This window comes from Micropepsis pineolensis, assembly GCF_055392125.1.
Map to the genome: position 1 here is coordinate 457,611 of NZ_AP042408.1, position 461,373 is coordinate 918,983.

Sequence of the window (461,373 nt, forward strand, 5' to 3'; positions counted from 1 at the left end):
CCCGCGCGCCCGCTTGAGGGTGCACCAAACTGTGCCCGGTATGCTGCATAGACATAGCCATTACGCACACACGCTTAAGGCGATCTATTGTGGCAGCAATATGGCTGGTATATATTTCTTCCTAAGGTAGATACCGCCGATCTGCGGCAGGACTACCCGAAAGGGAGAGCAACATGGATACGGTCTCGAACTTGGCACGGTCGATCGGCGCGGGCGTTCTCACCTTGGCGTTTTTGGGTGGTGTAGGATACCTGCTCTATCTGGCGTTATTCAACGTCGCTGGCTAAAGCAACCCAGATCAGCACCGGCAAGGACATCAACCGAAATTTCAGTACATCGGTCAGAAAAACCATTCTGATACGGCGTGTTAAAAGAAATGCGCCCGATGCCCTTGCGGTCGGTCTGCTTTCGAGCAAAGCTTGATGCCATGAGCGACGCGAATGTGCCGAAAATCCGAACGGCGCGTCCGGAGGACGCCTCTGAGATCGCGCGGGTTTACATTGACGCCTGGCAGGATACCTTTCCGGGCGTGTTGCCACACACATTGCTGCGGGTGATGACGCACAAGGGGCAGACCGCCCGCTGGCAGAAGCTGATTGCGGTTCGCCCGCCCGAGGCGGTGCTGCTGGCAGAATATCAAAATAAAATTATTGGATTTTCCGCCTTCACCCCGACACGCGATGCCGCCCTGGGCTATGACGGTGAAATTACCGCGCTTTACGTTGATCCGGTTTATTACGGTTTTGGCGCAGGCTGGCAATTGCTCAAGGCCACCTTCAAGGAAATGTCGGTGTTCGGCATGGGATCATGCCTGGTGTGGGTCAATGCCCTGATTCAGTCGCGTTTTTTCTGCGAAGCGATGGGCGCAAAGGCGGTGGCCGAACGCGGCACCATGCTGATGGGCGAAGAGGTTATCGAAATCGCCTATGGCTGGGACAGGCTGGATGTGTCCGGCCCACGGCGCACCCCGGTCAACGTTCGGGATACAGATCCACCGGCCGTATAAAGCTGACCAGACGGCCGCAGCGCGGGCCAACATCGGTCCAGTCATCGACATCGAAATCGATCACCGTCAGTGTGCCGGGCGGATAATGCAGATTAAGTGCACCATAGGCCTGATCTGACCGGGCATTATCCGGCGCGCGCACCAGATGGCGGGCATAGTCAGCCAGGGCCGGATTATGGCCGACAATCGCCAGACAGTTGACCGTGCCGCCATCCCAGACAAACGCCTCGATCACATCTTCGTCCGCCAGATAGAGACCGGCGGCATACTGGACCCGGGTGCGCACCCCTTCGAGCACCAGATCGGCGGTCTGGCGGGCGCGCAGCGCGGTCGAACAATAGACCAGCTCGGGGGCGGGGCCATGCTGGTTCAGATAATGGCCGAGCCGGGCTGCATCATCGCAGCCACGTAAAGCCAGCGGGCGGTTTGCATCGTCCGCACCGTCCAGCGCCTTGGCATGGCGCAAGAGCAGCAGCCGTTTCACAGCGTCTGGAACCGCGCACGCGCCCCGCGCTCCAGCGCGGCGGTGATCAGTCGTTCCAAACCCAGCGTATGGCGCAGGGCTTCGACTATGCGGATTTCTTCAATATGTACAGCACCGTCGGCCAGCGCGACTTCCAGCGCCAGCCAATAGGCGGTTTCGTGCAGATGATCGGGCAGGGCTTCCTTAATCAGACCAAGCACGGCGTTCAGGCCATCATCATCCTGTAAAATGGCGCTGCAGTTGCGGGCGGTTTCGATCAGCTTGTCCTGATCGAAATCGGCAAAAACCGGCAGATCGCGGGTGATGTCCCCGATGGCGCGCAGCTCACGGTCGTTCATCGCGCCATCCGCCGCCGAAGTGATGACCATGACATAGACAAGCGCCGCATGAGGACTGATGGTTTGCATGAACATCTCCGCCAGCGGTTTAAAACCGCCTATAACGTATATTAACCCCACAGGGTGGAAAGATAAGGTTGAGGCTGCCGCTTGGCAATCCCTACCGTGCTCATGGTTGATTGCACCGGGCGGGCGGGTCATGGTGCGGTCGATAGAGGAGCAACCGATGTCCGATCCGATACCAGGCTCAGAGCCGCTGAGCCGCCCATCCCGCGAAGAAGCCGAAGCCGCCATCCGCACCTTGTTGTGCTGGGCCGGTGATGATCCGGCGCGGGAAGGTTTGCGCGATACCCCGTCACGGGTGGCCCGCGCTTTCGAGGAATGGTTTTCGGGCTATTCGGAAGACCCCGAGGAATATCTGGCCCGCACCTTCGAGGAAGTCGCCGGTTACGACGATATGATCGTGCTGAAAGACATCCGCTTTGAATCGCATTGCGAGCACCATCTGGCTCCGATCATCGGCAAGGTTCATGTCGGCTATCTGCCACGGCGCAAGGTGGTGGGTATTTCCAAGCTGGCACGGGTGGTCGACACCTATGCCAAACGCCTGCAAGTGCAGGAAAAGATGAATGCCCAGATCGCCAATTGCATCCAGAGCGTTTTACAGCCGCTGGGTGTGGCGGTGGTGATTGAAGGGGCCCATCAGTGCATGACCACCCGTGGTGTGCACAAATCGGGGGTTACCATGGTGACCTCGACCATGCTGGGGGCCTTCCGCACCAACCCGACCACCCGGCGGGAATTCCTAAGCATGATCGGCAGTCCGACCGCGCGGGATGTCTGACGGGGGCTAAATACAGATTTTTTGTAGGAAAAGTGGCAATTTCGCCGCCTGCCCTTGAAAATCCCTAGGCATATTGGCTATTCCCAATATGTCTTATACGTATCGCCAAGATACGCTCACATACGTTCAATTCGTCGCAGAGATACGCCCATGTCCGGCCATTCCCAGTTTAAAAATATCATGTTCCGCAAAGGCAAAGCCGATAAGGAGCGTTCAAAGCTCTTTTCCAAGCTGGCCCGTGAAATCATGGTTGCCTCTAAGTCGGGTCTGCCCGACCCGGCGCATAACGCCCGTCTGCGATCCGCCGTGATTGCGGCCCGCGCCGAAAATATGCCCAAGGACAATATCGAGCGCGCCATTAAAAAGGGCCAGGGCGGTGATGCCGAGAATTACGATGAGGTGCGTTACGAGGGCTATGGCCCCGGTGGCGTGGCGCTGATCGTCGAAGCCCTGACCGACAACCGCAACCGCACCGCCGCCGATGTGCGTGCCGCCTTCACCAAATTCGGTGGGGCAATGGGTGAAAGCGGCTCGGTCGCCTTTATGTTCTCGCGCGTCGGTCTTGTGACCTATCCGGCGGACAAGGGCAGCGAAGACGAAATGCTGGAAGTTGCCCTGGAAGCCGGGGCGGATGAGTGCATCTCGTCCGAAGACGGGCATGAATTCATTTCCTCGCCAGACAGCTTTGCCCAGGTGCGTGACGCCCTTGAAGCCAAGCTGGGGGTGCCGACATCCGCGAACATTACGTTCCGCCCGCAGAACACCATTACGGTGCCGGACGATGCTGCCGAAACCCTGATGAAGCTGGTTGATACGCTGGACGATCACGATGACGTGCAGCATGTCACTGGCAACTATCAGTTCTCGGATGCCTTTGTCGCCAAAATCAGCGGCGAATAAGCGCTTTTAACATCGCCTGCCGGATTCCAACAAAACGGCAGGCGAAATTGTTCCAATAAAAATTTCCGCTATAGTGGGGACATGATCCATGAATCCCCGCTGGTTGCCGTTATCGTCATCGGCCTGGGTCTGGCCTTTGGATTTGGGACCCTGGCGAACCGCCTCAGGCTGTCGCCGCTGGTCGGCTATTTGCTGGCCGGTGTGCTGGTGGGCCCCTTTACCCCCGGTTTCATTGCTGATGCCAATCTGACACTGCAGTTGGCCGAAATCGGCGTGATCCTGCTGATGTTCGGGGTCGGCTTACATTTCTCGATCAAGGATATGTCGTCGATCCGGGCCATTGTGATCCCCGGCGCCCTGATCCAGGTCACTATCGCGGTGCTGCTGGGCTTTGGCGCGGCACGGCTGCTCGGCTGGCGGCTGTCGTCCGGTCTGGTGCTGGGCATGGCGCTGGCGGTGGCCTCGACCGTGGTGGCGATGCGGGCACTGACCGACCGCCGCCAGATCGATACCGAGCGCGGGCGACTGGTGGTGGGCTGGCTGGTGATGCAGGACATCATCACCGTTCTGGCGCTGGTGCTGATCCCCCCCTTTGCCGGAATCATCGACGGAGGCAATGTCGATATCGGCAAGCTGTTCATTTCATTATGGGCGACGCTGGGCAAAATGGTGGCCTTTGGCGCGCTGATGTTTTTTGCCGCCCGCCGGATTATGCCGAAATTGCTGCATTATATTGCCCACACCGGCTCGCGCGAGCTGTTCCGGCTGGCGGTGTTGTCGGTGGCCCTTGGGGTGGCCTTCATTGCGTCGGAACTGTTCGGGGTCTCGATCGCGCTCGGGGCGTTTCTGGCGGGCATGATCCTCAGTGACTCGCCGCTGTCGCAACGGGCGGCCGAGGAATCGCTGCCCTTCCGCGATGCCTTTGCGGTGTTGTTCTTCATTTCGGTTGGCATGCTGTTCGACCCGATGGTCATCATTCGAGAGCCATTGGCACTGGCACTGGCGGTGGCGGTGGTGTTCGCCAGTGCGGTTTTTGCCAGCTGTATTGCGCGTTTTCTGGGCCAATCCTGGCCCGCGGCCCTGACGCTGGGGGCCAGTCTGGCGCAGATCGGCGAATTTTCTTTCATTCTGGCGGATCTGGGGGTGGGCCTGCACATCCTGCCCAATGATGGCCGAGATCTGATTTTGGGCACCTCGATCCTCACGATTTTCCTCAACCCGCTGGTTTTTGCCAGCCTGTCGAAAATCTATCGCCGTCTGGTGCCGTACGAGCAGAACAACGAGATCCCGCAGGAGCCTTTACCGGTCGAGGTTATTCCGCCACCGACCAGCCTGACCGACCATATTGTGATTGTCGGCTATGGCCGGGTCGGGCGGCTGCTGGCCGCGGCGCTAAAGACCAAGGCGGTACCGGTTCTGGTGATCGAAGACGCCCCGGATGCACGCGAATATCTGCGTAAAGACAAGTTCGATTTCATCGAAGGCAACGGCGCTTCGCAGGCCGTGCTGCATGCCGCCAATCTTGCCGGTGCGCGCTATCTGTTTGTCGCCATTCCGGAAGCGTTCGAGGCCTCCGAAGTCGTCCGACAGGCCCGCCAGATCAATCCGACACTGCCGATTATCGCCCGGGCCCATTTTGACGAACAAATTACCGATCTGACCGAGCAGGGGGCCTCGGCCGTGGTGATGGGCGAACGCGAACTGGCCAGTGCGATGCTGGGTTTTGTGCGCGCCTGACGCGTTTTGGTTAAATGTGCCGCGCTTGGCGACGCGCCGGGTTTAGGTTAAACACACTATTATGGCTATCGTAGCACTGATCGATTACGGCTCCGGCAATCTGCGTTCAGCAGAAAAAGCCCTGGCCCGTGCCGCTTCTGAAAGTGGCAGCGGCCAGCAGATTGTCGTCACCGCCGACCCGAAAATCATCGCCACCGCTGAACGCATTGTACTGCCCGGCGTGGGCGCGTTCGCCGATTGCATGGCCGGGCTGAAGGCGCTGCCGGGCATGGCCGAAACCCTGCACCGGATGGTATTTGAGGAAAAAATTCCTTTCCTTGGCATTTGCGTCGGCATGCAGCTTATGGCCACGGTTGGACGTGAATTTGGCAACCATGACGGGCTGAACTGGATCAAGGGCGAGGTGGTCAAAATCACCCCATCCGATCCGACCTTAAAAATCCCCCATATGGGCTGGAACGAGCCGCGTTTTGCCAAACACGCCTTGTTTGCCGGGCTGCCGGACGGGGCGCATGTCTATTTCGTGCATTCCTACAAATTTCTGGCCAGCGATCCGGCCGACATTCTGGCCGAAGCCGATTATGGCGGGCCATTTGCCGCCGCCGTGGGCCACGCCAATATCGCGGGCTTTCAGTTCCACCCGGAAAAGAGCCAGGCGGTCGGTCAAATCATCCTCAGCAACTTTTTACGTTGGCAGCCGTGATCCTTTTTCCTGCAATCGACCTCAAAGATGGTTCCTGCGTCCGCCTGAAAAAAGGCGAAATGGCATCGGCCACCATTTTCAATGTCAACCCTGCCGCGCAGGCGCAAGACTTTGAAAAATCAGGGTTTTCATGGCTGCACTGTGTAGATCTCAATGGCGCCTTTGCCGGCAAATCGGTCAATGCCGACGCCATCAGGGCGATCAGGGCTGCCATCAGCCTGCCGATCGAGCTGGGTGGCGGCATTCGCGATCTGGCGGCGATCGAGTTCTGGCTCGCCGCCGGGATCACCCGGGTTATTCTGGGCACCGTGGCGGCCAAAGACCCCGCGCTGGTCAAAGAGGCCGCGCGCAAATTCCCCGGTCAGATCGTCGTCGGGGCCGATGCCAAGGGCGGTAAGATTGCCACCGCCGGCTGGGCCGAAACCGACAGCCTGACCCCGATTGAACTGGGCAAGCGGTTTGAAGATGCCGGGGTTGCCGCCATTCTCTACACCGATGTGGATCGCGATGGCCTGCTGGGCGGCGTCAACGTCGAAGCCACCGCGGCGCTGGCCAAAGCGGTCCGGGTGCCGGTGATCGCCTCGGGTGGGGTGGGCAGTATTGAGGATATCGCCGCGCTGAAAGCGACGAAGGAAGCCAACATCGAGGGCGTGGTGATCGGCCGTGCACTGTATGACGGCCGCATTGATCCCACCGAGGCGTTAAAGCTCAGCCGCGCTTGAGCCGGCTTGCGATATCGTCGAGCTGTTCGAGGGTGAGGTAATTGATATGAACCTCGCCACCCTTTTCACCATGGTCGATGATCGTTACCTTCAGACCTAACCTATTGGAAATGCTGTCTTCCAGGGCCAGAATATCGGGGTCGTGCTGGGGCAGTTTGACCGACTTTTTCTGACCGGTGCGCTTCTCGCTCTGGCGCACATTCAGCGCCCCGGCGATGATTTCCCTGGCACGGGCTTCGGCATTGGGGTCGCCCACCAGCGTGCGGGCGTGACCGGCGGTGAGCGAGCCATCCTGCAACAAAACCTGCACCGCTGGCGGCAATGTCAGCAGGCGTAAGGTGTTGGCGACATGGCTGCGGCTTTTACCAACCTGCTTGGCAACCTGTTCCTGAGTATATTCAAACCGTTCCATCAGTTCATGATAGGCGGCGGCTTCCTCGATGGCGTTCAGATCGGCGCGCTGAACATTTTCGATGATGGCGATTTCAAGTGATTCGCGATCACTCATTTCGCGGATCACCACCGGCACATCATGCAGCTTGGCTTTTTGGGCCGCACGCCAGCGCCGTTCACCGGCAACAATTTCATAGGCGTCGATCTCGCCCGCAACCGGACGGACCAGAATGGGCTGTAAAACGCCTTTTTCTTTAATAGATTCAACGAGATCGCTTAAATCAGCCTCGGTGAAACGCTTACGCGGCTGAAAGCGGTTCGGGCGCAGAAACGCCACCGGCAGGCTGCGCCCACCACGATTACGGGCCTCGGTTGCGCCGCGACCAGACGCGGTGTCATCGCCGAGCAGGGCGGACAAGCCCCGGCCAAGCCCGCGAACGCGTGCGTCGTCGGATTTTTTGATCTCGGGGCTCATTCGGCTTCCTCGTTGATTCTATTGGACTTTTGACGCGCAGTTTCCTGCTGGATCACTTCGCTGGCCAGCCGGATATAGGCCTGAGAGCCAGGGCAGTGCAGATCATAGACCAGCGCGGGCAGGCCATGACTAGGCGCTTCGGAAATGCGGACATTGCGCGGGATCAGCGTCTTATAGACCTTGGGCCCGAGATGCGAGCGCACATCCGCCTCGACCTGCACCGACAGCCGGTTACGCTTATCCGACATGGTGAGCACAATACCCTGAATTTCGAGATCAGGATTGAGGCTGTCCCGCACCAGTTCGATGGTTTTTAACAGCTGACTTAAGCCTTCCAGTGCGAAAAACTCACATTGCAGCGGCACCAGTACGGCATTGGCCGCGACCATGGCATTGATGGTCAAAAGCGACAGCGAAGGCGGGCAGTCGATCAGGATATATTCCAGATCGGTTCCGGATTCGGCAAAAAAGCTTTCCAGCGCGTCTTTAAGCCGGAAATTGCGCCGATCTACGTCAATCAGCTCCAGTTCCGCGCCCGACAGATCGACGGTCGCTGGCAAAAGATAGAGCTTGGGGATCTTGGTTTCGACGATGGTTTCGCCAACCGCCGCCTGGCCCATCAGCACATCATAGATGGTGCGTTCGCGCTCGTGCACCCCCAGCCCCAGCCCGGTCGAGGCATTACCCTGCGGGTCGATATCGATCACCAGGGTTGATTTGCCAACGGCGGCCAGTGCCGTGCCGAGATTGATCGCCGTGGTGGTTTTCCCCACGCCACCTTTTTGATTGGCAACGACGAAAATACGCGGTTGAGCTTTCACGGATGCTGCCTTTGACGAGGGGTTAGCCGAAGCGGTTTTAACTGTGAAATTTCAAGAATTACGCCGCTTTTATGGGTCTGGCTCGGATGGGTTGCAAGCTTCATCCTCCAGTTTTTTTCGGCCTCGGTCAATTCAGCGCGGTAATTTTCGCCCTTAGGGAACAGGCAAATGCTGTGTGGCCCGATGCAGCGGGCCGCATAGCCGAGCAGTTTGGGCAGCGGCGCACAGGCCCGCGAACTGACAACGTCATAGCCAAAGGGCCGGGCATCTTCGACACGTTCATTGCGGATGCTGACTTTAAGAGCCATTTTTTCCGCCGCCGCCGCCAGAAAATCGCATTTTTTGTGGGTGGCTTCGAACAAACTGACGTCCAGACGGCCTTCAAACAGCAGGGCCAGCACCAGACCGGGAAAACCAGCACCGCTACCCAGATCGGCCAGAGTTTTGGCCGTTTCCGGGATAAACGCCGCCAATTGGGCGCTGTCGAGGATATGGCGCGTCCAGACCTCGGCCAGCGTGGCCGGGGCAACCAGATTATGGCGCGTGTTCCAGTCTTTTAAGGTCTCGGCATAGCAGGCCAGCCGCTCGCTGGTTTCACGTGAAACAGTAAAGGCGGCCTCAAAAGCCCCACGGTCGTCCGTTTCAGCCATAGGGTTTTCCATTTTCAGGCCACCTTGGTGGCGTTTTTGGCCGCTTTGATGTGCGCCAGGACTAGCGTAACGGCGGCAGGGGTGACCCCATCAATCCGTGCGGCCTGTCCCAGTGTTTGCGGACGGATGGCGGCGAGTTTCTGGGCCGCTTCGGTCGAAAGCCCGGCCACCAGCGTATAGTCGAGGTCGGCAGGTAACTGCATGGCTTCGTCACGCCGGAAGGCGAGGATATCAGCCTCCTGACGGTCGAGATAACCGGCATAGCGGGCATCAACCTCGATTTGCTCGATCACATCAGGCAAAAAACCGTTTAGTTCCGGCCAAATGGCGCAAATCCGGGAAAAATCCATCTCGGGCAGGCCAAGAATTTCCTGTGCCGTGCGCCGCACCCCATCATGTCGAATAGAAACCCCATATTTCAGGGCTTCGTTCGGCGTCAGATTGAGGGCTTTCATTTTAGTCCGCGCGGCCTCCAGCCGGGACATTTTATCACCAAAGGCCATCCGCCGGTTCCGGCCAACCGCACCGGCAGCCATAAACAGCGGGGTAAGACGCTGATCGGCATTATCGGCCCGCAGTGTCAGGCGGTATTCCGCCCGCGAGGTAAAGATACGATAGGGTTCCGTGACGCTTTTGGTCACCAGATCGTCGATCATTACCCCGATATAGGCCGAAGCGCGGTCAAGAATCAGCGGATTATGGCCGCCCACTTTCAGCGCGGCATTGATACCGGCCATCAGCCCCTGTGCGGCGGCTTCTTCATAGCCCGTGGTGCCATTGATTTGGCCTGCCAGGAACAGGCCAGGGACCCGTTTGACCTCGAGCGAGGCGAAAAGTTCGCACGGATCTACGAAATCATATTCGATGGCATAGCCCAGCCGCTCGATCCGGACCTTTTCGAGGCCCGGGATCGAAGCAATCATCGCCCGCTGCACATCTTCGGGCAGCGATGTCGAGATGCCGTTGGGATAAATCGTATCGGTATGCAGCCCTTCCGGCTCGAGAAAAATCTGATGGCTGGTGCGGGCAGCAAAACGCACCACTTTATCTTCGATCGAGGGACAATAGCGCGGACCACGGCCTTCAATCTGGCCGGAATAGAGCGGGGCCCGGTCGAGATTGGCCAGAATAATCCGGTGGGTCTCTTCCGTGGTACGGGTGATATGGCAGACGGTCTGCGGGGTGGTGATTGCCTTGGTCAGAAATGAGAACGGCACCGGCGGATCATCACCTTGCTGTTCTTCCAGCTGGGCCCAATCGATGGTTTTGCCGTCGAGGCGGGCAGGGGTGCCGGTTTTGAGCCGTCCGACCTTCAGATTGAGGGATTTCAGTGTGTTGGCCAACCCGATGGAGGGCGCCTCGACCGCATCACCGGCAAATTCCGGCCGGCCATCAACCGCCCGCCCAGCCGGAACCTTGCGATCCCCCAAATGGATCAGACCGCGCAGGAAGGTGCCAGTGGTAAGCACCACAGCGCCCGCGCCGATACGTTCACCAGAAGCCGTCACCACACCGACAATCCGGCCATCCCGCAGGATAAGATCGTCGGCTTCGGCTTCCAGAATGGAAAGATTGGCGGTTTCGGCCAGCGCGGCCTGCATGGCGGCGCGATAGAGCTGACGATCCGCCTGTGCCCGGGGGCCCTGTACTGCGGGGCCTTTACGGCGGTTTAACAAGCGAAACTGAATACCGGCGGCATCGGCCACCCGGCCCATCAAACCATCGGCGGCATCGATTTCACGCACCAGATGGCCTTTGCCCACCCCGCCAATGGCCGGGTTGCACGACATTTCGCCTAAGGTGGCGCGCTTATGGGTGATCAGCAGAGTCTTGGCCCCAGCCCGCGCCGCAGCCGCTGCTGCTTCGCAACCTGCATGGCCGCCACCGATTACAATGACATCATATCCGCTCATGGCTAGGTGACATAGGCGAGGGGGCGGGTGAGGGCAAGGGATGATTAGCAGCCAAGACCATTTAAACCCCGCTGTGTTGCAGCATTTAAGGTTATCAAGGGGTTATCCATCACAGCGAATGTTTCACGTGAAACACTCACTTACCGATACAAAAATCCCGGAACACAATATCAAGTATGTGCTCAACATCGACACTACCAGTAATACGTCCGATAGCACGAAGGGCCAGTCTCACGTCTTCCGCGAACAATTCCGGCTCGGTTGCTTGGCCAGCCCGCAGCAAACTTGCCAGCGCCGCACGCAAAGCTTCACGATGACGCGGGCGGGTGAGGGGGGCATCGCCGCCATCCTCGGTTCTTTGCTTTGCGGCATGAGTAATAGCCTCCAGCAACTGATCAATGCCGTGACCGGTCCGCACCGAAATGGCCAGGCCGTCGCGCGGCACCGGCCAGGGCTGATCCGCCTTGTTCCAAACTTTCAGCACCGGCGCGGTGATGGCGCTAAGATCCATATCCTCGTCAGGCAGGGTGCCATCACGCAGCAGTACGACCAGATCGGCAGTTTCCGCTGCACCAATGGCGCGGCGCACCCCTTCGGCTTCGATCTTCCCGACGGCATTTCGCAATCCGGCAGTATCGGCCAGTATCACTGGGTAGCCGCCCAGATCCAGCCGCACCTCGATCACATCGCGCGTGGTACCGGCTTCATCCGACACAATCGCCACCTCGCGTGCTGTCAAAGCATTTACCAGCGAGCTTTTACCGGCATTGGGCGGACCGATAATCGCAAGTTTCAGGCCTTCGCGCAGGATTTCACCGCGGCGGCCGTCATTAAGATGCCGCTCTATGGCTGTCTTAAGCGCTTCAACTTTAAGCCCGGCCACATTCACGGTGTCGTCGGGAATTTCTTCATCGGCAAAATCAATCGCCGCTTCGGTCAGCGCCAGAATCTGCATCAGCTCGCGGCGCCAGCTTTCATAAAGCTGGGCCAGCGCCCCGCCATACTGGCGCACGGCCTGACGGCGCTGCATCTCGGTCTGGGCATCCACCAGATCGGCAATCGCTTCGGCTTGGGTGAGGTCCAGCTTGCCGTTTTCCACCGCGCGGCGGGTAAACTCCCCTGGCTCGGCCATACGCAAACCATCGATGGCACTGATGGCTTCGTACAGTGCCGCCAGCACCGCCTTGCCGCCGTGAATATGAAACTCGACGACATCCTCGCCGGTGTAACTGGCCGGTGCCGGAAAGCTTAAGCACAGCGCTGTATCGATCGATGCGCCTTCGCTATTATATAAGGTGTAGAGATGCGCAGCCCTCGGGACGATATTCTCTTTTCTCGTCAATGCGTTAAGGCAATATAGTGCCTTTGCACCGGACACCCGCACCACAGCCACCCCACCCCGACCGGGCGCTGAAGCCAAAGCATAAATTGTATTTCGATCGGCTATCATGTTTCACGGACCTTGTGAGGTTGTGCCACAACGCGCTAAAGCTGTTGTTGTAACCCTAATGCGTCGCCGTTTTAGGCATAAATCGCGGCAATCGGAAACAGTCAGATGAACAGCAATCGTCTCGCCGAGGAAACCAGTCCCTATCTCTTACAGCATAAGGACAATCCTGTTCAGTGGTATGCCTGGGGCCAGGAGGCCCTGCAAGAAGCCGAAGCCAGTGGCAAACCGATCTTATTATCGATCGGCTATTCCGCCTGTCATTGGTGTCATGTCATGAATCGTGAGAGCTTTTCCGACGCCGAAACCGCCACGGTGATGAATGATAATTTCATCAATGTGAAAGTTGATCGCGAAGAACGCCCCGATCTTGATCGATTCTATCAGGCTGCCGCCCAGTTGATGGGCTATCGCGGCGGCTGGCCGCTCAATATTTTCCTGAATGCCAAGGGCGAACCCTTCTTCGTCGGCGGATATTTCCCGCCCGAAGAAGCCAATGGTCAGCCCGGCTTCAAAACCATACTCAACAATGTCGTCGGCATCTATCACGATCAGGGTGAAACGGTTGCGACCAATGCCAGCAAGGTTATTGAGGCGCTGAGCGAGCAATGGTCGCGTGATACCCGTGGCCAGCTTGATCCGCGCAGTCTTGACCTGATGGCAGTTCACACCGCCCAGCGTTTTGACATTTTCTATGGCGGGCTGACCGGCACACCGAAATTTCCTCATATTCCAGCGGTTGAAGTGCTGTGGCGTGGTTTCTTACGCACCGGCGCAGCCCCCTTTGCCCAGCTGGTACAAACCACGCTTGATACGATGTGCCAGTCGTCGCTTTATGATCATGTCGGCGGCGGTTTCCACCGCTACAGCGTTGACGAGCGGTGGCTCATTCCGCATTTTGAGAAAATGCTCGGCGAAAACGCCATTATCACCGATTTGCTGACCACGGTTTCACAGTTTAACCGCCACCCGCTCTATCGCACCCGGATCGAAGAAACCCTCGACTGGATGCACCGCGAGATGATGGTCGAAGAAGGTTTCGCCACCAGCCTGGATGCCGATTGTGATGGCAAAGAAGGTGGTTTCTATCTGTGGGACGAAGCCGAAATTGATACCGCTTTGGCCGGCACGTTCAGCCAGCGCTTTAAGGATGTCTATAACGTCCGCAAAGATGGGCTGCTCAACGGTCAGAATGTGTTGCAGCGTCTGGGCGCACCGTTCCCGCTCAACGATGCCGACGAAGCCTTGCTCAAACGTCAGCGTGAGCTGCTGCTTGGCACCCGCAATCAGAACCGCAGTGCCCCCTTACGCGACGATCAGGTGCTGGCCGATGTCAACGGCATGGCGATTTACAGTTTTGCCAATGCCGGCACGGTCTATTCCAACCCTGAATGGCTGCGCATCGCCATCAAGGCTTTTGACTTTGTCGTCAAAACTATGGGCGATGGGGAACGGCTCTACCATTCCTGGCGTGCAGGTAACCGCGGCAATACCGGCTTTGCCGACGATTATGCCTATATGGCCCGGGCGGCACTAAAGCTTTGGGAAGTTACCGGCAGCAAGCGTTATCTCGACTTTGCCCAGAGCTGGGCACGAGTGATGAACGAAATATTCTGGGATAACGCCAATGGCGGCTATTTCCTGACCGCAGCAGATGACAGCTCACCGTTGGTACGTATACGGACAATATTCGACCAGGCGGCACCTTGTGCCAATGCTGTAATGATCGAACTGTTGGCCAAGCTTTCCTTCATCACCGGCGAAGAAATCTATCAGCAGCGCGTTAATGCTGCGATTGGTGGTTTCGCCCGTGAACTGGGCGCAGGCTTCATCGGTATGGGCGGTTATCTCAACAGCCTGGAAACCATGATCGCTGGCTTGCAGATTGTTATCGTCGGGCCGAAAGAAAGCGGTAAAACGCAGGAACTGGTTGCCGCCGTACTGGCCCGCAGCCTGCCCACCGCGACCTTAATGTTGATCGACCCGAGCGAAGCCTTACCGGTCGGCCACCCGGCCCATGGCAAGGTTATGGAGAATGGTCAGCCTACGGCCTATATCTGCCAACATAAGAACTGTATGGCACCGATCACCAACGCCGTTACCTTGTCACAGGTTCTGCAATTACCGGCCCGCCCGCAAGCCCCCGCCGGTCACGCTTAAAAACCCACACAAAATATCCTTATGTTTTTTGTAGAAAAGGGCGGATGTTCCATCTGCCCTTTTTTCTTGTCCCCAGCCATCGCGCTGGCGCATCCTGACACCAAACACTATTGGCAATTCAGGAGGCCTTTATGAAAGCCATACGTTTTGCAAAGACCGGTGGCCCGGACGTTCTACAAATACAGGATATAGAACTACCCGCACCGGCACCCGGCTTCATCCGCGTACGTCATCGTGCCATCGGCATCAATTTCATCGACACTTATCAACGCAGCGGTCTGTATGCCCTGCCGCTGCCATCGGGTCTCGGCTCAGAAGCCGCTGGTGTGGTTGAAGCGGTGGGCGAGGGCGTTAAACGTTTTGTTGTCGGTGACCGTGTCGGCTATTGCTCCGGTCCGATCGGGGCCTATGCCGAAGCCAACAACGTGGCGGAAAGCAGAGCCGTCAAACTGCCCGAAGGCATTGGTTTTGACACTGCCGCCGCCTCGATGCTCAAAGGCTTTACGGTACAATATCTTATCAAGCGCACCTTCGCCGTGCAGCCGGGTCAGACCGTGTTATTTCACGCTGCCGCCGGTGGGGTGGGGCTGATTGCCGGTCAGTGGCTTCGCGCCCTCGGCGTCAAGGTGATCGGAACCGTTGGATCAGCGGAAAAACGCGTCGCCGCGTCAGAAGCCGGTTATGACCGGGTCTTCCTGTCGGCAACCGACGACTGGGTCAAAGCCGCCCGCAATATGACCGATGGTGCTGGTGTGCCGGTAGTCTACGATTCCATCGGTAAAGATACGTTCGAGCGTTCGCTCGACTGTCTTGCGCCCCGTGGCTTGATGGTCAGTTTCGGTAATGCCTCGGGCGCGGTGCCGCCCTTTAGCCCTGGCCTGCTGACGGCCAAAGGCTCGCTCTATCTGACCCGGCCCAGTCTGCAACACTATATTGCGACGCCGGAAGAGCTACAGCAGACGGCTGATGATTTCTTCGCGGCAATACTTAGCGGCAAAATCATCGTCACGGTTGGTCAGATTTTCCGACTGTCCGAAGCCCAGGCCGCCCACGAAAGCCTGCACAGCCGCAAAACCATCGGCTCGACCATTCTGGTTCCGTAAAGAAAAAGCATCCCTGTATAACAGGGATGCTTTTATTTTCTTATCCGTCCGCGACTGCGGATGCAGTCCGCCGGCGACTGAAGGGGAAAAGGCAATAAGCCTTTTCCCTCACCCATTAAGAGTTCATGCTCTCGAAGAAATCATCATTGTTCTTTGACGAGCGCAGCTTGTCCTGCAGGAATTCAATCGCATCGACGGTACCCATCGGCGCCAGAATGCGACGCAGCACATAGCTCTTCGACAGGCGGCCTTTATCGACCAGCAATTCGTCCTTACGGGTGCCAGAACGCAGGATATCAATGGCCGGGAAGACGCGCTTGTCGGCGACTTTACGGTCGAGAATGATTTCCGAGTTACCTGTTCCCTTGAACTCTTCAAAGATCACTTCATCCATACGGCTGCCGGTATCGATCAGCGCGGTGGCAATAATGGTTAGCGAGCCACCTTCTTCGATGTTACGCGCCGCACCGAAGAAGCGCTTGGGCTTCTGCAGGGCGTTGGCGTCAACACCACCGGTCAGCACCTTACCCGAAGACGGTACCACCGTGTTGTAAGCGCGGCCCAGACGGGTAATTGAGTCGAGTAGAATGATAACATCGCGCTTGTGTTCAACCAGGCGCTTGGCCTTTTCGATCACCATCTCGGCGACCTGAACATGGCGGGTGGCCGGTTCATCGAAGGTCGAGGAAATCACTTCGCCATGCACCGTACGCTGCATGTCCGTGACTTCTTCCGGACGTTCGTCGATCAGCAGGACGATCAGGTAACATTCCGGATGGTTGGCCGCGATCGCCTTGGCAATATTCTGCAGGATAACGGTCTTACCGGTACGCGGCGGGGCAGTGATCAGGGCGCGTTGGCCCTTACCCTGCGGCGAGACGATGTCAATCACCCGGCCGGTCTTATCCTTCAGTGTGGCGTCTTCGATTTCCATCTTAAGCCACTTGGTCGGATACAGCGGCGTCAGATTGTCGAAGTGAACCTTATGCTTAATATTCTCAGGATCTTCAAAATTGATCGTCGAGACTTTCAGCAGGGCGAAATAGCGCTCGCCATCTTTCGGCGCACGGATCGGGCCCTCAACCGTGTCACCGGTGCGCAGACCAAAACGGCGGATCTGCGACGGAGATACGTAAATATCGTCAGGCCCCGCCAGATAGTTCGCCTCGGGCGAACGCAGGAAGCCGAACCCGTCCTGTAACGTCTCAAGCACACCGGCGCCTGTAATTTCGACGTTACGCTCAGCCAGCTCTTTAAGGATTTCGAACATCATATCCTGCTTGCGCAAGGACGATGCGTTCTCAACACCCAGCTCTTCGGCAAAGGCCAAAAGATCGGTGGGGGATTTGGTCTTCAAATCCTGCAGCTTCATCGCTTGCAGGGGGGTGGGTTCGCTCATGGAAAGTTTTGCACCTGAATCGAAATATCGCTTCCGCCCAAACCAAAACGGCAAGGACGATCATTTTTTAGCGTAGGAATGCCTGAGGTCTTGAACCTAAGAGGATCAAAGCACAGATCGACGCGGAAGGAACCGCACTCAGGCTTTTGGGAACAGGGGGTATATAACGCGCCCCGCGTGACTTACGCAATGGCCTACCCGGCAACACAGCTCTTTAAAAGCACAGGATCGTTGCCGTGAAGCCACGGCGGGCGCGAATGTCGCACGGAAGCGGTATCATCAGACCGGCTTAACCACCGCCAGAATGACAATGGCAAACATCAACAGGGTCGGCGCTTCGTTCCAGAAACGGAAAAACCGCTCCGAGCGGACATTGACACCACGGAAAAATTTACGGGCCCAGTAAATATCTAAAAGATGAACCACCGTCATTAACCCTGCCAGCCCAAGCTTCGACAGAAACCAGAGGTCCGACCAATAATCCATAGCAAAGGCAATAATCAGCCCAAAAAGCCAGGTCCCAATCGCCGCTGGCGCCATGATCATGGCAAGCAATTTGCCTTCCATAGTCAGAAAGCGCTGATACTCCACCGATCCCACCACAGTCTGGCACTGATAGACAAACAGCCGCGGCAGATAGAACAGCCCAGCCATCCAGGCTATGGAAAAGATGATGTGGAAGGACTTAAACCACAGATAGTTTGTAACGAAAAAATCCATCCTGTTTCACCCAAGCTTAGTGCGGATAGCCGCACTGTTTGTCTGCGCCGCAACACCCGGCCATAGCACGATAATCCTCATCGTGTAGTGCCATGTGAACCAGTCCGGCAAGCCCTGCAATAAAGGCTGGGTGGCAGCCCACAGTCGGAACACGTATATAATGGGGCACCCCAAAATGTCCGGCCTGTTCGGCATAGTCGATATCAAGTTCATACAAGGTTTCAGAATGCTCGGACACAAAAGCAATGGGGGCAAGCAACACCCCCTTACCTTCGGTACCAGCGCGTTTGATTTCATCAAGAGTCGACGGACCTATCCATTTCAAAGGCCCGACCTTGCTTTGATAACAGACCTGATAGTCTTCCATACCTAAAGTTGTCGCCAAAGCCTTGGCAGTAGCCATGACATGTTCCGCGTACGGATCACCACGGTTAATCACCCGCTCGGGCAGACCATGCGCACTCAGCAACAAGCGATAGGATAGCTCTGGCTGGCATTTTTGCGCCGCAGACGCCGTCAGATCCGCAAGGGCTGCAATAAAACCAGGCAGGGTGGCATAACAGCAAACCGAATGCGTCGGTACTGTGAGGCCCGCACAAGCTGCCACCTGATGCCACTCTGCCAGCGATGATCCGGTCGTGGTTTTAGAATATTGCGGATAAAGCGGTAGCAAGATGATGTGGTCAGGCGCAAAATCTTGTAGCGCGCGCACAGTGTCGACAGCAAAAGGCGGCGTGTAGCGCATAGCTATAAAAACCCGCGTCTCATCACCAAGAGCATGTTGCAAGGCAACTGCCTGTGCCTCAGTCTCGCGCAGAATAGGCGATCCACCACCAATCGCACGATAAATCGCCGACGCGGTGGGGCCACGTCGTTTGGCAATAAAGCGGGCCAGCCACAAACGAAACGGTGCAGGCAAAGAAATAATCGCCGGATCAGAAAAAAGATTGCGCAAGAATGGCTCAACACCGGCAAGGTTTTCCGGTCCGCCAAGATTGAACAGCACTACGGCCTGTTTCATCGCTATCCCCGGATCAAAGAAACCAATTTTTCGACATGTGCAATGGGGGTATCGGGTAGAATACCATGACCTAAGTTAAAGAGATGGGCCTTACCCTGCATGGTCTGCAAAATCTCATCAACTTGTCTTTCCAGAACAGCCCCACCGGCAATCAAGGCCAGTGGGTCCAGATTGCCCTGTAAAGCCTTGCACTGAAGTGTATCACGGGCCCAGGCAAGCGATACTGAAGTGTCTAACGATACCGCATCAACACCTGTTTCAGCCGCATAAATTCGATAACCATCCTGCGATGTAAGACGGGGAAAACCAATAATTTTCGCATCCGGTAACACTGTGCGCACTTTGTGGACAATTTTTTTTGTCGGCGCCACAACAAAACTGCGAAAAAAATCCGTACGCAGATTACCTGCACTGCTGTCGAATATCTGCACAGCATCGGCACCGGCCTGTAACTGTGCAATCAGGCTCAACGCCACACAATCGCTCAAGATATCGATTAGCGCCGCAAAGGATACCGGTTCGCGATAGGCCCATAACTTCGCCGCCCGCTGTTCATCACCGCCACCACCGGCCGCCATATAGCTCGCCAAGGTCCAGGGCGCGCCCGTGAAGCCCAACAGCGCCACAGATCGATCCAGGCGGCCACGGACAAGACCAAGGGTCTCAAACACCGCCCCCAGCCTCTGACGATGGATATCTGGATCTTGCTCAAAGATGCTATCGGGACCGGCTATCAGCAGGCGGGGGGTACCAGCCGAAAAATCCACACCATGGCCCAGTGCCGCTGGAATGGTCAGAATATCCGAAAAAACAATTGCTGCGTCAAAGCCAAAGCGGCGGATTGGCTGCAATGTCACCTCGGCAGCCAATTCCGGGTTATGGCACAAATCCCAGAAGGATCCGGCTTGGGCACGAACCTCGTGATACTCAGGCAAATATCGTCCGGCCTGGCGCATCATCCAAAGCGCGGGTCTTTCGCATGCTATGCCACGCAAAGTACGGGTCACTACAGTTTCATGAATCAAAACAAGATTCCTAATTAGTTTAGTGAAGTTGTTGTTAGGCCAGTGGATTGTGCAGCAATTTGTCGATAAGACTCCTATGGATAATATTTTATTAAGATAAACAATACGTTAGTCTGTGGTTGGCAAAGCCCCTCCGGGTGCGTAACTGTGAACAGGAAAGGCCGCTCTATCCACAATCATACCCAGGCTGGCCTGTGAGGTGAAAAGAATTTTGTCAGACCCTTGAGTCCTAGTGGGTATGTGCCATCCGCAGTGTGGGTAACGGTGGGGCGACTGGTGTATGAATCTTTTTGAGCGGCTTTGAAAACGTCATGATAAAAAAAGACCGTAACCACAGCGTTATTTTAGCATCTGGCAGTGCCACGCGGGCAAAATTGCTCCGGGATGCTGGGATTCTATTCACCCCCTGTGTGCCGGTGGTGGACGAATCCTCACTTCGCGAAAAGCTCTATAAACAAAGACAAAATGCAACAGCCATCGCGGAAAATTTAAGCCTCGCCAAAGCGATGGTGGTGGCCAAAGACCATCCGCAAGATCTGGTAATTGGCAGCGACCAATTGTTGGTATTTAACGACGTACCGCTAGGTAAATCGGCTGATCTTGTGGCGGCAAAAAAACTGTTGCAGGCCTTGCGGGGAAATACACACTATTTATACACCGCGGCCGCTCTGGTCCGGGGGGCGGAATGTCTATGGCGCCATACGGCAATCTGTAGCCTTACGATGCGCGACTTCAGCGACACGTATTTAGATCGCTATCTTGAGCTGGAAGCTGAGGCGATCCTATCCTCGGTCGGCTGCTACCGGTTGGAAGAGCGCGGTCTACAATTATTTGACCGGGTTGAAGGGGATTATTTTTCCATTCTTGGGCTTCCGTTGCTAGACTTGTTAAAAGCCCTACGGGATTTTGGAGCGGTGGAAACATGAAACTGACCGGTGCAGGAAAAATTGGCGGTGTGGCCGGATATCCCATTACCCATTCGCTATCGCCGCTGCTGCATGGCTTTTGGCTCGAGGAATATGGTGTCGATGGGGCGTATGTGCCGCTCAAAATCGCGCCTACGGACTTTTCCACCACGGTGCACAGTTTAAAGGCGGCGGGGTTTGTCGGTATCAATGTTACTGTACCGCACAAGGAAAAGGCCTTTGCTCTGGCGGATACGTCGAGCCCGATGGCCAAAATCGCCGGTGCCGCCAACCTGTTGATCTTTTCCGAAAATGGGATCCGGGCCGACAATACCGATGCCCCCGGTCTGATTGCGACCCTGGACACGGCGCTGGGGCAGGGGGCCTTGCGGGGCCAAAAGGTGGTGATATGGGGGGCGGGCGGTATGGCGCGCGCCGCCGTACTGGCGTTATCCCAAATGGCTGTGGGTAAAATTGTGCTGTTGGCACGACGGCCGGAAAATGCGGCGGCGCTGGCTGACAGTATGAAACCAGACTGCAACTGTGAATTGGTCTCTGGTGGGTTTGAGGATTGGGGACACGCTGCCAGCGATAGCGTCTTATTAATTAATGCCACCAGCGCCGGGATGAGTGGTCGCGCCGCCATTGATCTGGATCTGGCTGCATTGCCGCCCCGGGCGGCGGTGTTCGATGCGGTGTATAACCCGTTGATAACCCCGCTGCTGGCAGCGGCTGCGGCTGAGCAGCGTCAGACAATTGACGGCTTGTGGTTGCTGATGCATCAGGCAGTGCCGACATTCGAGGCGATGTTTGGCCTTCGCCCGCAAATCAGCCCGGCCTTGCGTGCGGCATTGGAAAAGACCCTTCATGACAAATAAGCCTTTTTGTCTCGGGCTGACGGGCTCGGTCGGTATGGGAAAAAGCGAAACGGCGAAGATGTTCGCCGCGTTCGGCCTGCCGGTGTTCGATGCCGATGCGGTTGTGCATAAACTGTATCAGACACCGGAATTCATCGCCCGGATAGAACAGGCCTTTGCCGGCACGACCACGACGACACAGGTTGACCGCGCCGCTTTGTCGGCCAGCTTACGGCGCAATACTGATGGCTTTGCCCGGCTTGAGGCCTTGGTGCATCCCCAGATTGGCTATGCTCTTGAAGACTTCCTGTCGACACAGTCTCAACTGGGCGCGCTTTTTGTTCTGCTTGATATTCCTCTGCTCTACGAAGCCGAGTGGGACCGTTACTGCGATGCGGTGGTGGTGGTCAGCGCCCCGGCCGAGGAGCAGCGCCGCCGTGTTCTGGCTCGCCCCGGGATGACGCCCGAGAAATTTGCCCTTATTCTGTCGCGTCAGATGCCTGATGCGGAAAAACGTCGCCGGGCGGCATATGTTATCGACACGGGGCAGGGGCTGGCCGCCACCCGGGCTCAGGTGCGCGAACTTGTTGAATATCTGCAGCAGCAGGAAAAATAAAAATCATGCGTGAGATTGTTCTGGATACCGAAACCACTGGCTTTGACCCATCATCCGGTGACCGCATCGTCGAAATCGGTTGTGTCGAGCTGGAAAACCATCTGCCGACCGAAAACAATTTTCACGTTTATCTCAATCCCGAACGCGACATGCCGGCCGATGCCTTCAAGGTCCACGGCCTGTCATCGGAATTTCTCGCCGATAAACCACTGTTTGTCGATATCTGCGATGATTTTCTGAACTATATCGGCGATGCGCCGCTGATCATCCACAATGCCAGTTTTGACATGAAATTTCTCAATGCCGAACTGACTAAACTAAAACGCGCACCAATACCGTTTTCTCGTGCAATCGATTCCATTGAGATTGCCAAACGCAAATTGCCTGGCGCGCGCTATTCCCTCGACGAGCTGTGCAAACGCTTCAGCATCGATCTGACCCGCCGTAGCAAGCATGGCGCCCTACTTGATGCCGAGCTGACGGCGCTGGTCTATCTTGAACTGGTCGGCGGGCGGCAACAGAATCTGGCGCTGGCTCCGGCAGATAATGTGCCGCTGGCCCCTGCCGCCGATACCCCGGTGCGCCTGCGTCCCCATCCACTGGCAGACCGCATCACCGAGAGCGAAATCGCCGCCCATAAAGCCTTTATAGGCAAGGAATTGGGCGATAACCCGGTGTGGGCCAAATACGACGCCTGAATTCTTGTGTGACGGGCGTTTGTTACGCGTTCCGCACATACAAAAACGGCGCTGACCTAAATCGGTAGCGCCGTTTGTCTGAAAATTAGCTTCCGGATCAGGCGTCGAGATGGCCCGGCGCCACGTTGCGCTGCTGCATCTCGGCCATCTTGGCACGATACAGCGCGGCAAAGTCGATCGGTTCGATCATCAGCGAGGGTAAACCGCCATCCTGCACCACATCGGCGACGATGCGGCGGACAAACGGGAACAGAAGATGCGGCGCTTCGATCATCAAGATCTGGCTGCGCACGTCTTCCGGGATGTTGTGCAGGAAGAACAGGCCACCATAGACCAGTTCAAGCAAGAAAGCCGGCTTGTCTTCAATCTTGGCCGAGACCTGCAGCTTCATTTCGACTTCAAACAGTTCCTTATCGGCCTGTTTGGCTTTCAGATCGACGTTCAGCTCGACCTGCGGACGGCTGGCAACGTTGGTCAGCGGTGCGGCCGGATTTTCAAAGGACAAGTCCTTGATATACTGCGACACAACACGGATTGCGGGCGCGTTGGCCTCGTCTGCACCATTTTGGCCATCAGCGGAACCGCCAGCCGGAATATTGCCTTCTTCGCTCATCAAAGACCCCCTAAAGGAAAACGTAGCTATTGTTCAGCGCCGCTAGCATGAAAGCCGGGCCTCTGACAAGCAAGCCGCAAGAAAGCCGTTCCACGTAAGCGAATCATTAACGTTATTGTTGCCGGAAGGGTGCGCCTGTTGCAAATCGGCCCGTAAAACCTAATTATAAAAAGATGCGTTGCTGGACCCCAAAAGCCGACTGCGCTACTGTGTGATACGATTTATGCGCGCTTGTGACGCGTAAGGTTTTTCCAATATGGCGGACACGCAATTGTTCGAGATCATTGTGATAGCAACGGTAGCGGCGGTTGTTTTGTTCCGCCTGTATGCGGTGCTTGGCCGGCGAACCGGTAACGAGCGGCCGCCACAAAGTTATCGTGTCGCCCATCAGGAGCCGGCGGAAAGCATTGTCAGCGATAAAATGGCTGATGAAACACCGCGTCCGCAATTGTCGTCGCCGGTCATGCGGCCTACCGATCCGGTTTCCAACGGTCTGTTTGATATTTCGCTCGGCGATAAAAGCTTCGATCGTGATAAATTCATCACCGGCGCCCGCGCCGCCTATGAGATGATCGAGGAAGGCTTTGCTACCGGCGCGCGCGAAACCCTGCGTCCGCTGCTCAGCGCCGAAGTGTTTACTGCCTTTGAAGGGGCGATTACCGCACGCGAAGCCGCTGGACAGCAATGCCGTTTCACCTTTGTCGATTTTAAAGAGGTCAAGATCGTCGGCGCGGCCTTAAAAGATCGCATGGCCGAGGTGACGGTGTCCTTCCGGGCCGAGGTGATTTCTGCCACCGTCGATGGCAACGGGGTGGTGGTTGCCGGGGATGAAAAGGCTGTAACCGAAGTCAACGATATCTGGACCTTCTCGCGCGATGTGCTGGCGCGCAATCCAAACTGGATTCTGATCGCCACAGCGGCTGAGGCTTAAAATTTCTAAAAATTTTCCCCTTAAAAAAGCCCCGCTACTGGCAGGGCTTTTTTTGAGCTTTTTGGCTGTCATGCTGTCCGGCTGCCAAACCGCACCGGGCCCGGCGGGCACGGGTGTTACACTTGAAAAACAGGATTTTTCCAATCTGCCGGGCTGGCGTGGGGCCAATCCGCAACCCGCTTATCAGGCCTTTGTGCGGTCCTGCGGCGAAATTAGCGCCCGGTCTGCCACTGCCCCGGCGCCGGGGCTTGGCTATGGTGGCACCAATGGCGACTGGCAGGCAGTTTGCCGCGCAGCCAAACATAATCCGCTGCCGCCGAAGCGCTTTTTCGAGCAATGGTTTCAGCCCTTCGCGCTGACCTCCACGGGAACAGCCAATCTGTTCACCGGCTATTACGAGCCCGAAATTGCTGTCAGCCGGGTCAAAGACGAAACCTACCAAACGCCGATTTATGGCCTGCCGACAGATCTGGTCAGCGTCGATCTGGGGCTTTTCCGCGATAAGTATAAGGGTGAAAAGCTGGTTGGCCGTCTCGATAAGAACCGGCTTACCCCCTATCCCAGCCGGGCCGAGATCGAGAATAAGGGCCTAAAAGCCCCCATCCTGTTTTATGCCGCTGATCCGGTTGCTGTGTTTTTCCTTCAGATTCAGGGCTCAGGCCGTGGGCTGCTGCCAGATGGGTCTCAGGTTCGTCTGGTTTATGCCGGGCAGAATGGCAAAAGCTATACCGCCATTGGCAAGGTGCTGGTGGCGCAGGGCGCCATCGCGCGGGACCAGATTACCGCCCAATCCATTCGGGATTGGTTAAAAAGCCACCCCGACCAAGCCGCATCTGTCATGCAGGCCAATGAATCCTATGTATTTTTCGCTGAAGAGCATATCGGCAGCCCTTCCCTCGGGGCCAGGGGATCCGAAGGGGTGCCGCTGACAGCAGAGGCCAGTATTGCCATTGATCCCCGCTTTCACCCCTATGGTCTGCCGGTATTTATCGCCACCACCAAACCATCATCGGATGGGGGGGGCACCGCTTGGCAAGGTCTGTTCATCGCGCAGGATCGCGGTGGGGCCATTCGCGGGGGCGGACGGGCCGATCTCTATCTTGGCGTCGGCGGCGGGCCGGAAAAGCTGGCCGGACTAATGAAACAGCCGGGCGATATGTTTATTCTGCTGCCCAAGGCCGTGGCCGACCGTTTGCAGGGTATCAGCCGCTATGAAGGGCCTGCACCATGAAAAAACGCCAGACCAGCGATGACGAACGCGCTTTCTTCGAAGGGGTGATGACGGGCAAACTTCGGATTGCCAAGCCCGAGCCGCGCCTGATCATGCCCGAAGCCGTGGTGCGTAAGGGGCCTAAACCAGCCATCCCCAGCGGGATTGACGGGGGCACCGCCGAACGGCTGCACCGCGGTGATCTGGCACCGCAAGCCACACTTGATCTGCATGGCCTGACCGAGGCGGCGGCCTATCCCGCCTTGATGAAATTCATCACCATGGCCATCAGGCGCAATCTGCGGCTGGTACTGGTGATTACCGGCAAGGGGCGTCAGCAGATCGATCGCTACGCTCCCTTTGATATGGAACTCGATATGCGCAGCCGCGGCGTGCTCAAGAATATGGTGCCGCGCTGGCTGGCCGAGCCGGATGTCGTGCGTCAGATCGCCGACATCCGCACCGCCCACGGTCGCCATGGCGGTGACGGTGCGCTGTATATTTACCTACGCAAAAAAAGCTCAGATCAGCCCCGCTTTGCGCGCTAATTCCGCCAGCGAGGTTTGCGGTCGGGCACCGAAATGCGAAATGATTTCGCCTGCTGCCAGCGAGCCTAGCTTGCCGCAGACCCCAAGAGCCTTGCCATGGGTCAGGCCATAGAGAAACCCGGCGGCGAACTGATCGCCTGCGCCGGTGGTATCGACCACCTGTTTGACCGGCACGGCATCGACAATGTGGGTTTCCCCCTGACCAACCACAACACAGCCCTGCGCCCCACGGGTCACAGCGGCAATCCCGCCCCAATCGGACAGGGCCTGTAATGCGCCATCAAAGTCTTCGGTGCCGAACAGCGCCTTGGCTTCATCTTCGTTGGCGAAAACGATGTCGACGTCGTCGCGGATCAGTTCCAGGAATTCGTCACGGAAACGGCCGACGCAGAATGGATCGGACAGCGTGAAGGCGGTTTTGGTGCCGGCTTCACGGGCGGCAGCAATAGCTTTACGCGAGGCGGCCTTGGCGGCCTCCATATCCCACAGATACCCTTCGATATAGAGCACTTTGGCGCTGGCAATATCGGACTTCTTGACGTCGGCAGCCTGCAAGCCACGGCAGGCCCCCAGATGAGTGTTCATCGAACGCTGTCCGTCGGGGGCCACGGCGATCAAGCAGCAGGCGGTCGAGGGGCCTTCATCCGCCATCGAAGTGGTGAAGCGGATGCCGAGTTCCTTCAGGCTTGAGGTGAAGGCCAACCCCAGCCGGTCATCATGCACCTTGCCGATATACTGGCCTGCGCCCCCGAACGAGGCGATGCCCGCCATGGTGTTGCCCGCCGACCCGCCAGCCATTTCGCGCCGCTCGGCCGGGAAAGCCTGATACAGCTCGTGGGCACGGTATTCGTCAATCAGCGTCATGACGCCTTTGGCGATCTTGTGGGTGAGCAAAAAGGCATCGTCCACCGGTGCCAGAACGTCAACAATGGCATTGCCCATGGCAACTACGTCGGCGGTGCGATCCATGATCTTCTCTCCCTTGAAGCGGCGGCTATAAATTTCGGCTTTTGCAATGCCCGATGATTGCTGGCTGTGCAAGGGCCTAACAGACCATGGCACTGCCTTAAAAGCGCCGGAACAGCGATTTTTAACCTTTTACGATCTGCAGTTTCAAATCATAAACTGCGGCACACATTTCCGTGGAGCGCTTGCCGAAATAGGCTATCACTTATGTGTAACCAGTAAACGCGATGACCGGTAAAGGCACCGCTAAGATGGTGGTGGGGATGCGTAAAACTCTGTTCGTTTTGGGATTATGCGTGGCGGTATCGGCCTGCGCCCCGCGGCAGCGGGCCGAGGAGAGCTTCATTCCGATCCCGCCACCGGTTAATGGTCACCGTAAGCCGCTGATCCAGTTCACCGGGACCGAGCTGCAGGAAATCTACGGCAAGCCGGATTTCGTCCGTCTGGAAACTGGCAGCCAGATGTGGCGCTATGATGCTGGTCTGTGCCGCATCTTCTTCTTTCTCTATCCGCGGCAACAAGGTCAGGATGCGACACTGGCGATCAAGCAAATGGAAAGTGTACCATCGAGCCGCCCCGGCCATATCGAGCGCAATTGCTTCAACGCACTACAGCTACGGGTCAAGGCAGGCTAGAGCACACGTGCCTCGTTTCTCTAGACCCGCTTTTCTTTGAACTGGCACAGCGGCCGCACCACACACACATCGCATTTGGGGGCGCGGGCGGTACAGACATAGCGCCCGTGCAGGATTAGCCAGTGATGGGCATCCTGCAGATACGTGTCCGGCACTATGGCCATCAGACGATCTTCGACCTCGCGCACATCCTTGCCTGGGGCAAGCCCGGTGCGGTTGGACAGCCGGAAGACATGGGTATCCACCGCCAGCGTCTTGTGACCAAAGGCGATGTTCAGAACGACATTGGCCGTTTTGCGGCCCACCCCGGGCAGGTCTTCCAGCGCCTCGCGGCTCTCCGGTACCTTACCGCCATGGCGGGCGATTAGTAGCTCGGACAGGGCGATGACATTTTTGGCCTTACCACGATAAAGGCCAATGGTTTTGATATGCTCGACCAGTTTGGCCTCGCCTAATGCCAGCATTTTTTGGGGACTGTCGACGGTTTTGAACAGGGCTTCGGTGGCCTTGTTGACGCTTTTGTCGGTGGCTTGCGCTGACAGCACCACCGCCACCAGTAAAGTATAGGCGTTGGTGTGGTTTAGCTCGCCCTTAGGGTGGGGATTGGCCTTTTTCAGGGCGGTAAAGAAGCTTTCGACGTCTTTCTTGCTAAACATGCTGGTCATCCGGATGAGGCAGTGTAGAATCTCTCTAAATTAATCTACACACAAGTGAGGGCTGCCATGAAAATTTCGCATCTGCCCCCGGACACCGTGTTTTACGGCTTTGCTATATCGCCCTTTGGTCCGGCAATTGCGCTGTTCAGTGATGCAGGGCTGTGCGGTCTTGGTTTCGGCGTGAAGAAGGCGGCTCTTCTGGCCGATTATCGCAAACGCTGGCCGGTGGCGTTTTCACGTGACGATGATCTGGCCCAGAAAATTATTGGTGATGTTTTCGCGGGTAAAAAATGGCCGTTACACCTGATCGGTAGCGATGGGCAGATTGCGGTTTGGCAGGCGCTGTTAAAAATCCGCCCCGGAAAGACCACCAGCTATGGCGCGCTGGCGGACGGGCTGGGTCGCCCCGGCGCGGCGCGCTGGGTGGGCACGGCGGTGGGGCAGAACCCGATTGCCTATGTCGTGCCCTGCCACCGTGTCGTTGCCAAATCCGGCGCCCTCACCGGGTATCACTGGGGATTAGACCTGAAACGGGCGCTGCTGGCAGCAGAGCAGGGCTGATTACAGCCCCAGCACGTCTGCGATGGCATAATAGCCGGGTTTTTTACCCACCGCCCACAGTGCGGCTTTGACTGCACCACCAGCGAAAATCGTTCGGTCTTCGGCGATATGCGACAGCACCAGCCGTTCTTTCTGCCCGGCGAAAATCACCTGATGGTCGCCCACCACGGTGCCGCCGCGAAGCGACGCAAAACCAATATCACCAGCTTTGCGGGGGCCTGTAATGCCATCGCGGCCACGGACCGACTTTTCCGCCAGATCGACGTTGCGCCCGTCAGCGGCGGCCTTACCCAGCATAAGGGCTGTGCCAGACGGCGCATCGGCCTTCTGGTTATGGTGCATCTCGACAATTTCGATGTCGAAATCGGGTAGCAGTTTGGCGGCCTGTTTGACCAGCGCCGACAGCAGGCAGATGCCAAGGCTCATATTGCCTGATTTGACGATGGCGATCTTTTGCGCGGCGGCTTGCAGTTTGCTTTCTTCTTCGGCACTGAATCCGGTCGTGCCGACAATCTGCGCCACACCTGCGGCGGCGCATTTTTCCGCCAAGTTGAGCGATACCGCCGGACGGGTGAAATCAATCACCACATCAGCCTTTGTCAGATTGGCTTCGGCGGCCAGCGCCAGACCGAGCGGCGGCAGGCCCGCCAGAACACCAATATCCTGACCGATGGCGCTATGGCCGGGAAATTCGACCGCACCGGTCAGAACCGCCCCATCCGTCTCGTGGATCGCCCGGACCAGGGCAAGGCCCATACGTCCCGCCGCACCGGCCACCACTACGCGCACATCGCTCATTGTTGTTTGCCTTTATGCTTTTGGTTCTTCTGCTGCCGGGGCCGGGTTGTCTGCCGCCACCGTCACCATGGCCGGGCGCAGCAGGCGCTCGCCGATGGTAAAGCCGCTCTGCACCACATTGACAATGGATCCCTTGGGCTTGCCCGAACCGGGAACCTCGGCAATAGCCTGATGCAAATGGGGGTCGAATTTGCCGTCTGCGGTGTCGATGGCTTTAACGCCAAAGCGCTCTAGCGTCGACAAAAGCTGACGCTCGGTCGCCACGATGCCCTCGAACACACCCTTAATTTTTGGGTCGATTTCTTCCGGCAGTGGATCACAGGCTGACAGCGCACGGGTGAAATTGTCGGCCACCGCCAGCATTTCGCGGGCAAAATGGGCCACGGCATATTGCGAAGCGTCCTTGGTGTCGCGTTCGGCGCGGCGGCGGATGTTTTCCGCTTCGGCCATGGCACGTAGCAGCCGGTCCTTCAGATCGGCATTTTCGGTCTTCAGCGCATCAAACTCGCTGGCCGGGTTTGCCGCTTCCGGCGCCGGATCGGCGACCGACGTGGCCGCGGTTTCGGTGTTGGCAGACTCTTCAGCGTTATTTTCCATGCTACTTTCCTTAAAACAAAACAGTTTAGCCCAACAGCCGGCCAATAACCTTGGCGGTGTGGTCGACCATGGGAATGATACGGGCATAATTCAGCCGGGTCGGACCCAGCACGCCGACCACGCCAACCACCTTACCCTGTGTGTTGGTATATGGGGCTGCGACAATCGAAGAACCAGACATGCCGAACAGACGATTTTCCGAACCGATGAAAATGCGCACGCCGTCGCCATCCTTGGCCAGCTCCAACAGGCGGATCAGTTCGTTCTTGCGTTCGATCTCCTCGAACAGGGTGCGTACCCGTTCCAGATCGCTTTGCGCCTCGAGGCTGTCGAGCAGATGCGACGCCCCGCGCACGATCAAAACCTTGTCTTCGCCTTGGGCCGGATCGGACAGGGTGGCCAGACCTTCGGCCACGACTTTGGCTGTCAGTTGATCCAGCTCGCTTTTTTCGGTTTCAAGATCCTCGAACAGATCTTTACGGGCGCTGTCCAGACTGTGACCGCGCAGGCGGGCATTTAAGTAATTTGTCGCCTCGGTCAGCGCCGATGCGGGCAGGCCAAGTGCGGTTTCGATCAGGCGGTTTTCCACCCGACCGTCTTCGGTAACCAGAATGACCAGCGCCTTACCAGGTGATACCCCGACGAATTCCACATGCTTCAGCACACTTTCCTGCTTGGCCGCCACCACCAGCCCGGCACAGCGCGACAAGCCCGACAGCATGGTCGTGGCTTGGGTCAGCACATCTTCCATCGCCCGCCCGGTTCCGGCGATGCGGGTCTCGATGACACTGCGCTCTTCCGCCGCCAGATCACCGATTTCCAGCATACCATCGATAAACAGCCGTAGGCCGCGCTCGGTCGGCACCCGACCAGCACTGGTGTGGGGGGCATAAAGCAGCCCCATCGCCTCCAGATCAGCCATAACATTGCGGATCGAGGCCGGGGAAAGTGAAACCGGCAAAATCTGTGACAGGGTGCGCGAACCCACCGGGTCGCCAGAGGACAAGAATTCTTCCACTAAAGAGCGGAAGTCCTCGCGTTGGCGATCCACTAAACCTTCGGTTTTGTGGTGCGACAGGGTATTATTCAAGGCATCGAGCTCAGATCATTGAACTGGTTAATGCTTTTTCGCGCGACTTTAACTTTGGACAAGTTTTCTCTGAACAGCTAGGTAAAGGCGCTCATATAAAACTTCAAGGGAAAGCCAATGCGTTCTTCATCCCGCGCCTCCGATCAGATGCGCACCGTCACCCTCACGCCGGGATTTTCCAAACATGCCGAAGGCTCCTGCCTGGTCAAGTTTGGCGACACCCATGTGCTGTGTACCGCCAGTCTGGAAGAAAGCGTGCCGGGTTTCTTACGCGGTTCGGGCAAGGGATGGGTGACGGCGGAATATGGTATGCTGCCCCGTTCGACCGGGTCGCGCATGCGGCGCGAGGCTGCCTCGGGCAAGCAATCGGGCCGTACCCAGGAAATACAGCGTCTGATCGGCCGCTCGTTGCGCGCCGTGACCGATTTGGCCGCACTGGGTGAAAAGCAGATTACCATCGACTGTGACGTGTTGCAGGCCGATGGCGGCACCCGTACCGCGTCGATCACCGGTGGCTATGTCGCGCTGGCCCAGTGCATTCAGTTTATGACCAAGACCGGCATGCTCACCAAGCCGGTGCTGAAAGATCATGTTGCAGCGATTTCCTGCGGCATCATCAAGGGCGAGCCGATGCTCGATCTTGATTATTCTGAAGATTCCACCGCCGGTACGGATGCCAATTTCGTCATGACCGGGGCTGGTGGTCTGGTCGAAATTCAGGGCACCGCCGAGGGTGCACCGTTTACCGACGAAGAATTCACCCAGCTGCTACGTCTGGCCCGCCAGGGCATTACCGAACTGGTTACCTTGCAGAAGGCCGCCATCGGATGAAACTGATCCCCGGCACCGAGCTGGTCATTGCCAGCCATAACAAGGGCAAGGTGGCCGAGATTGCCGAACTTCTCGCCCCGCGCGGTCTGATCGTGCGGGGGGCGGCCGAGCTTGGTTTGCCCGAGCCTGAGGAACCCGGGGATAGCTTTGAAGCTAACGCCATCCTCAAGGCGCGCGCGGCGGCGGATGCCTGTGGCCGCTTTGCGCTGGCCGACGATTCCGGCCTGTGCGTGACGGGCCTTGGTGGTGCGCCGGGGATCTATTCCGCACGCTGGGCCGACCATAAGGATTTTTATGGTGCCATGGCCCGGATCGAGCGCGAGCTGACCGCGGCGGGCACATCAGATCGTTCGGCGAAATTCGTCTGTGCGCTGGCGCTGGCTGTCCCTGATGGGGCGGTGGAAACCTATATCGGTGAAATTCACGGCACGCTCTGCTTCCCGCCGCGTGGCACCAATGGCTTCGGCTATGATCCGATTTTTGTTGCCGAGGGCATGGATCAGACCTTTGGCGAAATCGATCCGGCACAGAAACACGCCATCAGTCACCGTGCCCGTGCGTTCGCCCGGTTTGCCGATATGGTGCTGGGATGAGCGGTTTCGGCCTCTATGTTCATTGGCCTTTCTGCGCCAAAAAATGCCCCTACTGCGATTTCAACTCGCATGTCCGCGTCAGTCTGGGCGAGGCGGCATGGCTGGCCGGTATTGTGCAGGAAATGAACCTGGTGGCCACGCTGCAGGGCGAAAACCGCCCGCAGCTTGAAACCATATTCTTCGGCGGGGGCACCCCGTCGCTGATGACGGGGGCATCCGCTGCCCGCATTATCGACGAGGCGGCCAAGCTGTGGACGCTGGCGACCGACATCGAAATCACTATCGAGGCCAACCCGGCCAGTGCCGAATCCGCCCGTTTCGCCGATTATGCGACCGCAGGCGTTAACCGGTTGTCGCTTGGGGTGCAGTCGCTGCGCGATGCGTCGCTGAAATTCCTTGGCCGCCTGCATGATGTGGACGAGGCCAAGGCGGCACTGAAAATGGCGCTGGCGACGTTCCCACGGGTGTCGTTTGATCTGATCTATACCTTGCCGGAGCAAACGCTTGCCGACTGGCGCACCGAACTTAACGAGGCGCTCAGTTTCGGCTGTGAGCATCTTTCGCTTTATCAGCTCACTATCGAGCCGATTACCCCCTTTGCCACCATGGTCAAACGCGGCAAGCTGACTATGCCACCGGACGAAATATCGGTCGCCCTGTTCGAGGCGACACAGGAAATGACCACGAAGGCAGGGCTGCCGGGCTATGAAGTGTCCAATCACGCCCGGCCGGGTGCCCAATGTCGCCATAACCTGATCTATTGGCAGTATGGCCAATATGCCGGGGTGGGGCCGGGGGCCCATGGTCGGCTTGATATTTATGGCGGGCGTTATGCCACCGCAGGCGAGCGGTTGCCCGAACGCTGGTATGAAAAGGTCACCCAGAAGGGGCATGGCTTTGCTACCATCGCCGAAGTCCCGCCCGAAGATGCCGCGCGTGAGCATCTCCTGATGAATTTACGCCTCGCCGAAGGGCTTAATCTGGAAGCCTATCACACGCGCTGGGGCTTTTTGCCGCCGGAAAAGAAGATCGCCCAGCTTAGCGAGCTGGGGCTGGTCACGACGGAGCTGGGGCGGCTCAAAGCCACCGCGCAGGGACAGCTTCTGCTCAACCGCATCATCGAAGAACTGGCGGATTAACTGCCAGCCTTAGCGCTGTCAGCGCTTTCGAAGGTGGTCGGGGCCGGGTTGACCACGCTAAAGCCATTCGGTCCCACCGCCAGCACGGCCAACCCGCGCTCGATGCTGCCATCGGGGCGAAACCGGAAGATTCCGCCTGCACCGGCAAAGCCATTGGGATCGGTCAGGCTGTGTTTGGTGAAACGGCGATAGGGCTTGCCGTGCGATAACAGCACCACCAGCGAGATTGCATCATAAGCCAGCGGGGCCAGTGTCGGGGCGCTGTGGCCGTAAACTTTCCTGTAGCGAGCGACAAAAGCATCATCGGCATTGGGCTGCGGTGCAGCGAACCAGCCACCGGCCAGAAGATTTTCCTTGATGTTGCTGCGATCATCCCACACCCCGGTGCCGAGATAGCGCACCTTGGTTTTATCAACACCGTTATAGGCCAGCACCGGGATCATCGCCCGTAACAGCGAACCACCCTGCGGAATAAAAATGGCATCGGCCCCGCTTTTGGCCACCACAGCCGATGGCTCGCTGACCGCCCCGGCACTGGGGCTGTAATGCTCCAGCGCGACGACATGGCCACCTTTGGCTGCGACTGTGGTGCGGAAGCTTTGCTCTACCACCGCGCCATAGGGGGTTTCGGGGATCAGCGCGGCAAAGCGGCGTTTACCCTTGGCGGCGGCATAGGCAACCACCCGCTCGACCTCGGTTTGAGGCTGAAAGCTTAAAAGATAGACGCCCTTACCAGCCACTGAACGGTCGGTCGAAAAGGAGATCAGCGGTACGCCACGGTCGCGGGTCAGCGGCGCCACAGTTTTTACCGAGGTGGCAAACAGCGGCCCGATCATGATTTCGGCCCCCTGATCGAGCAGCTTTTCCGCCGCCTTGGCGGAACCGGTGCTTTCATCGGCGCTCATTAGCACAATGTTTTTCTGCCCGGCATCGAACAGGGCTAGCTGGGCCGCCTTCATCATGCCGGCGGCCAGTGTGCGGGTCGCCGGGCTGCTATCCGAAAAGGGCAGGATCACACCAACCCGCAGCGGTGTCTGGCCGGCGGGAAGGTTGGGCAGGCGCAGGAAGCTGGGCTGATCGGCCGAAAGCTGGTGCGGGGCAGGTGGATCATCCTCATAGCCGGACGGGACCGAGGCCGTTGTGCTACATCCGCCTAACAGAGCTATCGCCAGTGCGCCGACAGTGGCACAAAGGCGGGGCATAAAGCGGAAAGACGACGATGGCGCGTAAGGCATGGCAGGCTCCCGGACGGACGGCAAAAGCCGCCACCAGTGATAAATCTGACGGTAAATCTACCGGTTCAGCCGCGCAGGGTAAACCATCGGACGGTGAAAGCGTCGAGGATGAGGAAACTGCGTTGCCGTTGTTGCCACCCGCGCTTTACATCGTCGCCACCCCGATCGGACACGCCCGTGATATCACGTTACGCGCATTGGATGTGCTGAAATCCGTGGATCTCATCGCGGCCGAGGATACCCGGGTTACCGCCAAGCTTCTGGCAATTTATGACATCCGTAAGCCCTTGCTGCCCTATAACGACCATTCCAGCCCCAAAGACCGCGCCCGGCTTCTCGAAAAAGTGAAGGGCGGCGCGCGGGTGGCACAGGTCAGTGATGCCGGGATGCCGTTGGTGTCAGACCCCGGTTTCAAACTGGTGCGCGAAGCGTTGGCCGAAGGCGTGGCGGTGGAATGTATTCCGGGGGCTTCGGCCTCGCTTACCGCGCTCACCCTATCGGGCCAGCCGTCTGACCGGTTTGTTTTTGCCGGTTTTCTGCCCTCCAAAGCGGGTGAGCGCAAAACCGTGCTGGAAGAGCTGAAAACCCTGCGTGCCAGTCTGATTTTTTACGAATCCCCCGGCCGTCTGGCCGAAAGCCTCGCCGCAATGGCAGATGTGCTAGGTAACCGCCCGGCGGCGGTGGGCCGGGAATTAACCAAAATGCACGAGGAAGTCCGCCGTGGAACCCTGAGCGAACTGGCAGTGGATTTTGCAGAAGCGCCCCGGGGTGAAATTTCCATCGTTGTCGGCCCGCCTCTGGCGGAAGGCCCGGATTATGGCAAAATCGATGCTGCACTGGCCAGGTTGATCCCTTTTATGCCGCTGAAAGTTGCTTCCGAATTTCTGGCCGAAACATTGGGTGGCTCCAAACGCGATATCTATGAGCGGGGACAAAAACTGAAAGATGGGCAAACGCTATAAAACACGGGCGGCGCGCGGGGCTGCCGCCGAACGTCAGGGCCGCTGGGCCGAGGCCAAGGCGGTCTGGCTGCTGCGTTTCAAGGGCTATCGCATCTATGCACGGCGCCAGCGCACGCTGGCGGGGGAGGTCGACATCATTGCCCGTTCCCTACCGGGCGTGTGGTGTTTTATTGAGGTCAAGAACCGCCCCGACCAGGTGGGGGCCATCGCCGCGGTCAGCCGCAATCAGCGGGCCCGTATTGCCAGTGCGGCGGAAATATTTTTACACCAGAAACGTGCGGTGGGGCCTGCGCGCTTTGATGTGATAAGCGTTGTCCCCGGCCGTCTCCCATGCCATTTCCGTGATGCTTGGCGCCCCGATGATGCGTGAGTGAAAGGACTGATTGCACTATGGCCATAACCGTCGCCCTGCAGATGGATCCCGTCGATAAAATCAATCCGCGTACCGATTCTTCCTATGCCCTTGGGCTTGAGGCGGCATCGCGCGGGGCCAAGCTGCTCTATTACCCGCCCGAGGCGCTGTATTTTCGGGACGGTAAAGTGGGGGCATGTGTCCGCCCGCTGGAACTAAAGCCCGATCCGGCAGATTTTTTCCGTCTGGGCGAGGCTTTTGATTACGATTTGTCTGATGCCGATGTGATCCTGCTGCGTCAGGATCCCCCCTTTGACATGACCTACATCACCACCACGCATTTGTTAGAAAAACTGACCCCAAAAGTTTTGGTCAGCAATAATCCGGCCGAAGTGCGTGGCTGCCCCGAAAAGCTGTTTGTCACCGGGTTTGATGGGTTGATGACGCCGACGCTAATCACCGCCGATCGTGATCAGATCCGCGCCTTCCGTGCCGAATATGGGGATATCATCGTCAAGCCGCTCTACGGTAACGGCGGGGCCGGGGTGTTCCGTGTTAAACCGGATGACGGTAATTTCTCGTCGTTGCTCGAAACCTTTGCGGCGCTTTCCCGCGAGCCACTGGTGGTGCAGCGCTATATTCCGGCGGTCACTACAGGTGATAAGCGTATCATCCTGGCCGATGGTGAGATTGCTGGCTATTTCCTCAGGGTTTCGGCCCCGGGTGAAGCGCGCTCCAATCTGCATATTGGTGGTCATGCCGAAAAATGTGCCTTGACCGCGCGCGATCATGAGATCTGCGAACGCATCGGGCCAGAGCTGAAAAAGCGTGGACTGGTTTTCGCCGGGATCGATGTCATCGGCGACTATCTCACCGAGATCAATATCACCTCGCCCACTGGGATCTGGGAAGCCAAGGCGCTTTGCGGCATCGATGCGGCCAAAATGATCTGGGATGGGATCGAGCGAAGGTTGTAACTCTCCATAAAAAACAAAAGAAAACGCCCGCCGCAGAATATCTGCCGCGGGCGTTTTGGTATGGTCAGGCTATTATTGTTTGGCCTGTTCCGACTTCATTTGGAAGCGGCTGCGATAGCGCGCATCCATGGTCGAAACCGGGAAATAGATGAAGACGTCGACCGAATGGAATTGTTTATCGACCACCGCACCGTCACCAATCAAGGCCCCCGCGCGGACATAACCCTTTAACAGCGGCGGCAGATGGCGCACGGCTTCTTTGGTATCAATGGCGTCTTTCGCCATCAAATTCATGTCGTGATAATGGTCGGGCTGGGCATGCACGCGGATTTCCGGCGGCGCCAGATGATAGTGATAGAGATAGGACAGCGGCAGGGCGAATTCTTCCGGCGTTGAGCCGGAGAAGGACGCGCAGCCAAACATCAGATCAATCGAGAAGCGGGCGACATAGGTCATCACGCCGCGCCATAACAGCTGCATCGTCGAGGGGCGGCTGCGATATTCTTTCAGCACGCAGGAACGACCCAGCTCAAGCAGCTTGGTTCCTGTGGGCAGGCCAGCCAGCATCGGCTTCAGATCATATTCTGACGAGGTATAGAAACCGCCGACGCGTTTGGCATCGACATCGCGCAACAGCCGGTAACAACCGACCACGGCGGGTTGGCCATCATCTTCAATGCGGTCACGGTCTACCACCAGAAGATGATCGCAGACATCGTCGAAGCGGTCGAAGTCGCGTTGGGCTTCGCGCTGCTGCGGCGTGGGCAGGGCGGACATTTCATCATAGAAAACGCGATAGCGCAGACGTTGCGCCGCTTCCACTTCCGCATCGGTTTCGGCCAGACGCACTTCCAGCGCACCGGACGCGGCAAGTACCGGCCAATGTGTCAGGCGGCCTTCCAAAGGCCCGGGTTCATAAATATTGACCATATCGAAGCGCTCTTTTTGTTGGCGTCATCCCTGGGTTGGGTACGATGTGCTCTCGCGCCAACCTGAAACTATTTTAGCCCAGGATCGCAATGAAAACAAATCGTAAGAACTGAGAGGCGATGCCTAGGTGTTTTGTATCGCCCGGTGATGGAGTTTATGTGACAGAAGCATAAACAGGAAAATCGCCGGCAATCCGATTAACCCTGCGCAAAGAAAGAAAATGCCATAGGCGTCCATCAGCCCATGGCTGGTTTTTAACGTATCGACCATAAGCCCGGAAAGGGTTTTAAGCGATTTGCCCGCCACCGTATAGGCCGAGGCCAAAAGCGCATATTGCGTGGCGGTATAGCCCAGGCTGGTCAGCGACGACATGTAAGATACCAGCACTACACCGGCAAAACTGATGGCAAAGCCATCGGCGGTCATAATGGCGGTGAATAACGGCAGGCTTGGCCCCCAATAGGCCATCAGCGAGAACGAGGCGATGGAAAAGCCCTGTAAAATACCGCCGATAACCAGTGCCCGCATATTTCCCAGCTTTAGCGCGGCAAAACCGCCCGCGGCAATCCCCAGAAAAGATGCAATCAGGCCGATGCTTGCCCGCACTTCGCCCACCAGCGTTTTGGACAGGCCAAGGTCATGGTAATAGGGGTTACACATTGGCCCCATAAAAAAGTCGGGTAAGCGGTAAAGCGCGATCGCCGACAGCATCAGCAGCGCCAGCCAGCCATGAGTTTTAAAAAAAGCAATGAAAGGCCCGGCAATCGCATCGCCTAAGCCACGCAGCGTCCACAGGGCCTTTTTTCCGATCAGAGCCGAATTAGCGCTGATGGATTCCGTCGCGCAAAAGGTGGCGATCAGCCCAATCGCCATCAGCGCGCCATACAGGACATAGGCCCCGCGCCAGCCGATCTGGTCCGCCACGATCAGAATAAGCGCGTCGGTGGCCAGCAGTGCGACGCGGTAGCCAAAGCTGGCCGCCGAGGTCAGCAGGCCCTGCTCGCCTTCGCTGGTGGCATTCTCAATACGCCAGGCGTCAATCACAATGTCCTGGGTGGCCGAGGCAAAGGCCACTACCAGCGCACATAAGCCAAGGATTGTGTTGCCATATGTCAGGCCCACCGTCGCCATCGCAACAAGGCCTAGCGCAATAAGTATCTGGCTCAGCGCCATCCAGCCGCGGCGGCGACCGAGCCGGCCGAGCAACGGGGCGCGGACCCGATCGATGATTGGAGCCCAGAGGAATTTTAACGAATAGGCCAGCCCAACCCCGGAAATCAGCCCGATGGCAGTCAGCGAGGTGCCTTCCTCGCGCAGCCAATAGCCAAAGGTGTTGCCGACCATGAGAAAGGGCAGACCAGAGGAAAAGCCCAGAACCAGCATCACCAGAACCCGGGGCTGCAGATAGGCGGCAAGTCCGGTCTTAGCGGCTGGGGCGGCGGGAGCTGGGCGCAGGTTGGTCATGGTTGGGGTCATCATCCGGGGGCTAAATGGGACACATGCCGCTTATACCGGATTGTGACAGCTTGCACGAAATCCTTCACAGCGGACCGCCACGGGGCCTTTGGCCGCGGTTCGTATGGCATCGTCTCAACAGAATATTATTATTTAAAATCAGTAACTTATATGAACTATCTGCAAAATCCGATCTGGTTGTCACAAAAACTTTGCAGAACTGTGTTGGACGTTGCACGAAAAGCCGGTCGATAGAGGCCAGCGCTTTTGTGCGGTCATTTCAGGAAATGGCCGCTTGGCCGCAGTCCGGGGATGCATCCACCCGGACACTGGCACACGCCCCGGCCTGGGGCAGAATAGTATGGTAGGATGCGGGCGTTGGACGAGACAGGTTTATAGTGACCGATATTACCAGCAGCGATATGAAGCCCCACGAGATCAAGGCGTTGGCCGTTCATCGTGGCGGAACTAGAGACCTGCAATTCCACGGCATGACGCTGATCGCCGCCATTGCGGTGCTGTGCATTTTTGCCGGGGTGATGGCCTCCCTCACCATGGGGGCGTGGCCCGCCATCAAGGCGTTTGGGTTTGATTTCCTGTCGACCCAGGTCTGGAACCCGGTCACCGATACCTATGGTGCGCTGGCGCCTATCTACGGCACGTTGGTTTCCTCGCTGATTGCCATGCTGGTTGCGGTGCCGATTGGCATCGGTATCGCGATCTTTCTGACCGAAATTTGCCCGCGCAGGATGCGGCGCCCCATTGGCATCGCCATTGAGCTTTTGGCCGGTATTCCTTCGATCATCTACGGCATCTGGGGCCTGTTTATCTTTGCGCCATTCTTTCAGGAAACCCTGCAGCCCAAACTGATCAGCCTGTTCGAGAATGTTCCGGTGCTGCAACAGCTCTTCGAAGGCCCGCCCTATGGCATCGGCATGTTCACTGCTGCGCTGATCCTGTCGATCATGATTTTACCCTTCATCGCGTCGGTGACCCGGGACGTGTTTGAAACCGTGCCGTCCACCCTGAAGGAGGCGGCCTATGCCCTGGGCTGCACCACATCGGAAGTGGTCTGGCGCGTGGTACTGCCTTTTGCCCGCACCGGCGTGGTAGGCGGTGCCATGCTGGCGCTCGGCCGTGCCCTGGGCGAGACCATGGCGGTTACCTTCGTCATCGGTAATGCCCACCGCATCCATGCTTCGCTATTTGCGCCGGGCACGACGATTTCTGCCTCGATTGCCAATGAATTTTCCGAGGCTGTGGGCGAGCTATATTCTTCCTCGCTGATCGAGATGGGCCTGATCCTGTTCTTTATCACCTTTATCGTTCTGGCGGCGGCTCAGCTGATGCTCAGGGCGCTAGAGAAGCGCGCCGGGGGTGTTGCACCATGATGGATCTCAAGCTCTATCACCGTCGTAAACGCGGTAATGCAATCTTTCTCTGCCTCTCGGTCTGCGCCGCGGCGTTCGGTCTGATGTGGCTCGGGCTGATCCTGGAATCGCTGCTCGTCAATGGCATTGCGGGTTTCTCGTCCAAAGTCTTCACCGAAATGACCCCGGCACCGGGATCGGATGGTGGTTTGCTCAACGCGATTTTCGGCTCGCTGGTGATGAGCGGTCTGGCCGTGGTCGTGGGCACGCCGGTCGGTATTCTGGCCGGCACCTATCTGGCCGAATATGGCCGGTTCGAAAAGCTGTCTTTCTATGTGCGCTTCATAAACGACATTTTGCTCAGCGCACCGTCGATTGTGACCGGTCTGTTCATCTACGAAATCATCGTGGTCAACATGCACAGCTTCTCGGCGCTGGCGGGTGCGGCATCGCTGATGGTGATCGTTATTCCGGTGGTGGTGCGCACCACGGAGAACATGCTGCTGCTGGTGCCCAATTCTTTACGTGAAGCGGCAGCCGCGCTTGGTGCGCCGCGCAGTCTTTACATTAAAGCCGTCACCTGGCGGGCGGCGCGGGCAGGTATCGTCACCGGCGTGTTGCTGGCGGTGGCGCGTATCTCTGGTGAAACCGCGCCATTGCTGTTCACCGCACTCAACAACCAGTTCTGGAGCTCGGATGTGACGAAGCCGATGGCAAACCTGCCGGTTGTCATCTTCCAGTTCGCCATGAGCCCCTATGAAGATTGGCACAAGCTGGCCTGGTCCGGTGCACTGCTTATTACGGTCGCCGTACTGGCCCTGTCGGTTACGGCGCGCATACTCGAATCGAAGAAGCGGAGTTAAGTTTATGGATGCCCCGGTCATGGAAAAGGTCGCTGAGAAGGTCAAGGTCGAGATCAGGAACCTGTCCTTTTATTACGGGCAAACCAAGGCGCTTAAGGCCATCTCGATGCCGATCCACCGGCGTAAGGTGACGGCGTTTATCGGCCCGTCGGGTTGCGGCAAGTCCACGCTGCTGCGCGTGCTGAACCGCATCTATGAAATGTACCCTAAGCAGCGTGCCGAAGGCGAAGTGCTGCTCGACGGCGAAAATATTCTCGAGGCCAAGCAAGACATCAACCTGCTGCGTTCGCGGATCGGCATGGTGTTTCAAAAGCCGACACCGTTTCCGATGACCATCTATGACAATATCGCGTTCGGTATTCAGCTGTTCGAAAAGCTGCCGCGTTCCGAGCTGGACGGACGGGTCGAAGATGCCCTGAAGCGTGCCGCAATCTGGGGTGAGGTTAAGGACAAGCTGCGTGAATCTGGTCTCAGCCTGTCGGGTGGTCAGCAGCAGCGTCTGTGTATTGCCCGCACGGTGGCGACGCGGCCGGAAGTGATCTTGCTGGACGAGCCGTGCTCGGCGCTGGACCCGATTTCTACCGCTAAGATCGAAGAGCTGATTGACGAACTGGTGCACGACTATACCATCGCCATCGTCACCCATAACATGCAGCAGGCCAGCCGTACCTCGGACTATACCGCCTTCATGTATCTGGGAGAGCTGATCGAGTTTGGTGACACCGAAAAGGTCTTCACTGCCCCGACTAACAAGCAGACCGAGCAGTATATTACCGGGCGGTTTGGCTGAGCCTATCGCGTATGGACCACGCGGCGGAAGGACAGCGCTTCGGCAATGTGGGGCTTTCTGATCGCCTCTGAACCGGCAAGGTCGGCAATGGTGCGGGCTACTTTCAGCACCCGGTGATATCCCCGGGCAGTCAGGCGCATTTTGTCCGCCGCCTCGGTCAGAAGTGCGGTTCCGGCCCCGTCGGGGGTGGCGATACGGGTGAGCAGCTCCCCCTCGGCTTCGGCATTGGTGCGCACAGCCAGCCCCTCAAACCGGGCGCGCTGTACCGAGCGTGCGGCGGCAACCCGTGCGGCGACCTCGGCACTGCCCTCGGCCGGTGGCGGTAGGGTCAGGTCGGCGGCGGACACCCCATCGACTTCGACATGAATATCGATGCGGTCGATCAGCGGACCGGACAGCCGGGACTGATAGTCGATGGCGCATTTTGGTGCCCGCCCACAGGCTTGCGCCGGATCATTAAGATAACCACAGCGGCAGGGATTCATCGCCGCCACCAGCTGGAAGCGGGCAGGGTAGCGCACATGGGCATTAGCGCGGGCTACCATGGCCTCGCCGGTTTCCATCGGCTGGCGTAAGGAGTCGAGGACTGCCCGCTGGAATTCCGGCAACTCATCAAGAAACAGCACGCCAAGATGGGCCAGACTGACTTCGCCCGGTTTGACCTTCAGGCCACCTCCAACCAATGCCGCCATTGAGGCCGAGTGGTGCGGGCTACGAAACGGACGGCGGCGTGAAATCGCTCCGTCAGGCAGTTCCCCCGCTAATGACTGGATCATCGAGATTTCGAGTGCTTCGCGGGCATCCAACGGTGGCAGCAGGCCGGGTAGACGTTGAGCCATCATCGACTTGCCTGAGCCGGGTGGGCCAACCATCAGCATGTTGTGTCCACCGGCGGCGGCAATCTCGAGTGCGCGCTTGGCGGTTTCCTGCCCCTTGACATCCTTGAGGTCGGCGATGGTGAAGGTTTCCTCGGCCAAGCGGGTTTCTGGCCGCGCCAGTACCTGCACGCCCTTGATGTGGTTGACCAGCCCAATCAGTGAAGGGGCGGCAATGATGTCGATCTCGCCGATCCAGGCCGCTTCGGGGCCGCACGCTGCCGGGCAGATGATCCCGCGACCTGCCGCCGATGCTGCCAGCGCGGCGGGCAGTACCCCGGCTACGGCGGTGATCTGACCGTCGAGGGATAATTCACCCAGTGCGGTGTATTCGGCCATTTCGGATGCCGGCAGCACCCCCATGGCGGCCAGAAGCCCCAGCGCAATCGGCAGGTCGTAATGGCTGCCTTCTTTGGGCAGATCGGCCGGGGCCAGGTTCACCGTCACCCGTTGCCAGGGTAGTGCCAGCCCCACCGCGGCCAATGCGGCGCGAACCCGCTCGCGGCTTTCGGCCACCGCCTTGTCAGCCAGCCCGACAATGGTGAACTGGCCACCACCGCCATCGGCGATATGGACCTGCACATCGACGTTGCGGGCGTCAATGCCCTGAAAAGCAACTGTGTAAATGTGGGCTATGGGCATCAGAGGAATGAATTCACAGGATACTTTTCTCAACCTAGCGCAGAAATGATACGGAGGCCATTGTTTAAGTGTGTTTGGTGCAGTTGGTTTTTTTGCAGTACACCGCCTTGCAGAAATTGGCTAAACTTAAGCAATGCGTCTGGTTGGTGATTGCCGATGACCATTTGCCAGGGCGCGGGGGATATCCGTTGAAACAGAGCTATCTTCTGACGGCATTGGCGTTCTGCTTTTGCACAATGACACCTGCCTTCGCCATTGATGATGTGTTTGAGGATGCCAGTGGTGGCGCCAAGCGTCATGTCGTTTCGGGCTTTATCTGCCCGGCCCAAATCGGCCATTACGACCGTGATGCGGTCGGGGTGCGCGATACAGCGCGCCACGCAGATTATTGTGCCTATTCGGCGCGCGATGGGGTCTATGGCAGCGTCGTATTATCACCGCTACCCTCCAATTTCGACCCTAAGGCATTGATAACGCCAGATATTGTTTTGCAGGAAGGCGCGGGCAGCCGTATGTCGGCCGAAGGTGTCTATCAACTCGGTCCGGGGAAAAATCTTGCTGTTTATACACGCACCTACGATGCGGCCCGGATCGAGGCTATGCGGTATCGTGTACTGCTCGCCGTGGCGGCGGTTGGTAGCTGGGCCGTGCAGGTGACGGTCGAGTATGCCGACCCGCGCGATCTGGAAACCAAGAACGAATTCGTCAATGCCATTTTCGATCGGGCGGTGGCACAGCTTGCCGGGGATGTCACGGCGAAAAAATAATCTGACAAAAAACTGCGGTATGTTTTGGCGTTCGATCAATTCTAAGTGGGGCAAACAGCCATGTTGTTACACGCCCGAGCGTTAGCAGATTTTTATGCCACACCGCAGGGCGATATGGTTCGGCATATTCTGTCAGACCACCTCAGCGCCTTGCTTTGCGAAGATCGTGATCCGCATGCCGCATGCCTCGGCTTTGGGTTTACAGCACCCTATGTTTCCACGCTAGGCGATTGCGCTGGTCATATGGTCGTCGTGGTGCCCAAGGCGCTGGGGCCGGACCCTGCTGCGCCAGCGTGCGCGCATACCGCGTCGGGCGAAGAAAGCAGCTTGCCTTTTGGCGAAGCCAGCTTTGACCGTGTGATCCTGATTCATGGGCTGGAGGGAGCGGAAAGCGCCCGGACATTACTACGTCAGATCTGGCGTGTGCTGACCCCGGAGGGGCGTTTGTTTCTCGTCGTCCCAAATCGTGTCAGCCTGTGGGCTATGATGGACGTATCGCCCTTTGCCTGCGGCAGGCCATACCGCAAATCAGAGCTCTCGATGTTGCTACGCGACACGCTGTTCGAGCCGTTGTCTTGGCGTCGTGCGCTCTATATGCCGCCCCAATCTAGGGGGAATCCGGTATTTGCTTCCACATTGTGGGAAAAAGTGGGAACACATTTTTTTCCAAGTCTGGGCGGGGTTCATATTGCTGCGGCAAAAAAGTCCTTGTACGGCGTAACCCCTTTACCGGAAGCGCAAAAAAGCCATGCCCAATTGGTTCATGCGTGAGCTCTGCTGCTAGGAGCTATGTGATTTTTTCAATAGTGTTATAGCCTTATAGTGCGCGCATATCTCCTATGCGTTAGCGGTCTGCATGGCTCTGTCAGGCAATAACATGTTGTAGTAAAATGCGTTTTTTAACTGGTAGCGTCTGGGTCTACCCCATTCCCACAATAGACATGCGCGGATGGGGGTTTCCTTTGCATCTGAAACTGCCTACCTCTGCATCAAACAAAAGAACGCCGCTGAAGCGAAATCCCTCGCGGCACATGAATGGAGGAACACACTATGTCTCTTAAAACCGTCACAATCGCCACGGTCCTGATTGCTGGTTTTGGTTTTGCTGTTTCTGCCAGCGCCGGTGATGCGAAACTTTCTGATTGTGTGCATATGGCCAAGCAAGCGTCCACTGCCATGGATACGGCACAGCCCGGCGACAGCACGGATCAAGCCAAAGATCTGGTCCGTAATGCCCGCAGCTTCTGCGCCACCAGCCAGTATGATCGCGGTGTCGCACTGTATTCGAAGGCACTCAACCTGCTTGGCAAGAACTAAGCCCAGGTTTGCGTGAAAAAAGCGGCTGAGGTTACCCCATGGCCTCAGCTGCTTTTTTTATGCAGCAGGAAGACCGCCCCTTCGTCGAACAGATTTGGGCCCCAGCTTTCGGCGCGCATGGCATGGGCCCGCCCCTTGCTATCAACAGCATAGGCTTTTTCAACTTCCGCACCGACCACACCGACCAAATCCACAAAGTCAGCAATCGTACACAAGTGAATATTCGGCGTGTCGTACCAGTGATGGTGCAACAGCCGGGTCTGCGGCATACGCCCGCGCCACAGAATATCCAGCCGCACGCGCCAATGGCCGAAATTGGGCAATGAAATCGCTACATGGCTGCCGATGCGTAGCAAATGCTCCAACACGGTTCTGGGGTTATGAGTGGCCTGAATCGTCTGGCTTAAAATGACAAAGTCGAACACGCCCGAGGGATAATCGATCAGATCGGTATCGGCATCGCCCTGAATGACGGCCAGCCCGCGCGCCACGCAGGCGTTGACGTTCTGCTGGATCAGTTCTAACCCACGACCATCAACCTTTTTGTCCTGCACCAGATATTCGAGCAGCATGCCATCGCCGCAACCGATGTCGAGCACACGAGCCTTGTCCGGGATCATGGCGGCAATGGCAGCCAGATCCGGCCGTAAGATGTCACTCATTGCACATTTGCCCCCGCTGCAACCGAACTTAAGAACCCGCGCACTGCGTCGAACATCAAGGGTTCGTCAAGCAGGAACGCATCATGCCCCTTGTCGGTTTCAATTTCGACATAGCTCACCTGTGCAGCAGCGGCATTGAGGGCGTGGGCAATGCGTTTGTTTTCGGCCGGCGGATAGAGCCAGTCGCTTGAGAAGGAAATAATACAGACGCGGGCTTTGATGCCGCGAAAGGCTTCGGCCAGCACGCCGTCATAATCAGCGGCCAGATCAAAATAATCCACCGCGCGGGTGATATACAAATAGGAATTGGCATCAAAGCGGTCGACGAAGGCCGAGCCCTGATGATGCAGATAGGATTCCACCTGAAAGTCCGGCTCAAAGGCGAAAGAAATTCCATCGGGTTTTTGCAGGCGGCGGCCGAATTTGCGTTGCAGCGCCGGTTCCGACAGATAGGTGATGTGGGCAGCCATGCGCGCCACTGTCAGCCCTTTAGAGGGCTGGGTGCCATACAGCTTATAGGCCCCGCCATACCAATAGGGATCGGCCATGATGGCCTGACGGCCAACTTCCTGCAGGGCGATATTCTGGGCCGACTGGCGCGCCGCGCAGGCCAGCGGCATGACCGAGGCAACGCGGTCAGGGTAGCTTGCTGCCCATTGCAGCGCCTGCATACCGCCCATCGAGCCGCCAACCACCGACAGCAGCTTTTCGATACCCAGCTTGTCCATCAGCATGGACTGGGCCCGCACCATGTCGCGCACGGTGATCAGCGGAAAGTCGAGGCCATAGGGCCGCCCCGTGGCCGGGTTAGTGTCGGACGGGCCGCTTGATCCCATGCAGCCACCTAAGACGTTGGTGCAGATGACAAAATAGCGGTCGGTATCAATCGGTTTGCCGGGGCCGACCATGACTTCCCACCAGCCCGGCTTGCCGGTGATGGGGTGGGGGCTGGCAACGAACTGATCGCCGGTCAGGGCATGGCAGATCAGCACCGCGTTGGTTTTATCCGCGTTCAGCGTGCCATAGGTCATATAAGCCAGGGTCCAGGGTGCCAAGCTGCGCCCACAGTCCAGGGCCAGCGGTTCATCCGCGCCGAACCGCACAGCTTTGCCGATATCGGCATCCGGCCTTGTTACCGGCCGCAAAAAAGTCGGCTGCGCCATCGCCTCGTTCATTCCTATGGTCAGTGCTCCATTTCAGGCTGGGGCGAATTTGCTAAGACCAGCCCCAAGCCAAGTCAATCTATACCGGTTTCCTTTGCTTTTTACAGGCTGGCGGATTTATCTAATGCCACACTTGGAAACGGTCTGTTACAAACGGGCCGCGCCGGGTATTTTTTGTCTGTTACCGCGTAATATTATATCAATGTGGAGAGGTTTATGTCGCGCGAAATGCTGTCGGGTCCGGTTCCGCGTCCAGGGGTGCTGGAGATTGCCCCCTATGTCGGTGGCAAGGCTTCGGTGGCGGGCGTGGCGCATCCGATCAAACTGTCTTCGAATGAATCCGCGCTGGGGCCGAGCAAGGCAGCGCTGGCAGCCTTTGCCGCCGCCGCGGGCCGGATAGACATTTACCCTGAGGGCAGCGCCCGCATCCTGCGCGAGGCGATTGCCGAGGTTTATGGCCTGAACCCGGACCGCATTGTCTGCGGCAATGGCTCGGACGAGCTGATTGCCATGCTGTGCGCCGCCTATCTTTCCCATGGCGACGAGGTGGTGATCAGCCAGTATGCTTTCAGCGTCTACGAGATTTATACCCTCGCCAATGGTGCCAGGCCGGTTTTCGCCCCGGCCAAAAATTTCGGGGCCGATGTCGACGCCATGCTGGCGGCGGTAACGCCGCGGACCAAGCTGGTGTTTCTGGCCAACCCGAACAATCCCACCGGCACCTATTTGCCGGTGAGCGAGGTCAAGCGCCTGCATGCCGGGCTGCCGGGCCATGTTATTTTGGTGCTGGATGCCGCCTATGCCGAGTTTGTCCGCCGCAATGATTACGAGGCGGGGATCGAGATGGTCAGCGAATTTGCCAATGTCGCGATGACGCGGACTTTTTCCAAGGTCTATGCGCTGGCTGGGCTTCGTATCGGCTGGTCCTATCTGCCCGCCACCATCGCCGATGCACTGGGCCGCATCCGCGCCCCGTTCAATGTCTCGATCCCGGCGCAGATCGCTGGTGCCGCCGCGATACGGGACCGGGCGCATGTCGCCGCCTCGGTCGAGCATAACGAAATCTGGCGTGACTATCTGCTGACCGAGCTGCGGGGGATTGGTCTGAAGGTCGACGACAGCGTGGCCAACTTCCTGCTGATCCATTTTCCCGCCACTGCGGGCAAAACCGCCGCCGATGCCGATGCGTATTTAGGCCAGCACGGGCTGATCCTGCGCGCGGTCACCAGTTATGGCCTGCCGGATTGCCTGCGGCTTACCGTCGGCCCGGCCGATGCCTGCCGTAAAGTGGTAGACGCGCTGACCGCCTTCATGGCAGCGTGACGTCATAACAGTATAGAATAAAAGGTTTGGGATGAGCGGGGAAGCATACGGCAAGGTTGCCATTATCGGTCTTGGGCTGATCGGGTCTTCAATTGCGCATGCTATGCGGCGCGCCGGGATGAAAAGCCATATCGCCGGTTACGCCCGCCCCAAAACGCTGGAGCGGGCCCGTTCCGTCGGTTTCTGTGACAGCTATCACAGCGATCTGAAGTCTTGTGTCGCCGATGCCGATCTGGTCATCCTGTGCACCCCGGTGGGCAGCTTCGCCCATTTGACTGAAGATGCCTCGCGCTGCTTCAAAAAGGGTGCCACGCTGACCGATGTCGGCTCGGTCAAGGCGGCGGTGATCCGCGATGTCGGCCCCTTCGTGCCCGACGGGGTCCATTTCATTCCCGCCCATCCCATTGCCGGTACCGAAGAATCCGGCCCCGAGGCGGGCTTTGCCGAATTGTTTGATGGCCGCTGGTGTCTGATTACGCCGCTGCCCGGCACCGATGCGCAGGCGCTGGAAAACCTGAAAATTTTCTGGCGCGATCTGGGCAGCGAGATTGATGTGATGGAGGCCCATCATCATGATCTGGTGCTGGCGATCACCTCGCATCTGCCGCATCTGATCGCCTATAACATCGTCGGCACCGCCGATGATCTGGCCACCGTCACCCATTCCGAAGTGATCAAATATTCTGCCGGTGGTTTCCGGGACTTTACCCGTATCGCTGCGTCGGACCCTACCATGTGGCGCGACATCTTCCTGAATAATCGCGAGGCGGTGCTCGAGATGCTCGGCCGCTTCAGCGAGGATTTGTCGGCCCTGCAGCGTGCCATCCGCTGGGGTGATGGCGATGCGCTCTACACTTTGTTCGCGCGCACCCGCACCATCCGGCGCAGCATCGTCGATGCCGGTCAGGATACCGACAGCCCGAACTTCGGCCGCGCCAAGGGAAAATAGGGCGGTTTTAGACAACACGTTCTCAAGTCTGATGAGCGACATGTCATCCCCGGCGAGGGCGAACATTAGTGAGCCTGAGGGAAGGGGATCCAGTTTGAGAAATCTATCAATTCTCAAAAAGCGCACGCATGCCTTCCGGTAAAATCTGTCAGGCAGAACCACTTGGGTTCCCTTAGGGTCGTTGAAGCCCGTGGGAAGCGAGGTACCTCGTCCGCCGTTCCATCGAACCCGAATAGCCGCTTGGGCCGTCAGAAGCGAAGCCCGATTTTGCAAGGGGGGGGGTAAAGATGGACGCCACCGTAGTCGGAATCGATGTTTCGAAAGACAAGTTGGATGTACACGTGTTGCCGTCTGGCGAAGCGTTTTCGGTTGCGCGCAAGGCGGATGGGATTGACGCACTGATCTGCCGCATTGCGCCGCTTGGCGTTCACGCGGTGGCGGTGGAGGCAACCGGCGGGTATGAAACCGTTGTGGCGGCCAGCCTTGGCGGAGCAGGATTGCCGGTAATTGTCGTCAATCCTGCGCAGGTCCGTGCTTTTACCAAAGCGCTTGGGCTTTGGGGCAAAATCCGCCCCTTTAAACCTTCGCGTCTATGTATTTCCTAGTTCATGACTGGTGGCATCCGTCGGGCGTGCCGTCTTTAAGTGTGGAAGACGAGGCGGATGCAAAGGTTATGCAGTTCGCTGAAAAACTGTCGGAGATCGAGGAATAAGACATTCGGCAGGACCGTTGGACCCAACACTTCAACTTGCCCTCCTGATGGAAGTAAGGCAATTTAACCGCAGAAGGGGACCTTGGTGATGGTTGAAGAAACATCTTCCGGTGCTGTCGAGACGCAGGTCTTGTGTGATTTTTGCAAATCTCCATTGCATGCAGGCGCATCCGTTTGCCACGCCTGTGGTCGGGAGCAACGTTCGGTTACAAAAGCAGCAAAGGAACGGCGCGTGCTTTTGTTTATTGCTATAGGTCTTGCGGTTGTTATTGGGATTCCTCTTGCAGTGATGACAAAAAACGGGATGGAAAGAGATGCCGCCGTCCAACGTATTGTGGAGTGCGCGCATTTACACAATTATGGTTTCGTTGATGCTAGCGAAGTCACCCGCAATATTGACATGGGAATGAAGCAAACGGGCAAGGGGTGGCGAGCTGGTGCGCAGTATGCAGCCCTATCGGAGGCGCAATCAGGCCTTCCATCTTTGGGGACGTGTTATATTACCCAACAGACCTTATTCTCAAATTGAGGCTAACTGACTGATTTTTTTAACTGCTTTATCTCGACGCCGTGCTTGGTAAACCGGATACCGACAGCCCGAACTTCGGCCGCGCCAAGGGAAAATAGTCCTTCAGCTTCGGCCACCTTGCGCATCCATACAAAATTTTGTATAATCCGGTTATGGCAGACCGGTTACCCAAACCCGTCTCGTTTATCGCCAGCGCCCTCGATGATCTGCGGGCGTTTCCGATTGGTGCGCGGCAGGAGGCTGGCTACCAGCTTGATCGCGTCCAGCAAGGGCTGACGCCGGATGACTGCAAGCCGCTTGCTGTTGTTGGGCCGGGTGTTCGCGAAATTAGGATCCGGGATGCCGATGGGGCGTTCCGGGTGATCTATGTGGCAAAATTCGCGCGCGCGATCTTCGTTCTGCACTGCTTTCAGAAAAAAACGCAGACGACGGCAAAAGCAGATCTGGAATTGGCGTCAAGGCGCTATCGTATCGCGAAGGAGTTGGCAGATGGCTAAGAAGACAGCGCAGGTTCAGACCTACGCCAGTGTGTGGGATGCCATCGGTGATACGCCTGCCGAGGCGGCCAACATGAAACTGCGGGCTAAAGTGATGATGGCGCTCGCCGAGCATATTGCGGCACAGGGCTGGTCACAGGCCGAAGCCGCCCGGCAGCTGGCCGTCACCCAGCCCCGCATATCAGACCTGATGCGCGGTAAGATCGGGCTGTTTGGTCTCGATACACTGGTCAATATGCTGGATGCGGCGGGCTTGCGATTGCAGGCCCGCGTCGAGAAGGCGGCGTGAGAGATGATATAAGCGGCGGTTTTTGACGTATTACACCTGATGTCGATTTTAGTGTCGCGAGAAGCCGTTAGTACGGCTATTGTCGTGGTGGTGAGAGCCAAGGAATGGGCATCAGTGGGGGGCTTGTATGGGCGGTTTTAGCCTTTGGCAAATTCTAATCGTGCTAATCGTGCTTGCTTTCGTTTTCGGCATATATCTGTTGCCGACATGGGTTGCGTTTGGGAGAGCGCACCATAATCGTGGAGCGATATTTGCTCTTAACGTATTTTTAGGGTGGACATTTCTTGGCTGGGTTGGGGCTCTTGTATGGGCGTTGACCACCGTCCGGGCGCCACAGCAAATTTCAAATTAGAATACCCCCTTTGCACCGACACGGTGCCGTTCCCACATCTCGTACATACGAAGATGGTTGTTGCCCACACGTTCCCAAGTCAGGTGACTGTAAATAGATCTGAAAGGATGGTGTATCGATCTACGCCACATTCAGGATATTAGCGTAAAATCCGTGGCGACCCGCATATTTCAAAGCGGTCATCCCCGGCGAAGGCGAACATTAGTGAGCCTGAGGGAAGGGAATGACAGGATGGTTGCTCAGACTTTGCCATTTGATCCTCCATTTAGAGTTAGCACGCAATAGCCGCACACGAAGGGGGAATCTCAAATAGTCGCTGGATTGGTTTGAGATAATTTCGGCAAGAAATTTTGGGATGCCCCTTGCACCGACACGGTGCCGTTACCATATCTCGTACATCCCCAAAATATGATCTGATGATAAACATCACCCGACCCGCAATCCATGGCGCTGCGGCGCCACATCCGCGTGGGCTCAGCGCCAACGACCGCGCCGATCCGCACATCCCCCTGCAGGACATCACGAAAAAATGGCTGAATGATATGGTCAAACGCGTTTTTGCAGAACTGAACCGCCAGCTGGCCCAGATCGAAGCCTGTCCGGCCCCCGAAGGCGTCAAAGGCGAAGCGGCCCGCGCCACCAATGCGCGCACGCTCGCCTCGCTCGAACGCACGCTGGAACGCCTCAGCAAGCTGGAAATGCAGCGCGCCGAACAGAACCACAAGCTGGCGGCAGAACGAAAGGTGCAGAAAAAGCATGCCAGCGCCCGCGAAAAACTGGAACTGCGCCTCGATCGCCTTGTTGCCGTCCACACTCAGAGCGCAGGTGATCGCCAGCCTGACTGAGGCCGAGGCGGCTGAGCTGTTATCCGACTGGCGCTTCTGGGCACGTCCCGAACAGATCGCCCCTGCTGGTGACTGGCGCATCTGGCTGTTTCTGGCCGGTCGTGGTGCGGGCAAAACCCGCGCCGGGGCCGAATGGATCGCCGAAGGGGTGCGCCATGGCACCATGGCCCATGTCGGGCTGATCGGGGCATCGCATGCCGATGTCCGCGCTGTGATGGTCGAGGGTGAGTCTGGTCTGAAAGCAGTTTGTCCGTCGGCGGTGTATCAGCCCGCCAATCGCCGGGTCCGCATCGGCAAGGCGGTGCTGCAACTGATTTCGGCCGACGAGCCCGATGCGGTGCGGGGCTATCAGTTCGATGCCATCTGGGCGGATGAATTTTGTAAATGGCCCGCCCCGAAAGCCGCGCTGGATATGGCGCTGATGGCACTTCGGCTGGGGGCACATCCGCGTATGCTGATTACCACCACGCCAAGGCCGATCAAAGCGCTGACCGATTTGCTGGCCGAACCGGATGTGGTGGTCAGCCGCTGCACCACCGCCGCCAATCTGGCCAATCTGGCCCCCGGCTTTCTGAACGGGCTTGAACGGCGTTACGGCAGCAGTGCTCTGGCGCGGCAGGAACTGGGCGGTGAAATCATCGCCGATAACAAAAACGCCCTGTGGCAGCGTGGTCTGATCGAAGCGGCGCGGGTGGCGCGTGCCCCGGAACTGATCCGGGTGGTGGTGGCGGTTGATCCGCCCGCCTCGATCGGGCGCGATGAATGCGGCATTGTGGTGGCGGGGCTTGGCGCCGATGGGGCCCTTTATGTGCTGGCAGATTTGAGCGCGGGCGGGCTTTCCCCGGCGGGCTGGTCGGCCCGGGTGGCGCTGAGTTTCAAACAGTTCGAGGCCGATCTGATCGTCGCCGAAGCCAATCAGGGTGGTGCGATGGTGGAACAGGTTTTGTTGCAGGCCTTACCCAACGCACCGGTGCGGCTGGTGCATGCCGTGCGGGATAAACGCACCCGGGCGATGCCCGCTGCGCTGCTCTATGAACAGGGCAGGGTGCATCATGTCGGCAGCTTTGCCGCGCTGGAAGATCAGATGTGCCAGTATGATGGCACGGGCGCGAGCCCGGACCGCATGGACGCGCTGGTCTGGGCACTCAGCTATCTGGTGCCGGTCGGGCGCATGCGGCCACAGATCCGCAGCCTGTAATCTGCGATAACTGCAAAGAACGGAAATCAGCATGCTGAACATTTTTCATCGGCAGCCTTCTTCGCCTACCCATCCGCCCGAGCAAAAAGCCGCCCCGCCTTTAATTGCGCTGTCGATGAACGGGCCGCCGCGCTGGGCCGGGCGCGATTATGCCAGCCTGATGCGGCTGGGGGTGATGGGCAATGCCATTGTCTATCGCTGTGTCCGGCTGATTTCTGAAACCGCCGCCACGCTGCCCTGGCTTTTGTATGACGGCGATCAGGAAGTGCGCGAGCATCCGCTGCTTTCGCTGCTGGCCACGCCCAATCCGCAGGAAGACGGCACCGAACTGATGGTGCGCTGGTACGCTATGCTGCAATGCGCCGGTCAGGCCTATTTGCAGGCGGCATCAACCGGCGATGGGGTGCGCGAGCTCTATGTGCTGCGCCCCGACCGGGTGCAGGTGGTGACCGATGCCAATGGCTGGGTGCAGGGCTATGACTATACGTTGGGTGCCCGCAGCATGCGCTTTGCTCGCGAGGGGGATGGTTTTCTGCCGGTGCTGCAGTGCAAGCTGTTTAACCCGCTGGATGATCTGTATGGCTTTTCGCCGGTGGCCGCCGCCGCCACGGCGATTGAAGTGCATAATGCCGGGGCGGCGTGGACCAAATCGCTGCTCGACAATGCCGCCCGGCCATCGGGTGCGCTGATCTATAACGGCCCGGCGGGCACCCCGCTCAGTGACAATCAGTTTCAGCGGCTTAAAAGCGAGTTGGAAAACGCCTATCAGGGTGCGGCCAATGCCGGGCGGCCCATGGTGCTGGAAGGCGGGCTCGACTGGCGCTCGATGAGCTATACACCGAACGACATGGATTTTTCCGAAATCCGTAACGCTGCGGCGCGTGAAATCGCCTTTGCCTTCGGGGTGCCGCCGCTGCTGATCGGGCTGGCGGGGGATAACACCTATACCAATTATCAGGAGGCCAATCTGACCTTCTGGCGCCAGACCGTATTGCCGCTGGTCGGTAAAACCGCCGCCGCGCTGACCCGCTGGCTTAAAGTCCGCTTTGGCGAAAGTTTGCGGTTGTCTTTTGACGCCGATCAGGTGCCCGCCCTGATTAAAGATCGCCAAAGCCTGTGGCAGGGCCTGAACGAAGCCGATTTCCTTACTCAGGACGAAAAACGTGTCGCCGCTGGCTATACGCCGCTCGGCGCAGTGCGAGGTGCCCATGGTGGATGAACCAAGTGAAAAGCCTGCCAAGCCCGTTTCGGCCGCCCTTGTGGCGGCTTTTTTATTGCAGACAGCCGGGGCGCTGTTCTGGGCCGGATCGGCCGCCGAACGCATCAGCGTGCTCGAACGCACCCTGGGGGCCGATCAGGCTGCCATCGCCAAGGTTGCGGTGCTGGAAGAACAAATCGGCGCCATGAAGCAAAGCCTCGACCGCATCGAAAACAAGCTCGATCAGTCCTCCGCTCGCCCGGTCCTTGTGCACTGAAGGCAGCTTAACATGACAACAGTTCATTATACCCGGCGCCGGTTAAAGCGTCTGGATACGCCGGTGCGGCTGGATGATCTCGGTACAGACGAATTTACCGGTTACGCCTCGGTCTTCGATGTGCCGGACGGGGCGGGCGATGTGGTGGCGCACGGGGCTTTTGCGGCGTCGCTGTGCAAACGACCGGCAGAAAAGGTCCGGCTGCTCTATCAGCATTTCGCCCACGAGCCGATTGGTGTGTGGCAGGACATCCGTGAAGACGGCCATGGGCTTTTCGTGCGTGGTCGTCTGCTGACCGAGGTGGCGCGTGGCCGCGAGGTGATGGCACTGATCCGCGAAGGGGCGATCAGCGGGTTGTCGATTGGGTTTCGCACCATTCAGTCCTTGCGCGATCCCATCACGCGCCACCGCATCCTGAAAACCATCGAGCTATGGGAAATTTCGATCGTGACCTTTCCGCTATCGGTGGAAAGCCAGGTCGTCGCGGTCGGCACCAACACGCTTGCCGATCATATCCGTAACGCCAGCCGCAGTGTGGCCCGTGGTTTGGCCCTTACCTAATCCTCAGGAGAAAATCGTATGGAATGGGAAAATAAAGCATCAACGGACGTCCGCCAGACCGAGGTCAAACAAGCCTTTGACGAATTCCTCGACACCTTTGAAGATTTCAAACAGGCCAATGACGAGCGTCTGAAAAAAATCGAAAAGCGTTCCGGTGATGTCGTTGCGGAAGAAAAAGTCGATCGTATCAACCGTGCGCTGGGCGAGCAGAAACGGGCGCTGGACAGCCTGATGCTGGCATCCATCCGCCCGCCGGTCGGTGGCATGGCACCCAATCCGGTCGGGCACGAGCAAAAAGCGGCCTTTGAACGCTATGTGCGCAAAGGCGATGCCAGCGGTCTGGATACGCTGGAACTCAAAGCCATGAGCGCGGGCAGCGGCACCGATGGCGGCTATACCGTGCCGCTGGAAATCGAACAGAACATCGATGGCTTGCTGAAAAAAGTTTCCCCGATGCGCACGATTGCCACCGTCCGGCAGATTGGCAGCAATGTCTATCGCAAGCCGATTGCCACCACCGGGGCGGCCTCGGGCTGGGTGGCGGAAACGGGTACGCGGGCGCAAACCGATACGCCCAGTTTGGTGGCGATCGATTTTCCCGCCATGGAATTGTACGCCATGCCGGCAGCGACCCAGAGCCTTTTGGACGATTCACAGGTCGATCTCGAAAGCTGGCTGGCCGAAGAAGTCCAGAATGTCTTTGCCGAACAGGAAGGCGCGGCCTTCATCAACGGAAACGGTACAACCGCGCCCAAGGGCCTGCTCACCGAAACCGCGGTGGCCAATGCATCATGGGCATGGGGATCGCTGGGCTACATCGCCACCGGTGTGTCGGCGGCGTTCCCGGCCAGCAACGCGGCCGATATTCTGATCACCCTGGCCTATACGCCCCGGCAGGGCTATCGCAGCAATGCCAGCTGGCTGATGAACCGCACGACCGAAAGCGCCATCCGCAAATTCAAAGACGATAACGGCAATTATATCTGGCAGCCCGGCGTCGCGGCGGGGCAGCCGCCGACCCTGTTGGGCTATCCGGTGGCCGAGGCCGACGATATGCCGGACATCGCGGCGGATTCCTATGCGATTGCGTTTGGCGATTTTGCCCGCGGCTATCTGATTGTCGATCGGGTCGGGGTGCAGGTCTTGCGCGATCCCTATTCGGCCAAACCCTATGTGCTGTTTTACACCACCAAGCGCGTCGGTGGCGGGGTGCAGAATTACGAAGCCCTCAAGCTGCTGAAATTCTCCGCCAGCTGAGCGTTTTTCTTTGGGGGCAGGTGCAGGCCTGCCCCGCCGGAGGGTGTCATGTCTCTTTGCCTTAACAGTGCCCCGGCCAGTGAACCGGTGACGCGGGCAGATGCCAAAGCGCATCTGAAAGTGGATGTGAGTGACGAGGATGCGCTGATTACCACACTGATCACGGCGGCGCGCAGCCGGGCCGAATGGTACACCGGGCGGGCTTTCATCACGCAGGGCTGGACCCTGTGGCTCGATGGCTGGCCGCGCCGGGGCATTGTGGAGATTCCGCTGGCCCCGCTGATTTCGGTCAGCAGTGTGACGGTCTATGGCAGCGATGACAGTGCCACACTGGTGGATGCCACGTCTTACCGCGTTGATACCGCATCAACGCCGGGGCGGATCGCACTCAAAAATGCCCTGTCACCACCGGTGGTGACCCTGCGCATCATTGATGGTGTCGCCATTGGCTTTCGCGCCGGGTATGGCGATGCCACGGCTGTGCCGGTGCAGATCAAACAGGCGATCCTGTGCATCCTTGCCGATCTCTACAGCCACCGCGGTGACGATGACGGCATTGTTGGTACCCGGGCGCAAAGTTTGTTGGCCCCCTATCGGGTGTTCAAATGATCGGTGATCTTACTCAGCGCGCGGATCTTCTGCAAAAGGTCCAAACCGGCGATGCCGGTGGTGGTTACTGCGACAGCTGGCAACGCTTTGCCACGGTGTGGAGCAGGCTTGCTGTGCAAAGCAGCGAGCAAAATACCGGCAGCGATGGGCTGCAGGCCCGGGTGCGCTATCGCCTGACACTGCGTCGGCGAAGCGATGTGGCGGCAGGCCAGCGGGTGGCGCTGGGCACCCGGCTGTTCGACATTCTGGCGGTCGAGGATGTTGGCCCGCCCGCCGAAACATATCAGCTGTTATGCGAGGTGCTGCCATGAGCTCGGCCAGCTGGGTGCTGCAACAGGCGATTTACGCAGCCCTATCTGCTGACAGCACGCTGTGCGGCCTGATCGGCAGCCCGCCCCGGCTTTACGATGCCGTGCCACGTTCGGTGGTATTTCCCTATCTGGTGCTGGCCGAGGATGTTGAAACCGCCTGGGATAGCGCCAGCGATAGCGGCAGTTTGCATAAAGTCGTGCTGCACGCCTTTTCACGGGGCAGTGGGCGCAAAGAAATCAAGCTGATTACCGTGGCGTTGTGCGCGGCACTGCCAGCCAGCGCGCTAACCCTGTCGGGGCACCATCTGGTCAACTGGTCTTTTACCGAAGCGGATTTTCGCCGTGAAAGTGACGGGCGGACCTATCGCGCCACGGTCACGTTCCGCGCCGTTACCGAACCAACATTTTAAGGGAGGCCGCATATGGCCGCACAAAAAGGCAAAGATCTGCTGCTGAAAATTGGCGATGGCGCGGCAAGTGAAAGCTTCACCACCGTGGCGGGTCTACGCTCGACCACGCTGTCGTTCAACGCAAAGGATGTCGATATCACCAATGCCGATTCCGATGGCATGTGGCGCGAACTTCTGACCGGGGCGGGGGTGAAATCGGCCAGTATCAGTGGCTCCGGTGTGTTCAAGGATGCGGCATCCGATGCGTTGCTGCGCAGCGCGTTCTTCAATCAGACCCTGTCCAACTGGCAGATCATCTTGCCGGATTTTGGCACCGTGACCGGTCCGTTCAAGATCACGGCACTCAGTTATGACGGCCCCTATGATGGCGAGCTGAAAGTTTCGCTCAGTCTGGCTTCGGCCGGGGCCTTAAGCTTTACCGCACTGTAAAGGAAACATCATGGTCAATTCTGTGCGTGGCGAGGCCGAGCTGATCGCCGGCGATAAACGCTATCGCTTATTGCTGACGCTGGGTGCGCTGGCCGAGATCGAAGATGGTCTGGGCCTTGATGACCTGAAAGCCCTGGGCAAGCGGTTGCAGCATGTCCGCTCCAACGATCTGGCGATTGTCGCCAGCGCATTAATGCGCGGCGGCGGCTGTGATGTGGCCGCCGCCGATGTGCTGCGTCTTTCCTGCAGTCTGGGCGATCTGACGGCTGCTGTGACACAGGCCTTTGTCCGGGCCGGTTTAGAAGCGGCTGATACGGGGGCTGAGACCGCTGCCCCCAGGGATGGGCACCCGGCCCCTTTTGTTGGGACGACATTCTCGCCGCCGGATTAGGGCGGCTCAAGCTCACCCCACAGGTGTTCTGGTCACTCTCGTTGCCGGAATGGCGGGCGGCGGTTACGGCCGGTGTGGGGTGCCAGCACGGCCTTGCCCGCGCACGGTTTGATGCGCTTATCGCACGCTTCCCGGATGGGTAGTTATGGCAACAAAACAAACCAATGCCAGCCTTGGCACGGTCGGGGCGGCCTTTGACGATCTGGCGGATGGTACCATTCGTGATGCCGCCACCACCATCGATCAGACGGTGACAAAAGTATTTTCCTCGGTCACGCGAACCATGCTGGATTCGACGCTGCAGGGTAAAAGCGCGGTCAAAACCATGGTTGATTCCATGCTGACCGATCTGGCCCGCATTGCGGTCAAACAGATCAGCGGCACCTCGCTTCAGGATATCTCCACAGTGCTGAGCCAAAGTCTGTCGCCGCTGGCCGGGGCACGGGCGGCGGGCGGGCCGGTTGATAGCGGCTTAAGCTATCTGGTGGGCGAGCAGGGGCCGGAACTTTTTACACCCTCGTCCAGTGGCACCATTAGCCCCAGTGCGGCGTCGCCCGCCACAGCGCTGACCTTCAATGTTCAGACCCAGAATGCCTCAAGCTTTGTGCAATCGGAAAGCCAGATTGCCGCCATGATGCTGAAGGCGATCACGCGCGGCAAAAGGAACCTGTGAGATGAGCAGCTTTCACGAAGTGCGTTTTCCGCTCGCCATTGCCTTTGCCTCGACCGGCGGGCCGGAGCGCAAGACCGAGATCGTCACGCTGGGGTCGGGCTATGAAGAACGTAACGCGGTCTGGGCCAACTCCCGACGGCGCTACAATGTTGGTTATGGCCTCAAAAGCCTCGACGATATTCACAGCCTGACGGCGTTTTTCGAGGCACGCTATGGCCGGCTTTATGGCTTTCGCTTCAAGGATTTTGCCGATTATAAATCCTGCGCTCCATTAGCCGCTATCACCGCAACCGATCAGGCCATTGCCACCGCCGATGGCAGTACAAAAAGCTTTCAGCTTGTAAAACACTACCGCTCGGGCAGTTATAGCTGGACCCGCAGCATCACCAAACCGGTGGCGGGCAGTGTGACGGTGGCACTTTCCGGTGTGGTGCAAAGCAGCGGGTGGAGCATCGATACCACAACCGGCACCTTTGCCTTTGATACCGCGCCCGCATCCGGGGCCACGGTCAGCGCCGGGTTCGAGTTCGATGTGCCAGCGCGCTTTGACAACGACAAACTCACCATCAATCTGGCCAGCTTCAACACCGGCGAAGTTCCCGATATTGCATTGGCGGAGATCCGGCTATGAAAACGCTGGATGCAGATTTACAGGCGCATCTTTCCGGTGGCGCCACCACATTGTGTTGGTGCTGGCTTATGACGCGGCTGGATGGCACCGTGCTGGGCTTTACCGATCATGATACCGATCTGTGCTGTGACGGCGTAATCTATGCTGCGGCCACCGGGCTCTCGGCGACGGACATTCAAAGCCAGAAGGATTATGCCGTCGATAATATGGAAATCGCCGGGGCTTTCTCGGCTGCGGCACTGACCGAAGCGGATTTAAGCGCCGGGCTGTATGATGGGGCGACGGTGGAAATCCTGCGCGTCAACTGGCAGACACCCAGCCAGTATGTGCTGATCCGTAAAGGCTGTCTGGGCGAGATAAAACGCGGCCACAGCGGATTTCAGGCGGAAATCCGCGGGCTGATGCAACAGCTTCATCAAACTGTTGGCCGTTCTTTTTGCTATCTGTGCGATGCCGATGTGGGGGACAGCCGCTGCGGAATTGATATTACGGCATCCGCCTATTGCGGCAGTGGTGCGATCAGCACGGTAACCGATAACCGGCGCTTTACCGTGACGGATTTAAGTGCCTTCAGCACGGGTTGGTTTACCGGCGGCAAGCTGAGCTGGACCAGCGGGGCCAATAAGGGCCTGTCGTGCGAGGTTAAGCGTCATAGCAAAAGCTCGGCCGCGGTCAGTATCGAGATCTGGCTGGCGGCATCTCAGGATGTTGCGGCAGGTGACAGCTTTACAGTGAGCGTGGGCTGCAACAAGAAATTTTCCACCTGCAAATCCAAATTCGCCAATGCCGCTAACCATCGCGGCTTTCCCTACATGATCGGCAATGATGCGGTGATCGCCTATGCCTATGGCGCCAGCGATCTGGATGGCGGGTCGCGCTATGGCAACTGATGCAGAAACACTGATTACCGCTGCGCGCGGCTGGATCGGCACGCCCTATGTTCATCAGGCATCACTGAAGGGTAAGGGCTGCGACTGTATCGGGCTGTTGCGCGGGGTGTGGCGCGAGGTCAAGGACTTAAGTGCCGACCCCGAAATTCTGCCGCCCTATTCGCCCGACTGGGCCGAAGCAAGTGGGGTCGAAACGCTTTATCTCGGCCTTAAATGCCATCTGACCGAAATCGCCTGCGATGAAGTGGCGGCGGGTTCGGTGGTGTTGTTTCGCATGATGCGTCTGGGACCGGCCAAACACTGCGCCTTTGTTGGGGTGCAAAATGGCGCGCTGACGCTGATCCATGCCCGCATGAACAAACAGGTCAATGAAGAGCCGTTTTCCACCAGCTGGCGCTACAAGCTGGCCTATGCGTTCGAGGTGCCGTGATGGCGCAGATGGTAATCGGCTCAATCGGCCAGTATGTCGGCAGCAATCTGGGGCTTGGTACCTTTGGCACCATGCTGGGCAGCGTTGCAGGCAGCCTCGCCGCCAGTTACCTGTTTCCCACCACAGTAAAAGGCTCCCGGCTGACGGACTTGCAGGTCACCGCCTCGACCGAAGGGGCGGCAATTGCGCGGGTTGACGGCACCCTGCGCCTGGCGGGGCAGGTGATCTGGGCCAGCCAGTTTGACGAAAGCAAGACCAGCTCCGGCGGTAAAGGCACCACCACCAAAACCACCAGCTATGTCTATAAAATCTCGTTCGCGGTCGGCTTATGTCAGGGTGTGGTCAAAACGCTGGGCCGCATCTGGGCTGATGGCAATCTGCTCGATACCTCCAACTACACCATCCGGTTTTATCAGGGCACCGAAAGTCAAACCGCCGACAGCGTCATCAGCGAAATTGAAGGGGCGGGTAACACGCCAGCCTATCGCGGGCTTTGTTATGTGGTGTTCGAGGATATGGATGTCACCGATTTCGGCGGTCGTATCCCACAATTACAGTTTGAAATCAGCCGCCCGATTACCGCCTATGCCAATGCCGATGCACTGGAAAATGTTATCACCGCGGTAAATCTTATCCCCGGCGCGGGCGAATTTGTCTATGCCACCACGCTGGTGGTGGCGGATGATGACGGCACCACCGATGTGCAGAACGGGGCCAATGCCTGCGCTTCAACCTATGCCGATGTGCTGGCCTCGCTCGATACGCTGGGGGATGTGGCACCGAATTTAAAATCGGTTTCGCTGGTGGTGGGCTGGTTTGGCAGCGATCTCAGGGCCGGGCAGTGCACCATCAAGCCCAAGGTCGAAAGTGCCGACAAAGATACCTATGGCGAATATACCGACGATGACGAGGTGAAACAGACAGATTACGTCTGGAAGGTGGACGGCATCAAACGATCCGGTGCGGTGGTGGTGTCCTATGTTGATGGCTATCCGGCCTATGGCGGCACGCCGTGCGATCAGTCGGTTACGCAAATCATCAAGGAATTAAAAACCCGCGGCTGGAAGGTGACGTTTTATCCCTTTTTGTTTATGGACATTGCTGCCGGTAACAGCCTGCCCAATCCCTACAGCGATCAGGCCGCTACGCTTGGCCAACCGGCCTATCCCTGGCGCGGGCGCATCACCTGCAGCCCGGCACCGGGCTATAGCGGCAGCGTTGATAAAACCACTGCCGTCACCAGCCAGATCGAAAGTTTCTTTACCGGGACCTGGGGCTATAATCGCATGGTGCAGCATTATGCCGATCTGTGCGTGGCTGCGGGCGGGGTCGACAGTTTTCTGATTGGCTCCGAACTGGTGGGGCTAACCAAGCTGCGCAGTGACAGCACGACCTATCCGGCGGTGGTTCAGCTTAAAAGTCTGGCCGCCACGGTGAAGGCGGCGGTCGGCACATCCTGCAAGGTGGGCTATGCCGCCGACTGGTCCGAATGGAATAATCATCAGACCGGCGATGCCAGCGGGGCGGTGCAGTTTCACCTCGATCCGTTATGGTCGGATTCCCATATCGATTTTATCGGCATTGATAATTATCTGCCGCTGGCCGACTGGCGCGATGGCACCAGCCATCTCGATTACGCAGCCGATGGGCCGACCAGCATTTATGATGCCGAGTATCTGCAGGGCAATATTTATGGCGGGGAATATTACGACTGGTACTACGCATCGGACAGCGATCGTGACAGCCAGACCCGCACCACCATCAGCGATGGCACCTATAATAAGCCCTGGGTGTGGCGGGCCAAGGATTTCCTGAACTGGTGGATGAACGCGCACTACAACCGGGTTGATGGCAGCGAAAGCGCCAGCGCCACGGACTGGGTGCCGCAATCCAAACCGATCCGCTTTACCGAACTGGGCTGCCCGGCGGTTGATAAGGGTGCCAATCAGCCCAACGTGTTTTATGATGCCAAATCGAGCGAGAGCGCGCTGCCCTATTATTCCAGTGGTGACCGCGATGATCTGGTGCAACGGGCCTTTCTCGAAGCCCACTATCTCTATTGGGCCGACAGCGCCAACAACCCGACCTCCAGCGTGTACAGTGGCCGTATGATCGCCACCGATTACACCGCCGCCTGGTGCTGGGATGCCCGCCCGTATCCCTATTTTCCGGGGCGCAGCGATCTGTGGTCGGATACTGATAATTACACCATCGGCGATTGGCTCAATGGCCGTCTGGGGGCGGTGCTGCTGGCCGATCTGGTCACCGAAATCTGTGCCGATGCTGGCTTCAGTGATATTGACGTCAGCGATTTGCGCGGTCTGGTCACCGGCTATGCCCGCAGCCAAAGCATGAGCGCGCGCGATGAATTGCAATCGCTGTCACAGGCGTTCTTTTTCGATGCGGTGGAATCTCAGGGCAAAATTAAATTTCTGATGCGAGGGCAGGCTTCGGCCACCACCCTGACCGAGGAGGATCTGGTGCTGGATACCAGCGCGGATGCCAGCTTTGGTTTTCGCCTGACCCGGACACAGGATATCGAGCTGCCGCTGGCCTATCATATCCGCTACATTGATGCGGCCAATGGCTATGAGCAGGGTTCCTATCGCGCCAAAAAGCTGGTCGGTAACGCCAACCGGATTGAGGAGGCTGAGATTGCTCTGGTGATGGACCGCACACAGGCGGGCACCATTGGCGACAAGCTGTTGCAGGAAGCCTGGGTCAGTCGGGAGTCCGCGCAATTTTCGCTGGCCCCCTCGCAACTGGCGCTTGACCCCTGTGACGAGGTGGTGCTGTGCGCCGCCGGGCAAAGCCACATCTTGCGGATCAGCGAAATCACCGATGGTACCAGCCGGGCGATCACCGCGATGGGGTGCGATCAGACGATCTATGACAATTGTACATCTGTCAGTGGCGATACGGCACAGGCTTCAACGACCAAAAACACCGGTCGCGGGATTGTGGTGTTTATGGATCTGCCGTGGCTCACCAGCAGTGATCTGGCCTATGCCCCGCATCTGGCCGCCTATGCCGATCCGTGGCCGAGCAGCATGCTGGTGTATCGCAGCGCTTCCGACACGGGCTACAGCCTCGACACCACACTGACCGAACCGGCAGATATCGGCGAAACACTGTATGATTTTTATAGCGGGCCGGTTAATCGCTGGGATCTGGCGGGCAGTCTGTATGTCAGGCTTTATAGCGGAACCCTGTCCTCTGCCGAGGAAATCACCGTACTGGGTGGTGCCAATGTCCTGGCCATTGCCAATGGCAGTGAATGGGAAATTCTGCAGTTTAAAACCGCTACCCTGATCGACACAAAAACCTGGAAACTCACCGGGCTGCTCAGGGGGTTGCGCGGCAGCGCCGCCAATATGGCATCGCCCCTGGCAGCGGGGGCACGGGTGGTGGTTTTAAGCAAAGACACGCTTTATCAGTCCGCTATCCCTGCGGCGCAATATTCCGCCACTTTCAACTATCTGTGGGGACCATCGGATAAATCCACCTCCAGCAGCGCCTATCAAAGCGCGTCACTAAGCTTTGCCGGGGTGGGCTTACGGCCCTTTGCGCCCTGCCACATTGACTATAGCTGGGATGACAGCGGCAATCTTACTTTCTACTGGATCCGATGTGATCGCAGCCCCACGGCGGACAGCTGGGATCAAAGTGAAATTCCACTAAGCGAGGATAGCGAATCCTATGCGCTCGAAATTCAAAACAGCACCGGCATCCTTATGCGCAGCGTCAGCGGGCTGACGGTGTCGTCCTATCTCTACACCCGCACGGCACAGGCCGAAGATTTCGGCACCGCGCTTGGACAGGGCACCACCCTTCAAATTTCGGTCTATCAGATTTCGACAAGCTTTGGCCGCGGCATCGGCAAAACCACAACCCTCTATCTGTGAGCCATGAACGAAAGCGAAATTCAGGAAACCAAGGTCCTTTGGGATACCTCGGCCGACATCATCTATGTCTGGGACAGCGCCAGTAAAGCGTGGAAAGCCTTCGCCACCGCCGCCAATCTGGTCGATGATGAGGCGCTGACCGCGGCACTGGCAAAAAAGCTTGATGTGGCGGGCGGCGCGGTAACTGGCAGCCTCACCGTCGGCAATATGCTGAACGTGTCGGGTGATGTCACCGCAGGTGGTAGCTTTGCCGTGCCGCAGATCGCGCTGAACAATCTGGCATTGACGGCCACGGATGGAAATCTGTATGCGGACGGTTCCAGGCTGTGGGGCGAGGGTAATGACGGTTCCGGCTCCGGTCTTGATGCCGATATGCTGGATGGCAAGGATAGCGGTTATTTTACCGATATTGTGTCCCGGCTTGGTTATACCCCGTTCAATGCGGCCGGCGGCACGATTGGCGGCAACACCGCCATATCCGGCACCTTGTCGGTCAGTGGTGCGGTCACCTTGTCGGGTGCGGTGTCGATGGCCGGTGGCGGGCGGCTGAAATCCCAAAGCTGGTTTTACTACAGTGGCACCTGGAGCAAGCCGGACGGCGTGCGCTATGCGCTGGTGTTTTGTCTTGGTGCGGGCGGCGGCGGTGGTGGCGGCGGCGGTGCGGCCAGCTGTGGGGCCTGTGGTGGTGGCGGCGGGGCCGGTGGCCTGTCGGTGAAATTCATCGATGTCAGCAGCATCGCATCGGTCAGCGTCACCATCGGCAGCGGTGGTAGTGGGGGCTTAAGTTCCGGTGCCAGTGGCGGCGCCGGTGGCGCATCGGCTTTCGGTGATTATTGTTCTGCCAGCGGTGGCTCCGGTGGTAGCGGTCAATCGGCGGGCAATTATGCCCAGTGTGTTTCGGGCGGGTATGGCGGCACCGGCTCCGGCGGGGATTTCAATTTCGCGGGCAGCAGTGGCGCGCCCGGAACCCGGCTCGATTATCAGAATGGTCATGGCGGCAATGGTGGCGCGGCGGCGTTATTTGGCGGTGGCGGCGCGGGCTATGTCGGCAATGCCGGCGGTCAAAGCGGCCTGGCTCGTGGTGATGGTGGCGGCGGCGCTGTGGTGGCGGGCAGCATGACGGGGCAAAGCGGCGGGGCCGGATCAAGTGGGCTGATCTGGGTCTGGGAATTTCAATAACCTTTATCGGGAGAACAGCATGGCGGATACCACACCGCGGCTGGGTTTGAGCGAGCTTGTCGCGGCCCAGGCGCAGAAGCATGTCACGGTCAATGAAAACCTCATCATGCTTGATGCGTTATGTGATTGCTATCTTACCAGTATGGCGCTTGCTACGCCGCCTTCCTCGCCCTCGGATGGGGATTGCTATCTGGTGCCAAGCGGGGCAACAGGGGACTGGGTTAGTTACGTTGGCAAAATCGCCTATTGCATCGACAGTGCCTGGCGGTATTTCACCGCCTTCAGGGGTATGCGCGCCTATAATGCGGCGGACGGAAAGTTTTATTTTTATACCGGTACAGCCTTTGCGGATGTCAACACGCTCAGTGGTTTTACGGAAGGCACATGGACCCCGGTGCTGACGGCGACCACCGCCCCAACCGGCGTGACCTATACGGCGCAGGGTGGCCGATACAGCAAGATCGGCAACACGGTTTTTCTGCAATATGGGCTGAAGCTGTCTTCGGTTGGCAGTGGTGGTGCGGGCACGGTTACAATCAGCGGGTTGCCGTTTACCGCGGCCAGTTATGATGGCTGGCTTAATCCGGCCAATGCATGCTGTCTGGAAAACCTTGCCACAAGTACAAATTCTGCACTGGTTCGGATGTGCGTGATGTCCGCCTCGACAAATATGGAAACACGCCTGATGGATGGTGGTGATACTGGTTTAAGCTACGACCAGATGACCAACAGCACCGCAATTGCGGGCGAGATTTTTTATACGGTCTGACGGGATGGCCACGCCTAAAATTGTGGGCTTGAGCGCAGCGGCAACGCTGGCGGCGGCGCTGATCGTCTCGTTTGAAGGGTTGGTGTTACGTGGCTATCGCGACCCCGCCGGTATTGCCACCAAATGCTTTGGCGATACCAGCAATGTGGTGGTGGGGCAGCGCTATAGCGAGGCCGAATGTCTGGCATCGTTAAAATATCAGCTCGCGGCGCATGGTGATGGGGTTTTGGCCTGCACCCCGACACTGGCTGGGCACCCCGTACAGCTCGCCGCCTCGGTGAGCTTCGCCTACAACATCGGCATTGGCGCTTTTTGTAAATCCACCGTGGCGCAGCGGTTTCGCCGTGGCGATTTTAAAGCAGCCTGCCGCGCCATCAATCAGGACGATCATGGTCACCCGCAATGGATCAGCGCCGGGGGCAAAATATTGCCCGGTCTGGTCAAACGTCGCGCGGCGGAACGCGCATTGTGTGAAAGGGATCTGTAACATGAGGGCAGTAATCAAACGAAAATGGATGGCGGTAAAAGCTGTGGTGGTGGCACATCTGGCTGATGACTGGCGCTATGTGCATCGCTTTTATTCGACATGGGCGGCATCGACCGGCCTAAGCCTGATTGCGGTGTGGCAAGCGATTCCCGACACCATGCGGGCCTGTCTGCCGCGTGGGTTTCTGACGGGCGTTGCCTGTACCACCTTAGTGTTGGTTCTGGTTGGCCGGATACTGCGTCAGGATTTTTCCGCGCGGGATGTTCCGCCCCGGGCGGTGCGGCCATGACAGGTTTCGTGCTGATCTTGTGGGGCAGCCTGAAAACCATCGGCGGTGTGTTCTGGCGCGGGATGAAAAATCCACCCGCTTGTTACGTTTGTGTTGGCTGCTTGTTTTTGCTGGCGCTGTGGGGCGCGCACACCATTGGTTTTCATGCCGGTATGACGGCGCAAAAACAGGCTGGGGGCGCGCGCCGTGCACAGATCGAAAAAAGCGCACGCACGGTGGCGGCGCGGGCCGAAGCCGCCAGTGTGGCCAATATCCGTCTGGTCTATCGTAATCAGGAGGTGGTCCGTTATGTTACACGTAAGGCCGCGGTGCTGCCCGATGGTGGCACAATCTGCATTTCTGCTGATCTGGCTGACCGGTTGCGCGAGCTCGAATGAGGCTGGCCTGTCCCTGCCCGAAGCGCCCGCGGGGCTGGTCGCCTGCGCTGAATATCCGGTGCCGGCATTGCCCGGTGTCAAAGGTTCCGCACTGACCAAAGCACAGGTGGCGGAAAGTCTGGCAGATCAGCGCAGTGCGGTTTTGATCAAGGATCGCTGTGCCAAAGCGTGGGGTGCCTATTACGCTGATTTGTATCGAGTTGTCGCAAGAATGCACAAAGGCCCGCACCAGGAATGATGCGGGCCTTTGCTTCAGGCCTTGCGGTGCTGGCGGGGGAAGGGGCAATAACGCGCCGCAGGGCATGAACTGTCTTTCAGTGTCACCATCTTTAACGGGGGACATCTGAACGAAGTCTGGCTAGGATGTTCATAATGGGTTCATTTTGGGTTGGTTATAAAACCGGATGCGCGCGGGCATAAAATATTTCCTGCTGCTGTCGGCAGCCTTATTGGTCGCGTCTCCGGTGGCTGGTAAAGGCGCGGCGCGCTCTTTGGACCGGCTGCTGCCGGAAATCCGCCGACATACCCCCGGCACGTTTTACGATGCGGATGGTCCGTACCCCGGTCCCAACCAGCAGTCGTTTTACCGTATCAAATGGATGACGCCAGACGGGCGTATCATCTGGCTGCAGGTTGATGCCCGTAACGGCCATGTGCTGGGTCTTGCCCCGCGACAAAGCACGGGCCCGGGACAAAATTCCGGACCGGTCCGGGGTGATGAACGCCGTGATGAGCGCTATGAATACCCCCCGGTACGGTCAGCCCCGCCGGATATGGAAGATGGCCCCCCACCGGGGCCTGGTCCGCGGGGCGAGCGCTCGGCCCCACGCGGGGATCGTTTCGGTGGCCGGGAGCATTTTAGTGGGCGCGGTGGTCCGCAGCGCGGAGAGTGATATATGCGCATTTTATTGGTGGAAGACGATCAGGATTTGCAGCGGCTGCTGAAGAAGGCGCTGGGCGATAACGGCTATGTCGTCGATAGCGCCTCCGATGGCGAGGAAGGGCATTTCCTCGGCGATACCGAACCCTATGATGTTGTGGTGCTCGATCTCGGCTTGCCGAAAATGGACGGTATTCGGGTTTTGCAGAAATGGCGTAAGGCGGGCCGGTCCATGCCGGTGCTGATTCTGACCGCCCGCGACAGCTGGAGCGAGAAGGTCGCCGGTTTCGATGCCGGGGCCGACGATTATCTGGCCAAACCGTTTTACACCGAGGAATTGCTGGCCCGTCTCCGGGCACTGGTGCGCCGTGCCGCCGGTCTTGCCTCGCCCGAGATCGAGATCGGCCCATTGCGTATCGATACGCGATCAGCGCGGGTCACCATTGCGGGCAATCCGGTGCGCCTGACCAGTCAGGAATATCGCCTGCTCGCCTATCTGGCCCATCACAAGGGGCGCGTGGTCTCGCGCACCGAACTGGTGGAACATCTTTACGATCAGGATTTTGATCGCGACTCCAATACGATCGAGGTTTTCGTCGGTCGCTTGCGTAAAAAACTGGATACCGACCTCATTCAAACGGTGCGTGGACTTGGCTATTGTCTCGACGATCCGTCATCTGCGCCAACGTCTGGAGCATAGGCTGACGGGCCGGGATGCTCCCCTGGGGGCAGAACCGGAACCGGCCAGGCCAAAGCGCAGATTTCATTCGCTGGCCACCCGTCTGGTGGTGGCCGCGGCGGTGTGGCTTGCCCTTGGCATGGCGGTGGGCGGTTATGTGCTGTCTCACGCGTTTTCCTCGGCGGTGGCGGACAATTTCGACACCGCCTTGCAGGTCGATCTTGATGGTCTGATCGCGGCGGCCGAACCCGATGGTACGGGGGCTGTCGCGTTGCAGGACCGCTTTCTCAATCGCCGTTTTTCGCGGGTCTATTCCGGGCTTTACTGGCAGATTGTGCCGGATCGCGGCAGGCAGCTGCAGGTGTCCCGCTCGCTGTTCGACACGGTGCTACGCATCGACAAAACCCACAACAAAGAGGGTTTGATCTGGGGCAGTGCCGCCGGGCCGGACGATCAGCATGTGCGCGTGCTTGGCCGCCATTTGTCGTTTCCGGTCGAAGGCCATGGCGTGCAGTCTTTCACCTTTTACGTTGCGGGCGATCTTTCGCGCGTCGATGATGAAATCGCCGATTTCAACACCATGCTGATGCGGGCCTTTGCTTTGTTTGGTCTTGGGTTGCTGCTCGCCATTTTGGTGCAGGTGCGGATCGGTCTGCAGCCGCTGCGTCGGGTCAGCGGGGCCCTGGCGCGTATCCGCGATGGTTCGGCCAGCCGTCTGGAAGGCGATTTTCCGGCGGAAATTGCGCCCCTGGCCGGTGAGCTCAACATTCTGATCGAACATTCGGCCGAAGTGGTGGGGCGCTCGCGCAGCAATGTCGCCAATCTGGCGCATTTTTTCAAAACACCGTTGAGCGTGCTGGCCAGTGAAGCCGATGCCGCTCCCGGTCCGCTGGCCGAGGCGGTCAAACGTCAGGTCGAGGTTATGCGCCGTCAGGTCGATCATTATCTGACCCGGGCGCGCACTGCTGGCGCGCTCAATGTGCTGGGTAATCGCACTTTGGTTGCGGATGTGGTTGATGCGCTGGCGCGGGCCTTAAGCCGGATTCATGCTGACCGCCACATCGATATCGGCTGGGATTGTCCGCCCGGGCTGACCTTCCGTGGTGAACGGCAGGATCTGGAGGAAATGACCGGCAATCTGATGGATAATGCCTGCAAATGGGCCCGTACTCAGGTTCGGGTTCATATCGTTCTCGACGGGCCAAATTTTACGCTGATGGTTGAAGATGACGGACCGGGGCTGGCCCCGGCGGATCGTCAGCGGGTTCTGGCCCGTGGTGAAAGGCTGGATGAAACCGTGCCCGGTTCGGGATTAGGCTTATCGATCGTGCGCGATATCGCTAAACTCTATAATGGTAGCCTCAGCTTTGACGAGAGTGCCTGGCATGGTTTGGCCGCGCGGTTAACATTACCGGCCGCCGCAAAATAAAAGGTGCTTCCTGTCGCGGAAAAATCCGCTAAATTTTAGCAGTATTCAGTTTATTCTCCTGCTTTACGGCTTTTACGGAATCTCGATGCTGTCCGAACAGAAATTGCTGGCGTTACGGTCCTTCCTGGGTGTGCTGCCCGGGCAGTCGGCCCTGCGCCTTGCCCGGATGGTCGAGATTGACCGCTTGAGCGACGGCAACCTGCCGCACGAAATCATTCTGGATTATTTACGTCCTGCCCTGCGCCAGCATGATGAACATGATCGCGTGCCATCGCCGATCCGGTCTTTCTGTCTGCCGTTTGAAGATCTTCTTTTCAGCACGCCACGTCTGGTTAAGCGCCGGGGCTGTATTGCGCGGGCGGTGATCCAGCCGACATGGCACTGGCTGGAACGCCGTCTGATGCCACAGGCGTTGCGTGAATTTGTCACTGCTTTTAAGGCCTCTGCCGCCAACGAAGACCGTCTGGGGTGCGAGGCGCTGACTGCCGATTTCTGGCGGCTGGCCGGTCAGACGCTGGCCGACGCTTTGGACGGGGCCGAATCCGCGCAGGCGCCGTTTGCCGATGCCGGGCTGGTGGCCGATGCCCGCGAGATTGCCACTCTCCTGATGGGTGGCTCGATCGTGCAGGATGTTAAGACATTGTTTCCGAAGCATTCTCCGGTCCCGGGCGACGAGAAAATGCAGGCCTTCAAGGCGATCCATAACCGGGCGCTCGATACCATGCCCGATCTGGTGCCCTATCTGCCGGTGGTGGTGATGGGGCGGCTCGAGAAGCCGTGGCAGGTGATGCGTCTGGTTAGCTATGTCTCGCTCAAGCGCAAGGATACCGTTATCTCGGCCACCGATATCGGGCTGGCGGGCGAGATTTTGTTCGGGCGGATGGAAGACGCGCTGTCCGTCATTCAGGGCATGCAGCCGCAGAATTTTGAACCTGACCGCATGATCGACAATCTGACCGAATTTACCCTGCTGTCGGGGGCGATCACCAAAGAGGTCGATATTCTGCGTGATGGTGCCTGGGGCAAACGGCTTTTATCCAACCGTTCAACCATCAGTGCCATTATGGAAGGTTATATGGAGCGGGCTTCGCGGGAAATTGCGGCGGCCATTCCGCTCAAAAGCAGCTCGGTCGGGGCCAGAACATTGGTGCCGCATCTGGCTAAGATGGTTGACGATAAAGTCGTCGCTCAGGCTTGCCGCTACGCCAAACTCCTGTCGGGTTGCCGGTATCTGGCCGCACCCGCCTCGTTTATCGTCAAATATGAGGAAGCCAGCAACTCGACCATCGATATGCTGTGTTTCTACAACGACGCCATGTTGAACGAGTTGCGCGAACCCGAATGGGCCGACCGCGCCCAGGTCGAACGCCAGTTTTCCGTCGCGATGGAGCTGTCGCGCCTGCTGCTGGGGGCGGATGAGGCCTCGCTGTTGCACCGCCGTGGCACCATCGCGCGCGAGGCGGCCCGGGGCTGAAACCTTCTTTTAAAAAGGCAGGCTTTTAAAAAGGCAGGCTCGACCCCGACGCCGGAACATGGCAAATCTGCCCGGTGAAATTTTTAAAAGAGGCGCGCCGCTGTGGCAGCGCGAAAACGGATGCCCCCGAAACAGAACCCCATCAAACTCAACCCGTTGCAGTTGCGCACCCTGACCCTGTTGCAGGCTCTGGCCGCCATCCCCGAGGCTGCCGAGCCGCATGACAATGGCGAGATCAGCGTGGTGAGCTTTCCCGATCTGCATGGCGACCATTTCCATCTTGGTGATGCGGTGGTGGCGGCAAAAGATGCCTCCGGGCTTAACAACGAAGCGGTGTGGAATGCCCTGACCCGCAAAGAGCTGGCCCGCGCCGAGTGGCCGCTGCGTATCACACTGACCGTGGCCGGGCTTCAGTATGATACCGGTCTGAAAGATCAGATCCTGCACACCCATCATCACCACTGAGGTGGTCCATTTGCCGATGACGCCGCGTCGCCGCCGTTCGCTGATCTTTTTACTGGTTCTGCTGATCGCGCTGGTGGCGGCGGGCGGGCTGGTGGCGGTCGCCTTACAAAAATCGGTGACCTACTATTACGGCCCGGCCGAGGTCGTCGCGCATAAGGTGGCCCCCGGAACAACGTTCCGTCTGGGCGGGCTGGTCGAACCCGGCAGTCTGGTCCGGTCCGCCGATGTGCTTCGCTTCCGCGTTACCGACGGGGTGGTCAGCGTTGCCGTGCTTTATCGTGGTCTGCCACCGGCCTTGTTTGCCGAGGGCAAAGGGGTGGTCGCCACCGGCCATCTTGATGAAACCGGCCTTATGGTTGCCGATCAGTTGCTCGCCAAGCATGACGAACGCTACACCCCCCCCGAAGTGGTCGAGACGCTGAAAAAATCCGGTCGCTGGCAGCACGGGCAAATCGACGCTCCCGCCGGACCGGGGGGACAAAAAACACCGGCGGAGCCCGGGCAGTAACGCGGATTTAAACCAAAACGCCGACCCTTGGCCTTTAAGCGGCGCACCGCCGCGTCCGCCTGGCCACAGGGTTGTTTGCTGATGGAACTGTTTCTGCCCATTGCCGAAATGTCTGTGCATTGGCTGGCGATACTGGGCATGGGTTTTGCCATCGGCTTTCTGTCGGGCATGTTCGGCATCGGCGGCGGTTTTCTGCTCACCCCGGCATTGATGTTCTATGGCATTCCGCCCGCGGTGGCGGTGGCGACCGGAACCTGTCCGCTGACGGCGGTTTCGGTTTCCGGCGTGCTGACCAACGCCAAACGCAATGCGGTCGATTATCAGCTGGGCGCTGTGCTGGTGGCGGGTGGGGCGGTGGGCTCGCTGCTCGGCGTGCAGCTGTTTGGCTGGCTGCAGCGGCTGGGCCAGATCGAGACCGTCATCGCGCTGAGCTATGTTCTGTTGCTGGGGGCGGTGGGCGGCCTGATGCTCAATGAATCGGCGCGGACGTTGCGCCATCGTAACGCCGATAAGGCGGCCCCGCCGCTGCCCGGACTCCATGCCTGGATTCTGCGGCTGCCCTTCAAGCGCCAGTTCACCGAATCTCATCTCTATATCAGCGTGCTGCCACCGGCCGTGCTCGGGCTGGCGGTGGGGGTGCTGTCTGCGGTGCTGGGGGTGGGCGGTGGATTTTTGCTGGTCCCGGCGATGATCTATTTTCTGAAAGTGCCGACCAATATCGCCATCGGCACCTCGATGTTTCAGCTTCTGTTCGTTTCGGCGATGGCGACGATCTTTCAGGCCGCTACCAATTACAGTGTCGATATTGTGCTGGCGCTGATCCTCATTCTGGGTGGGGTGGCGGGGGTGCAATATGGCGTGCAGAGCGGGGCCAGGCTGCGCGGGGTGCAGTTGCGCTTTCTGCTCGCCCTGCTGATTTTGGCGGTAGCGGCCAAACTGGCATTTGATTTGTTTGTCACCCCGCAGGACCTCTATTCGCTGCAGGTGCGGCCATGAGGCGGCTGATCCTCGCCTTGTGTGCGGGGCTCCTCGCCCCGGCGGGGGCCAGCGAGATTGCCGCGGGCCTGTCGCAGGATGCGGTGGAAATCACCTCGACCTATTCCGGTACCGATCTGGTGGTGTTTGGTGCGGTGACACAGGCGCTCAGCCGGTCTGGCTGGCCCGGTGACCGCGCAGCAAACGCTGCGGGGGATATCGTCGTGGTGGTGCGTGGGCCGATGGGCGACATCACGGTGCGGCGTAAGGCAAGGCTTGCCGGAATCTGGCTTAATCAGGATAGCGCCCGTCTGGTCGGTATGCCGGAATATTACTATGTGGCGGGAACCCGCGATCTGCCCCAGATCGTGCCGGCGCTCGAGCGACAGCTTTATGATCTGGGTCTTAATCAGCAATACCCCACCGCAGTGCGGTCCGACGAGCCGGTCGAGCCCTTTCGTCAGGCGCTGCTGCGCCAGATGTTAGCCCGCAAGCTTTATGGCGAAGATGGTCATGGCGTTGAACGGCTGGGTGCAGGACTATTTCGCGTGCATGTGCCGCTGCCTGCCGCCGCGCCGCATGGCCGTTATGATGTCGAGGTTTATCTGTTCCGCCAGGGGCAGATGATCGGGCATCAGTCGACGCCGCTTTATGTCGATCAGACCGGTTTCGACCGCCGCATGTTCCGCCTGGCCCACCGTCTGCCGATTGCCTATGGCGTCTGTGCCGTGGCGATGGCGGGGTTACTCGGCTGGCTCGGCAGTCTGTTGTTCCGACGCCGCTACTAAACCATTCGCACCGGCAGTCCGGCGTCGGCCAGCACCTTTTTGGCATCGGCAATGGTGGCCTCGCCGAAATGGAAAATCGATGCGGCCAGCACGGCATTGGCCCCGCCATCGCGAATGCCTTCGACCAGATGGTGCAGATTGCCCACCCCGCCCGAGGCAATCACCGGCACCGAAACATGGCTGGCAATGGCTTTGGTCAGCGGCAGATCATAGCCGATGCGGGTGCCATCACGATCCATCGAGGTCAGCAGAATTTCGCCCGCGCCATAGTCTACCAGCTTGATGGCATGTTCGATGGCATCGATCCCGGTGGCGTTGCGGCCGCCATGGGTGAAAACCTCGAATTTGCCGGGGGCGACCTGCTTGGCGTCAATCGCCGCGACAATGCACTGGCTGCCGAATTTCTCGGCCCCTTCGCGCACGATCTCCGGGCGGCGCACCGCTTCGGTATTGATCGAAACCTTGTCGGCCCCGGCCAGAAGAAGCGCGCGGATATCGTCCACCGTGCGCACGCCACCGCCCACCGTCAGAGGCATGAAGCAGACATCGGCGGTGCGGCGCACCACATCCAGAATGATGCCGCGCTGCTCGTTCGAGGCGGTGATGTCGAGGAAGCATAATTCATCGGCGCCCATCGCGTCATAGAGCATGGCTTGTTCAACCGGGTCACCGGCATCGCGAAGACCGACGAAGTTGACGCCTTTGACGACGCGGCCGCCTTTGACATCCAGGCAGGGAATGACGCGAACCTTCAACATGGCGTTCTCCTTACAAATCGTCTGATGCGCCAGCGCGCGTTTTATCGCTGTGTTCTGGCCATGATCGCCAGTTGTAGCAGGCTTTGTCCACAGACGGCTTCCGCGGGTACCGCGGTGGTTTTACACAGCCGCTCGGTTTCAAACAGCTGCTCCAGAGCATCCATCAACAGGCTGCTGTTCCAGCGCTGCAACTGGCTGCGAAACGATGCGGCGCGTGAAAAATGCAGCGGCGGGCGCAGTTTGCGAATGGCACTGTCGAAGGTTTCGCCGCCTGCCACTTCGGCCTTGACCTGCAGCAGGCGCTGAAAATGGCCCAAAGCCTGACGCACCACGGCAATCGGGGAAATATCCGCCGACCATAACCGCTCCAGCGCCAGATCAAGCCGGGGCTGGTCGCCACTGGCTGACGCATCAACGGCTTCTTCGATGCGGATTTCGGCTTCGTCGCCGATGGCGGCCCGAATATCGGCCAGGGTGACCTGACTTTGGCCCTGCACATACAGGATCAGCTTTTCCAGCTCACGCCGGGTGGTGCCGCGGTCGGCCCCCAGACGCAAGCCCGCTTCGGTCAGCGCGTCCGGATCAATGCTAAGATTCTCGGCGCGTAACGCGTCGCGGATCACCTCGGCCAGATCGCGCGCATTATCGGCATAGCAGGGCAGGGCGGCGGCGTTCTTGGCGTCCTCGAACAGTTTGCGCATCGGCGCGGATTTGGCCAGATCGCCAGCTTCCACCACCACCAGCGCATCGCCGCGCGGATCTGCCAGAAACGATTCGAACAGTTTGGTCAGGCCGGCACCGCCACGCACCCGCACCACACGCCGCCCACCCATCATCGACAGGGCCGCGGCTTCGTCGAACAGGCGGGCCGGATCGGCCGACAGTGTGGCTTCATCCAGATCGGCGACGCGGAACGGATCGGTTAAGTCTGGTACGACGGTTTTGAGCAGGCTTTCGACGCGCTCATGCACCAGCCCGGCATCGGGGCCGAAAACCAACGCCGCGATCATTCCCTTGGGAGGGTTTTTCGCGATGCGACCGGCTTCGGACGTGCTGAGCTTCATTTCTTTTTCGCGAAGAAGGCGGCCAGCCCGATGCGGATGCGGTCGGCAATATCATCGGTCGCCTGCTTGTCGGCATCCTGTTGCGAGATCAGCGTGGCATAGGGGGACGTCAGCACGTTGTAGGACGCCAGCCCGATTTCGGTGCCTCTGGTCAGCATCGCACCGCTTTTGATGTCAGTCAGCTCGTACTGGACGGTGATCAAATCGTTATAGCGGGTGGTAACGGTCTGGGTCTGACTGCCAACCTGCTGGCTTTGCACGCCGATGGCTTCGCTTTTCTGATCCAGCGTCAGGCTCAGCCGATAATGGGCCTGAGAGGCATCGGCGGTGCCGTCGATAACGTTGATCGTCTGGTCGCGCAGCTCGTAGCCCAGACGGCCACCCACCGGTTCGACATAAACCGCTTGCAGCTCGGCCTGCATCTGCCCCCGCGCCTGACCCGGCACGGCATAAAGCGGATGGAATCCGCATCCGGCGAGCGGCAGGATCAGTAGGGCGGCGAGGGCGAGGGCTGGCTTCATGGGACGATGTTCACGATCCGGTTCGGCACCACGATAACACGGCGCGGGGCCTTTCCGCCAAGGGCACGTTCCACAGTTTCAAGGGCCAGCGCCATTTTTTCGGCATCTTCCTTGGGGGCGTCCTTAGGCAGCGCAATCGTGCCACGCAGTTTGCCCGCCACCTGTACTGCAATGGTCACCGTATCGTCGGTGGTCAGGCTGGTATCGGCCTTGGGCCAGGCGGCGGTGGAGATCAGATCGCTATGACCCAGGCTCTGCCAGCAGCTTTCGGCCAGATGGGGCATCATCGGGCTGATCAGCAGGGACAGGGTTTCCAGCGCCTCGCGCCGGGCCGCGCCCGAGGCTTTCGTGCCCAGGGCGTTCACGAAGGTGTAAATCTGGGCCACGGCGCGGTTAAAGCGCAGGGCGGCCAGTTCTTCGGAGACGGCGGCAATGGTTTTATGGGTCGCTTTGCGTAATTCAAGGTCGGCCGGATCGGTGCCGGGGGGGGTGCCCAGCGGGGCGAGACCTTCGGCTTCCGAAACCAGACGCCAGACCTTCTGGACAAAACGCCAGCAGCCTTCGGCGCCTTCCTCGGTCCATTCGACATCGCGTTCCGGCGGGGAATCCGACAGCATGAACCAGCGGATGGTATCAGCACCATAAATGTCGATGATGGTCTCGGGTGCGACCACGTTTTTCTTGGATTTCGACATTTTTTCCGACGGGCCGACGGTAACCGGCGTGTCGGTGCCTTTGATAACGGTCTTGCCGCCCTTTTTCTCGACATCGGTGGGGGCCAGCCAGCCACCATCGGGGTCTTTATAGGTTTCGTGGCAGACCATGCCCTGGGTGAACAGGCCGGCAAACGGCTCGTCGATATGGACATAGCCCGCGCTCTGCATCGCCCGCACAAAGAAGCGCGAATAGAGCAAATGCAAAATGGCGTGCTCGATGCCGCCGATATACTGATCGACCGGCAGCCAGTATTTCGCGGCTTCTGCGTTCACCGGATCGGCACAATGCGGGTCGGTAAAGCGCACAAAATACCAGGATGAATCGACAAAGGTGTCGAGCGTATCGGTCTCGCGCACAGCATCCGCGCCGCAGCACGGGCATTTGACATGTTTCCAGGTCGGATGGGCGGCCAGCGGGTTGCCCTTGACGTTGAAGTCGAGATCGGCGGGCGGCTGCACCGGCAGATCGCTGACCGGCACCTGCACCACGCCGCAGGACGGGCAATGGATCATCGGGATCGGGCAGCCCCAGGCGCGCTGGCGGGAAATCAGCCAGTCGCGCAGGCGGTAATTGACCGTACGGCTGCCACGGCCATCGGCTTCCAGACGCCGGGCAACCTCGGCCTTGGCGTCTTCCACGGTCAGGCCGTCAAGAAATTCGGAATTGGCCAACTTGCCGGGGCCGGCATAGGCCTCGGTCAGCGGGAAATTCTTCGGATCGGCCCCTTCGGGGATCACCACCGGGGTGATCGGCAGCTGATATTTGGTGGCAAAGTCAAAGTCGCGCTGGTCATGCGCCGGGCAGCCAAAGATGGCGCCGGTGCCATAACCCATCAGCACGAAATTGGCGACCATGACCGGCAGGGTCTTGGTCTTGTCGAACGGATGCACCGCCTTCAGGCCGGTGTCATAACCCAGCTTCTCGGCCTTTTCGATTTCGGCTTCGGCGGTGCCGGTACGGCGGCACTCAGCGGCGAAGGCCTCCAGTTTGGTATCTTTTTTCGCCAGCTCGAGCGCCAGCGGATGGTCGGGCGAGATCGCCACGAACGACGCACCAAAGAAGGTATCCGGCCGGGTGGTGAAAATTTCCAGCGTTTCGCCGTTGGTCAGGTCAAAGGTGACCTTCATGCCTTCCGAGCGGCCGATCCAGTTTTTCTGCATCAGGCGGACTTTGTCGGGCCAGCGATCGAGCTTTTCGAGCGCGGTGAGCAGCTCCTCCGAGAATGCGGTGATCTTGAAGAACCACTGCGACAGCTTCTTGCGTTCGACCAGTGCACCCGAGCGCCAGCCGCGGCCGTCGATCACCTGTTCATTGGCCAGCACGGTCTGATCGACCGGGTCCCAGTTCACATCGGCTTCGCGGCGATAGGCCAGGCCCTTCTTGAACAGCTCGACGAACATGCGCTGCTGATGGCGGAAATAATTCGGCTCGCAGGTGGCAACCTCACGGTCCCAGTCGAGCGACAGGCCGATGGACTTGAGCTGGCCGCGCATGGTGGCGATGTTGGCGTGGGTCCAGGCCCCCGGCGCGACCTGCTTGTCGCGGGCGGCGTTTTCTGCCGGCAGACCGAACGCGTCCCAGCCCATCGGGTGCAGCACGTTGAAGCCCTGCGCGCGCTTGAAGCGGGCCAGGCAGTCACCCAAAGTGTAGTTACGGACATGGCCGATGTGAATGTTGCCCGACGGGTAGGGGAACATCTCCAGCACATAATATTTGGGCCGCGTCGGGTCGGTCGCGGTCTTGAAGACCTGCTTCTCGTCCCAGGCAGCCTGCCAGTTCTGTTCCGTTTCCTTGGGGTTATAACGCGCCATGTTGCTGAACCTTCAGAATCAAAAAGCGAGGGTGGTGTTTTGCGGCATTTATGCGCGCATTTCCACCCTCGCCGTAAAAAGGCAAGTGTCTTATGGGCCACCGTCTGGCTCTCTGGATCTAGCCCTGACCGGAGGTTTAGTGTCCGGTCAGAGAAAGTCATGAAGAATCAGGTGGTTGGTGGGCGGGTGCCGCTTAGTTCTTCGGCGGCACGGTCGCCAGACGCAACTCGCGGGCCCGCGTCAGAATGGCGTCGGTCAGCTTGTTCGCGGTATCGGCGGCCACGGTGGCGTCGACCCAAGTGCCGTTTTGGCGGGTCTGACGGAACACGGCCACTTTAAGACCATCGGCGCGCAGTTTGCGGTCCAGAATATAGACCGTAACCTTCATGCGCTCATCCTGCGCCTGAGGTGCCGCATACCAGTCGGTGATGATGACGCCGCCAAACGGGTCGGCCGACTGTAGCGGCATGAACGACAGGGTATCCAGGCTTGCATGCCACAGATAGGAATTCACACCCAGGGTGCGCTGACCATCTTCACTGGCAATGGCGGTGGTGCCGCCTTCGGTTTCCTGCATGAGTTCGACCTGAGAGGGGCCGCACGCCGCCAGGAGCAGGCAGCACGCCAAAACGGGTAACATTCGCATCGGGCAATTTATCCCTTCACAATAGGGGGGCTGACTTTTTAATAGTTCGCGTACCCCAAGAAACCTAGGCAGGAAATTTACGCGCTTCATGGCTTATAATGGTCCGGGCCGGTCGGCGCAACGCATCTTGCGCGTCTAAAACGGCGGAACAACCGTGCTGCGCGGTTTCATGATAAAGGTTTAAGTCTTTATCCGGCGATATTCTGCGTATGAAATTGGCCAAAGACTTAGGTGAGCCCGTGACCAAAGCTTCTGATGTCGAAAAAATTTATGCCGGTGCGACACTGATTGTCGCGCTTGTGTTCAGCCCCTCTTTGGCGGCGCCAGTATTGCCGGAAATTTCTTCCTATCAAACAGAAGCGGGTGGTCTTGCCTTGACCCTTGGCGGGACGGCGCAAGGAACATTATCCAGCGCTTTTCAGCCCGATGGCCATGGCCTGAGCCAAACCCAGCCCGCGGCTTCGGCGACGCTGCTGGCCGATCTTGAACGCGACACCGATGGCGGCATGATCTTATCGCTCAAAACCGCCTTCGAACTGTATCACGACCGCCTGGACAGCGATAATTACGGCGGCGATCTGGTGCAGAAGGTCTATGGCCAGGTTCAGACCGGGCTGGGTAGTCTTGAGGTCGGCATGAATGACGGCGTCGCCTATACTCTGGCGGTAACCGGGCCGACGGTGGATACCGAAGCCGATCTTGATAACCCCAACGCCACGTTTTTCCGTAACCCCGATGGCGGGGCGGTGAACAGGCTGTTTTCGCTGAACAGCGCGGTGGAATCCTCGCTCAACTATGCCAAGTTTTCCTATTTGACGCCGAAACTGTTCGGGGTGCAGATCGGTGTTTCCTACACCCCGTCGGCGGCCAAATATGTCCTGCCCTTCGCCGATACGGCCCCGCGGCAGACGGGACGGCAGGAAAATTTCTGGGAAACCGCTGTTCGGTATGACGATGATTTCGGCCCCTTCACGGTGTCGCTGTCGGGTGGGGCGGCCTTTGCCCATGCCGACAGCAAAACCAAGACCGTCGGCCATGAAGGGCTGACCGACTGGTCCCTTGGTGGCCAGATTGCCTATCCGCTGGATGATGCCACCACGCTGTCGCTGGGTGGGGCCTACCGGCGCAGCAACAGCTATGCCTTTGATATTCAAAATGTTTTGTCTGCGGGTGACACCCGCTCGGCTCATCTGTCGGGTAAGCTGGAACGCGGGGCGTGGTCGTTTGGCGTCGAATATGGCAACGGCGCTGCTGATGGCGGGGGGGATGCGTCGACCTTGGGCCTGAAGGGGTATGAGACGGCGCTGGGCTATCGCTTCAACAATAACTGGCTGGCCAGTGTGGGCTGGCAGCAGCTGGATTACAGCCGTCAAAGTGGCGTGTTTTATAATGGCGCGGGCAAGATGGAGCTTGATGCGCTGTTCCTGCACCTGCACTTTGATACTGCCGGGGCGACAAACTAACGCGTTAATCCCTTATGGGATCAGGCCGCCGATGGCGGCCAGCCCGGCAAAGCCGCTCAAAAGCGAGGCTTTTTCACCCGTGACACCGCCTAAGGCATAGACCGGGCCGGGGATCTGGCGCGCCATCAGTCGGGCGCGCACGGCGCCAAGGTGCGGGCCATACGGGTGGCTGGCGGTGGGAAACACCGGCGACAGAAAAACCGCCCGCGCCCCCAGCGTCAGCGCGCGGCAGGCCGCCCCCAGCGAGTGGGCCGAAGCCGTCACCGGCAGTGCCGTGGTCGCCCGCCAGTGGGCCAGCTGGTAAAAGTGTTTTTCGGGGACATGCAACGCCAGCCCCAGGCGGCGGGCCATGGCCGGGTCATCGGCCACGATAACGGCGATATCAAGCTTAGTGGCCAGGCCTTTGGCGGCCCGGGCCAGTTCACAGCGATGCTTCGGTTTGCGTGCCCGGACCAGAATCGAGGAACCCGCCGGCAGCGCCCGCATTGCCGCAAGCGGGTTGGGCATGCGTTCTTCGTCGCTGAACAGCACCAGTGGCGGCAACGGATGGCGCCGGTCCTGACGGATGCTTTGCGCCACTCTTGCCAAACGGCGTCTTTGCAAGCTATCGCTCGTCTTATGAATCCCGCAGTTGAAAATCGCGATACTGTTTTGGCGCGAATTGCTACGGCCCGCAAGCGGGCCGTTAAGCCTGCCGCCGCCACCACATTAATCGCCGTCAGTAAGTTTCACCCCGTCGAGGCGATCCGCCCTCTGCTGCAAGCCGGTCAGCGCCATTTTGGCGAAAACCGGGTTCAGGAAGCGCTGAGCAAATGGCCCGCGCTGAAGGCCGAATATCCCGACATCGTGCTGCATCTGATCGGCCCGCTGCAGAGCAATAAGGTGCCGGAAGCTATTGGGCTGTTCGACGCGATCCACAGCCTTGACCGGCCCAAGCTGCTGGCCGCGCTGGTGGCAGAATTTGCCAAAACCGAGCGCCGCCCCAGTCTGTTCGTGCAGGTCAACACCGGGGCCGAGCCGCAAAAGGCTGGTATTCTGCCTGCCGATGCTTCGGCTTTCATCTCTGGGGCAAAGGCTGCCTTTGGCGATCAGCTCAAGGGGCTGATGTGTATTCCGCCGGTCAATGAAGCCCCGGCCCCGCATTTTGCTTTTTTGCAAAAACTGGCAGCCGATAATGGGCTGGCCGATCTCAGCATGGGCATGAGCAGCGATTACGAGACCGCCATCGCCTTCGGGGCCAGTTATGTCCGGGTGGGCAGCGCCATTTTCGGCCCGCGCGACTATGACAAGCCACCAGTCTAGGGGCCTGCCCCTAGAGTTTTGGCAGCAAATGGCCGGTTTTCTGCGCTTTAACGCGTAAGTAATCGATATTGTGCGGATTGCTGGCAAAGGCGTGGGGGACGCGTTCGATCACCTTCATTCCGGCCTTGGTCAGGCCTTCCACCTTGGCCGGATTGTTGGTCAGCAGGCGAATCTGCTGAAAGCCCAGAAGGGCGAGCATACGGGCAGCGACCAGATACTGGCGTTCGTCCACTTTAAAGCCGAGCCGTTCATTGGCCTCCACGGTGTCAAAACCCTGATCCTGCAGATGATAGGCCCGCAACTTGTTCAAAAGGCCGATGCCACGGCCTTCCTGCGCCAGATAAAGCAGCACGCCGCTGCCTTCCTGATTGAGCCGGGCGATGGCACCGCGCAGCTGCTGGCCGCAATCACATTTTAGCGAGCCGAGCAGGTCGCCGGTGAAGCATTCCGAATGCAGCCGGGTCAGCACCGGGGCGGTAGACGAGGGGTGGCCGACAATGATGGCGAAATGGTCCGGTCCGCCATCCCCGGCGCGGAAAGCCACCATTTCAGCGATTTCGGCCCCTTCTAACGGAACCGCCGCCCGCACCGTCAGCTTCAGGTCTGCCGCCGCCTCGGTTTCGTAGGCGAAAATCTCGGCAGGACTTAATTTGACCGCTCGTGTCTTGCTTTTGAACAACAACGCCGCGGGCAACAGCCCGGCCAGCTTGGTCAGCTGTACCGCCGCGGCAAAGGCCGGGGGTAGCTTCTGACGCAGTGGCGAAAACGGGCCTTTCAGCGGATTGTCGAGGTCGTGGGTCGGATCGCTTAAGGCGTTCAGCGTGGCGGGATCGAGTTTGTCCGCGGCCAGTGCCACCACTTCGGGTGTATAAAGTGGTATGTGCAGCGTTCTGGCCCGGGCATGGGGCAGCACCAGCTTCGCGCCTTTTATCCGGGATCGCCTTGATTCACTTAAACTCTCTACCGCAAGCAGTGTCCATTCGCCGACGCCTGGGCTGCGCCCGGACAAACGTACCGGTTGACCCATTTTAAGTGCGTCGACGGCGTGCGCCACGCGTACTAAGCTGGCGTCGGTGTTTGGGTTGTCGACGGACTGGCGCGCGGGTGGGGGGCGTTTGGGCCGTGCAGAAGATGGATTTTGCATACGCTTCCCAATACACCAACGCCGCAAAAGCGGCTAGACTCGTATCTGGTTTGTGTAGATTCACTATTACCAAAGGTCGTCCATGTCTCATCCGTCCCTCGCCGGAGCCAAACGCGTTCTTCTTGTCGACGACGACACCATGCTCTCTGCCACGCTGGCTGAGCAGTTCGCCCAGGAAGGGGTTACGGCTCTAACGGCCCCGAATTGTGCCGAGGCTCGGCGCCTCGCTGAAGAGTCCGCCTTTGATTTTTACATATTCGATGTTGGTCTGCCCGATGGCGATGGCCGCTCGTTATGTAAATATATGCGGGAAAAAGGGGTCGCCAATCCGATCTTTTTGCTCACCGGTGCCGACAGTGACAGCGAAGAAATCGCCGGGCTGGAAGCCGGGGCCGACGATTACATCACCAAACCGTTCCGCTTTAATATTCTGATGGCCCGCATCGGGGCCCATTTGCGCAACCGCGACCGCAGCGAAGAAGCGGCTTACCGCATTGGCCCCTATACCTTCCGGCCCAGCGCCAAGATGCTGCTCGATGCCAAAGAACGCAAAATCCGCCTGACCGAGAAAGAAACCAATATTCTCAAGTTTCTCTATCGCAATGGCGGAACCGTGCCGCGCGAAACCCTGCTGCACGAGGTGTGGGGTTATAACCCCTCGGTCACCACCCATACGCTGGAAACCCATATTTATCGGCTACGGCAAAAAATTGAAACCAATCCGGGCGAAGCCCGCATCCTTATAACGGAGAGCGGTGGATACCGGCTTCTGTCCTAAGGCCTGCGGGCCAGGTGAAACCGGTGCCGTTGTTTCTATTTTGTTCGTGCTCCGGTGACGCATTGGCTGGTTGCAATTTTTAGGGCTATGCGCACACGACAAGGCGCCTATTGATTAGGTGCGTAGATGGGAATCGTGGAGGATCAATGCGCAATCGGGTGGGATTTCTGGTTTTATGTGGCGCCGGGCTGGCTTTATCGGCATTGCCGGCCTGCGCAGACAGCAACGACTGGGTGACGGAGCCGCATAAAAGCTTCGCGGTGAGGTCGCTGCAAATCGACGATCTTCAGGGCAATCTGGTGATCGGCGTGTCGGATGGCGGGCCGGTGCAGCTCGATATCAGTGGCGTGAAATGGATGGTCGATCGCCTTGTGGTCACAACACAAGGCGGTGTGCTGAAGATCAAGGATGCGCCCTCAAATCAGGTTTGGGACTGGCGCAACTGGTTCAACTTTCGTTCAAACCGCGCCGACAGCAAGAAACTCAATGTGCATCTGACTGTGCCACGTGGCATGGCGGTGCGGGTCGATGATTTCCATGGTTCGGCCAATATTGGTGACACCTATGGCCCGGTAAATCTGGGTATTTCCGGCAGCGGGGATGCCCGGCTGGGAAATGTTGCCAGCGCAGAGCTTCAGACCGCAGGTGGCGGAAAGATTCAGGCGGGTACGGTTGCAGGCAGTCTGCATGCCGAAATTGCAGGTAGTGGCCAGATCCGCACCGCCAATGCGGGGGCGGTGCATGCCGAAATCGCAGGATCTGGGGCGGTCACGGTGGCGGAAATTGCCACTCAGCTCCATGTCGAGATCGCGGGGTCGGGCGACTTCCGCTCGGCGTCGGTGCACGGGCCTGTCCATATCGAGATCTCGGGCTCGGGCTCTGCGAACATCGCCGATGGCGTTGCCGATCCGCTGCATGTCGAGATCATGGGTTCGGGGGATATCAATTTTGGTGGCATCGCGGTTGACCCCCATCTTGAAACCATGGGATCCGGTCGGGTGCATCTCAAAAGCTATCGCGGCGCGCTGCGCAAAGAAGGCCATATCGATCTGAAGGTCGGCGACTAAGCGGTCGCTGCCCGCCGGGTGCGTGACAGCAGGGGTGGCTTTGCCACCCCTCTTTTCTTGGCCCGGCATCCGCAATGCGTGACATTTTTTTGACACAATTTCGCCGTGCTTGGCGATTTTTTGCGGCAAAAAGGCCCGGCCCCCCTCTGCTTAAGGATGAAATGCAGGTTCAGCACGAAGAATGTTTGCATTAGACTGGGCAAATCTATCAGGATGCGCGCCGCCAGAGGCACAGCCTCGTGTGCGTCGGAAACTCAAAAAGAAACTCCAAAATAGCCAGATTTAGATGAGGATCGATATGGGAATGAAATTCTTGCGCGCAGTGGCGTTGGCAAGTTTGTCTGCTTTCACCATGGCCGCCTTCGTTGGGCATACCCCGACCTTTGCCGCGGAAAAGGATAAGGACAAGGCTGAAGGCCCCAAGATCAGCCGGGCTTTCTCGAAGCCGTTGCAGGAAGCCAACAAGGCGTTGCAGGTGAAGGATTGGGCCGCCGCCCTGACCGCGTTGAAGGGTGCCGAAGCGCTGACCGGTGCGACGGATTATGAAACCTGGGTTACGCATTACTATATGGCGCTGGCGTACTACAATTCAGGTGACAAGAAGTCGGCTGCCGATGCTATCGTGAAGGCTGTTGATGCCAAGGACGTTCCCGAACAGAATCATCAGGAAGCCTTAGGGCTGGCAATGTCGATCGTTTCGGAAACTCTGGAACCGGCCAAAGTCATTGAGTTCGCCAAGGCGCATCTGCCGGCCGACGCAAAGTTGAGCGAAGGTGTCGCCCACAACCTGGCTTATGCCTATTATCAGGTCAACGACTACAAGACCTCGAAAGAGTATGAGCTCAAGGCCCTTGACGCGGCCAAGGCTGTTGGCAAGACGCCGATCCGTTCGGAATACAAGCTGTTGCAGGTCAATCAGAGCCAGCTCAAGGACACCGCCGGTGTTATTGAAACTGGTGCCATCCTCGCCAGCCTTTATAATTCGACCGAAGACTGGGGTCAGTATATCGACCTGCAGACCGGTATGATCGGTACCAAGGGCGCCAAGAACAAGAATTTGGCCACCGCGGCGCTGTACCTCTACAAGCTGCGCGTTGTGGTCAACGCCGATTCCAAGGAAGTCGACTATCAGGATGCTGCCGATCTGGCCCTCAGCCAGAACCTGCCGAATGATGCGGTCACTGCGCTGGAAGCAGGGATCAAGAATGGCGCTGTAACGTCTGCCAAGGCAAAGGCTACGTTGGCCAAAGCCAAAAAGGCCGTTTCTGTTGACCTGCCGACCCTGACACCGGCTGATAAGGCGGCGGAAAAGTCGCCCAAGGCTGATCCGAATATCTCGGTTGCGGCCGGTTACCTCAGCTACAGCAAGTTCGATGATGCCGAACGTGTTGCCGACCGCGCCATTGCCAAGGGCGGTCCGCGCGTCAACGAGGCCTATCTGGTGAAGGGCGTTGCCGAAGCGCTGCAGGGTAAGCCGACCGCTGCCGACACGCTGGGCAAGGTCAAGGGCGATCAGGTTCTGGAAATCGCCGCCCGCAGCTGGACTGTCTATGCTACCCGCAAGACGACGGCCCCGGCGGCCCAGTAATCTGTGATCGATAAAGCTGGTTTGCTTTATCGGGATGGATAAAATCGTAAGATGCACCAGGGCTATCCCTGGTGCATTTTTTTGTGGGCGGCAAATACCCAAAACTCTGTCTTGTCAGAAATGGCGTGTTGGCCGATGATGGTAGCGCTTTCATCACCACCCGTGCTGCATGAGCGTCATGCCTCGGCCGTGGGATAATTTTTCGCAGACGGATTTTTGAATGCTCGGCAAATCGAAGAAGCAGAAGACCCAACCCAAGTCTGCGGCAACCATTTATGATGTCGCCAAATCTGCGGGGGTGTCGAAGACGACGGTTTCGCGTGTGGTCAACGACGAAGCTTCGGTGAGCCCCGAAACGCGCGAGCTGGTCAATAAAGCGATCAAAGCGCTGCGCTATACCCCGAACAAAGCGGCCCGCAGCCTGGCCAGCCAGACCGAGGCGCGGATTGGCCTGCTCTATAATAATCCGTCGGTGGCCTATTTCAGCGAACTGCTGATTGGCGCGCTGGAAAGCAGCAGCCGCCATGGTGCCCAGCTGGTGGTCGACAAATGTGAAGTAGGCAATACGACGGCCGCCCGCAAAGCAATCCAGAGCATGGTCGCCGGTGGTATCAATGGCATGTTGCTGACCGCTCCGCTGAGCCAGTCCACCGAGCTGATCCAGAGCCTGACAAAATCCGGTATTGCCATTGTCGGCGTTGCCACCGGGCGGTTCCGCAGCGATGTCAGCTGTGTTGGTATTGACGATTTCGCCGCCGCATACGAAATGGCCAAATATTTGCTGGAGGTTGGTCACCGTCGTATCGGCTTTATCAAGGGCCATCCCGGCCACACGTCGAGTAAGCAGCGCTATCTGGGTTTTCGCAGTGCCCTGCGCGATGCCAAAGTGGAAATTGGCGCGGATCTGGTGGCCCAGGGCTATAACAGCTATCGCTCTGGTCTTGAGACGGGGGACGCACTGTTATCGCTGGATGCCAGGCCGACGGCGATTTTCGCCGGCAATGACGATATGGCTTCGGCGGTGCTGTCAATTGCCCATCGCCGTGGCTTGAATGTTCCTGCCGATTTGTCTGTGGTCGGCTTCGACGACACCATCGCCGGTTCGGTGTGGCCGGAACTTACCACCATCCGGCAACCGATTTCTGAAATTGGTGCCAAAGCAATCGACGTTCTGATCCGGGATATCAGCACCACGCGTTCCGGCGGGCGGATTGTTCAGGAAAACATCCTGATCCCCCACAGTTTAATCCTGCGGGAATCTGTAACTTCCCCCAAGGGTTGAAACACCGTCCGTGTGCGGCATTGGCCTGCGCTTACCGTGTGCTTTTTGGGGCACCGTAAACAGCAAAGCCGCGCATCTGAGATATTTCTCTCATAAGTGTGCTTGACCCGGCGTCACAAACGGGCGGATGGTAGCGCTCCCAGATATAAGGGAGCGCTACCAATGATGGCGCATAATCATAAAAATAAAAAACAGGGAGATAGGAATGTACATAAGGAACCGCACCCTCGGCATCGGTCGCAAAGGATGTCTGGCTGCTGCGCTGCTGGCCAGTGCCGCGACGATGACTATGTTGTCGACCGCAGGCTTTGCCCAGGACGATACTATGGAAGTCGTCACGGTGACCGGCTACCGCGCCAGCCTGACCAGCGCGACCAATGCCAAAAAAGACTCGGTAAGTTTCTCGGAGTCGATATTCTCGGAAGATATCGGCAAATTTCCCGACACCAATATTGCAGAATCCTTCAATCGCATTCCCGGTGTTCATATCAACCGTGATGTTGATGGCGAGGGCGTAGCGATCTCGATCCGCGGTCTTGGTTCCAGCTTCACCAAAGTACTGCTCAACGGGGCTCCGGTTGCGATAGCATCCTCCGGCGCCAAGGGATCGCAGAACCAGAACCGTGAAGTTGACCTCAACATGTTTCCGACCGAGCTGTTCAGCCAGCTTTCGGTCGAGAAAACCCCGCGTGCCGATCAGGAAGAAGGCGGTATCGCTGGCGTGGTCAATATGCGCAGTGCGCGCCCCTTCGACCATCCCGGTCCGCAACTGACCTATAACCTACAGGGCAGTTATAATCAGAATGGCGGTTCCTACAGCCCGCATGGTACGCTGGTCGCCAGCGACACCTGGGGCAAATGGGGTCTGCTGGTCGGCGTTTCGACCGTCAGCAATAATTTCAAAACGACGGGGTACGAAACCGTCGGCTACACCACAACGTCCTTGTCCACAGCGCAGTGCGCCACCGGTGAAACCTGCAATACCATCGGGGGTAAAGGTATTAGCCTGCCGAGCACCGTGCCGACCACGGCGGCGGGGCTGACCGCGGGTGAAACCATTAATGCCGCCTGGATACAATCACACAATCCCGATGTAACGACGGCCGAGTATAGCAATGCGCTCATCCCGCGGATTGGCCGTACCATGCAGGAGGAGGGTAACCGCACACGCTTTAATGCGGTGACCAGCCTTGAATATCGTCCCAACGATAATTTGCAGTTCTATGCCGATGTCCAGTATGGCCGGGTGATTAATGCCTATGATGCCAATTATCTTGGGTTATGCGGCCGTAACTGCAAACTGATTACCGAGAATATGGAGACGGATACTAATGGTGTGGTGACCAGTGCCACCTTCACCAATGCTCAGTACATGCTGGAAGCAGCCGAATATCACGAGAAGCAGGATTTTATAGGCCTTAACCCAGGCATGTCGTGGCAGATTACCGACAAACTGCATTTCGATTTCAATGCTAATTATACCCGCAGCCACTTCTTCCGGGACCTGCCGGACTTCATGTTTGTCACCAATCCCAGTGCCGGGTTGACGGTGAATTATACCAACACGGGCGGGATTCCGACCTTCACCAATAATATCAGTCTGAACAACGCCAGCCTGTGGCAGTGGTCGAATAATTCGTCTGCGGCCGAGGGTAGTGCATCCGGTTTTCAGATCGGGCGGGCGTATATCCAACAGGAAAAACGCTATACCGCGACCAAGGGCCTGCACGGCTCGTTCACCTATGGCGGTGACGAGTTTAGTGTGAAGGTCGGTGGCGATTACGATGATACGCTGCGCTCGATCGAGGCGTTGGAAGCGACCAACTATTACCAGCAATCGGTTTGCGGTGGAAATTCCTCAAGTTGGGCGGCATCGCCCAACACGCAGCCAAGCTGCACCGGGCTGGACAATGTCTCGACCTATTCGTCCTATTATCCGTCCTACTATACGCAATCGAGCCTGCAGGGCTCTTCCGTCACCGCGTCAAGCGTTTCGGATTACATTGACTTCCACGGTAACAGTGCACCGACGATCAATATCAAAAAGCTGAAAGCCGCTACCAATTACAGCTATTACGAAAAACAGGCTTCCTTCGTCACGTCCTCCAGCACCGGCGCCAGCTCAGGCTCTGTGCAGGAAAAGACCAAGGGGTTCTTCCTCGAAGTCAATGGTAACGCTTATATCAACGATCACAGCCTGCGCTATAATGCCGGTATTCGCTGGATAGAAACCGATCAGGCGATTTCCGGGCCGGTGACCATCACCAATGCAGAGAACTCCTCTCTGTCCGACGGCTCCTATCTGCCCAACACCTATTATATGGCGATGACCAATACGGCCTATCAGGCCATTCTGCCATCCGTCAACGCGTCTTATGAAGTGTTTGACAGCCTGATTGTGCGCGTGGCGGCATCGCGCTCCATGACCCGGCCCAATCCCAGCTCGATGCTACCGGGGCTGACTTTCAGTGATCCGTCGGCGGCGGATGCCAGTATCGGCAATCCGAATCTGAAGCCCTATTTCTCGGATAACTTCGATATCGGTGCCGAATATTATACCGGTGGTGAAGGTTATATCGGCGCCATGGTGTTCGAAAAGCAGATGGAAGGCTTCACGGTCACCGGCTCATCAACCAAGCCGATCACCTATCTTGAGCAGTATGGCATTACATATGATCTGCTGACCACGACGCAGCAATCGGCCATCACCAATCGTGGTGGCTGGAACGACAACACGATGATTACGGTATCCCAGCAGGTCAATGCGCAAGGGCTGATGACCATCAAGGGGCTGGAGCTGACCTGGGTTCAGCCGCTCGATTTCCTGCTTGAACCTTATGGGCTGAAAGGTTTCGGCTATTCGGCCAACATCACCTTCCTCGATCAGAAAAGCACCGGGGCCGCGCCTGCGGTTGCGACCGATATTCCGCCTTACGCCTATAACGTCACCGGCTATTACGAAAGTGATGGCTTCATGGTGCGGCTGTCCTATGCCTTTACAGCGGGTTCGGCCCAGTCGAGCAATAATCAGAACAGCGTGACGGCGGCGCGGATTTATTCGGATGATTATGGCCAGATGGATTTATCGGCCAGCTACAAACTCTCCAAGCTTGTCGGCCGCGAGATTATGAGCGATCCGGAATTCACCTTCAGTGCTCAAAATGTCTTAGGTGAAAAGCAGCGCAGCTATTTCGAATATGAAAGCGCGCCCTATTCCATCTACAAGTCGGGCACCATCATCATGTTCGGCATTCACGGTACGTTCTGATCAAAAGATCCGGCGCTGTTTAAATGGCAGCGCCGGATACTGCCGTACCCGTAAAAGTGGTATATGGTTTTTATGGGCCGTTCCAAACGGTTTGCAAAAGAAGGCAAGGGGATCCGATGCCGAACGGGTTTGCGCTTTTTCGTTTTCCTTTCATCCTGATGGCTACCGTTTTCTTCTCCAGCGCCACTTTTGCGCAGGGCGGGCCGGTGGCTCCGGATTCTGCTCAGCCACGGCTGGTGCAAAATCACGGCAGCCATCAGCTTGTCGTCGATGGTGCGCCCTTTTTGATTTTGGGTGGCGAGCTGGAAAACTCCACCGCATCAGACCGCCGCTTCCTGGGACAATATTGGAATAAGCTTGCCGGGATGGGGTTCAACACCGTCATTGCTCCGGTATCGTGGGAATTGATTGAACCGCAGGAAGGCAAATTCGATTTTTCATCAGTGGATTTTCTGCTTGCCGATGCCCGCCAGCATCATATGCGTCTGGTGTTGTTATGGTTTGGCAGCTGGAAGAACAGCATGTCGAGCTATGCCCCGGCCTGGGTCAAGCGTGATCAAACCCGCTTTGCCCGCAGCCATGATGCCAATGGTGTGCCGCAGGAAATCTTAAGCCCGACCAGCGCCAACGCGCTGGCAGCCGACAGTGCAGCTTTTCGCGCCCTGATGGCGCATGTAAAATCGGCCGATGCCAAACAGCACAGTGTGGTGATGGTGCAGGTCGAAAATGAAGTCGGCATGCTGCCCGATGCCCGTGACCACAGCGCCGATGCCGATGCGGCCTTTGCTGCGCCGGTGCCCAGGGCGCTGACCGATTATCTTGCCGCCCATCTGGATACTCTGGCCCCGGCTTTAAAGACGGCGTGGCAAACCCACGGCTCTAAGGCGGGGGCATCCTGGGCCGATACTTTCGGTGTCGGGATAGAAACCGATGAAATCTTCAATGCCTGGTGCCAGGCGCTGTATACCGGCAAGGTAGCGGCGGCGGGTAAGGCGGTCTATGCACTGCCGATGTATGCCAACGCGGCGCTGATCCGCCCCGGTCGTAAGCCGGGGGAATATCCCAGTGGCGGACCGTTGCCCCATCTGTACGATGTGTGGCGCGCCGCTGCCCCGGCAATCGATATGCTGTCGCCGGATCTCTATTTCCCGAATTTCGTCGAATGGGCTGGCACGTATAGCCGCCCGGACAACCCGTTCTTCATTCCCGAAACCGGCCGGGTCAATGCCGAGGAAATGGCGGCCAACGCCTTCTATGCGTTTGGGGGGCTGAATGCGATTGGCTTTTCGCCCTATGCGCCGGAGTATTTTGGCGACAAGGATATCGCCTCGCTTGGCGCAGGTTATGGCGTGCTGCAGCAATTGGCACCGCTGATCCTGAAGGCGCAGGGTACCGGGAAAATGCTGGGCATTCGCGCCCCGACCAATTTCGACGGGGTAACCGATCTTGCCCCGCAAAACCTGTCCCTTGGCGGCTATCGTTTCAAAATTCTCAGCACCGAACCGCCGCCGACCTCGGTTGGCGCCAAACCGGCTGAAACCAAGCCGGGTGCCCATGGCGGCCTGATCATCCAGACCGGACCCGACGATTTTATCGTCGCTGGTACGGGGCTGATCTTCTATGCGGCGGTAAGCGGCGCCAGTCGGGATGTGGTGGGATTTGATCGTGTCGAGGAAGGGCGTTTCGTTGGCGGCATCTGGCAGGCCGGGCGGCGTCTCAATGGGGATCTGACCAATCAGGCCCGTTTTATCCGTCTGCCGGTCAATGAATTCGGCATTCTGCATGTCCGCCTTTACCGCTATCACTAGCGGCGGCGGAACGTCCGGCATTAAATCCCGCTTTCTACTTTCCGGCGAGCGGGCATCGCGGTATAAGACCGGAAAGAACAGAAACCGGTGTCATAACCATGCAACTCTCGCTTAAAACGCTTTCTGCCGTCAAATCTGGTGTCCTTGTGCCTGCCTATGACCGCGCTGCGGTTTCGGTCGGCGTGGTCCATTTCGGTCCCGGCGCGTTTCATCGTGGCCATCAGGCCTGTTACATCGATTCCTTGCTGGCCAAGGATCCGCGCTGGGGCATCTGCGAGGTGGAGCTGCGGCCCGGCGGCTCGGCCGAGGCGCTGCTGGCCCAGGATTGCCTCTACACCGTGGCCGAGCTGGAGGTACACCCTCAGTTCCGCATCGTCGGCTCGATCAAGGAATATCTTACCGTCGATGGCGGGCTGGAGCCGATTTTCGCCCGGCTGTGCGACCCAGCGGTCAAGCTGGTGACGATGACGGTGACGGAAAAGGGCTATTGCCTGGGTTCCGATGGCGGGCTTAACGCCGCCCATCCTGATATTATTCACGATCTTGCCAACCCTCAGGCCCCGGTCAGTCTGGTAGGCTGGATTGTGGAAGGTTTGCGCCGCCGCCGGGCCGCTGGTGTTGCCCCCTTCATCGCGATGAGCTGCGATAATGTCATGGGCAATGGCCATAAGCTGAAACGGGCGGTGCTCGATTATGCCGACGCGCTGGGGGATAAAGCCTTTGCCGCCTGGCTGGCCACCGCCGTGCGTTTTCCCTGCACCATGGTCGACAGTATCACCCCCGCCACCACCGACGAGGTGCGTCAGAAAGTGGCCGAGGGGATCGGCCTCGCCGACAGTGCCCCGGTCCAGCGCGAGCGGTTTCTGCAATGGGTGATCGAGGATGTGCTGGGCTCCGATGGGCCGGATTTTGCCTCGGTCGGCGCCGATGTCATTGATGATGTTGAAGCCTATGAACTGGCCAAGCTGCGTCTGCTCAATGGGGCCCATTCCACGCTGGCCTATGCCGGGCTGTTGCGCGGTGCGACCTCGGTCGAGGCTGCGATGAAAGACGGGCCCTTAAGTCAGTATGTCGAGGCCATGATGCGCGAGGATATTGTGCCGTCACTGCGCCCGGTGCCGGGGTTTGATACCGGGGCGTATATCTCGGCGTTGCTGGAGCGGTTCCGCAATCCGGCACTAACCCATCTGCTCATCCAGATTGCCTCGGATGGTTCGCAGAAGCTGCCCTACCGCGTGCTGGGCACCATTGTCGATAATCTGGCCGCGGGTCGCGGCGTTGGCCGCCTGGCGCTGCCGGTGGCGGCCTGGATGCGTTTTGTCGAACGTGAAGCCAAAGCCGGGCGCAGCTTCAATGATCCGCTGACGGAACAGCTTGTTGCGGTCGGCACATCCTGCACCGGCACGGCCGCCGAGGATCTGCCGCGCTTTTTTGCGCTTAATCACGTCTTTCCCGCCGCACTGATCGGCAATGCCGCGTTTATCGATGCGGTGTCGGCGGCCTATGCGGCACTTGCAGCGGGTAACCTCGCCTAACGGTGTGGTTACCCTTCATTACTCAGATCTTCCCCGGTCCAGCAGGACCGGGGATTTTTTTAGCGTTCGGTGCGTTTGACACGGGCCACGGTGCAGACCTGCGGCTCACCCTTTTCCGGTTTGGCTTCGATGGTTTCACCGACCGATACGCAGTTGGCGGCGCTGGGCATGCCGATCTTGTCGGTTGGTTTCAGCCCCATGCAACTGGTGGTGACCTGTAACGGGGCTTGGGTTTTGTCGTTGGCGTTTTGCAGCAGAAAAGTTTTTTCGTCTATGATTTTGGCATCGAAATGACCTTGCTGACCCAGATCGATGCAAAGCCGTTCGACACCTTGCGCCGGAAGAGCGGCAAGCACGATGGCTGCCAAGAAGATTTTGCGCACGGGGGCCTCCTCTGACGGTCGATATGACCGGCGGTTTCTGTTCTGAAGCTGCTTCAACGCACATGTAACGGGGCGACGGCGGAGAATCCGTCGCAGGAAAATAGTAGCGCGTCTATGGGACGCCGTTCCGGAAATTGCGTTTTAACCTTTACCGCAAGGTACCTGGTGCGTAGGGGAAATTCAGTTTCTTATAATACTCAAGGTGATGGGCGGGTGCTGCGACACCGGCGGGCAGCGGGTGCTGCGAGATTGATTGGAAATAAGCGATCGAAGCATCACGCCACCATTGCGCTTCGTGGGCTTGTATCGTCAAAAAAGCACGTGTTTTAGCGAACCGTTCGTCATCAACAAAAGGCTGCATCGTCGCCCAGCTTTGGCCCATGGCGGTGGCTTGCTGCACACCCCGGTCATACTGAAACACAAGTTCGGCCCATACGGTGCGACCGGAGTGGAGTTTTTCATCCCAGCCGACATGATGAAACCACAACAGATATTTCTCATCGATCTGATGGCGGTCGGCAAAACGTGCTGCAACAGTGGGGGCATATTGTGCCACTGCATTGCTGCCGGTGATCGTGCGGTCGACCCCGATACCGTTTGCGTCGGCACGATGATAATAGACCGGGTTCCAGTCGGCCCGACCAGCATTATCAACCCAGGGGGCCGGGCCATAATGGTGAGCCGTGCCCATCAGATGGGCCAGCCCCAGCGGGGTCATATAGGCCACCGCCGCCTCGCGCGAGGCCATCATTATAGTGCGGACCGGGGTGACAAAATGCGGGTCCGGGGTAAAGGTTTCTGCCGCCCATTCGGTAGCGATCTGGTTGCTGGTCATGTCCGGGTTCCAGGCCAGCCTGCCGAAGGCATACCAGTTGGCCTGACTGAAGATCGAACCGCACCAGTCGCGATCGGTACCAATATTGGCCACCCCGGCAATGGTGCTGTGCGGACCACTGATAATTTTTGCAATCGTGCTGCCGGGGCCGCGGGTCTCGGTGTCGGCCTGCAAAGCTTCCTCAAACAGTGGGCCGAGATAGATCAGATGGGTAGCAAAGCCGAGATATTCTTTGGTGATCTGCAGCTCCAGCCCAAGATGGGTTTTCGGCATCGAGCCGAATAGCGGGCTGAACGGTTCGCGCGGCTGAAAATCCAGCGGACCATTCTTGATCTGGATCACCACATTGTCGCGGAACTGGCCATCCAGCGGGGTGAATTCTCGCGCCGCCTGCATCACCCGGTCCACCTTGGGATCGCTGGCATAGACAAAGGCGCGCCACATCACGATGCCGCCATGGGGGGCCAGTGCATCGGCCAGCATGTTGGCACCATCGGCATGACTGCGGCCGTAATCCTGTGGGCCGGGTTCACCTTCGGAGTTGGCCTTGATCAGGAAGCCGCCAAAATCGGGGATGTGGCGATAGATTTCGTCCGTTTTAGCCTGCCACCAGGCTTTGACGGCGGGGTCGGCCGGATCCGCGGTTTTCAGGCCACCCAGATGAATGGGGGCGCTGAACCGGGCGGTCAGATAAACCTTGATGCCATAGGGGCGGAAAATCTTCGCCAGCGCGGCGACCTTGTCCAGATAATCGGGGGTGAGGATTTCCGCCTGGGCGTTGACGTTATTGAGCACCACCCCATTGATACCGACCGAGGCATTGGCGCGGGCGTAATCGGTATAGCGCGGGTCGGCATAGTCGGGCAGCTTGGGCCAGTCCCAGATTGAGAAACCGGCATAACCGCGCTCGACCGTGCGGTCGAGATTGTCCCAGTGGTCCAGTATCCGGTTGTGGATTTTGGGCGCGTCGACAAGCGCCAGATGATCGACCGGCTGGCGTGTCTGCACCCGCCGCAGATAGTGGAAGGCACCATACAGCGCCCCGATATCACTGCCGCCGGCGATCACCGTAACGGCATGGCCGTCCAGTCTGGTGCTGCGGATGACAAAGGCTTCCGGCCCGAGATTTTCCTGATTCAGATGCAGGTCCGCCAGTTCGGGGGCATCGGCCCGGCCGATCAGCAGCGCGCCATCGTGAAGATCGCGGGCGGTTTTCACCGGGCGGCCCAACATGCCGCCTAACCCCCGCTGCAGCTCCGTCACCGCGGCATTCAGGCTGGGGCTGTGGTCCAGCGGGGTGATCTGGCGTACGGGATAATGGGCGGCCTCGGTCTTGGTCATGGTGGGATAGCGCAGCCACAGATCATAGCCATCCTCACCAAAGGCGGGGCTGATCGGGATCAACAGCAAAAGACACAGCACCAGATCGGGCAATTTGCGCATAACGGTATCCACACCCTGTTCATTGCCGCCGTCCCTGTCGGCGCCGGATTTTCAGAGAATTACGACGCTCTGAAAACCCAATATTTTCTCACATGGGAGCGGTCACAATAAAGTCGGCGAATACGTAAGTCAAAGCCCGGCGCGCATGATCGGGCCGGGCTTTTTTTTACGTAAGAAGAGTATTTTTAAACTGAACGCAGTTCCAGCGGCAGGCACACCGTATCGATGGCGATACTTTCACCCGTCACCTGCAGCACCAGTGCGGCCGTCAGATCAAGTCCCTGCGGGGTGCCGGTCATGTCCCAGCCGCTGCCCAGCGCAAACGCGGCGCGCAGCACGCCCATATGGGCAATCGCCACGGCCGTGCTGCCTTCGTGTGCCACATCAAGCAGGAAGGATTTGACCCGCGCCACCAGCTCGAAATTGGCTTCCCCCTCGGGGGGGCGAAAAGCCAGGCCGATCCCGGCTTTGTCGAAGCAATCCTCGCCATAGCGGGTGCGCATTTCGGCGCGCGACAGTCCTTCCCAGATACCCCAATTCTGCTCACGCAGGCGGGCGTCCAGCGTGGGGTGCAGCCCGAGGATTTCGGCGGTCTGGCGGGCGCGTTTTTGCGGGCTGGCAAAGGCGCGTGCGGTATCGAACGGGGCAGGGATGCGCCTGGCGGCCAAAATGGCGCGGCCTTCGGCGGACAGATCGGTTTCAATCGATCCCTGTACCCGCCCTTGAGCATTCCATTCGGTTCTGCCGTGACGGATTAAAGCAATACGCACTGGGTGTCCTATAGTTTCAGTTCGACGGCCACCGGCACATGGTCCGAAGCCTTGGTGTTGCCGCGCATGTCGCGGAAAATCTTCTGGGCGCTTAAGGAGGCTTTCAGGGCGGGGGAGACCCAGACATGGTCCAGCCTGCGGCCGCGGTCCGATGTGTTCCAGTCGGCGGCGCGATAGCTCCACCAGGAATATATTTTCTGGGTGTCCGGCACGAAGTGGCGCGTGGCATCGGTAAAATCAAACGCTGCCTGAATTTCCAGCAGGGTGCGGGTTTCCACCGGGGTGTGGCTGACCACATTGAGGAGTTGTTTATGGCTCCAGACGTCGTTTTCCAGCGGCGCAATATTCAGATCGCCTACCAGCACGGCTGATGCACTGGCCCGGTCTTTGCGCCCGGCAAAATAGGCCTTCATGCGGGCCAGAAAATCGAGCTTGTGGGCGAATTTGGGGTTTAGTTCCTTGTCCGGCACATCGCCACCGGCTGGGACATAGAAATTGTGCAGCTCGACGCCATTTTCAAAATGCGCCACCAGATGGCGGGCATGGCCCTCGCGGCAGAAATCGAGGCTTTCACTTTTGACAATCGGCAGGCGCGACAGGATCGCCACCCCGTTATAAGCCTTCTGACCATGAACCGCCTGATGGACATAGCCCAGATCGCGAAACGGCGCGGCCGGGAACAGTTCGTTCGCCACCTTGATTTCCTGTAAACAGAAAACGTCCGGTTGTTCCTGCTGTAAGAACTGCAGCGCCTGATCGATACGCAGGCGGACCGAATTGATATTCCAGGTGGCGATTTTCATGCAGATCCTTTTCGGGGCTGGGTGGTTTATGGGCTGAGTTCGGCGGGTGTCGGATATAGCGGCCAGCGGGCTCGCGCGGTGCAGTCGAGGGCATCGAAGCGGTCCAGTGCGGTATGCTCGACCCCGGCCCAGGCGATCATGGCGCCGTTGTCGGTGCACAGGGCGGGCGGGGGAACCTCGAGATGGAAGCCGTGGCGGGTCGCCACTGCGCTGAGCGCGGCGCGGATCGCCCCATTGGCCGCCACCCCACCGGCAATGACAAAGGCGGGGGCGTCAGCGTCGGGAAAATCGCGGGCGAACATCGCCATGGCCCGTTCGGTCCGTTCGGTCAGAATATCGATCACGGCGCTCTGGAACGACGCGGCCATATCGGCTAGCACCACCGGGCCGTTCAGGATCTGCTGGCGGACGGCGGTCTTCAGGCCGGAGAAAGAGAAATCCGCCCCCGCGCGGCCATGCATCGGCCGGGGCAGGGCGTAAGCCTTGGGATTACCCTCGCGGGCCAGGGTTTCAATGCGTGGGCCACCGGGATAAGGCAGGTGGAGCAGCTTGGCGACCTTGTCGAAGGCTTCGCCCGCGGCATCATCGATGGTGGTACCATAGAGGGTGAAATCGCCCACCCCGCGTGCCGCCAGCAACTGGCAATGCCCCCCCGAAATCAGCAGCAGCAGGAAGGGGAACTTCACCCCGCTGCTCATTCGTGCGCACAATCCGTGCGCCTCCAGATGGTTGATGGCGATCAGTGGCTTACCGGCGGCCAGTGCCAGCGCCTTGGCGCTGATCAGCCCCACCATGACCCCGCCGATCAGGCCGGGCCCGGCTGTGGCGGCAATGGCATCAACATCACTTAAACCGATACCGGCCGTTTCCAGGGCGCGGGCGATGATGCCGTCCAGCGCCTCGACATGGGCGCGTGCGGCGATCTCGGGCACCACGCCGCCATAGGGCCGGTGTTCCTCCAGCTGGCTGAATACGATATTAGCCAGTATTTCGCCGGGTCCGGGCGGGGTGCCGCGAACAATTGCAGCGGCGGTTTCATCGCAGCTTGTTTCCAGCCCCAGAACGGTCCATTCACGCAATTCTTTATGTCCATGATACGCTTTCACCGGGATTCGAATAGACCAATGATGGCCGACACTCCACCCCTTCCTTTGAAGGCCCCTTTACGGCTGGGCACGCGTGGCTCGCGCCTGGCGCTGGTGCAAGCCGGGATTGCCGCCCGGGCAGTGGCCGAGACCGCCGGCAGGCCTTGCGAGATCGTTACGGTTAAGACGAGTGGCGACCGGATTCGTAAGCCTTTGGCGGAGTTTGGCGGCAAAGGCCTGTTCGTCAAAGAGCTCGAAGAAGCCCTTCTGGAGGGCACCATCGATTTTGCCGTCCATTCGCTGAAAGACCTGCCCGCACAGTTGCCTGATGGGCTTGGACTGATCGCGGTGCTGGAACGAAAATCCCCTTTTGACACAATGGTTTTACCCCAGGGTGTCGCCACACTGAAAAATGCCCCCCATATCGGCACCTGTTCGGTGCGCCGTGCCGCCCAGATCGCCCGGTCCTTAAAAGGTGCGTCCGTTTCCCCCTTACGCGGCAATGTCGATACCCGGCTGGGCAAACTGGATGGCGGGGAATTTGATGGGCTGTTGTTGTCGGCGGCGGGGCTCGACCGGTTGGGGCTGGCGGATCGTGTTGGTCAGATCATGGATGGGGAAGGCTGGATGCCCGCGCTGGCGCAGGGGGCCATCGGACTGGAAGCGCGGCTGGACAATGAAATCGCGGTTGCCGCGCTGGCGGCGGTCGATCATGCCCCGTCAGCGCTGTGCGTAACGGCCGAGCGGGCGTTTCAGGCCGGTCTTGGTGGTTCCTGCCATTCACCGATTGCCGGTCTGGCGCAGATCGACGGTGACATGTTGCGCTTTGCTGGCGAGGTCATTGCTCCGGACGGTTCCGATCAGATCGGGACCCGGTTCGCCATGCCGCTGGGGGCAGATTATGCCCGCAACAAAGCGGCCATTGCCGAACTGGGTTTTGAAATGGGGGCATCGTTGCGGCCTCAGGCGGCACAATGGCTCTAAAGCGGTTCCTCGTCACGCGGCCGCTGGCCCAAAGCGAAAGCTTTGCCGCAGATTTGCGGGCGCGTGGCTTCGAAGCGCTGATTGCCCCCTTAATGACGGTGCAGTTTTTTGATCCCGCTCCACCCGTGGCTGATTACGATGGAATTCTGATTACCAGCGCCAATGGCGCGGCGGCGCTGGCGCGGATCTGGCGGGGGCGCGATGTGCCGGTGCTGGCGGTGGGGCCGCAGACCGCAGACGCGCTTCGGGCGGCGGGCTTTACCGCCGTGACCTCTGCCGATGGCGATGCCGGGGCGCTGGCTCATTGTGTGTCTGCCAGGGTGGCGCCGGGGAGCCGGCTGCTGCATGTCACCGGCCGGGGTGGCAAGCCGTTATCGGTGCCGGGTTATGGTGTTGAACGGCTCGACGCCTATGACATGGTGGCGACCGGGGGGTTAAGCGACGAGGCGACACAGGCGTTACGCAGCGGTGCGCTGGAAGGGGTGTTCTGTTTTTCCCCGGCCAGTGCTGCGCTGTTCCGGGATGTGGTCATCGCGGGGGGCTTGCGTGCGCCGTGTGCAGATATTGGCGCCTATTGCATCAGCGCGGCTGCGGCAAAAATGCTCAAGCCCCTACAGCTTGCCTATTTTCGCATCTCTGACCAACCCAATCGTGCCGCATTACTCGCCACACTGCCATCTTCGCAAGCAGGATAGTTTTTCTTCATTACAAGCTGCTTGACGGCACCAAACGTTCCTCGTTCAATTTATCCGCTAGATACGAGGCGACTTTGCTGCTGGACCGAATGACAACAGAACCTGCCCAGGCACCTGTAGAGATAAAATCGGCGGCACGGCCGGGATGCGACGCGCCCTTTACCCATTACGAGCTGGGCGCCGCCTATGACGAGATGTTCACCCCCGACGGCCAGCCGCGCCCCCATTACCACGCGCTTTATGCGGCGCTTAGTACGCTGCCGTCCGAGGAACTCTATCGTCGTCAGCAGGCCTGCGAGCAGACCTTTCTGCATCAGGGCATTACCTTCACGGTCTATAGTGATAAAAACAAAGCGACCGAGCGGATTATTCCCACCGATCTTATTCCGCGCATTATTACAGCGGCGGAATGGAGCATGCTGGAAGCCGGTCTGAGCCAGCGCATCCTGGCGCTCAACATGTTCCTCAAGGATATTTATCATGAGGGCCGTGTGCTCAAAGACGGCGTGGTCCCGCGTGGAATGATTTACGGCTCGCGGCATTATCGCCGTGAGATGCGCGGTCTTGCCGTGCCCCACGATGCTTATGTCAATGTTTGCGGTACCGATCTGATCCGCTGTGAGAATGGCCGCTTTGCCGTACTGGAGGATAATTTACGCGTTCCCTCCGGCGTGTCCTATATGCTGGCGGCGCGCGATGTGGTGCGCCGGGCCTTTCCCGACACCTTCCGCAGTCTGAAAGTCCGGCCGATCGAGCAATATTCGAGCGAACTTCTGGCCACCTTACGTTCGCTGGTGCCGTTTCAGGATGATGTCTCGATTGCGGTGCTGACGCCGGGGGTGTTCAACTCGGCCTTTTTCGAACATGCTTTCCTTGCCCGCCAGATGGGCATTGAACTGGTCGAAGGCCGGGATCTTCTGGTCAACGATAATGTCGTTTATGCCCGCACAACATCCGGTTTAAAACGCATCGATGTGATCTATCGCCGGATCGACGACGACTATATTGATCCGCTGATCTTCCGCGAGGATTCCTCGCTTGGTGTGCCGGGATTGTTTAATGCCTATCGCGCAGGCAATGTCGTGATCGCCAATGCGCTTGGTACCGGCGTGGCCGATGACAAAGCGGTCTATACCTATGTACCGCGGCTGATCCGCTATTATCTGTCGGAAGAACCCATCCTCGATCAGATCGAGACCTTCCGCTGCCGCGAAGAAAAAGCCTTATCGCATGTGCTGGCCAATCTCGACACGCTGGTGGTCAAGGCGGTCGGCGAATCTGGTGGTTATGGCATGCTGGTCGGCCCCCACGCCACCCAGGCCGAGCGGGCGGATTTTGGTGAACGCATCAAAGCCAATCCGGACAATTATATCGCCCAGCCGACGATCCAGTTATCCTCGGCCCCGACCTTTGCCAATGGCGGCATTGAAGCCCGCCACATCGATCTGCGCCCCTTTATTCTGCATGGCAGCAAGACGCGGCTGGTGCCGGGGGCGTTTACCCGCGTGGCGCTGAAGCGCGGCTCGCTGGTGGTCAATTCCAGTCAGGGTGGCGGCTCCAAAGACACCTGGGTTTTAGGGGAGTAACGCACCATGATGCTGAGCAGGGTTGCCGATAGCCTCTATTGGATGAGCCGCTATCTGGAGCGCGCCGAGCACACTGCGCGTCTGATGGCGGTGACACTGGAGGCGATGATTGAGCAGACCCGCGAGGAAGCCGGTTTTGCCTGGCGCCGCGTCGGGGTCGCGCTTTCGGCGGAAGATTTGCTGCCGGATCTGCCTGATCCGCAGCGCACCACCGAAAAACTCGCCATTGACCGGGCCAACGCGTCCTCGCTCTATTCTTCGCTGGCTTTTGCGCGCGACAATGCCCGTCAGGTGCGCGAGCAGCTTTCGACCGAGGTCTGGCAATATCTCAACGGGCTGTATTTACGGCTATCGCCGGTTACCGCCGAAGCGATCTGGTCCGGCCAGCCCGCGCGGCTGTTTCGCGAAACGCTGGAAGATTTTTATACTTTGGGCGGGGTAACCTATTCAACCTTAAGCCATACCGAAGGCTGGTTCTTTCTCGAAATCGGCCGCTACATCGAACGGGCACAGATGGTTATCCGGCTGCTCGATATGCATTTTGGTGCCACGCGTCGGCTGGTGGCGCAGGAGCCGAGCTATCTCGACTGGATTGTACTGCTTAAATACTGCAATGCGTTCGAGCCTTATTGCAAAGCCTACACAGCGATCATTGATCCGGATAAAATTGCCGAGTTCCTGTTGTTTAACGCCGAATTTCCCCATTCGGTGCGCTATGCCGTTGACCGGGTGTGTACGGCGCTGGAATCGGTGGCACCTGGGGCGCCGCCGCACCGGCGCGCGGTGGTCGAGCGGCTCGCCGGACGGATCAAGGCCTCGATTGATTTTACCCAGATCGGGGAATTGTCGGGCGGGATGCTGTCGCCGTTCCTCGCCAACATCACGCAGGCCTGTGAAGATATTCACGAAGCGATTTATGCTTCCTACATCGCCTATGGGGCGGAGACGGTGCTGTAATGTATTATTCGATACGTCATATCACACGGTTTCGCTATTCTGCACCGGTGCGCGAAAGCGTGATGGAACTGCGCATGCAGCCGCGTTCGGAAGGCACGCAGATGCTGCGCTCGTTTCAGATTAATACCAATCCACGCTCGCAACTGTATGCGTATACGGATCATTTCGGGAATGCGATTTATCATTTCAATGTGCTGCGTGCCCATGAGGAGCTGCGCATTGAAGCGGTGGCGGTGGTCGAGATTTTTCGCTCGCCACCTTTACCGGAGGCTGCCGACAGTCTCGAATGGGAACGCTATAACGGTTATAATCTGACGGCGGATCATTTTGATCTGATGGAACCGTCAAAATTCGCCACCTTCTCGCAAGCGCTGCTGGAATTTATGGCTGACAAGCAGTTGGAAATTCCCCAGGGCGATCCGCTTACCGCGCTGAAAAATCTCAATCACACGCTATACGAAGCCTTTGATTATGAACCGGGTGCCACCCAGGTGCATTCCCTGATCGATCAGGCCCTGAAAATCCGCTGCGGCGTCTGTCAGGATTTTGCCCATATCATGATCGCCATCGCCCGGCGCTGGGGGATTCCGGCCCGCTATGTTTCGGGCTATCTCTGCCATCAGGCCAATGGCGCGGAACGGCTGGGGGCCGATGCCACCCACGCCTGGGTAGAGGTGTTTTTACCCTCGCTGGGCTGGATCGGCTTTGATCCGACCAATGACATGATGGCCAGTGACCACCATATCCGTGCCGCCACCGGGCGCGATTATGCCGATGTGCCGCCGACCCGTGGTGTACTGAAAGGCTCGGCCCAAAGTGAGCTGGCGATTGCGGTGTCGGTCATGCCGACGGCGGCGCCGATCCGGCACGAGGATTTCCTCAGGATTGCCCGCCCGATGGTCAGCCCGCCACCAACCCCATCGATGCCCGAACGGCTGTACCACCAGCAGCAGCAACAGCAGCAATAACAAACCAGCTATTTTCTGGCGGCAAAGTTCTGAAGGGCTTCGGCCAGGGTGGCAATGGTGTTGTTCCATTCACCAAAGGCTTTGGGGGCAAAGGTGCGCGTTTTGGCGTACCAGGGATATTCGCTGGTCCCCATCTGGGGCCAGCCATTGCTGGCCAGCAGGAACCAGGTTTCAGTGCCGACCGCGGCCGCCGTGGCCGCCACCGAGGTCGGCGCCGAAATCACCAGATCAAGCGCCGCCGACAGCGCGGCATTGTCATCAATTTCTTTGGTCAGGTTGTGGAGTTCGCCATTGAGCTGTGGGCGAATGATCTGAATGCCGTGCTGGGCTTCGGCGGCTGCCAGCTCTTCCTCGCAGGTGCCATACTGCATATTAACAAAGCGCAGGCCAGGAACCGCGAAGATCGGGCCCCAGTCTTCCAGACTGCTGTAATATTTTGTGCGCTTCTGGCTCAGCATCATCGAGCGCCAGCAGATACCGACCAGCGGTCCGCCATAGCCGTCCGCACGTAAGCTGCGGGAAAAGTCTTTGGTCTTTTCGGCATCAGGGGTGAGAAACACCTGATGCGGAAAGTCAGCGACCGTCTTACGGAAATGGCGGATGGCCGAACCCATCGGCGCGAAATAATCCGGGGCGGGCTCGTTTTCAATGAAGGAGAAGAATCTCAGCTGCTGGTTGCCGTCCTTGTCGAGCAGGGTGCGGTCATCATAGTGGCTGGTCAGCGCTTGCGGATAGGTCCGGGCGAACAGCGGCACCAGGCGCGGCTCGACCGCGAGATAGAGTTTTCCGTCGGGCCCGACGGCTTTGTTCAGGTCGGGCAGGACATTGGCGAACATGATTTCGTCGCCGAGGCCTTGCTCGCCGACCACCAGAATGCGTTTACCCGCCAGCGGCTCCCCGTTCCACAACGGGACCTTCAGCATATACTCGGTATAGCCGCGGAAGCGCCGGTTATTACGGATTTCGTATTCCTTAAAGCCTTCTTCGACCTGGCCGTTCTGGATCAGGCAGATACTGCGGGAATATTTGCTTTCAAAGCGCTCGCTGGTGTCGACAACATTTTTGAGCGCGTCCTCGTACAGCGCGATCGCCTCCGGGATCATGTCCAGATGCATATAGGCGTAGCCGAGATTGTGGTAAAACCGCGTGCTGCTGGGAACCAGCCGGATCGCCTCCTTATAGAAGACGATGCTTTCCTCAACCCGGCCCTCCTCGGCCAGAATGGTCGCCAGACAGTTCCACAGCACGGCTTCTTCGGGCAGGCGGTTGATAGCCCCCTTTAACAGCTCGATGGCGTCATCGGCCTTGTTACTGGCGCTGAAGATCCCGGCAAGATTGTTATAGCCCATGGGGGAGTCGGGCCTGAGCTCGATATAGCGGCGGAACAGCTTCTCGGCGATATCCTTCATGCCCAGCCGGTTGGCAAGCTGGCCCAGATTGATGGTGATTTCGGGGTCGTCGGGGGCCAGTTTCAGCGCTTCTTCATAGCTGACCAGCGATTTATAGAGATACCCCATCTTTTCCAGCACGATGCCGAGGATCAGATAGGCGTTGGGGTTTTCCGGGCAAACCTGGGTCGCTTCCAGCGCCAGCTGGCCGGCGCGGGCAATCCGGTCCATCTTCCAGGATTTCACAGCGCGTTTTAACAGGCCGTTGGACTTGCGGATGGCCAGCGCCTCGTCAACATTTTCGGCCAGCGCATTGAGCTTGGTCAGCGCCTCGGTCTTGGCGTCCATGCCGGAAAGCTTTTCAAACCCGAGAATTTCCAGTGGACCTGCCATAATCCTACGTCCCGCCCGCCTGTTTTTTTCTGACTGCGGCAGTTAAGTCGCTTTATTGTTAATGACGGGTGAATGTTTGCAGGTCAAAAGGATTTTGTTAAAGCTTTGCCTGATAATGATGCGGCCGTTGCACCCGGATAATCCTAAGTGCGGGCTGTAACTTCTCGTAGGGGGGCAAAAATGCCTTTAAAATTGTCTTTGAAGCCGGGGGAAAAGTTCGTGCTTAATGGCGCCGTTCTGACCAACGGCGACAAGCGCGCCAGTCTGGTTATCCAGAATAAGGCGTGTATCCTGAGAGAAAAGGACATCATGCAGCCGAAGGATGCCGATACCCCGGCCCGACGGATTTATTTGCCAATCATGATGATGTATCTTGATAGCGAAAATGGCGAACAGTACTACAACGAGTTCGCCCTGCGTATGACCGAGTTTATGGGTGCCGTAAAAAACCAGGCTGTTCTCTCCTCTTGTGTCGAGATCAGCCGCGATGCAATGAGTGGCTTCTACTATAAGGCACTTATGCAGTGTAAAAAATTGTTCGAGTTCGAGCGGAAACGGTTGAACTATGTCTCTGAAGGCATACCAAGACGCACAGAAGATATTTGAGGACCCAAGACAGATCGAATACCGACTGTTTGGTGAGATTACGCGCACCCTGATGGATGTGCGTGATACCAACGCCAAGGGGACCAAATTGATCGAAGCACTCGACTGGAACCGTCGGGTCTGGAAAGCTATGGAAGATGATTGTCTCAACGATCAGAACCAGCTTCCTAAGGAAATTCGTGCCCAGATCATTTCTTTGTCGATGTGGGTGACGCGCTATACCCGTACGGTTGTGCGCCAGAAAAAGCCCATTGACCCGTTGATCGAGGTCAACCGCCACATCATGCAAGGGCTAATGGGTGGTGGTGCTGCCGGTGGCGTATAGGCTGCTAGTTGGCGGGTTTTTCTGCCTGTAACGGGCTGATGCCGTGCCAAAACCCAGGCAAAAAGTGCAGCTGATGCGGGCCGAAAGTCGTTTTTCGCCCGCCTTTTTTTTGCCGGGCGGCAAAAGATTCCGCGCATGGTGCTGCCGGTCAAATAATAAAACATAGTAATATCAATAGGTTGTTGATGCTCCGGCGTGCCAAAAACTTGGCACACTGGTTGCGGACAGTGTTTCTCGAGCAAAAAGTTTGCTTGCGAATTTGCATCGCATACCAGAATGGAGACCCTTCCGATGCTGAGCATCAACACCAACACCGGCTCAATGACGGCGCTGAGATACCTGAATAAGACGAATTCAGGTTTGAATGGAACAGAAACCAAGGTTAGCACTGGTCTTAAGGTCGCGTCCGCACGTGACGACGGTTCGACCTATGCCATCGCACAGAATATGCGTGGCGATATTGGTGGCGGCTCAGCCATCGAGGACAGCCTTAACCGCGGGCTTTCCGCCATTGACGTGGCGACCTCTGCCGGCGAATCAATTTCTGACCTGCTGATCGAAATGAAGGCGAAGGCCCTGGCGGCATCCGACTCTTCGCTCGATACCGCCAGCCGTGAAGCCTATAATCAGGACTTCATGGCCCTGCGCGACCAGATCGCCACCGTGGTCGGTAATGCTTCGTTCAATGGTCTGAACCTGCTCAACGGTTCCACGACCAAGGTGACGGCCCTGGCATCGTCGAGCGGCTCACGCCGTATCACGGTGCTGGCACAAAGCTACAGCTTTGGCGGTTCAATTCTGACGGGTATGTCGGCCGCTTCGACTATCAGCACGATGACCAATGCTGCCAATATGGTGTCGATCATCACCACGGCGCTGGTCAATGTCGACTCGTCCCTGTCGAAGTTGTCGGCGGGTGCCAAGAAGTATTCGATCCAGCTCACCTTTACCTCGAAGCTGATTGACTCGCTTCAGACCGGTGTCGGTAACCTGGTCGATGCGGACATGGCAACGGAAAGTGCCAACCTCACCGCCTTGCAGACCAAACAGCAGCTCGGTGTGCAGGCGCTGTCGATCGCCAACACCTCGCCGCAGATCATTCTGTCGTTGTTCCAGTAAGCCTGCAGCGTTTTTATCTTTGGATAGGGTCTGGTGCGGTACCTGTGGCTACATAAGTCGGGTGCCGCACATTGCCCGCACCTCCTCTTTATTTAGCCCAGCACTTTTTGCCTAGCGGTGTAGGTAATAACTGCCTGCACACGGCAAATCTTGCCTAGTGTGGGCCATTTCTTCTTTCGTTTCCTGGGATTTTATGCCGCGCTACTGGGCAAGTTTTGCCGCAAGTGCTGACAATTTGTAGTAAATGATTACTCAATATTAGGTTGCAAGTCCTACGGCATGCAACTTGCCTCTATCTTGGCATGGGCGGATCCCGCCCTGGAGCAAAACGCTCCGAATTTAGACCCCAGAATGGAGACTGTAAAATGAGTGGCATTAGCGTCAATACAAACTCCGCAGCCATGACTGCGTTGACCTACCTCAATAAAACCAACTCATCCCTTAGCAAGACCGAAACGGCAATCACCACCGGCCAGAAGATTTCTTCAGCCCGTGATAACGGCGCCGTCTATGCCATTGCTCAGAACATGCGTGGTGATATCTCTGGTAACAGTGCTGTCGAAGGCAGCCTTAACAATGGCCTTTCGGTGCTTGATACCGCCATCTCCGGCGGCCAAAGCGTCTCTGACCTGCTGACCCAGTTGAAGGCGACCGCTCTGTCGGCCTCTGACAGCTCGATCGACACCGCCAGCCGTAAAGCCTATAACGAAGACTTCGCCGCCCTGGTGTCACAGATCGGCTCGGTGGTCAGCAATGCGTCGTTCAACGGCAGCAACCTGCTGAACGGCTCGACCTCGAAGATCATGGCCCTGTCGACCTCCTCGGGCGACAGGATCACGACCGCCGTCAAGAGCTTCTCGTTCAAGGGGTCTATCCTTGGCGCAGGCTTCTCCGCGGCCATTGGCATCACCACGCAGGCCAATGCGTCGAAGGCCGTCTCGCTGATCACTTCCGCACTGAAGAACGTCGACTCGACGCTGGCGAAACTGTCCGCTGGCGCCAAGAAGTTCTCGATCCAGCTCGGCTTCGTTTCGTCGCTCAACGATTCGATCACGACGGGCGTTGGCAACCTGGTTGATGCTGACCAGTCTCAAGAGGCGGCTTTGCTCACCTCGTTGCAGACCAAGCAGCAGCTCGGCGTGCAGGCTCTGTCGATCGCGAATTCGTCTTCGGCCATTGCACTGTCGCTATTCAGCTAATTCCCTCACGCGATGGCAGACGTCGCACGGCGTCTGTCACCGCCAGGGTTTGGTCGAACACAGACATACTCAAAAGGGCGGGGCTCAGCTTCGCCCTTTTTTGTGCCGTCTGGGCGGATGATATTAAGGCTGCGTTCCCGCTAAGGGTGTACTTTAGTCTTTGTTCTATCGGCACATTTTGCCTGCTGGGTAGGTAATATTTACCTAGATATGGTAAATGTTGCCTAGCTGGGCAAAAGATGCCGGTGCGAATTTTCAGCCCGGAAAAGTCTGCCGCGGTAATTTTTACCGACACCCCCGCAAAAATACGGTTAATTTTTTACTAAGTTTTTTTGTGCCGCCTGGGCACAAGACTTGCCTATCCATTGGCATGGGCGCGTTACGCCCTGGAGCAAAACGCTCCGAATTTGGAACCCAGAATGGAGACCGTAAAATGAGTGGCATTAGCGTCAATACAAACTCCGCTTCAATGACCGCGTTGAGCTATCTCAACAAAACCAACTCCTCTTTGAGCAAGACCGAAACGGCGATCACCACCGGCCTGAAGGTTTCTTCGGCCCGTGACAATGGTGCCGTTTACGCCATTGCGCAGAACATGCGTGGTGATATCTCAGGTAACAGTGCTGTTGAAGGTAGCCTGAACAATGGTCTTTCGGTGCTTGATACCGCGATTTCCGGCGGTGAAAGCGTGTCTGACCTGCTCACCCAGCTGAAGGCGACCGCTCTGTCGGCCTCTGACAGCTCGATCGACACCGCCAGCCGTGAAGCCTATAACGAAGACTTCCAGGCTCTGGTGTCACAGATCGGCTCGGTGGTCAGCAATGCGTCGTTCAACGGCAGCAACCTGCTGAACGGCTCGACCTCGAAGATCATGGCCCTGTCGACCTCCTCGGGCGACAAGATCACGACCGCCGTCAAGAGCTTCTCGTTCAAGGGGTCTATCCTTGGCACAGGCTTCTCCGCGGCCCTTGGCATCACCACGCAGGCCAATGCGTCGAAGGCCGTCTCGCTGATCACTTCGGCACTGAAGAACGTTGACTCGACGCTGGCGAAACTGTCCGCTGGCGCCAAGAAGTTCTCGATCCAGCTCGGCTTCGTTTCGTCGCTCAACGATTCGATCACGACGGGCGTTGGCAACCTGGTTGATGCTGACCAGTCTCAGGAGGCGGCTCTGCTCACCTCGTTGCAGACCAAGCAGCAGCTCGGCGTTCAGGCTCTGTCGATCGCGAATTCGTCTTCGTCGATCGCTCTGTCGCTGTTCAGCTAAGTGTCTTTGGCGGGGCAGGCGCCATAAGGCGTCTGCAACCGCCGGGAACTGGCCGAATACGCCAAACTTTAAAACGGACGAAGCTTTATGCTTCGTCCGTTTTTTTATGGCGATAGGTTTTAAACTATTTCAGCGCAGCAGGTCTTGCAGGGCGCTACAGACCCGATCGACATCCGCATCATGCAGTGTCGGATAGAAGGGCAGGCTCAACGCGCGGGCGTAATAGCGGTCCGCCCCCGGCAGACGCAGCGCGCCATAGCGCTTGACGTAATAGGGCTGGCGGTGGACCGGGAAGTAATGCACCTGACTGCCAATCCCCATATCGCGCAGTTTTGCCATGAAGGCGGCCCGGTCGCATCCGGCGGCGGTAAAATCGATCAGCACAACATACAGATGGCGCGCCGGGTCGCACGCGGACGGGTGGCTAAGCGGCATCAGGCTGGGTGCCAGTTCCGCCAGATTTAGGTCGTAGCGTGCCGCCAGTTCCTTGCGCCGCGTGACAAAACGATCCAGTTTGGCGAGCTGGCTTACCCCCAGTGCACACTGAAAATCGGTGGCGCGGAAATTAAATTCCGGGGCGATCAGCTCGTAATACCACGGGTTTGGCGTGCCATCGGCGGCCAGTGCATCGTCGGCTTGAACAAATTCTGCCGGGTCGCGGGTCAGGCCGTGGTTGCGTGCCAGATTCAGGGCATGGGCCAGCCCGTCATCATTGGTCGAAACCGCACCACCTTCGCCGGTGGTCACGGTTTTGACCGGATGGAAGGAATAGACCGTCATATCGCAGAATGCCTGGTCGCCGATGGTATGGTGACTGCCATCCCTTGCCGTATATCGGGTGCCAATAGCATGGCAGGCATCATCGACGATCTTCAGGCCCGCCGCCCGCGCCACATTCGCGATGCCTTCCAGATCCCCGCATTGCCCGGTGAGATGGACATTGAACAGCGCCTTGACCGGCCCATTGGCCCGTTTCAGCGCATCCTGCAGATCTTCGGGGCGCATCAATCCGGTGTCGGGATCGACATCGGCGAACACGATTTCGGCTCCACACAGATGGGGTGCGCTGGCGGTGGCCAGAAACGTCACCGACGGTACGATAACACGGTCCCCCGGCTTAAGGCCGAGCGCCCGGCCCGCCATATAGAGCGCCGTGGTACCGTTGGAGCAGACAATGGCGTGTCGGGCACCAACCGTGCCCGCCAGGGCGGCTTCAAACGCCTCGACCATCGGTCCGGTGGTGAGGTAATCGCCCCGCAGCACCGCCGCTACCGCCGCAATGTCATCTTCCTCGATGCATTGGCGGCCATAGGGCAGAAAGGGCGCCGCGCTCACTTGCGGGCCTCGGCCATCAAGGCCGTCAGTTCGGCGGCGGTGAGTTGTTCGGGGTTGGTGTCGCTGGAATAGGCCGCGCCATCCGCCATCGGCTTGGCGCCGTGGTTGAGATAGGCCTCCCGTAAGCTGTTGGCAAAGCTTGGCAAAACGACATAGCGGTCAGCCAGCTCGACGGTCGAGCGGGAATCATCGGGCGGGATCATGATTTCATGCAGCTTCTCGCCGGGGCGGATGCCAACGGTTTTCTGCTTCAGGCCCGGCCCGATCAGTTCGGCCAGCTGGCCGATGGTGCAGGATGGGATCTTGGGCACGAAAATCTCGCCACCCTTGGCCATTTCCATCCCAGACAGCACGAAATTGACCCCTTGTGTCAGGGTAATCCAGAACCGGGTCATGCGCGGATCGGTGATCGGCAGTTCCTTGGCGCCTTCATCAACCAGTTTCTGGAAGAAGGGCACCACCGAACCGCGCGAGCCAATCACATTGCCATAGCGCACCACGGCAAAACGGGGGCCATTGGCACCGGACAGATTGTTGGCGGCGACAAAGATCTTGTCCGACGCCAGTTTCGAGGCGCCATACAGATTGATCGGGTTGGCGGCCTTGTCGGTCGACAGCGCAATGACTTTGCGCACATTGCGGCGCAGCGCGGCATAAACGACGTTTTCAGCGCCGAAAATGTTGGTGCGCACACATTCGAACGGGTTGTATTCGGCGGTCGGCACCTGTTTCAGCGCAGCGGCATGGACGACATAATCGACATCGCGCATCGCCAGTTCCAGCCGGTCACGGTCGCGCACATCGCCGATGAAATAGCGCATGAACGGATATTTCTCGACCGGAAACATCTGCTGCATTTCATATTGCTTGAGCTCGTCGCGCGAGAAGATGATCAGCTTGCGCGGGCTGTAATTCTCGATGGCACGGCGCACGAAATGTTTGCCGAACGAACCGGTGCCGCCGGTGATCAGAACCGATTTCTCGTTGAGATCGAGCCAGGGCTGCGAGAAGTCGCGGTACAATGCACCTGATGCACCGGCCGTTGCCGAAGCCGCATCTTTTGTATTTTGAACCATAAAATTTGTCCTCTAACGCGCCCATTGTGGACAAAATGGGGTTAACAAGTTGCTGATAATACTGCGCCGGTCGTCGCGAAAGGGCCAGCAGTCATGATCGGGTCGGTTGGGCGATGGTTACATCCGTCCCCCGGTCAGACTGAAACGGAAGCGTCGCGGCCCGTCGATCAGGGCGGTCGGTTTGCGGGTGTCATCCAGCTCCAGCGCCGACAGCATCAGCTGGCAGAACAGCCCGCCGCGCAAAGGCCGGTGGGTCAGCAGCCCCAGCAGTGGGGCGGTGCCGCGGTCAACCTCGACCCGGATAAAGTGATGGCCATCATCCAGCATGGCCCAGCCTTCGGTCATGCCCAGCCCTTGTGAAGCGGAGACCAGAAAAGACACCGGCGCACCATGTTCGACCACCTGACCCGCCAGCGCAAAGCGTTCGGGGGCTTTGCCGCCATTATGGGTGGTCAGTGCCAGTGCGGTGTCGTCGAAGGCGGCGGGCAGCAGGGTGATATGGCCCAGACGCAGCGCCCCCTTGCCCCAGTCGGCCCAATGCAGGACATATTCGCACTCCACCGTCGGGCTATCGCCGTGGAAGCGCCAGAACTTCTCAATCGGCCCCCTTGGGGTGTCGAGATAGGCGTAGATGCACTGATCGGCCCCTTCCTGCCAGCGCCGCGCGGTGCACCATTCCAGATCGGTGATTTTATGCTCGCCGGGGGCCTCAAAAACGCAGTCGCCGGTATACCAGTCGGCCTGCCAGGCGATATCGGCAAAAACCCCCAGCGGCAGCTTGCCGATCAGGGCCGGGCTGCCACCAAAGCGCACGGCGTCCAGCGTCAAACCCCGGCGGCGGTCCAGCGTGGCGCTGATCGTGCCGGTGTCGATGGCAATATGGCGGGTGGTGATCTTGTCGCCCTGTGGGGTCGGCAGCGGCGTAAGTGGGACGGGGAAACGGGCTTGCAGTGCCGCCAGCCGCTTTTTCATATCCTGCCAGCGGCTTTCTGTGATGTGGGTGCGAAAATCGCTCGACCACAAAAAACACAATTCGCGCCAGTCGGCGTCCGTTGCCGCACCTGCCGTCAGACCACGATAAATCCGCTCGCAGGCAGCGTTCAGCGCGGTATCGTCCCGCCCGGTCACTGCCCAGCGGGACAGATTATATTTGCGCTGTTTTTTGACCGGCACCGGGCAGTCCGGGGTTTCCAGCTGCAACGGCGCGCCGGTAGCCGGGGGCAGGGCGGATGGCAGCACAAAGCGGCAGCCGGGCCTGTCTTTAAGCTGCAGAAAGGCATCGGTCAGCTGATCCCATTCGCTGCCGGTTTCTGTGTCGAAGACTTCTTCGCTGCGATAGCGGCCGGGGCGATAGTCGAACACCTCGCCATCGCTGGCATAAAGGCAAAGCGCGCGCCGCTCTGGCCCCTCAAGTGCTGCGATAAAATCGAGATAGGCATCTTGCGTGATGTCACCATGGCAGAAGCGCTGCAGCATCTGAAAGGCCACGGTGTCAGTCCAGATCAGGCCCAGCGTATCGCTTCCGGTGCCCTGAACCCGCTGCGGGGCAAAACGGGCCTGTTCCGGCCAAGGATGATGGGCCGACGGATTATCCCAATCCATCAAAATGGCGTCATAGCCTGCCGCCTGATACAGCCCGACCAGACCTGCGGCATAGGCCTGTTCATTGACCAGCGCCACGCGGGGGGCAAGACCAAAGCGGCGATAGACGTCCGTGCCCAAAGCGAGGTTTTTTTCCGTTACCGCAGCGGGCACCAGCGGGCCGATCATCTGGCTGTAACCGGCGCCGATGAATTCCACCTTGCCGGCATCGATCAGTTTTTTCAGATCGCTGATCCATCCCGGATCGCGGGCATGGATTTCTTCCAGGGTATAACCGGTGGCTTCGATCCCGATGGCACCGATTTTTTCTGCCAGTGTCAGCAGCGGGCGGTAACAGCGGGCCACAACATCCGCGCGCGCCTTTTCCTCGATCGAGGAAAAGGCGAGGTTGAGGTGGAAGAAGGCGAAGAAATCAAAGCCGCCTTTTTCCTGCTGTGCCGTTGCGGCCATCCCTGTCCTGCCCTGCTGAAAAGGCGCGAGCCTGCGCAGAATGGATCTGCGCAAGAACTATGCCTTGATTTTATGTCGTGCCGTGTTTCTTCCGGGCGGTCAGCACCACTTCGCGCCCGATCCCGGCCTGTGCCAGGCTGCGATAGAACGCCCGGCGGGTTTGACCAGCCCCGGCAGTTTCCAGATTAAGATCAAAGCTTTTGCGTTTGGTGTGACAGGCCCGGCCTTGCGGCGGATGGCCGATGTAGTTTTCTCCCATCAGCAGAAACATCTCCATCGGAAAGCTGGTGCTGCGGTCGATAACTTGCAGGCCGAGCCGCTCGAGCAGGGCTGCGGCGGAATCAAAGTTGAAATAGTTGAGATGATGGGGTGGCGCGATCCACCAGGCATCAGCACCAACCGCCTGACGGCCCGCTTCCTGAATGGGGGTAAAGTCGTTGGGCACATTGATGCAGATCAGGCCGCCGGGGTCGAGCACGCTGATCGCCAGCTCCAGAATGTTGATCGGTTCGGGCAGATGCTCCAGCACATTGTTGAGGTGCACCACGTCGAAGCGGCCCAGCGTGGGGGCGCTTTCAGCGTTAAAGAACCCTTCGATCACCTCGACGCCCAGGCTGCGGGCAAAGGCGCTGGCCTGACGCGAAGGTTCGATACCTTTGGCCTGCCAGCCCAGCTCTTTTGCGGTTTGTAAGAAAAATCCCGGCCCTGAACCGATGTCGAGCAAGCGGCGGCGCCCGTCACCCATCTGCTCGGCCAGACTGGTCAGCCGGTCGGTCTGCATCAGGGTGGCCCAGTTCTGATCTTCAGCCGCCTCGGCCAGATAGTCGGGTTTTTCCTTGGAATAATATTGCTCACTATAGGCGTCAGCCATTTCTTGTACGGTGGGCAGCGGATCAACATGGGCAAAACCGCAAACGGTGCAATCAATGATGGTATAGCCGTGACGTTGGGCAATCGCGTGGCCGTGGTGGCTGGTGCAATTCTTATCAGTAGAACCGGGTTTGGAAATGGACATCTTCCCCTCCATTAAGACTCTATTAGCTGCACCGGCTTTAGAAATCGTTAGCAATGTTGGGCGAACGTTCCGACCATTTTCTCAGTATCGGCATGACAAGCCCGGTGGCCCCTGATTAATTGGGGCGTCAGCGTATAAGTTGGGGGGTATCGGTGCGGCCGCTTTTTATCGCCGAAGCATCCAGTAATCATGGACGCGACCTTGAGCGCGCCCTGGCATTTGTTGACGCTGCCGCCGAGGCTGGCGCAGATGCCGTCAAATTTCAGTTGTTCAAGATCGACCGCCTGTTCGCACCAGAGATTCTCGCCAAAAGCGCAGTGCACCGGGCCCGCAAGGACTGGGAGCTGCCGCTGGCCTTCCTGGGGCCGATTGCAGAACGCTGTGCCGAACGGCGGATCAGTTTTTCCTGCACGCCCTTTTATCGCGAGGCGGTGGAAGAGCTTCGTCCCTATGTCGCGTTTTACAAGATCGCCTCTTACGAATTGATGGTCGGCGATCTGTTGAAAGCCTGCGCCGCCACCGGTAAACCGGTGATCCTGTCCTGTGGCATGGCGACCGTGGCGGAAATCTGTACCGCGGCCCAAACCCTTAAAGAGGCCGGGGCCAGCGACATTACCCTTTTGCATTGTGTCTCGGCCTATCCGACGCCGGCCAATCAGGCCAATCTGTCAGCCATTGCTGTCATTCGTGATGCCACCGGTTGCAAAACCGGCTGGTCCGACCACACCCGCCGACCGGCGGTGATCGAACGGGCGGTGCATCACTGGAATGCGGCGGCGGTCGAATTTCATCTCGATCTTGATGGCAATGGTGCCGAATATGCGGCAGGCCACTGCTGGTTGCCCGCCGAAATCGCTCCGGTGATCGCCCGCATCCGCGAGGCGTTTCTGGCCGATGGCGAGGGCGAAAAGGCTCTGCAGCCTGCCGAAAGTGCCGACCGCGACTGGCGTGCCGATCCGTCGGACGGCATGCGCCCGCTAAAGAAAATCCGCTCCAGCTGGGAGCCCGTCACATGAGTCCGACTGTTCACAAGCCGCATGTTGTCGCCGTGGTTCAGGCCCGGATGCGCTCGACCCGGATGCCGGGCAAGGTGTTGATGCCGATCGCGGGGCGGCCGCTGCTGTGGCATATCGTGCATCGTTTGCGTAAGGCCGTGCGGATCGATGAAATCGTCATCGCCACGTCTGACACCGCCCCGGATGATGCCATTGCGGTTTTTTGTCAGACCGAAAAAGTCGCCTGTGTGCGCGGCTCGGAATCCAATCTGCTTGAACGTTTCGCCCTAGCGGCCACGACCCATAACGCCGACATCATTGTGCGGGTCTGTTCCGATTCCCCCTTTATCGAAGCGGCCTATATCGACCACTTCATCACGGCGCTGATCGATCAGGGCGCTGATTATGTTCTGCCGGATGCGTCAAAACCCAATGCCCATGAAGGCATCGACGTGTTCACTCGCCGCGGCCTCAACAAGCTGCTGGCCGAGGCGGCTGATGATCCGGTGGCGCGGGAACATGTCACCGGTTATTTCAAGCTGCATCCCGATTTTGTCCCCATCGCTACGGCGGAAAGCTTTGCCGATTCCGAACGGGCGTCCCCACGGGTTTCGGTTGATACCCCGGCTGATCTGGCCTTTGTCGAGGCGGTGTATGACCGGCTCAATGCCAAGGCGGGCGAGGCATCGCTGCAGGATCTTTTGTTCCTGCTGGAACGCGAACCCTCGCTGGCCGAGATCAATGCTCATGTCCGCCAGAAAGCCATTGCGCAGGCGGCGGCAGTGGCGCTGATCCGCTGTGATGGCGGCGGCAAATATGGTCTGGGTCACGTTAAACGTATGATCGAGCTGGCGCGGGCGTTGCGTGATCGCGAAGGCGTCGGCGTGGTGTTCGCGGTCAATGGCACCGAAGCGGCACTGTATCCGATTGTCCGGGCCGGTTTTGAAGCCCGGTTGCTCGACCGTCCGGATGCGCCACTGGGTGAAATTGTCGACGCACCCGATATTTTGTTGCTCGATTGCCGCGAAGGGTTGTCGCGCCAGACTGTGGCCGAGCTGGCGGCCTCGATCCCGGTGGTGGCGGTGATTGATGATATTTTCGACCGGCGGCTGGCCGCTGATCTGGCCTTTTATCCGCCGGTGCCGCAGGTGCAGGAACTATCCTGGAAGGGCTCGGCGTGCGAGCCCCATATTGGCTGGCAATACGCATTGCTGGGTCAGGCCCCCACGGCGTTGAAGCCGAAAACCAAATCGGGATTGCCGACATTACTGGTTTCGATGGGCGGCAGTGATCCGCTGCATCTCACCTTGCGGATGGCGCAGGCGCTTAAAAACCTCGATCCGGTGTTCCGGGCCCGCTTCGTCATCGGTCCGTCGATGATGAATGGTTCGGCAATCGCCCGTCAGATCGTGTCGATGTGTGCGCATTTCGAAACCATCGAAGGGGCCGATGATCTCATCACCGAATATGCTTCGGCGGATCTGGCGCTGGCGGCCTTTGGCGTGACTGCCTATGAACTGGCCGCGTTCGGGGTTCCGGCGCTCTATATCGGGATCTCGCCCGATCATGTCCGCTCGGCTTCCGCATTCGAAGCGGCAGGCATGGGGCAGTCGCTGGGGCTCGCCGATACCTTGACCGGGGACATGGTGTCCAAGGCGGTGTGGTCGCTGCTGCATGATCCGGCGCGGCGGCGGCAGATGCACGCCAGCGGCCTGATGACCATTGATGGTGGCGCCCCGGGGCGGATTGCTGCCGTGCTGGCCGAAGTTTTGACCCAGCACCGCAAAAATCTGCAGCATCAGGTGGTCTGAAGCCGGCTTAAGATGTGGGCGAGCGGAAAGCGCCGTCCCAGTCAGGACCGGGCGGGTCTAATTCCCAGGCATCAATGCGGGCCAGATGCAGCTCATAGAGCGTCTGGCTGGCCCCTGATAATTTCCGGCATTGCGTGATCAGTGTGCGGGCCTTAGCCCATTGACGGGCGCGCATGGCGGCGAAAATCTCGTCATGGAAGGTGGCCTGCGCGCGAAGTCGCGGGTTGGACCGCATCGCCTGATGGCCGGGCATGGCATAGATGTGGATCGGTTCTGCCGAAGGGCCCAGCGGCATAAAATCGACCTCGAGAAAGGCGCGCTGATGCCTGGCTCCGCGTTCAATCGCATCACAGGTCAGCACCGAATAGCCATAGCGGTAGGACACCTGACGCAGCAGCTTGGCCCGCCTTACGCATAATCCGCCAACGGAATAGCCCCAGTTGCCGACCGTGGTAGCGAAGCCCGCTGTGGTGGCTTCTCCGCTGGATATACCGATACCAAAGGCTCGCATCTGGGCATCGTCGCCATCGTTCAGATCAGCGAGGACGTCCAGCATGGCACTGGCGGCATCGCAGGCCTGCACCACCGGTTCGGCATCATTGAGCGGGGCATTCCAGACGGCGGTGATTTCGTCGCCGGTAACCGCGTCAAGCATGCCGCCATGCTGCATGACGATTTGCCCCAATGCGCCGGTGGACTGAATGCGCTGGAGGGTGGCGGCCATCCTGTCAGGGGTTGGCACCCCAACCAGCCGCCAGCCGCAGGAAAGATAGGTAATTGTGCGGATTTCCGGTTTATAGGAAAAGTCCGCATTGTGCGTCAGAATATGGATCGATGCAGGCGGCAGTCTTCCGGCAAAACTCAAAGAGATTTGCCGACGTCGCAGGAAAACGGTGTAGCGTGTCGCCATCAGGCAGCCCGCCATGGTCAGCAGCAGACCAAGAATAAAACCTCGCGGGTCGACCAGCTGGCGCAGATAGACGTGTATGGCCCAAGCCATAACGGCCGCCAGGATCGCCATGGCAAGACCGTAAAAAGTCATCGGCTGCAAGCCATAGCGGCAGAAAATCATGATGCCGATGCTGCCGAACAAGAGCAGGCCAAGCACCTCGCTGGGGGTCAGATAGTGCGGGCGGTGCAGTGCGGAACCCAGCAGGAGATTTTCGGTGGCATCGGCCTGCACGGTCGCCGTTTGGCGCAGTCCGATCGGGGTTTGTACCAGCTTGTCGCTCATACCGATGAAGACAATCGTTCCGCGCAGGCTGCCTGGCCTCATGCCGCCGGGCAGCAGTGTCGATGCCGGCAGCGTGCGCGCATATTGGGACCAGCTGTAGTCGATGGTATTGCCGCCGTCACGGCGGATATCCTGTTGGAAGCCACCGACCTCGGCCGAGCGAATCCCGATGCGGTTGATCAGGCTGGCCCCTTCATTGCTGTAAAGGGTGAGGGGGGCGTGGTTGTTAATCAGGCGCCAGACTTGGGCTGAAATCGTCGCCACCAGCTGACCGTGAAGGCGTAACACCACGGGGGCGTGGCGCACCACTCCATCGCTATCGGCAATCAGATTACTGGCACCCAGCCAATCGCCGGCGCGATTGCCCCGCCCGCCAAAATCCACCCCGGAAAAGTCGGGCGTGGTGGCAAACGGGTTGATCTGGCCTGACCAGCGGATGCCGTGGGTCAGGCGCCGGTCTATTACAGGTGTCGGCTGGCGCGCCTGAGTGTTGGTGAGAGTGACGGCCCGGATGGTAGGCATACCCGCAGCCTGAAAGGCCGGTGCGGTGCGGGCGGAAATTTCATCGGTCAAAACGACCGCTGCGACGCCTTCGCGTTTGAGAACGGGAATCCAGTTGGGCAGCGCCTCGGCCCCATGAGAGGAAATCAGCAGGGTGCGGATCGGCGTCGATTGATAGGGCCGCGGAAAGAACCGCTGCATCATATCGAAATAGCTACGGTGCAGGGTGGTGACGCTGTCAAGCGGATTGAGGCTCAGCCACAGCGCCGACAACAGCAGCAGGATCAGCGGCAGCACCCATAAAACAATCGGTCGGCTGGGAGCACGAACTGGTTGATTCATGGTGTTTTCCACGTTCCGTTTGGGGCGGCGCACTGCTTGCACGAATAATTTTTAGCACGCGTTTAGGCTGGGGGAAGCAAAACTCACGCGTACTGGCAGCAGTTTTCAGGCCTGGCGGGCAAAAATCCGTACAGCAAGGGCGCTGATGGCATAGCAGCAGGCCGTTGCCAGCACCATGCATGGCCCGGCCGGAGCATCAAAATGGTAGGCGGCGGCCAGACCAACCGGTGCCGACAAGGCCCCAATCAGGCCAGCAAGCCATGCCATGGTGGCGGGTGAGCGGGCAAAGAAGCGTGCGGCCGCAGGCGGGATAATCAGCAGCGCCACCATTAGCAAGGCCCCCACCACTTTCAGGCCGAACGCCACCAAAAGCGCGATTAACACCAGAAAAGCCGTTTGGGCCCAGCGGCTGCGGTGTCCCTCGACCAGAGCGATATCGCCGCCGACGGCCTGGCGTAGCAAAGGCCGCCATAATGCCAGGATCAGCACCAGCGCGCTCAGGCTGGCCAGCGTGATCCACATCAGATCATCTGTCGACAGGGCCAGCACGTCACCGAACAGATAGCCCAACAGATCGGCCCGCACGGTATCCATGCCCGACAACAGAATGTAACCCAGCGCCAGACCGATATGGCCGACGATGCCGACATGGGTGTCGGCCGGAATGATACGGGCGCGCGCATTGGCCATGATGAAGGCGGCCACCACCGCCAGCACCGCCGTGCCCCACAGGGCGTTGACCCCGAGCAGCAGGCCAATGGCCGCGCCGAGCAAACCGATATGCGATACGGATTCGCCGACATAGGCCATGCGCCGCCACAAAACGAAACAGCCAATCGGCCCGGCAGCGGCACCGAGCAATCCTGCCCCAAGGGCGGCACGCCAGAGAAAATCATCCATTGGGAAGATCATTCGCGGGCCTCGTCCACGGCGATGGTGTCGCCGCAAGGGGTGTGTTCATGACGGTGATGATGGGCGTAAAGGGCGATTTCGTCGGCGGTTTGTACACCGAACATGGCGCGGAACGCGGGGTCGCGCACCACTGAAGCCGGGGTGCCTTCGCAGCAGATATGGCGGTTGAGGCAGATGACGCGGTTGGCGCGGGCCATCACCACATGCAGATCGTGGCTGACCAGCAGCACGCCGCAGCCCAGTTCATCACGGATTTCGGCAATCAGGCGATAGAGTGCCGCTTCACCGGTGACATCGACACTGGCGGTCGGCTCATCCAGTACCAGCAGATCGGGTTTGGCCGCCATGGCGCGGGCCAGCAGCACACGCGCCAGTTCACCACCGGAAAGGGCGCTCATTTGTTTTTTACGCGCCTGGATGATTTCGGTGCGTCTTAAGGCCGGCTCAACAGCGGCGGCGGGGGCAAATAAGCGTAAAAAACCTTCGACTGTAATCGGCAGACTGGGGTCGCGCTCGAATTGCTGTGGCACATAGCCGATTTTTAAGCCCGGGCTGCGTTCGATGTCGCCATCAGCCCGCACCAGCCCGAGCAGGGCTTTGAGCAGGGTGGTTTTACCCGACCCGTTGGGGCCGATCAGGGTAACGATTTCGCCGCGAGAAATCGCGAGCGAAACCTTGTCGAGGATCGTGGTTCCTTCGGCGGAGACGCTCACATGACGGGCGGCGATCAAGGCTTGGCTCATGGGGCATGGGTTATACACACCCCGCAGGTCAAGAAAAGAGGTCACGGATTACCGGTGGGCTAAATTCTGCCGGTCTGTAGGTAATTTCTGCCGCCTGTGCGGGGCGTGTCAGATTCTGCGCGTGGTTAACCCGCTGTTTGCCTGGGTATTTTCCAACATGAACTGGGCATGAGTCATGCTTGCTTACCTTCGGTGGAGTAGTATCAAAGGAGACATCCATGTCCATAAGCGGCATAGGGTCGTCAGGCAGTTCCAGTTCGCTGCTGGCGGCCCTGTTAAGTCAGTTAAGTAGTTCGACATCCACAACGGATTCGAGCTCGTCCAGCAGCCTGGTGTCGCTGTTGGATGATTCATCGTCGTCCGACACCAGCAGCAGCTCCGATACAGCTCTGACGGGAACGGGAAAAGCCGATCTCAGCAGCCAGATCCTGCAATTGCTGACGATGATCCAAAGCGAGGAATCCACCTCGTCTACGGCCAGCAGCACCAGCTCTGACAGCACGGACAGTTCTGTCAGCACGGCCAGCACGAGCTCCAGCTCAAGCACCAGCACCAGCAGCGATCCGCTGTCGCAGTTGTTCTCGGCGATCGACAGCGATGGCAGCGGTTCGATCACGCAAAGCGAGATGGAAAGCTACATCACCTCGCTGGGCGGGACTTCGACCGAGGCTGACGAGTTGTTTTCGGCACTCGATACCTCGTCTTCGGGGTCAATCAGCGAAACGTCTCTGGCCTCTGATCTGGCGTCTTCTTCTGCTCCGCCGCCGCCACCACCCATGGCGGATGCGTCTGACACCAGCTCGACAACAGATACGTCTTCGACGAGTTCTGTTGCATCCAGCACGGATACGTCCAGCACGACAACCACGGCAAGCTCTACCGATACGTCGAGCACGTCTGCAACTTCGGATACGTCGGACAGCTTTGCGGCGGCCTTTGCCGGTTACTTCTCGAATTTTGGCAACTCGGCTGACAGCAGCTTCTATAGCACCAGCCTGTTCAATAATTCGAGCGATCCTTCGCAAGGCGGTATGAGTGCAATCGGGGGCATGAATTCGATGTTCTCGATGGGCATGCAGTCAATGCCTTACGCCAACTACACCGCAGTCTACAGCACAGGCGCGGCGACGGATGTGTCTGCCTGAAGGCAGCCAGGTTTGGGATGCAGGCCCGGAGAAACCGGGTCTCTTCCATTTATATAAAATGTAATTCGTCTACGGATCGCCCTGATACGGGACGTTCCTGTCAGCGGTTAAGCCGCATCGCCACCTGAGCCAGCAATACGCGCACGCCCTTCCGCTTTAAATGGCGGTCGGTGGCCTGTTGCAGGCGGTCGGCAATATCTTCGGCACTGGGCTGACGCCAGGGCCGGATGCCGCTGGAAGTATAACTCAGCATGCTGCGGACATAGAGATCGCGTAACCGCGGCATATTCTGCATGACTTCATCATGCAGCTTCTGATCCGGGATATCGAGACCGATGCCCAGCATCAAGGTGCCGATGACAATATCGCCATCCAGAATGGTCGTATAAATTGGGTCAATGCCGATATAACTTGGTGATGTCGCAAGGACATGGGCATTTTCCTTGGTCTTTTTCGAGCCGCCCTTAGTATCGGCGGCTTTGCCCTGGCCGGATTTGGTTTCCGTGGCTTTCGCGGCGGGTTTGGCCTCGCCTGCCGGGGCCGCGCCGGCAGCCATAACAGCGCCGGTTAATCCGGCCCATCCCACAAACGCGACGGTAATGGCGATGGCGCGCTTACGCATAATGCTGTCTTCCGGTCCCTGATTACGGTTAAATAGCAATCCGTTTGTGAGCGATTAACGCTAACTTTATCGCAGACACAGGCCGAAGGGAAATAGCATTCATGTCCAAAAAACAGAATTGTGTCCTTATTTCCTGCCTGTCTGTACTGGCGCTCAGTCTTACTGTGTTAACTGTGGGTGTTATGGCGGATGCGCCAGCACACCCCAATCCACCGGTCGGGCCGGATGAGCGGCCCGGCCAGCATTTCCTGGTTCGTGGGCAGGACATGCCCAAGCCGTTTGCTACGCCGGGTGTCGATAATACCTGCCATATTGTGCCCCAGCCCAAAGGCGTGCACCCCAGGGTGCCCAAAGGTTTTGTAATCGAGCCTTATGTGACGGGGCTGATTAATCCGCGCTGGATGGCGCTGGCCCCCAATGGCGATGTGTTTCTGGCCGAACATTATTCCGGTAAGATCACGCTGCTGCGCGGTGGCAAGCGCTATCCCTTTGCGGGCGGTTTTGCGCGGCCGCATGGTTTGGCCTTTCATAACGGTGCACTTTATGTCGGCGATACCAAGGCGGTGTGGCGGGTCGATTATCACGATGGCGCCTTGTTCGCCGGGGCACGCCACCGCGTGACGGTCGATGATTTCGGTCCCCTGGGTAATCACTGGACGCGTGACATTGTTTTTGGGCCCGATGGCACATTGTATCTGGCCATCGGTAGCGCCAGTAATGTCGGTGTAGACCCGCCATTGCGTGCCACTGTCCAAACGGTGGACGGCGTCGGGCATCTGCACCGCTTCGCCTATGGTCTGCGCAATGTGGTCGGTCTGGGATTTTATCCGGGTACGAACGATCTCTATGTCACGGTCAACGAACGCGATGGTCTGGGCGATGGTTTGGTGCCGGATTATTTCACCCGCATCCAGAAGGAAGATTTTTACGGCTACCCGTATGCCTATATCGGCCCGCATCCCGATCCCGATTTTGGCGACAAACGACCGGATCTGGTGGCGAAAGCCAAAATGCCGGATGTTCTGTTCCAGTCCCATTCGGCACCATTGGGGTTGGTGTTTTATGACGGCAAACAATTCCCCAAAGACTATCGGGGTGATGCGCTGGTCGCGCTGCACGGCTCGTGGGATAGCGCCCATCCCACCGGGTATAAGATCGTTCGGATTAAATTCAAAAACGGCAGGCCTTTGCCGGGATACGAAAACTTCGTCACCGGCTTCTGGGTTTCCGGGACCTCTCCGGCCAATGTCTATGCCCGTCCGGCCGGGTTGCTGGTCGACAGCGATGGCAGTTTGCTGATCGCCGATGATGCCAGCAAGGCGGTGTGGCGTGTGCGGTATGTCGGCAGAGGCAAGCGGTAATCAGGCGTGCTCCGGTGCGTTGGGGCGGGTGAAGAAAAGAATGGCCGCCAGCGCAGCAAAGCCGAACATTTCCGCCGCCATGGCCGATGGTCCGATCCAGGAAAATAAAATCGCCACCAGCGTTGAAGACAGCGCGCCGATGACCATCTGCGTGCTCGACAAAATGGCGGAAGCCTGCCCGGCAAGTTGCGGCAGATATTGCACGGCCGCATAGGAAGCGCAGGGGCCGATCATACCCATGGCACAATTGGAAAGCCAGATCAGCGCAATGATCAGCACAACCGAATAGATGTGCAAAACGTTTAGCAGCAGCAATATCAGCGTTGCGCCGGTCATCAGGATCAGGGCGAAGGTCAGGATTTGTTCAGAGGTGATGCTGCGTCGTTGCATCAGGTTGCCGCCGAAGGTTCCGGCAATCGTGCCCACCACCGGGATAGCAAAATAGAGCGCAAACTGCGCCGCAGGCAGATGCAGCACCTGCATGAATAAAATGGGCGAGCCCGAGATGAAGGCGAACATGGTGCCAAAGCTCATGGCGTTGATCAGCGAGGCCCGAAAACTGACCGGGTGCCCGAGGACCGCCTTGTATCCGGCAATCAGGCCCGAAGGTTTCAGCGCATTGGGGTTTTTACGGCGTAGTGATTCCGGTTGACCAAAGAACACCCCGGCCATCAGCAACAAGCCACTTAGCACCATCAGACCATAAATACTGCGCCAGAATGACGGCGCCAATGGTCGGTGCGGTCAGAGGCATCAGCCCGTTGATCATCATGGTGTAGGAAAGTCTGCGTCGTGCGGCATCGCCTTCGAATAAATCGCGAATGCAGGCGACCGCCAGCACGCTGCCCGCCGAAGCGGCAAAGCCCTGCAGCAACCGGCTGAACAATAAAATCAGGAACGAGGGCGTCAGCGTGCACAGAATGCTGGTCAGAAAATACAGTATTAGCCCGCCCAGCAGGACCGGTTTGCGGCCATAGCGTTCTGATGCCGGGCCATAAAATAGCGGGCCGACGGCAAAACCCAGCATGAAGAAGCTTAACGTGAGCGCGACCGAGGCGGTCGGAACATGAAAACTCGCGGCGGTGGCACCAAAAGCTGGCAAGCCGACATCGGTCGACAGCGGCGGGATCGCCACCAGTGCGGCCAGAAGAAAAATGAAGCCAACGGAGTTTTTATTCAGCATGCGGATATTCTCGTGTGGGCCTGACTATAAAGTGCCATTTCATAAAAAATCCCTGCCTGGGGCGCCCAGGCAGGGAAATTATTGCGTGATGAGGGCCAAATTGCGGCCCCACATGTATCGGTCTGTTATGACCGTAAATATTAAAGCGACGAGACCGAGCGGCCGTAGGAGCCCAGATCGTGCATGGCTTCTTCCAGACGGGTGATCATGCCCTTTTCACCGGCGCGCAGCCAGGTACGCGGATCGTAGAGCTTCTTGTACGGCGCGTGGGTTTCCGGATCGACCTGATACTTGAAGGCCTTCGGGTTGGCATCGACTTCCGCCGCCACCGCATTGGCGAAGGCGAACTGCATGTCGGTATCGATGTTCATCTTGAACACGCCATAGCTGACGGCTTCGGCGATCTGTTCCTTGGGCGAACCCGAACCACCGTGGAAGACCAGGCTGAGGGGCTTGGCACCCAGCTTGCGTTCCTTGGCAATCAGCTCCTGCGAATTCTTCAGGATGATCGGCTTCAGCTTGACATTGCCCGGGGCATAAACGCCATGGACGTTGCCGAAGCTCGCCGCCACGGTGAAGTGGCCCAGCTTGCTCAGCTCGTCATAGGCATAGAGCACGTCTTCCGGCTGGGTGTAGAGCTTCGGATTGCCGACATCGCCCTCTTCCAGCTCGGCACCGATGCCGTCTTCTTCACCGCCGGTGACGCCGAGCTCGATTTCCAGGCTCATGCCCATCGGGGCCATCTCTTTGAGCAGTTCGCCGCAGGTGCCGACGTTATCCTTCAGCGATTCCGAGGACAGATCGACCATGTGCGACGAGAACAGCGGCTTGCCGGTTTTCTTGAATTCTTCCTGGCTGACCTTGATCAGACCTTCGACCCACGGCAGCAGCTTACGATTGCAATGGTCGGTGTGCATCACAACGCAGATGCCATATTCTTCGGCCAGCAGCTGGACGTGACGGGCGATCGAGGTCGAGCCGAGAACGCGGGCGCGCATCGCATCGGGGGCGCCTTCGCCAGCATAGAAGCGGGCACCGCCATTCGACATCTGCACAACGATGTCGGACTTGGCTTTGGCAGCAGTTTCCAGCACAGCGTTCAGGCTGTTGGTGCCGGTAACGTTGACCGCCGGCAGGGCATAACCGCCCGTTTTGCAGGCGTCCAGAAGCTTTAAGTATTCTTCACCGGTGACAACGCCGGGGCGTAATTTCGTTCCGCTCACGCTTATTTCTCCTTTACACGCTGGGTTCGTCTTAGCCTTGGCCCTTCTCTCTGTCAAAAGGCCACTTTTACCGCTCCCTAGCATACTTTTGCGGGCAGGAATTTGCCTTAATGCCGCCTGGCGCGGAAATATCGCCGCGCCCCCCGGCTCTACAGGGTAACCTGATGACAGGACTGATTTTTTCTTAAAGCTGCCGTCCATAAACCCATGCGGTTAATATGGTCAGACCTCCAGTTTGACGAAAAATGCCAACTGGTTAGACAAAGGCAAGACTTTCTGCGGCATACTCGCACCTCAGTGCGGGTTGAACGGGGTGCCTCGTTTTGACAGCGCTGCTTTGACGACCCTGCTTCACGGAAAATGGACCGGAGTGCCGAAATGCCGTTTAGAATTGAGTATATTTCCCTTTTTGAGACCAATTACACCTATCTGATTTGTGATACCGCCAGCGGGCGCTGTGCTGCCATTGATCCGGCCGATGCCGAAACGGTTGCTGCTGCCATCACGCGCAAAGGGCTGATGCTCGATTTCATCTTCAACACCCACCACCATAATGACCATTGCGGTGGGAATCTGGCTCTGAAGAAACAGTTTAACGCAACAGTGTGTGGCCCGGCGCGTGATCTGGGCCGGATACCCGGCATGGATGTTGCCCTGCGCGGTGGCGAGGGGATTGATCTGTTTGATCATGCCATTGGTGTGATCGAGACCCCCGGCCATACCTCGGGATCGATCTGCTATTTGTTTGGCGGCGCGCTGTTTACCGGCGATACCCTGTTCGCCATGGGCTGTGGCCGGCTGTTTGAGGGCGATGCCGCCACTATGCTGGCAAGCTTCAACAAGATCGCCGCCCTGCCGGATAATACGCAAATTTATCCCGGCCATGAATATACCCTGGCCGATGCCCGTTTCGCCGCTCCGCTGGAGCCGGATAATCGCGCTTTGCAGGCCCGTCTGCAGGCCGCTGAAGACGGAAAAGTCGGGCCGGGTTTTACCCTCCGGGTGGAAAAGGACACAAATCCTTTTATGCGCACTGATTCGTCCGCCCTACGCGCCACGCTGGGTATGGCCGATGCGCCAGACGAGGCGGTTTTTGCTGAAATTCGTACCCGCAAGGACCTTTTCTAGGGCTTTTTTTACCCGTTTAAAAACCACGCTGGACGGATGTAGTCGGCGACTACTGGGCGTGTGGGGTTTGCGCACAACCATAGGCATAATTCCCACCGATATCAGAACTCGTAAGTTGACGGGAATGTTATTTTACACGTGTAATGGAGTGGCGTTCTTGTAATGCATATGGGACAGTAATGTCGCAGGGGGAAGCCTGCCACCGTCAGTTGGTACAAGAATGTTCGCCGGCAGCGCAAAAGGCGCTGGCATGATGGGTTTTGTGTGATGGACTGTTTTCAGGCCGGGTCTTTGGCTGCACTCCAAAGTGGTTTCGTTACCTGCCGCGGCACGCCGGGGCAGCAGTTCTGGATGCAGATCGAACCGGGCTGGCTCGACATTGTGGCCGAAGGCGAACCCGAGCCCAGTCTGTTCATTGAAGCTTTCAACGAAGTCGAAGCCAGCGGTCAGCTGGTGGGGCCGCTGTTGGTGGTGGCTGATATCACCCGCTATACCGGCGTGGTGGAATGGGAGCTGTTATTTGATTTGCGCAACCGGCTCGACTGGCGGCGGATTGCGCCGGTCCACATCGCCTATATCGTGCGCGACAACGCCTTTGTGCCGATTGTTAAGGTGACCAGTGTGGTGTTTCCGAAGGCGGCACACAAAACATTCTTACGTCGCAAGGATGCAATGGCCTGGCTTGGTGCGTGCCAGGAAGAGGCTTTGGCTGGCCTGTCGGTGGCCGGCCGTGCGGTGGCATATTAAGCTCTGGCCGGTTAAGGCCAGAGCCTTTTCATCATCCAGACTTATTTTGCCCAGCTGGCCAGCCAGTCGGCAATGGACTGTGCTGACATGTGACGGGCATCAGACAGTGCCGAAATCTTGCCCGGATTGACAAAGGTGCCATCCGGCTCGGCAATCACCACCGCCGGCACACCCGGCAGGCGGCCTTTGATGCCAAAACGGGCGGGAATGTCTTGGTTCTTGTCGAAGCGGCCGATATCCACCGCAACCACCTCGAAATGCGCATCTATAAAGCGCTGCATTTCCGGCAGACGCATCAGATTGGCCAGGATCAGACAATCGGGGCACCAGTTGCCCCCCATGTCGATCAGCACCCGCTTATGGCTTTTGCGGGCGCGGGCAAAGGCGGCATCGACATCCTTTTGCGCGTTGGCATTGACGTCATAGGGGGTGCGTTCGACCATGGGCAGCTCGGCCAGGTTCGTCAGCTTCAATTGCGGGGCGGGAGCGGCCATCGCCGCACCAAGTAAGCACATTGCGGCGGCCAGGCCGGTGAACAGGGCTGATTTCATCATCTGTCTCCTTTAACCCTTCCAAATCCGGTGTTTACCCAAAGGGGAAGGCAACCTATCTTAGGCGCATCATACGGGAATTTTTTTTTCCAACGCAAGGCATGTCGGGGCCAAAGCAAAGCTCGCCATGGTGTGTGGCAAACGCAGGTACTGCTTTGCGTTGAAGGGTGTTATCAGGGGGCAAGGGATGAAACGAACAACCTGGTCTATGGCATGGGTTCTGCCTTTGGTTCTGGGGGGAACGTTTTCACCGGCTTTTGGCCAAACATCAATCGATCAGCCGCCAACGGAGACACGCAAAACAATGTGGGATTTGACTGACCTTTATCCGTCGGTGGATAGCTGGAATACGGCGCATACGGATTTAAAAGCCCGGGTCGAAAAGCTTGGGCGCTATAAGGGCACGCTGGGTGGTTCGGCCACGACAATGCTGAAGGCGCTTAGCGCCATCAGTGATACCCGCAAGGATCTCGACCGGTTGTTTGTCTATGCCTCGCTGAAGAAAGACGAGGATGTCCGTGTATCGACCGGGCAGGAGCGGGCTCAGCTGGCCCAAAGCCTGTCGGCGCGCTTTGGCGAAATGACCGCGTGGATCACGCCGGAAGTTCTGGCTCTTGGCCCGGACAAGGTTCATGCCTTCGAGGCGGCCTCGCCGGAACTGAAAAAGCATTTTGGTTTCATGCTGGAAAACATCCTGCGCGCCAAACCGCACACCTTAAGCGATGAAAGTGAAGCGGTACTCGCTGCGGCGAGCAATGTGCTGGCCCAGCCCGATAATATCTATAGCCAGCTGGCCAATGGCGATTTGCCGTTCCCGTCGGTGACGTTATCGGATGGCACCAAAATCGAGCGGCTCGATCAGTCGGCCTATGCCCAGCTGCGTCAGGCCCATAACCGCGAAGATCGCAAGAAGGTGTTCGATACCTTCTGGGGCGCCTGGGGCAAATACGAAGGCACGTTCGGTGCCATGCTCAACACCCAGGTGCTGGCCGAGGAGTTTGACGCCAAGGTGCGCAAATTCCCTGATGTGCTGTCGGATGCCCTGTTCCCCGACGCCATGCCCGAAGCGGTCTATCGCCGTCTGGTGCGCGAGGCCAACATCAATCTGCCGACCTTCCACCGCTATCTCAAACTGCGCAAACGGCTTTTGGGTATCGACGGCGATCTGGCCTATTACGATATGTATCCGTCGATGTTTGCGCTCGAAAATCAGCCCAAATTCACCGTTGCGGAGTCCAAGAAAATCGCCCTTGAGGTGACCCGACCCTATGGGCCGGAATATACCGCGCATCTGCAGCAGGGCTTTAATGGCAGCTGGATGAATGCCGCGCCGAAACCGGGCAAGGCATCGGGGGCCTATATGAACGGCTCGGCCTATGATGTGCATCCCTATCTGCTGCTCAATCACACCGATGATTACGACTCGCTGTCGACGCTGGTGCACGAATGGGGCCACGCCGTGCACACCATGCTGACCCATGACGCCCAGCCTTACGAGACATCGAATTATTCGACCTTTACCGCCGAGACGGCTTCGATCACCAACGAGATGCTGCTCAACGATTACATGGTTGCCCATGCTAAAACGCGTGCGGAAAAGCTGTTCTATCTCGGCGAGGGGCTGGAGCTGATCCGCACCACCTTCTTCCGCCAGACCATGTTCGGCGAGTTTCAGCTGGCCATCCATGAGGAGGTCGAGAAGGGCGGCGCATTATCGGGCAAACGGCTGACCGATATGTATTGCGGCGTGCTCAAGCATTATTACGGCGATGGTACGGTCAGCCGTATCGACCCGACCTATTGCATCGAATGGGCCTTCATTCCGCACTTCTATTACGGCTTCTATGTCTATCAGTATGCCACCTCGATGGCAGGTGCCGCAGCTTTTGCGGAAGCGATCGAGAAGGGTGAGCCCGGCGCACGGGATCGTTTCATCACCATGCTGAAGGCGGGTGGTTCCGATTATCCGTATGATCTCTATAAGAAAGCCGGGTTGGATATGGCGACCGAGGGCCCCTACAAGGCGCTGATCGCCCGCATGAACCGGCTGATGGACCAGATCGACGAATTGTCACCGCCCGATCACAACACGGCAGCCCCGAACAAGGCGAACCGACTGGAAACACGGTAAGCAGGCCAATCTGGTTATACGTGTAAAAACGCCCGGTTCTCCCGAGCGTTTCTTATTGGATGGCCCAGGTGATCGTGACGGTGACTTCTACTTGCGGATTGGCAGATGATATTTTTGTGCCATGGCGGTCCGTGCCAACAACGAAGTCCGCTGCTAATCCTTCGATGTTGGGTTCGTTGTCCTGACCTTCGCGGATGTTTTGTATTGGGCCCAGAGAAACGCCCGCTGCTTTTGCATAGGTTACAGCTTTTTCGGTTGCGTCTTTTACAGCCTGGTTGCGTGCTCGGGTCTGTAATGCCTGCCCCCCGGTAAATTGAAAGGCAATCTCATCAATTCGATTTGCCCCGGCCTTTACCAGCGCATCAATTACGGTGCCGGTTTGGGTTGTATCAGTAGAGGTAACGGAAACAGAATTCGTAACCCTGTATCCAATAATTGGCCCATCAATGCCTTGGTTGTAGCGGACAGGCACCAAAGTGAATTCGCTAGTTGAGACTGTCCTTGCGCCCTTTCCGAGCTCGTCGGCAATGGATCGAACGGAGCTCATTATCTGCGCATTTTTCTCCAGCGCCGCGGCGGCAGTTTTCCCGTCGCACTCCACGCTGGCGGTAACTTTGACCCGATTTGGTGGTGCACTGACCGTGCCTGTACCTGTCATAGTGATGGTGCGGGATTCGCCCGCGACAGCTGTGGTTCCTATTCCAAGGAACAAGGCAAACGACAGACATGTGGTCAGAACGGCCATTTTGTATGTTGGTCTCATGCGGAATCTCCTCCCCAATCCATACAAAATATACCGCAGATTGCGTTCTGTGGGCATCTCCGCTGTGGCATTTTGCAAATTTTCGGCTATGAAGGGGGCCAAGAGTCTACCTCTTGGGGCCTGTAGCTCAGTTGGTTAGAGCTGGCCGCTCATAACGGTCTGGTCGCAGGTTCGAGTCCTGCCGGGCCCACCAGACATCCGGTCCGGCTTTGTAAGCGGAATGCGCCTCAAAGCCGGACCCTTCTGTCTGCTCAGCCCAGTTCCGGTGACACCGGCACCACGATCCGCCCGCGCACCTTGCCTTCTAGAAACTGCAGTGCGGTCTCGACAACTTTGTCGAAAGCGATTTCGGTCACCATTGCGTCGAGTTTCTGCGGATCAATGTCGCTGGCCAGCCGCTGCCATGCCGCCCGGCGCTCCGGTCCGGGGCACATCACACTGTCCACACCGATCAGCGTAACACCGCGCAGAATGAACGGGGCGACATTGGTCGGCAGATCCATGCTGCTGGCCAAGCCACAGGCCGCCACCACGCCATGGTATTGCATCATCGAAATCAGGTTTGCCAGCATCGGCCCGCCTGCCACATCCACCGCGCCAGCCCAGCGCTCTTTATTAAGCGGGCGGGCCTTTTGGGTGAGTTCTGCCCGTTCGAGGATGGTGGTCGCCCCCAGACTTTTCAGATAATCGGCTTCTTCGGGCCGCCCGGTCACCGCGGTCACCGCATAGCCTTTGCCTGCCAGCAAGGCGACCGCGACACTGCCGACCCCGCCGCTGGCCCCGGTCACCACCACGTCACCCTGATCGGGTGTCAGCCCTGCTTTTTCCAGCGCCATCACGCACAGCATTGCGGTATAGCCCGCTGTGCCGATCGCCATCGCCTGACGCAGGGTAAGTCCATCCGGCAGCGGTACCAGCCAGTCACCCTTGACCTGAGCACGCTGGGCGAGCCCGCCCCAATGCTTTTCGCCAACGCCCCAGCCATTCAGAATAACCTTGTCGCCCGGCTTATAGGCCGGATGGCGGCTTTCAGTGACGACCCCGGCAAAATCGATGCCCGGCACCATGGGAAAGCTGCGCACCACCGGGGCGCGGGCCGTGATGGCCAGCGCGTCCTTATAGTTCAGCGTCGACCAGGCGACATCGACGGCGACATCACCTTCGCCGAGCGGAGAAAACTCGATCGCTTTTTGTGTGACACTCTGCTGCGTGTCGGTCTTTTCGATAAGAAGGGCTTTGAACATCCGATAGTGTCCCTGATGATTGCGGTGTTTTGTGCGTGCGGGCTGTGAGACTGTGGTCGAGCATTGTCTGCATATCCGGCCGATGTACAGTGTCGTATTGCGTGCGGCGGGTTTACCATTTCCTGCCGGATATTGCGGTCGGGGAAAAGGGGATATTTTGCCATGGGTACCAATATGGAAGCCGCGCGGTTTCGCAGCAACCTGCAGGATGAGATTGACAGCGCGCATCTTTACCGTGCTCTGGCTGTGGCCGAAAAAGATCCGCAGAAAAGTGATGTCTATCGCAAGCTGGCGACGGTCGAAGAACAGCATGCCGGATTGTGGCGCGATAAGCTGACGGCGCTCAACCTTTCGGCCAATGTGCAGCCGGGTTTGCGCGCCCGCCTGCTGGCCGGGCTTGCCCGCCGCTTTGGCCCCGGCTTTGTGCTGCCCACGGTCAACGCGCTCGAAAAGAGCGGCGGCACCGGTTACGACAGCCAGCCCGATGCGGTGGCCGCTGGCTTGCCGGCAGCCGAACGCAGCCACGCCCGTGTCATGGATGCGCTGACCGAGATGTCACCGGGCCAGACCGGCAGTACCATTGCCAGTATGGAAGGTAAGCACCGCGGCATGGGCGGTAATGCCTTACGCGCTGCCGTGCTGGGGGCCAATGATGGGCTGGTCTCCAACCTCAGTCTGGTGATGGGGATTTTTGGCGGGGTAACGGCCGCCGCCGGATCCGAACGGGTGGTGCTGCTGACGGGGCTCGCCGGGTTGGTGGCCGGGGCCTGTTCGATGGCGATGGGCGAATGGCTGTCGGTTAACAGCGCCCGCGAGCTGTACAGCAATCAGGCCGCCAAAGAGGCCGAGGAACTTCAACAGTCCCCCGATGAGGAGCGTGAGGAGCTGGCGCTGATCTATCAGGCCAAGGGCCTCAGCGAGGCTGATGCCAATGCGCTGGCCACCAAGCTGATGGCCAACGAGGATACCGCGCTTGATACCCTGCTGCGCGAGGAATTGGGGCTTGATCCTACCGAACTGGGCGGCTCGCCCTGGGCGGCAGCGGGCTGGTCCTTTTGCCTGTTCGCCGGTGGGGCGATCCTGCCGGTGCTGCCATTCTTTTTCCTGTCGGGCGGTCGGGCGGCGATGGGCAGCCTTGTTTTAAGCATGCTGGGGCTGGCAGCCATCGGGGTGGGAACCTCGCTGTTCACCGGTCGCACGGCGCTGTTTTCCGCCTGTCGCCAGATTGCCATCGGTTTGCTGGCGGCGGCCATCACCTATGGGGTGGGTGCGTTGGCCGGGGTGTCGATCGCCGGTTAATCAGGGTGTGGGGGCGTAGGCCACGCGGCCGACACTTTCGCCATAGGGCCAGCTGGCGCGATAGACGACGTAATGGGCAATCACCACACTGCCCCGCTTGCGGTCAATGCGGGCGATTTCTTTCACATTGGCGAAATGGGCCAACACGGCATCGCGTTTATCGTGGCGCAACTCGGTCACATAGAGCATTGGCTGGCGCGTGGTTTCGGCCGAAAGCATCGGCGCGTCGGGGAAGCGGAAGGTTTCGCCCACCAGCACGACCGGGCTTTTGACCGGCATATAAAAGGCCAGCCACCCCGTGGTGGCATAGTCGGTGGTCAGAATGGCCCCGGCCTTATTCTGAACCCGCAAGGTTTCAATCTGTTCGGTGACTTCGGGCAGGCCAACGGCCAGCAGCCGGGCCAGCGGGTCTTGTCGCCCCATCGGAATAATGCCCATCAGCGCCTGGGTATAGGCGGCAATCAGCATCATCGCGGCCACCGGAATGGTCAGCCGTCCGGTCCATTCACGCACATGCCAGCGGTCTGTGCCATGGCTGCGCAGCGCCTCGGCGGCGGCAATGGCCAGTGCGGGGTACAGGAAGCAGGGCCAGTTACCCTCGACCCGGGCATGTAGGGAATGGACAATGAAATAGACCGTCGCCGGCAGGATCAGGGCGGCGATCAGAAAGCAGCGCGACAGCGGCTGGCGGGCCGCGGCGGCAATGCCGAAGCAGCCCAGCGCCAAAAGGAAGGGGGTGGCCAGCACCAGCTGCGCGCCCCAGAAATCGAGCACATAACGCAAGGTGAGGTCGCCGCGATCAACCCGGCCGAACTGGAAATTGAAGGTGGCCCAGTGATGCTGGGCGTTCCACCAGATATTGGGCAGGAAAATCGCCAGCGCGATCAGGCCGCCCAGATAGGGCCAGATGGTGCGTAGCGCCGGGCGTACCGGGCGGCTGAACACCAGCCAGGCCAGCGCGCCAGCCCCCAGAAACAGCGCGGTATATTTCGACAGCAGCCCCAGGCCCGCCGCAGCCCCGGCGGCCAGCCACCAGCGGCCGTCATGGCTGCGGGAAAAGCGGGCCAAGGCCCACAGAAAGACCGACGCGGTGAAGATCGAGGGCGAATCCGGCGTTGCCGCCAAAGTTTCGACCCCGATCATCAGGGTGAGGTTGAACAAAAGGGCCGCCAGCGCGCCGTGGCGCTCGCGCGGGGCGGCATCAGACAGCAGCGTGGCGCTTTGCCAGACGAACCAGGTGGCCGCAAAGGAAAGGACAATCCCGCCGAAGCGCACACCAAAGGCGCTATCGCCAAACAGCAAGGTGCCAAAGCGAATCAGCCAGGCGACCATGGGCGGATGGTCGAAATAGCCCGGGGCCAGGTGCTGCGACCATACCCAGTAATAGGCTTCATCGGCCGACAATGGCAAAAGCCCGCCCGCAGCCAACCTGAGGGCGAAAATCGCCGCCAGGGCTGCCACCAGACGTTTGTCGGCCGAAAAGATCATCGCGTGCGCCAGATAAACATGCTGCTCATGGCGTAATTCCATAGCACGCTCATCACCGCACCGGCCAGCCCCGCCACCCACCACACTTCATGGTTGGCATAAAGCTGCGAGGCCATGCCGACATCGGTAATCGCACCAATGGCGCCAAAGATGCAGAAGCCGATAAAGCCGGTTACCATATGGATGCCGCGCAGGCGTTTATCGCGATAGGTCAGGCTGTTGTTGAGCAGGAAGTTGCTCACCATCGAAGCTGCCGTCGCAATCGCTTTGGACAGCGTGAAGCCGTCATGCAGGGCGAAAATGGCGAAGTTGAGTACCGCCATATTGACGACAATGCCTGTGGCCCCGACGATGGCGAAGAAGATAAAGCGCGGATCGACCAGCCCGCGCGACATCTTTGACATCAGAAGGCCGATGAATTCGAGCCCGACCTGTATGTTGAACTTGCTGGCGCCGTCGAAGCGTTCACGGAAGGCATAGGCAACCTGGCCGACGCGCAGGTCTTTACCGGCGGTGGCGATGTCGAGCAGGATCTTGAAGCCGACCGGCGACAGCCGCGGGGCGATTTCATCCAGCGTATCACGGCGCAGCATGAAGAAGCCGCTCATCGGATCGCTGAGTTTGATGCCAAGCGCGCGCTGCGCCATGTGGGTGGCCAGCTTGCTGATCTGGCCGCGACCGCCGCTGAACGAGTCAGCGCTGCCGCCGGCGACATAGCGGGTAGCTTCCACCAGATCGCATTCGTCTTTTTGCAGCTTGGTCAGCATCTGGGGCAGGATGGTTTCGTCATGCTGCAGATCCGCGTCCATGACCGCAACATAGTCGGCGCTGGAAGACAGCATGCCTTCAATGCAGGCCCCGGCCAGACCACGCCGACCGACGCGGCGCAGACAGCGCACGCGCAGATCCCGCTTGGAAATTTCCTTGACCGCATCGGCGGTGCCATCGGGTGAATTGTCGTCGACGAAAATGGCTTCCCAGGCAATGCCGGCAAGTGCGATGTCGAGACGCTTGACCAGTTCAGCCACGTTGCCGCGCTCTTTATAGGTCGGAATAACGATGGAGAGCGTTGTTCGGTTGGGCGTCGCCAGCGCGCTGGCGTCCCGATTTTGCTCGGAAGATGATGTCGTCATGGAATACCCTGATTTTCAGCGCGCTTGGTGCGCGCAACCCCCCACACTCGTCAAGGGATATAGAAAAGACCGCGAGGCAAATCTACTGCCTCAAAATACCATTTCAGAACAGTGTGTTAAGTGGCTGGTGGAGGGTGCTTGTGGATAAGTTCCTATCTCGCCTTTTGCTGATTTTGGTCTAATATCTCGCCAAACGTGTATAATATTTTCCTTGTACCTGTCACGACAAAAGGGGGGATTGATGAAAGAGATTAGCGATTGCCTCACGGAAAAGAAGTGGCTTGATGCGTTGAATGCGCTGGAATATGGCACGTTGCTGTTCGGCGCCCCGGATGGAACGATACACCAGTTCCGTGCCCCACATCCCGGCCCCAAGGCCAGCTTTATGCTGCGCGATTGGGGGGTGCTGCGCCGGGCGGCGGAACGGGGCGATATCGCCTTTGGTGAAGACTATATTGATGGCGCGTGGGACAGCGATGATATCGAGGCGCTGGTATCGTTGTTTCTGATCAACCGCTCGGTGATGGGCAGCTATGCCAACGGTAATTTTTTAAGCCGCATGATGCTGATGCTGCATAACCGGGTGACACGGCGTAATTCGCTGACCGGCAGTAAGCGCAATATTCAGGCGCATTATGATGTCGGCAATGATTTTTACCGGCTGTGGCTCGACCAGAGCATGACCTATTCCAGTGCGCTGTATCTGCGCGATGGTGAAGATCTCGAAACCGCACAACAGAACAAATATCGCCGGATTCTGGATCGCTGCGCCCGGCCGAAGGCTGATGTGCTCGAAATCGGTTGTGGCTGGGGCGGTTTCGCTGAACGGGCCGTGGGGGCTGGTCATCATGTTACCGGCCTGACCATTTCCCCATCGCAGCACCGTTTTGCTCAGGCGCGGCTGGGGCAAAAGGCCGATATCCGGCTGGAGGATTATCGTAAGGTCAAAGGCCGTTTCGATATGGTGGTTTCGATCGAGATGTTCGAAGCCGTCGGCGAACAATACTGGCCGCAATATTTCCATGCGGTGTCCGAACGGTTACGCCGGGGTGGGCGGGCGATTATTCAAACCATCGCCATTCGCGATGATCTGTTTACGGCATACCGTTTGCGCAGCGATTTTATCCGCCATTATGTTTTCCCGGGTGGCATGCTGCCCTCGCTGCAGCGTTTCGGTGCAGAAGCCGAGCGGGCCGGTCTGAAAGTGGCAAGCCGTTTTTCCTTCGGGCAGGATTACGCCACGACCTTGCGGGATTGGTCGGTGCGGATGCAGCACAACAAAGGAAAAATTCTCGGCCTCGGCCATGACGAGCGTTTTTTCCGTAACTGGCAGTATTATCTCAACATTTGTGCCGCAGCGTTTCGGGTTGGGCGCACCGATGTGGCTCAGGTCGAACTGGTGAAGGTTTAATTCGGGCTTGGCAGTGTGTCGGCTGGCAGGGTATGCCTGTGGGTCACGAATGTGGCGCAGGGGCGCTTTGGGCTTTGCCCGGATCAGTGTTGCAGCGGATACAGCAGGTAATGAAGGTAACAACGCGTGAGTGGCCGGCGTTAGCCCTGTGTGTGGCGGTTTGCCTGATTATCGCCCCATTATGGTTGGTACACAGCCCGGCCATGCCCGATTATCCCGCCCATGTTGCCGGGTTCAAAATGCTCGCCACCCAGGGCCATGGCGAGCCGTGGGAGAAATACTACTTCATCCACTGGCTGTTCGTGCCCAATCTGGCTTCCGAGCTGATTGTGCCGACGCTGGCGCAGATCCTGCCGGTCGAGGCCGCGACGAAGCTTTTCCTCAGTCTGGGTATGGTGCTGTGGGTGCTCGGCCCCGTGCTGGTGCAGCGGGCCTTGTTTGGTAAAATCTCACCGCTGCCACTGGCGGCTGCGTTCTTTGCCTATAACGCGCCGTTTCTGTGGGGCTTCTTCAATTTCTTTTTCGCGGCTGGCTGCAGTTTCGTGCTGCTGGCATGGTGGATCTGGCAGGCGGGGCGGCTCAACGCCGGAAAGCTGGCAGGCTATGCCGCCGCGCTGCTTGTTCTGTATGCGTTTCATCTTTTTGCGTTTCTGACGCTGCTGTTGCTGATCGGCTGTTTCGAAATTTCGCGGGCGATTGATGCCCATGATGTCAAACCCGCCGTGCTATTGCGTCGTGCTCTGCCCGTCATACTGGTTGCGGTGCCAGCCTTTGTGGTCTTCTTCATTTTTAAGCCGATTGGTGGCGATGCCGGCCCCCTACAATTTAATATTCTCGATACACTGGAGGATCGGTTCGCCGCCGCCATCGAATATTATTTTGAAGGCCCCGCGCTGATTTTAACCGGGCTGCTGGCCGGGTTCTGGCTGGCGGGCATCCTTTCCGGTTTTTTGCGCGTACACCGGCTGATGATCCTGCCACTGATTGTCCTGACGCTGTCGGCGTTGCTGGCACCCGAATGGGCGATGGGGGGCTGGGGCGGCCATTTACGGCTGCCAGCGGTTCTGGGGGCGTTGCTGTTTGCAACCTGTCGCCCCGAACTATCCGAACGGCGGCTTAAGATCGTGGCCGGGCTGATTGGTATCGGACTGTTATTGTCGGTGGTCTCGCTGACCCGGGACTGGTCCGATTACGACCGGCAGATTTCCGGCTTTCGTGCCGATATCGCAGGTCTGCCTAAGGGCGTGCGCATGCTCACGGTGCTCGATAGCGGCGCGATGGACGAAGCTTCCGATCAGCCTTATTGGCACCTAGCTGAATATGCCATCGTCGACCGCAGTGGGTTTGCGCCGTTGATGTTCGCCACCAAGGGCCAGCACATTGTTGGTGTGAAGCCGCCTTACGATAAATATGCCGCCGCCACCGCCGAGCAGGGCTCGCCGCCGGATGTGACCGAGTTGGGCTATCTGGCGGACGGCCGGGTCGATCTCGATCCCGACATCGATACCTATTATCCCTATCTGAAATATTTTCAGTGCCACTTCGATGTTGCGGTAATCGTGCATGGCGAGGGCGAGGATAACACCCCCGCCGTACCGCCCAAATTCATGAGCCTTTTGAAAACCGGCAGTTTTTACAGCCTCTATACCATTCATCCGACGAAGGATTGCCCCCGGCGATGAAGCATGCCCGCCTTGGCCTGTGGTGCTTTCGCGGGCTGACGGCCCTTTTGGTGGCTTTGTGTGGGCTGTTTCTGTGGCACACGCTGGCGGTGCTGGCCCTGCGGCTGCCGCTGGATCCCAATGAAGGCTGGAACGCCTATCACAGCCTGTCGGCCTGGGGTGGGCTGTATCCGCCCAGAGGGGCGTATCTGGTCAACAATTATCCCCCCTTGTCGTTTTATGTCATCGCGCTGATCAAACCAATATTCGGCGATGCCATTGTGGCCGGGCGTATTCTGTCGCTGGTGTCCATGGCGGTGGTTGTGGCCTGCCTTTACGGCTGCGCCCGCAGGATGGGGGCTGCGCGGATGGCCGCAGCGTTTGCGGCGCTGTTCCTGATGGGGGGGCTGCTGATCTTTACCGATTATATCGGCATGGATGACCCGCAGCTTTTCGCCCACGCACTTAGCCTGATCGGTTTCGGGGTGTTGTTACGCTGGCGCACCCGGCCCGCCATGATGGCCGCTGCGGCTCTTTTCGTGCTGGCGTTCTTCGTCAAACATAATGTCGTGGTGTTGGCGGCGGTGTGTGCGTTGTGGTTGGCGGTACAGGACCGGCGTTGTTTCTGGCCGTTTGCGATCACCGGGCTGGTGCTGCTGCTCGGTGGACTGGCGCTGTTTTATGGCCTGTATGATGTGCCGTTGTGGCAGGTGCTGGCCTCGGCCCGCAGCTATTCCGGCGATTTGTTGTGGGCGGGGGCTTGCAGCTGGTTACGCTGGTCGCTGGTGCCGCTGATAGGCCTTGGCACATTGTGGCTCCAGCGCCGGGACCGATGGCTGCAGCTGATCTCGCTCTATACCGTGGTAGCGATCCTGCTTGGCCTGTATTTTATCGGTGGGGCCGGGGTCGATGCCAATGCGCTGTTCGAGGCCGATATTGCGCTCAGCTTTGCGGTAGCGCTGACCTTGACCCGGCTGTCCTATCGCCCGGTCTGGGCGCTGTTGCTGCTGGTGCCGTTTGTGCTGGGCGGTGTGCAGCATGTGCGCGATTATGGCCCGGTGGATTTTTTTGTACCCGCCCGCAGCGCGGCCCTGGCCGAAAGTGACATCGCCTTTCTGCAAAACCATTCCGGGCCGGCCATGTGCGCCATGCTGTCCCTATGCTACTGGGCGGATAAAGCGCCCGAGGTGGATTTTTTCAACACCGGCGAAGCATTTGCTACCCGAAATCGTGACGACAGCGATCTGGTGCACCGCCTTGAACGGGCCGATTTTGCAGTGATCCAGTTCGATCCCGACAGCGAGGATGTGCTGGGCCCCAATGTTCAGTCGGCAGTGGCGCGTTTTTACCGCCTCGATCATCGCGACGATTTCGGCAGCTTTTATCTGCCGCGCTAACAAAACGATCCTGTCATAGCAGGCATAAAAAAAGGGAAGGCATGCCTTCCCTTTTTTGTTGGCCTTTGAAGCGGGCTTAGTGGTCGGCTTTGACCGTGCCGGCCCGTTCCAGCTTGTTCCAGCCCACCACCACACCGCGCAAGGCCGTGGTGATCGAGCGGACGACGACATAATACATGATCTGGCGATAGCCGAAGCGTTGCAGCATCAGCCACCACAACAGGCTCCACTTTTCTTTTCGTTCCATCAGGAAGCCAATCACGGCGGCCAGCAGATCGACCACCATGAAGACGACATAGTAGATCGCGACTTCATAAAGGCTTGAATTGGTGAATTCCGCGCCGTGCTGCATATAGGCGACCCACTGGGTCAGCAGCTGGAAGATCAGCATCAGATCGGCAACCGGTGCCAGCGCGGTGAGCAAAATCTGGAACAGCCAGACCTGCGGCAGCGCCACCATCCCTAAGGCCTTGTAACGCGGGTTAAAGGTGATGTGGCGATATTTCCACAGGCATTGCAGCGTGCCATAGGCCCAGCGGAAACGCTGACGGGCCAGACCACGCACCGTGGCGGGGGCTTCGGTCCAGGCCACCGCAGTGGCATCGAAATGCACGCGATAACCCGCTTCCTGCATGGCGATGGTCAGATCCTGATCTTCGGCCAGCGTGTTGGACGGAAAGCCCCCCAACTTGGTGACAGCCGAACGGCGCCAGGCCCCGACCGCACCCGGAATGACGGTGAAGGTATCAAGGGCGGCCAGCGCCCGCCGCTCCATGTTTTGCGAGACGATATATTCCAGCGCTTGCCAGCGGGTGATCATGTTGATGCGATTGCCCACTTTGGCATTACCGGCCACCGCCCCGATCGTCGGGTCCGAGAACCAGCGCACCAGGCGGGAAATCGTATCGCGGCGGAATTCCGTATCGGCATCAAGGGCGACGACGATTTCGCCGGTGGCATAGGACAGCCCGGCATTCAGCGCATGGGCTTTGCCACCATTGGCAATTTCGTAAAGCGTCACGCGTGGATCAGAACCGAATTGTGCGCGTACAATCTCGGCGGTTTTGTCCTGTGATCCATCGTCAATCACGATCACCTGCAGATCCCGATAATCGCTGTTCAGGATTCCGGTGATGGTCGAGGCAATGACCTTTTCCTCGTTATAGGCCGGGACGATAACCGACACCGGAATATGACATTCGGTCGGCAGGGCGTCTTCGCTTTTTCTGGCGCGCTTGAGGTTGATCAGGCTGAGGCCACACAGCACCAGAAGCCGCCCCACGCCGAGGAAGATGGCGGTGAAGAAGCAGTAATAGAGGATGTTTCCGATCCAGCTGATGGCGATAAAGAAGATGCGGTCAAGCGTCAGCACGAAGCTGGGCGCGATGGCTGGCATCGCCTGCTCGCGGGTCAGGCCCGCCAGTTCGGAAACCGGCACGAATTCATAGCCGCGGGCCCGCATCTTGTCGATCAGACCCGGCAGAATGCGCACCGTCTGCGAACGGTCGCCCCCGGAATCGTGCATCATGATGATGTTGCCGCGCACTTCCGGATTGGGATCGGTGATCGCCGCTTCGATGCGCTTTTGCATCTGATCGACGGTGGGCACCTGCCAGTCGAGCGGATCAACATGCACGCCGACAATGATGTAGCCGAGATTCTGCGCCACCTTGACCGGAATGATTTCTTCTTCCGATGCCGGTTCGGCGTCACCTAAGTAAGGCGGGCGGAACAGATGCATCGAATGGCCGGTCAGGGCCTCGAAAATACGCTGGGTGGCATTAAGCTCCAGCTTCACCGCCTCGGTCGAGGTTTCGGCCAGGTTGGGGTGGGTGAAGGTGTGGTTTCCGGCTTCATGGCCTTCAGCCAGGATGCGCTGAACCAGACCCGGGTGAGATTCGATATTCGCACCGATCAGGAAGAACGTGGCGGTGACGTGCTTCTGTTTCAGAATATCCAGAATAGCCGGGGTATAGGACTGATCGGGACCATCGTCGAAGGTCAGCGCGACTTTGTGCGGGATCAGGCCGACACGGCGGATGACATAGTTGGTCGGCAGCGCGGTATAGACTTCATCAACGATGTCGCCGGTGTGCTTGTCGATATCGAGCACGCGGCTACCCGGTGACGGATCGTCTTCGACGCGCAGGATTTCGCCATAGCCTTCAAAATCGACATCTTCGTTGGTCGGAATATGTTGCAGGCTGACCGGCGCGGTGGCGCCATAGCGATGATCAAGCACGGACCAGACTGTGGGGTCCTCGCTGCCCAGACGCCACAGCGCATAGCCTGCCGGGCGGAAGACGTCGGCGGCGTGGATCTGGTTGAAAGCCGTAACGCCATCCAGGAACCAGACATTGTGCCGGATTTTGCCGTTTTCGATATAGGAGAAATGCGGGTTGTTGCTGTCGGCATCGAAGGTTATGTGCGCGTGAGAATCGCGGGCGGCAATGGCGACATCGTTGAAGGTCAGCGAATCCACCGCACCTTCGTGCCAGTCATAGGCATAGTTGCCCACCGCAATGATGGTGTGGCTGGGCGACAGCTGGGCCATGCGCTTGTCGAGAATACCCTCGAACCAGCTTTGGCCGGCAATCGGGCCGGCGCCGCTGGAATCCTCATGCTGGTCGTAGGCCATCAGCAGGGTGTAATCGATGCGCTTGGCGTAATCGGCATAGGGCCAGGTTTCGTCGTCAAACGGGGCGGCCTGGACCACAATCCAGCCATGGGGCTGGAAGGCGGCCGACATTTCCGACAGGAATTTGCCTAAGTCGGCGTGGGCGGCATCGGGGACATCTTCAAAGTCGACCGTGACGCCCTGCAGCTTGTTATCAGACAGGAAGGTGACAACCTGCTTGATGAGATTGGCGCGGTAATCCGGATCGGCCATCGCCTTTTGCAAGCCCTTGCCGTCCCACTGACCGCGATAGGCGTTCTGCAGCATCGGCAGGATCGGCAGCGTGGGCCGTTCCTTGCGAATCAGCTTCAGCGATTTGGCGTCGATATTCGACTTGAAGGCCATCTTGGGGCCGGAAATCGTGCTCCAGCTCGGCACCACCCAGTCCAGTGTCTTGAGCGAGCGTTTCAGCGACTGAAAACTGGTGTCATCCCAGCTGGCATAGAAGCCGATCACCAGCGGTTCGTTACCCTGCTGACGCAGCGCGGCGGAAATCGGCCGCATATGGCTGCGCATTTCCTGCTGGCGCCAGCGGGCCATCAGCTTTTCGCGGGTGCGGGCTTCGGATGCCAGCCTTTCAGCGGATTTTAAGCGGGCCGGATCGACCGCCTTGCGCGCCAGATGCTGCTCCATCTTGGAATCGGCGCTGAGGCGGATCGGCAGATCCGGGCTTTTGACGTTCTGGGTCGCAATGATGCTGACCAGGACGATGATGCCCAAAACAGTACTAAGCACCGCGCCGATCCATCCGAAAATGGAAAATCGTTGGGCGCGTTGGCCGGTCTCATCATAGAAAATCGGTTTGTTGGGCATCTTTGGGCGCTTCAAGCTTCGGTTCCAGTGTACGCTTTGTGACGGAGTGTTGGCACTGACACAATTTTTATACTTGTATCCGATGTCATGACGGTAGTCTGGTTCTGCATCAAGGCCGGATTACCGCGGCTGGCGGGCAGAACCCAGGCACTTTGCCGAAGAATTCATGCGTCGCAAGGGTGAAATTATGCGGAATTTGGGCTGACATAAAAAAGCTACCCCCCGTAGTGGCGGGGGATAGCGGTACTATCAACACATTGAAATTAAACTATCTTTAATGCGGTGTGGCCAAGGCTTTTTTCAACCGCACTTGGAATAGCCACAGGACAGGCAGCTGCCACAGCCTTCGACCTGAACGAAACTGGCGGCCCCACAGCGCGGGCACGGCCGGGCCGCGGTTCCTTCGGGCAGCTCGGCGTCGCCATGGTGGCTGGTGGCTTCCGGGGCGGTGATGAAGCCGATGACGATCAGATGCTGTTCGATGACCTCGCCGATGGCTGCCAGCAGCGAGGGCACGTAATGCCCGCCCGACCATTGGCCCCCACGCGGATCGAACACGGCCTTCAGCTCTTCAACCACAAAGGAAACGTCGCCACCACGGCGGAAAACCGCAGAAATCATCCGGGTCAGCGCCAGTGTCCAGGCATAGGCTTCCATATTCTTGGAATTGATGAAGACCTCGAATGGGCGGCGGCGGCCATCTTTCTCAATATCGTTAATGGTGATGTAGAAGGCGTGGTCCGCGTCGAGCCATTTGATCTTGTAGGTCTGGCCGATCAGCACTTCAGGCCGGTCATAGATCGTGCCCGGAACCGTTGCGATGTCGTCGGCGGTTTCCTCTTTTTTCGTGTCGGATTCTGCCGACAGGATCGAGCCGGTGACCGGGTTGGGCCGGTACGCGGTGCAGCCCTTGCAGCCCAGGGCATAGGCCTGGGTGTAGACCGTCTTGAAATCTTCGAACGCAATGGTCTCGGGCAGGTTGATGGTCTTGGAGATCGCGCTGTCGATATAGACCTGGGCTGCGGCCTGCACCGCCAGATGGTCGTCCGGGGTCAAAGTCTGTGCGGTAACAAAGGCTTCCGGTAAGCTTGCCTCGTCACCAAAGCGCTCGCGGAAGGTTTTGCGGGCATAATCCTCGACCAGTTCTTCGGTCCGGCTGCCGTCAGGCTGCAACACCTTGCGGGTGTAGCTTAAGGCGAACACCGGCTCGACGCCGCTCGACACGTTGCCAGCATAAAGCGAAATCGTTCCGGTGGGGGCGATCGAGGTCAGCAGGCCGTTGCGGATGCCGTATTTGGCAATGCCGTCGCGGATATCCTCGGGCAGGGCGGCGATGAAGGGGCGGGCCAGATAGGCGTCCTTGTCAAACGCCGGGAAGGCACCCTTTTCTTTGGCCAGCTCGACCGACGCGCGATACGCCGCTTCCGCCAGTGTCTTAAGCCAGCGTTCAATCAGCGTCAGGCTTTCGGGCGAGCCATATTTGACACCGCAGAAGATCAGCGCGTCGGCCAGTCCGGTAACCCCAAGGCCAATGCGGCGCTTGGCCTCGGCCTCGGCCTTCTGGGCGGGCAGCGGAAAGCGCGAAACGTCGATGACATTGTCGAGCAGGCGGATCGCCGTCGCGGTCAGCGATGCAAGCTCGGTCAGATCGAGCTCGGCATCGGCTTCAAACGGATTTTTGACCAGCCGGGCCAGATTGATCGACCCTAAGAGGCAGGCCCCATAGGGCGGCAGCGGTTGTTCGCCGCACGGATTGGTGGCGCGGATGTCTTCGCAATAGGCCAGATTGTTCTTCTGGTTGATGCGGTCGATAAAGATCACGCCCGGCTCGGCGAAATCATAGGCCGACTGCATGATCTTGTCCCACAGGGCGCGGGCGGGCAGGGTCTTGTAAACCGTGGTGCCGAATTTCAGCTCCCACGGCTGATCGTCGCGCACCGCATCCATGAAGGCATCGCTGACCAGCACCGACAGGTTGAACATGTTCAACCGGCCGGGGGTCCGCTTGGCCGAAATAAAGTCTTCCACATCGGGGTGGTCACAGGCCAGCGTCGCCATCATGGCGCCACGGCGGGAACCGGCGCTCATGATGGTGTGGCACATGGCGTCCCACACTTCCATGAACGAGACCGGGCCCGAGGCGTCGGCGGCAACGCCCGCCACCGGTGCGCCCTTGGGCCGGATCGAGGAAAAATCATAGCCGATGCCGCCGCCCTGCTGCAGGGTCAGCGCGGCTTCTTTGACGGCCGAGAAAATCCCGTCCATCGAATCACCGATTTTGCCCATGACAAAGCAGTTGAACAAAGTGACATGGCGCCCGGTTCCGGCCCCGGCCAGAATGCGCCCGGCAGGCAGGAACTTGAAATCACTCAATGCGTTCAGAAAGCGCGCTTCCCATTGGCCCCGCGTTTTGCTGTTTTCCGCCTCGGCCGCTGCCTTGGCCACACGCGCCCAACTGGCCGCCACATCCGACTCGGGTTCGCCCCCTACGGGCGTGTAACGGTATTTCATTTCCCAGATCTGGCTGGCGATATCACTCATGGCGTCTTGCTACTTCTGTCTGATGTGTGTGGTTTAATGGAGCACAGGCGCTTTATATTGGGGTGCGAAGCGCCTGCGCCCCCATATATGCACAGTTGGCCGGATGGCTCCCAGCCTTTTTGGCCTGCCCCGAAGAAAAAAGTTTCTTGTGTACCACTTTACCGCTGTGTGGTTGTTTCGTCATGCGGTTGCCACCCGGATCCGGCCAGCAGCGTGTTCGTGGCGGTTTCAATGCGCTCCTGCAGGGTGGCCATAAAGGCGTCGCGTGGCAGCCCCGGTGCGATGGCGGGCAGGAACTCCAGAATGATGGTGCCGGGCTTTTTAAGAAAGCCGCCGCGCCCGGTCCAGTACAGGCCGGAGTTGAGCGCTACCGGCACGCAAGGCACGCCAAGCTGGCTGTAAAGTGCGGCGATGCCGGACTTGTAGGCGGGTTCGGCCCCCGGCTTTTGGCGGGTGCCTTCGGGGAAGATAATCAGGCTGCGCCCGGCGCTTAAGGCCCGGGCGGCATGGGCAATCATCTGGCGCAGGGCGCTGGCGCGGCCCTTGCGGTCCACAAAGATCATGTCGGCCCGGGTGGCGAACCAGCCATAGAACGGCACGCGCTTCAGTTCCTGCTTGATGACGACGATGGGGTCGGCCAGCAGCATGTAGAGCGCCAGGGTGTCCCACATGCTCATATGCTTGGCGGCGATCAGCACCGCTGTTTGGGGGATTGGCCCGCGGATTTCACAGCGCACCCCTGCGAAAATGCGTAAACCCCAGATCAGCACGGCGCCCCAGCGTTGCGCCATCCACACAATGGCCCGCCGTGGCAGAAGCAGCGTCGGCAGCGCCATCACATGCATCACAATGGAAATGCTGAGGAAAAAGATGAAATACAGAGCCGAACGAAAATAGACCAGCGGCGTAACCGGGGTGGTCTTGCTGATGCTGTTTGCCGGTGTTGCCATGCCCGCGTCGCCCTGAACCCTATGTCTTCGCCGTTTTATCTGCGTCTTCTTCCGTCGGCTCCAGCCCCAGCCACGCCAGCACGGTGGCTGCCAGATATTTGGCATATTCGTGGTGCAGCACCCGGATGGCCCGGCCATGATGCCACCAGTCCTTTGGAATGCTTTCTGGATCAATCGGATAGGGAACCAGAACAACCCCCGGCATGGCTTCGCGGAATTCAGACAGGCTGCGGGGCATATGATAGCGCGCGGTGACGATCAAGAGGGTGCCAAAATGATAAAACCGCGCCCAGGCCGCGGCTTCCCGGGCGTTGCCCTGGGTGCTTTCGGCGGCATAGCCGACATCAATATGCAGAACGCGGCTCTCGCGGGTTTTCTCGGCGGTTTTGTCGGTGGGGACCGGCCCGGCCAGCATGTCGACCAGCTTTTCTTTGCTGGTGCCGGGATAAACCCCTGAAATCAGTAACCGTTTGCCAATGCCGCGCTCGAACAGCCGATAGGCGGTATCAATGCGCAGCTCGCCACCGGTCAGCGCCACCACCCCGTCGATACGGTCAAGACTGACCGCCCCCTTCGGTTGATAGGTCGCAAAAGCGACGAACCCCAAAAGGTAGATCACGATACCGGCGATGGCGACCCAGCGCAGTACCTTCAGGTTACGTCCCTCCCACCAGCATCTGCCACCTATGTTTGTGGCTGGCCGACACCCTTGCCATTAACCCCTATCAAGCCGTTGCCTTCAATAGATCTTCTTCAGGAAGAGCCAGACCGACATCCGGGCCGTGATTAATCCGATCGCGCCTGCGGCAACGGGAACCAGAATAAGCCAGAGAAATTCGAACGGCAGTAACGCCAGCGGCGGCAAAAAAGGTACCGCCTCGATCCCCGCCACCTGCAAGCCCCCGGCGGCCAGAAACAGACCGGCGGCAAACATAACACCCAGCGCGCTGGCCCCAAAAGCGGCGCGGGCATAATGCCATTTGAACAGCCGGGCAATGAAGCTGCCTTGCGAGCCCATCTGGTGCAGCAAGGCAACCATATCACGGTGGCTTTCCAGACCGGCGCGGGTGGCAAACGATACCGTCGCCATGGTGGCCAGTGCGATCAGCAGCAAAATGCCATAGGCCGACCAGATGATGCTGCCGGCGAAATCGCGCAACCGGCTCATCCATTGACTGTGGTCGTCGAGATGGGCGTCGGGTGACAGCTGTTTGAGGCGGGCGCGCAAAGCGGCAATGTCGATATGCTGGCCCGGGACCAGATCGGCGTCGATCAGCTGGGGCAGCGGCAAATCCTCGATCGACTGGGCATCCCCGATCCAGGGTTTGAGCAGCGCCAGCTCTTCTTCCTCGCGCAAGGGGCGGGCATAGGCAATGCCGGGGGTGGCGCGCAGCAAGGCGACAACGGTATCGGTCTGACCTTTCAGACCCGCCCGCGCGCTCAGGGCATCGGCGCCATCCTGCGGCAGGATCTGTACGGTGATTTTGCCCGACAGACCCGACTGCCAGGTGATGGCGGTGCGGCTGGCGATCAGGGCCGCGCCCAGCGCCAGCGCGGCCAGAAACGCCATGATGGCGATAACCAGATCCAACGGGCCGGTGCCCTTTTGCCGCGGCATGATCTTGCCGGTGTGGATCCGTCTCATCGCGGCCTCACTTCCAGAAGGCGGCCGTTGATCAGCTTTAATTCGCGCGCGCCGACATTTTCCATCAGGGCGCGATCATGGGTGGCAATCAGCACCGTGGTGCCAAGCCGGTTCAATTCATAGAACAGCCGGATCAGCCGGGCACCCATTTCCGGATCGACGTTGCCGGAGGGCTCATCGGCGATGAGCAGATCGGGTCGGCCTACAACGGCGCGCGCAATCGCCACACGTTGTTGCTCGCCGCCCGACAGGGTCGGCGGGCGGGCATCCAGCCGACCGCCCAGACCAACCCAGGTCAAAAGTTCCTGCACGTCACGGCTGTAATCTTTGGTGCGAAAACCTGCAATTTTGAGCGGCAGTGCAACATTGTCGAAGGCAGACAGATGTTCCAGCAGGCGGAAATCCTGAAACACCACACCGATACGGCGGCGTAAGGCGGGCAGTGCGGCTCGTTTGATTGTCGTAAGGTCGTTACCAAACAAGGTGATACGGCCCTGGCTGGGGCGGTCGGTCAGGCTGATCAGCCGCAGCAGCGTGGTTTTGCCCGCACCCGACAGCCCGGTCAGAAAGGTGAAGGTGCCGGCCTCCAGCGTGAAGGAGACATCCTTCAGCACCTCCGGCCCGGCGCCATAGCGCATCACGACATTTTCAAATCTGACCATAACCCAAGCATAGCGGTTGCATCGGGGTGCGCGCAATTATTTCGCTAGCGTCAATGGAGCGTTAACGCGGCTGCCCTAGGTTCTTCCTGTCCAAGTCTTGCGGCGCGATTATAAAGTGCGTAATTCCCTGAAGATGTTCTCACGTCAGTTGTCAGCATGATCTTAAGCTGTCCTAATTGCTCGACCCGTTATCAGGTCGATAAAGCAAAATTTCCACCGGACGGGCGGCAGGTACGCTGTGCCAAATGCGGCTATCGCTGGCACCAGAATCCGCCGCTCGATGATCCGGACGATGAGACATTGCTGCAGGAACCCCAGACGGATGGGGACGCAGACGCCGCCGCCTTTGCTGAACCTGAAGCGGATGCTGCCGCCCGCGAGGCCGAGCTGTCGCAGTCGCCCGCCGCCGTGGCCGAAGAGCCGGTGGTGTCCGAGGAAGCCTCGTTCCGCCGTTTTGCTACGGATCGCAGCGCTGACGAGGGTAGTGGGCGGGCGCCACTGATCGCCCGTCTGCTGATACTGTTTGGCTGGGGCGTGCTGATTGTCGCCGTACTGGGCCTGGGTTGGTCGGCCTATGTTTATCGCCAGAATATCATGACCAACTGGCCGCAATCGGCTTCGCTCTACTCGGCTCTGGGCTTGAAGTCGGCCGCCGGGGCGCTCAAATTTGACGCGACGAACAGCCGCCAGATTGTCGAAGAGGGTAAAGCGGTGCTGGAAGTATCCGGCACGCTGACCAACCCCGGCGATCACGAGGTTCTGGTTCCCTCTGTCCGTGTATCCTTAAGCGACGGGGCCTATCGCGAAGTCTATCACTGGACCTTTTCACTGCAGGTCTTGACTCTGAAGCCCGGCCAGTCCACCCGTTTCGCCACGAAATTGTCGAGTCCGCCGGCGGCCGCGCGGCACCTCGAACTCCGTTTTGCTAAGGCCGGTGAGTAGACCGCATGCAGTATGAGACTCTTTTTTCCGAAGCCCAGATCGCTACTCGGGTGAAGGAGCTGGCGAAAGAAATCGCCGCGTCGCCGATTACGCCACAGGTTGCTGCCCCCGTTCTGGTGGGCGCCTATATTTTCGCGGCGGATCTGTTACGCGCGCTGTATAACGAAGGTGTTTCGCTCTCGACCGAATTCCTCTGGCTGCGCAGCTATGTCGGCCATGAATCCTCCAAGCAGATGCAGGTTCTGGTGCCGCCGTCGGAAAGCTTCCGGGGCAAGAACGTTCTGCTCATCGACGGCGTGCTCGATGGTGGCGATACCATGAAAAAGGCGGCCGAGCTGGCCTTTGAATATGGTGCCAGCCATGTTCAGTCGGTGGTGATTGTCGACAAGCTGCGCCCCGACGCGCTGGTCAAAGCCGATTACGCCGGTTTTACCGGGGTGAACGAATTCATCGTCGGTTATGGCATGGACGATTCCGGGGCGGACCGCGGCGTGCCCTATATCGGCAAGGTGAAGATTTAATCTTCGCCGTCTACGGAAAAATCAAAATCCAGCGGGCCGTTACGGGTCTGATTAACCGCATAGGCGGTGGTCAGCCCGTCCGGCTTGCGGTCGTTGAACAGGAGCCGCTCGCCAATGGGCAGGCCGAAAAGCGCATGGTCAATGCGTAAACCCGCCTGTGCCAGAAAGGCCAGTGACGCGTCACGCGCGCTTTCCGGCCGGGCCGATAACAGCACGATCTGATCTTGTGGTCCGATCCGGGCGAACAGTTCGGCCACCCCGGGCAGCAGAATATCCCCGCCGTTCAGATAGCCGTTGTGCACGACCAGCGTGCCGTCGAGATCGAAGATCCAGCTTTTGGGCAGAGGCGACAGCGTCAGCGTCATGCCGATGCCCATTCTTCCAGCCAGTAAAGGCCATTGTAAAAGGCGGCGATGATCGAATCGACATCGTCATCGACCCAGCCCGCCAGCGACAGCCAGATCAGCGCGTGCAGCAGCTCGACCTTGCGGAAGCGCGCTTCGCCTAAATGTTCGCGAAACAGCGGCTTGGTAAAGGCAAAGCCCAAGCTTTCGATGTCGAGCGAGACGGTATTTTCCCAAACGACAAGGCGGAACTGGCGGCGGTTGAAGGCGTCGTAATTGCCGATAGCGGAATAATAGAGTTTGGCCCAGTCATAATCGGCATCACCGTAATATTTGGTTTTGCCAAACATGACGCGCGGATCGATCAGGAAAATCTCACTGGATTTGTCGACCAGGGTGTTGGCAAAGGTCGGATCGCCATGCAGGAAGGTGAAATCGGCATGGCTGATTTTCCCGATCAGGCCCTGCAGGTCGCCGCCATGGCCGAACGGGTTGTAGCAGCGCTTGCCGTTGATGGTGAAAAACTGCGTATTGCGCTCCGGAATAAGCGGCAGAACCTTTTCCACCCGCTGGATGGTTTTGCTGATGTAGGTCTCGAAGCAATCGGCATCATTTGCCGGAATACTGCCCAGGGCATGCAGCGACTTAAGGCTGGTGAACAGCCGTTCCATCAGTTCGTGTTTCTGGCGTGGTTTAAGATTGATCTCGTCGGGGTGCACGCCGTGAATGCGGGACAGCGTCAGCGGTTCGCGCGCGATCAGTTTGGGGATGTTGCGAAAACCAAGCCGGGATGCTTCTTCGTACCAGTCGGCTTCTTCGACAATTTTGTTGGCGCGCTCTGGCAGACGAGCGCGTTTTTCCACCGTGTCGTCGTGCAGGCGGACATCGTTGAAGAAACGGGCATAGCCACGCTGGCGCCACTGGCGCATCGCTTCGGCGCTGTTGCCGACTTCGTGGCACTGGGGCAGTTCAAGCGTGTCGTATGCGGTGAAGGTCTGGCTCAGCCAGCGGACGAATTCGCCATCGGCCGGAACCTGGCGCAGGAAGCTGGCATTGGGGAAGGCAAAATATCCGGCAATGCCATGATCAAACGACATTTCTTCAACAATGCCGCGTTTGTCGTCGACCGACCAGCGACAGGGAAAGCTGGTGGAAAGCCCAATGACCGGCTTGGTGGTACACTCGGGTTTGGGCGGGGTGTCGAACAGTAAATCGCACCAGATAAGGCCCACGGGTTTTTCGGGATGCTCGATTTGTTGCAGGGCCCGGCCAATTCCGGCGCAGGTGCCACCACTGCCATCTGTATGCACCAGATTGACCTGAACCGGCGGTGGAAACGTGTCCAGATAGGCTTGCAGAACATCAAACAGATAATCGCCGATGACGATGAACTGGGCGTCCGGCGCCGCCGAAAAAAGGTGATAGATCAGCGGTGCGCCGTCGATCGGCACCAGGCATTTGGGTTTGTTCCAGGTGTAGTGCTCCATACGGGAGCCTTGCCCGCCCGCCTGCACAATATACGTCGCAATCTGTGTCATCTAGGGCTCCCAGGGGAAAAGGCCCGGATCGATATAATGTCTGGCGTACATGCCTTGGTATACGGCCTTGCTGGCTTCGTCGATTGGCATCGGATTGGGCAAAACGCAGCCTTCCGCCGACAACAGGGCATTGACCTGTTCTGCAATGGGGCGGTGACGATCAACAAGATCAATACGGGGTGCAAAATTGTCCCGCAGCGGCTCAAAGATGAAGGGGACTTTTATCTGTTCCAGTAGGGTCGGAATCCCGAGCCATGCCATCAGGTCGGTCCAACCGCTATCGGGCGCCAGCATGATCCGGCACGATTTGAGATAGCCAAGTTCGCGTGCCAAATGGTCTCCCTGATAGTTGGCATCCCAGCTGGTGCGGACATCTGTTGGAATATGGCAGCCATTGGGATGGCCATAGACCATAATATCAAGACCGAGATAGTCGGCGATGTCTTTGGCGGTTTGCAGCATCCAGGCTGTATTACTGTTGCGGGGCTGCTCGACAGTATTTCTGACGTTGCGGATCTGCACCCCAACATGGGAGTGGATTGGTTCTGGCGGATTTTCAAAAGTCGGCGGTAAAAAACTTGGTTTGAGCGCTATCGCCAAATGATATTCACAATTGCCCAGTGAGGTGGGGGAAAAAGACAGCATCCTGCGATCGAAATCCGTAATCTGGCGATCTTCGTAGTGAAACCAGTCGAGAAATAAAGCGCGCAACGCAATCTCGACCTGTGACTGCAGGAAAATCTTTTGAACGTTGTCGAGACCCACTTCAATTTTGCCGACAATTCCGTCAACCTGATACGTCTGATGTATCTGGCCATATTCTAGCGGTGGTAGATGCATGCCGCCTTGCGAGGCGATGACACGATAGCGTTTTAAAATCGTGTCGACGCTAGTGAAATATTCTGCCTCGTACAGCCCTGATCCTGTTGGATAAAAAGCCGGGTGACGAGTGAGCTGAACCCAACCGTTGCGCAACCAAGGTTCCACCTGCGCCAGATTGTGGCGTATGCCTAAGCCCATTTCGCCGAGATAGGGTGGCAGCACGCGAGTCATTCCCGATCGGCCTTGCCGTGGCAATACGCCAGCGTTTGGATTCGCGTCACGTAAAATGCTTTTGGTTGTAGCCCGATAAAGATTTTCGATAATGGCGCGAATTCTGGGCGGGGGAAGCTTGGTCATCGGTATCGGTTCATAGCTTGTGCGCCAACTATGCCAAGGCGCCTACTATCGCTATGGTAAATAAACATATTTTTCAACTATAAAAGCTGAGTTGATGCACGTTATGGACGATCTTTGTCGGTAACGTGTCTGCCAGGTGGTGCGTGCTGGGTAGGTCCCATATGGCATCTATGATTTTTATCCCCCATAATTGGTCTGGCCGGTGTTTCGGGTATGGCTTGCGGTCACACAATGCCGGATCTGCGAGATCAAAGGGGGCGTATTGCGAATGAGAGGCGGCGTTTATCAACCGCGTTCGGGTTGGCGCGATGTGCGCGAATCGTTCGACCGCTTCGGCCGCACGCTTCGGCACTGGGCCTCACTGGCGGTCATTCGCTGTGCCGGGGCGTTGCAGCTGATCTGTGCCGGGGTGATTTTCATCGCGGTGGCAAGTTATCATGCCGGCGATCCCAGTCTCGACAATGCCTCCGGTGGCGCCGCGGCCAATCTGTTTGGCCTGATCGGGGCCACAGCGGCCGATATCTTTCTGCAATATTTTGGTTTTGCCGTTTACGGCTTCCTGCTGCCCTTGTTTGCCTGGGGCTGGCGGGCGCTGATGGGCCGTTCGCTGCGCCATGCCAGCTGGCGGCTCGCCGCCTGGATGGTGGGTACGGTGCTGCTGGCCGTGGGGCTGGGCGCGCTGCCGGCCTTAAGCTGGGTGCCTGCGGGCTGTGGCGGTATCATCGGAATTTTCGCCGCGTTTCAGGCGGACATTCTGGGCCGTGCCACGGCGCAACCCTGGCTGAGATTTGCTTTGCTGCCGCTGTTCGGGCTGATCGGTTTGTTTCTGACGTGCTGGGCGGCGGATTTACGCCCCGGGCGCTGGCGCATGCCATGGCGGCGTTCGGCCACCAACTGGATTGAAGAGGCCGAGGCCGAAGAACGCATCGAGCCGGAGATGGAGCCACAGGATTCTTTTATCGAGGATGAGGCCGAAATCCTGCCCGAGCCCGCACTGTCCCCACAGGCCCCCGATGGCGAGCCACGTCCGCTGGTCACCGCGATCAAGCCGGTGGCACCGCCCAAGAGGGCGCGGCAACCGGTGCTCAATTTGCAGGATGGCTCCTATCAGTTTCCGCCGCTCGAGCTGCTGACTGATGCGCCACCGGCCCGCGGCGGCGATGCCGAGTCAGAAGAATTACTCGCCGAAAATGCTAAGGCGCTCGAAATGGTGCTGGCTGATTTCGGGGTTAAGGGCCGCATCCGCGAAGTGCGCGCCGGCCCGGTGGTGACGCTGTATGAATTCGAACCGGCGGCGGGGGTGAAATCCTCCCGGGTTATCGCGCTGTCCGACGATATTGCCCGCTCGATGAGCGCGGTGGCGGCCCGTGTGGCGGTTATTCCGGGGCGCAATGTGCTGGGTGTTGAACTCCCCAACCATCGTCGAGAAACCGTGTATTTGCGCGAATTGTTTGCGACCGAGGCATTTGAAAATGCCCGGGCACCGCTCAATCTGGCACTGGGCAAGACCATCGGTGGCGAGCCGGTGGTGACCGATCTCGCCAAGATGCCCCATTTGCTGATTGCCGGTACCACGGGGTCGGGCAAATCGGTGGCGATCAACACCATGATCCTGTCGCTGCTCTACCGACTGACGCCGCAGCAGTGTCGGCTGATCATGATCGATCCTAAAATGCTGGAATTGTCGGTCTATGACGGCATTCCCCATCTGCTCACCCCGGTGGTGACTGATCCGAAAAAGGCGATTGTCGCGCTGAAATGGGCGGTGCGTGAGATGGAAGAGCGCTACCGCAAAATGTCCAAGCTGGGCGTGCGTGGGGTCGAGGCGTTCAATGAGCGGGTGGTGAAGGCCAGGAATAAGGGCGAAACCCTGAAACGGCGGGTGCAGACCGGCTTTGACCGCGAAACCGGCAAGCCGATCTACGAGGACGAGGTGCTCGAGCTTGAGCCGATGCCCTATATCGTCGTCGTGGTTGATGAAATGGCCGATCTGATGATGGTCTCCGGCAAGGAGATTGAGGGTGCCGTCCAGCGTCTGGCCCAGATGGCGCGCGCGGCAGGCCTGCATCTGATCACCGCTACCCAGCGGCCATCGGTCGATGTTATCACCGGCACGATTAAGGCTAACTTCCCGACCCGTATTTCGTTTCAGGTTACCTCGAAAATCGACAGCCGCACCATTCTGGGCGAGCAGGGCGCCGAACAGCTTCTGGGCATGGGCGACATGCTCTATATGATGGCGGGCGGGCGGATTAAGCGCGTGCATGGTCCGTTTGTTTCTGACCGCGAGGTCGAGGAAGTGGTCAATTTCCTCAAAGCGCAAGGCCATCCCGAATATCTCGACGCCGTGACCGAGGAGCCCGAGGAGGGCGATGGTGGCGCTTCCGAGTTCGGTTCAGGCAACGGTACTTCGGGTGATGAGCTTTATGATAAAGCCCTCGACATTGTGGCGCGCGAGCGTAAGGCCTCGACCAGCTATATCCAGCGCCGTTTGCAGATTGGCTATAATCGCGCCGCGCGTCTGATCGAGCGTATGGAAGAAGAAAACATCGTCTCGCGACCCAATCACAAGGGCGTGCGCGAGGTGCTGCTGCCTGACCATCGCGAGGAATAGCTGCGCCAGCAATACCGCCCCGCAAAAGGCGAAAGATGATGGTAACGCATCCTCAAGGTTGCGAATCGGTAACCTTTCTCCTTGGGTTTACTGCGCTGATATGCTCTGGAACGGGTTGCCAGATCGGTGATATGCAGGCGCCCCGCGGGCGGATATGAAGCTTGCGAAGCATTATCGTTTACGCCGGGGGCGGCTGCGCGCCCGGCACGTACCGGATTACCGATTGATGAAAAAAACGCTCTTTGTATTGGCAAGCCTTCTGGCGATTTCTGTTGCGGCTTCGGCGGGTGATCCCGCTGCGGGCCGTAAGGTGTATATGAGCCGTTGCCAGACTTGCCATTCGGTGGAAAAGGGCGGCCCCAACCGGCTGGGCCCGGGGCTGTTCGGTATTATGGGCAAAAAAGCGGGTTCCATGCCGGGCTATGCCTATTCGCGGCCGGTCAAGACGTCCAACATCGTGTGGAATGATGACATCCTGCGCCGCTGGCTTCAGCAGCCCAATCAGACCCTGCCGGGGACCCGGATGGCGTTTGCCGGGCTGTCCAATCCGAAACAGATTGATGATCTCATCGCCTATATGCACACGCTGAAATAGTATTCGGCGCCTGCTAATACCGCCATTCAGACCCGATTGCAGCTGTCATGCATCTGAGGCAGAATAGACCCTTAATGCGTGGGGGGTGATACGCATTGAGGAGAGTGCTACCATGTCAGCGCTGTCATCAAACCGTGAATGGGACAAAAGTCTATGACGATCGAGCGTGTCGGAGTAATCGGCGCGGGCCAAATGGGGTCTGGTATTGCGCATGTACTGGCGTTTGCTGGTTATCATGTCGTGGTGCAGGATATCGATGCTGGTCGGCTGAACAGCGTGATCGCCACCATTCGCGGTAACATGAAGCGCATGGCATCGCGTGGTGGTATCGCGATGGATGATGTCGAACCGGCGATGGCGCGCATCGAAATCTCGCCGACACTGGAGGGGTTGCGGTCCTGCGGTGCGGTAATCGAAACTGCGACTGAAGACGAAGCGATCAAGCGCAAGATTTTGCAGGAGCTTTGTCCGCTGCTGCCGCCCGAAACCATTATCGCCACAAATACCTCGTCGATTTCGATTACCCGGCTGGCGTCGATCACCGACCGGCCGGAACGCTTTATCGGTCTGCACTTCATGAAGCCGGCGCCGATGATGCAGTTGGTCGAAGTGATCCGCGGTATTGCTACCAACGACGATACTTTCCAGAAGGCACTCGAAATCGTCCGCCAGTTGGGCAAGACCCCGGTTCACGCCGAAGATTTCCCGGCCTTTATCGTTGATCGCATTCTGATGCCGATGATTAACGAGGCGGTTTACACCTTGTATGAAGGCGTCGGCACGGTCGAGGCGATCGATACCGCCATGCGTCTGGGGGCCAACCATCCGATGGGGCCGCTGCAGCTGGCTGATTTCATCGGGCTGGATGTCTGCCTGGCGGTGATGCAGGTGCTGTACGAGGGCCTGGCTGATTCGAAATACCGGCCCTGTCCGCTGCTGGTCAAATATGTCGAGGCGGGCTGGCTTGGCCAGAAAACCGGTCGCGGCTTCTATGATTATCGTGGCGATCACCCGGTTCCCACCCGCTAAAGTGTTGGTGGCGGTGTGACGGCCTCCCTTTCGGCAGGGGTTGGACGAAACCGCTGCCATCTTCTATAGATGGCGTCCGGTAGCGTAGAGGCAGCACGGGCAGACCATGGCGGCAAATCAAATGTGGGGTGGGCGGTTCGAACAGGGACCGGCCGAAATTATGCAGGCGTTTACGCCGTCGATCGGTTTTGACCACCGTTTGGCGATGCAGGATATTGCTGGCTCGCGTGCGCACGCCAAAATGCTGGCGCAGGAAGGCATTATCTCGCGGGCCGATGGTCTGACCATTCTGGGCGGGCTCGACGAAATCGAAAAAGAGATCAAGGCCGGAACCTTTGTCTTTAAGCGCGAGCTGGAGGATATCCACCTTAACATCGAAGCGCGGCTGGCCGAAAAGATCGGCGAGGCGGCAGGGCGTTTGCACACTGCCCGCTCGCGTAATGATCAGGTGGCGACCGATTTCCGCCTCTGGGTGCGCGAAGCCTGCAGCCGGGCTGACGCCGGCCTGAAAAGCCTGCAGCGGGCGCTTTACGAGCAGGCACGGAACAATATCGACACCATTCTGCCCGGCTTCACCCACATGCAAAGCGCCCAGCCAATCAGCTTTGCCCACCATCTTATGGCCTATGTCGAGATGTTCGGGCGGGATCGTGGCCGGTTCGAGGATGCGGCCAGACGTCTGAATGAATGTCCGCTGGGCTCGGCCGCGCTGGCGGGGACCGATTTTCCTATCGACCGCGAATTCACCGCACGTCAGCTTGGTTTTATCCGGCCGATGCGCAATTCGCTCGACGGGGTTTCTGCGCGGGATTTTGCCCTCGAATATCTGGCCGCGGCAGCGATTGCCGCTACCCATCTGTCAAAGCTGGCGGCGGAAATTGTCCAGTGGTGCTCGCCGGGCTTTGGTTTCGTCCGGTTGTCGGATTCCTTCACCACCGGCTCCTCGATCATGCCACAGAAGCGCAATCCAGATGCCGCCGAACTTGTGCGGGGCAAATCGGGCCGGGTGATCGGTGATTTCGTCGCGTTGGCCACCGTGGTCAAAGGTCTGGTGCTGGCCTATGGCAGCGATCTGCAGGAAGATAAGGAACGGGTCTTCGATGCCGCCGACACGATCGAGCTGTCACTGGCCGTGATGGCTGGCATGTTTGCCGATATGAAAACCAACAAGGACGCCATGCGGGCGGCGGCAACCAAGGGTTATCCCACCGCCACGGATCTCGCCGACTATCTGGTGCAGAAGCTGGGCAAACCCTTCCGCGAGGCCCACCACATCACCGGCACCATCGTCAAACGGGCCGAGGATCTGGGTGTTGATCTCGAGATGCTGCCGCTTGCCGAAATGCAAAAGGTCGAACCGGCGCTGACCGATGCGGTTTATGCGGTGTTGACGCTGGAAGCCTCGGTTGCGGCGCGGATGAGCCTGGGTGGCACCGCACCGGCGCGGGTGCGCGAACAGATCGCCTTCTGGCGGGAGAAGCTGGCATGAAGCTGAATGTGACCAAGGCCCTATCGGTTCTGACGCTGGTTCTGCTGGCGACCGCTTGTGGCGTGAAGAATGATTTGAACACCCCCAGCGGCCACAAGCCCCCGCCGGGGCAGGCCGATCCGTCCAAACCGCCAAATCCCATCGGACAATGAACCACTTCACTTACATAAACGGCGTGCTGCATGCCGAAGATGTCGCTCTTACCGATATTATCAACACGGTGGGAACGCCCTTCTACTGCTATTCCTCGGCCACGCTGGAGCGTCACGCCCGGGTCTTTGCTCAGTCTTTGCCTAAGGATGCGCTGATCGCTTTTTCGGTCAAAGCCAATGGCAATCTGGCAGTGCTTAAAACCCTGGCCGCGGTGGGCGTCGGGGCGGATGTCGTTTCGGGTGGTGAATTAAAGCGTGCCCTGGCGGCCGGAATTCCGCCGGAAAAAATCGTCTATTCCGGCGTCGGCAAGATGGCGCACGAGATGCAGGCCGCACTGGCCGCGGGTATCTATCAGTTCAATGTCGAAAGTGAACCCGAGCTGGTGGCGCTGAATGCGGTTGCCGTCTCGATGGGTAAAAGGGCGCCGGTTGCCATCCGCGTCAATCCGGATGTCGACGCCCATACCCATGCCAAGATTTCCACCGGTCTGTCGGAAACCAAATTTGGTATTCCGTGGAGCCATGCGGCTGAAGCTTATCGTCTGGCCGCGTCGCTGCCGGGGATCGAAATTACCGGCATTGATGTGCATATCGGCAGCCAAATATCCGATCTGGAACCGTTCGCACAGGCCTTTGCCAAGGTGGCCGAGCTTTTGGGGGCCTTGCGCGCCGAGGGGCATAAAATCCACCGCCTTGATCTGGGTGGCGGTTTGGGTGTGCCCTACCGAAAAGATAATGTGCCGCCACCTGACCCGGCGGCCTATGGTGCGCTGGCGGCCAAAGCCACCGCAGGCCTCGGCGTGCAGCTGATTTTGGAGCCGGGGCGGATGATCGCCGCTAATGCCGGCATTCTGGTCAGCCGCGTCATTTATGTGAAACAGGGCGAAAGCCGCACATTCCTGATCATTGATGCGGGCATGAACGATCTGATCCGCCCGGCGATGTATGATGCGTATCATGAGATTGTGCCGCTGGCCGAGCCAGCCCCCGGTATCGCACTGACCGAATATGATGTCGTCGGGCCGATTTGCGAAACAGGCGATCGTTTCGCGGTTGGCCGACCGCTGCCACCACTGGCGGCAGGCGAAGCCATTGCCATTTTATCCGCCGGGGCCTATGGCGCGACGATGTCGTCGGCCTACAATGGTCGTGCACCTGCACCTGAGGTGCTGGTCCGCGGCAGTGATTGGGCCGTGATCCGGCCGAAACTGGACGATGACGCGCAACTCGCACTCGACCGTATCCCCGCCTGGCTCTGAACCGCCCGGCGCGCAGACTGTTGCCCGGTTTGTCCGGGCCGCCCGCCTCATTCTGGCGTTCGAGCGCGGCTGGCCATTGCTGTGGCCGGCCAGCGGGCTGGTCGGGCTGTTTATCGCGTTGGCCTGGTTCGGCGTTTTGCCCCATTTGCCCTGGCCACTGCATGCACTGATCCTGGCCGGTTTTGTTACCGCGCTGGGCCTGATGCTGTCCTCGTCGCTGGCGGATTTCACCTGGCCGGACTGGCACGAAGCCGCCCGGCGGCTGGAAGCCGCCAGCGCCCTGAAACACCGGCCGATTTCGGAAGCTGATGACCGTTTGAGCGCGGGGGCGGGCGATGCGCTGGCCGAGGCGTTGTGGGCCGCCGACCGCCTGTCGCGCCTGGCCCATCTGGGTCGGCTTTCTCTGTTCTGGCCCCGGGGTGGTCTTAATGCCCGCGACCCCAGACGGCTGCGTTTTGTGGTGCTCGGCCTGATGCTGGTCGGCTTCTTTCTTGCCTGGGGCAACTGGTCGGGGCGGCTGGCCGATGCCTTTGGCCCGTCGGGGGCCCCGCCCAGCTTTGACGCCTGGATCGATCCTCCCGCCTATACCGGGGTGGCACCGGTCTATCTCGGCAAGGACCGTGTACCGGTTTCGGTTCCGGTGGGCTCGGTGCTCAATGTCCGGGTCCATGGCGCTGACCGCGCGCCGTTTCTGTCGCTTAAAAGTCTGCATTTTCCCTATTGGCCGGTGGGCAGTGCGCGGCTTGCGGGCAGAAATGGCGAATATGCCGTGGCCACGACACTGACGCGCGATGTGGTGGCACGGTTGCGCGCGGTGGGCCGCACCATCGGGCGCTGGAACATCAGCATTATCACCGACAAGCCGCCGACGGTGTCGTTCAGTGCACCGCCCTCGGCCAATGCGCGCTCGGCCCTGAAGCTGTCTTTCAAAGCGGATGATGATTATGGCGTGGTGTCGGCCCGGGCGGTGATTACCCCTGCCGATGGCCATGGTCAGCCGCTGGTGGTTGATCTGGCGGTGCCGCCGGGCCGTCAGCTTGACCAGACCGTATATCGCGATCTGACCAGCCACCCTTATGCCGGGTTGCCGGTTGATATCGTGATCGAGGTGACGGATGCCGCCGGTCAGGTCGGTCGCAGCACCAAACTGCGTATGATCCTGCCGCAACTCAATTTCACCGATCCTCTGGCCCGTGCTCTGATTGAGCTGCGCCGTCGTCTGGCCCAGCAGGGCTGGGATGCCCGTGGTTATGTGCTCAAAACGCTGGATGCGTTGAGTGTGGCCCCGGAGAATTTCTATGTCGGTGAACTCGGTCCCTATCTTGGCCAGCGCCATGCCTATTGGGCGCTGAAACTGGCGCGTAATGCCGATGATCTGACCCGGGTGCAGAATTTGCTATGGCAGCTCGCCGTGGCGCTGGAGCAGGGCGGGGCGCTGCCGCTGGCGCAGGATCTGGCCCGCCAGCAACAGGAACTGTCGCGGCTTCTGACCCAGGGCGCGTCGCAGGACCAGATCGATGCCCAGTTGCAGCGTTATGCCCGGGCGATGCAGCAGTATTTGCAGGCAATGGGCCAGAACGGTGCGGCGCAGCGTAGCGCCGATCCGGGCACGAAAACACTGGGTCCCAATGATCTCAATGATCTGTTGGCGGCGGTTCAAACCCTGAGCCAGAGCGGGGATCGCGCCAAGGCTGCGCGGCTGTTGTCAATGCTGCAGAATCTGCTCGAAAATGTCCGGCTAGCCCCACCCGGTCCGGGCAGTAGCGGGGGGGCGGAAAATCCCGCCTTTAAGGCGATGAGCGATCTGGCCGACCGCCAGCGCGCCTTGATGGATAAGACTTTCCGCAGCTGGCAGGCTGGCCAAGGCGACAAGGCGGCACTGGCGCGGGAGCAGGCGGCACTTAAAAGCCTGCTCGACGGTATGCTGAAAGGCCAGAAACAGCCATCTGCCGATTTGCAGAAGGCCGCCGGGCTGATGGATCAGTCCCGTGCCGCCATTGCCATGGGCGATCTGCCGCGCGCCGGTACGATCCAGAAATATGTCCTCGACGCGCTACGCAAAGGTGCCAGCACGCTGGTTCCGGCTGCGGGACGCACCGGTGGCAAAGGGGAAAAGGATGATGCCGATCCCTTTGGCCGCGAGGGCAGTTCCAAACGTGATATGCCGATTCCCAATGAACAGGTCTTGCAACGAGCCCGCGATATTCTGATCGAACTGCGTCAGAAGGCGGGGGAAATGGGGCGGCCACAGGAAGAACGCGACTATATTGAACGCTTGCTCAAACAGTTTTAAGCCGGGTTTTGCGATGTGTTCTTCCCTGCGGCAGAGTGTGGTGGAAAAACCGGTTTTCCTTGCACTGCGGGAACAGTAGGTTGCCTCATGGCTGAAGAAATGCCGCCCACGGATCAATATCCGGCTTATACCTACCCACCATCCCCGCCGCCCCCGCCGCGGCGTCGGGGCGGCTGTCTGTTATTGCTGTTTCTGCTCTGCGCCTGGGTTGCGGTGGTCGGTGGGGCGTATTTCCTACATCTGACGGCGGATCTGCCTGCCGTTGATTCCCTGATGGCGGTGGGCCCGTCGCGGTCGGTTACCATTCTGGACGACAAGGGTCGTCTGGTGGCGGTGCGCGGCCTGACCAATGGGGCGCTGGTCGATGTCACGCAATTGCCCAGCTATGTGCCCGATGCCTTCATCGCCATTGAAGACCGCCGTTTCCGCCATCATTTTGGCATAGACCCGATTGGGCTTTCCCGCGCGGCGTATCAAAATTATCTTCACCATGTAGTTGTGCAGGGCGGTTCGACCCTGACCCAGCAATTGGCCAAGAACCTGTTCCTGCAGCCCAAGCGGACGTTCGAGCGCAAAATGGAAGAGGCGATGCTCGCCCTCTATCTCGAGTCGCATTACAACAAGGATCAGATCCTCACCCTCTATCTCAACCGGGTCAGTTTCGGCGCTGGTGTCACCGGGATCGAGGCGGCGGCGCAACGCTTCTTCGGTAAACATGCCTCGCAGCTGACCGTGGTCGAAGCCTCTATGCTGGCTGGGATTGTCAAGGCACCGAGCCGCTATAATCCGCTGGCCGATCCCGATGCCTGTCATAACCGCGCTGCGCTGGTGCTGCAGGCGATGGCCCGCGATGGCTATATCGATCAGGCCATGTTGCAGGAAGCACTCAGCACCCGCACCCGGGTGGTCAATGGTGCGGCCCCGCCGGGCTCGGAATATTTCGCTGACTGGGTTATGTCGCAGTTGGCCGGCCATGCCGGGGAAATTAAGGTGCCGCTGATTGTTGAGACCAGTTTTGATCTCGACATGCAGACCTATGCCGAACGGGCGGTGGGGGCCGAACTCGCTACCGATGGCACGACGATGAATGCCGGTCAGGCCGCGCTGGTGGCGATGACCCCTGATGGTGCGGTGCGCGCCATGGTCGGCGGGCGGGATTACGATCAAAGCCCGTATAACCGCGCCACGGATGCCAAGCGGCAACCCGGTTCGTCGTTCAAACCCTTTGTCTATCTGACGGCGTTTGAGGCCGGGCATAGCCCCGACGATGTCATGAATGACGGGCCGGTCGATATCCATGGCTGGAAGCCGCGCAATTACGAAGGCGAAAGCTATCAGGGTGACATTACCCTGACCGAAGCCTTTGCTTCGTCCTCCAACGCGGTGGCGGCGCAACTGGTGGCCGAGGTCGGACCCAACGCTGTGGCGCGCACCGCTCGGCGGCTCGGTATCAAATCGACACTGCATGCCTTTACCTCGATCGCGCTGGGCACCTCGGTGGTGACGCCGCTCGAGCTGACTTCGGCCTATGCCCCCTTTGCCAATGGCGGCACAGTGGCCCCGCCTTATGCTATTTTGCGGATACGCACGGCGGCGGGCAAGCTGGTCTGGCAGCGGCAGACGCCTGAAGCGCAGCGCGTCGTCGGACCGACCAATTTGCGCCAGATGACGACCCTGATGACCGCTGTGGTGAACGGCGGTACCGGCAAGGCGGCGCAGATGGGCCGCCCGGTGGCCGGTAAAACCGGCACCTCGCAGGATTTTCACGATGCCTGGTTCGTCGGCTTCACCGCCGATCTGGTCTGTGGCGTGTGGGTCGGTAACGATAATAACGCGCCGATGAAACGAACAACCGGCGGCACGGTTCCAGCGAGGATTTTCCATGGTTTCATGGAAGGGGCCGAATCCGGCTTGCCAGCCCGGCCGCTGCCGGGACAAGATGTGCAGGACGGCACCGACGAAAATACGGGTGCGGATGCCGGTGATGCGCAGACCGTGGTGAGTGCGTCGGCCGGGGGACAAAAATCCCCCAAGCCGGAAAAACAGACCGATCAAAAAGATAAGCTGCAAAATTTGTTCGAAAAACTCTTAGGCCGGTAATGGACAGCTCTGGTATGCGTGAAGCGGATATTTTCTACGACTATCGTAAAGGCCGTGCGGCCTTTTTGGATGCGGCAGGCAAAACCGGGCGGGATACCATCACCCGCGTCCACCCGGGCAGCGTTGGCCGTGATGGCAAGCCGCTGTTTCTCGACACCGTCTGGTTCGGCCAGCGCGATGCCCGCAAGGCGCTGCTGGTCATCGGTGGCACCAACGGTGTTGATGGCGCGTTTGGGGCTTTAGTGCTGACCGGGCTGTTGCAGGAAAAGGGCTTTCAGGCCCCGCCTGATACCAAGATTGTGCTACTCAACGCCCTCAACCCGTTCGGTTATGCCTGGTCGCGCCGTGTCGACGAGGCTAATGTCGATGTCGATCACAACTTCATCGATTTCGATCACCCGCCCGCCAACCCGGCCTATCTGAAACTGGCCGGGCATTTTGATGGGCGTTTTGCCACTCAGCCGCCGCTGGCCTCCGACGAGGTGCTCGAGGTGCTGGCCCGTGGGCAATATTCGCATCCGGCCGGGCTGGCCTATGGCGGGGCCGATATCTCATGGTCGCAGCGCATGCTGGGCGATGTGGTGCGCGAAGAACTGCGTCAGGTCGAGGAGTTGGTTGTGCTCGATCTGCATACCGGTCCGGGCAAGTTTGGTGAAGCGACGCTCACGGCCCCCGTGGGCGGGCAGGCCGCGCGGGTCTGGAGCCGGGTCCGTCCGGTGCCGGATCATGGCAGCGTCACCGCCGGGCTGTCCGACTGGTGCGGGGCCGCAGCCGCCAGCCTTTGCATCGGCACCGTGCCGCCCGAGGATTATCTAAGCCTGATCTGCCGCGATCACTGGTTGTGGGGGCAGGGCCGCCCCACCCACCCACAGGCCGAGGAGATTGCTGCCGAAATGCGTGCCGCCGTCTTCCCCGCCGATGAAACCTGGCGTCGCCGTGCCCGCGCCGTGGTGCACAGCACGCTGGCCGCCGCGCTGGTCAGTCTGGCCGGGTAAAGGTCGGGTGGAAATGGTGGAGGCCTTTACGAAGCCCGGTTGCTTTGCCGCCGCGGTCTAGGTTATAGCAGTGCCAACGCACCCGTAGCTCAGCTGGATAGAGCACTGCCCTCCGAAGGCAGGGGTCATGAGTTCGAATCTCGTCGGGTGCACCATTCTTTTGTCGGCTGGCTCGCTTGTAGCCGCCACACCAACCCTACAGGCTCGCCAGCATATGAAGTCCGCGTGAGAACGTGCGTGGGCGTCAGTCGGGTGCAGGACTGATTCGTTTCTGGATTTTGTGAGGTTTCCGGCGTCCTTGCACACGGCAAGCGGACATTGCTGCGCCTATAATCCGCATGCAACATGCTGCTATTTTGCACAAAACGAGCGTAAAATGTGTTACTACATTATCTCCATTAAATTATTGTTGTATATTTAAGTATGCCATTGTCTTTTTGTTGATTGACCTGCGCCCTACTTCTCTTTGTAATGAATCTAACGCGAAGGGGCGATCTGGCAATCCGGCCAACCGTCGTTACCGCGTGTCAGTTGAGTGGAGCGTTAAGGTCATGGCTGCTGTGAAGGCTACCTGTTTACGGATCGCCGTAAGCCCCGCTGGTACCCCGGGCGGAATGGGCGGCGGTGGGACAAGCCCATACCGATGTATGCGCCCCGGTGCTCAAACAGGTTTTGAAGGGGGCTGCCGCTGATCGTTCAGCGCCCCGGATAATCCACCAAGCGAGTTCTCTTGCGTATGTGCCGTGGCGCTTTTGTGCCGCGATAGGATTTCTGTACCCTTTTGTGAGGTAATATGACCCCCTTCGCTTCTTCCCGTTTGCGGTCTGCCCTGCTGATCACCGCCTCGCTGTCAGCCTTGGCTGTGGCGGATGCGGCCCAGGCTGCCGATGCAGCCGATGCCGGTTCGACGGTTGAAACCGTTGTCGTCACTGGCACCCGAACTGCGGGGCGTTCCCGCCTCGACACCTTGGCCCCGGTTGATGTCGTCACGCCGGAAAATTTACAAAGCCAGGGTTCTACCGAATTTGCCGCGGCATTGTCGGGCAATGTGCCATCACTTGATTTCCCCCGCCCGTCCGCGGTTGATGGCACCGACTCGGTCCGTCCCGCCACTTTGCGCGGCTTGTCGCCCGATCAGACCTTGGTGCTTTTGAACGGCATTCGTTATCACTCCTCTGCTCTGGTCAACACCAATGGCTCGGTTGGGCGCGGTTCGGCGGCGGCTGACCTCAACTCGATCCCGGTCAGCGCGCTGGCCGGTGTTGAAGTGCTGCGCGATGGCGCTTCGGCGCAATATGGCTCCGATGCCATTGCCGGTGTGGTCAACTTACGTCTGAAACAGGCATCCAGCGGTGGCGGGGCGTCTGTTACCACCGGCGAATATGCCACTGTGGTCAAAACCGCCCGGGGCAAGCGTGATGAAACCGATGGCGGTACCGTCAATGCTTCGGCCTGGCAGGGCTTTGCGCTGGGCGATGACGGGTATCTGACACTGTCGGCGGAATATCTGCTGCGTAAGCCGACTAACCGCTCCGACTATGATCCGCGCGCCGCCGCCGATGGTCGGATCACCGCGCGGTTTGGTGACCCGCAGGTTGATCCGCAATGGACCTTCTTTGCCAATGCTGGCAAGCCGCTCAGCGGTGATTGGGAGCTTTACGGCTGGGCTGGCTATCAGAACCGCCACAGCAAAAGTGCGGCCTTCCCGCGACTGTCCAATAATGCCAACAATGTCACCGAGATTTATCCTGACGGGTTCTTGCCCAAGATCGCGGTCAATTCCCAGGACATCACCTCGGCCTTTGGTACCCGCGGGACACTCTTGGGCTGGAAGTCGGATTTCAGCGTCTCCTACGGCAATAACACGCTCTATTTCCGTACCGAAGATTCGCTCAATGCGACCTATGGTGCCGATTCACAAACCAGCTTCTATGATGGTTCGCTGAGCTATGATCAGTGGATTCTGGATGCGTCTTTCACGCGTGGGTTCGATATTGGTCTGGGCGGTGGCGATGCCAATGTCGCCTGGGGGCTGGAACAGCGCTGGGAGAATTACAAAATCGGGGCTGGTGAGCCTGCAAGCTATAACCGCGGCTCGCTCGGTTCCAACACGGCGCTAACCGGTGGTGCGCAGGGCTTTGTTGGTTTTCAGCCCAGTAACGAGGTCAACAAGGGGCGCAATAACTTCGCGGCCTATGTTGATATTGAACTGCCGCTGTTGAAGGATCTGACGGTCGAAGGTGCGGCACGCTTTGAACATTATTCTGATTTCGGCAACACACTGACCGGCAAGGTCTCGGCGCGCTATGATGTGACCGAGAATGTCGCCCTGCGTGGTTCCTTCTCGACTGGTTTCCGCGCCCCGTCGCTGCAACAGCAGTATTATACCTCGACCTCGTCGGTGATTCAGAATGGCGAAGTGGTTGAGACCGGCACCTTCCCTGCGACCAGTTCGATTGCCGAGGCTTTGGGCGGCAAGCCGCTTAAGGCAGAAAAGTCGAAGAATTATTCGGTGGGCACAGTACTGCGTTTTGGTCCGGTCGATTTTACCGTCGACGCCTATCGGATTAATATCCGCGATCAGATCGTGCTGTCGGAACTGATCAACCGCACCTATTCCACGCAGGTTGCGGCGCTGCTCGATCCGCTGGGGGTGCAGTCGGCGCGTTTCTTCCTCAATGGCGTGTCGTCGACGGCGCAAGGTATCGACGCGGTTGGACATTACCGTCTGTCTACGGATGGTTTTGGTGAGTTCGACTTTACCGCCGCCGGAAACTATAACGATATATCGGTTACCAAACTGCCGACCTCGTCTTCGACCCTCAATCCGGTGCCGACCCTTTTTGCCCGTTCGCGCATCAAGACGATGGAAAATGGTACACCGGAATATAAGGCTTCGCTGGCCACTGACTGGAACCTGAATGAATGGGGCGGCACCTTGCGCGCCACCTATTACGGTGATGTGCAACAACCCGGTTCGACTGCCGCCAACGACTACTACACCGGCAACAAGATCATCGTCGATCTGGAAGCACGCTATCAGGTGACTGACAATGTCGGTCTGGCCATTGGTGCTGACAATCTGCTCGACACCTATCCCAAGGCGGTTCCTGCATCGCTGAACAGCAATGGTGTGCTGGGTTTCCCCTATTACTCGCCGTTTGGTTATAACGGCCGGTATATCTACGCCCGCATCACGGGCAAATGGTAAGTCCCTCGCGTTGGTTTCTCCTATCCTAGAGTGAACTCTTCCTCCCGGTTTGTCCGGGGGGAAGTTCTTTTTTGGGGCAAGCGAGCGGATCGACGCCCTTGCGCCCTATGGGCTATAATTTAGCCCCACACCCCTGTCTGACAGCAAATTGAGGTTCCCATGAAAACGTCACGATGGCTGTTGCTGCTTATTTCGTTCCTGCTCATCATAGCGCCACTGAATGCGGCACCTAAGTCTGCGCCCGTCTCGCCTGTGGTGCGTCACCATATGATTGCCGCGGCCAACCCCTATGCCGCGAAAGCGGGCCTTGAAATGCTGCGCCAGGGTGGTTCGGCTGTGGATGCAGCGATTGCCGCGCAACTGGTGCTGACACTGGTCGAGCCGGAATCCTCCGGCATTGGCGGTGGCGCCTTCATGCTGTTGTGGGACCCGGCCCATCACAAAGTGACCAGCTTTGACGGGCGGGAAACCGCTCCGGCTTCGGCGCGGCCAGAGATGTTTCTGGATGCCGCAGGCAATCCGCGCCCCCACGGCGAAGCCATTCCGGGTGGGCTTTCGGTCGGTGTGCCGGGCGTGCTGGCGATGCTGGAAATGGCGCATGACAAATATGGCCATCTGCCCTGGGCTAAGCTGTTTGGACCAGCGATCCGGCTTGCCGAAAACGGTTTCCCGGTCGGGCCCAAGCTGGCCCGGACTTTGCGCGCCTATCCGGCGGCGTTGTGGGAGCCCAGCGTTAAAGCCTATTTCAGCAAGCCAGACGGTACGCTGGTTGCGGCTGGTGATACGCTGAAGAACCCACAGCTGGCCGCCACGCTGCGCCAGATTGCGTCAGGTGGGGCCAAGGTCTTCTATCACGGTGCTCTTGCCGACAGCATTGTCGATACCGTGCAACATGCGCCGCGCAATCCCGGCGGCATGACGATGGCGGACCTTGCCGGGTATCATGCGGTCGAACGGCAACCGGTTTGTGGGCCATATCGCAGCTATCGGGTCTGTTCAATGGGGCCGCCCAGCTCGGGCGGTATTGCGGTGTTGCAGATCCTCGGGATGCTGGAGCGTTTTCCCTCGCAGGATTTGAAGCCCAACACGTTAAGTGAAGTCCATCTGTTCGCGCAGGCCAGCCGACTGGCGTTCGCCGATCGGGCCGCCTATCTCGGCGATCCGGCGTTTATTTCGGTTCCGGTGGCGGGGCTGCTGGCGCGTGATTACATTGTGGCCCGCTCTCAGCTGATCGATCCGGCACGCGATATGGGGGAAGCCAGTCCTGGCCATCCCGCGGGTGTACCCCCCGCCAAGTCGCACACCAGCAGCGAAGTGGGCGGCACCAGCCATATGTCGATTGTCGATGGCCACGGTCAGGTGGTGACCATGACCACCACGGTGGAGTCGGTGTTCGGCTCAGAAATGATGGTGAAGGGATTTTTCCTCAACAATCAGCTGACCGATTTCACCTTTGCCCCGGTTAAGAATGGTGAAGTGGTGGCCAACGCCCCGGCGGCGGGCAAGCGACCTTTAAGCGCAATGGCGCCTACCATTGTATTCGACGCTAGGGGGCATTTTGCCATTGCGCTGGGTTCACCCGGTGGTCCGGCGATCATTCCCTATGTCACGACAACGCTGATCGGCATGATTGATGGTGGGCTGTCGCCCCGGAAGGCGGTGGCTTTGCCACATGTGGTCGAGATGAACGGGCCGCTGACGCTGGAGAGAGATGAGAGCCTTTCGGCGCTTATGTCAGCGCTTACCTCGATGGGCTATTCTGTCAAATCGAACGCGTCCGAGAGCAGTGGATTGCACATTGTGGGAAAGACTAGGGGGGAGTATGCCGGTGCTGCTGACCCCAGGCGTGATGGTGTAGCCATCGGCGATTAATCAGCATTTACCTATCTATACATAAGACGGGCAGTAATTATAGGCTGCTCGTCTTTTTTTATATGAAGTATTACATCACTAATAATTTTCATTACTGTTTTTTATTACGAACCGTTTCGTTGTGCACCGCATTGCTGCAATGCGGAACAAATGGCCTAATTCGACGGCAAGCCCGTAAAAATTGTATGAAACTCCTGCAAAATGACTGTTTTATACCCGCAAGAAAAGTGTCAGACATATTTTGCACTGCACAATTTCACAATGTTGCCCAAATTTCATCACGGCTTCATCACAAGTCATCGTCAATATGCTCCTTGTCAATACGGGCTAACCAATCTTTAGGAGCAATAATAACATGTCAAAATCCATCCTGTTTTCGCTGACTGCCGCGGTCTTGCTGAGTGGCGCCGCCCTTGCTGGTTCGGCTGCGACTGTTCCGGCCCACATGGCCGATGATGTCACCTTCCAGGAGCGTCACACCCAGGTTGCTTTTGGGGATCTCGATCTGAATAGCGAAGCTGGTGTTGCGGCGCTGTTTGATCGCCTGCACATGGCTTCCACGGAAGTTTGCGGTTCGGTTCCGTCGATTTCGGGTCCGGCGCGTGATTTCGAAATTGCCTCCTACAACAGCTGCAAAGAAACCGCCTTCACGGCTGCCCTGGCCCAGGTGGGTTCCAAGGTTCCTGCCGTCTACCGCACGGCCGCCAAGTAAGTCCGGTTATGCCCGGACATCTGGTTGGGCGGGTCTTCCTGGGCCCGCCCCCACTTTCCGCCTTAACACACTGTTTTTTCATAATAACTTTCTGTACTACGATAATTTTATCTACTCTTTCAGATGTTTTTTGTTGTGTTCGCGCAACAGTTGCACACGAGAGTTTCACACGCTTCCCCTTATAGTTGATAAGCGCTTACCTTCCTCTTAGTCTGACCTGACGCAGACGCACAACCTTCAAGCCGGTTCCGCTGGGACCGTTCCCATAAGAAGGCGTGCGCTGACGGGAGAAGGAAGGGGAGCAAATGAAGTGTAATCGTAGGCTATATGCCTCTACCGCGCTGAGCTGTGCCTTGGCGTCACTTGGGGTTGCCGCCAGCTTCGGCGCGGCTTGGGCCCAGGATAGTGGTGCCATTGAAACCGTGGTGGTGCTCGGCGTGCGTGGCGCCGAGCAAAAGGCCATCGACACCAAGCGGAATTCGACCTCGATCATCGACAGCATTGCTGCCGAAGATATCGGTAAACTGCCGGATACGACGATTTCGGATTCGTTGCAGCGCATCACTGGCGTGCAGATCGACCGCAGTGCCGGCGAAGGTTCCGGCGTCAATATCCGTGGGCTACCGGAAGTCAGCACTATGCTGAACGGTGAGGCATTCCTGACGACTAGTAACATTGTCGGTGTGCAGCCCAATTTCGGCGATATTCCGTCATCGCTGTTTTCGGGGGCTGATGTGGTCAAGTCGCCGACCGCCAGCCTGCTCAACAGCGGTATTACTGGCACCATCGATCTTAAAACCCGCCATCCACTGGATATGCCGCAGGGGTGGACGCTGTCTGGCTCGCTGCAGGGCGTGCACGGCACCAAGTCGAACAAGTACGAGCCGGATTTCAACGGATTGGTGAACTATAATGGCGGGCACTGGGGTGCCATGCTGGCGGTCACTTATTCCGATATTACGCTCGAGAATTCCACCAACGGTATGGACCAGTATGGCGGCGAGCTTTTCGCCGAGCAGGGTGGTTCCTGTAACGGCTGTACCGGCGCCTATAATGGTTTTGTAACCGGCTGGAACGGGGCAACTATCCCGTCGGCGATGAATTACAACTCTTCGACGGGAAGCGTTGACGTTAATAGCGATGGTGATTCAACCGACGCCTTCTATGGCACAGAAAACGCTATTGCTTTGCAGCGCGAGATCGAACGACAGCGTATTGGTGTCAACGCCTCGATTCAGGGCGAGCTCGGCTATGGCCTCAGGGTGTCGGGCGATTTCTTCTATACCTTCCAGAAACAGTATAACCGTCAGGTCGGTTATCAGCTCAATTCATCGAGTTGGCTCGGAGCGACCTTTATTCCGACGGTGTCACGCGATACTGGCGTCAAGGTCTATGGCGGCTGGAACAGCGGCAGTAGCACCGATAATCAGTATGAGTTCTATACCACCCAAGTTTACACAAAATATATCGGTGATATGGAGACCTATTCCGAGGATGATGTCACCACTTCGTCTTCGCGCAACTACAATCTGCAGCTTGCTTATGACAATGGCGGCAACTTCACCGCCGAGGTCCGTGGCATCTATGCCGATGCCCGCGAACTGTTGATGCAAAGCTATATTCAGTTTGCACTAACGGATGGGGCACAGTGGAATAGCGGCAGCACGACCTATGCCGGGCTGAATGGCAGCTACACATATAATCCGTATGGCCTTGCTGCGAATACCTATCCGGTTGTGATCGATATGCGCGGTGAGAATATGAAGCTGACGTTGCCGACCGCATTGCAGAGTGCCTTGTCCAATGTTGATGCTTACGCGCTGAAGACGGTCTCATCAGAAGGCAACCACGACCGTTCCAGTGGCATGAAGGTTTTCCGGGCCGATGGTCATTACAAATTCGGTGAAAGCGGCGTGAAGTTTGATTTTGGCATTCGCGAAAGCTTCCGGGCGGCGCAAAACACCGGCTTTAATCTGGTGGCACCGATGTACGGCGGCGAAGCAGCCTATAATGCCGATGGTTCAGTCAACAGTACCGGTTGCTATGTCCGCTGGAAGGCGGCCGATACTCTGCTGAACAGCTCGAATGCGCTGGGCTGTTATGCCGTGAATTCCTCTGGCGAATATCTTCGGGCTAACACCATGGCGGGCTATACCCCGACCGAGATGCCCAGCGCCGTCAGTAATTACGTCAAGACCTACAAAAACGTTGCTGGGGTTAAGGGAGTCACGATGTACAACATCGCCCCCAAGGCCATGGACAATGTGATGAAGTTCCAGAATTCGCTCTATCCCGGTAATATCCGTGATATCGATCCGGCTTCGACATGGCGGGTCAGTGTTTCGCAAACTTCCGGGTATTTCCAGAGCTCTTTTGACGGGGATCTGGCCTTCCCGGGTAATGTCAGACTACCGTTTGATTTTAATGCAGGCTTACGCGTTACCGAAACCTGGCTGGGCGTTGATCAACACAAGGTCGACACCACCAGCACGGTCAAGGACACATCTTATGGTCGGACCAGCGGCGATCTGGGTATTACGCACACGGATCGGACGTTTACTGACTATCTTCCGGCAGTCAATTTCAGCCTCGACGTCTTCGATAATCTGAAATTCCGTGCCGCCTATTCGCGTAACATGCAGCTGCTCGACTTAAGTCAGTGGGGTGGGGCGTTGTCGCTCAACTATGGTCTGGCCAGCTCGACCAGCAATATTTATGCGGTGCTGGGTGGTTCACAGAACGGCAACCCGGATCTCGATCCGTGGCGGTCGTCGAATTACGATATGTCGTTTGAATATTATTACGGCAAGTCGAGCATGGTGAGTCTGGCGCTGTTCTATATCGACGTCGACAGCTTCATCTATACCGGCAGCACGAACCGGTGTGATCTGGCCGATATGGATGGTGTGGTGCGCCGCTGCGCTGCGGTCAGTGGTCCGATTCAGGGCAATGGCAAAAACCTTAAAGGGGTCGAGATTGCCGACAAGCAGGCTTTCGACTTCCTGCCTGGCTTCTGGGGTAATTTCGGCAGCGAGGTCAACATGACCTTCTCGCCGAGTAATTCCGGCGAGATGGATTTGTCCGGTGCCGCTATTCCGTTTGCGGACAATTCAAAATGGCAGGGAAACCTGATCCTGTGGTATCAGGACGATCTGTTCCAGGCGCGTATTGCCGGCAACTATCGCTCCAAGCGGGCCGTCAGTTCTAACATTGGCGGTATCCAGGGCTTCGAGCAGTATCAGAAATCAACCTTCTATCTCGATGCCTCAGCCAGCTACGACTTCATGTCCAACATGACGGTCTACCTGCAGGGCTCTAACCTGCTTGGTGAAAAAGAGCATTATTACTATGTCTGGACCGATCAGAAGGGCGATACCACACAGTTCGAGCCACGCATCACCCTGGGGGTGCGGGCACGCTTCTGATGCAGACCTTTTGTAAGGCGTAGTTTTGTAAGAGACGCTGCACCGGTTCCCTCCCACCGGTGCAGCGTTTTCTTTAGTTCAGGCAATAAAAATGCGGGCCCCGGAAGGGCCCGCGCTTTTTTATGTTCTGTCCTGCGGGATCAGTTGTCGAGGAAGGAGCGCAGTTTACGGCTGCGTGACGGATGCTTGAGTTTGCGCAGGGCCTTGGCCTCGATCTGACGGATACGTTCGCGGGTCACCGAGAACTGCTGGCCGACTTCTTCCAGAGTGTGGTCGGTGTTCATGCCGATACCAAAGCGCATGCGTAGCACGCGTTCTTCGCGCGGGGTCAGTGTGGCGAGCACCCGCGTGGTAGTTTCGCGCAAATTGGCCTGAATGGCCGCATCAATCGGCAGGACGGCATTCTTGTCCTCGATAAAATCGCCGAGGTGCGAATCTTCCTCGTCACCGATCGGGGTTTCGAGCGAAATCGGCTCCTTGGCGATCTTCAGCACCTTGCGCACTTTTTCCAGCGGCATGGCCAGACGTTCGGCCAGTTCTTCCGGCGTGGGCTCGCGACCGATTTCGTGCAGCATCTGGCGCGAGGTGCGCACCAGCTTGTTGATGGTTTCGATCATGTGCACCGGAATACGGATGGTGCGGGCCTGATCGGCGATCGAACGGGTGATGGCCTGACGAATCCACCACGTCGCATAGGTGCTGAACTTGTAACCGCGGCGGTATTCAAACTTATCCACCGCCTTCATCAGGCCGATATTACCTTCCTGAATAAGGTCGAGGAACTGCAAACCGCGGTTGGTGTATTTCTTGGCGATCGAGATCACCAGGCGCAAGTTGGCCTCGATCATCTCTTTCTTGGCGACGGTCGATTCGCGCTCGCCCTTTTGCACGGTCTGGACAATGCGGCGGAAATCCGAGATCGACTGGCGCATTTCCTGGGCCAGGGTCTGAATTTCATCACGCAAGGTGGTGATGCGGGTACCGTCGATGGCGGCGAAGTCTTTCCATGCTTTGCGCGAAAGCCCGGCCACGCGCGTAATCCAGTTGGGATCGAGTTCGTGACTGAAATGCTCTTTCAGGAAGTCTTCACGCGGCACGCCACGGGCTTCGGCCATGCGCAGCAGGCGGCCTTCCAGTCCGATCAGACGGCGGTTGATGCCGTACATCTGATCGACCAGCGCTTCGATGCGGTTGTTATTGAGCTTAAGGCTCTTGACCAGATCGACGGTCTCAAGGCGCAGCTTCTTGAAACGGCGTTCCTGACCTTGCGACAGCTCGTCATCGGCCAGTGCCGCCTCGACCGAGGCGTCCTGCAGCTTGCCCAGCTTCTTATAAAGGTTGGCGATCTGCTCCAGGGTTGCCAGCACCTGCGGCTTCAGCGCCGCTTCCATCGCCGACAAAGGCAGGTTACCTTCCTCGTCGAATTCGTCGCTGTCACCCGAACCGTCGGCGGCGGCCGCGGCTTCACCGGGATCCACCTCTTCGCCGTCTTCGTTCACGGCCGGCTTAGGCGCTTCCTTGGGGGCCGGGGCTGCCACGGGGATGGTGATCGCAGGAATCACCGGCGGGCGCGGCATTGGCGGCATGGCACCGTCTTCGCCTTCGCCCATACCTTCACCAAGGTTCAGGCCATCGCCTTCGGCCACCACACCATCCGGCCCGGTGCCATACATGGCTTCCAGATCGATGATGTCGCGTAACAGCACCTTGCCTTCGTTAAGTTCGTCCCTCCACACGGTTAGGGCTTCAAAGGTCAGCGGGCTTTCGCACAAGGCGCCGATCATCAGCTCGCGACCGGCCTCAATGCGCTTGGCAATGGCAATTTCGCCTTCACGCGACAAAAGCTCGACCGAGCCCATCTCGCGCAGGTACATGCGCACCGGGTCATCGGTGCGGTCGTAGGTTTCTGTGGCACCTTCTTTGGTGGTAGCGACCGGCTTGCCGTCGGCCTGGACCGCGATTTCACCTTCGCCGCCCTCTTCCTGCTCTTCACTCTCGATGACGTTGATGCCCATTTCCGAGAGCATCGACATGGTGTCTTCGATCTGTTCGGAGGAGACCTTGTCCGAAGGCAACACCTTGTTCAGTTCGTCATAGGTGACATAGCCGCGGCTTTTGGCCCGCGTGATCATCTTGCGGACGGCAACGTCCGACAGATCGAGCAGGGCGCTATCGGCGTCCGGCTTGTCGTCCTGCTCACCCTGTTTGGGCACAATCTTGATCTGCGGCTTGTTCGGCGCTGCGGCGCTTTTTTCCGCCTTGGGATCAACCTTGGCCGCGGCCTTTACCGCAGCTTCTTTCGCCGCTGCCGTTTTGGTCGTCGCTGCCTTGGTCGAAGCGGTCTTGGTTGCCGGGGCTTTTGTCGTGGCGGCCTTGGTTTCTGCGGGCTTGGATGCGGGTTTTGCCGCGGCCTTGGGCGCAGCTTTCACCGCCTCCGTCTTTGCCGGGGCTTCTTTGGCCGCTGCTGCCTTAACCTTGTTTTTCACGTCTGACTTTTCTTTTGCGGCTTTATCGGAAGCCTTAATGGGGGCTTTGGCCTGGGTTTCGGGTTTGACCGCTTTGGGGGCGGCTTTGGGGGCAGCCTTCACTTTGGCCGGGCTTTTCACCGTGGCCGCGGCCTTGGTCTTGGGCTGCACCGGTTTGGCGGCGCTGGCTTTAGGCGCGGGTTTGGTCTTCTTCTTGACCGATGCGGATTTGGCAGCCACCGTCTTGGCGGTTTTGGCTTTTGGGGCCGGCTTGGAGGCCTTAACGGCCTTTTTGGCCTTCTCGTGCTTGCTGCTTGCCACTTTCACATCATCCTTGGTGAAAATCGTCGATTACAACAATATGCAAACCGGCGTTTATCCCCATTCTCTGGGGTTAATGCCGCCGCAAATTCAAATAGTCCCGCCAGCTTTCTTCGGTGGCGAGCGCCTTGAACCTGTCGTTTGCCTTCGCCCTTTCAGGCTTTAATTCCGCCAGCTCGCGCAGCTCAGCCGCTGCACATAAAAACTTTGCCTCAACATCCTGGGCGCGATCAACCAGTTCAACCGGCTCTGGCGCGGTATCCCGCCCCTCCGGCTGTAACCGGGTCAATAGCCCGCTCATCCCCAACCTGTTAAAATGGTCGTTCAGCGCGGACGCTTCAAGCCCATTATCAGAAGCGGCGAGGTTTAAAATTTCGTGGCGGAACCTGTCAAGCAAAGGATCAGAAAAAGGCAGCGCGGCAAGGGTTTCAGCATGGGTAAGTACCAGTTCTGGTGCCGTCAGCAAATGGCGGCAAACTTCTGCCTCTTTAACCTTACAGGTGGCAGCGTTACGGTTGTTACTACCATTTGCACGGGCCAGAAGGGAATTTTTGACCGCGTCGGACACTGGCACAAAGGGTGGCGGGCGTTCCCATTTGCCGCCGCGACCGCTGCTGCGGCCGCTGTTTTGGCCATTCCAGCTGCCCGATCCAATGTTCTGGGGGCTGCCTGCACCATCGCGACCGTTGTTTTCGCGCGGGCGGCGGCGCTTGAAATTCTGGAAGATCCGGTCCTCGAAATCCCGTTTGTAATAGTCGGCAACCTTTTCGTCGCCAATTTGCGCGACAAGCTCGGCCATCTGTCGCTCGAGCCCGGCCCTGCGCTCCGGTGTGGTAATATCTTTGTTTTCCGTTTCCAGCCGCCACAACAGCTCGGCCAGTGGTTCGGCCTTGTCGAGCACTGTCTGCATCGCGGCGGGGCCTGCCGAGCGGATCAGGCTGTCGGGGTCTTCCGTCGGCGGCAAAAAGGCAAAACGTAAAGAATATCCGGGCTTTAAGAAGGGCAGAGCAAGGTGCGCCGCCCGCGCCGCCGCCTTCATGCCTGCTTCATCACCGTCAAAGGTGACAATCGGCTCGGGGGCGGTGCGCCACAACAGTTGCAACTGGTCTTCGGTCAGGGCGGTGCCTAAGGGGGCCACGGCGGCCTCAAATCCGGCACGGACCAAGGCGATGACGTCCATATAGCCTTCGCACAGGATGATCGACTGGCTGCGGATCGCCGCGCTGCGGGCACTGGCAAAATTGTAAAGCTGGTGGCCCTTGGAAAACAGCACGGTTTCCCCGGTATTGATATATTTTGGCTTGGCATCGGGCATCAGGGCCCGCCCGCCAAAGGCAATCAGCCGGCCGCGACCGTCGGCAATGGGAAACATCAGCCGGTCATAGAAGAAATCGCGTAACGGGCGGTTTTCGTCGGGCGGGCGGGCCAGCCCGGCGGCGATGATATCTTCGACCGGGATCTGTTTTTCGCTTAAGAAGCGCAGCAGGCCGTTGCCGGAAGGGGCCAGCCCCAGCCGAAACCGTTTGGCCGCCGCGCCATCCAGCCCACGGGATTTGAGATAGTGCCGGGCTTTTTCCCCGGCGGGGCTGAACAGGCAGGCTTCAAAAAAGCCCGAGGCGGCTTCAACGACATCGTAGAGGCTTTTGCGCTTTTCTTCGCGTTCGGCATCCTGCAGGGTGGCCTTGGGCAGTACGACGCCCGCTTCCGCAGCCAGTTTGTCGACAGCTTCGGGAAAGCTCAGTCCCTCGGTCTCCATGAGCCATTTGAAGGCATCGCCGCCTTTGCCGCAGCCAAAGCATTTATAGGTTCGTCGGGCGTTTTCGACCTTGAACGAGGCAGACTTTTCTTTGTGAAACGGACAGCAGCCCCAGAATGCGCCGCCCTTTCGGGTCAGTTTGACCCTACGGCCGACCAGTTGAACGATGTCGACACGACGTAGAATTTCGTCAAGCAGATGTGGGGCGTAACGCATGGGCCGGATTAAAGCACGTTTGGCCGGATGAATCCGCAGCCGAATGTGCTCATTTTAAAATCGTCCACAGGCTGCCTAATGAGCCCCGGCGTCTTTGAGCAGTTTGCAGATGCCCCAGAAGCCTTTTTTGCTGGCAGCGCGCAACGCCGTGTTGCCGTCATTGGCAGCCGCGTTAACATTGGCCCGCGCCGTGATCAGGGTTTCAACCGTCTGGGTGTAGCCATTCTGTGCCGCGAGCATCAGTGGGGTGTAGCCGTTCCCGGCCTTCACATTGACGTTGGCCCGTGCCGCCACCAGCAGTTTGACGATTTCGGGGTAGCCAAAGGCCGATGCCGACAAAATGGCAACAGCACCGTTGTTAGAATGGGCGTTAACATCGGCCCCGGCGGCGATCAGGGCCTGCACCACGGTGCGGCGGCCGTTCTGGGCGGCAAAAATCAGTGCGGTATAGTCGTTGGTGTTACTGGCATTAACCTTGGCCTTGGCGGCGATCAGCGCCTGCACCACCGGCAGATAGCCGTTGCGGGCAGCGACCATTAGCGGTGTATCGCCGCTTTCGGCGGCGCGGGCCTCGACATTGGCACCTTTGGACAGCAGCAGCTGAACCCCGTTGAGATCCCCGGCGCCGGCGGCATCCAGAAGGCTGTAGGTGGGGGCGGTTTTGTGGGCGGCTGCAGCGGCCGGGGCTGTGGACCCGGCCAGCAGGCTGATGGATAGGCTGATGGCCAAGGCGCCCGCCAGTGTTTTTGGCAGCAACCGTTGCAACATCTTTACCATAACCTGCATGATCGTCCTCATTTCCGCAATTGGGCTTCTTTGATGCGTTTCCCCCAGCGAGCTGTCAAGGCTTTGCCAGGGTTGGTCGGGTTGGCGGCGCGCTAAGATGGCGTTATGGCTTTTGCGCAGGCGGCCTTGTTTGCTATTTTTACGCGGTGCATTTTTCGCGCGAAGGAGAATGGTGCGGCATGAGTATCGATCCTGAGGAATTATTACCGCGTAAAAAGCCCTCTGAGGTTGTGCTGGGCGAAGACATCACGGCCTATTCCGCTTTCGAGCTCAAGGCGCGCATTGTCATGCTCGAGGAAGAAATTCTGCGCTGCCAAAGTGCGATCACCGCCCGCGAAGCCTCCAAATCAGCGGCAGATGCTTTCTTCAAGCGGTAATATTTAAACCGTGTAAAGACCGAATTCTTGCCTATTCGTTGCGAAATATCCTTTACCAATTCCTGCTGACCGATTTTTATCCTCTGCCTTATTGAGGGGACGGAACTTTGTCGCCTTCGCGTAGTGGGCACGCCCTGCTATACAGGGCGCCGCGGTCCGACGGCGCTAGGCTCATGAGGGGGCTCATGGGCTTTGTGGTGTGACCGACTAAGATGCAGATGGTGTTCGGCTTAGTGTTTCAGCTTGGGCCCAGTTTTCTGGGAGTGCAGCATGCTTTCGACGGCAGATGAAGAACTTCATGAATTGACCCTGCAATCCTTCGCGGGATCGGTGCTGTTCAAGCGCCTTTTCGATGAAGGAATGGATCTGGTCGAGGAAACCGCACGGTATCTCGATGGTCCGGGGCGTGACGAACAGCGCATTCTGACGCGTAAGGCTGCGCTGCTTTATGCGGGGGAAAGCATGCGGGTCACCACGCGGCTGATGCAGGCGGCAAGCTGGCTTCTGGTTCAGCGTGCGGTGCATGAAGGTGAAATGCAGGCCGATGAAGCGGCCTGTGACCGCTACCGTCTCGGTTCCAAGGAGATCTGTTTTGGTTCGGGACGCGAAGGTGTCGATCTTCTGCCCGGGGTGTTGCGTGATCTTCTTGTTCGCAGCGATAAGTTGTATCGACAGATTGCCCGGCTCGACGAAGTGCTCTTTGGGCAGGTTGCGATTGCGCCTGGCGCCCGTGGGCAGATGGCGTTGCTGGAGCAGGCCTTCGGCGGCAAATAAGCGCTCCCTGACACTGTGCCGCAGGGTGGAAATCTTTTTTTCACCATGGCTTACACGGGCATAACGCGGTCATAGGAGAATTGAAACGTTTGGCCTGTATGGTTGCGCCAATATGTACGTTGACAGCATAGATTCCTTTAGGCGACACAGCCGCATGCGCCTCGTGGCGGTCCTGGTGGCGGTAACGCTGCTAGCGGCCCCTGCAGCGGCGGGTTTGCAGCTCTGCAACAAGGCCCGTGTGCCAGCTAAAGTGGCTCTGGGTCGTGCTGTTGGGAAAACCTGGGAAAGCCGGGGGTGGTGGAGCGTTCCGCCTGGAACTTGCGCCACATTGATCGCCGGTCCGCTCGATGCGCGTTATTACTATTTCTATGGCACCGACGGAAGATCGGGCACATGGAGTGGCGGTACCAATTTTTGTACGTCTGCGGATGGTTCTTTCACCATCAACGGGCGGGGAAATTGTGCGGCGCGAGGATACGACAGTAAGGGGTTTTTCGAGGTCGACACTCAAGACCGGGCAGACTGGAAACAAACATTGTCTGATTAACACTTGAGCAAGACTGGTCTGTGACGTAGACGAAACCTATGAAAATGAAACTGCCCGGACCCGCCGATACAGGTGGTCGGGCGCAAGCGGTAAAGTCGATTTGCCCTTGTCCATATGAGGATCAAAAAATAAATGCGGCGCACTCGCAAAACGAAAATCCTGGCCACGCTTGGCCCGTCGTCCACAACTCCGGGACCAATTCGGGCCCTGTTTGAAGCTGGGGCGGACGTTTTCCGCATCAACATGAGCCATGCCACGCACGAAGACCTGGCCAATCGCTTCAAGTATATCCGCGATCTGGAAGAGGCTGTCGGCCGTCCGATCGGCATTCTCGCCGATCTGCAGGGCCCGAAGATCCGTCTGGGCAAGCTCAACAACGATCAGCGCGATATCGCCAATGGCGAAAAGCTGCATCTGGTTTGCGGTGCCGAAGCCGACAAGTCGACCGATGTGCCGATGCCGCATCCGGAAGTGTTCGCTGGCCTGAAGGAAGGCGATACGCTGCTGGTCGATGATGGCAAGCTGCGTCTGCGCGTTCTCGACGCGACCAAGAACGACGCCAATGTCGTGGTCGAAGTCGGCGGTGTGCTGCGTTCGCGCAAGGGCGTCAATCTGCCCGATACCGTGTTGCCGATTTCGGCGATGACCCCGAAGGATCACAGCGACCTCGAAGCCGTCCTCAAGCAGGGCGTTGACTGGATTGCTCTGTCCTTCGTGCAGCGTCCCGAAGACGTCGCCGACCTCAAGAAGATCGTTGCCGGCCGCGCTGGCGTGTTGTCGAAGATCGAGAAGCCGCAGGCGCTGGTTTGCCTGGCCGACATTCTCGACCTGTCGGACGCGCTGATGGTTGCCCGTGGCGATCTGGGTGTGGAAGTGCCGGTGCAGTTGGTTCCGGGCAAGCAGAAGCACATCATCGGCATGGCGCGTCGCGCCGGTAAGCCGGTTGTTGTTGCCACGCAGATGCTGGAATCGATGATCAGCGCACCGGTTCCGACCCGCGCTGAAGTCTCCGACGTTGCCAACGCCATGTTTGATGGCGCTGACGCGGTTATGCTGTCGGCTGAATCCGCCTCTGGCCAGTATCCGGTCGAAGCGGTTTCGATGATGGACAAGATCGCCAACTCGGTCGAGCGTGACCCGCTCTACCTGTCGATGATCGAAAGCCATCGTAACCCGCCGGAACAGACCACGCCGGACGCCATCATGGCGGCGGTGCACGAAGTCACCCACACGATCCACGCCAGCGCCATCGTGTGCTGGACGAAGTCGGGTGCCACCGCGCTCCGTTGCGCCCGTGAACGGCCTGAAGCGCCGATCCTGGCTCTGACCCCGAGCAAGGAAACCGCGCATCGTCTGACTCTGACCTGGGGCCTGCACAGCGTTTTCACCGAAGACGCTCAGGATCTGGACGATATGGTCGATCGCGCCACGAAGTTTGCTCTGGACGAAGGCTTTGCCAAGCCGGGCCAGCGCATCGTGATCACCGCCGGTGTGCCGTTGCGCACCCCGGGTGCCACCAACATGCTGCGCGTCGCCTTCGTCGGCGGCCGGTAATCTCGGCAGTATTTTTAAGTGAAGACCGGCGGTGCGAAAGTGCCGCCGGTTTTTTTATGGCTGAGATGGAATGGTTCGGCCAAACAAAAAAACGGCGAAGATTGCGCTTCGCCGTTTTACTTAAAGTATTCTGCGGAAGGTTCAGCCCTTCAGGGCGTCCAGCGCCGACAGGATCGCGTCGGTCATGCCCGCGGTCGAAACCGAGATCTGTCCCGACTGCATGATGTCACGGGTGCGATACCCGTCTTTCAGCACCTTATCGACAGCCTTTTCGATTAGGGTGGCATCCTCGATACGCTCGAAGGAATAGCGCAGGCACATGCCCAGCGACAGGATGGTCGCAATCGGGTTGGCCAGGCCTTTGCCGGCGATGTCGGGGGCGCTGCCATGAATTGGCTCGTACAAGCCGGGCAGGCGGCCATTGGCATCCTTGGCACCGATCGAGGCTGACGGCAGCATGCCGATTGAACCAGTCAGCTGAGCGGCTTCGTCTGACAGAATGTCGCCGAACAGATTGTCGGTGGCGATGACGTCAAACTGCTTCGGATTGCGCACCAGTTGCATGGCGCAGTTATCCGAAAGCACGTTGGTCAGCTCAATATCGGGAAATTCAGCATCGTGAATGCGCCACATCACTTCGCGCCACAACACGCCGGTGACCATGACGTTGGATTTCTCGACCGAGGCAACGCGCTTACCGCGCAGCCGCGCCAGCTGGAACGCGACGCGGGCAATACGCTCGATTTCCATGGTGGTATAGACTTGAGTGTCGACGGCGCGCTTTTGCCCGCCCGACAGCACAGTGACTTCCTTGGGCTGGCCGAAATAGATGCCGCCGGTCAGTTCACGCACGATCAAAATATCAAGACCGGCGACAATTTCCGGCCGCAAGGTCGAGGCGTCTTTTAACGCTTCAAAGCACAGTGCCGGGCGCAGGTTGGCGAACAGCCCGAGATCCTTGCGCAGGCGCATCAGGCCGCGTTCGGGCTTCAGCTCGAACGGCAGCGGGTCCCACTGCGGCCCGCCGACGGCGCCGAACAGTACCGCATCGGCCTGCTGGGCCTTATAGATCATGGCATCGGTGGCGGCTGTGCCATGGGTCTCATACGAGATACCGCCGACCAGATCATGGTCCAGCGTATAAGAAAGCCCACGGTTCTGGGCAAACCAGGCCAGAACGCGTTTGGTTTCTTCCATGATCTCGGGCCCGATGCCGTCGCCGGGCAGGAACAGAATATTATAGGTCATTTTAAATCCAGGGTGTTTTGGCTTTTTGCGCCGATTCATAGGTCGCGATCTTGGCGTCCTGGCGCAGGGTCAGGCCGATATCGTCCCAGCCGTTGATGAGGCACAGCTTGCGGAACGGATCGACATCAAATTTGATGCAGCCGCCATCGGGGCCGGTAATTTCCTGTTTTTCCAGATCAATGCTGACGATGGCGTTGGCGCCACGGGCGGCATCATCCATCAGTTTATCCACCTGATCCTGGGGCAGTTTGATCGGCAGAATGCCGTTCTTAAAACAGTTGTTGAAGAAAATGTCGGCAAAGCTCGGCGCGATAATGGCGCTGATGCCAAAATCCTTGAGCGCCCAGGGGGCATGCTCGCGGCTCGAGCCACAGCCGAAATTGGCACCAGCGACCAGAATGGACGCCTTGCTGTACGCTGGCTGGTTCAGCACGAAATCCGGATTATCGCTGCCGTCGGGGCGCGTGCGCATTTCGTAGAACAGCGACTTGCCGAGGCCTGTGCGCTTGATGGTTTTGAGGAATTGCTTGGGGATAATCATGTCGGTATCGACATTGACTATCGGCAGGGGGGCGGCAACGCCGCTGAGGGTCGTAAATGGTTCCATGGCAGGGCGGACCATAACGGCAGACGGCGCGCCACTCAAGCGTCACGCATGGGAATGTAACGAAAATGCGCGGTTTACAGCAACAATTATATAGTCTGTGCCGCCGTCCTGCATGATTTACTATAAGCCAATGCACTCCTGCAGAGTGCAGATCAACCATGGATTGTTTACGGCGGTCAGCCCGGCAGGATGCACCGGACTGACCGTTTTATTTCTCAGGAGAACAGCAGCGACGACAGCTTGCGCCGCCCGGCAATGGTGCGCTTGTCCATCGGGCCCATGGCTTCGAACAGAGTGACCAGATGCTTGCGGGCCCCATCCTCGTTCCAGCTGCGATCGCGTTTGACGATCTCGAGCAGCTGATCGATGGCTTCCTCACGCTGGCCAGCACCGTCCAGCGCCAGCGCCAGATCAAAGCGGGCCTGATGATCATTGGCATCGGCGGCCAGTTTGGCCTCAAATTCATGCAGGTTGCCGGCAACTTTTTCGGCCTGTTCGCGCAAGGTCAGCTCGGCCTCGATGGCACGGATGGCTTCGTCTTTGGCCCCGTCCGGTCGAACCAGTTGCAGGGTCTTCCTCGCCCGCTCGACATCGCCGCCCTGCAGATAGCATTGCGCCAACCCTGCCACCGCCTTGGGGTGGCCGGGATCTTCCTGCAGCACATGGGCATAGCCTTGCGCCGCAGTGCCGATATCGCCTGCCGCCAAGGCTTCCGCGGCGGTGGTCAGGACCTCCCCGGTATGATCGCCGGCTGGATCGCCGCCCATTTTGAGGAGGCCGTCGACAAAGGTTTTGAGCTGGCTTTCCGGCAAAGCGCCCATGAAGGCATCGACCGGGCGACCTTCAAAGAAGGCGTAGACCGTCGGGATCGACTGAATCCGCAACTGCTGGGCAATCGCCTGGTTTTCATCGACGTTGATCTTGACCAGCTTGACCCTTCCCTTGGCCGCGGTAACCAGCTTTTCCAGGCTGGGGCCAAGCTGCTTGCACGGGCCGCACCAGGGTGCCCAGAAATCGACAATGACCGGGACAGTTTTCGAAGCTTCGAGCACGTCGGCAGCGAAGGTTTCGATCGAGCCTTCCTTGATAAGGCCATCGGCCGCTGCTGCCGGGGTCGGCGCCGCATGTCCACCCAATCCGATCAATGCCATCTTTGTAATCCTTATGCCTGATACCACCCCAAAATGGGGTGTGGCGGGGCGAAAGAAAAGCCCCCAAATGCATGTTTACCCTATCGGTTTAACCAAACGCAGCCAGCCGACGGCGCAATCGGTCGCGTAAGGCCGGCCATTCATCAGCCAGGATGGAATAATAGACGCTGTCGCGGAAGCTGCCCTGGGCCAGCCATATATGCTGGCGCAGAATCCCCTCCTCTGTGGCGCCTAGCTTGCGCAGGGCGGCGCGCGAGCGGGCATTCTTGGCGTCGGCCTTGAATTCGACCCGGTTGAAGCCGCCTTCAAAGGCGGTTTCCAGCATCAGTTGCATGGTTTCGGGATTGACCATGGTGCCCTGAACCTCGGGACGGTACCAGATCGTACCGATCTCCAGCCGTGCATGTTCGGCGGCGATGGCCATGAAGGCGGCGGACCCGACAATGGTCTCGGCATTTTGACCTTCTCCAAGGCGGTAAACGGCATAGACCAGCTGCTCGCCCACAGCCATGGCGGCAGCTTGTGCGGTCAGCTTGCCGCGATATCCGGCCTCGGCATCGATGGGCAGGTACTTCCACAGGGTGGAATCGGCGCCTGCGGCAATCAACCCTTCGTAATGGCGCGGTTCCAGCGGTTCCAGGCGGACATATTGGCCGGTGAGGATCCGTGGCTCCAGCTTGGCTGCGGGCATTTTGCGTCCTTCTATTTTTTTCCGGTCAAAAGTGTGATCGGCACAGCCTCGCCCATGGCACGATACCCCGCAGGCGAAGGATGAAGATGATCGCCTGAATCGAAGGCGGGAATGAGGCGGTCGGGATGCGCCGGGTCACGCACCACCGCGTCGAAATCGACCACGGCATCAAAATGGCCCGGGGTCCTGATCCAGCCATTGATCTGTTGGCGGTCGGCTTCGCTCGCCGCGCCGGGGTGATAATAGTCCGATCCGATGAACGGGGTAATCGTAGCCCCAATCACTTTTAGCCCCGCGGTGTGGGCGCGGTCGATAAGCTGGCGATAGGCCCCAATGATCTCTGCCACCTTGGCGCTGTGGGCTTCATTGCTGGTGGCGACATCGATATGGCGCATGCCCAGATCGTTGATGCCTTCGAGCAGGATCACCGCATGCACGCCGCTCATCGCCAGCACATCGCGGTCAAAACGGGCCAGGGCGTTGGGGCCGGTGTGATCGTATAATAGCCGGTTGCCACCAATGCCCAGGTTGAGCACGCCGGTATTTTTAAGCCGTGTGGCCAGCGTGTCGGGCCAGCGGTTGTTGGCGTTGGTGGTGCTGGCATATCCATCGGTAATCGAATCACCGAATGTCACCACGGCCGATGCCTTTGGTGCCACCACATCAACGGCGGCAATCTGGAACCAGTGATCTGTTTTTTTAGGGGCGTTCAGATCCGCGTCGGCGGTGTGATTTCCAGTGACCAGAAACGATGTGGTGCGCGAGCCGGGATGGCCGGTCACCCCAACCGGTGCGTTGGCGTAATACAGGCTGATGGCCAGATCGCTTTGGGCCGTCACCGGCAGATCAACCGGGTCTGACAGATAATCGGCCCCGGCGGGGATGGTGACATCGGCCTTGCCGTTGAAGGTCACGGCGCGGTCGCTGGCCGGATCAATCGCCGCCACACCCGAAGCCTTGGCGTGGGCGACATGGACGGCGGCAATGTGCAGGGGGGCGGCACCAAAGGCGTTGGACAGCCGCAACCGTAAGTGATCACCGCTTAATGTCAGGCGGACGGTCTGGCGCAAGGTGGTATCGGGCCAGCTTTCTTCGCCCACCCCGGCGGCTGGGTCGGCCGACATTTGGGCTGAGGCCCAGCTGCCCACCCAGGCATCATTTCTGGTGGCGGCCAGTGTGGTGACCGACATGGCAGTGCATGCTGCAAAAACAATGGCGGCCGCAACGGCCCAACGCGCCATACCCCTCATGTCCTGCAAACTCCCCCTCGTTTTAACTGTGTTTAACACGAAGGGTAGCATGCCCGCGCGACGGTTCAACCCAGGCTTTATGAAACCCTGTTTATTTTGTCTGAGTTTTTTGCCAAAGTCCGGACAAACCGCGCTAAAAAAGTGTGTCGGATCGACGGGGAGAAAATCGTATGCGTAAAAGAGCCGTGGCGGGGCTGATGATCGGCCTTGGGTTTGTGGTGTCTGCGGCATTCAGTGCGGCGCAGGGCCCCCTGCCGCTGGACGAAGCAAAGATTGCTGTCGCGCGTTTTGGCGCTGACGCCCCTTGGTACGAAAGCAATATCCCCTTCTTCGCCTCGTCCGATCCGTTGCTGGACAAGATTTATTATTACCGCTGGCAAATTTTTCGCGCCCATCAGCGCGATCTGGGGGCGCGGGGCTATATTTCGACCGAGTTTCTCGATGATGTCGGCTGGCAGCTTAATCCGTGGGCCAGCCTCAACGACGCCACCGGACTTCATATTGCCGAAGGGCGTTGGCTGCGCGATCGCCGTTACGCCGGGGACTATATCGATTTCATGTATGAAGGTGGCAACGACCGCCATTTCTCCGAAGCTATCGCGGCGGCGGCCTATAACCGGTATCTGGTCGATGGCGACAGGGTGGCGGTGCTGAAAAACCTTGCGGCGATGAAAAAGATTTACGCCGCCTGGGATGACCACTTCGATCCGGCGATGGGGTTGTACTGGGTCGAGCCGATTGCCGATGCCACCGAATACACCATTGCGTCGATTGATGCGTCGGGTGGCAAGGATGGTTTTTTGCGTGGCTTTGCCTTTCGCCCCACCATTAATAGCTACATGATTGCCAATGCTGAGGCGATTGCGGCTTTATCGAAGCTGGCGGGCGATCAAGCCGGGGCCAAAGACTATGCCGACAAGGCGGCTGTGTTACGCACCACGATGCTAAATAAGCTTTGGAGTGCGAAGCTTGGCCATTTTATTGATCTGTACAAGGAAAATAATAGCTTCGTAAAATATGGCGATCCGATCCGGGGCCGCGAACTGGCGGGGTATCTGCCCTGGACCTATGCCGTTGCCCCGGATGACGGTGTGCATGCCAAGGCGTGGGCCTATCTGTTGGACCGGGCGGGGCTGGCCGGGCCTTATGGCCTTCGCACCGTCGGCCCGGACTATGAATATTATATGCGGCAGTATCGTTATGATTGGGCCACGAAGTTACGCGAATGTCAGTGGAATGGTCCGGTTTGGCCGTTCCAGACCACGCAGGCGCTGACCGGCATGGCCAACCTGTTGCAGGCCTATCATCAGTCCGATGTAACGCGGGCAGATTACATGCGGCTGCTACGCCAGTATGCCGCGTTACATTTGAAAAATGGTCAGCCCGATCTGGAGGAAGATTACGATCCCGCTACCGGTCAGGCGATTGTCGGATTGCCGCGCAGCCACCATTATTTCCATTCCGGTTTTGACGATCTGATCATTTCCGGTCTGGTGGGGCTGCGTCCCGCGGCGGATAACACGCTGGTAGTCGATCCCTTGGTGCCGGAAAGCGGCCCTCAAAGCTTACGTTATTTTATCTTGCAGGATGTGCCCTATCACGGCCATTTGGTGACGGTGCTGTTTGATGGCGATGGTAAACGATATGGCCGGGGCAAGGGTTTGCATGTGCTGATCGATGGCATGGCTGCCGCCCATTCGGACCGGCTGACGCGGCTGACGGTGACGCTGTCTCCGCGCCAACCCGTTCCGGTGATGCGCCGCATTGATCTGGCGATGAACATGGTGCCCGATCAGTTTCCCAAGGGGGCCGCCTCGGTCAATGCGGATGTTAAGGCGTTGCATCAGGCACTTGATGGTCGGGTGTGGTTCTTCCCTGAAATTGCTAATGGCTGGGATGTGCCCAAAGGGGCGGGGGCGGAGCAATGGTTCGCTGTTGATTTCGGTAAAGAGGTTTCGCTCACGGCCGCTGAGCTCAGCTTCTTTGCTGGCGCAGGTTATGCCGCCCCAGCCTCCTATCGGCTGGAAGCGTGGGTTGGGGATCGGTGGGTTGCTGTGGGTGAAAATGCTAAGCCGTTTGCCGGTGGCGTCAACGCTGATCACTTTGCCCCGGTCAAAACGACCAGGTTGCGCGCGGTGTTTAAAACGCCAACTGATAAAGCGATGCGGCTGATTGAACTCAAGGCGTTCTAGTGCCGTGCGTTAGCCCGCCTTCACCGGCATCGGCAAAATAATCGGATCGTGGCCGGTGGATTTGAGGAAAGAAACGATATCCCCTGGCGCAATGGCGGTGGTGCGGTCATTGCGCATGGGATGAAAATTGACCGGGTTGACGTGCAGCAAGGCTTCATCCAGCACCATGCGCACTTTGCCCGAAGTATCGTTCATGATCGCAAAGGCATTGACGGCGCCCGGCGCGATGCCCAAGGTCGCAATCAAAAGCTCGGGACTGCCGAAGGAAAATCGTGGGGCACCTAGCTGTTTTGCCAGCGCTTTTAAGTCGAGCCGTGTATCCGACAACAGGCTGACCAGCCACAATCCGCCCTTCTGATCCTTCAGAAAAAGGTTCTTGGTGTGGGCACCCCGCATGGTTTTGTAGAGGTCGGCGGATTCCTCAACCGTAAAGACGGCGCGGTGCTGATGGGTGTGCCACGCAATGCGCAGTGTCTGCAACGCCGCGTATACTTTGCGCTCCCGGATGTCTGGTTCCGGCAGGGTGCTCTCTGTCTGGTTTTGTTCGCTGTTCATGTCATTGTACGCCTTACGAAACTCTGCGATAAAGATCTTCTCTCGGGTGAAGTATTGGTCCTGCAACTGCATAAAAAGGCATCGCGTTGCACGGTATTTTGCCACCACCAAGGGTGTAGTCAATTAAGGCGTCATCGGAATAACACAGAAGCTTCGTAATCGCTCTTTGTCCACGTCTCTTACCCTGCCGTGTAATTGACGCAAGCATTCTACATCAGGAACAACCATGCAATGAAGCGCACCCCGGGATGGTGCGCGCAAAAATGCGAGGGATTAATGCGTATTACCGCGAGAATGACTGAAATTCTCCTTCTGTCAGCGGCAGCGCTGGCGCTGGTGCCGGCATCGGCCAGCGCAGACGAAATTGAAAAAGTGGTGGTGACGGCGCAGCGCTATCAGCAGGATGTGCAGGATGTGCCGCTGTCAGTATCGGCTTTAAGTGGTGACAAGGTCGAACAGATTTTTGAATCTGGCCAGGACATCAAGGCGATCGCCAATCATATTCCCGGCGTCTATGCCGAATCTTCCAATGGTCGTCTGGCGCCGCGTTTTTATATCCGGGGCCTTGGCAACACCGATTTTGACCTGTCTGCCTCGCAGCCGGTGTCGATCATCTATGATGATGTGGTGATGGAAAATGCCATCCTGAAAAGCTCGCCGATCTACGACATTGATGATGTCGAGGTTTCGCGTGGGCCACAAGGTACGCTGTTCGGTCGCAACACGACCGCAGGCGTTATTAAATTCACCAGCAAGAAGCCGACCGATACGTTCGAGGGCGACGCCACGGCGTCTTACGGTTCGCTCGGCACCACCAATGTGGAAGCCGCTGTCGGTGGCCCGCTGATGGACAAGGTGTCGTTCCGCATTTCCGGCCTGTGGCAGCATCGCGATAACTATATCGATAATGCCTATACCGGTGAAGACAATGCGCTGGGTGGCTACAATGAACGGGCCGGTCGCATTCAGCTGCTGATCAAGCCGGACGAAAACCTCAGCATACTGCTCAATGTCCATGGCCGTTCTCTGGACGGCACGGCAGCGATGTTCCGCGCTAATATTCTGGATGCTGGCAGCAACAAGCTGAACAGTAACTATGTCTGGGATAAGGTCTGGTACAACAGCACCGCTAACAATCCGCAGCGCTATGACGGTGTCGGCACCAACGCCAATGTGACCTATGATTTTGGTCCGGTTACGCTAACCTCTATCACCGGGTATGAAGAAACTCACGGCTACAGCCATGGCGACGTCGATGGTGGTAATGCGACCGGTCCGGGGACCATTCCGTTCCAGTCGGAATCGCAGGATGGCCTGACCTATCTGCATCAGTTCACGCAAGAAATGCATCTGGCATCCAATGATGCCGGGCGTCTGTTCTGGCAGGTCGGCGGGCTCTACTACAGCACCGATTACGAAAATGCCACGCACACCTTCCCGGGCGTGACCTATGTCGATTACAGCAATGTTTCCTGGGCGCTGTTTGGTCAGGCGCATTACATGGTCACGGATGCGTTGACCATTACTGGCGGCTTACGCTGGACGTCTGACGTCAAGGGCATGACGGCGCATGGTGATGGCGGCACGGTTAAGGACCCGGTCAAGACCATGGGCAATAATGTCAGCTGGGATCTGACCATCGACTATGCCTTCAATGAAGATGTGAAAGCCTATGCCCGCGCGGCAACCGGCTTCCGTGCACCGTCAATTCAGGGCCGGAACATCGCGTTTGGTTCGGGCTATTCGACCGCCCGTTCAGAAACCATCACGTCCTATGAGATGGGTCTTAAGTCCGAGCTGTTTGACCATTCGCTGCGCTTTAACGTCGATGCCTTCAGCTACTATGTCCATAACATGCAGTTTACGGCGATTGGCGGGGCGAGCAATTCCGCCGTGCTGATGAATGCCCGGGGCGGTGTGGCTTACGGTATGGAAGCGGATGCCGAATACCGGCCGATCGATAATCTGTCCTTCACGCTGGGTGGCAGCTATACCAAGACCATGATCCGCGACAGCGCGCTGAAAACCGCGGTTTGCGCTTTGTGCACGGTGACGGATAAGACCGATAGTTCGGGCAATGCCTATCTTAACAACAACCCGTTCCCGCAAGCCCCGGAATTCATGCTAACCTTCACGGCCAATTATGATTATCCGCTGGCGGATGGTTCGGCGCTGTTTGCCTCGACTGACTGGTGGCTGCAGGGCGCGACGAATTTCTTCCTCTATCAATCAAAGGAATTCCATACCAACGGTAATTATGAAGGCGGCCTGCGTGCCGGGTACCGTCTGTCGGATAAAAAGACCGAAATTGCGCTCTATGTTCGCAATATCACCGACAAGGCCAATCTGCAGGGTGCCATCGACTTTGACAATCTGACCGGCTTCGTCGGCGATCCGCGTATCATCGGCGTCGAGCTGAAGACCAAGCTGTAATTTCAGCTTCGGTTACAGATAAACCCCGCAAGGTACTGCCTTGCGGGGTTTTCTTTTGCCCATGCGGATCAGGCGTCTTCATCGCCTGCAACATATTCCAGTAAGTCGCCGGGTTGGCAGTTCAGTTTATGGCACAATGCGTTCAGTGTGGAGAACCGCACCGCCTTGGCCTTGCCGGTTTTAAGGATCGACAGATTGGCCAGCGTAATGCCGACCTTGTCGGCCAGTTCGGTCAGGCTGATGCGTCGGTCCGCCATTACCTTGTCGAGGTTGAGTTTGATGGTCATGGTGGCTCTCAGACCGTCAGGTCATTTTCGCGTTTCAGGATCAGCCCCTGGCGGAACACTTCAGATAGTGCGAGGACGGCTAAACCTGTACAGAACAATGGGCTGAATACAGGGAAATTTAAAAGGACGCCTTTGACGGATGTCAGTACGTTAGCTGGATTTGCAGATCCAGCGATGTATTGCTTGTTCCATAGGTGTTCGGACCAAAGCTGCATCGTTTCCATCAGCAATGATGTAACCAGTATTACCCCAGAAACGGCGTACATCTGCTGTATCGTTTTTATTGTGAAGCTGTTTCCGGTCGAAATATTTCTGAACAGCCTGCGCATGAGTTCAAATAACATCGTCATTGCCAACGCGTTTAAAAAAACGGTTGCAATATTTAATTGTAACATATGCGTATTTTCTACTGCGGTCGTACGAAGTGTATTGTGTAATGTTTGTATGCGGGGAACTGTTTTTCCGTCAGGAGCAAATTCTATTTTTGATGTTGTTGTTATTTCTGTCTGTGCGGTTGAAGCTGAGGTGTCAGTCAGATTCCGGAAAAGAATCCAGCCGTGATGCAGCGTAACAGCTGCACAGTACAGGGTGGCTAGGCAGAAAAATCCAAAAAAGAGTGTTGCCGTCGTGCGTTTTATCTTCATCGAATTTCTCCTCTTATCGAATATCAATATACGGTATTATCGATAAACAGCAATATTTTTTATCGAAAAACAGAACATTCTAATTCAGACAAAAGAAAACCCGCACCGAACAGCTCCGACGCGGGTTTGATAAGGCAATATTTTAAAAGACTTACGGCTTTAAGCGTTCGATCCAGGCTGGCAGCGCGAAGGCAGCCCCGTGGATGGCCGGGGTATAGTAATCGGTCTTGATTTTCAGGCGGCGGAAGGCAGCGCCAGCCTTTTTGATGCCCTTGGGCGTGCCCAGGCGGCAGCCTTTGGCCGCCCAGGTCAGCGCCATGAATCCGCCGATATAACTCGGCACTACGGTCAGATAGAGGCCGGATTGCGGGAAGAAGCGCTTTAGATCGCGCAGCGTCTCGGTAACTTCCGTAGGCTGATAGAACGGCACGCCGGTCTGGAAGGTGGCAATGCCGCCCGGTTTCAGAGCCTTTTTGATGCGTTCATAGAAGGTTTCGCCGAACAGGGCTTGGCCGGGGCCGATTGGGTCGGGCCGGTCGCCGACGATCAGATCGAAGCGGGCCTTGTTTTCCTTGCGACCCAGAAATTCAAAGGCATCGGCGATTTCAATGCGGATGCGGCGGTCACGGAAGGCTTTGGCGTTAACATCGGAGAAGTATTTCTGGCACAGTTCGACCACGCGCCCGTCGATATCGACCAGCACGACTTCCTTAACGCCCTTATGTTTCAAGGCTTCATCGGCAATCGAGAGGTCGCCGCCACCGACGATCATGACCGACTTAACCTTGCCATGCTCCAGCATGGGCAGGTGGGTCAGCATCTCGGCATAGGCGCTTTCGTCCCGGTTGGTGATCTGCACCACGCCGTCCAGCGCCATGACACGACCGTTCTGAACGGTGTCAAAAATCTCGATACGCTGGTATTTCGTCTTCTCGGAGGCGAGCGGTTTACCCGTTAACGTCATCGCCTGGCTATAGCCGGGATAAAGGCGTTCTTTAAACGGAGCCGGGGCTCTGGTGGTCATGTGATCCTCCGTAGAAAAGGGAAAATGCGTGTGGATTCAAGCGCGGCGACGCAGCTTTACTCTGTCGCTGTTTACGGCCTTAAGGGGGCTGGGTGCAAGCGTTCTGGCCCTTTTGGGGGCTGGCGGACAACCGCTTGGTAAACCTCGTGCAAAGTTTTTTTGACGGTGACGCACAAATTTCTTGCATAGGGGGGGGGTACGCCTATATTTCGCCCCTGCTTTCTACGGAAAGCGAAGCGGCGAGACGGCCTTCCGTCGCGCCGCTTTCTTCTTGAGGCGCCCCCCGTCGTGAGATGTGGGGCACAGGTGTCAACGCTCTGAGAGGGTAGGTGCCAGAATGGCTCGACTCGAACTCGTGGCGGCGATCAATGAAGCAAAAGCGCCTTGCGCTCGCGCTTCGGCGAGGACCGTTCCGGTTCCTATTCCCCCTGGGGATGAGGACCGCAAGGACCACTTCATCACACGTAACGGACTGACCTATGCGGGAAGTCACCTGATAATCGATTTATGGGACGCCGAAGGTCTCGACGACCGGGACAGAATCGAACAGGCGATGATTAATGCAGTGAAAGCAGCCGGGGCAACCCTGTTGCATATTCATCTGCATCGGTTTTCCGATGGTGGCGGCATTTCTGGTGTCGCAGTGCTGGCGGAAAGCCACATCAGTGTTCATACATGGCCGGAAAAAGGCTACGCCGCCTTTGACGTGTTCATGTGTGGCGATGCCGAACCGAAAAAAGCTTTGGATGTATTCAAGGCGGCTTTCAATCCGGGCCGGCTAGTCATCGGCGAACATAAGCGCGGCGTGCTGTAATCAGCCTCAAAGCGCGAGTTTCTTAAAAAGACGGAAAGGCAGCAACGCTTTTCCGTCTTTTTGCTTTTGTCGCCTTGATCCGTAGGCGGAGCGGTCACCGGATTGAAGTTAGTTTATCTCCCGACAGGGTTGCGCGTAGCGCGCGGGATGTGCGCCTTTCCCCGTGGCGGTTTGACGCCCGTCGCTGCCCGCTCTGGTGTAGTCAAGGGTGGCTTTCTGTGCGGCATTAACGCAATTGTGCCAATGATTTAGCCAAAAATTACAAATTGTGGTAAACTTTTAGTTGCGTTTTTGTGGCGGCAGTGCGGTAGATAGCGCAAAGACAATCGCAATGTGCGTGGGGGTAGGTGCTTGACTAGCGCTGTCATCCGGTGACAAATCCGCTCCGTCTCACGCATTATTTCATAAATGCAACGTGCCCCAGGGGGAAGAGCAGTGAACCAGATCACTCTGCAAGGAATAGACATAGCCATCATTGTGGCGTTCCTCGCCGTTTCCGTTTTGCTTGGCTATTGGGTATCCAAACGCGCGTCGCGGGACACCAAGTCGTACTTTCTGGGCGGCAATGTGCTGCCCTGGTACGTGCTGGGTGTTTCCAACGCGTCCGGTATGTTCGATGTCGCCGGCACCATGCTGCTGGTCTATTGGATGTTCATCTACGGTCTGAAAAGCGTTTGGATCCCGTGGATGTGGCCGGTTTTCAACCAGATATTCCTGATGATGTTCATGTCAGGCTGGCTGCGCCGTTCCGGTGTCACCACCGGTGCCGAATGGATCAAGTTCCGTTTTGGCGACAATAAAGGCGCTCAGCTGTCGCACATCATCGTGGTGATCTTTGCGCTGGTCTGCGTCATCAGCTTCTTCACCTATGGCTTCAAGGGCATCGGCAAGTTCGCCGTCGAATTCCTGCCCTGGCATCTGTCAGCCGATCCGGTAACCAACGCCAATCTGTATGCGTTGATCCTGATGGGCATCACCGCGCTGTACGTGGTTAAGGGCGGCATGTTCTCGGTGGTGATCACCGAGGTGATGCAGTTCTGCCTGCTGTCGATTGCGGCCATCGCCATTGGCGTCATCGCCATGACCACGGTCACGCCGGAAGTCGTCCATGCCTCGATCCCTGCCGGGTGGGATAATATTTTCTTCGGCTGGAAAACCGGGCTCGACTGGTCACACCTTATTCCGGCGGCCAACGCTAAGATTGCCGAGGATGGTTCGACCCTGTTCGGCCTTCTGTTCATGATGTACCTGATGAAGGGCGTGCTTGTTTCGGCTGCCGGTCCGGCCCCGAACTATGACATGCAGCGCATCCTGTCGACGCGTAACCCGCGTGAAGCCTGCCTGATGAGCGCGGTGGTGAACGTTGTGCTCAACGTGCCGCGTTATTTCATGGTGGCGGGCCTGGCCATTCTGGCGCTGGCCTTCTATTCGACCACCATCAACACCATGGGCACCAAGATGGACTTCGAGCAGATTCTGCCCGACGCCCTGGCCCGTTTTGTTCCTGTTGGCCTCCTGGGCATCACGGTTGCCGGTCTTCTGGCCGCCTTCATGTCCAACTTCGCCGCAACGGTGAACGCGGCCCCGCCGTACATCGTCAACGATATCTATCGCCGCTTTATCAATCCCAACGCTGACGAGAAGTTCTGCGTCCGCCTGTCGATTGCTTCGTCGATTGCTATTGTGATCATCGGCATCTGCATCGGCTGGTTCATCACCTCGATCAACAATGTCGTGGGTTGGATCACCTCGGCGCTATGGGGCGGTTATGCGGCTGCCAACCTGATCAAGTGGTTCTGGTGGCGCTTCAACGGCTTTGGCTATTTCTGGGGCATGGTCTCCGGCATTGCCGCGGCACTGATCCTGCCGTTCCTGCTTCCGGCAGATTTACAGGCAGCCTGGCTGGCGTCCACGACGGGCTTCCTGCACGACTTCCTGACCCTGCCGAGCGCTCTGGTCTGCTTCCCGGCGATCCTGTGCATCTCGCTGATCGGCTGTCTGGCCGGTACGCTGCTGACCCCGCCGGAAAAAGACGAAGTGCTGATCCACTTCTACAGGAAGACCCGTCCATGGGGCTTCTGGGGCCCGGTGTTGCGTAAGATCCGCGAGACCGAGCCGGGCTTCCAGCCCAATGGTGACTTCTGGCGCGATATGTTCAACGTCGTCATTGGCATCATCTGGCAGTCTTCGCTGGTGGCGATGCCGATCTACTTCGTCATCCGTGAAAATGACCGGGCGGCTATTGCCCTGGCGGTCGTGGTGGTCACATCGCTGATCCTGAAGTTCACCTGGCTTGACCATCTCAAGGTGGCCTATCCGGATGAACCCAAGCCGGCTGCGGCCGAGTAAGGGACACTCCTGAGAGCGTGAAAAAGGGGCTGCCTCGGCAGCCCCTTTTTTATTGATTGACAGGTCAATTTTAGCGTGTGAACAGGATGTCTGTCGGTACGCTTGGGGGGGCCATGTCTCGCAAAGAGTTAAATTTCCGCATATGGCGTTTGTATGTGCCGGTTTGCGTAGTCATACTTCTTTGCACCTCACTTTATGGCGTCAGATGCTATTTCAGTGAAATGCAGGGTTGGCAGGATGTGGACCGTTGGGAGTCAACGGTATTCGTTCCTGCTGGTATCGGATTTCTAGTTTCTACTGCGCTGATATTATTTACTCCCTGCCACAAGCTGCTTCCGGGCAAGTATTCCAGTTTGTCTCCGGGCTCTGCGCTCATCTTGGCTCACCCTTGGCTGGCACCATTCTTATGGATCCTGATCCCTCTCACTTTTTCGATGGGGATGGCAGAAGTCTATATCTCCAGTTTCGCCGGGTCCGTGGCGCATGTGGATGATTTTTCAAAAGTCGCGAATGTCCCAAAAGCGAAATACTTTTTTGTTGATAGGCAATGTTTTGATCTAACCCGTAAGGTCTCGGGCATAGGGTATGATAATCGCCGAAGTATCTTCTCTCCGAGCATATTATATTGGCAGGCGATGCCGCCCTGTTCATCCGATGTACAGACCAATGCGACACAAGTATGGGTTGGTTGGCTTTCAAAAGAAACTATTTCAGCGCTAACACTAACGGCGGTCGAGAATAGTAGTTTGGCCGATAAATACAGCCAACAAATGGATAAGGAAGTATACGCAGAACTCCTCTCGGGGTACCGTTATTTCGAGCGGTGGTCGGTTTCTGAAGACCAGAAAGGTTTCTTTCGGATATTGCCGTCTAGCACAACAGGAAAGATTATTTTACTGCGACCGTACCGTCAGCCGTTCAATAACCGTTCTGGATTATGGCTGCTTTGGTTTGTTCTCAGTATCTTGGGCTCCATGGCATTCTGGCTTTGGGTTGCTCTAAAAGGTAAATTAGAAGACGGATGGGAATAAAAAAAAGGGGCTGCGGATGCAGCCCCTTTTCGTTTTCCGCCCTTCGTCCTTCGGCAAGCTCAGGACGAGGTGAGGGAAGTCTTTATTCGCCCAGCGTCGCGATGACCTTGATGGTCTTGGCGGACTGCGGCGGGACCAGGTTGCCCTCAATCGCCTTGCCGTCCACCGTCAGGCTGACCTTGTTACCGGCCCCGACGCGTTTGACTTCGATGTCATAGGTCACGCCGCGGAAGGTGCGGGATGCGGTGAAGCCGGTCCAGCGTTCCGGGATAACCGGCGCAATGCGCAGGCCTTCATATTCCGGACGGATACCGAGGATCCACTGCGTCGCCGCATAATAGGTCCACGCTGCCGTGCCGGTCAGCCAGCTGTTTTTGGCTTCGCCATGGGTCGGGGCATCGCGGCCCGCGATCATTTGGGCGAAGACATAGGGTTCCAGACGGTGCACATCGCTCATCGGCTCGCGCGCGGCCGGATTGATGCGGGAGTAATAGTCAAACGCCTGATCGCCATGGCCCAGCATGGTCTCGGCAATGATGACCCACGGGTTGTTGTGGCAGAAGATACCAGCGTTTTCCTTGTATCCCGGCGGATAGGACGAGATCTCGCCATATTCCGGATAGTAGTGCGTGTATGCCGGCTGCAGGATGACGATGCCATGCGGCGTGGCCAGATACTTCTTCACCGACTCCAGCGCCTTTTCAGCCTTGCCGTCATCAATGCCGATGCCGGAGAGGATGCAGAAGCCCTGCGGTTCGATGTAGATCTTGCCTTCTTCGTTTTCCTTGGAGCCGATTTTGCCGCCGTTGGCATCATAGGCACGCAGGAACCATTCGCCGTCCCAGCCGAACTTACGCACGGCTTCATCCATCTTCTTCGACAGATCGCGATAGGTTTTTTCGTCCTGCGACTGCTTATGATACTTGGCGATGTCGGCCAGTTCCTTGGTCGAAAGCACCATCAGGCCGCCGATGAAGACGGATTCTGCGGTCTTGCCGTCGGTGTTGCCCTTCAGGCACTGGAAGGACTGACCCGGCTCGTTCGAGAAGCAGTTGAGGTTGAGGCAGTCGTTCCAGTCGGCCTGACCGATCAGCGGCAGACCGTGCGGACCCATATTGTCGAGTGCGTACTGGATGGAGCGGCGTAAGTGCTCGTACAGCGGAACTTCCGTGCCGTCCTTGCAGTCGAAACGGACCTGCTCATCCAGGATCGAGAAATCGCCGGTTTCCTTGAGGTAGGCCGCCACGCCGATAATCAGCCAGTGCGGATCATCGTTGAAACCGCCGCCGATATCATTGTTCCCCATCTTGGTCATCGGCTGGTACTGATGATAGGCCCCGCCGGTGGACAGCTGGGTGCCCGCGATGTCGAGAATACGCTCGCGCGCACGTTCCGGCACCATGTGGACGAAGCCGAGCAGATCCTGATTGGAGTCGCGGAAGCCAAGGCCACGGCCAATACCCGATTCAAAGGTGGAGGCAGAACGCGACATGTTGAACGTCGCCATGCACTGATAGGCGTTCCACACGTTGACCATGCGGTCGGTGCTCTTGTCCGGCGATGAAACCTGATACTTGCCGAGCAGATTATCCCAGTGCTTTTTCAGCTCTTCAAACGCGGCATCGGCCTTTTCGATCGAACGGTATTCCGCGATCTTCGGCTTGACGAACGCCTTGTTCAGAACCTGAGACTGCGGCGGATCGAACTTCTGATCCTTCGGGTTCTCGAAATAGCCCAGCACATACTGAATGCGTTTTTCCTCGCCCGGCTGCAGAACGATTTTGATCTGGGTCGCGGCAACCGGCGACCAGCCATTGGCAAAGGAATTGGCGCAACGGCCTTCCACAACCGCACGCGGGGCATCCCAGCCCTGCCAGGCCCCCAGGAAGTCTTCACGCTGCGTGTCATAGCCGTCGAGCTTTTCGGACGTGGCGAACCAGGCGAAGTGGTTGCGGCGTTCGCGGTATTCGGTCTTGTGATAGATGACTTCGTCGTCGATCTCGACCTGACCGGTGGAGAAGTTGCGCTGGAAGTTCAGCGAGTCATCATTGGCGTCCCACAGGCAGAATTCGACCGAGGAAAACAGCGAGAGCTCAACCGGTTCCTGACGCTCGTTCTTCACGGTAGTCTGCCAGATTTCCATCGTCTCGCCCAGCGGCACGAAATAGCGCGTGCTGGCGGAAATGCCGTTGCGACGGGAGGAAATGACGCTGTAGCCCATGCCATGGCGGCAAGTGAAGTCTTCCACCTTGCTGCGTGTCGGCATCCAGGACGGCGACCAGAAATCGCCGGTGGCGTTATCGCGGACATAGATATAACGGCCGCCGAAATCGGACGGCACGTTGTTATAGCGGCCGCGGGTGATGCGGCGCAGGCGCGCGTCACGGTAATAGGAATAGCCACCACCAGTCGCCGACAGGATACCGAAATACCCTTCGCAGCCGATGTAGTTGATCCAAGGCAGCGGTGTATCCGGCCTGGTGATCACATATTCCCGCTTCTTGTCGTCGAAATAGCCGTATTTCATGGCAAAGACTTCCCGTTCGTTACTAAATCCCTGTGGGGAGTGTGGTCCGAAAAAACCGGCCACGAGCCGGATCAACCCAGACCGCCCAATCTTCTGTTCCTCTACCTTTGCGTTCGGTATCGGCTTGATGCGATTTGAGGGCTACAAAAGCGCGCTGTCCGAGCTATGACAGCGCTGTACATCACATTATCTTAGCAATGTCTAGCCCGCGTAAAAAGCGAAACTGAGCCCGTTAATCCTGTTTTTTTCACATTTCGCGCGGGGTGTGCCCGCTTATGCCATCAGCCGCAATAACAGCGCGCTCGACTGCGGCAATCTGACGATGGTTTGCCCCGGTTTCACGGCGATGTGTCGCACGGTTTTTTCCTGCCATTTGGCACTGCCTGCGGCCACTTCTGACCCGGCAAAGTTGATCCCGTCGGTCGCGTTTAAAGACGGTCCGGTCAAGGTCAAGGCTTCTATCTGGCTCAAGGGTTGTGGGATGCTCAGGCTGACATCAACGCCCCGTCCCGGCTCCTTGTTAAACAGGGCGATCTGATAGCCCTTGCCGCGTTGGGCGGCATAGGCCGTAACGTTGGCTGGGGCTGGCCCCCCCGTGAGCTGGCAACCGATCAGCTGGCTGCCGGCAAAACATTCCGCCAGCATCATGCCATAGTAGAGCGGGCGGGCGGAAAAGCCGACGCTCTGGTTTCCGGCAATGGGGGCGTAAAAGGCACCCAGCTTGGCAATTTCGCGGTCATGGTCGGTGAAGGCCCCTGGCAGCTTGCCACCCAGACTGGCGGCAATCGCCGCGCCCGAACCACAGTGGAAATTCACCCCGGTGGCACCATGGGCCGCCATGTCGAGCATGTAATCGCCACCCCACAGCGCGGCGGCCAGCGCGTTGCTCATCCCGGCCTTGCCGCCACGGTAACAGCTGTTGCCCTCAGTCATGCGATAGCCAACACCGGCAGCAGCGATCGCCGGGGCAATCTCGGCCATGCGTTTGGCCACCGCGCCACTGGTGTGCATCAAGCCTTCGGGGGTGACCTTGGGATTGTCGGGCGGACCCGAGGCGTAATAATGGCCGCTTAAGCCAAACAGCCTTTGCCCGATGCGCTTTTTAGCCTCGGCACCAAAGCGCACGATCCATTCGGAATTAGCCCCGACATCTGGCCCACCGAAGCGGGCGTTTGGGACAACCGCGCTGATGGCGTTGGCCATCGTCGTCCATTCATTCAGGTAATCGGGAAAGTCCCAGCCTGCCGGGCGCAGCATATTGTTGGCTTCACGATAAAAGTCGGGCTCGTTCCCGATCTGGAAATAGAGCAGCCGCCCACCCAGCGCTTTGGCAACAAAATTGGCTTCGACGGCGTTACGCTCCGGTGTGCCGGTGCCGAAATTGAAGCCCCAGATGCAGCGCCAGCCGCAGGCATCGAGAAAGCCGCGCAACCGCTCAACCGCCATCGGTTCTATGGCGTAGAAATTCTGCGGCATCCAGTTGTCGGCCCGACCCTGACCAACGGTTTTGATCACCGGCGGGGTCTGATCGGCTTTAGTTTTCCACCAGCAGAACTCGCTTGAATTGCCGCCGATGCGCAAAATGCCGTTGCGGCTTAAGCGGCGCAGAATGGCCACCAGACTGGTATTGTCCGCGCTGAAGTAACTCGGGTCTGTCAGCTGCATCTTCTCGACGCTGATACCGGTAAAATCCACTGGCATGTGGGCCAGGATCTTGCCCGGCTCTAGATTCAGGCGCATCGGGGCGGCACCCGCAGCAAGGACATTGTTGTCTCCGGCCAGCATCAGTCCGGCCATAGCTGCCCCTGCACCCAAAAGATGCCGTCGATCTATCTGCATGATTTATCCATTCCCCGAATACACGTTATGGGGGGACACTAGCACCGCATTAACCAACAGGCAGCACCCCTGCACGCTTTTGTGTTTCAGCGTTGGTGGGGTTACGGTTCGGGCGGGGCTTGCCCGGGGGCATCGGCTGGCGCCGGGTTGTCTGCTGTGGTGGGCGGCTGTGTGTCCGATGGTGGTGTGGCTGGCGGCGTGGGGGCTGTGACGGTTTGCACCAGCGGCCCTCCGGTTAACCGTAACAGTAGGCCATGACTGGCAAAGCCGTCGGCGGGTAAACCATTTTCCTGTTGATAGGCGCGAATGGCCACGCGTGTGTTGCTGCCGATCACCCCGTCGATCACCCCAACGGCAAAGCCCTCGCGCACCAGCGCTTGTTGCAGGGTGATGCGCTGGGCTTTTGACATCGGTGGTTCGTTACGGGGCCAGCCGGCAACTAGCGGTCCCTGGCCTTCGATTCGGTCGGCCAGCCGGCACACTGCCAAAGCATAGGCGGCGGCAGCGTTGTATTTCATCACCACACGGAAATTGGGCAGTACCAGAAAGATCGGCCCTTGCGCCCCGGCGGGAATGAAGATCGCTCCCGGCCCTGCGCCGGTGAGTGGGCTGCCATCGGCCTTGCGCACCCCGCGGGCGGCCCAGTCGGCAATGCTGCGCAGATGTTCTAGGTCAGCGGTTTCATAGGAGAAGCCTGCGGGCAGTATTACCTCATAGCCCCAGGGCTGCCCGCGCTGCCAGCCATAGGCGGCCAGCAGGTTGGCGGTCGATGCCAGTGCATCGGCGGAGGAGTGCCATAAGTCGATGACGCCATCGCCGTCGCCATCGATGCCACGTTCCAGAAAGCTGGTGGGGACGAACTGAGTTTGGCCGAAGGCCCCGGCCCAGGACGAGGTCATTCCGGCAGGGTCAAGGCCCTGGCGATCAACCATTTTCAGCGCGGCGATCAGCTGGCTGCGGGCAAAAAGGGTGCGGGGGCCGGCATAGGCCAGTGACGCCAGCGCGGCGAACATATTGTAGTGCCCGCTGACTTTACCAAAGTCGGTCTCGTTGCCCCAGATCGAGACAAGAATCGCTTTGGATACGCCATAGCGCGCCTCTAGCCCGGCGAGCAGTGCGGCGTTTTCAGCGATTCGGGCCTTGCCGGTGGTAATCCGGGGCAGCACGGCATCGTCGACATAGGCCCAGATTGGTTTGACGAATTCCGGCTGACTGACAGTGTGGGCGGGAATGTGTGGGTTGAATGTTACGCCATCCAACGCGGCATCATAGGTGGCGGCTGACACGCCGGCGGCCAGCGCAATTGGTCTAAAGTCCTGAATAAATTTACGGAAATCGCGTTGCTCGGGGATCAGCTCGAGCGATAGCGCCAGGGGGGCTGGCCTCTGTGGGGCGACCGGTGGGGGCGGTGTATGGCTGGCGCAGCCCGCAACCAGCAGGCTGAAACCCAGCGCCAGATAAAGGCGTTGCGATGGGGTCCGTGATGCGCCGTGGCCGCTTGGCAATTCCCTGCTCCCGAAGAATTTGGTCCTGTTTGCCACAAAAAAACGCGGCAGTGGATGGCAATTTGGCAAGATTTCCCGACTCGTAGCGGTTGACAGGCGAGCCTGCCGCGACTAGCTTGCGCGCCTCTTTTAAGGGCCATCCGGCGGGGTGTCCTGCCATAACTGTTATAAGGGCGTGTCATGAAAATCCGTAATTCTCTGCGTTCGCTCAAAGTGCGCGACAAGGACTGCCGCGTCATCCGCCGCCGCGGTCGTACCTACGTCATCAACAAGAAGAACCCGCGCTTTAAAGCGCGTCAGGGCTAAACGCTGCTGTTACAGCGGCGTCCGGCAAGGCTAGGCCTTATGCGCTGGACCCTTTTTTTCTTGATTATACTGATGACACTGCCCGCTTCGGCGGGCAGTGGTGCATCTGGCGACCCGCTGGGCGGGCAGATGGTTCTGCTCCGCAGCGCCAGCGATGATGCAACGGCCCGCGGGCTCGAGCATGATATTCTCGCCGGATTCCGCCATTCCGGTAGCCCCAGTGTTGATCTTATTCTGACCCGTGCGACAATTGCCGATTCGACCGGCGACCACGATACCGCTTTGCAACTGGCCAACACTCTGGTCCAGCTTGCCCCCGGTTTTGCCGAAGGCTGGCGCCTCAGCGCGACGATCCTGCGGGAAAAAGGCGACCGGCCCGGTGCCATGGCCGCCTTGCATAAAGCCGTGGCGCTGAACCCGCGCCATTTCGCGGCGCTGGCCGAGCTGGCCGAACTTTGCGCCATAAGCGGCGATGGTGCGGCGGCGCAGATGTATTACAGGCAGGTGCAGGTTCTGGCCCCACGTTTCAGCGGCATTGCCGAGCGAATCGCCCAGGTGGCGCGCCTGGCGCATCCGCCCAAATAAGGCTCTGGTTTCTCAAAACGCACTGAAAATTTAAGATGCTTTGCTCATCGATTGCAGGCCGCTTAAGATCAGGTTGGAGACGAAATCGGCGGCTTCTGCCGAATCGATCGTATCGCGTAATATCATGCGGCGTGACACTTCCAGCACCGCTCCGACGATCGCCGCCATCAGATAATCTGCGTCGACTTTCGGGATTAGGCCGCTTGCCATCGCCTGCTCAAGGTCCTGACGCAGTTCCTCAAAACCGGCGATAACTTCTGGTGTGTCGAGGCGCAATTGCGCGGTGACTCCCGCACGGATCAGGCGGTGATTGTCTTTTTCCGTAGCGATATAGTCGAAATAAATCCGGATTGTGTCGGAAAGAAAGGCCTTGATCGTTGTGGCGTTCTGGCGGGCCTCGCGTAGGCGCGGGCGGATGGTCAGTGCCACTTCGGCGCGTAAGGCCTGATAGACCTCTTCTTTTGACTTGAAGTAGTTGTAAAAGGTGCCCGACGCCAGCGGTGTGGCCCGGATGATGTCACGCACCGTGGTGGCGCCATAGCCCATATCGGCAAAAACCTGACGGGCAGCGTTTAGAATGGTCTGCCGGTTCTGGGTTTTGGTCAGCTCGCGCTTGCCCGACAGTGCCGCGTGGCTGCTGTCTGCGTGCTCGGCTGTTGGTTCAATTCTGTCTGAAATGTTGTTCATGCCCTGATGCCTTGGCTTTAAAAGGTCTGGGTTAATGCCTGACGCAGTGTCCAGCGACGAGAGTCGTCGCTTCCTGAATCGGCGTCAAAATTTATCGTCGATTAAGATAAAAAAAGAATAAAATATGATTTATTAGGGCATAAAATAACCGCCGGATCCAGCGTTTCAGCGGATGCCGGCGGCTACTGGCAGGCGTACTTATTTCACAAACTGAGCGAACTTCTTATTGAAGCGCGACAGGCGGCCACCACGGTCAAGCAGCTGCTGCTGACCACCGGTCCAGGCCGGATGAGAAGCCGGGTCGATGTCCAGCGTCATCTTGGCATCAGCTTCGCCCCACGTCGTGCGTGTGCGATAGGTGCTCCCGTCATTCAGTTGTACGGTAACAAAGTGATAATCGGGATGGATGCCTTTTTTCATGACCTACGGCCTCTGTATCTTTTAGGAGGGGGGCTTATAAGGGATCCAACCGTTTTCTGCAAGGCTCAAAGATCGTGCCCTTGCCAAGAAAACCACGCAGGCCATGAAACCCGGGCATCTGGTCCTATATTTATAGGGCAAATGTCACCAGGAGACGTCGATGATTCCATCCAAACCCGCGCCGTGGCGCCGTATGGCGCTGACCGGGTGCGCCCTTGTCGCGGTTCTGGTGGCTGGGGCTGTTTTCCACAGCCTTTTGGCCCATGGCGTGTTCAATGCGGTTGAATCCAGTTTTGCTGGCCAGTGCCGCGTGGTGGCAGGCCCCGCCGGGCCGGAAGATATTGCGCTCGATCCGGTGAGTAAAATGGCGATTCTGTCTGCCACTGACCGCCGTGCGCTAAAAAATGGCAAGCCGTCTAAGGCCGACGGGCTTTATGCCTATGCCTATGGTGTGGCCGGGGCTCGGCCGGTCAAACTCAGCGGTACGCCGGCTAATTTCCACCCCCATGGCATCAGCCTGTATCGTGGTGCCGATGGCAAGCTGACGCTGTATGTCATCAATCATCCGTATAAGGCGCAAAATGCCATCGTCACCTTTGGCGTGACCATTGCGGACGGCAAAGTGCAGCTGAATGAAACCGGCTTCATCGGCAGTGATCTGCTCAAAAGCCCCAACGCCATCGCCGCCGTGGACGAAGCGCGCTTCTATGTCGTCAATGACCATACCGTCAGCAGCGATGCCGGGCGCTGGCTGGATGACAATCTGTCCTTGCCGCGGGCCGATGCGCTCTATTTCGACAGTACCAAATTTGCTGTGGCGGCCAACCGGCTCAACTTTCCCAATGGGATCGTGGTGTCGCCAGATGGTCGCTTTGTTTATATTGCCGAAAAATTCGCCCGCCGGATTGTGGCTTTCGAGCGCGATCCGTTCCTGGGCCGCTTAAAGAATATCGGCGAGCTGGCGATCCCGGCCAACCTCGACAATCTGCGTCTGGGTGACGACGGGGCATTGTGGGTCAGTGGTACACCCAAAGCCTATGCGTTATCGGATTATCGCCATGACCCGGCTAAGGTGGCGCCTTCGGTGGTCTATCGCGTCAGCCTGCAGGATGGTCTGCCCACATCGTTCGAGCAGATTTTCGCCGACAGCGGGGCGCACATCAGTGGTTCCTCGGTCGGGGCTTTTGCCAACGGCCATCTGCTGATCGGCTCGGCTTTCGACACCAAGATTATGGATTGTTCGACGCGCTAAAGGTAATCGCAATTTAAACCGGTAGCCGGACTGTGGCGCGCAGGCCCCCCAAAGGGGCCTGCCCCAGCGCCAGCTCGCCACCATGGGCCCGGGCAAAGTCACGCGCGATCGCCAGCCCCAGACCGACGCCCCCGCTTTGCAGGTTGCGGCCTTCGTCAAGCCGGTGGAAGGGCCGGAAGGCTTCTTCGCGGCGGCCCTCGGGGATCCCGGGGCCATCATCATCGACATGAATTTCGGCAAAGCGTGCCCCCAGCACCAGGCTGACGGCCACATGGGGGGCGTGCTTTAACCCGTTCTCGATCAGGTTGGAAACGCAGCGCCGCAAGGCATAGGTCTTGACCGGCAACAAAATCCCGGCGGGCAGATCAAGGCTGATCCGCTCCGGTGCCTTGCCGCGTCCGGCGGTGGCGGCGACATCGGCCACCAGCACGCCAATATCTGTCAGTTCGCTTTTTTCGCCGCCTTCACCGCGGGCGAAATCGAGATATTCGTGCACCATGCGCTCCATCTCGGCAGCATCTTCGGTCAGCGCATTGGTCTCGTCATTGGGCTGCATCAGCGCCAGTTGCAGGCGCATGCGGGTGAGCGGGGTTTTAAGGTCGTGGCTCACCCCGGCCAGCATTTCGGTGCGTTGCTGGACATAGCGCTTGATGCGCGCCCGCATGGTCAGGAAGGCTTGTGCGGCCCGGCGCACCTCGGCCGCGCCATAGGGTTTGAAATCGGGCACATCGCGGCCCTTGCCAAAGGCTTCGGCGGCGCGGGCCAGTTGTTCGATCGGGCGGACCTGATTGCGCAGAAACAGCACCGCCACCGCGATCAGGATCAGCGAGGACCCGGCCATCCATGCCAGGAACAGATCTGGTGCCGAGACCGTGACGCGGTCGCGCGGTACAATCATGTGCAGCACGCCGTCATGGACCTCCAGCGCAATGTCATATTCCTGGGCACCGACGCGACGCTTGGCGAACAGGCGGTCTTCACCGATCTGCTGACCAATGGTCTGATCCAGCGCGCGGTCGATGGTGTTGCGTGGTACGAAATCATCGTTGCGCGGCAGCTTTTCATTCGCCTTGAAGATCAGCTGAAAGCGCAACTGCTCTTGCGCCATGGCCCGCAGGCGCAGGCGTTCGGGCCCGCGGTAATTATCTTCAAGCGACATTAAAAAGGCGGCATCGGCGGCAATGTCGCGCGCCATGCGCCGGGTGGTGACATCCAGCTCGTGTTCAAAAAAGACGTAAGACACAATGCCTTGCATCAGGATCATCGGTGCCACGATGATGATCAGCGAACGTTGAAACAGCCCGTGGGGCATAATGTTGTGCAAAAGCTGACCAGGGCGGTACAGCGACCAGAGCTGGCTTAACGCCTCACGCGTCCGGGACCAGGACATAGCCCACACTCCGCACGGTTTGTAGGTAAAGGGGAAGTTTGGGGTCTTCCTCGATCTTGCGCCGGAGGCGGGTGACCTGCACGTCGATGGTCCGTTCCAGCGCAACGCCAAGGCGGGCACACAAATCCGCCCGCGAGAATGGTCGGCCGACATTGGCGGAGAACAGTTGCAGCAGAGCGGCTTCCGAACTGGTCAGTTTGACCGGCTTGCCCTTGCGCAACAGGATACCCCGATTAGCGTCGAAAACACATTCGCCCATACGGACTTCGCTGGTGGTCTGGGTAGCCGGCGGTGCGGCGCGGCGCAACAGCGCTTCGATGCGCAGTAACAGTTCGCGCGGTTCAAACGGCTTGGGCAGGTAATCATCTGCACCACATTCGAGGCCTTTGATGCGGTCCTCGGTCTCGCCACGGGCGGTCAGGATCAGCACCGGCACATTCGATCCGGCGCGCACCGACTTGGTGAAATCGAGGCCGTTTTCGCCCGGCATCATGACATCGACGATTAAGAGATCGAAGGCCATGCTTTTCATCAGGCTGCGGGCATCTTCGGCGCTGGCTGCCGCGCTGACCCGGAAACCGCCGGTGGTGAGATAGCGCTGTAACAGGCTGCGCAAGCGTTCGTCGTCATCGACGACCAGAAGGTGACAGTCCTGCAGCGGGGTTGCGTTGCTCATGGCGGTATATTGGCACGGTCTTGCGGATCGACCAACCCAAACAACACCTGGCGGAAACCTTCCACCGCTTCCTGCCCGGCACCGCGGAAGGCTGCGGCCAGCAGCGGGCGGCGGGCCTGCCACAGCGCCTCGGCCAGGGCCTCGCCACTGGCCGTCAGATAAAGGGCGCGCTTGCGTTTGTCATCACGACCGATTCGGCGCTCGATATAGCCGGTGGCGAGCAAATCGCTTAAGACCCGGTTGAGGCTCTGTTTGGTGATATGCAGTAGCCCGAGTAGCTCGGCGACGGACAATCCCTGATGGCGCCAGATAAAGTGCAGTGCGCGGGCATGGGCGTGGCCTATGGTTGATTCTTTTAAAACTAAATCGCTCTGCGACACAATATTTCGCATTGCAAGCAAAAGAAGATCGATTCCTTGCTTGAGTGCAGCGTCGCTTAGGTATAATGCGCGTGTATCAAACGGCATTCCGCCGTTTTTTATGTCAGACATACTGACACAAATAGACCGCCTGCCCCGGCAAGACAAGTGGTTGGAGGATGTGACAATGGCCGATTTGCTTCCCCTGGATGATCGTGATGGCGCTTTGTGGTTTGACGGCAAGCTTATCCCTTGGCGCGAGGCCAAGGTACACATCCTGACCCATGGATTGCATTACGCCTCCTGCGTATTCGAGGGTGAGCGGTATTATGGCCGGCGTATTTACAAGCAGAAAGAGCACACCCTGCGCCTGATCGAGAGCGCGCGCATTCTTGATATGAAAATTCCGTATACGGAAGACGAGATTAACAAGGCGTGCGAAGATACCATTGCCGCGCATCCTTTTGATGATGGCTATGTTCGTCCGCTGGTGTTCCGTGGCAGCGAGATGCTGTCGGTTGCTGGTCAGCGCAACAAGGTCCATTTCGGCGTTGCGGTATGGCAGTGGCCGTCCTATTTCGATGCAGCGACCAAGATGAAGGGCATCCGTCTCAGCATCTCGAAGTGGAAGCGCCCGGCACCCGATTGCGCCCCGTGCAGCTCCAAGGCGGCGGGTCTGTATATGATCTGCACCCTGTCTAAGCATGCGGCCGAAGCCGAAGGCTATGCCGATGCCCTGATGTATGATTATCGCGGCTTTGTTGCGGAATCCTCGGGTGCCAACATCGTCTTCGTCAAGGATGGTGAACTGCATACGCCGACGCCGGATTGCTTCCTCGATTCCATCACCCGCCGGGTGGTGCAGGGCCTTGCGGTCAAGCGCGGCATCAAGGTCAATGTTCGTCATATTAAGCCGGAAGAGCTGGGCACCTTCAGCGAAGCGTTCCTGACCGGCACTGCGGCGGAAGTCACGCCGATTTCTGAAATCGGCCCCTATCGCTATACGCCGGGCAAGATTTCGGAAATGCTGATGCACGATTATTCCGCTGATGTGGTGGCCAAGGTGTCCGCCGTAGACCTCTGAGCGGTTTTATCAGCGGTGATTTTGAAAAAGGGCGGGGCGCAATCCCCGCCTTTTTTGTTGTTATTGGCCAATATGAGGTGCCAACTGATCTATAAAACGAGCAACGGGGTGAAGAAATGTCTGCACTGCAGAACTGGAGCAAACTGAACAAATTACAGGTTGGCAAGTATGCAGAATACTTTGTCAAAATGGCATTCACTGGACGTGGGTTCTATGTCTATACCCCAGAAATTGATGATCAGGGCATAGATTTTGTCATTCGTTTAGGCTCAGAAAAAAATACCGTCCCACCGAAATATTTTGAAATACAGGTTAAAGCGCTGCGTGATGGCGGCTACACCTTTATGCAGACGGAAAAATTTGAAATTGCCGAAAATCTATATCTCGCACTTGTTATCCTGACGGATGGTGTGGAGCCGGAACTGTATCTGATCCCATCAACGGTGTGGAGTGAACCTAATGGTCCATTTACGCATCGGAAATATGAAGGCAAGAAAAGTAAGCCGGAATATGGAATGACTGTTAATAAGAAATGGGCAGATGTTCTTAAGGAATATACGTTTTCTCAAATCGTGGAAACACTAGGGAAATAGTTTCCTGTAGCTTAGATTTTTACGTTTCCGTCCACACCAGCGCGGCACAGCCGACGGCGATTAAGATAATACCGACAGCTTCGCGGGCGGTGGTTTTCTGTTTAAAAATAAAATGTGTCGCGCCCTGAGCAAACAGCACCTCAATCAGGGCCAGCGTACGGACATTGGCCGCCGAGGTCAGCGCAAAAGCAAAAAACCATAACTGCGTTGCGGCCGCGCCCATGAAGCCCGCCATCAGCGATGGTCGCCACTGACCGATGATTGCCGCCATAACGCCGGGCTGCCGCCAGAGGAGATAGAGGCTGAGCAGCGCTGCCTGCAGGCCCAGAACCACCATCAGCGAAAAGCTGGTGGTCATGGCCAGTGATGCGCCGTGTAAGGATAAAATCGCTCCGCGATAGGCCACCACCGAAATGGCAAACAGAGCCGCCGACATCAGGCCCTTGGCAACCGGTCGCCATGTGCCGGATGCTGTCTTGTCGCCTTCGCTAGTGCGAAACGACATGACAAACACGCCCACCGTGGCAACCACAATGGCCGCCGCGGCAGGCAGGCTTAAGGCGTCGCCCAGCACGATCAGGCCAAACAGCGCAACCAGTATCGGCTCGGTTTTCAAATAGGCGATGGTGACGACGAAAGATCGCTCGGTCATCGCCATCAGCATCAAGGCGGTGGCGATAATCTGGGTCAGGGCCCCGGCCAGAATCCAGCCGCAGAAGCTGGCACTTACCACGGGGATTTTCGCTCCCATGGCACAGGCGATGGCGAAGAAGATCAGCGCGAAAGGGAAGCCGAATAAGAACCGCACATGGGTAGCCCCCGCCGCCCCCAGGCTGGCGGTCAGCTCGCGCTGCATGGCGTTACGCGCGGTTTGCCCCGCAGCTGCCAGAACGGTGAAGACCGGCCATAAACCCAACATATCAGGCGCTGGGCAGGATGCTGCCGCGGGTATGGGCAAGGCCCGCGCGCAAATAGGCGTAACCGGTGATGACGGTCAGCACCGCGGCTATCCACAGCGCGACATAGGCAAAGGCCAGAACGCCGGGCACGGTTTTATCGAGCGCCGGTCCTAAAATCATCGCTGCGATGGCGATCATCTGGATGGTGGTCTTGATCTTGGCAAAAAAGGTCACTGGCACGCTGACGCGGGCCCCGGCGAGAAATTCGCGCAAACCCGACACCAGAAATTCGCGAGACAGGATGACCAGCGCAGGCACCATCTTCCAGCCATCGAAATGGCCCTGTGCCACCAGGATCATCAGCGCCACCCCAACCAGAATTTTGTCGGCGATGGGGTCGAGCATGCGGCCAAAATCGCTGCCGGCATTGAATTTGCGGGCGATGTAGCCATCAAGCCCGTCGCTGATGCCGGCGATGCAGAAAATGGCAAAAGCCAGCATGCGGCTGGAATCGCTGGGGTCGCCCCACAGCACAAGGGCGAATACCGGCACCAGGGCGATGCGCAAGATGGTCAGGATATTGGGTACAGCAAGCATTGTGACAGTTTACTCCCGCCGACCGCCTTGATGGAAGAAGTCATATATCTTTGCGGCCAGTGTTTCTGAAATACCGGCCACCGCCTGAATGTCGGCGAGGCTGGCGCTGGTGACGGCCTTTGCTGAACCAAAATGGCGCAACAAGGCTTTTTTGCGTGATGCCCCGATGCCGGGAATCTCGTCGAGTGGATTGGCCGCAATGGCGCGGGTCCGCTTGGCGCGATGGCTGCCAATGGCATAGCGATGGGCTTCGTCTCTAAGTCGTTGTAAATAATATAGGACCGGGCTCTGGGCTGGCATCCGGAACGGCTCGCGGCCGGCAAGGTGAAAATGCTCGAAGCCGCCTTCATGCTCGGCCGCCTTGGAGATGGCGACCAGCGCCACGCCCTCAACCCCCAGCTCGTCAAACACCGCTTGCACCATCGCCAGTTGCCCCGGTCCACCGTCAAGCAGGACCAGATCGGGCCGTTTCACATTTGCGTCATTGCTCTCGATCAGGCGGGCAAAACGGCGGGTCAGCACCTCGCGCATCATGCCGAAATCATCGTCGGTGCTGGCGGTCTTGATGTTGAAGCGGCGGTATTCGCCTTTCTCAAAGCCATCCGGCCCGGCCACGATCATCCCGCCCACGGCATGGGCGCCCTGAATGTGGGAGTTATCATAGACCTCGATGCGGGCCGGGGGAGTTTCCAGCCCAAAGGCTTCGGCTACACCGGCCATCAGCTGGCGCTGGGCGGCATTCTCTGACAGGCGGCGGCCCAACTGCTCGCGCGCATTGGTGCGGGCGGCATCGACGATCTCGCGCTTCTCGCCGCGTTCCGGCACCAGGATCTGCACCTTGTATCCGGCGCGGGCTGACAAGGCCTCGGCCAGCAGGGGGGCATTCTCGATCGGGTCGGATAGCAGAAGTAGCGGCGGCGGGGTGCGCTCGTCATAAAACTGGCTGATGAAAGCTTCCAGAATGTCGCCGGCACTGGCATCGGCACTGTGGCGCGGGAAATAGGGCTGGTTGCCCCAGTTCTGCCCGGCACGGAAGAAGAACACCTGCACACAGGAGCCGCCGCCATCGCGGTGCAGGGCGAACAGATCGGCTTCGGAAAAGCTGGTGGGGTTTATGCCCTGACGCTGCTGGACATGGCTCAGCGCCCGCACGCGGTCGCGCATCACCGCCGCCGCTTCAAAGTCGAGCGCTTCAGAGGCCGCTTCCATTTGTGCCAGATATTCTTCCTGCAGCGCGCGGCTTTTGCCCGACAGGAAGCGGCGCGCTTCATCGACCAGTCCGGCATAATCCTTCTGGCTGATGCGGCCCACGCACGGGGCGGCGCAGCGCTTGATCTGGAACAAAAGGCAAGGGCGGGTGCGGGTGGAAAATACCGCATCGGTGCAGGCGCGCAATAAAAACGCCCGCTGTAGGGTGTCGAGCGTGTCGTTGACCGCGGTGGCGCTGGCAAAGGGCCCGAAATAGGTGCCGCGGATCGACCGGGCGCCACGGTGTTTCAGCACCTGCGGGTAATCATGGTCGCTGCGCAGCAGGATTTCCGGGAAGGATTTATCATCACGCAGCAAGATGTTGTAATAGGGTTTTAGCCGCTTAATCAGATTGGCTTCGAGCAGCAGCGCTTCAATTTCCGATGCCGTGGTGATGAACAGCATCTCCACCGTTTCGGTGATCATGCGCATAATGCGGCCGTTATGACCGCCCGGCTTGGCGTAATTGGCCACGCGCTTTTTGAGGCTTTTGGCCTTGCCGACATAGAGCACATCGCCCTTGGCCCCGATCATACGATAGACGCCGGGCAGATCGGGCAGGTCTTTGACATATTCGGCAATGCGCGCTGATCCGGTCAGCGGTGCGGGCTCTGCTTCGGAATTTATCGCGGGCGCAGGTTCACTTTGCGTTGGTACCACCGTCGTGGGGGCGATCAACGCTTCGGTTGGTGTCTGATTCTGGGCCGGATCATAAGGCCGGTTGTTCATGACCAAATGCTCTGCCTAATGCTCCGCCAAACACTCCGGGTGCGTAGCATTTATGGACGGGTACGTTCGATCTCGACCCCGACGGATTCGGCCCCCGGCAACGCGGTGAGCTTTTCGACCCGGATGCGGGCGCTGTGCACCCGGCGGTCAGCAAAGCACAGGGTGGCGATACGTTCCGCCATGGTTTCGGCCAGATTGATGTGGCCGGTTTCAATCAGCGCACGGATGCGGTTGGCGATCACTTCGTAATCGACCACGCTGTCGAGATTGTCTTCATCGACTGGCGCCTCGGCCACACCAAGATCGACGCTGATACGCACCGGCTGCAGCACGCCCTTTTCGTGGCCGTGAATGCCGATATCGGCTTGCAGTTCCAGATTGCGGACGAAAACATGGCGGATGGCCTTCGCCGCATCGGCGATGCGCAGCGGATAAATGTTGCCGCCTGCCATGGTGTTTTCCTACTCGTCCGAAGGGGCGCGTTTTACGCCCGCGCAATTGTTATCACTGGAGGCCAATGCTATATAATCAACACAGGCATTCTGCAAATGCTCTCTACAGTTGATGGGTTTCGGATGCGCGCAGGCGGCTATCAGCGCTTTATTCTCAAAGATATCGTTACCGAGGTGCATCTCGGGTTTCATCCGTGGGAACAGCATCCCGAACGCCCGCAGCGCGTCGTGGTCAATGTCGAAATGTTCGCCGATGACGCCGCCCCGCGCGATACCGAGGCCAGCGGCCCTCTTGTCGATTACGACACCGTGCGCACTGCCATTAAGGCGTGGCCCGAACGTCCGCATACCAAATATATTGAGACGCTGCTGGAAGAACTGGTGGCGCTCTGTTTCGAGAATTCCAACGTTAACGCCTGCCGGGTGTCCATTCTGAAACCAGATATTTTTAACGAAGCGGCGGGCGCCGGTGTCGAAATTTTCAGAAGCCGACCGGGGAAAACACTGCCGGAATAAGGCATTACCCGGGGGCTGGCAGCCATGGAGGGGGATATGTCGGATTTTCCGGATACGCGCGGTTATGCGCTGGTCACAGGCGCAGGTGTACGCATCGGGGCGGTGATCGCCCGCAGACTGGCCGAAGATGGCTGGTCCGTCGTCATTCATACCAACCATTCACAGGCCGAAGCCGCTGCGCTGGCGGCCGCCTTACGCTTTGATGGTTACAAGGCCATGGTGGTGCAGGGTGATCTGGTTAATCCGCGCATCATCAGTGACATTTTTGATCAGACGGCGGATTTTGGCTTTTGCAGCCTGCTGGTCAATTCGGCCTCGCGCTTTGCCTATGACAGCATGCCGGGCTTATCGGCGGAATCGCTCGACCAGATGTATGCGGTCAATTTGCGCGCCCCACTGCTTTTGACCCAACAGCTGGCCGAGCGGCTGCCGGACGAGGCGCGGGGGCTGGTGATCAATATCCTCGATCAGAAAGTGTTCAATCTGAACCCGGATTTCTTTTCCTATACGGTGATGAAATGCGCGCTGGAGGCGGCAACCCGGCTTGCAGCTCAGGCGTTGGCCCCACGGGTGCGGGTCTGTGGTATCGCGCCGGGCCTCAGCCTGCCCAGCAGCAGCCAGACACCCAAGGGCTTTGCCGATGCCCATGGCGAAACCCCGCTGGGTTTTGGCTGTACGCCGCAGGATATTGCCGAGACCGTCAGCTTCGTCGTCAAAATGGCACCAATGACCGGCAGCACCATCACGGTGGATGGCGGCCAAAGCCTGCACGCCCGTCCGCGCGACGTCATGTTCAGCCATGAGCATGACGCGCTGGGGGGTGATGGGGATAAAAAGATCAGCCGATAAAGCCGACGATCTGTTTCACATCCCGGATGATCGGTTCGGCCACGGCGGAAGCCTTTTCGGCACCATCGGCCAGAACCCGGTCAATCTCGGCCGGATCGGCGAGCAGGCGGCGCATTTCCGAAGCAATCGGGGTTAGTCTTGCCACAGCAACATCTGCCAGATCCGACTTGAAGCCCGAGAACTGTTGCCCGGCATATTGGGCAATCACCTCGGCTTTGGTCTTGCCAGAGAGCGCCACGAAAATGTTGATCAGGTTTTCGGCTTCCGGGCGGCCTTCGAGCTCTTTTTCGTCGGCGGGCAGCGGGGCCGGATCGGTCTTGGCCTTGCGGATTTTCTGGGCGATCAGTTCGGCATCGTCGGTCAGGTTAATGCGCGACAGATCACTGTCGTCTGACTTGGACATCTTCTTGGTGCCATCGCGTAGGCTCATCACACGGGTGCCGGCGGCCACGGTAACGGCCTCGGGTAGCGGGAAGAAGTCCGCCACGCCATAGTCGTTGTTGAACTTCTGGGCGATGTCACGGGCCAGTTCGAGATGCTGGCGCTGATCTTCGCCCACTGGGACGTGGGTTGCTTTGTAGACCAGAATATCGGCCGCCATCAGCATCGGATAGGTATAGAGGCCGACCGAAACCCGTTCCTTGTGCTTGCCAGCCTTTTCCTTGAACTGGGTCATGCGGTCCGCCCAGCCCATACGGGCGACGCAGTTAAAAATCCACGCCAGCTCGGCATGGGCGCGCACGCGGCTCTGATTGAAGATCGGACTTTTGCTGGTATCGACCCCGGCGGCAATATAGGCGGCCGCTACCTCGCGGGTTGCCTTGGCCAGCTCGACCGGTTTGCCATAGCCGACATCGGCGGTAATGGCGTGCATATCGACGACGCAATAGATGCAGGGCATCTGATCCTGGATACTGACCCAGTTCTTGAGCGCGCCAAGATAGTTACCCAGATGCAGCGTGTTGGTCGGCTGCATACCAGAGAAAACTAAAGACGGGTGCTTGGCGGCTTCGCTCATAATACGTGTCCCAAAGAAAGAAGACAAAAGAGGCTGGCGGTTATGCCCCGAAAGCCGGGACGGCTCAAGTGTGAGCCGCGCGCTTTGCCTTGTCCTTTTTGCCTTCAACGGCGATCAAAAGGCTGGCTTCAACCGCTTTGAGCTTGTCGAGGTGGGTAATTTTATGACCGAAGGCGTCGCGGACATAGAAAACGTCGACCACCCGCTCACCATAGGTGGCGATCATCGCCGAGGAAATCGACAACCCGGCGTGGAATAGCGCCGAGGCGACGTCATTGAGGAAGCCGAGCCGGTCCGGCCCCCGTACCTCGATCACCGTGGCGGTGGTCGATGCGTCATTATCAAAATTAACCCGTGCTGGCACGGTGAAGGCCTTGTTACGGCCACGGGTCGAGCGCTGGGCGATCAGGGTGCGCGGGAAAATTTCGCCTGCGATGGTCTTCTCAATGGTCTGGCGCAGGCGGCTCAGCCGGGCCTCGTCATCGAAGGGGCCGCCTTCGGCATCCAGCACCGAGAAGACATCGAGTGCAAAGCCATCCGACGTGGTGAAAGCCTTGGCATCGACAATCGAGCCACCCGCCACCGCAATGGCACCTGAAATACGGGCGAAAACACCGGGGTGGTCGGGGGCATAGATGGCGATTTCCATCACCGCCCGCACTTTGTTGGGAATGGCTTCAAAGCCGAACAGCTTCTGGGCCATATCGGTATCGGCCATCATGCGGGCGTGGCGCTCGTGCATGGCGGTATCAAAGGCCAGCCAATAGGAATCATAATGGCGCTCAAGATTGTGGTTGCGCACATCTTCGGGCAGATCAGCGATCTTTTCTGCCAGCGTATGCTTGGCCGAGTGCACCCGGGCACTGTGGGCGCGCACGGTATCACCGCCACTCATCACCGCCTCGGCTTCGTAATAGAGCTCGCGTAGCAGCTGGGCCTTCCAGCCGTTCCAGACGCCGGGGCCCACGGCACAGATATCGGCCACCGTCAGGATCAGCAGGTAGCGCAGCATTTCCGGCGACTGCACGATCGAGACAAAATCGTGAACCGTTTTGGGGTCGGAAATATCGCGGCGCTGGGCGATATCGCTCATCACCAGATGGTTTTTGACCAGCCAGTCGACCGAGGCGATATCCTCTGCTGGCAGGCCAAAACGGGCGCAAACCGTCTGGGCAATGGCACCGCCCAGCACAGAATGATCGCCCTCCAGTCCCTTGGCGATATCATGCAGCAGCATGGCGCAATACAGCACCTCGCGCGACTTGATACGCCGGATGATGTCGGTGGCGATGGGGTGTTCTTCTTCGAACCGATTATGCTCAATCGCCGCGACATAGCCGATGGCGCGGATCAGATGCTCGTCCACCGTATAGTGGTGATACATATTAAATTGCATCAGCGCGACGATGCGGCCAAATTCCGGCACAAAACGGCCCAGCACGCCGGCCTCGTTCATCAGCTTCAGAGCCCAGTCGGGTTTGCGTGGCGAGCTTAAGATTTCAAGAAAAAGCGTGTTGGCGGATTTGTTCGCCCGCAAGGCATCATCGATCAGCGGCAATTGCCGTGTAATGGCGCGCAGGGCGTGGGGATGAATGTCGATTTCCTTGGCATCGGCCAGATGGAAAATGCGGATGAAATTGACCGGATCTTTGCTGAAGGTATTTTCCTGCGCATTGAGCCGACCGGTATCGACAAAGAAATCATCGCTTGAACTGCGCGGGCGCAGAAAGCCGGGCAGAATGCGGGTCAATCCCTCGCGGCGCTTGCGGTTCTGAAATTCCAGCGCGGCGCAGAAAATGCGGGTGAGGTCGCCGACATCCTTGGCCACCAGAAAATAAGCCCGCATGAAGTTTTCCACCGCCTGACGCGGATTCTCGTCGGTGAAGCCCAGTGCTGCAGCCAGCCCCGGCTGGGCATCGAAGGAAATGCGTTCTTCGGCCCGGCCCATCAGATAATGTAAGTGTACCCGCACATTCCATAAGAACGCTTCGGCCTTCTGGAAGGTTTCATATTCTTCCTGGCTGAAGACATTGTGCTGCACCAAGGCGGCGGCGTCATAAACGTGATAGAGATATTTGCCCATCCAGTAGAGGGTTTGCAGATCGCGCAAACCGCCCTTGCCTTCTTTGATGTTGGGCTCAACCAGATAGCGGGTTTCACCCTGACGAATATGGCGGTCGTCACGCTCGGCCAGTTTGGCTTCGACAAATTCCCGGCCCGAGCCGGTGGCAATTTCGGTCCAGAAGCGCTTGCGCAATTCGTCATAATGACTGTGTGCGCCGCCGATGAAACGCGCTTCTAAAAGGGCGGTGCAAATCGTGATGTCCTGCTTGCCCTGGCGCATACATTCGGTGACCGAGCGGGTGGCGTGGCCGACTTTCAGGCCCAGATCCCACAAGACATAAAGAATAAACTCGACAACATGGTCGCTGTCCGGCGGCGCTTTGGCGGCACGCAGGAACAACAGATCAATATCCGATCCCGGGGCCAGTTCGCCGCGGCCATAGCCGCCGGTGGCAACGACGGCCAGCGCCTCAGCCTCGCCGGGGGTGGTGTAGACCCGCGTGGTGGCAAACTCGAAGACGATGCGGATGATGGTGTCCTGAATCGCCGACAGCGACCGGGCGGCATCCAGCCCATGCAGGCCATGTTCCAGCACGTCGCTGCGCACCTTGTCGCGCACCGTGGTGAAGGCGGTCTTTAAGGGGGCAAAGAAGCGTTGGCGCAGTTCCGTGCTGTCGGTGATGCCTAATGTGGCGGCGGCAATGGCTTCACGCAGCGCGGCCCCATCAAGATAGGTGCTGTCTTCCGGTCCTTCGTAATTCACGCTTTCTGGCTCCAACGCGTTACCGGCCCATAGAAAGGGCTTAGAACGTCAAAAACAAGTTAACCTATTGCGGCAGTTTCGGCTTTTATCCAATCGAGATATTCAGCAGACCCTTCGACCGGCAGGGTTAAAAAGCACGGCAGCGTATAGGGGTGGCGTGCTTTTGCAGCCGTAATAGCGGCGGGAACCAAGCTGCGGCGGGTCTTAAAGAACACGCCAAATTCGGCATCGCTGTCGATTTTACCCTGCCAGCGGTACAGCGACGTCATCGGGGCAAATATGTTGGCGCAGGCAATCAGGCGGGCTTCAAGCTGGTCGCGCGCAATGGCGTCGGCGGCGTCTCGCCCGGCATCCGTTGCGGGGAAGGTGGAATAGAGGATGACAAATTCGGTTTGACCGGGTGTTTCTGATGTCTGCCCGGTCGCAGTCTGCTGCGTGTCCATCCTGTCCCCCAGATACGCAGACGGCGCGGAAGAGAAGCTCTCCTCCGCGCCGTCTGGTAAGCTACCCTCGGCTCAAACGAGCTTCAGATTCACGGCTTTCGGGCCGCGCTTGTCGGCTTCGACGTCGAAGCTAACGCGCTGACCTTCATTCAGGCTACGCAGGCCAGCAGCCTGAACAGCGGTCATGTGGACGAAAACGTCCTTCCCGCCAGTTTCCGGTGCAATGAACCCAAAACCTTTTGTCGTGTTGAAGAACTTAACTTGACCGATGGTCATGACGGCTTTCTCCTGAAAGCATTAGTATCCGCCGCAAACACCATGTTCACTGCGGTTGTCAAAGTCGCACCAAAATTTCAGGGAAAGCGTCGTCGTCGTCAGCCCTTGCGCCCTCACCCTTTTTGGAAGGGAGAAAGTTCTCTGGGCGCGCTTGAAACTTGTCTCTGCAGCTTGCGCGGCCTTAACAGTGCTTAGATATAGGCGTTCGCCACACTTATGGCAAGCAGGCCGGGGCCGCCGCAGGCACTGAAACTGTGATCGTTTCGCATCGGTTTCGGCCCTGCGGCAGGCCATTAACGGTATAAAACTGGGGACAGATCGTCCGGTTATTTCCGTGCGGCGGTTTTGGCCCGTGCCTTGGGGCCGATGGTGCGCACGATGGTGCCACAAGCCACGCGGGCACCGGCACCGCCATCGGGCGCGGTGAGATAGTCGTCAGCCTTGGCGTGAATGATGATCGAGGCCCCGTTGCGGTCGAACAGCGATTTTTTGCCATTACCTAAAGCAAAGTAATTGGTGAACATTGTGGCGTGCAGCACGCCATCGGCACCGGCAAACTGGTTGGGCAGATCGCCGGGGCGGGGCCCGCCGGTTACCAGATAGCCATGCGGGCGTGGCGGGTCGGCATCCAGATCGGGGCCGGCGGTGGTAAACTGCTTTTTTGCTTCGCAGGCGGCGCTGGTGTGTATCATTATGGCATGAGCGCCGGGCGTAAGCCCGTGGGCCTCAACCTCGATCAGGATGCCGCGCGCCACTTGCTGAAACGTCACCTTGCCGGCCTCGCTGCCGTCAAGGCCAATCAGGCGTGCCACGGCCCGCGATCGGGTCGCCGCATCGGCAGAGGTCGTGGCGACAAGCCATGTGGATAAAGCAATGACCCCGGCGCAGAACAGGGCGCCGGCTTTCCCCCCCGTGATCACAATATTCTCCTTAAATCTATACTCGCGAGAAAAGTGTGCGCCTTCCGGACTTCGCTTCGCAAGGGATACTCTGTCGCCCCTTTTGATGTGGACAACCCGGCCTTGAGCCAAATGTCTGCGCGCCGGGCGGGACGACTCGTGGGATAAAGCGCTTCGCTTGATGGGGAGAATGCGGTTATGGCGGCGCGTCTGGAAGTGATTACCGGTCCGATGTTTTCGGGCAAGACCGAACGGCTGATCGCCAGGTTGCATCGGGCGCAGTATGCCCGCAAAAGGGTGCGCATCCTGAAACCCGCCCATGATACCCGCACCCAGGGCGAGATTGCCTCGCGCGCTGTCACCCCGGACGGCGGCACAGAAGTTACCGCGACGCTGTCGGCCATCATGGTGCGTAGCGAGGCGGACTTCCGCCGCGTCACTGAGCCGATGGATTTCGACGTGCTGGCGGTGGACGAGGCACAGTTTTTCCCGCTTGATACCCCATTGCAGGATTGTCTCGGCTGGTTTGGCCGCGCGATCCGGGCTCTGTTGCGCGAAAAACGCGAGAGTAATTTGCACATCATCATCGCCGGGCTGGATCTGGATTCCGCCGAACGGCCCTTCGGCCCGATGCCGGGTCTGCTGGCGCTGGCTGATTCGGTCGAGAAGCTGACCGGGGTGTGCATGGTGTGCGGCTCGGACGATGGCTTTATTTCGCAGCGGCTGATCGACAATGATAAGCAGCTGGTGGTCGGCGATACCGGTGAATATCAGGTGCGCTGCCGTGCCTGTTACGAGCCGCCTGCCTGCCATGGTGCCGCCCCGATCCTTGAGGACGAAATCGTCCGCCTTGATAAGGCTGCCGAGTAGGCAAATTCCCGTGATCATTCACTTTGGCGGTTGCCTGATGGTATTGCCATCCGTATTTTGGTAACCGGTTTCCATTTTGGGAGACCCAATAATAAGATTTGGGTTTGGGAGCATCATGACCATTTGTAATCGCCGGGAATCTTTGAGTGCCTTGCTGGCGGGGGCCGCAATTGTCTCTATCCCGGCCAAGGCAGCGACAGGCGGTGCTACCTGCCCGCCCAACACTGGATCTGTGGTGAAGGGGGCGATATCGCCATCGGGCATTGACTGGGCGTGGATGACATGGCCGCGCGGGATCGAAAACCAGCGCAAAGCCGATATGGGCGATGGCCGGTTCCTCAACCCTATCGTGGGGGGCGACCACCCTGACCCCAGCATCATCCGCGAAGGCCGCGACTATTACATGACCTTTTCGACCTTCGATGCCTATCCGGGGCTGCTGATCTGGCACTCGCGCGATCTGGTGAACTGGCAGCCGGTCACCGCCGCGCTGAAAAAGCCGATCGGCTCGGTCTGGGCGCCGGATTTATGTAAATATAAGGGCCGCTATTACATTTATATTCCGACCCGCAATCCCAACGGCATGTATGTGATTTCGGCTCCGAAAATTACCGGGCCATGGTCCGATCCGGTCGAGCTTGCGGGAATGGGCCGCTACATCGACCCCAACCACATCATTGGTGAAGACGGCAAACGCTATCTGGCGTTAAGCGGTGGTGATGTCGTGCAACTGGCCGAGGATGGCCTGTCCACCGTGGGGGTGCCGCGTCATGTTTATGACCCGTGGCATTATCCGGAAGACTGGGTGGTGGAATCCTTTTCGCCGGAAGGGCCGAAAATCTTCCGCCACGGTGACTATTTTTACATGCTGACGGCGGTCGGCGGCACCTCTGGCCCGCCCACCGGCCATATGGTGATTGCGGCGCGGGCCAAAAGCCTGTTCGGGCCGTGGGAGAATGCGCCCAATAATCCGCTGGTGCGCACCACATCGGCAGGGGAAAAATGGTGGTCGCGCGGCCATGCCAGCGCGGTGGAAGCCCCCGATGGTTCGTGGTGGCTGGTGTATCATGGCTATGAAAACGGGTTGTGGACGCTGGGCCGCCAGACCTTGCTGGCCCCGATGCGCTGGACCGCGGATGGCTGGATCGAGGCGTTGGGCGGTGACTTATCCACCCCCCTGCCTAAGCCGAAGGGCGGCGAGGCGCTGTCACACGGTATGGCGTTCTCGGATGATTTTTCGCGGGATCGTTTCGGTGAGCTGTGGAGCTTCTATCTGCCTGCCACGGACGAGATGAAGCGGGTGCGCTATGACCATGGTCTGGTGTTGCAGGCCAAAGGGAGCGAGCCGTTTGACAGTTCCCCGCTGGGCTTTCGCGTTGGCGATATTGCCTATGAAATCGAAACGGAAATCGAGATCAGTGAAGGCGCGCAGGCGGGGCTGTTGCTGTTCTATAACAAGCGGCTCTATTGCGGTCTGGGTTTCTCGGACAAGAATTTTATCATGCACCGGGGTGGGCTGGACCGACCGGGCGGCAAGCCCGCGGGCTATGGCCGCCATGTCTTTATCCGCATCCGTAACGAGGCGAACATCGTCACCATGCATTACAGCATCGACGGCAAGGTATGGACCAAACACGCCGTGCAGATGGAGGTGTCGGGCTATAACCACAACACTGCGTATGATTTTCTGGCCTTACGCCCCTCGCTTTATGTCGCGGGGGCGGGCGAGGCACGGTTTGCTTATGTGAAATACCAGGCGCTGTAAGTCAGCGCGTCTGTTCGCTTTGGCGGTAAGATTGGTGTGCTGTAAACTGGGGCCGGGCGTTTGTACCGGCCCCTTTTTTATTTGAGGTTACTGCGGCGCCGTTCGGTCAGCGCCACCGGCAGCTCGGTATAAAAGGCTTTGGCTTTTTCATAAATGTGCCGGGCGCGGACTTCTTCTGCCGCCTGGCGGCTGCCGAAGCTTTCGCCCTCGAACAGGTAGAGCGTGATCGGCAGGCCGGTGCGTTGGTCTTTGGCTTCGTAGGACGTAACCGCTTCGACCTGTTCGGCGGCGGTATCAAGCGCGTGGCGGAAATGGGCGTTGCCATCGCGCCGGTCCTGCATCTCCTGCGCCCGACGCTTTGCATTGCCGTCGTCGAAGGCTTTCAGTCGCGCCCAGGCCCTGGGGCCAAGAAAATAGACCGCGAACAAAAGCGCGACTGCGATCAGAAGATGGGGCAGGTCAAAGATCATGCCCAAAGATTGGATCGTGCCCGTCGAAATACAAGAGGCAAAACAAAAATGGCGGAGGGGGACTCCGCCATTTTCAGAAAAAAAACTAACGGCGATCCGCCTTTGGATCAGCCCTTCTTGGGCAACATGCCGCGATTGAGCAGCACTTCGGCGATCTGCACCGCGTTCAGCGCTGCGCCCTTGCGCAGGTTATCCGAAACGCACCACAGGTTCAGGCCATACTCAACCGTCGGGTCCTTGCGGATGCGGCTGATGTAGGTGGCGTCTTCTCCGGCGGTTTCGATTGGGGTGATATAGCCGCCATCTTCTGGCTTATCGACGACGAGGCAGCCGGGGGCTTCACGCAGGATTTCGCGCGCCTTGGCCGGGCTGATCGGACGTTCAAATTCGATATTGACCGCCTCGGAATGGCTGATGAACACCGGTACGCGCACGCAGGTGGCGGTGAGCTGGATATCGGGATCAAGGATCTTCTGGACCTCAACCGTCATCTTCCATTCTTCTTTGGTGTAATTGTCATCCATGAAGACGTCGATATGCGGGATGACGTTGAACGCGATGCGTTTGGTGAACTTCTTCGATTCAATCGGATCGGAAACAAAAATGGCACGGCTCTGACTGAACAGCTCGTCCATCCCGGCCTTACCGGCACCGGAGACGGACTGATAGGTCGAAACCACCACGCGCTTGATCTGGGCATAGTCATGCAACGGCTTTAAGGCCACGACCAGTTGGGCGGTCGAGCAGTTCGGATTGGCGATGATGCCTTTCTTAATGTCCTTGACGGCGTCGGCGTTAACTTCCGGCACGATCAGCGGCACCTGACGGTCCATGCGCCAGGTCGAGGAATTGTCGATGACAATCGCACCTTGTGCGGCGATCTTGGGCGACCATTCCTTGGAAACCGAACCGCCTGCGCTCATCAGAACAATGTCCGTGCCGGTAAAGTCGTAATAATCAAGCGCTTTAACCTTGAGCGTCTTGTCGCCGAAAGAAACATTCGTTCCGATAGACCTGGTAGAAGCCAGGGCCACCACTTCGCTGACGGGAAACTGGCGTTCCGCCAGAATGCTCAACATTTCGCGACCGACATTGCCGGTGGCGCCGACAACGGCGACTTTATACGACATGGTTCCGAATCCTAGTTGCATCTTCGGGGCGCATCTGCCCCACTCGCGATGCAATACAGGATGCGGCGGGCGCGGAAAAGAGCGCTGGTGCCGCGTCGATCAAATGGTTTCGACATAATGGCAAAGCGGCAACGGCCGACGCGGTGTGTTCAGTAAAGGAATAGCCTTTTGAGGATAAGAAAATTACTCACCGGATGCGTGTCTCTCGTTATGGTAGCGAATCTGTCGCAGGCTGCGGGAAAAGTGCATGTCGTGGGCAAAGCGCATGCTCCGGCGCTGTGTGCCTCGCAGGTCGAGCTGTCCATCATGCAGTTGACCGCGCTGCAGCAGGAACTGATGGATGCTGCGCTGACCTGCGGCGAGGCTGCCCGTAAGGATTATAACCAGCTGCAGACCAGTTACGGCCCCGTTTTGCGTGTTACCGATGCCCGTCTTCTGTCAATGTTTCGTCGGGTGAAGGGTCCTGCCGGGATGGCAGGTTACAATCTGTTCAAAACCAATTTGGCCTCGGCGGCGGAATTGCGCCGTGTGCAGGACGTCCCGGTGTTCTGCTCCGGTGCGTCGGCCAAAGCGGCGACAGCGCTGGGTTTACTGGAAACAAACCACAAATCCGGGGCCCGCCAGGCCGCGCTCCTGGCCTATGCCAATACGGCTGTGTCGGTCGATCCGGCCTGGCCGATTAAGGCGTGTACGCCTTAAAATTAAGCTGCAAAATTAAGCCCCCGAGTGTTTTTCGGGTATGTGAAAGGATGTGTATGATGCGGGAAGGTTTCGAGCCTTACGACCTGCTCAAAAAAATTCGGGCGACCAGCCCACTGATCCACCACATCACCAATGTGGTGACGATTTATGATTGTGCCCAGCTGGCCAAATCGTTTGGTGCATCACCTGTGATGGCGTCGGCCCCCGAAGAAGCCGCCGATATGGCGGCGCTGGCGTCGGCGCTGGTGCTGAATATCGGCACGTTACAGGAAAGCCAGATCACGGCCATGACGCTGGCGGCAAAGGCAGCCAATGCCAAAGGCATACCGGTGGTGCTGGATGTGTGTGGGGCCGGCGCTACCGCCTATCGTGACCGCACGGTGGCACGTCTTCTGGCCGAAACCCATATCGACATTATTAAAGGCAATGCATCTGAAATCGCCAGCGTTGCCGGTGCCGCGGCCAAGACCAAGGGTGTTGATTCCGGCAGCGTTGATGGCGATATCGCCACGCTGGCGTCGCAGCTGGCCAAGGCTAAGGCCGCTACTGTGGTGGTCACCGGTGCGGTCGATATTGTTACCGATGGCACCCGGACCTATCGCATCGCCAATGGCGAGGCGGTGATGGCCCTGGTCGTTGGTACCGGTTGCATGGCGGCCACGGCCATTGGTTGTTTCGCGGCGGTCGAGCCTGATCCGGTTAAAGCGGCGGTTAGTGGTTTGCTGGCCTATGAAATTGCCGCCGAGCAGGCGGTACATGTCGCGCCCACCCCGATGGCCTTCAAGATGTCCTTGTTTGATAAGGTGTTCTGGCTCGGGCCGGCGGCTCTGGCCGAAACCCAGAAAGTGGAAGAATGCCTGTTCGCCTGAACGGCTATTATTTCATCACCGACAGGGCTTTAAGCCGTGCGGGCAATCCGGCAGATGTGGCCGACGCCGTGTCTGCCGGGGTGCCGGTGGTGCAGTATCGCTGTAAGGCCGCTGACACCCGTCTGCTCTATGACGAGGCGCGGGCCCTCAACGCGTTGTGCCGGGGCAGTGCAACGGCCTTTGTGGTCAACGACCGGGTCGATATCGCGCTGGCGGTTGGGGCGGATGGTGTGCATCTGGGCCAGGACGATATGCCGATTGGCCCGGCGCGCCGCTTGCTAGGGCCCGATAAAATCATCGGTTTGACAGTGCATGATCTGGCCGAGGCGCGCCTGGCGGCCGGGACGGGGGCCGATTATCTCGGTGTCTCGCCGATTTTTGCCACGGCAACCAAACATGATGCCGGACCGGCGGCGGGCCTTACGCTGCTGGAGCAGATTAAATCCGCCGATCTAGGTTTGCCGCTGGTGGCGATTGGTGGAATCTCGCTGGCCAATGCGCCATCGGTCATCGCAGCCGGGGCCGACATGGTGTGCGCCATTTCGGCTGTGGTCACCAAGGCGGACCCTGCGGCGGCCATGACCGCATTTCAGCGGCTTTTTTAACTGTTAAGAAATTCGCAGATCTGTTGCTTGGCGGTCAGGTCCCCGACGGCGGTCATGTGATCGCGCCGGGGCAGTGACAGTGGGCGGGCAAAGCGAAACGCCGACGATAAGGGGGTGGGAGAGCCGGCAACCTCGTCCCGCTCGCCACACACCACCAATATGGGGTGGTTGATGGTGCGTAAGGTTTCGCGCGGCAGTCGGGGCGGTAGTGCGCGGATGCAGGCCGCCAGTGCTTTTTTATCTTTGCCGGGTTGCGAGGCGAACAGGCGGAAATTTTGTGCCAGTCCGCTTTCTTCGGTGTCGCGGTCGAGGGCGTTGGCGATGCTATCCACCGGCAAGGGTTTGTCGAAATAATGCGAACCAACCCCGGCTAGAACAATACGGCGCAGACGTTCGGGGTGGTGATGGGCCATTAACAGGGCCAGTGATGCCCCCATCGAATAGCCGACGATATCCACCTCGTGCAGGGACAGCGTATCGATCACGGCCAGAATGTCGGCCATCATATGTTCGCCATAGGCGGCCGGATCGTGCGGTTTATCGCTTTTGCCATGGCCGCGAAAATCCAGTGCCACTGCCTGACGACTGGCTTGCGCCAGGGTATAAAGCCAGCCGGTGCCATGCCAATTTTGTTCGATACTCGAGGCGTAGCCGTGCAGAAGTAGCACGGGTGCACCGCGCCCCATCGTCTCATAGGCGATGTTCAGCCCATCACTCGTGGTCGCGAATTCGGTCAAGGCGATCGTCTCCCGATTCCTAGGTGTAAAGCTTAAGGCATTCACGTTTAAATAGAAAGTTGTTCGCTTGGAACACGTTATGCGCTATCGGTGGCGATATCCTTAACCTGAATGCCTTGCGCTGGGCAGATGCTGGTATGATTTTAATCTGCAAAACTATTTCAGGTAGCACATTAACATTATACATCTGTTTTATGCATAAAAATTGTGCTATTTTTTAGCTTAGCACAGTTTATGAGCACTTTATTGTCTGCGCGTCAGGCGATGTGCTGCGCCAATTTGCACAAAAACCAGACAGTTCAACGAGTTAACCAAATGCGTCCAACCGGCACGTTTCTTGATGATAGATAAATCGGCCAAAACAACGGGGAATACCGATGAAATTGATCATGGCGATCATCAAACCATTCAAGCTGGACGAGGTGCGTGAAGCCCTGTCTGCGCTTGGCGTGCAAGGTATGACGGTGACCGAAGTGAAGGGGTACGGGCGCCAAAAGGGGCATACCGAGATTTATCGCGGCGCGGAGTATGCCGTGAGCTTTCTGCCTAAGCTTAAGATCGAAGTGGCTGTCAAATCCGAATTGGCGGACGCCGTGATCGAAGCCATCACCTCGAAGGCTAAAACCGGCCAGATTGGCGATGGCAAGATTTTCGTTACTGCGCTGTCACAAGTCGTCCGCATCCGGACCGGCGAAACGGATGGCGATGCATTGTGAGCGTGATCGGCCACTAGCGCCGGATCAGCGTTTGAACGCAAAATAGGGGAAACTGCTTATGAGACGTACGGCTTTAAAACGATTGTCACGCCTGGCTCTGGCCGGTGCCGGTGCCCTGATGGCATGTGCGGGTGCCGCGCTGGCTGCCACGCCCAAGATCGATTCCGGCGACACCGCCTGGATGATTACCTCGTCGGCCCTGGTGCTGTTGATGACGGTCCCGGCCCTTGCCCTGTTCTACGGCGGCATGGTGCGCAAGAAGAACGTTTTGGCCACGATGGCGCAAAGCTTTGGCGCCACGGCACTTCTGACCGTATTGTGGACGGTGGTCGGCTATTCGCTGGCCTTCAAGGGCACTAACCCCTACATCGGCGACTTCAGCTATCTGTTCCTCAAGCCGATGACGCTGACGGCGATCAATCCGCTGGCCCCGACCATTCCTGAGTCGGTCTATATGTTCTTCCAGATGACCTTCGCCATTATCACCCCGGCGCTGATTTGCGGCGCGCTGGCTGACCGGATGAAGTTCTCGGCCTTCATGTGGTTCATGGGGCTGTGGCTGATTTTCGTCTATTGCCCGATTGCCCATTGGGTCTGGGGTGGCGGCTGGCTCGGTGCGGCCGGTGCGCTCGACTATGCCGGTGGTTCGGTCGTCCATCTGAACGCCGGTACGGCCGCGTTGGTCACCTGCCTGGTGCTCGGTCCCCGTATTGGTTACGGCTCGGAAAACATGGCGCCGCACAACCTGACCCTGTCGGTCATTGGTGCGTCGCTGCTGTGGGTTGGCTGGTTCGGCTTTAACGCTGGTTCGGCGGTTTCTGCTGGTTTCAACGCCGGTATGGCCGCGGTTGCGACCCAGATTGCCACTGGCACGGCGGCGATCTCCTGGATGTGCATTGAATGGATTGTTAACAAGAAGCCGTCCGTGCTGGGCATGATTTCCGGCGCGGTGGCAGGTCTGGTCGCCATTACCCCGGCATCGGGCTTCGTTGATCCGACTGGCGCGCTGATCATCGGCGTGACTGTCGGTATCGTCTGCTATATCTCTTCGGTCTGGGTCAAAAAGTGGATCGGTTATGATGATTCGCTGGATGCCTGGGGCGTGCATGGTGTTGGTGGGGCGCTGGGTGCCATCATGACCGGTATGCTGGCCTCGAACGCCATTAATCCGGCGGCCAAGGGTTGGCTCTATGATGGCAACATCCATCAGATGGTGCTGCAGTTCGAGGATGTCGCCGCGACATTCGTCTATTGCGGTATCGTGTCCTTTATCATCCTGAAGTTGATCGACGTGACCATTGGTCTTCGCGTCTCGCCGGAAGTCGAAGTCGAGGGTCTCGACATCAACCTCCACGGCGAAACCGTGCGGTAATTTCACGGACCTATTCTCTCTTACAAATTGGGGCGCCCCAGTGGGCGCCCCTTCTTTTTGGTCACGGGGTGGCGCGGTTTGGGTGGCTGGCGGGCAAAAGACTCACAGCCGGTGGCCGCTTACGGCGTTGCCATTGCGCCCCGAGCCGCCTAAATCTGCTTGCGGTGCCGGGCATCGCCCGGACGGCAACGCATGAAACGAGGTTTCAAGGGTTATGACGAAAGCCGCATTCGCCGAAGAACAGCTTCGTTCTTACATCGAACGCATCGAACGGCTCGAGGAAGAGCGTAGCGCGTTGTCCGAGGATATGCGTGAGGTTTACGCCGAAGCCAAGGGTAACGGTTTCGACACCAAAATCATGCGGCAAGTGGTGCGCTTACGCAAATTGGACAAGGCGGACTTCCAGGAACAGGAAGCCATGCTTGAATTGTACAAGCGCGCGCTCGGCATGATCGAATAGGCTTCACATCTTACGGCGGCTAACCGCCCACGCTGCCGATGGCCATCCTTGTTGGGTGGCCATGGGCTTTTCTCGCGTGCAGGGTGTGAATTCGGCTATCAGTTTGGCCATCAGTTACTGGCCGTGCCGATGCCTTCCATGCGGTATTCTTTGAGTTTGCGGTACAGGGTGGAACGGCCAAGCCCTAATCGACGCGCCGTTTCTGACAGATGCCCGCCGTAGCGGGTAATCGCATTACGGATAATTTCCGCCTCAAGCTCGTCTAACTTGCGGATGTGTCCTGACGCATTGGTCAGTTCAATCCGGTACGGCGCAACTGCTGGGGGTAATTCGCCCGCAGTCGCCCGCTTTGGTGGCTGTGTATTGTTTATCAGTATCTCGTCCATAGTACCCTTCCCGGTTTTTTTACCACGTTAGTGATACAAGGTAAAAAACCATTTAAGAGCAGATCATTGTCCCGGGCTATGCAGACAACGCTGTCTTTATACACGTATCATTGATTGTTATGAATAAAAGATCAACCCTTTGGTGTTGTCTGTCGGTTTGTGTTGTAAGGAAAGCGCACAATGCGTTGCGCCGCAGAAATCTTTGCGTTATGTCCAATACCTCTGGGACCGGTAGAGGTATTGACCGCATTAGCGGTCATCGCGGAAGGCTCGCATGATGGATATCAGCGAACAACTTCGGACGTGGCGAGCTTTCACCGGCATTCTGAAATGGCTGGCATTCTGTGCCGGTTTTATCTTGTTAGCTTTCTTCATCTACAGTTTCTGCATCTCATAATAAAAATAGATTCCTATCGACCGCTCTTGTTGCGTCTTCTCCTTAGACTAAATATAAATAAGCTAAGCAGTGAGTGGAAATGTCTCAAACAATTGGAATCCCAAAAGAATCCTTCTCCGGCGAAAAGCGCGTAGCGTCGACGCCTGAGGTGGTGGAAAAGCTCGTCAAACTCGGTTTTGCCGTAACGGTGCAAAGCGGGGCTGGCGATGCAGCAAGCTTCTATGACGCGGCTTATGCAGCAGCGGGGGCGAAAATCGCCCCGGATGCGGCAAGCCTGTGGTCGGAGGCGGATATCGTCTTCAAGGTGCGCGCACCCGAAGCCGATGAGGTAAACAAGCTGAAAGAGGGGGCTACCCTCATCAGTTTTGTTTGGCCCGCCCAGCATCCTGAGCTGATGCAGGCCCTGGCCGCCCGTAAAGGCACCGTGCTGGCGATGGATTCGGTGCCGCGCATGTCGCGCGCCCAGAAGATGGACGCTCTATCGTCCATGGCTAACATCGGCGGTTATCGTGCGGTGATTGAGGCGGCCAATCAGTTTGGCCGCTTCTTTACCGGTCAGATCACAGCTGCGGGCAAGGTGCCCCCGGCCAAAGTCTTCATTATCGGTGCTGGTGTTGCTGGGCTCGCCGCCATTGGGGCGGCTTCGGGGCTGGGCGCCATCGTGCGGGCCAATGATACCCGTCCGGAAGTGGCCGATCAGGTCAAATCGATGGGCGCGGAATTCGTCCCGGTCGATTATCAGGAAGAAGGCACCGGTGTTGGCGGTTACGCCAAGGTGATGAGTGAAGGCTTCCTCAAAGCCCAGTCGGCGGTGTTCGCCAAACAGGCCAAAGAAGTCGATATCATCATCACCACGGCCCTTATTCCGGGCAAACCTGCGCCCAAGCTGATCACGGCCGAGATGGTCGAATCGATGCAGCCGGGGTCGGTGATCGTCGATATGGCGGCCGAGCAGGGCGGTAACTGCGCCCTGACCGAGCCGGGCAAGATTGTGGTCAAGCATGGCGTAACCATTATTGGCTACACCGATCTGCCGTCGCGTCTGTCCAAGCAGTCGTCGCAGCTATACGCCACCAATCTGCTGCGCCTGACCGAAGAGCTGTGCAAAACCAAAGACGGTCAGATCCACGTCAATATGGAAGACGAGGTCATTCGCGGCGCGACCGTTATCAAAGACGGCACCATTACCTGGCCGCCGCCGGCACCAAAATTGTCGGCAGCCCCCAAGGTCGCGCCCAAAGCCGCAGCTCCGGCTCCGGCGGAAGAGCCCAAGAAAGCAGGCATCGGCGGCACGGTTGTGCTGTTTGGTGTTGCGGTGGCGCTGTTTGCCCTGATCGGGGCTTTTGCTCCGGCGGTCTTCCTGGGCCATTTCACAGTCTTCGTGCTGGCCTGCTTCGTCGGTTACATGGTGGTTTGGAACGTCAAGGCGGCGTTGCACACCCCGCTGATGAGCGTGACCAACGCGATCTCCTCCATCATCACCATCGGCGCCTTGATCCAGATCGCCCCGCCCCCCGTTGCCGGTACGGCACGGCCCGAGCTGATCCTGGTCCTGGCCGTGGTCGGCATTGCGCTGACTGCGATCAACATGTTCGGCGGTTTCGCCGTAACACGCCGCATGCTGCTGATGTTCAACAAATAAGGAGACCGCGAAATGTCACAAGGTTTGCAAATGGTCTCCTACATTGGGGCCACCATATTGTTCATCCTCAGCCTTGGCGGGCTGTCGAACCCGGAAACCTCCCGCCGTGGCAACTGGTATGGCATCATCGGCATGGCGCTGGCGGTGCTGGCCACGGTGTTTGGTCCGCATGTAACCCCGGCAGGCTACGGCTATATTCTGGCGGCGTTGGTGGTGGGGGGCTCGATCGGTCTCTATGCCGCCCGCACCGTCAAGATGACCCAGATGCCCGAGCTGGTCGCCATCATGCATTCGCTGGTCGGCTTTGCCGCCTGCACCATTGGCTTTGCCAGCTTCATCGATCCGACGCCGCTTGATGTTCTGACCAATTCGGCTTCGGAAGCCGCAGCGGCACAGACCATCCACGAGATAGAGATCTATATCGGTATTTTGATCGGTGCGGTGACCTTCTCCGGCTCGGTGATTGCGTTCGGTAAGCTGTCGGGTCGTATCGGCGGTAAGCCGCTGCTGCTGCCGGGGCGCCATTTCTTTAACCTGATCGCCCTGGTGCTGGTGGTCGTGTTGGGCGGCTGGTTCCTGCAGGGTGGTCATGGCGGCGGCATGGCACCGCTGGTGGCGATGACGGTGATCGCGATTTTGTTCGGCATCCATATGGTGATGGCGATCGGCGGCGCGGATATGCCAGTGGTGGTTTCCATGCTGAACAGCTATTCGGGCTGGGCAGCGGCGGCGACCGGTTTCATGCTGTCGAATGACCTTCTGATCGTTACCGGCGCGCTGGTCGGCTCGTCGGGGGCGATTCTGTCCTACATCATGTGTCGGGCGATGAACCGCCATTTCCTCAGCGTGATTGCTGGTGGTTTTGGTACCGGTGGCGGGGCGGTGGCCAAGAAAGCCGAAGGCGAGCCTGAGGGGGAAGTCACCCCAATCAGCGCTGCCGATACCGCCGAACTGCTGAAAAACGCCCAGTCGGTTATTATTGTGCCGGGCTATGGCATGGCGGTGGCGCAGGCTCAGCATACGGTGTTTCAAATCACCGAGGCGCTCAGGGCCCGCGGCATCAAGGTGCGCTTTGCCATTCATCCGGTGGCGGGACGTATGCCGGGGCACATGAATGTGCTGCTGGCCGAAGCTAAAGTGCCTTACGACATCGTCATGGAGATGGACGAAATCAACGAGGACTTCCCCGAAACTGATGTGACAATGGTCATTGGAGCCAACGATATCGTCAACCCTGCGGCACAGGAAGATCCCACCAGCCCCATCGCCGGCATGCCGGTGATGGAAGTGTGGAAGGCCAAAACCTCGGTGGTGATGAAGCGTTCGATGGCGTCGGGCTATGCCGGCATTGACAATCCGCTGTTCTATAAAGAAAACAACCGGATGTTGTTCGGTGATGCCAAGAAAATGCTGGAAGAGGTGCTGACAGCGCTGAAAAGCTAAGCCGTCTGCTTTCCAGCTGTAACGTAAACCCCGCCGGGAAGCCTCGGCGGGGTTTTGCTTTGCTATAGATGTGTTTTGGGGGCTGGAAGCGCAGGCATAAGGGCGATATGAATGCCCCCATGATCGTTCTTAAGCTGATTGCTTTTAGGTCAATCGGCTTTGGGCGCTGTTGTTTCGCCGTTCGTCTTTTTTATGGCACTGAAAGGAATTTGCCCCGTGTCAGCGATTTCCAGAGTGGGTTCCCGGCTCGGAGCCTCGATTAAGGCGTATAAGTGGATTTGGGCTGGCGGCGGTGTCGTCGTGGTGGCCGGTGTTGCGGCACTGCTGATTTTCGGCGGTCTGTTCGGTCCGAGCGGACATGCCATCTGCAAGGTGGCGGTACAGCGCGCCCGTGACTATGGCACGATCCCAACCAATGCCACTCAGGATGGCAGCGCCAAACGCACCGATGTGGCCGACCGCAAAAGCTGCGAGGCTAGCGCCGATGGTGAAAAATATACCGTCACGGTGGATCTGAAGTGCAAGGATCTTAAGAACCACGATTGTCTGCCGATCTACAGCGTCGAACGTTCTGATGGGTTGTCGCTGTATCAGGTGCGTGCAGTGCCCGATGACGCCGATACCCCGATGCCAGCGGCCGAGACCGGTGTGGCTGGTGCTGGTGGCGATGCGGCCCCCGCGGCGGCGGCCCCTGCCGGGGCTGCACCGCCCAGCAGTGGTGGCAGTGCTAACAGTGGCGGGGATGCGGCGATCGACACCGATGTCGTGGTGGCGCAACCAGCCTCTGGTGGTGGACAGTAAGACAGTTTCGGATGAAAGAAAAAGGCCGGGTAACCCCGGCCTTTTTTATGTTCCGAATTGTTTTTTTAAGCGCGTTCTAAGCTGTTCATCACCGAGAACCAGGGATGCAGTTCGGTCTTTTCAAACAGACCGGCTTTATGGAACGGCTCTTCATTAATCCAGGCCTGGGCTTCGCCGCGGCTGGCGGCTTCCAGCACAATCAGGCTGCCTGTCATATCGCCCTTTTCATTGAGGAAGGGGCCTGCCAGCTTCACCTTGCCGATGCTGCGCAGATAATCGAGGTGCTGGGTCACCTTGGCGGTGCGGATCTTGGCGCCGTCTTTTTTGTCGATGCCGATAAACGCGAACAGCATGATGGGCCTCCTAAAGGGGATGGAGTTATTCGGATTTCAGTGGCCGGCTCATCAGCCGCATCACTGCTTCGGATAGGGGGAGTGTACCGTCGAGCAGTTGGGCAACCGCGTCTGCAACGGGCAGTTCGATCCCTTCCGTCTTGGCGCGGATGAGCAGTGCCGGGGCCGTGGCTGCACCTTCAGCCAGTGGCGCGCCGGGGGCGCTGAGATCCTGTGGCCGCTTACCCTGACCGATACCGATGCCAAAGCTATAATTGCGCGATTGCGGGCTGGTGGCGGTTAGTACCAGATCGCCTAAGCCCGACAGCCCCATCAGGGTTTCCGGGCGGGCCCCCAGGGCCTCGCCCAGTCGGCGCAGTTCGGCAAACGAGCGGGCAATCAGTGCCGCGCGAGCGCTTTCGCCCAGGCCTAAACCATCCACAATGCCTGACGCGATGGCGTAGACATTTTTGGCGGCCCCGCCCAAAGCCACGCCGATGATGTCGTCGCTGACATAGGGGCGGAAGGCGGCATGGCTTAACGCGGCCTGTAATCCTTCGGCCACCGCAGGGGGGGCGGCGATGGTGACGGCGGTGGGCAGCTCGCGGGCCGAATCAGCGGCAAACGAGGGGCCGGACAGCACCGCAGGGATAAAGTTTGGCGCGGTTTCGCTTAAGATTTCGGTCAGAAGCCGGCCGCTGCCCAGTTCGATGCCCTTGGCACACAGCGCCAGCGGCACCCCTTCGGCGGTCACCGTCGTAAGGGCCTGCAACATGCTGCGTAAGTGCTGCGCCGGGCTGACCAGCAACAATGCGTCGGCCCGGGCTGCTTCCGCCAGATCGCTGGTCGGCGTGATGGTCGGGGGCAAGGTGATGCCGGGTAGAAAGCGGGCGTTCTCGTGGCTTTTCGCCATGGCGGCGGCCAGCTCCGGCTCGCGCGCCCACAAGGTGACGGTGCGCCCGGCTCGTGCTGCGGTCAGTGCCAGCGCGGTGCCCCAGGCCCCCGCACCGATCACGCCGATTTTATCGTAACGGTTTTTTTCTACGTTTTGCGTCATGTTTTTCGTGGGCCTGGCCGTCTGGGCGGTATGGTGTTTGGTTGACCCTTAATCTGCAACGACTATCTTGATCTTATGACGGCCTTCATAGCGCCGCCGCTCCTTTAACGATACGAGCCGCAATGCATATCACCAAAAAAATCCTCGTCCGTGCAATATCTCCACTGTTGGTCAGCGTTCCCCTGCTTTTGGGCCTTGGCGGTGCGGGCCAGCAGGCGCAAACCCCGCCGCGGGTGCAGTTTTCCAAGGCGGATGGCGAGACGCTGGATCGGGTCAGCGCCTATCTTAACGGCGTACATAGCATGAAGGGGCGTTTCACCCAGATCGGGCCGCAGGGGCAGATTGATCGCGGCACGTTCTACCTCCAGCGGCCGGGCAAGGTGCGTTTCGAGTATGATGCGCCGTCCCCCCTGCTGATTGTTGCTGACGGCCAGACCATTGCGGTGGCCAACAAACGGCTTAACACGGTGGATCGCTATCCGGTGTCAGAAACGCCCTTTTCCTTCTTTCTGGGCGACAAGATCGACTTGCGTCATGGCCAGATGGTGATGGCGGTTAAGGCCGAGCCCGGCACCATCACGCTGCGCGCCCGTACCAGCCGGCTACGTTATACTTCGAACCTGAATTTTATGTTTTCTTCGCCCGGTATCGAGCTCCGGCAATGGGTTGTGACTGATCCGCAGGGTGGAACCACAACCATTGCGCTTGATCAGGTTGAAACCGGTGCGGTCATCGCGGCCGGTGTTTTCGCGCTGCCAAAAAAACAGCCCGCCCCTGCCACGCCGCCGCAGGCAAATCCTCCAAAGTGAGTGTTAGCCGGTAAAATGCGTAAAAAGCTCTTTCGGATTGGTTTGATCTGTAACCGTACGTCGCCTTCTTGTGTTGGTGTCGATCAGGCGGTGCATGAATGGGCGGTGCGGGCGGCGCGGGAATGTGGGCCGCATCTGCCATTGCTCATTCCGGCGCTGACCGATCCGCTTGATCCCGACGATGTGGTCGAATCGCTGGATGGGTTCATTTTCCCGGGGGGCATTTCCAATGTTCATCCCGCCCGCTATGGCGCGGTGCTGACCAATCCGAAAAGTCTGGGCGATCCGGCGCGGGACGGGCTGACGCTACCCCTGCTCAAGGCGGTGATCGCTTCGGGCAAGCCGGTTCTGAGCATTTGCCGCGGGTTTCAGGAGCTGAATGTCGCCCTTGGCGGCACGCTGCATCAGTCGGTGCACAAGGTGCCGGGGCGGCTAGACCACCGTGCCTCGCTGGAAAAGCCGATGGAGACCAAATTTGCGCCAGTTCACGAGGTGATGCTGGAAGAGGGTGGCTTGTTGGCCAGGATGGGGTTGCCGAAAACGTTCACCGTCAATTCCCTGCACGGTCAGGGGGTGGACCGCCTGGCCGGGGCGCTCAGCGTCGAGGCGCGTGCTTCGGATGGTCAGATTGAAGCGGTATCGATGCCGGATGCGCCCGGCTTTGTGCTGGGTGTGCAGTGGCATCCAGAGTGGCGCTGGGCGGAAACACCGGCTTCGCGGGCGATTTTTAATGCTTTTGCTGCGAGTGTTGCACGCTAGTGCTGCGTAAACGAATCTATAATCGGATTACGCGTATTTAATTCGTGTTATAATTAGCACAGTCATTAAAAATAACTCACTTTAGTCGTTTTCGCATAAAAAACTTGAACAGTGTGTCTTCTGTGCCTATATTCAATTCACGAACGGGTACATGAGTCCGACAAGCACTGCCCCCCCCCGCTCGCGAGTCGGACATCCCTTTCGTCGATTGTGTCGGCCTCCCCTCCCGACACTGTCAATGAAGCGCAATGGGCGCTGACGCCCGGCAGGAATTTTCCCTGCCGGGCGTTTCATTTCGTGGCGTTGTTGCGGGCGGTTGGGGATTGATTTGCCAAAATACACTCTGACGGGGTACCAAGGGGGTGTTCCTGCGTTTCAACGCTTTCGTCTGATCCGTAACGAGTTTGCCATGCTGCCAAAAATCACATTGAGCCAGAAAACCCTGCAATCGCGCCTGAAATGGGGTGGTGCGGGGGCTGTGATCTGTTTTGCCCTGCTCGAACTGGTCGATGGCACGCTGAAAGCCAAGACCGGGGCAGGGCTGATCGATCTGCAACTGGCTTCGACCGGCCCGGCGGTCCGTTTTATTCTGGATCGCTGGCAAAGCCAGATGGATGCGGCCCTGGCGGGCTTTATCGTTGGCTTCGATTTTCTGTTCATCCTGTTTTACGGGCTGGCATTGCACAGCGGTACCATTCTGGCACGCGAGCGCTTTGCCCCCACCGCCGGTGGTTTGCGCCGCCTGCTCGATGCCCTAAGCGTCGCCCCGCTGGTGGCAGTGCTGTGTAATCTGGCGGTAAACGGGCTCGATCTGACCATTCTGACCCAGGGGCCGAACGAGATTCTGGCCACCATCACCTATCAGGCGACGGTAGTGACGGGCGCGGCTTTCGTGGCCGGTCTGATCCCGACGCTGGCCGTGGCGCTGGCGCTGGTGATTCGCCGCCGTTCTTAAAGCCTTAATGTCTTTCTGGCGCCGGCCTTTACGGCGCCCGCGCTGGCCAGTATAGCCGACGCTAACAGAGGAACTTTGACCATGCGTCCGGATACCGAACGTGCTTTAGCCGACATCGAGCAGGCCATCGCCCTGCTGAGGAGGCATCTTTGACTGGGATAATGCGCTTCGTCGCCTCGACGAATTAAACGCCAAATCCGAAGACCCTGCGCTGTGGAACGATTCGGTCCTGGCGCAGAAGCTGATGCGCGAGCGTCAGAAGCTGGAAGCCAATATCGGATCGCTGCGGAAAATTCAGTCCGAGCTGGATGATACCCGCGGTCTGATCGAAATGGCTGAAGCTGAAGGCGACACCCATGTGCTGGAGGATGCCGAAAATTCGGTCGCCATCCTGCGTAAGCATGCTGATGAGCAGCGCCTGCAATCGATGCTATCGGGTGAAGCCGATGGCAACGATACCTATCTCGAAATCCACGCCGGGGCTGGTGGCACCGAAAGCCAAGACTGGGCTTCGATGTTGCTGCGCATGTACACCCGCTGGGCCGAGCGCAAGGGCTACAAGGTCGATTATCTTGAAGAGAGTGAAGGCGAAGCCGCCGGTATCAAATCGGCGACCATTCTGGTCAAAGGCGAAAACGCCTATGGCTGGCTCAAAACCGAGGTCGGTGTGCATCGTCTGGTGCGCATTTCTCCGTTTGACGCCAATGCCCGCCGCCACACCAGCTTTTCCTCGGTCACGGTCTATCCGGTGATCGACCAGACCATTGAAGTGGCGATTGACGAAAAAGACTGCCGCATCGACGTCTATCGCGCTTCAGGCGCAGGCGGTCAGCACGTCAACAAAACGGAAAGCGCGGTGCGTATCACCCACATGCCGTCGGGCATTGTGGTGTCGAGCCAGACCCAGCGCTCGCAGCATCAGAACCGCGCCATCTGCTGGGACATGCTGCGTTCGCGTCTCTATGAAATCGAGCTCAAGCGCAAACAGGACGAAACCGGTGCCTTTGTCGGTGAAAAGTCCGATATCGGCTGGGGGCATCAGATCCGCTCCTATGTGTTGCAGCCCTATCAGATGGTGAAGGATTTGCGCACCGGGGTGGAAAGCCGCCTGCCGCAGGATGTGCTGGATGGCGAACTTGATCCCTTCATGGCGGCGGCGCTGGCCGCTTCGCTGGGCGGCAAGAAGATCGAGCCGATCGCTGACCTCGAATAAGCCATACGATATGCCAACAAAAAACCGCCCGATGTGGCGGTTTTTTTATGCCCAACAGCATCCGCGCCCCAAGCCCGCGGTGCACTGGAAATGATGGTTACGCTTTCAGCGCAGTATAGCTGGCTCCATTGACCGGGGTCAGTGGCGGCGGCACCACGGTGGGGGCGTCGGCCGGATCGGCCTCAGCCTCGTCATTGGCCAGCACCGTCTTGTCTTCGATGCCAAGCGGATTTTCGGAATGGCGGCAATTGCCCTCGAAGAAGGCGCCGGTTTCGACCGCAAAGGCTTCGTGCACGATGTTGCCTTCAACATGGCAGGTATTGGCCAGTAAAATCTTGTGGGCGCAGATGCTGCCCTCGACCCGGCCACGGATGGTCACTTCTTCGGCGACGATATCGCCGTGGATAAAGGCCTTTTCACCAATAACAAGGCCCGCGCTGCGCACATCGCCTTCGATGCGGCCGTCGATCTGGATGTCCCCGGCCGAAGACAGCGTGCCGGTAACCACCAGATCCGCGCTGATGATCGACGGTGCCGCCGAGCTGCGCACCAGGCGCTTGCCTTGGCCAACCGGTACGACCGTTGCCGCGACAGCGGTTTCCTTATCCTTACCCTTGTTTGAGAACATAACGCCCTGCCTCGATAAAGTTACGTGGATTTCTCAAAGTACCATCGTACCACACTTCGTAATGGACGTGTGGTCCGGTGCTGCGTCCCGTTGAACCCAATTTGCCGATTGGCGTGCCTTTTTCAACCCGTGATCCGACATGCACCAAAATCGCGGCAAGATGTCCGTATTTTGTGTGAATCCCGTAGCCGTGATTGATATCGACCATGTTGCCATAGGCCCCATTCATGCCAGCACCCGCCACCACACCGGGGGCGGTGGCGCGGATCAGCGAACCGTAAGGGCCGGAAAAATCCATGCCGGGGTGAAAGGCGTAGCGGCCAGTGATTGGGTCGGTGCGGGCACCGAATGGGCTGGAGTTTTCAAACTGGCTGCCCACCACCGGGGTGGTGAGCGGAATGTGATACAGCCCGGCCAGATACTGGTTGAGCTGATCCAGCGTCGCATAGGCTTTGCCATAGGCGTTCTGGAAGGTGGGGTCACTGACGCCCGGCGCCCGGTCAGGATCAATCGGGATCTCTGGTCCGCCCATGCCCCGACGGGCATCGACGCGGGCAATATACTGATCTGCGCTGATGCCGGCCCGGCGTAACAGGGTCTGAATTTGCCGCACGCCACCGGCGGCTTCACCCTGCGCCAGTACCATCAGCTGGGTTTCTTCCACGCCTATGCGCTGGACCCGGTCGGTTTCACTGGCCAGCTGTCGTAAAGCTGGGTGGCGGGCCACGGTGGCGGGGGTAATGGTTTGGGTGCGACGGTGGCCAAAGAATGCGCCGGCCCAACGGTCGACGGTGCCACCAAAATTCAGAAAGCTCGCCTTGCGTACCTTGGGCTGCTGGCCGGCGGGTGCACTGGAAGGCGGTGGGGCCGGCAAGACATAATTGTCGCTGTCGAGATTGGTCGGCGCGCCATTGCCAGCGCTGCCATTGTTATCGCCCGAAGACAGAACGTTGCGGGCGCTGCCAGCCAGGGCTGAATCGACCTGCTGCTTACGCCCCAGAAAGCGCAGAATGGCATTCTGTTTGGCTTCCAGCTCGCCCGCCGTCATTTTGAAGCGATCTTGCGAGGCAACCAGAGCACTGTTGACCTCGTCATAGGACAGTTGCAGGCCGGCGACGCGGTCTTCATAGCTCGCCTGCATTTGGTGAAAGCGTTTTTCCTTGGCGGAAATTATGCGGTCCTTGAAAATCACGTTGACCGAGGAAAATGCAACCCAACCCAAAAACAGTACGGTACAGGACGCCAGCACCGCCTGCAGCAGTGGTCCGAACGATAAAAACTGCACATGGCCTTCGCTGCGGATATAGATCTGACGTTCCGGGAAGGTTTCGTGCAGCCACGCCCTCACATACTCAACGAGCGTCTGTGTCATGTTCAGACTTCCCCTCGGACTGCGTAATGCATCCCATTCCACCCGGGCGGCATTTCACCCAATTGTGTGGGCTTAATCAAGCATAAGCCGGACAATTCTGACGTGTTTGCATAAAATGGTGTTGAAAAGAGCGGGTTTTACCCGCCAATTATTAATAGTTGAGTGGTGCGGTTATTTCCGAAGCTGTCATCTTTACGAATAGTGGTTCAACTTTTAACTTAATTTATTGCGCTTCTGGATTTGTCAGGTGCCGTCCTGCAACTTTATGTATATGCAGCCGTAGAAAATCTATACCGAGCTTTTACTGGTATATAAGGGCAAGATCAGCCATGAAAGACATCCGAAATCATTGAGGCGTAAAGCTTTGCCGGGGAATCCGTTACAGCGCTGGCGGTTGCCGCGATGGCCGCTCCGGCAATGGTGCGTCCCGCTGAAGCGGCATTTCACGTCGCGGCCCTATTGCGTGTTTTGCCACGGCCTGTGGGGCTTTGTTGCTGCAACCCTGTTCTTTCTGATTGCCGCCTGGGCCCGGCTGTTGTTCGGGCCTGTCTCGCTCGGGCCGTTTGCCAGCGCCGTCTCGGGCGCGCTGGCCGATGCGCTGCCTCCCGGTCTCAGTATGACCTATGACCGGGTAGAGGTCGAATGGGCTCGCGAAGAGGGAGGGGTGACACTGGCGGTGCTCGGCACCAATCTGCGTGAGACCGACAACACCCCTATTGTTCAGGCCCCCAAAGCCTATATTGATCTGGCGCTGGCCCCCCTTTTTGAAGGCCGCTTTGCGGTGCAGCGTGTCGCGCTGGTCGGTGCCCGACTGACCGTGGTCCACACCAAAGCGGGGCGCTGGCGTCTGGGCAATGACGATGCCTTGCTCGACCGGTTGCGCGAACGCTTTTCCACCCCCGGCGAAGAAACCAGTCTGAAGCGCTTTGCCGTGCGCCGGGCCAATCTGGTGATTGTCGATGAAGTGACGGGGCTAAAGGTTGCCGCCTCCGAGGCCGAATTGCGCCTCAACCATCCCTCCAAGTCGCCCGGCGATCTTGATCTGCATATGAAGGTGGCGCTGGCGGTGGGTGGTCAACCGGCACAGTTGTCGGCCAATATTTATTTGCCCAAGGGGGTGGCCCCTTCCAGAGGTGACGTAACGGTCAAAGGGCTGCAATTGTCCGCGCTGGCCACCAATACGCGGTTTGCCTTGTTGCGCCATGCGACGCTTGCCTCCGACGTCACAGCCCATTTTGCCAGTCAGTCAGGCCATCTGCTGTGGGCCGACGCCAGCCTCGTCGCGCATGGCCAGATGAAGCTGCCATCGGTGCAGGTGCCGGTACAGGTGCGTAAGCTGTCGCTTAATGCCCGCTATGACGGGGCCACGCATCAGCTGCGCATCCGCGATGCCCGCATGGATGCCGATCGCATGCAGGGACACCTGCAGGCGATGGCGCAGATCCTTAAAAATCCCGATGGCAGCATCGCCCGTATCGATGGCGATGTGCGGGCCGATGGCCTGGCTGCCGATCTGCCGGGGCTGTATGGCGCACCGGTCAGCTTCGGTGCGGCGACGTTAAAAGCGGTCTGGCAGGGCCAAAGTCAGCAACTGGATATCAACGAATTAAAATCCAGCGGGGCACCTTTTGCGCTGCAAGCTGTGGGCCACGTCAATTTTGCCGGGGCGTCACCGGCCATTGATATGGACGGTACGCTGGCCGCACTCAGCGTGCGGGATCTGGTGCGTTATTGGCCGCAGACGGTGGCCCATGGCGCGCGGGCGTGGGTTGATCGCAGTATGCCGTCGGGGCGCATTGGGCCGCTTAGCTTTGCCATTCATCTGCCAGCCAGCATGTCGGAAACTATGCCGCTGCCCCATGATGCCGTCAGAGTGTCGTTTCCGATTGAGAATGCCACGGCGGATTATCTCAAAGGGTTGCCCCCAATCACCGAGGCGCAAGGCACCGCCGTGCTGACCGGGACCGATTTCACCATAATGGTCCGGTCGATGAAGATCGGGCCGATTGCGGTCACCGGCGGGCGGTTCTTTGTTCCTGATATCAATGCGCCCACCCAGATCGGCAAAGTCGATGTCCGCCTGCAGGGCAGCGTTGCCGATGTACTGAGGCTGATCGACATGAAACCGCTCGGTTATCCGACCCGGTTTGGCATTGCGCCGTCGGCAGCCTCTGGGGCGGCGCAAGTGGCGTTGAAGCTCGATATTCCGCTGCACCATGATATTTCGGTCGATGCGATCAAGATTGATGTTGGTGTCGAGACCAAGGGGATGGGCCTTGTGCTGGGGCCACATTTCAAACTCACCGATGGCACAGTCGGCTTCGCGGTTAGCAACACCGAACTGCATGCTACGGGGGCCACCGGGATTGGCGGCTCACCTGGGCGGCTGGCTATAGACTGGACCGAAGATTTCCGCAGCAGGCAGCCAATCAGCACGCGGATTGCGGTTAAAGGAACCTTGGATGCTGCGGCCCGGCGCAGCATTGGTCTGCATACGGATGGGTATATCCATGGGCCGATTGCACTGTCGGGCAGCTTCACCGGCAGTAAGGGGGCTATCCGTCAGGGCGAGCTTAATCTGGATCTGACCCCGGCCACGGTGACGGTGGACGCCATCGGTCTTGCCAAGCCCGCCGGGTTTGCCATCACCGGCCATATGGGACTGATTTTTGGACCGCACACTCAACCCGTGGCCGCCAGCTTTCGGCTGAACGGTCAGGGCATTGCTGTCGTTGCCAACACCCAGTTCGCGGCTGATGGCTCGCTGGCCGTGCTGCAGATGCCGGTTTTCCATATTGGTCAGAAAAACGATTTTGCGCTCAACCTGACCCACACGGCCCAAATGACAGACATTCAGCTGCAGGGGCGGCTGTTCGACGGTTCGCGCCTGATGCGCCATGGCAGTGACGAGGCTGACGGCACGTTGGATGAGACGCCCAGCAGTCTGCGGCTGGCTGCCAAGGTCGATAAGGTGCTGCTGCGTAATGGCGTGGTGGTGAACGGGCTTGATGTTGATTTTGCCACCAATGGATCGCGGCTGGCGAGCCTGCATCTGGCTGGCACCATGGGTAAGTCCACACTGCAAGGCTCTTTGTCGCAGAATATTGCCGGCCGCACCGTCACGGTGCGTGTCGACGATGCCGGTCAGCTGCTCAAAGGGCTCTACGGGGTTGCCGGTTTGCGCGGTGGCAAAATCGATATGACGGCGTTTTTCCCCGGCCGTGCCACCGATCCGCCATCGCATGACAGCAACGCTCCGGACTTCAAGGGTAAGCTGGTGATGAAAGATTTCATCGCCGTTGATCAGCCCTTTCTGGCACGGTTGTTCACCGCAGGTTCGCTTGGCGGCATGGTCAACCTGATGCAGGGCGAGGGCATTGCGGTCGATATGCTGGAAATGCCGTTTGCGTCACGCAATAACGTGATTTCTATTCAGGGGATGCGCGCGGTCGGTCCGGCTGTTGGGTTGACCGGTGAAGGCTATATCGACCGGCCACAGGGGCTGATTGCGCTGAAGGGTACGCTAGTGCCGCTCTATGGCCTCAACAGTGTGCTGGGCGTGATCCCGCTTCTTGGCGATGTGCTGACCTCGAAAAAGGGCGAGGGGATCTTCGGCATGAGCTATACTGTGCGCGGTAATGTCGAGGAGCCCTCGATCAGCGTTAATCCATTGTCGGTACTGGCGCCGGGTATCCTGCGCCGCTTATTCGAGGGCCGTCCGCTGAACGCATTACAGGCCCCCAGCAACAATCCGCAGAAAGCGCCACCGGCCAAAAAAACGGCGCGGTGATGCCGGGTGTTAATCCGTAGGCGAATGATTTCCGCTCAAAGGTTGGTCTTGGTTTTGCTGTCGGGCTCTTCGCGCAAATAGCTGTTGATCGCGTCATAGGCCGCCACCGCAGATGTCGGTGTTTGCGGCAGATCAAGATAGCCGTCCTTGAACTTGACCATCAGTCCGCTGTAGCGATGCCCGCCGCCACTGACATTGCCGAGCCAGTCGATGGTGAGCCGCCGCCAGGTCAGGCGCGGAATGCGCTCATAGCCATAAGTGATGTCACCGCTGATCCGCCGGGCGACGCCTTCGCAGATGCCGCGCCGCATCGAGGCTTTGACTTCTTTGGCCACGGCCTCGCTGTTGATGATGCGTAAGATCTTATAGAGGGCGAGCTTGACCTCGTTATAGGGCAGATAGCCTTCCAGTTCCTGCAAGGGTACGTCGCGGCTTTGCAGCACCCGCAAGCGGCTGGCCAGCCACGAGCGTTCCTCGGGAAATAAGAATTTGGGCCGCTCGCCACAGGCCACGGCATAGTCGATCAGATTTTGGCGCGGCAGGCGGGCATGCATCCAGCCCCCGTTGGCTTCTGTCACCTGACGGATCATGCCCTTTTCAAGATGTTCCTCCAGCCGCAGATAGCGTGCGGTACTGGGCGAGCCAACCGGGTCATCTTCGCGCGGTTCCCAGGCATTCCACAGCCAGGCGGCCTGCCAGGTTTCAAAGCTGGGCTGCGCATCCCAATAGTCATAGCGCGCCGGGGTCGGCGGCGGCATGTCGGGCAGCAGTGTCGGTTCTGGCAACGGTTCAACATCAAAGGCGGTAACAGGCAGTGCCGGGTCGTCGTTGGCTGCTGTCGCAGCGTCTTCGGCACTGATATCGCGTTCAGGGGCCGGCAGATCGGTTTCGACCGCATCGGCGGTAAGGTCAGCTTCCTCTGCAATTGTCTCGGCCTGCAGATCGCTTTCAAGTTCGGCCACCTGCTCGGCAACCGGCAAATCCTCGGTGGGGCTGATCAGTGCCGGTGCCGGTTCATCCTCGGCCGCTGTGTCGGGCAGAATATCCGCCGCATCCTCGTCAGACTGGTCGGTGGCGGCTGGCGGGGCTACGGGCAGAATCGTGGCAATCTCTTCCGGGGCAGCGGCTACCGTAATGGTTTGCGATACAGCCTTTGCCACCGGCATCGGTTCGGCCACGGTTTCGGATGGCGGTGGGCTCTGCTCGTCACCAACCGGCAGCTTGGCCAGCGGAATCATTTCGGCTTTGGTAGCTTGTGCGCTGCTTAATACGACACTTGCGGCGACGGTCACTTCCGGCGGCGGGGGCGGTAAGGTGGTATCTTCTGCAGCTGGTAATGGGGTGGCATCGTCATCTGGTGCCGCATCGTCCACTGGCTGATCGGTTTCGGCCTCGACGCTCACTGTCGGGGCCAGTTCCCACGGCTCGGCCGCGACAGGGTGTGTTTCGGGCGGTGGGGTGGGCTGATGCGGGGCGGCGTAGGGGGTAACGCGGGTAGTTTCCGTGATGGCGGCACTGGCGGGCAGCACAAGGGCATCGCTGCTCGAAACGCCTGCCACGGTTGGGGTGGCGATGGGTTCTGGTTTGACCTCTGCTGCGGTCAGCGGCGCTTCGGCGATAGTTTCCGCCACGCGGTGTTGTGCAGGGGCTTCAATCGTGACGGTGGGGGCAATTTCCCAGGGTTCGGGCGCAGGTGTGGCCGGGGCCGTTTTGATCGTCACCGGCGCCAGATCAACGGGCGCCAACACGACGGGGGCCGGTGTGGTTTCCACAACCGACGTGATCGTGATCTCTGGCGTAGCTACGGGGGCGACGTCTGGCGCAATTTCTGTGCTATGTTCCGCCGCCGTTTCGTCCGGCAGGACATATTCAGCGGTTTCTGCGGTCTCGTCCTGTGTCTGGGGACCTAAATCCTGGGTGGGCGTCTCGCTGACCGGGCTCTCGGCCAAGAGGTGGTTGTCCAGAACGGGTTCGCTGCCCGCTGGCAGGATAGGGGCAATATCCGGCTCCGAGACACCGGCTTCGGTCTGGATGTGGGCCGGTGCCGTATCTTCCACCAGCACAGGCGTTGCAGCTTCCGGCACGGGTGTGATCGGCGTGGTGATATTGGGCTCATCCGCCGCGTCCGTGGTGGTATCGGGTTCAATATCCCATGGCTCGGGCTCGGCGGCGGCGGCGGTGGCCAGAGCGGTTTCAGCTGCCGCCCAATCGGCCGGTGTTTCGGATGGGGCGGGTGCTTGATGCGCCGGGGCCGTGGGTTCCTGCCGGTGCGCGGGGGGCGCTGTTTTGTGGCTCGGGGCAGGCAACAGGGCCCATGCCGCCCGCCACAGCCCTGGCGAGGCCAGCGTCGCGAGCGTCAGCCCGGCGGCAAAGGCCGTCAGCATAGAATCGCCGCTGTGGATAACCAGCCATTGCGCGGCATCGGTCAGGCCAAGATGGTCGGGCAGGCTATGGCCCTGACAGGCGATCCAGAACAACGCCACCACAATACGTAACGTCAGCCAGACGTCCGCCGAGAGCAGGAAAACCACGAGCAGGCCTGTGGCAAAGGCCACCACCACCGGGTCAAAACTGTGGTTGGCGAGCCACTCCTCGGCATCGATCAGCGCGCCGAAATCCGGAAAAATGCTGAATAGAACCGATAGCAGAAACAACGCTACGCACAGCCTGGCCGTCCATATGATGTTTGCGATCCGGTTCATGTCATGCGTTCGGTTGTTGGCGGTGTTGCGCGTCGTGATCAGGGTTCCGTTGCCGGCAGGTTACAACGTAATCAGATGATGGCTTAAGGCAAAATAGCTTAAAGCTGGACTGCTCAAAATGGTGGCGGCTCTCCCCCGGATCACTACGCGAGATATATACAGTACACTTCCCTACCGCAGATGAAAAGCAAACGAAAACAGGGGCCGACACAATGTGCCAGCCCCTGTTTTGGTATGCTACGCGGGGGGGGGGGGGAATTGTTCCGGCCCCGGTCCTGGCCATGCTTATTGCGGTTTGACCAGAATATGTTTCTTCTTGCCCGCCGACAGTTTGATCACACCATCGATCAGATCCGTACCGAGGCTGAGCTGGGCTTTGACATCGCTGACGGCTTTGTCGTTGATGCGCAAGCCGCCGCCTTGAATCAGTCGGCGCGCCTCGCTGGTCGAGGTGGTCAGACCGGCCCTCTGTGCCAAAGTGGTAACCGGCATGCCATCCAGTTCGCTGGCTGCGATTTCCACCGTGGGCAGGTTTTCCGCCAGTGTACCTTGTTCAAAGGTTTTGCGGGCGGTTTCGGCGGCAGTTTCTGCGGCGGTGCGGCCATGGGCCAGTGCGGTCGTTTCTGTGGCGAGGATTTTCTTGGCCTCGTTCAGTTCGGCCCCTTCAAGCGATTCCAGACGAAGGATTTCGGTTTCCGAAAGCTCGGTGAACAGGCGCAGGAAGCGGCCGACATCGGCATCTTCGGTGTTGCGCCAGTACTGCCAGTAGTCATAGCTGGACAACATATCCTCGTTCATCCACACCGCCCCGGCCGCAGACTTGCCCATCTTGGCGCCTGATGCGGTGGTCAGAAGCGGCGACGTCAGGCCGAACAGTTCGGCCCCCTGCAGGCGGCGGCCAAGGTCGGTACCCGAAACAATATTACCCCACTGATCCGAACCGCCACATTGCAAGCGGCAGCCGGTGCGCTTGTACAGCTCGACGAAGTCATAGGCCTGCAGGATCATGTAATTGAATTCGAGGAAGCTTAAGGGCTGATCGCGCTCGAGTCGCAGCTTGACGGATTCGCGGGTCAGCATCTGGTTGACCGAGAAGTGGCGGCCGACATCGCGCAGGAAATCGATATATTGCAGGCTGCACAGCCAGTCGGCGTTATCCATCATTACGGCGTCGGTCGGGCCGTCGCCGAATTTCAGGAAACGTTCAAACACCTTGAAAATGCCGCGCTTGTTTTCGGCAATGGTCTCGTCGGTCAGCAGTTTGCGCGCTTCGTCCTTGCCCGACGGATCGCCGATGCGGGTGGTGCCCCCGCCCATCAGCACAATCGGCTTGTGACCGGCCTGTTGCAGGCGGCGTAGCGTCATGATCTGGACCAGGCTGCCGATATGGAGCGATTGGGCAGTACAATCAAAACCAATATAGGCCGGCACCGGGGTTTTCTGTAAATAGAGCGCGTCGAGCGCCTCCGGGTTGGTGGCGGCGTAATACGCACCACGGGCCGTCACGGTTTGTAGAAATTCCGAGCGGAACTGGGGCGCATTGGTCATGATATACCTCTTGGGGTTAAAACAGGCGGGGCTCATAGCACGAATGGAAGTGATGCAAAACGTCATTGGCTTGATGAGCGGCACTTCGCTGGATGGTGTTGATGCCGCCCTGTTGCAAACCGACGGTGTCCGGGTGGGGTATGCCGGGGCTGCGCTGACCCATGGCTATGACGATGCCATGCGGGCCTGTTTACGCCGCGCGCTGGCCGAGGCCGCCCAAACCAGGGCTAATGTGGCAACACCGGCGATTGCCGAGGCTGAAAAGCGGTTAACCGATACCCATGCCGCCGCAGTGGCGGATTTGCTCGAAAAAGCCGGACTTTCTCCGGCCGACGTCGCTCTGATCGGCTTTCACGGCCAGACCGTGCTGCACCGTCCCGCCGAGCGGCGCACCTGGCAGATCGGCGACGGGCAGGGGCTGGCCGATGCCACAGGAATCAGTGTGGTGGCAGACTTCCGTAGCGCCGATGTGGCGGCGGGGGGCGAGGGCGCGCCACTGGTCCCGCTGTATCATGCCGCTTTGGTGCAATCCTGCCGGGATCTGACGCCGCCGGTGGCGGTGGTCAATATCGGCGGGGTGGCCAACGTTACCTATGTCGGCGACACGATTCTGGCCTTTGATACCGGCCCCGGTAATGCCCCGATTGACGACTGGGCCAAGCGCCATACTGGTCAGCCGGTGGATAAAGACGGGGCGCTGGCGGCGTCCGGGGGGGTGGATACCGTGGTGCTGGGGCAGATGTTGGCGCATCCGTTCTTTGACCGGGTTCCACCTAAGTCTTTGGACCGGTTTGATTTTACGGCTGATAGGGTGGCCGGTCTGTCGGCGGGTGACGGGGCGGCGACGCTGACGGCGTTTACTGCGTCGGCGATTGCGGCGTCGGCGCGGCATTTTCCCACCCCACCAACCGTGTGGATCATCTGTGGCGGCGGACGGCATAACCCGGTGCTGATGCAGGAGCTGCTGGCGCGGCTGTCCGGGCCAGCCCTTCCGGCCGAGGATTTCGGCTGGCGTGGCGATGCGTTGGAGGCCGAGGCTTTTGCCTTTTTGGCGGCCCGTTCGATGCGGGGGCTGGCGCTCAGCCTGCCCGGCACCACCGGGGTGGCCGCACCCCAAACCGGCGGGCGGCTGTTTCGGCCCCGCTAAGCAAAACGGCCTTGCTCCCGTTTGGGGACAAGGCCGTAAGGCTTAAGCTACGCCTGGGCGTAAATAAACGTCTACCGCCCTTCCGGGTGGGCCATGCGATAGGAGGTGTATTCCTTGACCTCGTCCACGACATCGGATTCGTAGCCGTCAAAGAAGTGGTTGGCGCCTTCGATCTTTTCGTACGAGATCTTGATGCCCTTCTGCTGGGTCAGGCGGTCGACCAGCTTCTGCACATCCGGTTCCGGCACCACCATGTCGCGCGTGCCATGGACGAACAGGCCCGATGCCGGGCAGGGTGCCAGGAAGGCAAAGTCGTACATGCTGGCCAGCGGCGCAATCGAAACAAAGCCGGTGATTTCGGGCCGGCGCATCAAAAGCTGCATGCCGATCCAGGCCCCGAAGGAAATGCCGCACACCCAGACAAAGGACGGGTTGGGGTAGAGTGTGTTCATCCAGTCGAGTACGGCGGCGGCGTCCGACAGCTCGCCTGCGCCGGCATCGAAGGAGCCCTGGCTGCGACCGACGCCACGGAAATTAAAGCGCACCGTGGTGCAGCCCATGCCATGGAACATGTGAAACAGGTCATAGACCAGCGGGTTATTCATATTGCCGCCGAACTGCGGATGCGAATGCAGGATCAGCGCCATCGGCGCGCCGGGGGCTTTCTGTTTGAGATAGCGGGTTTCAATCCGGCCGGCGGGTCCGGGAAGGACGATGTCTGGCATGCTGCGAAGATCCTTCGAACTGGTGAGCGAAATTTCTACTGTCTGCGGTGTATTAGATTTAGGCGATATATTCCCGGTTGCCGGCTGGCGCTTTGCCTGCTTGTGTTTTGGGCCAGCGGCCTTATCGTGTAGCGTTACAGGTCTTAACGGCGGTGCGTGACCAAAACCAAGCAGAGCCCAGGCATTTTGGCCCGGCACTACTGCCGCTATTGTGGAACAAATCCCCAGGAAAACAAGCCGTTGTCATAATTCTGCGGCCTGTGCCCTCAAGAATACTTGACCTGCTCACTTGGTAAACCTATATCCTACTGGACCACCGCAAAATGGATGGCGTCGGTATATCTACACCAAGCGGCCCCCTAAAAGGCAAGTAAAACGCTTGCGGCGCAAGGAGAAGCAGATGAGATTGAGTACCAAAGGGCGGTATGCAGTCATGGCGATGGCGGATCTGGCCTCGCATGAAGCGGCGCTGCGTCCCGTTTCGCTGGCAGATATCGCCGAGCGGCAAGAAATTTCCCTGTCCTACCTCGAACAGCTCTTCGCCAAATTGCGGCGCGGCGGTCTGGTATCGAGCGTGCGCGGCCCCGGCGGCGGGTATCGTTTGAGCCGGCCCGGTACCGATATTCGGGTTTCCGACATTATCGTGGCGGTAGACGAGCCGATCGAAGCGACCCGTTGCAAGCTGGGCAGCGCCAAAGGCTGCAGCATGAGCGGTGGGCGCTGCATCACCCACGATCTGTGGGAAGAGCTTGGCTATCAGATTCACAAATATCTGTCCGGTGTCACCCTGGCCGATGTGGTTGAGAAGAAGCTCATGCGTTCCGAAGCGGCCGGCGAGGAGACGGAGGTTCCGTCCGATAGCATCGCGGCCTGACAGGCTGGCGTCTTATGATTTATCTGGATCACAACGCTGCCTCGCCGCTCCGGCCCGAGGCTAAGCGGGCCATGGCAGCCGCCTGCGAGCTGGCCGGTAACCCGTCTTCGGTGCATCGCGCCGGGCGTGAGGCACGCGCCGTGCTGGAAGCCGCCCGCGCTGATGTGGCGGCCCTGGTCGGGGCCAACCCCGCCGAGGTGATTTTTACCGCGGGCGGAACGGAGGCCGATGCACTGGTTCTGTGGGGTGCGGTGCTGGCTGATTCGTCAATCACAAGGCTGATTGTTTCCGCCATCGAGCATGATGCGGTGCGCGCTAATGCGGCATTGGTGGCCGAAAAGCACGGTATCGGTCTTCAAATCCTGCCGGTAACCCGCGATGGTGTGGCCGATCTGGAGGCTTTGCGCAGTCTGTTATCCACAGGTGGGCGGGCGCTGGTGGCGCTGATGACTGCCAACAATGAAACCGGCGCGCTTCAGCCCGTGACCGATGCGGCCCGCATGGCGCACGACGCTGGCGGGCTGATCTTCTCGGATGCGGTGGCGGCGGTCGGCAAGATGGCGCTGCCGTCGGTCGATTATCTCACCGTCGGTGGTCATAAGATTGGCGGACCGATGGGGACCGGTGCGCTGGTGCTGGGCAAGGATGTGCCCTTTGCCCCACTTATTCGTGGTGGTGGTCAGGAAATGTCGCGCCGCGCAGGCAGCGAAAATCTAGTCGCACTGGCTGGATTCGGTGCGGCAGCGCGTCTGGCGGCAGCTGAATGGGCCAATGTCGCAAACATCACAGTGCGGGATGATTTTGAACAGGCCCTACGTGCGGCATGTTCCGAAGTGGTGATTTTCTCCGAAACTGTTCCGCGGCTGTGGAATACCTGTTTGTTCGCCGTACCGGGTATGGCGGCCGAAAATGCGTTGATGGCGCTGGATTTAGACGGTGTTTGCCTGTCGCGCGGGGCGGCGTGCTCCTCGGGCAAGGTAAAAACCTCGCATGTTTTGACGGCGATGGGTGTTCCGGAAGATTTGGCACGATGTGTGCTGCGGATAAGCTTTGGCTGGAATTCCCGCCCCGCGGATGGCGAAGCGGCCTTAGCGGGACTTTCCAGTTTCTGGCAGCGCGTACGGGCTTTGCCCGGGCGCGCTGCTGCATGAGGCAGATATGACGGATGATCAGGCTGTGGCCGATGTAAACGATCTGGCCGGTTTAAACGAAAAGTACAAATACGGTTTTGTGACGGATATCGACACCGAAACCGCACCAAATGGTTTGAACGAAGATACGGTGCGTTTCATCTCGATGAAGAAGCGTGAGCCGGAATGGATGCTTGAGTGGCGTCTGGCGGCCTTTCGTAAGTGGCGCGAGATGAAGGAACCCAATTGGGCCCGCGTGCACTATCCGCCGATTGATTATCAGGATTCGACCTATTTCGCTGCGCCCAAGGTCATCGAAAAGCTCGGCAGTATGGACGAGGTCGACCCCAAGCTGATCGAGACCTACAACAAGCTCGGTATCCCGCTGTCGGAGCAAATGGCGCTGGCTGGCGTGGCCGTTGATGCGGTGTTCGATTCGGTTTCGGTCGCCACCACCTTTAAAGAGACGCTGAAAAAATCCGGGGTGATCTTCTGCCCGATCTCCGAGGCGATTCGTGACTATCCCGATCTGGTAAAAAAATATCTCGGCTCTGTCGTGCCGGTGGGGGATAATTTCTTCTCGGCGCTGAATGCGGCGGTGTTTTCCGATGGCTCGTTTGTCTACATCCCCAAGGGCGTACGCTGTCCGATGGAGCTGTCGACATACTTTCGGATCAACGCCTCCAAATCCGGTCAGTTTGAACGTACACTGATTATTGCCGAGGAGGCGTCCTACGTCTCCTATCTCGAAGGCTGCACCGCGCCGATGCGCGATGAAAATCAGTTGCACGCCGCGGTGGTCGAGCTCATTGCGCTGGCTGATGCCGAAATCAAATATTCCACTGTGCAGAACTGGTATCCCGGCGACGAGAACGGCAAGGGCGGTATTTACAACTTCGTCACCAAGCGCGGCGACTGCCGGGGTGATCGTTCCAAAATTTCGTGGACACAGGTTGAAACCGGCTCGGCCATTACCTGGAAATATCCCAGCTGTATCCTGCGCGGCGATGATACGGTGGGCGAGTTCTTCTCGGTTGCGGTGACCAATAATTGCCAGCAGGCCGATACCGGCACCAAGATGATCCATCTGGGCAAGAATTCGCGCTCGCGCATCATCTCCAAGGGAATCAGTGCCGGGCGGTCGCAAAACACCTATCGCGGTCTGGTCAGTATTCACCCCAAGGCAGACAAGGCGCGCAACTATACCCAGTGTGACTCGCTGCTGATCGGCAAGGAATGTGGCGCGCACACCGTGCCCTATATTGAAAATCGCAATCCGACTGCGCGGATTGAACATGAAGCGACGACGTCTAAAATCGCCGAAGACCAATTGTTCTATTGCCTGCAGCGCGGCATCTCGCAAGATGAAGCCGTTGCCCTGATCGTCAATGGCTTCTGCAAGGAAGTGCTGCAGCAATTGCCGATGGAATTCGCCGTCGAGGCGCAGAAACTGGTTGGCATCAGCCTGGAAGGTAGTGTGGGATAATGCTTAAGATCGAAAACGTGCATGCCACCGTAGACGGCAAGGAAATCCTCAACGGGCTGACGCTGGAAATCGGCGACGGTGAAGTCCATGCCATCATGGGGCCGAACGGTTCGGGTAAATCGACGCTGTCCTATGTGCTGACCGGGCGGGCGGGCTACGAGGTTACCGAAGGATCGATCACTTATAACGGTCACGATCTGCTGGCAATGAAGACCGAGGAGCGTGCCGCTGCCGGTTTGTTCCTGGCGATGCAGATGCCGGTCGAGATTCCGGGCGTCACCACCATGACCTTTCTGAAAGCCGCACTGAATGCCCAGCGCCGCGCCCGTGGTGATAGCGAGCTTGATGCATTGTCGACGCTCAGGCTGGTGCGCAAACATGCCAAGGCGCTCAATGTCCCGGAAGATATGCTGAAGCGGGCGCTGAATGTCGGTTTCTCGGGCGGTGAAAAGAAGCGCATTGAAGTGTTGCAAATGGCGCTGCTTGAACCGAAATTCGCCATTCTCGACGAACTTGATTCGGGCCTTGATATTGATGCACTGAAAATGTTGGCCGAAGGCGTCAACGCCCAGCGCGGACCGGATCGCAGCACGCTGGTCATCACCCATTATCAGCGCCTCCTGGATTACATTGTGCCGACCCATGTGCATGTGCTGGCCAAGGGGCGCATCGTCAAGCATGGCGGGCCGGAACTGGCCAAGGAGCTGGAAGATACCGGTTATGCCGACGTGCTTAAAGGTGTGGCATGAGTACGGTAACGACGGTGGGCGAGCGGCGCGCCGCTGCGGTTGAAGGTTTTGATGCCCAAGGGCTGCCGCACCGTCGTGTCGAAGACTGGAAATATACCGATCTCAAACGCATTCTGACGCCGGAAGTGGTTAAGGCTGCGGCCCCGGCAAGCTGGCAGATTGGCGATTTGCCCGATGGTGTTGAACTGTTTGATCTGGCCCATGATCCGGTGCCCGATTGGGTGGCGCATCATTTTGGTGTGCTGGGTGCAGATTCGGCGCTGGCCAAGGCGTCACTGGGTTTTATCCGCGCTGGCTTTGCCTTGCGGGTGGCGGCCGGGGTGCGTGCCGGTACCGTCAGTGTACAGATTTCCGGGGATGGTGCCTTACGCGCCTTGGTGCTGGTTGAAACCGATGCCAGTTTGCATCTGGCAGAAACTGCGTTGGGGGATACGGTGTCGCTGCGCAATGTCGGGATCGAATTTCTAGCCTGTCCCGGCGCAGAAATCGCTCACTGGCGCTTGAATGAGCCGGCCCCCAAGGCAGTGACCTACGAAAATGTCGAGGTGCTGCTAAAGCGTGGGGCGCGTTTTACCGGCCATTATGCCAATTTCGGTGCCAAGGCTTCGCGCACCGATGTGCATGTGCTGCTGGACGAGCCCGAAGCGGAAGTCAATATTTCCGGCGTCTCGGTGCTGGGTGGCAGCGATCATGCCGATGTCACCACCCATATCGAGCATAAAGCCGCCGGCCGCAGCAATCAGCTGTTTAAATATATCGCCGGGGGCAAGGCGCGCGCGGTCTATCAGGGCCGCATCAGCGTACAAAAAGGTGCTGATGGCACCGACAGCCGGCAGACCGCACGGGCCATTTTACTGTCCGATCGGGCCGAGGCGGATTTGAAGCCGGAATTGCTGATTTTTGCCGATGATGTCAAATGTGCCCATGGCGCGGCGATCGGTGATCTTGATGCTGATGCGCTGTTCTACTTACGCAGTCGGGGGCTCAGCGAAACCGAGGCGCGGGATATGCTGATCCGTGCCTTTCTGGCCGAAGCCGTCGAACCGATTGCCAACGACAGGGTGCGGGCCGATATTGAACAGGCAGTCGAAGCGGCCCTGCCGCGGGCGATGGAGACAGTAGCGTGACAGCATTTGTTCCCCCGATTGATGATTTCCCCATTCTCAGCCACCCGGTTTACGGCGGGCCGCTGACCTATCTCGATAACGGTGCGTCGGCGCAGAAGCCACGCGTTGTGCTGGACGCCATGCAGGAACTGGCCACCACCGGTTATTCCAACGTGCATCGCGGTGTGCATTATCTATCGGCGACCTCGACGGCAGCCTATGAAACCGCACGTGAGCGGGTACGGCGTTTCCTCAATGCCAAACGCGACAGTGAAATCATTTTCACCAAAGGCAGCACCCAGGCGATCAATCTGGTGAGCTACTCCTATCTTGCGCCGCGCATTCAGCCCGGTGACGAGATTGTGCTGTCGGTGATGGAGCACCATTCCAATATCGTGCCGTGGCATTTCCTGCGCGAACGCAATGGCGCGGTGCTCAAATGGGTTGATGTGGCCGATGATGGCTCGCTCAGTGCCGATGCGGTGGAAGCGGCAATTGGTCCGAAAACCAAGCTGGTCGCCATCAGCCATATGTCGAATGTGCTGGGCACGGTAACACCGCTCAAAGCGATCGTGGCGCGCGCCCATGCCCATGGTGTTCCGGTGCTGGCCGATGGTAGTCAGGCCGCCGTGCATGAAGTGGTCGATGTGCAGGACATGGATGTCGATTTCTATGCCATCACCGGGCACAAGCTTTATGGCCCCACCGGTATCGGCGCGCTTTATGCCAAGGAAAAATTTCTCGCAGCCATGCGTCCGTTCGAGGGTGGCGGTGAAATGATCGGCGAGGTCACACAGGATCGCATCACCTATGCCGACGCACCGGCGCGGTTTGAAGCCGGGACGCCACCGATCCTGGAAGCCCACGGTCTGGGCGTGGCGTTGGAATATCTGTCCGGTTTCGACCGGGTGGCGCTCAAGGCGTATGAAGGCGAATTGCTCAGCTATGCGATGACGCTGCTGGATGAATTAAAATGGGTGCGGGTGATCGGCACGGCACCGGGTAAAGGTGCGCTGATCGCCTTTGAAGCCGATGGTATCCACGCCCACGACATGGCCACCATTCTTGACCGCGAAGGGGTGGCGGTGCGTGCCGGGCATCATTGCGCCCAGCCTTTGATGGCGCGCTTTGGGGTGGCCTCGACGACGCGGGCCTCCTTTGCGCTTTACAATACACGGCAGGATGTCGAGCGTTTCGTTGCGTCCTTGCACAAAGCCAAGGAGTTGTTTGGATAATGGATGAAGGTTTGCGGGAGCTTTATCAGGAAACCATTCTCGACCATTCGCGCCATCCACGGCATTTCGGCGCGCTGGACGATGCCACCCATTCCTGTGAAGGCTTCAACCCCTTGTGCGGCGATAAGGTAAAAATCTATCTCAAGGTCGATGAAGCTGGAAAAATCTCCGGCATTTCCTTCGAGGGTAAGGGCTGCGCCATCTCTCAGGCTTCGGCCTCGCTGATGACCGATATGGTGATGGGCCGTACGGTTGCCGAAGCCGAAACCCTGATGGAAAGTTTTGTCCATATGGTTAAGGGTGAAGGTGCTGCAGGGTTGTCCGAGGATGATGAAGAAACCCTGGCGGTCATGGCGGGCGTGTCGGCCTTTCCCATGCGGGTCAAATGCGCCACGCTGGCCTGGCACACGATGAAATCAGCCCTGGACGGAAAGGGTGGCTAAATGAGCGAACAAACTTTCAGTACGATGGCTTCCACCTCGTCGGATTCCACGTCGTCAGATTCTTCGGTGCAGGCGACAGATAATTTTGTGCCGCGTGAACCGGCCGAGCTGCCGACCACGGATGTGGCAGCCCCGTCAGTGCCAACTGCGGGCGAAGATGTAGGTGAGGGCGAACTGGGCCAAGTTCAGGCTGCCGTCAGCTCCGCCGTGGACGAGGCTTTTACCAACGCCGTCATCGCGTCGCTGAAAACCGTTTATGATCCGGAAATCCCGGTTGATATCTACGAGTTGGGCCTGATCTATCTCATCGATATTTCCGAAACCCGTGACATCATCGTCGATATGACGCTGACCGCACCGGGCTGCCCGGTGGCCGGTGAAATGCCGATCATGGTCGAAAACGCGGTAAAGATGGTCGATGGCGTTGGCGAGGTGACGGTGAACATGACCTTCGATCCGCCCTGGACACCTGAACGGATGAGCGATGAGGCCCGCGTCGCCCTCAATATGTTTTGACGCCTGCGGTCCTGCTGGCCGATAGTGCACTGGCTTAACCAGTTGAGCCGGACAATGGATCGCGATTGCCACAGCCTGTCGATACGGGGCGAGATGCGCTTTGGCGCCGTCGGATCGCTTGTGCTGCATGGACTGCTGCTGTTTGTGCTGTTGGTGGTGATGGTGCGTCACCCGACCAGACTTTGGCCGTCACCGCCCTTTGTGCCGGTTGATCTGGTGCTGCTGGGTCAGAATACCAGCGCCCCAGCAGGTCCGGCCGGGCCGGCCCGGCTGGCCGCCCCTCACACGCCCAAGGCGGAAGCCGCCAGCCCAACCAACCATGCGATCTCGCCACAGGGTATCCGCACGCCGGAAGATGCACTGGATGCCAGGCTCAAGGCGCTGGCGCGGCTTAAACAGCCCAATCAGAATGTACCGCTCGATAACGGCACCGGCACGGCGGAAGAAAGTCAGGGCGCGGGAAGTGGCGGATTCTCTTACAGCATTCGCGATTATGTCCGCTCTCAGATCCTCAGGCGCTGGAGCCTCAATCTGGCCAAGCTCGGCGGGCGTACCCTGATTGTGCACTTAAAAGTGACGATGAAGCGCAGCGGTGCGATTACCCAGGCCGAAGTCATCGGCGGGCCTGCGGATGGCTCCTCTGATGCCGGGTTGCTCTATCGCGATATTGCGATTTCGGCGCGTAATGCAGCTGTGCTGGCGTCCCCACTGCTGCTGCCCTCGGGCGAGTATCCGGCAGAAATGCACTTCACCATCGACCTGAATCCACGCGACGCTCAGCACTGAAGGGGCTTTTTATGGCAGGCTCCTGGCCAGCCGGAATCCGGCCAGGGTGGAATAATCATATTCGCCGCCATCGGCGCTGCCGGGGACCCGGGCGGCGCTGCGTACGAAGACCGGCAGGTTATCCCATGCCCCACCGCGCAAGACGTGACGCGGGCAGGGCGTGCCCCCTGCCTTGTCGTCCCAGACCGCGCCATTGGTGGGGGCGGCGACATAGGATTTGTGCCAACAATCTTCCGTCCACTGCCAGACATTGCCAAGCATACCATAGAGTCCGAAGCCATTGGCGGCGAAGGCATCGACATCGGCGAGTTCCTGATTATCCCACGGGCTACCGCAGCCATTGCAGTTGGCCTTGTTCTTTCCAAGCGCTTCACCCCACCAGCGGGCGGTGTTGGTAGCGGCGCGCGCGGCATATTCCCATTCGGCCTCACTTGGCAGCCGGTAGAGGTTTTTTACCCCCGGGCGGGCGGACTTCAGTTTGCCGTTGAGCCACGTGATATAGGCATGAGCGTCTTTCCAGTCGAGGCACATGGCGGGCCAGCGCCGCGGCAGTACCAGAAACGGTGCATAGGGCTCTGCCCCGGGGTCCGGTTTCCAGCCCATGTTGAGCAAGCCGTTGCAGGGGGCGGGGTGGTAGCCGGTTTCCTGTAAGAATTTCAGATACTGCTCCACAGTCACCGGGTATTTGGCCAGCGCAAAGGCCTTAACTGTTACCTTGTGCTGGGGGCCTTCATTGTCAAACCGACCGGGTTCCGATGCCGGGCTGCCCATGGCAAAGCTGCCTGCCGGTATCGCCACCATGACCGAACAGTCTGCACATTCGGTGAATTCGCGTTCGGGGTGCTCGTCCGCCCAGCCCGTACCAAGGCAGGCTAAAAGTGCAAAAGCAATAAAAACTGGGCGCATGGCGGGGCTCGCGGTCGGCCGTTGATGGAATGGCCGATACATTGTTAGCAAGTATGCTGGAAAACGGAAGTTGGTTTGGCGTAACACTATGGACATCCCGTTTTAATGGAGCCCATTTTAAGGAAGTTGGCCATGCCACGCTTAAGCTATATCGATAATGTGCGCTCGACACTGATATTTCTGGTGGTGGCGATGCATGCCGCCGTCACTTACAGCCATTTCGGCAGTTGGTATTACAATGCACCGACCGAACCGGGGATGATCGAGAAACTGATCTTTGGTCTGTTTCAGTCTCATCTGCAGGCCTTCTTCATGGGGCTGCTGTTTCTGCTCGCCGGATACTTCACCCCCGGTGCCTATGATCGCAAGGGCTTTGGGCGATTTCTTGGCGATCGCTTTTTGCGTCTGATGGTCCCGGCGCTGATCTATGTTTTTCTGATCCACGACATGATGGGCCATTTTCTGCTGCACTGGCACCATGAAAGTTTTATCGCCTCTTATCGCTATTATATCGTGCATGGCGATTTTGCTGATGGTACCGGGCCGATGTGGTTCGTGGTGGTGCTGTTTGTTTTTTCGGTTCTTTACGCGCTGGCGCGGCATGTTTTACCCCGGTGTCATTGTGCGCCGAAAGCCCCGTCTGTTCTGGTCATTCTTATCACCGGCGCTCTGATAGGGCTTTTAAGCTTTGTCGTGCGTCTGAAGTTCCCGCTCGGTACCAACTGGCACAATATGCAGTTCGGATATTTCAGTCAGTATGTGGTTTTGTTTATCGTCGGAATTCTGGCATTCCGTGGCGGCTGGCTGAAAACTTTCCCGGCTGCCCGTGGCGGGGCATTGCTCAAATGGGCGCTGATGCTTAGCCCCATCGTGTGGCTGGTATTGATTTTTGGCGGCGGTGCCTTTGCCGGTGCTATGGCAGCGTATAACGGTGGTCTGACCTGGCAAAGCCTTGCCATCAGTCTGTGGGAACAGATCTTTGCGGTTTGTGTCTGCGCCGGGTTGATCGTGTTCTTCCGGCAGCGGATCTACACCGGCGGTTCGGTTTCGCGCCTGCTGGCCGATAACAGCTTTGCCATCTACATGTTTCACGCCCCGGTTCTGGTCAGTCTTTCGCTGATCCTTGAACCGACGGGGCTTGGTGGCCTGGTGGCGTTCGCTATCACAGCGGTGCTGGCTGTTCTTATCACGCTGGCTTTAAGCCACTTTGTATTGCGGCGTATTCCATTGCTAAAGGCTGTTCTCTGATGCAATAAAAAAAGGCGGCCATTGGCCGCCTTTTTCTTTTACCACAGTTTGACGCGCTGATCGGGTGGCAGATACAGCGCATCGTCCGCTTTGATATCGAACGCCTTATACCAGGCGTCATCGTTGCGCACGACGGCGTTGACGCGGTATTTCGATGGGCTGTGCGGGTTCGACAGCAGCGACTGGCGCAGGCGGCCATCGCGCCACTGTTCCCGCCAGCTTTGGGCATAGGCGATGTAGAAACGCTGATCGCCGGTCAGACCATTCAGCACCGGTGCGGGTTTTCCGCCCAGCGCAATATGATAGGCCTGATAGGCAATCACCAGCCCGGCCAGATCGGCGATGTTTTCACCCAGCGTCAACTTACCGTTGATGTGAATGCCGGGCAGAGGTTCGTATGCATCATATTGCTTGGCCAGCGCGGTGGTGCGAGCGCCGAAGTTCTTGCGATCTTCTGTCGTCCACCAGTCGCGCATCACGCCAGCACCGTCATATTTGCTACCCTGATCGTCGAAACCATGACTGATTTCGTGGCCAATGGTGGCACCGATCTCGCCATAGTTCACCGCATCATCCGCCGCCGGATCAAAATAGGGCGGCTGTAGAATGCCTGCGGGGAAGACAATCTCGTTCATAGTCGGGTTGTAGTAGGCATTATTGGTCGGCGGCGTCATGCCCCATTCTGCGCGGTCGACCGGCTTGTCGAGGCGAGCCAGTTCACGGTTCCATTCGAACTGGCTGACACGACGTGTGTTGCCAACCAGATCGCCTGGGTGAATGTCGAGTGCGCTGTAATCCCGCCACACATCGGGATAGCCGATCTTGGGTGTGAAGGCCCCGAGTTTATCCAGCGCCTTGGCACGGGTTTGCGGGCTCATCCAGTCGAGCGTTTTAATGTCTGCCGCATAGGCTTTGAGCAGATTGTCGACCAGCGCTTTAGCCTTGACCTTGGCGTCCGGCGGGAAGTACTGCGCAACATAAAGCTTGCCGAGCGCTTCGCCCATCGCCCCGTCGACCATTGCCATGGCACGGGTTTCCCGCGGCAGCTGAGCGGTTTTGCCCTGAATGACCTTGCCATAGAAATCGAATACGGTCTGATCGATCGCAGACGGCAGATAGGCCGCGTAGCCCTGCAGCAGGCGCACGCTTAAGTAATCGCGCCACACCGCAACCGGTGTTGCGGCGAACACCTTAGCCAGTTTCGGGAAGGCAGATTTTTCCGCTACAATAACGGTGCGTTCGGCGGCACCCTTTTTGAGCGGGATGCGGCTGGCGGCGAAATAGGCCGCCCACGGAAAGTCCGGGGCAAAGCTTTTCAGTGCTGAGAGCGGCATCGGGTTATAGGTGCGGTCATCGTCGCGCCGTTCGTCCGCCGCCCAGCTCTCACGCGCAATTTCGGTTTCAAGCTTTAAGATGGCATCGGCTTTAGCGTCGGCCTGCTTGATACCGGCCAGTGTCAGCATCTTAGCCAGATAGACCTTATAGGCGGCGCGGATCTCGACGAATTCTCTATCGTCGCGCAAATAATAATCACGGTCAGCAAGCCCGAGACCTGCCTGGGACAGGTTCACTGAATAACTGTCGGGGTGCTTGTTATCCGTGCCGATGTACAGACCAAAGGGACCATCCAGCGGCATACCGGGTTCGGCAATCAATGCAGCGATCTGCTCGTGGGTTTTGGCTGCGGCAATGCGCTTCAGGTTGGCGGCAATGGGTTTTAACCCAGCGGCATCTATTGTCTTGGTATCAAGATAGCCGACATACAGATCACGCAGTTTGCGTTCTTCTGCAGTAGGATTTTTCTTCTCGATCAGTGCCTGCAGAATGCTTTTGAGCTTGGCTTCGTTACCAAGATCAAGCTCCAGATTGACGCCGGAGTAGGAGCGGTCGGCCGGAATCTTGTCAGATTTCAGCCAGCCGTTATTGGCATGGGCGAAAAAGTCCGCACCGGGTTTGATGCTGTTATCGATATAGCCGAGTTCAACGCCCCACGGTTTGACGGTGGGTTCGTTCCCGGCTGCGAATGCGCCCTGGCCCCCAAGGCCCAGAAGCGCAAGCGCGCCCACGAGGGGCGCGCCAACATATTTCTTCAGAGTGTTCATTCTAGCTCTTACCAGAGTTTTGCACGTTCTTCCGGTGGCAGATAATATTTGTCGCCTGCTTTGACGCCAAAGGCTTCGTACCAGTCATCAAGATTGCGCGTGGCACCGATGACGCGGAACTCTGCCGCCGAATGCGGATCGGTCAGCACCTGGGTACGTTTGGCACTTTCGCGATACTTAGAACGCCAGATTTGGCCAAAGCCGAGCAGGAAGCGCTGTTCGCCGGTAAAGCCGTCGACCACCGGCGCAGGCTTACCCGCCAGCGACAGTTTATAAGCTTTGTCGGCAATGGTCAGGCCAGCATTGTCGGCGATGTTTTCGCCCAGCGTGTTCTTGCCGTCGATGTGCAGACCAGTAACCGGTTCAAACGCCGAATACTGCTTCACCACCATATCGGTACGCTGGGTGAAGTTCTTCGAGTCTTCCGGCGTCCACCACGATTCCAGCACGCCGGCACCGGTGTATTTGGCACCCTGATCGTCAAAGCCGTGGCTGATTTCATGACCGATCACCGCACCGATGCCGCCATAGTTAACCGCATCGTCTGCATTGGGATCGAAGAACGGCGGCTGCAGGATCGCGGCCGGGAACACGATCTCGTTAAATACCGGATTGTAATAGGCATTGATGGTCGGCGGTGTCATGCCCCATTCGGTCTTGTCGACCGGCTGGTCCAGACGCGAGACGTTGCGGTTCCAGTCAAATTCGTTGCTGCGCTGAATGTCGCCGATCAGATCGGTGCGGCTGATCTGCAGCGCGCTGTAATCGCGCCATGTGTCGGGATAACCGATCTTCGGCGTAAAGGCGTGCAGTTTTTCCAGCGCCTTTGCCTTGGTGGCGTCGCTCATCCACGCAAGGGTCCGGATGTCGGCGTCATAGGCCTTCAGAAGATTGGCTACCAGTTCCTGCGCCTTGGCTTTGGCTTCGGGCGGGAAATATTTGGCGACATAGATCTTGCCCAGCGCTTCGCCCATCGAACCATCGATCAGATGGACCCCACGGGTTTCACGGTCGAGCTGCTTGGTGCTGCCACGCAATACCGTGCCATAGAAAGCAAAATCGGTATCGTCAAATTTCTCCGGCAACGCGGCGGCATAAGCGTGCAGATAATGCACCGTCAGATAATCGCGCCATACCGCAACCGGGGTCTTGGCAAAAATCTGTGCCAGCTTGGGGAAGGCGGACTTTTCAGCCACGATCACTGTGCGTTCGCCCTTGGGGCTGGTCAGCGCAATTCCGGCTTCGGTCAGGAACGCATCCCATTCAAAGCTAGGCGCCAGCTTCTTCAGGGCGCTGACGGTCATCGCGTTATAGGTTTTATCGGGGTCACGGCGATCGGCACGGGCCCAATGCACCTTGGCGATCTGCTCTTCCAAAGTATAGATTTTGGCGGCGCGTGCACCGGCGTCCTTGTAGCCGGCCAGCGTCAGCATCTCGGTGAGATACTTCTTATAGGCCAGGCGCGAGGTCGCCAGGTTTTTGTCGTCCGACAGATAGAAATCACGGTCGGGCATGCCCAGACCAGATTGCGATAGGTTTACCGAATAGCGTTCGGGATGCTTGTCATCGACACCGATATAGAGACCGAACAGGCTTTCGGTACCCAGCCGTTCAGAACCCATCGTCTTGGCGATATCGGTTTTGGTCTTGAGGCCAGCCAGATAGTCGAGGTCGGCTTTGACCGGGGACAGGCCTTGCGCGTCAATCTGGGCGCGGTCGGTATAAGCGGCGAAGAAGTCGGCCATTTTGCGTTCATCGGGTGAAAGCTGGTCAGCCGGTTTGGCTTTCAGCTCGTCCATGATGGCGCGCATGCGCTTTTCGCTTAAGATCGCCAAGGTCTGGAACGATCCCGTGCTGGAACGATCGGCGGGAATCTCTGCCGTCTTGAACCAGTTGCCGTTGACGTAGCTGAAGAAGTTGTCACCGGGCTTAACAGAGGTGTCCATACCTGAAAGATCAACACCCCAGCTGCCCAGCTCGGGCTTTGGTTTGGCTGGTGTGGGGGCGGCGGGCGGTGGCACGGTGGCCGCACAGCCCGCGCATAACAGGACGGTCAGGGCGATCAGACCCTTGCGCATGCGTCAGACTCCATAGAAATCCGCACCGGAACCGTTCCGGTCGGTTGTGTTAGGGGAAGATTAGCCGTCAATGCCCCGTCTGATGCAAGTCACTGAAATGTTATTTTTTTGGGCAGCACAAAAAATGTGCAATGTTAGTCCCTGCCATGCTGTCCGATCACCCGGTTACGGCCGGTTTGCTTGGCGCGATAGAGGCATTTATCGGCGCGCTGGACCAGTTCCTCGCTGCTGTCTTCGTTAAAGGCGTCGGTGACGCCAATCGAGACCGTGATCGAGCCCAGCACATCGCCAGTAGACTTCTTAACCAGTTTACGTTTTTCAATGCTGGCGCGGATCTGGTTGGCCAGATTGATAGCGTCGTCGATTTTGGTATGGCGCAGGATGATGGCGAATTCCTCGCCGCCATAGCGGGCGGCGGTGTCGCGGCCCTTGATGTTTTCCGAAATGCTCGCCGCCACCAGCCGCAGCACCTGATCGCCGGTCTGATGCCCCCAGTTGTCATTGAACTTCTTGAAGAAATCGATGTCGCACATCAGAAGCGCCATCGGTTCGGCGCCTTCGCGCATATCCTTGAGAGCGTTATCCAGCTCGCGGTCAAAGGTTTTTCGGTTGGCAATGCCGGTCAGCGCGTCAGTGCCGGATTCCTTGCGCACAGTGGCCAGCTGCGCTCTGAGGTCGGTAATCTGGCGGGCGGAATGTTGCAACTCGCCTTCAAGATCCTTGGTCCGCGCTTCCATACTACGGGTGGCACCGATCAGCCCCTCGATCAGCTCATGCAATACGGCGGGCGATGGGGCGGCGGCCAGCCCGCCGGTGGCGTCCGACAGGGTCTTGCCAAATTCGCCGGCATCCTTACCGGCATCACTTAAGCGGCCCATGACATGGTCGATGGTCAGACCCAGATTGGTGCTGCACATTTCGAGCGCTTTGGCGGTGCGTTCCGCACCCAGGGTGTTTTCCCTCAGGCGGTGCAGCATTTGCGGGGTAAAGGGCTCGCCAGCGGCAATGGCCTCGTCGATCCGGCGGATGATGGCCGAATTACTGCCTGCGGCGTAGAAATAAAACAGCTCGTAATTTTCGGGGACGGGGATGACGCTATATTGACCCATCATGGTGATCGCGGTTTGGGCCAGAGACAGTTCCCTTTGATGCACCATTTGATACCCTACCAACCCACTTTGCACGGTTACGTTTACCAAGCGTACTTTTATGCACCATTTGGTAAAGAAACGTTAGCAGAAAGCAGAAAAAGCGGAACGATTGTTCCGCTTTTCCGGCAAAAATTCTGCAATCTGAAAAGGCTTCAGGCTTCGTCTGTTGCCGCAGTAACAACCTGTGCGTCGGTTGCCGCTTCGGTGGTCTTATCGGCGACCTTCTTGCGCGGGCGGCTCGGTCTTTTGGGCTTCTTGACCGGGGCGGCTTCGCCTTCCGGCGCGGCGGCCTCAGCTGTTTCGGCTCCGGCGGAATCCGTTGTCACTTCAACGGTCTTCTTGCGTGGGGCGCGACGGGCGCGCGTTTTTTTCACTTTGGTTTCGGCGACTTCGATGCTCGGTGCGGCATCGTTGGCGGCGGTTGCCGGCACAGCCTGAGCTGCGGGCTCGACAATAGTGGTCTCGACAATAGCCGGTGCCACGGTCTGAACGACTGGCTCGGGAGCTTGGGCATGAACCGGGGCAGGTTGGGCCGCCACAACCGGGGCCACCACCTTGATCTCGACCGGCTTCTTATCCACCGGCTTTTCCGCATGCTTTTGCACCGGCTTGGCGATGGGCTTTTCAGCAGGCTTTTTCTCGACCAGTTTGGGCAGCGGCACCGGGCGCAGCAGGAAGGCGGGCAGCTGGCTGATATCGGGTTTTTCCGGTTCCAGCCACTCGCGGCGGTTATAGTCGCGATACGACTGCTTGGGTTTGCCCTGCATGTTCTGCTCCGGACGGTTATGAACTGGTTTGTTCTGCATGGGTTTTACCGGTGCGGCCTGCACCTTCGCCTGCTGTTTAACGGCGGGCTGTTGCTTGACAGCTGTGACCGGGGCTGCTTCTGCCCGTTCGGGGCGTGACCACTCTTTCTTCGGCTGCCGTTCCTGCGCCTTGGGGCGTTCCGGAGCGCCGGGCTTGGCCGGTTCCATCGCAGCCATCTGGCCGTGCGGCTTAACCGGATATTCGCGGTGCTGGCGATCGCGGTCACGACCACGTTCGCGGCCCCGGCCACGTTCCCGCTCGGGGCGGGCGGGACGGTCCTGTACCGCTTCGGCCAGACCTTCCAGCACGCGGCGTTCCAGTTTGGATTTGGTCAGCTTTTCGATGTCATCGACATATTTGTTATCGCGCGGGGTGACCAGCATGAAGGCGGCACCATGGCGACCGGCGCGACCGGTGCGCCCGATACGATGGACGTAATCGTCAGAATGAAACGGTACGTCGAAATTGAAGACGTGGCTGACATCGGGAATGTCGAGACCGCGGGCCGCCACATCCGAGGCGACGAGCAATTGCAGTTCGCCTGAGCGGAAGGAGTCCAGCGTCTTGGTGCGCAGGGACTGGTCAAGATCGCCATGCAGCGGTGCGGCGTTGAAGCCGTGCTTTTTCAGCGAGCGGGCGACGATATCGACATCATGCTTGCGGTTACAGAAGACAATGGCGTTCTTGATTTCGCCCGCTTCAATAATCAGTCGGCGTAAGGCCTCGCGTTTGGCCCAGTCATTGGCCGGAACCTCGACCAGCATCTGAACGATGTTCGAGGCCGTGGTGGCCGGGCGGGCAACTTCGATCCGGGCCGGGTTCTGCAGGAATTGCTCGGTCAGTCGGCGGATTTCTGTCGGCATGGTCGCCGAGTAAAACAGCGTCTGACGCGTGAACGGGATCAGCTTGCAGATGCGTTCAACGTCGGGGATGAAGCCCATGTCGAGCATGCGGTCGGCTTCGTCGACCACCAGGATCTGCACCTGGCTTAGCATCAGCTTGCCGCGTTCGAAATGGTCCATCAGGCGTCCCGGTGTGGCGATCAGAATGTCGGCACCACGGTCAAGCTTGCGGTCCTGCTCTTCAAACGAAACGCCGCCAATCAGCAGCGCCATCGAGAGCTTGTTATACTTGGTGTATTGATCGAAGCTTTCGGCGACCTGGGCGGCCAGTTCCCGCGTCGGCTCCAAAATCAGCGAGCGCGGCATGCGGGCCTTGGCCCGGCCCCGCGACAACAGCTCGATCATCGGCAGCGCAAACGACGCAGTCTTGCCAGTGCCGGTCTGGGCGATACCAATCAGATCGCGCCGTTGCAGCGCGTAAGGGATGCCCTGGGCTTGAATGGGGGTCGGTGTTTTATAACCGGCTTCGGTAATGGCCTGTAGCAGACTGGGCGAAAGCCCCATGCTGTCGAAGCCTGGCGTCAAATCTGCCGGCACGGCATCGTCTACAATAACAGTTTGAGTTTCGTTGGCCGGGATTGCGGCGGCTTCTGCCGGGATCTCTACGGTCGCGCCGGCCTCAATGCCGGTTTCGGGTTCAGTGTTCAAACGCGCTCCTTAAGCGGGCGCGTTTTAGCGCCCAAACCGTCCGGATTGACGGCTTTTTTCCAGATACGCTGCGCTCATAGGAGCCAGCCCCGCTAAAGTCAAGCTGCTCGGGTCAAACATGGTTTCCACAACTTGGCAGATGGTTTCGCCACGCGGGGCCACCACAGATTAGCTTACTATCGTGAGTAGCATTTTGGTGACGCTGACCACCACAAAAAGGGCGAAAACCTTGTCCAGGGCGCTTTTGCGTGCCTTGGTGGCATGAGGGGCGACGAACAGCGCCGCCAGAAACATCACCGGTGCCATGACGCCCGCCATCGCCAGATTGAGATAGCCCAGCGAATGCTGCGGCAGGCCGAGCGCGCCCTGTCCGATCAGCACCAGAACCCCGGCTCCGATCAGGCCGATGGCGCCATCCCATTCGGCCCCTTGGCGGGGGGCGTCGCGCAAGCCCAGGCGGGTTAACAGGCGGGTGCTATAGGCGCTGGCGCCGATGCCGGTCGCACCGCCGAGAAACCCGCCGATCAGGCTACTGCCGATCCACCAGCCGGCAGCAAGATCTTCGCGCACGGCCTTGCCATCGCGCAGGAATACCAAAAGGCCAATCACCAGTAGGGCCAGAAGGGCGAATAGACCGGCCCCGGCCAGCGGCGGTAACCACAAAAGGGCGAAGGCGCCAAGCCCACCGCCGATGGCTGCGGGCACCACGCGCCAGCTGGGCCACCAGCTCGTGCCGGGCTGGTGATGGTGGCAATACAGTGCCACGGCGGCAGGCGTCATGGTGGCAAGCGCCGTAGCTATCGCCACAGTGAAGCGGATCTCTGCCGGAACGTGAAAATCGCTCAGCACAACATAAAGTGCCGGTACCAGCACCAGCCCGCCGCCAATGCCCAGTGTGCCTGCGGCAAGGCCTGCCAGCGCCGCGGCGAGCATCAGCCCCAGCGCCAGAATACCCGGCCCTGCCGCACTCTGCAGCCCCAGGCTTTGCACTATTGACGACATATCCATCTTGGCCTCGCGAAAATGTGGCACCTGAAAGTGCAGCACCATCCTTGCACCCGGCGGCAAATGCAAGGATGCTGCTGTCAAAAAAGGGGGGGAGAATATGAACCGTCGTCATCTCTTGACCGGGGCCGCGCTTCTGGCGTTGAGCCCGGGGGCTTTTGCCGCCGCGGCCGAGCCGAAAAATATTGCAAAGCCTGAGGGCGAGTTTGATGTCACGCCGCCCGATCCGACCGAGCTGTTACCGCTTTGGCCAGCGCTGCCACCGAATAGTCCGCCAGACGGACTTGAGGCGTTAACCGAACGGATCGCTGAAAAAAGCGAGAATACCAATCATTTCCACGATCGGCTGATTAGCCATATTGCGGTGCCGCATCTGGCGGTGTTCCGCCCGGCGGTCCCCAACGGGGTGGCGCTGCTGATTGCGCCGGGGGGCGGTTATGCCTTTGAAGCTTTTGATGGCGAGGGCTATCAGATTGCCCGTCATTTCAATGCTACCGGGATCACCTGTTTCGTGCTGCGCTATCGCCTGCCATCTGAAGGATGGCGCGATGGTCGCGTGGTTCCATTGCAGGACGCCATGCGGTCTATGCGGCTGATCCGCTATCACGCCCGCCATTTTGGCATCGATCCAGCCCGGCTCGGCGTGATGGGGTTTTCCGCTGGGGGGCATCTGGCAGCTTCGCTGGCCACCCGCTTTGACGAAACCGTCTATGACGCCATTGATACCGCCGACGCTGTGGCGGTGCGGCCGGATTTTGCCTGTCTGATGTACCCCGTCATCACCACAGGGGTGGGCACCCATGGCGGTTCACGCGAGCGGCTGTTGGGGACGCATCCGACGGCTGACATGATTGCCGCGACTTCCTGCGAAAAACAGGTGAGCGAAAAAACACCGCCCTGCTTTATCGCGCTGGCCGGTGACGACACGATTGTGCCACCAATCGAAAATGGTGTGGCAATGTCGATCGCCCTGCAGCGCGCAAAAGTCCCTTCGGAACTGCATATTTTTGAAGAAGGCGGGCATGGCTTTTGTATTCGCAAGACTGTGGGTAAACCAGTCTCGGTCTGGCCGGAGCTGTTCACCGCGTGGCTGGGTAGCCGCGAGATCTTGCGTCAGGTCTGATGGGGGATATGGCTATGGACAGACGGGAAGTACTGGCGTGGAGTTTGGGCGTGGCGGCTGGATTGATGCTGCCTGCCGGGGCTGAAACGATCAAGGTGGATGGCAGCCTGTCAACCGATCCGGTGGAAACGGTGGCGCTGTGGTCTGGCACGCCGCCGTGTGGCAAGAAGGTGCGGCTGAAAAACCGCATTACCGAGCGCAGCACCGATCTGTCAGCCTTTCACGATCGCTATATGGATCAGATCGGTAAGCCTGATCTGGTGGTGTTCCGCCCGGTCAGACCAAATGGTGCGGCGGTGCTGATTGCACCGGGGGGCGGATACATTCGCGTTGTGCTCGACAAGGAAGGTTATGAGACCGCGCGGTTTTTAAATGCCGTTGGGGTGACCTGCTTTGTGCTGCGCTACCGCCTGCCGGGCGAGGGCTGGACGAAAGATGGTGCTGCCGGGCGCGCCGATGTGCCGTTGCAGGATGTCCAGCGGGCAATGCGGTTGATCCGTGCCGGGGCTGTCCAGTACGGCATTGATCCCGAGCGGCTTGGGGTGATGGGCTTTTCCGCCGGCGGGCATGTTGCCGCTTCGCTGGCCACCCGTTTTGATGCCACCGTGTACGAGCCACGCGATAATGCCGACAAGTTGGATGCCAAACCGGCTTTTGCCGCACTGGTCTATCCGGTCATCACCATGGGGCCGGGCTGCCATGAAGGCTCACGCACGGCACTCCTCGGTGAAAAGCCTACACCGGAAGCCATCGCTACCTATTCTTACGAAAAACGGGTGCGGGATGATATGATGCCCGGCTTTATCACGCTGGCGCTGGATGATGTGGCGGTGCCACCCCGGGAAAACGGGGCGGCAATGTTCCGCGCCTTACAGGACGTCAATATCCCTGCCGAGATGCACGCCTTTGAAGCCGGCGGACATGGTTTTGGTTTGCGTCTGGCGGCGGGCAAACCCTGTGCGGCGTGGGCAGATTTGTTTGTGCGCTGGGCGCAGTCGCATGGTTTTGTCCCCGGGGTCTGATCCGGCGGGGTGTTGCGCAAAAAGGATGACAGCATGATGCAAGGCGAAGACGTCGAACTGGATCTATGGCCGGGTAAGCCGCCCGGTAGCGGCACGGCAATACTAAAAAACCGTATCCGTGATTTTGGTCCGCTCGACGGGCACGAACATGAGCGGGTGATGGATCAGGTCGATCGGCCTTTCCTCAAAGCGTTTTTTCCACCTAAAGCGAATGGCGCGGCGATGCTGATCCTGCCCGGTGGTGGGTATGAAGGTTTGTGGTTCGACAAAGAGGGCTACGAGATTGCACGACACTTCAACGCTGTCGGCATCACCAGCTTTGTGCTGCACTACCGGTTGCCCGGTGAGGGATGGGAGCGACAAAGGGATGTGCCGCTGCAGGATACCCAGCGCGCCATCCGCCTTGTGCGTGCTAGGGCAGATCTTTATGGGCTGGATGTAAAGCGCATCGGGATCATGGGTTTTTCTGCCGGGGGGCATGCTGCGGCCATGCTGGCCACCCGTTTTGCCGAAACCGTGTATGAACCGATTGACGCGATTGATCATATCGAGACGCGGCCTGATTTCGCCGCGCTATTGTATCCGGTGGTGACACTGGGCGAGGGGACGCATGTCGGTTCACGTGATCATCTTCTCGGCAATAATCCGTCAGCGGAGCGTATTGCAACCTATTCGTGCGAGCAACGGGTTAGTACCGCAACGCCACCGACCTTCATTGCTCATGCGGTTGATGATGGTGTGGTGCCCTTTGTCGAGAACGCGGTGGGGCTTTATACCGCGCTGCACCGGGCAAAGGTACCTGCCGAACTGCACGGCTTCGAGCACGGCGGCCATGGTTTTGCACTGCGCCTACATGAAAATGATCCGGCTTCACACTGGCCCATGCTGTTCACCGCATGGGTTCGCAGCCACAAGTTTCTGGGCTAAAGCTTAGATCCTCGCAGTTTTAAAAAGCCTGCCGTACGGCAGGCTTTTTTTTATGACGTTGCCGCCAGAACGTGGGGCGTTTGCCGCCCTGGGTTATGGGAGTGTGTGTAAATTGATTAGGTGTGTTATAACACGTAATACGCACCGTTAATGGTTAATAACACCAAAGATTGCAATTATGGTGGGATCTGGTTTCATAAGCGCACAACAAGCGGAGACCAAAATGTCCAATACAACCAAAATGACGGCTTTATTTGCAATCATCGGGCTGACCTTTCTGCCGTGGTTTGCGCCTGTTTACATCTGGCTGCGGCCGCTGGTCGATATCAGTCAGTGGGTCGATTTCGGCGTTCCTTATGCCAGCTATTGGGTGGCGGTGGGTATCTACAGTGTTATCTCGGCGGTGCTCTTCGGGCTTGCGGCTTATTGCGAATGTTTAAGCCATGAAGCACGTAAGGCGCGCAACCAGGGACGGGCATAACCATAGTCGCAAGGCGGGCGCGGGGTTCAGGGCTGCTATCGTACTGAACCTTCGCGCTTAAAAGTTACGCCTGCGTCATAACATGGTGCGTGAGGTCATCGCAGGCATGCTTTAGGTTGTTGCAGTAGGTGAAATACTGGGGGCGGTATGGACTTTGTGCGGGCAATGGAAGGTTTTGTCGATGTGGTGGAGGCGGGCAGCTTTGCCGCCGCTGCACATCGGCGTGGCAGTTCCGCGGCAGCGGTGACGCGGCAGATAGCGGCGTTGGAAGAGCATCTGGGTACACGGCTGATGCAGCGCACAACGCGCCGCTTTTCGCTGACCGAGATGGGGCAGGATTTTTACGAGCGAGCCAAACAGATTCTGGCCGATATCGCCGAGACAGAGGCGATAATTGGTCAGCAGGCATTACAACCTGCTGGTTTGTTACACATCAGCGTGCCTCTGTCTTTCGGCATCAACGCTTTAAGCGATGTGTTGCCGGATTTTCGCAGACGCTATCCAATGTTGCGGCTAAATATCGATTTGTCTGATCGGTTGGTTGATCTGGTGGGTGACGGCTTTGATGTTGCTGTACGTCTGGCCCGGATCCCCAGCACGAATCTGATCGCGCGCAAAATAGTGCCTGTGCAGATGATGGTTTGCGCCGCCCCGGCGTATCTTGAAAGACATGGTATTCCCACCTCCCCGTCAGAGCTGAGGGATCATGATTTCCTCGGCTACAGCTATCTTGCTTCGGGGGATGATCTGGTTCTGACGGCAGCAAATGGCAGCGATGCCACAGTGCGTATCACGCCGCAGGTTCGTGCCAGCAACGGTGATGTCTTACGGAAATTAGCATTATCAGGATTGGGGATTACGGTACAACCCGACTATATCGTTGGTGAGGATATTGCCAGTGGCCGACTGACCGCGCTATTGCCCGGTTGGTCAATGAATGGATTTTATCTCTATGCGGTTTATCCCAAGCGAGATTTTTTGCCCATCAAGGTGAAAGTCTTCATCGATTATCTGGTTGAAAAGCTTGGTGTGGATGCAACTACGCGCGCATTGAAGGCATGACCGACGACAATGCGGTGCGCAGCACGGAAATGTCGGCGCCTTTGCGCGTGGCGTTTTCACTTAAATGTCGGCGAAATGCGCGCGCGCCGGGTCGCTCAGCAAACAGACCGAGCATATGGCGCACGATTGCATTAAGCGGCACCCCTTCGGCAAGCTTGGCCTCTACGTAAGGCATATAGGCTTCCACTGCCGCCTCGATACTGTTGGGTGCGCCGCCGTAAAGCGCCTTGTCTACATCGGCGAGCAGGCCGGGGTTCTGATACGCCGCCCGCCCCAGCATAACTCCATCGACCTGTTCCAAGTGATCCTGGCAGGCGGCAATGCTGTCGATGCCGCCATTGATGATGATGGTGCAGTCTGGGTTTTCGCGCTTGATCGTATAGACCAGCGCATAATCCAGTGGCGGGCGATCTCGATTTTGCTTCGGCGATAAGCCCTTAAGCCATGCTTTGCGGGCGTGAATAACAAAGATCCGCGTGCCGGCCGCTTTGCAGGCCGTCATTATGGCGCGCAGGGCCTGATCTGGCGACTGATCGTCAACACCGATGCGGCATTTGAGGGTGACGGGAATTTGCACCGCCCGTGCCATGGCCGCCAGACAATCCGCGACTAGCTTCGGCTCCTGCATCAGGCAGGCGCCGAAGCGGCCCGATTGCACTTTGTCTGACGGGCAACCGACATTGAGGTTGATCTCACGATAGCCATAATCTTCGCAGATCTTCGCCGCTTCGGCCAGCCGGGTAGGTTCCGATCCGCCCAGTTGCACTGCCACCGGATGCTCGGCGGGGCTGAAGCCCAGCAAGTGTTCGCGGTTGCCCCGGATTACCGCCTCGGCCGTAACCATTTCGGTGTAGAGCAAGGCGTGCCGGCTTAAGGCACGGTGCAGCATGCGGCAGTGGCGGTCGGTCCAATCCATCATGGGGGCGACACAAAAACGGTGGGTCTGGGCTTGCTGCATGGTGGCGTGTGGGCTTTTAAAAGGGTTTCGTGACCGGCACCTATACACGGTTTCTCGGCAGTGAAACGATGGTTTTTGGGTGGAGCCCCGATCGTGCCGGATGTGGCACAGATTTGAGGCCCGTCTTAACCAAGCTCGTGCACTGCTTTGGTAGAAATATGGCAGGGCAGACCTGTCATAGTGGCGCGGTGGCCAAGAAAATCTCTCTGTACGGATGATGTCTGTGTTGTACCGGTATGTCTGCCTGCAGGGAAGGTCTGGGGCGGCAGCACTGCCACCGTCCCAGGCCCCCGCGATCATTGGCCCAGGATGAGCTCGCCAGCAGAGCCGGCAGGGGGAGAAGCGCGCCATCCCGAAGGGACGGGCCAATGATGTGCACGGATACACAGGCACTGCGCGAACCGCTTAGCGCAGCTCTTCGGCCAGAGCTTCGGCACCTTTTTCGATGCCTGTTCTGGCACCTGCCAGCGCGCCGAAGGTCGAGCCGATATCCATCGCCCGTGGATAGCGCTTTGAGATATAGGCATTGAGCAGGCGGCTGGTCTGGGCATCATAGATTTCCACCGAATACATCACGGCCCCGCCCATGGCGCCCTCATGGCCGCGGATTGCCTGCACGCCATTGTAAAGCCCACCGGCAATATCGAAATGGGTTAGGGTGGTGACAACGGGGGTATTGGTTTCGGCCCCGGTCAGGGTCAGTTTCACCCGCAGGGTGGCTTCGCTCGGGCTTTGCACCAGCTGGCGCTCCTTGCTGAGGGCTTTACTGAACTGACGCTGCATATAATGGGCAAGGCTGGCCTTGTCCTTCGGGTCCATATCGCCGAATTGCTGGTCATAGCCGCTGTAGATGGTGACTGGATCAATCATGACCTTGTCATAGGCGTGCCAGCTGACCGCGCTCGCATAGCGGTAGGGTACGCGGCCGCCTTCGTCCTGTGGGTTGGGTGCCAGCTCTGCCGAGACGACCAGATTTTTGTAGAGTTTCGGGTCCGGGGTCCCGCAACCGGTCAGGGTCAGGCACAGCAGGCCCAGGCAGAGAAAGGTCAGCATGGCCGGGGTGATCAGGGTGTGCATACGCATGTTACGTCTCCTGCATTTTTGGGGGGCTGCGGCGACACTACCGTCATGGTTTTGCGCCACGGCCAAGCTTTGCATGACTCTATTTAGCACGAGATACGTACATTGCAAACCGCCTGGTCGGTTTTTATTTTGGGTGTTAGCAAAATAGTTAACCGCGGCGGCGGACCGGGCAGAACAGGGTTAAAGGCCCTTTTAAGGTGCGGGGGAATTGATCGGCTGGGCCTGCGTGGTCCAGCGCGAGGAATCGAGCAGGCGGTCAAATAAGCGCGCCTGCTCGTCTGGCGAAAAGGCATCCAGGCCCAAAAGTGTTCCCAGCAACAGCCCGCGGGCGGCAACCCAACGCAACAGGGCAAGATCAGGGTCTGCAGCTTCGGCCTTGATCTCCGCAATCTGCTGAGCGTTGATTTCGCTGATGGGTGTTACAAGGCCGGGTTCTTCGGCCAGTATGGCTAGCAGGGCAAAGGCCACGGAATTGGGTTTTTCGGTCGCCTCGCGCATGGTGGCGATCTGGGCTGTCAGATTGGCTTCCGGGCTGGTGGCGGTTTCTTGCCGATACCGTGTCGAGAACGCATCGAAATACGCAATCTGATGCTCGAGCAGCGCTTTCAGCACTGCCTCCTTATTATGGAACTGGTGCATCAGGCCCCCTTTGCTGATGCCGCATTCTCGTGCGATGGCATCCAGTGTCAGGCGGCGGGCCCCGTCGCGGGCGATGATGGTCAAAGCGGCATTGATAACGGCTTTGCGGGTGTTTTCCGAACGGATCGCGTTTTCCATGTCTCTAGTATTTTTCCGAAGGGCTGACCGTGGGGTGCTACAGAAGTATAGGCCTTAGCGGAATTTTTCGGATAAAAACAGACTAAACGGTCTGGTTGTGCCGTGCGGGTGGAAAAAGGCCGTCACAAATATTGTCAATGCGCTTTCGCCGTGAAATTCCGGCACGTTTTCTTAATATAGCGGTTGGCCGCAAGGGCTGCCCGGCACTAACTTTATCGCCGACGGCGCTTTAACCGGGCTCCGGCTCAAACTGGCTTCAAACCGCGGTCTATCAAGCGTCAATCCGTGGAGATGTATATGAAAACAACATTCCTTCCGGCAGGGTGGGGCATGTCGCTTATCACTGTGTTGCTCTTTGGCCTGATGGCCGGAGCTCCGGCGCACGCGGCGACGACACCCGAAGCTGGCACTCTTGCCGACCTTGCGATTGTGGCTCCGGTGACCCAGTGCGCGGATCTGGTTAAAACCGATCTGACCGTCATCGGCGGGGCAGGCAGCAAAGTCACCAGCGCCAGCGAAATAACCCGTCAGGGCGTGGCGGTGTGCGCGGTTGAAGGCATGTTGGCTCCCTCGGTTGGCTTCAAGGTCTATCTGCCGCTCAAAAGCTGGACCCAGCGCTATTTACAGGTTGGTTGTGGTGGCTTGTGCGGCAGGATTACGGATATGGTCGGTGCGGCGGAGGGCTGCGTACCACTCAGCAGCGGTGGCTTTGTGATTGCTGCCACCGATATGGGGCATCAAGGCCAGAGTGGCAGCTTTGCCCGTGACCTGCAGAAGCGGGCCGATTTCGCCTATCGTGGTCAGCATATCACGGCGCTGGCGGCCAAGGCGCTGATCCGGGCCTTTTACGGGCGCAATGAACGCTACGCCTATTTCAGCGGTTGTTCCGATGGTGGCCGTGAAGCGCTGGTCGAAGCGCAACGCTATCCGCAGGATTTCAATGGCATCATTGCCGGGGCGGCGGCGTTGAATTTTCAGATCCAGAATTCGCTGCATCATGGCTGGCTGGCGACGTCGAATACCGGTACTGATGGTAAGCCGGTCATAACGGCGGCGCGTCTGCCGCTAATCCATAATGCCGTGCTGGCGCAATGCGACGCGCTGGACGGTGTAAAGGATGGCTTGATTTCCGATCCACGGCTTTGCCGTTTTGATCCGGTTGTCCTGCAATGCAAAAATGCCGGTAACAAAGGCGATGCCAGCTGTCTGTCGGCAGAAGAAGTCGCTGCGGTGCGCAAATTTTATCAAGGCCCACGTGATCCCAAGACCGGTGAACGTCTAACCATCGCCGAGGAGATGCCCGGCTCTGAACTGGCCTGGGCCGGGGTCTTTGTACCGTTTGATGATAATTCGTCGATTTTCAGTAAGCAGATTGCGCTGGATGCCTTGCGCAATCTGATCTTCGCCACCAATCCACCCGACAGCTATACGCTAGCCAATCTGAATTTCGACAAGGCGACGTTCGAAGAGCTCCGGGCGCATCATCCTTTGTTTGATGCCACCAATCCCGATCTGTCAGCCTTTGCGGCGGTGGGCGGTAAGCTGATCATCTGGCATGGTTGGGCCGATCCGCATATCTCACCCTTTAACAGCATTGCCTATCATGAAGCCGTGCTGCGTCAGATGGGCGAAGATAAAGCGGCCAGCTTCGAGCGGTTGTATCTGCTACCCGGCATGCATCATTGCGGTGGTGGCGAGGGGCCGAACCAGATTGATCTGCTGACACCGATGATGGCCTGGGTCGAAGGTAATGCCGCACCGCAGGAAATTGTCGCCCGGCAATATCCCAACGATCGCAAGCAAAACAGCTTTGGTCAGCCGCCCAAGGGCAAAGAGCCCCCGACTGGTGATAAGGACGGTGCCCGCAAAGGTCCGCCACCTGAAATGCGTAAGATGATGGAGGCCATGGCGGCTATGGCGCCCAAACTGGACATTCCGCGCGCCCGCCCGGTTTATCCCTATCCTGCGGTGGCGGTCTATGACGGCCATAGTGACCCCAACAAGGCCGAAAGCTTCCATGCCGGTGCGCCCTGGGTCAGTGAAAACACCCCCCTCTGGGCAGGTTCGGATTTCTTTGTGCCATACCAGAGTCTGCAACGTTGACGGGTTACATTTTGTATCCTTTTGACGATGTCATTTCATGAGAAGGGAGCTCATCTTTTGGTGGGCCCCCTTAGCCTTAAGCGTATCGCTTTGGCCAGAATGCCATGCTATGATGCCCGGACAGAGAAGAGCGGCGGCCTTACCACGGCTTTGATGGCATATTCGTCTGGCCCAATGATGTCGTGATGTGAAGCCGCAAAACGCGCGATAGCATGTGGGAGATATACTATGCCCGGTGATGCGTTCTCGAAGCGGTACGCCGCATTGGCCGCAGAATACGAAGCCTTGATCAATCGTGAAAATCGGCCAATGCCGTCCGATAATGGCCTATACCGGCGCTGGGAATATCCCGTTCTGACCGCGGCGCATGTGCCCCTGACGTGGCGCTATGATCTTGACCCGCATGATAATCCCTATCTGCTCGAACGGGTGCGCCATAATGCGGTGTTCAATGCCGGTGCGATTTATCTGAACGGCAAGAATATACTGATTGCGCGGATCGAAGGGGTGGATCGCAAATCCTTTTTTGCGGTGGCCGAAAGCGAAAACGGCGTCGATGGTTTCAAGTTCTGGGACTATCCCATCGTTATGCCAGAGACCGGGCTGCCCGATACAGATATTTTCAATATCCGGATTACGCCACATGAGGATGGCTGGATTTACGGCCTGTTCTGCACCGAACGCAAAGACCCTCACCTGCCCAAAGATCTGGCGGCATCCATGTCGCGTTGCGCCATTGCCCGCACGCATGACTTAAAGGAATGGCATCGGCTACCCGATCTGGTCACCTTGCATGGCCAGCAGCGTAACGTTGTGCTGCATCCGGAATTCGTCAATGGCAAATACGCGCTTTACACCCGCCCGCAGGGGGATTTCGAAGCCATTGGTGCCGGTGGTATCGGCTGGGCCTTGCTCGAAGACATCACCAGTTCCCGGGTTATTGGCGAGTTGGTGATCGAGCCTAAGGCCTATCATACCGTCAAAGAAATCAAGAACGGCGAAGGCCCCGCGCCGATTAAAACCGAACAAGGCTGGCTGCATCTGGCCCATGGTGTGCGCGCCACACCGGCAGGCTTACGCTATGTGCTCTATGTTTATATGACGGCACTGGATAAGCCCTGGGTGGTCACCCATGCACCGGGCGGGCATTTCATTGCGCCGCGTGGGGCTGAACGGGTTGGCGATGTGCCTAATGTGGTGTTCTGTAATGGCTGGATTGCACGGCCGAATGGCGAGGTGTTTATCTATTACGGCTCGTCTGATACGCGGCTACAGGTGGCAACCACATCGCTGTCGCGGCTGGTTGATTATGCTATTCACAGCCCGCCCGATTCCAAAACATCGGCCAATGCCGCGCGTCAGCGTATTGCGTTGATCGACAAAAATCGGCGCCAGCTTAAGGCTTAAAGACAGTCTTTTGTCGGCGTACGCCTAAGGCATAAAAAAGCAGATCACCGTTTTTGATTTACGATGATCTGCTTTTTTCTTTGGGAAATTCAGGCCGGTTCGCCGATCAGCCTTGCACCAGGGACGCCGCGCATAAAACCATCCGAAAGTGGACCGGGGAGATTGAGGCCGTTCAGTTTTGCCTCGGCTTCTTCCGGTTCGATTACCTCATCTGCCAGTGCACGGAATATTTTGGCCACATCGGCCATATCGCACGAGGCTTGTGGCGACAGGCGCAGACTTACCACACCGGCTTCGCGCAGCGCCTTGACCTGACGTGTGGTGGCGGTGACGGCATAGCCCATGGTCTGCACGCCGTTGGCCACCAGGAAGGATTTGCCGTCCATGGTATCGACCGCCATACCGTCTGGGTCCTTGTCACAGACAAACTGGCAGGAATCTTTAGGCAGGCCATAGGCGCGGGCGTGATAGCAGCGCGCTGAAATCGCCAGCGGCGGGCGGCCAAAGGCAAAGACTTCCACCGCATTACAACTGGCCGCCAGCTTAGCAACCGATTCAAAGGGCAGTTCGGGAGGCAGGCATACGCTGGTCGCGCCCATATCGAGATGCATCTGCAGCGTGGCTTCGTTGTAGATGTTGAGGAATGGTCCGCAGATATGTGCCCGGCCATTCAGCATCTGAATAGTGGCTACATCGTTGACCTCTACCGGTAGTTCTGAGCTGACCAGATCAGAGATGCCGTTCATCTCGCGCTTGGTGGTGGGCATAGCCAGTGTGGTATAGACTACTTGTTTGCCGGCGCGTGTCAGCCGTTCGGCCAGTTCAAGCGTTTTGTCGGCATGAAACGGTTCGCGTTTGGAGCAGACCGCTTCGCCGATGATGACACGATCAACGGGCGCTTCATCGGCGATATGGGCGTAGAAATCGCAAAAATGCTCGACCGTCCAATTGTACAGCACAGGCCCGAGCGTCAGGCTAAGGCGATTGGTATTTGGCATGCGTTGCTCCTATCGCCAGGTTTTCTTTAAAGAGCCAGTGGTGTCGGTCTGGCCTTCACTCAGGGCTTTCAACGCGGAAACATCCATTTCACTGCCGTTTTCCACGCTGTCGAGCGCACTGCGGAACGCCCGCACCACGGCGGCAACATAGGCGCGGCCACGTTGACGGCCTTCGATCTTGAATGAAGATACGCCGATCTTGACCAGTTTTGGCAGCAACTCTACCGCATTGAGGCTAACTGGATCCTCAAACAGGTGCATGTTCTTGCCATGGGCAAAGAAGCGGCCCTTGCACAGCGTGGGATAGCCCGCCGGTTCATCCTTACTGAACTTCTCGATAGTGAAACCACCCAGGCTAGACGTCAGGGTTTCACCATCATCTTTATAGGCGACATGGCTGGGCGGCGAGCAAACGCCGGTCATGTTAGGCGATTTGCCGGTGGCATAGGACGACAGCGAACAACGCCCTTCTGCCATCACACACAGACCACCGAAGATGAAGACTTCGGTTTCGCACGGTGAGGCCGCTTTGGTCAGCGCGGCGATTTCGTCAACGGTCAGCACGCGTGGCAGCACCACGCGTTTGATGCCGAACCGGTCTCGATACAGCGCAATCGCCTGCGGGGTCGCTGCGGCGGCCTGTACGGATAAATGTAGACGTTGATCGGGATGTGCCTTGCGGGCATAGGACACCAGGCCAAGGTCTGCCAGAATTAGCGCATCTGCCCCAGCTTCCACTGCGTCATCAACGGCGTGTTCCCACAGCTCTGTGCCACCAGCGCGCATGAAGGTGTTAAGCGCCACAAAGACTTTGGAACCATGGTCATGGGCATAGGCGATGCCGTCACGCATTTCAGCCCGGTCGAAATTCAGACCGGGAAAATTGCGGGCGTTGGTTTCGTCGCGAAAGCCGCAATAAACGGCATGAGCCCCAGCATCAACCGCTGTACGCAGGCCCGACGGGGTCCCGGCCGGGCAAACCAACTCAGGATACTTCCAGCTTGTCGCTGTTGTCATACACGCGCTCCACGATAGGCCGTATGATGCGCCGCCGGACCATTATCCTCAGGGGCATCCAGCAGGCGGCGAACTTCGGCAAAGGTAACTTCAGCTGCGCGGTTGAATGGTCCGCGCAATTTCTCCGGCACCCCGATCACTTCACCGGGGGTGAACTCGGCATCTTCCATGGCATTGCGCAGCGCCAGCACCGCCTCGGTATCACCCTCGATGCTGAGGTCGCGCGAGAAGAACAGGGCATCGCCGTCATAGGTACCGTCGATCATGCCCATCAGCACGATCAGCGGTGCGCGGATGCGGGCATCAAACGGAACCGCATCGGCATCGCGCAGGATTTCCACGCCCGCTGTGCCACCCGCAGCGGTGATGAAAAAGGTAAAGGGGCAATCAACCGGGTCAAGGGCAAAGCGACGGCCGGCATATTCGGCCAGCCGGGTCTGAAACGATGGTCGTGCCGCCAGACCCCGGTTGATCAGGTGGCGTATCGCCATCTCCATCGGCATCAGCGGTAGAAGACCGGCCAGGCGTCCGGCAAGGGGGGGGAGCGATCCGCGCATGGAAGGGTTCTCTTCGATAAATCTCTGCCGAATCTTGTAGGCCAGCTTGACCGCCAGCTCAAACAAAGATGCGAGGAATATTTGCCTTTTTGTCCACCCTTTAACCATGGATTTTCTTTGAGAAATGCCGTTTTTTTCTCATGGTTTTGTCCTGGTGCGGTGTCAGGACAATCGTCCGTATACCAGTACTTGTCATACTGCTTTCCATTGGGCAGTCCGGTGCCTATCTTAAGCCTTCTTTCACCTTAAATGGATTGTGCATGCGTGAAACCAACGCCCCATCCTGGGCGCACCCGTATTTGCTGCTGACGCTGGCGGCCCTGCAATGGGGTGCCAATATTGTATTCGGCCGCCTGGCGGTCGGGCAGATTGCCCCTATGTTGCTGGTGTCTTTACGCTGGGCAATTGTGTTCGTCGTGCTGGTGGTGGTGTATCGTGATCGTCTGCGTGTGGCGCTGCATGAGCTCAAGGTGCACTGGTCGTTGCTGCTGCTGCTGGCCCTGACCGGTTATACCGGCTTTACTGCCTTCTTTTATGCCGCGGCGCATTACACCACCGGTGCCAACATGGCGATCATTCAGGGCTCGACGCCGCTGTTTGTTTTCTCGTTGGCATTTCTGGCCCATGGCACCCGCATCAGTCGTATGCAGGGGGCGGGCATGGTGCTGGCGCTGCTGGGTGTGGCCTGTGTTGCCACTCATGGCAGCCTTCAGGTGATGCGCCATCTGACCTTCAACACCGGCGATCTGTTCATGCTGGCAGCCACAGCCTGCTATGCCATCTATACGGTGTGGCTGGCTGATCGTCCTAAAATGGATGACATTGCCTTTTTCGCCGCGCTGGCCGGGGTGGCGCTGGTCACCTCGCTGCCATTGACGGTGATCGAGATGGCCAAAATGCCGGTGCTGTGGCCGACCTGGCAAGGTTGGTTGCTCACTCTGCTGATCGCCCTGTTCCCCTCGTTTCTGGCACAGATTTTCTTTATGCGTGGCGTCGCCAGTATCGGGCCGGGCCGGGCGGGAATCTTTGTCAATTTGATCCCGGTGTTTGGTGCGGTGCTGTCGGTGCTGTTTCTGGGTGAACCGTTCGGCTGGTATCAGAGCCTTGGTCTGGCGTTGGTGATGGGGGGCATTGTGCTGGCACAGAAACGATTGAAGTCGCCTGTGTCAGACACAAAAATCGTACAACCGTAAAGATTGTGATTTTTTGATTAATCGCAAAAGGTGACAGCTAATCTGTCATATGGCTGCCCTATTTGTCAGCGGTAACTCCAAACCGCTGATATCATGTCCATTGCCGCTTATGCTCCGCGCTTCAGCTTCAGTTCTTCAGCGCAGCCTGCTGCCCCCGTGCGTTTTGGCTGGCACAGTGTCGGCTTCAAGGCCATGGGGCTGGTGGTATTACTGATCCTGTGTGCAGTGACGGTTTCGGCCGGGCTTTTGCTGTCGTCATTCAGTGCGTTTAACCGCAGTCAGCAATTACAACGCTTAAGCCAGAATGTTGCCGCTGCGCAGCAGATCATCAATCCCGATCATGACATCTATGCCACCTCGGGCGGCGTGCTGCGGCTGGGTGCGCATATTCTGAATTTTGACGATTACAGCGTCGATCTGATTTCGAAAACCTTCGGTGGCGTTGCAACGATCTTTGATGGTGACGTTCGGGTGGCGACCAATATCCGCGGCCCTAATGGTGCACGCGCTGTTGGTGGTAAACTCGAAGATGGTGCGGTGCGCGATGTCGTGCTGCGTCAGGGCCAAAGATACACCGGCGTGACCGAGGTTTTCGGCAAGCGCTATCTGGCATCATTCGATCCGATCAAGGACGATAGTGGTCATGTGCTGGGTATTCTGTTCATCGGTCTGGAGATGGATCAGGCCGATCAGGCCTTCAACCATGCCCTGACCTTGGTGGTGGAAGTCGGGCTGATTCTGACGCTGATCGGCATTGTGCTCGGCTGTGTGATTTTCGGGCGGCTGTTCGCCCCCTTTGCCCCCTTAAGCGCTCACATGTCGAACGCCATGGCCGGTAAGGCGAGCGAGGATGTGCCCTATACCCAGCGCAAGGATGAATTCGGGCAGCTTGCCCGTGTCATCCGCCTGTTCGCCCGCAATCAACAGGAGCAGGACGCCATGCGTAGCCGGGCTGAGGCCGAGCGTCGTGCGGCGACCGAAGCCCAGCGCGTGGCCGAGGATGCGGCGCGTGTCCGCAATGAACAGCTGGTGGTCGAAACTTTCGGTGCCGGGCTTGAGGCCTTGGCGGAAGAAGATTTTCAGTTCCGCCTCTCTGGCGCGGTGCCCGAAGCTTATCGTCCGTTGCAGGAACATTTCAATCGGGCCATCGCGACCTGTGAGCAGCAGCGCGAGGAACGCGCCGCGGCACAGGCCCGCCAGAGCGCCGAACGTGAACGGGCCGTTGCTGCCCGGCATGATGCCGAACAGGCTGCTGCCGCTCGCTCGGTCGAACTGGTGGTGTCTTCCTTTGGCGAGGGATTAAAGGCGCTGGCGGCGCGCGATCTGAGCTATCGGCTGCATCAGGATCTGCCAGTCGAATATCACGGCCTGCAGCAGGATTTTAACGCCGCGATGGCACAACTGGAAGCCGCGCTGGCTGATGTCGCTGGTCGGGTCAGTACTTTAAATGGCAGTGCGGGCGAGCTGAAATATGCTGCTGCAGAACTTGCCGGGCGTACCGAGCGTCAGGCCGCTAATCTGGAAGAAACCGCCGGGGCGCTGGCGGCAATTTCCGCCACCATCAGCCAGTCGGCCGATAAGGCTCGGCGGGCCAATGATGTGGCACTGGCCGCCCGTGGTGGGGCCGAGCGCGGGGCCGAACTGGCGGTGCAATCGGTGGCCGCCATGGGCACCATTGCGGCCTCGGCCAGTCAGATTGCCCAGATCGTCACCGTGATGGACGAGGTGGCCTTTCAGACTAATCTTCTGGCCCTCAATGCCGGGATCGAGGCGGCGCGCGCCGGGGATGCCGGGCGTGGCTTTGCCGTGGTGGCGGCTGAGGTTCGTGCGCTGGCTGGCCGGTCGGCCGATGCGGCCCATGAAATTCGCGGTCTGATCGGCCAAAGCCAGACCCATATGGCCAGTGGCATCAAGCTGGTCGAGGAAAGCGGGGCGGCGCTTAAGCATATTACAGGCGATATCCGGGCAATTTGCGATCTGATGGGCGAGATCACCCTGTCGCAACAGACCCAATCCCAATCGTTGGTTGCGGTTGATGGTGCGGTCAGTGATATGGATCGATCCACACAGGAAAATGCGGCCATGGCTGAAGAAAGCCACGCTGCCAGTCAGACCGTCAGCACCGTGGCCGAGGAGCTGAACAGCGTGGTCAGTCGCTTCCGGCTCAGCGTAGCGGGCGGAGGTGATGCGCCGACCTCGCCATTACCATCGGCCCGGCCTGCGGCCAATATTGTGCGGTTTCCGGCCTGATTGTGGGGCTTCAAGATGCTGCCGGGCTGGTGGTCAGCCGGGCGGCAAACAGGGTTTTGCCGTCGGGCCGGGTTCCCTGAAACTGCCAGCAGTCTGCTCCATCGCCGGATACCGGTCCGCCACAGATTTCCACCTGTTCGCCCAGACCGGTTTCGGCCAGGAAATTGACCTCGTAACGGGCGGCCGTCAGCCGGGCCAGATCTGCTGCTGGCAGGCTGTCGAGAATCCAGCGGGCATAGTGGGTGTTGTTGACGTGGCCGTTCACGTCCAGATCACTGTTTCTGACGGTCAGTGTTGCCAGCACGGGCAGATCCTTTTGCAGGGTGATCTTGGCTGCCTCCAGCGTCAGTGCGCCGTCGGGGCGGCAGGCAATGGCCGGTGGTGTGCGTAGTGGGCGGTGGCTTGTGCCATCCAGCGTCAGCCACAAGGTAGTGGCCTCACCAATCACGGCATCGTTGCAGCGAATGATGAAGTCGCGCGGCGCGAGCGCCCCGGCAAAGGGGCGGGCCCAGCTTTCAATGGCCAACTGATCGCCCCATGCCGGCCAGTGACGCATCTGGACCTTTTGCCGCGTCAGCACCCAGAAAGCGCCGTTTTCCTGCATGCTGTCGAAACCGCAGCCCAGTTCATCCGCGTGGCACCAGGCGACATCCTGTAATATGCACAACAAACCATGCAGCCCCAGACGCTTATGGGCATTGAGTACCAGCGTGTTCACGCTATACACGCCGTGCCAGATCGGTTGGGGCGTGTTGGGCTTGGGCTGGGTTGGCGCGATCATTTTTAATCCGTGCGGTTCTAAAACACGCGTTCTGAAAAGGAATGAACCGTTTTGCGACGTGACTGGCCGACTGGCAAGCCAAATCGTTGTGGAAAAGAAATTACACAACACACTTATTGGTTGATGGAAAACATGGCGAATGACACTCTTTTCAGACCGATTCGCTTAAATTGTGCATTGGGGATCTCATGACAACCGCTGAAGGAATTTTTATGGGCGTGGCGATTTTTGCCTGTCTGTTTTTCTCCTGCGTGATTGCACTGTCCGGTTTTGGTGGAATGGATCGGAACCGCGCTGGCCGCGGCTCCTGATCCGGTTCTCCTTTATCTCCTCACCATTTGAAGCTTTTGGTCAGGCTGCGGCGGCTGGTAACGGCATCGCCGACCAGAATCGTGTCACTGGGCAGTGGTGGCAGCGCTTCGGCCCCCTTGGGCCAGTCCCGTGTGAGGGCGCTCACTCGCACGGCCATCTTGCCATGGGCCGGGGCCTTAAACGACCAGATCACGCCATCGATGGGCGGTGCGGTAAAGACGATCTTGCGCCAGTCATTGACGGCCACCGTGCCACTGATCGACCGTCCGTTCAGAAAGCTGTCGCTTAACGGGGCCGAGCTGTTCACCGCAATTTCGATAGTGCTGTCGCCGGGCGCTGGCATGGCTTTGATCGTCAGTCGCCCTGCAGCATGGGTAATGGTGAAATGCGGCTGGTTCAGGCGCAGGGCCGGGGCCGGGGCTGACCACACCGCGGTATCATACAGGCCGGGGACCGGGGCATAGACCGGGCTCTGGCCGCCCGCGCTTAAGGCGTCCCGGGCCCAGGGATCGAGATATTTGTAAGGGTCGATGCGGAACGCCTGTGCCTTGTCGGTGTTCTGGGCATAGAGCACGGCGCTTGGCATCGGCCGCTCTGCCGACACCGGAATGACCAGCGTGATGACAAGGGTGATGATGCCGGCAATGGCGAACAGCAGAGCCAGCTCGTTGGCCGAGCGCTCGCCACCGGCTTCCCCGGCCAGCGGCATGATCGCGGGCAGCAGCAGCAACATTGGTACCGCCATGATCGCGGGCAGGCTCAGCCCCAGCGCATCAAACAGAAAATCACCCAGGGTGGCAATCTGCGCCAGGACCGTAATGGCCACCAGCCCGATCAGGAACAGGGCAAACGGGCGGTGGGTGCGCCCCCCGGCGGTGCCGAAATACCAGGCGGCGGCCAGCCCGGATAGCGCTAGCGGCCAGACAACCAGCGGGGCGGCACCGGGCAGGGCGATTTGCAAACCCAATCCGAGCAGGAAGGATAACAGCAGGCTACCGCGCCACAGATCGGCCATGACCAGCGGGCGGCTTAAGCCGATCAACAGCAGGATCAGAGAGGCCCCGCCGAGGCCGGTGGCAACCGGGTCAAAGCTGCCCAGTGACGACAGCGCCGTGGCCAGAATAATGGTAATGACCAGCAGCCAGCGCCCCCGCCCGCTGCGAGCGGCATAACTGGTAAAGGCCAGTGTGCCGATGGTAAGGCACAGCGCACCGACGGACATCAGCGGCAGTAACGGGGCGCGCTGATACAGGCTGAGCTGGCTTAAGATCAACCCGGCAGGCCACAGAAACAGAGCGCACAGCGCTACGATCAGCAGGTTGCAGAACAGTCCGCGCACCACCGCGCCGCCCTCCGAAGCTCGTCCGCGCCAGAAGGCCAGCAGCAGCAGCAGTGCAAGGCCTGCCAGCAGCACCCAACCGTAAACCGGCGGGTACTGCAGCAACATGCGGCCATAGAGATCGCCATAGACCAGATTTTCACCGGTAAGCGGCCCGTTGCTTGCCACCACGGCGCGCGCCACGCTCAGGGCCTGATCGCCCATATGTTGCAAACTTCCGGGATCAAGCCGGCCCGCGCTGGCCAGCGGGGTGTGATAGGCCGCGACATCGCCGATGAAGGCAAAGTTCAACCCCGGTAGGCCCAGATTCTTTGCCAGGGTGAAATCGGTGCCATTGGGCATGGCATCATAGATCAGCGCCGTGGCGGAATTGGCCGTGACCGCCCCGGATAGATGCCCGACCAGCAGGCCACTTTGTGGGCCGGTTTCAAACATGGCAGCCCGGCCGGATGCGCCGCGGGCGTCAAAATTGATCACCGCACCAATATGCTTAACCTGGGCGTGGCGATGGAAAAAAGCCTCAGCTCCCAAAAGTCCGAGTTCCTCGCCATCGGTGAAGACCAGCACGACATCGCGCTGGTGTGGCGCGGCGGCCAGCGCCCGGGCGATTTCCAGGCTGGCGGCAACGCCTGCGCCATCGTCGGCAGCACCGGGCGAATGGGGTACCGAATCATAATGGCTGACGATGGCCAGTGCTGGCAGGGCCGGGTTGGTGCCGGGCAATACCGCTACAATATCGCTGATCCGCGCGGCGCGGGCAAAGTCATGGCCATACTGAAGAATGCCAGTGTCGTCGAAGCGGCTAGGGGAAAGCCCCATCTGCTGCAATCTGGCGGTCAGATAGGTCGCCACTTTGGCCGCTTCCGCCGAGCCCGTGGGGTGCGAATGGCGCGAAATCATCCGCACATCGCCCAGCGCCCGCTCGGCGGAGAAGGTGTCGGCCGGGGCATGATTTGAGGCTGGTGGCGGCGGCTGAACGGCCCACAGGCCCAGCGCTACACCGGTAATCAGACAAAAATACAGCCAAATCGTTTTCATTGCAGTCTCGTATCCCGTACCAACGCGTGCTTCTTCTTACCCGATCACGCGCGGTGCAATCGCTAAAAATGCGTCATTTCACCCGGGGGGTGTACGCAACCGGGCGGTCGGATGCCACTGTTAAGAATTCTGTTTGGCAAATCCGGCCCTTGGGCGCTTTTTTTCCCGAGCAAAAGGCGCTAACGGTTGAGAGATGACAAAAGACCGGTTTGCGTTAAGGCTTCGCGGACCGCACAAGATCTGAAGGGGAAGTCAATGGCGGACGAAGCCAAACAATCGATGCCGATGTTCTATCGCGATCCGGTGGTCCTGAACGCCAAGGAGCACGCGAATCTTAAGCTGTTGGCGCAGCGGAAATATTCCTTCGCCAACACGGCCAACAGCGTGCCGGTGGTGGTGGGCGAAGTTCCCGGCCTGATGGCCCATAGCCCGGTCGTTTTCACCGCCGGACCCGAGCCGATGCTGGTGACGCTGCTGGGGCTGCATGCCGACCAGAACCTGTTCGTTGATGAGGCTGGCAACTGGCTCGATGGCTGCTTTATTCCGGCCTATGTTCGTCGGTACCCCTTCATTCTGACCCGCGTATCGGATGATAATCTGCTGCTTGGGGCCGATATCGACGCCGAAGCCTTTGGGGCGGACGGTGCACCGCTGTTCGATAATGGTCAGGCCACCGATGTGGCGCGCGATGTTTTCCGTTTCTGCGCCGAATATCAGCAGGCCTGGGATCTGACCCGCAAATTCTGCAAGGAAGTCTATGATGCTGGCTTGCTCAAAGAGCAGACCTGCACCGTGCGTGGGGCGACCGGGGCCGGTATTCGCCTGACCGGTTTCTCGGTGGTGGATGAAGAAGCGCTCGACGCGCTCGACAACCGCACCGCCAATGACTGGCGCAAACGCCACCTGCTCAAGCACCTTTATTTCCATCTAGCTTCGATGGATCGGCTGAATAATCTGGCGGCACTGAACGACAAGCGTCAGGCCGCGGCTAGTCTGGCGGCACGTGCCAGTATAGTCGAGGTGGCTAAGGAAGCGGCTGTTTAGGCCTTCCTGCCCGCAAGGTACGAGACGTTTTCGGCACCCCGGCTGCTTTGCGCAGCTGGGGTGTTCTGTTTTGGGATAGTGCCCGATTGATCGCTATAATTGACAGCGCTTCCTGACACCGCTGTCAGGGTTGTAGCGAAATAACCATTTTAAATCAGTATGTTACATTATTTGCGTTGGCGTGTGTTTCTGCAACGTCCCGCAGAAAAATCGCGGTTGAGTACAAGTAATATTCCCGTGATGCTTGACGCCGCTTCGGCATCATCCCTAGATTTATCATATTATTAGTACATAAGCCCGCCACACAAAAAAAGGCAAAGGGCAGATACGTCTGGGGAGGACATCCGTGAAAGCCATCCAAAAATTGCTGCTGTGCACCGCCAGTATGCTGACTGTCGGCAGTCTGCTGCCTGCGGCCTATGCCAACGGTGACGCCATGGAAACCGTGGTGGTGACCGGGATGCGGGAATCGTTACGCGATTCTCTGCAGGCCAAGAAAAACGCCGTCACCATCACCGAAAATATTTCGACCAAGGATATCGGCGCGTTGCCGGACGTGACCATCGCCGAGGAACTGAGCCGTCTGCCTGGTTTCAACACATCGCTCGACCGTGGCAATGCCAGTCAGGCTTCGGTGCGTGGGCTTGGGCCACGTTATGTGCTCGGTTTAGTGAATGGCCGTGAGGTGGCATCGTCTGAGCCGAGCCAAGATGTGCGTTGGGAGATTTATCCGTCGGAAATCGTTGCTGCTGCCTCTGTGTCAAAGTCACAGTCGGCCGATTTAATTGCCGGTGGTATTGCAGCCACTATCGATATCAAGACACGCTCTCCACTCGATTACGTAGGGCCAAGTTTTACCCTGAACTTGTCCCCGGCTTATAACGAGAAAGGGGCTGTCTTACCGCACTACAATCCGTGGGGGCTGCGTGGCAGTGCTTCCTATATCACTCATATAAATGACAAGCTGGCCTTCTATATTGCTGGCAGCTTCCAGCGCCAAAAGAATGGCTATACCTGGTTCCGTGGCTGGGGCTACAACGAAACTCAGGACAGCACGGCTGGTGATATCACTGGCGATGGTGTTGCCGATGCCACAGCCTGGGGCGCACAGACCGATATCAGCCTATTGCAGCAGGATCGTTTTGCTCTCACCAGTGCTATAGACTGGCAACCGAACAGTGATCTGCGTGTCAAGGTCGATGTTTTGTACTCAGATTATCGGATTCACGATAACCAGTTGCAGCAGTGGTATAATGGCTGGGGCGGGTGGACCTCCTCGCCAACGGGATCTGCTTGCGATAGCGCGTCGGCAACCGCTTACGGCTGCAGTACCTCATCAAGCACGAATGATTCCGTCACCACACGCAACGGTGTCGTGGTTGGCGGCACTATGACTGATAATTGGGGCATGGTGAACAATGTCTTCGCGGTGTATGGCGAACAGCACACGCTTCTAATCGGCGGTCTTAATGCCGAATATGCCTCTGGCAATTGGGATGTGAAGCTCGACGCTTCGCATTCCGAAGCTTGGCGCCACAACAATTGGAAAGATGTCGTTTCAGCGGTCTGGCCCGAAAATGTTAGCTATAACACGGCGCGCGGACAAACGCCGAGCGTATCCTTTTCAGGTTCCGGTGCATCTTCGGTATCTGATATAACCGCGCAGACGGCTTATGGTTCGTCGCAGATGGGGCAGGTGTCAGGGCCAGAAGGCTTGTCTGACCATATCTCAGCCTTACAGCTTGATGCGACACGGACATTCGGCAATAGCTTTATTTCGGCACTTTCAGCGGGTGTGCGTTTGTCTGGTCGCGAGAAGAGCCATATCAATCACTTGTATTATCTTTGCCCTGGTTCAGGCTCGACGTTAAGCTCGACGTGCTCCGGTACGGCGACGCTGCCGTCAGACATGCTGGAAACCGTTAAGGTACATGGGCTGAATGTACCGGACATGATTTATGGCGACTATGACAAACTCAAGAGTTTTGTTTATCCCGACGGTGACGGTACTATAAGCGGTTCTGAACTAATGGGTGAGCATTGGCGTGTTCATACCGACAATTATGAGGGATATCTTAAAGCCGATCTGACGACGGAACTGTATGGCATCACAGTTCATGGTAATATCGGTGCCCGTGTGATTGGCTCTTTCGTCAAGAGTGCAGGATACGAAACATCGGATTCCGGCAGCACCTATAATCCGATCTCGGTCAGCAAAAGCTATACCGATGTACTTCCGAGTTTTAGCCTGAACTTTGAGCTTAGCGAGCAGCATATTCTGCGTCTAGGCGGTTCCTTTGCCTTGTCTCGCCCACCACTTGATGAACTGCGCACGGGGTATAGTCTGAGTGAATCTACCACATCTTCTGGTGAGGTGACGCGCTACGGCTCAGGCGGTAATCCCAAGCTTAATCCGTACCGCTCCAAGCAGCTTGATCTGTCCTACGAATGGTATTTCCATGATGAATCTCTGCTTGCTCTGGCGACCTATTACAAGCATCTCAGCAGCTTCATCGGTTATAACGATAAGTACCAGACCATCGGTGGTTATAGCTACGAAATTTACTCACCGGTCAATGGTAAGGGGGGGGACATCACGGGGGTGGAAGTTACACTGCAGAGCCGGTTCTATTTCATACCGGTCGCCTTCCTGCAGGATTTTGGTATTTATGCCAACTATGCCTATGTCAATTCGGGTGTGAAGGAATTCACGCCGACCTGGAACCCGTTGGACGCGACTGGGTTGGCTAAGCATACGGCCGAAGCCGATTTGTGGTACAGCGCGCACGATATCGAAGCGCGGTTAGCCTATAAGGTAACCAGCCCTTATACCATTGCATACACTTGGGATGGTTCGGCATTATCGAGCACGGATTGGCATCGCAATCTCGATGCAAGTGTCTCCTATAAGTTCAGCGAAAATGTTGGGGTGAATTTTTACATTTCAAATATCACGAATTCAGTTTGGAGGTCTTATTACGATAACAATCCCCAGGAGGTCGCGCGTTACGACATGTATGGTCGTACTTTCTCATTCAACCTCAATTACCATAATTGAATATAACGCCGGTGAGGGGGCTATGCCCCCTCACTAATTTTAGGTGATACGATGCGTATATCCACTGGGATGCTGCTCGGCGTCATAGCGCTGTGGTGGGCTAGTTTTACTTCCGTATCGGCGGAACCATTTTATTTTGGCGCAGATTTATCCTTCGCTAATGAAATGGATGATTGCGCTGCAGCCTACACTGATGCTGGCACGCCCAAAGATGTTTTCACCATCTTTCAGGAGCATGGCACCAATCTCGTACGCCTCAGGTTATGGGTGGACCCGGACTGGACACGGTATAGCACCCTGACCGATGTCAAACGCGCCATAAAGCGGGCCAGGGATCATGGCCAGCAGGTGCTACTCGATTTTCATTATTCCGGCGATTGGGCCGATCCACAAAAGCAGATCGTGCCCAGGCAATGGGCCGGAATCAAAAATCCCGATGTGTTGGCGGCAACGGTATACCAATATACTTTAGATACCCTAACTGCGCTCGACAAAGACGGACTGATGCCCGATCAGGTTCAGGTCGGTAATGAAATCAATTCGGAACTGATGGTAGACAAACCCTGGAACGAGGGTGTCGAGATTAACTGGGCCCGTGATGCCAAACTGATAAATGCGGGTATCCGTGCGGTGCGTGACGCAGGTAACAAATCTGCAATCCGCCCCAAAGTGGTGTTGCATGTTGCCCAGCCTGAGAATGTCGAAAAATGGCTGACCGCAGCAACCGCGGCAGGGGTGACAGATTACGATATCATTGGCTTTAGCTATTACACCCAGTGGTCGACTACGTCGCTGGATGGGGTGCGTGTCACCATCAATCGCTTACGGCATCATTATCCGCAGGCGGATGTTGTTGTGCTTGAGACTGCCTATCCATGGACCATGAATTGGGGTGACAACAATTCAAACGTACTGAATGAAAAGGCCCTCCGCCCCGGCTATCCCGCCACGGCTGCTGGGCAAAAGAAATATATGATCGACCTGACCCAGGCGGTGATCGCTGGTGGTGGTATCGGTGTGATCTATTGGGCCCCGGATTGGGTCTCAACCCGCTGCCGTACCCGTTGGGGCCAGGGATCGAATTGGGAGAATGCCGCGTTTTTCGATTTGTCGCACAACGCGCTTGCAGCGATGGATTATCCGCATGCAGGGTATGTTCATCCCGTTGCGGTGACGTTTCGCTTTAGCGGCGGTGTGGGGCAAAGCTATGTGCTGTGGGGTGATTTTCTGGGCAGCCGGGACATTGCGGTGCACCTGCCCAATGGCGAAGGTAAATACGACTATACCGCCATGCTGATGCCAGGTACGGTGTACCGCCTGCAGGTTTTTACCGATGCCACGCTTAAAACCCGGCTGATTAGCGGCGATAAGGTACAGGACGGCTTTTATGCCGATCGTGCGCCCGATCAGGCTGGCACAATCGACATAAAACTTTCAACACCGTAACCCCTGCAGGTTTTAAGCCAGTCGTGGGGCTAGTTTCGTCGCAAGGCTCTGCAGGGGCAGGCTAGCGCTGGTTAGGCCGGGTGCGGTCGCGTTGATGACAACCGGGCCTGTCGTACCATTGCTTTGCAGCAGCGCCATGCACAGACCATTGAAGGCGCTGCGGGTGGTGGCGGTATCCAGCTCATGGCTGCAGGGATCGCCATTACCACTGCCAATGATGCGCGCTGCCCCGGTGACCGTGAAACAAATACTGTCCGATGCCATTGGCACCACACGGCCGGCACTGTCCTCAAGCGCGGCGGTGATAACGGCGACGTCTTCGCCATCAGCCCTCAACCCGCCATGATCGGTGGCAAGGGTAATTCTGGCTGGCGCCCCCGTGGTTTTACGCTGATCTGTCAGCACTACTTTGCCATTCTTGAAGCCGCGGGCCTCTATGGTGCCGGGAGCAAAGTTTGCATTCCATTCGACATGACCAAAGCGCGGCACTTTCTGCACCCCCAGGCTTTTGCTGTTGACGAAAAGTTCAACCGCATCAAGGTTGCTGTGGCACCAGATGTTGACTGTTTCGCCGTCGCGCCAGTTCCAATGCGGCAAGAGATGCAGCACCGGTTCTGTGCCCCACCAGGCTTTGTAGTAGAAGAAATTATCCTTTGGAAATCCACATAGATCAAGAATACCGAATTGTGAAACCACGTTGGGCCAGCGATTAAATGGCGTCGGCTCGCCATGATAATCAAAACCGGTCCAGACAAATCCGCCTGGTAAGTGCGGCACCGGTCCAATGACCTTTAGCCATTCTTCCGCCGTGGTGGCCCAGCGGGGGTGCTCGGTATCATAAGCCGCGCAATAACCGCTGGTTGGATCGCGGCGATAGATCCCGCGTGTGGCCACGGTGCTGCCGGTTTCAGTGCCGATGATGGGGCGGTCCGGATGACGGGTGTGAAAGTCCGGCATTTGTTTGGTGTGGTAATTGGCGCCGACGACATCCAGTAACGGGCCAAAGCCGGTATCCCATGCCTCGGGCTTATCCAGTGCGGCACAAATCGGACGGTCGGGGTCCAGCTCCCGGCACAGGGTTTTCATCGATGCGCCAATGCGTGCACCACGTTCGGTGCCCTGTTGCGGTTCCTCGTTCCCAATCGACCATAAAATGACCGAGGGGTGGTTACGATCCCGCCGGATCAGGCGGGCGAGCTCGCTCATGCTTTGCGTGTCCGACGACATACGGCGGGTTTCGTCGATTACCAGCATGCCAAGCCGGTCGCAGGCGTCCAGTAGTTCCGGCGTCGGTGGATTATGCGCCATGCGATAGGCGTTCGAGCCCATCTCTTTGAGTTTCTGCACCCGCCACGCCTGCAGGGCATCGGGAATGGCAATGCCAACTCCGGCATGATCCTGATGGTTGCAGGTGCCGTTGAGCTTGACCGGCACGCCATTAAGCAAAAAACCACGTTTTGTATCAAAGCGAATGCTGCGCAAACCAAAAGGGGTTACCGCATCGTCAATAGCTTTATCGGCTTCCACAAGGCGACTTACTGCGTGATAGAGCTGTGGTGTTTCGAGTGACCATAATTGCGCCCGGCCGACCCGCACGGTTTGTAACAGGCTGCGGCTTTGGCGCCCGCTGATGCTGGACGGGGTTTTCTGGGTGGCGATGACGTGCCCCGCCGGGTCGACAACATCGGTGACCAGCACGAAGCGTCGGGCTGCCAGCCCATCATTCTGAATCTCGGTGGTGATACTGAGGCTGGCGCTTAAGCCCTCAAGCTGACTGCGCACCCAGACGCCATATTGGGGGATATGCAGCGTGTCGGTCTTGGTCAGCCAAACATGGCGATAAATACCAGCACCTTCATAGAACCAGCCTTCGCCCAATGTGGCATCGGCCCGCACGGTCAGCACATTGCGCGCCCCGTAATTGAGGAAATCGCTGATGTCGATGGCAAACGGGGCATAGCCACTTTGATTGCGCCCGACGAAGTACCCGTTGATCATCACCTGGGCATCGCGGAATACGCCGTCAAACTCGACCACGATGCGCTTGCCCAGATCGCTTACGGCAATGTCAAAGCTGCGGCGATACCAGCCGATGCTGGTAGCCGGAAAATCCCGCCCCAGTGGTTTATAGCCGTGACCGGCAGCGTCATCATCGCCCTCTGCTGGTGGATGCTGCGATGGGGTAAAGGGCAGGGCCATTGCCCAGTCATGGGGCAGATCAACCGCCTGCCAGCCGCTATCGTCGAATTCGACGGCTGCGGCGGTGGCGACATTGGCCCCGGATTTGGCAAAACTGTCCTGGCTCTGGCCGAAGCCAAAATCCTGCACCGGGTCGGTGGCATGGCCCAGATGAAAGCGCCAGCCAAAATCGCATTTTAGCCTTTGGCGGCTTTGCAACGCGGGGGCGACTATGCTGGTTGTGACGGGGGCGGGGACGCTGACGGGTTGGGGCTCTGGTGCCGCCATCGCCGTCTGGCTCAATGTTCCGGCCAGGCTTACCGCCGCACCTGCGGCAAACAGATCGCGCCTAGTTAAGTCTTCCATGGTCTTCCCCCTGTGAAACATCGCATTTTATATGATTGATAATACCATAATGGCGTGTGCCAGCAAAAGTTTTAAATGGTTACTGCGCGGTTAAAGGGTGGCGGTTTGACGCTGCACGCGTCAGTATGCGCTGCAACCTATTTGGGTTTGTCGCGTGCATCTGTTTCATCCGTGCCCTGGCAAGGTGTCCCCGCCTTCCAATGGACTGTTTACTTCCGTCCGGCGGTTTATGGCGGACTACGCCACTTATGCCGGGCGGCGGGGTGTGCGCGCCATTGGGTTCGTTCTGGGCGGGGCCGTGCTGGAAGGTTGCGGTCTGATACTGATCGTGCCGCTGCTCAGGGTGGTGTTTGCCAGTCAGCACAGCGCGGGTGGTTGGGCCGGGCGGTTGCTACCACTGTCGGACCGGCTGGGTGTCACCACCGCCTATGGGCGGCTTTGCGTGTTGATGGGGCTGCTCGCCGGGCTGATGCTGTTGCGCGCCGGGGTGATTGCTGGCCGTGACCGTATGCTGATGGCGTTGCGTACCGGCTTTGTACAACATTGCCGCGCCCGCATCACGGTGAAGCTGGCGGCGGCACCTTGGGCCGTGTTATCGCGGCTGCGCCATGCCCGGCTGGCCCATCTGATGAGCGGCGACGTGCAGCAGATCGGAACGGCGACGCATTGCATTACCCAATGTCTGGTCGCACTGGTCATGCTGGTGATGCAGTGTGCGCTGGCCTTCTGGCTGGCACCGGCTTTGGCACTGCTTGCCTTTGGGCTGGTGGCGATAAGTCTGGTGGCGCTGATCCCGATGCTGCGCCGCGCCCGCGCTTTGGGGGCCTTTGTCACCAACGGCAATCTGCATTTGCTCAACAGTACTACGCAGTTTCTGGGCGGTCTGAAACTGGCAATCAGTCAGGATCTGCAACAGCGCTATGCCGAACGGTTTTGTGCCACCTTACAGGATTTAAGCACGCATCAGATTGCCTATGCTAATCGGGCAAGTGTGCAGCGGCTGATGCTGGCCACGGTATCCGCCCTGATCGGCGCTGCACTGGTATTGACCGGGATTGGGGTGTTTCAGGTTTCCCCTGCGGTGCTGATTGCGCTTATTCTGGTGGTTGGGCGGATGAGCGGTCCCGCCAATGTTATCCAGCAATCAGCCCAGCAGCTGGCTGCCTCGCTGGCGGCCTATGAGCAAGTCTGCGCTCTTGAGGCTGAACTTGCCGTGGTGCCGGTAAAGCCCATCAGTTGTGGAGATATAGGCTGCGGGCGGATTGCATTCGATGCGGTTGGCTTCTGCCATAGTATGCCTGATGCCGAATTCGGGCCTTGCGCGCAGCATGGTGTTGCCGGTTTGAGCCTGACAATTGAACCGGGCAGCTTCATTGGCATTCGTGGGGTGTCTGGTGCGGGTAAAACAACCTTTGCCGATTTGCTGGTGGGGTTATACGCGCCACAATCCGGCTCTATACGGATCGATGGTGTGTTGCTGCAGGATTGTCTGCCCGCCTGGCAGAACGCGCTTGCCTATGTCGCACAGGATGCATTTTTGCTGCACGATACGGTGCGGCGCAATCTTTTATGGTCTTCTTCCAAGCTATCAGATGATGATGCATTGTGGTCGGCACTGGTTTTTGCCGAGGCCGATGAACTGGTGCGCCATATGGCCCTGGGGCTTGACACCGTGGTGGGGGAACGCGGCACACTGATGTCGGGTGGCGAGCGCCAGCGCATTGCTCTGGCACGGGCGTTGTTGCGCGCCCCTCGGCTTCTGGTGCTCGATGAAGCCACCAACGCAATCGATGTTGAAACTGAAGGAAAAATCTTGAGCCGCCTGAAAGTCCTTGAACCACGGCCAACCATTGTGATGATCGCCCATCGCGAAGAAAGTCTTCGGGCGTGTGAACAGATTTACATCCTGGAAAATGGTGTACTGGTCAGTGATGGGGCTCAATATGGACCGGCCAATGTTCACTTTGCCTGAGCCTTGCGCCGAATTTTGCCTTGCCGCCGCACTGTGCCGTTGGCCACGCACCCCGGCGGTACTTGACGCCATCCGCCATGCGGCGACTGCAGTCACTGACTGGTCGTTATTTTGGTGGCTCATAAAACGACATCGTATTCATGGCCTTGCACAGCAAGGGGGAGCGGCAGCGGCAATTGCGCTGCCATCTGATATTCAAGGGCGATTACATACTGCTGCATATAATATCGCTCGGGATAATATGCATTTGGCAACTGAAACTGCCCGTTTACAGAAGGCATTTGACGGTAATGGGATTGCGATGTTTTTGCTCAAAGGTCCAGCATTAGGTGTGCGGGCTTATGGCTCTCTGACGATTAAGCATAGTCGTGATCTTGATCTGTTGATTGCGCCTTCATCCATTGATGCGGGGTGGGCGTTGTTAGAAAATCTAGGGTACCAATTATACAGTCCGGCCGCATCTATATCTGCAATACAACGTCAACGTTTTTGTCGTTTCGCAAGAGAGGTTGCCTTTCGACATCGTGTGACCGGTTTGTGTGTGGAGTTAGGCTGGTCTATGTCGGATAATCCTTGGCTGATGCGTGATGTCGACATTTCTCAACTGCCGCATGATGTGATCACTATAGCTGGTTATCCAATCCGCACACTCAAAGATGACTTGCTCGTATCGTACCTCGCAGTTCATGGTGCCAGTCATGGCTGGGGGCGGCTCAAATGGCTTGCCGATTTTTCGGCGGTTTTGGCTAGCATTCCCCCAGAGCGTCTGGCGGAATACCGTCATAAGGCTAATGCTCTTGGCGCGGACCTCTGCATGGCGCAAGGTCTGCTGCTCCTTCGACGCCATTTGGGTTGGTCATCGCCAGACACTCAAAAAACTAGCAAGGGCCATTTCCAGGCGACGTATTTGGCCCGTGTTGCGTCACAGGGCATGGTTTGCCCGTCCGTGAAGGCTGTGGTGAAAAATCAACCATTCTCGGCATTACGGGTACATCCGTATTTTTTCCTTTTGGGACTTGGGTGGCGGGCCAAGTTCGCTCATCTTCTGGCGGTGTGCATTGGTCCGGCAGATTTTATTCACTTTCCCTTACCTGCTGGATTGGGAGGGCTTTATCCGTTTTTGCGTCTGCCGTTCTGGGTCGTGCGGTGCGTGATACGGATAGCAAAGCGCCCCCATCCGGTGGGTGAGGGCGCTAGAAGGCCTGCCATAAAAGGTTTTTAGCTGCACCCGGTGGTCGATCCGCAGGTGTCGCATTTCATGCAGGTGCCGTTGCGCACCAAGGTGAAGTTACCGCAATTACCGCAGGCATCGCCCTCATAGCCCTTCATGCGAGCTTCAGCGGCGCGTTTGGCGTGGATATGTCTGGCTTCGCTGTGTAAGTGGACCGTTGCTGGAACAATATCGGGGGATGTCACCGTCTGATGAGCATAGGAGGCATCGGTTGCCCGCATTTCCTCACTATTCAGTTTTGGGGCAGCACCACCGCGCAGCACAGCAAATTGCGGTATGTGGCCGCGAACATAGCCATTGGATGTGATGCGGGCGACATCCCGAACCCGCACTTCGCGGTTGTCACGTTCGCCGCGGGTGCCGTTGCCAATATCCTCGTCTCCGTCACCGGGTGGGATATGGGCCAGATCCCGGCGGTCAAGGTAGGACACCGCCAGTTCACGGAAAATGTAATCGAGGATGCTGGTGGCGTTTTTGATGTAATCGTTGCCGATGACCATGCCCGCCGGCTCAAAGCGGGTGAAGGTGAAGGCATCGACGAATTCTTCCAGTGGCACGCCATATTGCAAACCGACCGAAACCGAAATGGCAAAGGCGTCCATCAGGCTGCGGAAGGCGGCGCCATCCTTGTGCATATCAATGAAGATTTCGCCCAGTCGGCCATCTTCATATTCACCGGTGCGTAAGTATACCTTATGCCCACCTACCACGGCTTTCTGGGTGTAACCCTTGCGTCGTTGCGGCAGTTTTTCGCGTTCGCGCGAGACACGTTCGATAATTTTTTCAATCACGCGCTCGGTAATGGTAGCGGTGCGGGCCGCCATCGGCTGTTCCTCTTCGTCCTCGTCGGTTTCGAGGATTTGCGAGGTCAGTGGTTGTGACAGTTTTGAGCCATCACGATAAAGCGCGTTGGCCTTGACCCCCAGTTTCCACGACATCAGATAGGCTTCGCCGCATTCGCGCACCGTGGCGCGGTTTGGCATGTTAATGGTTTTGGAGATCGCGCCTGAAATGAAGGGTTGCGCGGCCGCCATCATCTTGATGTGGCTTTCGGCGCTTAAGAAACGCTTGCCGATACGCCCGCAGGGATTGGCGCAATCAAACACCGCCAGATGCTCGTCTTTGAGATGTGGCGCGCCTTCAAGTGTCATAGTACCACAGACATGCAGGTTAGCTTGTTCTATATCATCCTTGCTGAATCCGAGGGCTTTAAGCATGTCAAAATCATAGGCAACCATTGCTGCCGGATCTATTTTCAGCACATCACGGCAGAAGACTTCGCCCAAAGTCCATTTGTTGAAGACAAAGCGAATATCAAAGGCGGCTTCCAGTGCCGCCTCGATCTTACCCAGTTCCTTGTCGGTAAGGCCTTTAGCGCGCAAAGCTGTATGGTTGATAGTGCCGGTGCTGGTTTCCAGCGTGCCATGGCCCACGGCATAGGCGACAATGGCGTCAATCTCGCTCTGGCTATAGCCCAATGTCTGCAAAGCTTCAGGTACACAGCGGTTGATGATTTTGAAATAGCCCCCGCCAGAAAGCTTTTTGAATTTGACCAGCGCGAAATCCGGTTCGATCCCGGTGGTGTCGCAGTCCATCGCCAAACCAATTGTGCCGGTAGGGGCCAGCACGGAAACCTGAGCATTGCGGAAGCCGCATTTTTCTCCCAGCAGCAAGGCCTGATCCCAGGCACTTTGTGCGGCCCGCACCAGTGCGGCATCGGGCACCGCGGTGGTATCAAGCGGCATCGGTGTGACGGAAAGCTTTTCGTATCCCGTCCGCTCGCCATAGGCGGCACGGCGGTGGTTCCGGATGACACGCAACATCGCCTCGCGGTTGGTTTCGAATTCGGCAAAGGCCCCGGTACCTTCCGCCATTTCAGCACTGGTGGCATAGGCGGTGCCGGTCATCAGCGCGGTGATGGCTGCAGCTTGCGCGCGGCCGTTGCGGCTGTCATAGGGTATGCCTGCCGCCATCAGCAGGCCGCCGATGTTGGCATAGCCCAGCCCCAGCGTGCGATAGCGATAAGAGCGCAGGGCAATTTCGCGCGACGGGAACTGCGCCATGGTGACGGAAATTTCCAGCACCATGGTCCACAGCCGCACAGCATGGCTGAACGCTTCGATGTCGAAGACTTTCTTGCCATCAATCTCGGTGCGAAAGGCCATCAGGTTGAGTGAGGCAAGGTTGCAAGCCGTATCGTCGAGGAACATATATTCCGCACACGGATTTGATGCGCGGATATCTCCGCCCGCCGGGCAGGTATGCCAGTCGTTGATGGTGGTGTGGAACTGCATCCCGGGATCGGCCGAGGCCCAGGCGGCATAGGAAATCTTGTCCCACAGTTCTCGGGCGCGCACGGTCTTGACGGTTTCGCCATCGCAGCGGGCGGTTAAATTCCAGTTGCCGTCATTCTGTACTGCCTGCAGGAAGCCATCGGTGACGCGCACGGAATTGTTAGAGTTCTGCCCTGACACCGTCAGATAAGCTTCGGAATCGAAATCGGTGTCATAGGTGCGAAAATCGATTTCGGTGAATCCCTGCCGCGCGAACGAAATCACCCGCTCGATATAAGCTTCGGGCACAAAAGATTTGTGCGCGGCATGAATTTCACGTTTCAGCGCCGGATTCTTGGCCGGATTATAGCAATCATCGCCCGAACCCTGACAATTGACGCAGGCTTTCAAGATGGCGGTCAAATGTTGCGCAGCCACCTTCGAGCCAGTCACTAGTGCGGCAACCTTTTGCTCCTCCAGCATTTTCCAGTCGATGAAATCTTCGATGTCGGGATGGTCAATATCTACAATCACCATCTTGGCAGCGCGTCGTGTGGTGCCACCCGATTTGATCGCGCCAGCTGCCCGGTCGCCGATCTTCAGAAAACTCATCAGGCCGGAGGATTTGCCGCCGCCCGATAAGGGTTCGTTGACACCGCGTAAGCACGAAAAATTGCTGCCGGTGCCCGAACCATATTTGAACAGCCGTGCTTCGCGGGTCCACAGATCCATGATGCCGCCTTCATTGACCAGATCATCATTGACCGATTGAATGAAGCAGGCATGTGGTTGCGGATGCTCATAGGCGCTGGTCGATTTGGTGAGCTGCCCGCTGGTGAAATCGACATAATAGTGCCCCTGGCTCGGCCCATCGATGCCATAGGCCCAGTTCAGTCCGGTGTTAAACCACTGCGGGGAATTGGGGGCGCATTTCTGGGTCGCCAGCATGTAGCACAGCTCGTCATGGAAGGCCTGTGCATCTTCCTCGCCATCGAAATAGCCGGCCTTCCATCCCCAATAGGTCCAGGTGCCTGCCATGCGGTCGAACACTTCGCGGGCGGACGTCTCGCCACGGGTCTGATCGCTGGCCGCCTCGTGTCGCCATAACCATTCGGGCACACCGTCTTCGGGCACGGGGCGGGTTGCCACCGGTACCCCGGCTTTGCGGAAATATTTTTGGGCCAGCACATCACTGGCGACCTGGCTCCAGGTTTCGGGGACTTCGATATCGTCCTGATGATAGACGATAGAGCCATCCGGATTCCGGATCTCGCTGACCGCCTTGCGGAAGACCACCGTTTCGTACGGCGCGTTGCCCGCAGTGGTGAAAAGCCGACGAATGCGCATGCTGCCCCCTTAGGAAGTGAACCGCTAACCCCGAATCCTGTCGTACAAAAAGCGCCTGTACCAATTGCGAACAAAACCACTACAAGATTGTGGTAATAAGCACCGCCTCTGCCAGCAATACATTGTGGTGTCCGCCAAATATGGTGTGATGTGACGCGGCGAGCGCTAAGTATTGGCCGCGATCTTTCCTTCTGGCAAGGGCTAATTAAACCGTGAATTGATGTAAAGGCGTGCAAAACTTTATGCGACCGGTTGCAATGGCGGCGAGTCAAGCGGGTCACGCAACTATGCGCTGAAATCTTTTTTGTGATGGGGAATGCCGCAGAAGTTATGCACCGTGTTAACCGGATATGTGGATAGCTTGTGAACAATGGCAAGATCGGGCTGCCCACTCGCTATTCGCTACCGGGCAGCTTATATTGGGGCACGAGTCCCAAGCTTTAAACGTGAGAGACGGTGATGGGTTGGTTACGGACACTGTTCGTTTGGTGGCACGATGCCACCATCGGCACCTTGGCGATGACATGGTGGAAGGGCGTTCCCGTGGGGCGGGATGCTTTTGGTAACCGCTATTATTGCAGCAAGGACGGCGCACATCGCTGGGTGATTTATACCGGCACGGTGGATGCGTCGCGGGTTCCCCCCGCCTGGCATGCTTGGCTGCACCGCCTCAGTGATACGGTGCCGGCTGATGGTGCGGTACAGGCCGAGACCGGCCGTAAAGCTTGGGAAAAGGATCATGTTCCCAATTTGAGCGGCACGGAAGGGGCGTATTATCCGCCCGGCAGCCTGCGCGCTGGTGCCCGTGTGGCCACCCACCGCTCCTATGAACCTTGGAGCCCCGCGTAAAAATGCAAAATAATACGGTTGAAACGCTGATCGGCGCTGTCGTCATAGCCGTGGCGGTGTTGTTCGTCCTCTTTGCCTATCGCAGTGTTGGTGCCACCGGCGTGTCTGGTTACGAGCTGATCGCCAAGATGAACCGGGTCGACGGCATTGCCGTGGGCACTGATGTGAAGATGTCGGGCATCAAGATCGGCACGATCAAATCGATGACGCTTGATGCCAATTATCTCGTGACCGTCCGCATGGATATTCACAGCGACATCAAGGTGCCGGATGATTCCTCGCTGGTGGTGACGTCGTCGGGGTTGCTCAACAGCTCCTACATGTCGATCTCCCCTGGCGGCAGCGATAAGATGTTGCCCCCTGGCGGTCAGATTGTGAACACGCAGGGCTCGGTTGATCTGATGGGCCTGATTTCGCGCTTTGCCGGTGGTATCAGCGGCAGTAAGAGCGGTTCGGATGCATCTTCCAGTTCCAGCTCCTCTGCTGCACCGGCTGGGGCAAATCCGTGAGACGGGCGGCGCTGACCTTTTTTGTCGGTGCCACCTTAAGCGGTGTTGCGTTGGCGGCGGACATTCCGTTGCCAACGCCAGACCGGCCCGTGCTGGAACTTCGTGCGCTTGATAAAATCACCGGCCGGGCCAAGGCGCTGTATGCCCCGGTCGGGCAGCCGGTGAAATACGCCACGCTGGCGATCACGGTGCGCAGTTGCTATTCGACCCCGCCGAGTGAAACGCCGGAAACCTCGGCTTTTTTACAGATTTCTGATCAGCGCGCCGACCGTCCGGCCCACCGGGTGTTTTCGGGCTGGATGTATGCCTCCAGTCCCGGCCTTAATGGCATGGAGCATCCGCTCTATGATGTCTGGGTCATCAAATGCATGACCACGGCGCCGTCCCAGGCACCGTCTGTCAAAGCCGCAGTGCCGGTGTCGCCCAACAAGGGGGCTGACGAAAAGATGCCCGATTTGCCTGAGGATGCCGGGCAATAATTAGGGGCCCGTTCCGGCCAGATCGCATCGACCGCCAGTGCCAGTTCCAGTTCTTGTAAATAGCGGGGGCGGGGAACTTCCTCGGTGCCGAACTGCGCCAGATGGTGAGTCAGAAACTGGGTGTCGAGCAGTACGAATCCGCCATTTTTCAGCCTAGCAACCAGATGGACCAGTGCCACTTTGCTGGCATCGGTGGCCCGCGAAAACATACTTTCGCCAAAGAACGCCCCACCGAGCGATACGCCATACAGCCCCCCGACCAGCGCATCATCCTGCCAGGCTTCAATCGAATGGGCGTGGCCCAGATCGAACAGCTCCTTGTACAGCGTGATGATGCGCTCGTTGATCCAGCTATCCTCGCGCCCGGGGCGGTCTGGGATCGGTGCGGCGCAGGCCCGCATCACCGCCTCAAAACAGGTGTCGGCAGTGACCCGGAATTTATTGGCGCGTACGGTTCGGGCCAGCCTTTTAGGCACATGAAAGCCGTCAATCGGCATCACCCCGCGCAAGTCTGGCGATAGCCAGAACAGCGTGGGATCGTCGCGATGCTCCCCCATCGGGAACAGCCCACAGGCATAGGCGGTGAGCAGCATATCGGGCGTAATCTCGGCCATGGGCCAACAATAGGAGCGGCGACGTCCTCGCGCAAATTTGCTATCCCTTGTGGATCGAAACGGGAGCGAATCGCGCCTGTGTCATCTGTCAGGAGCCTTGCGATGGACCCGATTCTTGTTCCCATAGCTTTGTTGGCCGCGTTGCTGGCGGGCGGGGCCGTATGGGTGGTGCGTTCGCAGGCCTTGTCGCGGCTCCGGGCTACGGCCGAGGTCGAGCTTGGTGCGCTGCGGGCCGCTGCCGCCGATGCCCGCAACGACGTGGCACGGATGAGCGGTCGGCTGGAAAATGCCGCCCGGACCGAGGCGGAACTGGCCGCTATGCGCGACGAGGTGCGCCGGCTTGCCGCCGAACTGGAGGGCCAGCGTAGTGCCGCCGAGGCCGCCACCCGCCACCACAGTGCTGAAGTAGCTCAGTTGACCGAAATGCGTGAAGCCGTGCAAAAGGAATTCAAACTGCTGGCGGGGGATGTGCTGAAGGTCAGCAGCGAGGATTTCTCGCGCCGCGCTCAGGAAATCTTCGAGATTCAGAAAAAGCTCACTGCCGAAGAAATCGACAAGCGCACCAAGACCATCGCCGATACGGTCAAGCCGCTGGGCGACCGGCTGCAAGCCTATGAACTGATGGTCAAAGAGATCGAAAAGGCCCGGGTGGAAAATTACGGGGGCCTGTCAGAGGCATTGAAAATCGTTACCGCCCAGCAGGATGAGGTAAAAAAGGTCACCGCCCATCTGGTCGGGGCGCTGAAAGCCTCGCCCAAGACCCGGGGCCGCTGGGGCGAAGAAACCTTACGTCGGGTGGTCGAGCTGTCGGGTATGATTGAGCATTGCAGCTTCGAGACGGAATTTCCCATTCCGGACGAAGGCTTACGCCCCGACATGGTGATTCGGGTTTCGGGCGGGCGTAGTGTGGTGGTCGATGCCAAGGCACCCTTGTCGGCTTATTTTGATGCCATCAACGCCACCACCGACGAGGAGCGCGAGCGCTTCCTGATCCTGCACGCCAAACAGCTGCGCGAACGGCTGACCAACCTGTCGAGCAAGTCCTACTGGTCCTATATCGCCGGTTCGGCCGATTGCGTGGCCATGTTCGTGCCGGGCGACAATTTCGTCTCGGCCGCCTTCGAATATGACCCCAATCTGTTCGAGGATGCCATCAAGCACCGGGTGCTGATCTGCACCCCCACCACCTTCATCGCCCTGATGAAGGCGATTTCCTATGGTTGGGGGCAGGAGAAGCTGGCGCAAAGCGCTGCCGAAATTGGGGCGCTGGGCAAAGAGCTTTATACACGTCTGGCCAGTCTGGGTGAGCATATCGCCAAGCTGGGGCGCAATCTTGAAACCTCGGTCAAAAGCTACAATGGGTTGGTAGGCAGCCTGGAAACCAAGGTCATGCCGCAGGCCCGCCGTTTTAATGATCTGGGGGTTGAAGGATCCGCCGCCCCCTTGCCGGAACTGGCCGAAATCGATACCACGGCCCGGCTGCCCCTGGCGGGGCGCGATCTTCTGCTGCCGCCGGAGAATTAACTTTCTCTGCAGGCGGTTTGAGGATCAATCTTGACCAACCTAGTGCGACATCTTATCTCCCAGCTATGACTATACGCGAAATCCTGATCGCTCCCGACCCCAGACTGAAAGCCGTCGCCCAAGAGGTGAAGGTGGTGGATGATTCTCTCCGCGCTCTGGCCGACGATATGCTGCAAACCATGTATGACGCCCATGGCATTGGCCTGGCGGCAGTGCAGATCGGTGAGCCGGTCCGCATGGTGGTGATCGACGTCGATCAAAAGGATGAAGAGGGCAAGCCGCCGGTGCGTAATCCGCGGGTCTTCATCAACCCCAAGCTCACCCCGACGTCCGAAGATTGGGTCGAGACCGAGGAAGGCTGCCTGTCAGTGCCCGATATCTGGGAACCGGTCGAGCGGCCCGCTACAGTCCATTGCGAATATCTTGACCGCGATGGTAAGCCTCAGACGCTGGAAGCCGATGGCATGCTGGCCATCTGCTTGCAGCACGAGGTCGATCACTTAAACGGTACGCTGTTCATCGATCATCTGTCGCGGCTCAAGAGGACAATGCTGCTGAAGAAACTGGCCAAGGCCAAGAAGCTCAAGGATTAGTACCATCTTCTCCTTTTGGCGGGCTCATCCTTAGACAGGCTCTGGGTGTGGGGCATATAGTCAGATACTGCAAAATTCCTCATCCTGAGCCTGTCGAAGGATGAGCCTTCAGGATACCGCTATGCGTCTTGCCTTTATGGGTTCGCCCGATTTCGCTGTTCCTGTTCTGGCCGCGCTGCTGGATGCCGGTCACGACATCGTGGCAGTTTATGCGCAGCCCGCCCGGCCCAAGGGCCGCGGCAAGCAGGAACAGCCCACCCCCGTTGCAGCCTTTGCTGCCGAAAAGGGGCTTGTGGTTCGTACCCCGAAATTCTTACGTGGTGCTGCCGAACAAGCGGAATTTGCCGCCCTGAATATCGATGCTGCCATTGTGGTGGCCTATGGCCTGCTGCTGCCCAAGGCGGTGCTGGATGCCCCCCGTCTTGGCTGTTTCAATCTGCATGGCTCATTGCTACCGCGCTGGCGCGGTGCGGCACCGATCCAGCGTGCCATCATGGCCGGGGATGAAAAGACCGGTGTGATGGTGATGCATATGGATGAAGGGCTCGATACCGGCCCGTATCTCTCCACCGTCACCATCGACATTGGCCGCAAGACGGCGGGCGAAGTGATGGGCGAATTATCGGCGCTCGGCGCAGAGTTGATGGTCCGTACGCTGAATAATATTGCGAGCGGTACGGCGGTGGAAAATCCACAGGCCGCAGACGGCGCCACCTACGCCAAGAAAATCCTCAAAGAAGAAGCCCGTATCGACTGGACCGAACCGGCGGCGGAACTCGATTGTCATATCCGGGGCATTTCACCCTTTCCCGGTGCGTGGTGTGAATCCCGTGGCGAGCGGCTTAAAATCCTGCTGGCCGAGCCAGTGGCGGCTTCCGGTGTGCCGGGGACGGTGCTGGATGAGGCCCCGACGATTGCCTGTGGTCGTGGGGCTTTGCGCCTTATTAAAGTGCAGCGCGCCGGTCGCGGCGTGGTCAGCGCAGCGGAATTTCAGCGTGGTTTCGCTTTGAAAACAGGTGAGGTTCTGGCCTGATGGCCCGCTTTAAACTCACCATCGAATATGATGGTGGACCGTTTTTCGGCTGGCAGCGACAGGATAGTGGCCCCTCGGTACAGGCTTCGCTTGAACGCGCCATCACGGCCTTTTCGCAGGAAGTGGCCACGGTGACAGGCGCGGGGCGCACTGATACCGGTGTGCATGCACTGGCTCAGGTAGCGCATTTTGATCTGGAAAAGTCCTTTGTCGCCGACAAGGTGCGCGATGCGATGAACCATTTCCTGCGCCCCGATCCGGTGGTTGTGCTGGCTGCCGAAATCGTTCCTGAGGCGTTTCATGCCCGGTTCTCAGCGATTGGTCGGCATTATGTTTATCGTCTGCTGCCGCGGCGCGCCCGTCCGGTACTGCTGGATGGTCGGGTCTGGCATGTGCCGCACCTGCTGGATGCCACTGCTATGCAGGAAGCAGCGCAAGCGCTGGTGGGAACCTATGATTTCACCACGTTTCGTGCTTCCGAGTGTCAGGCCAAGTCGCCGGTCAAAACCCTCGACCGGCTCGACGTGGTGCGCGCTGGCGAAGAGATCCGCATCTTTGCCGATGCACGCTCGTTCCTGCATCGTCAGGTCCGATCCATGGTCGGTACCCTGAAGCTGGTCGGCGAGGGCAAGTGGAAACCCGCCGATGTGGCCGATGCGCTGGCCGCCCGTGATCGTACCCGTTGCGGTACGGTTGCCCCGCCCGATGGGTTGTATTTGGTCAGTGTCGATTATCCGGCGAAGTAAGCTGCCAGTATCGCTTCATACATATCGGTGAGTTTTTCGATGTCGGCGACGTCGGCGCATTCATTGACCCGGTGAATGCTTTCGGTGAACAGACCAAACTCCACCGCCGGGCAGAAGTCGGTGATGAAGCGCGCATCCGATGTGCCGCCTGATGTGGATAAGACTGGCTTCTTGCCGGTTACCGTGGCAATCGCGTTTTGCAACAGATCTGTATAGGTGCCAGGTTGTTCCGCCGAGGCCACACCACTGACCGAGGTTTCGGTGGTGATGGTGCAGCCAGTCTTGCGGGCAAAATTTTCCGTGGTCAGACGAATATAATCTGCCAGACTTTCCGGCGTGTGCAGATCGCTGAAGCGGATGTTGAAACAGGCCTTGGCTTCGGCAGGGACCAGATTGACGGTCGGGTTGCCGACGTCAAAGGTGGTGAACGTTAGCGTCGACGGATCGAACAATGCCGAGCCCTGATCCAGCGGGTGGCTGGCGAAATAGTCGGTCAGTGCCGCCAGTGCATGGATCGGGTTTTTTAGCTCGTTCGCATAGGCGACATGGCCTTGCGTTCCGTGGGCGGTCAGCGTGACATTCATCGAACCGCGGCGGCCGATCTTGATGGTGTCACCCATAGTCTTGATCGAGGTCGGCTCGCCAAAAAGGCTGTGGTCAATGCTTTCACCGCGCGCTTTCAGCCAGTTTAAAATTTTGGGTGTGCCGTTGATGGCATCGCCTTCTTCGTCCCCGGTGATCATCAGGCTGATCGAGCCTTTGAGCGGGCCCTTGGCCAGATGGCGTGATACCGCAGCCGTAAAGGCGGCAATCGCCCCCTTCATGTCTGCGGCGCCACGTCCGATCAACACGCCGCCCTGAATCTCGGCGGCAAAGGGATCGCTTTTCCAGTGAGCGGGGTTGCCGGGCGGCACCACATCGGTGTGACCGGCAAAGCAGAAATGCGGCCCCTGCATGCCAATGCGGGCATAAAGGTTTTCCACTGCCGGCACGCCGGGTTCTTCAAAGTGCAAATGATGGCATACAAATCCCAGTGGCGTGAGGGCTTCTTCCAGTACTGTGATCGCACCTTCATCATGCGGTGTAATCGACGGGCGGCGGATGAGGCTTTGTGCCAGTGCAACGGGATTTACGGCCATGATCAGTCTCGGAGCAATTCGTTAATGGACGTTTTGGAACGGGTTTTGGCATCGACTTTTTTGACGATGACCGCGCAATAGAGCGACGGCTGGCCCGCCTTGCCCGGCAGTGCGCCGGAGACGACCACCGAATAAGGCGGCACGCGGCCATACGAAATGGCGCCGGTTTCGCGGTCGACAATCTTGGTCGATGCCCCGATCACTACCCCCATCGAAATCACTGCGCCTTCGCCGATGATCGCGCCTTCAGCAATCTGGGCGGCGGTACCTACAAACGCATTGTCTTCGATAATGACCGGCTCGGCCTGCAATGGTTCGAGCACGCCGCCAATCACCGCATTGGCCGAGATATGACAATGCGCACCGATCTGGGCGCAGGAGCCGATGGCAGCCCCGATATCAACCATGGTGCCTTCACCGATGTAGGCGCCGATATTGATAAAGCTCGGCATCACCACCGCACTTTTGGCGATATAGACCGCGTGGCGGACAAAGGCCCCCGGCACGGCGCGAAAACCGGCTTCCATAAAATGTTCGGCATCCCAGCCGGCAAATTTAGAATCGACTTTGTCCCACCAGGTGGCCCCGTTGGGGCCGCCGTCGATCAGGTGGTTTTCGGAAAAGCGAAACGACAAGAGAACAGCTTTCTTCAGCCACTGATGTACCGTCCAGTTGCCATCGATTTTTTCGGCAATGCGATAGTGACCGGAATCCAGCCCGTCCAGCGCCGCTTCGACGGCGCCGCGTACCTTTGCGGTACCAAAATCGGCGGTGGTGCGGGCCTCCCAAGCGTCGTCGATAAGTCGGGCGATATCCACTGTCATGTCAAACCTCAATACTGTTAAGAAACGTACCCAGATTGCTGGTGTGATAGGCAATATGGCGATGTTCGTCGCTGGAAAATACCGCGTTTTCGGGTGCAACGCATACGGTTGTCATGCCTAAAAGCGCGGCCGGGATCAGATTGACGGCCATATCCTCGAAAAAGGCCGAGCGGTTCGGATCAATATCCAGCCCCTTGATCAACCGCTCATAGCTTTCGGCCTCGGGTTTGGGGACATATTCCGAACAGCGGATGTCCCATATGGCGTCGATCAGGTCATCCAGCCCGCGCTTTTCCAGCACGCGGCCCGCATGTTCGGACGAGCCGTTGGTGAATACGATGCGGCGACCGGGTAGCCGCTCGAGCCCTTCGCGCAATTTGGCGTCCGGCTCCAGTGAAGACAGATCAATGCGGTGTACGCATTTGAGGAAATCTTCCGGGTCGATATGGTGATGGCGGATTAGTCCGGTTAGCGATGTGCCATACTGGCTGTAATAGCGCTTCTGCAGCGCCCATGCTTCCTCGCGCGGCAGGTTGAGATGACTGGAAATATAGTTGGTCATCTGCGCGTCGATCTGTGGAAAGACCGTATTGGCGGCAGGGTACAGCGTGTTATCGAGATCGAAGATCCAATTAACAACGTCGCTGAAATCGGCAGCTTTCGCAGCTGCGGGGCTGACTGACACGTGACTATCCATATTAGAACCGACCTTGGCGCGTTTCATCCTTTCACAAAAAAGGATGAAGCGCTTTGAATGTAGGTAGAAGCCTACCTGCAGGCAAGTTTAAGCGGCGGGCTCACTTAAAGCAAAGCCCGTCTCAAAGCCGGATTTTAATAGGGTTATGATTTCGTGCGGCGGACGCATCATATGCGATTTGTCCGTCGCTCGATTTCTGTGTTTTATCGCAACGTTACGCGCAAAAAACGGATTTTGCCTTTGCGCGTTGCTCTGGGGGGGCAGGACCTATTAATTGCAGGTGGGCTGCCCCTAGTTGGCCGTAATCAGGGTGCCGGCGCCGTGGGGGGTGAACAATTCCAGCAGCAGGACATGGGGAATGCGCCCATCCAGGATCACCGCCGCCTTGACGCCACTTTCCACCGCATGAATGGCGGTTTCGATCTTGGGGATCATGCCGCCACGGATGGTGCCATTGGCGATTAATGCCTTGGCTTCTTCGACAGTCAGGGCAGAGATCAGCTTGCCTTCGGAATCGAGCACGCCTTCGACATCGGTTAGCAGCACCAGACGCTCAGCCCGCATAGCGCTGGCGACAGAGCCTGCCACGGTGTCGGCGTTGATGTTGTAGGTTTCGCCTTCTTTGCCGACCCCGACCGGCGCGATCACCGGTACTAGGTTAGATTTCAGGAATGTTTCAAGCACTTCTGGGTTGATATTATCCGGTTCGCCGACAAAGCCGAGGTCCATCGGTTCCATCACCCCGGTCTCAGGGTTCTTGCGCAGGCGGTTCAGCTTGCGGGCGCGGATCAGATTGCCGTCTTTGCCCGACAGACCGACGGCATGGCCCCCGGCAGCGTTGATGCCGCTGACGATGCGCTTGTTGATCGAGCCGGTCAGCACCATTTCGACCACTTCCATCGCGGCAGCGTCGGTGACGCGCAAGCCATCGATGAACTGCGAGGGGATGGCGAGCCGTTTCAGCATGGCACCGATCTGGGGCCCGCCGCCATGGACGATCACCGGCTCCATCCCGGTTTGCTTCATCAGCACGATGTCCTGAGCAAAATCTTCGGTGACGCCGCCGGTCATGGCATTGCCACCGAATTTCACCACCACGGTTTTGCGGTCATATTGCAGGATATAGGGCAGAGCATCGATCAGGATGCGGGCGGTGGAGCGCCAGCGCGCCATGATGCGCAGATTTCTATCCTGGGTGATTTCTTCGGAAACGGCCATTGGGGCGCCTTTGCCAAAAAAACGGGTTTTTAAAACGGGGGGCTTATAACTTAAGCTTGAGGCAAGGCCAACGCTGCAAGGTGTTTTTTTAGGGCTTCAAGGCCGAGTTTTTTCTCGGACGAGGTTGCCAGCACTTCAGGGTAGGCGGCGGTATGGCGTTTGGCCTCTGTCGCAACCGTCAGTGCAACCTTGTCGCGTGCTTCAGGCCTGATCTCGTCAATCTTGGTCAGAACGGTCAGATAGGACACAGCCGCTTTGTCGAGCAGCTCCATGACGGCCTTGTCGACTTCCATCACGCCACGGCGCGAATCAATCAGCAGTACCACCCGCCGCAACGGGGCCCGACCGCGCAAATAGGCGAAGATCATTTTCTGCCATTCGGCTGCCAACTCCTTGGAGGCTTTGGCATAGCCATAGCCGGGCAAGTCGGTGATCACCAACCGGCCACCCAGATTGAAGAAGTTGATCTCACGCGTGCGGCCCGGGGTCTGCGAGACGCGGGCCAGCCCCTTGCGCCCGGTCAGGGCGTTGATCAGGCTCGACTTGCCAACATTGGAGCGGCCGACAATGGCAATTTCGGGCAGCGATGCCGGTGGCAGGCTTTCGATTGCGCTGGCACCCCAGAAGAAATCGCAAGGACCGGCGAACATGCGGATGGCGGCTTCTTCAGCCGCCTTTTCCGCTGCTTCGTCAATCGGTTCGTTCGTATTGGGATCGAGCGGACCGGTCATTCCTTGTCCTTCTTCTTGAACAGGCCACCCAGATTGTTGAACAGGTGCACCTCGACGCCCTCACGGCGCATCATGATGTATTGCTGGGCAACCGACAGCAGGTTGTTCCAGGTCCAGTAGATCACCAGACCGGCCGGGAAGGCTGCCATCATGAACATGAAGATCCACGGCATAAAGGCGAAGACCTTGGCCTGGGTCGGGTCGGTGGGGGCCGGATTGAGCTTGGTCTGCACCCACTGCGACAGGCCCATCAGGATCGGCCAGATACCGACATTGATGACAATGGCCAGGAACGCCAGCCCAAAGGGAATCGTGTGCGGCACCGTGAAGGGCAACAGACCAAACAGGTTGAGGTAGCTGGTGGGGTCTGCCGCCGACAGATCCTGAATCCAGCCGAAGAATGGTGCGTGGTACATTTCGATGGTGACGAACATCACCTTGTACAGCGAGAACAGGATCGGGATCTGCACCACCATCGGCAGGCAGCCGGACAGCGGGTTGACCTTTTCACGCTTGTACAGGCCCATCATCTCCTGTTGCAGGCGCTGTGGGTTGCCCTCGCAGATCTTCTTGACGCGTTCCATCTCGGGCTGAAGCTTCTTCATCCGGATCATCGAGCGGAAGGAGACATTGGCCAGCGGGAATAGCACCAGACGGATCAGCACGGTCGCCACGATGATCGCCAGACCGAAATTGCCCAGGAACTTGTTGAGCATATCCAGCAGCCAGAACATCGGCTGGGTGATGAAGATGAACCACCCCCAGTCGACCGCCAGATCAAAGCGGGCGATGCCCAGATTCTTCTGATAGCCGCGTAAGGTGTCGACCACCTTGGCACCGGCGAACATGCGATGGGTGACGGTGGTGGTGGCCCCCGGTGCAATTTCGCGCGCACCCAAGGTGTAGTTGGCCTGATAGGATTTGTCCGAGCCATAGGGCGAGGCGCGGAACGTGCCGTTATAGGCTTCGTTCTGCCCCGGGATCAGCGCGGTCATCCAGTATTTGTCGGTGATGCCCAGCCAGCCGCCGGTTGACGAGAAGCTTTCCGGCCCCTTGTCGTCCTTCTGGAAATCTTTGTAGGTCGGGTCTTTCAGCTTGCCCTCGGCCACGCCGACAAAGCCCTCATGCAGCACCCAGTAATGGGTGCGCTGGGGCACGCCATCACGCACCACCAGAGCATAGGGGAACAGCACCGCTTTGGTGCCTGACTTGTTGGCGACGCTGTCGCTGACCGTGAACATATACTTTTCGTCGACGGTGATCTTGCGGGTGAAGACCAGGCCATGGCCGTTATCCCACGCCAGCACCACCGGTTTGCCGGGGGCCAGCTCGTCGCCGAAAATCACTTTCCACGGGGTCTTGTCGTCCGGTACGGCAACGCCGCCGCCGGCCGCACTCCAACCGAACTGGGTGAAGTAAGGCGACTGTGAACCGCTCGGCGATAACAGTTCGATTTCCGGGCTGTTCGGGTCAGTGGTCTCGCGATAATGGCGCAGCTTCAGATCGTCGAAGCGCGCGCCGGTGACGCGCAGTGAACCGTCCACTGTCGGGGTCCGGATCGGAATGCGCACACCGCTTTCGCGGATCGCTACATTGCGCGGCACAACCCGGATGCCGTTCTGCGGCACGGTGGCCACGGCGGCGCCGGGGGCGGTTGGTGTAGCCGGTTCTGCGGTCGGCTTCTTGGTCTGCAAAGCGGTTTCCGCCTGATGGGCCTGATCGGCCTTCATCTTCGGAATGGCAACCAGATATTGCCAGGCAAACAGCACGCCCATCGACAGGACGATGGCGAGAAGAAAATTCTTATTGTTGTTCATCGAACACCTTGCAGGAACGGACAGTTGGCAATCGGTTTGCCGTAATATAGTGGCAAAAACAAGAAATCTAACGGTTCGGCGCTTAAAGTCTGATTCTGTTTACGCTTGCCTCAGCTTTTAGGCCTTGGGTTTACGGGGCGGTACCGGGTCATAACCCGACGAGCCGCCAAGCCAGCGGATGGGGTGACAGCGCAATATCCGCCGTAAGGCCAGCCAGAAGCCCTTAATCGGTCCATGCAGTCGGATCGCCTCGATGGCGTAGTGCGAACAGCTTGGGGTGAACCGGCAACTGGGCGGCAGCATTGGGGATAAAAACAACTGATAGGCACGGATCGGGACAATCAACAGCCCGGAAAACAGACGCGTAAACAAATACATAAGCAGGCGGCGGCCGGTGTTGGGTGTCTGGCCGGGCCGGGACGTCATAGCGGTTTGGCTTCTTCGGCGTTTTTGGCGCGATGACGATGGGCCTGGGCCACGACCTCGGTCAAATCCTGGCGCAGTAGGTCAAAGGGCCGTTTTAGCGTCTGGGGGCGGGCGATGAACACATAATCGCTGCCCGGCTCGGCCATGGTGGGCAATATTTCTGCGGCCAGCGCCCGAAGCCGCCGTTTGGCCCGGTTGCGGGCGACCGAATTGCCGACTTTTTTACTGGCGGTAAAACCGACCCGGAAGCCGGTGGCGGGTTGATCTGGCGGACTGGCACACAGTTCCAGCACCATGCCGTCACGACGGCGCCGGATGCCTTTCTGAGCCCGCAAAAAATCGCTCCGTTTTTTTAACCGATTGATTTTCATTGGTTTTTATACACCAAAACGCGGCCACCCCATCGGGGTGCCGCGTTTTAAACTTTACGTGCAGACCGTAAAGGGATGTCAGGCCTTAGGCCGACAGCTTCTTACGGCCATGTGCCCGGCGGTTGGACAGAATCTGCCGGCCAGCCTTAGTCGCCATGCGCGCACGGAAGCCGTGACGGCGCTTGCGCACGATTTTACTCGGTTGATAGGTGCGCTTCATGATCCAATCTCCGTCGGGTAAGCTTGCAAAAGAGCCGCGGTTCTAAGCACCGCAGCATTTTATGTCAATGCGCTGACTGCTTATACGCTACAAATTCCGTATATATTGTGCTCTAACGCCGGGGTGGGACGTGATTTGGCTCGATGCAGATAGGTTTTCTGGCACGTCTGAACCGGTTCCGGCAGTTGGCGGCGTACAGTTTGTCCGGCCGGCTGCTGCTGTTAACCTCGTTATTCGTGCTGGCCTGTGAGATTTTGATTCTGGCTCCGGTGATCGGGCGCGTCTATCGCGGGCTGTTGGATATCCATGTTCTATCCGCCGAGCTGGCGGTGATGCCGTTTACCGAGCCTGAAGGCCAGAATCTGTCCTTTGGTATGCGGCGGTTGCTGCTTAACCATGCTGACGCCATGGCCGTGGCTGTAACCCGCAGTGACCGGCGTGATTTCTTTACCACCATGGCGGCAGATACCATGCCCTCGACCCCGGCCCGCAGGATCAATCTGATCCGGGGCGGCATCGGCAGTGACATCTATAATGCGGTGGAATGTTTGTCCGGGCGGGGAGATCGGGTGCTCTATGTCGTATCCCGCACCCGAATCGATAAGGCTCAGGAAATCGGCGTTCTGCTGAACGAGGGGCCGATTCGGGCCACGATGGTGCAATTTACCCGGCAATATATCGTGCTCAGCCTGATCATTTCGGGCATCAGCGCGGTGCTGGTCTTTGCCAGCCTGTTCTTTTTCCTGGTGCGGCCGATGCGCCGCATCACCCAGGCCATGGTGTCATTTCGGGAAAACCCCGAGGATGGTGAGCGTATTTTAGTGCCGCGCGAGGTGGCCGGTGAGATCGGTACGGCCGAGCGTGAACTGGCGGCGATGCAGCGCGAGCTCTACGGCTTCCTGCATCAACGCGCCCGGCTGGCGGCGCTCGGGGCATCGGTGGCGCGGATTCAGCATGATTTGCGCAATATCTTGGCCACAGCCCAGCTGGCATCCGACCGTTTGACCACAAGTCAGGACCCGGCGGTCAAAAAAATGGCCCCCAGCCTGATCGCGTCGATCGACCGGGCGGTGGCACTGGCCAGCAACACGCTGAAATTCAGCCGTACGGTGGAAAGTCCGCCCCAAAAGCGAGCCTTTTTCCTGCAGCCTCTGGCCAGTGAGGCAATCGAGACCGCGCTGAGTGGCGGTAAGGGTGGTCCGCTGCAATGCGATAATAAGGTGGCCACGGATTTCGCCGTGTTGGCGGATCGGGAACAGATCTACCGCGTGCTGGTCAATCTGGTGCGCAACGCGGTCGAGGTGCTGGACGGTAAGGGTGGCAGGATCGTGGTATCGGCGAACCATATGGATGATTCGGTGCATATCGACGTTGCCGATAGCGGGCCCGGATTGCCCAAGGCGGCTGTGGATAAATTGTTTCAGCCTTTTGCCTCGGTCGCAAAGCCTGGGGGCAGTGGTTTGGGGCTGGCCATTGCGCGCGAGCTGATGCGTGGCCATGGCGGCGATGTTGTGCTGGTCGCGACCGGTGCCACGGGCACCCGCTTCCGCCTGATTCTGCCCGCAAATTAAACCGGTTGGCGGCGGGCGATCTTTCGCCTTTCTTGCAGGCGGGATAGGGTGCCTGTCATGATAAAAACCGGTCCCCGCAATCTGATTACCGATGTCGCAGGCCTTCGTGTTGGCCAGGCTGAAGATACCGAAGTCTGGAGCGGCGTCAGTGTCGTGATCTGCGACGCCCCCTGTCGGGCGGCGGTGGATGTGCGTGGTGGCGCACCCGGTACCCATGAAACAGACATGCTCGATCCGGCCAATCTGGTCGGGGCGGTGGATGCGGTGGTGCTGTCCGGCGGCTCGGCCTATGGCCTGGCGGCAACGGCGGGGGTAATGGGCTATCTGGGCGAGCGGGGGCGGGGGGTTCGTGTTCGCCCCGAAAGCGTGCCAGTGCCGATTGTGCCGGGAGCGATCTTGTTTGATCTCGATAATGGCGGCGACAAATCTGGACGGCGGCCTTTTGATTATGCCGCACTGGGACGGCGGGCTGCGGCCGCTGCGGGGCTCGATTTTGTCCTTGGGACTGCCGGGGCGGGGTATGGGGCTATCGCCGGAACCTATAAGGGTGGTTTGGGCAGTGCATCGGTGGTGTCGGACGACGGTTTTACCGTCGGCGCGCTGGTGGCGGTAAATGCGGTGGGCTCGCCGGTGATGCCGGGTTCGGATGCCTTCTGGGCGTGGCCATGGGAGATGAACGGGGAGTTCGGGGCACGCCGCCCCGGCCCCGACTGGCAGTCGGGCGGCGATATTCCGGCTGATATGAAGCACGCCCGCGCAGGTGCCAATACCACCATCGCGGTGCTGGCCACAGATGCCGATCTGACCCGGATTGAACTGAAGCGGCTGGCGATCATGGCCGCTGATGGTTTCGCCCGGGCGTTGCGGCCAGCGCATTCCCCCTTTGATGGCGATGCGATTTTTTCTTTGGCCACGGCGGTGCGCCCCGTCGCTGAGCAGGACCCGAGGGGGCGGGCGGCCATGCTGCTGCGTCTGGGAACCCTGGCGGGGGATTGTATGGCCCGGGCCATTGCCCGGGGCGTCTATGCCGCCAGCAGTCTTGGGGCGGTCAAAAGCTACTGTGAGGTTTTTCCATAAAAAACGCCGGTCAAATCGACCGGCGTTTGGACTAATAGGCTTTGGCGTTACAGCCTTAGCGCTGGAAAACCTGAACTTCACTGACGATCACCGACGGGTCGGTCGACGATGTGATGCTGAGCCGCGAGGCTGGCACGCCCATATCGGTCATGCTGCGCAGCACGTCCTGAGCATGGCGATGCGCCTGTGTCTGGGCCAGCTGTGCTGTGGCCGTGGTGCCTTTGGTCGGGGCAACGGCCACCACCTTAAAGGTGGCGGAAGGGTGCTGCTGCAAGGCCTGACGCAGAGCGGTGTAAAGCTCGTCCTGATAATCCTTGTTGGCGTGATCAAAGCGAATCACCACCAGCGGCGCACCGGAGACCGCTGAAGCGATCTGGCGGCCATTGCCCGAGGCCGAGATGATCTGGGCGCCAAAGTCGGTGCCATAGAATTCGCCATTCTTAATCGAACCGGCAAGTGCGGTCAGATTGGCCCGTTCGTTGGCGACATAGGCAATCTGGCGCTGCACATCGTCGGAGACTTCCCGCAACAGGCGATCGATCAGCACGATGGACTGGCTGGTTTCGTCTTCCAGCACACGCAGCTGACGATGGTCCTCGTCGACTGCGCCGGAGACGTTGAGCGTCGCCGCAATCTGGTCGAGCGTGTAATGGGCATCTGACGCATCACTGGCCGCATCTTTGGCCAAGGTGTTGAGCGAATTGATGTTGGCGGTAAGCTGGTCAAGCGAACCCTGCGCCCGGTTCCATTCGCTCACCAGTTCCGGGTTGCCGCGGGTGGTGCCCAGCTGCAAGCGGGTGGTGATGCGGGCTTTGGATTCGTGATAGGCGACCGCTGTGGCCGCGCCACCATTGCGCAATGTGGCCAGCTTCTGGGCGTTTTGCCCCAGAGAGTTTTCCAGTTCGACCATCTTGCTACGCAGCGCCGCGGTGGTTTTGCCCACCGCTGTGCCGGTTTCGCTGCCCGGTTCAATGGAAATTGGTGTGATTGTCGCCACTGGGGCCAAAATGGCGCCGGTGGTGTTGGGCTGATAGGCCGCTGGTGCCGGTGTCCCTGCCGGAGCCCCGATTGAAGCCTCCGTCGTGGGAGCGCCATGCATGGCAGTAGCGGTTGCAGCGCCTTGCGGCGCTTCATCATCGCCGAACAACATTGTGTCGAGGCCTGCGCAGCCCGATAGGCCTAGCGCTGCCACCAACGACAAAGCAGTCCATAAACGCGACGAAACGCCTGCAATCATTGCCCGTTCGGCCGTCCTAGCAGTCATATGCCATCTCCGCATCCGCCGAATTAATACCCATAATCCGGCGTTTGGTCCCTCTTAGCCCCGTTGATAATAAATCACGGTACTTAAAAATAAAGTATTAACCACACCGACTGGCCGGAACAAGTGCACACCGACCTCGCCGTATGGCAAGCCGCCATAGCACGTCGCCAATGGCATGCAGCCGATGATTTGCGGTACGTAAGCCCAGCCCGCCCGAATTCCTTACATTATGCAGCGGTTAAAGAATAGTTGGCAAACGCTTTTTGGGTGCCATTTAATCTATTTATCTTCATAGTTGTTTTGTGTGGCGCCCCACGGTTAGGAAGCAATAAAACGCTGTAGGGAAAAGCCAGCAATTCCGCCATGCCATAAAAATTTCAAAAAAAATGCATCGTGCCGCTTGCCTTTCTTAAAGCGGATGAATAGGTTGCGCCACCTGAAAAGGCGCACCGGTAGCTCAGCTGGATAGAGCACCAGACTACGAATCTGGGGGTCGCGGGTTCGAATCCTACCCGGTGCACCATTTCTTCTTTTCATTACATTGTTGAAATTTCTCTGGCCTGAACTGATGCAGGTCTGTGGCTGTGCTGTGGCGTGATTATGCCACAGGGCTGACTGCAGCTCCGTGGCGGGTTTGTGCCAGAAAAGTACGAAAATAGAAGCCGTCATCACCGCTGGGCTGGCTGGTGAGGTGGCTGGCGGGCATTGGAAATCGGCGACCAGAATCCATTTTCGATTAACCCATCCCGTGTAGAATGATTCTTGCTGAAACGTCGCCAAGACTAAGGCTGACGGATTGCGTCCGTAATCGTCGCACCGCTGTTTAGCCTGATGGTTATTACATTCAGCACCCCGAATAGCCGCTTCTTTGAGGCACCCCGCGATGCAAGGCGTACGGAGTACCCCACTATTATCCGTCATGGCCGATACCGGGATGTCGGGTGGCCCTACGACCGCTTTTTCGTTTCGCCCGCAGCGATCCAAATGGCAGCGCCTGCGGTGGATGGGGCAGGAATTCTTCGCGGTTGTTATCATTGTCGTCTTCTGGGCTGTGTCGATGTGGTTCCTGACCGGGTTCCTGATGCGTGCCCGCATGGTGAACGAGGTTCATGATGCCAAAGAGCAAGTCAATTTAAGTGCAGAGATGGTTTCCAGTTCGATGGATCATCATCTGGACACGCTGCGCACGGTTCCCAACATTCTGGCCTTGATGCCTTCCACCATTGGGCCGCTGCTTGACGCGGATGCCAAACGTGCGACGGAGACGCTGCGCGCCGAAGGGGGGAGCATTCTCAACTTCCGTTTACCCGATGATCATATGTTGCCCCTGCAACTGGCCGGGCTGGCGGCAAGCGGCACTATCAAGAACATCATGGTCCTGACCAACGCAGGCGACTGTCTGGCGGTGGCTGGTTTTTTATACCGGGTCAAATGGACCTGTGAGGAACGGCGTTTTTCTTATCTGATTGATGGCGCGGTTTCCGGCAATAAAACGTGGTTCGGTGTGTGGCCAACTGAGCCGGGGCTGTTTCATGTTGCCCCGGTTCTGGTCGGAAAGCGTCGTATCGGTCTTGTTGCCGCCAAAATCGATCTGTCACCCATCAATGCGGCCATTGCAGATAAAAATGCCTTTGTCACCGATGAATATGGCGTGGTGATCGCAACCCATGATCCGGCCCATTTTATGCGTGTGATGCCGGTGGGGCGGGTTAATCAACTGTCTGCGGCCGAGCGGATGCGCCGTTATGGTCGCGTGTCCTTTGAACCGCTGGAATGGCAAGTGGTCGGCCAGTTTGCGGGCGAAGATCTGATCCGGTGGGGCGGGGATACATCTTTAAATGTTTCTGCAACACGCAGCTACAGCGACGGCAAGTTTTACGTCTATGCGACGCACAATCTGAACAGTCTGGCCATACACAAGTTTGACCGTTTTATTCTGTTCAGTCTGCTTTTTATCGTCGGGGCACTGTTGACGTTGCATATCCGGGGTATCGTTGTCTCGCTCAAGAAAACGGAGCGGCATAGTCAGGAGATCTCCCGGCTCAACGAAATTCTTTGTGAACAGGCGAGCACCGATGCGCTGACCGGAATCGCCAACCGTCGCTATTTCTTCATGGCCGTCGAAAACGAGCGGCAGCGCGGTCTGCGCCACAAGACGATCTTCAGCCTGCTGCAGGTTGATTTTGATCGCTTTAAACAGATTAACGACCATTACGGTCATGCTGCGGGGGATGATGGTTTGCGACATGTCGTCTCGCTGATGCAGAGCAGCTTGCGGGCGGGCGATGTTCTGGGGCGCACCGGTGGCGACGAATTCGCCGTTCTGCTGCCGCTGACCGATGCGGCTGGCGCGCAGGTGGTGGCGCAAAGAATGTGCGATCTGGTGGCGGCTACGGCACTGATGGTCGGCCAGACCGAAGTCCATGTCAGCCTTAGCATCGGGGTTTCGCAATGGCGACCAGAATCTCCAGAAACGCTCGCCGCGTTGATGGCCCGGGCCGATCAGGCGCTCTATCTGGCCAAAGAAGCTGGCAAAAACCGGGTGCAGCCCGAGATTTTTCCCGCTGCCTGACGTGTGTTTCTGCGGATGAAGGCGGCAGCTTGATTTTTCCTGCTGCCGTCCGTCATGGTGCCGCCGGTTTTCAAGGTACAGAAGCGTTATGGCGGATGCATTGCGTATTGGTTCGGTCAGTCTTGGCGGGCGTGTGTTGTTGGCGCCGATGGCCAGCGTATCCGATTTGCCATTTCGCCGTACCGCAGCCCGGCTTGGCGCGGTGTATGCCGCCAGCGAGATGGTGGCCTGTACCACATTGGCTCAAGGCCGTGCCGATATGGTGAACCGTGCGGCGGCGGGCGATGGCTTGCCCCTGATGGTGCTTCAGATCGCTGCACGGACCCCCGAAGATATCGCCATGGGGGCCGGGATGGCCGAGGCGGCCGGGGCCGATATTATCGACATCAATATGGGTTGCCCCTCGCGCGAGGTGGTCGGTGGGCTGTCGGGGGCGGCGCTGATGCGGGATCTTGGTCTGGCCTGCCAGCAGATTGCCGCCGCGGTCGGCGCAACGTCCCGTCCTGTCACGGTAAAAATGCGTCTGGGCTGGGACGATGCCAGCCGCAACGCCCCGGAACTGGCCGCTATGGCAGAACGTTGCGGCGCGGCGGCGCTGACCGTGCATGGCCGAACCCGTAATCAGTTTTATAAAGGTCATGCCGACTGGGCGGCGGTGGCGGCGGTCAAGGCAGCGACCACGCTGCCGGTGATCGTCAATGGCGATATTGTCGATGCCAACAGCGCGCGGATGGCTTTGGCCCAGTCGGGGGCCGATGCGGTGATGGTGGGGCGTGCGGCTGTTGGCCGACCCTGGATCGCGGGGGCGCTGGATGCGGCCCTTCGTCAGGGTGGGGATATGGTCGAGCCGGATGCCGTGGCCCGCTTAAACATTGCCATCGAACATTTGCGAGACAGTCAGTGCTTTTATGGTGCGGCATTGGGTTTGCGCATTTTCCGCAAGCATCTGGCGGGCTACATTGATGCGGCACCCTGGCCCGGTGATGACGGGGTGCGGCGGCAGGCGCGGGGGCAGATCTGTCAGCTGAAAACCGGTGCCGAGGTTGAGACAGCGTTAACCGAATTATGGCGCGTGCATTGAGGCGTAAATAATAGGGGATTCTTAAGTCTGGCTCTGGAACCCCGCATCTGACGGCCCACATAGTCTATAGTGTGGACAATCGAAGGTCCGCTGCAAGGCCGCTGACAAACTTGCCTGTACGGCAGTTTTATGCCCGGTCGCTGCATTTTACACTTCGAGTATAAGGAGCCTGTCATGAGTGCCACCACGATTTTTCCAAACCGCTATGTTCAGGGCGACGGGGCGCTCAAACTGCTGCCCGAGGAGATTGCCCGTCTGGGCAATGCCGCGCTGGCCATCATCGACCGCGTGGTGCTGACCAAGGTCGCCCCCCAGATCAAGACCGAAAAAAACGTCACGATTACGATCGAGGCCTTCGGTGGCGAATGCAGTGACGAGGAAATCGAACGCTTAAGCGCCGCCGCGCGTAAAGCCATGGTCACCGTGGTGGTGGGTATTGGTGGCGGCAAGGTGCTCGATACCGCCAAGTCCGTGGGACACACCCTTGGTCTGCCGGTGGTGGTGGCCCCGACGGTGGCCTCGACCGATGCACCGTGTAGCGCCTTGTCGGTGATTTACACGCCGGAAGGCGGTTTCTCGCGCTATCTTTTCCTGCAGCGAAATCCCGATGTTGTGCTGGTTGATACCGCGATGATCGTGGCCGCCCCGGCGCGGCTGTTGATTTCCGGTATGGGGGATGCGCTTTCGACTTGGTTCGAGGCCGAGGATTGCCAGAAAAGCGGCTCACCCAACATGACAGGGCGGCTAGGTTCGATGACCGCCTATGCATTGGCACGGCTGTGTTATGACACGCTGATCGGCTATGGTGCCGAGGCGCTGAAAGCCTGCGATGCGAAAACCGTGACCCCGGCACTCGAACGCATTGTCGAAGCCAACACGCTGCTCAGCGGTATAGGTTTTGAAAGCGGCGGACTGTCGGGTGCGCATGCTATTCATAATGGTCTGACCGCGCTGGAGGGGACACATCATTTCTTCCACGGTGAAAAGGTGGCGTTCGGTACGTTGTCTTTATTGTATCTGAGCTGTCGGTCCCAGTCCGTCATTGACGAGGTGTATGGTTTCTGCGCCTCGATCGGGTTGCCTACCACGCTGGCCGATATCGGTCTGGAGGGTGTCAGTGACGCAGATCTACTGATTGCTGCGAAGATTGCCTGTGCGCCGGAAGATACCATCCTGCACGTCAATGCGGATGTGACCCCGGAAGCGGTGGTCGCGGCGATGCGGGCGGCTGATGCCGAAGGTCGCCGCCGCAAGGCCGCGTAACACGCATCTCAGTCTGGTATAAAAAAGGCCGGGGGAACCCGGCCTTTTTCGTCGTGCTGAAAAAAACGCTTATTTATTGATGTTTTTGAAATCCGCATCGGTTACTTCGCCATCATGGAATTTGCCGTTGAGGATGAAGGACGGCGTGCCGCTGACCTGCGATTCCGCGGCCAGCTTGCGGGCACCGACCAGTGCCTTATCGACGGCGGGCGAGGCCATATCAGCCGTCAGCTTGTTGATGTCGATGCCAGCCTTTTTCAGGTCGGCCTGCAACAGCGTCGGCTCAATGGCCTCTGTCTCCCCCATCAGGCCAAAGTGCAGCGCCAGGTATTTGTCACCCTGGGCGCGGGCGGCAATCGCAGCGCGGGCCGCCATCGTCGACGCTTCGCCATTGATGGGAAATTCGATGAAGGCAAAGCGCGTGTCGTTCTTGTGGGCCAGATAGAATCGCTTCACCGCAGCGAAAGAATTGCGGCAGTGGATGCAGTTATAGTCGAAGAACTCGACGAAGGTGTTCTTGGCATTGGCCGGGCCGGTGACATAGGCAATGGCCGGATCGAAGAATGCCTTCTGCCCCAGCTTGTCGATGACTTTCTGGCGCGCCGTGGTTTCCTGGCTGGCCTGATCGGCCTGCGCTTTGGCGGCCATTTCAAACACCACGCCGGGGTGGCCCATCAGATAGCGGTGCAGCCGGGCATCGCTGGCCACCGGCAACAGACCTGCGGCGCTGGCAGCTACCTCGACGACGACGATGGCCGCAGCCCCGATGATGCCGCCCAGAATGGCGACTTTCCAATTTTCTTTCATGTGCAGGTATCCGTTATCTGTTTTGTCTCATGTAGTTCTGCACCATGGCCAGAATATCGCCGGCCTGCTGCCATTCGGGTGAGCCTTGCGGTAAGGCGCGACGGGCGCGCATGGCGAACATTGCGGCCTCCGGTGCGTTGCCGCTGCAATAGCGTAGTTCGGCGGTGGCCAGATCGGCCATCGCGGTGTTGCCCATATCGCTATAGGCCTGCGCCAGTTCGTACCAGGCATAGGGCTGATCGCGATCCTGTTGCAGCGCCACTTTCAGATGGCCGATGGCGGCCTTTTCCTGATCCTTCTGATCGGTGGCGATCATCGCGGCGGCCAGTGATACCCGCAGCTCCGGCGCATCTGGAAGCAGGGTGACCGATTTGTGGAACGGCTCGACACCCTTCATCGGCTGGCCCATCGAAACATAGATCTGGCCGAGAACCTCATAGAAATAAGGGTTGTTGGGCTCGTCCTTGATCAGGCTTTGAATTTCGGCCATCGCGCCCTTGAGATTGGGCGTGCGCAAATAGACCATGGCGTGGGCATAGCGGGCTTCGGCGCTTTTGTCCGATGCCGGATAGCGGTTCATCACCTCGTTCACCGGCAGCAGGTAGCCCATCACCTTGGCCTTGACCATGCGGAAGGCATGCACCGAGGCCGGGCTGTCGGGCACATCGCGATAGGGCGAGGCATTGGCTTCGCCTTCCATCAGGGCTACGCGGTCGCGGTCGGCCGGGTGCGAGGTGGCGAAACGTTCCGGGTTCTTGACCATGCGGGCCATTTCATTGGCCATGCGGTTGAAAACATGGACCATGCCCAGACCGGATTGGTGGGTCAGGCGCAGATATTTCTGGCCCATCTGGTCGGCGGTGGCTTCCTGGGCGCGGCTGAAACTTAAAAACTGCGCCTCGGCAACACCCTGGCCCAGCCCCATCAGAATCATACCAGCTTCACCGGCCCCGGCGATCATGGCACCAACGCCGACGATCATCGATAAGATCATCGGGATGGTGGCTTTGCTCATGGCATCACTGCCACGGCTTAAATGGCCGCCCGCCATATGGCCGGTTTCATGCGCCAGCACGCCGACCAGTTCGTTCGGTGTCTGCAATTGGATGAACAGCCCGGCATTGGCGAAAATATTCTGTCCTTCGGCGACGAAGGCGTTCAGCTCGGTATCATTGACGATGTACATATGCACCGCCTCTGGATCGATACCGGCAACCTTTAAAATTGGGACTTCATAGCTGTGCAGCAGCCTTTCAGTCTCGGTATCCTGCAGCAGCCCCATGCCCTGTGCATAAGTAGGCCCGCTAAAGGCTAGCAGTGGGCCAACAAAGCCTGTAACAAAGGCGAGCGTCCGGCCAATGCGTGGCCATACCGGACGCGCTTTTTGCGTACGCCGGGCGGGGGACGTTTCAGCGGATCGTTTTTGCCACTTCAACAGTCCAGCAAACGGCCAATAGAAAGGGTTGCATTTCGACAAGGCTTGAACTCTCCTCTCAGCCCCGATACCCCTTTGGGACGAGACGGACGGTAGGTGCGCGGCGCGTTCAAAGTCAATCTATGCTTTGCACCAGTATGTCGTTAACCAGCAAAGGATTACGCGCGGTTCATGTTACGCTCTTCGATTTTGGCCGGCTTGACCGGCATGCTGCTTCTCGGCGGTTGCAGTTTCAGTGTCGGCGGTTCGCTGCTTGGCTCAACCGACCGTCTGTCACAAGTGGTGGGTGACGAGCCCTATGCCGTAAAAACCGGGGCGGCGATCCTGGCGCAGGGCGGCAATGCCGTTGATGCGGCCACGGCAATGTATTTCACCCTGTCTGCGACCTATCCGGCAGCGGCAGGTCTGGGTGGTGGCGGGGTCTGCATTGTGCGCGATCCAACCAAGGATGCCAGCGAGGAATTCGTTTTCCTGCCCGCCAACATCGACGGCAGTGGCTATGCCTTGCCGGGCACGGTGGCGGCGATGGCCGCGATGCATACCGCGTATGGCACGTTGCCCTGGCAGAAGGTGGTTGCGCCGGGTGAAAGCTATGCCCGCACTGGCTTCCCAATGACCAAGGCCCTGGCCGCCCGTTTGGCGTCTGTGGGTAAAGCCAAGCTTGATCCGGCGGTTGCCGCAGAATTCTATGATGCGGCGGGCAATCTCAAGCCGGTTGGCGCCACGCTGACCAATCCGGAACTGGCTTCGACGCTGGCGGCCGTGCGGGTTGCAGGTCAGCAGGCTTTTTATCGTGGCCAGATTGCACAGGCGATCATTGCCGCGCTGAAGGCACAGGGTGTCAGCGTCACGCCGGAAGCCTTGGCTGAGTACAAGCTGACGCGGGGCACGCCGCGCGTGACCGAGGTCGGGGGCAATTATGTCTATCTGCCCGCCAGTAAAACGGCCAGCGGCTATGCCAATGCGCTGATCGACGCGGTAGCCCACCATCATAAACTTGACGTCAAAGGTCTGTCGGCAGCAGTGCAGCAGACCTTAAGCCAGTCCGGCCTGACCGCTTCGGGCGATGTCGGGGCGACCGGCTTTGCCGTCACAGATCTTAACGGGGTGGCGGTGTCCTGCGCCGTGACCTTGAATGCGCCCTTTGGCACCGGTCATGGCGTGCCGGGGACCGGTATCGTACTGGCGGCTGCCAGCGGGCCGAACAATGCCTATCTGGCACCGGTGATTGCCAGCGAAAGCTCGGATGGGCCAGCTGTGCTGGCTGGTGCCGGTGCGGGTGGCCCAAATGGCGCGGCGGTGCTGGCCGATGCCTTGGTGCGGCTTGGTCGTGACGAGCCCCCGGTCAAGCGCAGCGACTTGGCCGTTCTGCAGGATAGCCCCTATGACGCGGCCAATCTGATTGTGTGCAATTCCGATGTCTGTACCGCCATGCCCGATCCGGCTGGCTCTGGTATGGGCGTTTCGGTGCCATTGCCGGTGGTGAAAAAATAAGCCACCGCCACGCCTGCCATAAAAGATACTGACCATAAAAAAGGCGAGCCCGGGGCTCGCCTTTTTCGTTGTATTTGTAATGGCTTACTCTGTCCGGAAGGTCCGCTGCCACCAACCCTTGCGCGACGGGCCGGTATCTTCAGCGGGCTTTTCTTCTGCCGGCGCAACAGGTTCCTGCTGCGCAACCGGCTGTGTCACTTCCGGGGCCTGTGGCGCGGGCGCTTGAGCCACCACAATCGGGGCCGGCTCGGCAGGGGCCGGTTCACGTATTGGTTGGTTTGTCGTTTCTGGGCTCAGCGACCAGACCGGCTGTGACGCAATCGGAGCTTCCTGCACCGGCTCCATCAGGCTGACCGGCTGGGTGTAGGCGGTCTGGGCCGGAGCGGGGCGGTAATCCTGCGGCGTGGTGTCGATCTCGTCGATGCGGCCAAAGCGGTCCTCATAGACATCAATCGGTGCGACCACCGGGATGGCAACTGGTTCCACCACAACCGATTCGGCAACAAAGCTTTCGGTCTGTCGCGAGGCTTCTGCGGTACCATCGGGGGCCGCTTCGCCCACGATTTCACTGGTCGAGGCGTCAAGCGGCTGGGCATTACGGTCCCGGCCACCACGGCGACCACGGCGGCGGCGGCGGCGGCGGCGACGATTATCGCCTTCGGCACCCTCGGTGGTTACGACGCCGTCTGCACCGGTTTCGCCTGCATCGGAACCATTCTCGTCGGCTTCGTCCCCGGCGTCGCCCGCGTCATCGTCCGGCTCGAAACCGGCGTCTTCATGAACCGCAGTGGGGTCCGTGCTTTCGGTTGCTTCCGAGGCGGTGCTGTCAGGCAGGGCGCCACGGTCACGGCCGCGGCCACGGCGGCGGCGGCGGCGGCGGCGGCCACCTTCCGTATTGGCCTGCTCGGCCGATGGGGTGGCCTCAGCACTATCGTCGCCTTCGGCTTCGATCGCGGCTTCTTCTTCTACGGTAATTTCTTCCTCGATCTCCGGCTCATCTTCTTCCGGCGCGATGGCAATCATGTCGAGGGTGACAGCGGGGCGCGGACGGCTGTCTGGATCACGCTGGCCAATACGGTCAATGGTGAAATCGCCCGCTTTCAGCTCGTTGGTCGGCTCAAACGCGATGGTGATGTCATATTCCGCTTCAACCCGGGTGATTTCAGCCCGCTTCTGGTTGAGGGTGTAGATCGCCGCGTCGGTTGCAACATGGACCAGAAGGCTTTCGGCCCGCTGTTTTTGGGCCTCTTCCTCGATGCCACGCAACACACGCAGCGAGGTCGATTCGACCGAGCGGACCAACCCGCTGCCGCCGCAATGCGGACAGGGCAGGGTAGAGCCAGCCACCACACCGGCGCGCAGGCGCTGGCGGGACATTTCGAGCAGGCCGAACTGACTGATCTTGCCGACCTGGATGCGGGCGCGGTCGTTTTTCACCGCGTTCATCATCCGCTTTTCGACCAGCCGGTCGTTGCGGGAATCTTCCATGTCGATGAAGTCGACCACGATCAGACCGGCCAGATCACGCAGGCGCAGCTGACGGCCAACTTCGTCGGCGGCCTCCAGATTGGTCTTGGTGGCGGTATCTTCGATCGAATGTTCTTTGGTGGCGCGGCCCGAGTTGACGTCGATGGCGACCAGCGCTTCGGTCTGGTCGATGACGATGTAGCCACCCGACTTCAGCGTGACGATCGGCGAGAACATGGCATCCAGCTGGGCTTCGATGTGGAAGCGCTGGAACAGCGGCACGGTCTCTTTATAGGGCTTCACATTTTTGGCATGGCTGGGCATCAGCATGCGCATGAAGTCTTTGGCATTGCGGTAGCCCGCCTCACCCTCGACCAGCACTTCCTCGACATCCTTGTTATAGAGGTCGCGGATGGCGCGTTTGACCAGATCGCCTTCTTCATAGACGCAGGAAGGGGCAACCGATTGCAGGGTCTGCTCCCGGATCGTGTCCCACATGCGCAGCAGATATTCGTAGTCGCGCTTGATTTCGAGCTTGGTGCGGTTGCCGCCAGCGGTGCGGATAATCAGCCCCATACCCTCTGGCAGGTTGAGCGATTGCGCTGCCGATTTCAGGCGCTTGCGGTCGGCGGCGTTCGTGATCTTGCGCGAAATGCCGCCACCACGCGGGGTGTTGGGCATCAGCACGCAATAGCGACCCGCCAGCGACAGATAGGTGGTCAGCGCCGCGCCTTTGTTGCCGCGTTCTTCTTTGACCACCTGAACCAGAATGATCTGGCGGCGCTTGATAACTTCCTGAATCTTGTAATGACGCTTGCGCATCCAGCGTTGTGACGGCCGCTGGGCGGACAGGGCCGCGTCACCACCAGCCGCGTCGGCCGGTGCTGCATCTGCCGAACCGGTTTCGGCACTCTGGCTCTGTTCGGTGCCGTCTTCGGCCGCGGTATCAGGTTGGCTGCTGCTCGGGGCGGAAATGCCGAACTCTACGCCGCTTTCTGACGCATCGTCATGCAGGGCGACCGGGGCGTCGCTCTCATCATCGTGTCCGGTATCATCATTGTGATAGCTGTTTTCAGAGGCTTCTTCGCCGTCTTCTTCCTCGTCATCGCTGTCGGGCTTTTCGCCGGGCGCAATGTCAAAGGATTCAAAATCGTCTTCCTGACGACGACGGGCTTCGGCCTCGGCCTCGGCCAGCAAGGCTTCGCGGTCCGATACCGGTATCTGGTAATAGTCAGGATGGATTTCGGAAAAGGCAAGGAAACCCTGCCGGTTACCGCCATATTCGACAAAGGCTGCCTGCAGTGACGGCTCGACCCGGGTCACCTTGGCGAGATAGATATTGCCTTTCAGCGGCCGCTTGGAAGCGGATTCAAAATCAAATTCTTCGACTTTCTGGCCGTCGAGAACCACCACCCGGGTTTCTTCCGGGTGGTTTGCATCGATTAACATACGTTTGGGCATTGAGATCTCCAGGCGGCATGCTCTGACGGCGGGCGCAAGAAAAAGCGCGCACGCGGCCGGGCCGCCCTGTTGGGAACACGCGCCAAAGGGCCGCCGCCTGTGGCGGTGCCACGGGCTGGAGCTTCAGTTTTGGCGCAAAATCGTTCATCGGGCTCACACTAGCGGCCGGACAGGGTTCCATCCGGCGGGAATCAAGGCGCTGTCCTTGAGCGATAGGGGTTCCACCCGGATGTTCGCCCAACGCTCTGCCAGGTGTTAACCTTGGCAAGGAAATGGTGGGCAATTGACTACATCCGTCATCCGACCCCAGGGTATATGAGGCGGATTTACGCCGGCCTATCGCTGACACAGCGTTTATAGTTGTATGTGTCTGATGGCACCACGGCAAGGGGTATGCACCTCAAATTCATTTCACCTCGGCGCGCCAGTCAGCTAGGGTGGCAACAAATCACCCATAAATCATGGTGCTCGAACCGTTTTGCCGGGCGGGCCGTGCGAAAACGGATGCATAAATATTTATTTCTTGCCGCCGGATGCGCGGCTTTGGTGTTGGCGGTAACCGGTGGTGCTGCCGTGGCGCGGCCAGTTTCGGTTCCGGCAGACGATGTTTTGGCCCATGCCGAAACCTTTCCACTGGCCCGGCCGCGACCCAATCCGCCCGATGCGGCGCCCGCCGACCAAGGTGTTTCCACCGCCCGGTTGGAGGGGCTTCCGACACCTATCCCACGGCCACAATTAGAAGAATCAGCCGCGGGACACAATGTGCGGGCGACCTCTGCCGAGGAGCCTCTGCCACCGCCGCCGGTCATCGTGCCACAGCGCGGCATAGCCAAATCGATTGGTCCGCGTACCGGTAAATCCAAAGCCGTGTTGGCAATGGGCGTTTCGATTGACGAAAAATCGGCCGGTCGGGCGGGTAAAACCCGTTTCGTGCTGGAGTTGTCCGACCCGGTACCGGTGCGCGCTTTTACCTTAAAGGCCCCCAACCGCGTGGTGCTCGACATGCCGGCGGTGGAATGGCGGCTGGCCAACCCGCCGCGCCCATCGGCGGGCGGGGTGATTCGCGCCTATCGCTATGGCCTGTTCCGGCCGGGTAATTCGCGCTTTGTCATTGATTTGAATCGCCCGGTGGCGCTGGCCGAGGCGATGATCGTGCCGCCAAAGGATGGTTACGGCTATCGCGTGATCATCGACCTGACCGAGGCCGGACAGGCCCAGTTTGACAAGACTGCCGGTTGGCCCGCCGATCTGAAGGCGCGTGAGGAACGCGCCGAAAAGGTCGCCACTGCCGCCCCCCCCACGCCGCGCAAGAAGACCCGGCGGGTGATTATTCTCGATCCCGGCCATGGCGGGCTGGATTCGGGCACCATGGGGGCCGATTACACCATGGAAAAGGACATCGTGCTGTCTGAAGCGCTGATGCTGCAGCAGGCGCTGACCGCCCGGGGCTTTACGGTGCATATGACGCGCGAGATAGACACATTTATACCTTTGCCGCAGCGCGTGGCGATTGCGCGGGCCTGGCATGCCGATTTGTTCATTTCGATCCATGCGGATTCCAACCCTAATAATTCGGTTTCCGGTCTGTCGATCTACACGCTGTCGGAGAAGGGTTCCGATGAAGAGGCCGCCGCCCTGGCGCGCAAGGAAAACCAGTCTGACAGTCTGGTTGGTCTGGATCTGGCCGGAGATAACGCGGCCGTTGCCCCGATTCTGATCGATCTGGCCCAACGTGACACTATGAACAAATCTTCGCACTTTGCCGAAACCGCGCTCGGGTCGCTCGGCAAGGTGACGGATTTGTTACCGCGTGATCCACACCGTTCAGCTGGCTTCCGGGTGCTGAAAGCCCCGGACGTGCCCGCCGTGCTGATCGAGCTCGGCTATCTGTCTAACCCATTGGAAGCACAGCGTTTGAAGCGTTCGTCGTGGCGTAAGGCCGTGGCGGATGCTATTGCTGGTGCCGTGGCCGCGCATTTTTCCGACGGGGGCGAACCCAGCCGTAAAAGAACCCGGCTCAACCAAACCGACCGGACAGCACAAACCGATCCGTGACGAAACCCACAATCGAAGTCATAATCGCCCGCTATGAACGACACCCCTGATCCGTCCCGGTCGCACTTTCCTGAAAATGTCGATGCGCTGCTCAGGCGTATTCGGGCCACGCGTGGCGATACACCCACCAATGGTACGCCAGCCAACGGTGCGCCGGACAATCCGCCGCCGCGCCGCCGCCGTTCACGCATCTGGCTTTATCTGGGCCTGACCGGGGGCTGCCTTCTGGCGACCATAGCGCTGATTGTAGCGTTCTATGTCGCGTGGATTTCGCGCGGCCTGCCCAGCGTTGATGAATTGCGCACCTATACCCCGCCGATCACCACGCGTGTTTATGCCGGTGACGGTACGGTGCTGGGCGAATATGCCCGCGAGCGCCGGGTGTTCGTGCCGATTGATTTCGTGCCGCCACTGGTGGTGCAGGCTTTCATCTCGGCCGAGGATCGCAATTTCTTCAATCACCGTGGGCTTGATTTCTTCGGTATTGCACGCGCGGCGATCAAGGATGTCGGCAAAGTGGCGGCCGGGCGGCGCCCGGAAGGCGCCTCGACCATCACCCAGCAGGTGGCGCGAAACTTCTTGCTGAATTCCGATGTGAAGATGGCGCGCAAGGTGCGTGAAGCCATTTTAGCGGTGCATATCGATGCTACCTATTCCAAGGAAAAGATTCTTGAGCTTTATCTGAACGAGATCAATCTTGGTCAGAATTCGTATGGTGTGGCGGCGGCGGCGCTGAACTATTTCGGCAAATCGCTCGACGAGCTTGATATTGCCGAAGTGGCTTTTCTGGCAGCGCTGCCCAAGGCCCCCAGCCATTATGATCCGCGGTTTCACCATCAGGCCGCGCTGGACCGGCGCAACTGGGTCATCGGCCAGATGGAGGAGAACGGTTATATCTCGCATGATCAGGCGCTGACGGCTAAAGCCGAAGCCCTGAATACAGCGACCCGTCCCTTAGGCAGCCAGACCGAAGACGCGAACTATTTCGTCGAAGAAGTGCGCCGCCAGCTTTACAGCAAATATGGCGAGAAGGCGTTGTACGAAGGCGGTTTGCAAGTGCGTTCGTCGCTCGATACGCGGTTGCAGAATTTCGCCGTCAACGCGCTGCGCACCGGTCTGGTGCGTTATGACCGTCGCCATGGCTGGCGCGGGGCCAAGCAGCATATTGATACCAATGGCGACTGGAAGGCGACACTGGCGGCAATGGGCAACCGTTCCGGCATTGACACCTGGCAGGTTGCCGTGGTGCTGGGCTTTAACCCTGACAAGAGCACCGAAATTGGGCTTGCTAACGGCTTGCGAGCGACAATTCCGTTTACGGAGCTTGCCTGGGCGCGCCAGCCACAACCCGATGCGTCGGTTGGGCCGTCGCCCGACCGGCCGGACAAGGTGTTCAAGCCCGGCGATGTCGTCTATGTTGAAAATATTGGCGGCAATAGCTTTGGTTTGCGTCAGGTGCCACTGGTCAATGGTGCCATCGTGGCGCTGGATCCGCATACCGGGCGCGTGCTGGCGCTGTCGGGTGGCTTCTCCTATGCGTCGAGCCAGTTCGATCGTGCCATGCAGGCTGCGCGGCAGCCCGGTTCCTCGTTCAAGCCGTTTGTCTATGCGGCGGCGCTGGAGAATGGCTTTACGCCGGTCGATAAGGTGCTTGATGCCCCCTTCTGCATGCAGCAGGGGCCGGGGCTGCCGCTATGGTGCCCGGAGAATTTTGAAAAATCCTTCCTCGGTATTGCCACCTTGCGTCGTGGTATCGAGCTGTCGAAAAACCTGATGACCGTGCGGCTGGCTCAGGCGGTGGGCATGAACAAGATTGCCCCGCTGGCCGAACGTTTTGGGGTTTATGACCATCTTGATCCGCTGCTGGCCAATTCGCTGGGTTCTACGGGTGTGATCCTGCTGCGTGAGGCGGCGGGTTATGCCGAGTTTGTCAATGGCGGTAAAAAGATTACGCCCTCGCTGATTGACCGCATTCAGGACCGTAACGGCAAGACGATCTGGCGGCATGACGACCGCAATTGTCAGGGCTGCAATGGCGAATGGACCGGGGCGGGCGAGCCGTTGCTGGCCGATAACCGGGACCAACTGGTTGATCCGCGTACGGCCTATCAAGTTGTTTCCTTCCTGCAAGGGGTGGTGCTGCACGGCACCGGCGCTTCGGTTTCGGTGATCGGCAAACCACTCGGAGGCAAGACCGGCACCTCGAACGAGTCGCGCGATGCCTGGTTCGTCGGCTTCTCGCCGGACCTAGTATGCGGGGTTTATGTCGGCTTCGACGTGCCGCGGACACTGGGTGCCCGTGAACAGGGGGCCACGGTGGCCGCGCCGATCTTCCGCGATTTCATGAAGAACGCCCTTGATGGCGTGCCGGCAACGCCGTTCCGCGTGCCGCCGGGCATCGAATTCGTGCCAATTGATCGCAAGACCGGTGATGCTGTGTCGGAAGGCACGCCGGGCTCGATCGAGGAAGCCTTTAAATCCGGTACGGTGCCGGGCGAGGATGGGGCCAACCCGCGGCAGATCATCGGTGGAGACACCCCGACCGAAGTTGATGCGCCGGAAGCCGGCGCTACGGGCACGCCAGCTTCGGGGACCCTGCCGGGAACTCCGGCTAAGCCCGGTGCGCCCAAGGCCGCCACGCCGTCTAAAGGCAAGGTGGATGAGGGCACTGGCGGCCTGTATTAGGCGGTTGGTCTAAACGTGGGTTTCCTTGGGTGAGGCAAAGCGCAGGTCCTGCGCTTTTTGCTCCGCCGTATCTTTTTCTATCGCCTGATAAAACAGAACCTGTGCTTTGGTAAGCAGGCCGATCAGGAACAGTTTTTCCACAAAAAGGGCCGCGATCCACAGAACAAGCTGCAGGGCGATAACAATGTCGAGCGGGCGTGTGCCGGTCATGATTTGTCCGAGCATAAGCAAGAATGTATTGTGTGATAGCGTAAGGAAAATACCCCCGCGTACCAGATAAAACAGAAGCTCGGCAGGCACGGACATTGCCAGAATAAGGCCGAAACAACGCCAGAACTGCCCGGCGGTTAATTGCCAGCTGCGTTTCAGACCTAAATTTTCTTCCGCAATGCTGACCGGAACAATTTGCCAGCCTAGTCGGACACAGAGATAAAGCATGCAGGCGATAATGGGAAAAAACACAGCAAAGACAAATCCTGCCTTAGCTAATAGGTGTACGGCACCGGTGAGATATAAAACGAGTATCAACAGAAGCATTGCGGTGGCTGCGCCAAAACTAATCAGAAGTTGAGAGCCAAATATGCGCCAAACGGCCGGGTCATAAAAACGGCTATGGGGCACAGTATCCGTTTCAGGCTCTAGAAAATCTCTGCCTATAATCGCAATACATAACGTCCAGGGGATTGTCGCGAATACAGTCCATAGCAACGCCTTATTTCGGGTCGCATGTACGATGGACATGTCCGCTGTCTGGCTGAGAATTATGGTGGCGCCATGATCGCAGTCTGCGCCGACCTGCAGAAGCGTCATCACCAGTAGCGGCAGCCAGATCAGACGGAAAATCCGACCAAGTGTACCAATGACACCGTCATAGGTCGCCTCGATCATTGCCCCTACTGCAACTTTTTGCATCACTTCCCCCGGCTTCGTGCCTGCTCCGGGATTCTAAGTCTGCGTGTATATCCGTTCAAACAGTAAAGCGTTTCTGTGCTGCTCGGTCGCAGGGATTACATGTCGTAAAAGCTGCGGTACCACGCGGCGAATTTCGGTACGCCGACAGAAATCGGCGTGGTGGGCTGATAGCCAAAGTCCCGCGTCGTATCGGAAATGTCGGCATAGGTGCGCACGACATCGCCGGGCTGCATCGGCTCAAACGTCATTTCGGCTTTTCGACCTAGCGCGTCTTCCAGCGTTGCAATGAAGTCGGTGAGTTTTTCCGAGCGCGAATTGCCGATGTTATAGACCTTGTGCGGTGGCACATTCGATGCGGCCTGTTCGGGTGCTTTAGCCAGAATGGCCTGAATACCGGCGACAATATCGTCGATATAGGTAAAGTCGCGCCACATCTCGCCATTGTTAAAGACGCGGATCGGCTGGCCGGTCAGGATTGCCTTGGTGAACAGCATTGGCGCCATGTCGGGTCGGCCCCAGGGGCCATAAACGGTGAAGAAGCGTAAGCCTGTCAGTTTCAGACCATAAAGATGGGCATAGGTATAACTCATCAGCTCGTCAGCGCGCTTGGTGGCGGCATACAGCGATTGCGGTGTTTCCACTGCATCGGCGACCGAGAACGGCACCTTTTCATTGCCGCCATAGACCGATGACGAACTGGCATAGACCATATGCTCCAGATGTTTCAGATTCCGTGCCAGCTCCAGCACGGTGACATGGCCCATCAGGTTCGACGAAACATAGGCATAGGGATCAATCAGCGAAAACCGCACCCCGGCCTGTGCCCCCAGATGAACAATACGGGTGATATCCGGGTGCGCCTCGCGCAGGCGGACCATTGCGGCGCGGTCGGCAAGATCAATGTCGTGAAACTGAAAGGCTGGGTTGTCTTTCAGCGGCTTTAAGCGGGCGAGCTTAAGATTGACGTCATAATAATCGTTGAGATTATCGATGCCGATAACGTTTTCGCCACGGGCCAGCAGAGCGTCGCTGACATGATAGCCGATAAACCCGGCGGCGCCGGTAACAAGAACAGCCATGACTACTCCTTATGATCCGTGTCCGGATGGCTGGCGCTATCCGGTGCCGTGGGGGCCTTATCATCCGTTTGTGGGACTTCCAGCGCCGGGGGGGCTTGCGCCGCTTCATCGCTGGCGATGGTGTCGGCGGGGGCCGCTTCGTCCTGCTTGGCCGTCAATGCCTGATAGATCAGTGTCATCGGCACCACGGTCAGGCCATAGACAAACGGGGTCAGAAAGAAGGTTGCGCCGCTGATCAGCACGAAGCGATCAGCCATCATGTGCATCTGCTGGCTTTGATGCTGCTGCAGGGCCGTGATGTCGCCATACAATTCGATGTGCGGGTTAAGGATTTCGGGGCCCATGACCACAATCTGTATGATGATCTGGACTGCAAATACTGGCACTGCGGTGGCCAGCCCGACCAGCAGAATGCGCCAGAAGTGGCGTTTGCTGAGTTGCCAGCTTTGCGCCATGCCATAGCCGATGCCATCATTGGCGCCGGGCACCATCAGATAGCCCAAGCGCAGCAAGGGATAGATCAACAGCAGGGCGAAACCTCCGACAATGGCGACAACCGCCTCGTCATTCAGGTGCAGACTGCCCTTCAACAGGCCGGCGGCCAGCATCACCAAGGTCAGCGCACAGGTGGCCAGTAGCAAAAGGCCGATCATACCACCCGCTGCCCGCGCCCCAACACTGGCCGGGGCAAAGCGCCACAAGTTGCCGTCTTTTTGCGGATCTCGCACTTCGCGTACGATGGCGGCAGCCATCATCGCTGACAGGAACACGGCAATCAGGTTAAAGGCATAAAGGCCGAGAATCGTCTTGCCGTGCTGCATCAGATCATCACTATCCGGCGATGTGGCCATCAGATAGAGATAAGGGCGCACGAACAAAATGCTGCCGATAAAAATCAGCGTGGCGGGTAACCAGATTCGTTCGATGATGCGCCCGAAATGGCCGAAGACATAACGGTAGCTGTCGGCGATGGTGCGGCGGGCAAGAAAGGTATTCATCGGCTCTCCTTATAACTTGGCTCTTGTCTACACCGGCTTGACGGTGCCGACAAATCCCCATGGCGGCTTTGTGGCTGCCAGGCGTCAGGCGGGGGCGTTCCAGATAGCTTTTCTGGCGCATAAATTAGAATTATGACAGCGTGATGCCGCCTCAGGGCGGTTTTAAGGTGTTAACTGTATCAAGGAGAGGATTATCGTGGCACCGGTACTTCATATTGTCGGAGCAGGACTTGCCGGCGCCGAAGCGGCTTTTGCCGCCGCGTCTCGCGGTATAGATGTCGTATTGCACGAGATGCGCCCTACGGTTGCGACCGAGGCTCATCGAACGGCTGATTTTGCCGAATTGGTTTGCTCCAATTCTCTGCGCTCGGATGATGCCGAAAATAATGCCGTTGGGCTACTGCATGAAGAAATGCGTCGGGCGGGATCGCTCATTCTGACGTTGGCCGATACGCACCGCCTGCCGGCAGGTGGGGCTTTGGCGGTGGACCGCGACGGATTTTCTGCCGCCGTCACCGGCGTGCTGGAAACCCACCCCAATATCGAGATTCGTCGCGAGCTGGTCGAGGGACTGCCGCCGCAAGAGTGGGGTGCCACCATTCTGGCCACCGGGCCGCTGACCCACAGCTCAACAGCCGAGGCCATCCGTAGCCTGACTGGCGAGGATTCATTGCATTTCTTTGATGCGATCGCACCGGTTGTGCTGAAGGATTCCATCAATATGGACGTTGCCTTCTTCCAGTCGCGTTATGACAAGGGGGATGGTGCCGATTACATCAACTGCCCGATGGATGAAGCCCAATATACGACCTTTATCGAAGCACTGATCGCCGGGGAAAAAACGGAATTTCACGAGTGGGAAAAGAATACGCCCTATTTCGAGGGCTGCCTGCCGATTGAGATCATGGCGGGCCGTGGTCGCGATACCTTGCGGTTTGGCCCGATGAAGCCGGTGGGGTTGATGGATGCCCGCACCGGCATGCGGCCCCATGCCGTGGTGCAACTGCGCCAGGATAATGCGCTGGGGTCCTTGTGGAATATGGTCGGCTTTCAGACCAAGCTCAAACATGGCGAGCAGACGCGGATTTTCCGCCTGATTCCGGGGCTGGAGCAGGCCGAGTTCGCCCGCCTGGGCGGTATGCACCGCAACACCTTTATCAATTCGCCCCGGTTGATCGATGAAGGTCTGCGGCTGAAAGCCCGGCCCGATATCCGCTTCGCCGGGCAGGTTGCCGGGGTTGAAGGCTATGTCGAAAGCGCGGCTATTGGCTTGCTGGCCGGTCTGTTTGCCGTGGCGGATCTGACCGGGTGTGATCTGCCCACCCCGCCCGAGACCACGGCGCTGGGGGCGCTCTTGCGCCATATCACCGTCGGGGCCGATGCTGCGACCTTCCAGCCGATGAATGTCACTTTCGGTCTGTTGCCCGATCCCGAATTGCTGCCGGGAGAAAAGAAAGTCCGTGGCCGTGACCGCAAGCGCCGTCAGTCTGCACGGGCGTTGGCCGATCTGGACGGTTGGCTCGCCACCATCGAGCCGTAACGGTTGCCGTAACCGGCAATAAAAAAGGCGGTGGAATTTCCACCGCCTTTTGTTTTGGGAGCCGTCGTACAAACTAGATGATCAGCTTTTTCGGCTTGGTCTTGTTAACCCAGGCGATGATGATCAGGCGGGCCACCATGACGGCGGTGAAGAAGGACGACAGAATACCGATACCCAGCGTGACGGCAAAGCCACGCACCGGGCCCGACCCCAGTTCGAACAGGATCAGTGCGGCGATCAAGTGGGTGGCGTTGGCGTCGATAATCGTTGCCATCGCGCGGCGCTCGCCGGTGTCGATTGACGCCAGAATACCGCGACCGTTTCGATGCTCCTCCCGCATGCGTTCATAGATCAGCACGTTGGAGTCGACCGCCATACCCATGGTCAGCACGATACCGGCAATACCCGGTAAGGTTAGGGTGGCGCCGAACAGGGTCAGCACCGCCAGCAACAGCACGACGTTGAACACCAGAGCGATGTCGGCGAACAGGCCGAACAGGCCATAGCGCAGCACCATGAAGATGGCCACGCACAACAGGCCGGCAATGGCGGCGTTACGGCCAGCGATGATTTGGTCAGCGCCCAGTTCGGCACCAACGGTACGCATCTGGATCGGTTTCAGCGGGGCTGGTAGTGCACCGGCTTTCAGCATGGCCGACAGGTCCTGGGCGCTTTTAGCCGTGAAGTGACCATCGATCTGGCCAGAACCACCCAGAATGGGTTCGCGAATGGACGGCGCGGTAATCACCTTTTTGTCGAGCACCACGGCAAAGCGGCGGCCGACATTTTCCTTGGTGATGTCGCCAAACTGGCGGGCACCAACGGTATCAAAGGAGAAGGTCACCACCACCTGGCCGGTGCGCTGATCGGTGCTCCAGCCCGCGGTTTTCAAACGGTCACCAGCGACCAGAACACGTTTCTGCACCACCAGCGGCGCTTCCTTGACCTTGCTGTCGCCGGAATCCTGTTCCAGCAGTTCGTCACCAATCGGAATATCGCCGCGCATCGCTGCCGCCACATCGGCGTTTCCATCGACGAGCTGGAAGGTCATCTTGGCGGTGGTCTTCAGGATGTTGATCAGCTGTGTGGGGTCTTGCAGGCCCGGCACCTGAACCACAATGCGGTCGTCACCCTGCTGCTCGATCGTGGGCTCTTTGGTGCCCATTTCGTCGATGCGCTTGCGCACCGTTTCAATCGACAGATTGAGGATATCGCGCTTGGTTTGCTTCTTATAGACCTCGGTCATGGCGAGCTTGATGCGCCCGTCACCCAGTTCGGTCATATCGTACTGGCGCGCGCCAACCCCAAGCATCGCCCCGCTCATTGACGGGTTGATGTCCTTGATGATGTCGCGGGCCTGATTGTACTGCGCCTGATCGATAATGCGCAGTGACATGCCATCGCCGCCCGATGCCAGGTCGGTATAGGCAATGTGGGCTTTGCGTAAGCCGCGGCGGATTTCACCCACCGTCATATCAGCACGGTCTTTTAAGACCGGGTCGAGCTGCACCTCCAAGAGGATGTAGGACCCGCCCTGCAGATCGAGGCCGAGGCTAACCGTATCGTGCGGGAACCAGCCCGGCAGTTTGCCACGGACATTTTCCGGCAAGGCGTTAGGCAGTGCAATCAGGATCCCTGCGAGCAGAACGAGGGCAACGAGGATCTTGGTCCACTTGGAGACTTGCAGCATGACGTATTGGCTCTTTTTACAGGCTTATTTCGCGTCGTTGGCGGGTTGGTCCTTGGTGCGCACTTCGACAACGGCGCTCTTGACCATTTTAACCTGAACGTTTTCGGCGATCTCAACCGTAATTTCGGGTTCGTTCTCGGCAGGGGCCTTGGCCACCTTGCCGACAATGCCCGACGAGGTCACCACGGTGTCGCCACGGCGTAAGGCGGCAACGGCATTGCGTAAACGCTTGGCCTGCTGCTGCTGCGGGCGAATGATCAGGAAATAAAAGATCGCCACCATAACGACGATCATCAGAATCGGGGATTCGAGGTATTGTTGCATCGCGGTGGTCCGTTCGCGCTTTCCATATAATGCGGCACGTTTCATGCTGGCGCCGCTTAAGCTGGCGGACTATAGCCGGGCGAAGCGCCATTGCAACCCGCTATGGGCGTCCCCGATGTAAGGATTTCGTCATGACGACCCTTGAAAAATCACCGCGCCGGGCCAAACCGGCGAATAGGTCCTTGGCGGGGGGCGCTGTCCGTCGTCCGCAAAAGCCTGCTGCCAAGGTAAAGACCAAGCCCGCAGCTAAGGTTGAAAAGCGGGTTCAGAGTAAGGCTGTGGCAAAACCGGTGACGAAGCTGACCGCCGAGGCCTATGTTTGGGATGCCGCCGCCGACCGTCTGGTGATGGTGCCTAAAGTTTCGCGCCTGCCTTTGGTGCTTTTGCTAGGGATCGAGGCCGCGCGCGATACGCTTTTCGAGAATACCCGGCGGTTTGCCGACGGATTGCCAGCCAATAATGCGCTTCTGTGGGGGGCGCGTGGCATGGGCAAAAGTTCGCTGGTGAAGGCGATACATGGTGCGGTTAACGAGGGGCGCAAAGGCTCCAAACTGATCCTGATCGAGATCCACCGCGAGGAAATCGCTACCCTGCCGGCTCTGCTCCGTCGGTTGAAGATGGTCCGGCGGCAATTCCTGCTTTATTGTGACGACCTGTCCTTCGACAAGGATGATACCAGCTACAAATCGCTCAAAGGCGCGCTGGAAGGTGGCATCGAAGGCCGCCCCGAAAATGTGCTGTTTTATGCCACTTCGAACCGGCGTCATCTGATGCCGCGCGAAATGATGGAAAACGAAAGCGCCACCGCGATTAATCAAGGCGAGGCGATGGAAGAACGCATCTCGCTGTCCGACCGGTTCGGGCTATGGCTCGGCTTTCACCACTGTGGTCAGGAAGAGTTTGTCGCCATGATTCAGAATTATGTGCGCTATTTCGGGCTTGATGTTCCGGCCGAGACGCTCAGGCCCAAGGCCATCGCCTGGGCGGCGGCACGTGGCTCGCGCTCAGGGCGAGTTGCCTGGCAATTCATTCAGGATCTGGCTGGAGAATTGGGCAAACCAATTAAAATATAATGTATATGGCTGACTTGGTTGTTGGCTAGGCATTGACAATAACCTCTTGGTTCTTACACCAGTAGTAGGGTTTTCGAAAAGGGGGCATCATGGTGGCAGAAATACTGTTGATTGGTGTGCTGCCACTTTTGCTGATCCTGGCCGGGGGGTGGGATCTTGTTACCTACACAATCCCCAATGTGCTGTCGCTGGCCCTGGTGCTGGCTTTCGCCGGTTTTGCTCTGGTGACCGCTTTGCCACTGCCGCTGATTGGCAGCCATCTCATCGCCGGTCTGGTTGGTTTGGTTCTTGGTATGGTGTTTTTCGCCTGCCGCTTTATCGGCGGGGGTGATGCCAAATTGTTTGCTGCAGCAGCACTGTGGTTCGGGCTGCAGGATTTACTGCTTTATGCCCTGACGGCGTCGATTGTCGGCGGGGGATTTACTTTGTTGCTGCTTTTTTGGCGTAAGTTTTCTTTACCGGCTTGGCTGTATCGCTATGGCTGGGTTTGTCGGCTGCATGATTCTCAGGCTGGAATTCCCTATGGCGTGGCCTTGGCCGCAGGGGGGATCCTGATCCTGCCCAGCGCGAGGGTTTTTCTTGGCTGAGTGTGTTTAATTTGTGTTAACTTGTAACAATTATAAAGTGTTACGGCCTAACGTTAAAGTTTTCTCAAGGGGACCGTGTTGCGCGTAAGAGCAGTTCAGGAGCCGCGGTAAATGAATGCACGGCAAGTCGTTTTTCTGCTGATCGCCGCGATTGTCGCCATCGCCATCGCGCTCTTGGTGCGTGTGGCTCTGGTCGGCTCGGCGCCGAAAAACATCCCCACCGTGGCGGCCCACGCTGCCGCACAGGCTGTGTTGGTGGCCGCGCGCGATATTGCCCCTGGTGAGCCGATTGGCCCCGACATGGTGACGTGGCAGGTTTGGCCGCATGACAGTATCGATAGCAGCTTTATCACGGGCGATGCCTCATCTCCTGCGCAGGCTGCGGTGGCTGGAGCTGTCGCGCGTGCGCCACTTACCCGGGGGGAACCCTTAACCTTGACGAAAGTGGTTAAGAGTGACGCCGCGGGGTTTATGGCGGCGACCTTGCAGCCTGGAATGCGGGCGGTGGCAATTTCGGTATCAGTGACTACGCTGGCGGGTGGCTTCGTGCAGCCCAACGACCGGGTCGACGTTATGTTGACCCAAAATGGCAACGGTCAAAATGGTAATACTAAACCTCGGGCCGATATGCTGCTGGCCGATATCCGGGTGATGGCGGTCGATCAGGCGACCGCGGGGAGCGGGCTGGGGGTGAAACCGGTGCCTGATGCCCGCACCGTGACGCTGGAGCTGACACCGGAGCAGGTCAAAATTATCGCTCAGGCACAGGTTATGGGTGGCTTGTCGCTGGCTTTACGGCCTTTGGTCAATTCGCAGGGCGGCACCATTACCATTGTCCGGGGCAATCTTGGGCCAGCCATGGCTGGGGGAAATTAAATGCGTAATGGGTTCTTTTCGCTTCTGGTCCTGAGTTTGCTGCTGGTGGCACCAGTGGCGGCAGTGGCTGGCAGCCCGGCGCATATGTCTACCCCCGCACTGCTGAAAATCACCCCTACAGGCGATAATGTGCATAAGCGGGTGGTTATTCCGCTCAATAAAGCCCTGATCATTGAGTTGGATACCAGTGCGCGTGAGGTTCTGGTCTCTAAGCCCGAAATCGTCGATGCGGTGATCCGTGGCCCACGGCGCATCTATCTGATGGCGCAGCAGGCCGGGCAGACCAACGCGTTCTTCTTTGATGCGGCCGGTCGCCAGCTGCTGATGCTCGATATCCGCGTGGATAAGGATGCTGACGATCTGGCCGATACGCTGCAGCGTGAATTGCCCGGCGCTCACATCACTGTTGGGGTTAATAACGGTAGCGTGCTTTTGTCGGGCGACGTGGTTGACGCGCAGCAGGCATTGCGCGCCCAGACCCTTGCCAGCCAGGCTGCGGGCGAAGGTAAGGTGCTCAATCAGCTTAAAATCGGTGGTGTCGATCAGGTCATGCTGCAGGTGCGCATTGCCGAGGTTTCCCGTTCGGTCACCAAGCAGCTTGGCATTGATTTGTCGAAGGCATCGGCTTCGATGGCGGTCCCCGGCGGCAGTGGTAATATCGCCACCACCATTGCCAGTGCGGTCAGTCCAACGACAGGGTTGGCCATTTCCGCCACAACCAGCAATTTCGGCGCGACTTTTCAGGCGCTGGAAAGCCTTGGGCTGATTCATTCGCTGGCCGAACCAAATCTGGTCGCCATATCGGGCGAAACCGCCAACTTTTTGGCCGGTGGTGAATTCCCGGTGGCGTCGGGGCGCGATACCTCGGGCAATGTTTCGGTCACTTTCAAACAGTATGGCGTTGGGCTGTCCTTTACCCCGGTGGTGCTTGGGCCGGGGCGGATTTCGCTGAAACTCTCGACGGAGGTCAGCCAACTCAGTGATACCGGTTCGCTCACCACGACGACCTCGTCAACGGCCAGCTGCACCAGCACATCGAGTTCAAGCTGCACCACATCGGCCAGTACGACGATTCCAGCGCTGACGGTGCGTCGGGCCGAGACCACAATTGAACTGCCTTCGGGTGGCAGCTTTGCCATTGCCGGGCTGATGCAACATTCCACCACGCAAAATATCAATGGCGTGCCGGGCCTGAAAGACTTGCCGGTACTTGGGGCGTTGTTCCGCAGTCGCGATTTCGAGAATGACGAGACCGAACTGGTGGTGATGGTCACAGCTTATCTGGTCAACCCGGTGCAGCAGGCCCGCCTTGCCGCGCCGACCGACGGCTTGGTCACCCCGTCCGATGCCGAGACTTTGCTGCTGGAGCGGCTCAATCACACCTATCCGCTAAAAAAGCCTCAGGATGATTCCGATCCGAAGGCTTCGCCATCCAAAGCCGATGATCCGCCCGCCAAGCCCAAGGGCGATGTCGGCTATATTGTACCATGAGGGAGCATCGCATGACTGCCTCCGATATTCTGCGCTGTGTCTCGATTGCCGCCATCTTTCTGGCCGGTAGCTGCGCCGCACCGGAACCCGGTTACTTCGCCGATCCCATGGCCAATCATCCTTTGTCGGTTCAGCCGCATTATGTCGAGGCAGGCTTTACCGCGCCAGCCCCGCAAGGTGGTCTGAATCCGGCAGATTCAAAGCGTTTTGGCCATTTCGTTGCGGATTATCTAGACCATGGTCATGGCACCATCTCGGTTTCGGTGCCGGATGGTCCGGCGGCGGCGAGTCTGATCGCCTATTTCGGGGAAAAGCTCGCCTCGCTTGGGGTGCCGCGCGAGCGCATTCTGGTCGGCTCCTATGCCGCCGAGGAGGATGCGCCGGTCAAGCTGGGCTACCTCGATTATGCGATCAAAAGTGATCCGTGTGGCGATTGGTCCGATAACAATGCGTTCACCCTAACCAATCGACCTATGACCAATTTCGGTTGTGCGACCCAGCATAATATCGCTGTGCAACTGGCCAACCCCAAAGATCTGGTTAGCCCGCAGACCGGCACATCGCCGGATGCTGCGCGGCGAACGGCGGTATTGGACAAGTATGAAAAAGGCACTTCGACCGGTACGGAAAAACCCTCTGGTCAGTCGGCCAAAATTGCCGATGTCGGCAGCGGCAACTGATAGGGCTGAGTAGTTGATATGGTGAATAAGCGCAACGTCGAGCAAACCGAGACGCAGGCGGTAATGGCGGGGCAGCGCACGGTGCCGCGCATCTCGATCCATGGCTTTTGCGAAGATTCAGCCACCGGAGCGGCGCTGCAAAAGGCCGGTAGTGATCGGCGTTTGGCCAAAGCGCATATCGGTGTACAGCTTGGTGGCATTGCGGCGGCGATCGAATATTACAGTGGTCAGGTCACGCCCAATCTGCTCATCGTCGAAACCCGACTGTCGGGTGCGGCGGCGCTGGCCGAGCTAGACCGGCTGGCCAATGTGTGTGATCCGCTGACCAAAGTCGTTGTGGTTGGCCATACCAACGATGTGCCGCTCTATCGCGCGCTGATGCAGCGCGGGGCGTCGGAATATCTGCTGGCGCCAGTCGATCCACTGCAACTGATCGATGTTATCGCCAACCTTTACGTCAAGCCGGATGCCAAACCGATCGGGCGGGTCATTGCCTTCATCGGGGCGCGCGGCGGTGCCGGGGCGTCGAGCCTGACGCACAATATCGGTTGGTGCATGGCTGAGGAATTGCGCATCAGCACGATGCTGATCGATTTCGATCTGGCATTCGGTACATTGGGGCTAGATTTTAACGATGATCCCGGGCAGGGCGTGCAGGATGCCTTGCAGGCGCCCGAGAGGTTGGATGATGTGCTGCTCGAGCGGTTGCTTACCAAGCATGGTAGTTATCTGACGCTGTTCACAGCCCCGGTGCTGCTCGATCGCGAGCTGGGCGGTGGGGTTGATGCCTATGAGGCCGTGTTGGATGCGGCGCGGCGTACCAGCCCCTATGTTCTGCTCGATTTGCCCAATGTCTGGGATGAAAAGGTCAAAGCGCTGCTGATTGGTGCTGATGATATCGTCGTGGTGGCCACGCCGGATCTGGCAGCGCTGCGTAATGCCAAGAACATCATTGAATATCTGCGGATCAACCGACCCAATGATCCATTGCCGCAATTGGTGCTCAATCAGGTTGGCACGCCGAAGCGGCCGGAAATTCAGGCCAAGGATTTCAGTAAGACCATTGGCTACGAACCGGTGAACGTTGTGCCTTTCGATGCGCAAGGTTTCGGTGTGTCGGCCAATAACGGACAGATGCTGGCCGAGATGGGCCAGAAAGGGCCTGCGGTTGATGCGCTTCGCGCCATGGCCTACCGCCTGAGCGGACGTAAAAATGCCCATGTAGCGGTAAAGGCGGCCGAGACGGCGGGCAATAAATTAAAAGCCTTCTGGAAAGGTATTGCACAGGGTTGATGTTCGGCAAGCGCACCACGTCTGCAGATACCCCGTCACCTCTGGACCAAACGTCCGTTGGGGGCCGCGCTGGGCTGACGCCTTTGGGGCCGTCCGCACTGCCGCCCTTACCACCCTTGCCGGGTGCCGCGTCTAAAGCCGCGCCGCCGCCCTTTGCTGCGACGCCGCAGCCGATGCCGCGCCTGCCACCGGTGCCCGCACCGCCGCCCGCGCCCAGCCTTACTCAGGACGGACTGTCGGACGAATATTATAAGATCAAGTCGATGATCTTTAACGCGTTGATCGAAACCATTGACCCGGGGCAATTGTCTCAGCTTGATGCCGATACCGCGCGCGAAGAAATCCGCGATATCGTCGGCGAGATTATTTCGATCAAGGCGGTGGTGATGTCCATCGCCGAGCAGGAATTCCTGCTACAGGATATCTGCAACGATGTGCTGGGCTATGGCCCGCTCGAACCACTGTTGGCGCGTGATGATATCGCCGACATTCTGGTCAACGGTGCCGGGCATGTCTTCATCGAGGTGGGCGGCAGAGTTCAGCAGACTGCGATCCGCTTTCGGGATAATGCCCAGCTAATGAATGTCTGCCAGCGTATTGTCAGTCAGGTCGGGCGACGGGTCGATGAATCCTCGCCGATCTGCGATGCCCGCCTGCTCGATGGATCGCGCGTCAACGTTATTGTGCCGCCGTTGGCGATTGACGGGCCAACCCTGACGATCCGAAAATTCAAGAAAGACAAACTTAAGCTCACCGACATGGTGCGCTATGGCACGATTAATGAGTCTGGTGCCAAGCTGCTGGGTATCATTGGTCGTTGCCGCTGTAATGTGCTGATTTCGGGCGGTACCGGTTCGGGCAAGACCACGCTGCTCAACAGCCTGACTGCCTATATCGACGAGGAAGAGCGCATCATCACTTGTGAAGATGCCGCCGAGCTGCAATTGCAACAGCCCCATGTCGTGCGGCTTGAAACCCGTCCGCCTAATCTGGAAGGCGTTGGCGAGATCACCATGCGTGATCTGGTGCGTAACTGTCTGCGTATGCGCCCGGAACGCATCATCGTCGGTGAAGTGCGCGGTGCTGAAGCGTTTGATTTGCTGCAGGCGATGAATACCGGACATGACGGCTCAATGGGCACGCTGCACGCCAATTCCCCGCGCGAGGCGATGAGCCGTCTGGAATCGATGATCACCATGGGGGGCTTTCAGCTTCCCAGCCGCACCATCCGCGATATGATTGTCGGTTCAATTGACGTCATCGTTCAGGTGGCGCGGCTTCGGGATGGTGCGCGCCGTATCACCTGCGTGACCGAGGTGATCGGCAGTGAAGGCGATGTCATCATCACCCAGGATCTGCTCAATTTTGAACTGCTCGGCGAAGATGAGACCGGGCGTATTCGTGGCCGTCATATCGGCACCGGTATCGTGCATCCGTCGTTCTGGGACCGGGCCAGCTATTTCGGTATGGAACGCGAGCTGGCAGAGTGTCTGGACGCGTTACAGGTGGAGCCATGACGCCGACGGTGCTTGTGGCGCTGATTTTGCTGCTGGCTGCGTTACTGATCGGCAGTTTGTATTTCGCTTTTGCCGGGCCGGATGAAGCCAGTCTGCGGCTGGCCGAACTCATCGGCCCCGGGGATGATGACACCTCTACGGCGGCGATCGCGGCACGGCGTAAGTCAGTGCAGGACGTGCTCAAAGGCATCGACAAGCTGGCGGCCAGTACGACGGCACCCAAATCAACCCTGCGTCGGCGCCTCGATCAGGCAGGCTTTGCCGACGCCTCCGTCAAAAAGTTTTGGCTGCTCTCTGCAGGGTTGGGTGGGGTGGTGCTGGCACTGTGTGTGATGTTTGGCGAGCCGCTATTAACATGCGTGTTGCTGACCTTCGCGGCCGGAATGGGCGTCCCGCGCTGGACGCTCGGTTTTTTGCTCAAGCGGCGCCAGCGCAAATTCACTAGTGATTTTGCCGATGCCATGGATGTTATTGTCCGTTCGGTTCAGGCCGGTCTGCCATCGCATGAAGCACTGAAACTGGTGGCTAAGGATTTTCGCGATCCTGTCGGTGGGGAGTTCCAGCGCCTGATCGACAGCATGCTGGTCGGGCTGACTATGGAGCTCGCGTTGAAGCGTATGTATGACAGTGTACCGACAGCCGAAGTTGGATTTTTCTCGGTGGTGATGTCAGTGCAGCAAAAGGCCGGCGGTAATCTGGCCGAGGCTTTGTCCAATCTGTCCACCGTGCTGCGAGATCGTAAACGGTTGCAGGGCCGCATTAAGGCGATGTCGTCGGAAGCCAAGTCCACCGCCTGGATTATCGGTTCGCTGCCAGTGGCGGTTATGGCGCTGCTCTATGCGGTTTCGCCGGATTATATCAGCATTCTGTTCAGCGAAAGGGTGGGCAATTTTCTCTTGCTCGGCTGCGCACTCTGGATGGGGCTGGGTAGCTTCATCATGCGACAGATGATCAATTTTAAGCATTAAGCGGGGCTGGCACGGTGGACGTTATCGTCATTCTGTTAAACAACGAAATGCTGGTGACGTTATTGGCCGCCATTTTGGCATTTGCCACCATTGTGACGCTGGGATTGCCGTTTCTAAAGGACGATCAGCTGGCCAAGCGTATGGCGGCGGTGACCAAGCAAAAGCAGGAGCTACGCGCCCGCCGCCATGAAGAATTGGGTGGGCGTCGTTTCTCTACCCGACCGGAAGCAGCGGCTTCCGCCCAATGGGTGTCGGATTTTGTCAGCAAATTCAAACTGGCCCATCTGGCCGAATCCGATGATGCCCGTGGTAAGCTGATGCGGGCCGGTTTGCGTGGGGCCACGCCGCAGTCACTGTTTATCTTCTTTCGCTTCGTTATGCCGATCATTCTGTTCGTGCTGACGCTGATCTATCTGTTCGGGGTGACGCATTTTGCCTGGAGCTGGCTGTTCAAGCTGGCAATGTCGATCGCGGCGGCACTGGTGGGCTATTATCTGCCCGATGTGTTTGTGGCTAATCTGACCACCAAGCGCCGCGAAGCCATCATGATTGGCTTTCCCGATGCACTTGATCTGCTGCTGATCTGCGTCGAGTCTGGCATGAGTGCCGAAATGGCGTTCGAAAAGGTGGCGAGTGAAATCGGCCGAACCTCGCCGGTGCTGGCCGAGGAATTTTCCCTGACCACGGCAGAACTGTCCTATTTGCCCGAACGGCGGCAGGCTTTCGACAATCTGGCCGCCCGCTGTGGCTATGACGGGGTACAGGCGGTGGTGACCGCCCTGACCCAGGCCGAGAAATACGGCACCACGCTGGGGCAGGCTTTGCGCGTCTGTGCCCGTGAGAACCGCGAGATGCGTATGGCCCGTGCCGAGAAAAAGGCCGCTGCACTGCCCGCCAAGCTGACCGTGCCGATGATCCTGTTCTTTCTGCCCTGTCTGTTCGTGGTCATTATGGGCCCGGCCATCATGAAGATCATGCACCTGATCTGATAGGCCTCATGTGGGGCGAACTTTATCTTCAACTCTGCATAAATCCCGCTATGGTGGTTGTGGCCGTGTTCTGAGGGCCCATCGTAGCGCGGTTCTGGCGCTCAGGAGTGATAATGGTTTCGCGCAAATGCCTCATTATCCCGGTCCACAGGCAAAAGGCCCCCTGGCTGATCGCGCTGCTGAACAGCATTATCGCCAATCAGGATGCTGCCGCGCCGCTGCCGTTCGACATCGTTTTGGCAACGACCAATTACAGTGAATATAACTATTTCGCGAATGTGATAAACTCGCTGCAGATCACGGGAAAAATCCGCGTTGAGAATGCCATCGGGATTATTTCCATTGATGAATATATCAATGAAACGCTTACCTTTAAGCATTTGCTGTATAATTTTCGCTGCAACATCGATAACGGCATCATCAATATTAAAAAGTTTGTCGCGCTCTATTGGGCGATGAAGGCGGGCTATGGCTGGGCCGCCTGTATTGATTGTGATGTTATGGCGGTCAGTCCGCTTGGTGATCTGTTTGATATTCTGCTGCGTAATTATGAATCCGGGCAGTATTTTGCAGCACACAATAATCAGCGTACGGCTATCGATAATATTTCTGCCAGTTCTCGTAAATTGTTTGCCCCCGCAGACGAAGAGAAAATAGAGCAGCTAACCTGTCACGGCATAGTGTTTTCGTGGTTTTTTGATATGCCAGTTTATAATCTCACAGATCTGGGCGAATTCTTTGACTATATGTCGGGTCAGCATGGCTCGCTCGAAAACTGGTTTGTAAGTCTCAAATGGGGAACCTTCGATCATATCGTTTATATGTATTGGCGCTGTCTGCATAAGGGCGCCGCGCTGATAGATTATTATGAGACGTTACAGATCCCCCATATTACCGAGGAACTCAGCACCGCAGAACTGGCCCGGATTTCGGATAAATATAGCTATGCCCCGGTCTGGATGAGCGCGTGGGAGTTCTCGCTCGGCAACTCCCCGCTCACCCAGCTGCCCAATCTGTGTTTCGTTTATCATTGCGACCGGTTTCACTAGCGCCGGGCCTGAACGCGCCAATCCCGGACCATGTGTGGGACATCAAATTTATGATACCGGTGTCAAAATAGCTTGCAGCGTTCCGGTGCCCGCTCTAGCCTGAAAGCTGGTCGAGGGAATGTCGCCAGCCCAGGTGGAACCGTAAATCACGGTCATAAGACAAAGCCGGGTTTGGCCATCAAAGAAGGGGATCGCCATGCGTAGCGCGTATCAGGCACGGGGGGGGGCGCGGCGGGCCGTGGCTCGTCGGCAGTTTATGGCAGCATTGCTGCTTTCAACCGCGTTGGCGGGGCCGGGCTTTGCCGCCGGATCTGAGGATGCAGCACCCGGCAAAGCCGCCCCTAACGCCGGGCTGCTGTTTTACCTGTCGGCAGATAAGGATCTGATTGCCGACAGCGCCCGGGGCGATAAGGTGCCAAACTTTTCCTTCGGGGCGAAATCCGTCCCCAATGGGATCAAAGGCGGTGCGCTTTCGACCGAGGATGACAATGTCCTCAGCTGGCAGGCGCCGGGTAATATCGCGGCGGCGCGCGGGACGGTGTCGTTCTATTGGCGGGCCCGCACCCCGGTTGGGCGGGCACCCTTCGTGCTGTTCCGCGTCGGCTATGCCGATCACACCAGTTGGGACATGGCATTCCTGCGCATCGATTATAATGGCCATGGCTATGATGCTTTTGTCACCGACAATAATCTGGCGCGTCATCGGCTGTCATTCAAACTCGATCAACTGCCTGGCCCCGATGTCTGGAGCCATATTACATTTTCCTGGGATGAAAATACCGGGGTCCGGCTTTACGTGAACGGTAAACTGGTCGCCGAGGATAAGGGCAAAGCGGTCCTTGATGCCGGGCTGGATCAGTTCGGCATGGCGGCGCGCGCGGTTTCACCCCATCAGGTACAAAGCCGTTACAGTTGGATGCGCGGCAGCGATTATGACGAGCTGCGCATCTATGACCATGCCTTGAGCGACAATGAAGTCACTGCGCTGGCCAAGGGCGATGTGCCCGATGTGGCAGCCTATCCGGCCGGGAAATTGTCTGATCCGGCGACCAAAGCGGAATGGGACTGGCGTTATGGCTGGAACCAGCCGGGCGCCGCGCCGGTCGAGCTGAAAGACCCGGTGACCGCCATCCGTAAGGTGGAGTTTTCCGACGCTAAGGACATCAAGGAATTCATGTACAAGGCGACCGATGGTATCGCCGAAACCACCTGGCCAGGGGTCTATAACCGCTCGAAGCTGCCGGGGCGGGATGATTATTTCCCGCTGCCTGACTGGAACGTCTATGTCGATGGCGGCAAGACGTTGACGCTGACGCTGCCCGATGAAGCCTGGAACCATCTGGAAATTCAGGGCGCGGCCTATGGCACGCTGACCTATGCCGCGACAGAAAAAGCCACGCCGGAAACGCTGGCCCGCCGGGCTCAAGGGCTGGAGCGGACATGGCACCAGTTTGCCGATCGCAAGGGCGGTGTGCTGCGCTTCAATAATGATGTGCAGGAAACCCCGATACAGGAAATCTCCGCCTATCACATTGGTGCCGGTGCTGTGCCAGCCGGTACAGTGCAACAGACTTATTTCGTGCGGGCAAATGTGGCGGCGGATTCTCCCGACCTTGATACACTGAAGGACTTCATCGCCGGGCGTTACAGCCCCGATTCCCGCGACACCATAGTGGCGGTACCCGATGGGGCCCCGGTGCGTGAAAATGCGCGGGCCGTCGGCGTAACAATGCCCATCGTTCATATCTTGCTGCCGCATGAATTCGGCGCATCGCCTGCCAACCAGAAACTGCATCGCTCGTGGAATTACGGTTGGGAGAATATGCATGATGGCCTTGACGGAATTGCCATTGATCTGCCAGCGATTGATCTGCCTGCCGGTCCAGAAGGTCTGATTGCGCTGAATATTCAGATCAAAGATCCGGTCTGGCCTGCCCGCAATATGCTGGATGTCACCGTGGCGGTGCACCCCGGTCAGGCCCGCACATTGTGGTTGGATACCCGTGACCGGGTGCTACCCAACCAGAGCCTGTATCTCACTATAGCGTCCAGTGCAGCCGGGTTTAATGCGGCAAGCCTAGATGGTGCGCGCATCCGGCTGGTGTACAAGGACCGCAAGGAAGCACTGAAAGAGCATATCGCTGACCGCCTGCAACAGGTGCGTGATAACTGGGGTTTTCTGGTCGAGGAACATACGGAATCCAAGCGGGAAAAGCTGTACCTGCGGCTTGATGCCGACATGACCGATCTGCTGCGCGTCGATCCTGAAAATAAGATCGCCCGCGAATATTGGCAGGACATTATGTATGGCAGTCAGGGGCATCCGGCGTTTGTGCAGCCGGTGGCACCAAAGGGCGTGCCACTGTGGGCGTTCCGCCAGCTGGAAGACCTTAAAGGCGTGCGTCGCTTCGTCAATTGGTGGGTCGATAACCGCCAGGCCGATTATGGTGATTTCGGTGGTGGCCTGTCGGATGACACAGATCTGGTCGAGCAATGGCCCGGACTTGCCCTGATGGGGGTTGATTCTGAAAAGCTGCGCATCTCGCAAATGCGGGTGGCCGATGCGGTGTACAAGAACGGCATGTTTACCAATGGCCTGTCCACCCTGATGCTGGACGAGCTGCATTCCTATGAAGATGGCATAAACTCCAATAGTGAGGCGATGTATCTCAACTATGGCAACCCCAAAGTGGTTGAAAGGTTGATGACCACGGTGGCGGCGTATGACCGCATTATAAGCGTTAATCCGGCGGGGCATCTGCACATTAATTCTAACTGGTTCAGCGGTTCGGATTCCTATCGTGAAGGGCCATGGGAATGGAGCAAATACTATTCCTATCTTGTGATGCATCCCGGTCTGTTGATGAGTGATTTCAACAACGATCCCACAGCTAAGCGATACATCATTGGCTTAATGGACAGCCTTTTGGCGCACGGAAAAAAGGATGATAAGGGCCGCGTGTCATGGCCGGATGAAATCAACTGGCGCACCGATGTGATGCGCGCCACGCTGCCGGATAATGCACCCGCTTACGTACTGCTGTGGGCGGCATGGCGCTGGAGCCATGATGCCAAATATCTGGCGCCGCTTTATGCTGCTTATAACAAGAGCGGTTCCAAAGCATTGCTGGGCCTTTCAGAAAACACACTCGACGCCTTGGGTAAGCGTGCGGACTGGGGTGCCAAAGCGGTTAAAAACGCCAAAGCCGATAATGCTTCGGCAATGGATCGCTATCTCGCCTGGGAAACCACCGGCGATGTCCACTATCTGGAAGATCTGTATGGCGATGAAATCCGCCGTCAGGCCGAAACGATGTATACGCGCACCGAAGGTCACTGGTGGAGCGACCGCGTCGAGATGGAGAGCATGTACCTGCAGCGCAGCCGTCTGGGCGGCCTCGCGTTGGCGCGCAATTATATTTATCCCGGTCATACGGCAAGCTGGCATTTTTCCGACCCCGACGGGGCGGTAAAAGTCGCTATTTTGATGCCTGGGGCAACGCGGCAGCATTTTAAAGTGATCGGTTTTAACACCGATAAAAAAATGCAAACCGCGGCTATGACAATGTGGAATGTCGACCCAGGCCTTTGGCAAATGCGTTGCGGACCTGGTGATGGTCACAATGGTTTAAGTACTTCGACCAAGGCTCAAAGCCTTACGCTGGAAAAAAGTCGTTCCGTCAGCGTAAGCTTTGCGCCGGGTAAAACATCTGTGTGCGAATTTACTTTGGTTCAGCCCGGTACACCGGTGGAAGACCGCGCCGATATCGGCATCGGGCCTGAAGATGTGGTGCGCGATGGTGCGAGCCTGTCGGTGACATTGCATAGTCTGGGGGCGGTTGATACTCCGGCCGGAACAGTGACGCTGATCGATGCCCGGGGTAAAGCGGTTGCAACGCTGGCAACCCCTGTATTGTCTGCACCACAGGATTTAAAGCCGCATACCGCTGTTGTGAAATTCACACTTCCGGCAGGCTTTAACAGCCGGGGGGCAGCGATCGAAGCCAAGCTTGCGGTGCCAGAAATCACCTTGCTAAATAATCGGGTCGATTTGCCGTAACCTATACAGGATCACCGGTCCTGCTTCGCTGGGACCGGTGATGTTCTTTACACTTTATTGACTAAGTCTTGTAACCTGAATTGCCTATTCATCATTTTTTTATCGCCTTCATGCGAGCAATAGAACTTGCTCAATGCCGTAAACCCGGCGTTTTCCTCATGAGGCGGCAATGCAGAATATATTCCGGCTGAAGACCGTATCGGCCAAGGCAATTTTGTTGATCGTAGTACTGATCATCGTCAGCATTGCGCTCAGTACAGAGCTTGTGCTCAACCATTTCAAAACGGTCCTTGGTATCCAAAGGCTGGAAGAAAACCTTGCTGCCGCCGAGCAGATGGTAAATCCTGATCAACAACCATATTCGCTTGAGAATGGTGTCCTGAAAATCGGCGATCATGTGCTTAACGGTGATAATACCCTGACGGATAATATCGCCCGTGTTTTCCATGGCGGTGCATCGATTACGGTTGGTCGGATTAGGGTTGCTACCTCGAACAAAAAGCCCGATGGCAAGCGGGCAACGGGTACAAAAGTTGGCGCCGATGTTGCCGATAAAATTTATAAAGAAGGGAAACCCTTCTCCGGGGCGACTGTGGTTGCCGGTCAGCCACGCCTGTCGGCCTATATGCCGCTCAAAGATTCTGGTGGGAAAATCGTTGGTGCACTATCCGTCGGCTATGCCACTCAGGATTTTATGAAGACTTTTTATGATGCGCAGAATATCGCCATTTCCACAGGTCTTTTGTCTATTCTGCTCTGCGGCGGTATCGGTTTCTTCGTCTTCCGCTATCTGTTCTCACCTTTCAAACCCTTAAGTGAATTGATGGGCGAGGCGCAGAAGGGCCGCTATACCGAGGACGTGCCCTATACCACGCGGTCAGATGAGTTTGGTACGTTGGCACAAGTGATCCTCGACTTTAACAAGTCTATGAAGACGCAGGAGCGACAGCGGGCAGAAGCCGAAGCAGAAAAAATCCGTGCAGCCGAGGCGCAGAAGCTTGCCGAGGTTGAAGCGCAGAAGCGCAGTGAACAATTGGTGGTAAGCACCTTTGGTGCTGGGCTTCAGGCGCTGGCAGAAGAAGATCTGGCATATCGTCTGCAAGGCGAAGTACCACCGGCCTATCAGTCACTGAAAGATAATTTTAATAACGCGATCGGGATCTTTGAGCAGAACAAAAAAGACCGTGAAGCGGCGATTGTTCAGCGTGAAAAAGATCGCCTGGCTGCGGAAGCGGCGCAGAAGCAAGCGGAACTGGAAGCTCAGGAACGTTCCATGCATATGGTGGTATCGTCTTTTGGTCAGGGGCTCAAAGCTCTGGCCGGGCGTGATTTGACTTTCCGTATGCGGTATGACCTGCCCGAAGGCTATCTGCAGCTGCAGAATGATTTTAATAAAGCGCTCGATCTGCTGCAGCAGGCTATGACCAATATTGACTCCCGCGCTTTGGATATTGCGACCGGGGCGCGCGAAGTCAGTGATGCGTCGCAGGAAATGGCGATGCGGACCGAGCGTCAGGCCGCCAGTCTGGAAGAGACTTCGGCCGCTATGGAAGAAGTCACCGCTACGGCAAAAAAGTCTGCCGGCAATATCAAAGATGCCAGCGGTTTTTCGGCCAGCGCCCATGCTAAGGCCAACAGCAGCAACAAGGTGGCCCGCTCGACCTACGACGCGATGCAGCTTATCGCTAAGTCGTCGACAGAAATTGTGCAAATCATCGGCGTTATCGACGAGATCGCGTTCCAGACTAATCTTCTGGCACTAAATGCTGGCGTTGAAGCGGCCCGTGCGGGTGAGGCCGGGCGTGGCTTTGCCGTGGTGGCATCCGAAGTGCGGGCACTGGCGCAGCGCTCGGCCGAGGCGGCCAAACAAATTAAGGCACTGATCAAAACCAGTGAAACCGAGGTTGAAAACGGTGGCAAGCTGGTCGCCGAAAGCACCAAGGCTTTGGCCGATATTGCAGAGGATATCAACCGCATCAACGGGATGATGAGCGAAGTGTCGAATGCGCAGAACGAGCAGTCTTCGGCCATGGGTGAAATTAATAGCGCCGTGAACGAACTTGATCATGCCACGCAGCAGAACGCGGCTATGGCTGAGGAGGCTACGGCCGCAGCGCAATCAATGGCTGAAAATGCACGCGAGTTAGCAAGCCTGATTGCTCAGTTTAAGACAAAAACAGGCGGTGTGGCGCAGGCGGCCTGACGGTGCCGTTAAATCCGCCCGAGCGCAGGGTGGGTAATATAAACGCCGGGCTTGAATGTCCGGCGTTTTGTTTTACCGGATGAAGGTACTGCATGTTGCGCGTCCGGGTTCCGGGGCTTAGCGTGCGGGCATGAGCCCTGTTCCTAAAACTGATCTTGGCCAATGGGCCTGTTTGCGCGCCGTCATTGATACGGGCAGCTTTGCCAAAGCGGCTGAAAAACTGAACCGTAGCCAGTCTGCCATCAGCTATGCGGTATCGCGGCTGCAGGAGGAGCTGGGCGTTGATCTGCTACAGCTTGAGGGCCGTCGTGCCAAGCTGACCGATGCCGGTCACCAGTTGCTAGCTGACGCCACACCGTTGATCGAAGATCTTATGCGGCTTGAGCAACGCGGCCAGTTGATGGCGCGGGGAGAAGAAGCGGTTATCCGCCTCCTGGTCGATGCGATTTTTCCCAAAACGGTCTTGTTTGACGTACTGTCACGCTTTCAGGCACGCTTTCCCCACACCGCCCTGATGCTGCGCGAGGTGGTACGCCGCCCGGCGGCAGATGCGCCACGGGCTTTTGATCTGGCGATTGTGCTGTGGGAAAAGTCGATGGGATTGGACCGCCGTCTAATGGAAATCGACATGGTAGCGGTAGCGGCGCCCGATCATCCGCTGCATCAGCGTTCCGGTAATCTGAGCTTCTCGGTGCTGGCGCGCTATCCTGGTTTGGTCATTGAGGGACCACTGCCCAGCTTGTCTGCGCCAGAAGCCAGCGAAGACGGCATGCAGTGGCGGGTCAATACGGTGGAGGCGGCTTTGGCCGCCGTGCGGCAGGGCTTGTGCCATGGCTGGTTGCCGCGCCATCTGATTGCCGAGGATCTGGCGGCCGGGCGGCTGAAAGCCTTGCCGCTGGCGGTCGGTGCGGTGCGGACCATTCCGCTGATCTTAAGCTTTGCTGACGAGGAAATGGCTGGGCCGCAGACCCGGGCGCTGGCCGATCTGTTGATAGAGGCCTGCGCTGGGCAGCAAAGCCCGCGTCTGTAAAAGATCCGTGCGGGGGGGGGGCGCACGGACCTTTTACGTTCGTTGCGTTAGTTTTTGCGCGCGGCGTAACCTGCGGGCAATTCCGATGGGGCGCAGTTGATCACGGTCTCATCATTGGGGCCGCAATCTTCCAGATAGGTGATGGTGGCCGCTTCATCGACCACCAGCTTAGGATAGGTCGGGCCAGCATCGCGCAGCGCGCGCATCTTGTCGAGATGGTCATTCTGGAAGCAGACGGTGGCTTTGGGGTTTTCCCCAACCCAGCGCGGGAAGAAAATCACGCCGTGCAGACGCTTTTCGGCCAGATTGACCGCAACACTGACGCAGGTGCCGGTCGGCTCGTCCCACGAGAATTTATAGACATCGTCTGATAGCCGGATGATGTGGGCTTCCTGATTGCGTACCCAGCGGCCACCCACCATGCCGGAGTGAATCCGATAGTCGATGGTACGATCATTTTTGACATAGACTTCGTACTGCCAGCCATTGTCATAGGTGTAGATGAAATGCTTGCCGACGAAGCGGGCAATTTCGGCGGGCTTGGTGGATTCAAACGGATCGGGCATGGGGAAAACTCCTGATTTGGGCATCTTTTATCGGCGGCCTTGCGGTCTTTCCTTGACGGATATGATGCATCAGGAAATAAAATTAAAAAGCGCGTTTTTTGGTGATTTATAATCGAATAATTAGAACAATTTGCCTTGATCTGGCACGGTTTCGGGCTTTTGGGGTGTTTCGACGGTCACGACCTTTAGTAATGTTTCCGCCAGCGGCTGCTGTAGGGCCAAACTTTCCGCACCGCCTGTCAGCCATGCCTGCATCTGATCAGGCTTAGTCAGAATAACCGGCATGGCATCATGCACCGCCCGCACGGTGGCATTGGCCGTGGTGGTCAGAAAGCCGAACAGGGTCCAATCGTCGGTTTGGCGTATCCGGCGCTTTGCCCCCGGCACGGCTTTAAGCCGTTCGCCACGCCAGGGCTGCCAGAAACCGGCAAAACACGCCAACTGAGGGGCTATGATTTGCGGTTCAAACCAGCTTGAATCCCGCGCCGGTTCGGCAAAGGCCGAAAATGGCACCAGACAGCGCCGGGCCGCATTCAAAGTGAGGTCGCGGTTTTCCACCGTCCACCAGCGGCTGTTCAGATTGCGGATGTTGGTGATGGGATCTTTGCTCCCCGGAATGGGTGGTAGGCCCCAGCGCACTGCGCTGTAGCGCAGCGAACGCCCATGGCGGCTTAGGATTGGCACGTCCTGATCAGGGAAATATTCGCCGCCTTTCAGCGTTGCGTCACCGGCAAAATCATAGCCGAGCGCCCCTGCAAAGGTGACGATCTCGGTTAGGCTCAGGCGGTTGATAAAGCGGTTGCACATGCGGCTTATTGCGTCCGTAGAAAAGTTTTGCTGCGCCACCCCGCCCAGAGGGTTAAGGCGATCACCCCCGCCACCAAGATGCTATGGTTAATCAGGTCGGCACGCCCCTGCAGCTGCAGATCAATCCTGTAGCCGTACCAGACATAGCAGAGCAAGCCGGCCCCCGTGGTGGCGTAGTCCATCGCGGCGTTGTGACGGGGCCGGACCAGCCACCATCCCGCTGCGGCGATGATGGCCAGTTGTGCACCAACCACCACAGGCCATTGGGTTATGGCAGGCAAAAAGCCGTATGTCACAAGATATGCCGAGCCAAGCACAAACGCGATGATCCCGCATTGCCAGGCTCTGGGGGCTTGTGCCGAGGATGTCGGTGGGCGGCTGAGCCTGCAGCTGGCGCACAGCAGGATAATCAGGGCCACAATGGCCGTCATCTGCTGTGCCGTGGCATGAATCGTGGCGTGTTGCCAGGCATAAGCCGCCGTAGCGGCCGAGCCGATCAGAAACAGCGCCCCACAGAACAGCAAACCGATTCGGCCCAGCCAGAGCGTGCCACGGCGGGTAGGAAACATGGCTTCGGTCAGGCCGATTGGGACTGCCAGACTCCAGATCACATGTAGCCCTGTGACATACAAGGCCCACGGCAGCGCTGTGCCCAGCGCGGGCAGATAGCCATACTCCAGCAGCCGTAAATGCAGATAATCCGGGTTGAACAGCGACTGGGTCAGCAGCCCTTCTGTCCATAGGCCAAAGGTCAACCCTAACGCAACGAAGTGGTAGGGATGTCGTCCGGCTCGGACCCAGCTTTCACGGATCAGAACCGCGCCAGCACCATATTGCAGGATCATCGCAGGCAGTACGGTCAGCTGTCGTATAGAAAAATCACCCAGCAGATATTCGGCGACCATTGGTGCCAGCAGCATTACACATAAAACCGGCAGGATACGCTTCATGGCGGGTCCCCGTGCTTTGGTTTTATGACTATACGGTTTTTCCAGCCGCCTGTCTGTTATGATGGTGGTGGTTTACGGCTGAGATCGTTCGGCTTGTTTGGCGCTTTTAAATTTTTTCATGAAGCTGCCGAAGGCGGGCAGAAATTCGGCATAGAGCGGATTATCACGGTCTTGCAGCATGGCATCGCCAAGCAGTTTCAGGCCAACGAAAAATGCCAGCTTGTCATCATCATGAATGCCGACCCGTTCAGCCAGCGCCAGAATATTGTCGTGGTTTTCCGCCTTGAACTGCAACGGGGGCAGACCAAGGGTATTGCCTTTGGGGTCAGTCAGATGCTCGACGGTAATTTTAAAGAGATGTCCTGCCATGATGGGTCCTTTCCTTGTGGTCTAATCGTGCGACGGGGGAATCTGGCGGTCCTGCGCTGTGCCGGTAGTGTTGGTGGCTGCACTGCCATGCTTGAGGGTAAGCGGCGCTGGGGTGGCGCGCTGACCCAACGCCCCGGCGAGTGCGAGCATCTTTAATCTGTTGCGTAATCAGCTTTGCATCAGTTCAAACCCGTTCAATTACCGCCACGGCCTGATCCAGTGCTGCGGCAACGGCTTGAGCCTGTTCTTCACTTAAAGGGGGGGCGGATAGTTTCATCCGCAGCGCCAGTTTCAGATTTTCCATAGCGCGCACGATTTGGGGGGCCGGTTCGCCACCCTGTGCCACTGCTGCCTGTTTAATGCGGGCCAGCAACGCCTCGACTGCGGGACGATTGGCGTCAAGATAAGTCGTACCTTCATTGGTAACGGTATAGAGCTTCTTGCTGCCGTCGCTGAGCGCCACGGTGACATAACCCTGATCCTCCAGCATGCTGAGCGCCGGATAGATTGTGCCAGGGCTAGGGGCATAGCTGCCACCGGCCATTTCCTCGATCACCTTGATGATCTCGTAGCCATGGCGTGGCTTCTCGGTGATCAGATACAGGGCGGCCAGATGCAAATTGCCATGGGCAAACAGTCGGCCCAGCGTGATGCCGCGGCCGCGGCCAAAGCCATGCCCGCCGTTCGGTCCGCCGCGGACGCCGTCGCCCAGTTCTTCTCTTTTGTGTCGGCTGCCATGGTCGTCACTTCTGTTGGAAGGGTGGCCAAAGCGGTGGCCGGGGTTACAGTGATCTCTCATGAGGTGTCCTCGATAGTGTCTCGATATAACGAATTATAGATATATCGAAATACTATCTAATTGCAAGGGGGCCATCTTTTCCCCCTTAAACGGGATAATATCCTGATGAAATTGTATGATTTTGTAGGTAGATGGTATCGTATACGATTTTTGCCATAAGAATTGTGGGCGGCCCGCGACGGATATCGGGCCCGTATGACGTAGAATGGATGATTGCTTAAATACGCTTAACCTTATGGGGTATGATCATGCAGGAAATTTTGCGCCGTTACGCGACACCGATCAGTCTGGTCGCCTTTGTGGTTATCGGTCTGACGGGCACGCTGATGTTTTTTGGTGTTCGGGGCCACCAGCTTAATGAAATCCACGAATGGGTTGGCATTGGCTTCGTTGTGATCGCCATTCTGCATGTCGTGCGTAACACCAAAGCTTTCATGATCATGCTGCGCCAGAAGCGCAGTGTCGTCACCATTGCCGTGCTGGGTATTGTGGCGGCGGTGTTTGTGGGCACGGCGCTGGCCGCTATTGGTACGGAAGGGCCGAACCCGCGTCGGGTTCAGGCCATGCTGACCGCGCAACTGTCCAACGCGCCGATTGCCAAGCTGGCACCGGCGCTGAATATGACCGGGGATCAGGCGGTCGCACGGCTGCGGGCTGGCGGAATAACAGTCACTTCGGACAGCCAGACGCTGAGTGCGGTGGCTGAAGCCTCGCATCAGCAGTCGGCGCAGTTATTCCAGATTCTGTTGGATGGTCCGCATGGCCACCGTGCGGGTCAAAACCGGCACTGACGGTCTATGTCATGGAGAGGATTCGGCAGGCCTGGTGTTGAGGGGAAACCCTTCGGCAATCAGGCTGTCGACCTCTGCGACCGAGGGCAGAATCGTCAGCTTGACGATGGCGGGAAAGAACATCACCGGCGATGGTGTGATTTCTAGCATCCGGCAGTTACGCAATTGTGCCGGATCAACTTCAGAAGCTGGCAGTAGTGTGGCCGCTTCCAGCCCATATTCCAGCCAGTCAAGAATGACGCCGGGCTGTGAAATTCGTAAAATGACATTGGAGTCGATACCGCTGCGGCGGAACTGATCGAGCAGCCCTTCATAGGTGCCCGACCCGCTGGCCCGGCGCAGCAGCGCCAGAGGGTATTCTCCAATCGCGGAAAAGGGGATCGCATCTTTATAGCGGCTGCTGTCCAGCCGGTTAGAGATAACGGCAACTGCGCGTTGCGGTGTCAGGTCTACGCAGTCGAAGCTATCATCCTGGCTGGGGCGCTGCATCAGGGCTATATCAATCAGGCGGTCGGACAGCTGGGTTTCCAGCTGGCTGGAATCGCAAACCGATACACCTATTTCTATATGGGGATTGCGCCGGTGGATCTCGACCAGCAGTGGGGTAAAGTATTTTTGGAACAGGTGCGTCATACCGATACGCAACACGCGGTATTCGCGCCGTGACATCGCCACGGTTTCCTGAGTGGCCTGTTCGACATCGCGCAAAATCTCACCGGCACGGCGGTACAGGTGATAGCCCGCCGGGGTCGGTGTCATGCTATGCCCGTCACGAAGAAACAGGACGGCGCCGATTTCTTCTTCCAGTTCGCGCAGCCGGCGGCTCAGCGGTGGCTGGGCCATATTGAGGGCCCGGGCGGCTTTCGTGAGGTTGCCCTGCTCGATCACTGCACAAAAATAGCGCAAGCGCCGAAGGTCCATTGCTCCTACCCTATGATCGCTAATGTCGTAACGCACGATTATCGGGTGGTTGTACGCTATATCCTGAAGGCCCGCAACTAAGCGGTGGGGGCGCATACCCCATGCGGAATATCCGCATACGTCTATTCTAAATGCTCGCTTAAAGAGCGGCTTCGCCGCGTTGCCAATGGGTTTTTTGACCAAAAATAAGACTGTTATCGGTATATTTGAGCGTTCTTAATTCTAAGAGCCAAACGTCTGACCGGACAAATTTTGCCGCTGGGTGACGGGCGCTATAGGCCCATAAGGCCAGCTTGCGTGCTTGTCCCTCCAGTGTGCGAGCATGTGCAGTATACTGCAATCCACGAATGTCGCGTATGCGGTCTGGCTGGCTGGCAATAGTTCCGGCAATGTCCGGTGCTTCCAGCATGCGCTTACCATGACGGGTCTGGGTCGAGGTTAAGATAATGAAGCCAACCTCGGTGGGGTCGTAAACGTAAAAGCAACTGGCGGCCCACGGCCCGGTTTCATCGGCGATGCACAGACTGAGCACATGGTTGCTGGCAATGAAGGTGCTAATTTTTTCTGGAATCTGCGACATCGGTTCTACCCGCTACAACGCACGGAGCTTAGCAAGGATCCTGCCTCACCGCACGTGTGGTCTTCAGTTGCTACAGAAAATAGCTGAAGGCCACACGTAAGGCGCGTGAGAGACCTGTTTTTAAGCGATATACGTGCTCCACAGGTAGGAGATCGGCATAATCAAAATCAGACCCGGCAGCATGTTAGCAACAGGGAAGGATTTGATACCGCAAATCCGCAAGCCAGTTGCGAACATGATAACACCACCCGCTGCCGAGAAGTCAGCCATCATTGTCGCGTTGGTCAGCGGCAGAATGACAATAGCCAACCCCGCCAGGCACAACTGAATTGCCAGCTGCGGGATACAAATCACTGCCACTGCATAACCCAGCGCGGTTGCGAAGGCTGCTGCGGTGAACAGATCTAGGATTGCCTTGACATAAAGGATGGACGGATCGCCGGTCATACCTTCATGCATCGAGCCGAAAATGCCGGTGCCGCTAGCACAAAACAGCACAACAATGGCCACAAACCGGTTGAGAAACTCATCATGCGACAGCCCACCCTTTGGCGGGAATATTTTGTCGATGACTGTGCGGGTAGAGCCGGCAACGTGGCCGATACCCTTTTCAAGATAGATCAATTCGCCGATGAAGTGACCGATTACCAGTGCCAGCACAACGGCGGGCATGAACTTCACTTTGAGGATCAGAATCGAGCCAAGCGCAATAGACGCCATACCAAGCGTTAGTGGCAGTGCAGTGCGGACACGTTCTGGAATACGCGTTCCGAGGAAAGCCCCGGCAATACCGCCAACGGCAACTGCTGCGCCGTTAACGAAGGGTCCGATAAGCATAGTTACACCTGATTTCTAGAGTGTTTCGTTGAGGGGGCGAGCGTTACACCGTTGGTGTGCCGGGCCCTTTGAGGCCCTGCCACTGCGGTAAGTTATCGACTTCGATACCAAACAGCGCCAAGGCACGACCGACGCTGTGGGTGACGATGTCGTCAAGCGTTTTAGGACGGTTGTAGAAGGCCGGCACCGGGGGGAATACGATGCCGCCCATCTCAGTAATCCGGCGCATATTATCGATATGCGCCAGATTTAACGGTGTTTCACGCGCCATCAGTACAAGTGGGCGACGTTCTTTAAGGATGACGTCTGCAGCGCGAACCAGCAGATTGTCGCTCATGGCATGTGCAATCGAAGCCAGTGTGCGCATGGAACACGGCGCAATCAGCATTCCTAAGGTTTTAAACGACCCACTGGCAATCGATGCTCCGATATTACTGATCGGATGAACAACATCCGCCAGCGCGAAGACGTCTTCGTGCGAGTAGTCTGTCTCGTAAGCCCTGGTCAATTCCGCACCTTTGGAAACAACCAGATGGACTTCGAGCCCCATGGGTTTGAGCATTTGCAGGGCTTTGTAGCCATACTGAAAGCCCGTGGCCCCGCTTATGCCGATGATGATGCGCCGCTTATCCATTTTTTTCCTACTTAAAGTCTGGCAGGAAACGCTTGACGTCGACTTCCATAAACTTCGAACGCTGGAAGTGCGCCTTCAGAGCATAGGGCACCGTGCAATCGAAGATCGTTTTGCAGGAGTTGCCGACATTGGTGATGCTCGGACTGAACGCAGGAATCTGCGACGGATCAAGCGGGTGACACCGCACATTCGGAATGCAGATCGTGTCGACATCGCCCTGATACCGGGTCTGCATCGCCCACAACACTTCATCAGTATCAAAGATATCGACATCTTCATCGACCAGCATGACGTGTTTGAGCTCGGGGTATGCCGCAAATGCAAGCAGCGCCGCCTGGCGATGACGTCCTTCATCCGCCGGGCCGAATTTCTTGAACTGCATCACAGCCAGGAATTTGCCCCCGCCGGAATTATGGGCATAAACGTTGAGCAAACGGCCCGGCATAGCATTCTCGACCAATTTCAGAATGCTGGCTTCGGTTGGGATGCCGGCCATGTTGACATGTTCTTCGCCGGGTCCAACCGTCGTACGCAAGATCGGGTTGCGACGATGGGTAATCGCCTTGACCTTGATGATCGGAAGTTCGGCTTTGGCTTCGCCGGTATAACCGGGGAATTCCGGCATCGCTTTACCGGTGTTGGTGTTCTGATCTTCGCGAACGCGCACATTCGGCAACAGCTCACCTTCAATAACCACCTCAGCGTGCGCAATGGCGCGGTTCTTGATGGTCAGGCATTCGGACAATTCGACTGGATGACCACGCAGCGCCGCCGCGATGCTCAGCTCGTCAAAGCCCAGCGGGGTGGTCGGCGGCTCAAAGCAGATCGCCATTTCGATGGCCGGGTCAACGCCAATGCTGATCGAAATCGGCAGTGGTTTACCGGCGGCTTCCGCCTTCATGCGGAACGCGTCGATATGACGGCCGGGGGTCAGCCACATCGAAAGCTCGTCTTTGCTCTGAACGCAAAGGCGGTGGATCGTAACGTCAGATTCGCCAGTTTCCGGATCAGACGCATAGCACAGGCCCATGGTGACATAGGGGCCAGCATCTTCTGTGGTGTTGGTTGGTGCGGGCAATAGCTTGCGCAGATCGAAATCGGGATCGGTGGCCAGATGCACAACTTCCTGGCACAGCGCCTTTTCCTTGCCGACAACGACGGGCGGCATGGCATTCTCAACAGCATCTTTAATCAGAAAGCCAAGCTTTTCCGCCGGGCAGCCCAGAAGATGGCTAACACGATCACGCGAGCCAAGCACGCCGGTGACAACCCGATAGTCGGGGAAGCCTTTTACTTTGTTGAAGATCATCGCCGGACCGCCGCGGCGGGTCGGACGCATGCAGGTGCCGCCGGCGCCAACATAACGGTAAACACCAGACAATTCGGCATCGGGATTGACTTCCGTGTCGGTGCTGACGAGCTGGCCGGGGATGGTCGACAGATATTCCAGAGCAGACCGTAAGTCCGTAACCGGAACTTTTTTGCCTTTTACGATTTTATCATTCATGTCACGCCTCGATATTGCAGGACGACTTTTACTGCACGGATATCTAGGCGGGGGGCTGTTAATAAGAAAATACCGTTTGGGTTGGTTGGCTATGACCTAAAAGGTTTAGTCCTACTGATGGGGTAATCGAAGTGATTGCTGTTACTGAATATTAGGCATAGTGCCGGTGTGATCCTGCGCCATGGCATCATTATAACCCCGTGGATATACTGGAATTGTTGCGATGTTTATATCGCCTTCCGGATTTTTGCGTGATGTGTATCGGGACAAATATCCGTAGACGTCTAAATGATGGCTCAGTGCGAGAGCTGTACAAAATGCCGCATCTGCGTATGAATAATGCTCTGTAACCATACTATATGGTAAATAAAACCCGGCGAAATATTTCTCGCCGGGCGGATATCAGTATGTCTTCTAACCTACTCGCCGTTTAGGAGTGGCGGAATGGTTGGAACCTGTGGGGCATTGTCAATGTCGGCTTGTGTCATACGAAAAGCCTCGGGGTAATGCCCCCGGCTGGTACGACGTTCCGGTTCGGTCGAACGTCAGGTGTAAAGGCAGTGCTGGCATTGATAGACTTGCCATACCCCGGTGACAGGTGACACCGCTAAAAGTTCTACATGCGCTTCGCCGCAGCGTGGGCAGATTTTTTGACCATCAGATGGATGCGCCATGGACGTCTCCTTAGCGGTTTGCGGGTTGTGCCTAGGATAGCATTTGCGCCAGCTTGACGCCCCAGGCTTTAGCTTCGGGCAGATCGCGTACGGGCTGGCTGTAATGGCCGCGGTTATCTGGTGCGACAGGGGTTGTGGCGTCGATAATCAGTTTATCCGTAATGCCGGGGGGTGACGATCCCGGGTCAAGCTCCAGCACCGACATGTTGGGCAGCCGGACCAGATCGCCTGCCGGGTTGACCTTGGCGGACAATGCCCACATGACTTGCGGCAGATTGAAAGGGTCAACATCCTCATCGACCATGATGACCATTTTGACATAGCCTAGACCGTGCGGCGTGGTCATGGCGCGCATACCAACCGCGCGGGCAAAGCCGCCGTAGCGTTTCTTTGTTGATATGATGACTAGCAGGCCATGGGTGTACATGGCATTGACCGCCTGAACTTCGGGAAATTCAGCCTTCAGCTGCTGATACAACGGCACACAGGTTGCCGGGCCGATCAGATAATCAATCTCGGTCCACGGCATGCCAAGATACAGCGATTCAAATATCGGATCCGTTCGGTAGGAAACCTTGTCGATACGCACCACGGTCATGTTGCGCCCACCGGAATAGTGACCGGTAAATTCACCAAAGGGGCCTTCGATCTCTCGTTTACGTCCCTCAATCACACCTTCCAAAATAACTTCCGAACCCCAGGGGACATCGAAGCCTGTAAGCGGTGCGGTGGTAATTGGATAGGCAGATTGCCGTAAAGCGCCTGCCATTTCATATTCTGATTGATCATAGCGCAGCGGCGTAGATCCCATCAGGGTGATAATCGGCTCATTGCTGAGGGTGATCGCAATGGGTAAGTCCTGACCACGTTCTTCTGCCATCCGTAAATGCAGGGCGATGTCGTGCATGGGAACAGGCTGTAAGCCAAGCTTCCGCTTACCCTTCACTTCCATGCGATAAACGCCAACATTCTGTTTATTGAAATTCTCCGGTTCGGTCGGATCGCGTGAAACGACACAAGCCTTATCGAGATAGAAGCCGCCATCACCATCGTTGAGGCGGAATAATGGCAGGATATCGAACAGATTGATGGCATCACCATCAACGGTGTTTTCTGCCCATGGTGGGTTTTGTCGCCGCTCGGGCTTGACCGGGAATTTTTCCCAGCGGCGAATGAATTCGTCCACCTGAGCCCGGGTTGCGGTGTTGGGCGGCAGACCAAGTGCGATGGCGTGGTTGGCCCACGAACCAAGAGTGTTAAGCGCCACGCGTGCTTTGGTAAATCCTGCAATGTTGTCAAAATACAGCCCAGGCGCTTTGTCCCCAAAGCGGCTGATTGCATTGGCTGCAGCTGCCAGGTCCGGCTCGGGCATAACCTGTTCGTGGATTTCCAGTAATTGGCTGTGTTGCTTCAGGGCGGCGAGGTACTCACGCAAAGTATCAAATGACATGTGGTCTTCCTTTACGCATAGCTAGGCGCGCTCAGCACGATTAGTTCTTATACGAACGACATAGGCGTCTAGGGTTGCGTTGACAAGAAAAATGTTCGCACAAGAACAAGATGTGCTAAGCATCTGCCGACTGCACTGTGCTGAAATGCAATCAAGGGGTGCGTGGATGGTCGCGGTATTAAATGTAGAGATTTTTCATCTGATGCGGCGGCTGATGCAGGCGCACACCGCCGTCTGGCAGGCTGTGCTGCCCGAACTGACCAAGCCGCAATATGCGGTGTTGCGCGCCATTGCAGAGCAACCGGGTATCGAACAGTTCCTGCTGGTTGAAGCTGCTGCCAGTAGCAAGGCAACCTTGGCTGAACTGCTCAACCGGCTCGAGCGGCGCGGTGTGATCACGAGGCGGCAGGATGCGGCCGATAAGCGCCGCCGTTTTGTTTCCCTCACCAAGGCCGGGCAGCAGTTGTTGCAAAACGGTCTGGTTGAGGCCTCTAATACAGACGGCTTTTTTCTCGATCGTCTCAGCAAGGCCGAGCGGGCCGAGCTGCACAGGCTCTTGCAAAAGATGATGCCCGAAGCAACCAGTACGCAATAAGACGACTGTCGTGTGATGGCGTCTCTAGTCGCTTAGGTTTTTCTGTCCAGTCACCGTAAAGCGGGTCGCTGCGCCTGCCGTCTGTGGCAGGTCTGTCTGCGTGGTGGGTTGACCACCACCGATCCACAGTGTGACCGTCCCCGGTGAAACCGTGCGGTTGCCTTTGGCATCAACCAGGCTCATTGCCCGTTCATCTAGCACAAAATCAACCCGCCGGGTTTCCCCCGCTTTTAGTGTAATGCGTTTAAAGCCCTGCAAGGCACGAAGCGGGGTGCCGCTGATGGGGTGGCTGACATAAAGCTGCACCACCTCGTCACCATCACGGCTGCCGCTGTTTGTGACCTGGACAAAGGCGTGAACGCTGCCACCTGCAACGACGCTGTCATGGTCAAGCGTAACCGGGCCATAGGAAAACCGCGTATAGCTCAAGCCGTAACCGAAGGGGTAAAGTGGCATACCGGTGAAATAGCGATAGGTTCGGCCGGTCATGGCATAGTTCTTAAACGGTGGCAGTTGATCTGCGGATTTATAAAACGTCACCGGCAGCCTTCCTGCCGGGCTGAAATCGCCCGCCAGCAACGATGCGACTGCATGGCCGCCTTCGCCGCCAGGGTACCAGGCTTCGACTATAGCGGGGATGTGCTGATTGGCCCAGTTGGTGCTGATGGCGCTGCCATTCATCAGTACAAGGATAACAGGTTTGTGCAGGCCACCAAGCTGCTCCAGTAATTCTTCCTGTGCCGCCGGCAGATTCAGACTGGTGCGGTCACCACTGGCAAAGCCGGGGGCGTGAACCGTCATTTCTTCCCCTTCCAGATGCGAGGATAAGCCGCCAACAAAAACGGTCAGGTCGGCTTTTCGGGCTGTTGCCAACGCCGCCTGCGCATTGTGACCGGGGCGCTCCCACATCAGATGTTGATCGCCGCGGTCACTGCTTTGACGGGCCTCGACGGTCAGGGCATAGGCATGACCGGCCTGCAGTGTGATGGTGCCGGTTTTCTGCGGATCGAAATTATCCCAGGCATCGACGATTACTGCATTGCTGATCGTAATGCGGAACCGTGTGTCCCCGGCAAAACCAAAACGGAATGGCCCGCTTTCCTTCGGGGTAATAAAACCAGTCCAGCGCAGGATGCTATTGCGGGCTTCGCGCGTTGGTTTGCCCCAGACAAACTGAGCATTGGCGCTAATGATCGCAGGGCCCGCCGTCGCGCCATCTTCTGTGCGGTTTAGACCCGGCGTTTTACAAGCTGCGTCTACGCACAGCGTGGCATCGGGCACCTTTTCCAGCGCCGGGCCGGTCAGGTCGCTGCCTTCGACATACTGGATCACGGCATTTGGAAAGCGCGCTTTCAAACCGGCCAGCACCGTCATCGGGTGCGACGGTGTTCCGTTGTAATTGCCCAGCAAGGCATCGACACTATCGGCATTGGGGCCGATTACGGCGATGCGTTTCGGCGTAGTTTTAAGCGGTAATAGCCCATCGTTTTTGAGCAGTACCAGCGATTCCTCGGCTGCTTTGCGCGCTAAAGCCTGATGGGCCGGGGTGTCATTGTCTTGCGCGGTAATCCGGGCATAGGGGGCGGTTGCTGGCGGATCAAATAAACCCAGCCGAATGCGGGCCTCGAACAGGCGACGGGCGGCACGGTCCACCAGCGCTTCCGGCAGCAGGCCATGGTTGACGGCATCGATGATCGGCTGGGCATCGCTGCTGCTGTTATCACCGCTTTCGCCGCAGAACAGATCCGTTCCGGTGCGAATGGCAATGGCGGCAGCCTCCGGTGGGGTCTTCACATAGTGATGCGAGTTTTCCAGAAAGAAATCGGCAATCGCGGCACAGTCGGAAACAACATGGCCGCTGAAATGCCAGTTATTACGCAAGCGGTTCAGTAATGCGGTGTTGCCGCAGGCGGGGACGCCATCAACCGCATTATAGGCGCACATCACGGCGGCCACTTTGGCTTCGGTCACGGCGGCACGAAACGCCGGAAGGTAGGTGTCTTCGAGATCATAGGGGGAGGGGTGGACATCTTCGCGGTGGCGGTCGGCTTCCGGTCCGCTGTGAACGGCATAATGTTTGGCGGTGGCCACGGTTTTATAGCTATGTGGATCATCGCCTTGCAAGCCGCGGATGAAGGCCACGCCCAGCCTTGCGGTCAGATAGGGGTCTTCGCCATAGGTTTCCTGCCCACGGCCCCAGCGCGGGTCGCGGAAGATGTTGATGTTGGGCGACCATACCGTCAGGCCGCGGTATTTTTGCGAACTGCCATCGGCCCCGGCCTTTTGGACATATTTGGCGCGGAACTCGGTGGCAATACTGTCGGCAATGTCGTGGGTCAGGGGCGCGTCCCACATTGCGGCCATGCCGATTGCCTGCGGAAACACCGTGGCATATCCGGCGCGGGCCACACCGTGCAGCCCCTCGCTCCACCAGTTATAGGCGGGAATTCCCAGCCGGGGTATAGCAGGGGCCTCGTCACGAAGTTGCCCGGCCTTTTCTGCCAGCGTCATGCGCCCGACCAAATCGGCGGCCCGTTCCTCGGCAGCGAGAGACGTGTCGCGGTATGGTGGGGGCGGGGCGCTCTGTCCCACAGCCGTCATTGCGGTAAAGCACAGCGTCAGCACGGCTGGTAACAGGGCGTTTCGCATTGGTGTTAACTTCCCCTCAAACAAAGGCACATTTCCTCGCGTGCCCATCTTACGGGGCACTCTATGGCTGTGGGCCTATCACGCCACAAGCTGAGTGCGAAGGATGCCACAGCCTGTCTGTGTTCAATGCTTCGTGAGCGCAGAAATAGTTGAGTATTTTAGTATGTTAAGTGTGCAGTCATTGCCCGGCCAATGCTCAATGCCGACCGACACCTATGAATTTTAAGGGGATTTTGGAGCGGGTGAAGAGAATCGAACTCTCGTATGCAGCTTGGGAAGCTGCCGTTCTACCATTGAACTACACCCGCACGCCCCCTCTATAGCGGCAAGTCTTACTGCTTTTCAAGACCGACATAGGACAAATGCCAGCGCATTTCCTCTTCGGTCATGGGGAATTCGGTGCCGTCGCGGGCGGACATAAGCTGGTCGGCAGGCAGACGCATCACGGTGGTCTGGATGTTATAGGCCGTGCGCATATTCAGTCCGGCTTTCCACACAAGTGCCGTGATGGCCTTGGCGCTGTTGGCTTCCAGCAGTGTGCGCACGACTTTGTCATTGATATTGTTGAGGCGAGCCAGGGCGCAGATCACGGTTTCGCGGTGACGCTCCTCAATCGCGCGGGCGACGAACGAGTCGTTGAGAAGGCCGGATCGGGCCGCCATTTCGACATCGGCCAGTGCGTCGCTTTCCTCGCTGTTCAGTTCAACCCCCGGCCGCAGATCCTGGGCTAGTCGGCGGCGTTCCCGCAGCCGCTTGGTCAGCAGGGCCTGGGTCTTCTCATCAATATTGTTGCGGGCGACCAGCGTGCGCACCAAAGCGGTGGTGACAAAAGCCGACAGGCGTTTGACCGCACGCGGCGACAATTCTGTGCGCATCACCAGTGGGCCGTGCCATTCGGCTACCTCGGCCGCCTGCGTAACCAGCTTGTCCAGCGTCTGTTTGCGAATGGAGGCATCGACATTCTTCAGCAAGGTGGTGACGACGCCGGTATCCTGGGTGGCGATCACCGCATCGGAAACCTTGTCGCTCAGGCCTTTGCGCCGTGCCACTGCGTTCATCACCGCATTGGTTTCGGCTGCGGCCACCAGTTCGATCAGGTCATCGTCGGTCAACAGCGGCGAAAATTCAGCGACCGGCGAGGACACTTCGCTATGGGCATCCTGAGCCAGCCGGCAGATGACCTGCTTGGGAATACAGTCCAGCTGTTTGATTTCTTCGGCCAGCACTTTGCGGACCCGGACCGCTTCGTCCGCGGCCAGCCGTTCCAGGGTTTGGATCGCCAAATTGCGCAGATGTTCTTCTTCGGCAATGAACATACCGGGAAACAGCTTGCCGATTTTGGCCGCCAGGACGCTGCGGACGGTTTCGGCGGCGTCATTGGCCAGGCTTAGATTGGCATCGGCTGGGGTGGTGGGATTGGCAGCCACGGCGGAGCGGGTCGCAACTGCACCGTTTTGGGCCAGATAACGCAGCACATCATCGCCGGCATCGGTGCGTGATGCCAGCGTGCCCGGCGCATCGCGCTCGTGCTTTTCCAATAAATGGAGTGCTTTTTCTGCACTAAGAGACGGCTTTTCCTCGCTCACGGCGGCTCTTTCGTCGGCGGGTAAAACAGGCATACTATTTACGCTACGATCCGCTAACAAATGGTTCGGTGCATGCGTTGGTGTGCCGGTTTTATGGAAACACCTTCAGTCTTAAGCGGTTGCGGCAGGATGACGATCGTGGCAGGATGGCACCGGTGTCATCTTGACGCGTGACACGCACTGAAAATTGTCATAGTCCATGTCTCAAGTCCTCATGGGCTCCGCGCAAAAATAGCCTCAGGATAGATGGTGTAGACGTGCAAAATAAAACGGACGAAGCCGAACCCGCGTCGCAAGGATTCGAACCCGAGCACAGCCGCAAGAAATCCACCATCAACGATATCGCCCGCATGGCCGGCGTATCGAAAAAGACGGTGTCGCGGGTCATCAATGACTCCCCCTTCGTCAAGGAGGAGACCCGGCTCAAGATTAAAGAAATTATCCGGGAAGCCGGTTTTACCCCCGACCCGCAGGCCCGTGGGCTGGCGTTTCGCCGGGCCTTCCTGTTCAGCATGATTTACGACAATCCGACGCCGCAATATGTCGTCAACCTGATGCAGGGCATTCTGGATGCGCTGCGCCCTTCGCCGTTCGAGCTGGTGATCCGCCCCTGTAATCGGATGCAGCCGCATTTTCTTTCCGATATGCGCGAATTTATCGAACGGCAGAAGCTGGCCGGTGTGGTGCTGCCGCCGTCGGTTTCGGAAGACGAAACCCTAGTCGACATGCTGCGCGAAATTGAATGCCCTTATGTTCGCATCGCGGCGATTTCGCTCGATACGCCCCGTACGATGGTGGTGACTCATGACAGTGCGGGGGCTGCTGATGCCGCCCGCCATTTGGCCAGACTTGGTCACACGGTGATCGCCCACATTTCAGGTCCGTCGAGTTTTTTGTCGTCACACGAGCGTCGCCGTGGATTTGTTACGGGCTTGGCGGAGTGCGACTTGACGCTTGCCGCAGATTATGACCGCGAGGCAGCCTATACCTTTGAAAGTGGTCTGGCGGCGGCCGAGGCGTTGTTGTCGCTTAATCCCCGGCCGACGGCGATTTTTACCGGCAACGATGAAATGGCCAGCGGTGTCTATATGGCGGCACGTAATTTCGGGCTGGAGATCCCGCGTGATCTGTCGGTTATCGGCTTTGATGACAGCCCGATCGCTTCGCGCATGTGGCCGCTCCTGACCTCGGTTCGGCTGCCGATCCATGAGATGGGACGGCTGGCGGCAGAAATGTTGATTCATGGCCAAACTGAACGGGCCGTTGCTGCGGATGGTCCGATTGAGGTCATACCGGCACTGATCGTACGGGAGTCGACCGCGGCACTGGCTACGCCCTAGTTTTTCGTCATTTTCCATCAGTTTGCGTCAACCTGCGTCAACTTGCGTCTCTGTGGAAGCGCTGTCATCGTAATTTTTTATCGTAATGCGGTCTGTGAATAGGATATCTCGCTATAATAGCTTGAAAGGTGTTATGACACCGGTTACCAATGGCTATGGAAACGCTTTTCTGTTCGGTCGCGTATCTGAAACAGCCGGAGAGGTTATAGAAAATGTATAAAAAGACCTATTACGCCACAGCCCCTGACAGCATGGACGGGGTGGACAACCAAACTTTACGGGATCGCTATCTGATTTCGGGTTTGTTCGTGCCGGGCGAAGTTGCTCTGTTTTATTCGCACGTGGAACGCATGGTGGTGGGCGGTGCAACGCCGACGACTAAGCCGCTTGCCTTGCCGGCGCAGGAAAAGCCCGCTTCTGCAGCGGGTAAGCCGTTCCTGGAACGGCGCGAGCTGGGTATCGTCAATGTCGGTGGTGCCGGTTCGGTCACTGTGGACGGAACCAAATACGACATGATCCCGCAGGACGGGCTCTATGTCCCGATGGGCAGCAGCGACATTATTTTTGCATCTGATGACGCGGCTAATCCGGCGAAATTCTATCTGGCCTCGACGCCTGCCTATGCCCGTTATGAGACGGTCAAGATCTCGGTCGAAAAGGCCGTGCCGATCAATGCCGGTGCGCTGGCGACTTCGAACGAGCGCGTTATCCGCCAGTATATCGTGCCGAAGACCTGCAAGTCGTGCCAGCTGCTGCTTGGCGTCACCTCGCTGGCCGCGGGTAGCGTTTGGAACACTATGCCGCCGCACACCCATGACCGCCGTTCGGAAGTGTATTTCTATTTCAACTACGGACCGAACAACCGCGTGTTCCATTTTATGGGCGAGGCCGACAATCTGCGCCATATCGTGATGGCCAGCGATGAAGCGGTGATCTCGCCACCCTGGTCGGTGCATATGGCCGCTGGGACCAGCAATTATACGTTCATCTGGGCAATGGGTGGCGAAAATGTCGATTACACCGACATGGACGTGATCTCGATTGACCAGCTGCGCTAAAGATAAGGGGAAAGCTGATGAACGCGTTCAGTCTTGAAGGCAAAGTGGCGCTGATCACCGGGGCGAATACCGGGCTGGGGCAGGGCATTGCGGTATCGCTGGCCGAGGCCGGTGCTGATATCGCGGTGGCTGGCTTTGTGCCGCCGGTAGAAACCGAAAAGTTGGTGAAGGCCGTGGGCCGTCGCTTTCTGACGATTGATGCCAATCTGATGAGCATCGAACCCTGCGCCCGTATTGTCGAGGAAACGGTCAAAGCTTTTGGCCGCATCGACATTCTGGTCAACAATGCCGGTATTATCCGCCGCGCCGACAGTGTTGATTTTTCCGAGAAGGATTGGGATGACGTCATCAACGTCAACCTCAAATCCGTCTTCTTCTGCTGTCAGGCGGCTGGCCGCGTTATGATCAAACAGGGCGCCGGCAAGATCATCAATATCTGTTCGATGCTGTCGTTTCAGGGCGGTATTCGTGTGCCGTCCTACACCGCGTCGAAAAGCGGTGTGGCAGGGTTGACCCGTCTGTTCGCCAACGAATGGGCGTCGAAGAATATCAACATCAACGGTATCGCGCCGGGCTATATGGCGACCGATAACACTCAGGCCTTGCGGGCAGACGAAGACCGCTCCAAGGAAATCCTTGGCCGTATTCCGGCCGGGCGTTGGGGGGTGCCGGCCGATGTCGGTGGCACGGCGGTGTTCCTGTCTTCATCGGCGGCAGACTATCTTAATGGCGCCATCATTCCGGTCGATGGCGGCTGGCTGGCGCGGTAAACGCAGGGGCCTCGTTTTTTCTGATCCGGCCATAAACACCCTTGGGCGTCATTCGTGATGGTTGGGCGCCTTTTGGTATAATCGATCGTTTCCAGACTGTCGGACCGCCTTCAAGCGGTCCGATTTTTTTTACCGCTGCACCGTGGGGCACGGCAATGCGATGTTAGTCAGTGTCTAAATAAACATAACAATATCATGTGGTTGTACCAATTTGGTGTTGGCGGTCATCGGGGCACGCCTTGCTGTTGCAGAAAGGCATCTTATCTGTGGCGAATATTTTCAATTTAAACGTTTAGCTTGTGTGATGCGGCGTTTTGTCGTTAACTTTAAGACATAGTAATGTCAGTCAAAATGACACCGGTATCAAAACCGTATCAGGGAAGAATAGCGCGTCATCGCAAATGGTTGGGGCGGCCTGTCGCCTCAGTTGCATGATCCGGGAGGAAAACGTGTTAACAACAACAAAATTACCCGCAGCTAAGCGGGATACAATTGGGCGGTGGCTGGTTGGGGCGTCTGTGCTGGCGCTTGTTTCCACACTCGGGGCAACGGCTGCTCAGGCACAAGATTCTGACTCGTTGGAAACGGTCGTTGTTACCGGTTTTCGGGCCAGTCTCGAAAAAGCCCTCGATATGAAGCGCAATGCGCTCGATGCTTCGGACTCAATTATGGCCGAAGATATCGCCAAATTTCCAGATATGAACGTTTCGGAATCGCTGCAGCGTATTCCGGGCGTCAATATCACCCGTGAATCGGGCGAAGGGCGCCAGATTACGGTGCGCGGTCTTGGCTCGCAGTTTACCCGTGTCACCATCAACGGCATTGAAGCGATGTCGACGGTCGGCTCGCAGGACGTTTCGACCTCCGGTGGCGGTACCAACCGCAGCCGGTCGTTTGACTTCAACGTTTTCGCGGCGGATCTGTTCTCCAATCTAACAGTGCACAAATCGGTTTCGGCGAATCTTGAAGAAGGTTCGCTCGGCGCGACGGTTGATATGCACACCGCGCATCCGTTTGATCATTCCGGCTTTGTCTTTACCGCTTCGGCGCAGGCTGGCTATCAGGAATATGCTGGCAGCACCAATCCGCGTCTGGCGATGTTGGTCTCGAACACCTTCCTGGGTGGGCGTTTGGGTATTCTGGCGTCTGCAACCTATGGCACCACCAACACGTTGGAGGAAGGCACCAGTTCGGTCCGTTGGCAGAATGATACCAACACCAGTTCAACAGGGGCTTCTTCGTCCTCCTATCGTTTCTATTCGGTCAACGGTGCGACCAGCGGAACGGCCTTCACGGCGGCCAATCTGGCTTTCCGTCCACGGTTCCCGCGCTATGATATCGTTTCAACCCATTCAAAACGGCTGGGGCTCACCGGTTCGGTGCAGTGGCAGCCGCAGGACGGCACGCTGTTCACGCTGGATGCGTTGTTTGCGGATTTTGCTCAGGTCCGTAACGAATATTATCTCGAAGCCAATTCGATGAGTGTCTCCGGCACTGGGTCGGGTGGCTCCTATGTCGACAGTGACGATAGCAAAACCTACTATTATCGCTCGATCGGCCTTAATAACATGAAGCTGGTCAATTTCGATGCCTCCACCGATCTGGCCAGCGAAACGGGTAAGAATAGCGTTGGCACCAGCACGTCGACGTTGATCCGGGCTGAGATTAATAATGTCGGCCTGCGTAACGAACATCGCTTGGACCATCTCGACACCCGCTTCATGCAGGTTACACTGGATGGTTCGCATTCCTTTAGCGAGCAGTTTAAAGTGCATGCCCTGATGGGGTGGACGGAATCGCATCACCGTAACCCGGTTCAGTCAACGTTGATGGCTGATTATGGCTGTTATCAGACCACCAGTTGCAGCAGCAGCACCGGTGCCAATTACGGTGCCCAGGGCTATAAATACGATTACAGCTATGGCGATATGCCGTTGCTGTCGACGGGCAATGTCGATCCGACATCAACATCGGGCTGGTTCCTGTCCAACGTTCGTCTGCGTCGGGAGTATGTCTATAACTCCTATCGTACCGCCAACGTTGATTTTTCTTATAAACCGATTGATGAAATAACGCTGAGTGGTGGCGCTGGTTTCCGGAATTACGGTTATGGAACGCTGGAACAACGCTCCTCGCTGGCAAGCAGTCCATACGCGGAAAACAGCAACCCGACGACGGCAAGCCGTTCGGTTGACCTTTCCACGATCGTCACGCAAACTGGGCTGAAAGCAGTCAGTGCGCCGTCCGGGTCGAACACGCAATGGTTCGCCATCGACTTCAATAAAGCGGCATCTGCACTCAGCCTGTGGGATACAACGGTGTATCCGGTGACATCTGGCCCGGGCTATTCCAATACCGGTGGTGTGCGTGAAAACGATTATTCCGGGTGGGTGCAGTCTGCCTGGGATGTCGATGTTCTGAATATGCCGTTCCGTGGTGACATCGGTGTGCGCTATGTGCTGACCGAAATGAACTCCGTCGGTTACACCCTCAGCAGTTCACTGCTTAATACGGTCGCCGGGGAAAATGTCTATCATGATTTCCTGCCGTCACTGAATATGACCCTCGATCCGTTTGAGGATTTCGTGGTCCGCTTTAATGCTGGTTATGCCATGACGCGTCCGGGGCTTTCCAGCATGATCCCGACGGGTACGGTATCGATTTCGGGCAGTAATGCAGGAGCATCTATCGGCAATCCGAAACTGCAGCCACAGCGGTCCAAGAACGTCGATTTGGCGTTTGAATGGTATTATTCCAAGGGGTCTGTGATTTCTGTCGCGGGCTTCTATAAGCACCTCGACACCTTTATCCAGTCGGTTCAGACCACCGGGACATGGGATCAGAATCCGTTTGGTCTGTCAGAAGAAGCCTTCGTTGCCGCGTGCGGTGGCAGCGGCACGAACTGGAGCACCATCACCACCAGTTACTGTAAGTCGAGCGGTGGTGAGGATATGATATGGACCTTCACCCGCAGCAAAAACTCCAAGGGTGCGCCGCTCTATGGTACGGAAATCAACTGGCAACAACAGCTCGATTTCCTGCCCGCACCGTTTGACAGCTTTGGGCTGTTGGCGAACTACACTTATGTTCAGGCGCAGCAGTCCTATTACAATTCGGATGGCACGCTGATCATGAAAGATGATCTGAGCAACCTGTCTCGTAACAGCTACAATGCTACGGTCTATTACGACGACAAGACCTTCCAGGCCCGTGTTACGGCGGCGTTCCGCAGCCATTATCTGTTCAATAATAATATTGCTTCGAACAACAACAACTACGGCATCTATTCGGACTCGACGCTGAATATCGACTGGTCGATGTCCTATAAGTACAATGAAGCCCTGATGTTTACCTTCGATGCGATGAACCTGACCAATCAGGCCAGCAACATCTATGCTGATAAGTACGCCCAGCGGTCTTATCAGTATCATGAAACCGGCCGGGTGTTCTATTTCGGCGTCAAGTACACCAACTAAGGTCTACCGGATCTGCAATTGGGTGCCAGAGCAACCTCTGGCACCCTTTTTTATTGCCCGCAAAACGTGTGGTTGTGTTTTGCTCAAAAGTGATCATGAAAGCGCTCCCATAAATCAAAAAAATGCTATAGTTAGCTAACAAAAATATTGTCACCGGTGTCAAAGGTTGTAAGACTGCCTTTGTTCGCCAGGAACCTCAGGGAGATCATGGAAAATGGCAAAAGAAAAAATAGCCGTTCTGGCCGCAATGATGGAGCAGGGGGTGATCCCCGTTTTCTATCACCCGGATATTGAAGTCTGTAAGAATGTCATTCAGGCCTGCGCCAATGGGGGCGCCAAGTGTATCGAGTTCACCAATCGGGGTGATTTCGCCTCGCATGTTTTTCTCGATGTGAACCGTCACTTCGTCAAAGCCGATCCGACTGTTATCATGGGCGTTGGTTCGATCATCGATGCGCCGACGGCCGGCATCTATATCGCCAATGGTGCCAATTTCATTGTCGGGCCGATGCTGAACCCGGAAGTCGCCCGGCTGTGCAATAAGCGTGGCCTACCCTATAGCCCCGGCTGCGGTTCGGCGACGGAAGTGTCCTACGCGCAGGAACTTGGCTGCGATATCGTCAAGGTGTTCCCCGGCTCCTGCGTTGGTGGGCCGGAGTTCGTCAACAATATTCGCGGGCCGATGCCGTGGACCAAGCTGATGCCGACCGGTGGCGTCGATCCCACCGAAGAATCGCTGACCAAATGGTACAAGGCGGGCATTGTCGCCTGTGGTATCGGCTCCAAGCTGATTACCAAAGAATTGCTCGATGCCAAGGATTATCGCGGCATTGAAAAGAAAGTCGCCGAAACGGTGGCGCTGATCAAAAAAATCAGGGGGAAATAACAATTATGGTTGATGAGATTATGAAGATCCGTCCCGAAGCGGACGTGAAGTGGGATGTCGTTTCGTTCGGCGAAGTCATGCTGCGGTTTGATCCCGGTTTTGGCCGCGTGCGTAACGCCCGCGAATTCAAAGTCTGGGAAGGTGGCGGCGAATATAATGTCGCCCGCGCTTTCAAGAAGTGCTGGAAAAAGCGTTCGTCGGTTGTCACCGCGCTGCCACAGAATGATCTGGGCTGGCTGGTCGAAGATTTCATTCAGCAGGGCGGTGTCGATACCTCGCACATCGTCTGGCGCGACTTTGATGGTCTGGGCCGCAACACCCGCGTCGGCCTGAACTTCACCGAAAAGGGCTTTGGTATTCGCCCGGCACTGGGCTGTTCCGACCGCGGTAATTCTGCGGCCTCGCAGATCAAACCCGGTGAAATCAATTGGGATAAGCTGTTTGGCGAAGAAGGTGTGCGCTGGTTCCACACTGGTGGCATCTTCGCGGCACTGGCCCCCAACACGGCCGAGGCCGTGATCGAAGCGGTGCAGGTGGCGCATAAATACGGCACCATCGTTTCTTACGACTTGAACTATCGCGCATCCTTGTGGAAGAGCCAGGGCGGCAAGGAAGGTGCTCGTAAAATCAATCGCGAAATCGCCAAATATGTCGATGTCATGCTCGGTAATGAGGAAGACTTTACCGCCTGCCTCGGCTTCGAAGTCGAAGGGTTAGACGAACACATCTCGAAGATTGATCCAGCCAACTTCAAGAAGATGATCGCCACCGCAGTCAAGGAATTCCCCAACTTCAAGGTTGCTGCCACCACGCTGCGCAACGCTAAAACCGCCACCTTCAATGACTGGGGTGCGGTGATTTATGCCGGTGGAAATTTCTACGAAGCACCGATGCGCGAAAATCTGGAAATCTATGACCGTGTCGGCGGTGGTGATGGTTTTGCTTCCGGTCTGGCCTATGGCTTCCTGGAGGGCAAGGGGCCGCAGGCAGCGGTGGAATATGGTGCGGCCCATGGCGCGTTGGCCATGACCACACCGGGCGATACCTCGATGGTCAATGTTAAAGAGGTTGAAGCCGCAATGAAGGGCAAGGGTGCCCGCGTTATTCGGTAACGTCCGTTACGTTTTACACGCAGTATTCAGACACTGGCCTGTGGTCATACCCACAGGCCATTTTTTTCGTAGGCGTTCTTTTACGGTTCCAGCTCACAATCCCAATAGAGGTAGTCGGTCCAGCTGTCGTGCAGATAGTTGGGCGGAAAATGTCGACCGTTGCCGCGCAATTCGATAATGCTGGGTCGGTGTGGTTTGTGGCGGGGGAACATGCCGCTTTGCTTCGGCATCAGACCACCTTTTTTCAGGTTGCACGGTGCGCAGGCGGTGGTGACATTTTCCCAGGTTGTGCGCCCGCCGCGCGAGCGTGGGATCATATGATCGAACGTCAGATCGCGGTGCGAACCGCAATACTGGCATTCGAACAGATCGCGTAAAAACACATTGAACCGGGTGAAAGCTGGCACGCGCTGGGGGTGGATATAGGTTTTGAGCGACACCACCGACGGCAGGCGCATTTCAAAGCGCGAGGAGCGCACGGTGCGGTCATATTCTTCGAGGATATTCACCCGGTCAAGGAACACCGCTTTGATGGTATCCTGCCACGACCACAGCGACAGAGGATAGTAACTCAACGGCCGATAATCGGCGTTAAGTACCAATGCCGGACAATCACGAGGGTTACATGTTGCAGCCAACACGATGAAAACCCTTATCCGTTTGCCCCGTCCCGGTCTTTTACGGCCATTGTGGGCCAGCCTATCCTTACGCGATTCGCCACAACGGTTAAGTGACAAAGGCCAAGAAATTTTCGCTTAGTCTTGTCCCGTGGCACCGTATGGCTATCTTGGCACAATGAAGCTTACCCGTTTTGCCCCCAGCCCGACAGGGCTTCTTCACCTTGGCCATGCCTATGCCGCAGGGGTTGCCGCGCGGCTGGCTTCGGGGCTTAAGGATAAATTCCTTGTTCGGCTTGAAGATATCGATGCCACACGCTGTCGGCCGGCCTTTGCCGCGGCAATTCTGGCCGATTTGCGCTGGCTGGGTTTGAGCTTTCCCGAACCGGTATTGGTCCAGTCGTCACGGATGGGGGCCTATGCGGCGGCGCTTTCCCGGCTCACGGCGTTGGGGCTGGTCTACCCTTGTTTCTGCAGCCGCAGGGATATTGCCGCCGCCGCTGATGCGACGGGGCCGGAAGGGGCGCTCTATCCCGGTACCTGTCGGCATATGCCGCTGGACGTAAGCGCTGCGCGTATGGTGACCGAACCCTATGCCCTGCGCCTTGACGTGGCCAAAGCGGTGGCGATGGTTGGTCCGCAGACCTTTACCGAGGAAGGCTGTGGCCCCAATGGAGAAACCGGCGTGATTGCAGCCGATCCCACTCTGTTTGGTGATGTTGTGCTGGCGCGTAAAGAGACGCCGACGGCCTATCATCTGGCCGTGGTGGTCGATGATGCCTTTCAGGGTGTCAATCTGGTAAGCCGTGGTGTGGATCTGTTCGCCGCGTGTCATATTCAGCGGTTGTTACAGGCGCTTCTGGGAATGCCCGAGCCGCATTACCACCATCATCGCCTTATCCTTGACGAACAGGGGCATAAATTCGCCAAGCGCAACCATTCGGTTACGCTGGCGGCCTTGCGGGACGCTGGCGTAACCCCGGCCGAAATCTGGCAACGTGTCGGGCTTGGCCCCTGAAGTTTTATCTTTCTGCAGATGGGGTCGAAAAGCCTCTCCCCCGCGAAAGTGGTGGGGCGCGTTATAGCCCATCGGGGATTTTTGCCGCCATCATTTTGCGCCGGTCGAAGCGACGGCCATCGGCGACAAATGTGCCGTCACCCACGGCATGGATCAGGCGCTTGTCCTTGTGCGCCGCATCGTAACCGGCGGCAACGCCTTCCAGCACGATGATATTATAGGGCGCAAGAATATCGGTGACGCGACATTCGATATTGGCCAGACATTGTTTGATACGCGGGGCGCTTACCTGCTTGGCCTTTTGCGGCGTCAGGGAAAACCGGGCGAACTTGTCTGTATCCGCGCCTGTGCACATGCCAATGCCCACCACGGTGTCGATCATGTCAGCGGTGGGAATGGCCAGCACGCAGTCGCGTGTTTTGGTGAGCGTGGCAAAGGAGTGGTTCCACGGCCCGGTGGTGATGGCAAGTTTTGGTGTAAAGTCGAGCACCATGGTCCAGCTGATGGTCATGATGTTATGGCGCACCCCGTCATACGTCGTTACCAGAACCACCGGCCCCGGCTCGATCAACGTGAACGCCTTTTGTAACGGCAGTGCTCTCATCCGATGCCCTCCCTGCCGCCAGTATAGCAGATAATCGACGGATTATATGTTCCTATGCCCACACTTCCTTATCCTGAGCCAGTCGAAGGATGAGGTTTTGTTGAGAGGTATGATCTGCCTGCGGATATTATTACATCACCCGTAAGCCTACGGCGGCGAGGAGGTTACTTGCTTGAGTGCGCGAGATGATGGCGCCTTTAAAGCGCGTGATATCTTCTAGCTGCACACCGCCAAGATCGGCCCCGCGCAGATCCGCGCCATTGAACCGGCAGCCCGTCAGCACGGCATCGCGTAAGGAACAGTCCTGCAACACAGCTTCGGTGAAATCGCAGCGGCTGAGGTCGGCTTCCGAAAAATCAACTTCTGTCAGCGTGGTTTTGCGGAACGAACGGCCCACCAGCCGGGCGCAGGTCAAGAGGCTGGCGGTAAAATGCAGATCAACCGCGCTGACATCCGAAAAATCCGCCCCGGTCAGACGGCAGGTTTTGAAAGAAACGGACGCCATCCTCGCCCTATGGAACGGGGCATTGTTGAAATCACAGCGCTCGAAAACCGCTTCTTCCAGCCGGGCGGCGGTGAAGTCGGCAAAGGCCCCGCGACAGGCGGTAAACTGTGCTTCCTCCAACCCTGCTTCCCGGAACAGGGTATGGCCCAGCTGGCAGTCAGAAAATTGCCAGCCCGCAAGGGGGAGCCGCCCCAGATCCGCGCCGGAAAGATCACAAGCCACCAGCGTGCAGACACGCCCGTCATCGGCCAAGGCTTTCACGTCGTCCCGGGTGAGGGTGACACCGGTCAGGGCCGGGCTGTCTGGCATGGTGCACCCCCGACTGGCTGTTACCGGCTTGTGGGTTTCAACATGGTCAGGTGGCCCATCTTGCGGCCCTCGCGCATTTCGGCCTTGCCATACAGGTGCAGTGCGCCGCGCTTTGCCAGCCCAATATAGTCTGCCGCTTCAAAGCCCAGAATATTTTCCATCACCACATCACTGTGCCGTTCGGGCGTGCCCAGCGGCCAGCCCGCCACCGCACGGATATGCTGTTCGAACTGGCTGGTCTGACAGGCTTCAATGGTCCAGTGGCCGGAATTGTGCACCCGGGGCGCGGTTTCGTTGATCATCAATGCCCCGTCACGACCAACGAAAAGTTCCACCGCAAAGGTACCGACATAACCCAGTGCATCGGCGATTTTTTTTGCAATGGCCTTGGCTTCGTCGCTCTGTGCGGCCGATAGGGGCGATGGCACGGTGGAGCGACGCAAGATGTGATGCTCATGCTCGTTCCGCGGCGGATCAAACGCGGCAAATGATCCGTCATAGCCACGTGCGGCAATCACCGATGCTTCAAAGGCGAAATCGACAAAGCCTTCCAGAATGCAGGGGGCGTTCAGCGTGGTGAATGCCGCGGCGGCTTCGGATGCGTCTTTGATGGTGGCCTGCCCCTTGCCGTCGTAACCAAAGCGCCGGGTTTTCAGAACACAAGGACCACCGATCTTTTCGGCGGCTGCGGTGGCTTCTTCCGGCGTTGACACCGCGAAGAAGGGCGGCACTTTGAGGCCAAGCGAGGCGATCAGGGTCTTTTCGCTGATGCGGTCCTGCGTCACCTCCAGCGCGTGGGCGTTGGGTGCCAGCGGTTTACGCGCGGCCAGATAGGTTGTGGCGGCGGCCGGAATATTCTCAAACTCGAAGGTGATGGCATCGCACCTGTCGGCAAAGCGGGCCAACGCTGCCACGTCGTCATAAGGGGCGAGAATGTGCGCGGCGGCCACGTCAAACGCTGGGGCGTCAACATCGGAATAGATGCAGCATTTCAGGCCCAGCCGGGCCGCCGCCATGGTCAGCATGCGCGCCAGTTGCCCGCCACCCAAAATACCAATGGTCGCCCCCGGCTGCAGGGGCGTGGTCAAGGTTTTGATCTCGGTCATACTTTACTCCTGCGGCGTGGCGGCAACCGCGTCGGTCTGGGCGGCGCGCCAGGCATCAAGCCGGGCGGCCAGCGCATCGTCAGAAAGGGCTAAAATGGCGGCGGCGGTCAGCGCGGCGTTTTTGGCGCCAGCATTGCCAATGGCAAAGGTCGCCACCGGCACGCCGCCGGGCATCTGGACAATCGACAACAGGCTGTCGAGGCCCGACAGCGCCTTGGACTGTACCGGTACACCCAACACGGGCAGCGGCGTCATGGCAGCGGTCATGCCGGGCAGGTGGGCGGCCCCACCCGCGCCAGCGATAATCACCTTGATGCCGCGTGTTTTGGCTGTCTTGGCATAGTCGGCCATGCGGTCGGGCGTGCGGTGGGCCGAAATGATGCGGGTCTCGAACGACACACCCAGTTCGCTCAGCTGGTCGGCGGCACCCTGCATGGTTGCCCAGTCGGACTGGCTGCCCATGATGATGCCGACGGCAGCGGCGATGTCCTTATTTGTATTGGCCATGGCTTTTCGTGCCCTATGCAATGATGTCCGGCAGTAGACTGTTGTTAATCTTGGCGATTTCGTCTTTGAGAAGCAGCTTGCGCTTCTTTAAGCGGCCGAGCTGCAACTGATCGCCACTGGCCTGCAACGCATCAATTGCCGCATCCATATCACGATGCTCCTGCCCCAGTTCGGCAAGTTTGGCTCTGAGCGCCACTTCGTCTGGGCTGGTAACTCTTCCGGCCATGAATTTACGACTTTTCCCCGGCTCGTTTGTCTGAAAATCGGTCACTTCGCTGGCTGTCGGATGAACCGTTCCGGCCAGAAAACCGTCGGGGGCACCCGAAGGCGACAAGTATACGTGATGATGCGCCCGCGACAATATCTTTAAGAGGGGCTTTTGAGGCGGATCGGCACAGTCTGCAAGTGTCGGCAATATTGTTAATTCCAGTTACGAAATTTAGCAATTAACGAATAGGTAAGGTGGTGCAAAAGAGAGATCGTGACAGAAGTATGACTTGGTGCTCTAATCTTTCAGCGACCTTCACGATGAGAGGTATACGTATGGCTCTAGAAGGACATATCGGCGAGCTTTCTGCCAAGCATAAGAAGTTGGAAGAGCTCATCGAAATCGAGATGGCACACCCGGATTGGAATGAAGTCCGGGTTGCTGCCCTAAAAAAGCAAAAACTCCACATCAAGGACGAATTGGAACGGCTTCGCGGCAGCCTGAACTGACTTTACGATTCGTCTTTTAGTTTAGCTTCTGTGCTTGGCCGGTTGGATGCAGGTGTAATTTCTTTTGCGCCAAAACGGCAAAGGCGGCGATGGCCGCGATAAGGCACAGGCTGGCAACCAGAAACGCGGCGCCGGGGAAATAGACCGGCGCCTGCGGTCTGGAGAAATACGCAAAAATATACGTCATGAACAAGGGCGAGACCACCGAGGTCAGGCTGCCCATGCTGGTCAGTGCGCCCTGTAACTCGCCCTGTTGGCTGGCATCGACACTGCGGGACATCATGGCGTTGAGTGATGGCATTACCAGCGCCATCAGGCAAAAGACCGGCATCCAGGCATAAAGCTGCCAACTGGTGGCGGCAAAGGCGTAGCCGGCAAAGGCCAGCGCCCCGGCGCTCAGGCCGAGATAGACCGAGCGCACTTCGCCCAGCCGTGGAATGACCAGCCGGGTCAGCCCGCCATAGGCCATGGCGGTCAAAAGCCCGAGCGCCATCATTGACAGGCCGACTTCCTTCATCGTCCAGTGAAAGCGCAGCATGGTGTAATAAGTCCACACCGACGGGTTGGCGTCGTGGGCAAAGCGCATCAGGACCAGCACCAGCGCCAGGCCGAGCACAAAGGGGAACTGCTTGAGCATCAGAACCGCACCCAGCGGATTGGCCCGCTTCCAGGAAAAGGTGCGGCGTTTCTCGGGCGGCAGGGACTCTTTAAGTACAAAGAAGCCGTACAGGGCATTGCAAAGCGCCAGACCGGCCGAAACATAGAACGGCAAACGGATCCAGACATCACCCAGCAGGCCACCCAGCGCTGGCCCGACGGTAAAGCCGATACCAAAGGCGGCCCCCATCAGGCCAAAATTTCCGGCGCGTTTTTCCGGCGGCGTGATGTCGGCGATGTAGGCGTTGGCAATGGTGAAACTGGCCCCGGCCATGCCCGACAGGGTGCGGCCTAGAAACAACCAGAAGATGTTTGGCGCTATGGCGACGATGAGGAAGTCCAACCCCATCATGAGCAGCGAAAGGATCAGCAGCGGGCGGCGGCCGAAGCGGTCGCTTAAATTGCCCACGATCGGGGCGAACACAAACTGCATACCAGCATAAACGAACATCAGCCAGCCACCGAACCGGGCTGCATCGCTTAAGCCAATATGGGCCAGTTCGGCGATCAGTCGGGGCGCCACCGGAATGGTGATGCCGATACCGACAACGTCGATGAAGATGGTCATAAATACGAAAAGCAGGGCTTTGCGGCCCGTTGCAAGTCCACGCATGGCCGCTGTGATGGCACGGCGGCCATGCGTCTGTCGACAAGAATTTGGTATTTTTGATGCCGGTTAGACCGTATCCCAAAAGGGGAAATCGGACGGCGGGGCACCGTGCGCATCGGATGCCAGCTGGTCTCTGGCGCGCCTGGAGACCACTTCCCAGCTGTCAGCCCCCTCAAAGGTGGTGATCGCCATAATCAGATCTGCCCGACCATCGATCGAGAGCATGGGGGCGGCAAAGACCTCGCCAACAACATGCTTTTTGTAAAAACTGTCGCCGCGATACAGAATCCGTAAGGGGCTATTCTGGCGCAGAATGGTCTGCCCGAGCACGAACCAGCGTGGCAAATGTTCGGGATCGATCATCTCGTCGACGAAGCGGCCGGTCATTTCGGCGGTAAATTGCACTGTGTTAGTGCCCATCAACCGCACGCGATAGCGCAAGGTGCCGTCAGCTCCGGATACGCGTTCATAGATGGTCAGTTGGGGAATGAACGGTTGCAACAGCCGCGCGGTCATATCCTGACGCCGGGGCAGGCCGCCCATCGCCTTTTGCTGCCACAAGTCATGGGCGGCGATCAGCTTTGCCTCGCTAAAGCGGCAATGGCTGTCGATCAGGACCGGCCACTGGTTATCTTCGGCAAGTGAATTGAAATCATCCAGTGCAACGCCTTCGCGGATTGCGGTGGCGATATCTGGCGTGGCGGGGGGCTCATGGTGATGGATCAGCCGCAGCCGGGATAAAGTACCATCCTTTTGTGCTTGCCGCACGAATGCTACCGGGTGGGTCTGCGCGTCCATGGTTGCCGCCTTCTGCGGATGCCAATCCTTAGTAATTTAGTTAATATTATTTCAATATCACCCTGGTTGCAAGTTACAAATGGCAAGTGGCTGACTGGTGCGGGGGGCTTTTTCCGAACGGAATGGACGAAGTTGGCACGGACTGATAGGAACAGCGCAAACATAAGAGGATGCGATGCAGAACGAGGCGGGCCAAAACGACGTTAGCCAAGGCGAAACCAAGCCGCAGAAAAAAGGCGGGGTTCGCGGGGTGTACAACTGGATGATGCGTCATGCGCAAGGGCCGCATGCCTGGAGCGCGCTGGCCTGTTTCGCCTTTGCCGAAGCGTCGTGCTTTCCGGTGCCGCCTGATGTGATGCTGCTGCCGATGATGCTGGCTGACCGCAAGAAAGCCCTCAGGCTGGCGGCATGGTGCACATTGTGGTCCGTGATCGGCGGTATGGTGGGCTATTGCATCGGGGCATTGTTCTGGGACACCGCCGGGCACGCTATTGTCTCGGCACTGCATATTCCGCAAGCCACCGTAGATGCCCTGCGCCACAAATACGCCGCGCAATCCTATTGGATTGCGATTCAGGGGCTGACGCCGATCCCCTTCAAGCTGGTGACGATCTCGGCCGGGCTCGCCAATGTGCCGTTCGGTGCATTCCTGATGTTTGCCGCCATCGCCCGCTCGGTTCGCTTTATTTTGATCGAAGGGTTACTGGTTTATTTCTTTGGTGATGCCGCCCGTGTTTTGCTGGAGAAGTATCTTGAGCCTGCATTGGTTGGGTTTCTTGTTCTGGTGGTGCTTGGTTTTGTGCTGATGGGCTATCTGGCGAAGTAATTTTAGCCTTAAATTTGTCCGTATGCGTTTGCCACGGTGGAGCCATGCGTGCCCTGCGTGGCAAACGCATTGCAGTTCGCCATTACAATAGGCAAGTAGAGGCGGTCTTTCTTACCGTTCCTGCGGCTTGTCATGGTTTCTCAACTTTCCTCCATCAGCGCGATCTTGTTATCGGCGCTGGTTTTCTACGTTGGCAATGGTTTGCTGACGACGCTGATTCCGGTTCGTGCCCATCTCGAAGGTTTTTCCACCCTCGTCGTCGGCGTGATCGGGTCGGCCTACTATATCGGCTTTGTCATGGGCTGCTTCCTGTCACCGCGTTTGCTGGCGCGGGTTGGGCATGTGCGTTCCTTCTCGGTCGGGGCCGGTGCGGTGGCGGCGCTGGCGCTGTTGCAGTCGATCTGGGTGGCACCGGTGATCTGGATATTTACCCGCGCGATCTATGGCTTTGGTGTCGCGGGGCTGTTCATGGTGCTGGAAAGCTGGCTCAATGATCGGGCCAGCAATGCCAACCGCGGTCAGATTTTTTCGGCCTACACCACAGTAAATTTTGGTGGCATCATGCTGGGGCAGGCTTTGTTTGCCACCTCGCCACCGCAGGGCTTCACCCTTTTCGCGCTCGGGGCGATCTGCTGTGCGCTCAGCCTGATTCCCGTCGGCATGACGGCCTTATCGCAGCCGCTGCGTCCACCGGTGCCGGTGCTGCAACCGGGCAAGCTGTTCCGCATATCGCCAGTTGGCGTGGCGGGCTGTGTGGCGGCTGGTCTGGCCAATGGCGCGTTATGGGCCTTGTTGCCGATCTATGGCATCGAGCGCGGTTTGTCGGGCATTTTATTGTCGTTGTTTCTGGTGGTGTTCTCGCTTGGCGGCACGCTGGTGCAGGCCCCGGTCGGGCGGCTGTCCGACCATATGGATCGCCGTTACGTCATTGCAGGTTGCTGCCTGTTGGCCAGTTTCGCCGGGCTCAGCATGGCCTTGCTGCCCTTAAACCATCCCTATCTTCTGCTGCTCAATATCGCGGTGCTGGGCGTTCTGATGCTGCCGCTTTATGGTTTGTCGGTGGCACACGCCAACGACCGTATCCCGCGCAAGGACTTTGTCGAATCGACCGCCACGCTGCTGCTGATCAATGCCCTGGCTTCGACCGTGGGGCCAACCGTGGCCGCCATCGTGATGGGCTGGTTCGGGCCGCGATCGCTGTTCTTCTTCACTGCAGCCATTCATATGGGCATGCTGATTTTTGCGCTGGTGCGGCTGGGGATTGTGCACGCGCCGGGGGCGGATCACCGCGACCGTTTCAAATTCCTGCCCGACCATGTTTCGCCCGGTGCCTTGTCGCTGGATCCGCGCAGCGAGCGGCCCGCTCCACGCCCCGACGAGGATGGCTGAGGCGCGCATAAAAAAGCCGGCCACCGGGCTCGCCCCGGCAGCCAGCTTGGTTCGGCGTAAGAATTAGGTGTTTTCGCTGTCGCTGCTGCTGTCACTTTCAGCGCTGCTGGCGGCAGTCATGGCGGCAAATTCCTCGGCCGGGATCAATACTTCCTCAACCGGGCGCAGAATCTCGTTCGACGAAATGTGCCGGGCCGATTTTTCACGCTTGGTCGAGGCGCGCGATACTGCCAGATCCAGCTCGATTTGCGAGCACAGCCCCAGTGTTACCGGGTCGACCGCCTTGAGGTTAGTGGCATTCCAGTGTGAACGTTCCCGGATTTTCTGGATCGTCGCCTTGGTGGTGCCGATCAGCTTGATGACATCGGCATCAGCCATGTCGGGATGGTTGCGCAGGATCCAAAACACCGCATCGGGCTTATCCTGGCGCTTGGAAACCGGGGTATAGCGCGGGGCGCGCTTAATCTTGACCGCCGGCATCTTGTATTTCGGCGGTGCGATTTTGAGACGATGCTTGTGATCTTTTTCACCAATTTCGATCTCGGCGCGGGTCAGCTGACCGCTGGCGACCGGATCCATGCCCTTGATTCCCTTGGCGACGTCTTCGTCGGCGATTCCCTTGACCTCGAGCGGGTGCAGACCACAGAAATCGGCGATTTGCTCAAAGCTGAGCCCAGTATTGTCCACCAGCCACACAGCGGTAGCCTTGGGCATCAGCGGCTTGTTTTCCGTCACCATGATAATCGTCTCCTTTTGCCGGGAAGCCGTTCACCGGCCAACCCAGCCTCGCAAGGCATTTTCCTTTCGAGGATGGCAACACACTAGCCCGGCTTAGGCAAAAGGAAAAGGGGGGTACCGAGGTGGAATGCGTGGTTTATTCTTCCTCGGCAATTTCTGCGAGCCGGCCGGGCTGCAGGATGTGCATATGGCGGCGGTCAAAGGTGATAACCTCCATCTGGCGCAGTTTATCCAGGGTTCGGTTGACATAAACCGTGGTCAGACCTAGGGCATCGGCGATCTGCTCTTGGTTGACGGGAAAGGCGAAACGGCCGCCATCGGACAATTGTCGCACGGTTAGTCGGCGCTCTATCTCTAGCAGAAGTTGAGAAACCCGCCCCATGGCGCTGCGCCGGCTGATATCGCTTAAGTGGCGGTGCAAATCGGCCATTTGCTGTTGCCAGGTTTGGGCAGCCTGATTTTGCTGACCGGGGCTGCTGCGGACCATGGTGGCAGCTTCTGCGGTATCGAAAGCGCACAGCGTGACGGCAGTTAAACTGCGCACTGCAAAGGGCAGGCGGATGCCCGGCAGCAACAGGGACTCCATCACCAGAATGTCACCGGGCAGATGGAAATAATGGATATGGCGTCGTCCATCGCTGAGTGTGCTGTAGCGATAGGCCCAGCCCGCATACAGCGTCCAGACCCGGCTTTGGATCTCGCCATCGCGGGTAAAGCTGCGTCCGGCAGGCAGGTTGCGCACCTCGCGTCGACAGGCGTTCAGCACGTCTGGCGTGTGCGTTGCAACGTAACCGTAAAGCGTGTTCCTGCCCAACGCACAATTGCGGCAATTGACGGGCGGTGTTGTTTCGTTTCGATCCGCAAGACTGGGTGACGGCATGGGCGCGACTCCCGTGGGCGAAATCTCGATACAAAATATTAATATAGCTTATAGTAGCATGTATAAGCAGAAAGGCGACAGGTTAATTCGCCGGTAAGTCGATGATTGCAGACTGTGGGCAGAATTCAGGTGGCTTTGTGGCGGGGTTAAAACCGTTCGGTACGGTGGTTGGTTGTGCGGCGTTTTTCGAAAAAATCTGCGTAGTGCCGCAGACGACAATGTAAAAAGGGCTAGGAGCTGGCGATGTGGAACTTTGGAATGGCGTCGAAGGAGGATCGCGAAGAGCGCGCCCGCCAGACGTCCGTCGCACAGTATATGTCTGCTGCGGTAAGCCATTCCTCCGTTCCTGTCATGATGGTCGACCATAATCTTAAAGTTACCTACGCCAATCTACGTATGCGCGAACTTCTGAAAGCCGAACAGGATACTTTCCGCGCCCAATGGCATAATTTTGAGCCCGCCCGCATCGTCGGCGTTAATTTTGACAGTCTGCACGACAAACCCTCGTATCTGCGTCAGATTCTGTCCGATACCACCCGGCTGCCCTGCCAGACCGATATCACCATCGGTGGCAAGTCCTTCATGATCAGCGTCGCCGCCGTTTATGGCGAAGATAGCGATCTGATCGGTTTCACCTTTGAATGGGGCGGTGGCGGCCAAACCGGTGAAGTCGCCGAAAAGCTCAAGGTTCTCGACAAGGTTCAGACCATTATCGAGTTTGAGCCAAATGCCATCGTCGTGACCGCCAACGAAAATTTTCTGACCCTGTTTGGCTACAAGCTCGAAGATATTGTCGGCAAGCATAACGACATGTTTATCGACGAGGTCACGAAGAAAACCCAGGTCTATCGCGATTTGTGGGACGATCTGGCGCGCGGTGAAAGCCACATCATCAAGACCAAGGTGGTCAAACGTGATGGTACAGATATGTGGCTCAGCGTATCCTATAATGCGGTCGTCAATGCCCAGGGTGAAACGGTTCGGATTATCGCTTTTGTCACCGATATTACCGAGGCTGAAACCCGCAATAACGAACGCAAGGCCAAGCTTAATGCGATCGAGCGGGTTCAGGCCACCATTGAATTTGATCTTGATGGTACTGTGCTGACCGCTAACGAGAATTTTCTCAAAGTGATGGGGTACAGTCTCGACGAAATCGTCGGTAAGCATCACAGCATGTTTGTCGATCCTGCATTTGTCGGGAGTTCTGATTATAAAAAACATTGGGATGCACTTCGCCACGGTGAGTATATGTCGGGGAAGTTCCCTCGGGTTGCTAAGGATGGACACATAGTCTGGATACAGGCTTCTTATAATCCGCTGCTTAACTTGGACGGGCGGCCTTATAAGATAATTAAATTTGCCACCGATGTAACTGACGTGGAGAACGAACGTGCGGCGGTGGAAAAAGAGCGTGAGTCCCGTGCTGCCGAGCAGGCCCATGTTGTGCGCACTTTGGCCGATGGTCTGCGCCAGATGTCAGCCGGGGATCTGACGGCCCGCATTACGGATTCCTTCACCGGCGATTACGAAGAGTTGCGCAAGAATTTCAATGGTGCGCTCGATAAATTGCAGGAAACCATCAAGACCGTGCTGGCGGCGTCCCATGCCATTGGTAGCGGAGCTAACGAGATCAGTCGGGCGGCCGAGGATCTGTCGCACCGTACCGAGCAGCAGGCTGCTTCGTTGGAAGAAACTGCCGCCGCGCTGGAAGAAATTACGGCAACGGTCAAAAAAACCGCGTCAAATGCCAAGCATGCCAGTGAAATTGTCACCACAGCCAAAGCCGCGGCTGAAAATGGCGGTCAGGTGGTTGGCAGTGTGATCACGGCGATGGACAATATTGCTCAATCTTCCAAGCAAATTACTGATATTATTGGCGTTATTGACGAGATTGCCTTCCAGACCAACCTGCTCGCCCTGAACGCGGGCGTCGAAGCGGCCCGTGCTGGCGATGCTGGCAAGGGCTTCGCCGTGGTGGCGCAGGAAGTGCGTGCCCTGGCTCAGCGCTCAAGCGAGGCTTCGCGTGAAATCAAACTGCTGATCAAGGCGTCGGGCGAGCATGTCGGCTCTGGTGTCAAACTGGTCGGTGAATCGGGACAGGCCCTGCAGCGCATTGTCGAGCAAGTCGTTGAAATCAATGCCTTGGTCACTGAAATGGCCCAGGCCGCGCAACAGCAGTCGACCGGTATTGAAGAAGTCAATGCGGCTGTGACCCAGATGGATCAGGTCACCCAGCAAAACGCGGCGATGGTCGAAGAAAGCACGGCGGCCTCGCGCAGCCTGGCTGGCGAGACGGCCGATCTGACCGATCTGGTCTCGTATTTCCGGGTTGATCAGGATGTAGCGGTCAAACGGACGGCCTCCAAACCAGTCGTTTCCAGCCCTGCGGCACCTAAGCCTCTTGCAGCGTCTGCGGTTGCCGCTAAGCCGGTTCCTGCTAAAGCTGTTGCGCCGAGGCCGGTCCCGGCTGCGCCTGCGGCAAGCTCTGCGCCCAAGGCTCCGGTTCCGACCCGGGCCACGGTGCCGCAAGCCGCTGTGCAGAAGTCTCCCGTTCTCAAGGCGGCGGCAGCAGGTGCTGCGGCCAGTGCCAAACGGGTGGTGGGTGGCCAGTCGGCTTCCGGTCGTGATGATGACTGGCAGGAGTTCTGATGCGGTGTTTGTGTGTGTGGGCCGCTTTTTTGAATAAGGTATGGGAGATAAAGACGTCCGATGGCTGAAGATCTACAATATGAAGGCGGCACGGTGACGCTTCCGGCGGTGTTGGATCTCACCAAGGCGGCCGCTTTGAAGGATTGTCTGCTGGGTGCCATGGCTACGAACTCAACGGTTACGGTTGATGCCAATGCCCTGCAGCGGATCACGACCCCTTGCCTGCAATTGTTTGTCGCCGCAGCGCGCGATCTCTCGGCCGAGGGCGGCGCACTGCACTTTGAAAATGTTCCCGATTCCATGGCGTCCGCAGCGGCGATCTTGGGCTTAAGTTCGGTTCTGGGACTGGTGGAGGTTTGACAATGGGAAAGGTCGTCTTGACGGTCGACGATTCTCGCACCATGCGCGATATGCTCAAACTGGCGCTCTGCGACGCTGGGCACACAGTCATCCAGGCGGAAGATGGTGTGCATGGCGTCGAGGTTTTGGCGCAGGCGGGCGATGTTGATGTCATTATTACGGATATCAATATGCCGCGTATGGACGGCTATGGTTTCATCGACCATGTGCGTAACAATCCAAAAACGCGGGTGATCCCCATTTTAGTGCTTTCGACTGAGAGTGAACCGGCCAAGAAACAACGCGCGAAGGATGCCGGGGCGACAGGCTGGATCGTAAAGCCATTCGATCCGGTTAAGTTGGTTGCTGCCATAAATCGCGTGTCACCATAGGAACCTTGGACCATGGATCCGTTGGAATCTATTAAGCAGGGGTACTTCCAGGAATGCGAGGAGCTTCTCCTTGCGATGGAAGAGGGACTGATCGCCATGGAGAGTGGCGACCGGGACTCCGAAATTATCAATGCGGTGTTCCGGGCTGTGCACTCGATCAAGGGTGGCGGCGGGGCATTCGGATTTGATTACCTGGTTGCCTTTGCACACTCTTTTGAGACTGTGATGGATTTGATCCGCTCCGGCGAGCTTGATCCAGAAGCAGAAGTCATGAAGGTATTACTTCGGGCCGGCGATATGCTGTCGGACCATGTGGCGGCCGCCCGCTCAGGCCAGAGGCTTGATCCCAGTCACGACGAAGACAGCATGGCCGAACTGAAGGCGCTGTCTGGCAAGATCGATGACGAAGAAGACGAGCTGACTGAAAGCTTTGAAGAGCTGGGTTTCCATCAGGTTCACCCCACCGATCTGGATGGTGGTGGTGCACCGATGGATTTGCCATCGCTCGACGAACCGCTGGCCGATCTCTCGGCCGAGCCGGAAGCCCCCGCCGTGGAAGCCGCAGAAGAAGCGGCACCGCAAGCAGCTACCCCGGTGGTAGAGCCGGGTTGGTTGGTGCATTTCACCCCTGCACCGACGCTTTATGCCAAGGCTAATGAGCCGGCGTTGTTGCTGCGTGAAATGTCTTCGCTCGGGCGTCTCGAGGCGACAGCCTTTTTCGATACCTTACCCCCCCTGAAGGATCTCGACCCCGAGCAGGCTTATCTGCACTGGACGATCCGCCTCTATACCGATGCGGCGCAGGACAAGGTCGAAGAAGTCTTTGATTTTGCTTCGGATGATTGCACACTGGTTTTCCAGTCACTGGACTCGATCGAACCGGAACCGGCCGTCGAAGATGCCGCCAGTGGTGGTGGCGTTAATCCAGGTATTGAGGATATCGGTGCCAGTGAGCCTGGCGATGATGGTCTTGGTACCAGCGATGACATTGCCACGGATATCGATGCGGCTGAAGACAATGTGGCGGTTGATGAAGTCGAAGAGGTTGCTGAAGCCCCGGCTATAGAAGAGCCGGCACCCGCCCCATCAGCCCCCGCGCCTTTGGCTTTGGTGCCGTCGGAACCGGCGCCTGCCAAGCCGGCAGCGCCTGCAGCTGCAGCTCCCACAACTCCGGCAGCCAAGGTTGAAGATAAGGCCGCTGCTGCCTCTGGCGAAAATGCCATCAAGCAAACCATCCGTGTTGATCTCGACAAGGTCGAGCGCCTCGGTAACGTGGTCGGCGAGCTGGTTATTACCCAGGCCATGCTGGCCCAGCATCTGATTGAAAGCCGTGGGGCACAGATGTCACCGATGCTGGCCAATAACATGGCCGAATTCGAGCATTTGCTGCGCGAATTGCAGGAAGGCGTTATGGCCATCCGCACCCAGCCGGTAAAATCGGTGTTTCAGCGCATGCCGCGTCTGGTGCGTGAGCTGGCGGCACAGACCAACAAGCAGGTGCGTCTGGTCATCAAGGGGGAGTCCACCGAAGTCGACAAGACGGTTATCGAGCGTCTGGGTGATCCGCTGACCCATATGATCCGTAATGCTGTCGATCATGGTCTGGAACCTGAAGGCGACCGTATGGACGCCGGCAAGGATCCGGAAGGCACCGTAACGCTGTCGGCTGAACATCGCGGCGGACGCATTGTTATCGAAGTCTCTGATGATGGTCGTGGTATCGACCGGGTGCGCGTACGTGAAAAGGCGATTGAAAAGGGCCTGATCTCGGCCAGCGCTAACTTAAGCGACGAGGAAATCGACAATCTGATCTTCCTGCCCGGCTTCTCGACGGCGGCAACAATTTCGAGCATTTCCGGACGTGGCGTTGGTATGGACGTGGTGCGTTCGAGTGTGGCCGATCTTGGCGGGCGTATCATTATGAGTTCAGTGCCCGGTCAGGGCAGCCGCTTTACCATGACCCTGCCTTTGACCCTGGCGGTGCTGGACGGCATGGTGGTGGCGGTTGGCGATCAGACGTTTGTGTTGCCGCTGACCCATATCATTGAAAGCCTGCAGCCGCATGCGGACGATATCCGTCCCTTCGGCAGCAATAGCTTCCTCCTACGGGTACGTGATGTGTACGTTCCGCTGGTCAAAGTGGGTGAATTGCTTGACGTCAAGGGTGCCGGTTCTGATCCGGCCAAAGGTGTGGTCATCCTGGTCGAGAGTGAAGGTACCGGACGGGTGGCGCTTGCGGTTGATCAGATTCTTGGTCAGCGTCAGGTCGTGATCAAGAGCTTCGAGGGCAACTATCGTCATATCGAGGGTATCGGTGCAGCAACCATTCTAGGTGATGGCCGCGTGGCACTGATTATCGATGTCGATGGTGTCGTAAGCCGCTGTCGCGGCCACTCGACGGAAAGCAACTTGAATGAAGTGTCTGCAACAGGAACAGGACCATGAGCGAGAAAGTAGAAACGGCCACGGAAGTTCGCCGTCAGTTCATTACCTTTATTACGGGCGGACAAGAGTTTGGTGCCAACATAATGACGATCCGCGAAATTCGCGGCTGGACTGAAACTACGCCGTTGCCGCACGCACCGGATTTTGTGCGTGGCGTGATCAATCTGCGCGGTGTTGTGTTGCCGGTGGTTGATCTCAAGGCACGGCTGGGCCGTGGTCTGACTGAGGCCAATCAGAAGCACGTCATCATTGTGGTCAAATCGGGTGATCGTACCCTTGGTCTGCTGGTCGATGCCGTGTCGGATATTTTGACGGTGACCGCCAACGAGATCCAACCGACCCCGGATCTGGCGCGCGATACGCAAAGCTCTTTTGTGGAAGGCATTGCCGTGCTCGATCAGCGCATGGTGACCCTGCTTAGCATGGAGCGCCTGACGGCTTCGCTGGTTGGTGAAGTTGGTGCAGTCTCTGAAGCGGCTTAACGGATACAGATGCAATAATGGCGGAATCCCCTTCTTCTCGCGATAAACTGCTGGTCCCTGATGGCGAATTCGTCTTTACCGAGACGGATTTCAAGAAGATCGCCGCCATGGTGCATGGCCAGGCAGGCATTGTGCTGACGGAAGGCAAGGCCAATCTCGTCTACTCCCGTTTGGCCAAACGATTACGGCTTATCGGTCTTCGGACGTTCCGCGAATATTGTGAACTGATCGAGAGCGATGACGGCAAAGACGAGCGGCAGGCGATGATTGCGGCGATGACGACCAACGTCACCCGTTTTTTCCGCGAACCGCATCATTTCGAATATCTGAAAAGTCAGGTGTTGCCCAAGTTGGTAGAGCGGGCACGTAAGGGTGGGCGGGTACGCCTGTGGTCGGCGGCCTGTTCGTCGGGAGAGGAGCCGTATTCCATTGCCATGACGCTACTGGACCTGTTGCCGGAAGCCCCTAAGCTTGATGTCCGTATTCTTGCCACCGACATCGACACCAACATGCTGGCCAAGGGGCGAAATGCAGCCTATGGCGGCTCGGCTTTGTCGAGTATTCCGACCCAGTACCATAAATTCCTCAATAAAACGCGGCAGTCTGAGGATTTTCAGGTTGGTGAAGTTGCCATGTCCCTGGTGCAGTTTAACGAGCTTAACCTGCTGGGTGCATGGCCGATGAAGGGTAAGTTCGACACCATTTTCTGCCGCAACGTGATGATTTATTTCGACGAAGATACCCAGAATCGTATCTGGTCCAAATTCGCCGATAGTCTGATGCCGCACGGAAGCCTGTGTATCGGCCATTCCGAGCGGATAATGTTAGATACGTTACCTTTTGAACTCGTGGCGCAAACGACCTATAGACTGAAGGGCTGACTAAAATGAAGCCAATAACCGTCCTCATCGTTGACGACTCTGCAACCATTCGACGTCTGCTAACTGCAGTGTTGTCTGCGGATCCTGAAATTCAGGTCGTGGGTGCGGCGCCGGAGCCATCGGTGGCACGGCAGATGATCAAGGATCTCAATCCCGACGTCATCACGCTGGATGTTGAGATGCCGCATATGAACGGCCTCGAATTCCTTGAAAAGATTATGCGCCTCAGGCCGCAGCCGGTGGTCATGGTTTCAACCCTGACGCAGAAGGGTGCCGAAGTCACCCTGGCGGCGCTCGAATTGGGTGCTATCGACTACTATGCTAAGCCGACCGAGAATGTCGTCGCGCTGTTGGAAGCCGGTGGTGCCGAGCTGATCGAAAAGGTTAAGAATGCGGCCCAGGCCCATGTCCGTCCGCGTTCTACGCCGCATCAGCCTCCGGCGGCTCCGTCCGCCAGTGACGTGCCGTTTGATCCGGGTAACAGCCTGGTGGCTATCGGTTCATCGACCGGCGGTGTCGAGGCCTTGATTGAAGTGTTATCGCACTTCCCGGCGAATTGTCCGCCTACGGTGATTACCCAGCATATGCCAGCGCATTTCACCACCTCGTTTGCCAACCGGCTTGACCGGCTGTGCCGGCCAAAGGTCGCCGAGGCGGTTGATGGTGCCACCCTGGCTCCGGGGCACATCTATTTGGCGCCGGGTGGTGAACAACATTTGGAAGTTTCGGGCGTTGGCACCTATCGCTGCCGCCTGGTTGATGCGGACCCGGTTAATGGCCACCGCCCGTCGGTGGATGTTCTGTTCCGCTCGGTAGCCCGTCACGTCAAGGAACGGGCTATTGGTGTCCAGCTCACCGGCATGGGGCGTGACGGTGCGTCTGGTTTATTAGAGATGCGTCAGGTCGGCGCTGCAACCCTTGGGCAGGATGAAGCCTCATCTGTGGTCTATGGTATGCCGCGCGTGGCCTTTGAAATTGGTGCGGTAGAGAACCAACTGCCGCTAGAAAAAATCGGTCCAGAAATCCTGCGTTTGTGCAAGGGCCGGAATGAAAGGGGAGTGCGTCATGCCAGCGGCGGCTAAAATCAAGGCAGTCGTTGTAGACGACCAGTTGACGATGCGCACACTGGTCCGCAGCAGTCTGCAACAAATCGGTGTGACGGATATACGTGACTACGCCGGTCCGACCGATGCGCTTGCCGCACTCAAAGGACAAGGCGCACACGTCATATTCTCGGACTTCAACATGCCCGATATGGACGGGTTGCAGTTCCTGAAAGCTGTGCGGGCGGATGCGGCGATGAAGTCGACGGCGTTTATTCTGCTGACCGGCCGTGCCGATAAAGAGTTGGTGCAGAATGCAGCAAAATTCGGCGCCAACAATTACATGGTGAAACCGTTTACTGTTGCCACGCTAAAGTTGAAGCTGGAACAGGTCTTCGGAGCGCTAACCTAATGGCACCATCCCCTGCAAATCTGGATGCTAATGGCGAGGAACTGCGGCGTTTTTTTAACCCGCAGGATCGCAGTTGGCATATTCAGATTATGCAAGGGGATTCGTATGTCACCGGGACGGGGGACGAGGTATTGACCACGATTTTGGGGTCATGCATCGCCGCCTGCATCCGTGATCCGATTGCCGGGATCGGTGGTATGAATCATTTTCTGCTACCCGAGGGTAGTGGTGATGACAAAGATGCTCGTCGTTTCGGTGTGAATGCCATGGAAATGCTGATCAACGGGTTGATTAAACTCGGCGGTCAGCGCAAGAGATTTGAGGCGAAGCTGTTCGGCGGTGCCAATGTGTTGGCGCAACTTTCAGATGTCGGCTCGCGCAATTCTGCCTTCGCAAAAAAATATCTGGCCGACGAAGGTATTCTGGTTATCGGTGGTGATGTCGGCGGGACCTCGCCGCGGCGGATACAGTATTGGCCTCTGACCGGTCGTGCGCGTCAGCTGGCGGTGCGGGCGGACAAGAGGAAGCTGGTGGAGACGGAAATCACCGAAGCCAAGCATGTGCCTCAGGTTGCCACCAACGATGTCGAGTTGTTCTGAGAGGGGCCATGAACAAGCCGGCAGCAACAAAATCCGGGGACGAACAGGAAGCGCTATTGGCGCTACTCAGTTCTGTCGCGGACGAATTGTATGCGCTGGTCTGCGAAATCGTCCGGCTGGGCGAAACCTTATCATCTGATGAAGTTGACGGTGTTCGCAGTCGTCACATCTGTGACTTGCAATCCTTTGATCTTCTTGCGCAAAGCGCGTTGGCGCAGGCGCGTCTTCTGAAAGGTATCGAGCAGGGGTTGTCGGATGAGGGCCGCGATGCCGCCCAGAATATCCTTTTAATGATTGAGGATGTTCCGTTCCATAAAATTCGCCAGCGGCTCTATTCTGCCTATACTGGCAAGGACAAACCCGAAGCTGCGGAAGTGCCGTGGGATGCCACCGGCGACCTCGACTGGTTTTAGCCCAGAACGTACCTATATGATTTACACAGTGTAAGTCCCGCTCTCTTTTTCGTGATTTGTGTCAGAAAAGGATGGTGTTTCTGATGCTAAAGTCAAACTTTGGTAAAGTTGTCATATCTTTACCGTTGTCTACATTATAATTCTTCGACGGACCGCCTTGTTTGTATAAGGGTGGTGCCTGTAAATAGCTCTTTCACTCCCTACCGACTGCGCCGCGTCGGAAATCGGACGGCGTGTCCTGCTGCAAGAGATCGAATATGCCTGGTATATATGAATCGAAATCAGATCGCCTGACGGGTGCCGTGCAACGGGCGTTACCGCCTTCTGCTTCCCGTTTCCTGACCAAGCGCATGGTTACCATGCTTGGCTTGGTTATCATCGTGCTGGTGCTGATTTTTGGTTTCATCATCGGCAAGGGACTTCTCATCTCTAACGCGATGAAATCGATGGTGCAAACCTCCACAGTGGCAACCACCACGGTGAAGAGCGCCGTTTGGCAGACCGAGCTTAGCGCGGTTGGTTCTCTGCACGCGGTGCAGGGTGCTGATCTGGCGACGGTCGGCTCCGGCGTAGTGAGCCAGATCAATTTCACCGCCGGGCAGGACGTGAAGAAGGGCCAGGTTCTTATTCAGCTGCGCGTCGATTCTGAAAAGGCTTCGGCGGAGCAGGCAATGCGCACCTATAAGCGTGATGTAGAGCTGATCAAGACCCATGCCATCAGCCAGACAGATTTTGATACCGCGCTGGCCAACATGAAGACGACCAAGGCCGCCGTTGAAGATAAGACGCTGGTCGCTCCGTTCTCTGGCCGCGTCGGTATTCGCCAGGTTGATCTGGGTGCCTATGTTTCTGCTGGCACCACTATGGTGACGTTGCAGGAACTGGATCCGATCTACGTCGACTTCAAGGCGTCGCAGCAGCAGCTGCCTCTGCTCAAGGTTGGCAGCCGCGTTGACATCACCACCGACACGTTCCCCGGCAAGGTATTCAAAGGCACGATTGCAGCAATCAATCCGGCCGTCGACACGACCACCCGCACGGTGCAGGTGCGTGCCATGGTGCAGAACCCCAAGAAGGAACTGCTGCCAGGTATGTTTGCCTCGGTGAAGATCGATGCGGGTCGGCCACAAAACTTCCTGACCCTGCCGCAGACGGCGATTTCCTATAACACTTATGGCAACATGGTCTTCGTTGTTACTAAGCAGGTTGTGAATGGTAAGCCGCAGCTGGTGGCCCAGCAGCGCACCGTTGTCACCGGCGATACCCGTGGTGATCAGGTGGCGATCCTGAGTGGCCTGAAGCTTGGTGATGTTGTGATCAGCTCCGGCACCAACAAGGTGAAAAACGGCAGCCTTCTGGTCATCAACAACGCAACCAAGTTGCCTAACGACATCAATCCGACCCCCTCAGAAGAAACCGATTAGGCCTTAACCGCGATGAGCTTTACAGACATCTTTATCCGGCGGCCGGTACTTTCTGTCGTCGTTAGCCTCGTCATCCTGGTGCTGGGCCTTAAAGCCTTCACCTCGATGTCGATTCGCCAGTACCCGGAAACCCAGAATGCGGTGGTCACGATCTCGACCACCTATTCGGGTGCCAGTGCTGAAACCATTGCCGGCTTCATCACCACGCCAATCGAAAAAGCCGTGGCTCAGGCTAGCGGCATCGACTACATGACGTCGTCGAGTGCGATGGGCTCTTCGACCATCTATGTGAACCTGAAGCTGAACTTCGATACGGCCAAGGCGCTGTCCGAAATCATCACGCTGGTGAACTCGGTCAAAAACCAGATGCCATCGGATGCCCAAAGTTCGGTGCTTTCGATCACGGTCGGCGATACGCTCGATTCGATGTACATCTCGTTCAACAGCGATACGCTGCCACCGAACAAGATTACCGACTATCTGATCCGTGTCGTGCAGCCACAGATGCAGGCTATCAGTGGTGTGCAGGAAGCCGAAATTCGCGGTGAAAAGCGGTTTGCCGTGCGTGTCTGGCTCAAACCCGACAAGCTTGCCGCCTATGGCGTGACGCCGGAACAAATCTCCACCGTTCTGTCCAGCAATGACTATTTATCGGCAGTGGGTTCCACCCGTGGCCAGATGGTTCAGGTCAACATGCTGGCATCAACGAATGTTGAGGATATCGACGCCTTTAAAAAACTCATCGTAAAAGAGACCAATGGTGGTTACGTCCGCTTGTCCGACGTCGCCAATATTTCGCTGGGTGCGGAAGATTATACCTCGGCCGCCATGTTCAATGGCCGCCCGACGGTGATGATCGGTCTCAAGGTGTTGCCTTCAGCCAACGTGCTGAATGTGGTTCAAGACGCTCGTAAGCTGTTGCCGCAACTTCAAAAGCAGTTGCCACAAGGGTTGACGGCCACCATTGCCTATGACTCCTCGAAATTCATCAGCAGTTCGATTTCCGAAGTGGAATCGACACTGATCGAGGCCATTCTGATTGTTATCTTCGTCATCTTCATCTTCCTGGGTTCGCCGCGGGCGGTGTTGATTCCGATTACGACAATTCCGCTATCGCTGATCGGTACCGGCATTTTCATGCTGATGTTCGGCTTCACCATCAACCTGCTGACCTTGCTCGCCCTCGTGCTGGCCATCGGTCTGGTGGTTGATGACGCCATCATCGTGGTGGAAAACGTCAGCCGACATCTGGAGGAAGGTAAACCTCCTATGGAGGCTGCCATCCTGGGCGCACGCGAGCTGGGCAGTCCGGTTATCGCCATGACCCTGGTGCTGGTGGCTGTCTATGTGCCGATCGGCTTCATCGGTGGCTTAACCGGTGCGTTGTTCACCGAATTCGCCTTCACCCTGGTGGGGGCCGTGGTGATCTCGGCTATCGTGGCCCTGACGCTGTCGCCGATGATGGCCAGCCGCATGCTGAAATCACATCATGATGTGAAATCGCAGTGGGAGCACAAGCTTGTCGCCTTTATTGACGATAAGTTCACCTGGTTGCATGACCATTATAAGCGCCTGTTGCGCAGCACGTTGAACGAGCTGCCAGTGGTGGTGGTGTTTGCCGTGATCGTGATCGGCAGTATCTACTTCCTGTTCACTATGTCGAAAAGTGAACTGGCGCCACAGGAAGACCAGGGCGTGGTCATTGGTCTATTTACCCCCGCGCCGACCTCGACCCTGCGTCAGAACATGATCTGGCAGAAACAGGCTTATGATCTCGGCACCAAAATGCCGGAAGTGCAAAGTGCCTTCCAGATTGTCTCCAGTTCGACCAATATCACGGGTTACGTCTTAAAGCCGTGGGATGAGCGTAAGCGTACCGCGACGGATCTGCAGCAGCCGCTGCAGATGGAAATGAACAGCATTGTCGGTATGAAAGCGGCGGCGTTCCAGCCGCAGTCTTTGCCGGGTCCGCGCGGGTTAGGTGTGCAGTTCGCGGTACTGACGACACAGAGCTTCGAGCAGCTCAACGACGTCGCCGCCCAGATCATGGATCAGGCGCTCAAATCCGGCCTGTTCATGTATATGGACTCTGACCTGAAATATGATCAGCCGCAGGTCCGTGTCATGCTCGACCGTGACAAGATTGCGTCTTACGGTCTGACCATGAGCGATGTCGGTGGTTCATTGTCGTCCATGCTGAGCGGTGGTTATGTCAACTACTTCAGCTACTCCGGCCGTGCCTATCAGGTGGTGCCGCAGGTGATTCAGACCTCGCGTCTGAATGTCAATCAGCTCAGCGACTATCACATCAATGACTCGAGTGGGAATTCGATCCCACTGTCCTCTATCGCCACCTTCAAAACCGAAGTGGTGCCGGAGAACCTCAACCACTTCCAGCAGCAGAATGCGGCGACCATCAACGCCATCCCGAATCCTGGGATTACGACGGGCGAAGCGCTGTCCAAGCTGCAGGAAATTGCCGAAAGCGTCATGCCGGTTGGCTATCGCCTCGACTATGGTGGTTCAACCCGCCAGCAGGTGCAGGAATCCAGTGCGCTGATGCAGACCTTCTTCTTCGCGCTGATCATCATCTTCCTGACCCTTGCAGCGTTGTTTGAATCGTTCCGCGATCCGCTGACCATTCTGATCAGCGTGCCGATGTCGATTGCCGGTGCTTTGGTCTTCATCGCTCTGGGTGTTGGTGGCGCCAGCCTCAACATCTATAGCGAGGTGGGGCTGGTGACACTGATCGGCTTGATCTCCAAGCACGGCATTCTGATTGTGAAGTTCGCCAATGAACTGCAGACCCAGGGACTATCCAAGCGGGAAGCCATTGAAGAAGCTGCCGGTATCCGTCTTCGGCCAATTCTGATGACCACCGCAGCCATGGTGCTGGGCGTGATGCCACTGGTGACTGCGTCCGGCGCGGGTGCGGCTTCACGCTTCAGCATGGGTATCGTGATTTCCTCAGGGCTAACCATTGGTACACTGTTCACCCTCTTCGTTGTGCCATCGATCTATATGATCATTGCGCACGATATGTCGAAGAAGCACGAACAGAACTGATCGGCTCTGCGATCTAACAGCAAACGGCCGCCCTTGGGGCGGCCGTTTTGTTTTGTGCCCGAGTGGGTTCATGCACTCTTGGTTCTGGCATAAAAAAACGGCCGCCCGGGTTAAGGGCGGCCGTAAGTTGTAGTGAGAGAGAACTTATAGAGCGTAAGACTTAGATCTTGCAGGCGTCGGCAATGATGCGTTCGCACAGTTCCTGCTTGCCCGACTTCGGCGCCGGGTTCACATCGTGCTTGACGGCATAATCGGCCAGGCTTTCCAGTGTGAACTCGCCGGCTTCGATCTTCTTGCCCAGACCTTCGTCCCAACCGGCATAACGCGCCTTGCGGACCGCTTCGAGCTTGCCGTCGTTGATAACCTTTTCAGCGATCAACAGCGCGCGGGCCAGCGTATCAATGCCAGCAACGTGAGCGATATACAGGTCGTTGATGTCGGTCGACTGACGACGCAGCTTGGCATCGAAGTTGAAGCCGCCGGTGTGCAGGCCGCCATTCTTGATAACTTCCAGCATCGCCGGGACAATGTCCTGGGCGTTGTTGGGGAACTGGTCAGTATCCCAGCCGTTGCGCGGGTCGCCACGGTTGATGTCGAGCGAGCCGAGGACGCCGAGCGAAACCGCCATGGCGACTTCGTGCTCGAAATCAACGCCAGCCAGAGTGGCATGGTTGACTTCGATGTTGACCTTAACTTCCTTCTCGAGGCCGTTCTGGGCGAGGAAGCCATAGATCGTGCCAACGTCACGGTCATACTGGCTCTTGGTCGGCTCATGCGGCTTCGGCTCAATCAGGATGGTGCCCTTGAAGCCGATCTTGTGCTTGTGCTCGACGACCATCTTCAGGAAGGCAGCCAGATGCTCCTTTTCACGCTTCAGGTCGGTGTTGAGCAGGGTGTCATAGCCTTCACGACCGCCCCACAGCACATAGTTTTCACCGCCCAGATTGTGGGTGGTTTCGAGAATGGCTTTGAGCTGCGCGGCGCACCAGGCGAACACTTCCGGATCGGGATTGGTCGAGGCGCCTGCGGCGAAGCGCTTGTTGCCGAACAGGTTGGCAGTGCCCCACAGGAGCTTCACCTTGGTCTGTTCGATCTTCTTGGCGAACACGCCTTCGATGTGCTTGACGTTATCGATGTGCTCTTTGAGCGTGTGCGCATCAGCCGTGGCATCAACATCGTGGAAGGCAAAATAGGGCGTACCCAGACGAGTGAAGAAGTCGAAAGCGGCATCGGCGCGCTTTTCGGCAATTTCACGAGTGATCGCGCCGTTCAGCCACGGGCGATTCCAGGTGCCCTCGCCGAACATGTCGGCGCCGTTCGAGCTGAAAGAATGCCAATAGGCAACCGTCAGACGCAGCCAATCGGCCATGCGCTTGCCCAGAACAATCTGGTCCGGGTTATAAACTTTATAGGCTAACTCGTTTGTGCTTTCCGGCCCTTCGTAACGGATCGGAGCGACGTCTGAAAAAAGGCTCATATGGCATACTCCCTAAAAGCTTTTTTGAGGTTCTGATAAAGGCCGGTGTATAACGGCCGGCGGTGAGCCAGAAGTTCAGAGAACTGCGCATCAGGCTCGATAATTCGCGTCACGGGCGGCATGACGCAAACGGTTGCCGGGTTCTCCCCGGTCAGCGCCAGGCGGCCCAGTCGGGCGGCGCCAAAGGCTGCCCCCACTTCACCACCCTCGCGATATGTCATGGGCTTGCCCAAGGCCGAAGCCAGTAGCTTACCCCAATACGGAATGCGTGCACCCCCACCGGTCACGGTGATGTCGTTAATGGTGCTGCCCGCTTCTTTAAGCACATCAAGGCCATCGGCAAAGGCAAAGGCCACGCCTTCCATTACCGCATTGGCCAAATCGGCTTTTTCGGTCGCTGCCGACAGGCCAAAGAACACACCACGCGCCGTCGGGTCATTATGCGGCGTGCGTTCGCCCGACAAATAGGGCAGGAAAATCGGCGTATCTTTGCTGTAGCCGCGGGCTTCAGCCGACTGGAACACGTCGGGAATATCCTTGAAGCCACACAGGTCGCGCACCCAGTCGAGATTGGCCGCTGCCGACAGAATAACGGCCATCTGATGCCACTGCCCCGGAATGGCGTGGCAGAAGGCATGGGCGGCGCGTTCCGCGTTGGGGCGGAATTTGTCTGTGACGGCGAACAGCACGCCCGAGGTGCCAAGTGACAAGAAGGCATCGCCGGTGCGCACCACGCCAAGGCCCACGGCACTGGCGGCATTATCGCCACCGCCACCGGCCACTACGACTTCGGGAATGCCAAGCTCTTTGGCCACCGCAGGCAGCACCGTGCCAGTGGGGGCATTGCCTTCCACGGCTTCAGGCATATGCGAACGGTTAAGGTGGGTGGCGGCGAGCATCTCATCCGACCAGCCGCGTTTGGCAACGTCCAGCCATAGCGTTCCGGCGGCATCGGACATATCCGAAGCTTTGGTGCCAGTCAGTTTCAGGCGGACATAATCCTTCGGCAGCAGAACCGTCTTCACCTTGGCGAAGATTTCCGGTTCGTGCTTTTCCACCCACACCAGTTTGGGGGCGGTAAAGCCCGGCATTGCCAGATTGCCGGTGATGGCGCGGGATTTGGGTTCGCGGCTTTCCAGCTCGGCACATTCGGCTTCCGAACGGCCGTCATTCCACAGAATCGCCGGGCGCAAAGGCTTGTCGGTGGCGTCCAGCAGGGTGGCACCATGCATCTGGCCGGAAAGGCCGATGGCTTTGACCGCGCGGCGGTGATTCTCCGGTAGGGCGCGAACCGCTTCCACGGTGGCTTTCCACCAGGAAGCAGGGTCCTGTTCCGACCATAAGGCGTGCGGGCGTTCGACGGTCAGCGCTCCAGAACCTTGCGCGACCAGCTTATCATTTTCGTCGATCAGCACAGCTTTAACGCTCGACGTGCCGACATCAATGCCGAGAAACATCCTTGGGTCTGCTCCCTGTCAGTTTATCTTTTTGTAATTGCCACCATCCTAGTAGCAATCCGTGTGATTTGGTAGCGCTATCATATACTCTGCGCCACATCCATCGTAAACGGGGGATGGCATCAATTTTACTTGTCGCCCTGGTGGCAAAGTGCCTCGTTTAAATGCCCCCGGGTACCAATGCGGCTGCCAGCGGCTGTCGGCAGCAACCTGCCCATTCTCGCGCCATTTGGTAGGAGCTATTTAAGGTTATTTCATAGCTTACGTGCTAAGGTGGAATTTTCCGGGTATGAAATGATCTAACGCCAAGACTTTACGGTGAAAGCTGTCACAACTCTTGGTAAAATGGGGGTAGTGGCAAGGGCGGGGTGGTTCAGATTTTCCCTATAGCGATGCCCTTGGCGTAGCCTCGTAACCTTACCTGCAACACGTAACAGCGGACTGAGGAAATATGGTTGCCCTTCAACTGCCAAAGTTGCCCGACGAGATTTCCTTTTTACAAGTTCTGGCGCTCGATTTGCGCTGGACCTGGTGCCACGAGGCGGATGCCCTGTGGGAACAGGTAGATAAGACGCTCTGGGAGCGCACGCACAGTCCGTGGACCGTGCTGCAAAGCGCCTCGACCGAGCGCTTAAAAGCGTTGACGGGGAATTCACAATTCCTGGAAAGGTTAAAAGCGGCAGCGGACGCCTATAAAAAGTATCAGGAGACGCCGGGCTGGTTCCGGCTGACCCCGGCGGCGTCCAAGGTCAAAGGTGTGGCCTATTTGAGTATGGAGTTCGGTCTGGGCGCGGCCCTGCCACTCTATGCCGGCGGCCTCGGCATCCTGGCGGGGGACTTTCTGAAGACCGCCAGCGATCTGGATGTGCCGATCATCGGCGTCGGCCTGCTCTATCAGGAAGGCTATTTCCGCCAGGTTATCGACAATAACGGCGCCCAGCAGGAATTTTATCCTTATAACGAGCCTTCGGCCATGCCGATCGAGCCGGTGGTGTTGCCGGACGGACGCTGGCTTCGGGTGGAAATTGATCTGCCCGGCCGCAAGGTATCCTTGCGCATCTGGCAGGCGCAGGTCGGCAAGGTGAAGTTGTATCTGCTCGATTCAAATGATGCGCTGAACAGTCCGCCGGATCGCGGCATTACCACCAAACTCTATGGTGGTGGCACCGAACTACGCCTGATGCAGGAGATCGTGCTGGGGGTCGGCGGTTGGCGTGTGGTTGAAGCGCTGCATCCAGATGTCGAAATTTGCCATATCAACGAAGGTCATGCGGCTTTTGCTATTCTGGAGCGTGCCTATCAGCAGGCCCAGCGTTCAAGCCTGACCTTCTGGGAAGCCCTGTGGGCGACCCGTGCTGGCAATGTGTTCACCACCCATACCCCTGTGTCGGCGGGCTTTGACCGTTTCCCGGTTGAGATTCTGGTCAAATATCTCAGGCCCTATGTCGAAGGGGCTTTAGGTGGCCGCGGTCTCAAAATGGCCGATGTGCTGGCGCTGGGACGGGCCGACGCATCTGATGCGTCCGAGCCGTTTAACATGGCCTTCTTTGCGGCCCGGGGTTCGGCGATCTGCATGGGTGTCAGTGCCTTACATGGCGAGGTCAGCCGTCGTATTTTTCAGCCTTTATTCTTCCGCTGGCCATCCTGTGAAGTGCCGATTGGTTTTGTTACCAATGGTGTGCACGTGCCGACCTGGGATTCGGCCGGTGCCGATGATCTGTGGACTCAATCCTGTGGCAAGGACCGCTGGCGTCATCCGCCATCGGCCGGTGCCAGTGTCATTAATGTCTCGGATGAAGATTTGTGGGCCATGCGTGGGGCCGGGCGTATGCGCATCGTCCAGGTGGCGCGTGGCAATCTGGCCAAGAAGATGCGCGAGCATGGCTATACCCCCGATATGGTGCGCAAGACCGAAGGCGTGCTTGATCCCAATGTGCTGACGCTGGGTTTTGCCCGGCGCTTCACGGAATATAAGCGGCCAAATCTGCTGCTCAGTGATCCGGGGCGGCTCGAAAAGCTGCTGCTGGATGAAACCCGCCCGGTGCAGATTGTCGTCGCGGGCAAGGCGCATCCGGATGATTATGTCGGCAAGGGCATGATCCAGGAATGGCTCAATCTGGCCCGCCAGCACAAGTTCCGCCGCCATATCGTCTTCATCGAGGATTACGATATCGCCATTGCACAGGAGATGGTGCAGGGCGTCGATGTCTGGATCAATACGCCACGGCGGCCGTGGGAAGCTTGCGGTACTTCTGGCATGAAGGTGCTGGTCAATGGCGGTATTAACTGTTCAACATTGGATGGCTGGTGGGACGAAGCGTATACGACAGAAGTTGGCTGGGCCATTGGTTCGGGCGATGGTGGTGTGGCCGAGGAGGTCGACGTTCACGATGCCAGGAGCCTGTATGATCTTCTGGAAAATGATCTGATTACTGAATTCTACGACCGCGATGCCGACGGTTTGCCGCGGGCGTGGCTCAAACGCATCCGTGAAAGCATGAGCCAGCTGACCTCGCAATTCGGTGGCGCGCGGATGATCGAGGATTATGTCAACCGTGCCTATCTGCCCCAGTCGCTGGCGGTGCGTGAGCGGCTGAAAGGCAATTGTTCGCTGGCCAAAGCGATGTACGAGTGGGCGGAAACTCTTTCCAATCGCTGGCAGGGGTTGCACATTGGCACACCCAAGATCGCGGAAAGCGACACCGGGGATAAGATCAGTGTACCGATTTTCCTGGGCGAGATTTCGCCGGAACATATCCGGGTCGAGCTCTATGCCGATGCCAAGCCTGACGTCAATTCGGAAATCGTTGTGCTGCACCGCGATAATGCCATTGCCGGTTCGATCAATGGCTTCATTTATGCCGGGGTGGTAACCGGTGAACGGCCGATCAAGGATTACACGGTGCGTATCGTGCCATATCATCAGGCTGCGTTCCTGCCGACCGAGCTACCGCTGATCTCCTGGCAGCAATAAGCGAGGCACATCCAGTCCTATTAAAAAACACCGGCAGCAATATGCGGGCCGGTGTTTTTTTAGCAATGTGGCAGGGATTATTTTGCCCCGTTGAAATCGGTATCGACCTTTTCCGATACGCTGCGTACTGGCGGTGTCGAGACATGTAAGCGGGGCAAAACAATGTCGGCGGTAATGCCTGCCAGCGAGGCTTCCTGCATTTCCGCCTCCAGTTCGGCCTTAGCGTAGGCCCAATGTTCCTGGGAGCACCCTTCGGGGCGGCCCTCTCGTTCCCAAATCTGATAACTGCGCAGCCGGATCGCCTCTTCCGTAGGTTCAATCGTTTCCGGCGGCAATACAGTGGGATGTTTTTCGTAGGTCATCTTGCCCTCCAAGCATGATCGGTAGCGGTGGCGTTTCTCACCCTATATTTTATACTCGATTAAGCATGTTTTCCCGCACTGCGAGATTTGTGACGTAAAATGATGCGGTTTTATACCTGTCTGGTGTGGTGTGGCGCGCAAGCTATGGCGGGGCGGCTTGTGGTGTCGCCGCACCCGTATCACCTTAAAACTTATAGACGCGCTTCCTGGCGTGCGGATTTTCCGGTGCCGGGGTTACGGGATTTGGTGCCGGCCTTGGCCGCTGCTTTGCCAGCCAATTTAGCGGCTGACGCGGTGGAGGCCTCAGCGGCGGGTTGATGCTCGGTCTGTAATTCACAAATGGCACGGTACCAATGCTGTTCCGCCTGACCGACGGGTTTGCCTTCGCGCTCCCAGATCAAATAGCTTCGGATGCGGATGTCGGTATCGGACAGTTTCAGTGTTGCGGTCGTGTTTTGTTGCTTATGGGTCATCTCAAGCTCTCGTTAGTGGTGGCTGACCCTGTGCGTTCCCCGAACGACAGATCATTTTATATACAGGTACCCATAACTCATTACGCAACGATACAAGGCGTGTGACCTCAGGCAATGTTTTGCCGTGTTTTTTCAATCTGTGGCGCACGGATTTGTGCAACCGGCGGAACCTTCAGGCTCGGTGTGCCACTGGCATCACGATACAGTTCGATATAGCGCGCGGCACTGGCATCCCAGCTGAAGTCCAACGCCATGGCGTAGGTTTGCAGGCGGCGCCAACCTAGGGGTTCGCGATACAAATCAATCGCGCGCCCCAGTGCGCCAATTAATTCTTCTTTTTCCGGCTGTTCAAAAACAAAACCGGTGGCGGTGCGCTGGCTCAAATTTTCGGCTGTGGCATCCACCACGGTATCGGCCAGCCCCCCGGTGCGGCGTACCACGGGCACTGTGCCATAGCGCAAGGCATAAAGCTGTGTCAGACCGCAGGGCTCAAACCGCGCTGGTGCCAGCAGTATATCGCTTCCCGCCTGCAGGCGATGCGCCAACGGTTCGCCATAGCCGATATATACGGCAACGTTTTGTGGATAGCGTTCCTGCGCCTGAAGGAACGCGGCTTCCATGGCCGGCTCGCCTTCGCCCACCAAAACAAACTGGGCGTTCTGTTCGGTGATCCATTGTGTGATATCTGCGACAATGTCGGCCATCTTCTGATGGGTCAGCCGGCTGACATAGCCAATCAGCGGTGTATCTGGTGAAACCGGTAATCCCACTTCGCGCTGAAGATCCGCTTTGCAGACATGTTTGCCACTAATGTTGCCACGGTGATAGGTGTGCGCCAGATTGGCATCGACGGACGGATCCCATAGTGTTGGGTCAATGCCGTTAAGAATTCCGGAAAAATTTTTGCCGCGTGATTGCAGCACACCTTCCATACCAAAGCCGTATTCTGGGGTCAGAATTTCCTGCGCATAGTTGGGGCTGACCGTGGTAACACGATCCGCAAAGGTCAGGCCAGCTTTAAGATACGACAGCCAGCCGTAAAATTCGATTTGCCCACTTTTATAATAGGCACTGGGTATGCCGATATGGTCGAGCACTTCGGCATCGAAGTTACCCTGAAACGCCATATTGTGGGTGGTAAAGATCGTGCTCGGCTTTGGCCCGTCGCACATTTTCAGGATCAGCGGCAGCAAACCGGTGTGCCAGTCATTAGCATGCACGATATCGGGCTGCCAGGATAGTTTGGCTTTATCCTGAGCAATCCACGCCGCCGCGTGTGATAAATAAGCAAAGCGGCGGGCGTTATCCGGCCACACCGCGCCATTTTCATCCTGATACAGACCGCCGGGGCGGCGATATAGGGTGGGCGAATCTGCCAGATAGACCGGTATATCGGCATCAGGCATCTTGCCAGCGATCAGGACACCATCATCAACGCCGATCATCTCCGGCATGCGTGTAACAATGCGGGATTTTTCGATGCGCGTCATGGCGCGTGGATAGGCAGGCATCAGTATGCGGACATCAATTCCGCGTGCGGCCAGCGCCATCGGTAAGGAGCGTGACACATCTGCTAGCCCGCCAGTCTTGGCTAGGGGGTACGCCTCGGACGTTACAAACAGAACCCGCATAGTGCACCCCGTGTCCTATTGGCTGAACTAACCTACACTAAACATGGCGTTTCTGAAAGGTAACTGATCGTGATCAACTTCAATTGGAAAATATAATATTCTGCATAGAAAACATTTTCTTTACCGTCTGCTAAAAAATAGAATCTCTTGACGAAAATTTAAGCAGATCGGTGCCTGCTATCTGCTGAATTGACATTTTTTCCAGATGCCTCACAGTCATACAAACACATCTCGACAATGGTCGCGCTCATGTCTACCGATGTCATTTCCAGCCAGCCTGTCAGTTCTAAAAAACACTCTAAATCTGGGGTTAAAGCATCCCTGCCAACGCTAGCTGCAGCGCAGCAAAGCATGGGGGCTCCATTGGCACGCCTCTGCGGCGCGATCATCGCAGGGGATGAAGGTAATCCGTTTGCGGTCCTTGGCCCCCATCTGGATGATAAATCCGGCGTGATGCAGATTCGGGTGTTTCGTCCGGATGCACAAAAGGTGGCGGTGATTGACAGTGCGAGCGGTGTCATACTGTGCGAGCTGCCACGTGTGCACCCTGCCGGTTTTTTTGCCGGCCCCATCGCCGGCCGTCATGAAAGTTTCGCATATCGTCTGCGCTTCAGTTTTGACGGTGTCGATTGGGAGGTTGAGGACCCTTATGCTTTCGGTCCCACGCTCACCGATCTGGATCTCTATTTGCATGCTGAAGGGAATTACTTCCGCGCCTATGAGAAAATGGGTGCGCATCCCATTGTAAAAGATGGCGTGGCGGGGGTGTTATTTGCGGTTTGGGCACCGGATGCCCGCCGGGTCAGCGTGGTGGGTGATTTCAATGCCTGGGATGGCCGGGTTTCCATCATGCGACTGCATCATGGTGCAGGCATCTGGGAGATTTTTCTGCCCGGTATTACAGCGGGGTGTTGTTATAAATATGAGATAAAGACCAATGCGGGTGCGCTGCTGCTGAAAGCCGACCCCTTTGCCCTCGCGGCGGAATGTCCGCCCAAAACTGCATCGATGGTTCGTGCCGCACTGCCGGCACGTAAGCCCCTGACCGGTCCGCCGTCACATCGCGCCGCCCCGGTCTCTATATATGAAGTGCATCTGGGTTCCTGGCGGCGAAAAAACGGTAATCAGCCCCTAAGTTATGACGAGCTTGGCGATACTCTGGTGCCGTATGTCAAGGATATGGGCTACACCCATATCGAACTGATGCCGATTTGCGAGCATCCATTTGCCGGTTCCTGGGGCTATCAGCCGACATCCCTGTTTGCGCCGACCAGTCGCCACGGCAGCCCGCTAGACTTCTTACATTTCGTTGAACGCTGTCATGAAGCGGGAATTGGTCTGATCCTGGATTGGGCGGCGGGGCACTTCCCGATGGACAGCCACGGCCTGGCGGGATTTGACGGCACACATCTGTACGAACATGCCGACCCCAAAGAAGGTTATCACCCGGACTGGCACACCCTGATCTACAATTTCGGCCGGAACGAGGTGCGGGGATTTCTGCTTTCCAATGCGCTTTACTGGCTGAAGGAATTCGGTATTGACGGTCTGCGCGTCGATGCGGTGGCCTCGATGCTGTACCGAAATTACAGCCGCAAAGAGGGGGAATGGGTTCCCAATATTTATGGTGGGGTGGAAAATCTTGAAGCCATTCAGTTCTTACGCAGCCTGAATGAGCTGGCCTATCTGAGCTGTCCGGACACGGTGACGGTAGCCGAAGAATCGACCGCCTGGCCAATGGTGTCACGGCCAACCTATCTTGGCGGTCTCGGCTTTGGCTACAAATGGAACATGGGATGGATGCACGATACACTGAATTATATGGCGAAGGAGCCGATCCATCGTCGCTTCCATCATAATAATCTGACTTTTGGTCTGCTCTACGCCTTTACCGAAAATTTTGTGCTGCCGCTTTCGCATGACGAGGTGGTGCATGGCAAAGGCTCGCTGCTGGATAAGATGCCGGGGGATGCCTGGCAGAAATTCGCCAATTTGCGGGCTTATTATGCTTTCCAATACACCATGCCTGGCAAAAAACTACTGTTTATGGGCGGCGAATTTGCGCAAGGTGCCGAATGGAACCACGATGAAAGTCTCGACTGGCATCTGTTAGAGCGGCCGGAACATGCTGGTATGAAGGCTCTGGTGCGGGATCTCAATCATCTCTATCGCGGCAACACGGCGCTCTATGAGCGCGATTGCGAACCGGAGGGCTTTCGCTGGATTGATTGTAATGATGCTGATGCCAGTGTGATTTCTTACCTGCGCTGTGGCGCAAAATCCGATGATTTCGTTGTGGTGGTGTGCAATTTTACCCCCGTAGTGCGCCAGAATTACTGCATCGGTGTGCCTCACGGCGGTTCGTATCGTGAGATCTTTAATTCTGACTCGCATTTCTATGGTGGCAGCGATGTTGGTAACGGCGCGGGGGTGGTGGCCTCTGATACTGGGGCCCATGGTATGACCGCGTCGTTGTCTTTGACACTGCCGCCGCTTGGGGTGCTGGTACTGGCGCCGGTGAAGGATACGCCAGCATGAAGCTGAAAGCGGGCGAACCCTATCGGTTGGGGGCCTGCTTTGATGGGCGGGGTGTGAATTTCGCGCTATTCTCCGCTCATGCCAGCAAAGTTGAGCTGTGTTTGTTCGACGCAGTAGATGGCCATGAAAGCGCCCGTGTAGCGCTGCCTGAACGCAGCGGCGATATCTGGCATGGTTATCTTGAGGGGGCTGTGCCGGGTTTGTATTATGGCTATCGCGTGCATGGTCCCTATGATCCTGGTGCCGGGCATCGTTTTAATCCCAACAAACTGCTAATTGATCCGTATGCGAAAGAACTCAGCGGCGGTTTTGTCTGGCACCCCTTAAATTGTGGCTACATTGTCGGTGATGCCGAGGGGGATCTGTCGTACAGTGAAGAAGATAATGCTCATCTGATGCCCAAATGCCGGGTGGTAGCCCCGTTTGAGGCAGCGCTGCCGCCGGGGCCCCGCCCCCCAGATGCGTCGCGGGTGATTTATGAAATGCATTTGCGTGGCTTTTCGATGCGCCACCTGGCCGTTGCACCGGAATTGCGTGGCACCGCGGCGGCTTTGCGCCATCCCGATCTGGTTGCATACTTACGGGCATTGTCGATCACCAGTGTCGAATTATTGCCGGTCAATCCGGTGGCATCTTCGCGCCGACTGACCGAAGCTGGGTTGTGCGATTATTGGGGCTATAGTCCGTTTGCGTTCTTTGCAATTGAGCCGCGCCTGTTGGCCGGTGGCGCGCGGGAAGATCTGCGCCAGACCATCACCGTTCTGCATGATGCCGGGATCGAGGTGTTGCTCGATATTGTATTTAATCACACCGGTGAAGCCGATGTGATGGGGCCGACAATTTCGTTCCGTGGTATCGACAATGCTTCCTATTATCCGCCGCGTAGCGACAAACGTTTTCCACGTGATGATACCGGCTGTGGTAATTCCCTGAACTTTGATCATCCCCGGGTAGTCCAGATGGCGATGGATGCCATGCGCTATTGGGGATCCGAGATGGGGGTGGATGGCTTCCGCTTCGATCTTGCCGTGACCAACGCACGGGGTGAGGGAAATTTCATGCCCGGTGCGCCGTTCTTAAGTTGCATCACTCAGGACCCGATTTTAAACCGTATGAAGATGATTGCCGAACCTTGGGACCTTGGCTATGGCGGTTATCGCTTAGGCGGGTTCCCGGTGGGATGGAGCGAGTGGAACGATAAATATCGCGATGATATGCGGCGTTTCTGGCGCGGTGATGGCGGTCTGGCCGGGCGCTTTGCCTCGCGCATTGCAGGTTCCAGTGATGTTTTTGGATATCGCGGTCCGGCTGCCAGTCTCAACTTCGTTACCGCACATGATGGCTTCACGCTGGCTGATCTGGTCAGTTTCACGACCAAGCATAACGAGGTCAATGGCGAGAATAACTGCGACGGTACGGCGGAAAATTTCAGCAGCAATCACGATGTGGAGGGCCCCACTCAGGATGCGAAAATCCTGGCGGCGCGGCTGACCCACCGACGCAATCTGATTGCCACCTTGTTGTTATCGCAAGGTATCCCGATGGTGCTGATGGGCGATGAATGTGGCCGCACGCAGCTTGGCAACAATAATGCCTATTGTCAGGACAATGAAATCTCCTGGATGGATTGGGAAAATTCGGATAGTTGTTTCCTGCGTTTTGTACAGTTCGTGGTCAGCTTGCGGGCCGCGCATCCGGTGTTTCGGCGGGCGCATTATTTTACCGGCGCGACCAGCGCGGCCGGTGTCAAGGACGTACGCTGGGTTTCGCGCCGTGGCGGCGACATGCGGCCCGAGGATTGGAGCGATCCGCAAACCCGTGTGCTGGGGATTTTGTTTGATAAAGCCGGCGATGTTGGTGCTGCGGATGGCCCCACGGGCGATGGTGCGAGGACTTTTTTGCTTTTGATTAACGCCGGTCACGGCATGAGCTCGTTTTGTCTGCCCGAGCAGATAGAATGGCGCCGGCTTTTTGATACCAGCGAAACCGATCCGCTAGCCGATTTCGGTCCGGTCCGGGTGTCTTACAGTCTGAATGCCCATTCGCTGGTTCTGCTCTGTACGTCATAAAGGATCGCCCATTCCATGGATGAAAACCTTAACCGTCTGGCCGAGGCTGCAGGAATTGAACCACGTTTCTGGGATATCCATGGGGTTCAACATGAAACATCGGATGTGACCAAACGGGCCCTGCTGGCGGCCTTTGGCGCATTTGGTGCCACGGCGGCGCGTACTGTGCTGCCACCGGTCTTTGTGCTCTACGATCAGGGCGGAACCGAGATTCCTCTGGCGCTTTCGGCGGGAGAGCGCACGCTGGCCTGGTCGGTACGGCTGGAAGATGGCGGCCTGCGCCGCGGTGAAGTGCGCCAGAGCGCGCTTGCCGTGCTGGGGCGCGATGGAGATCATATCCATTATCGTCTGAATTTACCCAAACTTCCGCTGGGCTATCACGATCTGACACTCGAGGGGCTGGAGGTCGGCGATGGCGGACCCGCCGTGATGCGCCTGATCGTATCACCGGGGGCGGGGTGGTTGCCGCCGGAATTTACGGGCCGCAAGCTTACCGGAATTTCGACACAGCTGTATTCGCTGCGTTCGCCCGAGGATTGGGGCATCGGTGATTTTGGTCATTTGACCCGGCTGGTCGACGCAACGGCAGGGGCGGGCTGTGACGCCATCGGGCTTAATCCGCTGCATGCGTTGTTTCCTGACAGCCCGGCGGATGCCAGCCCCTATTCCCCAGCCAGTCGCCTGTTTCGTAATCCCTATTATATTGATGTGACGGCGGTGCCGGAATTTGCCAGTTCAACGACGGTTGCCGAGCTCATGCACACCTCGGTGATCAGTGCGGCCTTACAGAGTGCCCAGGGCGGTGATGTCGATTATCTTGCTGTGGCGGCGGCCAAGCGCACCGTTCTGGAACAGTTGTTTACCGAATTTTGTGCGGCCCCCAAAGATGGCCGCTATGCCGCCTTCCGCGAGTATGTTGATAGCCAAGGCGAGGCGCTGACCGACTTTGCCGCCTTTCAGGCTTTAAGCGAGCATTTTGGCACCCATGACTGGGGTCGCTGGCCACAGGAATGTCAGGACCCGCATGCGCCGGAGACCCGCACGCTCTGCGCCCAGCTGGCAGACCGCATGGCGTATTTTGAATATCTGCAATGGCTGTGCGAAGTGCAGTTCCACGCCGCGTCACGGGTGGCGGCCGCCCGTGGTATGGCGGTGGGTCTTTATAACGACATGGCAGTCAGCGTAAACCGGGCCAGCGCTGATTGCTGGTGCCATCAGGATTTGTTTGCCCACGGTCTTTCAATTGGCTCGCCGCCGGACCCATTCAATATGGCGGGGCAGGAATGGGGCGTGGTGCCTATGAATCCGGCCCGGATGCGGGCCAGTGGCTACGCCCATTTCATTGCTTTGCTCAGGGCCAATATGCGCCATGCCGGGGCTCTGCGTATCGACCATGTCATGGGCTGGCTCAGGCTGTTTCTGATCCCGGTGGGTGGCAAACCGGCGGATGGGGCTTATGTGCGCTATCCGGCCGATGATCTGTTTGCCATAGCCACGCTGGAAAGTCATCGTAACCGTTGTTTGCTGATTGGCGAGGACCTGGGTACCGTGCCCGATGGCTATCGTGAGCGGATGGCGGCCACCCACATGCTGTCGTGCCGGGTGTTGTATTTTGAGCGCGAAGGCAGCGGGTTCCGTGCTCCGCAACACTATCCCGAGCTCGCGGTGGCGTCGGTATCAACCCATGACCTGCCGACGCTCCGGGGCTATTTTGATGCGGTGGATATCGATACCCGGGCAAGGATCGGCGAATATGCCAATGCCGAGGCCGAAAGCGCTGCCCGGCGTGAGCGGGGCGAGGAAAAGCGCACTTTGTTGCACCAGATCCGCGATGCCGGATTGCTGCCTGATGGGGTGAATGCTGATGACCCGGCCACGGGCTGGTCAGACGCGCTGGCGCTGGCAGTGCAGCTCTATCTGGCTCAGGCACCCTCAAAACTGATGCTGTGCCAGCTTGATGATCTGACCGGTGTGGCGCGGCAAACCAATCTGCCTGGTACCACCTGGCAGCATCCCAACTGGCGTACACGTCAGCCGGTTGCGGTGGAGAATCTGGCATCGTCACCAGCGATCAACACACTTCGTGCCATCGTAGCGGCGCGGGCGCGGCGCTGAAGCCTGCAAGGATCAGTGGATACCTTTTGCCGTCAGATAGTCGCCATATTCGCGATCATCTTTCAGGATGTGAATCTCAATCCATCTTTTGAGGAACTTAGCCATTTCAAGGGCCTGTATTTCCTTGGGCAAATCACGGGTCTGCGCCTCGAAATCGATGACCTGCTGCTTCAGCACATGATGTCGGGCCTTGTGTGCGGCATCATAGGGATAGCCCGCCTCGACGAAAAAGGCTTCCTCGCGCGAGAAGTGATAGCCGGTATAGTCGAGTAGTTTTTGAAAGACATCGGTGACGGCTTCATCCGACTTGCCATCAAAGACCGCGTCATACAATTCATTGGCCATGGCAACCAGACGCATATGCTCTTCATCGAACAAAGCGATGCCGATGCTGTATTCATCAGACCAATGCATGAAGGGCATGGCACGGACCGTGTTGATGGTTTCCTGTGCCCTTGCTTAAGGGATAATGATGTAAAATATCTGGCAAAGCTCGGTTGGTTTTTAGCGATCGCACATAAAAAACGTTTTTCTCATGTGGGGGGACGCTTGCTGTCACCATCCTCATCGTCATGACGATGGCGTCAGGTAGAAAATAGGTCAGTGCACGCCTTTTTCTTGCAGAAACGCACCATATTTACGATCATGCACCATGATGTGGTTGGTCACCCATTGCTTGATGAATTTGGCCATTTCAATGGCGAGTAAGTTCTTTGGTGTATCCACGAGATGGTCGCGAAAATGGTCAACCTCGCAGCGTAACTCGGTATGGCTGGCTTTATGCTCTTCGCTGAAGGGGTAACCTGCGACAGCAAAGAATTCTTCCTCGTGGGCAAAGTGGCGGTAGCAATAGGCCACCAGGCCGAGATAGATCGGTCGCAGTGTCTCGTCCGCCGTCCCGCTTAAGACCGCGTCGTACAGTTCGTTGGCCATGGTGACCAGTCGCTGATGCTCAGCATCGAACAAGGCGATACCGACGCTGTATTGATCGGACCAGTTCAGAAACGGCATGCATCCCACCTCATGGGGCTATGTTTTTTAGGAAATGGTCTTTGGAACAGGATCTGCACGTTACAGTTTATCAATTGCGGCAGCTCTATACCAGAAGTTGAGTGTTTCGGTATGTTGCAGCCATGCGGCGGACAGGCAAACGGCCGGGTACATGCGCACCCGGCCGTTTCTTACTGGATCACCGTGGGTGGTCAGACTTCTTCCTGTACCATCTTGATCGCCCCGCAGGGGCATTCGGTGGCGCAGATCCCGCACCCTTTGCAATAATCATAATTAAACTGGAACCGCTTGCCGGGGCCCAGCTTGATCACGGCATTATCGGGGCAGACGCCGTAACAGTTATCGCACTCAAAGCAGTTACCGCAGCTAAGGCAGCGGCGGGCTTCATAAAGCGCGTTGGTCTCGTCCAGCCCTTTGACGACTTCTTCAAAGGTGGTCTGGCGGCGCACCATGTCGAGCGTCGGACGCAGTGTGTGCGGCGCATCGGTGTAATACCAAGGGTTCAGGTTATCGGCTTCGGCCAGCTCGTGTTTGGGCGCGGGCTCGTACGCCCCGCCATTCAGCCAGGCGTCGATATTGCGTGCGGCCTTCTTGCCATGACCAATGCCGACCGTGACGGTGCGTTCGGACGGAACCATGTCACCGCCGGCAAATATCCCTGCCGCGCCGGTCATCATGTTCTTGTTCACTTCGACCACGCCGTTTTTGATGACAAGACCGGGAACCCCGTCCAGCAGTGACAGATCGACATCCTGCCCTAAGGCCAGCACGACGCTGTCGGCTTCCAGTGTCTCAAACTCACCGGTCGGCTGCGGCCAGCCACTTTCGTCGAGCTTCATCTTCTCGACCGTCAGCTTGCCGTCATCATCAAAGCGTTTGATGGTGGAAAGCCACTTCATCACCACGCCTTCTTCCAGCGCCTCCTCCAGCTCGAAATCATGGGCCGGCATTTTCTCACGGTTGCGGCGATAAACGATGATTGTTTCGGTCGCGCCCAGACGCTTGGCGGTACGGGCAACATCCAGCGCGGTGTTACCGCCGCCGTAAACGACGACCTTGCGGCCCAGGAGCGGCTTGTCATCGCCTTCCATCGAGCGCAGCACAGTAACCGCATCGACGATTTTCGCCGCAGTGCCTGCCGGAATGTTGGTGCGCTTGCCAATATGGGCGCCCACCGCCAGGAACACAGCATCATAATTGCCGTCGCTTTTGGCGGCCAGCACATTATCAACCTTGGCGTTGAGCTTAAGCTCGATCCCGGTGTCGAGAAGACGCTGGATTTCCGCGTCGAGCACATCGCGCGGCAGACGGTACGATGGGATGCCGAAGCGCATCATGCCGCCCGCCTTGGGGCCGGCATCCTGCAACACCACGGTGTGACCCATCTTGCGCAGCTGATAGGCGGCCGAAAGCCCCGACGGGCCCGCCCCGATGACCAGCACGCGCTTGCTGGTTTCCTTAGCCGGCTTGTCGAACTTCCAGCCCTGCTTGATGGCCAGATCGCCTAAGAAGCGCTCGACCGAATTGATACCAACCGCCGAGTCAATCTTGGCGCGGTTACAGGCATCTTCGCAGGGATGATAGCAGACCCGGCCCATACAGGCGGGTAGCGGGTTGTTGATCGTCAGCTTGCGCCAGGCGGTTTCATAATCACCGGATTCGGCATGGAACAGCCATTCCTGGATGTTCTCTCCTGCCGGGCAGGCATTGTTGCAGGGCGGCAGCCGGTCGAGATAGATCGGCTTGCTGGAACGCCAGGAGCCGGTCTGGTTGGCAAGGCTCGAGCCGACATCGAGCGTTATTGCAAAAGGATGTTCCATTATTCGTGTCCCTCATGGGAAAGAAGGTCGTACTCGGCGATGTTGGCATCGGCGATGGCCTGAATTCTGGCAACGCGCGGATCGTCGGGCTTCTTGAACAAATGGGCAAAGCGGCGTTGCGGCTTGAGATAGTCCGCCACCGGCACCGGCTTGCGTAGCTTGTGGCTGGCGGTCACCTTGCCATGTTCGGCTTCGAACAGCGGGAAGATGCCGCTTTCCACCGCCAGCCGCGCCAGCCGCACGGTATCGTGCGAGGCCGAACCCCAGCCAAGCGGGCAGGGTACGCTGACGTGCAGATAGCGGGCACCATGAATACTCATCGCTTTGGCCACTTTACGTTCCAGATCCCGTAGGTCGGCCACCGATGCCGTCGCCACATAGGGGATCTGATGAGCTATAGCGATACGCGGTACCGACTTGCCGGTGCCGAACACGTTGCCCGGTTCGGTGCCGACCGCATCAGTGGTGGCGGTGCGGGCGGCGGGCGGCGTCGCACTTGAACGTTGCACGCCGGTGTTCATATAGGCTTCGTTGTCGTAGCAGACGTAAAGTACATCGTCGTTACGTTCGAACATGCCGGACAGGCAGCCCATACCGATATCGGTAGTGCCGCCGTCGCCACCCTGGGCGATGACGCGTACTTCGGGACGGCCTTTGATCTTGTAGGCGGCGGCAATGCCGGATGCGACGGCTGCTGCGTTACCGAACAGCGAATGGACCCAGGCAACCTGCCAGGCGCTTTCAGGGTAGGGTGTCGAGAAAACTTCGAGACAGCCAGTGGCGTTGACCACCACCAGATTGTTGTCACAGGCCCGCATGGCGGTGTCGATGACATAGCGCGCGCCAAGCGCTTCACCGCAACCACGGCAGGCCCGGTGGCCCGAGTTGATGGCGTTGGGGCGGGTGGGCGAAGCCTGAACCGTACGCTCCTTCTCGGAGACGAGGCGGTTGCCGACCGTATACGTGCCCTTTTGGTAGAACTTCAGCTTTTGCGTCGGTTCCAGTTCGTTAATATCTGAGCTCATGTACCGAACTTCCTCTTAAACGGTCGGGTTGTTCTTCATCATCCGGGCGATGATATTTTCTGCCATCGGACCGGATTGGCGCACATTGTTCATATGCACCAGCTCGTCATCGACAATCTGCTGATTGAGATCGAGGAAATGCATGCCCTGCCAGGGGGCTTTTTTGACCTTGTGGAACACTTCCTTCAGCGATGCGCGGGTGATCGGTCGTCCGCCCAGCCCCGCCACGACCGACAACACCTGCGGTTGGTGTGGCAGTGACCGCACCGCGACTTCAATATCGGCTGCGAGGAACCCGCCCTGCGTGTAGGTAAAGGCGCGGTCGATAACCAGCACCTGCTTAAAGCCTTTCAGCGCCTGGCGCAGCGCCTCGGCCGGGAATGGACGATAAGTCACCACGGTGACCAGACCGACTTTCAGGCCATCGTCGCGCAGCTCGTCAATGGTGTCCTTGATAGTGCCGTTTACCGAACCCATCGCCACCACGGCGAAGTCGGCATCCTCGGTGCGATAGCTGCGCACCAGCCCACCGGAATCATGGCCGAACTGTGCCTTATATTCGGCCGAGACTTCGGGAATATATTTCAATGCCTGCAGGTATTTTTCGTTCTGCAACACCTTTAATTCGGTGAAGGCTTCTGGGCCGACCATCGAACCGATCGACATCGGGGCTTTGGGATCGGCGGTCTGTACCGGCACAAAAGGCGGCAGAAACGCGTCGACCTGTTCCTGTGATGGCATATCGATACGTTCAACCGCATGGGTCAGGATGAAACCATCGACGCAAACCATGACGGGCAGCGACAGAGCTTCGGCGATCTTGAAGGCCTGAATGTGCAGATCAAGCGCTTCCTGATTGGATTCAGCGAAAATTTGCAGCCAGCCGGAATCACGCATCGACATGGCATCGGAATGGTCATTCCAGATGTTGATCGGTGCGCCGATGCAGCGCACGCCCAGCGTCATGACGATGGGCAGGCCAAGACCCGATGCATTGTACACCGCCTCGGCCATGAACAGCAGGCCTTGCGAGGCCGTCGCGGTATAGGTGCGAGCCCCTGCGATCGAGGAACCGATACACGCGCTCATCGCGCCAAATTCGGATTCCACATTCATAAAGTTGCAATTTTTTAGCGCCCCCTTCTTCACCAGACGGCCAAGGCCTTCAACGATATGCGTCTGTGGCGTAATAGGGTAGGCACTGATCACTTCTGGTCGGCTGAGCGCAATGGCTTCCGCCATGGAGACCGAACCTTCAACCTGTTTTAACATTATTTCTGTCTCCTTTTTTACGCGGCGACTTCGGTGCCGCTGACGGCATCGAAAGACGCTTGCGCGGCGGCGACGTTGTTTTCACCGATCTTGCCGGCGAAAGCGCCACGAATGGCTGCGGCCACCGAGTCAAACTTGACCGTGCCGGTCAGCGCGGCGAACGAGCCGAGCATGGCGGCATTGGGTAACGGGCGGCCAACATATTGGAGGGCGATTTCTGTGGCTGGCACCAGGCAGATATGGCCCTTGGGCAGCTGTGAAACCGCTTTGGTCAGCCCCAGTTCTGCAATGCTTTTTCCACTGTTGATCAGGACATAGCCATCAGGCTTTAAGCCTTCAAATACATTGATAACGCGGAACAGGGTGGGGTCCTGGATAATCAACACATCCGGGTCGAGCACTGGTTCGCGCAGACGAATTTCCTTGTCATCGATCCGGCAGAACGACATCACCGGAGCACCCATACGTTCCGAGCCAAAGCTGGGGAACGCGGCGGCATGTTTGCCCTCAAGGAAGGCGGCTACCGACAACATCTCTGCCGCGGTGACAACGCCCTGTCCTCCTCTGCCGTGAAAGCGAATTTGAAGCATGCTCTCTCCTATTGTTAGAGCGGGCGAACAAAAGCGTCCGCAATGATCAAAATTGGGCCTGCACAAGCCGATTAACCCTTGCGCTTGTATCCTGTAGCGGCACAAGCGTGACGTACGTGCCTGCATCTAAAGTCGTTGCGTACCGTCTGCGGGCGGTACTGGACAGATGCCTATGTAAAAACTTTTCGTTTTTGTGCAACGTCCGCCTTGACGATTTGTCCTGGTAAGCCGGATGGCTCGAGGACATGAGTATCCGTTCGGCGGACACATGACATCTCCCTTACGTCTGCACGTCGGGTGCAATGGACAGCGCAACATTCCGACTACGGATAAAGCGTGTTTTCCACACTTTGCTACGAACGCGCCGGATCACCAAACTATGATGTTATTATAGACTATGGCGCTAAAAAATCTGCCCCCATCTGCATAATTGCGGTATTTTGTCTGCACGTTTGAGTGCGCGATCATCCGCTTAGAGAGTAGTTGTATCTGCGCGCCTGCAGCAACACTGTTGCGATGCAATAAAGTGCTTGCTGCTACTATGTTATTTTTCGTTTTGCGCACAAGTCGCAACAACAGCGCTGTCAGTTTGGGGCGTTTTGTGACGGTGAAATGACGGCGCGGTACGATCCGTGCGTGGGTGTTGCTTAGTGCGCAAGGATCGTGCGTAAAAAATGATACGTACACTGCCTATGCTGCGATGCGAATTTTCGCTAATGAGGCGCAATAACTGCCCGTATGTTTTCCTGTCGTGTTGCGCAGCGTTTTGACGTGTCGCATTCCGCTGGGCAGGCTTTTGGCCGCTGAAGCCGCCGCTAAAAGTCTTGGCGCGCGGCCGGGTTTGATCTTAAGCTTGGTGCAGCAATTGTGACGAATGGCGCAGAACAGGCCTGTTTTTCGCCATTTCCGTACTGTTTTAGGAATGTTTAAACCTTATCGGAAAGCTGTTTCTGGCCAAGAGGTAATGCAGTTAAGAACGTTTACCTCTCCCCTTTACAATAGCGCTGTGCTAGGTTTTTAAGTTCCGAACTCCAGCGAGGATGAACCGTGATGAGACATGCGTGCCAGTGGAACCGCTTTGCAGCCCTGATACTGATGGGGCTCTTCTGCGCTGCTCCGCTTTGGCCCGTTCATGCCGCAGATGCCCCCGCCCACGAGGCCCCGATGGCTTCGTCGCCGGTGCTGCACGATGGCGTTTTGCGCGCCACGCTGGCCAATGGTCTCAAAGTGGTGATCGTGCGTAATCCGCTCGCCCCGGTGGTCACGACATCGGTGAATTATCTGGTTGGCTCGGTACAGTCCCCGGCTGGTTTGCCCGGCACGGCCCATGCGCTGGAACATATGATGTTCCGTGGCAGTCCGGGGCTCTCGGCGCAGCAGCTGTCCAATATCGGCAGCATGATGGGCGGCCATTACAACGCCAACACGCGCGAACATCTGACGCAATATTATTACACGGTCCCGGCCGAAGATCTCGATGTCGCTCTGCATGTCGAAGCGGCCCGGATGAAGGCGATCAACGCCAGTCCGGATGACTGGAAAAAGGAACGTGGCGCGATCGAGCAGGAAGTCTCACGCGACATGTCTTCGCCGGATTATAAAGTCTATGAGGAGGTCCGCGCCAGACTGTTCGCCGGAACCCCGTACGCCCATACCGCACTGGGCACCCGCGAAAGCTTTGATAAAACCGATGCGGCGGTGCTGCAGAAATTCCACGACGAATGGTATGCACCCAACAATGCTATTTTACTGGTGGTGGGGGATGTCGAACCCCGGGCAGCGCTGAAGAAAATCGAAGCGATTTTTGGTGCTTTGCCGGCCAAGCCCTTGCCGGTGCGTCCGGCGATCGCGTTGCAGCCGGTGACGCCTGCCAGCTTTACGGTGGAATCCGATCAGCCCTATACCCTGGTCTATCTCGCCATGCGGGTGCCGGGTCTGCACGATGCCGATTATCCGGCCTTGTCGCTGCTGGCCGATGTGATGCAAAGCCACCGCTTTGCCCTGTATGACATGGTGGCCTCGGGCAAGGCGCTGGCGACGTTTTACGAATATATGCCACTGTCGCAGGCCGGTCTGGCCTTGATTGGTGCGGCGGTACCGGCGGGGACCGATCCAAAGGCGGTCGAAGCAGAGATCCGCGCCGTGCTGGCCAAAACCGTTAAGGATGGCGTGCCGGCGGATCTGGTGGCGGCGGCCAAATTACAGGAAAAGCGTGGCGCAGCGCAGCGCAGCAACTCGATCGAGGATATGGCCTCGGATTGGGCCGATGCGGTGGCGCTGGATGGTCTGCCCTCGCCGGATGAAGATCTGGTCCGTCTGGAGAAGGTCAGCCCCACCGATGTGAACCGGGTGGCGGCGGCACATCTCGACGTAAGCAAGGCGATTTCGGTGGTGCTGGTGCCCAAGCCGGGGACCAAGCCGTCCTCGGGTGGGGCCGGTGCGGGCGGTGAAACCATTGCACTGGGCGAATCCGGCCCGGTCAGCCTGCCACACTGGGCAGCTAAGGCGATGACGCGGCTGGATGTGCCCAAGCTCAACCTTCAGCCCCATGTCTCGACGCTGCCCAACGGGCTGACCCTGATCGTGCAGCCGGTGGCCAGCAGCAAGACCGTCGCGCTGTATGGCGTGGTGCGCCACAATTCCGCGTTACAGGAGCCCAAGGGTAAAGATGGCGTCACCATGCTGAGTGGTGCGCTGATGAGCTATGGTACCGACAGCCTCGACCGGCTGGCGTTCCAGCGTGAAGTCGATCAGATCGGGGCCTCGGTGCATGCAGGTCTGGGATTCTCGGCCCGCGCCATGCCAAAGGATTTTGACCGTGCGGTGGCGCTGCTGGCCGACAATCAGCTTCATCCGGCTTTTCCGGACAGCGTGATCAAGGCGCTGGAGCCGCAATATGCCCAGTTTGTCGAAAGTAGCCGCCAAAGCCCGGATTACCTGACGTCCCGCACCCTTAATATGGCGCTTTATCCCAAGGATGATCCGTCATTGCGCGAAACAACCGGGGCGACGTTATCGGCGCTCGAACGGCAGGATCTGGTCAATTACTACCGCGCCGTCATGCGCCCGGATATGACCGCCATCGTGGTGATTGGCGATATCACCCCGGTCAAGGCCCGCAGCATTGTCGAAAAATATTTCGGCGGCTGGCGGGCCGAGGGGCCCAAGCCCGTGGTCGATTTGCCAGCGGTGCCGGATAATCACGCCTCGTCCTTCACTGTGCCAAACCCGAGCCGGGTGCAGAACGATGTCACTCTGGCCCAGACCCTCAGCCTGCAGCGCACCAATCCGGATTATTACGCCCTGCAGCTTGGTAATGCCGTGCTGGGTGGCGGTATCTTCTCGGCCCGGCTCTATAACGATCTTCGGGTCAACACCGGTCTGGTCTATACCGTCAGTTCCTATCTGTCGGCGGCGCGTAACCGGGCCAGCTATGTCGTGCATTATGGCAGCGATCCCGACAATGTTGGCAAGGCCAACGCAATAGTTATCCGCGATATCAAGGCGATGCAGGATACCCCGGTGCCGGATGATACTTTACGCACCGCCAAGGCCTATATCCTGCGTCAGTTGCCGCTGGATCAGGCCAGTCTGGATGGCATTGCTGATGGTTATCTCAGCCGCTTCAATCTTGGTCTGCCCTACAATGAACCGGACCATGCCGCCGACCGGATTGCGGCACTGACGCCCGCCGAAGTGCAGACGGCCTTTAAAAAATGGTTGCGCCCCGACGATCTGGTGCGCGCGAGCCAGGGGCCGGCCCAGTAACGCCACCGCGTGCCAGGTCTGGATCTGCCCTAGATAGAAAAACACCCGCTTATAGCGGGTGTTTTTTTATGACGCGGATGGTTTTTGTCAGATCGCCTGCGTGGCGGCGATGAGCCAGGGTTTGGTCTCTTCGGCCACCAGATCTTCCAGTTCTTCGCGCACGCGGGCGTGATAGGCGTTGAGCCAGGCCCGCTCCGGCTTGGTCAGCATGGCGATGTCGATCAGGCGAATGTCGATCGGGCATAGCGTCAGGGTTTCAAACTCCAGTACCTCGCGTTCGAAATCACCGCTGGCTTTGCGTACTGCCAGCAGATTTTCGGTACGGATGCCGAACGCCCCGGCGCGGTAATAGCCCGGCTCGTTCGAGACCACCATGCCGGGCAGCAGCGCCTGTGTGTTCGGTGCCTTGGCGATGCGCTGCGGGCCCTCATGCACCGACAGATAACTGCCAACGCCATGGCCGGTGCCGTGATCGAAATCAAGACCCGCTTCCCACAAGGGGCGACGCGCCAGTGTGTCGAGTGCGCTGCCGCAGGTTCCGGCCGGAAAACGTGCCGTGGCCAGTGCGATATGACCTTTAAGCACGCGGGTGAAGCAGTCCTTCATCACCGCTGTGGCATCGCCAACGATGACGGTGCGGGTGATGTCGGTGGTGCCGTCACGATACTGCGCCCCTGAATCGATCAGATAGACATTGCCCGGTTTGATCGCGGCGTTCGAGGCATAGGTGACATGGTAATGGGGCAAGGCGGCATGGGCGCCGGTGGCCGAGATCGAATCAAACGACAGATCGGCCAGCACGCCAGTGTCATGGCGGAAGGCTTCGAGTTTCTCTGCCGCAGAAATCTCGGTCAGCTCGCCCTTGGCGGCTTCGCGGGCGAACCAGGCAAAGAAATTGGCCACCGCGGCGCCGTCACGGCGATGGGCTTTGCGCATGCCTTCCAGCTCGATGGCGTTCTTGCAAGCTTTGGGTAATTGGCAGGGGTCGGCCCCCATCACCAACGTAGCCCCGGCTTCTTCCAGCCGGACGAAGATGATAGCGGCAGCACTGGCAGGATCGGCCAGCACCATCTTGCCACCGAAATTCGCCAGTGACGGCAGAAAGCGATCCGGGGCATGAATGCGGATCGTGGTGCCCAACGCTGTGCGCACGGCATCGGACAGTTTTCGTGGATCGACAAACCAGTCGGCGCTGCCATCGGCATGCAGAATGGCGAAAGACAGCACGAACGGGGTGTAGGGCACATCGCCGCCGCGCACATTGAACAGCCAGCAGATTGAATCCGGTGCGGTCAGTACCGCTGCGTCAATCCCCAGCGTTTTCAGTGCAGCGCCCAGTCGGTGGCACTTGTCGGCAGATTCCTCGCCCGACAGGGCAAATTCATGCAACTGGGCCGGTGCTGTCGGCGGCGCGGGCCGGTCGGTCCATACCGCATCAATTGGGTTGGTGTCACAGGCTATGAGCTCGGCACCGGCGCGTGCCGCTGCCTTGCGCAGCGACGTGATAGCATTGGGGGTGTGCAGCCAGGGATCAAAGCCGATGCGGGCATTTTGGCCATGGCTGGCGATCCACTGCGCTGGCCCGTCAGGTAACAGATCATGCTGCTCAAACTGTGTGCTGTCGGTCTGGGCTTTGAGCTGCAAGGTATAGCGGCCATCGACAAAGGCTGCGGCCCGGTTTTTCAGTACCACCGCCATGCCCGCCGAACCGGTGAAGGCCGTCAGCCAGGCCAGGCGCCGGGTTGCGGCGGGAACATATTCACCCTGATGCTCGTCAGCGCGGGGGATCAGAAAGCCATCCAGACCACGCCTTGCGAGTTCGGCCCGTAAAAGGGCCAGATGGGGGGCGACCTCGGAAGAATCGCTGACCTCTGCAAAGCTTTGCAACGGGGTGTAACTGTTCATGTTTTCAAGCCTTTCTGGCGGGATCGGGCCTTAGCGTATGGGGCCGCTCCAGCGTCAGCGCCGACCAATGATGCTCGCGCCGGGTGGCGACAAGCTTCAGCCCATAAGACAGATAATAACTGAGCACCAACTTCTCCTGCCATTCCAGCAGACCAGACAGTACCAGTGTGCCGCCCGGCTGCAAGGCGTGGGCAATGTCGCCCGCCATGTGCGTCAGGGGGCCTGCCAGAATATTGGCGATGATCAGGTCGAACGGGGCGGCGTCTTTGAGGCGCGGATGGGTCAGGCCATCTGCGACCAGTGCCGAGACCAGCGGACCGGCCTTGTTGATCGTGGCATTTTCGCGGGCCACCACAATGGCTTCGGGGTCGATATCGGAAGCCAGCACCGGCTGGCGCCACAACTTGGCGGCGCCGATGGCCAGAAGGGCCGTGCCACAGCCCAGATCGAGCATTTTGCTGTAACGGCGGTGCTTGGCCAGATCGTCCAGCGTTTTGAGGCACAGCGCGGTGGTTTCGTGATGGCCGGTGCCGAAGGCCATGCCGGCTTCAATCTGCAAGGGGATGACGCCGCTTGGCACTTTGCCGGCATCATGGGCGCCATAAACAAAGAAGCGTCCGGCGCGCACCGGCGGCAGGCCCTGCTGGGACAGTTTGATCCAGTCGACATCGGGTAGCAGCGCCACATGCACGGCATGTCCCGCCAGTTTGGTCAACAGATCGCCATCCGGCATCTGAGCATAGAGCGCTTCGACGGTGGCCTGATCCTTAAACGGTTCTTCCGATACCAGTACGGCCTGTGGCCCCGGGGGGGCCAGCTCAAACGCGGCGCAAACATCGGGTGCCTCGGCCTTGGTCAGGCTGACAGTGGCTTTCCATAAAGGGGGCATATTGGGCATGGTCAAACCAATCTTTTAAGCGGAGGAAACGGAGTAACGGACACGCGGCGGTAAGCCGCGGTTTTTACGCTCAGGTAAAGGAATAGGCATCCATACGCAGCGTGCCGAAAGTGGTGCTGGCATGCAAACGCTTTGCCTTGTTCCCGGCGCCATAGGCGACGAACAGGGGAAGAATATGGTCTTCCTGTGGGTGGGCGCGGCGGGCATAGGGGGCAAGCAGCCGGTAATCGCACAAGGCGGTTTCGTCGTTTGCTTCCAGACGCGATTTGAACCAGTCGGCAAACTCGCTGACCCAGAACGGCTCCTCCGTCCCCAGCGGGGCAAGCTCGCGCAAATTGTGCACCAGCGAGCCCGACGCTATGATCAGGACATTGTCTTTGCGAAAACCGGCCAGTGTCCGACCGACTGCGATGTGATGGGCCGGTCCCGCGCCGCTTTGCACCGAAAGCTGGGTGACTGGAATGTCGGCATTGGGAAACATCAGCATCAGGGGCACCCAGGCCCCGTGATCCAGGCCGCGGCTTTCATCAATTGCGGCGGAAATCCCGGCAGCGGCCAGGCGGTCGCCAATCTGGTTTGCCAGCCCCATCGCCCCCGGCGGTTCGTAGCGCAGCTCATAGAGCGGTTTGGGGAAGCCATAGAAATCGTGAATCGTGCGGTTCGCCAGTGGGGCGTTCAGCATCGGGGTGGGCGTGTCCCAATGGGCCGACACCGCGATAATCGCCTTGGGCTTTTTCAAGGTGTGCCCCAGTGCACGCAGGAAGTCGCCCGCAGCGCAGGAATCAAATGGCAAAGTTGGGGCGCCGTGAGAAAGAAATAGAACGGGTTGCATAATCAGGGAGGTACCTTTTTGAAGCGCCGCTTGCAACGGACAGGCTTAATATAATGGCATTTTTTGACAATGCGCATTGTTCCTACATTTAAATCCGTGAAATTATTGCATGAAGCTACAGGGGGACTTTTCAGAAATCTGTCTATTGGACTTGAATAGAGCTTAGAATAATTCTAATTTATTTGAGAAATTTAAACGACTTTGGGAGGAGTTTTCATAACGTGCTAACCGTAGGTGATACATTTCCGGCGTTCTCGTTGACCGGTGTTGTTTCCAGCGACCCCAAGGCCGCGTTCAAAGAATTTACCCGTGAATCCGACAAGGATCAGTGGAAGGTTTTCTTTTCCTGGCCGAAGGATTTCACTTTCGTTTGCCCAACCGAAATTGCCGGTTTCGCCAAAGTGAATGCCGAATTCGCCGAGCGCGATACCGTGATCTATGGCTTCTCGGTCGACAGCGACTATGTCCATCTTGCCTGGCGCCAGAACCATAAAGATCTCAAGGATCTGCCCTTTCCGATGTTGTCGGATATCAAGCGCGAACTGTCCGAAGCGCTGGGTGTGCTCGACAAAAACAAGGGCGTGGCCAAGCGTGCCACCTTCGTGGTCGATCCGGATGACATTATCCGCTTCGTCTACGTCACCGATATGAGCGTCGGGCGCAATCCGCTCGAGGTTTTACGCGTGCTTGACGCCTTGCAAACCGATGAGTTGTGCCCCTGCAACTGGCAGAAGGGGGATGCCTATATCGACGCCTGATACCTGTTCCTACCCGCCGGTCTCCCCCTCCAAGCAATCCGGCGGCGCCTCACCCCCCCGTGAGGCCAGTGGCAGCCCCCACCCTTTCCCCTCTAAGGGTGGGGGTTGTCTTTTCTAGATGGAGCGAGAAATGCCCCTGGATGCCTTGAAAGATCGCCTGCCGGATTATGCCAAAGACCTGAAGCTGAACCTGTCCACCCTGGCGGGCGAGACGGTGCTGTCGGATCAGCAAAAGGCTGGCTGTTTTCTGGCCGCTGCACTGGCCGCCCGCAATGGCGAGACCATCGCGGCGATATTCGAAGAATTCGCCCCACTGATTTCTGACGAGGCACTGAAAGCCGCGCGGGCCGCAGCCGCCATCATGGGTATGAACAACATCTATTACCGCTTCCTCCATCTTTCCAGTAACACCGAGTATCAATCGATGCCAGCACGGCTGCGCATGAACATCATCGGCCAGCCCGGTGTTGAAAAGGTCGATTTCGAGCTGTGGTGTCTGGCAGTTTCTGCAATTAACGGCTGCAGTATTTGTGTCGACAGTCATGAAATGGTGGTGCGCAAGTCCGGTCTTTCCGCCGAACAGGTTCAGGCGGCGGTTCGCATTGCGGCTACGGTTCATGCGGTTGCGGTGGTGCTGGATGGCGAGGTTTACGCTTCGTCGATGCCATAAAATGCTGCGTTATGGCGCTATGAAAACGGGGGGCATTGCCCCCCGTTTTCGTTTGGCCGCTGGAACTTGTGACCTTGAGGCACTGACGCCGTGACGGGTTTAGCCGTTCCCGGTTTTAAACGCACCGATCAGGCCAGCCAGATTGTTGGCATTGTCGGCCATGGCGGTGGTGGCCGCGTTGCTTTGTTCAGACATGGCGGCGTTCTGCTGGGTGGTGTGGTCAAGATTGCCGATGGCCGTGTTGATCTCGCCCAGTGTGTTGGCCTGCTCTTTCTGTGCCGCGGCGATGGCCGACATCAGCGTGTTGATGTTGGCGACATCGGTGAGAATGCTGCCTAAGGACTGGCCACATTCTTCAACCAGCTTCACACCGGTTTCGACCTGCGCCTCGCTGGCCAGAATCAGCGTTTTGATTTCCTTGGCAGCTTCGGCAGAACGACCGGCCAGCGAGCGCACTTCGGTGGCAACCACGGCAAAGCCCTTCCCCGCTTCACCTGCGCGCGCCGCTTCAACACCCGCGTTGAGGGCGAGCAGGTTGGTCTGGAACGCGATCTCGTTGATCACACCGATAATCTGAGTAATTTCGCCGGAAGATTTGGCGATGTTCTGCATCGCATCCATGGTGCTTTTGGCCACGGCATTGCCGCGCTCGGCACCGCTATGGGCGTTGGCGGCCGATTTGCTGGCGGCATTGGCGTTCTCGGCTGACTTGCTGACGTTGGAGGTGACTTCCTCCATCGCCGCCGCGGTTTCGGCCAGCGTCGCCGCCTGCCGTTCGGTGCGCTGGGCCATCTCATGCGAGGCATCGCTCAGCTCTTTAGTGCCACGGGCAATTTCGGAAGACCGGATGCCAATTTCTTTCATCGATTGGGTCAGCTGGGTCAGGGCGGTGTTGAAATCGTTTTGCAGTCCGCGATAGCCTTCGGGCAGCTCCGCATTGACATGATGGGTCAGATCGCGCGCGGCCAGCATTTTAATGCTGCTGCCGAAGGACGATACCACCATCTCCATCGCGGCGGTTTCAGACGCCCGCATGGCCTCTTCTTTTGCCTTTGCGGCAGCGCGGTCGGTCTCGATTTGCCGCCGGGCGGCCTCCTCACGTTCACGCTGATTTTGTTCAAAGGTTGAAATGGCGCTGTTAAAGTCACTTTGCAGCGCGCGATAGACCGTGGGCAGTTCCCCTTCCAGCCGATAGGCCAGGTTGCCAACGGCCAGCGCTTTCAGTCCTGCGCCAAAGGTCGAAACCACCAGCTGTTCGCTTTGGTGTTTGGTTTCCTCTTCGGCAGCTTTTTGTTCTTCGGCGGCTTTGATCTCGGCTTCGCGGGCGGCTTCGCGCTCACGCAGCTGGGTCTTCATCGCCCGATTAAAGTCGAGAATAACCCGGGCCAAGGCCCCGAATTCATCGCCGCGCTCGGTCCCGGGGATATCTTCGCTGTATTTGCCTGCCTTGGTCTCGTCCATCACCGCGCTCAGTGTACGGAATGGTGACAGCAGCTGGCGGAAGGCAAGAAAGCCGACGATGACGCTAATAATAGCAAGAATCCCGGTAAAAATGCCCGCCGCCATAATGGCGTCGTTCTGGGTTTCGTCGAACTTCGCCTGCTTGAAGCCTACCCCTAGCGCACCAACAACGGTGCCTTGTTTATCTTTCAGTGGTGAAAAGGCGACGATGACCGGCACCCCAGCCGTGACGACCCTGCCAGTAAAGGTTTTTCCCTGTCGCAGTACGGCTTCAGAGATGTTGGGCTGCAGCTTTACACCAAGCGCACGCGATTTATCGGCACGGCGTACATTAGTCGAGACGCGGACGTCATCCTGAACAACCGAGGCCGTTCCGTTGAAGATCTTTCCGATGCGGTCCGGAATGGAATTATCACCGTTCAGCAGATGGTTGCCGACATATAGCTTACCATCACGGATGCCATAGGCTTCGTCATCAGGATTGACGATCACTTCGGCGGCTTTGAGGTTCTGTAACAGCCGCTTTTCGCCAAGGATTTGACCATAATGTTCAAGCAAAAAGGCAACGCACGCCGCTATGTTCAGGATAATGAGTATTGCTACCAGTGCGCCGGCTTTGGCGGTAACGGTGCGTAAGCGAAAAAGCTTATTCATAACGCCTCCAGAACGGTCAGTCACAACCTGCTCACTCCGGCGGGGTATCAGATTGTTGGTAACGAATTTTGCGAGGGGGATGTAAATAAACCCGGAAAAAAACGGGTCTTGTCTACATCTGGCACAGTAAATTCAGTCCTTTATAAACATGCTTAGCAATCGGTTATCAGCTGCCCCAAGACGAAAAGGGGAGCCGGTCAGTGCCCCCCTTTTCGCATCCGAAGGAAATCGGCTATCGCCAGTTTGTTAGGCGCTATGCCCCAAAGTAGCGTGCTACATGATAGGTGATGAAAGCCCCGGCGTAGGCCAGCGCCAGCATGTACGTGAAGCTGACGATCATCCATTTGTTACTGCCGGTTTCGCGCCGGATCACCGCCAGGGTCGAGGCACATTGCGGTGCGAAGATGTACCAGACCAGAAAGGCCAGTGCGGTGGCCAGCGACCATTGTCCGGCGAGCAGGCTGGCGACATTGCCATCGCCGGTGCCTGAAATTGAATAGACCGTGCCAAGTGCCGCTACCGCCACTTCGCGTGCCGCCATCCCGGGTACCAGCGCCATGGCGATCTGCCAATTGAAGCCGACAGGTGCAAGCAGTGGCTCGAACAGGCGGCCCAGCATGGCGGCAAAGCTATAATTGATCGCCGGATCGTGGGCACCTGCCGGGGCCGCCGGGAAGCTGGCCAGAAACCAAATCAGGACCATGATGGCAAAAATCGTCGTGCCAGCGCGGGTCAGGAAGGCTTTGGCGCGTTGCCACAGACCAAGCAGCAGGCCCTTGGCCTGGGGCAGCTTGTAGTCGGGCAGCTCGAGCATGAAGGGGGGGCTCGGTTGTCCGCGCCAGACGAATTTTTTGGCGACGAAGGAAACCATCAGTGCACTGATAATCCCGGCGGCATACAGCCCGAACATCACCAGACCTTGTAAATTGGCCCAGCCCCAGATCAGCCTGGGCGGAATGAAGGCCGAGATGATCAGGGTATAGACCGGAATGCGCGCCGAACAGGTCATCAGCGGGGCAACCAAAATCGTGGTCAACCGGTCGCGTGGCTGATCGATGACGCGTGCCGCCATGATGCCGGGAATGGCGCAGGCAAAACTCGACAACAGCGGAATGAAGGCACGGCCATGCAGGCCTGCGCCGCCCATGATGCGGTCCATCAAAAAGGCCGCCCGCGCCATATAGCCGAAATCTTCCAAGAGCAGGATGAAGAAAAACAGGATCAGAATCTGCGGCAGGAACACCACCACCGAACCGACGCCGGCAATGATACCGTCGGTGATAAAGCTTTGGAACAGACCGGCTGGCAGGTGTTGGCGGGCCAGATCGCCCAGTGCGCCAAAGCCGCCATCGATCAGATCCATGGCCGGTTGGGCCCAGACGAATACCGCCTGAAACATCAGGAACATCAGCACGAACAGTGCGATCATGCCGAATACCGGGTGCAGCAGAACGGTATCGAGCTTCTCCGTCAGTCCATCGCGTGATTGCGGGTGTTTAACCGCGGCACGGATGATGGTGTCGGCTTCGCGCTGCAAGGTACGCAGTTCGGCCCCCGACGGGGTGGACCAGCTGGTGTCCTGTTTCTTGGGCTCGGTGTTACAGAAGGCGTCGAGCTTGGCCAGCATATCGCACAACCCGCCCGAACGTACCGCCACCGCCGTGGTAACCGGCAGGCCAAGGGCCTTTTCCATGGCGGGGATGTCAATTTCGAAGCCGCGTTTTTTGGCGATATCGGCCATGTTGAGCACCAGCAAAAGCGGTGTTCCGGTATGCTTTAGTTCCAGCACCAGTCGTAAGGCCAGACGCAGATTGGTGGCGTCGGCGACGCACATCAGTATTTCGGGGTTCGGACCTTCCATGCGACCGAGCACGACATCGCGGGTGATGACTTCGTCCGGGCTGCGGGCGCGTAAGGAATAGGTGCCGGGCAGGTCGATGACGCGGAAAATTCGCCCCTCGGGGGTGCGGAAACGGCCAGTTTTACGCTCGACGGTAACGCCGGGGTAATTGCCGACCCTTTGGCGGCTGCCGGTCAGCGCGTTAAACAACGAGGTCTTGCCGCAATTCGGGGTGCCAACCAGAGCAATGCGACCCGTGCGCGTGTAATCCATCATCTGCGCTTACAATCCATCACGGCGTGTTACTGAACCAGAATCGACATAGCCTCGCGCCGACGCAGGGCAATGGTAGCCCCATCCACCCGCACGGCAATGGGGTCGTGGCCAATCAGGCCTTCATGCAGAATTTCCACCGATGCGCCTTCGACAAAGCCTAGCTCGATCAGGCGGCGTTCCAGTTCTTCCGGCGGCAGGCTAGTGCTGCCCGCGATGGGCATGACCGCAGCGATCCTGCCGTGAAAGCCCCTTTCAGCCTTGCCGAGCGGCTTGCTGGAGACGGATACTTCCACCGGAAAATCACCTTTCATAATCTGCACGCCTTTTGAGAAGGGTTCTCATTTTCAAATCTCATAAAACCCTATTTGAGTCAAGGTCGACGCGGTCGCAGTTTTAAGGGTGAAGCGGGGCTGATGGCCGTATTCGTTCGTGCTATAATCTGCCAAACAGGAGAAAATCTATTGGCAGCAATGAGATACCCTGGCGCCGGGCGCGTGCTGGCAGTGGCTGTGGTCGTGCTGGCAATCTGCGGCGGAATCGCAGGGGCGGCGGCTGCGGCGCCGCTACAGCCTGCCTGTGCCGATCTGGAGCGTGCGGCAGCGGCGGTGCCGGGGGCTGGGCCACTGTTTCTGGCCAGCTATCCCACGGTGAAGGATGGCCCGCTGCAAGATACGGCTTTTCTCTATGATAATGCGGCGGCGGTGATTGCACTAAAGGGGTGCGGCGCACCGGATGCGGCGCGCCGGATCGGTGATGGGCTGCTGGCGGCGCTGGAGCGTGACCCCTTCTGGCATGATGGTCGCCTGCGCAACGCCTATGCTGCCGGGGGGGTAGCCCCGGGGCCGGTAAAGCCGTCGGGCTGGTGGGACAAAGGCCAGAACAAGTGGGTCGAGGATGGCTATCAGACCGCATCCGACAGCGGTAATCTGGCCTGGGCCATGCTGGCGTTACTGGCGCTCGACTGCGCGGGGGCCGAAAGTAAACGCGGTGACCGGCGCTACCTGCAGGGTGCGGAACGGCTGGCGGGCTGGCTGGCCGAGCGCTGGGATGGCGAAGGCTTTACCGGCGGTTTTCAGGGCTTCGAGCCCACCCCGCAGAAACTGACCTGGAAATCGGTCGAGCATAATACCGATCTGGCCGCGGCTTTCCGGTTGCTTGCTCTGCGTACCGGTGATGCCAGATGGCAGGTCGCCAGCCGCCGGGCCGAAGGTTTCGTGGCGGCAATGTGGAACCCGGCCCTTAAGCGGTATGATGCGGGTAGCGATCAGAAGAAGCGCGACATAACCCCGGCGCTGGATGCCCAGCTCTGGCCGGTT

405 protein-coding genes, 4 tRNA genes and 3 pseudogenes (1 of these 412 cut by a window edge) are annotated in these 461,373 nt (G+C 58.1%); 234 read left to right on the plus strand and 178 right to left on the minus strand.

The genetic code is table 11. The features are described 5' to 3' along the window. Window positions 1–427: 427 nt before the first annotated feature. The gene (locus ACZ5RI_RS02095) at window positions 428–1,006 is read left to right on the plus strand and encodes an N-acetyltransferase family protein (RefSeq protein ID WP_464514455.1); all 579 of its coding nucleotides are present in this window, start codon (window positions 428–430) and stop codon (window positions 1,004–1,006) included. Here ACZ5RI_RS02095 and ACZ5RI_RS02100 read toward each other — a convergent pair. Both ACZ5RI_RS02100 and ACZ5RI_RS02105 read right to left on the minus strand, forming a co-directional pair. Continuing rightward, window positions 972–1,490 (minus strand): SixA phosphatase family protein, encoded by a 519-nt coding sequence (locus tag ACZ5RI_RS02100; protein WP_464514456.1) that lies wholly within the window; start codon window positions 1,488–1,490, stop codon window positions 972–974. The genes ACZ5RI_RS02095 and ACZ5RI_RS02100 overlap by 35 nt on opposite strands. Next, window positions 1,487–1,897 (minus strand): tellurite resistance TerB family protein, encoded by a 411-nt coding sequence (locus tag ACZ5RI_RS02105; protein WP_464514457.1) that lies wholly within the window; start codon window positions 1,895–1,897, stop codon window positions 1,487–1,489. The genes ACZ5RI_RS02100 and ACZ5RI_RS02105 overlap by 4 nt, the downstream gene beginning before the upstream one ends. A gap of 157 nt (window positions 1,898–2,054) precedes the next feature. On the opposite strand from ACZ5RI_RS02105, the gene folE reads away from it, so the two are divergent. From folE to hisA, 5 genes are all read left to right on the plus strand, one after another. Further along, the gene (folE, locus tag ACZ5RI_RS02110) at window positions 2,055–2,672 is read left to right on the plus strand and encodes a GTP cyclohydrolase I FolE (RefSeq protein ID WP_464514458.1); all 618 of its coding nucleotides are present in this window, start codon (window positions 2,055–2,057) and stop codon (window positions 2,670–2,672) included. A 150-nt stretch (window positions 2,673–2,822) separates the two neighbouring features. After that, complete coding sequence (locus ACZ5RI_RS02115; RefSeq protein WP_464514459.1) at window positions 2,823–3,572, plus strand: YebC/PmpR family DNA-binding transcriptional regulator; 750 nt, start codon at window positions 2,823–2,825, stop codon at window positions 3,570–3,572. 81 nt (window positions 3,573–3,653) lie between these two features. Continuing rightward, window positions 3,654–5,309 (plus strand): cation:proton antiporter domain-containing protein, encoded by a 1,656-nt coding sequence (locus tag ACZ5RI_RS02120; RefSeq protein WP_464514460.1) that lies wholly within the window; start codon window positions 3,654–3,656, stop codon window positions 5,307–5,309. Window positions 5,310–5,370: 61 nt separating this feature from the next. Beyond that, window positions 5,371–6,012 carry an imidazole glycerol phosphate synthase subunit HisH gene (gene hisH, locus ACZ5RI_RS02125; protein ID WP_464514461.1) on the plus strand — a complete coding sequence of 214 codons (642 nt, stop codon included), beginning with the start codon at window positions 5,371–5,373 and terminating at the stop codon, window positions 6,010–6,012. Continuing rightward, window positions 6,009–6,734, plus strand: a complete 726-nt coding sequence (gene hisA, locus ACZ5RI_RS02130) for a 1-(5-phosphoribosyl)-5-[(5-phosphoribosylamino)methylideneamino]imidazole-4-carboxamide isomerase (RefSeq protein WP_464514462.1) — start codon at window positions 6,009–6,011, stop codon at window positions 6,732–6,734. The genes hisH and hisA overlap by 4 nt, the downstream gene beginning before the upstream one ends. On the opposite strand, the gene ACZ5RI_RS02135 is transcribed toward hisA, so the two are convergent. From ACZ5RI_RS02135 to mnmE, 5 genes are all read right to left on the minus strand, one after another. Continuing rightward, window positions 6,721–7,602: a ParB/RepB/Spo0J family partition protein gene (locus ACZ5RI_RS02135; RefSeq protein WP_464514463.1), complete on the minus strand. Its 882-nt coding sequence runs from the start codon at window positions 7,600–7,602 to the stop codon at window positions 6,721–6,723. The genes hisA and ACZ5RI_RS02135 overlap by 14 nt on opposite strands. Continuing rightward, window positions 7,599–8,423, minus strand: a complete 825-nt coding sequence (locus ACZ5RI_RS02140; protein ID WP_464514464.1) for a ParA family protein — start codon at window positions 8,421–8,423, stop codon at window positions 7,599–7,601. Before ACZ5RI_RS02140 ends, ACZ5RI_RS02135 begins: the two co-directional genes overlap by 4 nt. Further along, a complete protein-coding gene (gene rsmG, locus ACZ5RI_RS02145; RefSeq protein WP_464514465.1) occupies window positions 8,420–9,073 on the minus strand; it encodes a 16S rRNA (guanine(527)-N(7))-methyltransferase RsmG in 654 nt (217 codons plus the stop codon). Before rsmG ends, ACZ5RI_RS02140 begins: the two co-directional genes overlap by 4 nt. 14 nt (window positions 9,074–9,087) lie before the next feature. Next, complete coding sequence (mnmG, locus tag ACZ5RI_RS02150) at window positions 9,088–10,986, minus strand: tRNA uridine-5-carboxymethylaminomethyl(34) synthesis enzyme MnmG (protein WP_464514466.1); 1,899 nt, start codon at window positions 10,984–10,986, stop codon at window positions 9,088–9,090. A 136-nt stretch (window positions 10,987–11,122) separates the two neighbouring features. Beyond that, window positions 11,123–12,406, minus strand: a complete 1,284-nt coding sequence (gene mnmE / locus ACZ5RI_RS02155) for a tRNA uridine-5-carboxymethylaminomethyl(34) synthesis GTPase MnmE (protein ID WP_464514467.1) — start codon at window positions 12,404–12,406, stop codon at window positions 11,123–11,125. Window positions 12,407–12,541: 135 nt separating this feature from the next. Here mnmE and ACZ5RI_RS02160 point away from each other — a divergent pair, with 135 nt between their 5' ends. Together ACZ5RI_RS02160 and ACZ5RI_RS02165 are read left to right on the plus strand one after the other, a co-directional pair. After that, window positions 12,542–14,593, plus strand: coding sequence for a thioredoxin domain-containing protein (locus tag ACZ5RI_RS02160; RefSeq protein ID WP_464514468.1), 2,052 nt, complete (start codon window positions 12,542–12,544; stop codon window positions 14,591–14,593). A 131-nt stretch (window positions 14,594–14,724) separates the two neighbouring features. Next, on the plus strand, window positions 14,725–15,696 hold the full coding sequence (locus ACZ5RI_RS02165; RefSeq protein WP_464514469.1) for a quinone oxidoreductase family protein: 972 nt from the start codon (window positions 14,725–14,727) through the stop codon (window positions 15,694–15,696). 115 nt (window positions 15,697–15,811) lie between these two features. On the opposite strand, the gene rho is transcribed toward ACZ5RI_RS02165, so the two are convergent. The 4 genes from rho to hemE all read right to left on the minus strand — a co-directional run bounded on the left by rho (window position 15,812) and on the right by hemE (window position 19,795). Beyond that, window positions 15,812–17,068, minus strand: coding sequence for a transcription termination factor Rho (gene rho, locus ACZ5RI_RS02170; protein WP_464515530.1), 1,257 nt, complete (start codon window positions 17,066–17,068; stop codon window positions 15,812–15,814). Between the two features lie 306 nt (window positions 17,069–17,374). Further along, a complete protein-coding gene (locus ACZ5RI_RS02175; RefSeq protein WP_464514470.1) occupies window positions 17,375–17,815 on the minus strand; it encodes a CopD family protein in 441 nt (146 codons plus the stop codon). A gap of 16 nt (window positions 17,816–17,831) precedes the next feature. Then, the gene (gene hemH, locus ACZ5RI_RS02180; protein ID WP_464514471.1) at window positions 17,832–18,836 is read right to left on the minus strand and encodes a ferrochelatase; all 1,005 of its coding nucleotides are present in this window, start codon (window positions 18,834–18,836) and stop codon (window positions 17,832–17,834) included. A 2-nt stretch (window positions 18,837–18,838) separates the two neighbouring features. Continuing rightward, the gene (gene hemE / locus ACZ5RI_RS02185; protein WP_464515531.1) at window positions 18,839–19,795 is read right to left on the minus strand and encodes a uroporphyrinogen decarboxylase; all 957 of its coding nucleotides are present in this window, start codon (window positions 19,793–19,795) and stop codon (window positions 18,839–18,841) included. A 356-nt stretch (window positions 19,796–20,151) separates the two neighbouring features. Between hemE and ACZ5RI_RS02190 the strand changes: the two genes are divergently transcribed. From ACZ5RI_RS02190 to dnaQ, 4 genes are read left to right on the plus strand one after another with little or no spacing between them, the layout of a single operon-like run. Beyond that, window positions 20,152–20,787: a Maf family protein gene (locus ACZ5RI_RS02190; RefSeq protein ID WP_464514472.1), complete on the plus strand. Its 636-nt coding sequence runs from the start codon at window positions 20,152–20,154 to the stop codon at window positions 20,785–20,787. Next, window positions 20,784–21,644 (plus strand): shikimate dehydrogenase, encoded by an 861-nt coding sequence (locus tag ACZ5RI_RS02195; RefSeq protein ID WP_464514473.1) that lies wholly within the window; start codon window positions 20,784–20,786, stop codon window positions 21,642–21,644. The genes ACZ5RI_RS02190 and ACZ5RI_RS02195 overlap by 4 nt, the downstream gene beginning before the upstream one ends. After that, the gene (gene coaE / locus ACZ5RI_RS02200) at window positions 21,634–22,239 is read left to right on the plus strand and encodes a dephospho-CoA kinase (protein WP_464514474.1); all 606 of its coding nucleotides are present in this window, start codon (window positions 21,634–21,636) and stop codon (window positions 22,237–22,239) included. The genes ACZ5RI_RS02195 and coaE overlap by 11 nt, the downstream gene beginning before the upstream one ends. A gap of 5 nt (window positions 22,240–22,244) precedes the next feature. Further along, window positions 22,245–22,937 carry a DNA polymerase III subunit epsilon gene (gene dnaQ / locus ACZ5RI_RS02205; RefSeq protein WP_464514475.1) on the plus strand — a complete coding sequence of 231 codons (693 nt, stop codon included), beginning with the start codon at window positions 22,245–22,247 and terminating at the stop codon, window positions 22,935–22,937. Window positions 22,938–23,034: 97 nt separating this feature from the next. Here dnaQ and secB read toward each other — a convergent pair whose 3' ends face one another. Beyond that, entirely contained in the window at window positions 23,035–23,550 is a 516-nt protein-coding gene (gene secB / locus ACZ5RI_RS02210) for a protein-export chaperone SecB (RefSeq protein WP_464514476.1), read from the minus strand. Window positions 23,551–23,806: 256 nt separating this feature from the next. Here secB and ACZ5RI_RS02215 point away from each other — a divergent pair, with 256 nt between their 5' ends. The 3 genes from ACZ5RI_RS02215 to ACZ5RI_RS02225 are packed head-to-tail and all read left to right on the plus strand — an operon-like array spanning window position 23,807 to window position 26,239. Continuing rightward, window positions 23,807–24,481 (plus strand): Tim44/TimA family putative adaptor protein, encoded by a 675-nt coding sequence (locus ACZ5RI_RS02215; protein WP_464514477.1) that lies wholly within the window; start codon window positions 23,807–23,809, stop codon window positions 24,479–24,481. Between the two features lie 52 nt (window positions 24,482–24,533). Further along, a complete protein-coding gene (gene mltA, locus ACZ5RI_RS02220; RefSeq protein WP_464514478.1) occupies window positions 24,534–25,712 on the plus strand; it encodes a murein transglycosylase A in 1,179 nt (392 codons plus the stop codon). Next, window positions 25,709–26,239: a Smr/MutS family protein gene (locus ACZ5RI_RS02225; protein WP_464514479.1), complete on the plus strand. Its 531-nt coding sequence runs from the start codon at window positions 25,709–25,711 to the stop codon at window positions 26,237–26,239. Before mltA ends, ACZ5RI_RS02225 begins: the two co-directional genes overlap by 4 nt. On the opposite strand, the gene ACZ5RI_RS02230 is transcribed toward ACZ5RI_RS02225, so the two are convergent. Beyond that, window positions 26,213–27,208, minus strand: coding sequence for an adenosine kinase (locus tag ACZ5RI_RS02230; protein WP_464514480.1), 996 nt, complete (start codon window positions 27,206–27,208; stop codon window positions 26,213–26,215). The genes ACZ5RI_RS02225 and ACZ5RI_RS02230 overlap by 27 nt on opposite strands. 260 nt (window positions 27,209–27,468) lie before the next feature. Between ACZ5RI_RS02230 and ACZ5RI_RS02235 the strand changes: the two genes are divergently transcribed. Next, window positions 27,469–27,840, plus strand: coding sequence for a hypothetical protein (locus ACZ5RI_RS02235; RefSeq protein WP_464514481.1), 372 nt, complete (start codon window positions 27,469–27,471; stop codon window positions 27,838–27,840). 20 nt (window positions 27,841–27,860) lie between these two features. On the opposite strand, the gene nth is transcribed toward ACZ5RI_RS02235, so the two are convergent. Beyond that, window positions 27,861–28,505, minus strand: a complete 645-nt coding sequence (gene nth, locus ACZ5RI_RS02240) for an endonuclease III (RefSeq protein ID WP_464514482.1) — start codon at window positions 28,503–28,505, stop codon at window positions 27,861–27,863. A gap of 57 nt (window positions 28,506–28,562) precedes the next feature. Between nth and ACZ5RI_RS02245 the strand changes: the two genes are divergently transcribed. After that, window positions 28,563–29,057 (plus strand): methylated-DNA--[protein]-cysteine S-methyltransferase, encoded by a 495-nt coding sequence (locus ACZ5RI_RS02245; RefSeq protein ID WP_464514483.1) that lies wholly within the window; start codon window positions 28,563–28,565, stop codon window positions 29,055–29,057. On the opposite strand, the gene dapB is transcribed toward ACZ5RI_RS02245, so the two are convergent. From dapB to hrcA, 3 genes are read right to left on the minus strand one after another with little or no spacing between them, the layout of a single operon-like run. Continuing rightward, on the minus strand, window positions 29,058–29,855 hold the full coding sequence (gene dapB, locus ACZ5RI_RS02250; RefSeq protein ID WP_464514484.1) for a 4-hydroxy-tetrahydrodipicolinate reductase: 798 nt from the start codon (window positions 29,853–29,855) through the stop codon (window positions 29,058–29,060). It abuts the gene before it with no gap. Between the two features lie 12 nt (window positions 29,856–29,867). Further along, window positions 29,868–30,452: a nucleotide exchange factor GrpE gene (grpE, locus tag ACZ5RI_RS02255; RefSeq protein WP_464514485.1), complete on the minus strand. Its 585-nt coding sequence runs from the start codon at window positions 30,450–30,452 to the stop codon at window positions 29,868–29,870. Window positions 30,453–30,477: 25 nt separating this feature from the next. Then, window positions 30,478–31,542 (minus strand): heat-inducible transcriptional repressor HrcA, encoded by a 1,065-nt coding sequence (hrcA, locus tag ACZ5RI_RS02260; protein ID WP_464514486.1) that lies wholly within the window; start codon window positions 31,540–31,542, stop codon window positions 30,478–30,480. 117 nt (window positions 31,543–31,659) lie between these two features. Here hrcA and rph point away from each other — a divergent pair, with 117 nt between their 5' ends. The 3 genes from rph to hemW are packed head-to-tail and all read left to right on the plus strand — an operon-like array spanning window position 31,660 to window position 34,105. Further along, window positions 31,660–32,373: a ribonuclease PH gene (rph, locus tag ACZ5RI_RS02265; RefSeq protein WP_464514487.1), complete on the plus strand. Its 714-nt coding sequence runs from the start codon at window positions 31,660–31,662 to the stop codon at window positions 32,371–32,373. Continuing rightward, window positions 32,370–32,966 carry an RdgB/HAM1 family non-canonical purine NTP pyrophosphatase gene (gene rdgB, locus ACZ5RI_RS02270; RefSeq protein WP_464514488.1) on the plus strand — a complete coding sequence of 199 codons (597 nt, stop codon included), beginning with the start codon at window positions 32,370–32,372 and terminating at the stop codon, window positions 32,964–32,966. The genes rph and rdgB overlap by 4 nt, the downstream gene beginning before the upstream one ends. Continuing rightward, on the plus strand, window positions 32,963–34,105 hold the full coding sequence (hemW, locus tag ACZ5RI_RS02275) for a radical SAM family heme chaperone HemW (protein ID WP_464514489.1): 1,143 nt from the start codon (window positions 32,963–32,965) through the stop codon (window positions 34,103–34,105). Before rdgB ends, hemW begins: the two co-directional genes overlap by 4 nt. Here the strand turns inward: hemW and ACZ5RI_RS02280 are convergent. Beyond that, window positions 34,102–35,340 carry a penicillin-binding protein activator gene (locus tag ACZ5RI_RS02280; RefSeq protein ID WP_464514490.1) on the minus strand — a complete coding sequence of 413 codons (1,239 nt, stop codon included), beginning with the start codon at window positions 35,338–35,340 and terminating at the stop codon, window positions 34,102–34,104. The two genes, hemW and ACZ5RI_RS02280, sit on opposite strands and share 4 nt — an antisense overlap. Here ACZ5RI_RS02280 and rsmI point away from each other — a divergent pair. Genes rsmI through gshB form a run of 3 tightly spaced genes read left to right on the plus strand, consistent with a single transcriptional unit; the run spans window position 35,325 to window position 37,631 of the window. Further along, window positions 35,325–36,302, plus strand: a complete 978-nt coding sequence (gene rsmI, locus ACZ5RI_RS02285; RefSeq protein WP_464514491.1) for a 16S rRNA (cytidine(1402)-2'-O)-methyltransferase — start codon at window positions 35,325–35,327, stop codon at window positions 36,300–36,302. The genes ACZ5RI_RS02280 and rsmI overlap by 16 nt on opposite strands. Beyond that, window positions 36,286–36,672, plus strand: coding sequence for a YraN family protein (locus ACZ5RI_RS02290; RefSeq protein WP_464514492.1), 387 nt, complete (start codon window positions 36,286–36,288; stop codon window positions 36,670–36,672). Before rsmI ends, ACZ5RI_RS02290 begins: the two co-directional genes overlap by 17 nt. Before the next feature lie 20 nt (window positions 36,673–36,692). Next, a complete protein-coding gene (gshB, locus tag ACZ5RI_RS02295; RefSeq protein ID WP_464514493.1) occupies window positions 36,693–37,631 on the plus strand; it encodes a glutathione synthase in 939 nt (312 codons plus the stop codon). Between the two features lie 72 nt (window positions 37,632–37,703). Here the strand turns inward: gshB and ACZ5RI_RS02300 are convergent, their stop codons facing one another. Together ACZ5RI_RS02300 and ACZ5RI_RS02305 are read right to left on the minus strand one after the other, a co-directional pair. Further along, window positions 37,704–38,561 (minus strand): GNAT family N-acetyltransferase, encoded by an 858-nt coding sequence (locus tag ACZ5RI_RS02300; RefSeq protein WP_464514494.1) that lies wholly within the window; start codon window positions 38,559–38,561, stop codon window positions 37,704–37,706. Window positions 38,562–38,684: 123 nt separating this feature from the next. Beyond that, complete coding sequence (locus ACZ5RI_RS02305) at window positions 38,685–40,025, minus strand: AmpG family muropeptide MFS transporter (RefSeq protein WP_464514495.1); 1,341 nt, start codon at window positions 40,023–40,025, stop codon at window positions 38,685–38,687. Between the two features lie 413 nt (window positions 40,026–40,438). On the opposite strand from ACZ5RI_RS02305, the gene pstC reads away from it, so the two are divergent. From pstC to pstB, 3 genes are read left to right on the plus strand one after another with little or no spacing between them, the layout of a single operon-like run. Further along, window positions 40,439–41,407, plus strand: coding sequence for a phosphate ABC transporter permease subunit PstC (gene pstC, locus ACZ5RI_RS02310; RefSeq protein ID WP_464515532.1), 969 nt, complete (start codon window positions 40,439–40,441; stop codon window positions 41,405–41,407). After that, on the plus strand, window positions 41,407–42,249 hold the full coding sequence (gene pstA, locus ACZ5RI_RS02315; RefSeq protein ID WP_464515533.1) for a phosphate ABC transporter permease PstA: 843 nt from the start codon (window positions 41,407–41,409) through the stop codon (window positions 42,247–42,249). The genes pstC and pstA overlap by 1 nt, the downstream gene beginning before the upstream one ends. 4 nt (window positions 42,250–42,253) lie before the next feature. Continuing rightward, on the plus strand, window positions 42,254–43,039 hold the full coding sequence (pstB, locus tag ACZ5RI_RS02320; protein WP_464514496.1) for a phosphate ABC transporter ATP-binding protein PstB: 786 nt from the start codon (window positions 42,254–42,256) through the stop codon (window positions 43,037–43,039). A gap of 2 nt (window positions 43,040–43,041) precedes the next feature. Here the strand turns inward: pstB and ACZ5RI_RS02325 are convergent, their stop codons facing one another. Continuing rightward, window positions 43,042–44,556, minus strand: coding sequence for a YifB family Mg chelatase-like AAA ATPase (locus ACZ5RI_RS02325; RefSeq protein WP_464514497.1), 1,515 nt, complete (start codon window positions 44,554–44,556; stop codon window positions 43,042–43,044). A gap of 188 nt (window positions 44,557–44,744) precedes the next feature. Between ACZ5RI_RS02325 and ACZ5RI_RS02330 the strand changes: the two genes are divergently transcribed. From ACZ5RI_RS02330 to ACZ5RI_RS02340, 3 genes are all read left to right on the plus strand, one after another. After that, the gene (locus ACZ5RI_RS02330) at window positions 44,745–45,323 is read left to right on the plus strand and encodes a hypothetical protein (RefSeq protein ID WP_464514498.1); all 579 of its coding nucleotides are present in this window, start codon (window positions 44,745–44,747) and stop codon (window positions 45,321–45,323) included. Between the two features lie 60 nt (window positions 45,324–45,383). Continuing rightward, entirely contained in the window at window positions 45,384–46,094 is a 711-nt protein-coding gene (locus ACZ5RI_RS02335) for a class I SAM-dependent methyltransferase (protein ID WP_464514499.1), read from the plus strand. A 279-nt stretch (window positions 46,095–46,373) separates the two neighbouring features. Then, window positions 46,374–46,640, plus strand: a complete 267-nt coding sequence (locus ACZ5RI_RS02340) for a hypothetical protein (protein ID WP_464514500.1) — start codon at window positions 46,374–46,376, stop codon at window positions 46,638–46,640. Window positions 46,641–46,684: 44 nt separating this feature from the next. On the opposite strand, the gene metW is transcribed toward ACZ5RI_RS02340, so the two are convergent. Both metW and metX read right to left on the minus strand, forming a co-directional pair. Continuing rightward, window positions 46,685–47,302, minus strand: a complete 618-nt coding sequence (gene metW / locus ACZ5RI_RS02345) for a methionine biosynthesis protein MetW (RefSeq protein WP_464514501.1) — start codon at window positions 47,300–47,302, stop codon at window positions 46,685–46,687. Beyond that, the gene (gene metX / locus ACZ5RI_RS02350; RefSeq protein ID WP_464514502.1) at window positions 47,299–48,465 is read right to left on the minus strand and encodes a homoserine O-acetyltransferase MetX; all 1,167 of its coding nucleotides are present in this window, start codon (window positions 48,463–48,465) and stop codon (window positions 47,299–47,301) included. The genes metW and metX overlap by 4 nt, the downstream gene beginning before the upstream one ends. A 231-nt stretch (window positions 48,466–48,696) precedes the next feature. Here metX and hisC point away from each other — a divergent pair, with 231 nt between their 5' ends. From hisC to ACZ5RI_RS02535, 37 genes are all read left to right on the plus strand, one after another. Further along, a complete protein-coding gene (gene hisC / locus ACZ5RI_RS02355; protein ID WP_464515534.1) occupies window positions 48,697–49,788 on the plus strand; it encodes a histidinol-phosphate transaminase in 1,092 nt (363 codons plus the stop codon). Between the two features lie 31 nt (window positions 49,789–49,819). Continuing rightward, a complete protein-coding gene (locus tag ACZ5RI_RS02360; RefSeq protein ID WP_464514503.1) occupies window positions 49,820–50,737 on the plus strand; it encodes a prephenate/arogenate dehydrogenase family protein in 918 nt (305 codons plus the stop codon). Between the two features lie 287 nt (window positions 50,738–51,024). Further along, entirely contained in the window at window positions 51,025–51,342 is a 318-nt protein-coding gene (locus tag ACZ5RI_RS02365; protein ID WP_464514504.1) for an IS110 family transposase, read from the plus strand. Between the two features lie 195 nt (window positions 51,343–51,537). Continuing rightward, window positions 51,538–51,978 carry a hypothetical protein gene (locus ACZ5RI_RS02370; RefSeq protein WP_464514505.1) on the plus strand — a complete coding sequence of 147 codons (441 nt, stop codon included), beginning with the start codon at window positions 51,538–51,540 and terminating at the stop codon, window positions 51,976–51,978. 152 nt (window positions 51,979–52,130) lie between these two features. Beyond that, window positions 52,131–52,475, plus strand: a complete 345-nt coding sequence (locus ACZ5RI_RS02375; protein WP_464514506.1) for a type II toxin-antitoxin system RelE/ParE family toxin — start codon at window positions 52,131–52,133, stop codon at window positions 52,473–52,475. Further along, a complete protein-coding gene (locus ACZ5RI_RS02380) occupies window positions 52,468–52,764 on the plus strand; it encodes a helix-turn-helix domain-containing protein (RefSeq protein WP_464514507.1) in 297 nt (98 codons plus the stop codon). The genes ACZ5RI_RS02375 and ACZ5RI_RS02380 overlap by 8 nt, the downstream gene beginning before the upstream one ends. 127 nt (window positions 52,765–52,891) lie before the next feature. Next, window positions 52,892–53,116, plus strand: a complete 225-nt coding sequence (locus ACZ5RI_RS02385; RefSeq protein WP_464514508.1) for a superinfection immunity protein — start codon at window positions 52,892–52,894, stop codon at window positions 53,114–53,116. A gap of 416 nt (window positions 53,117–53,532) precedes the next feature. Further along, window positions 53,533–53,961: a hypothetical protein gene (locus ACZ5RI_RS02390; protein WP_464514509.1), complete on the plus strand. Its 429-nt coding sequence runs from the start codon at window positions 53,533–53,535 to the stop codon at window positions 53,959–53,961. Beyond that, on the plus strand, window positions 53,873–55,159 hold the full coding sequence (locus tag ACZ5RI_RS02395) for a DNA-packaging protein (RefSeq protein WP_464514510.1): 1,287 nt from the start codon (window positions 53,873–53,875) through the stop codon (window positions 55,157–55,159). The genes ACZ5RI_RS02390 and ACZ5RI_RS02395 overlap by 89 nt, the downstream gene beginning before the upstream one ends. A 31-nt stretch (window positions 55,160–55,190) precedes the next feature. Next, a complete protein-coding gene (locus ACZ5RI_RS02400; protein ID WP_464514511.1) occupies window positions 55,191–56,378 on the plus strand; it encodes a phage portal protein in 1,188 nt (395 codons plus the stop codon). Further along, window positions 56,368–56,634 (plus strand): hypothetical protein, encoded by a 267-nt coding sequence (locus tag ACZ5RI_RS02405; protein WP_464514512.1) that lies wholly within the window; start codon window positions 56,368–56,370, stop codon window positions 56,632–56,634. Before ACZ5RI_RS02400 ends, ACZ5RI_RS02405 begins: the two co-directional genes overlap by 11 nt. A 12-nt stretch (window positions 56,635–56,646) precedes the next feature. Next, entirely contained in the window at window positions 56,647–57,195 is a 549-nt protein-coding gene (locus ACZ5RI_RS02410) for an HK97 family phage prohead protease (protein ID WP_464514513.1), read from the plus strand. A gap of 18 nt (window positions 57,196–57,213) precedes the next feature. Next, window positions 57,214–58,452 carry a phage major capsid protein gene (locus ACZ5RI_RS02415; protein ID WP_464514514.1) on the plus strand — a complete coding sequence of 413 codons (1,239 nt, stop codon included), beginning with the start codon at window positions 57,214–57,216 and terminating at the stop codon, window positions 58,450–58,452. A 48-nt stretch (window positions 58,453–58,500) separates the two neighbouring features. Then, the gene (locus tag ACZ5RI_RS02420; RefSeq protein ID WP_464514515.1) at window positions 58,501–59,061 is read left to right on the plus strand and encodes a head-tail connector protein; all 561 of its coding nucleotides are present in this window, start codon (window positions 58,501–58,503) and stop codon (window positions 59,059–59,061) included. Further along, a complete protein-coding gene (locus tag ACZ5RI_RS02425) occupies window positions 59,058–59,372 on the plus strand; it encodes a phage head closure protein (protein WP_464514516.1) in 315 nt (104 codons plus the stop codon). The genes ACZ5RI_RS02420 and ACZ5RI_RS02425 overlap by 4 nt, the downstream gene beginning before the upstream one ends. Beyond that, complete coding sequence (locus tag ACZ5RI_RS02430) at window positions 59,369–59,782, plus strand: DUF3168 domain-containing protein (protein ID WP_464514517.1); 414 nt, start codon at window positions 59,369–59,371, stop codon at window positions 59,780–59,782. The genes ACZ5RI_RS02425 and ACZ5RI_RS02430 overlap by 4 nt, the downstream gene beginning before the upstream one ends. Window positions 59,783–59,794: 12 nt before the next feature. After that, a complete protein-coding gene (locus ACZ5RI_RS02435; RefSeq protein WP_464514518.1) occupies window positions 59,795–60,211 on the plus strand; it encodes a phage major tail protein, TP901-1 family in 417 nt (138 codons plus the stop codon). A gap of 10 nt (window positions 60,212–60,221) precedes the next feature. Next, window positions 60,222–60,602: a GTA-gp10 family protein gene (locus ACZ5RI_RS02440; protein WP_464514519.1), complete on the plus strand. Its 381-nt coding sequence runs from the start codon at window positions 60,222–60,224 to the stop codon at window positions 60,600–60,602. A 23-nt stretch (window positions 60,603–60,625) separates the two neighbouring features. Continuing rightward, window positions 60,626–60,745 (plus strand): phage tail assembly chaperone, encoded by a 120-nt coding sequence (locus ACZ5RI_RS02445; protein ID WP_464514520.1) that lies wholly within the window; start codon window positions 60,626–60,628, stop codon window positions 60,743–60,745. Window positions 60,746–60,747: 2 nt separating this feature from the next. Next, on the plus strand, window positions 60,748–61,275 hold the full coding sequence (locus ACZ5RI_RS02450) for a phage tail tape measure C-terminal domain-containing protein (protein ID WP_464514521.1): 528 nt from the start codon (window positions 60,748–60,750) through the stop codon (window positions 61,273–61,275). A 1-nt stretch (window position 61,276) separates the two neighbouring features. Continuing rightward, entirely contained in the window at window positions 61,277–61,906 is a 630-nt protein-coding gene (locus ACZ5RI_RS02455; RefSeq protein ID WP_464514522.1) for a phage distal tail protein, Rcc01695 family, read from the plus strand. Further along, window positions 61,903–62,796: a DUF2163 domain-containing protein gene (locus ACZ5RI_RS02460; protein ID WP_464514523.1), complete on the plus strand. Its 894-nt coding sequence runs from the start codon at window positions 61,903–61,905 to the stop codon at window positions 62,794–62,796. Before ACZ5RI_RS02455 ends, ACZ5RI_RS02460 begins: the two co-directional genes overlap by 4 nt. Further along, window positions 62,786–63,226, plus strand: coding sequence for a C40 family peptidase (locus ACZ5RI_RS02465; RefSeq protein ID WP_464514524.1), 441 nt, complete (start codon window positions 62,786–62,788; stop codon window positions 63,224–63,226). Before ACZ5RI_RS02460 ends, ACZ5RI_RS02465 begins: the two co-directional genes overlap by 11 nt. After that, on the plus strand, window positions 63,226–67,131 hold the full coding sequence (locus ACZ5RI_RS02470) for a baseplate multidomain protein megatron (RefSeq protein WP_464514525.1): 3,906 nt from the start codon (window positions 63,226–63,228) through the stop codon (window positions 67,129–67,131). Before ACZ5RI_RS02465 ends, ACZ5RI_RS02470 begins: the two co-directional genes overlap by 1 nt. A gap of 3 nt (window positions 67,132–67,134) precedes the next feature. Beyond that, window positions 67,135–68,310: a glycine-rich domain-containing protein gene (locus ACZ5RI_RS02475; protein ID WP_464514526.1), complete on the plus strand. Its 1,176-nt coding sequence runs from the start codon at window positions 67,135–67,137 to the stop codon at window positions 68,308–68,310. A 19-nt stretch (window positions 68,311–68,329) separates the two neighbouring features. After that, window positions 68,330–69,079: a DUF2793 domain-containing protein gene (locus ACZ5RI_RS02480; protein ID WP_464514527.1), complete on the plus strand. Its 750-nt coding sequence runs from the start codon at window positions 68,330–68,332 to the stop codon at window positions 69,077–69,079. Between the two features lie 4 nt (window positions 69,080–69,083). Then, entirely contained in the window at window positions 69,084–69,566 is a 483-nt protein-coding gene (locus ACZ5RI_RS02485; protein WP_464514528.1) for a lysozyme, read from the plus strand. 1 nt (window position 69,567) lies between these two features. Further along, a complete protein-coding gene (locus ACZ5RI_RS02490; protein ID WP_464514529.1) occupies window positions 69,568–69,855 on the plus strand; it encodes a DUF7940 domain-containing protein in 288 nt (95 codons plus the stop codon). After that, complete coding sequence (locus ACZ5RI_RS02495; protein ID WP_464514530.1) at window positions 69,852–70,232, plus strand: hypothetical protein; 381 nt, start codon at window positions 69,852–69,854, stop codon at window positions 70,230–70,232. The genes ACZ5RI_RS02490 and ACZ5RI_RS02495 overlap by 4 nt, the downstream gene beginning before the upstream one ends. Before the next feature lie 404 nt (window positions 70,233–70,636). Continuing rightward, window positions 70,637–71,125, plus strand: coding sequence for a PepSY domain-containing protein (locus ACZ5RI_RS02500; protein WP_464514531.1), 489 nt, complete (start codon window positions 70,637–70,639; stop codon window positions 71,123–71,125). Between the two features lie 3 nt (window positions 71,126–71,128). Then, window positions 71,129–71,812, plus strand: coding sequence for a response regulator transcription factor (locus ACZ5RI_RS02505; protein ID WP_464514532.1), 684 nt, complete (start codon window positions 71,129–71,131; stop codon window positions 71,810–71,812). Continuing rightward, entirely contained in the window at window positions 71,763–73,220 is a 1,458-nt protein-coding gene (locus ACZ5RI_RS02510) for an ATP-binding protein (protein ID WP_464514533.1), read from the plus strand. Before ACZ5RI_RS02505 ends, ACZ5RI_RS02510 begins: the two co-directional genes overlap by 50 nt. An 85-nt stretch (window positions 73,221–73,305) precedes the next feature. Next, a complete protein-coding gene (locus tag ACZ5RI_RS02515) occupies window positions 73,306–74,694 on the plus strand; it encodes a hypothetical protein (protein ID WP_464514534.1) in 1,389 nt (462 codons plus the stop codon). 120 nt (window positions 74,695–74,814) lie between these two features. Next, window positions 74,815–75,159, plus strand: a complete 345-nt coding sequence (locus ACZ5RI_RS02520) for a hypothetical protein (RefSeq protein ID WP_464514535.1) — start codon at window positions 74,815–74,817, stop codon at window positions 75,157–75,159. A gap of 16 nt (window positions 75,160–75,175) precedes the next feature. Beyond that, complete coding sequence (gene ccmE, locus ACZ5RI_RS02525; RefSeq protein WP_464514536.1) at window positions 75,176–75,667, plus strand: cytochrome c maturation protein CcmE; 492 nt, start codon at window positions 75,176–75,178, stop codon at window positions 75,665–75,667. A gap of 81 nt (window positions 75,668–75,748) precedes the next feature. Beyond that, entirely contained in the window at window positions 75,749–76,663 is a 915-nt protein-coding gene (locus ACZ5RI_RS02530; protein WP_464514537.1) for a sulfite exporter TauE/SafE family protein, read from the plus strand. Beyond that, window positions 76,660–77,430: a TIGR02186 family protein gene (locus ACZ5RI_RS02535; RefSeq protein WP_464514538.1), complete on the plus strand. Its 771-nt coding sequence runs from the start codon at window positions 76,660–76,662 to the stop codon at window positions 77,428–77,430. The genes ACZ5RI_RS02530 and ACZ5RI_RS02535 overlap by 4 nt, the downstream gene beginning before the upstream one ends. On the opposite strand, the gene hisF is transcribed toward ACZ5RI_RS02535, so the two are convergent. The 5 genes from hisF to ACZ5RI_RS02560 form a co-directional block, all read right to left on the minus strand. Beyond that, window positions 77,427–78,188 (minus strand): imidazole glycerol phosphate synthase subunit HisF, encoded by a 762-nt coding sequence (gene hisF, locus ACZ5RI_RS02540; protein ID WP_464514539.1) that lies wholly within the window; start codon window positions 78,186–78,188, stop codon window positions 77,427–77,429. The genes ACZ5RI_RS02535 and hisF overlap by 4 nt on opposite strands. A gap of 41 nt (window positions 78,189–78,229) precedes the next feature. After that, window positions 78,230–79,252, minus strand: a complete 1,023-nt coding sequence (gene holA / locus ACZ5RI_RS02545) for a DNA polymerase III subunit delta (RefSeq protein ID WP_464514540.1) — start codon at window positions 79,250–79,252, stop codon at window positions 78,230–78,232. Continuing rightward, window positions 79,249–79,773 (minus strand): hypothetical protein, encoded by a 525-nt coding sequence (locus ACZ5RI_RS02550; protein WP_464514541.1) that lies wholly within the window; start codon window positions 79,771–79,773, stop codon window positions 79,249–79,251. The genes holA and ACZ5RI_RS02550 overlap by 4 nt, the downstream gene beginning before the upstream one ends. Continuing rightward, the gene (leuS, locus tag ACZ5RI_RS02555; RefSeq protein WP_464514542.1) at window positions 79,770–82,301 is read right to left on the minus strand and encodes a leucine--tRNA ligase; all 2,532 of its coding nucleotides are present in this window, start codon (window positions 82,299–82,301) and stop codon (window positions 79,770–79,772) included. Before leuS ends, ACZ5RI_RS02550 begins: the two co-directional genes overlap by 4 nt. A gap of 193 nt (window positions 82,302–82,494) precedes the next feature. Beyond that, complete coding sequence (locus ACZ5RI_RS02560) at window positions 82,495–82,947, minus strand: DUF3576 domain-containing protein (RefSeq protein WP_464514543.1); 453 nt, start codon at window positions 82,945–82,947, stop codon at window positions 82,495–82,497. 239 nt (window positions 82,948–83,186) lie between these two features. Here ACZ5RI_RS02560 and ACZ5RI_RS02565 point away from each other — a divergent pair, with 239 nt between their 5' ends. Next, the gene (locus tag ACZ5RI_RS02565) at window positions 83,187–84,410 is read left to right on the plus strand and encodes a porin family protein (protein ID WP_464514544.1); all 1,224 of its coding nucleotides are present in this window, start codon (window positions 83,187–83,189) and stop codon (window positions 84,408–84,410) included. A 12-nt stretch (window positions 84,411–84,422) separates the two neighbouring features. Here the strand turns inward: ACZ5RI_RS02565 and ACZ5RI_RS02570 are convergent, their stop codons facing one another. Beyond that, window positions 84,423–84,989 carry a thiamine phosphate synthase gene (locus ACZ5RI_RS02570; RefSeq protein WP_464515535.1) on the minus strand — a complete coding sequence of 189 codons (567 nt, stop codon included), beginning with the start codon at window positions 84,987–84,989 and terminating at the stop codon, window positions 84,423–84,425. A gap of 39 nt (window positions 84,990–85,028) precedes the next feature. Between ACZ5RI_RS02570 and ACZ5RI_RS02575 the strand changes: the two genes are divergently transcribed. Further along, on the plus strand, window positions 85,029–85,712 hold the full coding sequence (locus ACZ5RI_RS02575; protein ID WP_464514545.1) for a YggS family pyridoxal phosphate-dependent enzyme: 684 nt from the start codon (window positions 85,029–85,031) through the stop codon (window positions 85,710–85,712). A 10-nt stretch (window positions 85,713–85,722) separates the two neighbouring features. On the opposite strand, the gene ribA is transcribed toward ACZ5RI_RS02575, so the two are convergent. After that, window positions 85,723–86,739, minus strand: a complete 1,017-nt coding sequence (gene ribA / locus ACZ5RI_RS02580; RefSeq protein WP_464514546.1) for a GTP cyclohydrolase II — start codon at window positions 86,737–86,739, stop codon at window positions 85,723–85,725. Window positions 86,740–86,938: 199 nt separating this feature from the next. Here ribA and ACZ5RI_RS02585 point away from each other — a divergent pair, with 199 nt between their 5' ends. The 7 genes from ACZ5RI_RS02585 (at window position 86,939) to ACZ5RI_RS02615 (ending at window position 98,182) form a co-directional block, all read left to right on the plus strand. Continuing rightward, the gene (locus ACZ5RI_RS02585) at window positions 86,939–87,634 is read left to right on the plus strand and encodes a response regulator transcription factor (protein WP_464514547.1); all 696 of its coding nucleotides are present in this window, start codon (window positions 86,939–86,941) and stop codon (window positions 87,632–87,634) included. A 146-nt stretch (window positions 87,635–87,780) separates the two neighbouring features. Next, window positions 87,781–88,701 carry a GIN domain-containing protein gene (locus ACZ5RI_RS02590; protein ID WP_464514548.1) on the plus strand — a complete coding sequence of 307 codons (921 nt, stop codon included), beginning with the start codon at window positions 87,781–87,783 and terminating at the stop codon, window positions 88,699–88,701. Between the two features lie 298 nt (window positions 88,702–88,999). Beyond that, window positions 89,000–90,289, plus strand: a complete 1,290-nt coding sequence (locus tag ACZ5RI_RS02595) for a hypothetical protein (protein WP_464514549.1) — start codon at window positions 89,000–89,002, stop codon at window positions 90,287–90,289. Window positions 90,290–90,509: 220 nt separating this feature from the next. After that, window positions 90,510–91,571, plus strand: coding sequence for a LacI family DNA-binding transcriptional regulator (locus tag ACZ5RI_RS02600; protein WP_464514550.1), 1,062 nt, complete (start codon window positions 90,510–90,512; stop codon window positions 91,569–91,571). Window positions 91,572–91,776: 205 nt separating this feature from the next. After that, window positions 91,777–94,839 carry a TonB-dependent receptor gene (locus tag ACZ5RI_RS02605; protein WP_464514551.1) on the plus strand — a complete coding sequence of 1,021 codons (3,063 nt, stop codon included), beginning with the start codon at window positions 91,777–91,779 and terminating at the stop codon, window positions 94,837–94,839. A gap of 116 nt (window positions 94,840–94,955) precedes the next feature. After that, entirely contained in the window at window positions 94,956–96,647 is a 1,692-nt protein-coding gene (locus tag ACZ5RI_RS02610; protein WP_464514552.1) for a GH35 family beta-galactosidase, read from the plus strand. Window positions 96,648–96,745: 98 nt separating this feature from the next. Next, window positions 96,746–98,182, plus strand: a complete 1,437-nt coding sequence (locus tag ACZ5RI_RS02615) for a mannitol dehydrogenase family protein (protein ID WP_464514553.1) — start codon at window positions 96,746–96,748, stop codon at window positions 98,180–98,182. A gap of 59 nt (window positions 98,183–98,241) precedes the next feature. Here the strand turns inward: ACZ5RI_RS02615 and ACZ5RI_RS02620 are convergent, their stop codons facing one another. From ACZ5RI_RS02620 to tsaD, 5 genes are all read right to left on the minus strand, one after another. Beyond that, entirely contained in the window at window positions 98,242–98,565 is a 324-nt protein-coding gene (locus tag ACZ5RI_RS02620; protein WP_464514554.1) for a hypothetical protein, read from the minus strand. Window positions 98,566–98,713: 148 nt separating this feature from the next. Then, the gene (locus tag ACZ5RI_RS02625; RefSeq protein ID WP_464514555.1) at window positions 98,714–100,843 is read right to left on the minus strand and encodes an alpha-glucuronidase family glycosyl hydrolase; all 2,130 of its coding nucleotides are present in this window, start codon (window positions 100,841–100,843) and stop codon (window positions 98,714–98,716) included. Window positions 100,844–101,028: 185 nt separating this feature from the next. After that, window positions 101,029–101,613: a histidine phosphatase family protein gene (locus tag ACZ5RI_RS02630; RefSeq protein ID WP_464514556.1), complete on the minus strand. Its 585-nt coding sequence runs from the start codon at window positions 101,611–101,613 to the stop codon at window positions 101,029–101,031. Between the two features lie 8 nt (window positions 101,614–101,621). Further along, window positions 101,622–102,422 (minus strand): exodeoxyribonuclease III, encoded by an 801-nt coding sequence (xth, locus tag ACZ5RI_RS02635; protein WP_464515536.1) that lies wholly within the window; start codon window positions 102,420–102,422, stop codon window positions 101,622–101,624. 20 nt (window positions 102,423–102,442) lie between these two features. Beyond that, complete coding sequence (tsaD, locus tag ACZ5RI_RS02640; protein WP_464514557.1) at window positions 102,443–103,495, minus strand: tRNA (adenosine(37)-N6)-threonylcarbamoyltransferase complex transferase subunit TsaD; 1,053 nt, start codon at window positions 103,493–103,495, stop codon at window positions 102,443–102,445. 45 nt (window positions 103,496–103,540) lie between these two features. Here tsaD and hemC point away from each other — a divergent pair, with 45 nt between their 5' ends. The 5 genes from hemC to ACZ5RI_RS02665 all read left to right on the plus strand — a co-directional run bounded on the left by hemC (window position 103,541) and on the right by ACZ5RI_RS02665 (window position 108,691). Beyond that, complete coding sequence (gene hemC, locus ACZ5RI_RS02645; protein WP_464514558.1) at window positions 103,541–104,485, plus strand: hydroxymethylbilane synthase; 945 nt, start codon at window positions 103,541–103,543, stop codon at window positions 104,483–104,485. Beyond that, complete coding sequence (locus ACZ5RI_RS02650; protein WP_464514559.1) at window positions 104,476–105,180, plus strand: uroporphyrinogen-III synthase; 705 nt, start codon at window positions 104,476–104,478, stop codon at window positions 105,178–105,180. The genes hemC and ACZ5RI_RS02650 overlap by 10 nt, the downstream gene beginning before the upstream one ends. Before the next feature lie 89 nt (window positions 105,181–105,269). Continuing rightward, window positions 105,270–106,766 carry a circularly permuted type 2 ATP-grasp protein gene (locus tag ACZ5RI_RS02655; RefSeq protein WP_464514560.1) on the plus strand — a complete coding sequence of 499 codons (1,497 nt, stop codon included), beginning with the start codon at window positions 105,270–105,272 and terminating at the stop codon, window positions 106,764–106,766. Window positions 106,767–106,772: 6 nt separating this feature from the next. Further along, window positions 106,773–107,723: an alpha-E domain-containing protein gene (locus tag ACZ5RI_RS02660; protein WP_464514561.1), complete on the plus strand. Its 951-nt coding sequence runs from the start codon at window positions 106,773–106,775 to the stop codon at window positions 107,721–107,723. Further along, window positions 107,723–108,691 carry a transglutaminase family protein gene (locus ACZ5RI_RS02665; protein WP_464514562.1) on the plus strand — a complete coding sequence of 323 codons (969 nt, stop codon included), beginning with the start codon at window positions 107,723–107,725 and terminating at the stop codon, window positions 108,689–108,691. Before ACZ5RI_RS02660 ends, ACZ5RI_RS02665 begins: the two co-directional genes overlap by 1 nt. Window positions 108,692–108,699: 8 nt before the next feature. On the opposite strand, the gene ACZ5RI_RS02670 is transcribed toward ACZ5RI_RS02665, so the two are convergent. Beyond that, complete coding sequence (locus ACZ5RI_RS02670) at window positions 108,700–110,472, minus strand: tetratricopeptide repeat protein (RefSeq protein WP_464514563.1); 1,773 nt, start codon at window positions 110,470–110,472, stop codon at window positions 108,700–108,702. A gap of 180 nt (window positions 110,473–110,652) precedes the next feature. Here ACZ5RI_RS02670 and flbT point away from each other — a divergent pair, with 180 nt between their 5' ends. From flbT to ACZ5RI_RS02695, 5 genes are all read left to right on the plus strand, one after another. Then, on the plus strand, window positions 110,653–111,078 hold the full coding sequence (gene flbT / locus ACZ5RI_RS02675; protein WP_464514564.1) for a flagellar biosynthesis repressor FlbT: 426 nt from the start codon (window positions 110,653–110,655) through the stop codon (window positions 111,076–111,078). Beyond that, a complete protein-coding gene (flaF, locus tag ACZ5RI_RS02680; RefSeq protein WP_464514565.1) occupies window positions 111,038–111,403 on the plus strand; it encodes a flagellar biosynthesis regulator FlaF in 366 nt (121 codons plus the stop codon). The genes flbT and flaF overlap by 41 nt, the downstream gene beginning before the upstream one ends. 291 nt (window positions 111,404–111,694) lie before the next feature. Continuing rightward, complete coding sequence (locus ACZ5RI_RS02685; protein ID WP_464514566.1) at window positions 111,695–112,522, plus strand: flagellin; 828 nt, start codon at window positions 111,695–111,697, stop codon at window positions 112,520–112,522. A 365-nt stretch (window positions 112,523–112,887) separates the two neighbouring features. Then, entirely contained in the window at window positions 112,888–113,721 is an 834-nt protein-coding gene (locus ACZ5RI_RS02690; protein WP_464514567.1) for a flagellin, read from the plus strand. 433 nt (window positions 113,722–114,154) lie between these two features. Further along, window positions 114,155–114,988: a flagellin gene (locus tag ACZ5RI_RS02695; RefSeq protein WP_464514568.1), complete on the plus strand. Its 834-nt coding sequence runs from the start codon at window positions 114,155–114,157 to the stop codon at window positions 114,986–114,988. A gap of 129 nt (window positions 114,989–115,117) precedes the next feature. Here the strand turns inward: ACZ5RI_RS02695 and pseC are convergent, their stop codons facing one another. The 4 genes from pseC to ACZ5RI_RS02715 form a co-directional block, all read right to left on the minus strand. After that, on the minus strand, window positions 115,118–116,323 hold the full coding sequence (pseC, locus tag ACZ5RI_RS02700; RefSeq protein WP_464514569.1) for a UDP-4-amino-4,6-dideoxy-N-acetyl-beta-L-altrosamine transaminase: 1,206 nt from the start codon (window positions 116,321–116,323) through the stop codon (window positions 115,118–115,120). Continuing rightward, a complete protein-coding gene (pseB, locus tag ACZ5RI_RS02705; protein WP_464514570.1) occupies window positions 116,320–117,399 on the minus strand; it encodes a UDP-N-acetylglucosamine 4,6-dehydratase (inverting) in 1,080 nt (359 codons plus the stop codon). The genes pseC and pseB overlap by 4 nt, the downstream gene beginning before the upstream one ends. A gap of 117 nt (window positions 117,400–117,516) precedes the next feature. Further along, window positions 117,517–119,451 carry a hypothetical protein gene (locus ACZ5RI_RS02710; RefSeq protein WP_464514571.1) on the minus strand — a complete coding sequence of 645 codons (1,935 nt, stop codon included), beginning with the start codon at window positions 119,449–119,451 and terminating at the stop codon, window positions 117,517–117,519. 70 nt (window positions 119,452–119,521) lie between these two features. Next, window positions 119,522–120,466: a class I SAM-dependent methyltransferase gene (locus ACZ5RI_RS02715; RefSeq protein ID WP_464514572.1), complete on the minus strand. Its 945-nt coding sequence runs from the start codon at window positions 120,464–120,466 to the stop codon at window positions 119,522–119,524. Between the two features lie 152 nt (window positions 120,467–120,618). Between ACZ5RI_RS02715 and ACZ5RI_RS02720 the strand changes: the two genes are divergently transcribed. Both ACZ5RI_RS02720 and ACZ5RI_RS02725 read left to right on the plus strand, forming a co-directional pair. Beyond that, the gene (locus tag ACZ5RI_RS02720; protein ID WP_464514573.1) at window positions 120,619–121,482 is read left to right on the plus strand and encodes an N-acetylneuraminate synthase family protein; all 864 of its coding nucleotides are present in this window, start codon (window positions 120,619–120,621) and stop codon (window positions 121,480–121,482) included. Next, window positions 121,479–123,272, plus strand: a complete 1,794-nt coding sequence (locus ACZ5RI_RS02725; RefSeq protein ID WP_464514574.1) for a cytidylyltransferase domain-containing protein — start codon at window positions 121,479–121,481, stop codon at window positions 123,270–123,272. The genes ACZ5RI_RS02720 and ACZ5RI_RS02725 overlap by 4 nt, the downstream gene beginning before the upstream one ends. Window positions 123,273–123,279: 7 nt before the next feature. Here the strand turns inward: ACZ5RI_RS02725 and ACZ5RI_RS02730 are convergent, their stop codons facing one another. From ACZ5RI_RS02730 to ACZ5RI_RS02740, 3 genes are all read right to left on the minus strand, one after another. Next, window positions 123,280–125,349: a CHASE2 domain-containing protein gene (locus ACZ5RI_RS02730; protein ID WP_464514575.1), complete on the minus strand. Its 2,070-nt coding sequence runs from the start codon at window positions 125,347–125,349 to the stop codon at window positions 123,280–123,282. A gap of 105 nt (window positions 125,350–125,454) precedes the next feature. Then, window positions 125,455–126,249, minus strand: coding sequence for a metal ABC transporter permease (locus ACZ5RI_RS02735; protein WP_464514576.1), 795 nt, complete (start codon window positions 126,247–126,249; stop codon window positions 125,455–125,457). Between the two features lie 8 nt (window positions 126,250–126,257). After that, window positions 126,258–127,004 (minus strand): ATP-binding cassette domain-containing protein, encoded by a 747-nt coding sequence (locus ACZ5RI_RS02740; RefSeq protein ID WP_464514577.1) that lies wholly within the window; start codon window positions 127,002–127,004, stop codon window positions 126,258–126,260. A gap of 218 nt (window positions 127,005–127,222) precedes the next feature. On the opposite strand from ACZ5RI_RS02740, the gene ACZ5RI_RS02745 reads away from it, so the two are divergent. Next, window positions 127,223–128,149, plus strand: a complete 927-nt coding sequence (locus ACZ5RI_RS02745) for an EF-hand domain-containing protein (protein ID WP_464514578.1) — start codon at window positions 127,223–127,225, stop codon at window positions 128,147–128,149. 100 nt (window positions 128,150–128,249) lie between these two features. Here the strand turns inward: ACZ5RI_RS02745 and ACZ5RI_RS02750 are convergent, their stop codons facing one another. Further along, window positions 128,250–128,771: a hypothetical protein gene (locus ACZ5RI_RS02750; RefSeq protein WP_464514579.1), complete on the minus strand. Its 522-nt coding sequence runs from the start codon at window positions 128,769–128,771 to the stop codon at window positions 128,250–128,252. 101 nt (window positions 128,772–128,872) lie between these two features. Between ACZ5RI_RS02750 and ACZ5RI_RS02755 the strand changes: the two genes are divergently transcribed. After that, window positions 128,873–130,132 (plus strand): PQQ-dependent sugar dehydrogenase, encoded by a 1,260-nt coding sequence (locus ACZ5RI_RS02755; protein WP_464514580.1) that lies wholly within the window; start codon window positions 128,873–128,875, stop codon window positions 130,130–130,132. Here ACZ5RI_RS02755 and ACZ5RI_RS02760 read toward each other — a convergent pair. Together ACZ5RI_RS02760 and fbaA are read right to left on the minus strand one after the other, a co-directional pair. Then, window positions 130,133–131,315: pseudogene (locus ACZ5RI_RS02760) on the minus strand (multidrug effflux MFS transporter). Between the two features lie 140 nt (window positions 131,316–131,455). After that, window positions 131,456–132,538 carry a class II fructose-bisphosphate aldolase gene (gene fbaA, locus ACZ5RI_RS02765; RefSeq protein ID WP_464514581.1) on the minus strand — a complete coding sequence of 361 codons (1,083 nt, stop codon included), beginning with the start codon at window positions 132,536–132,538 and terminating at the stop codon, window positions 131,456–131,458. 378 nt (window positions 132,539–132,916) lie between these two features. On the opposite strand from fbaA, the gene gloB reads away from it, so the two are divergent. Beyond that, complete coding sequence (gene gloB / locus ACZ5RI_RS02770) at window positions 132,917–133,666, plus strand: hydroxyacylglutathione hydrolase (protein WP_464514582.1); 750 nt, start codon at window positions 132,917–132,919, stop codon at window positions 133,664–133,666. A 264-nt stretch (window positions 133,667–133,930) separates the two neighbouring features. Next, the gene (locus tag ACZ5RI_RS02775) at window positions 133,931–134,413 is read left to right on the plus strand and encodes a hypothetical protein (RefSeq protein WP_464514583.1); all 483 of its coding nucleotides are present in this window, start codon (window positions 133,931–133,933) and stop codon (window positions 134,411–134,413) included. Between the two features lie 41 nt (window positions 134,414–134,454). Here the strand turns inward: ACZ5RI_RS02775 and ACZ5RI_RS02780 are convergent, their stop codons facing one another. Further along, window positions 134,455–134,967 carry a thioredoxin family protein gene (locus tag ACZ5RI_RS02780; protein WP_464514584.1) on the minus strand — a complete coding sequence of 171 codons (513 nt, stop codon included), beginning with the start codon at window positions 134,965–134,967 and terminating at the stop codon, window positions 134,455–134,457. A 184-nt stretch (window positions 134,968–135,151) separates the two neighbouring features. On the opposite strand from ACZ5RI_RS02780, the gene pepF reads away from it, so the two are divergent. Next, window positions 135,152–137,095, plus strand: coding sequence for an oligoendopeptidase F (pepF, locus tag ACZ5RI_RS02785; protein WP_464514585.1), 1,944 nt, complete (start codon window positions 135,152–135,154; stop codon window positions 137,093–137,095). Between the two features lie 52 nt (window positions 137,096–137,147). On the opposite strand, the gene ACZ5RI_RS02790 is transcribed toward pepF, so the two are convergent. Then, the gene (locus tag ACZ5RI_RS02790; RefSeq protein WP_464514586.1) at window positions 137,148–137,858 is read right to left on the minus strand and encodes an SIMPL domain-containing protein; all 711 of its coding nucleotides are present in this window, start codon (window positions 137,856–137,858) and stop codon (window positions 137,148–137,150) included. A 116-nt stretch (window positions 137,859–137,974) separates the two neighbouring features. On the opposite strand from ACZ5RI_RS02790, the gene ACZ5RI_RS02795 reads away from it, so the two are divergent. Beyond that, a tRNA-Ile gene (locus tag ACZ5RI_RS02795) sits at window positions 137,975–138,051 on the plus strand. A 58-nt stretch (window positions 138,052–138,109) separates the two neighbouring features. Here the strand turns inward: ACZ5RI_RS02795 and acuI are convergent. Then, window positions 138,110–139,102, minus strand: a complete 993-nt coding sequence (acuI, locus tag ACZ5RI_RS02800) for an acrylyl-CoA reductase (NADPH) (protein WP_464514588.1) — start codon at window positions 139,100–139,102, stop codon at window positions 138,110–138,112. A gap of 162 nt (window positions 139,103–139,264) precedes the next feature. Here acuI and ACZ5RI_RS02805 point away from each other — a divergent pair, with 162 nt between their 5' ends. Beyond that, window positions 139,265–140,401 carry a VIT1/CCC1 transporter family protein gene (locus ACZ5RI_RS02805; protein WP_464514589.1) on the plus strand — a complete coding sequence of 379 codons (1,137 nt, stop codon included), beginning with the start codon at window positions 139,265–139,267 and terminating at the stop codon, window positions 140,399–140,401. Here the strand turns inward: ACZ5RI_RS02805 and ACZ5RI_RS02810 are convergent, their stop codons facing one another. Beyond that, entirely contained in the window at window positions 140,402–141,931 is a 1,530-nt protein-coding gene (locus ACZ5RI_RS02810; protein ID WP_464514590.1) for an ArnT family glycosyltransferase, read from the minus strand. After that, window positions 141,886–143,022, minus strand: a complete 1,137-nt coding sequence (locus ACZ5RI_RS02815) for a glycosyltransferase (RefSeq protein ID WP_464514591.1) — start codon at window positions 143,020–143,022, stop codon at window positions 141,886–141,888. The genes ACZ5RI_RS02810 and ACZ5RI_RS02815 overlap by 46 nt, the downstream gene beginning before the upstream one ends. Window positions 143,023–143,263: 241 nt before the next feature. On the opposite strand from ACZ5RI_RS02815, the gene ACZ5RI_RS02820 reads away from it, so the two are divergent. The 3 genes from ACZ5RI_RS02820 (at window position 143,264) to ACZ5RI_RS02830 (ending at window position 147,491) form a co-directional block, all read left to right on the plus strand. Further along, window positions 143,264–144,433, plus strand: coding sequence for a class I SAM-dependent methyltransferase (locus ACZ5RI_RS02820; RefSeq protein ID WP_464514592.1), 1,170 nt, complete (start codon window positions 143,264–143,266; stop codon window positions 144,431–144,433). 110 nt (window positions 144,434–144,543) lie between these two features. Further along, complete coding sequence (locus tag ACZ5RI_RS02825; RefSeq protein ID WP_464514593.1) at window positions 144,544–146,115, plus strand: hypothetical protein; 1,572 nt, start codon at window positions 144,544–144,546, stop codon at window positions 146,113–146,115. Continuing rightward, entirely contained in the window at window positions 146,112–147,491 is a 1,380-nt protein-coding gene (locus ACZ5RI_RS02830) for a glycosyltransferase family 39 protein (protein ID WP_464514594.1), read from the plus strand. Before ACZ5RI_RS02825 ends, ACZ5RI_RS02830 begins: the two co-directional genes overlap by 4 nt. A gap of 76 nt (window positions 147,492–147,567) precedes the next feature. On the opposite strand, the gene ACZ5RI_RS02835 is transcribed toward ACZ5RI_RS02830, so the two are convergent. The 6 genes from ACZ5RI_RS02835 to ftsE form a co-directional block, all read right to left on the minus strand. Further along, window positions 147,568–150,981 (minus strand): polysaccharide deacetylase family protein, encoded by a 3,414-nt coding sequence (locus ACZ5RI_RS02835; RefSeq protein WP_464514595.1) that lies wholly within the window; start codon window positions 150,979–150,981, stop codon window positions 147,568–147,570. Window positions 150,982–151,281: 300 nt separating this feature from the next. Further along, the gene (locus tag ACZ5RI_RS02840) at window positions 151,282–153,522 is read right to left on the minus strand and encodes an adenosylcobalamin-dependent ribonucleoside-diphosphate reductase (protein WP_464514596.1); all 2,241 of its coding nucleotides are present in this window, start codon (window positions 153,520–153,522) and stop codon (window positions 151,282–151,284) included. A 158-nt stretch (window positions 153,523–153,680) separates the two neighbouring features. Further along, a complete protein-coding gene (locus tag ACZ5RI_RS02845) occupies window positions 153,681–154,472 on the minus strand; it encodes a lysophospholipid acyltransferase family protein (RefSeq protein WP_464514597.1) in 792 nt (263 codons plus the stop codon). Between the two features lie 19 nt (window positions 154,473–154,491). Beyond that, entirely contained in the window at window positions 154,492–155,091 is a 600-nt protein-coding gene (locus ACZ5RI_RS02850; RefSeq protein WP_464514598.1) for a YdcF family protein, read from the minus strand. A 120-nt stretch (window positions 155,092–155,211) separates the two neighbouring features. Beyond that, the gene (locus ACZ5RI_RS02855) at window positions 155,212–156,117 is read right to left on the minus strand and encodes a cell division protein FtsX (RefSeq protein ID WP_464514599.1); all 906 of its coding nucleotides are present in this window, start codon (window positions 156,115–156,117) and stop codon (window positions 155,212–155,214) included. Then, window positions 156,114–156,779: a cell division ATP-binding protein FtsE gene (ftsE, locus tag ACZ5RI_RS02860; protein ID WP_464514600.1), complete on the minus strand. Its 666-nt coding sequence runs from the start codon at window positions 156,777–156,779 to the stop codon at window positions 156,114–156,116. The genes ACZ5RI_RS02855 and ftsE overlap by 4 nt, the downstream gene beginning before the upstream one ends. 156 nt (window positions 156,780–156,935) lie before the next feature. On the opposite strand from ftsE, the gene ACZ5RI_RS02865 reads away from it, so the two are divergent. After that, on the plus strand, window positions 156,936–157,721 hold the full coding sequence (locus tag ACZ5RI_RS02865; RefSeq protein WP_464514601.1) for a DUF3426 domain-containing protein: 786 nt from the start codon (window positions 156,936–156,938) through the stop codon (window positions 157,719–157,721). A 5-nt stretch (window positions 157,722–157,726) separates the two neighbouring features. After that, window positions 157,727–158,242, plus strand: coding sequence for a phosphoribosyltransferase (locus ACZ5RI_RS02870; protein WP_464514602.1), 516 nt, complete (start codon window positions 157,727–157,729; stop codon window positions 158,240–158,242). Here the strand turns inward: ACZ5RI_RS02870 and ACZ5RI_RS02875 are convergent. Genes ACZ5RI_RS02875 through ACZ5RI_RS02885 form a run of 3 tightly spaced genes read right to left on the minus strand, consistent with a single transcriptional unit; the run spans window position 158,239 to window position 161,303 of the window. Continuing rightward, window positions 158,239–158,607, minus strand: coding sequence for an HAD family hydrolase (locus ACZ5RI_RS02875; RefSeq protein WP_464514603.1), 369 nt, complete (start codon window positions 158,605–158,607; stop codon window positions 158,239–158,241). The two genes, ACZ5RI_RS02870 and ACZ5RI_RS02875, sit on opposite strands and share 4 nt — an antisense overlap. Then, entirely contained in the window at window positions 158,604–160,124 is a 1,521-nt protein-coding gene (locus tag ACZ5RI_RS02880; protein ID WP_464514604.1) for a nucleotidyltransferase family protein, read from the minus strand. The genes ACZ5RI_RS02875 and ACZ5RI_RS02880 overlap by 4 nt, the downstream gene beginning before the upstream one ends. Further along, on the minus strand, window positions 160,125–161,303 hold the full coding sequence (locus tag ACZ5RI_RS02885) for a hypothetical protein (protein ID WP_464514605.1): 1,179 nt from the start codon (window positions 161,301–161,303) through the stop codon (window positions 160,125–160,127). Between the two features lie 268 nt (window positions 161,304–161,571). Here ACZ5RI_RS02885 and ACZ5RI_RS02890 point away from each other — a divergent pair, with 268 nt between their 5' ends. The 14 genes from ACZ5RI_RS02890 to ACZ5RI_RS02955 all read left to right on the plus strand — a co-directional run bounded on the left by ACZ5RI_RS02890 (window position 161,572) and on the right by ACZ5RI_RS02955 (window position 183,049). Then, window positions 161,572–163,917 (plus strand): DNA translocase FtsK, encoded by a 2,346-nt coding sequence (locus ACZ5RI_RS02890; protein WP_464514606.1) that lies wholly within the window; start codon window positions 161,572–161,574, stop codon window positions 163,915–163,917. A gap of 226 nt (window positions 163,918–164,143) precedes the next feature. Beyond that, window positions 164,144–164,512: a c-type cytochrome gene (locus ACZ5RI_RS02895; protein WP_464514607.1), complete on the plus strand. Its 369-nt coding sequence runs from the start codon at window positions 164,144–164,146 to the stop codon at window positions 164,510–164,512. A 153-nt stretch (window positions 164,513–164,665) separates the two neighbouring features. Further along, on the plus strand, window positions 164,666–165,541 hold the full coding sequence (locus ACZ5RI_RS02900) for a 3-hydroxybutyryl-CoA dehydrogenase (protein WP_464514608.1): 876 nt from the start codon (window positions 164,666–164,668) through the stop codon (window positions 165,539–165,541). A 106-nt stretch (window positions 165,542–165,647) separates the two neighbouring features. Next, a complete protein-coding gene (argH, locus tag ACZ5RI_RS02905; RefSeq protein WP_464514609.1) occupies window positions 165,648–167,030 on the plus strand; it encodes an argininosuccinate lyase in 1,383 nt (460 codons plus the stop codon). Then, window positions 167,027–167,182 (plus strand): hypothetical protein, encoded by a 156-nt coding sequence (locus ACZ5RI_RS02910; protein ID WP_464514610.1) that lies wholly within the window; start codon window positions 167,027–167,029, stop codon window positions 167,180–167,182. The genes argH and ACZ5RI_RS02910 overlap by 4 nt, the downstream gene beginning before the upstream one ends. Then, window positions 167,179–168,441: a diaminopimelate decarboxylase gene (gene lysA / locus ACZ5RI_RS02915; protein ID WP_464514611.1), complete on the plus strand. Its 1,263-nt coding sequence runs from the start codon at window positions 167,179–167,181 to the stop codon at window positions 168,439–168,441. The genes ACZ5RI_RS02910 and lysA overlap by 4 nt, the downstream gene beginning before the upstream one ends. After that, entirely contained in the window at window positions 168,398–170,734 is a 2,337-nt protein-coding gene (locus tag ACZ5RI_RS02920; RefSeq protein WP_464514612.1) for a DUF4175 domain-containing protein, read from the plus strand. The genes lysA and ACZ5RI_RS02920 overlap by 44 nt, the downstream gene beginning before the upstream one ends. A gap of 87 nt (window positions 170,735–170,821) precedes the next feature. After that, complete coding sequence (locus tag ACZ5RI_RS02925) at window positions 170,822–172,834, plus strand: transglycosylase domain-containing protein (RefSeq protein WP_464514613.1); 2,013 nt, start codon at window positions 170,822–170,824, stop codon at window positions 172,832–172,834. A gap of 14 nt (window positions 172,835–172,848) precedes the next feature. Continuing rightward, window positions 172,849–173,829 (plus strand): DUF2817 domain-containing protein, encoded by a 981-nt coding sequence (locus ACZ5RI_RS02930; protein ID WP_464514614.1) that lies wholly within the window; start codon window positions 172,849–172,851, stop codon window positions 173,827–173,829. A gap of 78 nt (window positions 173,830–173,907) precedes the next feature. Then, a tRNA-Arg gene (locus tag ACZ5RI_RS02935) sits at window positions 173,908–173,984 on the plus strand. A gap of 638 nt (window positions 173,985–174,622) precedes the next feature. Beyond that, the gene (locus ACZ5RI_RS02940) at window positions 174,623–177,040 is read left to right on the plus strand and encodes a TonB-dependent receptor plug domain-containing protein (RefSeq protein ID WP_464514615.1); all 2,418 of its coding nucleotides are present in this window, start codon (window positions 174,623–174,625) and stop codon (window positions 177,038–177,040) included. Window positions 177,041–177,199: 159 nt separating this feature from the next. Then, window positions 177,200–178,912, plus strand: a complete 1,713-nt coding sequence (ggt, locus tag ACZ5RI_RS02945) for a gamma-glutamyltransferase (RefSeq protein ID WP_464514616.1) — start codon at window positions 177,200–177,202, stop codon at window positions 178,910–178,912. A 355-nt stretch (window positions 178,913–179,267) separates the two neighbouring features. After that, window positions 179,268–179,624 (plus strand): UrcA family protein, encoded by a 357-nt coding sequence (locus ACZ5RI_RS02950; RefSeq protein ID WP_464514617.1) that lies wholly within the window; start codon window positions 179,268–179,270, stop codon window positions 179,622–179,624. A 305-nt stretch (window positions 179,625–179,929) separates the two neighbouring features. Then, the gene (locus ACZ5RI_RS02955) at window positions 179,930–183,049 is read left to right on the plus strand and encodes a TonB-dependent receptor (protein WP_464514618.1); all 3,120 of its coding nucleotides are present in this window, start codon (window positions 179,930–179,932) and stop codon (window positions 183,047–183,049) included. 140 nt (window positions 183,050–183,189) lie between these two features. On the opposite strand, the gene rpoD is transcribed toward ACZ5RI_RS02955, so the two are convergent. From rpoD to ACZ5RI_RS02970, 3 genes are all read right to left on the minus strand, one after another. Beyond that, complete coding sequence (gene rpoD / locus ACZ5RI_RS02960; protein WP_464515537.1) at window positions 183,190–185,265, minus strand: RNA polymerase sigma factor RpoD; 2,076 nt, start codon at window positions 185,263–185,265, stop codon at window positions 183,190–183,192. Between the two features lie 643 nt (window positions 185,266–185,908). After that, on the minus strand, window positions 185,909–187,807 hold the full coding sequence (gene dnaG, locus ACZ5RI_RS02965; RefSeq protein WP_464514619.1) for a DNA primase: 1,899 nt from the start codon (window positions 187,805–187,807) through the stop codon (window positions 185,909–185,911). A gap of 75 nt (window positions 187,808–187,882) precedes the next feature. Continuing rightward, window positions 187,883–188,593, minus strand: a complete 711-nt coding sequence (locus ACZ5RI_RS02970; RefSeq protein WP_464514620.1) for an ankyrin repeat domain-containing protein — start codon at window positions 188,591–188,593, stop codon at window positions 187,883–187,885. 179 nt (window positions 188,594–188,772) lie between these two features. Here ACZ5RI_RS02970 and ACZ5RI_RS02975 point away from each other — a divergent pair, with 179 nt between their 5' ends. The 4 genes from ACZ5RI_RS02975 (at window position 188,773) to pyk (ending at window position 191,845) form a co-directional block, all read left to right on the plus strand. Next, complete coding sequence (locus ACZ5RI_RS02975; RefSeq protein ID WP_464514621.1) at window positions 188,773–188,970, plus strand: DUF1192 domain-containing protein; 198 nt, start codon at window positions 188,773–188,775, stop codon at window positions 188,968–188,970. Between the two features lie 270 nt (window positions 188,971–189,240). Continuing rightward, complete coding sequence (gene rcdA / locus ACZ5RI_RS02980; RefSeq protein WP_464514622.1) at window positions 189,241–189,744, plus strand: protease adaptor protein RcdA; 504 nt, start codon at window positions 189,241–189,243, stop codon at window positions 189,742–189,744. Window positions 189,745–189,898: 154 nt separating this feature from the next. Beyond that, window positions 189,899–190,291 carry a DUF1036 domain-containing protein gene (locus ACZ5RI_RS02985; protein WP_464514623.1) on the plus strand — a complete coding sequence of 131 codons (393 nt, stop codon included), beginning with the start codon at window positions 189,899–189,901 and terminating at the stop codon, window positions 190,289–190,291. Between the two features lie 132 nt (window positions 190,292–190,423). Continuing rightward, entirely contained in the window at window positions 190,424–191,845 is a 1,422-nt protein-coding gene (gene pyk, locus ACZ5RI_RS02990; RefSeq protein ID WP_464514624.1) for a pyruvate kinase, read from the plus strand. Window positions 191,846–191,986: 141 nt separating this feature from the next. Here the strand turns inward: pyk and leuB are convergent, their stop codons facing one another. The 5 genes from leuB to ACZ5RI_RS03015 form a co-directional block, all read right to left on the minus strand. Next, window positions 191,987–193,093 carry a 3-isopropylmalate dehydrogenase gene (gene leuB / locus ACZ5RI_RS02995; RefSeq protein ID WP_464514625.1) on the minus strand — a complete coding sequence of 369 codons (1,107 nt, stop codon included), beginning with the start codon at window positions 193,091–193,093 and terminating at the stop codon, window positions 191,987–191,989. Window position 193,094: 1 nt separating this feature from the next. After that, the gene (gene leuD, locus ACZ5RI_RS03000; protein ID WP_464514626.1) at window positions 193,095–193,700 is read right to left on the minus strand and encodes a 3-isopropylmalate dehydratase small subunit; all 606 of its coding nucleotides are present in this window, start codon (window positions 193,698–193,700) and stop codon (window positions 193,095–193,097) included. A 215-nt stretch (window positions 193,701–193,915) separates the two neighbouring features. Then, window positions 193,916–194,851 carry a thioredoxin gene (trxA, locus tag ACZ5RI_RS03005; protein WP_464514627.1) on the minus strand — a complete coding sequence of 312 codons (936 nt, stop codon included), beginning with the start codon at window positions 194,849–194,851 and terminating at the stop codon, window positions 193,916–193,918. A gap of 88 nt (window positions 194,852–194,939) precedes the next feature. Next, window positions 194,940–195,542: a GNAT family N-acetyltransferase gene (locus ACZ5RI_RS03010; RefSeq protein WP_464514628.1), complete on the minus strand. Its 603-nt coding sequence runs from the start codon at window positions 195,540–195,542 to the stop codon at window positions 194,940–194,942. 11 nt (window positions 195,543–195,553) lie between these two features. Continuing rightward, on the minus strand, window positions 195,554–196,783 hold the full coding sequence (locus ACZ5RI_RS03015; protein WP_464514629.1) for an SGNH/GDSL hydrolase family protein: 1,230 nt from the start codon (window positions 196,781–196,783) through the stop codon (window positions 195,554–195,556). Window positions 196,784–196,962: 179 nt separating this feature from the next. Between ACZ5RI_RS03015 and ACZ5RI_RS03020 the strand changes: the two genes are divergently transcribed. Next, entirely contained in the window at window positions 196,963–198,984 is a 2,022-nt protein-coding gene (locus tag ACZ5RI_RS03020) for an MGH1-like glycoside hydrolase domain-containing protein (protein WP_464514630.1), read from the plus strand. Window positions 198,985–198,993: 9 nt separating this feature from the next. Here the strand turns inward: ACZ5RI_RS03020 and ACZ5RI_RS03025 are convergent, their stop codons facing one another. Next, window positions 198,994–199,539 carry a prolyl-tRNA synthetase associated domain-containing protein gene (locus tag ACZ5RI_RS03025; RefSeq protein WP_464514631.1) on the minus strand — a complete coding sequence of 182 codons (546 nt, stop codon included), beginning with the start codon at window positions 199,537–199,539 and terminating at the stop codon, window positions 198,994–198,996. Window positions 199,540–199,833: 294 nt separating this feature from the next. Here ACZ5RI_RS03025 and ACZ5RI_RS03030 point away from each other — a divergent pair, with 294 nt between their 5' ends. Next, complete coding sequence (locus ACZ5RI_RS03030) at window positions 199,834–201,972, plus strand: TonB-dependent receptor (RefSeq protein WP_464514632.1); 2,139 nt, start codon at window positions 199,834–199,836, stop codon at window positions 201,970–201,972. 68 nt (window positions 201,973–202,040) lie between these two features. On the opposite strand, the gene ACZ5RI_RS03035 is transcribed toward ACZ5RI_RS03030, so the two are convergent. From ACZ5RI_RS03035 to speE, 3 genes are all read right to left on the minus strand, one after another. Then, on the minus strand, window positions 202,041–202,259 hold the full coding sequence (locus ACZ5RI_RS03035; RefSeq protein WP_464514633.1) for a helix-turn-helix domain-containing protein: 219 nt from the start codon (window positions 202,257–202,259) through the stop codon (window positions 202,041–202,043). A gap of 8 nt (window positions 202,260–202,267) precedes the next feature. Then, window positions 202,268–202,903: a DUF2975 domain-containing protein gene (locus ACZ5RI_RS03040; protein ID WP_464514634.1), complete on the minus strand. Its 636-nt coding sequence runs from the start codon at window positions 202,901–202,903 to the stop codon at window positions 202,268–202,270. Between the two features lie 151 nt (window positions 202,904–203,054). After that, a complete protein-coding gene (speE, locus tag ACZ5RI_RS03045; protein WP_464514635.1) occupies window positions 203,055–203,927 on the minus strand; it encodes a polyamine aminopropyltransferase in 873 nt (290 codons plus the stop codon). Window positions 203,928–204,264: 337 nt separating this feature from the next. On the opposite strand from speE, the gene speD reads away from it, so the two are divergent. The 3 genes from speD (at window position 204,265) to ACZ5RI_RS03060 (ending at window position 208,121) form a co-directional block, all read left to right on the plus strand. Then, on the plus strand, window positions 204,265–204,741 hold the full coding sequence (gene speD / locus ACZ5RI_RS03050) for an adenosylmethionine decarboxylase (protein ID WP_464514636.1): 477 nt from the start codon (window positions 204,265–204,267) through the stop codon (window positions 204,739–204,741). A gap of 435 nt (window positions 204,742–205,176) precedes the next feature. Then, window positions 205,177–207,090, plus strand: coding sequence for a sodium:solute symporter family protein (locus ACZ5RI_RS03055; protein ID WP_464514637.1), 1,914 nt, complete (start codon window positions 205,177–205,179; stop codon window positions 207,088–207,090). Window positions 207,091–207,203: 113 nt separating this feature from the next. Beyond that, a complete protein-coding gene (locus ACZ5RI_RS03060) occupies window positions 207,204–208,121 on the plus strand; it encodes a hypothetical protein (RefSeq protein WP_464514638.1) in 918 nt (305 codons plus the stop codon). An 82-nt stretch (window positions 208,122–208,203) separates the two neighbouring features. On the opposite strand, the gene ACZ5RI_RS03065 is transcribed toward ACZ5RI_RS03060, so the two are convergent. The 3 genes from ACZ5RI_RS03065 to ACZ5RI_RS03075 form a co-directional block, all read right to left on the minus strand. Then, entirely contained in the window at window positions 208,204–210,648 is a 2,445-nt protein-coding gene (locus ACZ5RI_RS03065) for a glycoside hydrolase family 94 protein (RefSeq protein ID WP_464514639.1), read from the minus strand. 273 nt (window positions 210,649–210,921) lie between these two features. Further along, window positions 210,922–212,445: a glycosyl hydrolase family 79 C-terminal domain-containing protein gene (locus ACZ5RI_RS03070; protein ID WP_464514640.1), complete on the minus strand. Its 1,524-nt coding sequence runs from the start codon at window positions 212,443–212,445 to the stop codon at window positions 210,922–210,924. A 143-nt stretch (window positions 212,446–212,588) separates the two neighbouring features. Continuing rightward, window positions 212,589–213,992 carry a lytic murein transglycosylase gene (locus ACZ5RI_RS03075; protein ID WP_464514641.1) on the minus strand — a complete coding sequence of 468 codons (1,404 nt, stop codon included), beginning with the start codon at window positions 213,990–213,992 and terminating at the stop codon, window positions 212,589–212,591. A 180-nt stretch (window positions 213,993–214,172) separates the two neighbouring features. On the opposite strand from ACZ5RI_RS03075, the gene ykgO reads away from it, so the two are divergent. Then, on the plus strand, window positions 214,173–214,298 hold the full coding sequence (ykgO, locus tag ACZ5RI_RS03080; RefSeq protein WP_464514642.1) for a type B 50S ribosomal protein L36: 126 nt from the start codon (window positions 214,173–214,175) through the stop codon (window positions 214,296–214,298). A gap of 72 nt (window positions 214,299–214,370) precedes the next feature. Continuing rightward, window positions 214,371–214,883, plus strand: coding sequence for a tetratricopeptide repeat protein (locus ACZ5RI_RS03085; protein WP_464514643.1), 513 nt, complete (start codon window positions 214,371–214,373; stop codon window positions 214,881–214,883). Between the two features lie 30 nt (window positions 214,884–214,913). Here the strand turns inward: ACZ5RI_RS03085 and ACZ5RI_RS03090 are convergent, their stop codons facing one another. Beyond that, window positions 214,914–215,570 carry a TetR/AcrR family transcriptional regulator gene (locus tag ACZ5RI_RS03090; protein ID WP_464514644.1) on the minus strand — a complete coding sequence of 219 codons (657 nt, stop codon included), beginning with the start codon at window positions 215,568–215,570 and terminating at the stop codon, window positions 214,914–214,916. A gap of 198 nt (window positions 215,571–215,768) precedes the next feature. Further along, the gene (gene rpmE, locus ACZ5RI_RS03095; RefSeq protein WP_464514645.1) at window positions 215,769–215,990 is read right to left on the minus strand and encodes a 50S ribosomal protein L31; all 222 of its coding nucleotides are present in this window, start codon (window positions 215,988–215,990) and stop codon (window positions 215,769–215,771) included. A gap of 160 nt (window positions 215,991–216,150) precedes the next feature. Here rpmE and ACZ5RI_RS03100 point away from each other — a divergent pair, with 160 nt between their 5' ends. Continuing rightward, the gene (locus ACZ5RI_RS03100; protein ID WP_464514646.1) at window positions 216,151–217,242 is read left to right on the plus strand and encodes an SMP-30/gluconolactonase/LRE family protein; all 1,092 of its coding nucleotides are present in this window, start codon (window positions 216,151–216,153) and stop codon (window positions 217,240–217,242) included. A 13-nt stretch (window positions 217,243–217,255) separates the two neighbouring features. Here the strand turns inward: ACZ5RI_RS03100 and ACZ5RI_RS03105 are convergent, their stop codons facing one another. The 3 genes from ACZ5RI_RS03105 to ACZ5RI_RS03115 are packed head-to-tail and all read right to left on the minus strand — an operon-like array spanning window position 217,256 to window position 219,688. Further along, window positions 217,256–218,632 (minus strand): ATP-binding protein, encoded by a 1,377-nt coding sequence (locus ACZ5RI_RS03105; RefSeq protein ID WP_464514647.1) that lies wholly within the window; start codon window positions 218,630–218,632, stop codon window positions 217,256–217,258. Beyond that, on the minus strand, window positions 218,610–219,308 hold the full coding sequence (locus ACZ5RI_RS03110; RefSeq protein WP_464514648.1) for a response regulator: 699 nt from the start codon (window positions 219,306–219,308) through the stop codon (window positions 218,610–218,612). Before ACZ5RI_RS03110 ends, ACZ5RI_RS03105 begins: the two co-directional genes overlap by 23 nt. After that, the gene (locus ACZ5RI_RS03115; RefSeq protein ID WP_464514649.1) at window positions 219,305–219,688 is read right to left on the minus strand and encodes a MarR family winged helix-turn-helix transcriptional regulator; all 384 of its coding nucleotides are present in this window, start codon (window positions 219,686–219,688) and stop codon (window positions 219,305–219,307) included. Before ACZ5RI_RS03115 ends, ACZ5RI_RS03110 begins: the two co-directional genes overlap by 4 nt. 166 nt (window positions 219,689–219,854) lie before the next feature. Between ACZ5RI_RS03115 and ACZ5RI_RS03120 the strand changes: the two genes are divergently transcribed. After that, window positions 219,855–220,751, plus strand: coding sequence for a branched-chain amino acid aminotransferase (locus ACZ5RI_RS03120; RefSeq protein WP_464514650.1), 897 nt, complete (start codon window positions 219,855–219,857; stop codon window positions 220,749–220,751). 116 nt (window positions 220,752–220,867) lie between these two features. Then, on the plus strand, window positions 220,868–221,344 hold the full coding sequence (locus ACZ5RI_RS03125; RefSeq protein WP_464514651.1) for a DUF4365 domain-containing protein: 477 nt from the start codon (window positions 220,868–220,870) through the stop codon (window positions 221,342–221,344). A 19-nt stretch (window positions 221,345–221,363) separates the two neighbouring features. On the opposite strand, the gene ACZ5RI_RS03130 is transcribed toward ACZ5RI_RS03125, so the two are convergent. The 4 genes from ACZ5RI_RS03130 to ACZ5RI_RS03145 are packed head-to-tail and all read right to left on the minus strand — an operon-like array spanning window position 221,364 to window position 225,269. Further along, on the minus strand, window positions 221,364–222,263 hold the full coding sequence (locus ACZ5RI_RS03130) for an EamA/RhaT family transporter (RefSeq protein WP_464514652.1): 900 nt from the start codon (window positions 222,261–222,263) through the stop codon (window positions 221,364–221,366). Between the two features lies 1 nt (window position 222,264). Then, a complete protein-coding gene (pgsA, locus tag ACZ5RI_RS03135) occupies window positions 222,265–222,840 on the minus strand; it encodes a CDP-diacylglycerol--glycerol-3-phosphate 3-phosphatidyltransferase (RefSeq protein ID WP_464514653.1) in 576 nt (191 codons plus the stop codon). 9 nt (window positions 222,841–222,849) lie between these two features. Beyond that, window positions 222,850–224,817: an excinuclease ABC subunit UvrC gene (uvrC, locus tag ACZ5RI_RS03140; RefSeq protein ID WP_464514654.1), complete on the minus strand. Its 1,968-nt coding sequence runs from the start codon at window positions 224,815–224,817 to the stop codon at window positions 222,850–222,852. A gap of 50 nt (window positions 224,818–224,867) precedes the next feature. After that, entirely contained in the window at window positions 224,868–225,269 is a 402-nt protein-coding gene (locus tag ACZ5RI_RS03145; RefSeq protein ID WP_464514655.1) for a dihydroneopterin aldolase, read from the minus strand. A 96-nt stretch (window positions 225,270–225,365) separates the two neighbouring features. Here ACZ5RI_RS03145 and ACZ5RI_RS03150 point away from each other — a divergent pair, with 96 nt between their 5' ends. Then, a complete protein-coding gene (locus tag ACZ5RI_RS03150) occupies window positions 225,366–225,785 on the plus strand; it encodes a dihydroneopterin aldolase (RefSeq protein WP_464514656.1) in 420 nt (139 codons plus the stop codon). A gap of 36 nt (window positions 225,786–225,821) precedes the next feature. After that, window positions 225,822–226,634 (plus strand): SDR family oxidoreductase, encoded by an 813-nt coding sequence (locus tag ACZ5RI_RS03155; protein ID WP_464514657.1) that lies wholly within the window; start codon window positions 225,822–225,824, stop codon window positions 226,632–226,634. On the opposite strand, the gene trpS is transcribed toward ACZ5RI_RS03155, so the two are convergent. The 5 genes from trpS to ACZ5RI_RS03180 form a co-directional block, all read right to left on the minus strand. Next, window positions 226,624–227,652: a tryptophan--tRNA ligase gene (trpS, locus tag ACZ5RI_RS03160; RefSeq protein ID WP_464514658.1), complete on the minus strand. Its 1,029-nt coding sequence runs from the start codon at window positions 227,650–227,652 to the stop codon at window positions 226,624–226,626. The genes ACZ5RI_RS03155 and trpS overlap by 11 nt on opposite strands. Window positions 227,653–227,716: 64 nt before the next feature. Then, window positions 227,717–230,479, minus strand: a complete 2,763-nt coding sequence (locus tag ACZ5RI_RS03165; RefSeq protein ID WP_464514659.1) for a [protein-PII] uridylyltransferase — start codon at window positions 230,477–230,479, stop codon at window positions 227,717–227,719. A gap of 59 nt (window positions 230,480–230,538) precedes the next feature. Beyond that, window positions 230,539–230,922: a divalent-cation tolerance protein CutA gene (gene cutA, locus ACZ5RI_RS03170; protein ID WP_464514660.1), complete on the minus strand. Its 384-nt coding sequence runs from the start codon at window positions 230,920–230,922 to the stop codon at window positions 230,539–230,541. A gap of 72 nt (window positions 230,923–230,994) precedes the next feature. Next, on the minus strand, window positions 230,995–231,198 hold the full coding sequence (locus tag ACZ5RI_RS03175; RefSeq protein WP_464514661.1) for a cold-shock protein: 204 nt from the start codon (window positions 231,196–231,198) through the stop codon (window positions 230,995–230,997). A gap of 326 nt (window positions 231,199–231,524) precedes the next feature. Beyond that, the gene (locus ACZ5RI_RS03180) at window positions 231,525–232,118 is read right to left on the minus strand and encodes a superoxide dismutase family protein (protein WP_464514662.1); all 594 of its coding nucleotides are present in this window, start codon (window positions 232,116–232,118) and stop codon (window positions 231,525–231,527) included. Between the two features lie 177 nt (window positions 232,119–232,295). Between ACZ5RI_RS03180 and ACZ5RI_RS03185 the strand changes: the two genes are divergently transcribed. Continuing rightward, window positions 232,296–232,967, plus strand: a complete 672-nt coding sequence (locus tag ACZ5RI_RS03185; protein WP_464514663.1) for a thymidine kinase — start codon at window positions 232,296–232,298, stop codon at window positions 232,965–232,967. A gap of 115 nt (window positions 232,968–233,082) precedes the next feature. Next, window positions 233,083–234,732, plus strand: a complete 1,650-nt coding sequence (locus ACZ5RI_RS03190) for a family 43 glycosylhydrolase (RefSeq protein WP_464514664.1) — start codon at window positions 233,083–233,085, stop codon at window positions 234,730–234,732. Between the two features lie 77 nt (window positions 234,733–234,809). Here the strand turns inward: ACZ5RI_RS03190 and ACZ5RI_RS03195 are convergent, their stop codons facing one another. Continuing rightward, entirely contained in the window at window positions 234,810–235,202 is a 393-nt protein-coding gene (locus tag ACZ5RI_RS03195) for a hypothetical protein (RefSeq protein ID WP_464514665.1), read from the minus strand. A 107-nt stretch (window positions 235,203–235,309) separates the two neighbouring features. Next, window positions 235,310–236,332 carry an aspartate-semialdehyde dehydrogenase gene (locus tag ACZ5RI_RS03200; protein ID WP_464514666.1) on the minus strand — a complete coding sequence of 341 codons (1,023 nt, stop codon included), beginning with the start codon at window positions 236,330–236,332 and terminating at the stop codon, window positions 235,310–235,312. Between the two features lie 210 nt (window positions 236,333–236,542). Between ACZ5RI_RS03200 and ACZ5RI_RS03205 the strand changes: the two genes are divergently transcribed. The 3 genes from ACZ5RI_RS03205 to thiE are packed head-to-tail and all read left to right on the plus strand — an operon-like array spanning window position 236,543 to window position 238,508. After that, entirely contained in the window at window positions 236,543–237,031 is a 489-nt protein-coding gene (locus ACZ5RI_RS03205; RefSeq protein WP_464514667.1) for a hypothetical protein, read from the plus strand. 56 nt (window positions 237,032–237,087) lie between these two features. Further along, window positions 237,088–237,903 carry a hydroxyethylthiazole kinase gene (gene thiM, locus ACZ5RI_RS03210; protein WP_464514668.1) on the plus strand — a complete coding sequence of 272 codons (816 nt, stop codon included), beginning with the start codon at window positions 237,088–237,090 and terminating at the stop codon, window positions 237,901–237,903. After that, window positions 237,888–238,508, plus strand: a complete 621-nt coding sequence (gene thiE / locus ACZ5RI_RS03215; RefSeq protein ID WP_464514669.1) for a thiamine phosphate synthase — start codon at window positions 237,888–237,890, stop codon at window positions 238,506–238,508. Before thiM ends, thiE begins: the two co-directional genes overlap by 16 nt. Here the strand turns inward: thiE and ACZ5RI_RS03220 are convergent. Then, window positions 238,505–239,245, minus strand: coding sequence for an alpha/beta fold hydrolase (locus tag ACZ5RI_RS03220; protein ID WP_464514670.1), 741 nt, complete (start codon window positions 239,243–239,245; stop codon window positions 238,505–238,507). The genes thiE and ACZ5RI_RS03220 overlap by 4 nt on opposite strands. A 377-nt stretch (window positions 239,246–239,622) precedes the next feature. Here ACZ5RI_RS03220 and ACZ5RI_RS03225 point away from each other — a divergent pair, with 377 nt between their 5' ends. The 3 genes from ACZ5RI_RS03225 (at window position 239,623) to ACZ5RI_RS03235 (ending at window position 241,793) form a co-directional block, all read left to right on the plus strand. Continuing rightward, on the plus strand, window positions 239,623–239,961 hold the full coding sequence (locus tag ACZ5RI_RS03225) for a P-II family nitrogen regulator (RefSeq protein WP_464514671.1): 339 nt from the start codon (window positions 239,623–239,625) through the stop codon (window positions 239,959–239,961). A gap of 58 nt (window positions 239,962–240,019) precedes the next feature. Next, window positions 240,020–241,333, plus strand: coding sequence for an ammonium transporter (locus tag ACZ5RI_RS03230; protein WP_464514672.1), 1,314 nt, complete (start codon window positions 240,020–240,022; stop codon window positions 241,331–241,333). A gap of 214 nt (window positions 241,334–241,547) precedes the next feature. Continuing rightward, on the plus strand, window positions 241,548–241,793 hold the full coding sequence (locus ACZ5RI_RS03235; protein WP_464514673.1) for a DUF2312 domain-containing protein: 246 nt from the start codon (window positions 241,548–241,550) through the stop codon (window positions 241,791–241,793). Window positions 241,794–241,903: 110 nt separating this feature from the next. On the opposite strand, the gene ACZ5RI_RS03240 is transcribed toward ACZ5RI_RS03235, so the two are convergent. Further along, window positions 241,904–242,179 carry a helix-turn-helix domain-containing protein gene (locus tag ACZ5RI_RS03240; protein WP_464514674.1) on the minus strand — a complete coding sequence of 92 codons (276 nt, stop codon included), beginning with the start codon at window positions 242,177–242,179 and terminating at the stop codon, window positions 241,904–241,906. 277 nt (window positions 242,180–242,456) lie between these two features. Here ACZ5RI_RS03240 and ACZ5RI_RS03245 point away from each other — a divergent pair, with 277 nt between their 5' ends. The 4 genes from ACZ5RI_RS03245 to ACZ5RI_RS03260 all read left to right on the plus strand — a co-directional run bounded on the left by ACZ5RI_RS03245 (window position 242,457) and on the right by ACZ5RI_RS03260 (window position 246,462). After that, window positions 242,457–242,576 carry an aa3-type cytochrome c oxidase subunit IV gene (locus ACZ5RI_RS03245; RefSeq protein ID WP_464515538.1) on the plus strand — a complete coding sequence of 40 codons (120 nt, stop codon included), beginning with the start codon at window positions 242,457–242,459 and terminating at the stop codon, window positions 242,574–242,576. Between the two features lie 79 nt (window positions 242,577–242,655). Continuing rightward, window positions 242,656–244,218, plus strand: a complete 1,563-nt coding sequence (locus ACZ5RI_RS03250) for a Re/Si-specific NAD(P)(+) transhydrogenase subunit alpha (protein WP_464514675.1) — start codon at window positions 242,656–242,658, stop codon at window positions 244,216–244,218. Window positions 244,219–244,230: 12 nt separating this feature from the next. Continuing rightward, window positions 244,231–245,661 carry a Re/Si-specific NAD(P)(+) transhydrogenase subunit beta gene (gene pntB, locus ACZ5RI_RS03255; RefSeq protein WP_464514676.1) on the plus strand — a complete coding sequence of 477 codons (1,431 nt, stop codon included), beginning with the start codon at window positions 244,231–244,233 and terminating at the stop codon, window positions 245,659–245,661. A gap of 216 nt (window positions 245,662–245,877) precedes the next feature. Further along, window positions 245,878–246,462 carry a hypothetical protein gene (locus ACZ5RI_RS03260; RefSeq protein ID WP_464514677.1) on the plus strand — a complete coding sequence of 195 codons (585 nt, stop codon included), beginning with the start codon at window positions 245,878–245,880 and terminating at the stop codon, window positions 246,460–246,462. A gap of 65 nt (window positions 246,463–246,527) precedes the next feature. Here the strand turns inward: ACZ5RI_RS03260 and ACZ5RI_RS03265 are convergent, their stop codons facing one another. Together ACZ5RI_RS03265 and ACZ5RI_RS03270 are read right to left on the minus strand one after the other, a co-directional pair. Next, on the minus strand, window positions 246,528–246,815 hold the full coding sequence (locus ACZ5RI_RS03265; protein WP_464514678.1) for a YciI family protein: 288 nt from the start codon (window positions 246,813–246,815) through the stop codon (window positions 246,528–246,530). A gap of 25 nt (window positions 246,816–246,840) precedes the next feature. Next, the gene (locus ACZ5RI_RS03270) at window positions 246,841–247,851 is read right to left on the minus strand and encodes an NAD(P)H-dependent glycerol-3-phosphate dehydrogenase (RefSeq protein ID WP_464514679.1); all 1,011 of its coding nucleotides are present in this window, start codon (window positions 247,849–247,851) and stop codon (window positions 246,841–246,843) included. Window positions 247,852–247,973: 122 nt separating this feature from the next. Between ACZ5RI_RS03270 and ACZ5RI_RS03275 the strand changes: the two genes are divergently transcribed. The 4 genes from ACZ5RI_RS03275 to prfB all read left to right on the plus strand — a co-directional run bounded on the left by ACZ5RI_RS03275 (window position 247,974) and on the right by prfB (window position 251,587). After that, entirely contained in the window at window positions 247,974–248,660 is a 687-nt protein-coding gene (locus ACZ5RI_RS03275) for a LolA family protein (RefSeq protein WP_464514680.1), read from the plus strand. 15 nt (window positions 248,661–248,675) lie between these two features. Continuing rightward, window positions 248,676–249,419, plus strand: a complete 744-nt coding sequence (locus ACZ5RI_RS03280; RefSeq protein WP_464514681.1) for a gamma-glutamyl-gamma-aminobutyrate hydrolase family protein — start codon at window positions 248,676–248,678, stop codon at window positions 249,417–249,419. Window positions 249,420–249,828: 409 nt separating this feature from the next. Further along, window positions 249,829–250,374 (plus strand): hypothetical protein, encoded by a 546-nt coding sequence (locus ACZ5RI_RS03285; protein WP_464514682.1) that lies wholly within the window; start codon window positions 249,829–249,831, stop codon window positions 250,372–250,374. An 81-nt stretch (window positions 250,375–250,455) separates the two neighbouring features. Further along, window positions 250,456–251,587 (plus strand): peptide chain release factor 2 gene (prfB, locus tag ACZ5RI_RS03290; RefSeq protein WP_464514683.1). Its coding sequence is split into 2 segments (ribosomal slippage): window positions 250,456–250,524 and window positions 250,526–251,587, totalling 1,131 coding nucleotides; the frame shifts between segments, so codons are not numbered across the junction. A 97-nt stretch (window positions 251,588–251,684) separates the two neighbouring features. Here prfB and ACZ5RI_RS03295 read toward each other — a convergent pair. Together ACZ5RI_RS03295 and ACZ5RI_RS03300 are read right to left on the minus strand one after the other, a co-directional pair. Continuing rightward, entirely contained in the window at window positions 251,685–252,215 is a 531-nt protein-coding gene (locus tag ACZ5RI_RS03295) for a bactofilin family protein (protein WP_464514684.1), read from the minus strand. Beyond that, window positions 252,196–253,587: a M23 family metallopeptidase gene (locus ACZ5RI_RS03300; protein ID WP_464514685.1), complete on the minus strand. Its 1,392-nt coding sequence runs from the start codon at window positions 253,585–253,587 to the stop codon at window positions 252,196–252,198. Before ACZ5RI_RS03300 ends, ACZ5RI_RS03295 begins: the two co-directional genes overlap by 20 nt. A 364-nt stretch (window positions 253,588–253,951) precedes the next feature. Between ACZ5RI_RS03300 and ACZ5RI_RS03305 the strand changes: the two genes are divergently transcribed. Then, entirely contained in the window at window positions 253,952–257,377 is a 3,426-nt protein-coding gene (locus ACZ5RI_RS03305) for a YhdP family protein (protein WP_464514686.1), read from the plus strand. A 35-nt stretch (window positions 257,378–257,412) separates the two neighbouring features. Here ACZ5RI_RS03305 and ACZ5RI_RS03310 read toward each other — a convergent pair whose 3' ends face one another. After that, complete coding sequence (locus ACZ5RI_RS03310) at window positions 257,413–260,079, minus strand: hypothetical protein (RefSeq protein ID WP_464514687.1); 2,667 nt, start codon at window positions 260,077–260,079, stop codon at window positions 257,413–257,415. 285 nt (window positions 260,080–260,364) lie between these two features. Next, window positions 260,365–261,627: a tyrosine--tRNA ligase gene (gene tyrS / locus ACZ5RI_RS03315; RefSeq protein ID WP_464514688.1), complete on the minus strand. Its 1,263-nt coding sequence runs from the start codon at window positions 261,625–261,627 to the stop codon at window positions 260,365–260,367. A gap of 52 nt (window positions 261,628–261,679) precedes the next feature. Here tyrS and ACZ5RI_RS03320 point away from each other — a divergent pair, with 52 nt between their 5' ends. After that, on the plus strand, window positions 261,680–262,774 hold the full coding sequence (locus ACZ5RI_RS03320; RefSeq protein WP_464514689.1) for an anhydro-N-acetylmuramic acid kinase: 1,095 nt from the start codon (window positions 261,680–261,682) through the stop codon (window positions 262,772–262,774). Window positions 262,775–262,845: 71 nt separating this feature from the next. Here the strand turns inward: ACZ5RI_RS03320 and ACZ5RI_RS03325 are convergent, their stop codons facing one another. Beyond that, complete coding sequence (locus tag ACZ5RI_RS03325; protein ID WP_464514690.1) at window positions 262,846–263,499, minus strand: alpha/beta hydrolase; 654 nt, start codon at window positions 263,497–263,499, stop codon at window positions 262,846–262,848. 400 nt (window positions 263,500–263,899) lie between these two features. Between ACZ5RI_RS03325 and ACZ5RI_RS03330 the strand changes: the two genes are divergently transcribed. From ACZ5RI_RS03330 to ACZ5RI_RS03370, 9 genes are all read left to right on the plus strand, one after another. Next, complete coding sequence (locus tag ACZ5RI_RS03330) at window positions 263,900–264,373, plus strand: Rrf2 family transcriptional regulator (RefSeq protein ID WP_464514691.1); 474 nt, start codon at window positions 263,900–263,902, stop codon at window positions 264,371–264,373. A gap of 14 nt (window positions 264,374–264,387) precedes the next feature. Next, complete coding sequence (locus ACZ5RI_RS03335) at window positions 264,388–265,524, plus strand: cysteine desulfurase family protein (protein ID WP_464514692.1); 1,137 nt, start codon at window positions 264,388–264,390, stop codon at window positions 265,522–265,524. Window positions 265,525–265,531: 7 nt separating this feature from the next. Beyond that, entirely contained in the window at window positions 265,532–266,989 is a 1,458-nt protein-coding gene (gene sufB, locus ACZ5RI_RS03340) for a Fe-S cluster assembly protein SufB (RefSeq protein ID WP_464514693.1), read from the plus strand. After that, on the plus strand, window positions 266,989–267,738 hold the full coding sequence (sufC, locus tag ACZ5RI_RS03345) for a Fe-S cluster assembly ATPase SufC (protein WP_464514694.1): 750 nt from the start codon (window positions 266,989–266,991) through the stop codon (window positions 267,736–267,738). The genes sufB and sufC overlap by 1 nt, the downstream gene beginning before the upstream one ends. Then, window positions 267,735–268,865, plus strand: a complete 1,131-nt coding sequence (locus tag ACZ5RI_RS03350) for a SufB/SufD family protein (RefSeq protein ID WP_464514695.1) — start codon at window positions 267,735–267,737, stop codon at window positions 268,863–268,865. Before sufC ends, ACZ5RI_RS03350 begins: the two co-directional genes overlap by 4 nt. Next, window positions 268,862–270,079, plus strand: a complete 1,218-nt coding sequence (locus ACZ5RI_RS03355; RefSeq protein ID WP_464514696.1) for a cysteine desulfurase — start codon at window positions 268,862–268,864, stop codon at window positions 270,077–270,079. Before ACZ5RI_RS03350 ends, ACZ5RI_RS03355 begins: the two co-directional genes overlap by 4 nt. After that, window positions 270,079–270,522: a Fe-S cluster assembly sulfur transfer protein SufU gene (sufU, locus tag ACZ5RI_RS03360; RefSeq protein ID WP_464514697.1), complete on the plus strand. Its 444-nt coding sequence runs from the start codon at window positions 270,079–270,081 to the stop codon at window positions 270,520–270,522. Before ACZ5RI_RS03355 ends, sufU begins: the two co-directional genes overlap by 1 nt. A 174-nt stretch (window positions 270,523–270,696) precedes the next feature. Next, window positions 270,697–271,038 (plus strand): SUF system Fe-S cluster assembly protein, encoded by a 342-nt coding sequence (locus ACZ5RI_RS03365; RefSeq protein WP_464515539.1) that lies wholly within the window; start codon window positions 270,697–270,699, stop codon window positions 271,036–271,038. Window positions 271,039–271,092: 54 nt separating this feature from the next. Further along, window positions 271,093–271,824 (plus strand): hypothetical protein, encoded by a 732-nt coding sequence (locus ACZ5RI_RS03370; RefSeq protein ID WP_464514698.1) that lies wholly within the window; start codon window positions 271,093–271,095, stop codon window positions 271,822–271,824. A 9-nt stretch (window positions 271,825–271,833) separates the two neighbouring features. Here ACZ5RI_RS03370 and ACZ5RI_RS03375 read toward each other — a convergent pair whose 3' ends face one another. Next, a complete protein-coding gene (locus tag ACZ5RI_RS03375) occupies window positions 271,834–272,730 on the minus strand; it encodes a formylglycine-generating enzyme family protein (protein ID WP_464514699.1) in 897 nt (298 codons plus the stop codon). 132 nt (window positions 272,731–272,862) lie between these two features. Here ACZ5RI_RS03375 and ACZ5RI_RS03380 point away from each other — a divergent pair, with 132 nt between their 5' ends. Then, window positions 272,863–273,978 (plus strand): acyltransferase family protein, encoded by a 1,116-nt coding sequence (locus ACZ5RI_RS03380; RefSeq protein ID WP_464514700.1) that lies wholly within the window; start codon window positions 272,863–272,865, stop codon window positions 273,976–273,978. Window positions 273,979–274,016: 38 nt separating this feature from the next. On the opposite strand, the gene ACZ5RI_RS03385 is transcribed toward ACZ5RI_RS03380, so the two are convergent. The 5 genes from ACZ5RI_RS03385 to ACZ5RI_RS03405 all read right to left on the minus strand — a co-directional run bounded on the left by ACZ5RI_RS03385 (window position 274,017) and on the right by ACZ5RI_RS03405 (window position 282,716). Continuing rightward, complete coding sequence (locus ACZ5RI_RS03385; RefSeq protein WP_464514701.1) at window positions 274,017–276,080, minus strand: M13 family metallopeptidase; 2,064 nt, start codon at window positions 276,078–276,080, stop codon at window positions 274,017–274,019. Between the two features lie 8 nt (window positions 276,081–276,088). Continuing rightward, window positions 276,089–278,158, minus strand: coding sequence for a M13 family metallopeptidase (locus ACZ5RI_RS03390; protein ID WP_464514702.1), 2,070 nt, complete (start codon window positions 278,156–278,158; stop codon window positions 276,089–276,091). A 134-nt stretch (window positions 278,159–278,292) separates the two neighbouring features. Beyond that, window positions 278,293–279,315, minus strand: a complete 1,023-nt coding sequence (locus tag ACZ5RI_RS03395) for a GGDEF domain-containing protein (RefSeq protein WP_464514703.1) — start codon at window positions 279,313–279,315, stop codon at window positions 278,293–278,295. 146 nt (window positions 279,316–279,461) lie between these two features. Further along, on the minus strand, window positions 279,462–281,522 hold the full coding sequence (locus ACZ5RI_RS03400) for a DEAD/DEAH box helicase (RefSeq protein WP_464515540.1): 2,061 nt from the start codon (window positions 281,520–281,522) through the stop codon (window positions 279,462–279,464). A gap of 312 nt (window positions 281,523–281,834) precedes the next feature. Next, window positions 281,835–282,716, minus strand: a complete 882-nt coding sequence (locus ACZ5RI_RS03405; protein WP_464514704.1) for a TSUP family transporter — start codon at window positions 282,714–282,716, stop codon at window positions 281,835–281,837. A 55-nt stretch (window positions 282,717–282,771) separates the two neighbouring features. Here ACZ5RI_RS03405 and ACZ5RI_RS03410 point away from each other — a divergent pair, with 55 nt between their 5' ends. From ACZ5RI_RS03410 to ACZ5RI_RS03430, 5 genes are all read left to right on the plus strand, one after another. After that, window positions 282,772–283,794: an alpha/beta hydrolase gene (locus ACZ5RI_RS03410; RefSeq protein WP_464514705.1), complete on the plus strand. Its 1,023-nt coding sequence runs from the start codon at window positions 282,772–282,774 to the stop codon at window positions 283,792–283,794. Window positions 283,795–283,808: 14 nt separating this feature from the next. Next, on the plus strand, window positions 283,809–284,816 hold the full coding sequence (locus ACZ5RI_RS03415) for an alpha/beta hydrolase (protein WP_464514706.1): 1,008 nt from the start codon (window positions 283,809–283,811) through the stop codon (window positions 284,814–284,816). A gap of 33 nt (window positions 284,817–284,849) precedes the next feature. Beyond that, on the plus strand, window positions 284,850–285,743 hold the full coding sequence (locus tag ACZ5RI_RS03420) for an alpha/beta hydrolase (protein WP_464514707.1): 894 nt from the start codon (window positions 284,850–284,852) through the stop codon (window positions 285,741–285,743). Window positions 285,744–285,966: 223 nt separating this feature from the next. Continuing rightward, a complete protein-coding gene (locus ACZ5RI_RS03425; RefSeq protein WP_464514708.1) occupies window positions 285,967–286,224 on the plus strand; it encodes a hypothetical protein in 258 nt (85 codons plus the stop codon). Window positions 286,225–286,371: 147 nt separating this feature from the next. Next, window positions 286,372–287,286 (plus strand): LysR family transcriptional regulator, encoded by a 915-nt coding sequence (locus tag ACZ5RI_RS03430; RefSeq protein ID WP_464514709.1) that lies wholly within the window; start codon window positions 286,372–286,374, stop codon window positions 287,284–287,286. Here ACZ5RI_RS03430 and dusA read toward each other — a convergent pair. The 3 genes from dusA to ACZ5RI_RS03445 form a co-directional block, all read right to left on the minus strand. Next, the gene (dusA, locus tag ACZ5RI_RS03435; RefSeq protein ID WP_464514710.1) at window positions 287,264–288,244 is read right to left on the minus strand and encodes a tRNA dihydrouridine(20/20a) synthase DusA; all 981 of its coding nucleotides are present in this window, start codon (window positions 288,242–288,244) and stop codon (window positions 287,264–287,266) included. The two genes, ACZ5RI_RS03430 and dusA, sit on opposite strands and share 23 nt — an antisense overlap. Window positions 288,245–288,649: 405 nt before the next feature. Beyond that, entirely contained in the window at window positions 288,650–289,327 is a 678-nt protein-coding gene (locus ACZ5RI_RS03440) for a DUF3313 domain-containing protein (RefSeq protein ID WP_464514711.1), read from the minus strand. Window positions 289,328–289,519: 192 nt separating this feature from the next. Further along, window positions 289,520–290,104: a TetR/AcrR family transcriptional regulator gene (locus tag ACZ5RI_RS03445; RefSeq protein ID WP_464514712.1), complete on the minus strand. Its 585-nt coding sequence runs from the start codon at window positions 290,102–290,104 to the stop codon at window positions 289,520–289,522. Between the two features lie 330 nt (window positions 290,105–290,434). Between ACZ5RI_RS03445 and ACZ5RI_RS03450 the strand changes: the two genes are divergently transcribed. Both ACZ5RI_RS03450 and ACZ5RI_RS03455 read left to right on the plus strand, forming a co-directional pair. Then, window positions 290,435–292,207, plus strand: coding sequence for a tannase/feruloyl esterase family alpha/beta hydrolase (locus ACZ5RI_RS03450; protein WP_464514713.1), 1,773 nt, complete (start codon window positions 290,435–290,437; stop codon window positions 292,205–292,207). 228 nt (window positions 292,208–292,435) lie between these two features. Next, a complete protein-coding gene (locus ACZ5RI_RS03455; protein ID WP_464514714.1) occupies window positions 292,436–293,614 on the plus strand; it encodes a glycoside hydrolase family 130 protein in 1,179 nt (392 codons plus the stop codon). Between the two features lie 89 nt (window positions 293,615–293,703). Here ACZ5RI_RS03455 and ubiV read toward each other — a convergent pair whose 3' ends face one another. The 3 genes from ubiV to ubiT are packed head-to-tail and all read right to left on the minus strand — an operon-like array spanning window position 293,704 to window position 296,186. Then, a complete protein-coding gene (ubiV, locus tag ACZ5RI_RS03460) occupies window positions 293,704–294,612 on the minus strand; it encodes a ubiquinone anaerobic biosynthesis protein UbiV (protein WP_464514715.1) in 909 nt (302 codons plus the stop codon). 9 nt (window positions 294,613–294,621) lie between these two features. Then, the gene (gene ubiU / locus ACZ5RI_RS03465) at window positions 294,622–295,629 is read right to left on the minus strand and encodes a ubiquinone anaerobic biosynthesis protein UbiU (protein ID WP_464514716.1); all 1,008 of its coding nucleotides are present in this window, start codon (window positions 295,627–295,629) and stop codon (window positions 294,622–294,624) included. After that, window positions 295,626–296,186, minus strand: a complete 561-nt coding sequence (gene ubiT, locus ACZ5RI_RS03470; RefSeq protein WP_464514717.1) for a ubiquinone anaerobic biosynthesis accessory factor UbiT — start codon at window positions 296,184–296,186, stop codon at window positions 295,626–295,628. The genes ubiU and ubiT overlap by 4 nt, the downstream gene beginning before the upstream one ends. A gap of 260 nt (window positions 296,187–296,446) precedes the next feature. On the opposite strand from ubiT, the gene ACZ5RI_RS03475 reads away from it, so the two are divergent. Both ACZ5RI_RS03475 and ACZ5RI_RS03480 read left to right on the plus strand, forming a co-directional pair. Then, complete coding sequence (locus ACZ5RI_RS03475) at window positions 296,447–297,379, plus strand: DMT family transporter (protein WP_464514718.1); 933 nt, start codon at window positions 296,447–296,449, stop codon at window positions 297,377–297,379. A gap of 93 nt (window positions 297,380–297,472) precedes the next feature. Next, window positions 297,473–299,629: a methyl-accepting chemotaxis protein gene (locus tag ACZ5RI_RS03480; protein WP_464514719.1), complete on the plus strand. Its 2,157-nt coding sequence runs from the start codon at window positions 297,473–297,475 to the stop codon at window positions 299,627–299,629. A 10-nt stretch (window positions 299,630–299,639) separates the two neighbouring features. On the opposite strand, the gene ACZ5RI_RS03485 is transcribed toward ACZ5RI_RS03480, so the two are convergent. After that, window positions 299,640–300,410, minus strand: a complete 771-nt coding sequence (locus ACZ5RI_RS03485; protein WP_464514720.1) for an acyl-[acyl-carrier-protein] thioesterase — start codon at window positions 300,408–300,410, stop codon at window positions 299,640–299,642. Between the two features lie 188 nt (window positions 300,411–300,598). Here ACZ5RI_RS03485 and ACZ5RI_RS03490 point away from each other — a divergent pair, with 188 nt between their 5' ends. Then, window positions 300,599–300,721, plus strand: a complete 123-nt coding sequence (locus ACZ5RI_RS03490) for a hypothetical protein (protein WP_464514721.1) — start codon at window positions 300,599–300,601, stop codon at window positions 300,719–300,721. Window positions 300,722–300,741: 20 nt separating this feature from the next. Here the strand turns inward: ACZ5RI_RS03490 and ACZ5RI_RS03495 are convergent, their stop codons facing one another. Further along, window positions 300,742–303,099 carry a M20/M25/M40 family metallo-hydrolase gene (locus tag ACZ5RI_RS03495; protein WP_464514722.1) on the minus strand — a complete coding sequence of 786 codons (2,358 nt, stop codon included), beginning with the start codon at window positions 303,097–303,099 and terminating at the stop codon, window positions 300,742–300,744. 255 nt (window positions 303,100–303,354) lie between these two features. On the opposite strand from ACZ5RI_RS03495, the gene ACZ5RI_RS03500 reads away from it, so the two are divergent. The 3 genes from ACZ5RI_RS03500 (at window position 303,355) to ACZ5RI_RS03510 (ending at window position 308,647) form a co-directional block, all read left to right on the plus strand. Next, on the plus strand, window positions 303,355–304,143 hold the full coding sequence (locus tag ACZ5RI_RS03500) for a SapC family protein (RefSeq protein ID WP_464514723.1): 789 nt from the start codon (window positions 303,355–303,357) through the stop codon (window positions 304,141–304,143). 346 nt (window positions 304,144–304,489) lie between these two features. Further along, window positions 304,490–307,201, plus strand: coding sequence for a TonB-dependent receptor (locus ACZ5RI_RS03505; RefSeq protein WP_464514724.1), 2,712 nt, complete (start codon window positions 304,490–304,492; stop codon window positions 307,199–307,201). A gap of 51 nt (window positions 307,202–307,252) precedes the next feature. Then, the gene (locus ACZ5RI_RS03510; RefSeq protein WP_464514725.1) at window positions 307,253–308,647 is read left to right on the plus strand and encodes a glycoside hydrolase family 53 protein; all 1,395 of its coding nucleotides are present in this window, start codon (window positions 307,253–307,255) and stop codon (window positions 308,645–308,647) included. Window positions 308,648–308,659: 12 nt separating this feature from the next. Here the strand turns inward: ACZ5RI_RS03510 and galA are convergent, their stop codons facing one another. Beyond that, complete coding sequence (gene galA, locus ACZ5RI_RS03515; protein WP_464514726.1) at window positions 308,660–311,191, minus strand: beta-galactosidase GalA; 2,532 nt, start codon at window positions 311,189–311,191, stop codon at window positions 308,660–308,662. A gap of 229 nt (window positions 311,192–311,420) precedes the next feature. Here galA and ACZ5RI_RS03520 point away from each other — a divergent pair, with 229 nt between their 5' ends. Beyond that, window positions 311,421–313,163: an ATP-binding cassette domain-containing protein gene (locus ACZ5RI_RS03520; RefSeq protein ID WP_464514727.1), complete on the plus strand. Its 1,743-nt coding sequence runs from the start codon at window positions 311,421–311,423 to the stop codon at window positions 313,161–313,163. Continuing rightward, window positions 313,135–314,385, plus strand: a complete 1,251-nt coding sequence (locus ACZ5RI_RS03525; protein ID WP_464514728.1) for a nucleotidyltransferase family protein — start codon at window positions 313,135–313,137, stop codon at window positions 314,383–314,385. Before ACZ5RI_RS03520 ends, ACZ5RI_RS03525 begins: the two co-directional genes overlap by 29 nt. Here the strand turns inward: ACZ5RI_RS03525 and ACZ5RI_RS03530 are convergent. Further along, window positions 314,382–318,014, minus strand: coding sequence for a vitamin B12-dependent ribonucleotide reductase (locus ACZ5RI_RS03530; protein WP_464514729.1), 3,633 nt, complete (start codon window positions 318,012–318,014; stop codon window positions 314,382–314,384). The two genes, ACZ5RI_RS03525 and ACZ5RI_RS03530, sit on opposite strands and share 4 nt — an antisense overlap. 459 nt (window positions 318,015–318,473) lie before the next feature. Here ACZ5RI_RS03530 and ACZ5RI_RS03535 point away from each other — a divergent pair, with 459 nt between their 5' ends. From ACZ5RI_RS03535 to ACZ5RI_RS03545, 3 genes and pseudogenes are all read left to right on the plus strand, one after another. Next, entirely contained in the window at window positions 318,474–318,863 is a 390-nt protein-coding gene (locus tag ACZ5RI_RS03535; RefSeq protein ID WP_464514730.1) for an NADH:ubiquinone oxidoreductase subunit NDUFA12, read from the plus strand. A gap of 2 nt (window positions 318,864–318,865) precedes the next feature. After that, entirely contained in the window at window positions 318,866–319,372 is a 507-nt protein-coding gene (gene mlaD / locus ACZ5RI_RS03540) for an outer membrane lipid asymmetry maintenance protein MlaD (protein WP_464514731.1), read from the plus strand. Between the two features lie 89 nt (window positions 319,373–319,461). Next, window positions 319,462–319,680 (plus strand): annotated as a pseudogene (locus ACZ5RI_RS03545) (DUF2155 domain-containing protein); the annotation flags it as partial. A 35-nt stretch (window positions 319,681–319,715) separates the two neighbouring features. On the opposite strand, the gene aat reads toward ACZ5RI_RS03545, so the two are convergent. Further along, window positions 319,716–320,465 (minus strand): leucyl/phenylalanyl-tRNA--protein transferase, encoded by a 750-nt coding sequence (aat, locus tag ACZ5RI_RS03550; RefSeq protein WP_464514732.1) that lies wholly within the window; start codon window positions 320,463–320,465, stop codon window positions 319,716–319,718. A gap of 102 nt (window positions 320,466–320,567) precedes the next feature. Between aat and ACZ5RI_RS03555 the strand changes: the two genes are divergently transcribed. The 4 genes from ACZ5RI_RS03555 to truA all read left to right on the plus strand — a co-directional run bounded on the left by ACZ5RI_RS03555 (window position 320,568) and on the right by truA (window position 324,361). After that, on the plus strand, window positions 320,568–321,989 hold the full coding sequence (locus ACZ5RI_RS03555; RefSeq protein WP_464514733.1) for a DNA recombination protein RmuC: 1,422 nt from the start codon (window positions 320,568–320,570) through the stop codon (window positions 321,987–321,989). 65 nt (window positions 321,990–322,054) lie between these two features. After that, entirely contained in the window at window positions 322,055–322,582 is a 528-nt protein-coding gene (gene def / locus ACZ5RI_RS03560) for a peptide deformylase (RefSeq protein WP_464514734.1), read from the plus strand. Between the two features lie 121 nt (window positions 322,583–322,703). Next, window positions 322,704–323,615, plus strand: a complete 912-nt coding sequence (gene fmt, locus ACZ5RI_RS03565) for a methionyl-tRNA formyltransferase (RefSeq protein ID WP_464514735.1) — start codon at window positions 322,704–322,706, stop codon at window positions 323,613–323,615. Beyond that, the gene (gene truA, locus ACZ5RI_RS03570; RefSeq protein WP_464514736.1) at window positions 323,615–324,361 is read left to right on the plus strand and encodes a tRNA pseudouridine(38-40) synthase TruA; all 747 of its coding nucleotides are present in this window, start codon (window positions 323,615–323,617) and stop codon (window positions 324,359–324,361) included. Before fmt ends, truA begins: the two co-directional genes overlap by 1 nt. Here truA and dapE read toward each other — a convergent pair. The 9 genes from dapE to rpmH all read right to left on the minus strand — a co-directional run bounded on the left by dapE (window position 324,346) and on the right by rpmH (window position 331,804). Further along, the gene (gene dapE / locus ACZ5RI_RS03575) at window positions 324,346–325,500 is read right to left on the minus strand and encodes a succinyl-diaminopimelate desuccinylase (RefSeq protein ID WP_464514737.1); all 1,155 of its coding nucleotides are present in this window, start codon (window positions 325,498–325,500) and stop codon (window positions 324,346–324,348) included. The genes truA and dapE overlap by 16 nt on opposite strands. A 2-nt stretch (window positions 325,501–325,502) precedes the next feature. Further along, window positions 325,503–326,324 (minus strand): 2,3,4,5-tetrahydropyridine-2,6-dicarboxylate N-succinyltransferase, encoded by an 822-nt coding sequence (dapD, locus tag ACZ5RI_RS03580; protein ID WP_464514738.1) that lies wholly within the window; start codon window positions 326,322–326,324, stop codon window positions 325,503–325,505. A gap of 1 nt (window position 326,325) precedes the next feature. After that, complete coding sequence (locus ACZ5RI_RS03585; RefSeq protein ID WP_464514739.1) at window positions 326,326–327,009, minus strand: pyrimidine 5'-nucleotidase; 684 nt, start codon at window positions 327,007–327,009, stop codon at window positions 326,326–326,328. A 303-nt stretch (window positions 327,010–327,312) separates the two neighbouring features. Next, on the minus strand, window positions 327,313–328,239 hold the full coding sequence (argB, locus tag ACZ5RI_RS03590) for an acetylglutamate kinase (protein ID WP_464514740.1): 927 nt from the start codon (window positions 328,237–328,239) through the stop codon (window positions 327,313–327,315). Window positions 328,240–328,289: 50 nt separating this feature from the next. Continuing rightward, window positions 328,290–328,970, minus strand: coding sequence for a ribosome biogenesis GTP-binding protein YihA/YsxC (gene yihA / locus ACZ5RI_RS03595; protein WP_464514741.1), 681 nt, complete (start codon window positions 328,968–328,970; stop codon window positions 328,290–328,292). After that, on the minus strand, window positions 328,967–330,787 hold the full coding sequence (yidC, locus tag ACZ5RI_RS03600) for a membrane protein insertase YidC (RefSeq protein WP_464514742.1): 1,821 nt from the start codon (window positions 330,785–330,787) through the stop codon (window positions 328,967–328,969). Before yidC ends, yihA begins: the two co-directional genes overlap by 4 nt. Before the next feature lie 117 nt (window positions 330,788–330,904). Beyond that, window positions 330,905–331,165, minus strand: a complete 261-nt coding sequence (gene yidD / locus ACZ5RI_RS03605) for a membrane protein insertion efficiency factor YidD (protein WP_464515541.1) — start codon at window positions 331,163–331,165, stop codon at window positions 330,905–330,907. Between the two features lie 44 nt (window positions 331,166–331,209). Beyond that, window positions 331,210–331,548, minus strand: a complete 339-nt coding sequence (rnpA, locus tag ACZ5RI_RS03610) for a ribonuclease P protein component (protein ID WP_464514743.1) — start codon at window positions 331,546–331,548, stop codon at window positions 331,210–331,212. 121 nt (window positions 331,549–331,669) lie between these two features. Beyond that, on the minus strand, window positions 331,670–331,804 hold the full coding sequence (rpmH, locus tag ACZ5RI_RS03615) for a 50S ribosomal protein L34 (RefSeq protein WP_464514744.1): 135 nt from the start codon (window positions 331,802–331,804) through the stop codon (window positions 331,670–331,672). A 143-nt stretch (window positions 331,805–331,947) separates the two neighbouring features. Here rpmH and ACZ5RI_RS03620 point away from each other — a divergent pair, with 143 nt between their 5' ends. Together ACZ5RI_RS03620 and ACZ5RI_RS03625 are read left to right on the plus strand one after the other, a co-directional pair. Beyond that, entirely contained in the window at window positions 331,948–333,375 is a 1,428-nt protein-coding gene (locus tag ACZ5RI_RS03620; protein ID WP_464514745.1) for a sensor histidine kinase, read from the plus strand. Window positions 333,376–333,432: 57 nt separating this feature from the next. Then, on the plus strand, window positions 333,433–334,452 hold the full coding sequence (locus ACZ5RI_RS03625; RefSeq protein ID WP_464514746.1) for a P1 family peptidase: 1,020 nt from the start codon (window positions 333,433–333,435) through the stop codon (window positions 334,450–334,452). Between the two features lie 55 nt (window positions 334,453–334,507). On the opposite strand, the gene ACZ5RI_RS03630 is transcribed toward ACZ5RI_RS03625, so the two are convergent. Then, window positions 334,508–335,716 carry a hypothetical protein gene (locus tag ACZ5RI_RS03630; RefSeq protein ID WP_464514747.1) on the minus strand — a complete coding sequence of 403 codons (1,209 nt, stop codon included), beginning with the start codon at window positions 335,714–335,716 and terminating at the stop codon, window positions 334,508–334,510. Between the two features lie 446 nt (window positions 335,717–336,162). Here ACZ5RI_RS03630 and ACZ5RI_RS03635 point away from each other — a divergent pair. The 4 genes from ACZ5RI_RS03635 (at window position 336,163) to ACZ5RI_RS03650 (ending at window position 340,632) form a co-directional block, all read left to right on the plus strand. After that, window positions 336,163–336,239: transfer RNA gene (locus ACZ5RI_RS03635), tRNA-Arg, on the plus strand. Window positions 336,240–336,599: 360 nt separating this feature from the next. Beyond that, on the plus strand, window positions 336,600–338,288 hold the full coding sequence (locus ACZ5RI_RS03640; RefSeq protein WP_464514748.1) for a GGDEF domain-containing protein: 1,689 nt from the start codon (window positions 336,600–336,602) through the stop codon (window positions 338,286–338,288). A gap of 88 nt (window positions 338,289–338,376) precedes the next feature. Continuing rightward, window positions 338,377–339,369, plus strand: a complete 993-nt coding sequence (locus ACZ5RI_RS03645; protein WP_464514749.1) for a tRNA dihydrouridine synthase — start codon at window positions 338,377–338,379, stop codon at window positions 339,367–339,369. Between the two features lie 174 nt (window positions 339,370–339,543). Then, window positions 339,544–340,632 carry a glycerol dehydrogenase gene (locus ACZ5RI_RS03650; RefSeq protein WP_464514750.1) on the plus strand — a complete coding sequence of 363 codons (1,089 nt, stop codon included), beginning with the start codon at window positions 339,544–339,546 and terminating at the stop codon, window positions 340,630–340,632. 69 nt (window positions 340,633–340,701) lie between these two features. Here the strand turns inward: ACZ5RI_RS03650 and ACZ5RI_RS03655 are convergent, their stop codons facing one another. Beyond that, the gene (locus ACZ5RI_RS03655) at window positions 340,702–341,439 is read right to left on the minus strand and encodes a thioredoxin domain-containing protein (protein ID WP_464514751.1); all 738 of its coding nucleotides are present in this window, start codon (window positions 341,437–341,439) and stop codon (window positions 340,702–340,704) included. Between the two features lie 13 nt (window positions 341,440–341,452). Further along, the gene (locus tag ACZ5RI_RS03660; RefSeq protein ID WP_464514752.1) at window positions 341,453–342,721 is read right to left on the minus strand and encodes a M48 family metalloprotease; all 1,269 of its coding nucleotides are present in this window, start codon (window positions 342,719–342,721) and stop codon (window positions 341,453–341,455) included. A gap of 324 nt (window positions 342,722–343,045) precedes the next feature. Between ACZ5RI_RS03660 and ACZ5RI_RS03665 the strand changes: the two genes are divergently transcribed. Continuing rightward, window positions 343,046–344,368, plus strand: a complete 1,323-nt coding sequence (locus ACZ5RI_RS03665) for a gamma-glutamyltransferase (protein ID WP_464514753.1) — start codon at window positions 343,046–343,048, stop codon at window positions 344,366–344,368. Window positions 344,369–344,452: 84 nt separating this feature from the next. On the opposite strand, the gene ACZ5RI_RS03670 is transcribed toward ACZ5RI_RS03665, so the two are convergent. Then, entirely contained in the window at window positions 344,453–347,296 is a 2,844-nt protein-coding gene (locus tag ACZ5RI_RS03670; RefSeq protein WP_464514754.1) for an Rne/Rng family ribonuclease, read from the minus strand. A gap of 504 nt (window positions 347,297–347,800) precedes the next feature. Between ACZ5RI_RS03670 and ACZ5RI_RS03675 the strand changes: the two genes are divergently transcribed. Together ACZ5RI_RS03675 and ACZ5RI_RS03680 are read left to right on the plus strand one after the other, a co-directional pair. Beyond that, window positions 347,801–349,351, plus strand: a complete 1,551-nt coding sequence (locus ACZ5RI_RS03675) for an N-acetylmuramoyl-L-alanine amidase (protein WP_464514755.1) — start codon at window positions 347,801–347,803, stop codon at window positions 349,349–349,351. 33 nt (window positions 349,352–349,384) lie between these two features. Next, entirely contained in the window at window positions 349,385–352,036 is a 2,652-nt protein-coding gene (locus ACZ5RI_RS03680) for a penicillin-binding protein 1A (RefSeq protein WP_464514756.1), read from the plus strand. A 9-nt stretch (window positions 352,037–352,045) separates the two neighbouring features. On the opposite strand, the gene ACZ5RI_RS03685 is transcribed toward ACZ5RI_RS03680, so the two are convergent. From ACZ5RI_RS03685 to ACZ5RI_RS03695, 3 genes are all read right to left on the minus strand, one after another. After that, on the minus strand, window positions 352,046–352,948 hold the full coding sequence (locus ACZ5RI_RS03685) for a hypothetical protein (protein WP_464514757.1): 903 nt from the start codon (window positions 352,946–352,948) through the stop codon (window positions 352,046–352,048). Window positions 352,949–353,043: 95 nt separating this feature from the next. Then, window positions 353,044–354,027, minus strand: a complete 984-nt coding sequence (locus tag ACZ5RI_RS03690; RefSeq protein ID WP_464514758.1) for an NAD-dependent epimerase/dehydratase family protein — start codon at window positions 354,025–354,027, stop codon at window positions 353,044–353,046. Between the two features lie 2 nt (window positions 354,028–354,029). Then, the gene (locus ACZ5RI_RS03695; RefSeq protein ID WP_464514759.1) at window positions 354,030–355,025 is read right to left on the minus strand and encodes a hypothetical protein; all 996 of its coding nucleotides are present in this window, start codon (window positions 355,023–355,025) and stop codon (window positions 354,030–354,032) included. Between the two features lie 196 nt (window positions 355,026–355,221). On the opposite strand from ACZ5RI_RS03695, the gene trmFO reads away from it, so the two are divergent. After that, window positions 355,222–356,565: a methylenetetrahydrofolate--tRNA-(uracil(54)-C(5))-methyltransferase (FADH(2)-oxidizing) TrmFO gene (gene trmFO / locus ACZ5RI_RS03700; RefSeq protein WP_464514761.1), complete on the plus strand. Its 1,344-nt coding sequence runs from the start codon at window positions 355,222–355,224 to the stop codon at window positions 356,563–356,565. A gap of 73 nt (window positions 356,566–356,638) precedes the next feature. On the opposite strand, the gene secD is transcribed toward trmFO, so the two are convergent. Together secD and yajC are read right to left on the minus strand one after the other, a co-directional pair. Next, the gene (secD, locus tag ACZ5RI_RS03705) at window positions 356,639–358,255 is read right to left on the minus strand and encodes a protein translocase subunit SecD (protein WP_464514762.1); all 1,617 of its coding nucleotides are present in this window, start codon (window positions 358,253–358,255) and stop codon (window positions 356,639–356,641) included. 24 nt (window positions 358,256–358,279) lie between these two features. Continuing rightward, on the minus strand, window positions 358,280–358,624 hold the full coding sequence (gene yajC / locus ACZ5RI_RS03710; protein WP_464514763.1) for a preprotein translocase subunit YajC: 345 nt from the start codon (window positions 358,622–358,624) through the stop codon (window positions 358,280–358,282). An 86-nt stretch (window positions 358,625–358,710) separates the two neighbouring features. Here yajC and ACZ5RI_RS03715 point away from each other — a divergent pair, with 86 nt between their 5' ends. From ACZ5RI_RS03715 to ACZ5RI_RS03775, 13 genes are all read left to right on the plus strand, one after another. Then, window positions 358,711–359,652, plus strand: coding sequence for an ATP-binding protein (locus ACZ5RI_RS03715; RefSeq protein ID WP_464514764.1), 942 nt, complete (start codon window positions 358,711–358,713; stop codon window positions 359,650–359,652). 89 nt (window positions 359,653–359,741) lie between these two features. Continuing rightward, complete coding sequence (locus ACZ5RI_RS03720) at window positions 359,742–360,239, plus strand: A24 family peptidase (RefSeq protein ID WP_464514765.1); 498 nt, start codon at window positions 359,742–359,744, stop codon at window positions 360,237–360,239. A 111-nt stretch (window positions 360,240–360,350) separates the two neighbouring features. Continuing rightward, window positions 360,351–361,115 (plus strand): Flp pilus assembly protein CpaB, encoded by a 765-nt coding sequence (cpaB, locus tag ACZ5RI_RS03725; RefSeq protein WP_464514766.1) that lies wholly within the window; start codon window positions 360,351–360,353, stop codon window positions 361,113–361,115. Further along, complete coding sequence (locus ACZ5RI_RS03730; protein WP_464514767.1) at window positions 361,116–362,606, plus strand: type II and III secretion system protein family protein; 1,491 nt, start codon at window positions 361,116–361,118, stop codon at window positions 362,604–362,606. It begins immediately after the preceding gene. A gap of 11 nt (window positions 362,607–362,617) precedes the next feature. Then, window positions 362,618–363,286 (plus strand): CpaD family pilus assembly protein, encoded by a 669-nt coding sequence (locus tag ACZ5RI_RS03735; protein ID WP_464514768.1) that lies wholly within the window; start codon window positions 362,618–362,620, stop codon window positions 363,284–363,286. A gap of 18 nt (window positions 363,287–363,304) precedes the next feature. Further along, complete coding sequence (locus ACZ5RI_RS03740; protein WP_464514769.1) at window positions 363,305–364,579, plus strand: AAA family ATPase; 1,275 nt, start codon at window positions 363,305–363,307, stop codon at window positions 364,577–364,579. Beyond that, a complete protein-coding gene (locus ACZ5RI_RS03745) occupies window positions 364,579–366,096 on the plus strand; it encodes a CpaF family protein (RefSeq protein ID WP_464514770.1) in 1,518 nt (505 codons plus the stop codon). The genes ACZ5RI_RS03740 and ACZ5RI_RS03745 overlap by 1 nt, the downstream gene beginning before the upstream one ends. Beyond that, window positions 366,093–367,064, plus strand: coding sequence for a type II secretion system F family protein (locus ACZ5RI_RS03750; protein WP_464514771.1), 972 nt, complete (start codon window positions 366,093–366,095; stop codon window positions 367,062–367,064). Before ACZ5RI_RS03745 ends, ACZ5RI_RS03750 begins: the two co-directional genes overlap by 4 nt. A 14-nt stretch (window positions 367,065–367,078) precedes the next feature. Further along, entirely contained in the window at window positions 367,079–368,053 is a 975-nt protein-coding gene (locus ACZ5RI_RS03755) for a type II secretion system F family protein (RefSeq protein WP_464514772.1), read from the plus strand. Window positions 368,054–368,166: 113 nt separating this feature from the next. Further along, a complete protein-coding gene (locus ACZ5RI_RS03760; protein ID WP_464514773.1) occupies window positions 368,167–369,102 on the plus strand; it encodes a hypothetical protein in 936 nt (311 codons plus the stop codon). A 196-nt stretch (window positions 369,103–369,298) separates the two neighbouring features. Continuing rightward, window positions 369,299–373,162, plus strand: a complete 3,864-nt coding sequence (locus tag ACZ5RI_RS03765; RefSeq protein ID WP_464514774.1) for a LamG-like jellyroll fold domain-containing protein — start codon at window positions 369,299–369,301, stop codon at window positions 373,160–373,162. A gap of 169 nt (window positions 373,163–373,331) precedes the next feature. Continuing rightward, entirely contained in the window at window positions 373,332–375,365 is a 2,034-nt protein-coding gene (locus tag ACZ5RI_RS03770; protein ID WP_464514775.1) for a methyl-accepting chemotaxis protein, read from the plus strand. A 130-nt stretch (window positions 375,366–375,495) separates the two neighbouring features. Continuing rightward, on the plus strand, window positions 375,496–376,395 hold the full coding sequence (locus ACZ5RI_RS03775) for a LysR family transcriptional regulator (protein WP_464514776.1): 900 nt from the start codon (window positions 375,496–375,498) through the stop codon (window positions 376,393–376,395). 47 nt (window positions 376,396–376,442) lie between these two features. On the opposite strand, the gene ACZ5RI_RS03780 is transcribed toward ACZ5RI_RS03775, so the two are convergent. The 6 genes from ACZ5RI_RS03780 to ACZ5RI_RS03805 all read right to left on the minus strand — a co-directional run bounded on the left by ACZ5RI_RS03780 (window position 376,443) and on the right by ACZ5RI_RS03805 (window position 379,886). Next, a complete protein-coding gene (locus ACZ5RI_RS03780) occupies window positions 376,443–376,961 on the minus strand; it encodes a phenolic acid decarboxylase (RefSeq protein ID WP_464514777.1) in 519 nt (172 codons plus the stop codon). 120 nt (window positions 376,962–377,081) lie between these two features. Continuing rightward, window positions 377,082–377,768, minus strand: coding sequence for an SOS response-associated peptidase family protein (locus ACZ5RI_RS03785; RefSeq protein WP_464514778.1), 687 nt, complete (start codon window positions 377,766–377,768; stop codon window positions 377,082–377,084). Between the two features lie 5 nt (window positions 377,769–377,773). After that, on the minus strand, window positions 377,774–378,718 hold the full coding sequence (locus ACZ5RI_RS03790) for a hypothetical protein (RefSeq protein WP_464514779.1): 945 nt from the start codon (window positions 378,716–378,718) through the stop codon (window positions 377,774–377,776). Between the two features lie 72 nt (window positions 378,719–378,790). Further along, entirely contained in the window at window positions 378,791–379,087 is a 297-nt protein-coding gene (locus ACZ5RI_RS03795) for a DUF3861 domain-containing protein (RefSeq protein WP_464514780.1), read from the minus strand. A 21-nt stretch (window positions 379,088–379,108) separates the two neighbouring features. Beyond that, window positions 379,109–379,237: a hypothetical protein gene (locus tag ACZ5RI_RS03800; protein WP_464514781.1), complete on the minus strand. Its 129-nt coding sequence runs from the start codon at window positions 379,235–379,237 to the stop codon at window positions 379,109–379,111. A 34-nt stretch (window positions 379,238–379,271) separates the two neighbouring features. After that, window positions 379,272–379,886 carry a PadR family transcriptional regulator gene (locus tag ACZ5RI_RS03805; protein ID WP_464514782.1) on the minus strand — a complete coding sequence of 205 codons (615 nt, stop codon included), beginning with the start codon at window positions 379,884–379,886 and terminating at the stop codon, window positions 379,272–379,274. Between the two features lie 248 nt (window positions 379,887–380,134). Here ACZ5RI_RS03805 and ACZ5RI_RS03810 point away from each other — a divergent pair, with 248 nt between their 5' ends. Then, a complete protein-coding gene (locus ACZ5RI_RS03810; protein ID WP_464514783.1) occupies window positions 380,135–380,677 on the plus strand; it encodes a DUF4405 domain-containing protein in 543 nt (180 codons plus the stop codon). A 9-nt stretch (window positions 380,678–380,686) separates the two neighbouring features. Here the strand turns inward: ACZ5RI_RS03810 and ACZ5RI_RS03815 are convergent, their stop codons facing one another. The 7 genes and pseudogenes from ACZ5RI_RS03815 to ACZ5RI_RS03845 form a co-directional block, all read right to left on the minus strand. Next, window positions 380,687–381,598, minus strand: coding sequence for a LysR family transcriptional regulator (locus tag ACZ5RI_RS03815; protein WP_464514784.1), 912 nt, complete (start codon window positions 381,596–381,598; stop codon window positions 380,687–380,689). A gap of 139 nt (window positions 381,599–381,737) precedes the next feature. Further along, on the minus strand, window positions 381,738–382,178 hold the full coding sequence (locus ACZ5RI_RS03820; RefSeq protein ID WP_464514785.1) for a hypothetical protein: 441 nt from the start codon (window positions 382,176–382,178) through the stop codon (window positions 381,738–381,740). A gap of 120 nt (window positions 382,179–382,298) precedes the next feature. Next, the gene (locus ACZ5RI_RS03825; RefSeq protein WP_464514786.1) at window positions 382,299–383,015 is read right to left on the minus strand and encodes a DUF554 domain-containing protein; all 717 of its coding nucleotides are present in this window, start codon (window positions 383,013–383,015) and stop codon (window positions 382,299–382,301) included. 43 nt (window positions 383,016–383,058) lie between these two features. Further along, window positions 383,059–383,649 carry a UbiX family flavin prenyltransferase gene (locus ACZ5RI_RS03830; RefSeq protein ID WP_464514787.1) on the minus strand — a complete coding sequence of 197 codons (591 nt, stop codon included), beginning with the start codon at window positions 383,647–383,649 and terminating at the stop codon, window positions 383,059–383,061. Window positions 383,650–383,656: 7 nt separating this feature from the next. After that, window positions 383,657–385,156: a UbiD family decarboxylase gene (locus ACZ5RI_RS03835; protein ID WP_464514788.1), complete on the minus strand. Its 1,500-nt coding sequence runs from the start codon at window positions 385,154–385,156 to the stop codon at window positions 383,657–383,659. A gap of 419 nt (window positions 385,157–385,575) precedes the next feature. Beyond that, window positions 385,576–385,830 (minus strand): annotated as a pseudogene (locus ACZ5RI_RS03840) (non-oxidative hydroxyarylic acid decarboxylases subunit D). A 31-nt stretch (window positions 385,831–385,861) separates the two neighbouring features. Beyond that, window positions 385,862–387,280: a non-oxidative hydroxyarylic acid decarboxylases subunit C gene (locus ACZ5RI_RS03845; protein ID WP_464514789.1), complete on the minus strand. Its 1,419-nt coding sequence runs from the start codon at window positions 387,278–387,280 to the stop codon at window positions 385,862–385,864. Window positions 387,281–387,446: 166 nt separating this feature from the next. On the opposite strand from ACZ5RI_RS03845, the gene ACZ5RI_RS03850 reads away from it, so the two are divergent. Beyond that, on the plus strand, window positions 387,447–387,875 hold the full coding sequence (locus tag ACZ5RI_RS03850; protein WP_464515542.1) for a MarR family winged helix-turn-helix transcriptional regulator: 429 nt from the start codon (window positions 387,447–387,449) through the stop codon (window positions 387,873–387,875). Window positions 387,876–387,899: 24 nt separating this feature from the next. Here the strand turns inward: ACZ5RI_RS03850 and ACZ5RI_RS03855 are convergent, their stop codons facing one another. The 3 genes from ACZ5RI_RS03855 to ACZ5RI_RS03865 form a co-directional block, all read right to left on the minus strand. Further along, window positions 387,900–390,524, minus strand: coding sequence for a glycoside hydrolase family 3 C-terminal domain-containing protein (locus ACZ5RI_RS03855; protein ID WP_464514790.1), 2,625 nt, complete (start codon window positions 390,522–390,524; stop codon window positions 387,900–387,902). A 234-nt stretch (window positions 390,525–390,758) separates the two neighbouring features. Then, window positions 390,759–390,832: transfer RNA gene (locus tag ACZ5RI_RS03860), tRNA-Gly, on the minus strand. Between the two features lie 24 nt (window positions 390,833–390,856). Then, window positions 390,857–392,143, minus strand: coding sequence for a DUF2336 domain-containing protein (locus tag ACZ5RI_RS03865; protein ID WP_464514791.1), 1,287 nt, complete (start codon window positions 392,141–392,143; stop codon window positions 390,857–390,859). 224 nt (window positions 392,144–392,367) lie between these two features. Between ACZ5RI_RS03865 and ACZ5RI_RS03870 the strand changes: the two genes are divergently transcribed. The 6 genes from ACZ5RI_RS03870 to ACZ5RI_RS03895 all read left to right on the plus strand — a co-directional run bounded on the left by ACZ5RI_RS03870 (window position 392,368) and on the right by ACZ5RI_RS03895 (window position 400,752). After that, window positions 392,368–393,450, plus strand: coding sequence for a LacI family DNA-binding transcriptional regulator (locus ACZ5RI_RS03870; RefSeq protein ID WP_464514792.1), 1,083 nt, complete (start codon window positions 392,368–392,370; stop codon window positions 393,448–393,450). Between the two features lie 212 nt (window positions 393,451–393,662). Continuing rightward, window positions 393,663–394,508, plus strand: a complete 846-nt coding sequence (gene kduI, locus ACZ5RI_RS03875) for a 5-dehydro-4-deoxy-D-glucuronate isomerase (RefSeq protein ID WP_464514793.1) — start codon at window positions 393,663–393,665, stop codon at window positions 394,506–394,508. A gap of 14 nt (window positions 394,509–394,522) precedes the next feature. Beyond that, on the plus strand, window positions 394,523–395,278 hold the full coding sequence (gene kduD, locus ACZ5RI_RS03880; protein ID WP_464515543.1) for a 2-dehydro-3-deoxy-D-gluconate 5-dehydrogenase KduD: 756 nt from the start codon (window positions 394,523–394,525) through the stop codon (window positions 395,276–395,278). A gap of 578 nt (window positions 395,279–395,856) precedes the next feature. After that, on the plus strand, window positions 395,857–398,754 hold the full coding sequence (locus ACZ5RI_RS03885; RefSeq protein ID WP_464514794.1) for a TonB-dependent receptor: 2,898 nt from the start codon (window positions 395,857–395,859) through the stop codon (window positions 398,752–398,754). 214 nt (window positions 398,755–398,968) lie between these two features. Continuing rightward, window positions 398,969–399,640, plus strand: coding sequence for a bifunctional 4-hydroxy-2-oxoglutarate aldolase/2-dehydro-3-deoxy-phosphogluconate aldolase (locus tag ACZ5RI_RS03890; RefSeq protein WP_464514795.1), 672 nt, complete (start codon window positions 398,969–398,971; stop codon window positions 399,638–399,640). A gap of 5 nt (window positions 399,641–399,645) precedes the next feature. Continuing rightward, a complete protein-coding gene (locus tag ACZ5RI_RS03895; protein ID WP_464514796.1) occupies window positions 399,646–400,752 on the plus strand; it encodes a PfkB family carbohydrate kinase in 1,107 nt (368 codons plus the stop codon). 80 nt (window positions 400,753–400,832) lie between these two features. Here the strand turns inward: ACZ5RI_RS03895 and ACZ5RI_RS03900 are convergent, their stop codons facing one another. Beyond that, the gene (locus ACZ5RI_RS03900; protein WP_464515544.1) at window positions 400,833–401,390 is read right to left on the minus strand and encodes an HNH endonuclease; all 558 of its coding nucleotides are present in this window, start codon (window positions 401,388–401,390) and stop codon (window positions 400,833–400,835) included. A gap of 157 nt (window positions 401,391–401,547) precedes the next feature. On the opposite strand from ACZ5RI_RS03900, the gene gluQRS reads away from it, so the two are divergent. Then, window positions 401,548–402,387, plus strand: a complete 840-nt coding sequence (gene gluQRS, locus ACZ5RI_RS03905; protein WP_464514797.1) for a tRNA glutamyl-Q(34) synthetase GluQRS — start codon at window positions 401,548–401,550, stop codon at window positions 402,385–402,387. Between the two features lie 61 nt (window positions 402,388–402,448). On the opposite strand, the gene ACZ5RI_RS03910 is transcribed toward gluQRS, so the two are convergent. The 5 genes from ACZ5RI_RS03910 to ACZ5RI_RS03930 all read right to left on the minus strand — a co-directional run bounded on the left by ACZ5RI_RS03910 (window position 402,449) and on the right by ACZ5RI_RS03930 (window position 405,644). Beyond that, window positions 402,449–402,991: a flavin reductase family protein gene (locus ACZ5RI_RS03910; protein WP_464514798.1), complete on the minus strand. Its 543-nt coding sequence runs from the start codon at window positions 402,989–402,991 to the stop codon at window positions 402,449–402,451. A gap of 130 nt (window positions 402,992–403,121) precedes the next feature. Beyond that, window positions 403,122–403,805 (minus strand): pentapeptide repeat-containing protein, encoded by a 684-nt coding sequence (locus ACZ5RI_RS03915; protein ID WP_464514799.1) that lies wholly within the window; start codon window positions 403,803–403,805, stop codon window positions 403,122–403,124. Window positions 403,806–403,825: 20 nt separating this feature from the next. Continuing rightward, window positions 403,826–404,911, minus strand: a complete 1,086-nt coding sequence (locus tag ACZ5RI_RS03920) for a 5-(carboxyamino)imidazole ribonucleotide synthase (RefSeq protein ID WP_464514800.1) — start codon at window positions 404,909–404,911, stop codon at window positions 403,826–403,828. Window positions 404,912–404,914: 3 nt separating this feature from the next. Continuing rightward, the gene (gene purE / locus ACZ5RI_RS03925) at window positions 404,915–405,418 is read right to left on the minus strand and encodes a 5-(carboxyamino)imidazole ribonucleotide mutase (RefSeq protein WP_464514801.1); all 504 of its coding nucleotides are present in this window, start codon (window positions 405,416–405,418) and stop codon (window positions 404,915–404,917) included. Between the two features lie 13 nt (window positions 405,419–405,431). Beyond that, on the minus strand, window positions 405,432–405,644 hold the full coding sequence (locus tag ACZ5RI_RS03930; protein ID WP_464515545.1) for a YdcH family protein: 213 nt from the start codon (window positions 405,642–405,644) through the stop codon (window positions 405,432–405,434). 317 nt (window positions 405,645–405,961) lie between these two features. Between ACZ5RI_RS03930 and ACZ5RI_RS03935 the strand changes: the two genes are divergently transcribed. Beyond that, a complete protein-coding gene (locus ACZ5RI_RS03935) occupies window positions 405,962–406,135 on the plus strand; it encodes a YdcH family protein (RefSeq protein ID WP_464514802.1) in 174 nt (57 codons plus the stop codon). Between the two features lie 16 nt (window positions 406,136–406,151). Here the strand turns inward: ACZ5RI_RS03935 and ACZ5RI_RS03940 are convergent, their stop codons facing one another. Next, the gene (locus ACZ5RI_RS03940; RefSeq protein WP_464514803.1) at window positions 406,152–407,405 is read right to left on the minus strand and encodes a TCR/Tet family MFS transporter; all 1,254 of its coding nucleotides are present in this window, start codon (window positions 407,403–407,405) and stop codon (window positions 406,152–406,154) included. 63 nt (window positions 407,406–407,468) lie between these two features. After that, complete coding sequence (locus tag ACZ5RI_RS03945; RefSeq protein ID WP_464514804.1) at window positions 407,469–408,200, minus strand: hypothetical protein; 732 nt, start codon at window positions 408,198–408,200, stop codon at window positions 407,469–407,471. Between the two features lie 175 nt (window positions 408,201–408,375). Between ACZ5RI_RS03945 and ACZ5RI_RS03950 the strand changes: the two genes are divergently transcribed. Continuing rightward, window positions 408,376–409,026: a YqaA family protein gene (locus ACZ5RI_RS03950; protein ID WP_464514805.1), complete on the plus strand. Its 651-nt coding sequence runs from the start codon at window positions 408,376–408,378 to the stop codon at window positions 409,024–409,026. Between the two features lie 132 nt (window positions 409,027–409,158). Beyond that, window positions 409,159–410,415, plus strand: a complete 1,257-nt coding sequence (locus ACZ5RI_RS03955) for an MFS transporter (protein ID WP_464514806.1) — start codon at window positions 409,159–409,161, stop codon at window positions 410,413–410,415. Between the two features lie 63 nt (window positions 410,416–410,478). On the opposite strand, the gene ACZ5RI_RS03960 is transcribed toward ACZ5RI_RS03955, so the two are convergent. Then, window positions 410,479–411,153 carry a DUF1013 domain-containing protein gene (locus ACZ5RI_RS03960; protein WP_464514807.1) on the minus strand — a complete coding sequence of 225 codons (675 nt, stop codon included), beginning with the start codon at window positions 411,151–411,153 and terminating at the stop codon, window positions 410,479–410,481. A 136-nt stretch (window positions 411,154–411,289) separates the two neighbouring features. Beyond that, window positions 411,290–412,033 (minus strand): Crp/Fnr family transcriptional regulator, encoded by a 744-nt coding sequence (locus ACZ5RI_RS03965; RefSeq protein ID WP_464514808.1) that lies wholly within the window; start codon window positions 412,031–412,033, stop codon window positions 411,290–411,292. A 258-nt stretch (window positions 412,034–412,291) separates the two neighbouring features. Here ACZ5RI_RS03965 and ACZ5RI_RS03970 point away from each other — a divergent pair, with 258 nt between their 5' ends. The 12 genes from ACZ5RI_RS03970 to ACZ5RI_RS04025 all read left to right on the plus strand — a co-directional run bounded on the left by ACZ5RI_RS03970 (window position 412,292) and on the right by ACZ5RI_RS04025 (window position 426,181). Continuing rightward, window positions 412,292–414,685, plus strand: coding sequence for a methyl-accepting chemotaxis protein (locus ACZ5RI_RS03970; RefSeq protein ID WP_464514809.1), 2,394 nt, complete (start codon window positions 412,292–412,294; stop codon window positions 414,683–414,685). 60 nt (window positions 414,686–414,745) lie between these two features. After that, window positions 414,746–415,045, plus strand: a complete 300-nt coding sequence (locus ACZ5RI_RS03975; protein ID WP_464514810.1) for an STAS domain-containing protein — start codon at window positions 414,746–414,748, stop codon at window positions 415,043–415,045. Window positions 415,046–415,047: 2 nt separating this feature from the next. Next, window positions 415,048–415,416, plus strand: a complete 369-nt coding sequence (locus ACZ5RI_RS03980; RefSeq protein WP_464514811.1) for a response regulator — start codon at window positions 415,048–415,050, stop codon at window positions 415,414–415,416. A 12-nt stretch (window positions 415,417–415,428) separates the two neighbouring features. Next, a complete protein-coding gene (locus ACZ5RI_RS03985; protein ID WP_464514812.1) occupies window positions 415,429–417,861 on the plus strand; it encodes a chemotaxis protein CheA in 2,433 nt (810 codons plus the stop codon). Continuing rightward, the gene (locus ACZ5RI_RS03990; RefSeq protein WP_464514813.1) at window positions 417,858–418,343 is read left to right on the plus strand and encodes a chemotaxis protein CheW; all 486 of its coding nucleotides are present in this window, start codon (window positions 417,858–417,860) and stop codon (window positions 418,341–418,343) included. The genes ACZ5RI_RS03985 and ACZ5RI_RS03990 overlap by 4 nt, the downstream gene beginning before the upstream one ends. A 17-nt stretch (window positions 418,344–418,360) precedes the next feature. After that, entirely contained in the window at window positions 418,361–419,224 is an 864-nt protein-coding gene (locus tag ACZ5RI_RS03995; protein ID WP_464514814.1) for a CheR family methyltransferase, read from the plus strand. 5 nt (window positions 419,225–419,229) lie between these two features. Next, window positions 419,230–420,306 (plus strand): protein-glutamate methylesterase/protein-glutamine glutaminase, encoded by a 1,077-nt coding sequence (locus ACZ5RI_RS04000; protein WP_464514815.1) that lies wholly within the window; start codon window positions 419,230–419,232, stop codon window positions 420,304–420,306. Beyond that, window positions 420,290–420,679: a response regulator gene (locus ACZ5RI_RS04005; RefSeq protein WP_464514816.1), complete on the plus strand. Its 390-nt coding sequence runs from the start codon at window positions 420,290–420,292 to the stop codon at window positions 420,677–420,679. Before ACZ5RI_RS04000 ends, ACZ5RI_RS04005 begins: the two co-directional genes overlap by 17 nt. Window positions 420,680–420,768: 89 nt before the next feature. After that, on the plus strand, window positions 420,769–421,278 hold the full coding sequence (locus ACZ5RI_RS04010) for a chemotaxis protein CheD (protein ID WP_464514817.1): 510 nt from the start codon (window positions 420,769–420,771) through the stop codon (window positions 421,276–421,278). Window positions 421,279–421,286: 8 nt separating this feature from the next. After that, window positions 421,287–421,691, plus strand: coding sequence for a hypothetical protein (locus ACZ5RI_RS04015; protein WP_464514818.1), 405 nt, complete (start codon window positions 421,287–421,289; stop codon window positions 421,689–421,691). 257 nt (window positions 421,692–421,948) lie between these two features. Continuing rightward, window positions 421,949–423,115, plus strand: a complete 1,167-nt coding sequence (locus ACZ5RI_RS04020) for an efflux RND transporter periplasmic adaptor subunit (RefSeq protein WP_464514819.1) — start codon at window positions 421,949–421,951, stop codon at window positions 423,113–423,115. Between the two features lie 12 nt (window positions 423,116–423,127). After that, the gene (locus ACZ5RI_RS04025) at window positions 423,128–426,181 is read left to right on the plus strand and encodes an efflux RND transporter permease subunit (protein WP_464514820.1); all 3,054 of its coding nucleotides are present in this window, start codon (window positions 423,128–423,130) and stop codon (window positions 426,179–426,181) included. A 160-nt stretch (window positions 426,182–426,341) separates the two neighbouring features. Here ACZ5RI_RS04025 and xylA read toward each other — a convergent pair whose 3' ends face one another. Together xylA and xylB are read right to left on the minus strand one after the other, a co-directional pair. Further along, on the minus strand, window positions 426,342–427,658 hold the full coding sequence (gene xylA / locus ACZ5RI_RS04030; RefSeq protein WP_464514821.1) for a xylose isomerase: 1,317 nt from the start codon (window positions 427,656–427,658) through the stop codon (window positions 426,342–426,344). Then, a complete protein-coding gene (xylB, locus tag ACZ5RI_RS04035) occupies window positions 427,655–429,115 on the minus strand; it encodes a xylulokinase (protein ID WP_464514822.1) in 1,461 nt (486 codons plus the stop codon). Before xylB ends, xylA begins: the two co-directional genes overlap by 4 nt. A 451-nt stretch (window positions 429,116–429,566) precedes the next feature. On the opposite strand from xylB, the gene glgP reads away from it, so the two are divergent. After that, entirely contained in the window at window positions 429,567–432,089 is a 2,523-nt protein-coding gene (gene glgP, locus ACZ5RI_RS04040) for an alpha-glucan family phosphorylase (protein ID WP_464514823.1), read from the plus strand. Window positions 432,090–432,166: 77 nt separating this feature from the next. On the opposite strand, the gene ACZ5RI_RS04045 is transcribed toward glgP, so the two are convergent. The 3 genes from ACZ5RI_RS04045 to glgA form a co-directional block, all read right to left on the minus strand. Then, window positions 432,167–432,451, minus strand: coding sequence for a DUF2934 domain-containing protein (locus ACZ5RI_RS04045; protein WP_464514824.1), 285 nt, complete (start codon window positions 432,449–432,451; stop codon window positions 432,167–432,169). Between the two features lie 191 nt (window positions 432,452–432,642). Continuing rightward, window positions 432,643–432,924 (minus strand): DUF2934 domain-containing protein, encoded by a 282-nt coding sequence (locus tag ACZ5RI_RS04050; protein ID WP_464514825.1) that lies wholly within the window; start codon window positions 432,922–432,924, stop codon window positions 432,643–432,645. A gap of 107 nt (window positions 432,925–433,031) precedes the next feature. Then, window positions 433,032–434,555 carry a glycogen synthase GlgA gene (gene glgA, locus ACZ5RI_RS04055; RefSeq protein WP_464514826.1) on the minus strand — a complete coding sequence of 508 codons (1,524 nt, stop codon included), beginning with the start codon at window positions 434,553–434,555 and terminating at the stop codon, window positions 433,032–433,034. A gap of 351 nt (window positions 434,556–434,906) precedes the next feature. On the opposite strand from glgA, the gene glgB reads away from it, so the two are divergent. Genes glgB through malQ form a run of 3 tightly spaced genes read left to right on the plus strand, consistent with a single transcriptional unit; the run spans window position 434,907 to window position 441,277 of the window. Continuing rightward, window positions 434,907–437,093 carry a 1,4-alpha-glucan branching protein GlgB gene (glgB, locus tag ACZ5RI_RS04060; RefSeq protein WP_464514827.1) on the plus strand — a complete coding sequence of 729 codons (2,187 nt, stop codon included), beginning with the start codon at window positions 434,907–434,909 and terminating at the stop codon, window positions 437,091–437,093. After that, the gene (gene glgX / locus ACZ5RI_RS04065; protein ID WP_464514828.1) at window positions 437,090–439,162 is read left to right on the plus strand and encodes a glycogen debranching protein GlgX; all 2,073 of its coding nucleotides are present in this window, start codon (window positions 437,090–437,092) and stop codon (window positions 439,160–439,162) included. The genes glgB and glgX overlap by 4 nt, the downstream gene beginning before the upstream one ends. 15 nt (window positions 439,163–439,177) lie before the next feature. Further along, window positions 439,178–441,277 carry a 4-alpha-glucanotransferase gene (malQ, locus tag ACZ5RI_RS04070; RefSeq protein ID WP_464514829.1) on the plus strand — a complete coding sequence of 700 codons (2,100 nt, stop codon included), beginning with the start codon at window positions 439,178–439,180 and terminating at the stop codon, window positions 441,275–441,277. A 12-nt stretch (window positions 441,278–441,289) separates the two neighbouring features. Here the strand turns inward: malQ and ACZ5RI_RS04075 are convergent, their stop codons facing one another. The 6 genes from ACZ5RI_RS04075 to ACZ5RI_RS04100 form a co-directional block, all read right to left on the minus strand. After that, the gene (locus ACZ5RI_RS04075; protein WP_464514830.1) at window positions 441,290–441,700 is read right to left on the minus strand and encodes a bacteriohemerythrin; all 411 of its coding nucleotides are present in this window, start codon (window positions 441,698–441,700) and stop codon (window positions 441,290–441,292) included. Window positions 441,701–441,877: 177 nt separating this feature from the next. Continuing rightward, window positions 441,878–442,288 carry a bacteriohemerythrin gene (locus tag ACZ5RI_RS04080; RefSeq protein ID WP_464514831.1) on the minus strand — a complete coding sequence of 137 codons (411 nt, stop codon included), beginning with the start codon at window positions 442,286–442,288 and terminating at the stop codon, window positions 441,878–441,880. Window positions 442,289–442,479: 191 nt separating this feature from the next. Next, window positions 442,480–444,108, minus strand: a complete 1,629-nt coding sequence (locus ACZ5RI_RS04085; RefSeq protein ID WP_464514832.1) for an NAD(P)-binding protein — start codon at window positions 444,106–444,108, stop codon at window positions 442,480–442,482. Continuing rightward, window positions 444,108–445,133: a thiamine pyrophosphate-dependent enzyme gene (locus ACZ5RI_RS04090; RefSeq protein ID WP_464514833.1), complete on the minus strand. Its 1,026-nt coding sequence runs from the start codon at window positions 445,131–445,133 to the stop codon at window positions 444,108–444,110. Before ACZ5RI_RS04090 ends, ACZ5RI_RS04085 begins: the two co-directional genes overlap by 1 nt. A gap of 15 nt (window positions 445,134–445,148) precedes the next feature. After that, complete coding sequence (gene porA, locus ACZ5RI_RS04095) at window positions 445,149–446,405, minus strand: pyruvate ferredoxin oxidoreductase (RefSeq protein WP_464514834.1); 1,257 nt, start codon at window positions 446,403–446,405, stop codon at window positions 445,149–445,151. 17 nt (window positions 446,406–446,422) lie between these two features. Next, the gene (locus ACZ5RI_RS04100; protein WP_464514835.1) at window positions 446,423–446,995 is read right to left on the minus strand and encodes a 2-oxoacid:acceptor oxidoreductase family protein; all 573 of its coding nucleotides are present in this window, start codon (window positions 446,993–446,995) and stop codon (window positions 446,423–446,425) included. A gap of 1,050 nt (window positions 446,996–448,045) precedes the next feature. On the opposite strand from ACZ5RI_RS04100, the gene ACZ5RI_RS04105 reads away from it, so the two are divergent. Beyond that, window positions 448,046–450,763 carry a M16 family metallopeptidase gene (locus ACZ5RI_RS04105; RefSeq protein WP_464514836.1) on the plus strand — a complete coding sequence of 906 codons (2,718 nt, stop codon included), beginning with the start codon at window positions 448,046–448,048 and terminating at the stop codon, window positions 450,761–450,763. Window positions 450,764–450,850: 87 nt separating this feature from the next. Here ACZ5RI_RS04105 and ACZ5RI_RS04110 read toward each other — a convergent pair whose 3' ends face one another. The 3 genes from ACZ5RI_RS04110 to ACZ5RI_RS04120 all read right to left on the minus strand — a co-directional run bounded on the left by ACZ5RI_RS04110 (window position 450,851) and on the right by ACZ5RI_RS04120 (window position 454,398). Continuing rightward, complete coding sequence (locus ACZ5RI_RS04110; RefSeq protein ID WP_464514837.1) at window positions 450,851–452,668, minus strand: M24 family metallopeptidase; 1,818 nt, start codon at window positions 452,666–452,668, stop codon at window positions 450,851–450,853. A 4-nt stretch (window positions 452,669–452,672) separates the two neighbouring features. After that, the gene (locus ACZ5RI_RS04115) at window positions 452,673–453,566 is read right to left on the minus strand and encodes a 50S ribosomal protein L11 methyltransferase (RefSeq protein ID WP_464514838.1); all 894 of its coding nucleotides are present in this window, start codon (window positions 453,564–453,566) and stop codon (window positions 452,673–452,675) included. 70 nt (window positions 453,567–453,636) lie between these two features. After that, complete coding sequence (locus tag ACZ5RI_RS04120) at window positions 453,637–454,398, minus strand: DODA-type extradiol aromatic ring-opening family dioxygenase (RefSeq protein WP_464514839.1); 762 nt, start codon at window positions 454,396–454,398, stop codon at window positions 453,637–453,639. A gap of 221 nt (window positions 454,399–454,619) precedes the next feature. On the opposite strand from ACZ5RI_RS04120, the gene ACZ5RI_RS04125 reads away from it, so the two are divergent. Continuing rightward, window positions 454,620–455,156: a peroxiredoxin gene (locus ACZ5RI_RS04125; protein WP_464514840.1), complete on the plus strand. Its 537-nt coding sequence runs from the start codon at window positions 454,620–454,622 to the stop codon at window positions 455,154–455,156. Between the two features lie 130 nt (window positions 455,157–455,286). Continuing rightward, the gene (ahpD, locus tag ACZ5RI_RS04130; protein ID WP_464514841.1) at window positions 455,287–455,826 is read left to right on the plus strand and encodes an alkylhydroperoxidase, AhpD family; all 540 of its coding nucleotides are present in this window, start codon (window positions 455,287–455,289) and stop codon (window positions 455,824–455,826) included. 99 nt (window positions 455,827–455,925) lie between these two features. Here ahpD and ACZ5RI_RS04135 read toward each other — a convergent pair whose 3' ends face one another. The 3 genes from ACZ5RI_RS04135 to ACZ5RI_RS04145 all read right to left on the minus strand — a co-directional run bounded on the left by ACZ5RI_RS04135 (window position 455,926) and on the right by ACZ5RI_RS04145 (window position 460,368). Then, entirely contained in the window at window positions 455,926–457,941 is a 2,016-nt protein-coding gene (locus ACZ5RI_RS04135) for a methyl-accepting chemotaxis protein (RefSeq protein WP_464514842.1), read from the minus strand. 253 nt (window positions 457,942–458,194) lie between these two features. Next, entirely contained in the window at window positions 458,195–460,057 is a 1,863-nt protein-coding gene (feoB, locus tag ACZ5RI_RS04140) for a ferrous iron transport protein B (RefSeq protein WP_464514843.1), read from the minus strand. Window positions 460,058–460,083: 26 nt separating this feature from the next. Further along, window positions 460,084–460,368, minus strand: coding sequence for a FeoA family protein (locus ACZ5RI_RS04145; RefSeq protein WP_464514844.1), 285 nt, complete (start codon window positions 460,366–460,368; stop codon window positions 460,084–460,086). Window positions 460,369–460,527: 159 nt separating this feature from the next. On the opposite strand from ACZ5RI_RS04145, the gene ACZ5RI_RS04150 reads away from it, so the two are divergent. Continuing rightward, on the plus strand, window positions 460,528–461,373 hold the 5' portion of the coding sequence (locus tag ACZ5RI_RS04150; RefSeq protein ID WP_464515546.1) for a hypothetical protein. It continues 360 nt past the right edge of the window; 846 of the gene's 1,206 nt are visible here — the first part of the coding sequence; the start codon lies at window positions 460,528–460,530; its stop codon lies off the right edge, out of view.

Coding starts and splice junctions, on each gene's coding strand:
- ACZ5RI_RS02410 (WP_464514513.1), top strand. CDS start 56,647: ATGACAACAGTTCATTATACCCGGCGCCGGTTAAAGCGTCTGGATACG.
- ACZ5RI_RS02835 (WP_464514595.1), bottom strand. CDS start 150,981: ATGCCCAACAAACCGATTTTCTATGATGAGACCGGCCAACGCGCCCAA.
- ACZ5RI_RS03145 (WP_464514655.1), bottom strand. CDS start 225,269: ATGGCAGGCGGCAACATTTATCCGCTGCGCATCGCCGATGCGGCGAAG.
- ACZ5RI_RS04105 (WP_464514836.1), top strand. CDS start 448,046: ATGAGACATGCGTGCCAGTGGAACCGCTTTGCAGCCCTGATACTGATG.
- glgA (WP_464514826.1), bottom strand. CDS start 434,555: ATGCGGGTTCTGTTTGTAACGTCCGAGGCGTACCCCCTAGCCAAGACT.
- ACZ5RI_RS03130 (WP_464514652.1), bottom strand. CDS start 222,263: ATGTTGGGTTTATGGCCGGTCTTCACCGTTCTGGCAGCTGCGGGGCAA.
- ACZ5RI_RS03995 (WP_464514814.1), top strand. CDS start 418,361: ATGGCGGAATCCCCTTCTTCTCGCGATAAACTGCTGGTCCCTGATGGC.
- ACZ5RI_RS03845 (WP_464514789.1), bottom strand. CDS start 387,280: ATGTCATTTGATACTTTGCGTGAGTACCTCGCCGCCCTGAAGCAACAC.
- ACZ5RI_RS02925 (WP_464514613.1), top strand. CDS start 170,822: ATGGCTGAAGAAATGCCGCCCACGGATCAATATCCGGCTTATACCTAC.
- ACZ5RI_RS03945 (WP_464514804.1), bottom strand. CDS start 408,200: ATGGACGCGCAGACCCACCCGGTAGCATTCGTGCGGCAAGCACAAAAG.
- ACZ5RI_RS03150 (WP_464514656.1), top strand. CDS start 225,366: ATGCTCTCTACAGTTGATGGGTTTCGGATGCGCGCAGGCGGCTATCAG.
- ACZ5RI_RS02435 (WP_464514518.1), top strand. CDS start 59,795: ATGGCCGCACAAAAAGGCAAAGATCTGCTGCTGAAAATTGGCGATGGC.
- ACZ5RI_RS02215 (WP_464514477.1), top strand. CDS start 23,807: ATGGCGGACACGCAATTGTTCGAGATCATTGTGATAGCAACGGTAGCG.
- ACZ5RI_RS02615 (WP_464514553.1), top strand. CDS start 96,746: ATGCAACTCTCGCTTAAAACGCTTTCTGCCGTCAAATCTGGTGTCCTT.
- mlaD (WP_464514731.1), top strand. CDS start 318,866: ATGCAAAATAATACGGTTGAAACGCTGATCGGCGCTGTCGTCATAGCC.
- speE (WP_464514635.1), bottom strand. CDS start 203,927: ATGACCACCAGAGCCCCGGCTCCGTTTAAAGAACGCCTTTATCCCGGC.
- dusA (WP_464514710.1), bottom strand. CDS start 288,244: ATGCAGCAAGCCCAGACCCACCGTTTTTGTGTCGCCCCCATGATGGAT.
- leuS (WP_464514542.1), bottom strand. CDS start 82,301: ATGGCGCGTTATAACCCCAAGGAAACGGAACAGAACTGGCAGGCTGCC.
- rsmI (WP_464514491.1), top strand. CDS start 35,325: ATGGCGCGTAAGGCATGGCAGGCTCCCGGACGGACGGCAAAAGCCGCC.
- ACZ5RI_RS03660 (WP_464514752.1), bottom strand. CDS start 342,721: ATGGGGCTGCTGCAGGATACCGAGACTGAAAGGCTGCTGCACAGCTAT.
- ACZ5RI_RS03310 (WP_464514687.1), bottom strand. CDS start 260,079: ATGAACCGGATCGCAAACATCATATGGACGGCCAGGCTGTGCGTAGCG.
- ACZ5RI_RS02105 (WP_464514457.1), bottom strand. CDS start 1,897: ATGCAAACCATCAGTCCTCATGCGGCGCTTGTCTATGTCATGGTCATC.
- ACZ5RI_RS03225 (WP_464514671.1), top strand. CDS start 239,623: ATGAAATTGATCATGGCGATCATCAAACCATTCAAGCTGGACGAGGTG.
- ACZ5RI_RS03975 (WP_464514810.1), top strand. CDS start 414,746: ATGGCTGAAGATCTACAATATGAAGGCGGCACGGTGACGCTTCCGGCG.
- ACZ5RI_RS03970 (WP_464514809.1), top strand. CDS start 412,292: ATGGCGTCGAAGGAGGATCGCGAAGAGCGCGCCCGCCAGACGTCCGTC.
- ACZ5RI_RS03415 (WP_464514706.1), top strand. CDS start 283,809: ATGGACAGACGGGAAGTACTGGCGTGGAGTTTGGGCGTGGCGGCTGGA.
- ACZ5RI_RS03430 (WP_464514709.1), top strand. CDS start 286,372: ATGGACTTTGTGCGGGCAATGGAAGGTTTTGTCGATGTGGTGGAGGCG.
- holA (WP_464514540.1), bottom strand. CDS start 79,252: ATGAAGCTCAGCACGTCCGAAGCCGGTCGCATCGCGAAAAACCCTCCC.
- ACZ5RI_RS02325 (WP_464514497.1), bottom strand. CDS start 44,556: ATGCCCATAGCCCACATTTACACAGTTGCTTTTCAGGGCATTGACGCC.
- trxA (WP_464514627.1), bottom strand. CDS start 194,851: ATGGCATTGATCGGATTGGGTGGACATGCGGCGCCGACCCCGGCAGCA.
- argH (WP_464514609.1), top strand. CDS start 165,648: ATGGCGGCAAATCAAATGTGGGGTGGGCGGTTCGAACAGGGACCGGCC.
- ACZ5RI_RS02950 (WP_464514617.1), top strand. CDS start 179,268: ATGTCAAAATCCATCCTGTTTTCGCTGACTGCCGCGGTCTTGCTGAGT.
- ACZ5RI_RS03620 (WP_464514745.1), top strand. CDS start 331,948: ATGCAGATAGGTTTTCTGGCACGTCTGAACCGGTTCCGGCAGTTGGCG.
- ACZ5RI_RS03060 (WP_464514638.1), top strand. CDS start 207,204: ATGTCTCGCAAAGAGTTAAATTTCCGCATATGGCGTTTGTATGTGCCG.
- ACZ5RI_RS03175 (WP_464514661.1), bottom strand. CDS start 231,198: ATGACCATCGGTCAAGTTAAGTTCTTCAACACGACAAAAGGTTTTGGG.
- ACZ5RI_RS03665 (WP_464514753.1), top strand. CDS start 343,046: ATGTTACGCTCTTCGATTTTGGCCGGCTTGACCGGCATGCTGCTTCTC.
- ACZ5RI_RS04115 (WP_464514838.1), bottom strand. CDS start 453,566: ATGCCCAATATGCCCCCTTTATGGAAAGCCACTGTCAGCCTGACCAAG.
- ACZ5RI_RS02495 (WP_464514530.1), top strand. CDS start 69,852: ATGACAGGTTTCGTGCTGATCTTGTGGGGCAGCCTGAAAACCATCGGC.
- ACZ5RI_RS03245 (WP_464515538.1), top strand. CDS start 242,457: ATGGATATCAGCGAACAACTTCGGACGTGGCGAGCTTTCACCGGCATT.
- ACZ5RI_RS04085 (WP_464514832.1), bottom strand. CDS start 444,108: ATGGAACATCCTTTTGCAATAACGCTCGATGTCGGCTCGAGCCTTGCC.
- ACZ5RI_RS03105 (WP_464514647.1), bottom strand. CDS start 218,632: ATGTCCTGGTCCCGGACGCGTGAGGCGTTAAGCCAGCTCTGGTCGCTG.
- ACZ5RI_RS02175 (WP_464514470.1), bottom strand. CDS start 17,815: ATGGATTTTTTCGTTACAAACTATCTGTGGTTTAAGTCCTTCCACATC.
- ACZ5RI_RS02890 (WP_464514606.1), top strand. CDS start 161,572: ATGAGAGGCGGCGTTTATCAACCGCGTTCGGGTTGGCGCGATGTGCGC.
- ACZ5RI_RS02475 (WP_464514526.1), top strand. CDS start 67,135: ATGAACGAAAGCGAAATTCAGGAAACCAAGGTCCTTTGGGATACCTCG.
- ACZ5RI_RS02385 (WP_464514508.1), top strand. CDS start 52,892: ATGGGCGGTTTTAGCCTTTGGCAAATTCTAATCGTGCTAATCGTGCTT.
- ACZ5RI_RS03270 (WP_464514679.1), bottom strand. CDS start 247,851: ATGACGCAAAACGTAGAAAAAAACCGTTACGATAAAATCGGCGTGATC.
- uvrC (WP_464514654.1), bottom strand. CDS start 224,817: ATGAACAACCGGCCTTATGATCCGGCCCAGAATCAGACACCAACCGAA.
- ACZ5RI_RS03920 (WP_464514800.1), bottom strand. CDS start 404,911: ATGACCGAGATCAAAACCTTGACCACGCCCCTGCAGCCGGGGGCGACC.
- ACZ5RI_RS02600 (WP_464514550.1), top strand. CDS start 90,510: ATGCTCGGCAAATCGAAGAAGCAGAAGACCCAACCCAAGTCTGCGGCA.
- ACZ5RI_RS02520 (WP_464514535.1), top strand. CDS start 74,815: ATGCCCCCGAAACAGAACCCCATCAAACTCAACCCGTTGCAGTTGCGC.
- ACZ5RI_RS02880 (WP_464514604.1), bottom strand. CDS start 160,124: ATGACACAGATTGCGACGTATATTGTGCAGGCGGGCGGGCAAGGCTCC.
- yihA (WP_464514741.1), bottom strand. CDS start 328,970: ATGACCGGTCCGCTCGATCCCAATACGAACGAACCGATTGACGAAGCA.
- ACZ5RI_RS02465 (WP_464514524.1), top strand. CDS start 62,786: ATGGCAACTGATGCAGAAACACTGATTACCGCTGCGCGCGGCTGGATC.
- xylA (WP_464514821.1), bottom strand. CDS start 427,658: ATGAGCCTTTTTTCAGACGTCGCTCCGATCCGTTACGAAGGGCCGGAA.
- ACZ5RI_RS03065 (WP_464514639.1), bottom strand. CDS start 210,648: ATGAAATACGGCTATTTCGACGACAAGAAGCGGGAATATGTGATCACC.
- hisF (WP_464514539.1), bottom strand. CDS start 78,188: ATGTTGAAGGTTCGCGTCATTCCCTGCCTGGATGTCAAAGGCGGCCGC.
- ACZ5RI_RS03455 (WP_464514714.1), top strand. CDS start 292,436: ATGCCCGGTGATGCGTTCTCGAAGCGGTACGCCGCATTGGCCGCAGAA.
- ACZ5RI_RS03015 (WP_464514629.1), bottom strand. CDS start 196,783: ATGGCGCGTTGGGCCGTTGCGGCCGCCATTGTTTTTGCAGCATGCACT.
- ACZ5RI_RS04050 (WP_464514825.1), bottom strand. CDS start 432,924: ATGACCCATAAGCAACAAAACACGACCGCAACACTGAAACTGTCCGAT.
- ACZ5RI_RS03500 (WP_464514723.1), top strand. CDS start 303,355: ATGGCGGACGAAGCCAAACAATCGATGCCGATGTTCTATCGCGATCCG.
- sufU (WP_464514697.1), top strand. CDS start 270,079: ATGGATGAAGGTTTGCGGGAGCTTTATCAGGAAACCATTCTCGACCAT.
- ACZ5RI_RS03890 (WP_464514795.1), top strand. CDS start 398,969: ATGGCAAAAGAAAAAATAGCCGTTCTGGCCGCAATGATGGAGCAGGGG.
- ACZ5RI_RS03320 (WP_464514689.1), top strand. CDS start 261,680: ATGCAAAACGTCATTGGCTTGATGAGCGGCACTTCGCTGGATGGTGTT.
- ubiT (WP_464514717.1), bottom strand. CDS start 296,186: ATGCGCGGATCGCTCCCCCCCCTTGCCGGACGCCTGGCCGGTCTTCTA.
- ACZ5RI_RS03670 (WP_464514754.1), bottom strand. CDS start 347,296: ATGCCCAAACGTATGTTAATCGATGCAAACCACCCGGAAGAAACCCGG.
- ACZ5RI_RS02380 (WP_464514507.1), top strand. CDS start 52,468: ATGGCTAAGAAGACAGCGCAGGTTCAGACCTACGCCAGTGTGTGGGAT.
- ACZ5RI_RS03650 (WP_464514750.1), top strand. CDS start 339,544: ATGAGTGCCACCACGATTTTTCCAAACCGCTATGTTCAGGGCGACGGG.
- ACZ5RI_RS02895 (WP_464514607.1), top strand. CDS start 164,144: ATGAAAAAAACGCTCTTTGTATTGGCAAGCCTTCTGGCGATTTCTGTT.
- lysA (WP_464514611.1), top strand. CDS start 167,179: ATGAACCACTTCACTTACATAAACGGCGTGCTGCATGCCGAAGATGTC.
- ACZ5RI_RS03495 (WP_464514722.1), bottom strand. CDS start 303,099: ATGAAAACGATTTGGCTGTATTTTTGTCTGATTACCGGTGTAGCGCTG.
- ACZ5RI_RS02740 (WP_464514577.1), bottom strand. CDS start 127,004: ATGAGCCAAGCCTTGATCGCCGCCCGTCATGTGAGCGTCTCCGCCGAA.
- ACZ5RI_RS03720 (WP_464514765.1), top strand. CDS start 359,742: ATGGTGGCAGAAATACTGTTGATTGGTGTGCTGCCACTTTTGCTGATC.
- ACZ5RI_RS03780 (WP_464514777.1), bottom strand. CDS start 376,961: ATGCCCGATCCGTTTGAATCCACCAAGCCCGCCGAAATTGCCCGCTTC.
- ACZ5RI_RS03010 (WP_464514628.1), bottom strand. CDS start 195,542: ATGCCCGCAGCCAAGCTGGAGCCACGGATCCTCACCGGCCAATATGTC.
- gshB (WP_464514493.1), top strand. CDS start 36,693: ATGGCCATAACCGTCGCCCTGCAGATGGATCCCGTCGATAAAATCAAT.
- ACZ5RI_RS03630 (WP_464514747.1), bottom strand. CDS start 335,716: ATGACTGCTAGGACGGCCGAACGGGCAATGATTGCAGGCGTTTCGTCG.
- ACZ5RI_RS02450 (WP_464514521.1), top strand. CDS start 60,748: ATGGCAACAAAACAAACCAATGCCAGCCTTGGCACGGTCGGGGCGGCC.
- ACZ5RI_RS02390 (WP_464514509.1), top strand. CDS start 53,533: ATGATAAACATCACCCGACCCGCAATCCATGGCGCTGCGGCGCCACAT.
- grpE (WP_464514485.1), bottom strand. CDS start 30,452: ATGGAAAATAACGCTGAAGAGTCTGCCAACACCGAAACCGCGGCCACG.
- ACZ5RI_RS02865 (WP_464514601.1), top strand. CDS start 156,936: ATGATCTTAAGCTGTCCTAATTGCTCGACCCGTTATCAGGTCGATAAA.
- ACZ5RI_RS02670 (WP_464514563.1), bottom strand. CDS start 110,472: ATGGCAGGTCCACTGGAAATTCTCGGGTTTGAAAAGCTTTCCGGCATG.
- ACZ5RI_RS03980 (WP_464514811.1), top strand. CDS start 415,048: ATGGGAAAGGTCGTCTTGACGGTCGACGATTCTCGCACCATGCGCGAT.
- thiE (WP_464514669.1), top strand. CDS start 237,888: ATGCCTGTTCGCCTGAACGGCTATTATTTCATCACCGACAGGGCTTTA.
- ACZ5RI_RS02975 (WP_464514621.1), top strand. CDS start 188,773: ATGAGTATCGATCCTGAGGAATTATTACCGCGTAAAAAGCCCTCTGAG.
- ACZ5RI_RS02340 (WP_464514500.1), top strand. CDS start 46,374: ATGTCTCTTAAAACCGTCACAATCGCCACGGTCCTGATTGCTGGTTTT.
- ACZ5RI_RS04075 (WP_464514830.1), bottom strand. CDS start 441,700: ATGCCCTTCATGCATTGGTCTGATGAATACAGCATCGGCATCGCTTTG.
- dapD (WP_464514738.1), bottom strand. CDS start 326,324: ATGACAGTGGATATCGCCCGACTTATCGACGACGCTTGGGAGGCCCGC.
- ACZ5RI_RS02515 (WP_464514534.1), top strand. CDS start 73,306: ATGCTGTCCGAACAGAAATTGCTGGCGTTACGGTCCTTCCTGGGTGTG.
- rpmH (WP_464514744.1), bottom strand. CDS start 331,804: ATGAAGCGCACCTATCAACCGAGTAAAATCGTGCGCAAGCGCCGTCAC.
- ACZ5RI_RS02660 (WP_464514561.1), top strand. CDS start 106,773: ATGATGCTGAGCAGGGTTGCCGATAGCCTCTATTGGATGAGCCGCTAT.
- rcdA (WP_464514622.1), top strand. CDS start 189,241: ATGCTTTCGACGGCAGATGAAGAACTTCATGAATTGACCCTGCAATCC.
- ACZ5RI_RS02405 (WP_464514512.1), top strand. CDS start 56,368: ATGGTGGATGAACCAAGTGAAAAGCCTGCCAAGCCCGTTTCGGCCGCC.
- dnaG (WP_464514619.1), bottom strand. CDS start 187,807: ATGCGTTACGCCCCACATCTGCTTGACGAAATTCTACGTCGTGTCGAC.
- sufB (WP_464514693.1), top strand. CDS start 265,532: ATGACGGATGATCAGGCTGTGGCCGATGTAAACGATCTGGCCGGTTTA.
- ACZ5RI_RS03100 (WP_464514646.1), top strand. CDS start 216,151: ATGATTCCATCCAAACCCGCGCCGTGGCGCCGTATGGCGCTGACCGGG.
- ACZ5RI_RS03940 (WP_464514803.1), bottom strand. CDS start 407,405: ATGCGTGGACTTGCAACGGGCCGCAAAGCCCTGCTTTTCGTATTTATG.
- ACZ5RI_RS03120 (WP_464514650.1), top strand. CDS start 219,855: ATGGCCGATTTGCTTCCCCTGGATGATCGTGATGGCGCTTTGTGGTTT.
- ACZ5RI_RS02530 (WP_464514537.1), top strand. CDS start 75,749: ATGGAACTGTTTCTGCCCATTGCCGAAATGTCTGTGCATTGGCTGGCG.
- ACZ5RI_RS02900 (WP_464514608.1), top strand. CDS start 164,666: ATGACGATCGAGCGTGTCGGAGTAATCGGCGCGGGCCAAATGGGGTCT.
- ACZ5RI_RS03815 (WP_464514784.1), bottom strand. CDS start 381,598: ATGGACCTTCGGCGCTTGCGCTATTTTTGTGCAGTGATCGAGCAGGGC.
- ACZ5RI_RS03330 (WP_464514691.1), top strand. CDS start 263,900: ATGAGATTGAGTACCAAAGGGCGGTATGCAGTCATGGCGATGGCGGAT.
- ACZ5RI_RS03800 (WP_464514781.1), bottom strand. CDS start 379,237: ATGCTCGCACTCGCCGGGGCGTTGGGTCAGCGCGCCACCCCAGCGCCG.
- ACZ5RI_RS02695 (WP_464514568.1), top strand. CDS start 114,155: ATGAGTGGCATTAGCGTCAATACAAACTCCGCTTCAATGACCGCGTTG.
- yidD (WP_464515541.1), bottom strand. CDS start 331,165: ATGTATTTGTTTACGCGTCTGTTTTCCGGGCTGTTGATTGTCCCGATC.
- ACZ5RI_RS02160 (WP_464514468.1), top strand. CDS start 12,542: ATGAACAGCAATCGTCTCGCCGAGGAAACCAGTCCCTATCTCTTACAG.
- ACZ5RI_RS03370 (WP_464514698.1), top strand. CDS start 271,093: ATGGATCGCGATTGCCACAGCCTGTCGATACGGGGCGAGATGCGCTTT.
- ACZ5RI_RS03070 (WP_464514640.1), bottom strand. CDS start 212,445: ATGGCCGGACTGATGCTGGCCGGAGACAACAATGTCCTTGCTGCGGGT.
- ACZ5RI_RS04020 (WP_464514819.1), top strand. CDS start 421,949: ATGCCTGGTATATATGAATCGAAATCAGATCGCCTGACGGGTGCCGTG.
- ACZ5RI_RS02940 (WP_464514615.1), top strand. CDS start 174,623: ATGACCCCCTTCGCTTCTTCCCGTTTGCGGTCTGCCCTGCTGATCACC.
- ACZ5RI_RS02715 (WP_464514572.1), bottom strand. CDS start 120,466: ATGTCCATTTCCAAACCCGGTTCTACTGATAAGAATTGCACCAGCCAC.
- ACZ5RI_RS02710 (WP_464514571.1), bottom strand. CDS start 119,451: ATGGCCGCAACGGCACAGCAGGAAAAAGGCGGCTTTGATTTCTTCGCC.
- ACZ5RI_RS02830 (WP_464514594.1), top strand. CDS start 146,112: ATGAAGCATGCCCGCCTTGGCCTGTGGTGCTTTCGCGGGCTGACGGCC.
- secD (WP_464514762.1), bottom strand. CDS start 358,255: ATGCTGCAAGTCTCCAAGTGGACCAAGATCCTCGTTGCCCTCGTTCTG.
- ACZ5RI_RS02855 (WP_464514599.1), bottom strand. CDS start 156,117: ATGAGACGGATCCACACCGGCAAGATCATGCCGCGGCAAAAGGGCACC.
- leuD (WP_464514626.1), bottom strand. CDS start 193,700: ATGGAACCATTTACGACCCTCAGCGGCGTTGCCGCCCCCCTGCCGATA.
- ACZ5RI_RS03420 (WP_464514707.1), top strand. CDS start 284,850: ATGATGCAAGGCGAAGACGTCGAACTGGATCTATGGCCGGGTAAGCCG.
- ACZ5RI_RS03230 (WP_464514672.1), top strand. CDS start 240,020: ATGAGACGTACGGCTTTAAAACGATTGTCACGCCTGGCTCTGGCCGGT.
- flaF (WP_464514565.1), top strand. CDS start 111,038: ATGTCTCTGAAGGCATACCAAGACGCACAGAAGATATTTGAGGACCCA.
- tyrS (WP_464514688.1), bottom strand. CDS start 261,627: ATGACCAATGCGCCCCAGTTCCGCTCGGAATTTCTACAAACCGTGACG.
- pstA (WP_464515533.1), top strand. CDS start 41,407: ATGGATCTCAAGCTCTATCACCGTCGTAAACGCGGTAATGCAATCTTT.
- ykgO (WP_464514642.1), top strand. CDS start 214,173: ATGAAAATCCGTAATTCTCTGCGTTCGCTCAAAGTGCGCGACAAGGAC.
- ACZ5RI_RS03475 (WP_464514718.1), top strand. CDS start 296,447: ATGCGTGAAACCAACGCCCCATCCTGGGCGCACCCGTATTTGCTGCTG.
- kduI (WP_464514793.1), top strand. CDS start 393,663: ATGTATAAAAAGACCTATTACGCCACAGCCCCTGACAGCATGGACGGG.
- ACZ5RI_RS03855 (WP_464514790.1), bottom strand. CDS start 390,524: ATGCGAAACGCCCTGTTACCAGCCGTGCTGACGCTGTGCTTTACCGCA.
- purE (WP_464514801.1), bottom strand. CDS start 405,418: ATGGCCAATACAAATAAGGACATCGCCGCTGCCGTCGGCATCATCATG.
- ACZ5RI_RS03865 (WP_464514791.1), bottom strand. CDS start 392,143: ATGCCTGTTTTACCCGCCGACGAAAGAGCCGCCGTGAGCGAGGAAAAG.
- metW (WP_464514501.1), bottom strand. CDS start 47,302: ATGAGTGACATCTTACGGCCGGATCTGGCTGCCATTGCCGCCATGATC.
- ACZ5RI_RS03960 (WP_464514807.1), bottom strand. CDS start 411,153: ATGGTGACGGAAAACAAGCCGCTGATGCCCAAGGCTACCGCTGTGTGG.
- ACZ5RI_RS03125 (WP_464514651.1), top strand. CDS start 220,868: ATGTCTGCACTGCAGAACTGGAGCAAACTGAACAAATTACAGGTTGGC.
- ACZ5RI_RS02665 (WP_464514562.1), top strand. CDS start 107,723: ATGTATTATTCGATACGTCATATCACACGGTTTCGCTATTCTGCACCG.
- ACZ5RI_RS02790 (WP_464514586.1), bottom strand. CDS start 137,858: ATGAGACCAACATACAAAATGGCCGTTCTGACCACATGTCTGTCGTTT.
- ACZ5RI_RS03685 (WP_464514757.1), bottom strand. CDS start 352,948: ATGCAAAAAGTTGCAGTAGGGGCAATGATCGAGGCGACCTATGACGGT.
- ACZ5RI_RS03375 (WP_464514699.1), bottom strand. CDS start 272,730: ATGCGCCCAGTTTTTATTGCTTTTGCACTTTTAGCCTGCCTTGGTACG.
- ACZ5RI_RS03250 (WP_464514675.1), top strand. CDS start 242,656: ATGTCTCAAACAATTGGAATCCCAAAAGAATCCTTCTCCGGCGAAAAG.
- ACZ5RI_RS03485 (WP_464514720.1), bottom strand. CDS start 300,410: ATGATCGCGCCAACCCAGCCCAAGCCCAACACGCCCCAACCGATCTGG.
- ACZ5RI_RS03385 (WP_464514701.1), bottom strand. CDS start 276,080: ATGAACACTCTGAAGAAATATGTTGGCGCGCCCCTCGTGGGCGCGCTT.
- ACZ5RI_RS02970 (WP_464514620.1), bottom strand. CDS start 188,593: ATGCAGGTTATGGTAAAGATGTTGCAACGGTTGCTGCCAAAAACACTG.
- ACZ5RI_RS03265 (WP_464514678.1), bottom strand. CDS start 246,815: ATGCTGTTCGCGTTTATCGGCATCGACAAAAAAGACGGCGCCAAGATC.
- ACZ5RI_RS02300 (WP_464514494.1), bottom strand. CDS start 38,561: ATGGTCAATATTTATGAACCCGGGCCTTTGGAAGGCCGCCTGACACAT.
- yajC (WP_464514763.1), bottom strand. CDS start 358,624: ATGAAACGTGCCGCATTATATGGAAAGCGCGAACGGACCACCGCGATG.
- ribA (WP_464514546.1), bottom strand. CDS start 86,739: ATGGGTCAACCGGTACGTTTGTCCGGGCGCAGCCCAGGCGTCGGCGAA.
- glgB (WP_464514827.1), top strand. CDS start 434,907: ATGGGGGCTCCATTGGCACGCCTCTGCGGCGCGATCATCGCAGGGGAT.
- ACZ5RI_RS03985 (WP_464514812.1), top strand. CDS start 415,429: ATGGATCCGTTGGAATCTATTAAGCAGGGGTACTTCCAGGAATGCGAG.
- ACZ5RI_RS02840 (WP_464514596.1), bottom strand. CDS start 153,522: ATGAGTGATATCGCCAGCCAGATCTGGGAAATGAAATACCGTTACACG.
- hemH (WP_464514471.1), bottom strand. CDS start 18,836: ATGAAACAGGCCGTAGTGCTGTTCAATCTTGGCGGACCGGAAAACCTT.
- ACZ5RI_RS03450 (WP_464514713.1), top strand. CDS start 290,435: ATGTCGCTTATCACTGTGTTGCTCTTTGGCCTGATGGCCGGAGCTCCG.
- aat (WP_464514732.1), bottom strand. CDS start 320,465: ATGGCCGAGATTACGCCCGATATGCTGCTCACCGCCTATGCCTGTGGG.
- trpS (WP_464514658.1), bottom strand. CDS start 227,652: ATGAGCGAAGCCGCCAAGCACCCGTCTTTAGTTTTCTCTGGTATGCAG.
- rph (WP_464514487.1), top strand. CDS start 31,660: ATGCGTTCTTCATCCCGCGCCTCCGATCAGATGCGCACCGTCACCCTC.
- truA (WP_464514736.1), top strand. CDS start 323,615: ATGGCCCGCTTTAAACTCACCATCGAATATGATGGTGGACCGTTTTTC.
- ACZ5RI_RS03335 (WP_464514692.1), top strand. CDS start 264,388: ATGATTTATCTGGATCACAACGCTGCCTCGCCGCTCCGGCCCGAGGCT.
- ACZ5RI_RS02095 (WP_464514455.1), top strand. CDS start 428: ATGAGCGACGCGAATGTGCCGAAAATCCGAACGGCGCGTCCGGAGGAC.
- ubiV (WP_464514715.1), bottom strand. CDS start 294,612: ATGCCAAATACCAATCGCCTTAGCCTGACGCTCGGGCCTGTGCTGTAC.
- ACZ5RI_RS02690 (WP_464514567.1), top strand. CDS start 112,888: ATGAGTGGCATTAGCGTCAATACAAACTCCGCAGCCATGACTGCGTTG.
- ACZ5RI_RS03785 (WP_464514778.1), bottom strand. CDS start 377,768: ATGTGCAACCGCTTTATCAACCGCCTGAGCCTAACCGAGATCGTCACC.
- pntB (WP_464514676.1), top strand. CDS start 244,231: ATGTCACAAGGTTTGCAAATGGTCTCCTACATTGGGGCCACCATATTG.
- hemC (WP_464514558.1), top strand. CDS start 103,541: ATGATGGCCGACACTCCACCCCTTCCTTTGAAGGCCCCTTTACGGCTG.
- ACZ5RI_RS03035 (WP_464514633.1), bottom strand. CDS start 202,259: ATGACCATCAAACTCAACCTCGACAAGGTAATGGCGGACCGACGCATC.
- pstB (WP_464514496.1), top strand. CDS start 42,254: ATGGATGCCCCGGTCATGGAAAAGGTCGCTGAGAAGGTCAAGGTCGAG.
- ACZ5RI_RS03530 (WP_464514729.1), bottom strand. CDS start 318,014: ATGCGCATTCGTCGGCTTTTCACCACTGCGGGCAACGCGCCGTACGAA.
- ACZ5RI_RS02820 (WP_464514592.1), top strand. CDS start 143,264: ATGAAAGAGATTAGCGATTGCCTCACGGAAAAGAAGTGGCTTGATGCG.
- ACZ5RI_RS02590 (WP_464514548.1), top strand. CDS start 87,781: ATGCGCAATCGGGTGGGATTTCTGGTTTTATGTGGCGCCGGGCTGGCT.
- def (WP_464514734.1), top strand. CDS start 322,055: ATGACTATACGCGAAATCCTGATCGCTCCCGACCCCAGACTGAAAGCC.
- speD (WP_464514636.1), top strand. CDS start 204,265: ATGGCTCGACTCGAACTCGTGGCGGCGATCAATGAAGCAAAAGCGCCT.
- ACZ5RI_RS03955 (WP_464514806.1), top strand. CDS start 409,159: ATGGTTTCTCAACTTTCCTCCATCAGCGCGATCTTGTTATCGGCGCTG.
- ACZ5RI_RS03395 (WP_464514703.1), bottom strand. CDS start 279,315: ATGGTGCATCAAAGGGAACTGTCTCTGGCCCAAACCGCGATCACCATG.
- ACZ5RI_RS03810 (WP_464514783.1), top strand. CDS start 380,135: ATGCAGGAAATTTTGCGCCGTTACGCGACACCGATCAGTCTGGTCGCC.
- ACZ5RI_RS03950 (WP_464514805.1), top strand. CDS start 408,376: ATGCAGAACGAGGCGGGCCAAAACGACGTTAGCCAAGGCGAAACCAAG.
- ACZ5RI_RS03715 (WP_464514764.1), top strand. CDS start 358,711: ATGACGACCCTTGAAAAATCACCGCGCCGGGCCAAACCGGCGAATAGG.
- ACZ5RI_RS03735 (WP_464514768.1), top strand. CDS start 362,618: ATGACTGCCTCCGATATTCTGCGCTGTGTCTCGATTGCCGCCATCTTT.
- ACZ5RI_RS02335 (WP_464514499.1), top strand. CDS start 45,384: ATGTTGTTACACGCCCGAGCGTTAGCAGATTTTTATGCCACACCGCAG.
- ACZ5RI_RS04090 (WP_464514833.1), bottom strand. CDS start 445,133: ATGAGCTCAGATATTAACGAACTGGAACCGACGCAAAAGCTGAAGTTC.
- feoB (WP_464514843.1), bottom strand. CDS start 460,057: ATGATGGATTACACGCGCACGGGTCGCATTGCTCTGGTTGGCACCCCG.
- ACZ5RI_RS03030 (WP_464514632.1), top strand. CDS start 199,834: ATGACTGAAATTCTCCTTCTGTCAGCGGCAGCGCTGGCGCTGGTGCCG.
- ACZ5RI_RS04005 (WP_464514816.1), top strand. CDS start 420,290: ATGCCAGCGGCGGCTAAAATCAAGGCAGTCGTTGTAGACGACCAGTTG.
- ACZ5RI_RS03280 (WP_464514681.1), top strand. CDS start 248,676: ATGCGTAAAAAGCTCTTTCGGATTGGTTTGATCTGTAACCGTACGTCG.
- ACZ5RI_RS03895 (WP_464514796.1), top strand. CDS start 399,646: ATGGTTGATGAGATTATGAAGATCCGTCCCGAAGCGGACGTGAAGTGG.
- ggt (WP_464514616.1), top strand. CDS start 177,200: ATGAAAACGTCACGATGGCTGTTGCTGCTTATTTCGTTCCTGCTCATC.
- ACZ5RI_RS02460 (WP_464514523.1), top strand. CDS start 61,903: ATGAAAACGCTGGATGCAGATTTACAGGCGCATCTTTCCGGTGGCGCC.
- ACZ5RI_RS03770 (WP_464514775.1), top strand. CDS start 373,332: ATGCAGAATATATTCCGGCTGAAGACCGTATCGGCCAAGGCAATTTTG.
- ACZ5RI_RS02805 (WP_464514589.1), top strand. CDS start 139,265: ATGGGTACCAATATGGAAGCCGCGCGGTTTCGCAGCAACCTGCAGGAT.
- ACZ5RI_RS02425 (WP_464514516.1), top strand. CDS start 59,058: ATGATCGGTGATCTTACTCAGCGCGCGGATCTTCTGCAAAAGGTCCAA.
- rpmE (WP_464514645.1), bottom strand. CDS start 215,990: ATGAAAAAAGGCATCCATCCCGATTATCACTTTGTTACCGTACAACTG.
- ACZ5RI_RS02870 (WP_464514602.1), top strand. CDS start 157,727: ATGCAGTATGAGACTCTTTTTTCCGAAGCCCAGATCGCTACTCGGGTG.
- ACZ5RI_RS02575 (WP_464514545.1), top strand. CDS start 85,029: ATGAATCCCGCAGTTGAAAATCGCGATACTGTTTTGGCGCGAATTGCT.
- ACZ5RI_RS03640 (WP_464514748.1), top strand. CDS start 336,600: ATGCAAGGCGTACGGAGTACCCCACTATTATCCGTCATGGCCGATACC.
- ACZ5RI_RS03390 (WP_464514702.1), bottom strand. CDS start 278,158: ATGCGCAAGGGTCTGATCGCCCTGACCGTCCTGTTATGCGCGGGCTGT.
- ACZ5RI_RS04135 (WP_464514842.1), bottom strand. CDS start 457,941: ATGAATAAGCTTTTTCGCTTACGCACCGTTACCGCCAAAGCCGGCGCA.
- hemE (WP_464515531.1), bottom strand. CDS start 19,795: ATGATGCGCCAGGCCGGACGATATTTGCCTGAGTATCACGAGGTTCGT.
- ACZ5RI_RS02875 (WP_464514603.1), bottom strand. CDS start 158,607: ATGACGCTGACGCTGTCGCCTCTGCCCAAAAGCTGGATCTTCGATCTC.
- ACZ5RI_RS02685 (WP_464514566.1), top strand. CDS start 111,695: ATGCTGAGCATCAACACCAACACCGGCTCAATGACGGCGCTGAGATAC.
- ACZ5RI_RS03535 (WP_464514730.1), top strand. CDS start 318,474: ATGGGTTGGTTACGGACACTGTTCGTTTGGTGGCACGATGCCACCATC.
- ACZ5RI_RS03445 (WP_464514712.1), bottom strand. CDS start 290,104: ATGGAAAACGCGATCCGTTCGGAAAACACCCGCAAAGCCGTTATCAAT.
- ACZ5RI_RS03760 (WP_464514773.1), top strand. CDS start 368,167: ATGGTTTCGCGCAAATGCCTCATTATCCCGGTCCACAGGCAAAAGGCC.
- pyk (WP_464514624.1), top strand. CDS start 190,424: ATGCGGCGCACTCGCAAAACGAAAATCCTGGCCACGCTTGGCCCGTCG.
- ACZ5RI_RS02735 (WP_464514576.1), bottom strand. CDS start 126,249: ATGGATGATTTTCTCTGGCGTGCCGCCCTTGGGGCAGGATTGCTCGGT.
- ACZ5RI_RS03730 (WP_464514767.1), top strand. CDS start 361,116: ATGCGTAATGGGTTCTTTTCGCTTCTGGTCCTGAGTTTGCTGCTGGTG.
- ACZ5RI_RS02910 (WP_464514610.1), top strand. CDS start 167,027: ATGAAGCTGAATGTGACCAAGGCCCTATCGGTTCTGACGCTGGTTCTG.
- ACZ5RI_RS02745 (WP_464514578.1), top strand. CDS start 127,223: ATGTCCATAAGCGGCATAGGGTCGTCAGGCAGTTCCAGTTCGCTGCTG.
- leuB (WP_464514625.1), bottom strand. CDS start 193,093: ATGACCTATAATATTCTGTTCCTGCCCGGCGACGGCATCGGGCCCGAG.
- ACZ5RI_RS03020 (WP_464514630.1), top strand. CDS start 196,963: ATGCGTAAAAGAGCCGTGGCGGGGCTGATGATCGGCCTTGGGTTTGTG.
- flbT (WP_464514564.1), top strand. CDS start 110,653: ATGCCTTTAAAATTGTCTTTGAAGCCGGGGGAAAAGTTCGTGCTTAAT.
- ACZ5RI_RS03090 (WP_464514644.1), bottom strand. CDS start 215,570: ATGAACAACATTTCAGACAGAATTGAACCAACAGCCGAGCACGCAGAC.
- ACZ5RI_RS03040 (WP_464514634.1), bottom strand. CDS start 202,903: ATGAAGATAAAACGCACGACGGCAACACTCTTTTTTGGATTTTTCTGC.
- ACZ5RI_RS02810 (WP_464514590.1), bottom strand. CDS start 141,931: ATGGAATTACGCCATGAGCAGCATGTTTATCTGGCGCACGCGATGATC.
- pstC (WP_464515532.1), top strand. CDS start 40,439: ATGAAGCCCCACGAGATCAAGGCGTTGGCCGTTCATCGTGGCGGAACT.
- ACZ5RI_RS03325 (WP_464514690.1), bottom strand. CDS start 263,499: ATGCCAGACATCGTCCTTCCCGGACCCGCCGGCCGGATTGAAACCCGC.
- gluQRS (WP_464514797.1), top strand. CDS start 401,548: ATGAAGCTTACCCGTTTTGCCCCCAGCCCGACAGGGCTTCTTCACCTT.
- ACZ5RI_RS03555 (WP_464514733.1), top strand. CDS start 320,568: ATGGACCCGATTCTTGTTCCCATAGCTTTGTTGGCCGCGTTGCTGGCG.
- ACZ5RI_RS03680 (WP_464514756.1), top strand. CDS start 349,385: ATGAACGACACCCCTGATCCGTCCCGGTCGCACTTTCCTGAAAATGTC.
- ACZ5RI_RS02415 (WP_464514514.1), top strand. CDS start 57,214: ATGGAATGGGAAAATAAAGCATCAACGGACGTCCGCCAGACCGAGGTC.
- ftsE (WP_464514600.1), bottom strand. CDS start 156,779: ATGGTCAGATTTGAAAATGTCGTGATGCGCTATGGCGCCGGGCCGGAG.
- ACZ5RI_RS03190 (WP_464514664.1), top strand. CDS start 233,083: ATGACCATTTGTAATCGCCGGGAATCTTTGAGTGCCTTGCTGGCGGGG.
- ACZ5RI_RS03690 (WP_464514758.1), bottom strand. CDS start 354,027: ATGGCTGTTCTTGTTACCGGCGCCGCCGGGTTTATCGGCTATCATGTC.
- ACZ5RI_RS02440 (WP_464514519.1), top strand. CDS start 60,222: ATGGTCAATTCTGTGCGTGGCGAGGCCGAGCTGATCGCCGGCGATAAA.
- ACZ5RI_RS02750 (WP_464514579.1), bottom strand. CDS start 128,771: ATGCGTAAGCGCGCCATCGCCATTACCGTCGCGTTTGTGGGATGGGCC.
- ACZ5RI_RS02370 (WP_464514505.1), top strand. CDS start 51,538: ATGGTTGAAGAAACATCTTCCGGTGCTGTCGAGACGCAGGTCTTGTGT.
- yidC (WP_464514742.1), bottom strand. CDS start 330,787: ATGAACAACAATAAGAATTTTCTTCTCGCCATCGTCCTGTCGATGGGC.
- ACZ5RI_RS02985 (WP_464514623.1), top strand. CDS start 189,899: ATGCGCCTCGTGGCGGTCCTGGTGGCGGTAACGCTGCTAGCGGCCCCT.
- argB (WP_464514740.1), bottom strand. CDS start 328,239: ATGGCCGTTTCCGAAGAAATCACCCAGGATAGAAATCTGCGCATCATG.
- ACZ5RI_RS04045 (WP_464514824.1), bottom strand. CDS start 432,451: ATGACCTACGAAAAACATCCCACTGTATTGCCGCCGGAAACGATTGAA.
- hemW (WP_464514489.1), top strand. CDS start 32,963: ATGAGCGGTTTCGGCCTCTATGTTCATTGGCCTTTCTGCGCCAAAAAA.
- ACZ5RI_RS03825 (WP_464514786.1), bottom strand. CDS start 383,015: ATGCTTATCGGACCCTTCGTTAACGGCGCAGCAGTTGCCGTTGGCGGT.
- ACZ5RI_RS03205 (WP_464514667.1), top strand. CDS start 236,543: ATGGTAGCGAATCTGTCGCAGGCTGCGGGAAAAGTGCATGTCGTGGGC.
- ACZ5RI_RS02365 (WP_464514504.1), top strand. CDS start 51,025: ATGGACGCCACCGTAGTCGGAATCGATGTTTCGAAAGACAAGTTGGAT.
- ACZ5RI_RS04025 (WP_464514820.1), top strand. CDS start 423,128: ATGAGCTTTACAGACATCTTTATCCGGCGGCCGGTACTTTCTGTCGTC.
- ACZ5RI_RS03405 (WP_464514704.1), bottom strand. CDS start 282,716: ATGGTGCTGCACTTTCAGGTGCCACATTTTCGCGAGGCCAAGATGGAT.
- folE (WP_464514458.1), top strand. CDS start 2,055: ATGTCCGATCCGATACCAGGCTCAGAGCCGCTGAGCCGCCCATCCCGC.
- ACZ5RI_RS03380 (WP_464514700.1), top strand. CDS start 272,863: ATGCCACGCTTAAGCTATATCGATAATGTGCGCTCGACACTGATATTT.
- ACZ5RI_RS02195 (WP_464514473.1), top strand. CDS start 20,784: ATGAAACTGACCGGTGCAGGAAAAATTGGCGGTGTGGCCGGATATCCC.
- ACZ5RI_RS03805 (WP_464514782.1), bottom strand. CDS start 379,886: ATGAGAGATCACTGTAACCCCGGCCACCGCTTTGGCCACCCTTCCAAC.
- ACZ5RI_RS03750 (WP_464514771.1), top strand. CDS start 366,093: ATGACGCCGACGGTGCTTGTGGCGCTGATTTTGCTGCTGGCTGCGTTA.
- ACZ5RI_RS02485 (WP_464514528.1), top strand. CDS start 69,084: ATGGCCACGCCTAAAATTGTGGGCTTGAGCGCAGCGGCAACGCTGGCG.
- ACZ5RI_RS02930 (WP_464514614.1), top strand. CDS start 172,849: ATGCGTGAAGCGGATATTTTCTACGACTATCGTAAAGGCCGTGCGGCC.
- ACZ5RI_RS02920 (WP_464514612.1), top strand. CDS start 168,398: ATGACGCGCAACTCGCACTCGACCGTATCCCCGCCTGGCTCTGAACCG.
- ACZ5RI_RS03195 (WP_464514665.1), bottom strand. CDS start 235,202: ATGATCTTTGACCTGCCCCATCTTCTGATCGCAGTCGCGCTTTTGTTC.
- ACZ5RI_RS04010 (WP_464514817.1), top strand. CDS start 420,769: ATGCAAGGGGATTCGTATGTCACCGGGACGGGGGACGAGGTATTGACC.
- glgX (WP_464514828.1), top strand. CDS start 437,090: ATGAAGCTGAAAGCGGGCGAACCCTATCGGTTGGGGGCCTGCTTTGAT.
- cutA (WP_464514660.1), bottom strand. CDS start 230,922: ATGGACACGCAGCAGACTGCGACCGGGCAGACATCAGAAACACCCGGT.
- ACZ5RI_RS03835 (WP_464514788.1), bottom strand. CDS start 385,156: ATGAATGATAAAATCGTAAAAGGCAAAAAAGTTCCGGTTACGGACTTA.
- ACZ5RI_RS02470 (WP_464514525.1), top strand. CDS start 63,226: ATGGCGCAGATGGTAATCGGCTCAATCGGCCAGTATGTCGGCAGCAAT.
- ACZ5RI_RS04000 (WP_464514815.1), top strand. CDS start 419,230: ATGAAGCCAATAACCGTCCTCATCGTTGACGACTCTGCAACCATTCGA.
- ACZ5RI_RS03235 (WP_464514673.1), top strand. CDS start 241,548: ATGACGAAAGCCGCATTCGCCGAAGAACAGCTTCGTTCTTACATCGAA.
- dnaQ (WP_464514475.1), top strand. CDS start 22,245: ATGCGTGAGATTGTTCTGGATACCGAAACCACTGGCTTTGACCCATCA.
- xylB (WP_464514822.1), bottom strand. CDS start 429,115: ATGTTTCTCGGCATTGATGTCGGCACGTCGAGCGTTAAAGCTGTGCTG.
- ACZ5RI_RS03745 (WP_464514770.1), top strand. CDS start 364,579: ATGTTCGGCAAGCGCACCACGTCTGCAGATACCCCGTCACCTCTGGAC.
- ACZ5RI_RS02480 (WP_464514527.1), top strand. CDS start 68,330: ATGGCGGATACCACACCGCGGCTGGGTTTGAGCGAGCTTGTCGCGGCC.
- pgsA (WP_464514653.1), bottom strand. CDS start 222,840: ATGCTTGCTGTACCCAATATCCTGACCATCTTGCGCATCGCCCTGGTG.
- ACZ5RI_RS02730 (WP_464514575.1), bottom strand. CDS start 125,349: ATGAATCAACCAGTTCGTGCTCCCAGCCGACCGATTGTTTTATGGGTG.
- secB (WP_464514476.1), bottom strand. CDS start 23,550: ATGAGCGAAGAAGGCAATATTCCGGCTGGCGGTTCCGCTGATGGCCAA.
- ACZ5RI_RS03795 (WP_464514780.1), bottom strand. CDS start 379,087: ATGGCAGGACATCTCTTTAAAATTACCGTCGAGCATCTGACTGACCCC.
- ACZ5RI_RS03655 (WP_464514751.1), bottom strand. CDS start 341,439: ATGAAAGAAAATTGGAAAGTCGCCATTCTGGGCGGCATCATCGGGGCT.
- ACZ5RI_RS04145 (WP_464514844.1), bottom strand. CDS start 460,368: ATGAAAGGTGATTTTCCGGTGGAAGTATCCGTCTCCAGCAAGCCGCTC.
- ahpD (WP_464514841.1), top strand. CDS start 455,287: ATGCCCCTGGATGCCTTGAAAGATCGCCTGCCGGATTATGCCAAAGAC.
- ACZ5RI_RS02550 (WP_464514541.1), bottom strand. CDS start 79,773: ATGAAGCCAGCCCTCGCCCTCGCCGCCCTACTGATCCTGCCGCTCGCC.
- ACZ5RI_RS02535 (WP_464514538.1), top strand. CDS start 76,660: ATGAGGCGGCTGATCCTCGCCTTGTGTGCGGGGCTCCTCGCCCCGGCG.
- ACZ5RI_RS02165 (WP_464514469.1), top strand. CDS start 14,725: ATGAAAGCCATACGTTTTGCAAAGACCGGTGGCCCGGACGTTCTACAA.
- ACZ5RI_RS03740 (WP_464514769.1), top strand. CDS start 363,305: ATGGTGAATAAGCGCAACGTCGAGCAAACCGAGACGCAGGCGGTAATG.
- ACZ5RI_RS02755 (WP_464514580.1), top strand. CDS start 128,873: ATGTCCAAAAAACAGAATTGTGTCCTTATTTCCTGCCTGTCTGTACTG.
- rdgB (WP_464514488.1), top strand. CDS start 32,370: ATGAAACTGATCCCCGGCACCGAGCTGGTCATTGCCAGCCATAACAAG.
- ACZ5RI_RS03990 (WP_464514813.1), top strand. CDS start 417,858: ATGAGCGAGAAAGTAGAAACGGCCACGGAAGTTCGCCGTCAGTTCATT.
- ACZ5RI_RS03425 (WP_464514708.1), top strand. CDS start 285,967: ATGTCCAATACAACCAAAATGACGGCTTTATTTGCAATCATCGGGCTG.
- ACZ5RI_RS03935 (WP_464514802.1), top strand. CDS start 405,962: ATGGCTCTAGAAGGACATATCGGCGAGCTTTCTGCCAAGCATAAGAAG.
- ACZ5RI_RS02610 (WP_464514552.1), top strand. CDS start 94,956: ATGCCGAACGGGTTTGCGCTTTTTCGTTTTCCTTTCATCCTGATGGCT.
- ACZ5RI_RS03110 (WP_464514648.1), bottom strand. CDS start 219,308: ATGAGCAACGCAACCCCGCTGCAGGACTGTCACCTTCTGGTCGTCGAT.
- ACZ5RI_RS02280 (WP_464514490.1), bottom strand. CDS start 35,340: ATGCCTTACGCGCCATCGTCGTCTTTCCGCTTTATGCCCCGCCTTTGT.
- galA (WP_464514726.1), bottom strand. CDS start 311,191: ATGGAAGACTTAACTAGGCGCGATCTGTTTGCCGCAGGTGCGGCGGTA.
- ACZ5RI_RS03275 (WP_464514680.1), top strand. CDS start 247,974: ATGCATATCACCAAAAAAATCCTCGTCCGTGCAATATCTCCACTGTTG.
- ACZ5RI_RS03790 (WP_464514779.1), bottom strand. CDS start 378,718: ATGAAGCGTATCCTGCCGGTTTTATGTGTAATGCTGCTGGCACCAATG.
- ACZ5RI_RS02115 (WP_464514459.1), top strand. CDS start 2,823: ATGTCCGGCCATTCCCAGTTTAAAAATATCATGTTCCGCAAAGGCAAA.
- ACZ5RI_RS02395 (WP_464514510.1), top strand. CDS start 53,873: ATGCCAGCGCCCGCGAAAAACTGGAACTGCGCCTCGATCGCCTTGTTG.
- ACZ5RI_RS02585 (WP_464514547.1), top strand. CDS start 86,939: ATGTCTCATCCGTCCCTCGCCGGAGCCAAACGCGTTCTTCTTGTCGAC.
- malQ (WP_464514829.1), top strand. CDS start 439,178: ATGGATGAAAACCTTAACCGTCTGGCCGAGGCTGCAGGAATTGAACCA.
- ACZ5RI_RS03480 (WP_464514719.1), top strand. CDS start 297,473: ATGTCCATTGCCGCTTATGCTCCGCGCTTCAGCTTCAGTTCTTCAGCG.
- ACZ5RI_RS03695 (WP_464514759.1), bottom strand. CDS start 355,025: ATGAATACCTTTCTTGCCCGCCGCACCATCGCCGACAGCTACCGTTAT.
- rsmG (WP_464514465.1), bottom strand. CDS start 9,073: ATGGCTGAAACGGACGACCGTGGGGCTTTTGAGGCCGCCTTTACTGTT.
- ACZ5RI_RS02375 (WP_464514506.1), top strand. CDS start 52,131: ATGGCAGACCGGTTACCCAAACCCGTCTCGTTTATCGCCAGCGCCCTC.
- cpaB (WP_464514766.1), top strand. CDS start 360,351: ATGAATGCACGGCAAGTCGTTTTTCTGCTGATCGCCGCGATTGTCGCC.
- ACZ5RI_RS03510 (WP_464514725.1), top strand. CDS start 307,253: ATGCGTATATCCACTGGGATGCTGCTCGGCGTCATAGCGCTGTGGTGG.
- ACZ5RI_RS02245 (WP_464514483.1), top strand. CDS start 28,563: ATGAAAATTTCGCATCTGCCCCCGGACACCGTGTTTTACGGCTTTGCT.
- ccmE (WP_464514536.1), top strand. CDS start 75,176: ATGACGCCGCGTCGCCGCCGTTCGCTGATCTTTTTACTGGTTCTGCTG.
- gloB (WP_464514582.1), top strand. CDS start 132,917: ATGCCGTTTAGAATTGAGTATATTTCCCTTTTTGAGACCAATTACACC.
- dapB (WP_464514484.1), bottom strand. CDS start 29,855: ATGAGCGATGTGCGCGTAGTGGTGGCCGGTGCGGCGGGACGTATGGGC.
- ACZ5RI_RS02230 (WP_464514480.1), bottom strand. CDS start 27,208: ATGGATCGCACCGCCGACGTAGTTGCCATGGGCAATGCCATTGTTGAC.
- ACZ5RI_RS02135 (WP_464514463.1), bottom strand. CDS start 7,602: ATGAGCCCCGAGATCAAAAAATCCGACGACGCACGCGTTCGCGGGCTT.
- ACZ5RI_RS02500 (WP_464514531.1), top strand. CDS start 70,637: ATGCGCGCGGGCATAAAATATTTCCTGCTGCTGTCGGCAGCCTTATTG.
- ACZ5RI_RS03820 (WP_464514785.1), bottom strand. CDS start 382,178: ATGTCGCAGATTCCAGAAAAAATTAGCACCTTCATTGCCAGCAACCAT.
- ACZ5RI_RS03915 (WP_464514799.1), bottom strand. CDS start 403,805: ATGCCAGACAGCCCGGCCCTGACCGGTGTCACCCTCACCCGGGACGAC.
- hisH (WP_464514461.1), top strand. CDS start 5,371: ATGGCTATCGTAGCACTGATCGATTACGGCTCCGGCAATCTGCGTTCA.
- ACZ5RI_RS03625 (WP_464514746.1), top strand. CDS start 333,433: ATGATAAAAACCGGTCCCCGCAATCTGATTACCGATGTCGCAGGCCTT.
- ACZ5RI_RS02505 (WP_464514532.1), top strand. CDS start 71,129: ATGCGCATTTTATTGGTGGAAGACGATCAGGATTTGCAGCGGCTGCTG.
- coaE (WP_464514474.1), top strand. CDS start 21,634: ATGACAAATAAGCCTTTTTGTCTCGGGCTGACGGGCTCGGTCGGTATG.
- ACZ5RI_RS02955 (WP_464514618.1), top strand. CDS start 179,930: ATGAAGTGTAATCGTAGGCTATATGCCTCTACCGCGCTGAGCTGTGCC.
- metX (WP_464514502.1), bottom strand. CDS start 48,465: ATGGCGCAGCCGACTTTTTTGCGGCCGGTAACAAGGCCGGATGCCGAT.
- pepF (WP_464514585.1), top strand. CDS start 135,152: ATGAAACGAACAACCTGGTCTATGGCATGGGTTCTGCCTTTGGTTCTG.
- porA (WP_464514834.1), bottom strand. CDS start 446,405: ATGTTAAAACAGGTTGAAGGTTCGGTCTCCATGGCGGAAGCCATTGCG.
- ACZ5RI_RS03240 (WP_464514674.1), bottom strand. CDS start 242,179: ATGGACGAGATACTGATAAACAATACACAGCCACCAAAGCGGGCGACT.
- ACZ5RI_RS02845 (WP_464514597.1), bottom strand. CDS start 154,472: ATGGCAACACCGGCAAACAGCATCAGCAAGACCACCCCGGTTACGCCG.
- ACZ5RI_RS03085 (WP_464514643.1), top strand. CDS start 214,371: ATGACACTGCCCGCTTCGGCGGGCAGTGGTGCATCTGGCGACCCGCTG.
- ACZ5RI_RS02455 (WP_464514522.1), top strand. CDS start 61,277: ATGAGCAGCTTTCACGAAGTGCGTTTTCCGCTCGCCATTGCCTTTGCC.
- ACZ5RI_RS03300 (WP_464514685.1), bottom strand. CDS start 253,587: ATGACACAGACGCTCGTTGAGTATGTGAGGGCGTGGCTGCACGAAACC.
- ACZ5RI_RS04110 (WP_464514837.1), bottom strand. CDS start 452,668: ATGAACAGTTACACCCCGTTGCAAAGCTTTGCAGAGGTCAGCGATTCT.
- ACZ5RI_RS03645 (WP_464514749.1), top strand. CDS start 338,377: ATGGCGGATGCATTGCGTATTGGTTCGGTCAGTCTTGGCGGGCGTGTG.
- ACZ5RI_RS02885 (WP_464514605.1), bottom strand. CDS start 161,303: ATGACCAAGCTTCCCCCGCCCAGAATTCGCGCCATTATCGAAAATCTT.
- ACZ5RI_RS04015 (WP_464514818.1), top strand. CDS start 421,287: ATGAACAAGCCGGCAGCAACAAAATCCGGGGACGAACAGGAAGCGCTA.
- ACZ5RI_RS03025 (WP_464514631.1), bottom strand. CDS start 199,539: ATGAACAGCGAACAAAACCAGACAGAGAGCACCCTGCCGGAACCAGAC.
- ACZ5RI_RS03965 (WP_464514808.1), bottom strand. CDS start 412,033: ATGCCGTCACCCAGTCTTGCGGATCGAAACGAAACAACACCGCCCGTC.
- dapE (WP_464514737.1), bottom strand. CDS start 325,500: ATGGCCGTAAATCCCGTTGCACTGGCACAAAGCCTCATCCGCCGCCCG.
- ACZ5RI_RS03850 (WP_464515542.1), top strand. CDS start 387,447: ATGGTCGCGGTATTAAATGTAGAGATTTTTCATCTGATGCGGCGGCTG.
- ACZ5RI_RS03295 (WP_464514684.1), bottom strand. CDS start 252,215: ATGTTCTCAAACAAGGGTAAGGATAAGGAAACCGCTGTCGCGGCAACG.
- mnmG (WP_464514466.1), bottom strand. CDS start 10,986: ATGAGCGGATATGATGTCATTGTAATCGGTGGCGGCCATGCAGGTTGC.
- ACZ5RI_RS03350 (WP_464514695.1), top strand. CDS start 267,735: ATGAGTACGGTAACGACGGTGGGCGAGCGGCGCGCCGCTGCGGTTGAA.
- ACZ5RI_RS02235 (WP_464514481.1), top strand. CDS start 27,469: ATGCGTAAAACTCTGTTCGTTTTGGGATTATGCGTGGCGGTATCGGCC.
- nth (WP_464514482.1), bottom strand. CDS start 28,505: ATGACCAGCATGTTTAGCAAGAAAGACGTCGAAAGCTTCTTTACCGCC.
- ACZ5RI_RS02490 (WP_464514529.1), top strand. CDS start 69,568: ATGAGGGCAGTAATCAAACGAAAATGGATGGCGGTAAAAGCTGTGGTG.
- ACZ5RI_RS02655 (WP_464514560.1), top strand. CDS start 105,270: ATGACAACAGAACCTGCCCAGGCACCTGTAGAGATAAAATCGGCGGCA.
- ACZ5RI_RS02605 (WP_464514551.1), top strand. CDS start 91,777: ATGTACATAAGGAACCGCACCCTCGGCATCGGTCGCAAAGGATGTCTG.
- pseB (WP_464514570.1), bottom strand. CDS start 117,399: ATGGTTCAAAATACAAAAGATGCGGCTTCGGCAACGGCCGGTGCATCA.
- ACZ5RI_RS02625 (WP_464514555.1), bottom strand. CDS start 100,843: ATGCGCAAATTGCCCGATCTGGTGCTGTGTCTTTTGCTGTTGATCCCG.
- ACZ5RI_RS02430 (WP_464514517.1), top strand. CDS start 59,369: ATGAGCTCGGCCAGCTGGGTGCTGCAACAGGCGATTTACGCAGCCCTA.
- ACZ5RI_RS02420 (WP_464514515.1), top strand. CDS start 58,501: ATGTCTCTTTGCCTTAACAGTGCCCCGGCCAGTGAACCGGTGACGCGG.
- ACZ5RI_RS02780 (WP_464514584.1), bottom strand. CDS start 134,967: ATGATGAAATCAGCCCTGTTCACCGGCCTGGCCGCCGCAATGTGCTTA.
- ubiU (WP_464514716.1), bottom strand. CDS start 295,629: ATGACAACAGCGACAAGCTGGAAGTATCCTGAGTTGGTTTGCCCGGCC.
- ACZ5RI_RS03155 (WP_464514657.1), top strand. CDS start 225,822: ATGTCGGATTTTCCGGATACGCGCGGTTATGCGCTGGTCACAGGCGCA.
- ACZ5RI_RS03930 (WP_464515545.1), bottom strand. CDS start 405,644: ATGGCCGGAAGAGTTACCAGCCCAGACGAAGTGGCGCTCAGAGCCAAA.
- fmt (WP_464514735.1), top strand. CDS start 322,704: ATGCGTCTTGCCTTTATGGGTTCGCCCGATTTCGCTGTTCCTGTTCTG.
- acuI (WP_464514588.1), bottom strand. CDS start 139,102: ATGTTCAAAGCCCTTCTTATCGAAAAGACCGACACGCAGCAGAGTGTC.
- sufC (WP_464514694.1), top strand. CDS start 266,989: ATGCTTAAGATCGAAAACGTGCATGCCACCGTAGACGGCAAGGAAATC.
- rho (WP_464515530.1), bottom strand. CDS start 17,068: ATGAAGCTGCAGGATTTGAAGACCAAATCCCCCACCGATCTTTTGGCC.
- ACZ5RI_RS02725 (WP_464514574.1), top strand. CDS start 121,479: ATGAGTCCGACTGTTCACAAGCCGCATGTTGTCGCCGTGGTTCAGGCC.
- ACZ5RI_RS03400 (WP_464515540.1), bottom strand. CDS start 281,522: ATGGGGCTTTCGCCCAGTCTGCTACAGGCCATTACCGAAGCCGGTTAT.
- ACZ5RI_RS03200 (WP_464514666.1), bottom strand. CDS start 236,332: ATGTCGTATAAAGTCGCCGTTGTCGGCGCCACCGGCAATGTCGGTCGC.
- ACZ5RI_RS02595 (WP_464514549.1), top strand. CDS start 89,000: ATGGGAATGAAATTCTTGCGCGCAGTGGCGTTGGCAAGTTTGTCTGCT.
- ACZ5RI_RS02290 (WP_464514492.1), top strand. CDS start 36,286: ATGGGCAAACGCTATAAAACACGGGCGGCGCGCGGGGCTGCCGCCGAA.
- ACZ5RI_RS02815 (WP_464514591.1), bottom strand. CDS start 143,022: ATGACGACATCATCTTCCGAGCAAAATCGGGACGCCAGCGCGCTGGCG.
- ACZ5RI_RS02400 (WP_464514511.1), top strand. CDS start 55,191: ATGCTGAACATTTTTCATCGGCAGCCTTCTTCGCCTACCCATCCGCCC.
- ACZ5RI_RS03830 (WP_464514787.1), bottom strand. CDS start 383,649: ATGGATAAGCGGCGCATCATCATCGGCATAAGCGGGGCCACGGGCTTT.
- ACZ5RI_RS03185 (WP_464514663.1), top strand. CDS start 232,296: ATGGCGGCGCGTCTGGAAGTGATTACCGGTCCGATGTTTTCGGGCAAG.
- ACZ5RI_RS04080 (WP_464514831.1), bottom strand. CDS start 442,288: ATGCCGTTTCTGAACTGGTCCGATCAATACAGCGTCGGTATCGCCTTG.
- ACZ5RI_RS03410 (WP_464514705.1), top strand. CDS start 282,772: ATGAACCGTCGTCATCTCTTGACCGGGGCCGCGCTTCTGGCGTTGAGC.
- ACZ5RI_RS03490 (WP_464514721.1), top strand. CDS start 300,599: ATGACAACCGCTGAAGGAATTTTTATGGGCGTGGCGATTTTTGCCTGT.
- ACZ5RI_RS02825 (WP_464514593.1), top strand. CDS start 144,544: ATGAAGGTAACAACGCGTGAGTGGCCGGCGTTAGCCCTGTGTGTGGCG.
- ACZ5RI_RS02225 (WP_464514479.1), top strand. CDS start 25,709: ATGAAAAAACGCCAGACCAGCGATGACGAACGCGCTTTCTTCGAAGGG.
- ACZ5RI_RS03675 (WP_464514755.1), top strand. CDS start 347,801: ATGCATAAATATTTATTTCTTGCCGCCGGATGCGCGGCTTTGGTGTTG.
- thiM (WP_464514668.1), top strand. CDS start 237,088: ATGATGCGGGAAGGTTTCGAGCCTTACGACCTGCTCAAAAAAATTCGG.
- ACZ5RI_RS04100 (WP_464514835.1), bottom strand. CDS start 446,995: ATGCTTCAAATTCGCTTTCACGGCAGAGGAGGACAGGGCGTTGTCACC.
- ACZ5RI_RS03525 (WP_464514728.1), top strand. CDS start 313,135: ATGGACCGGCCAATGTTCACTTTGCCTGAGCCTTGCGCCGAATTTTGC.
- ACZ5RI_RS02650 (WP_464514559.1), top strand. CDS start 104,476: ATGGCTCTAAAGCGGTTCCTCGTCACGCGGCCGCTGGCCCAAAGCGAA.
- ACZ5RI_RS03440 (WP_464514711.1), bottom strand. CDS start 289,327: ATGCGTATGCACACCCTGATCACCCCGGCCATGCTGACCTTTCTCTGC.
- ACZ5RI_RS03765 (WP_464514774.1), top strand. CDS start 369,299: ATGCGTAGCGCGTATCAGGCACGGGGGGGGGCGCGGCGGGCCGTGGCT.
- ACZ5RI_RS02560 (WP_464514543.1), bottom strand. CDS start 82,947: ATGCGAATGTTACCCGTTTTGGCGTGCTGCCTGCTCCTGGCGGCGTGC.
- ACZ5RI_RS02120 (WP_464514460.1), top strand. CDS start 3,654: ATGATCCATGAATCCCCGCTGGTTGCCGTTATCGTCATCGGCCTGGGT.
- ACZ5RI_RS03910 (WP_464514798.1), bottom strand. CDS start 402,991: ATGAGAGCACTGCCGTTACAAAAGGCGTTCACGTTGATCGAGCCGGGG.
- glgP (WP_464514823.1), top strand. CDS start 429,567: ATGGTTGCCCTTCAACTGCCAAAGTTGCCCGACGAGATTTCCTTTTTA.
- ACZ5RI_RS03520 (WP_464514727.1), top strand. CDS start 311,421: ATGGCGGACTACGCCACTTATGCCGGGCGGCGGGGTGTGCGCGCCATT.
- ACZ5RI_RS04120 (WP_464514839.1), bottom strand. CDS start 454,398: ATGCAACCCGTTCTATTTCTTTCTCACGGCGCCCCAACTTTGCCATTT.
- ACZ5RI_RS03285 (WP_464514682.1), top strand. CDS start 249,829: ATGCTGCCAAAAATCACATTGAGCCAGAAAACCCTGCAATCGCGCCTG.
- ACZ5RI_RS02305 (WP_464514495.1), bottom strand. CDS start 40,025: ATGACCAACCTGCGCCCAGCTCCCGCCGCCCCAGCCGCTAAGACCGGA.
- ACZ5RI_RS03775 (WP_464514776.1), top strand. CDS start 375,496: ATGAGCCCTGTTCCTAAAACTGATCTTGGCCAATGGGCCTGTTTGCGC.
- ACZ5RI_RS02360 (WP_464514503.1), top strand. CDS start 49,820: ATGAGCGGGGAAGCATACGGCAAGGTTGCCATTATCGGTCTTGGGCTG.